This is a genomic window from Streptomyces alboniger (genome assembly GCF_008704395.1).
Lineage (GTDB): Bacteria > Actinomycetota > Actinomycetes > Streptomycetales > Streptomycetaceae > Streptomyces > Streptomyces alboniger.
On sequence record NZ_CP023695.1, the window covers coordinates 1 to 457,961 of the forward strand.

Here is a 457,961-nt window from a genome sequence, read left to right on the forward strand (position 1 = left end):
CCACCAACGCCCCCACTCACAGTGATGATCGGTCGGGCGGCCGCCCGCGGAGCGGCAGGCCCGCCCTGCGGCCGCCTCGCAGGTCGAGCATTCGACACGGCGCATCCACGAGCGCACGAGATCCGACTCGGCATCGGAGCGGAGGTGTCGTCGCCACTCGCCGCCCCACGGGATGCTGTCCGGTCCGTGCTCCACGCCCATTGGTCCCCCTGGGTCCGGTGGTGTGTGCCCTCTTGCCTGCCGTGAAACTGACCGTACCTGCGCTGGCGTCCCTCAGCGGTCGATCGGGGCAACGCCGTCCAGGCCGCTCTCGGAGAGGATCTGTTGGACCGTGTCGTCCAGGGTGCTGGCCGCGTCGATGACGGTCTCCAGACCGTCGGGGAGCAGGTCCTTGTCTCGGTACCAGTCGCGTAGGTGGCCCTCGTTGACGTGCGCAAGGTACTCGGCATCCGGCTTCGTCGCGTGCCGGATCACCGTCTCCTCGAAGGGCACGTGGAGGTAGTAGCACCGTGTGACGCCCTGATGGGCGCGCACCAGGTCCTGGAGCATCGTGCTGTAGCGGTCGGCGGACAGAATGCCCTCCAGGACGACGTGGAAGCCGTTGTCGAGGGCATAGCGGGCCGTGAGGTCGATCAGGCCGATATTGGCACCGCAAGGCCGGTCGCGTTCGCGCAGCACGATCCGGCGGAGGTTGTCCTGGGCGACGATGGCGAGGTTGCGGCCGAACTTCTCGCGCAGGACGGCTGCCACGGACGACTTGCCCGAGGCGCTGTTGCCTCGGAGCACGATCAGGCGCGTGTCGCTAGTCCCTACGGTGCCGTGCGCGGCCTCGGTCACCCGCGGCTCACTTGGATTCGGTTGTCGTGGAAGTGTTCCCAGTCCATGACCAGGCGGAAGCGGCGGTGGGCCTCCAGGCGCTCCGCGTCGGCCGGCTCCGCGGCGCGCTGGACACGGGCGTCGCCGGATTTCACGAGTTCCGCGAGGGCGAGCCGGACGTCGTCGACGTCCTGGCCCGTGGCTGCCGCCAGCCGGTCCAGGGAGGTGAGGGTCTCTGCCGGTTCACCCAGATCGTCGACCAGGTGGTCGATGAGGGTGTCCAGGAGCGGGCCGGTGCGCATCATCCAGCGGATTTCGTCGAGGCGCAGGGTGAGTTCGGGGTCCAGGGGCAGCAGGTCGCCGGGCAGCGGGAGCACGGCGGGCATGGACCATCGGGTGCCGTCCGGCGTCTCTTCGCAGCGGGCCAGGCCCCACGTCAGGTAGAGCTCGGACAGATCCCGCACGGTGTTGGGTACCGGGAAGCCGGCTGTCGTCAGCATGGTGCTGAACTGCTCCCAGCGGGCCGCCTCGCATGCCTCGCGGCCCTCCGGCGCGGCCTCGTAGTCCCATTCCTCATCGGGCCAGGAGAAGGTGAGGGGACCGTCGAGGTTGCCGCCGATCATGTCCCAGCGGCCGTCGAAGATCTCTTGCAGCAGGTCGTCCAGGGAGCCGGTGAAGCCGGGCTGGCTCGCGGTCCCGATCAGCATGGTCAGCGGGAAGCCCTGGCGGGGCAGGACGTGCTCCCAGCCCGACACCCACCAGTCGTTGTGCATCGCCATGTCCTGGCGCGGCCCGGGCACAGACGCCTTCTCAGTCATCCGCAGCTCTTCCTCGAGAACACCTTGATGCCCGCAGCGTACGCAGCGAGACGGGGCAGATTCTCACGGACGCGCCACCCACGCCTGGTGGGCGGGAGCGACGTGCAGTCCTTCGCGCACGCGGCCGCGCAGGACGCCGACGCGGGTGCGGCCCTCCACGACCTGCAGCCCGCTGCCCGACGGGTCCAGGAAGCACCGGTCGATCAGGAGCGGCGGGCGTAGCCACGTCCCGTGCTCTTCCCAGTGCAGGCCGACTTCGCGTGGGCGGACGTCGACCCAGTACGCGGGGTTCTTGGCGTACTCCTCGATGCAGCCGTCGTCGGAGGCTCCGGTCGGCATCCCGTGGAAGTCCGCGGCCGGGATCGTCTCGAGCCGCCAGGTGATCTCGCGCAGGTCGATGCTGCCGTAGTCGGTTACGAAGTGGTCGTTGTCGCCGAAGTCGTAGAGGAACTGTTCCAGGACGTCGTCCGGCCACTGAGGCGGGGCCACGGCCGGGTCGATACGGAAGCGGTCGTAGCCGTAGCTGAGGCCGCCGGTTCGGCGGCGCTTCATCAGGGGGCTGAGGTCTTTCAGCTTCATGCCGTCAGGTGTACCGCAGACTCTGGACGACCTGGAGTTCGCGTGGGGGCCGCGCATCCGCCTCAGCCGGTGAGCAACCGGGAACCAGCAGTAGGGCCGGACAGGGTGATTCTGTCCGGCCCCGCTGCCGTCGGTCAGCGGATGCGTGTGACCGAGACGGTGGCGTGCCGGGTGGTGCCGGCCGCCACTTCCACGACCAGGCCCTCGAGGGTGGTGTACCGCTCGCCGTCGTCGGTGTGGGCGCGCTGCCCGGGCCCGGCGGCGGCAATGAAGCGGGCGAGAGCAGCGGACAGCGGCGCGGTCAGGGCCCGCGACAGCACGCGGCGCCCGTCCGGCAGCCGTACGGCCACGCGGTGCGGGCGGGCGGCGGGCCCGACGTAGCCGACGACGTCCGCGTCCACCGTCTCCGCGTGCCGCAGCTTGGCCCAGATCCGCCCGGCCCGGTACACGCTCGTCGCCCGCTTGGCGACCACACCCTCCAGGCCCTGCTTGTGTCGGCAGACGCCGCGTCCCGCGCAGGTCATGTCGCTTTACGCGAGGGTCGGGCGTCCCCGTTGTGTCGCGTCGTAGCGAGACATGCTGTCCCTTTGTCCGGCACGGCTGTGTGACTGAGATCACGTCGGTGTGGGGGTGCTTCGTCGGTTGGAACGATGGGTGAAGGTATGGGTTCGGGCATAGGGGCCTTCCATGCAGGGGGCATTCACAGGTGAGTTCAACCAGGGGCGACGATTCGAAGATCGTTTCCCGTTCGTGAGGTGATCGTTCCCCGCCATCACTGTGGCTGGGGATGATGGTGCGTGAAACAAGGACGACTCGGGAACTCCTGACTCCCGCACGATGCGGACCGGTTCGGCCCGTTCGGCGCGGCCGGCCAGGACCCGCAGCCGCGGAGATTTCGGTGCTGCGGCGACAGAGGGCCTCCGCGCCTCTAACCTGATGCCGACGCGATGGTTCACCGAGAGGCGGTCGAGGGTGGAGCCTGCGGCTTTGGGGATGGCGGCGCGGGTCGCCTCGACACTGATCAAGCCGCTCGTGGCGAAGCTGTTCGTGCGGGAGGAGAGCGGCGCCGACCTCGTCAGCAAGCCGATCCGTGTCTCCAAACTGGTCAGCTGGCGTGGCCAGAAGCGCACCCTGGACGAGCGAGACGTACGCAAGATCAGCGAGAAGCTGATCAGCCGGACCCTCGCCGCGAACCCGTACGAGCCGGCGGTGCACGACGGTGACCGGATAGCCGTGGTCGACGCGCTGACCAAGACCCTGCTCTCGCTCGGCGACCTGGAGATGGAGGACGTCCAGGCGGTCCACCTCGGGCACGTTGAGCTGGCGCGCAAGCTGTCGGCCGCGGCGGACGACTCGACGCGGAACATGAGCGCCGACGCGACGAACCTCTACCGTTCCCTGCTCGACGTCTGCTGCCTGCACATCCTGCAGTTCTTCACGCAGCGCTCGGCCTTCATCCCGGCCACGCTGATCACGCAGACCCGCATGATCGAAGAGACCATGCGCCGCATGGAGGTGCTGACGGCGCGGCTTCCCCCGCCGCGCAGCCAGGACGCCGATTTCGAGCGGCGCTACCTGGAGCACCTCGGGCTCAGGTACGGCAAGCTCGCCATCTTCGGGCTCGACCTCAGCGCTCCCGGTCAGGCCCGATGGCCGCTCGACACAGCCTATTTGAGCCTGGAACTCTCGGCGCAGAACCGCGACGGAAGTGTCTCGGCTACCCACCGGCTCCGGGTCGAAGGGGCGCTGACCGGGAAGTACCGTGTGGTGCTGCGGGGCCCCGCTGGTTCGGGCAAGACGACATTGGCCCAGTGGCTCGCCGTCAGCGCCGCGCAGAACGACTTCGACGACGAGCTCGCCTTCCTCCGCGGCCGTGTCCCGTTCATACTCCCGCTCCGCAGCCTGGCGCAGGAGTCCACGCTCCCCACCGCTCACAAGTTCCTCGCCATGGCCGGCAGCATGCTGGACGGCGCGGAACCAAAGGGCTGGGCCGACCGGGTCCTGCACAGCGGGCGCGGCATCGTCCTCATCGACGGCGTCGACGAGATCTCGGAGTCGAAGAGGCTGCTGACCAAGCGGTGGCTCACGGAACTGACCGAGATCTACCCGCGCACGTTCTTCCTCGTGACCACGCGCCCCTCCGCGGTCCCGATCGGCTGGGCGGCGGACCTCGGGTTCGTCGAGTTCGACCTGCTGCCCCTCAACCAGCGCGACATCGACAAGTTCGTCAACCGCTGGCACGACGCTGCCCTGTCGACTCTCGGGGATGCCGAGGAGCGCACTGAGGTGGAGCAGTATCGGGCCGCCCTGCACGTCACGCTGCGCCGCAAGCCCGACCTGTACCAGCTCGCCACCAATCCCCTGATGTGCTCGGTGATCTGCGCTTTGCACCGTGACCGGCACTCGCAGCTGCCCGAGGGGCGCATGGACCTATACGCGGCCGCGCTGCGGATGCTTCTGGTCCGCCGCGACAAGGAGCGGGAGGTCATCGCGCCGGAGGGCTTGCAGCTGACCGAGGAGCAGCAGGTCCAGCTCCTCCAGCGGCTCGCGTACTGGCTCATCCGCAACGGGCGCTCCGAGGCGACCCAGGCTCTGGCTGTGCGTATCATCCGGGAACGGCTGCCCTCCATGCCGCACGTCGTCCCGGTGGACGGCGCGCACCAGGTGTTCCGTCATCTGCTGCTGCGCAGCGGGCTGTTACGGGAACCCACGCCGGACACGGTCGACTTCATCCACAGGACCTTTCAGGACTACCTTGGCGCGAAGGCGGCCGTCGAGACCTCGGACCTGGATCTGCTCGCCAAGAACGCCGGCGACGACCAGTGGGAGGACGTCATCCGCATGGCCGTCGGCCACGCTCGCGAACGCGAGCGCGCCGAACTGCTCCGCAAACTGATAACCATCGGCGACCAGCGTCCCTCCCAGCGACGCCGCTATCACCTTCTGGCCGCGGCGAGCCTGGAGAACGCCACGACGCTCGACCCGGCGGTTAGGGCAGAGGTGATCAGCCGCGCCGCTTTCCTCATCCCTCCGGCCACCCGCGAGGAGGCGGAGAACCTGGCGCGGGCGGGCGCGGTGGTCCTCGACGTGCTCTCGGGGCCGGCCGACATGACGGAGGAGCAGGCCGTCGCGAGCGTGCGCACGATCGGGCTGATCGGGGGCCCGGCCGCCCTGCAGCGGATGCAGGCGTACAAGGACTCGCCCCAGCGCAGTGTCCGGCAGGAGGTCGTCAACGCGTGGCCGCGGTTCGACACAGTCGAGTTCACCGAGTCCATCCTGGCCAGCTGCCGCTGCGACGACATCGAGATCCCGGTGACGAACGCGGAGCAGGTGGCGTGTCTGCGCCAGCTCCCCGAGGCGCCGAACCTCTCTCTCCCCCAGCCGTCGCTGATCCACCAGCTCTCCGCCGTCCTCGACCGGGACTCCGTGGGGTCCCTCGCGCTGGGCACGGCCGACCACCGCACATCGGAGCTTCCCGCCCTCGGCGGTCTGACCGGGCTGCGGCGCCTGCACGTACGCAATCCGACGTCCACGCTGTCCCTGAAACCACTCGCCGACAGCGGCATCCGGGAACTCGTGCTCGACTGCGTGCCAGTCGGCCTGGACCTCTCCGCGCTCCAGGCCGTTCCGCTGCTGACCACGCTGAGCCTCAGCTTCGCCGACCGCATTGCCCTCCCGGAGGTCGCGCTGCCCTCGATCACGTCTCTGCGGCTCAAGGGGGTGGCGGAAACGGCAAGGTTGCCCGACTTCGCCGCCCTCTTCCCCGGCCTCACCCGGCTGCACCTGAATCTGCACCGCAGGCCGCGCCGGGCGCCCCTCGACCTGTCCCGGGTGCGGGGCATCGACTCCGTCACCGTCCGCGTCCGGAACACGACGAAGGTCATCGGCCTCGACGGGCTCGACCCGGGGCAGGTGTCGGTCACCGTGGAGGGCCGCCGCACGGGCGGTCTCCTCGCATCGTTCCGCCACCAGCGCCCCTGACCCGGGCGGCCGCCGGAAAAGAACGCACCGCGCACACCGCAGCCAGCCCGTCCACCGGCCCGCAGGCGTGAAGGGCCCGGAAAGCCTGTGCGCGCGGTCCCGCAGGATCCGTGCGTACGTCCCCCAGGACGACGGCGCCGGACAGTTCTCCGTGGCCGCAACCGCAGCCACTCGTTGGCCACCGCTGCCGCACGCAGCCCCCACCCGTCCTCGAACAGAAGGGCATCGTCGACAAGGCACGCCATCCCTTCGGGAATCGTCAGCATTCCCGACAGCCTCCAGGACTCCCAACCCTCACTGGAGTAGAACGCCAGCTCCATGCCCACCGACCGTACGGACGGGACACAGCCCAGAACACCCACAAGAATGCGTTCGACGCGTCGCTCCAACAAGACGTATGAGACACGGCAGTTGTGCGTAAACAACCCTGGGCGGGCAGGTGCTCGTACCAGGCGAGCGCGACGTCCGGGTCGTCGCTCGCCGGCGTCGCCTGGATTGGCGGCGGCACCCCGTCAAGCACCTCCAGGAGCGCGGCCCTTCTCTCCGTGTACGGCCGTCGGCGCAGTTCGACGCCGTCTACTTGGAGGCAATCCCACACGACGAAGTTCGCCGGGTACTCCGCCGTAAGGGCGGCCGAGCGCCGCGCGGTGGAGTTGCCGCGAGCCTGCGCAGCCGAGAAGGACAACTGCCCGTTCACCCACACGACCGCCTCGCCGTCCAGGACCGTCCCAGGGCGCAGCACCGCCTGGCCGGCCACGGCGAGATCCAACCACGCGGAGGTGACGGTGCAGCCCGACCGGGTGTGGCAGCGCGTGGTCTCTGCGGTGCGGTGCATCACGAGCCGGTGCCCGTCGTACTTCGGCTCGTACCACCATCCCGGGCCGCGCGGCAGAACGGTGACGGACTCGGCGAGCGCGACGGGGTACTCCACGCTCAGTGCGCCCACACGTCGGGGCCGCCGCCGCGCAACTCGATGAGTGAGGAGCGGACCACATCCATCTCGTCGAAGCCCTGCAGCCCGGCCTCCTGAAGGAACGCGACCACGTCCTGGACGCTGTACGCGCGCCCGGAGACCTGCCCGTCGACCCGCACGCGGCGGCCGCCCTCCTCATCGGGCGGGTCCACGACGACCGGGTGCTCACAAGCCATGCGCCCAGCGTGCGGCCGCAGCGGATGCGACGCGTGTGGTGATACTCCGGTCGCGCCAAGGAGGTTGTCAGTGCCTCATGCCACCCTGGGTGGGCCCGGCGGTGCCCATCCCCGAAGACGATGCTGCCGCCGGGCACACCCCGGCTTCTTTCCTGAGCCGTCTCTTGACCGTGCTCACGCCCACTGCGATGCGAGCGTCGCCGCGCAGCTTGAGGAACCAGCAGCAGGGCCGAACAGGATGCTCCTGTCCGGCCCTGCTGTCGTCAGTCAGCCGAAGCCGCGCGAAGCCTCCTCCTGGGCAAGGGGCGGCAGGGGGCGGCTGATGCCAGGTCCGGTCAGTCGATGCGCTTCGCGGACTTGATGTAGACCGGGTCGGCAGGGACGTCCCACATGCCGTTCTTGACGGTGGTGGGGCTGTTGACGATCTGGTCTGCGACCTCCATTGGGCGAGGCACACGGCCTCATCACCGACCCGGACGCCTCCTCCTGGCAGTGGTCCCGGGCCGCTGTGGAGGCGCTGGACGCCGACGCCATCCGGGCCGCGATGCCCTCCCCGCCGATCAGCGGCGGCGCGGCGGCCGAACGGATCGCCAACGCGCTCGGCACACCCAACCCGACCACGTACGGCGAGCGGGCGAACGTGACCGCGTTCGTGGTGCGCCGGTTCGTCGACCACGGCCTGCTGGTCGACCTGAGCGCGAACCCGGACGGGACGCTGCACCACCCCGGCCAGGTCGCGGAGGTCTGCCGCCGCGAGGACCTGGCGGCACTGGTCGCCGCCGACACCCCGCTCGGCCCCGAGCAGGCCGCCGCCCGGCTGGGGGTGCGCCGGGCCGACTTCGACCGCATGGTCCGGCCGTCTGGATCCGCGCCCCAGAGTCGATCGAGGACCGCTTCGGCACCAGCCGGGCCGGAGCCGTCGACGTCGCGCTCTACACCACCGCCTCCGTCAACGCGGTCATCCCCGCCCACCCCAAAGCCGACTGGGAGCAGCTGCGCACGGTGGAGAAAGGCCGGCGCTCGCCGCTCGCGTCACTGCGCCCGGCACCCGCGCCCACACCCGCCCAAGATCGCGGGCGCCCGTACAGCGCTGCGACGGCGCTCCCCCGCCCGCCGCATCCCAGCCGTCCAGGAAGGCAGCCAGGCAGCGCTGCTCTTCCTCCCGTGCGACCTGCCAGGCGAGGACCTCACGGTCGATGTAGGGGGCGATGGCGGCGAGGACCAAGCGCTGGAGTTCGTCCGGCTCCAGCGCTTCCACCTCCCACTGCACCGGGCGGCGGGGGTCGAAACCGTAGCGGTGGGCGAAGGCCGGCCAGCGCGGGTCGCCGTGCTTGCCCGGGTCGCGGGCAACTCGCAAGCGCGGACCTGCTCTGTGTGCTGCAGTTCCTGCTCGGTCAATGTCGGACCGGCAGACGGCCGAGGCGGTCCGCTGCCGCATCGACTTCAAATACGCCATGGCCATGGAGCTGGACGATCCCGGCTTCCACAGCGTGCGGCCGCGCCGGAGGGCCGCGCGGCATGCGACGCGGCCCGCTGGCCTTCGGTCGCGCACCCATATCAACGTCGTACCACCCAGGTTGCTCGCCCGCGCGAGCGGCGCAATCGGAGACGGAACGTGCTCACCGGAACGGGGAGGGACAACAGGCACCTCGACAGCTGTATCGGTCATCGGAACCACCCGAGCATGCCTGCCGATCATGCTGCCGCACCGGGAAACTCCAAGATCCCCGACAGAGTCAAACTAGTAATCCAGCAGGAGTTCGCTTCCTTTGCTGGCAATTATCATCATCCCGCCATGGAGGGGATACATGAAATTTCCGCCTGGGTGATGAGTCGGAGTCAGTAACCAGAGTCACGGCATCGATCTGTCCGGCATCTCGTCCCGACTTTCGCTGCTGGTGCCGCTTGCTCGGCCCTCATCCCCGGCATTTTTGGGCGTAATTGCGTCTGGGATGCATGAGGAGTACGCTTTCCCGTCAAGACGGGGGTAGCACATGCCGATACCTCTTTGGATTCGGCCAACTCCGTGCACGCCAGGGGCGGACGAGCCGTCATCGTCTCACCTCGCCCTACCTGCATCGGCCTCGCGCGATGCGCCTCGACAGGTCCTGGGTGGCAGAGGCCCCAAGTGTCTTCGGCTGCCGATAACCAGAACCTGCAGTTCAGAGCCCGCAGGAGCCAGAAACTTCAAAATGGCGACTTCGCGTCAGTACCGGTCGGTGAATATCGGCTAAACGAAATTTTGAGGGGATTTTCCCTCCGGTGGATTACGTAGTGCCCTGTCGGGTGATTGTTGACGGAAATCGCACACCTTGTTCTATTACAAATATCTGGACATGCGTGTCGTATGGAAGTAGCGCGTAACCCTCGGACTGTCGCACGGCATGCGGCGCAGACAAATGTTTCGAGGGAAATTACTCTTTTCAGGTGACTTGCCGGCCTGATTTCGCGCCCCGGATCGACCCTTGCTTCACCTGAGCCAGAGGAAACACCGTGAACCGGAAACAGACCACCGCTCTCCTCACCCTTCCGACCCTCTTCACCGGAGCAGCACTCTTCTTCGGCGCCCCTGCCGGGGCCTCTGCCCTGGCCTGTACCGCGGGCACTGCGGGCATTGCGGGTGCCAACGGCACCGCCGCCCACCCTGCCGGGTTCCCCGGCACCGCAGGCGGTGCTGCGACCGGAACGGGCAACTGCGCGGGCGGTGCCGGCGGCCCCGGCGGCAACGGCTTCGCCAACGGGGTCGGCGGTGCGGGCGGTAACGGCGGAATCGGCGTGGGCAGCGGATCCGGCGGTGCAGGTGCCACCGGTGGCACTGGTGGCTCAAGCGGCGCGACCGGCGGTAACGGTGGCACCGGTGCCTCCGGCGGCCTCAACGGCGCGGGTGGTGCGGGCGGTGCGGGCGGTGCGGGCACCAACGCCGCTGCGGGCGGCATCGGAGGTGCCGGCGGGAACTCCGGCGCCAGCGCCGGAGCCGGCGGCCAGGGCGGCCTGGGTGGCGTCGGTGGATCGAGCGGTGGTGCGGGCGGTAACGCAGGCAACGGCGGCATCGGCCACGGCGGCGGAAAGGGCGGCAACGGAGGCGCCGGCGGCACCAACGCCTCCGGCAACGGAGGTAAGGGCGGTAATGCCGGGAAGGGCGGCAACGGCAGCTCCGGCGGTGCTTACCCCGGTGGCGCCGCGGGCATTGGCGGAGCCGGTGGTGTGAGTTCTGGAGGGCTCACCAACTCGGGTGGCAACGGAGGCACCGGCGGCAATGGCGGTGTGAAGTCGGGTGCCAGCGTTGACGGCACCTGCGGGATCGGCGGCGCCGGCGGCAACGCCACGGGGGGCATGCTCTTCCGTGGCGGGACCGGTGGAACGGGCGGAACGTTCGGCGCGGGCAGCCCCTGCGCGAGCGGCGCCAACGGAACACCGTGACCTTGCCCCACCCAGGTGCCCCGCCCCTCACGCCCTCAGACCACATGGCGCGGTCTCAGGACGTGACGGGTGCACCCTGACGTCCGCCCCTGAGAGTCTGAGGACTGACTCTCAGGGGCGGCGTGCACCCGGGGCTGCCACTCGCACGACCGCAGGCCTCACCAGCCGCCCACCGGCCCGGCAGCGCGCAGCTCTGCCCCTTCCCGCCGCGTAGTGGCGGCGCGACGCCTCTAAACAAGGGACACAACCACCGTCTGCTCCCCCGGCGAGAGCTCTGCTGCTCCCCCGGGGACAGTGGCCGAAGCCCCAGCGGAAGGCCTGCTTCTGAGTGGTGATGAGTGGCGAGCCATCGATATGGACACCGATTTCCCAGGAACACTCGTCTGGGCCGACGTGAGGGGTTAAGACGACCCCTCAGACATCACGCGCGCCCCACCGGCCGACGAACTCCTGAAGGGCGCGGCGCTGCTGTTCCTCGCGGGCTGATCTGCCGGGCGAGGACGTCGCGGTCGATGTACGCGTCGACGGCGGCGAGGACCAGGCGCTGGAGTTCGAACGGCTCCAGCGCTTCCACCTCCCATTCACCGGGCGGCGGGGGTCGAAGCCGTAGCGGCGGGCGAAGGCCAGCCACCTCGGGGCGCCCTGCTTGCCTTCAGCCGCGGGCAGTTCGTAGGCGCGGACATGGTCGTAGGTCAGCAGAACCCGTTCCGTCCGGCTCCAGCAGCCGGTGCGCGCCACCCAGTCCCGCTCGATGTCCTCGCCAGAGCAGTCGAAATCACCAACCACCAGAAGAACCCCGTCGCGAGGGTCGGCGGTGACGCGGTCGTGGACGATGTCGGCGTACGACTGCGAGCCGAAGCCGCGGACCACCAGCACCGGGATGCCCGCAGGAGCGAGCCAGCCGATCAGCTGCTGGCGCAGGGTGTCCTTCTCCGCCGCGACTTTACCGACCGCAGTTTGGGCTGTTCGTGATGTTCATGATGGCCTGTGACCTGGGCATTCTGGATCCGTTTACCGACCGGCTCCGGGATGTCCGTCACGTTTCGGTGGTCGGTGTGGAGAGCTGTGGCAAGGCAGATAGTGATAGGCGATCTCCGGGTGCAGGAGATCCGGCGGGCCGGTGATCGACGGTCCTGGACGATCGTGTGGCCGGAGGGCAGAGAGCATCGGGAGGCGGACGGCTTCCTGCGGAAGTACGAGGAGTCGGGTACCCAGAGGACGTACGCGTACGTGCTGGTCGATCATCTGCGGTGGCTGGAGCGTGAGTGCTTGCCGCTGGAGACCGTGGCCTTGCGCGATCTTGAGCGGTATATGGGCATTGTCGGGGCCGAGGTCCTGATGCCGCTCGGAGAACCGTGGCGGCTGGGCAAGAAGCCATATGGGAAGGACGCCCTGTCGGTGGCCGCGGCCTGCTTGAAGGGCTTCTATCTGCACCGGGCGTCGCTGGGTGTCAACACCGCGCTCGGCATGGCCTTGAACGTGTCCCGGCTGCCGACGCGGGTCGACCGGGACAGGGCCTTGCTGGGGCACGTAATCCAGACGATGCCGTCCAACCCGCTGGCGCCGAAACGCCCTCGCCGGCGGCACCCGAAGATGTTGCCCGAGGGCGCCCGGGAAGGGCTGATCAGCGTCGTCAACGCGGCCCGCGACCGGCTGACCGTCGACTGGCTGAGCGACGGCGGCTTCCGCATCGGCGAGCTCTGTGGGCTGCACCTCCCTGACCTGCACCTTCGCGAGGGTGCTCGCTGCGGTGAGTGCCGGGCTCCGCATGTTCACATCTGCCACCGGATCGGGAACTCCAATCAGGCGGCCGCGAAGACCAAGTACCCCTGGTCGTTGGAGGACGGCGTGATCACCGGCGGCCTGATCAAGCGCGTCAGCCCCCAGATGGTCCACTCCTACTTCGACTACATGACCAGCGAGTATCCGCGGGATCCGGCTCACGACATGCTGATGGTCCAGCTCCACGGACCACGGACGGGGCAGCCTTAGGCGACGGCAGGCGCCCGCCGAATGCTCGGCCGGGCTTCAGTCCGCGCCGGGCTCGGGAAGATCAAACCCCATGCATTTCGTCACTCGTTCGCGACGTCCGTGCTCGACGCGTCGGACGGCAACCTGGTCGTTGCCCGCGACGCCGGCGGCTGGGCATCGACACAGGTCCTGGACGAGATCTACGCCCACGTCGACCTCCACGACCGACACTTTGTGGCCGCGCTCGACAAGGTCTGGGGGCTGTCATGAGCCGCCCCGACCCCGTATTTCCGTTCTTCCTTGACCATCCGGCCCGCGTCACCAGCGACCGGCTCGAACTCCTGACGGCTTTGGTCAACGGACCGCGCTTCGACCCGATGTTCCGCGGCGACCTCCTCGTCGTCCCGCCCGACCACCCGGTCTATCGGTGGCAGTGCCGGGTCGGCGGCTGCGAACGTCCAGGTCAGCATCACGTCGAGCTGTGTTTCCAGCAGGACCGGGAATGGGCGGAAGCTCGCGCCTCCGGCGGCAACCAGGCCGAGTTCCTGGAAGCCGCGACGCGAAGGCAGCACGCTGGGTGGTCCAGGTTTCCTGCCTGATCTGCCCCGGCTGCCCGGCGACAAGCAAGGACCGGCAGCTCTGCCGCCGTCACGCGAGCCGATGGCACAACCGCAACCGCCCGGACAAACCGCCGGTGGACTTCGAATCGTGGGTACTGGAGCAGTCACCGTTCGATGGCTACGGTTCCTGCCCGGTCGCCAGCTGCAGCGGCCTGGCGGCAAGCCCACTGAAGCTGTGCCGCTGGCACGAGCTGTTCTACCAGCGCGAAGGCCGACCCGGAGGTGCCGTTCTGCCCGAGAAGTGGGCGCGCTACTACGAGGTCTACGGCAAGCCGGTGCCCGTCACCTACGCGGACCGGCGGCAGTTCGACCAGTGGTCTCGCACGGCCCGCTCGGAGACCCTGCACGGACAGTTGAACCTACGCGGGCTTCGGCCGCTGATGAAGGCCGAAATTCAGTGGGGCCTGTTCAAGCACACCGAGGGTGATCGGGCCCGCTGGCCGCTGCCCTGGGTTCAAGACCTGGTCAACTTCTGCCGGGACCGGGACCTCGGCTCGCTGGCCGACATGGACGTCAACCAATGCACGCACTTCACGCAGATGATCGCGCGGGAGACCCTCAACGAGCTCCGGCTGATCTACTTCACCCCGGAGACCACCCGTGAGGCTGGCTTCATCGAGACCGACCACTTCGGGATCCGTTTCCCCGGCCGGATCAGCCACTACGACCTCACCGGCGTGTCCCAGCGCTGGCTCCGCGACGTCCTCTGGGACTACCTCGCCGCGATCCTGCGGTCACCGAAGTGCCCTCGGACCGGCGCCACCTTCGACCACGCCCGCCGCGGCATTGTCTCCCTGAGCGCCTTCCTCGAAGCCGACGCCCGCGAAGGCGGTCACGATCCCAACCTCCTGCAGGCCAAGCACATGGAAACGGCCTGGAACCGTATCTGCTGTTGGAACGACCCGAACAGGCGGCGCTCTCGGCCCGGCTGCTGGAACGACGCCACCGTGACCTGTTCCTCGTCTCCCGAGTCGACCATGAAGCGGACCTGCTGTACGGGCGGCTCGACGGCATGGACCGGGTCTTCACCATGTCTGCGATGGAGCCAGAAAAGCGGCGAATCGCAGTGCAGGAGACGGACATTGGGCTTGAAGCACTCACGGTGTTCATCTGCCGGGGTGGGCTGATGCCCGGTGCGGACTCCTGGAAGCGCTACCGGCACGCCGCATGGCGGCGCATGGTGGCCTTGGCGGATGAGGCGACACCGATGCTGCCGCGCAAGAGGTGGCGCTGGCACGATCTCCGCCACACCTACGCGCTGCAGCTCTTGTCCTATCTCGAGCGCCAAATGGACGGTGAGGAGCCGGATGCCGTCGCCCGCCGGCGACGCCACCGGTCCTACCTGACCAGTCACATCCGGCTGAACCCGTTGCTGATCGTCAGCCGCCGGTTGGGGCACTCCAACCCGGCCACCACATACGAATACCTGCAATACACCGACGACCGGCTCAACGACTTCGACGCCGCGTTTAAGGGATGGGTCGGAGAGCTGGGCAGCGAGGCAACCTACGCGCAGATGGCCTCCCGCGCGCTCGGCATGACGAAGGAGGAGGCCAGCTGATGCCACGTCGAGGAGAATTCCGCCGCGACTTTCCCGATGCTGGCCCCGATCCGGCGCCGGTGGCCGACAGGATCGGCGAGCGTATGGTCCGCACTACTAGCGCGACCAAGCGCAACCTGACCAACCGGGTTCTCCCGTCTGCCTACGCATGTTCGCAACTGGCGGCCGAACTCGCCGACGAGTGGGTCGAGTACGTCGAAGCCGCCGGGCTGACGGCGGGGACGGTCCAGTCCTACCAGCAGGCGATTTCGAGCCTGTGCGCGTCAGTAGACTTGCAGCTGGGCCAGGCTGCGTCCGGGGCGTCCTTGGGCCGGGACCAGCCGGACCTTGCGCGGGCGGTCGCGACGTGGGAGCGCACCCTGCCGTCCGGTTTCCCGGCCGGGTCGATGCGTCCGGCGATCCTGTCGGGGGCGATCCGGGTGCTGGTGAGGCGGCGGGCGGAGCATCCGGAGCGGACGGTGGCAGCCCGGGTGACCGCGCTCGCCAAGGCTGGCAGCGGGGTCCCTGCAGGAGAATACGAGGAGCTCGACGAGTTCAGCTGGGAAGAGAAACAGGCCATGGTCCGCACGGCCTGGACGGCCGTGGTCGCGCTGGAGAAGCGGCTAGCGGCCGGGTGGGAGCGGGCTGGGCGTGGCCAGCACCCGCAGCAGGGCTCCTGGACGGGCATCGACGATCTTCTTTGGGGGCTGGCCCACGGTGAGATCACACCGGCCCGCATTAGCGAAGTTCTTCCGCCGCCACGGTTCTGGCCGGAGCAACTGCGCAAGTGCATCCGTAGGCCAGACGGCACCATGCCCCACACGGCAAGGACGGTCCTGACCCGATGGCTGGTCGCTCAGCTCTGGCCGACCACCATGGACCTGCATGCCTTCCGCGTTCTGCTCGTTGATGCCACCGGCCACCCGCCCGAGGAGGTCAGCCAACTCACCGAGGAAGGAGTTGAATTCACCCCCGGTGGGGTACGGCTGACGCTGGTGCGCAAGCGCGCGAAGCGCCGCTACTACCGCGCTTTCAAAGACGTGTCGCTCGAGCTGGCCGACGTGATCGAGACCAAGACGTTCAAGGACCAGCCCCGCCGTGAGCCCGGTGCGATCGCCCGCCGTCTGATGCAGGTGACCGAGCGGACCCGGGAACTGGCACATGAACCGGACCGAAAGCTCTTCGTTCGCGCGGTGGTCGACGTGGACCGGGAGCTGAAGTTCTGTGAGTGGAACCCGGAAGCTCCACTCGTCCGCTTCAGCACCTGGCTGAAGGCACACGGGGTCACCGTCGAGGGCAAGACCGACATCAGACGGCTGCGCAAGTCGACCAAAGTGGAGCGGGTCGTTACCTCCGGCGGTCACATCAGCGAGGCGGCTAACGACCACCACGAACAGACGTTCAAGAGCCACTATGCCCAGGGCACGACACTGCGGGTGATCTCCGGAGAGGTCATCAACTCTGCCCAGGAGCACTGGCTCAAGCAAGCCGTCGAAGGCCCGACCGTCGTCACGCAGTCGGCCGTCAGCGAGGACTCGACACAGCTACAGGAAATCGGCCTGAGCAAACAGGAAGCAGCTGACCTGATCCAGGGCGAACTGGATATGGGGGTCACCCACTGCAAGAACCCCTACGACTCGCCCTACAGCCCGACCGGAGAGTTGTGCGCGGTGGCCCCCCTGCGCTGCCTGGAGTGCCGCAATGCCTGGGTTCTGCCCAGCCAGCTGCCCCAGCTCCTGCTCTTCTCCGATCATCTTGAGCGGATGCGGAACCGGCTCTCCCCACCGCGGTTCACCGCGATCTGGGGCCAGTCCTATACGAACCTCCAGGCCGTCATCACGGACCGATCAGACGAAGGGATTCGCCTGGCCCGGAAGCACATCGACGATGGCGGCATCGCCCTGGACCTGCCCCTTTCCGCACACGTGGAGTTCGACGGATGACTACCCCTATCGCCAGCCCGCTGCCGACGTCGCTCTTCAGGGAAGACGAGCCAGTCATCCAGGGCCACTCACTACTGCAGTGCGCCACGGTCCCGCTGTTTGGCCAGATCGACGTATGGGACTTCAACGGCGTCGTACGCCGCAACGCTAACCTCACCGAAGGAGAATGGAAGATCTTTTTCTCCTCGGGGCTCACGCGCCCAGAGTGGAACCTGACTGCACGTGAGATCGCCATGATCATGGCCAACCCGCGGTACGAGGCCCCGATCGACGCCGGTGTCCATCTCGCGCCCGAACCCTTCGATTTGAAGACTGGAATCCGTGCTGTCTCGGCCCTGCGCAACGTGGTCCGGTGGGCGGAGAAGAACGGGCTGCCTCCGCAGTTGGGGGCTTGGGGGGATGTAGAGCTGAGGCGGTTCATCAATCACCTACGGGACAAGGGTAGCAAACCAGGCACATTGATGAACTATGTGAACTTCCTCAAGCGTCTCCACGAGGTCGGCCCGGCCCTCAGCATGGGTGGCCCACTCGTCGATCCGTGGAAGGGAATGAGTGCCCGCAAGGCAGCCAAGTACGTGGCCACCGATGAGCTTTCCACACCTGCCGTCCCCCCGGAGATCTGGTTCCCGCTGGTCAGGGCTGCCTGGATCTACGTGCACTCTTTCGCCCCGGACGTCCTGCGTGCTCTAGCCCGCTACCAGGAACTCCGCGGCTGCCTACGGCCGTCGGGACTCGAACCCGGAGAGATCGATGAACAGCTGGATGTCTATCTCGCCGAGCCGGAGAGCCGTATCCCTCTGCACGCTCCCGCTGCCCATGCAGGGGCGTAAAGGGGCACACGACACGAGGGCGTCAATTGGAATCTGCTGTCCCTGTTCATCCGCCTCGGTCCTCAAAAGGGGGCGCCTTCAGCGACGGGTCTGCCGTGGGGCGGCGACGCCGCGAGAGAGTCCTGGCAGCACTCGAGGCCGGCCACCGCACGACGACCGGCCTCATTGATAACCTGATCCAGGTGGATCGGCCGGACGGCAGCAGGGGCCCGTGGCACCCCGGGCTGGACCCTTGGGCTCTGACGCGAATGCTGTTCAAGCTACGGGATGCCTCGTTCTGTTTGGTCGTGGCTTTGTCGATGATGCGGGACAGTGAGATCCACGAGATCCGCCGCGGTGCGGTGGTCCAGCACTACAACGCTCCCGCGATTGCTTCGACCTTGGTCAAGGGGCGCTCCGGTCGCCCGGGCAAGCACTGGTGGATTACGGAGCCGGTCGCCGAGGCCATTGCCGTAGCTGAAGCCCTCTCGGTCCGCCATGAACGGGTATTCGCGCCGCTGAAACGGCCCAGGAGCACCGAGACTGTGCACTCAAGCCAGATGATCGACTCTTTCATCGAGACCGTGAACGACGACCGGGCCTGGACCGGGTTGGCTGAGATCCCAGCAGGCAGGGCCCGACCTCACATGTTCCGCCACGCGATGGCGATGCTCACCGACCAGTTCCCTGGATCCGAGATCGCACTCGGGTTACAGCTCAAGCACGTGGCGGCTCGAGCTCTAGCGAACCGCTCGACGCAGGCTTACGCCGCCGCGGACACCAGGTGGGCAGAGTTGCTAGAGACCGCTCTGGACGCCGTGCGCTTCCGGCGTTTCAAAGAGCTCTACGGCTCGCACAAGGATGGTGAACCGATCGGCTATGGGCCCGGAGCGGAACGGGTCAAGGACGCTTTCGACGAGGTCACCGCCACCGTCCAAGCCAAGAACGGCGACTCGAGGATGGAGGAAGACTTGTTGCGTAAGCTCCGCATCACCATCCGGTTCGGCATGCTCAACAACTGTCTGTTCGATCAAGCCAACCCAGTCGGCGCGGTCTGTCTGGAGAACGCCACAGTTCCCAAGGGGCACAACGGACCGCTCGAATACCGCTGCCGACCCGACCGCTGCCGTAACAGCATGATCGGAGTCGAACACGTTGCGATCCACGACGCCCACCGGAGAACACAGCTGAAACCGCTGGAAACGCGGCGACTGCCCGCACCGCGCAAGGACCTGATCCGCCGCGAGATCGAACGGGTCGATGCCATCTTGGCCCAGGTCCCTGAGGAGAAGGCATGACTGGCCCGGCAGAGCGCACACTCACCCCTGACGGCGTCACCGAGGAGACCGCCAAGGCGTTACGGTCCGCCATGCAGAGGCTGTTCGCCGGCAAGCCCCAGCGGACGGACGCCTGACAAAGCAGAACCTCTGGCGCGAAGCCGGGATCAGTCGGGCCACCATGAACCGGGCGCACACCATCCTCGCTGAGTGGGACGCTCATGTTGCCAAACACGGCACCGCGACGCGGGGCGAGGCCCGCCGGGACGAAGAGATCAGCGAACTCAAGCGCAAACTCGCTGGCAAGACCCGTGAATGCACCGCCCTTCAGCGCCGTCTGGAGGCTGCTGCCACGGCCATCGCGGCCCTTCATCACGACAACACTCTCCTGAGGGAGGACCTCGCTCGCAGCGGCGGCAGCGTGATCCCCTTGCACCGCCAGCGAGGCCCCGGCCAGGACCAGGAGGTGTGACATCACCGAAGGCGCAAGTTGCCTCCGGCCTCGTAGCTAGTGGGTGTCTGAGAAGCCCCTTTCAGGGCAGGGTTCTTGCGGAGCGCTGCAGCAAGAGCATGATCGTGGCGAAGTAGATCGCGTTCTCCTGGCTCGCGGCCAAGTACTCGTAGTCCTTCGAGAGTTGCCGGTAGCGGCCGAGCCAGGCGAAACTCCGCTCGATCACCCAGCGCCGTGGCACCTCGCGTGGCGGGGCGTCGGCCTTGGCCCAGGTGCCGCGGAAGCCGCCGTCCTTGCGTTGTACAACCTGGACAGTGATGCCGGTCTCCTCGCGAACCCAGGCCAGGAACTCTCGGCCGCGATAGCCCTAGTCAGCCCATAGATGCTGCAGGCGTGGGAACTTGTGGGCGCACCGGGCCAGTCCCGGTCGCTGACGTTGGCAGGGCTGACGCAGACCGCCAGGACGAGGGTGTCGACCAGGAGGTGTCGCTTGATGCCCAGTACCTTCTTGCCGCCGTCGTAACCGTGCCAGCCGCCGCGCTCGGTGGCCTTGACGCTCTGGCTGTCCACCACACCGGCACTCGGCGTCGGATCACGTCCCTGGCCAGTGCGTTCCCGTGCCCGCAGGGCATCGAGAACCCCCTCCCAGCGGTCCTCGATACGCCACTTCCGGCAGTAGTGGTAGACGGTCTGGTAGGGGGGAAGTCGTGCGGCAGCAGCCTCCAGGCACAGTCGGCCCGCGCCCAGTACGCGAGGGCGTCGATGATCTCCCGGCGTTCGTGCTTCGGTGGCCGTCCACCCGGTTTCGGCGGCGGCACAAGTGGCGCCAGCACCGCCCACTCCGCGTCGGTCAGATCCGTCGGATACGCAAGTCGTCCGCTGGTCATCCCGGCCTCCACCAGCGCAGGAACTACCAACTCGCCCGCCCTGAATCGGGCTTCTCAGACACCCACTACCGAGCTTGAACTCGTGAAGTCGTTGGGGTGAGGAATAGTCCGGTTCCGGCGAGGCATCTGTCGATGAGGTGGGCGCGGTACCAGGGGCATTGCGTGATTGGGATTGGTCCGGTTCGCCGGTCTCGTGAGTGACGTAATGTCATGTCCGTTGTGCGTCAGGGGACTCCGGAGAGCGGGGCAGGCACGGTGCTGGTGACCATGTGGTTGTCGAGACCCATGAGAACCGAGCGAGACCGTGCCTGCCCAAACACCATCGCCCATCCCTTCCGCACTGGGGCAACTGGGCTCCCCGACTGATCCCCTCACCGCAAGCGATGTCGCTGACCTGCGGCGTTTCCTGATTCTGGTCGCCAATCCCCGCGATGCGCGAGGACTGCGGTATCCGGCCCTCGCGTTGCTGTGCGCAGCCGCCTCGGCGGTGCTGACCGGGGCTCGCTTGCTCATCGCGATCAGCGGGCCGGTGCCCGCAGCGCGGGCGTCGGGCCAGGGCGGTCGCCACGGGCCGCGGACTGGAAGTCGGCGCAGACGACCAGGAGGGCCGTGCGGTCGGCGCCGTTGTCTGAGCCGGGTGCGCCGGGGGAGTGGCGCCGTCGGGGGCTCGGCCGGGTTCATCCGGCCGAGCCCTCCGCACGGGCGGCGACCAGCAGGCGCGGCCGCTGCGGCCGGGCGGCTGCCGCGAGGGCCGGCCCACCCGCGACCGCCCGGTCAGGGCAGGGCTGTGGCGGAGACGAAGCGCTCCACCTCCTGGGCGCGGCGATCCATCTGCGCGGTGATCCGGTCGGCCACCTGGGCGACAACGCCGGTCACCTCGGCGGGGTCGAGTTCCGCCTTCTCCAGCGTCGTGCGGATGAGCGTGCGGGCGCCGGTCAGTGCGGCGTGAGGGAGCCCCAGCCCGATGGCGACCGCGGCTCCCGCGACGCCGATCTTCCTGGACCACTTCGCGCCCGCCGTCGCGAACCGCAGCGCGTAGAAGCCGACGCTTCCCAGGCTCGCGTAGGCTTCGAGCACGCCCTGAGCGGCGCGCAGCGTCCGCCACTTGGGGCGGATCCGTGCGCCGATGGCGGTGCCGATGACCCCGGGCAGGACGATGTCCAGGGCGAACTGGTCGTCCCGGATGTCGTACGAGCGGCAGATGCCCAGGGCCATGGGGGTCAGCTCGGCGTTGAGCCGTATCTGCAGGCGGGCCAGGACCTCGTCCATCCCGGTCAGCCGGTGGATGAGCGCGTCGATGTCCTGTTCGTCCTGTTCGTCGACGGGCCCCGCCTCGGCTTTTTCCAGCAGGCGGGTCAGCAGGATGCTCCTGGCCTGGTCGAACGCGTCGAGCAGGCCCGTACGAATCCTGTCCTCGAACTCCGGCCGGTCCTTGAGCGCCAGGATGTCGTGCCGGAACCGGGCCACGTTGACGCGGTGACGTCCGACGCTGGCAAGTCCCCGGGTCACGGCGAGGGACGGTGCCTCGTCATGCTCGACGGACGCGTTCGGGAACGCTTTCAGGCACAGTTCGCGTACCACGGGCATGCGCGAACCGCCGCCGGTGAGCACGACCAGCTCGGGTTCCGCCGAGCCGAGCGCGTCGCGCACCCCTGTCAGGACGTTCGAGAAGCGCTCCGCCCAGCCACCAGGGGCACGGACCACACGCAGCGGGATGTCCACTCCTCTGAGCCAGCCGAAGGACGGGTTCATGAAGGGGACGAAGCGGGTGTCGCACCCGGCCTGGAGATCCTGGAGGCGCACATCGTCCCTCGTGAACTGCGCCTCCTTGGCCCAGCGACACAGCAGGCGCAACGTCTCCTCCGCGCCGTCCTGATCGAGAGCCTCCGTGAACGCCTTGTCTCCCGCGAACGCCTGCCGCACCATCCCGGCCAGCCTGTCGTCGATCACTCGGCAGCCCAGGTCGGAGCCTAGCGGAAGATTGCGCGGGATCAGGTCTTCGACGAACGTGAAGTCGGTCGTGGACGATCCGATGTCGACGACCAGTACCCGGTCGAGACCGCGTGTGTCGCGTTCGATCCTTCGGTCCCGGACGTGGACCAGGGCGGACTGAGACTCGGCTACGAGACGTACGGGCAGATTCGTCGACGAGAGATGCCGGCGGTACGCCGCCACGGACACGGCGTCCCAGCCCGTGGGATGGCCCACGTACACCATGCAGTCCCTCCGGACCTCCGGGTGCTCGGAGAAGAACTCGGTGAGGAGGATCCGGGCGAACCGCACGGCGTCGGGGGGATTCAGGGTGTCCGGGTCGGGGCGGTTCTTGAAGTTGACGCTGAAGTGCAGGACGTTCCGCGTCAGTACGGCCGCCTCACCGATGAGGTGCCGGTAATCCCCCTGATCCAGGCGTTCGCGGCCCAGGGCCGTCAGGATCGCGGCGCCCTTGGTCCCCCTGTTGTACACGCGTGCTTCACCACGACCACGGGTCTCCAGCCAGCACAGGGAGCTCTCCCCGTCACCGATGTCCAGGCCGACGGCGTACCGTACGTCGGGTTCCATATCACTCTCCACGCGTCATCACCTCGTCAGGGGCCGCTCCGCCGCTCACCGTCAGCACTTCGGTCAGAAGCCTGATCACGGCGGGCGTCGGCGGCGGGGGGAAATCGGCGCCCGTGCGCCGCGAGGACACGGCGGCGATCAGCCGCCGTGCACCGGGGTTGTTCCTGGCGAGCTCCGCGTCCCCGCCGCCGAGTTCGGACTTGGCGAACTCGGCCTCGTCGAACCGCGCCCAGACGCCCGGATCGTTCTGCAGGGCGGTGAAGAAGTCCGGGTGCTTGATCTGGAAGGCAAGCAGCGTGCCCGCGTGCAGCAGCCGTTCGTGCCCCGGGGCGTCGCTGTGCTGGTGCAGGGTCAGGGCCGCGTGGTTCAGGCCGTTGACGAAGCGGCGCACCCGTCGCGGGTTGGCCGCGAAAGCGACCTCGATGAGCTCCCACAGCTCCCGCGACCCCGTCAACGCGAGCGCGGTGACCCGGTCGTGCAGATTCCGGTGCAGGGCTTCGAAGGGCACTCCGGGCAGATGGAACGGGAAGTGGATCAGCTTCTCCAGATACTGTCGCCCGCGTACGCCGTCCGTGTGTTCGTTGTCGAAACGTTTGGCGGCCGCCTCGGCGACGATCTGGTAGTCCATGGCCAGGACGAAGACACAGGACCCGTCTCCCAGGAAGAGCTTCAGGGAGTCGAGCACGGTGATCGCGGCTTCCGGCGTGCAGCGGTCCAGGTCGTCGATGAACAGGACGAGTTGGCCACCGTCGGTGTACGTGTCGACGACGTCCCTGAAGTCCTGCTCGAAGCGGTTGACGTGCAGGTATGTGTCCATTCCGGGTGCGGTGAGAGCGGTCTGCACGGCATCGATATCCTCGGGGGCCAGCAGTCCTGCCGTGAGAGGGCCGGCGGCTCGGCGGGCGAGCAGCCAGGCCGCCGCCCGACTGAGTTTCCTGACGGTGTCCAGGGCCGGCGTCAGCCGGTCCCGCAGCGTCTCCTCGCCGGACTGCCGTCGCTTCTCGAGGTCGTGGGCGATCTCAGCCAGCACGGTCTGGATGAGGGCGTGCCAGATCTCGTCCTTCTGGTCGTACTTCCACGGGTTGAACCAGACCGTCCTGACGTCGTGTGCCTTGAGCAATCCCTCGCACACCTTCATGAAACTCGACTTTCCCATCCCCCAGGGGCCGAAGACGCCGATGGTGAGTGGCAGGTCGTCGGCAGCGGATATCGCGTCGCAGAGGATTTTGGCGTGGGTGCCGAAACCGTATCGGTCTGCTTCCGGCCCTGCGATCGGATTGTCGGACAACATGGTGCCTCCTCGGTCGTTCCCGGGCAGCGGACGGTGGCTGCCGGGGCGGGCGTCATGAACGGTGGGCACCGGCCCGGGGCGGGGTATCCCAGGCCGGTGTCCTCAGGCCCACCGCAGGACGGCGCCCCTGTCACTTGCCGATCGCTCGCCAGACGCCCCGGCCCACGAGCCACGCCAGCTGGGTGGCCGCCGCGACGGTTCCGCTGGCATCCCCGAATGGACGGACGTCGTTGATCAGCTGGCCGGTGACCGTCGGCACGGGCGGCGGGGGCGGGGCCATCTGCCCCGTGTACAGGTTGCTCATCGCGATCCCCTTCTCTTTTTCCGGCCCGGGCGGGCTGGAGAAGGACAACTCTGGCGCGATGAGCCGACCGAGGGATATCGGTAAATTCCCTAGTCTCCGCCGCAGCCGCCGTCGAGCGCCCACAATGGAGACAGGTGCTCGCGCGTCAGCACCGTCGGCCGTCGCTTTCCAGGGGGTTGCCATGACGCCTGGCCGTGAACAGCACGGGCTGCTGTCACGTGGCGAGGAGAAAGACCGGTTACTGCTGCTCCTCTCCGACGCGCGGCAAGGCCGCAGCGGGCTCCTCGTGCTGCGCGGCGAACCCGGGATCGGCAAAACCGCGCTCCTGGAAGAGGCGGTAACCGAGGCCGTGACTGTGGGAATGCGGGTTCTCAGGGCGACGGGAATCGAGATGGAGGCGGAACTCGCCTTCGCCGGCCTCAGTGAACTCATCCGCCCCGTACAGGGTCTGGTGGGTGGCCTGCCGGAGGTTCAGGCGCGCGCTCTGCGTGTCGCCCTGTCACTGGAGGACGGGGAGGCGCCGGACCGGCTGACCCTGGGAGCCGCCGTGGTGACGCTGCTCACCGATGCCGCGGCGGCGGCACCCGTGCTGGTCACGGTGGACGACGCGCACTGGATGGACGAGACGAGCGCCCAGGCGCTGCTCTTCGCCTTCCGGCGTATGCAGGCCGAGGGCATTGCCGTGCTGGTCACCGCACGGGACGCCGAGCGGTGCGCCTTCACCGAGGCGAACGCGAACCTTCCGACGCTGAGACTCACCGGTCTGACGCCCGCTGACGCGGCCGCGCTGGTGAAGCGGTCCGTTCACGCGGCCGTCGACCCCGACACGATCGGGAAGCTGTACCGGGAGACCGCCGGCAACCCACTCGCCCTGCTGGAGGCGGCGCCGACTCTGCGTGCTTCCCGATGGGTCACACAGGAACCGGAGAGCCCCCTGCCGGTGGGCCCGCGACTCACTGCCGCCTACGCCTCCCGACTGGCGGCGCTGCCCGAACCGGGTCGCCGGGCGGTGACCGTCGCGGCGGCCGCCTTCACCGAGGAGGCCGACGTTCTCATCCGAGCACTCGACGCCCTCGCCCTCGACGCCGCGATCCTGCGGACACTCGAATCCGCGGGGATGATCAGCTTGGCCGGGAACGCCGTCCGGTTCGCGCATCCACTGTTGCGGGCGGCCGCCTACCACAGGGCGACTCCGCAGCTGCGGCGCGAAGCGCACCGCGTCCTGGCCGGCGCGCTCTCCGAACGCGACGGCCCGGTCGACCGTGACCAGCGCAGCTGGCATCTCGCCGCCGCAGCGGACGGCCCCGACGCGGCGGCGGCGACCGCTCTGACGGAGACCGCCGCCCGCGCCCGCTCCCGTGGCGCCCTACCGGCCGCGCTCCGCGCCTACGCGCGTGCCGCTGAACTCACGTCCTCGCCGACCGCTCAGGGGCGCTGCCTCCTGGCCGCCGCCGAGGTGGCCCAGCTCGCCGGCCGAGGGGACGAGGCGTTGAGACTGGCCGGGGCGGCGTCGGACGCCACGGATGATGTCGCCGTGTTCAACGGCGCGTTGGGACTGCGCAGTCAGGTCCTGCTCCTGCGCCGCCAACCGCGGGAGGTGCACGACGAACTGGCGGACTCGGCGGAGGGGCTGGACCCGGCCGCGGCCGTGCCTCTGCTGGTGGCCGCCACCGGAGCCGCGTGTATGGGCGGCGCCGTCCTCCAGGCCCGTGCGACGGCGGACCGGGCGTGCGCCGCGGCCGGTCACCACCGGAACGGCGACCTCGGCCACTCCGCGGTCGTCCTGCGGGCCCATACAATGATGCTCGCCGGCGAGCGCGGCGACGCCGCCGCCGTGCTCCGTTCCTGCGAGGGATTCCTCACCGGGATGGATCCGCTCTCCATCGGCATCGAGGTGACGAGCTTCTCCTCCATGGACCTCATGTGGCTCGAGCGGTTTCAGGCGGCGCGAACCCTGCTGGAGCGGGCGGTTCGGCGCGCACGCAAGTTCGGCGCTTGCGAGCGGCTCGCCCCGTTTCTGACCGTTCTGGCCGAAACGCAGATGCGTACCGGTTACTGGGACGAGGCCTGCGCCCTGGCGAGTGAGGGAGGCATGCTCGCCGAGGAGACCGAGCAGCCCGTACTCCAGGCCTACGCCCTTTCCGTACTGGCCCGGATCGAGGCCGCCCGAGGACAATCCGCGCAGTGCGTCGAGCACGCCCACCGATTTCGCGTGCTCCTCGACGGCACGGGCGCAGAACTCGTCAGCCCTTATATCGAAGCCGCACTCGGCCTGCTCGAACTGAGTACCGGTAAAGCAGCTGAGGCCGCCGCACGCCTGACCGATCTGCAGCAGCGCGTGCTGCGATCAGGGTTGGCGGAACCCACGGTGCTGCAGCACCAGCCCGACCTCGTGGAAGCGGCGCTCGCTGCCGGTGACCCCTCCGCCGCGCAGGCGGCTTCGGCCGAACTGCTGCGGCAGGTACGGCAAGCGCCCTCCGTGTGGGGACAGGCGGTCAGTGAACGATGCCAGGGGTTGGTGCGGGCCGAGGAGGATACGCTGCGAAGGGCGACAGCGCACCACGAGCGCTTGCCGGACCCCTTCGCCAAGGCGCGCACCGATCTCGCGTACGGGCGACTGTTGCTCAGGACACGCCGGCGCGGTGCCGCCCGTCGCCCGCTCCTCGCCGCCCGGCAGGTGTTCGAGCGGCTCCGGGCCGACCCGTGGACCACCGCCGCCGAGGAGGAGCTTCGAGCAGCCGGAGCCAGAACCCCCGCCCGCCACGGTCGTGCCACGGCCCCGCTCACCGAGCGCGAGACCCAGGTGGCAGTCCTAGTCAGCAAAGGCCACACCACTCCTGAAGTGGCCGCCGCGTTGTTCCTGTCGCCCAAGACGGTAGAGTACCACCTCAGCCGGATCTTCGCCAAACTCTCCGTTCGCTCCCGCACCGAACTCGCCGGCCGGCTCAGTACCTTCCCCCAGGGCAACTTCTTATGACACGTCGTACGGTGCGCCGCCTGGACGAGCACCGGACCGTACGACGCCATACCCCGGGATCCGCCGTTTATTAGACACTCCCGTCACCGAAGCCGGAGGAACCTGGAGCCGATACGCCCCCGGCGACCACACACGGTGAGACCCTTACTGACCTTCAAATGGTGGTGTCGTGAGGGCTGACGGTTGTTGATCGTCGCGGTATGCCGGTGTCATGAGGTATGCGCAGGGTGGGGGCCTGACCGCGGAGCGGCGGGCGTTTCGTGAACGGTTGCGGCTGGAGGCCGCGGCAGGCTTCGTTCGTGGCGACGACAACGCGGCCATCGCCCGCCAGCTGCGGGTGCATCTGCGTTCGGTGCAGCGGTGGCGCCTGGCCTGGAGTCAAGGCGGGGAGCGGGCACTGGCCACGAAGGGTCCGGCCTCGTATCCGTTGTTGAGCGATGAGCTGTTCGCGGTGCTGGAGCGGGAGTTGGACAAGGGGCCAGTCGCGCATGGCTGGCCGGATCAGACCTGGACCCTGGCGCGGATCAAGACCCTGATCGGCCGTCGGTTCCATAAGACGTACACGGTGCAGGGGGTGGCCGCGCTACTCAAGCGGCACGGCTGGTCGGCCCAGGTGCCCGCGCGCCGTGCCGTCGAGCGCGACGAGGCAGCGGTGGCGGGCTGGGTGAAGGACACGTGGCCGCAGGTGGAAGCGCCGCGGCGGCGCTCGGGGCCTGGCTCGTGTTCGAAGACGAAGCCGGCTTTGCGATGACGCCGCCGACCAAGCACACCTGGGCCCGCCGCGGCCGCACCCCGGTCATCCGCGTCCGGGGCCGCTCGAGGCGGCGTCTGTCGATCGCCGCTCTGGCCTGCTACAAGCCCGAACACCGGTCCCGGCTGATCTACCGGCGCCGCATGGATGACGGCAACCGCGACGGCCGCAAGAGCTTCGCCTGGACCGACTACCGCGACCTGTTGCAGGCCGCACATGCCCAGCTCGGCGGCCCGATCGTCCTGGTCTGGGACAACCTCAACACCCACCTGGCCGCCGGGATGCGCACCTATATCGCCGCCCGGGACTGGCTGACCGTCTACCAACTCCCCTCCTACGCACCCGACCTGAACCCCGTCGAGGGGATCTGGTCGGTGCTGCGACGCACCTCGCAGGCCAACACCGCCTTCACCGACCCCGAGCACCTGATCCACAGCATCCGCAGCGGCCTCCACGATATCCAATACCGCAGCGATCTGATCGACGGCTGCCTCGCCGGGACCGGACTCACTCCGCCCAGCGGATCACCCTGACGACATCACGCTTTCAAGGTCAGTAACGCCGGGTACCAAGAGCGGGTTTCGCGGTCCCGTAGCGCTCACGTGCGGATCTGAAGTATGGGATGAGCAGGTCCAGGCCGCCTGCGGTCGCGTTGTTCAGGGCGTTCAGGACTTCGGGGAGCAGGGCGACGGGCTCGCCCAGACGGTCGTAGAGGCTTTTGGCCGTTTGCCGTTGGTGCTGAGTGAGGACTTCGGGATCGACGCAGTAGGGCAGATGGATGCCGACCTGGATCGCTGAATCGCGTTCGTATGCGACGAAGTTTTCGATGGCGCCGGCCATGGTCGTGGTTTCGATGGGGGGCCGTTCCGGGGCGAAGTGGTCAAAGTGCGGGTGAGTGACAGCACTGTCGAGGACGACATCGGCGATGTGCTGGGCGATAACGGGTGAGCTGTGGAGCCCGTCGCGGTAGGTCCCGGACGCGAAGACCAGTCCTGCGCACGCGGCGACCCTGCCCATCAGGGGCAGACCGTCGAGGGTGACGGGGCGTCGGCCGACCAGCCAGCGGTGGATGCGGGAGTAGGCCAGCCGTTGGTCGAGCTGCTCGCAGGCGTTTCGCAGCAGGTTGGAGGACACGCCGACCCCGGGCCCGACCGGCGGTAGGAAGGACAGGTTGTTCGTGGCACCGATGTATTCGTGTCCTTCATTGGCGAGCGGCACGAGATGGATTCCGCACGCCCCGGCGTGATTCGGCGTGCGCACCACATGGCTGAAGCCGGGCAAGTGTGTGCGTTGGGTCTGCACTGCCAACCCTGTGCCGTGCAGCATAGGAGGGATCAGCCCGCGGGGCAGCTGCTCGATGAAGCGCTGAGCGAGGCTGCCCGCCGCCACCACTACGGTATGCGCCGGCATTGCTTCACCGTCGGCCAGGCGGACTCCTTGGACCTGGCCATCAGCTGTGATGAGCTGTTCCACTGTGCTGGGGACGAGGCGGACGCCGTTGGCGGCGAGGGCCTTTTCGAGTAGAGCCAGGACCTCTCGTGCGTCGATAGCCCCTTCCCGGGGGATGTGCAGGGCACGCACGGGGCGTGCGTTCGCCTCGGGGCTGATGCCCTCGATCTCCTCGGGGGAGATTTCCTCGAACGGCTCCTCATACGCGGCCAGGGCGGAACGGATAGCGTGGAAATTGCGGATCGTCTCATCTCCGGCTGTGGCTCCGAGAATGATGAAGGTGCCTTCCCGCAACGAACGTGGCCTGCGTGTCTGCCGTGCAGCGTCGCAGAGTTTGCCCAACCAGGCGGGCCACGCGTCCAGGGCCGCCCTGGTGATGGCGAATTTCGCAGTGGTCGCCGGGTGGGCCAGCGTCGAAACGGTCGCTTCGCCAAATGCGTTGAGCATGGCCCCGGCCGCTACGGACGCGGCCCCTTCACGGGCGGGTGGTCCGATGACCGACACCCGCGGGCCGTTCTCGCGCTGAGACAGCTCGAAGGCGATGGACAGGCCAATGATGCCGTTGCCGACCACCACGACGTCACACGGGTCGTGCTCCACGGAAGCCTCCCTGAACAGGAGGGGCCACGAAACGCTCGTTACCCCTGCCACAAGGCAAGCCACGCGCCAGGGCTCCTGCACCTCGGGATACGCCGTCTGGTACTCGGTCCTCCGGTGGGACCTGCCTGTTGTCACGCCATGTCTGCGTCCGGACGCGGACACCGCTCCTGACCGGTGCTTCTGCCACACCTATGGCTACGGGAACAACAAGCATCTGATGATCCCCGGCTGCCCGTACTCCGTCAGCGCCGCGCTGGAGACCGAGTGGGCCTCGTGGACGGCAGTCCTGGATGCGGTCCGCCTCAAGCCCGGCGCTGACGTCGCCGCGGTCACTGCCGCGCAGATCAGCGAAGCGTCAGCGCGGTGCGACGGATGAGTAGCAGTACCCGGGTGAGTTCAGGAGCACCTACGACGTCGGGTGCTGAAGTACGCGGAGAGCCACGGGGCAGGAATCTTCTGCGAGGTCGGTGCGCTCACGGCGCGGCCGTTCAACCTCGGGTCACGTGACAGGCGGTCCGGCAAGCTGTCGCAGACAGGACAGTCACTGTCGGCACCATCGACGTTGGTCACGCCTGGTCAGAGCAAGGGAGAATGCGATTGGAGCTCCCGACCCAGAGGTTGTACCGTGGTTCAGTCCCTGCGCCGAGTGTCGGTGGCAGTGGCCGGACTTCCTGTTCCTTCTGTGTCGATCTTGGGGTGACGTCCTATTAACCAGGCCGTGTAGTCGTCCGTGTTCCCCGCGTGCTGTGTTGTCGCACGTGTCCGGGGGCGGACGTCGCGCTTGCCTGAGTTGCGTCACCCATCCCCGCAGTTTTCCTTCCCGGGTGCAGCTCTGCCGTCTGCCCCGGGCTTTGGTGTTTTCGGCCCCGGTGCGGCTGTCGGCAGGGCTCCCCGATTCCTTTAAATCAGGAGTTCTCCCGTCGTGTCTTCCTCCGCGCTCGGCAACGAGCCGCAGCACACCCAAACCCCACACCCAGCACCTCGCCGCCCGAAAATGGCCCTGGCAGCCTGGATCGCCCTCTTGGTGCTGCTGACCGCCGAGCTGATGAACATGCTCGACCAGTCGGTCGTCCTGACCGCCCTGCCCGCGATCCAGGAGTCGACCGGCGCCGGGCCGGTCGCGGTGCAGTGGCTGACCACCGCCTATTCCCTGCCCATCGCCGTCGGGCTGATCACCGGCGGACGGCTCGGTGACATCTACGGCCGCCGCAGGATCCTGCTCATCGGCACCGTCGTGTTCACCGCCGCCTCGCTGCTGTGCGGTCTGGCCACCGGCCCGGGCATGCTGATCGGCGCCCGCCTGCTCCAGGGCGCCGGCGTGGCCGTGATGATCCCGCAGGTCCTGGCGACCATGCACGTCACCTTCGAGGGCCACAACCGCAGCAAGGCGTTCGGCCTGTACGGGGCCGTCCTGGCCATCGCCAACGTCCTGGGCCCGGTCCTGGGAGGTGTGCTCACCCAGGCCGACCTGTTCGAGCTGTCCTGGCGGCCGATCTTCCTGGTCAATGTGCCCGTCGGGCTGGCCGTACTCCTCCTCGGACGCACATTCATCCCCGAATCGACCGTCCGCAAGGCCGACCGGCTCGACGTGGTCGGCATGCTGCTGTCCGGCCTAGCCATCGTCTTGATCCTCTTCCCGCTCACCGAGGGCCACGCCCACCGATGGCCGCTGTGGTGCTTCGTCATGCTCGCCGTCGGCGTCCTGGTCCTCGGTGTCTTCCTGCGCCACCAGCGGCGCAGGCAGGGCAACGCCCCGCTGGTGACCCTGCCCCTCTTCCGGATCAGGCAGTTCTCCGGGGGCATGGCCGCAGACCTGCTGCACGGCCTGCTGTGCGGCCTGTTCTTCATGACCTGGACGCTGTACCTGCAGCGCGGACTGGGCTTGAGCCCGCTTGAGGCAGCCGTGGCCTTCGTGCTGCTCTCCGTGGGAGAACTGGGCGGTGCGACGGTCGCGGCGAAGACCGCCGGACGTTTCGCCCGCCGTCTGCCGCAGGCCGGAGCCCTCATCGCGACCGCTGCGATGGTCACCTACGGGTTCCAGATCGGCAGCCATCAGGCCGACCTGACCCTTTGGGCGATGACCGCTCCGGTGGTCCTGATCGGCTTCGGTCTGGGCATGGTCTCTGGCCCGCTCATCGACTTGTCGCTGGCCAGGGTCCCGCACGAGGACGCCGGCTCGGCCTCGGGCCTGTTCAACACCGCCATCCACCTGGGCATCGCGCTAGGCACCGCGCTCACCGCCGTGGTGTTCTTCGCCATCACCGGCGGCTCTCCTGACGGCGCGGTCAACCGCGACGCGTTCGTCACCGTGCTGTGGTGGGTCAGCGGCCTCCTGGCCCTGATGTGGGCGCTGATGTTCTGCCTGCCCAAGCAGCCCGGCAACCAGAGCGACTGATCCATCCGTGGCCAAGATCCCCGACGGGTCGGGGATCTTGGCCACGTCGGCGCTTCTTCTCCTCACCCTTGCTCGTCAGCGGATCACTCAAAGTTCGATGGCACACGACCAAGGTTCTCTCCAACGGTCTTCAGCCGAAGACTCTCGAGATCTTGGCTTCGGCGTATTGGGTACGGATGTGATCTCCGCCGGGTGTCAGCATCGTCAATTTGAAGCGCAGATCCGTGATGCGGGAACTCACCACGGATCCCACCGCAGCCCCGGAGACTGTCACCCGCTCGACGCTATGAGTCCCGACGACCGAAATGACAACCCTGGTCAAGGGCGGCACATCGATCCTCCTGCCCGCGCATACCTGATGACGGCTCTGCTCGTGGCAGGGAACGCCGGAGTGCACGAGGCAGCGGAAGCTGATACCTGAGCGGAACGTTCCGTGCAGAGTGAGGAACTGTGCCTGCTTCGCAGCCACATCCCACGAGACGGAGTCCACCCACTCGACCATGTAGGTGGTCAGGTGGGTAGGGATAAGCTCCGTCTCCACCCCGACGTTCTCCACTTCCTGGTCGTGAAGTGAGACCTCAACCGAGGTCGTCTCGCCGTGATCGAAGGCAATGTCCATGCTGTACCGCCGTGCGCTGAGGGCTGCTGACCGCCGGATCAGGGGCCAGTGCCGGGCGGGCAAGGCTTCTTCGCCCCGACGGCAAACCACGCGGGCGTTTCGATGGTCCGAATCCCGATGGTGTGACGCCCCGGGCCGATGCAGTACTCATCGTCCTTCTTGTCCAGGTTCTGGTAGATGCACGAAGTTATGCACGCGCACAGGGGAAAGGAAGACCGATGGCGCAGACGGCGACAAATGTTCGTATCCATACGACACTTCCCGCACACCGGTCACGCACCTCTCGCCCATCCCGCACCGGCCGACCGGCGGGCCGATAGACACCGCTGATGAGCCCGGCCCGATGCACCCTCTCGTTCAGCATGGCGGCAAGGGCAGCGGCCTGCGAACCGGATACGAAGGCACGCTGATGCCACAACCCCCCTTCGCATACTGCGAGTTCGTCAGGCGGCCGGCTGCCCTCGGCGAGGAACCCGCCGCGATTCGCCTCGCACAGCACTGGCGCGAGCGGGCCGGTCTCCCGGTCGGGGCCATGTACCCCTGTGGAATACGCACTGTGTGCGCCAGCGGCTGCTGCTCCAGGTCGTCTCCTGATCCACGCAGACCTGTGACGCGGGCGCGCCGCCTCCAGCGCCATGCTCCTCGCTCGCCTTTAGCAGCCGCCCCCCGCCCCCGCCCTGGGGCGAGCTGGTGGTGCCCGAAGTCTCTTGGTTGCTACCACTCCATCGATCGACGTATCGCTATTCGATAGCATCGATAAACGATACGGGGGCCGTCATGGCTAAGGTGCGCAATCCGCTGGAACCGATGTCCACGGCCGTCAGGGCCGTCGTGACACTGGTCGCGGTCCTGCTGGGAGCCGGGCTGCTCGGCCTGCTGTTCTCCGACGGAGTGCAGGTCCTCGGCATCGGCGACACGTCGGTTTGTGCCGAGGATTCGACCATGTCGGTCGGCGTCGGCGAGGGGCCGGACTGGGGAGTCGAACCCGCGCCGGGGGCCACGGTCGACCTGGACGCTCATCCGAACTACTGCACCACGGCCCCCAGTACAGCCCAGAGCCTGCTCAACACGGCCACGAAGCTTGTTCCCTTCGTCTTCAGCACCGGAGCGCTCCTGCTCGTCCTCCAGCTGATCCGAAGCGCCGAGCGTGAGGGGCTCTACACCGTGCGGACCGCAGAGCGGCTGCGCAAGCTGGGCTGGTGGCTGCTGGCCGGCAGTACGCTCGCCGCGATCGCCGGCTCCACCGCCAAGACGGGACTCATCGCTTCCCTGAGCCGCGACAGCGAGGTCAGTGCCCTCTCGGGACTGTTGTCGTGGGACATTCCCTACATGGCTATCTTCACCGGTCTTGGCGTCCTGTCCTTCGCCCGGGTCATGCGTGTCGGCATCACCATGCGCGAAGACCTCGAGGGAACCGTCTGATGCCCGAGGAGAAGCAGGAACACTCGATCGAGGTCCACCTAGACCGGCTGCTCCAGGAGCGCGGGATGACCTTGGCGGAACTCGCCGAACGGGTCGGCGTCACCCACGTCAACCTGTCGATCCTCAAGAACGGCCGGGCCAGGGCCATGCGGTTCAGCACCCTGACCCGCTTGTGCGAGGTACTGGAGTGCCAGCCGGGTGACCTTCTCAGCCACCGCCCGCGCTGAGCTCGGTGTCGGCGGTGATCCGCAGCATGGTCGTCCCCACCTCGGCACCTCCACCTCCACCTCGACCTCGATGGCGGACGTGATGCCAGGATCCGGAGGCTTCGTCGTCCTTGGCGCTGACGGGATGTGGCGGGGGTCTGCGGCCGACGGGTGTCCTGGGCGATCCTGCGGGGTGTGATGCCTCATCTGATACGTCGTCAAGAGCGGCGGGCCTGCGCCTGTGGCCGGTCGGCCTGGTGCTGGCCGCAACCTTCGCCCTCGCGGTCATGGTGGTCGCCGGTGTGTTCTTCGCCGGGTGGGATCTGCTCGGTGCCCGGGGGCTGAAACCGGAGCGGCGCCTCACCTCCAAGACCCTCTTCGACCTGGTGAAGCTCTGTTTCGGGGTGGTGGCCGGGGCCGGGGTGCTGGTCGCCCTGGTGGTGGCCTAACGCCGTCGGCGGGTGGACGAGGCCGGCGCGCTGCGGGAGGCCGCCCGGCTGCACACCGGCTTCACCACCGGCGTCTCCCAGCTCGGCGAGCAATCCGCCGCGGTGCGACTGGGCGGGGTGCACGCGCTGGCCGGGCTCGCCGACGACGCGCCCACCGACCTGCTGCGACAGACCTGCATCGACGTGCTGTGCACGTATCTGCGGCTGCCCTGCACCGCCGGGCCCGACCTGCCTCCGGACGACATGGCCGCCCACCACGCCTACCTGGCGCTGCGCGAGGTGCGGCACACCATCATCCGCCTCATCCGCGACCGCACCGCGGTCGGACCCAAGGAGACGCACGTCTCCTGGCAGGGCTATGACTTCGACTTCACCAGTGTCGTCTTCGACGGCGGTGACTTCTCCGGCGCACGGTCTACTTCGGCCACGGGGGGTTCTCTGGCGGCACGGTCGACTTCGACCACGCGGAGTTCACCGGCGCCACGGTCTACCCGGCCACGCGAGCCGTGCCGTGCCGCATGGTCTGGTGCCTTCTCCCGGAGAGACGCTGCCACCGGGGCTGGAGTTGCCTCCCGCTGCTTCGGGCTCGGCAGCAGCGGGCGGGCCATGAACGCCAGCCGGCCGACGGCTGCGGCACAGACGGGCAAACGCTCGCAGCAGGAGGAACCGCGCACCCAGCTGACCGGAGCGGAAACCGAACGGGAATGTGCCCAGGCCCTGGCCGATCTGGCGGCCAGTCGTATCCAGGAGCCGGAGTGCGAACTCCGCCGTGTACGCCAGGCGAAAAGTGCCCCATCGCTCAGTGGACAAGGGGCCATCGAGCTGCCACGGCAGTCCGTCGGCGAAGGCAGCGCGGACAACGGGCTTGTGCCAGAGGACCCTACGGTGCACATAGCGCGAGACCTCCTCGACCGCGAACGTGAAACCGTCGAGGAGTTCGCCACCGAACCTCGGGCCGGCAGCGACTACCGCGGCACCGGCAAGCACACCCTGCTGCACCACATCGGGCAGTACCGCAGGCCGCGCGCGCTTCCGAGGGAGAAGCCGCCGCTACACGATGCTCAGGGGCGCGGGCAGTGGGAAGACCAGCTTGCCGCCGCGGGAGCGGAATTCGCCTTCCCGCTCGATGAATCCGTCCCTGTAGACCCATGGGAGCACCAGCAGCTGGTCAGGGCGTTGTGCGAGAGCCTCCTTCTCGGAGACGATGGGGATGTGGGTGCCCGGGGTGAACCGGCCGGCCTTCTCCTGGCTGACCTCTCCGATGCACGGCAGGCTGTCCTCGGTGATGCCGCAGTACTGGAGAATCACGTTTCCCTTGGTGGACGCGCCGTAGCCCAGGGTCAGCTTGCCGTCCTTGCGCGAGGTGTCGAGGAAGTCACGCAGGTGTTCGCGGTGTTCGCGCACACGCTCGCCGAACGACTCGAAGGGCGCCATGGTGTCGAGCCGCAGCCCGGCCTCCCGGGCACGCAAGCGGTTCAGCGCCGCCTCGTCACGCCGGTGCCCCGAGCCCTGTCTGCCGAGGGTGACGCAGAGGCTGCCGCCGTACACCTCGGTGATCTCCGCTCTCACGACGTCGAGGCCGACGCGCTCGGCCATCCACTCGATCTGGCTGAGTGCGTAGTACTCCAGGTGCTCGTGGCATATCACGTCATAGGCGGTCGCCTCGAGCATCGCCGGAAGATAGCTCATCTCCAGCATCCACACACCGTCGTCAGCGAGGGTCGCCTTTACGTCCTCCATGAACCGGAGCGGGTCGGGCAGGTCGTAGAACATTGCGATCGAGGTGATGACCTTGGCCCGGCGGGAGCCGTAGTGAGCGGCGAAGACCTCACGGGAGAAGAAGTTGGGGATCAGGTGGATGTGTTCGGGATAGAACTCTCGCCATTTCTCGCCCGTCGGATCCACTCCGACGAGAGTCCGGCCGTCCGCCGGGTAAGCGGACAGCAAGGTCCCGTCGTTGCTTCCGATGTCCAGGACCAGGTCCTCGGGTCCGATGTCGACCAGCTTGGTGAGCTCGTCCACCTTGCCGCGAAGATGGTTGATCATGAAGGGGCGGATACCCGAGCGGTAACCGTATTGATCGCCGTACATCAGGCTGAGGTCGGCGGTGTGCCGGAGCTGGACGAGACCGCATCCGTCCGGCGAGCACTTGACCAGGTCGAGTGGGGCGGTCGGCACGACTTGCGTGCGGCTGCGAGGGAATACGCCGGTCAGTGCCTGTTCTCCCAGATCCAGCACCTGAAGCAGTGTCCGATTGCCGCACACACGGCACTCCGCGATGGTCATGAGTACGTACCTCTCTAACCTTTCTTCGTGGGCTCGGCCTGGTCATTCACAGCGGGGACCCAGAGGTGTCGGGTGGGGCGGGTCTGGTCAGTGCATGCGTGCGTGCGAGGAGGGCGCGTCAGGATTCAGCGCGGACTCCCCTTCGCGAACGACCAGATTTCGCGGACCACATAGTCGATCATTTCGTCGGTCACACCGGGGTAGATGCCGGTCCACAATGTGTCGCTGGCGACCTTGTCGCTGTTGGACAAGCTGCCAGATATCCGGTACTCGACGTTTTCATATGCGGGGTGACGGGTGAGGTTGCCGCTGAACATCAGCCGGGTGCTGATGCGTTTTGACTCCAGATAGAGTTGCAGGTCCCGGCGGGAGTACGGTGCTGAATCCTCGACCGTCAGCGTAAAGCCGAACCAGCTTGGGTCACTGTTCGGGGCAGGTTCGGGCAAGGTAAGGCCCGGCACGTTCTGTAGCCCCGATCTCATGCGGAGCCAGTTCTTGCGTCGACTGTCGCAGAATTCGGACAGCCGCTCCAACTGGGACAGTCCCAGGGCCGCTTGAAGATCGGTCGCCTTCAGGTTGTATCCCACATGGGAGAAGACGTATTTGTGGTCGTACCCGTAGGGAAGCGTGCCGAGCTGCCAGCCGAAACGCTTATTGCATCGGTCGTCCTCTCCCGGTTCGCACCAGCAGTCCCGCCCCCAGTCCCGGTAGGACTCGACAAGGCGCGCGAGTTCCATGCTGCCCGTCAGGACGCAGCCGCCCTCGCCCATCGTGAGGTGGTGAGCCGGGTAGAAGCTGACGGTGCTGAGGTGTCCGAAGGTTCCCGTTTTCCTGCCGCGATAGGTGGAGCCGACGGCGTCGCAGTTGTCCTCCACGAACCACAGCCCGTACCGGTCGGCCAGCTCCCGGATCTCGGTGGCCTCGAAGGGGTTACCCAGCGCATGCGCGATCATGATGGCCTTCGTCTTGGGGCCGATCGCCGCCTCCACCAGCTCCGCGGTGGTGTTGTAGGTGCTCAGGTCGATGTCGACGAAGACCGGCACCAGTCCGTTCTGGATGATCGGGTTGACCGTGGTCGGGAAACCCGCCGCCACCGTGATCACTTCGTCGCCGCGGCGCAGCGCGCGCTCGCCCAGCTCCGGTGCGGTCAGCGCCGACAGCGCCAGCAGGTTGGCCGAGGACCCGGAGTTGGTCAGATGGGCCTTGCGCAATCCGAAATAGCCGGCCAGGGCCCGCTCGAAGCGGATCGCATAGCTCCCGGATGCGATCCGCAGGTCCAGTGCCGCTTCGACCAGTGCCATCCGGTCCGCCGCCGTCAGTACGGCGCCCGAGGCCAGCACCCGGTTCTCGCCGGGCACCCAGGTGGATGCCTCGGCCCCGACCGCGTGATGGTACGCGTTGACCAGTGAGAGGATCTCGTCCTTGAGGTTGTCGTTCATCGGGTACCTTCCGCGGGGCAGCCAGCAATGGGGTGGGCCTGGCCCTCACCGGCGGTCCGCCAGATCCAGCGCAGGGTCTCCGGCAGCGTCCGAGCAGCCGACCAGTCCAGGTGGCGCCGAGCCAGAGTGGGATCGGCGATCTGCCAGTCGGCGGCCAGTGACCGGCCGCCGCCCTCGGGCGCCGGGAGCACGTCGATCGTGAACTCCACTTCGCTGGCCAGTGCCAGCCCGCGGACCAGGTCGTAGGCGCTGCTGGCTTGCCCGGTGCCGAGATTGAGCACCGGTGCGCCCACGGGCCGCCGCGAGACGGTCGCACGGAGGATGGCCTCCGCCAGGTCGCGGGCATCGGCGTAGTCGCGGTGCTGTCTCAGGTCGAACAGGGTCAGCCGCGCCAGGCGTTTGTCCCGCCGTGCCTGCTCGAGCGTCCGCACGGTCTTGCCGAGCAGGCTCGCAGGCGACATGTTCGATCCGATGGCGTTGAAGATGCGCAGGACCACCACGTCCAGCGACGCCTGCTGGGCGATCTCGAAGATCCGTCGGGTGCCCCGCAGTTTGCTTCGCCCGTACTCCGACCGCGGTTCCTGCGGGCAGCTCTCGTCGGTCGCGTGCGGGTGAGGCAGTGATCCGTACTCCAAGGATGAGCCGAGGTGCACCAGGCGGGCGGTGCTGCTGGTGTCGGCCATCGCCAGCGCCAGTTGCTCCGGGAGCTGGGCATTGGCTGCCTGGAGCAAGGAGGCGTCGTTCCGCCAGATCTCACCGGCGGTGTTGACCACGGCATCCGGGGTGAACCGGTTGATCATCGAGGCGAACTGAGCCCGTCGCGGACCTCTGTCGTCCAGCTCGGCCACCTCATACCCCGCGGGCACGGCGGGCGGCCGCCGGGTCACCACGGTGACGTCCGTGCCCGCCGTGGACAGCCTGTTGAGGACATGACGGCCGAGGAATCCGGTGCCGCCGATCAGAAGGACTTTGGTGTGCAGGGTCCCGCCGGAGGACTCCGAGGTCATCACCTTCTCTATCCTCTTCGACTTGACGTGGCGCCCGCTGAAAACGGCTGACACAATGAGGTGCTCCTACCGACAACTCCGGTCATTATGTTGGCCGTTCTAAGGGACCTCGATCCGTACGGCGACGCGTTCCGCGTCGTCAATGATTCGGGCCTGCCGCCTGCTCATCTCTGATTGGTCGAGCGTGTTCGATCCCGTCAGTACCGCATGCGCGAAGTACCGCACGATATTGCCGAACTGGTCATCCACCGGAAGCGTGATCTCCTCACGGTGATCCTGCCGCTCGATGCGCAGCACCGGCTGCAAGGACGGCGGCGGCGTGAACGCCCGGTCGAGCGAGAGCAGACCGCTGCTGCCGGCGAACGCGCAGCCGGTCCGATAGGAGTGCTCCATTCCGAAGACCACGTCGGCCGTCACCCCTGCGGGCGTGCACGCGAGGATACGTCCGGAGACCACGGCACCCGTGCGGGAACGAACCCGCAGCACGGCATGGAGCACTTCAAGAGCAGAGCCAAGGTAGTACAGCGCGGCACGGATCGGATAGATGCCCATGTCGAGCAGGGCGCCGCCGCCGATGTCCGGGCGATAGCGCATGTTCTCATCCGGCAGCGGCGGGATCGTGAACACGCTCGCGAAGTCCTTCAGCTCGCCGACTGCTTTGGCAGCGAGCATCTGCCGGACACGGACGTGCTGCGAGTGATGTGGGAATGCGACGTTCTCCAAGAGCACCAGGTCCCGTGATGCGGCAAGCGCCAGCAGCTCGTCCGTGCTTTTCGCATCCCCCGTCAGCGGCTTCTCGGCGAGCACATGCTTGCCCGCCCGCAGCGCCCTGGCGACCCAGTGCGCATGCATCATCGCCGGCAGCGGTATGTAGAGCGCGTCGATGTCACCAGCGGCGAGAAGCTCCTCATAGCCCAGTACCCGGGGGCCTCCGAAGGCCGCCGCGAAGCGCCTCCCCTTCGCCTCGTCGCGGCTGGCGAGGGCGGCGACCTCGATGTCGGGGCAGGCGGCCATCGCCGGCAGAGTGCGGCGCCAGGCGATGTCCGCGCAGCCGAGCACGCCGACGCGCAAAGGACCTTGTGCTGCGGCCATAGTCAGTCCTCATCAGGCAGAGGTGGTCGGTGCGGATGTCGCCGGCCCGTCGGCGGACCGCCGCCGCAGGATGGAATCCGCGATCTCGCCGCCGCGCACGGCGATGTTCGACAGGAGGGACGACGTCAGTCCATGGGTGTGTTCGGTGCCGCCCTGGAGGTAGATGCCGCACGACACATCCGGTGTGGTCACCAGCCGGTAGTCGCGGCCGACCTGGTACCTTCCCGCACCGTCACGCAGGCAGTAGCCGTCGAGTTCGCCCAGGACGCCGCTCGGGTCCATGGAGTCGTATCCGGTGGCGAAGACGAGCGCGTTCACATCGAGGTCCTGGGAACCGCCGTCGAGCAGCGACTCCATAAAGACGCGCGACTCGTTCCCCATCCGTTTGACATTCGTGACCCGAGCCATGTTCAGGATGTGCAGACGATTGGTTCCGCGCAGTTCGTCCATGTACACACGCTGATAGAGGTCCCGGATGACTTCGTCGTCGGCAACCGAATAGTTCGTGTTCTTGTGGTAGCGCCAGAAGGCTTCCCGAGAACGCTCCGTACCGAAATAGTAGTCATCGACCGCCGCGGAGTCGAACACCCGGTTGGCGAACGGGGTATCGTCCGCAATCGAATAGCCGTAGGACGGAATGATCGCGTAGATATCGGCCTGCGGAAGGCTGTCGTACAGAAATCTGGCGATCTCGGCCCCGCTCTGGCCGGCCCCTACGACTGCCACCTTCTTCAGGGTCTCCGGGGAGACCTGCTGGAACCTCTCCAGGAACTCGGAGCTGTGCCAGACCCGTTCGTCGGATGCCACGCCGTCCGGCACCTGGGGGACGAGACCTGTGGAGATCACGACATTGCGGGCGGCGACGGTCCTGATATCGCCCCTGACAGTGTCACGCACGTCGACCTGGAGGTACTGGGCAGTTGCGGAAGCAGATTCCGGGGGCAACTGGATTCCTGCGACTTCCGATCCGTAACTGACCTTGCCCGAGAACAACGCCTGTGCCCAGTCAAGGTACTGATGGAACTCCTCCCGGGTCGGGAAGAATGTCTGGGTGTTGATGAACTGTTCAAGCCGGCCGGAGGCGTGAAGAAAGGAGACAAATCCGAACCGCGATACCGGATTGCGGAGTGTTGCCAGGTCCTTCAGGAACGACACCTGCATCGTCGCCGACGGCAGCAGCATATTGCGGTGCCAGCCGAACGAGGGCTGCCGCTCGAAGAACGCGGAGGTGAGGGGCCCCGCAGAGGCGTCGCCCCCGCTCTCTTCCAGAGCAATCGCGAACGCCAGGTTGGACGGCCCGAATCCAACGCCCACGACATCGTATATCTCAGCTGAATTGGCACCCATGGAAACACTTCTTCCGCTAGCGTGACTGCAACGTGACGTACGTTTCGACGGGCTGTTCCACGTAGATCTTCCGTGTTTGGCTTCGACCCCGCATGCTTGCGCAATCACGTTGCATTGCGGACCTGCGGTGCGTCAAGGTTGATAGCGTCGAGGGCGCATGCAACAGGCCCTGTCCGCCCATCGGCTGTCCTGCCGACGGGACAGGAATCCAACCATTTTGATGCCCTGGCTACTCGACTTCGAGGGGTGACATAACCGCATGTTCGTTCCCCGCCATTACCGTGAACCCGATGGTTCTTGGATGAGCGATCTAATCCGCGGCAATCCGTTGGCCCTGGCAGTGACCAACGGCGGTGACGACGGGTTGTTGGCCACTCATCTCCCGATTATCCCGGACCACGGTACGGTGATCGATTGGTCGGGCAGCCCGAATGGCACCGTCCTGCTCGGGCACTTGAACCGGGCCAATCCCCACTGGCGCGCGCTGCGGACCGGCGATGCCGTCCTCCTGGTGTTCACCGGTCCGCACGGCTACGTGTCGCCCGCGGTGTACGAGGTGACGCCGGCCGCACCGACCTGGAACTTCACCTCGGTGCATGTGCACGGTGTGATAGAGAGGATCGACTCGCTCGAGGAGACGCTCGACGTCGTGCGGGCCACGGCGCAGACCTTTGAAAGCAGTTTCGGTTCTGGATGGGATCAGTCAGAATCGATCGACTACTTCCGCAGTATCGTTTCCGGTGTCGGGGCGTTCCGTGTCACCGTGACAGGCGCTGAGGGCATGTTCAAGCTCAGCCAGGAGCAGTCCCCCGAGGTCCGTGAACGGGTAGAGCAGTCATTCAGCCAGCGCGCCTGCAGTCGGCACAAGGAAGCCGCGGAGCTCATGAGCCGGCTTTCCCGGAACGGGCAGCTGAAAAGGGCAGGCGGAGGAGTGGAATGACGCGTCCCACCGACCATGGTCCGCGGATATCGACGAGGGTTGCGGCACTTCAGGGCAATAGCCTGGGGGAGATCTTCCTCATGGCGCGCGAACGCCAGGGAATCGATATGGCGCTCGGCACACCCGGATATCCCGAGACCGCTGCCGACATCATCGGGGCAGCAAATGACGCGATACGTGCGGGGAAGAATCAGTATGTCTTCCCCCCGGGTGATCTGCGGCTGCGGGAGCACATCGCCGCCACCCTCCCGGTGCCGACCGACCCGCAGACGGAGCTGACCGTCACCGTCGGAGGCACCGAGGCCCTCTTCCTGGCCCTGCACGCGCTCATCGACCCCGGTGACGAGGTCGTCCTGCTCGATCCCGGCTACGAGCAGTTCAGGTCGACGGTCGCCTTCGCGGGCGGCGTGCCCCGGCATGTCCCCTTGCACGCGCCCGACTGGCGGTTCGACCCCGACGAACTCGCATCCGCCTTCACCTCCCGTACCCGCGTGGTCCTCCTGAACTCGCCCGGCAACCCCACGGGCCGTGTGCTGACCCGTCAAGAGCTTGACCAAGTCGCCGAGTTGGCCGGGCGATGGGACGCGACGGTCGTCTGCGACGAGGTGTACAGCAGCTTCGTCTTCGACGGCCGGGAGCAGACCTCGATCGCCGAGGTGCCCGGCCTGGCGGAGCGCAGCGTGGTGGTCGGCTCGCTCTCCAAGAGCCACGCGATCAGCGGGTGGCGGCTCGGCTTTGTGCGTGCGGACGCCACGCGCACCACGGCGGTGCGGCGCGTACAGGAGCTGACCACCAACGGCGCCCCTGGCCCGCTTCAGCTGGCCGTCGGCCAGGCGGCCGGCTCCGCGGACCTGAGGACGGCATCCGAGGAGATGGGCCGCCGCCGCGACTTGGCCCTGGAGATCTTCACGGGCATGGGCATGAAGATCTTTCCCCCGGAAGGCGGGTGCTTCCTCCTGGCGGACATCGCCCCGCTCACGGGGGGAGGCATGGACGGCCGTGCCTTCACCCTCGAACTCCTGGAGGCGACCGGGGTCGTGGTTGTCCCCGCGGCCCCCTCCTTCGCCGATCCCGTGCGCGGCGCGCAGTACGTACGCATCGCTTTCAACCGGCAGTTCGAGCTGCTGCACGAGGTGGAGCGCCGAGTCCGCAGCTTCCGGCCCTGCGGCCAGTGACGAGGTATTCCAATGACCAAAACCACGATCGACCAGCTGGGCCCGCTTCCCGACATCTTGCGTCCTGGTCCCGAGGATGTCGTGCGGGTGGTCGCCGGAACGGGCCACCCCTTCTGGCTCGTACGCAGCTACACACTGGGCCGGTCGGTCCTTGCGGACCAGAGGTTCAGCCGGGCCGACGCGCTGCGGCCCGGCGCCCCGACGTTCAATGACGCCCAGCCGGCGGCGGATTCCATGATGAGCATGGACGGCAAGCGGCACGCCCGTCTGCGGCGCCTGGTCAGCGGCGCGTTCTCCACCGGCCGGATGGCCAGGATGAGCGCCTTCGTGACGGACCTGACCGACCGCCGGCTGGACGCGATCGCCAAGACCGGCAACGGTGCGGACCTGATCGAGAACCTCGCCCGACCGCTGCCGCTGTCCGTGCTCACCACCATGCTCGGCATTCCCGAACAGGACACGCCCCGCTTCCGCGGGTGGGTGGACGTGCTCTTCGACCTGGAGGTCACCAGCCTCCGCGAGAAGGCCCGACGCCGCATCGAACTCATCGAGTACATCACGGAGTTGCTGGACCGCAAGCGCCGTGATCCACGCGATGACCTGCTCAGTGACCTGACCATCGCGCAGGACGAGGGCGAGCTTTCCACGAACGAACTGCTCACCCTGGGACTCACCCTCCTGATGGCGGGCTACGAGACCACCACCGGCCAGATCGGCCTCTCGCTGCTGGCGCTGCTGAGCGACCGCAGCGCCTATGAAGAGCTCCTCGCCCACCCCGAGTACGTCGGGAACGCGACGGAGGAGCTGATCCGGCTGGCCCCTGCCACCCCGCTGACGTTCGTTCGTATCGCCACCGAACCGGTGCGGCTGGGCGATGTCACCGTGCAAAAGGGCGAGGGCGTCGTGGTGGCCCTGCTCCACGGCAACCGCGACGCCAAGGTGTTCGCCGAGCCGGCCTCCCTGGACCTCGCCTGCGGGCACGCTTCCCCCCCTCTCACCTTTGGGCACGGCGTGCACCGCTGCCTGGGCGCACCCCTGGCGAGACTCCAGCTGCGCATCGTCCTCGAACGGCTCGTGCAGCGCTTCCCGGCGCTGCGGCTCGCTGACGTTGCGGAACCGGTTGTCTGGAAGGACGGCCTGGGCATACGCGGCCTGTCACGGCTGCTGGTCGACTTTGAATGAGGGAAGGCATGTCAGTCACGGACACCCGCGGGGCCCTTGGAGCCGACCCGATGAGCGGCGGCGAGCGGCGCGAACCGATCGCGATCGTCGGGATGGCCTGCCGCTTTCCCGGCGGCGTGACCTCGCCCGAGGGCCTGTGGCAGCTGGTCGCCGACGGTGTCGACGCCATCGGCCCCTTCCCGCGCGACCGCGGCTGGGATCTCGACAACCTCTTCCACCCCGACCCCGAACACCCCGGCACCTCCAGCACCCGCGAGGGCGGATTCCTCTACGACGCCGCCGAGTTCGACCCCACCCTCTTTGGAATCAGCCCCCGCGAAGCCCTCAGGATGGATCCCCAGCAGCGGCTGGTCCTGGAGACATGCTGGGAGGCCATCGAGTACGCCGGCATCGACCCCACCACGCTGCGTGACACCCTGACGGGCACCTACTGCGGCCTCATGTACGCCGAGTACGGGACGCACAAGAAGGAAGCGTTCGCCATCACCGGCAGGCTGCCGAGCGTGCTGTCCGGCCGCGTCGCCCACGTACTGGGCCTGGTGGGTCCTGCCATGACTGTGGACACGGCCTGCTCCTCCTCCCTGGTCGCCGTCCACCTGGCCGCCACCGCGCTGCGCCGCGGCGAATGCTCCCTGGCCCTGGCGGGAGGGGCCACCGTCATGGTCAATGCCGCGCCCTTCGTGGAGTTCAGCCGTCAGCACGGTCTGGCCCCCGACGGACGCTGCAAAGCCTTCGCCGCCACCGCCGACGGCACCGCCTGGTCCGAAGGCGTCGGCATGCTCCTCCTCGAACGCCTCAGCGACGCCCACCGCCTGGGCCACCCCATCCACGCCGTCATCCAAGGCTCAGCCCTCAACCACGACGGCGCCGCCAGCGCACTCACCGCCCCAACGGCCCCTCCCAACAAGCCGTCATCCACGCCGCACTCACCGACGCCCACCTCACCCCCGACACCATCGACGCCATCGAAGCCCACGGCACCGGCACCGCCCTGGGCGACCCCATCGAAGCCCACGCCCTCCTCGCCACCTACGGCACCCACCACACCCCCCAACACCCCCTCCACCTAGGAACCATCAAATCCAACATCGGCCACACCCAGGCAGCAGCCGGAGTCGCCGGCATCATCAAAATGACCCTGGCCATCCACCACGGCCAACTCCCCAAAACCCTCCACACCGACCAACCCTCCCCCCGCATCGACTGGACCCAAGGACACCTCAACCTCCTCACCCACACCCAACCCTGGCCCCACCACAACCGCCCCCGCCGCGCCGCCATCTCCTCCTTCGGCCTCAGCGGCACCAACGCCCACCTCATCCTCGAACAACCACCCCACCCCCCACCACCCACCACGACATCAGCACCACCGCCGACGACAGGGACGGCTCCTTTCCCTGGCTGTTGTCCGGTCAGAGCGAACAGGCGCTGCGTGCCCGGGCCGCGCACCTGCACAACCACCTCACCGCCCACCAGGACCTGGCCACCGCCGACGTCGGCCACTCCCTGGCGACCACCCGGACCACCACACACACCCACCGCGCTGCCGTCCTGGTCACCGGGCGCGCCCAGGCCCTGCGCAGCCTCCAGGCCCTGGCCCAGGGGGAAGCAGCACCTGAGGTCCTCACCCGTAGCAGCACCTCGACAGCCGGCGCGACCGCCTTCCTCTTCCCCGGCCAGGGCAGCCAGTACCCGGGGGCCGGCCGCGACCTCCACGGCCGCTTCCCCGCCTTCGCCCGCGCCTTCGACGAGGCCTGCGCCCATCTCGATGCGCACCTCGAACACGCCCTCAAGGACGTCCTGTTCGCCGCGCCCGGCACCGCGCCATCCGCGCTGCTCCACCAGACCGCCTACACCCAGCCCGCGCTCTTCGCCCTCGAAGTCGCCTCCTTCCGGCTCCTGGAGCACCACGGGGCTGCCCCCGACCTGCTGCTGGGCCACTCCATCGGCGAGTTGGCGGCCGCCCATGTGGCGGGTGTCCTCGATCTGGCAGACGCCTGCACCCTCGTCGCCCACCGGGGCCGCCTGATGCAGTTGGCGCCGGCGGGCGGGCGCATGGTGGCCCTCGAAGCGAGCGAGGAGGAGATCCGCGAGGTGCTCGCCCTCCATGCAGGGCGGCTGGATCTCGCCGCCGTCAACGGGTCGCGGGACGTGGTCGTCACGGGTGACGCCGAGGCCGCCGAGGAACTCGCGCAGGACTGGCGCGCCAGGGGCCGCAGGGCCAGTGAGCTGAAGGTCAGCCATGCCTTCCACTCCCCCCACATGGACGGCCTGCTGGAGGATTTCCGTGACGTCGCCGCCGGGTTGAGGTTCCGCGAACCCCGTATACCGGTCGTCTCCAATCTCACCGGTCGCCTGGCCACCGCGGCGATGCTGAGGGACCCGGGTTACTGGGTGCGCCAGCTGCGCGGCACCGTCCGCTTTTACGACGGCGTGCGCTTCCTCCAGTCCCGGGGTGTCACCGAATACGTCGAGATGGGGCACGGGGTGCTGTCCCACCTGGCGCGCCGCAGCCAGGACCCCGGCTCCCCCGGGGTCGTGACGCCCCTGGTGCGCCGCGGCCACGACCCCCTCAGCACCGTCACCACGGTGCTCGCCCGGCTCGCTTTGAATGGTGCCCGGCTGGATCCGGGAGAGTCCTTCCCCGGCGGCCGCCGGATCCCCCTGCCCACCTATCCCTTCCAGCGTCAGCACTACTGGCTGAGCACCCCGGCCGCGGGCGAGGACGCTGCCCGCTCCCACCCGGTACTCGACGAGGCTCTGGAGCCGGCCGACGGGAGCGGGCTGGTGTTCACGGGCCGCCTGGACGCCGAGGAGATGCCGTGGCTGGCCGACCATACGGTGGCCGGGACCCCGGTGCTGCCCGGCGCGGGCATCGCGGAGCTCGCGCTCAGTGCCGCCCGCCGGGCCGGTGCGCAGCAGGTGGCCGAACTCACCCTGGAGCAGGCCCTGCCCGTCGCCGGGCCCACCGACATACAGCTGATCGTCGGCGCTCGAGGCGAGAACGGCTGCCGTCCGCTGGCGCTCTACTCCCGTGCGGCGAACACCCGCGGTGGCGCGTGGACCCGGCACGCCGGCGGAATGCTGTCGGACGCGGCGCCGGCGCAGGTGGCCGCACTGCGTTCATGGCCGCCGAGCGGGGCCTCACCTGTGCCGGTCGAGGACCTGTACCCGCGGCTCGCGGCGCGTGGTTACGCCTACGGCTACACCTTCCGGGGGCTGCGCGAGCTGTGGCGCGAGGGCAGCGATCTCTACGCGGTGGTGGCTGCGCGCGCGAAAGCGAGCCGTGACGGCTTCCGTCTGCATCCCGCCGCCCTGGACGCGGCGCTGCACGCGCTGGCCGCCGCCGAGGGGGACGAGTCCCGGCTCCTGGTGCCCTTCGCATGGCAGGGCCTGACGCTGCACGGGCCCGGCAACGGCCCGCTCCGTGTCCGTCTGCGGCGTGGCGCGAACGACTCCTGCTCCCTGCTCGTCGCCGACGAGGCGGGCGTCCCGGTCCTCAGTGCGGACAGGCTCGTCCTGCGCGAGTTCAAGCCGCCCGCCGCGGCCGCGGCGAGCGGCGGCGCGCTGTTCGCCCTGAACTGGACCGATCTCGCTTTCCACACGCCGTTGCTGAGCGGCACGTGGGCCGCGGTGGGCCCGGGCGCCGAGGCGGTGGCCGGCCTCGTGCAGGCCGGCCGGACAGCGGCAGGCGTCCACACCGGCCTCGACGACCTGCTCGACTCCCTCGACGAGGGCGCCGCGGTCCCCGAGGTCGTCCTCGCCTTCGTCACGGCGTCCCCGCCCAGCGGTAGCGGACCGGCCGGGGCCGCCGCCCGTGAGGTCCTCGCTCTCCTCCAGCAGTGGCTCTCCGACAGCCGGTTGGCCGCCGGCCGGCTCGTCCTGGTCACCCGGGACGCGGTGGGCGCGCCCGGCGACACCCGTGCAGACCCGGAGCACGCCGCCGTGTGGGGCCTGGTCCGCGCCGCGCAGTCGGAACACCCCGGGCGATTCGCGCTGATCGACATCGACGGCGCCCCCCAGTCCGTCCGCGGCCTGCTCAGGGCCGCCGCCTCGAAGGAGCCCCAACTCGCCCTGCGCGGCGGCCGCTTCCTTGCGCCCCGCCTACACCCTCACCGCCCGTCCCCCTGCGGCCACGCCCCCTTCGACCGGCACAGCCGTGTCCTGATCACCGGCGGCCTGGGCGCCCTGGGACGACTCATCGCCCGTCACCTGGTGGAACGCTACGGAGTTTCCCAGCTGGTGCTCGTCGGGCGGCGCGGCCCGCGCACACCCGGCGCGGCAAAGTTCGTCGCCGACCTGGAGGGCGCCGGCGTGCGCGTGACGGTCTCGGCAGGCGATGTCGGCGACCGCGCCGCCCTGGCCGCCGTCCTGGACGGCCTCGAGGAACCGCCGACCGCGGTGGTGCACGCGGCCGGCGTCCTTGACGACACCATCGTGCAGCGGCTGACCCCCGAACGCCTGGACGCCGTCCTGCGGCCGAAGGCCGACGCGGCCCTGCATCTTCATGAACTGACCCGGCACTGGGACCTGTCCGCCTTCGTGCTGTTCTCGTCCTTCTCCGGCACGCTCGGCCTGCCGGGGCAGGGCAACTATGCGGCGGCCAACGCCTACCTCGACGCACTGGCGCTGAAGCGCCGTGCCCAGGGCCTGCCGGCCACGTCACTGGCCTGGGGACGGTGGGAGGCCGGGGAGGGTCTCGGCAGCGGGCTGGGCACGCCGGAGCTACAGCGCCTGAGCCGCCACGGAGCTGCCGCGCTGTCGGTCCAGGACGGCCTGGCCCTCTTCGACGCCGCCGCCACGGACACCGCGACCGTCCTGCTGCCCGCCCGCCTCGACACGCGGGAACTGACCGCGGAGTCGGCCCCGCCGCTGCTGCGCGCGCTCGTTCCCGCCGCCACGACGCCCCGCCGCCCGGTGCCCGCCCCCTCGGCCCCGGGCGCGGCCGCCGCGCTGCGCCGCCGCCTGGCGGATGCGCCCCGTACGGCACGGCACCACCTTCTCCTTGAGGCGGTACGCGCCGAGGTGGCCGCCGTCCTCGAGCTGTCCGCTGCGGATCAGGTGCCGGTCGGCGCCCGCTTCCAGGACCTGGGCGTGGACTCCCTGACCGCGCTCGAACTGCATCAGCGGATCACCTCGGTGACGGGTGTGCGGCTGGCCTCGACGGCCGTCTTCGACCACGGCAGCCCCGCCGCCCTCACCGATCGTCTGATCGCGGAGCTCGCCGCCGAGAACGGCCAGGAGCAGAACCCGGCGGAGCAGAACCCCGAACCGCCGTACGAGGACACCTCCCTGGACACGATGAGCGCCGAGGAACTGGTCCGCCTGGCCTTGGGGACGCACCGCGGTGAACGCACCCCGGCACAGATCGAGGGAGAGTCCCGATGACGGCATCGCACGACGAACTGGTCGACGCACTGCGGGCGGCCCTGAAGGACAATCAGCAGCTTCGTGCCGCGGCCACCAAGGCGGAGCGGTACGTCGGCCCGATCGCCATCGTCGGGATGGCATGCCGCTACCCCGGCGGCGTCGAGTCCCCGCAGGACCTGTGGCAGCTGGTGATGGACGAGCGCGACGTGATCGGGCCGTTCCCCAAGGACCGCGGCTGGGACCTGTCCTCGCTGTACGACCCTGACGCGCGGGGGCCGGGGACGTCGTATGTCAAGGAGGGCGGATTCCTCGACGACGCCACTAGCTTCGACGCCGAGTTCTTCCGGATCTCGCCGCGCGAGGCGCATGCGATGGACCCGCAGCACCGGCTGCTGCTGGAGACCGCGTGGGAGGCGTTCGAGGACGCGGGGATCGTGCCGTCGGCGCTGCACGGCAGCCGCACGGGCGTTTTCGTCGGCACCATGTACGACGACTACGGCTACCGTGTCCTGCCCTCGCCGGCCGAGTACGAGGGCTATATGGCCCTGGGCAGCGCGAGCGGCTTCGCCTCCGGGCGTATCTCCCACAGCTTCGGGTTCCAGGGTCCTGCCATGACTGTGGACACGGCCTGCTCCTCCTCCCTGGTCGCCGTCCACCTGGCCGCCACCGCGCTGCGCCGGGGCGAATGCTCCCTGGCCCTGGCGGGAGGGGCCACGACCATGGCGACACCGGTGTCGTTCGTGGAGTTCAGCCGTCAGCACGGTCTGGCCCCCGACGGACGCTGCAAAGCCTTCGCCGCCACCGCCGACGGCACCGCCTGGTCCGAAGGCGTCGGCATGCTCCTCCTCGAACGCCTCAGCGACGCCCACCGTCTGGGCCACCCCATCCACGCCGTCATCCAAGGCTCAGCCCTCAACCACGACGGCGCCGCCAGCGCACTCACCGCCCCCAACGGCCCCTCCCAACAAGCCGTCATCCACGCCGCACTCACCGACGCCCACCTCACCCCCGACACCATCGACGCCATCGAAGCCCACGGCACCGGCACCGCCCTGGGAGACCCCATCGAAGCCCACGCCCTCCTCGCCACCTACGGCACCCACCACACCCCCCAACACCCCCTCCACCTAGGAACCATCAAATCCAACATCGGCCACACCCAGGCAGCAGCCGGAGTCGCCGGCATCATCAAAATGACCCTGGCCATCCACCACGGCCAACTCCCCAAAACCCTCCACACCGACCAACCCTCCCCCCGCATCGACTGGACCCAAGGACACCTCAACCTCCTCACCCACACCCAACCCTGGCCCCACCACAACCGCCCCCGCCGCGCCGCCATCTCCTCCTTCGGCCTCAGCGGCACCAACGCCCACCTCATCCTCGAACAACCACCCCACCCCCCACCACCCACCAGGACGAGAACACGGGTGGCAGGGACGCGGCGCCGCTGCCCGTGGTCCCCGTCCTGGTGTCCGGGCACAGTCCGGCCGCGCTACAGGCACAAGCCCGCCGGGTCCTGGACTGGCTGACCGCCGCGCAGGCCGCTCCCGCGGACCTTGTCGACGTCGGTTTCTCGCTTGCCACCACCCGCAGCCACCTCGCGCACCGCGCGGTCCTGCTGCCCGAAGAGGAGGGCGGCCTGCTGGAGGGGCTGCACGCCCTGGCGGCGGATCCGGACGGCGCCGACGCCATACGCGGGCGGGCCACCGAGGGGCGCACCGCCCTCCTGTTCTGCGGGGACGGCCTTGAACGCCCCGGCACCGGCCGGGAGCTGTACCGGACGTTCCCGGCTTTCGCCTGCGCGTTCGACGCGGTCTGCCGTGAACTCGACGGCCACCTGGACCAGCCCCTGCGCACGGTCCTCTTCGGTTCCCAGAGCGCGCTGCCCGAGCGCCCCGAACACGCACAACTCGCGCTCTTCGCCTACCACGTCGCCCTGTTCCGGCTGCTGGAGTCCTGTGGGGTCGCGCCCGTCGCCGTCCTTGGCCACGGCATCGGCGCGGTCTGCGCCGCTCATGCCGCCGGCGTGCTCGACCTCGCCGACGCGGCCCAACTCGCAGTGGCCCACAGTCGGTTGGCGAAGAAGGCGGCGGGAAGCGGAGCCGTGGCCGTCAAGAACCTGAGCTTTCGTGAGCCAGCACTCACGGTGGTCTCAAGCCTGACCGGACGGGCGATGCGGGATCACGAGTTCACCGACCCCGAGCACTGGGCCCGCCAGGCGGTGGAGACGTTCCGCTTCGAGGACGGCGTGCGGTGCCTGAGCGAGCTGGGATGCAGCCGGCTGGTGGAGGTCGGCCCGTCCGGTGACCTCACCGCCAGGGTCGCCGACCACTTCGCCGGCCAGGGCGCACCCACCGCGGTCGCGGCGCAGCGCGATAAGGAGCCCGAGGCCGCCGCTCTGGTAGGCGCACTCGCCCGGCTGCACGCGGTCGGCGCCGACGTCGACTGGGCCGGCGTGTTCGCGGACCGCGGCGCGCGTCGGATCCCGCTGCCCACCTACGCCTTCCAGCGGCGCCGCTACTGGATCGACGTACCGCAGCGCACCGCTGCCCGCCCGGCCGGTATCACCGATCTCGACCACCCGGTCCTGGCCGCCGCCACGGAGATACCGGCGCCGGAGGGGGTCATGTTCACCGGACGGCTCTCGCACGCCACGCTCCCCTGGCTGGCCGACCACCAGGTCGCCGGCAGGACCCTGCTGCCTGGCACCGCCCTGCTCGAGGCGGTGGTGAGCGCCGCCCGTGTGACGGGCGCCGACACGGTCGAGGAACTCGTCCACGAAGAGATCCTGGACGTGCCGGACGGCGCGGAGTTCGACCTGCGGGTCTTCCTCGCGGCCGCCGACGCCGACGGCCGCAGCGCGGTCACCGTGCACGCCCGCCGGGCGGACACCGAGGAGCCGGCCTGGTTCCGGTGCGCCCACGGCACCGTCGCCCGGCTCGGATCGCAGCTGGGCGCCGAGCCGCGGCGCGCCCTGCCCGCGGCGGCCGCGCCGCTCGACCTGGCGCCGCATGAGCTCTACCGCACCCTGGCAGAACGGGGGTTGGCGTACGGGCCGGCGTTTCTTGGTGTCGGCGCGATGTGGAGTGCGGGCCCGGAGATTGTCGCCGATGTGGCCCTTCCTGGCGTGGTGCGGCCTGCCACGCACGCCCTGCACCCCGTGCTCCTGGACGCCGCCCTGCACCCGCTCGCCGCCCAGGGTGGCGCGGGCCCCGGTCTGCTTGCGCACATCTGGCGGGACGTGCGGGTCCGGGCCGCCGCCGGCGCCGCGGCCCGGGCGCGGGTCCATCTGACGCCCGCGAGCCCCGAGGTGGTCTCGGCCGAGCTGACCGACCCCGACGGCAGGCCGCTGGCCTCGATCGGCTCTCTCGTCCTGCGGCCGGTCCCGGCCGCCGACGCCAGTCCTTTCGGCGCGCCGGAGCCGGAGGCCGAAAGTCTGTGGGTGCCGTACTGGACGCCGGTCCCCGAGCCGGCCGGCGTCGGGGCGCGCACGCCGTGGACCGGCCTCGCCGAGACGTTCGCCGCAGGGGGAGCACACCCGCGGACGACCGTGCTGAGGTGCCCGACCGACAGGGCCGCAACCCCGGCAGCGGTCCGGGAGCTGGTGCTGGAGGTGCTGGGCGCGGCGCAGGGCTTTTTGGCCGACGAGCAGGGGCAGGACTCCCGGCTGGTGGTGGTCACCCGCGGCGCCGTCGCCGTGGGGGACGAGCAGGAGGCCGGCATACGGCCCGCCCACCGCGCCGTGTGGGGGCTGATCCGCTCCGCGCAGGCCGAGCACCCGGGCCGGTTCGTCCTGATCGACGAGGACGGTACCGCCCCCTGCCGTGAGGCGTTCGCCGCCGCGCTGGCCTGCGGCGAGAGCCAGCTCGCGCTGCGTGAGGGGAGCGCGTACCGGCCGGCCCTTCGCAGCGCCGCCGACGCCCCGGTCCCCGGCGGTTCCTGGGACCCTACGAGAGCGGTGCTGATCACCGGTGGTCTTGGCTGGCTCGGCCGGATCACCGCCCGGCACCTGGTGGAGCAGCACGGTGTACGGCAGCTGGTTTTGATGGGGCGCGGCGCCCCCGGCCCCGACGCGGAGCGTGTCATCGCGGACCTGCGGGATCTGGGTGCCAAGGTCCGCACGGTGGCCTGTGACGCCGCCGACCGCGAGGCCTTGGCCGCCGTTCTCGACAGGCTTGCCCGCTCCGGTGTGCGCATCGGCGGTGTCGTCCATGCCGCGGGTTTCCTCCAAGGCGCTCTGCTGGCCGACCTGAGGGCCGAGGACCTCGACCGGTCGCTGCGTCCCAAGGTCGACGCGGCGTCTAATCTGCACGAACTGACCGCCGACCTGGACCTGTCCGCGTTCGTCGCCTACTCCTCGGTCGCCGGCACGCTCAACTCGGCGGGACAGGGCGCCTATGCCGCCGCGAACGGGTTTTTGGAAGGCCTGATGGAGCAGCGGCACGCCGCCGGCATGCCCGGCGTGGCCATCGTGTGGGGCCAGTGGGATGTGTCGGGAGGCATGGGCAGCACCCTCACGAACGCCCAGATCGACCGCATGGCCCGGGTCGGTGTCCTGCTGATACCCATCGAAGAGGGCCTGCGCTTCTTCGACGCGGCGGTGCACGGGACCGAGCCGGTGGTGGTGGCGGGCCGCTGGGATCGCAGCGCTCTGGCCGCACAGCACCGCGGCGGCACTCTCCCGCGCATCCTGGAGTCCCTTCTGCCCGCCGACGTCGGGACGCTGGGGACAGGGGAGGATCCGTTGTCGGCCGAGCCGCCGCACGGCCACGCGGACACCGCGGCCGCGGAAGGCGGCGGCACGATGTTGGAGCGGCTCCTCGCCGAGGTCGCCGAAGTGCTCGGCCACGCCTCCGCCGACGCGATCGACCCGGACGTCACCTTCGACCACGTCGGCATGGACTCGCTGGGGGCGGTGGAGCTGCGCAACCGGCTGATGGCCGCCATCGGGCTGCGCCTTCCGGCCACTTTCGTCTTCGACTGGCCAACCCCCCGGCTCCTGGCCGATGTCCTCGGTCAGGAGCAGCCGTCCGACGCACGGGCCACCACCGAGAACGGAAACGGAACCCCGATGCCATGACCGAGCACACCCGCACCGCCGCCCCGGCCGGCTGGACGAGCGCGTCCGACCTGGTGCGCGAGATATATCTGGCGGGCCCCGAGGGCCGCAAAGGCCAACTCACCACCGATCTGACGGCGTTGGAGGACGCGGCCCGTGCGGTCCTTGCGCCCGCGGTGTCCGCCTTCGTGGCCGGCGGCGCCGGAACCGGAGCCACGGGGCGCGCCAACCGGGACGCTTTCGACCGGTGGCGCCTGCTGCCCCGGGCACTGCGCGGCGTCACGCGGCGCGACCTGACAGTGGACCTCCTCGGCCGGCCGCTGCCCGCACCGGTGCTGTTGGCGCCGATCTCCGCACAGAGTGCCGTGCACCCCCAGGGGGAGCTCGCCACCGTCCGGGGCGCGGCCGACGCCGGGCTGCCGTTCGTGCTGTCCTCCTACTCCTCGCACAGCCTGGAGGAGGTGGCCGCGGCTGCCGGGCCGGGGCCCCGCTGGTTCCAGCTGTACTGGCCCTCGGACGACGACCTGGCCGCCTCCCTGGTCCGCCGGGCCGAGGCGAGCGGCTACACGGCGCTGGTCCTCACCGTCGACAATCCCTCCGTCGGCTACCGGCCCGCGGACCTCGATCACGGCTACCTTCCGCTGATAGGCGGCACCGGGCTCGCCAACTACACGAGTGATCCCGTATTCCGGGCGGCGCTGCCACCGGATGCCGGCCCCGAGGCGGTCGTCAGGCACTGGGCCCGCGTCAACGGCAACCCGTCGCTGACCTGGGACCGGCTGAACCAGCTGCGCGAGTGGACGAGTCTTCCCCTCCTCGTCAAGGGGGTCCTGCACCCCGACGACGCGCACCTCGCCGTGGCCAACGGGGCGGACGGTGTGATCGTCTCCAATCACGGGGGACGCCAGCTGGACGGCGCGGTGGCTTCCCTGGACTGCCTGCCCGCGGTGCGCGCCGCGCTCGGCGGCGCCGTCCCTGTGCTGATGGACTCCGGTGTGCGCACCGGCACCGACGTCGTCAAGGCCCTGGCCCTCGGCGCGGACGCCGTCCTGCTGGGCCGGCCCTATCTGTACGGGCTGGCGCTCCAGGGGCGTGCCGGGGTGCGGCACGTCCTGCGGTGCCTGCTCGCCGAGCTCGATGTCGCGCTGACGCAGCTGGGCTGCGGCAGCGCCCGCTCCCTCGGCCCGGAGCTGCTCGCTCCTGCGGGACCTCTGGGCGGCGGGCCGCGGCCGGCAGCTCGTCAGGATCGCTCGTAGTGCGAAGGGCGCAGCAGCGGTGGGGGGAGGGCTGCTTGCGCGGACTGTGAGGTGATTAGCCGCGCATACGCTAGCGGTTGACGATCCGTTCCAGTTCCCGGACGACCTCGGCGGGCGAGGGCTGCGCTGCCAGCTCCTGGCCGAGCCGTGCGGCGGCCTGCCCGAACGAGGGTTCCTCCAGCAGCCGCACCACCTGCTCGCGCACCCGCGCACCCTCCAGCTCCTCGGGAGCGTCCCCCCTGATCCACAGGCCGGCCCCGGAGCGCTCCAACCGCGGGCCGCGCTCGCCGATGTCCGTCATGGCGCGGCCGATCACCAGCTGCGGCACCCCGTGGGCGATCGACTCCAGGAACCCGGGCACGCCGCCGTGGTGGATCACGGCCGAGCACGAGGGGACGACGGCGTGCAGTGGAACGAACTCCACCAGCCTGGTATTGCCCGGAACCCGCTCCAGCTCCCGCTGGAGCTGCTCGGGCAGCGTCACCACCAGCTCGATATCCACATCGGCCAGCGCATCCAGCATCCCCTGCATCTGCTCCAAGGAGAGCGCGGCCGTCGCCGGGTCCGTGGCCAGACTGAGTCCGTAGGTGGCAAGCACGCGCCGCTTATCCGGAGCGCGCCGGGCCCAGTGCGGTATGACCGAGGGACCGTTGTAGGGGACATAGCGCAGCGCGAGATGCGGCGACGGCGACTTGAGCCGCATCGAGCCGAGCATCTGCTCGATCGTGAACTGCCCGGTCACCATCTCCTCGGAGAACTCGCCGCCGAACTTGTGCGCCCACTGCCCCAGCCAGTCCCCCAACGGGTCCTCGCGCTCTTTCGGCTCCTGCTCCTGGCGTACCCGCAGGAAGTGCCGGCGGGCGCGGTCCTCGACGGCCAACTCGGTGCGCATGCGCCCGTGCGGCACGTTGGCCGCCGTGGCCGCGATCGCGCCCGCGTGGCTCAGCCAGTCCCACAGCACCAGGTCCGGCTGCCACCAGCGGCAGTACTCCACCAGCTCCTCGACCATCGCGTCATTGGAGGCCCGCGAGGTGGCGGCCAAAAACCGGCTCCCCCACCGCAGGCGCTCCCAGGTGAGGACCTCTTCGCGGTCCTCGCATACGTCGATCAGGATGTCGTTCTGCTCGCCATGGGCTTCGACGAGCTTGTGGTAGACCTCCCCCTGCTCGCGTTCGACCTTCTCGAAGACGGGCTCTTCGGGGCCTACCGGTACGGCCGGCAGACCCGAGGCGGTGACGGCGTCCGTCAGCTCGGGGCCGCTGGCGACCCGGACCTCGTGTCCCGCCGCCTGAAGTGCCCAGGCCAGCGGCACCATGTGCTGTAGGTGGGTTCGCCAGGGGAAGACTACGAACAAAACGCGCATGGCGCTTTCCTCCTTCGGAGCGAACTCAATGCAGGTTCGCCGGCTGCGCGGGTATCGGCCTAGTCGGTGAGCATCTGGAGTTTCGACACTGCCAGCAGGTCATCCAGCCCCAGGAACTCCGGGCGCTGGTCCGGGTCCGCCCGCAGGCCGGGGTATCGGTCAAGGAGCATCCGCAGGCAGACGCTGCTCTCGAGGCGGGCCAGCGGGGCGCCGATGCAGAAGTGGATTCCGCGGCCGAACCCCAGGTGCGGATTGGGGTCGCGGCCGGGGTCGAACTCGTCGGGCCGCTCGAACACCCGCTCGTCCCGGCTGCCGGCGCCGAGCCAGAGCCGGACCAGGCTCTTGCCCGGTATCTTGACGCCGGCCAGCTCGGTGTCCTCGGCCGTCGCACGGACGGAGGCCGCGAGCGGGCCGAGGAACCGCAGGGTTTCCTCGGCGGCTCCCGGGATGAGGTCCGCATTGGCCCGCAGCCGGGCGAACTGCTCGGGATGGGCATCCAGGCACAGCAGCATGTTGGCGATCGTCGCGCTGGTGGTGAGGTGCCCTGCGACGAGGAGTTCCCTGGAGAAGTTCACCACCTGGTTGTCACTCAGGCGCTCGCCGTCGACCTCCGCCTCCACCAGCCTGGTCAGCAGGTCCTCGCGCGGTGTGACACGCCGTTCGGCCGCGTGGGCGCGCAAGTACTCCATCAGTTCGGGCACTTGTCCCATGGCGGCCGCGATGTCCTCGTCCTCGCGCTGCGTGCCGCCCGCGCCGTCCTTGACCGCGTCTTCCACGTTCACCTCGCCGGCGGCGGTGAGGATGGTGTCCACCCACTGCTTGAAGAGGTCGCGGTCGCTGCGCGGGACGCCGAGCATGTCGGCTATCACCATTACCGGCATCGGATACGCCAGGTCTGCGACCAGTTCCAGGCGTCCTTGGTCCTCCGCCCGGTCGAGGAGCTGACCGGTGACCTCAGCGATCCGCGGTTCGAGATCGGCCACCAGCTTCGGGGTGAACGCACGGCTGACAATCTTGCGGAGCTTGGTGTGCTTGGGCGGGTCGGCCGCGCTCAATGCGCCCTCGCTGAGGGTCTCGCCCTCGGGCGCCCCGAACAGCAGGGCTTCCACATTGGACGAGTACACCCGCGGATCGCCGTAGACCTCCAGGATCTCGGCGTGACCGTAGACATGGACCACGCCGCTCTCGTCCACCTTGACGGGCTGCTCCGGCCGGTGACCCCACATCCAGAAGAACGCGGGGTTCACTTGCCAGCGGTCGGCGAGCTGTGTCATCTCCATCCCTTCTGTTGCTCGTTCTGTACGGACGCCGTACGCGCACCGTACGGACGCCGTACGGGCGCAGGTGCTACTCGCCCATGGCCAGGCGCAGGCTCCTGGGCCGCAGATCGGTCCAGTTCTCCTCTATGTGGGCAAGGCACTTCGGCCGGTCCTGCGGACCGAAGGCGATCCGCCAGCCGTCCGGGATGTGTGCGAAGGACGGCCAGAGGGAGTGCTGTTCCTCGTCGTTCACCAGGACGTAGAACGTGCCGTTCTCGTCGTCGAAGGGGTTCGTGGTCACGCGGTCTCCTCAGTCACGGAGGTAGCGGTTGATGATGGTGCAGATCTCGGCCGCGGGCTTGGGCTCGGTCAGTCCGAAGTGCGTGGCGTCGATATCAAAGGTGAGCAGCTCGCCGTCGACGTACGGCTCCCAGGGGCCGGGCCGCACCTCGGGGCTGTGGGTCGCGCTGAAGAACAGCACGGTGCCGCGGTAGGTGGGCTGGGTGAACTGCGCGACCATCCGGGCGTGTTCGACGACGACGGTGGCGCCGTTCTCGACGATGGTTTGACGGTCCTCGTCATCGGCGGTGCCCGGCAGGTAGTCGTCCAGGAAGTCGCGCGCCTCCGACCGGGTGAGGTGGGCCTGCGCCAGTTGTGCGAACCCGCTGCTCGGAACGGCGTCCAGGAGGGCCACCAGGGCCACCTCGTAGCCCCGCCGCTGGAGTTCGGCACCGATGGCGTGGGCCAGGCAGCCGCCCAGCGAGTGTCCGGCCAGTTGGTAGGGGCCGTGCGGCTGTACGGCGAGAATCTGTTGCGTGTAGTCGGTGACCATGGCCGTGAAGTCGGCCGGCAGCGGTGCGCCGTCGAAGCCGCGCGCCTGGATGCCGTGCACCGGGCGGTCCCCCACCTGGGTGGCCAGCCCCAGGTAGGACCAGCACAGTCCGAATCCGGGGTGCAGGAGCCACAAGGGCGTTTTGCTCCCGCCGGTCCGCAACGGCAGCAGTGTGTCGAAGGGGCCGCCGTCGCCGGGGTCTTGCAGGCCCCCGATCAGGTGCTCGGCCAGGGTGGCGACGGTCGGCGCCTGGAAGACGGTGCGGATCGGGATCTGTGCGCCCAGTACCGTGCGGATCCGGCTGATGAGCCTGGTGGCGAGGAGCGAGTGGCCGCCAAGAGCGAAGAAGTCGTCGTCGACGCCGACCCGTTCCACGCCGAGAACCTGCGCGAACACGCTTGCCAGCAGTTCCTCCTGGGCGTTGCGGGGAGCCCGGTAGGCGGTGTGGCTGAGGAACTGCGGTGCGGGCAGCAGCCTGCGGTCGACCTTCCCGGTCACGGCCAGCGGCAGACTCTCCATGACCAGGACCGCGGCGGGCACCATGTGCTCCGGTAGCCGCTGTGCGGTGAAGGACCGCAAGGTGTCCGGGCCGGGCGGCTCGCCCTCGGCCGGTGTGACGTAGGCGACGAGGTGCCTGCCGATGCCCGGCTGGTCCCGGGTGATCACGACGGCCTGCGCGACCTGCGGGTGGTCGGCGAGCACCGCCTCCACCTCACCGAGTTCGATGCGGAAGCCCCGGATTTTGACCTGGTTGTCGACGCGGCCCCGGAACAGCAGGCGGCCCTGCGGCGTCCAGGCTGCCAGGTCGCCGGTCCGGTACATCCGCTCGCCCGGCCCGCCGAAGGGGCAGGCCACGAAGCGCTCCGCGGTGAGGCCGTGCCGGTCCAGATATCCGCGGGCCAGCCGTTCGCCGGCGACGTACAGGTCCCCGACGACCCCTACCGGCGCCGGTCGCAGCGCCGCGTCCAGCACATACAGGCGGGTGTTGTCCATCGGGCGCCCGATCGGTACGGCCTCGCCGAGGTCGTCCGTAGCGGTGATGACGTGCATGGTGGTGGCCGCGGTGGTCTCGGTCGGGCCGTACCCGTTCACGATGGTCAGGTCGGCGCATGCGCCCAGCACGCGCTTGAGCGCGGCCGGGGTCACCACGTCGCCGACCGTCCACACCTCACGGGCGCCGCGGAACGCCTCGGGTGCCTCATCGGCGAAGGCCATGAACTGGCCCGCCGGCATGATGAGTCCGGTGACGCCCTGTTCGGTGATCGTCCGCGTGAGGCCGGCCGGGTCCAGCCGGCCGGACGCGAGGATGACGACTGCGCCGCCGCGGAGCAGGGCGGCCCACAGTTCGTAGGTGAAGGTGTCGAACGCCTGGGTGTGGTGCATGAGCACGCGCTCCAGGCGGCTCTCGTCGTAGCCCCGGTCCGCCGAGAGAACCGCCAGCGACCGGTGGGAGATGCCCACCGCCTTGGGCCGGCCCGTGGAGCCGGAGGTGTACACCACGTAGCAGAGCTGGTCCGGGTGCCCGTGCGAGCCTGCGCCGAGCGGCTGTGCCGCCGCGATCTGTCGGGCCACCTGGGGCTGGTCGATGACCAGGAGCGGGCAGTCGCTGTCGGGCAGCTCGGCCGAGGTCTGCGTGTCGGTCACCAGAAGAGCGGGTTTGGCGTCGCTCAGCATGAAGGCGATCCGCTCGGCCGGGTAGGCCGGGTCCAGGGGCAGGTACACGCCGCCCGCCTTGGCGATGGCCAGCACGGCGACGATGTACTCCGGCGAGCGCGCGAGGGCGAGCCCGACCGGCGACTCCTGGCCCACACCGCTTTCCGCCAGCACCCGCGCGAGCCGGCCGGCCCGCTCGTCGAGCTCCCGGTAGGTGAGGGTGGTGTCAGCGCACAGCACGGCGTCCGCGTCGGGACGCCGGGCGGCCCGCTGCTCGAACAGCGCGGCCACGGTGGCCCAGGGGGCCTGACAGGCGGTGTCGTTGAACCCGCTCAGCACGAGCTCGCGCTCGGCCGGTGCCACCGGGTCGATCCCGCTCACCGGGGTGGCGGGGTCCGCCGCGAGGGCGCCGAGGATCCGTGTCAGGCCCTGTGCCAGACGCTGTACGGTCGCGGTGTCGAAGGCATGGTCGCGGTAGCCCAGCATCAGTTGGAGATCCGGGTCGGCGGTGGCGAACAGGGCGAGCGGGTAGTGCACGGCCGCTTCCCAGTCCATTCCGGTGATCGCGATGCCGGCCGCGCTCAGCGTCTGGTCGAGGTCGTCCCCGCCGGCCGGGTAGGACTCGAAGACCACCACCGAGTCGAAGAGCACGGGCAGACCGACGGCCCCGTGGATCTCGGCGAGGCCCAGGAAGTGGTGGTCCATCAACGCGGCCTGCCGCTGCTGAAGGTCGAGCAGCAGGTCGGCCGCGCTCTGGCCGGCCCTTGTGCGCACCCGGACGGGGAGGGTGTTGATGAACAGGCCCACCATCTCGTCCATGCCCGCCACCTGCGGCGGCCGCCCCGAGACCGTGGCGCCGAACACCACGTCCTGGCGGCCCGTGTGGCTCGCGATGAGCAGTGCCCAGGCGCCCTGCACCAGACTGTTGAGGGTGATGCCGAGTTCGGCGGCGCGCCGCGACAGGCAGCGCGCCGTGTCGCGGTCCAGCTCGACCGGCATCCTCAAGTGGCCGCCCGCCTCCTGCTGCCGGCTGAGGGGAGCCACCAGCGTCGGCTCGTCCAGCCCCTCCAGCTCGGCTAGCCACGCCTGTGCCGCACCCTCCTTGTCCTGGCGCGACAGCCAGTCGAGGAAGTCCCGGTAGGGGCGCACCCGGTTCAGTGATCCGGCATCCCCGAAGGTGGCGTACAAGTGCAGCAGGCTGTGCAGCACGAGCGGCGAGGACCAGCCGTCGTACACGATGTGATGGACGGTCATCACCAGTTCGTGGCGCTCGGCCCCCCGCTGTACGAGGGTCAGGCGCAGCAGGGGCGGGTCGGTGGGGTCGAAGGGCGTGGTCCGGTCCCGCTCCCGCAGCTCGAGCAGTCGTTCCTCCTGCTCCCGCTCGGGCAGGCTGCTCCAGTTGACGGCGTGCCAGGGCAGTTCGACGCGGTCGAGGAGTACCTGCACGGATTCGCCGGCGGCGGTGGTCACGAATGCGGTGCGCAGGCTGTCGTAGCGGTCGAGCAGGGCCTGGCCGGCCGCCCTCATCCGCTGCGCGTCCACCCGCCCGGTCAGGTGGAAGACCAGCTGCACCTGGTAGGCGTCGAATTCGGCGCCCTCCAGCTGGCTCTGGAACAGCAGTCCGGACTGGAGCGAGGTCAGCGGCCATACGTCGGCCATGTGCGGGTAGTGCTCCTGCCAGAGGTCCAGGTCGCGCTGGCGTACCCGGACCAGCGGCACGTCCGAGGGCGTCAGGCCGCCCGCCCCCGCAGCGGTGGCGTGGCGGGCCAGGCCTTCCAGGGCCGTGCGCCACAGGGTTGCGAGCTCTCGTGCTTCTTGCCGGGTGAGCAGCCCGGTGGCGTAGGCGAGGTCGGCGGTCAGCTGCGGGCCCTGCGCGGTCTCGGCGCAGAAGGCGGTGATGTCCACCGCGGCCAGGGCCGGTGCGTTCGGCTGCGGCGCGAGGTCGCCCAGGTCGTCGGAGATCGTCCAGTGCGCGCCGCTGTCCTGCTGTGCGGAAGTGAGCGGGCCGAGCCGGCCGAGGTAGTTGAAGGCGATGTGCCCCTGGCCGTACTCCTTGAGGATCTCGGCGGTCTTCGGGTTGAGGTGGCGCAGCAGGCCGTAGCCGATGCCTTTGTCGGGGATCGCGCGGAGCTGTTCCTTGACCGCCTTGACGGCGTATCCGGCGGTGCGCCCGCCCGCGGCGGCGTCCTTCAGGTCGATGCCGCTGACGTCGAGGCGCACGGGATAGATGCTGGTGAACCAGCCGATGGTGCGGGTGAGGTCGGCGCCGGGTACCGCGCCCTCCTGGCGGCCGTGTCCTTCGAGGCGGATCAGCACCGAGCGCTGGTCGGTGCCCCGTGTCCGGTACCACTGGGCCAGGGCCAGTGCGAGTGCGGTGAGCAGACCGTCGTCGACACCGCTGTGGAAGGCGGCGGGCAGTGCGCTCAGGAGTGCTTCGGTGCTGGGGTGGTCCAGGGTGATGCGCACCGTGTCCACGCTCGCGCGCACGTCGAGGGCCGGGTCCAGAGGCCGGGCGCCCAGCAGCGGCTCGGGCTGCTCCAGCATGTCCCGCCAGAGGTCGAGTTCAGCGACCCGCTCGGGTGCCGCGGCGGCCTGCACCAGGCCGTGTGACCAGCTGCGCAGGGGGGTGGGCACCGCGGCGAGCTGCGGTGAGCGGCCCTGTCGCACGGCGTCCCAGGCCTGAGCGAGGTCGGACAGCAGGATGTGCCAGGAAACCGCGTCGGTCACCAGGTGGTGCAGGACGATGATCAGCCGCCCGGCGGTATCGGGGCCCGCGTCGCACCAGATGAAGCGGGCCATCCGGCCTGCTTGCGCGTCCAGTTCCTGGGCGGCGGCGGCGACCTCGGCCTTGGTCTTGTGCCGCCAGGCGGCATCGCTCCAGTGGCCGGGGCAGGGACTGCGGCGGATGAGCGAGGCGACGTCGAGGGTGCCGGGCGCGGCCGCGTAAAGGCCCTGTTCGCCGGCGTGGGTGCGCAGGCGGGAGCGCAGCATGTCGTGCTGGTCGACGACTGCGGCAAGGGTCGCGACCAGCCCGCTCTCGTCGATGCCCGTCGGCAGCCGCACAGCCGTCGACATCGTGAATCCGTCGTGGTGTCCGACGTGTTCGCCTATCTGGCGCATCACGGGAAGCAGCGGCATCCAGCCGAGTCCTGTTGCGGCAGGCTCCCGGCGGTCCGTGCCGGGCTGCCCGCCTGCCGCGGCGGCCTGGGCGAGGGCGGCCACGGTCCGGTGTTTGAACATCAGCCGCGGTGTGATCGCCACGCCCTGTTCGCGGGCTTTGGAGACGACCTGGATGGAGCGGATGCTGTCGCCGCCGGCCACGAAGAAGTCGTCGTCGACGCCGACCCGGTCCCGCCCCAGGATCTCGGCGAAGATCGCGGCGAGCGTGGTCTCAGCCTCGGTCCGGGGAGCCCGGTAGCCGCTCGCCGTCGTGGCCGGCGGCGCCGGCAGGGCGGCCTTGTCGAGTTTGCCGTTGGCCGTCAGCGGCAGAGTGTCGAGCACCAGGAACACCGAGGGCACCATGAACTCCGGCAGCCTGTGGGACAGGAAGGCGCGCAGGTCCTCGGCGTCCGGGCCGCGGCTTCCCGGCAAGGCGGGCACCGTATAGCCCACCAGGCGCTGGCGGCCGTCCTTGCCCCGGTAGGCCGTTGCCACGGCCTGTTGGACGCCTGGGTGCTCTTCCATCGCCGCGGTGATCTCGCCGGGCTCGATGCGCAGCCCGTTGATCTTGACCTGGTCGTCGCTGCGGCCGAGGTAGTCGAGCTGGCCGTCCGCACCGCGGCGCACGATGTCCCCGGTCCGGTACATGCGGGTGCCGGCCGGGCCGAAGGGGTCCGCGACGAAGCGTTCGGCGGTGAGGTCCGGGCGGTTCAGGTAGCCCCGGGCCAGGCTGGGCCCCGCGATGTACAGCTCGCCGGCCACGCCCGGTCCGACCGGGGCGAGCCGGTCGTCCAGCACCCGTAGCCGGTTTCCGTCAACCGCGGTGCCGATGGGGGTGCGGCCGGTGCCCAGGGGGGCGCTGATCGCGCCGCACACGGTGGTCTCGGCGGGGCCGTAGGCGTTGACGAAACGGCGTCCGGGCGACCAGGCGGCGGCCAGCGCCGGTGGGCACGCCTCGCCACCGACGGTGACGGTGCGCAGCCCGGTCAGCGTGCGCGGCGCGTCGGTGGGCAGTGCGGCGAGCACGCTGGGCGGCAGCATGACGTGGGTGATGTCGAGTTCGGCCAGGTGGTGGGCCAAGTCCTCGCCGACGAGGCGCTGTTCACGGGGGACCACCAGGGTGGCGCCGGTGGTGAGGGTTTGCACGTACTCCCAGAAGGCGGCGTCGAAGCTGGGCGCGGCGACCTGGAGGACACGGGAGTGCGGGCTCAGCGCGAGGCGGTCCTCAGTGGTGCGGCTGAGGGCCGCGATGCCGGCGTGGGTGGCGACGATGCCCTTGGGCCGTCCGGTCGAGCCGGAGGTGAAGATGAGGTAGGCGGGGTGTCCGGGGGCCGGGGCGAGCTCGGGGTCCGTGAGCGGACCCTCCCGAAGGGCCTGGGCCACCTGGGGGGTGTCGACGGCCACCACCTCGGTGCCCGGGCACGCCGGCAGCCCCGCCGCGGTGCTTGCCGTGGCCAGCAGGACGGTGGGAGCGGCGGCATCGAGCATGAACCGGATGCGGTCAACGGGGTAGTCCGGATCGAGGGGCAGGAATACTGCGCCCGCCTTGAGGATGCCCAGAACCACGGCGACCTGGTCGGCGCTGCGCGGCATGGCGACGCCGACCGCCTGCTCGCAGCCGATGCCCCGCGCGATCAGCCAGTTGGCGATGCGGTTCGCCCGCTCGTTCAGCTCCCGGTAGGACCACACCTGGCCGCCGAACTCCACCGCGGGTGCCTGGGGGGCGCGCAGCAGCTGTGCGCGGAACAGGTCGGGGAAGGTGGCCGCTGCCACCTCCCCTGCGGTGTGCTGCTCGCCCGCGAGCAGGGTGCCGCGTTCCTCGGCGGTGGGTTCACCCGCCCCGGCGATGTGCTGTGCGGGGTCCAGGACGGCGGCGGCGAGCAGTCGTTGCCAGCGGGCGATCACCATGTCGATCGTCGAGGCGTCGAAGAGCTCGGTGGAGTACTCGACGGCGATGTGGATGCCGTTGGGTGTGGCGCGGTCGCAGAACCTCTCGGTCAGGCTCAGTGTCACGTCGTAGCGGGACGTGCCGGTGCCCGTGCCCTCGCTGGTGACCCGCACACCGGGCAGCTCGAAGTCCGCGTCCTCGGTGTTCTGCAGGATCAGGGCGACCTGGAAGAGCGGATTGACCGAGGCCGAGCGTTGGGGGTTGAGCTTCTCCACCAGGGCCTCGAAGGGGATGTCCTGATGGGTGTACGCGGCCAGGCTCGTGCGGCGCGTGCGCTCGAGCAGTTCGGTGAAGGTCGGGTCGCCCGAGGTGTCGATGCGCATGACCTGCACATTGACGAAGAGGCCGATCAGGTCGTTCAGGTTCTGGTCGATCCTGCCCGCGATGCCGCTGCCGAGCGCGATGTCGGTGCCTGCGCCGAGCCGGGTGAACAGGGCGGCCATGGTCGCCTGGAGCACCATGAAGGGGGTGGTGTGGGTGGCCCGGGCCAGCTGGACGATTTGCTTGTGGAGGGTGGCGTCGAGGGTGAATTCGAGCAGGTCGCCGCTGCGGTCGAGTTCTGCTGGGCGCGGCCGGTCCGTGGGGAAGGTGACCGTTTCGGGCAGCCCCGCCAGCTGCTGGGACCAGTAGCGGCACTGCCGGGTGAAGAGGCTGTCCGGGTCGGCGTCGCCTCCCAGGAGTTCCTGCTGCCACAGGGCGTAATGCGCGTACTGCAGCGGCAGCGGTGCCCAGCGGGGGGCCTCGCCCCGGGCGCGGGCCGCGTAGGCGGTGGCCAGGTCCTTGGCGAGGGGGGTCGTGGACCATCCGTCGGCGGCGATGTGGTGGATGACGAGGACCAGGGTGAACTCATCCGGGCCGGTGGTGAACAGTGCGGCCTTGAGCGGGATCTCGGTGGCGATGTCGAAGGGGTGGCGGGCGACCGCGGCGATGGCCGCGGCCAGCGTGTCCGCGTCCGCGATGGGGCGTGCGGGCAGGGCGATGCGGGCCTCCTGCGGCCCGAGAATGTGCTGGTAGGGCCGCCCGTCGGTCTCGCGGTAGACGGTGCGCAGGATCTCGTGCCTGCTCACGAGGTCGTTGACCGTCTCCTCCAGGGCGCGCACGTTCAGATCCCCGCTGAGCCTCAGGACGATCGGCATGTTGTAGGTCGCCGCGCGGCCCTCGAACTTGTGCAGGAACCACAGCCGTTGCTGGGAGAAGGACAGCGGGAGCCGTGCGGGCAGCTGTGCGGGCGCAGCCAGTGGTGCGCGGGCCGCCCCGGAGCGGCCCAGATGCGGGATCAGCTCGGCCACGGTCGGAGCGGCGAAGAGGGTGCGTAGCTCCACTTCGGTGCGCAGCACGGACCGGATGCGGTTGACGAGCTTGATGGCCATGATCGAGTGGCCGCCGAGGGCGAAGAAGTCGTCGTCGACACCCACCCGCTCGACATGCAGGACCTCGGCGAACAGCTCGCAGAGCAGCTCCTCTTGGGGAGTGCGCGGATCGCCGCCCGCGGCCGCCGCGGTGAAGTGCGGTGCGGGCAGTGCCTTGTGGTCCACCTTGCCGTTGACGGTCAGCGGAAGCGCGTCGAGGGCGAGGACGGCGGCGGGCACCAGGTGGGCGGGCAGCCGCTCGCGCAGGTAGCCGCGCAAGGTGGCGGCCAGGTCGTTGCCGTCGGTGTGCGGGGCGGCGGGCACGATGTAGGCAACGAGGTGCTGGTCTCCTTCCTCGGCCGGCTTGTGGGCGATGACCACGGCCTGCGCGACATCGGGGTGGGTGGCCAGTGCGTTCTCGATCTCGGCGGGTTCGACGCGGACACCACGGATCTTGACCTGGTTGTCGTCGCGGCCGACGTACTCGATCTGTCCGTCGGCCGTCCAGCGGGCCAGGTCTCCGGTGCGGTACATCCGCGCGCCCGCGGGCCCGTAGAGGTCGGCGACGAAGCGCTCGGCGGTCAGGGCGGGCCGGCCGGCGTAGCCGCGCGCGATGTCCCCGGCGACGTACAACTCGCCCGTCACGCCGGGCGGGACCGGCGCGAGAGTGGGCCCAAGGACATAGGTGCGCAGGTTCTCGATCGGCGTTCCGATCGGGATGCTGCCGGTGTCCCCCCGGGGCTGCTGCGCCGGGAGGCTGAAGGTGGTGGCGTAGAACGACTCGGTCTGCCCGTAGGCGTTGACGATGCGGATCTCGGGCCGTTCCTGCCGGATGCGCCTGACCAGCCCGGTCGGCAGTTTTTCCCCCGCGAAGACCAGGGTGGCCCGGTCGGGAAGGGCAGGTGTCTTGCCGCCCAGCGCGGCGAAGACCGAGGGTACGGTGCTGATCACGTTCGCTGTCATCGTCTCGTGTTCGGCGAGCACGAGGGCGTTCTGGGCGATCTCGACACGGCCACCGTGAAGCAGCGTGGTGACGATCTCGAAGACGGACACGTCGAAGTTGATGGAGGCGCCTGCGAGCATGTGGGTGTCCGCGTCCACCCCCACCCGCTCGGCGAGCCGCGTTACACCGTTGACGACGTTGGCGTGGCTGACCACCACGGCCTTGGGGAGGCCCATGGAGCCGGAGGTGAACATCACGTAGGCGGCGTGCTGGGGCGGCAGTTTCCTGGCCTGCTGGGTGAGCGGGCCGTCGGCGGCGAGATCGATGTCGTCGATGAGCAGGGTGGCAACAGCGGTGTCCGGCAGCGCGTCGGCGGTGGCGGAGGTGGTGAGCAGCAGTTGGGGCCGGGCGACGCTCAGCATGTGCTCCACCCGGGAACCGGGGTTGTCCGGGTCGATGGGCACATACGCGCCGCCGGCCTTCCAGATGCCGAGCATGGCGGTGACGAGGTCGGCCGAACGGGGCATCGCCAGGCCGACGACGGTTTCCCCTTTGACGCCCCGTGCGGCCAGCGCGCTCGCGAGACGGTTGGCGCGGGCGTTGAGCTGCTCATAGGTCAGGGTGAGGCCGCCGCAGGTCACCGCGGGGCGGTCCGGGGTCTTTGCGGCCTGTCGCTCGAACAGCTCGGCGATGGTGGCGTGGGGAGTGGGGGCGGCGGTTTGGTTGACGTCGAGGAGGATGCGCCGGCGCTCGGCAGGATCCAGCACGTCCATGCCGGCGAACGGCTGCTGCGGGTCCTCGGCCAGCTGGACAAGGACGCGTCCCAGGCGCCGGGCGATGACAGCGGCCTGCTCAGGGGACACGAGGTGGTGCTGGTATTGGAGGGCGATGGACAGATGCGGTTCGGCGGAGGCCATCACCACCAGCGGGTAGTGGGTGCTGCTGAGCGGGCTCAGTCCGCTCACCCGAATTCCGGCAGCCGCGTAGGCCTCGTCCAGTGCCGCGCTGTCGATGGGGTACGACTCGTAGACCACCAGGGTGTCGAAGAGCGTGCGCACGCCGGTGAGCTCCTGCATCTGAAGGAGGCCGAAGTGGTGGTGGTCCAGGAGCGCGCTCTGGCGTTCTTGGAGTGCGGTCAAAAGAGTGCCCAGGCTGTGTCCGGGGGCGCAGTCCATGCGGACCGCAAGGGTGTTGATGAACGTGCCGACCATCTCGGACACGCCCTCGACCTGGGGCGGACGGCCCGAGACGGTGGCGCCGAAGGTCACCTGGCGCTGTCCGGTCAGGGCGGACAGCAGCATGCCCCACGCGCCTTGGACCAGCGTGTTGAGGGTCAGGCCCAGCTCACCGGCGCGGCGGGAGAGCCGGTCGCACTGCTGGGGGGTGAGCGGCACGTCCAGCTGGCCGACTCCGACGGATTCGCCCTGTGCGGCGTCAGCGTCGGGTACCAGCAGCGTGGGCTCCTCAAGGCCCTTGAGCTCGTGCTGCCAGGCGCGGGCCGTGGCCGTACGGTCCTGGTGGGAGAGCCACGTCAAGAAGTCGCGGTAGGCGGGCGCCCTGCCCAGCTGCACGTCGTCGCCGTGTGAGCGGTACAGGCGCAGCAGGTCCAGCATGAGCAGGGGAACCGACCAGCCGTCGAAGAGGACGTGGTGGGCGGTGAGGACCAGATCCCAGCGGTCGGCCGCCAGCTTGATGAGCGAGAAACGCATCAGCGGCGCTCGGGCCGCATCGAAGTGGGTGCTGTGCTCCGCGGCGAGGAAGCGCCTGCGCTGTTCCTGCTGCTGTGGTGTGGGCAGCAGGGCCAAATCCAGCTCCTGCCAGGGCAGTTCGATGCCGTTGTGGACGATCTGGACCCGGTCGCCCGCACTGTCGGTGACAAACGCTGTCCGCAGGTTGGGATAGCGTTCGAGCAGCGCCTGTCCGGCCGCCCTCATCCGGTGCGGTTCGACCTCGCCCGTCAGGTGGAAGGTGAACTGCATCTGGTAGACGTCGACGGCCGCGCCGGCGAGTTCGGCGTGGAAGAGCAGCCCGTCCTGCATCGCGGTCACGGGCCACACGTCGGCCATGCCCCGGTACTGCTCCTGCCAGCGGTCGAGTTCGCTTTGACCCACCGTGACCAGGGGTACGTCCGAAGGGGTGAGGCCGCCGGCGTCCGGCTGCCCGGCATGGCGGGCCACGCCCGCCAGGGCGGTGCGCCACAGGTCGGCGAGCTCGCGGACATCGCTCCGGGCCAGCAGCCCGCAGGGGTAGTCCAGGCTCGCCTCCAGTCGCGGGCCCTGCTCGGTGTCGACGACATGCGCGGTGACGGACAGGGTGGCCAGGGCGGACATGTCCCCATCCAGCGGGGGCGTCAGTGTGACGGTGTCCTCGATGGGGGTGAAGCCCAGGCCGTGCAGGTCCTGGGGCATGTTGGACGAACCCGTGTAGCGTCCCAGGTAGTTGAAGGCGATCTGCCCGGATCCGTAGGTCTCAAGCTCCGCCCCGGTCTGGGCGTTCAGATAGCGCAGCATGCCGTAGCCGATGCCCTTGTCGGGGACGGCGAGCAGCTGCTCCTTGACGGCCTTGACCGCGGCGCCGGTGGCCGCACCGCCCGCGAGCGCCTGGTCGAGGTCGATCCCGGACACGTCCAGGCGCAGCGGGTACATGCTGGTGAACCAGCCCATCGTGCGGGAGAGGTCGACGCCGGGGACGACGTCCTCCTCGCGCCCGTGTCCCTCCAGGCGGACCAGCGTGGTGGGCTCGTCGATGCCGCGCCGCCCGCGCCAGGCGGCGACGGCGAGGGCGAGGGCGGTCAGCAGGCCGTCGTTGACGCCGCCGCGGTAGGCGGCGGGCAGGGTGGTCAGCAAGGCCCCGGTGGTCTCGATGGGCAGGTCCAGGCGGACCCGCTCGACCGTGGCGATGGTGTCCACGGCCGGATCGAAGGGCCTGGTGCCAAGAAGCGGGTCGGGTCCGCGGACCATCCGGCGCCACAGCCCGAGTTCCGCCGCCCGCTCTTCCTTCGCGGCCTCGGCCAGCGCGTGCGTCCAGCGGCGGACCGAGGTGGCGGTGGGGGGCAGCCGCGGAGTGCGGCCGTCGCGGATCGCCTGCCAGGCGGCGGCGAGGTCGGGCAGCAGGATGCGCCACGACACGCCGTCCACCACCAGGTGGTGCAGCAGGATGCTGAGGCGTCCTGGAGTGCTGGTGCCCGCGTCGAACCACACGAACTGCGCCATCACCGCGTTAGCGCAGTCCAGCCGGTCTGCCGCGGCGTCCAGTTCGCTCTGCGCCCGCTGCCGCCAGGCCTCATCCCACCTTCCCTCGCTCGCCACCCTGTGGATGAGCGGCTGCACGTCGACGGTCGCGGGCGCGCTCACCTCCAGCCCCGCCGCCCGGCCGGCCAGTCGCCGCGAGCGCAGGATGTCGTGCCGGTCGAAGGCGGCTGCCAGCGTCGCCACCAGGGCGTCGCGGTCCATCCCCGCCGGGAGGTCCACCGTCATCGCCATGGTGAACCGGTCAACGTTCCCGCCCAGTTCCTCCAGATAGTGGCCGACAGGGGGCAGGGGCACGAAGCCCACGCCGCCGCCCGGCAGCTCGGGCAGTTTGGGTTGCGTGCGTTCCTCGCGCGCGGCGGCGCGGGCGAGTTCCGCGACGGTGCGGCACTCGAAGATCTGCCGGGGGGTGACCTCGATGCCCTGGGTCCTGGCCCGCGCGACGACCTGGATGGAACGGATGCTGTCGCCGCCGAGCGCGAAGAAGTCGTCATCCACCCCGACGCGGTCCACGCCGACCACGTCGGCGTAGACGCGGGTGAGGATCTCCTCACCCGGCGTGGCAGGGGCGCGATAGGCCGAGCCGGTGAACTGCGGTGCCGGCAGCGCCTTGCGGTCCACCTTGCCGTTGGGGGTCAGCGGCAGCCGCTCCAGCAGGACGAAGAGCGAGGGCACCATGAACTCGGGAAGCCTGGCGGACAAGAACGTGCGCAGGTCGCGCGGTGAGACGGTGGCCGTCAGGTCGATGTCGAGGTCTTGCAGGCTGGTGACCGCCGTCGGCCCCCGCTCCCGCCCGGCGGCCGGCACCGCATAGCCCACCAGGTGCTCACGGCCTTCGTGCCGGCAGGTGGTCACCAGGGCCTGGGCCACCGCGGGGTGGGCGGTCAGCGCGGACTCCACCTCGCCCGGCTCGATGCGGAAGCCGCGCACCTTGACCTGCTCGTCGACGCGGCCGACGCACTCCAGTTGGCCGCCGGCCCCCCAGCGGGCGAGATCACCGGTGCGGTACATGCGCGCACCGGCCGGGCCGAAGGGATCAGCCAGGAAACGTTCGGCGGTCAGCCGGGCCCTGCCGAGGTATCCGCGCGCCACGTTTCCCGCCACGTACAGCTCACCGACGACGCCGGGGGGCATGGGCTGAAGGCCGGGGCCAAGCACATAGGCGCCCATATTGGCCAGCGGGACACCGATGGGTGCGGTGGCCGCCGTAGCCGTCCAGGCCTGGCCGGCGGTGAAGGCGGTGGCGTAGAACGACTCCGTCTGGCCGTAGGCGTTGATCACCCGCACGCCCGGAATGGCATCCTTGGTCCGCTGCACCAGCGCGGCCGGCAGGGCCTCGCCAGCGAAGACCACGGTCTGGGCCCGGATCGTGTCTTGTGCCTGGTCGAGGAGTTCGGTGAAGACCGAGGGAACGGTGCTGATGACGCCGCCAGACCAGCCGCCACGTTCGCCGATGACCAGGACGTCGCGCACCACCTCCAGGGTGCCGCCCCGCGCCAGGGTGGTCACGATCTCGAAGACGGACACGTCGAAGTTGACCGACGTACCGGCCAGAACGCGCGTGCCCGCACCGATACCGACGATGTCGGCGAGCCGCAGCACGCCGTTGACGACATCCCGATGGGTGATCACCACGCCCTTCGGTGTGCCGGTCGAACCCGATGTGTACATCACGTAGGCGGCGTGCGCGGGCAGGCCGGCGGCCGGCTGCGCCGCCGGGCCGGCCGCGTCGAAGTCCACCTCCTCCACGCACAGGCGGGGGATGTTGGTCGCCGGGAGCACCGTCGCGCCGGCGGTGTCGGTCAGTACCAGGTCGGGGCCGGCGTCCGACAGGATGTGGCCCAGACGTGTTCCGGGGTAGCGGGGGTCGATCGGCAGGTAGGCGGCACCGGCCTTCCAGATCGCGAGCATGCCCACGATCAGGGAGGCCGAGCGCGGCAGCGCCAGGCCCACCAGGCGCTCGGGGCCGATCCCGCGGGCGGTCAGCTCCCGTGCCAGCCGTTCGGCGCGCGCGTCCAGCTCGGCGAAGCTCAGCTCTTGCCCGCCGTCGAGCACGGCCGTCGCGTGCGGCGTCGCCGCCGCCTGGCGCTCGATCAGCGCGACGGCGGTCAGCTCGGGGATCTCGGCGTCCGTGCCCTTGAGGGCGCGCAGGGCCCACTCCCGCTCTCCGTGCGTCAGCACGTCCGCCAGCGCCACGGCGCGCGACGGCTCCGCGAGCAGATCGCCGACGATCCGTATCAGGCGTGCGACGAAGCCCTCGGCTGTGGCCCGGTCGAAGTGGTCGCTCGCGTACTCGAGATAGAGGGACAGGCCCGGTGTGCCGGGCTCGTTGAAGAAGCTGAACTCCAGGTCGAACTTGGCGATCGACGTCCACAGCGGAGCGATACGCCCCCGCACGCCACCCGGCAGAGCGAACTCCAGGCGGGCGCCGGTGGACCAGGTGAACATCACCTGGAACAGCGGGTGGTAGGCGCTGGAGCGCTCCGGATTGCATGCCTCCACCACGCGCTCGAACGGCGCGTCCTGGTGGTCGTAGGCCGTCAGCGCCTTGTGCCGCACCTGCGCCAGGAGTTGGTCGAAGGTCGGCCGACCCGACAGGTCGGTGCGCAGGACCCAGGTGTTGGCGAAGAAGCCCACCAGGTCGGCCAGGTCCGGGTCCTGGCGGCCGGCGACGGTGGAACCGAGCGCGATGTCCTCACCCGCGCCCAGCTGGTGCAGCAGGACGGCAAGGGCGGCCTGGAACACCATTGGCACCGACGACCCGGTGCGCCTGGCCGCCGCCTCCACCCTTGCCAGCAGCTCCTGGTCGACGGTGCCTTCGACGACATCGCCGCGGCGGCTCGGCAACGGGCCGCGCGGGCGGTCCATGGGCAGGGGTGTCGAGGCCGGCATGTCCGCCAGTTCCTGGCGCCAGTAGGCGAGTTGGGTGGCCAGGAGGCTGTCCGGGTCGTTCTCGTCACCGAGCAGTTCGCGCTGCCAGAGCGTGTAGTCGGCGTACTGGACCGCCAGTTCGGGCCAGTTCGGGGGGCGGCCCTGGACCTGTGCGGTGTAGGCGGCGCTCAGGTCCCGCACGAGCGGGGCGATGGACTCGCCGTCGCAGGCCATGTGATGGATCAGCAGCAGCAGATGGTGTTCCTCGGCGGCCGTGCGGAAGAGGACGGCGCGCACCGGGATCTCCGCGAACGGGGTGAGGGGGAGCGCGGAGGCCTTGTGCACCGCTTCGTCCAACTCCTTGGGGGCGATCTCGATCAGCCCGATGTCCAGCCGCACGTCCTTGGCCGGCACCACCTGCTGGGCGGGGACGCCTTCGGCGCTCTCCACGATCAGGGTCCGCAGGCTCTCGTGGCGGACCACCACATCGCGCACCGCGGCGGTGAGCGCCGGGGTGTCGACGCGCCCCGTGAGCCGGATGAGGAACGGCACGGTGTACATCGCCGACGGCCCCTCGATCCTGTCGATGAACCACAGGCGCCGCTGTGCGAAAGACAAGGGGATCATGACTCAGCACTCCTGTTTATCTGGTCCACGGGCAGGGCCGATCCATCACAAGTTACGCATGCAAACACTTCTTTGGCTGCTCGGATCCCTGAGATCCCTGGGCGACCTGGAACGGCACACAAAGCCGGACCGGTGCCGTTCACCGGAAAGCGGGCCGCCCAAGACCTGCGGACGACAAAGGCACCATGCCAACCCCCTGGGCGGCCTCTTCGGCAAAGAAGCGCGGCACTCACCCGATCACATGCAATTGATCTCGTGAGCAGCCGGCATTCCCTCACCCCGATTCCGCCGGTCGCCTGCCGGTGGGCCAATGGAACACACCTGAGGTAACCACGTCGACCTAATACCGTGTCAACCATGATTGGACTGGCCCCTGGACGTCGAAGGTGTCCCGCCAACAGGACACCGAAGACCAGTTTCCGTTGACTCACCGCCCGGGAAGGTGAGGTATGTTCAGGCGATCCGCCGTGCATTTCACCGCACCACCTTGGACCGATATTCACACTCCTTTCACCGTTCCAAGAAACAGGAGTTCACAGCATGCGGCTTGAGATCCTAGGACCGGTCCGTGTCGCTAACGGAAATACCATCAAGGCCATAGGGGCGCAGAAGGTCGAAATTCTGCTGGCGACTCTCGCCGTCCGCTGCGGTCAGGTCGTCAGCGTCGACCAGCTCATCACCGAGATCTGGGGCGACGAACCGCCGCGCAGCGCCGTCGGGGGCCTGTATGTGTACGTCTCCCAGGTCCGCAAGCTTCTCCGCCGTCCCGGGGCGGCGGCAAGCCCCGTCGCCACCAGCCCCTCCGGATACATGCTGACGCTGGGCCCGGGTGAACTCGACCTCCACGACCTCACCCGCCTGGTGAGACAGGGCCGGGTCCGGCTCAGGAACGGCGAGCACGAGGCTGCGGTCAGCAGTTTCGAGGAGGCGCTCGCACTGTGCCGGGGGGCGCTGCCCACCGCGGCACGCGGCCCGATCCTCCAGGGGTTCCAGGCCTGGTTCGACGAGATCCAACTGGAGTGCCGGGAGGGCCAGATGGAGGCGCACATGGCCCTGGGGCATCACCGCGAACTCGTCGGTGATCTCTACCTCCTCAGTACCGAGCACCCCTTGCGCGAGGTGTTCCACCGCCAGCTCATGCTGGCGCTGCATCGAAGCGACTGCCGGGGCGACGCCCTGCTCGCCTACCACCAGGCATGCCGGACCCTGCGGGAACAGCTGGGCGTCGAACCCGGCCCGGCGCTGAAGGACATCCAGCGTTCGATCCTGATGGACAACGGCCACTGACCGGCCCCGGACGGCCGTGCCGGCCCACTCCGCTCTGGTCCTCGCGGACGCCATCGGCCTGTCCGTCGCGGACGGCGGCCACACTGCCACGCGATGCCCGGCGGGCATCCGCGTCAACGACCCCGCAAGAAGCATGTACGGGGCGCCCCTCAGCGCGCGCCGGAGCGGTTGACGATCCGTTCCAGTTCCCCGACGACCTCGGCGGGCGAGGGCTGCGCTGCCAGCTCCTGGCCGAGCCGCCCCGCGGCCTGCCTGAACGAGGGTTCCTCCAGCAGCCGCACCACCTGCTCGCGCACCCGCGCACCCTCCAGCTCCTCGGGAGCGTCCCCCCTGATCCACAGGCCGGCCCCGGAGCGCTCCAACCGCGGGCCGCGCTCGCCGATATCGGGGACGACGCGGCCGATCACCAGCTGCGGCACCCCGTGGGCGATCGACTCCAGGAACCCGGGCACGCCGCCATGGTGGATCACGGCCGAGCACGAGGGCACAACGGCGTGCAGCGGAACGAACTCCACCAGCCTGGTATTGCCCGGAACCCGCTCCAGCTCCCGCTGAAGCCGCTCGGGCAGCGTCACCACCAGCTCGATGTCCACATCGGCCAGCGCATCCAGCATCCCCTGCACCTGCTCCAAGGAAGCGGCCTGATGCCTGGCTGCCTGCTCCAGACTGAGTCCGTAGGTGGCAAGCACGCGCCGCTTGACCGGAGCGCGCCGGGCCCAGTGCGGTATGACCGAGGGACCGTTGTAGGGGACATAGCGCAGCGCGAGATGCGGCGACGGCGACTTGAGCCGCATCGAACCGAGCATCTGCTCGATCGCGAACTGCCCGGTCACCATCTCCTCGGAGAACTCGCCGCCGAACTTCTGCGCCCACTCCCCCAGCCAGTCCCCCAACGGGTCCTCGCGGTCCTTTGGCGCCTGCTCCTGACGCACCCGCAGAAAATGCCGGCGCATACGGCCCACCACGTCGAGTTCGGTCAGCATGCGCCCGTGCGGCACGTCGGCCGCCGTGGCCGCGATCGCGCCCGCGTGGCTCAGCCAGTCCCACAGCACCAGGTCCGGCTGCCACCAGCGGCAGTACTCCACCAGCTCCTCGACCATCGCATCGTTCATGGCCGCCTGGGTGCGCTGCGTCATCTGGTAGCCCCATCGCAGGCGCTCCCAGGTGAGCTCCTCCTCACGGTTCTCCGACAGGTCGGTCAAAAGGTCGCCCCGCTCCGCGAGTTCCTGGACCTTCGCCATCACCTCCGGAACCAAAAGCGCGTCGAGCTTGTCCATGACCGGCTCGTCGGAGCCGACGGGCACCGCCGGCAGACCTGAGGCGGTGACCGCGTCCGTCAGCTCCGGGCCGCTGGCGACCCGGACCTCGTGCCCCGCCGCCTGAAGCGCCCAGGCCAGCGGCACAAGAGCCTGGAAGTGCGACCGCCAGGGAATACAGGTGAACAGGATTCTCAAGCCGATCAGCCCCTTCAGGAACTTTGCACCCAGCCGGACACAGGAGACCCTCACCCGGCCACCTTGAGCCGGTCTTGGCCCTCTCTTGATGCTCCGTCCCGCCCGGCCCCCCGGTGCCCACCTCTGTGCACGGCGGGGCCGGCTCCTTCCAAGAAGCGCATTAGACCGGCTTTGGACGTGCCCCCCACCATGCGGGAACACCGACCATGAGGGAGCGCGGAGCGGATGAAAGGCATCATTCTCGCGGGCGGCAACGGCACTCGCCTGCAGCCCCTCACCTTCACCAGTTCCAAACAGCTCGCCCCGGTCTACGACAAGCCGATGATCTACTATCCGCTGTCCGTGCTCATGCTGGCGGGCATCCAGGACATCCTCATCATCACGCGTCCGAGCGACCTGCCCGCCTTCCAGGCCCTTCTGGGTGACGGCCACCAGCTGGGGCTGTCCATCGACTACGCCACGCAAGGCGAGCCGCGCGGCATCGCCGACGCCTTCCTCGTAGGGGAGGATCACATCCGCGGCGAGCAGTGCGCGCTGGCCCTTGGGGACAACCTCTTCCACGGTGCCAACCTGCCCACCCTGCTGCGGCGCACCGCGCTCAAGATGGGTGGCTGCGTGCTGTTCGGCCACGAAGTGGCCGACCCGGAGCGGTTCGGCGTCGCCGAGATCGACTCGCTGGGCGCACTCGTCTCCATCGAGGAGAAGCCCCGACAGCCGCGCTCCAACCTCGCCATCCCGGGGATCTACTTCTTCGACGCCCAGGTCACGGACATCGCCAGAGATCTGGAGCCCTCCCCCCGGGGCGAGCTGGAGATCACCGACCTGCTGCGCGTCTACCTGAAGATGGGCACCGCCGAACTGGTGTGGCTGGGCAGGGGGGTCACCTGGCTGGACACCGGCACCCATGAGTCCCTACTCGAAGCAGGCACCTTCGTCAGGGACACCCAACGCCGACAGGGCATCCGGCTGGCCTGCATCGAGGAGATCGCCATGCACATGGGGTACATCGACCCGGACGACTGCCACGCGCTGGGAGCGCGCATGGGCAACTCGCCCTACGGCGATTACGTCATGGAGCGGGCCCGCCTCTGCAAGGCGGGCATGCTGCCCCCACTTCCTTTGGAGGCGCTGTGAATCTGCTGGTCACCGGCGCCGCCGGGTTCATTGGCTCTGCCTATGTACGGATGCTGCTCGCGGCAGGCGCAGCGCAGGACAACGGGGTGTTGCGGGTCACGGTGCTGGACAGCCTGACCTACGCCGGCAGCCTGGACAACCTCGATCTCAGCGACCCCCGGCTGACGTTCGTCCAGGGCGATATCTGCGACGCCCCCCTCGTCGACCAGCTGATGGCACAGGCCGACCAGGTGATACATTTCGCCGCCGAGTCCCACGTGGACCGCTCGATCGCCTCCGCCGACGCCTTCGTGCGCACCAATGTCACGGGCACCCAGACCCTGCTGGACGCCGCGCTGCGGCACAACGTCGACCGCTTCGTGCACGTGTCCACCGACGAGGTCTACGGCTCGGTGGAGAGCGGCTCGCGCACCGAGCAGGACCCCCTCGACCCCAACTCGCCCTACGCCGCCTCCAAGGCGGCCTCGGACCTCCTGGCCCTGTCGTACCACCGCACCCACGGCCTGGACGTGCGGGTCACCCGGTGCAGCAACAACTACGGGCCGCGGCAGTTCCCCGAGAAGATCATCCCGCTGTTCCTCACGACGCTGCTCGACGGCGGTGACGTCCCGCTGTACGGCGACGGGCTGAACCGGCGCGACTGGCTGCACGTCGAGGACCACTGCGCGGCCATCGAGTTGGTCCGTGCCGGCGGCAGCGCGGGCCGTGTTTACAACATCAGCGGCGGCATCGAACTGAGCAACCGTGAACTGACCGGCCGGCTGCTCGCGGCCTGCGGCGCGGACTGGACACAGGTGCGCCACGTCCCCGACCGCAAGGGCCACGACAGGCGCTACTCCATCGACTGCACCAGGATGCGGACCGAGCTGGGCTACAGTCCGCGCCACGACTTCGAATCCGGGCTGGCCGAGACCTTCGCCTGGTACCGCGACAACCGGGACTGGTGGGAACCGCTCAAGCGCCGCCAGAGCGCGGGCCCCACAGGAGGGGCGGCTCTCAGGCGGCCGCTTGGCGGTCTGCCCGCCTAGACGTCCGCGACGCGTGCGGATCCTTCCGGCGGACAGCTGAACGAGGAGTTCCAGGCCAAGTCCGCAGCCTGGGCGGCGAATTGCGCTGCGAGGGCCCGGGCCGGGGCCGGCAGGCGTTCGCTTGAGCAGGCACGAGACGGGGCTGACCGTGCGCTGTCAGCGCCGCAGCCCGCTGCCGCGACACCTGGTGCAGAGGGGCTGCGGCGGATCGCTCCTACGTAGCGAGCGTCCGGCCCCGGCCCGGCTGCCCCGATCACCCCGCTCTCCGACTCACCAAGCGCAGCGGCCGGGGCAGGCCGTCGCAGATCAACGCTCGTTTCCTCGTGCAGGACCACCTCGTGCCCGCGCCCGGAAGGGCAGCCGGGGAAGATCCCCATTTCGTGCACGTGCGAGATGCGGCTGATCATCCAGGTCGACGGCGAGGCCGAGGCCTGGGCCTCTCGCTGACCACAGGCCCCACGCCGATACCGGTGCGGCGTCTAAGGTGTCTACCCCGCCAGGATCTCTTCGGCCGCGCTGTCGAGCGTGAGGAGCACCCACTCCTCAAGATCGATGCCCGCGTGCGACGCGGCACTGTGCCACCGCCGCATATGGCCGATCGGAACGGCGAGCCGCTCGGTCGGTTCGGTGCCCTGGTCCTCGCCGGTGATCTCGTTCTCCTGCGCAAGACGCACGGCCTTGCGCAATTGCTTGGTGCTCCACTCGCGCGCCTCGCTCTGGTCGAGCCAGTGCTCCTGCTCCGCCAGCGACAGGGAGGCCACCTCGGCGTGGTGCTGGAAGCTGAGTGCGGCCCGGCGCCGGTCTATGGCGAAACGACGCGATACCCAGGCGTAGTTACGAAGTGTCTGATAGCGGAGACCGACAGCGCGAATTCCCCGCTCGTAACGATCGCTGTAGTGGTCCTTCCCGTATATGAGCCAGTCACCGAGCCACCAGGAAGAGGAGTTTATGATTCCCGAAAGTCTCCTTCCGGTGTTCTCCCAGTTCTCGAAGGTCATTCCGGCAGGGATCTGAAGGCCGACATTCGTCGTCAGCACCTGGCTGCGATGCGGACTGTCCATGGGCCCCCGCTGCTGCCCCACGGCCGCCTCGACATCACTCGGGCGACGTAACGTGGATCTTGTATCGGACCGCGAAATAGCCATTCCGTTCCCCCTACCGAACGTTTTGCGTGCGAGCAGGTGAATCCCGTGCCGCGCTGGAACAAAGCGACTCAAACGTGTTCCAGCCTGGCGCGACGCCTTTAGACGATGAACAAGTAGAGCCCAATGTGTTGTGTCCGGGCAAGGGCTTGCCTGACATCGTCAGGTGAGACGCCCGGACATGATCGGTCGGCCCGGGCGGGAACCACATGAGCCCCCCGCACAACCCGCGCTCCGCCCCGCCCCGGCCCGTGCGCCGAAGCGCCGTAGGCCGCGCCGTTCCGCACCCCCGGCCGGGTCGTGGACGCGCTGAGCGTGGAGTCGAAGGCCGGGCCCGGTCGGGGTTCGGGCTGAAGGGACCACGCTCAGCAGGCACGGCCATCGCCTCAGCCCCCGTGATCTGTGTCACTTACACGTTTGGAGAGTGACGGTGCCTGTCCTCAGCTGCCGCGCCCCAGGGGGAAGCTTCCGACCCCGCCACGGGGCAACAGAGCGTGACGTTGCATGGGGCCGTAGGCAGGGAATTTCAGCCAGCCGCCGCCCATCGCGAGGGGCTGCCTGGGGTTGTCCAGTCGACAGGACAGCGCCTTGACGCCCACTTCCCCGCCCCGGCCCCGTGCGGCGGCCGCAGTGCGGGCCAGGGCATGAAACGCTCGGTGCCATTGATGCCCGCAGACCGGCCGGCCCCTGCGGACGAGGTGAACGTCAGCCTCGGCCGGGGCCGGGCAGCCACCCGTTCCGCGCTCCGCTCCGGGAGTTGGGCAGCGCCGGCAAGTCCGCCCGCAAGGGCGTGCCCGCCCCGGTCCAGGCCGGCAGGCGCCGGCATTCACCCCCCCCCGCCGGGACCGACGCCCCCCGCACGCGCCGCCTCAGGTGATCCATGTGCCGGTCGGTCTAAGCTGCTTCGCGGGCACGTACCCGCACACGAAAGCCCCGACGAGCTTCGCGAGCCGCCCTCTGCGCGTGCCGGGTGCTGAACGTGCCACCGTCCGCGGGCTGCTGGACGTATCAGCTCATTCCCATGATCGACGCGCCGGAGCCGGCCCTGTGACGCCGGACGGCCACGAACGACTCGATCGCGTGACGTTGAGAACGGCGCAATGGCCCCAATCCATCGGTCGAAGAAGGAGCATGGAGTGACGAACACGCGCAGCCCGGGCGCCGCCGCCCGCGGCGGCTGGATACGCCGCTACCACACCCCGAGGGGCGATGCCCCCGCTCTCGTCTGCTTCCCGCACGCCGGGGGTTCCGCATCGGCGTACTTCGCCCTGTCGGCTGCCCTTTCCGAGGGAGCCGAGGTGCTGGTCGTGCAGTATCCCGGCAGGCAGGACCGCCTGGAGGAGCCCGCCCTGACGGATCTCAGGGAGCTGGCGGAGGGAGCCGTGACGGCCCTGGCGCCCTGGAGGGGCCGCCCGTTGACGTTGTTCGGGCACAGCATGGGATCCGTCGTGGCCTACGAGGTCGCACGGCGCCTGGAGCGGGGGCCGGGCCCCGCTCCGGCCGGGCTCGTCGTCTCGGGCAACACGGCGCCCTCGGTCGAGCGGGACCAGGGGGTCCACCGGCTGGACGACGAGGAGCTGATGGCATGGATGTCGGACCTCGCCGGTACGCCGCCGGCCGTGCTGGCGGACAAGGAGCTCCTGGCCACCATCGTCCCCTCCCTGCGTGGCGACTTCACGGCGCTGGAGACCTACCGCCACCCGAAGGGCAGCTCGGTGCGGTGCCCCATCAGCGGCTATGTGGGCGACCACGATCCGTATGTGCCGCACGACGGCTTCCTGCGCTGGGCCGAGCACACGACGGCGGAGTTCACCGTCCAGGTCTTCGACGGCGGCCATTTCTACATCGAGGAGCAGGTGCAGGAGGTGGCCCGGAGCATTCTGCGGGACGTGTCCGCCTTCGCCTCGCGGCGCCCGGCGCGAGACCTGCCCGCCTGAGCGGGCGCGGCGCGGCCCGCTGTCGGCTCTGCCGCCACCGGACAGGCGATCTGACATCCCGTCAGTTCACCGGCGCGCCCTGTCCGCTAGCCGTCCCCTGCGACCTCCCCGGGCTCTTGGCCGGATGTCGCCGTATCACCAGAGCGGCCACTCAAGATATATCTCAATGCTTGACACGCGTCATATCGCGTGCCACAGTCCGGGGACAGGGTGCGGCCGCAGGTACGTGTCCAGCCTGTGGTGCCAAGTGCCCCCACACGTCCCGCAACCCTTTGACCACAGGAGTGCTCTATGCCAGAGGCCATCCACGCTGAGGGCCTGGTGAAACACTTCGGCGACGTACGGGCGGTGGACGGTGTCGACCTGGACGTCGCCCAGGGAACCGTGCTCGGCCTGCTCGGCCCCAACGGCGCCGGCAAAAGCACCATCGTACGGATCGTGACCACCCTGCTCATGCCGGATGCCGGGCATGCGACCGTCCTTGGGGCGGATGTCGTCAAGGACCCGGACACGGTGCGCCGTTCGCTCGGCATGGCGGGGCAGTTCGCCGCGGTCGACGAGTTCCTCACGGGGCGGGAGAATCTGCAACTGATCGGCTGTCTCTATCAGTTGAGGAAACGCGACGCGGCAGCGCGCGCCGAGGAGCTGCTGGCGCTGTTCGACCTCACCGACGCCGCCGACCGGACGGCCAAGACCTACTCCGGCGGCATGCGGCGCCGTCTCGACCTCGCCGCGGCCATGCTCATGAAGCCGGCGGTGATGGTCCTGGACGAGCCGACGTCGGGCCTGGACCCCACCAGCCGGCGGGTGCTGTGGGACGTCATCCGCGCGATGGTCGCCGAAGGCACCACGCTCCTGCTGACCACGCAGTACCTGGAAGAGGCCGACCAGCTCGCCGATTCGATCTGCGTCATCGACCACGGCCGGGTGCTCGCCTACGGCACGAGTGACGAACTCAAGGCACGCGTGGGGAACGAGCGGGTGGAGATGGTCCTTCCCGAGGGCGAGGACCTCACCGGCGCCGGTCTGGTGATGGCCTCGGAGGGGCAGGGGGAGGTATCCATCGAGGAGCACACCCGCAAACTGATCGTGCCGGTCTCGGAGGGTTCGCGCTCGTTGGGCGGCATCATTCGCCGGCTGGACGAGCTGGGCATTCCCTTCGACGACATCGCCCTGCGCCGTCCGACCCTGGACGATGTATTCCTCTCCCTCACCGGCCACGCCGCCCAGGGCGGCGGGGACAGCGAGGACCTTCGCGTGAAGGAGACCGCCAAGTGACCGTCCTGGCACCGCCACCCGCCGTCCGGCCCCCCACCGGGGGCGCTATCGGACAGTCCGTGCGCGACTCGTTCATCATCGCCAAGAGCGGGCTGATCAGGGTCAAGCGCGCTCCGGGCATGATCTTGTTCATGCTGATCCAGCCGACCATCTTCATCGTGATGTTCACCTATGTGTTCGCGGGATCGGTGAACATCGGCGGCACCACCGACCGCGCGGCGTTCCGCGAGTTCAACGTGGTCGGCATCATGGCCCAGACCGTCATCTTCTCGGTCATCGCGACCGCCGCGGGCATCGCCGATGACATGCGCAAGGGACTGGTCGACCGGTTCCGTTCGCTGCCGATGGCACGCGGCGCGGTGCTCACCGGCCGCACACTGTCGGACTCGGTGACGATCGCTCTCGTCCTGGTGGTGCTGGGCTGCGTCGGAGCGGGAGTCGGCTGGCGCTTCCATGAGGGAATCGCCAAGATGCTGGCCGGCTTTGCGCTGCTTTTCCTGCTGGGATACGCCTTCACCTGGGTCGGCGCGCTGACCGGACTGGCCTCCCGCTCCCCCGAGGCGGCGTCGTCGGCTCCCATGCTGTGGATCTTCCCGGTGTCGTTCATCTCCAACGCCTTCGTGGACCCCACCCGGATGTCGACCCCCCTGCGGGTCATGGCCGAATGGAACCCGTTCAGCGCGACCGTGCAGGCCGCGCGCACGCTGTTCGGCAATCCGGGTACCGGAGCCAGGGACGCCTGGCCGATGCAGCACCCGATCGAGGCGTCGCTGATCTACTCGCTCCTCATCATCGTCGTCTTTCGCACCCTGGCCGTGCGCAAATACCGGCGCACCGCCACCTCCTGACGGGCCCTGCCCCAGGACGCGGGCGCCACGATCACGGCCCAGGGGGCGGGTCGCCCAACCCGCCCCCTGGGCCGTGCCGTTCGCGCGATGCCCTACGGACGGTCGCAGTCCAGCGGCGGCACCCGCTGCCTCACCCCTCTGCGGCCGGGCCCCTTGAGCAGTACGGCAGATAGGCGTCCAGGAGGTCATCCAGGTAGCTCGCCGCGCTGCGCAGGCCGGGGCGGAAGTGAGGAACGTAGGCCTGGAGCCGGCGGATCGAGACGCGGGTGAGGGCCGCTTCGCCAGGAATGTAGGTGCGCACCGCGCTCGTGCCCAGCCGCATCTCGATGCCGTCCAGGATCGCCTCGATGTGCTGCGGCGCCCCGGATGCCACATTGAGGACCTCATTGCGCACACCCTGGCCGAGCAGTCGCCCGATGGCATCAAGGAGGTCGTTGACATCCAGCAGGTCCCGGTGGACGCCCTGCTGCACCCGCACGGCACCGGCCCGTACCTGCCGCGTCAGTCCGGGCAGCAGCTGGTGGGGCCGCTGGTATCGGCCCACGGTGTGGCTCAGCCGCAGGATCAGGTAGGGCACGTGCGAGCCGCGGATCGTCGATTCGAGCGCCAGCTTGCTTCTCCCATAGGCCGACGGCGGAGAAACCAGGTGGTCTTCCTCGGCGCGCGGGGCACCGCTGGAGCCGTAGAGCGCGAAGGAGGCCGAGGAGAAGAACAGCACCGTCCGGTTGCGGTTGCCGCACTCGCGCAGGACCTCGCGCACCAGCTCCGCTTCCCGGCGAAACTGCGCGGGTGCGACGCCCGAATGACGGGAGACGCCCGCTGCGATCGCGGTGACCTCGGGAAACTTGTCTGTGAAGGCTTCTGAGAGATGCCGGGCGAGAAAACCGTGGCCGATGATCTGCACGTTGCTCCAACTCTGCGGCTCGGGAACCCAAAGGGCAGATCAGCGCAACAGCGCATGACGGACCGTCAGTTTCCGCATGCCGACGGTCCCGTGGATCCTGATCCGCGGCCCCTGGGCACCGGAGGACCGTCCGGGCTTGTAGGACAGGCCCTTCAGCCCGGTCTTCATGTCCTGAAGGTCGACGACCGCCTCGCGCGGCACGATGATCCGGACGCGTCCCACGCCGATGAGGACCTCGAGGTCGACGACCGGATGCTCGATGACCGCCCGGGACAGGTCCAGGTACACGCTCGCCAGGGCCGATGCGACCGTGAGGTCCGCGGGCACCCGCCACCGGCCGCGGCGCAGGATCAGCCCGCTCACCGTGGTGATCGTGGACCGGTCGCCAGGGTTCTGCGCCGGGAGCCCGGCCACAGCCACATCGATCTGGCCCCGCGTCCTTGCGCTCAGCACCTGTTCGAGGCACTGGTCCAGCTGCTGGTGGGTGAGCTGTCCTTTCGCGTACGCGTCCTTCAGCAGCTGTGCGGCCCGCTCCCGGTCAGCGTCGCCGATCAGCGCATGGGGGTCCTTCGGCTGAAAAGCCATGTCCTCAACTCTCGTGTCAGGTCGGCGGATCACCCGTATCCTGCCGGACGGCAGGCTCTCACCGCGGGCAAATGCCCCGGGCCGCCTCCCCGCCCCGGTGGCACCCATGGGGCGAATCAGGACCCCTCCCCCGCACCCCTCCTGCGCAACCGGGGCGAGCGGGCCTTGGGGGCATGGTCGACGATGCGCGCCAGCGCCGCGATGTCGCGGGCCTCGTACACCTCGTTGATGAGCACCCGCACCCCCAGTTTCCTGCTGATCCGGCCGGTGAGGCCAGAGGCCAGCAGTGAGTCGCCGCCCAGGTCGAAGAAGTTGTCGCCGACACCTACCTGCTCGATGTGCAGGACATCCGCTATCAAGGCGCACAGCTCCTGCTCCGCCCGGGTACGCGGCGGCGTGACGTTGCGGTGCGGGCGCCCGGGTTCGGGCAGCGCACCGTAATCCAGCTTGCCGTTCTGGTTGAGCGGCAGTGCCTCGAGCAGGGTGTAGGCGGAGGGCAGCATGTACGCGGGCAGAACCTCCCGCAGCCTGTCGTGCACGTCCTGAAGCAGGCCGGCCCGGCCCGACCAGCGCCGCGGGGCCGGCGCCACCGCCACCCGGGGAGCCGGGCCCGCGCCGCGGCCGTCCTCGCGCCGGGCGTAGACGTTGCAAAGGACCGTGTCGTGCAGCAGGCCGCTGTCCTGTTCGCACACGACCTCGAAGCCGTGGTCCTTCAGGAGCGTCTGGACCTGCGCCAGCCTGCCGTCGACGTCGTGGAGTTCGATGGCGAACTGCCGGATCCTTTGCCAGTGCTCGGGGCGGATGCCCTTGAGGACCTCGTGCTCGGCGCCCTCCACGTCGATCTTCACCAGGTCGATCCGGTCGATGGCCTCCTGCTCGATGATGTCCGAGAAGGTGCGCACAGGGCAGGTGAACGTCCGGCTCTCCAGGCGGGACTCGACGACCTCGTCGATCAGGTCCGTTGCGGCGGCGCCGGGCCGCGCGCCGCCATCCGGCCCCGCCTTGTTGCGCAGGAAGGCGCGCACCAGGTCGCGCGCCTGGGGCGCGGTCGCGGCGCGGGTGGAGTTGACGGTGTTGTGCGGGTAGAAGGTGAAGGTCTCCTCCTGTGCCTGGGACCCCAGTGCGCAGTCGAACAGCTTGGCGTTCAGGCCGTGGAGCTCGACGTTGCGGCGCAGCGTGTCGTGCAGCGGGGGGAGCGGTTCGAAGGCGTAGAGGCGGCCGTCGGGGTTGCGGTGGGAGGCGAACAGGGTGAACAGGCCGATGTTGGCGCCGACATCGACGATCGTGTCGCCGTTGTCGATGGTGATGTTGCCGCGCAGGTACTCCTCGCGCGTGAAGATCTCCTCGTAGACGAAGTCCGTCTCGCTCTTGTTGTGGTGGAAGACCGTCATGCCGTTGGGCAGGTCGCGCAGGGGCGGGTGGGTGTCGCCCTCGGCGCGTTCCAGGCGCAGCAGGTGGCGTACCGCCGGTGCGCGGTCGGCTGCGGGGACGAGGTAGGCCATCAGGCGCTTGTCCCCCTCGCCGTGGTCGCGCACCACGACCCGCGCGTCCTGGAGGGCCGGGTGTTCGCTGAGCTTGGCCTCGATCTCCCCGAGCTCGATCCTGAACCCGCGGATCTTCACCTGGTCGTCGTTGCGCCCCAGGTATTCCAGGCTCTGGTCGGGCAGCCGGCGGACCAGGTCCCCCGAGCGGTACATCCGTGCGCCCGGCCGGCCGGCGAAGGGGTCGGCGACAAAGCGCTGGGCGGACAGTGCCGGCCGGTTCTGGTAGCCGCGTGCCACGCCCGCGCCGCCGACGTACAGTTCGCCCACGACGCCGGCCGGTGTGGGCCGCAGGTATGGGTCGAGTACATAGGTGTGCAGGTCCGGCAGGCGCCGGCCGACCGGGCTGGCGGTCCGGCCCGTGTCGGCGCCGCTCAGCAGGTGGTAGGTGGTGTGCACGGTGGTCTCGGTGATGCCGTACATGTTCACCAGCCGGGTGTTCTTGTTGGCCTCGCGCCGCATCCAGGGGGTGAGCAGTGCCGGGTTCAGTGCCTCGCCGCCGAACACCACCACCCGCAGGGCGTGTTCCGCGCCGTCCTCGCCCTGGGCGGCGATCAGCTGGTGGAAGGCCGTCGGTGTCTGGTTCAGCACCGTCACCCGCGAGGTGCACAGCAGCCGGTAGAGGTCCTTGGGGTTGCGGGCGACCTTGCGCGGCACCACGACCAGGGTGGCGCCGTGCAGCAGCGCACCCCACATCTCCCACACCGAGAAGTCGAAGGCGAAGGAGTGGAGCAGCGCCCACACGTCCCTGTGGTCGAAGGCGAAGTGCTCCCGTGTGGTGGTGAACAGCCTTACCACGTTGCGGTGTTCGACCGTGACGCCCTTGGGGGTTCCTGTCGAGCCCGAGGTGTAGATGACGTAGGCCGCATGATCGGGCCGCACGCCGGTGTCCGGCAGGTTGTGGGCCAAGAGCCCGCTCCAGCGGTCGCTGTCCGCGCGCACGTCAAGGACCGGGAGCGGTGGGAGGCCGGGGCTTGGGTCCGGGTGCCAGGGGGCGTCGGTCAGCAGCAGGCGCGGCGCGCTGTCGGCCAGTACCAGGGCGGTGCGTTCGGAGGGGGAGGCAGGATCGATCGGCACATAGGTGCCCCCGGCCTTGAGCACCGCGAGCACGGCGACCATGAGATGCTCGGTCCGCTCCAGGCGCAGCGCGACCACCACCTCCGGCCCCACGCCCAGGGAGCGCAGGTGGCGGGCCAGGCGGTTGGCGCGTTGGTTCAGGTCCCCATACGACAAGCTGCGGTGGCCGGCGGTGACAGCGATGGCGTCCGGCATCGCGGCTGCCACTTCCTCAAACCACTGGTGGATGCACCGGCCCCGTGCCGGTGTGGCCGGCACCTGGCTCCGCTGCGCCAGGGCCTGGCGGCGTATCTCCTCACCCAGGACCGGCAGTTCGAGAGCGGGCTGCTGGGCGGCCCGCCCGCCGTTAAGGGCGTCGGTGAGCCGCGCCAGCGCCGTGTGGAGGTAGTCGGTGACGGACTGCGGGTCGTAGGGCAGGCCCGAGCGCCCCTGGAGGGTGATGTGCGGGTGGCGGCCGCTGATGGCCACCTCCATTGGCTCGGTGCGCTCGTCGTGGGCGGCGCTCGCGTTGGCGTGCGGGCCCCTGAAGTCGAGGATCATGTCGATGTGCGGCAGGTGGGCGCTAGGGCCGGGCGCTTGCTGGTCCATGTGGTGCACCAGGTCCCGCACGCTCATCCCGGTCAGCTCGGCGTGAACCGGGCGGGTCTGGCCGGCCGCGGTGCTGCAAAAGCTCACATGGGCGCGCCCGCTGAACATGGAGATGGTCAGGGCCCAGCCCGCGTGGAAGAGCGCGGCGGGGTGGGTGGCGAGCTTCTTCGCGCAGGTGCGGATTTGTTCGCCAAGGAGGGGGTCGAGGACCTGGCTGTGAACGGGGGGCTGGGCCTTGGCGCCGGCCGTCAGCTGTGCTGCGCCCTCCTTTGCGACCAGGTCTGCCAGCCGTGCCCCTGCGTCTGCGGCGAGCCGGCTGAGAACCTGCCCGTACAGTGCGGCGATGTGCTGCGCGTAGGGCGGCTCGAGCAGTGGGCGCTGGTATTGCATGGTCAGCCGCAGCCGGTCGCCGTCGGGATGGGCGAATACGGTCAGGGGGAAATGGCTCAGGGAGTGCAGGCCGACGCCGGTGACGGCGAAGCCCGCCGCATCGGCCGCATCGGCCGCGGCCTGCCTGTCCAGGGGGAAGGACTCGAAGCCGATGACGGTGTCGAACAGGGTGGGCAAGCCGGCGGCGCTGTGGATCTCGCCCAGTGCGCAGGGGGGTCGGCCCAGCAGGGCCGCCTGCCGTTGCTGGAGCTGCTCCAGCAACTGTGCGGCGCTCTCCTGCGGCTCGCACCGCACCCGTATGGGCACGGTGTTGATGAAGGTTCCCACCATGTGCTGCGCGTCGGGCAGCTCGGCGGGCCGTCCCGCCACCGCGGCGCCGAACACCACGTCCCGGCGGTGGGTGAGATGGCTCAGGACGACGGCCCAGGCCCCCTGCACCAGGGTGTTGAGGGTGATGCCCATCTCGGCGGCCCTGTCCGGCAGCGCCCGGGCCGCGGCGGGCGGCAAAGGCACATCGAGGCGCTCGGTTTCCTCCGCCGCCGCAGCGGTGGGGGCGGTGAGCAGGCAGGGCTCGGTCAGTCCTGCCAGCTCCTGCGCCCAGGCGCTGGCGGCCGCCTTGGTGTCCTGCCGCTCCAGCCAGGCAAGGTAGTTGCGGTAGCTGGGGGCCGGTGGCAGCGCGGCGGCGCCCTGATCGGCGTAGAGGCGCATCAGGTCCGTCGCCAGCAGGGGCAGGCACCAGCCGTCGAGGGTGGCGTGGTGGGCGGACAGGATCAGCACATGGCGGTCTGTGGCCAGGGTCAGCAGTGACATGCGCAGTACCGGTGGCACCGCGAGGTCGAAGTGGAGCGTCAGGTCACTGGCCAGGAACTGCCGATAGGCGCTGTCACGCATGGCCTCGCCGAGGCTGCTCAGATCGAGGTACTGCCAGGGCAGCTGGACGCCGTCCACGACGAACTGGACGAGGGTGCCCTGGGGTCCGGGGGCGTAGGCGGCGCGTAGGGCGGGGTGGCGGTCGAGCAGGGCCTGTGCGGCAGCGCGCAGGCGCGCGGGCTCGATGGGCCCGGACAGGCGCAAGGTGTACTGGACCTGGTAGGTGTCGGTGCCGGCGGATGCCTCGTGCTCCCTTTGGGAGTGCACCAGCAGTCCCTGGGGAAGCGGCGCGAGAGGCCAGATGTCGGACAGGCCCGGGTAGTGCTGCTGCCAGTCGTCGAGTTCGTGCTGGGTGACACCGGGCAGGAGCACGTCCGAGGGACTCAGACCGCCCGCGCCGGCCGTCGCGGCATGGTGGGAGATCGCCTGGAGCGCCAGGGCCCACAGATGTGCCAGCTGCTGTATCTCGGCGGCGCTCATCAGGGTTGCGCAGGCGGTGAACACCGCTTCGAGGCGCGGGCCTTCGCCGGTGTCGATGAGAGCGCTGCGCACGGCGAGGTCGGTCTGTGGGCCGGTGTGCGGTGCTGCGGGCACGCTCCAGCCCCTGGTTGGGGTGAATCCCGCGCCGGGCGGGTGGGGGGCGGGTGCCGGGAAGTGGCCCAGGTGGGCAAAGGAGATCCGGCCGCTTGGTGAGCGCGCAAGGGCGGCGGCGGTGTGGGGGTTGAGGTGGCGCAGGAGGTGGTAGCCGATCCCCTCATCGGGCAGGGTGCGCAGCTGCTCTTTTACCGCCTTGAGGGCGGTGCCGGCGGCGGGTTTGCCCTCAAGGGCCTCTTGCAGATCGAGGTGGGTCACATCCAGGCGTACCGGGGTGGTGCCGGTCAGCCGGCCGGCGGTGCGGGACAGTGCGATGCCGTCCACCTCGGCCGCCGCTCTGCCGTACTCGTCCAGGCTGATCAGCACGGATGATGCGGGGGCGCCGGAGGTAGCTCGCCGGTGTGCCAGCGCCAGTGCGAGCGCTGTGAGGAGTGCGTCCTGGATGTCGCAGCGGAAGGCGGAGGGGACCGTGGTCAGGAGGGTGTCGGTGAGGGGGGCCGGGAGCAGGAGGCGGGCGTCGACGGGTGCGGGGGTGGTGTCGTCGGCCGGTGCGGGGCGGCGCGGGCCGAGAGCCGCATCCGGCGCCTCAAGGCGGGTGAGCCAGGCCTCCAGCTCGGCCGCGCGTGCGGGCCGGTGCGCCTCCTTGGTCAGGGCACGGGCGACCAGGCGCAGCGGTGCGGTGACGGGGGGCAGCTCGATGTCCCGGCCCATCTTCAGCTGTTGCCCGGCGGTAGCGAGGTCGGCGAGCAGGATGCGCCAGGAGTGGGCGTCCACCAGGAGGTGGGGCAGGACCATCAGCAGCCGCCCCGCCTGGCGGCTGCCCGCGTCGAACCAGGTGAACTGCGCCACCGAACCGGCCGCCGGGTTGAGGCGGGCGGCTGCGGCGGCGAGTTCGGTGCGCAGCAGGTGATTCCATTCCTTTGCCTGCTCGGTGCCCGCGGCGGCCTGCCAGGGGGCGTCGGCGGCGACTTGGCGGATCAGAGGGTGTGCGCTCACCGAGCCCGGCGGGGCCACGAGGAGCCCGCCTTGGCCGGGGGGCCTCAGGCGGGTACGGAGTATGTCGTGGTGGTCGATCAGCGCGGTCAGGGCGGCGGTCAGGGTGGTGTGGTCCAGGCCTTGGGGAAGGTCCAGGAGCATGGCCTGGCAGGAGTGCGCCGCGCCGGGCCCCAGCTCGTGCAGGAGGTGCGTGGCAGGCAGGTGCCACGGCTGCTCCGCTCCCCCGTCGGCGTGGGGGGTGGCAGCCTGCGGCTGTTCCGCGCCGATCGCGTCGGCCAGGGCGGCCACCGTGCGGGATTCGAAGATCTGCCTGAAGGAGACCTGCACTCCCTGGGCCCGTATCTGTGAGGCGAGGCGCATGGCCTGGATGCTGTCTCCGCCCAGCGACAGGAAGTCGTCGTCGATGCCGACCCGGGCGAGGCAGAGCACCTTGGCGAAGGCGTCGGCGAGGTACTCCTCGAGCCGGGAGCGGGGCGCGCGGTAGTCGGCCTGGCGCAGCTGCGGCCGGGGCAGCGCCGCCTTGTCCGCCTTGCCGTTGGGCGTCAGCGGCATCTCGTCGATGACCATGATCGTTGCGGGGACCATGCTCTGCGGCAGGCGCCGGGCCACGAACGCACGCAGCTCGGCCGCGCCGAGTCCCGGCCCCAGGGTGAGCTGTCCTGCCCCGCCGGCGGGCTCTACGGGCTGGGTATCCGGTGCGGGGGCCGGTACGACGAAGCCGACCAGCTGCTGTGCTCCGGTGGCGCCGGCGTGGACGATGACGGCGGCCTGGCGGACCCTTGGATGCGCCGCCAGAGCCGTCTCCACCTCGCCGAGTTCGATGCGCTGCCCCCGCAGCTTCACCTGGTCGTCGCTGCGGCCCAGATACTCCAGCTGCCCGTCGGCGCCCAGGCGGGCCACGTCGCCGGTGCGGTACATCCGGGTGCCCGCGGGGCCCAGCGGGTTGGCCAGGAACCGCGTCGCGCTCTGGGCCGGGCGCCCCAAATATCCGCGGGCCAGCCCCGGGCCCGCCAGGTACAGCTCGCCGGGCTGCCCCTGGGCGACGGGGGTGAGGTCCGGGCCGAGCAGGTAGGCGGCGGCGTCTGCCATCGCGGTGCCGATGGGCACCGCGCCCTCGCGCAGCGGTCCGGCGAACGTGGCCCACACGGTGGCCTCGGTGGGGCCGTAGGCGTTGAACAGCCGCCGTGCGGCGCCCCATTCGGCGACCAGGGCAGGGGTGCTCGCCTCTCCTCCGACCACCAGGATGCGCAGCTGGCTCAGGGAGGTGGCGGTGCCCGCGGGCAGCGTGGCCAGTACGCTCGGCGGCAGCGTCGCGTGCGTCACCTTGTGCTGCGCCAGCAACGCGGCCAGCTCCTGGCCCACCAGTTGTTCCTGTGCCGGCAGGACGAGCTGGGCCCCCGTGGTCAGGGCCGTCATCAGGTCCCATACCGACATGTCGAAGCTGAGCGCCGCGTACTGAAGGACGCGGGCGCCCTGGCCGGTAGTCAGTTCACCCACGCGCAGGGCCTCATCACGCAGTGCGGCCAGCCCGCGGTGCGTGACCGTCACCCCCTTGGGCCGGCCCGTGGAACCGGAGGTGTAGATGACATACGCGGCGTTGGCCACGCTCAGCGGCCCGGTCCGGTCCGCGTCCACCGGGTCTGTCTGCGGCATGTGGCGCCGGGCCGCCTGGGTATCGGGTGCATCCACGGCCAGCATGTGTGCCTTGAGCCCCGCGGGCAGCTGGCCGGCGGCGGCTTGGGTGGTGAGCACTGCTGTGGGCGCGGCGTCCGCTGCCATGTAGGCGATGCGCGTGGGGGGATGGCCCAGGTCCAGGGGCAGGTAGGCTGCGCCGGCCTTCATGATGGCCAGCAGCGCTGCGATCTGCTCGGGTGAGCGCGGCATCGCCAGAGCAACGGTGTGCTCCGGGCCGATACCGCGGCCGATCAGCAGGTGCGCGAGCCTGTTCGCCGACGCGTTCAGCTGCCTGTACGTCCAGATTGTTCCGGCGCACTGGAGGGCCGGGTGGTGCGGCACTTGGCGTACCTGTGCTTCGAACAGGTCGGTGAAGGTGGCCAAAGGAACACCCTTTTCGGCGCACGGCACGTCAGCGGACGGTCCTTGGGGCTCGCTCACGGATTCTCCAGAGTCTGGGGCCGGTGAAAAGGGGGATCGAGGGCTGCCGGGTAAAGGGGAGGGAGGGCTGCCGGCTGTCAGGGGTTCGGGGGTTACCTGGCGGGGCTCAACGAGAGCGGCAGACTGCTGTATCCGTGCAGGAAGTTGGAGTGGATGGGCCTGGCCGGGCCGTTGGGCACGGCGTTGGCGACATGAGTGCGCAGCGCGCAGAGCATGGCGGCGATCTCGGCCCGGCCCAGGTAGGCGCCGGGGCAAAAGTGCGGTCCGTAGCCGAACGCCACATGCTTGCCGGGCTTGCGGCCCAGGTCGAAGGAGGCGGGCTCGGCGAGGAGGTCCTCGTCGTAGTTGGCTGAACTGTTCCACAGCGTGACGACATCGTCGGCGCGCAGGAGCTGGCCCCCGATCTCGACGTCCTCGCGGACGCGCCGGCCGAAGTGCATGGCGGGGCTGGCCCAGCGCAGGACCTCTTCGACGGCGCCCTCCACGGTGACCTCCCCGCACCTGAGCCGCCGCCACTGCTCGGGGTGTTCCATCAGCGCGCGCACGCCGCTGATCATCGAGAGCCTGCTGGTCTCGTCACCGCCGATGATGATGCTGTAGCAGTTGAAGATGATCTCCTGCTCGGTGAGCGGCTCGCCGTTGATCGTGCTGGTCGTGAGGATGCTCAGCACATCGTCACGCGGGTCCTTGCGCCGCTCGGCGGCCAACTGGGCGAAGTAGAAGAGCAGTTCGTTGCGCGCGACGACGGCCTCCTGCGCGCAGCTGCCCTCGTCCTCGGTGCTGAGCGCCTCTTTGGTCAGCACCAGCAGCTCCTCGCGGTCGCCGGCAGGAACCCCCAGCAGGTCGGCGACGGTGGCCATCGGTATGTGCTCGGCGACGTCCCTGGCGAAGTCGCAGTCACCGGCCTCGACGGCGGCGCGCACCAGCTCATCGGTGCGCTCGCGCACTTTGGCGATGACCGGCTGGAGGACCCGGGGGGCGAACGCCTTCAGCATCACGTTGCGCAGTTCACGGTGGCGCCGGCCGTCGGTGACGGCGAGCATCTTGCCCGCGGCCGAGTCCCCGCCCTCCAGCAAGGTCGCCAGCACATTGCCGTATTCGGAGGTGAAGCGCTTGTTGTCCCGGTAGACCTCCATGACATCGCGGTAGCGCGAGAGCACCCAGAAGCCGGGCACGGCACGGCCGGTGACCTCGTGCCAGTGGACCGGGCTCGCCGAGCGGAACCGGCGCCACATCTCGATGAGTTCGGCATCGGGGGCAAGGAAGGTACGCGGGTCGGTCAGGTCGGCGCACTCAACAGTCAGGGTGGTCACGCTTGTTCTCCCGCCTTTCCTGGCGCTGGGAACTCACCAACAGTTTTCCGCCGGTCCGCCACCGGTGCGCGGCATCTTCGCGGACTCCCACGCGCCCGGCTGCGGCCCAAGCGGCCCCCATTCCGCCCGGATCTGGCGGTGTCCGGTCGCCAGGACAGCCCCGTGTTGTGGGTAATTCCTTCGGGGTGTGCGCAAGGGGGCGGCGCCATCAGCCTTGTCCGGCAACACCCTGGGTGGGAGCATTGCCGGGCGGTTCACCGCCCCGTCAATAGGCTGGCCGATTTCTTTGGACCGCCCAATTCGAACTCCCTGGAGTCTACGTGACCGAGAATCTCTCAACCCCTGCCGGGCCGGGCGAGGAAAGCGCATCCGGAAATCTCGACGGCTATTACTGCGTCGCTGTGATACCCGAACCGGGCCTGGCACAGACGAGTGAAGAAGCGTTCGCCCGGGCCGAATCCCAGGGGCTCATGATTCCGCTCGCACAGGTGTACCAAGCGAAGTCCTGGGTTTCAACCGGCGCCAACACGCCGCTTTTGCGCCAGGACGTGGTCAACGGCATAGGCCAGGACAATCTTCAGGCCCTCGCCGAGGCGTCGCACCTCTCTCTCGAGGAGGTCATCGCCGAGGCGATCGAGAAGCTGCCGGCCCTGGTGGACGAGGCCTCCCCCGAGGGCACACTGATCGTTGACGCCGAGAACCCGCCGACGGCCCGTCTGGGAATCGCGACGATCCTTTTGGCCAAGGTATCCGGATAGCACCGGAGCCTGCCTTCTAGGCCCCAAGTGTGTTCAGGCACACCAGCAGGGTGCGGGCCTGGGCACTGACGTAGTGGCTGGAGCGGGTGAACGCGGCGAGCTGGTCGCGGGAGACCCAGCAGAACCCGGGCGGCTCCTTCAGGGGCGCCTGCTCCTCGGTGGCCTCGATGACGAGGTATTGGCTCACCGCGTTGAGGAAGCGGCCTCCCTCCTCCGAGAGCAGCGCCGCGTAGCGGATCTGCGGCGGCGCGGCGGATTGCACCGCGCTGAGGAAGGGCGGCTGCTGGGCCGCGGGCAGGTGCTGGTGGTTGCGCGGCACGCACTGCACGGTGGGGCCGAGCTCGACGTCGCTGAAGCCGGCCTCCGCGCGAGCGCTGACCAGGACGTGCGGCACGCCGTTGAAGGTGCGCATCAAGAACGCGACGATGCCCTGGCCGTTGGGTTCCAGGAGCGGCTGGGTCCACTGGCTGACCTCCCGGTTGCCTGCCCGCACCGAGACGGCCATGACACGGAAGTACCGCTGTTGCTCATGGTGGATGGAGTACTCATCGCGCCTCCAGCCCGGCAGGTCGGCGAGCGAGATGGGCACCCCGGTGATCGGGGTCAGCGACCGCCGCGCCGCGAGCCAGGACAGCACGTGGGTGTCGGAGTGCAGGGCTTGGGAGGCACCGGGCCCGTACAGGCCGGCCAGAGCCGAGCGGGCGTCGAAGTTGACCGTGTTGTCGTGGCCCAGCAGTTCATGGATCTGCCCCAGGGTGAGCCAGCGGAAGTCCTCGTGGTCGGGGAGCGCACCGGTCACCTCCACGACCATGTTGCGGTTGCGTTTGCGGCAGAACCACGAGCCGTGCTCGCTTTGCAGCACGTCCGACAGGACGCGGCCGCGGGATGGGTCGGTGAAGTACTCCAGGTAGCGGACGCCGCCGCCTTGGTGGATCTTGGTGTAGTTGCTGTAGGTGGCCTGCACGGTGGGCGAGATCTGCACCAGCCCCGGATTGCCCGGCTCCATCTTGGCCTGCATCAAAAAGTGCAGGACCCCGTCGAACTCCTGCGCGAGGATGCCCAGGATGCCGACCTCGGGCTGGGTGATGATGGGCTGGTGCCAGCTCATGCGGCCGGGGTGCTCCCCGATGGCGGCGCGCAGCCCGTGAACGGTGAAGAAGCGCCCGCTGCGGTGCACGAGGTTGCCGGTCTCCTGTGAGAAGGACCAGCCCTCAAGCTCGTGGAAGGGGATGCGTTGCACGGTGGGGCCCACTTGTCTGCGGCGCCGTTGCACCCAGGCGGTGATGTCCTTGACCGACTCGCCCCGCCGTGCCGTCGCGGAGCGGGTGATGCGCTCGCCCAGCACGAGATCCTCGCGGTCGGTGAGCTGCGGTTGAACCCTGACTTCCCTCGCACTGTGCAACGCCGGCTCCTCAACCAGGTGGATGACGTCCTTGGCCCCTATGGGCCCTGCGGCGAGTGTGGGCACCACGGCTTGGGCCGGTCTATGCCCGCCCTTGCGAAGCCCGCGGCCGCCAGAGCGGCGGCCGGCCGGGCAAGGGCGGCTCAAGACCGGCTTTAGGCACGCCGCCCAGGGTTGGCGGTATCCCGCTGTCGGTAAAGGAGCTGGTGCTGTGCGCGTCCTGATCGTGTCCTGGCCCTGGAGGACCCACTTCCAGCCGATGGTCCCGCTGGGCTGGGCATTTCAGGCCGCGGGGCACGAGGTGCGTGTCGCGAGCAGCCCGGACTTGGCCGAGTCATTGACCGCCTCGGGCCTGACGGCGGTGGTGGCCGGGCCGGGCGATGTCCTGAAGACGATGTACGAGCAGTTCACCGAGGAACAGGTGGAGCTTGTGCGGATGCTGGAGCAGCTCGGGTCCAGGGACGACTTCTTCTTCGATTTCGCCTCTGCCACCAAGGAGGCGCTGACCTGGGACCGGCTGCGCCTGCGCACGCGGTATTTCACGCAGATCCTTCAGGGCGTGAACGATGCGATGGTCGAGGAGCTGGTCGACTACTGCCGCTGGTGGAAGCCGGATCTGGTGGTATGGGAGTGGATGAGCCACGCGGGGGCGATCGTGGCCCGCGCCACCGGCGCGGCCAGCGCGCGCATCCGCTCCGAGATCGATGTCGACGCCTGGTCCAGGCGCGCTTTCCTCCGGCTGAGGAAAGAGCAGGCACCTCACCGGCGGGAGGACGCACTGGCGGACTGGCTGGGGGGCTGGGCGGCTAAGTTCGGGACGTCGTTCAGCGAGGAGATGGTGACCGGGCACTTCACCATCGAGCACATGCTGGGATCCATGCGGCTGGATTCGGATGTGCCGCACCTGCCCCTGCGCTATGTCTCCTACCACGGGCCCGCCGTCATAGCGCACTGGGCCCGGAGCACCCCGAAGAAGCCGCGCGTTCTGGCCACTTTCGGGATCAGCCAGAAGAAGGGAAGGGAATACCAGGCTGTTTCCGTACGGCAGTTGCAGCAGATACTCGACTGTCTGGCCGATCTGGACATCGAACTGGTGGTGACGGCACCGGAAAAGGTGCGCAGGAATCTGTCGCGGATTCCCTCCAACGCGATGCTGACGGAGTTCGTCCCCTTGCACGCGGTGGTCCCCACATGCTCAGCTGTGATCCATCACGGCGGGATTCCCGCATTCATGGAGTCGATCGCAAGCGGCGTTCCGCAGCTGATGGTCGGCCGGGTGGTCGGTGACATCGACCTGCGTGCCCCGCTGCTGGAAGCAGCCCGCGGCGGCCTCTACATCCCACGGCCGCACCTGTGTGGGCAGCGGGTGCGGGAGTGCCTGGTGCGGCTGCTTGAGGAGCCGGCGTTCAAGGAGGGCGCCCAGAGGCTGCGCAGGGAACAGGCCACGCAGCCGGCACCGAGCGAACTGGTCGCCGAACTGGAAAAGCTCACCGCCCGCTACCGCGCGCGCTGAACCGCCTCTCGTCCTGCTCTTGGCACCCAAGGAGGAACCTCACCATGCTGTCGGATCGAATGGCGGAGCTGCGGGACATGGCAGCGGACATCTTCACCGTGGAACCCGAAGAAGTGGAGCGGGCCGCCAGCTTCACCGAAGACCTGGGCGCCGACTCCCTGCTGGCCGTGGAACTGCTGAGCCGGATCGAGCAGCGCTACCACGTCATGATCGAGGCGAGCGACCTGGAGAAGATGACCGATCTTTCCTCCACGTACAAGGTCGTGGCCGACGCGGCGGGATGGTAGCCGCAGTGCACCGCGTGGTCATCACCGGCCTCGGCCCGGTGTCGAGCATCGGAGTTGGCGCGGAGAATTTTTGCCACGCCGTGCGGGCGGGCAAGAGCGGCATCTCGCGGATCTCCTCGTTCGACGTGTCGGGGTTCGAGCACCAGATGGCAGGCGAGGTCACGGACTTCAAGGCCGGGGACGTACTCACCCAGCTGGACGTCGCCGAGTGGGGGCGGGCCTCGCTCCTGGCCGCGGCCGCGGCCCGCCTGGCGGCCGACGACGCCGGCCTTGACGACGTCGGCGAGGACACGGCCGTCCTCATGGGAACGACATCGGGCGAGATACCCCACGTCGTGGCGATGACCGAGTCCTGGCACCTGAACGGTGACCGCGTGCCTGACGCCGCGCTCGCCGCCCAGCTGCCCGCCGGCCGCCTGGCCCTGGCCGCCGCCCAGGAACTGGGCGCCACGGGCGAGACGATGACGTTCTCGGCCGCGTGCGCGGCGGCCAACTGCGCCCTCGGCTACGCCTTTGACCTCGTCGCCTTGGGCGAGGCGCCCGTGGCTGTGGCCGGCGGCGCCGACGCGGTGAGCCGGTTCACCCATGCCGCCTTCCACCGCCTGGGCGCCCTCGCCAAGGACACCTGCCGGCCCTTCGACCGGGAACGGGACGGCATGCTGACCGCGGAGGGCGGTGCGGCACTGGTCCTGGAGAGCCTTGACGGCGCACGCGAGCGCGGTGCCCGCATCTACGCCGAGGTGTTGGGATACGCGCTCAGCTGCGATGCCCACCACCCTTCGGCGCCGGAGGTGAAAAGCATCGCGCGGACCATGGACAGCGCGCTGCGGCGCTCGGGGGTACGGCCGCAGGAGGTCGACTACATCTGCGCGCACGGCACAGGCACCCGCCTCAACGACCAAGTGGAGGCTCAGGCCATTCACAGCGTGTACGGCCACGCGATGCCACCGCTCAGCTCCCTGAAGTCCATGCTGGGCCACACCATGGGGGCGGCCAGCGGCTTTGGCAGCATCGCCTGCGCACTGGCGATCAGCAGGGGCTTCATCCCGCCCACCATCAACCACCGCCACCGGGACCCGGACCTGCACGGCATCGATCCCGTGGCCGGCGCCGCCCGGGAGGCAACCGTGCGCGTGGCCCAGAACAACGCCTTCGGTTTCGGCGGCAACAACGCCATCGTCGTCTTCGGGAGCGCTCCATGCACATCGTGATCTCGGGCCAGGGGACCATCTGGCCCGACCCCCTCCCTAAGGCGCACCCTGCGCCTTCGGCGCCGGCCTTCACCGCCGCCTGTTTCGACGGCCAGGCACTGCTGGGCCGCAAAACCGCCCAATACAACCACCGCAGCGCCCAGTTGGCCATGGCCGCCTGCGGCCAAGCCCTCAACGACGCGGGCTGGCAGGTGAACCAGGACAGCCGCGAGCGCATCGGCGTCACCCTGGGCACGGCAGCGGGCAGCATCACCGGCATGGCCGAATTCGGCATGGACACCTTCACCCAGCCGCGTCCGCAGATGGTGGCCGCCGCCAAGACCTCCCACTGCGTACTCAGTGCACCCGCGGGAGCCACCGCCATCGCCTACGGCCTGCGCGGCGCCAACGCGACCGTCGCCGCCGGACCGGCGAGCGGCCTTGCCGTACTGCGCCACGCCATGATCATGCTCAGGGCCCAGCACACCGACGCGATGCTCGCAGCCGCCTCGGAGGAATACACCCCGCCCACGTCATGGGTTGCCCAGGCGGCCCGCGGCCCACAGGTCCAGGGCGAGGGCGCGGCCGCTTTCCTGATGGAGAGCAGCCACCAGGCCCGCGCCGCCGGCCGCACAGCACACGCGGTCCTGGCCGCCGTGGACGTGCGGGCGGTCGCCGGCTTCGGCGCCGGGCAGTTCACCCGCGCGCTCACCCGGACGCTGGCACGCGCAGGCGTGAGCGCCCCGGAGGTGGCAGCCGTCGCCTTTCGCCACACCGGTGTTGCTGCGGTGGATGAGGCCCAGCGCAGCCAACTCGCCCACGCCCTGCCCAAGGCGGCACACACCAACGACGAGGAGCGGATGGGGGACTGCTACAGCGCCCACGCCCTGCTCCAGCTCGCAAGGCTCCTCGACCAGACGAGGCTGCCTGCCGTCATCGTCGCGGCCGACCCCGACGGCCTGCTGGCCATCGCCGTCCTCACGGGGTGTGCCCCCGTGAGCCGCACACCCCATGCAGCGCACAGGACAGGGAGAGACCGTGCAAGGTGAGGAGCCCACCGCGGACAACCTCTATGACTACCTCCTGGCCCCCGCCGCCCGCACACCGGACAAGGCCGCCGTGGTGGAAGCAGATGAGAGCGGCACGCTCACCGACATCTCCTACCGGCAGCTGGCCGCGCTCGCAGAGCAATACACCCAAACCCTGGAACTGCTCGGCCTTGAGGTCGGCGAGCGCATCGTGGTGGAAGCACCCAGCTGCGCGGCGGCAGTGGCACTGCTGCTGGCCTGCTCCAAGCTGGGCCTGGCGTTCGTCCCCGTCAGCGCGCAGATGCCCGACAACCGCCTGATGACGATCCTGACGTCGCTCGATGCCGCGCTGTACGCCCGGGCGCACGGCCCAGGCCGGCCCGAGCTGCCCTGGGCCGGGGGCACCGCCCGCTTCGCTCTCAGCGGACTGAGCATCGACAAGGCGCCCGCGCGCCCCACACGGCGGCGCCGGAACGTCCTGGCCCTGGACACCGCCTACATCATCTTCACCTCCGGCTCCAGCGGACGCCCCAAGGGCGTGGTCATGAGCCACCGGGCGATCGTCACCTTCCTGCGCGCGGTGATCGCGGACCAACTGGTGAGCCAGTGCGACCGCATCGCCAGCACCTCTCCGCTCCAGTTCGACTTCGCGCTCTTTGGGATCGGTCTCGCCCTGGGCAGCGGGGCAACCCTGGTACCGGTCCCCCGCACCTGCCTCGACTCGCCCAGGCGCATGGTCACGTTCCTGCGCAAGGCCCGCGTCACCCAGGTCCATGGCGTGCCCTCGCTGTGGCGTCCGCTCCTGCGCCACGATGCGCAGCTGCTGAAACAACTGGACCAGGTGCGCTCGGTCATCTTCGCCGGCGAGAGCTTCCCCCTGGCCGAACTACGCCGCCTGCAACAGATGCTGCCCGGCACCCGCCTGGTCAACGGCTACGGCGCGACCGAGTCGATGGCCGCCTCCTTCACCGAGGTACCCGACCCGCTGCCAGCCCACCAGCGCACGCTGTCCATCGGGCACGCCCACCGCGGAGCCGAGATGATCCTGGTGGACAGCGCCGGACGTGCCGTCACCCGCCCAGGAGTGATCGCAGAGATCTACCTGCGCAGCCCCGCCCTGTTCAGCGGCTACTGGAACGATCCCGCGGCCACCGCCCAGGTCCTGGTCCCCGACCCGCTCCAGGCCCGGCACGGGCACACAGTGCTGCGCACCGGCGATCTGGCCTGCCTCGACGAGCGGGGCGAACTGCACTTCGTCGGCCGCGCCGACGCGCAGGTGCAGATCCGCGGCCACCGCGTCGAACTGGGCGAAGTAGAGAGCGTGCTGGCCCAGCACCCTGCCATCGCCTCGGCCGCGGCCACCCTCGTGCCGCGCGGCGGCGAGCACGTCCTGATGGCCGGCATAGTCCTCAAAGACATCACAGCGCCCTTCGATGAGCCCGCAGCACTCGCCCACTGCGCCAGACACCTGCCGGCCTACATGACACCGCGCCGGATCAGGCCCCTGGCCGATCTGCCCCTGACCGAGAACGGCAAGGCCGACCGGGCACGGCTCGCACGCCTGGTGACCACCGCCGCCCCAAACGCGAGCGCCGGCACCGACCCGACACCAAGGAGTGCGGTATGACCTACACCCTCTCGCTCGATCGCCGCGTACGGCTGGCGGACATCGAGTCGATCGCCGCCGCACCAAAGCCCGCTCTGGCCCTGGACAGTGCCGTGCGCCAGCGGGTGGAGGCCTCCCGGCGCACCCTGGAAAAGTTCGTCGCCGAGGGCCGGATCATCTACGGCGTCACCACCAGCATGGGCGGCTTCGTCGACTGGCTCGTCCCCGTCTCCCAGGCACGCCAGCTCCAGGAGAACCTGCTGAACGCGGTGGCGACCAACGTAGGCGAACACCTGGACGACACCGCCGTCCGCGCCATCATGGCCTCCCGCATCGCCTCGCTCTCCCGCGGCAACTCCGCCATCTCCCTGGCCAACCTGGACACATTCATCGCCGTGCTCAACGCGGGCATCGCGCCCTGCGTACCGCAGAAGGGCTCCCTGGGCACCAGCGGCGACCTCGGCCCGCTCGCCGCCATCGCACTGGTGTGCATAGGCCAGTGGAAAGCACGCCTGGGCGGTAAGGTCCTGCCCGGCGCCCAGGCCCTCAGCCAGGCCGGCATCGCCCCCATGGAACTCAGCTACAAAGAAGGCCTCGCCCTCATCAACGGCACCTCGGGCATGGTCGGCCTGAGCGCACTCACCCTCCAGGCGGCCCGCCGCCTCGTCCAGGCCTACCTCCTCATCTCGGCGCTGTCCGTGGAAGCACTGGGCGGCAAAACCAAACCCTTCGACCCCCGGGTCCACGCACTCAAACCGCACCGCGGACAGCGCCAGGTCGCCGCCTACCTGTGGCAGACCCTGGCCGACTCCCAGCTCGCCGTCGACGAACTCGACATCGAACAACTCCTCGCAGCCGAGATCGCAGACACCGCCCAGGCCGGCTCCCAGCCGATCGAGGACGCCTACTCCATACGCTGCACACCCCAGATCCTGGGACCCGTCCTGGACAGCCTGGCCACCACCGAGCAGACCGTCGAGGACGAACTGAACTCCTCCAACGACAATCCCCTCATCAACCCCGACGAGAAGGAGGTCTTCCACAACGGGCACTTCCACGGACAGTACGTCGCCATGGCCATGGACCACCTGGTCATCGCCCTGACCACCCTGATGAACCTCTCCAACCGCCGCGTCGACCGCTACCTGGACCAAAGCAACAGCAACGGCCTGCCGCCCTTCCTGTGCCGGGAAAACCCGGGCCTGCGCCTGGGCTTGATGGGCGGGCAGTTCATGACCGCCTCACTGACCGCGGAAACCCGCGCGATGGCCATGCCCATGTCCATCCAGTCCCTGACCACCACCGCCGACTTCCAGGACATCGTCTCCTTCGGCTTCGTCGCAGCACGCCGCGCCCGCGAAGCACTGCACAACGTCGCCCACGTCGTGGCCTTCGAGCTCCTGTGCGCCTGCCAGGCCATCGACATCCGCGGCACCCAAGGCCTGTCCACCGCCACCCGCGCCCTGTACGAACGAACCCGCCAGCACATCCCCTACCTCGACACCGACATCACCACCACCGAATACGTGGAAGATGTCGCCCGGCGTCTGCTCAACCACCCGGGCCTGGCTTGAGGACCACCATGAACAGCCCCGCACCCCAAGCAGCCATGTCCCCCCTGCCCACCCCCTGGACCTGGACCTTCCACGAGCACAGCCGTGAGGGCACACACGCCACCGTGCGGCTACCGGCAGACCTCGGCGCCGCCCACATGGCCGGCCACTACCCCGGCCACCCCATCCTGCCGGCCGTACTCATCATGGACTGGGTCCAGCAGGCCGCCACCCGCCTCAACGGCGCCAGCCTGCACCTGCACCACCTGCACCGGGCACGCTTCGTCAGGCCCCTGCACCCGGCAGACAACCTCAACCTCACCCTCGACCTGCGCCCCGGCCAACCCCCCAGCACACAGATCCACGCCCACGCCCAGATCATGCGCTGCGAGGACCAGTGCGAGGACCAACTGGCCGCCGAACTCGACGCCACCTTCACACCCGTACCGGCCCATGCTTGACCACGCACAAGTACGCGGCCTGCTCCGCCAGCGCCCCCCCATGGTCCTCCTCGACACCGTCCCCACTTCTCCCCCACCTCCCTCACCGCCACCAAAGCGATCACCGGCTCCGAAACCTGCTACCACCACCTCCCCCCGGGCACACCCCTCACCGGCTTCGCCTACCCCCAAGCCCTCATCATCGAATCCCTCGGCCAGGCCTGCTCCCTGCTATGGACACTGGCCCGCCTCGCCCCACCCGATCACATCCCCCTCCTCATCGCCCTCAACGACCTGACCTTCCACACCCCGCCCCTGCCCGGCGACACCCTCCACCACGAAGTCCACCTCACCCACAGCTCCCCCACCGCCTGCCAGTTCACCGGCCACACCCACACCAAAGGCAACACCGTCCTCAACACCGGCTCGCTGCTCATCACCTCACAACCCCGACCCACCCCCACCTAAGACCCCAACCCCGCCACCGCCACCGTCACCACCTGCGACCAACCCCAGCCCCGGCCCCGACCCCGGCCCCGACCCAAGGACAGACCATGCAGCGACCCGGCCACCCAGACACGCAGCACCCCAGCCACACCGCCGCACACATCCGGTCGACCGTCGCCGGCGTTCTGGACCTGAACGTGAACGAGATCGACGACGACCAGGACTTCATCAACTTCTACCGGGCCGACTCCCTCAACCTCATCGAGATCGTCGCCCAACTCGAAAAGCACTACCAGCTGGAACTGCCCCCCAACCAGCTACACCACGCACGCACCATCAACTCCCTCAACAACCTGATCACAAGCCTGTTGAACACACCCCGCATACCCGACATCACCAGCTAACGGCTAACAGCCAACAGGGCGCCGCACGGGCACAGGCAGCCGCTCACAGCGCCACCCCGCCATCGATACGGAACACCTGCCCCGTCACATACCCCGCCTCGGGCGAGAGCAGATAGGAGACCATCGCAGCCACCTCCTGCGGCGTGCCCAGACGACGCAGCGGTATCCGCTCCAGCACAGCGCTCCTGGACACCCCGGCAACCATGCCGGTATCGATAAAACCCGGCGCCACCACATTGGCCCGCACCCCCAGCCGCGCGAACTCCCTCGCCATCGCCTGCGTCAGCGCGATAATCCCCGCCTTGGACGCCGAATAATTCGCCTGCCCCGCCTGACCCACCACCCCCGCAGCCGACGACAGCGTCACCACCGCCCCCGCACCCCGCCGGGCCATCGGCCGCGCCACCGCACGCAACACGTTCGCCGTACCCTCAAGATTGGTCCGCAGCACCACGTCCCACTCCTCATCCGACATCAGCATCAGCGGCCGATCCCGGGTGATCCCCGCAGACGCCACCACCGCCGCAATCGGCCCGAACCCAGCCTCAACATCAGCAACAAACCCACGAACCCCCTCACGATCGGCAACATCAACCCGCCGGGCCAGCACCCGCCGCCCGGCACCACGAACCTCCTTGGCAGTCACCTCAGCTCCCGCCGCATCGGAGTGGTAACACAACGCCACATCAAACCCATCACGCGCCAGCCGCACCGCGACCGCCCGCCCAATCCCCCGCGACCCACCCGTCACCAAAGCCACCGGACCCGCCCCCACAGCCGCACCGGACCCGCTCACAACGCTGGACATACCCGCTCCTATCCAAGAGAAGAAAAAACGAGCGTCACCCGCCCTCCTATACGGCACCTAGCAGAGAACTTAAGAACACATTGCGCCCGTGACGCCACCCATGCTCACCGCCAGACCAACGCCAAGAAGCGCGCCCCGAGCCATCAGCGACCCGCACATCCCCCGGGCGAAACCTGTTTCCCCACGCACGGCCGAGCCGACGTAGTGAAACACCCGGCCGCCAGCCCATCACCGCGCCGGTGATGGCCCCGCAAGCCGAACCTGAACCTGCTGCTGCGCAGCCACATGCCGCCTTTGCCGCCCTCGCCGCAGGAAATCACTGAGGCCCGCAGACCATCCCGCTGCGCAACTGGCCGAGATACCTCCGGGACACGCAGCCCCAGGGAACCCAAAGCCTCTCTCCTGACCATCGAACATGTCTTGCCGGCAGGACACCCAGCGCAAAATACGCCACAGTAGTGCGACCACCCCACAGGAGACACACTGTCTGCTGACACAGCATCAACCTCCCCCTGTCCTGCGGCCCGTGCCACCCGCCGTGCGAACGCCTGGCCCGCAGGCTCCTCTTCGTCCGGAGATCCCTCATGAACCGTGACCTGCTGATGTCCAGCGCCGCCCACTACCGCATCGTCTACGAGATCAACCCGTACATGGACATGAGCTGCCAGCCCGACACCAAGGCAGCCCTGGCCGAGCACGAGGCAATCTCCGCCGCGCACCGAGCGGCCGGACGCACCGTCCGCATCATGGAGTCAGCCCCCCAGTGCCCCGACATGGTCTACACAGCCAACGGCGCATTCGTCTGCGACCAGCGCGCATTACTGGGCGCCCCGCCACCCGCGCGCCAGCACGAAATCCCCTACTTCCGCGCCGCACTCAAAGAAAACGGACTCGACGTCTACGACGCGCCCTACCCCTTCAGTGGCCAAGGCGACGCACTGGCCTGCGGCCCGTTCCTCCTCGCCGGACACGGCCGCCGCACCGACCGGCGCATACACCCCATCCTCGCCGAGCTGTTCGGCCACGAGACCATACCCCTACAAACCACAAGCGACCAGTGGTACGACCTCGACCTGGCCCTCGCAGTCATCGACACACACACCCTCGCCTACCACCCCCAGGCACTCACGGCCCCAAGCCACAGCCGCCTACACGACCTGGGCCTGGACCTCATCGAAGTCGATGCGCAAGAAGCCCGCGCATTCGCCCTCAACCTCATCAGCGACGGCACCACCGTCACCATGACCACCGGCGCCCCCAAACTCGCCGCCACCCTGCGCGACCGCGACCTGACCGTAGCCGAACTCGACACCACCCAACTCCGCAAAGGCGGCGGCGGCGTCCGCTGCACCGCCCTCACCCTCGACAACCCCACCCCCACCCCACCGCCGTAGAGACAAGGCGAGGCACCCAGATGCAGCACGACCAACAACCAGGCCAGACAGGCACCTCGAAGGTGGGGCGAGAGACATCGGCACATCCGTGCAATGCCGCGGGCAAGACAGGCAGGCAGAACCCGGCCCGGAACAAACTGCCGTCGGCACCTACGTGGAGACCATTGAAGCCTGGATGAGCGGCTATCACGGCTGGCAGACCCAGACCCACCCCCGCTCCACACATGCCCCGGTCGTGCTGCCCGCCACGGGTCCCGGCTACTTCGACAAAGTCCTGGGAGCGTAGCCACACCAGCTCCGCCCTCGCCCTGACGAGTCGGCCAGAGCGGCCCCGTGGCGGGCCCAGGTGCCGGTCGCCACGGAAATGGCCCGGAGCCACACCAAAGGCACTGACCAGGCGGTGCGGTGGCAAAGGGCAGCAAAGGACAGCGAGCGACCAAAGGGGGGCGATCGAACGTCATATCGCCGGATGGAGAAGGGACTCTTGGAGGCCACCCTGCTCGCATCGCGAGTTGTTTCACTCAGCTTCAGAGCACGCTGCAAAAGGCACGTTCGCCATGGGGACCGCAGTCTCTGAAGCTGGCACCCTTGTCCTCTTGGCTGAGGAGAGCGTCGCGGCTGCTGGTCACCAGCGCGTAGGCGCGGGCGAGTTCCACCAGGGCCGCGGGCGCCTGACCAGCCGACTTCTCGGCGGCGTACTGGGCCTCGGCTCCCATGGCCGCGAGGAGCTTGTTGCGGGAGTCCGTGACGGCAGGCGGCTTCGTCACGGTGATCTGTGCAGGAATCTGGTGCACCTCCTGCTGTCCTTCGCTACTGCCGGGCTATCCGGTCACAGCTGCCTGCCTAGGTGCATGTTTAATGTTCGCATTGGTCAGCATCCGTTATCACCCCAGGTCAACAAGGGCCTCATCAAGCCACATGACCAATAACCGGAGTGAAGGTCACAGTCGTTCAGCACTGCACGCCGCCTGGCCGAAGCCACCCAGCAACAAGGCCTGTGCCCCCGCACGGAGTTGCTCCTTGGCAGCGAGCCCAACTACTTCGACGACATCCCGGGCATAGGCCCCTCTCCGGGCCGGACCGTCTGCACCCACCCCGTAAGACAGCGATCGGCATGTCCAATCCGCGTGCCGGCCTGGGACTTCGTCAGTCGGTCCGATCGGCGAGCCAAACGGCCTGCGCATCGTCGCCGAGCCCGAGCGGCGCAAGCACCGCGACGAGACACAAGGCCGCGCTCACCCCGGCCACCCGGGGAGGGAGGACTGCCGCCTAGGGGGTGATGACCACCTGGTACGCCTCGCCTTGGAGGATGCGCTCTGACTGGACCTGACGGCCTAGGGACCGCCCCGCGTTCTGGTTCTGGTCTGAGGGGACATGAGCCCTGATGCAGGGTGCGACCGGTTCGTCGCGTATGACGTCGACCCGCCATGCGCCGCCGCCTACGTAGCGGGGGATGATCTCCGCGCACATGGAGCCGATCGTGCCGCCCTGGCGGGTCCTGGCGAAGGGGAACTCGTCACATTCATCATTCACGACGGTAGGGTCGGCTACGAAGGGCTTCGGGGGAGCCTTGCAGGTGTAGTAACTCCTGCTCTTTGCCCTCGCGTCGTCACCGTCACGCGTGAGCGGCCTTTTCGCGGTGCCCATGGCGTTGTTGTCGCTCAGGTTGTTCTGCGCCCATTCGTAGGCCACTGCGGCGGCACCGTACTGGGACTTGCTGAGGACAACCCTGGCCTGGTTGTCAGTGGCGATGCAGCCGGGATTGCCGCCGACCATTCCGTCACAGGCCACGGCGGGGCCCGCCCACTGCCCATAGCTGATGACGGGGTACTCCGCGTCGGGGCTCTCCGTCTGGCTCTGGTAGGCGATCACGCTGCGCGAGCGCTCGTGACCACCCCGGTTAGTGCTCTCGTAGGAGAGCTGTCCGCTCTGGTCCTCCTCACCCGCACGCAGCTCTATGGCCCTGCCGCCCCAGGCTGGTGGCCCCGGCATGCATACGGTGCACGACGACGACAGAGCCAGTCTCACGGCGGAGACACCGTTGTAGTTGCCGGCGAAGACGGCGATGTTCTCCTGCCATCGCACGCTGTAGGGGTCCACCGCGGATCGGGCCGTGACCAGGAGTTCGGCGGTGCCGATCGTGTCCCCGGCGTGGTTCTCAAGCAGGTACACGATGGCGTGCCGCATGCAATAGGCGTGGCGATTGGCGACGACATCCTGCCGCTTCTTGGAGGTGCACAGCGCCTCCGGGCTGGCATCCGGGTTGTCCCCGGGGTCGACGTCCTCCCGGGGGGCGGCGGCAACCCCGGAAAGAGCGGTGGTGCTGGCGCGGATACGCGCGAGATCCCTGGCGGTGATGGGCCGTTCCTTGACGCAGGTCCGTACCGCGCCCTGGCGTGCGAGTTGGGAGCCGGGAGTGGTGGCCGTGCAGGTGCCGTGGCCCTCGGGGGCCGCCGATCGTGGCGCGGCGGCAGCCGGTGAGACGCCCAGGGCGATGAGAACTGCGGTCAGGGCGAGCGAGACTATCGCCGCGAGCAGCCGTCTGGCGTGTTTCAAAGGGTGGTCTCCTTGTTTCGTGGCGTACGGGTCCGTTAGGGATGGAACCGGTCCGGCGCCCGTGTGCGCCAGAGGCAGAACAAGCCCCTTCGTCATCACCTTTGGCTCATTGCGGGGTCACACCCCCACCCCCCGTGGCCACTACATTCACCCCTTGACCGGACACACACGACCAGGGGGAAAGGGCAACGATGCGCCCCATAAGACCCGTCAGCCGCATAGGCAGAGCGTTCATGGCCTGTGCGGCCTCGGCCGCTGTCGCCACGGTGGGCCTCACCGTCTCACCGGCCTCGGCCGCACCCACGAAGTCCGCAGCCACGCAGGTCAAACCCGGCGACGTCTGCACGGCGGCCAACCTCGGCACGCGCCGCCCGTACGTCAAGACGACCGAAGTCACCCCTGAGATCACCCACTTCAAGGGCTGGTACGTAACCCAGGGCACCACCGGCAACCACAGCGTCACCACTAGCACCCAGACCACCATCTCGGTCTCCGTCGGCCTCAACGGCAACGTCCAGGGCAGCTTCGCCGTCGAGACCCTCGGCTCCGTCGGCGCGAGCCTGGGCCTGAATGTTCAGGTCAACTACACCTCCACCAGCAGCGAGTCGAACACGGTCAATTGGAACTTCTCCCGGCCCGGCTACTACGGCGTCTACAAGGGCACGAAGAAGGTCACCGGCACGTACGGAAGCCTCAACTGCAACCGCGTCCAACAAGGCGACGGAGGGTGGGCGCTGAAGTGGATCGAGGGGCCCGGCAGCGGCAGCTTCACCACCTACACCACCCTTGAGGAAGGCGCGGTGCGCTGCGAGGACTCCGTGCCGGCCAACAGCATCATGGCCAAGGCAAAGGGCCTCCTCGATTGCGGCTCACCCGCCGCGAAGGCCAAGCACCCCGCGGGTGCGGTGGCCCCGACAGCGAAGCAGACGCAAGACCGCCTCCTGCACCGCAAGGCTCCCACCAGCGGCTCGTCCGCCCAACGGCCCAAGGCCCCCGGGCGTACCGCGCAAGCCGACCTGTCCTGCCAGGCAGGCGTCTACAAAATCGACGTCCCCGGTAAGCCTCTGAACTGGAGCGCACCGGCCCTGGCCAACGACGGCATCCGCTTGCGCCAATCCAATTGGACCAGTGCCCACCTGGACAACTGGCGTCTGTGCAACGTCACGGACAACAACGGAGTTCTCGAGGCGACCTTGTGGAACTGGGGCAACGGCCGGTGCGCAGCCATTCCGGCGAACATCGCCAACCAGGAGCAGGCCTATCTGACGTCGGCCACGTGTGCAGAGGACGACCTCCAGCGGTTCTACATCTACCGCGACGTACCCGGCAGCTCGAAGATCGGTGTGCAGAACAAGCACACCGGCTCCATGTTGGGATACGACCGGTACGCGGACGGGGAGTTGATCCGCCAGTACTCCAGTGGCAGGCAGGACGGTTCGGGTACGTTCACCCTGACCGGAGTCTGACGGCCCCCTCACCGTAGGCGGCCCCGCACGCACACCCAGCCCGAGGCCCTGCACCAGGTCCTCGCCTACAGCGGGACGTTGACGGCCGCGTGGCGACTCTCGCACCTGGCTCACGATTCCGGCGGCGAGTTCCTTCTCAGGAGGGCAAGAAGCACTCCAGGGTCGGTACCCGCCCAATGTTCAGCCGTGACGGCCTCGCATCGAGGAAGGATGCGGGGCCGTCGCGTTGAGAGTACGGCTGGTGAGGAACTGGGCGCCGTTCACCGCGAGTCCGGTTGTTGCGGAACACGCGTCCAGGCCTGCTGGTCACGCTGCTCGCTGGTCACTAATCCTCTACCGTTCCTTGGTGACTTCCCTCCCGCCTTCGACAGGAGCGCGGCAGGTTTGACGGTGAAGGAACAGCGGGTTCCCCCCCGGCATACCCGCGCCGCTGGTCCGTCACGGGCAGGGCCGGGGGGTACTCAAGGCCAATGGGTGTAGCTCTCCCAGGGGGACGCCTGGGGTTCAGACCGTGAGGTCGTAGTCGTGCTGGTCAGAGGTGGAATAGAGCCGTTCGTGCTCGCGGGCGCGATGGAGGGCGAAGTAGGCGTCGAGGTCACCGTTGTTCTTCACCGCCCGGAGTTTGGGGACGGCCTCGGCGCCGCTCAGCCCCCACCTTGCCCCGATGATCTCCAGACGATCGCCGATGAGATGCCTGCATGCGCCCTCGATCGGGCCGGTGGCGATCGGCCAGCCCTCGGCCAACGCGGTGTCGTAGCAGAGTTGGTCAAGGTGGCCGGCCAGGCAGCGGACGCAGGTGTCTGCGGCTTCGCGTTTCGCTCCGCGCAGGCCGGCCCGCTCCGCCTGCGCGGTAATCTCCGCGGCGGCGCGGCTGGCCCGGCCGTGGAGGATCGTGGTCAGATGCCCGGCGACCCAGGCTTAGGCTGCCGGGGTGCCGGGCCGGTGGAAGCTGTGCGCGGCAGCCCAGACGTACTCGCTGACGTGCACGATGTCGAGCAGGACCTGCACGGTGACCCCGCGCCGGTCGGGTTCGGCGCGGATCAGGTCGAGTTGGTGGCGTGCGCCGTCGACCAGGACGACCCAGGTCCGCACGTGGTCGCGGTCGCGGGCCTTGGCCTGATCGAAGGCCGCGGCGATGGTGTGCTCGGGCGGGTGGATGACCGAGCCGGTCAACCACTTCGCCCGCGATTTCGGTCCCGGGCGCGGAGACCGGAGGCCGCTGCGGCCCTCCGGCGGGGCGATGATGTCGTGCGGGCGCCGCGGGGCGGGGTCGGCGCCGAACACGCAGGCCAGCGTGGCCATCCGTTTGCAGTGCGGCTTCTCGCCTGGCGCCAGGCAGGTGCGCATCGCCCGCCGGGCCTTCAGGTGCGCCTTGAGCGTGGCCGACCGCAGACCGGACGGCCGCATCGCGATGCCCTTGCCGTCGACCTGGATCACCAGCGTCGTGGGAGCGGTCGACGGCGCCGGGACGCGACGGGCGTAGAAGCCGTCGATGTCAACGGCCGCGCAGGCGACCAGATATTCGGCCTGACGTTTGCCCGGGACCTTCCCGCACGGCAGCTCGATCGCCTCCTTGGCCTGGTCGTAGGAACCGCGCACCGCCTCGGCAACGGCGCGGCGGCGCAGGCCATGCGAGTGCAGCCCGGCGGGTAGCGACAGGTCCGCATCCAGGGGGCGGACGCTGGTCATCGACCTGCCCCGCCACGCGGTCCGCGGCCCACCTCGCGATGCGGGCGAACCTGTCCGTCCGCACCCCGGACCGCCGGGCGGCCGGCGCGTTTCCCCTGCTCGCGCTCGGCCCGCTCCCGCAGGTCGAGATGGGCCTGGAGCAGCAGCCGCAGCAGCTCGCGGCCCCGCGCCTCGATCAGGTCCTCCGGATCGCGGTGGGTCAGCGCGGCCGAGGCGGGGTCGGCCAACTCCTCGGTCAGGCAGTCGAAGGCCCTTGCGGCGGCGAACGGATCGATGGCGGGCAAGGCGTCGTAGGGTTCCGCCACGGTTCTTCTTTCGTGGGTGCTTAGGTCTGGCTGGTTACCTCCGAAGCTAGAGAGAAGAGCTTTTATCGTTCCGGGACTTCACCGGTTCCACACCGTCGCCGGGGTGGGCCACCGTGAACCGTCCGGGCTCGTCCTCGGTCAGCCAGCCCCGCTCCACCAGCTATTTCAGCTTCCCCCGCGTCCCCTCGATCTTTCCGGTCACCGCGGGCAGCCCGATCCGCGGCACGATTTGCTCGGCCTGGCGCCAGTGCGGCACTGTGATCGCCTCGACCACCCGCACCCCAGGGTGCACCGGGTTCTCCGGCTCCGCGCCGCCGGCCACCGGTGCGGTCGCTCCGGACCCGCCCAGATCCATGATCACCTCTGCCACCGTCTCCGGGCGATCCGCAGCCGCGACCATGCCTCCCGCTCGACCTCCAGACGGGCCGTCAGCCGAGCGAGCTCCGCTTCGAGCGCCTCCACCCGGGCCCGGGCCGCCGCCTCCCGCGCCTCCAACTCACCGATCAACGGCCCCATCAGCATCGCCTCCTCCACCTACACGGTGGAGACCCGACCACGCCGCCGCCCTCATGCGCAGTCGTACGTCAGTCCGCCCGCTCATAGGTAAGGACGGTCTTCGGGTGGTTGCCGATCTTGCGTAGGCGCAGCGGGCCGTCCGAGGACTTCACGTCGAAGGAGTACTCGGTCTCCTCCGGCGGGCAGTTGACGGTCCTGGTGCCCTGATCGAGCTTGAAGTTGCTCATGGACAGGTCGTGCTGGTCGATGCCGGAGACAGTGGCGCTGCCCTTGCATCGCGGGCCGGTGCGGGACTCGATGACCACGCGTGCGCGTCTGCCCGGCTCGACCTGGTGGAGGGTCAGCTGCTGGCTGCCATCCCTGGCTCGCCACCGGCCCACGAACCAGGGGTGGATGGGCTTGTACTTCGTGGCCACCCCGGCGAATCCGGAGCCTTTGCGCCAGGTCAGCGTGGTGGTTTCCAGCATGCTGGGATCGACGAAGTCCACTCGGGCGCCGCCGTCGCGGATGCGGGCCTTCGGCCAGGCGATGGTGTTTTTGGTTGGGTCGGTGGTCCAGGAGGAGAGGTCCCCGGTGGCGACGGCCGCGATCACCTCTTGGGGTTCTTCGCCGTCCCTGCAGTACGCGCCGAAGCCGGCCGCGAGCCACACGGTGTCCCGGTACGCCTTTGCCCTTATGCCGTGGCACGGTTTGGTGCCGGTCTCATAGACCGTCTTCCGGGCGGACCAGGCGTCGTCAGAGGCGTGGCGGTGCTGTGCCTCCAGGCCGCGGCGAGTGAAGCGGAGGGACACCTGCCGACCGTCGGACAGTTCGAGGACGGTGTGGTCGTCGTCGACCTCGACGACCCGTGAATCAGGCTTGTCCTCGGGTTCGCGGTGGGACTTCGTGTGCTTCGCGCTGCTGCCGGACGGTCCCCTGTCCGATTGCTCGGCGCAGCCGCCGACGGCTGCGCCGAGCATCAGCACCGCTACCGCCCACGCCGCTGCGCTCTTCGTTCTCATGCCGTGTCAGCTCCCCTGTACGCCGTGCCGCGATGCCCGGGCCGGTGGGTGGCACGAACTCGGCGATGCTAGTCGGTGGGCGGCCCGCCCCGCTCGACCCCCGTCACAGTGCGGCCCCGGCGGTTCCGTCACTCGTCGAGGACGGCGGCGACCGCACCACCCATGAGACATCACCGCATACCAACCAGCCGGAACTTTGCCGAACCGGCGGGTTGAACCCGTCCCGCCTATGGTCTGCCAGAAGAGTTGAGAGTCCGTTTTTTTATGCCGTTTTGTTCGCCATCATGCGTCTCAAAGCTTCACGCGTGACGCTCGTTTCAGAGGTGTGCGCGAGGAAGCACCAGCCCTACCGTCGGCGTGGCGGTTGCCGCACGCGCAGCGCCCCGACGGACGGATCGGCCGGGTGCGAGTTCAGCTACACGTGATCCCCGATCGTCGTGGTGGTGGGAGTTGGTCTCCTTCGGCTGTGCCGGTAGGCATTGAGGGACCTGGCAAGCATCGCGAGTGGTCAGTATGAGTTCGACGTCACCGCCCCAGCCGGGGTCGACGTGCAGACCACGGGCGACCCCGTCATGCTCGAGATCTTCAACAACCTCTTCGTCTCGATCGCCGAACAGATGGGTCCCCCCCCCTCGCGGACCCGGCCCAGTCCGTCAACATCAAGTCGCCGTCGATAGGGCGAACCGCTCCGCGAGGATCGACGTCACCTTCGGCAACGAGCGCCACCAGTACTACAAGACCGTCGCTTCGGGCGCCGGGGCCGGCCCGGGCTGGGCCTAGGCGGAGCAGGCCCACATGCCCAACTCCCGCCTCACCGCCCCCGAGGTGCTGGAGCTGAGGCTGCCGGTACTCGTGGAGGAGTTCTCCGTACGCACCGGCAGCAGCGGCTCTGGTCAGCGGCACAGCAGAGACGGGACTGTCCGCAAGCTCCGCTTCCTCGGGCTCACGTCAGCACCCTTGCCGACCACCACCGCGTCCCGCCCTACGGCATGGTCTGCGGTCCACCCGGCGCCTTGGGCGCCCACCGCATCCTGCGGGCCGACGGCACCATCACCCCCATGGCGGGCGCCGACTCCGCGACGGTCGGCCCGGTCGACCTGCTGGTCCTCGAAACACCGGACGGGGGCGGCCACGGCGAACCCGACTGAACGCTGCGGCGCGGCGCCAGCTTGTGGCAAAGTGGCGAGGGGAGCACGATGTCGGGGGGAGCGCCAGCATGAACGTCACCATCGCCGAGGCCCGGGCGGCCGACGTCGCGCCCGCGGTGACCGAGGGCGAACTGCGCTCTCTCTGCCAGTGGTTGCGGAACGACAGCCGAGTACGACGCCACGCGGAGATCGCCCTGGGCGGGCCGGAACCCGACCCGGGCTCAATGGGATCGCCGCTGGAGTACGTCCAACTCTCCCTGGACACCGGCTTCGACCTCGCCAACCTGGCCGTCGCCTGGTTCACCTGGCGCGCCACCCGGCCCCGCCAGCCGACCCTCACCTTCGAACACGAGGGCGTCACCGTCACCTTGTCCGGCGAGGACCCGGAGACAGCCGCCCGGCTGCTCGAAGCCCTGACCCGCCGCGACGGATGACCGCACCCGCGGCTCCGGACAGATCGAGCGCGGTCCTCATCGGCGTCAGCCGGTTCGGCCATCTGCCCGAGCTACCCGCCGTCTCCGCCAACTTGACGGATCTCGCGGCGCAGTTACGCGATCCCGAGGTGTGGGGCCTGCCCGCCGACCGGTGCCATGTCGTGGCCGAGCCCGGCACCCCCACGGCCGCCCTCACGCCCCTGCGCGCCGCGCTGGAACAGGCCCGGGACACCCTCGTCGTCTACTACGCGGGCCACGGCCTGATCGATCCCGACAGCGGTGCCCTGTGGTTGGCGCTGCCCGGTTCCCGCACGGGCGAGGCGGACACCGTCATGCCGTTCGACTGGCTGCGGCGGCCGCTGCTGCGCAGCCGGGCCGAGCGCACCATCGTGATGCTCGACTGCTGCTACAGCGGACGGGCCCTGGGCATGATGGGCGCCGCGGCCGCCACCGACGCACTGGCCAGTGGGGCTGTGGTCGAGGGCACGTACCTCATCGCTTCCGCGGACGAGTCCAGCCAGGCGCTGGCCCCGCCAGGCGCCCGCCACACCGCCTTCACCGGCGAACTCATCGGCCTCCTCGAACGTGGCCTACCCGAAGGGCCCGAGCTGTTCTGCCTCGACGCCCTCTACGGACTGCTGGCGACCGGGCTGCGGGCGCGCGCCTTCCCCGAGCCGCAGACCAGGGTCCGAAACACTGCGGGGGAGCTGCCGTTGTTCCGCAACCGGGCCCACGTACCTGTGCGTTCGCGCCCCTTGCTGCTGGGGAACCGGTACGAGGTGACCGGGGTGGCGGCGGTGCCGTCCGATGCGGAGGCGGACAACCACACCGGCAGTGACACACTGTGCAACCGTGCGGTGGGCATCCGCATCATGCGGCCGAACGAGGCCACCGACACCGCCAAACGGCAGGCGTTCACCACCCGGCTGCGCTCCCGGGCCCCGCTCAGCCACCCGGCGCTGGCCGTCGTACTCGACCACGGCAACGTGATGCGGGACGGGGTGAGCTGCCCGTACGTCGTCACCGAAGGCTTCGCCGGCGGCACCACCCTCGCCGACTGGCTCGGCCGCCCGCCGGACGTCCCGCGCGCACTGCGCGCGGCCGCCGAGATCCTGGATGCCCTCGACCACGCCCATCGGCACGGGGTGACCGGCTGGTACCTCGACCCCGCGCGGGTACACGTCACCAGCACCGGCCACATCAAGCTCGTCGACAGTCAGGGAGCCCTGGTGGCGGCCCTTCCGCACACCGACCTGGCCGCCGTGGGCGACATGCTGGACGGGCTGCTGAGCAGCGGCCTCGGTGGCTGGGGTCGGCTTTACCTCCTTCCGGATGTCTCGGATGCGCTCGCGAGGTTCGTCCAGCGCGCCCGCCTGATGGGCTACCAGCAGGCGGGCGAGATGCGGGCGGAGCTGGAGGAGTTGCGCCGGCACAAGGCGTCTGCGGAGTCGAAGCGGTCCGCACCGGACCCGTTCATCGTGCCGCCACGGCCGGTCGAACCGCCGCGGTATCCGCGGTATGCGCTGACCACACGGTTCGCGGCCGGATCGCACAAGGGCCTGGTCCGCGAGGGCAACGAGGACTCCGGATACGCTGGTCCCCGTCTCCTCGCCATCGCCGACGGCATAGGCAGACAGGCCGCCGGCGAGGTCGCCAGCTCCGAGGTGATCTCCACCCTCGTTCAGCTCGACGACGACGTACCCGGCTCCGACATCCTCATTACACTCGCCACGGCCGCGCAGCGCGCCAACGACCAGCTGCGCATGATAGTCGAGGAGGCCCCGCAGCTGGCGGGCATGGGCACCACCCTCACCGCCCTGCTGTGGAGCGGCCAGCGGTTCGGCTTGGTCCACGTCGGCGACAGCCGCGCGTACCTGCTGCGCGACGGCGTACTCACGCAGATCACACATGACCACACTCTCGTGCAGCGCCTCCTCGATGACGGCCGCATCACCGAGGAGGAGGCGACCACCCACCCGCAGCGAGGCGTGCTATTGCGCGCGCTGGACGGTGGCGAGCGCGCCGAACCCGATCTCTCGATCCGTGAGGCCCGGGCCGACGACCGCTACCTGATCTGCTCCGACGGTCTCTACGGCGTCGTATCCCACCGGACCCTGGAGGACGTGCTGGTCGCCTATCAGTCACCGCACCACACCGTGCAGGAGCTGATCCAGCTTGCCCTGCGGGGCGGCGGCCCCGGCAACATCACCTGCATCGTCGTGGACGTCCTGGTCGAAGACGAGACCGTGTACTCGCAGGTCGACGACATCCCGGTCGTCGTCGGCGCCGTCGCCGAGAACTAGCAACACCTTCTGTGACCCCGCATGAAGCCCTGCGCCACCTCGTCCCCCTCGCCGCTGTCCTGGCCGTCACCTGCTGTTCCGCCGTCGCGGAGGCCGGCACGGCGACCGGCTCGGGCCCGGGACCGGCGACACGGACAAGCCCGCGACCGGGCCGGACCACACCAAAGTCGGCGGGTTCGAATCAGCTGACGCAGGGGCTAGTTTGACGTTCCCGATGCAGGCATCGGCGTTGCGTATGAACGGCTTTGTGGTCTTCAAGGGCCGCCCTTGCAAAATCGTCGGCATGCCGTCCTGGAAGACCGGCAAAGGCGACCAGGTCAAGGTCCCCCCTTTCTGATCATTCCGGTGTGTATCGGCGCTACTTGCGTGTGCATTGCGGGATCTTCCGCCTGGCAGAGCGCGATAGCTTCGCGCGTGAACCTGCCCAGGCTTCAGAGGCCATCACACCCTGCGAATTCGGACTCCCTGGCTGATCGCGATAGCCGGCCCCACCGCCTTCCGCCCACGACTGGGAGAACTCCTCCTGGAAAGCGCGGCCCCGTACGCAGGACGTGCGTACTGCATCGCCCTGGCCACCTTCAGGCCCCCACCCGACGCCGACCTCTTGACCGCCTACCTCAATCGCTACCTGGCCTGCCCCGACCTGGGCTACGACCAGACATCCGCCCTTGGCACCCTGCTCCACCTCGACACCGCCCAAGGCACCGACCATGCGGCCCGCTTCCTCACGCCGGTCGGTCCCTGACAGCGGTGGGCACGCGAGCGGCCCGCAGGGCATGAGATCGGGGCTGCCGAATGCCGGGAGACCATGGCCCAGTACTGCTCCTTCGTCCAGATGAGCGCCCGGCACCGCGCGGTGCACTGGTCGTGAGGTTCGGCCAGGTGCCCCAGGGGATCGTCCGCTTTCGGGTATGCCTGTGCCGGGCCGTCGAGCGCCATCTCGACACCGCAGTACAGGCCGTCGGTGAAGACCACCGGGTGCTGCGTCCTCGGGCCCCCTGACGGCTTCCGCGTAGACGGTGCGCTGTCGGTCGTGCCACTGCGCCTCGCGGGCGGTAGGGGTCGAGGTGAACACTGGCCGCTTGGGTTCGGCACGGAGCTTCGGGACGGCCACGAGGCGTGTCAGCGGCCGGTCCTCGCGCACGGCGTTCGATGCGGAGACCAGGTAGGACAGGTGGTGCGCCCACGCGATCCGGCCTTCCTTGGCGCGTTCGGAGGTGACGCGGGCGCGCGGGCTGCGGATGGGATGGCCGCTGGAGAGTGCGATGCCGTCGCCCAAGCGCTGGAAGAGCCAGGCGCACTGACTGGGGTCGATGACGTTGAAGAGGAAGTGCGACGACCTGTGTCCGTTGACCCGTTCTGGAGCACTCCCAAAGCGCGCGAGTTTGCCGAGCAGCGGTGCCCCAGCGCGCTCATCCGTCTCGGCCGCGAGCACTGCTCCTGGACACTCGCCACCCTCCGCGACCGGCTCGACTGCGCACCCGCAACGGTTTCCCGACTGGAGCGGCGCAAGAGGGTCGTCGACCTGGACCTGGTCCGCCGCGCCGCGCAAGAGGTCGGCGTTCCGCGACACATCCTGATGACTTTCCTGGCGCCACCCGCTCCGACGGTGCCGACGGCCACTAGAGGGACGGCCAGTCCGCACGCCCGTACTCACAGATGCTCTGTACCTTGGCCTACACGGGAACCCGAGCTGGTCACAGAGCCGAAGCCCTTTCGATGACCGAGGAGAGCCGACACGCCGCCCGTCGGCTGCTGGCACTCGCCCCGGCCGGGCTACTGTTCCCCACCAGCCCCGCCGCCGTCGACCTGTGCACCGTTTGGTGTGCACTGGGCGCTCGGAGATGCCGGGGTCGCCCCGGAAGCCGGGAAGAACCTCCGTCCTGACCAATTCCCCACCGCTGAACGCAAGGCCCGCCTGGGCGCCGACATGGCACGCGCCTGGTGGGCTTGGGGACGACCAGAGCAGACCGCCCATTCCCTCCTCTACGCTTACCGAACCAGCCCCGGCGAGGTCCGGGACCGCCCCGCGACCCGCATCATCATCGACGAGTTGGCAGAACGCCACCTTCGCACCACCGGTGTCGGAAACTGCACACCGTCACCAATCGGCAGGCCTGTTTAGGGCCTGTCCGACGGGTCAGGTAACCCGCCCGTTGGCCGGTTCGCTCTGTCCGGTGTGGGCGGGGTGATCTTTCCGATGACGAGTGGGCTCAACTCGAACCAAATCTGCCCAAGAGAGTTGGGCGAGGCCAACGTTGGCAGTGTCATCGGCGCGTGATCAATGGGATTCAACTCCGACAGCGCACCGCCCTGCCATGGCGAGTTCTTCCGACCCGCTTCGGGAAGTGGAAGACGGTCTACGACCGCCCTCGCAGATAGTCCGCGGATGGCACGTGGGAGCGTTTCCTACGGATGGCCCAGGCGAACGCCGACGTCGAGGGGCGAAACGACTGGAGTGTGGTGAGCGTGGATTCGACGGTGTGCCGCGCCCATCAGCATGCTGTCGGAGCTCATCACCGCGTGCCCGGGGTAGTGGGGCGCCGGCGCCGTCCGGCCGAGCATCGCCTAGACGAGGGGCTCTAGAAGGCAAGTACGTGCCCTACCGATCCACCGGACAGGCTCTAAACCTAGCCATCGATAGACCTCGCCGTAAGCCTGGGAAGCGGAGCATGTTCTCAGGCTGACCATCGCGGAGAGTCGGAAGGCACGGAGCAGGCCGCGGTGATAGAGGCGCGGACGACGCATGTTGCCGCTGACGCGGCCGGAGTCTCGCGGCATGGGTGAGAGGCCGACGAAGGACGCGAGGCGGTCGGCCGTGCCGAAAGCCTCCAGGTCTCCACCAGTGGCGGCGATGAACTCGACGCCGAGGAGGGTGCCCATGCCCGGCCGGGATCCGGATCACCGTTACGTGTCGGTGCTCGTTGAACCGGGCCCCGATAAGCGCGTTAGTTTCAGCGAGTTCCTCGTCGAGGGCCAGCACGCCCTTGGCGATGCGGGCGACCATGGCGGTCGCGAGAGTCTCTCCCGGCAACGGCAAGGCGGTGTGCTGGGTCTTGGCCGCCTCGACAGCTGTCTCCGCCGAGCGCGAGGGCGTTGTTCGCCCTGCGGTTCTTCAAGTTGGGTTCCGATCCGCCTGGCCCCGCTGCGACGGATCGCGGCCGGCAACTGGTAGCCGGTCAGTAGAACGACCGGGCCCTTCTTACTCAGGTTCAGCCCGCACTCCAACACCAGCAAGAACTCGAGGAGTTGACTGCGCAACCGGTTGGTCTGGCGGGTCCGGTCGTTGACAAAGTCGAGGTGGCGAGCGGTCAGAGTGCGCAGGTCGACGGCTATCTCATCACCGGGCCGCAGGAGACCGAGGTCCTGGCGCATGCGTGCCTGGTCGGCGATGACAAACGCGTCCTTTTCCTCCGTCTCGCCCTGGCCGCGGTAGGCCGTCGACACCTGGTGCACGGCCAGGCCGGGACCAGCGGCTGCTCGTGGCTGAGCAAGAGGCCGATAGGCAGGGCGGCGCCACCGTGGTTGATGTCGTCCACCGCCCACAGGGCTCCTCGGCGAGCGCGAGCACCTCTGCGATCAGCTCCAGTAGGGCCGGTCCGTCGTTGAAGACTCGGTGTGACAGGAGGCGGTCGCCGCGCTCGCAGACCACTACGCAGTGGTGGTGTTCTTTGCCGATGCCCACTCCGGCCCAGATCCAGGGCGCGGTCACCTCCGCCAGCTCGTCGTCACACATCGATCCCGCAGACGACCTCGCCGACGTTGTCCTACACAGCGATCGGGTCGCGTATCCCCATGAGCGGTCGAGTCGTCGCGGGGCTCCGGGCAGCCACGTTCTTTAAGCCGTCCAACGGCGACAAGCTCACAGCCCTACCCAGAACCCCTGGGTCCGCCGATCTTACGAATGACCGGATCACCCACGCTTGGAAGGTAGGGCAAGCTCAGCCCCGGCGGTCGGAGCCCGGCCGCACCGTCACCTCCACCTCCGCACCACCGAACGCCCACACGCGCACCTGTCGCGCCTGCCCGGGCGGCACACTTCGGGCGCTGGAGTGTGCCGTGCGGCCCGACACCTCGATCCGCCAGCCGGTGGTGCTCGGCGGCAGGGACAGCACCGTGGTGCCGGGGCGGCGAGTCGACCGGTAGGCGAGGCGGTACGTCTCGCGGGCCGGGACGTAGGTGTCGGCGCGCACGGTGCCCGCTACCGCCGGGGCGTACGGCGTGGCGGTGCGCTCCTTGTTCGTACGCAAGCGGCCGTCGCGGTCGAGGGCGCAGTAGCCGCCGCCGTAGCACCAGACGTAGGCCGCCCAGCCCGAGGAGTAGCGGGTGAAGGAGGCGAGGGCGTCGTCGTGGAAGCGGCGCATGTTCGGCAGGCCGCTGTTCAGCGGGCCCCACTCGCCCACCACGACGGGAACCGAGTGCTCGCGCGGGTACGCGGTGACGGCGTTCTCGTACGCCGTGATCCAGCCGGCCGCCGGGTCGTAGTCGGCGCCCGCCTCCATGGCGGTGTTGTAGAAGTGCGGGGCGTAGACGACGCGTTCGTCGGGGACGCGGCCCAGGCCGGTGGGCACGCCTTCGCCGACGATCGGGGTCGGCTCGATGAACAGGTGGTTCGAGCGGTCCCGGGTGCGGATGGCGGCGGCGAGGCGGCGGTACATCGGGGTGAGCTGCGTCGCCTCGATGCGGCGAGCGGCCCTCGCCAGGTCCTCGCCCGCGCGCGGCTCCCCCATCGGCTCGTTGATCAGGTCGTAGCCGAACACCGCGGGGTGCCCGCCGAAGCGGTCCGCCAGCAGACGCCACATGCGGGCCTGCGCGCGCCGCAGGTCCGCGTCCTCGTAGAGGTGGGTGAAGGCGCGCTGGACGGCGGGTTCGAAGTATTCGGCGAACCAGTCGTCGGGGTGCGGAGTGAACGGCAGCCCGTCGGTCCGCGTCGCCCACACCGGGATCCCGCGGTGGCCGAACGCGGGCCCGAACACGTCCTGGTGAGCGTCGATGACGACGTGGACACCGTGCTCGTGCGCCCAGTCGAGGATGCGCCGGATCTTGCGCAGGTACGACTCGCTGTAGCGACCGCGCCGCGGCTCCAGATCATCCCAGAAGACCAGCAGGCGAGCGAAGTTGAAGCCGTGGGCCCGCAAGTCGGCGAAGTGCCGCTCGGTGATCGCGCTGAGGGCGTCCGGGCCGTGGTGGACCTTGTCCTCGACGTTCCAGCCGCGCAGGGTGAGGGTGCGTCCGCGGGCGTCGGTGAGGCGGGGTATACCGGCGGCGGTGGGGGCGGCCGCGGACCCGCTGCCGGAAGAGGCTCCCGTAACGGCGCCGGAATCGGTGCCGGTGCGCCCGCTCTTCACTCCCCCCGAAGCGGCGGGAGCCAGGCTCGCACCGAGCAGGGCGGTCGCGATCAGGACGATCAGGGTGATTAGGGCCATCGGGCCGACGTGCTGCCGCCTGCAGCGCTTGCCCATGATGACCTCCGGCACTCGGGGACGCGCGGTACGTACGTGTGTCCGATCGGCACGCACTGTATTACCAGGAACCGCCTGCACAGACCAGCGAACCGACGACGCGGGCGGCCGGGAATCTCACGCCGCCTCGCTCAAGGTGCCACCGCGCTCACCTCGGCCGGTAGTCATGCGCCGGGGTGACCAGCGGCCCTTTGTTCCCATGGGGCAACACCGATACGTGACAAGCCAGTGAGGAACGGGTTCCATCGTGCTTCTCCTCGTTGAGGAACCGGGGGGCGCGGCCGGAGACGGAAGGATCCTCGCGGGCGGGAGGGGCGGCTCGGGGGCGAAGGGTGCGCGAGCGCCCGGAGGCGAGTGGGCTGTGTCGTCCCTGCTGCCGCAAAGAGTGCGCAGGTTCAGGTTCAGAGGACTTCGAGAAGCTTGTCGGTGAAGTCGGCCGTGGAGGCGGTGCCGCCCAGATCCCGGGTGCGTACGTCGGTCTTGGCCAGGACCGCGGCCATCGCATCGGTGATGTCCTTGGCCGCTCGGGGGTGGCCGAGGTGGTCGAGCATCATGGCGGCCGACCAGATCGCGCCCAGCGGGTTGGCGATGTCCTGGCCCGCGATGTCGGGGGCCGAGCCGTGAACCGGCTCGAACATCGAGGGGAACTCCCGCTCGGGGTTGAGGTTGGCCGCCGGGGCGAGACCTATGGACCCGGCCACCGCGGCGGCGAGGTCGCTGAGGATGTCCCCGAAGAGGTTGGAGGCGACCACGACGTCGAAGCGGGCCGGTTCTAGGACGAACTTGGCCGCGAGCGCGTCGATGTGCTCCTGGCCCCAGCCGACCTGCGGGAACGAGGCGGCCCGCTCGGCGACGAGTTCGTCCCAGAACGGCATGGTGTGCACGATCCCGTTCGACTTGGTGGCCGAGGTCAGCCGGCCCTTGCGCTGTTCCGCCAGCTGGAAGGCGTAGTCCAGCAGGCGTGTGACGCCGGCCCGGGTGAACACGGCCTCCTGTACGGCCATCTCGTCCGGGAACCCCCGGTTGAGCCGCCCGCCGACCTCGCTGTACTCGCCTTCCACGTTCTCCCGGACGACGACGAAGTCGACCTCCCCGGCCCGCGCCCCGCGCACCGGGCTGTCAATGCCCTCGAAGACTTTGATGGGCCGCAGGTTGACGTACTGGCGGAAGCCGCGGCGGATCGGGATCAGCAGTCCCCACAGCGAGACGTGATCGGGCACCCCGGGATGCCCCACCGCGCCCAGCAGGATGGCGTCCTTGTCGCGGAGCTGGGCGAGGCCGTCGGCGGGCATCATGGCGCCCTCGCGCAGATACCGCTCGCACGACCAGTCGTCGTAGGACGTATAGGAGAGGGTGAAGCCGTGCCGGCGGCCGAGGACGTCGAGTACCTGCTGCGCGGGGGGCAGTACTTCGGCGCCGATGCCGTCACCGGGGATGAGGGCGATGCGGTGGTTCGTCATGCCTTCGATTCCAGCAACACGCCCAGCCAGACGTCCAAGACCGAAACCGGATCTCCCTTATAACGGCCGCCTATCAGTCGGTGCCGGTGGGGACGGCCATCCCCCAGAACGCGGCGGCCGCCGGGGACCGGATACCCCTGCGGCTGATCAGCGCGACACTCAGCGCGGTCGCGGGTTCGATGTCCAGCACGTCGGCCCCCGCCCGCCGGGCGATGTCCCGCCAGGAATCCGTCACGACCGCGAGCCCGACCCCGGCCAGCACCAGGGGCAGCAACGCGACCCGGTGCTCCGTCTCCGCCGCCATGCTGAAGTCGATGCCCTGGTCACGCAGGGAGTCGACGTACGCCCGCATCCCCGTCCCGGGCTGTCCCACGATCAGCCGCTGACCCGCCAGTTCCTCGCACGCCACCGCTTCCCGGCCGGCGAAGGGCCCGCCCGGGGGTGCCACCAGCACAAACCGCTGCTCCGCCAGCACATGCGCGCAGACCTCCGTGTACGGAACACTCCCGGCCGACGCCAGCAGTCCTAGCTCCGCAGCCCCTGTCCGCACCGCGCCGATGACGTCCCGAGCCGTGAAGGCGGCCTTGACCGACACCGTGACGCCCGGATGACGCTGGGCGAAGGACCGGATCAACGACGTCAGAGGCTGGACCGCTTGGGACGGCATCGACGCCACATCAAGGCGCCCCGCCCGCAGCTCGCGCACGCACGCCACGCTCGCCCGGGCACCTTCCAGGCTCCGCACCGCCGCACGGGCCGGCTCGATCAACGCCCGGCCTGCCTCCGTCAGCACAGCACGGCGCCCGATCCGATGGAACAACTCCGTACCCAGATCACGCTCCAGCGCACGGACAGCCTGCGACAACGAGGGCTGTGACACGTACAGCGCCGAAGCCGCGCGGTTGAAACCCCCGCGGTCGACGACGGCCAAGAAGTACTCCAACTGCCGGATATCCATGACTTCGATCTTCACTGGCCAAAGAAGTGCCCTCCGCTGCGGGGGCCAGGCCCGCCAAACCAGCGTGCCGCCCAGACCGGCGCAACGCGGCCGCGCAGGTTTTACTGAGAGGAGGGTGCACGGCCGCATGGCAGTACACCCCTTCGCTCTCCTTCTGATTTTACGAGACGGGACACTGCTGCTCTCCCCCGCCCTCCTCAAGTGGCCACGCTCAGCCGACGGGCTCGTACTCCACCGTCTCCTGCCCGCACCCTGCGGCCAGCTCCCGCAGAGCCTGCCGTTCGGCCTTGTCCACGGACAGACCCCACCGGAGCTTGGTCGCCACCCAATGGTTGGTGTAGGTGCAGCGGGCATCCGCCAGCGGCGGCTGCCACTCGGCCGGGTCCTGGTCGGACTTCGAACGGTTGCTGCGCGCGGTGATGGCCACCAGCGACCGTTCGTCGCCGAGGTCGTTGGCGTAGGCCGTGCGGCGCTCCGCGTTCCAGGCGCTGGCACCGGAGTCCCAGGCCTCGGCGAGCGGCACCGTGAAGTTGATGGCCAGAACGCGGGGTTGGGTGAGCGTCTGGCCGTCGTAGTAGGAGAACCACTTCCCCGCGGTGACCTTGCAGCCCGCTCCGATGGCAGGGGCGGTGCGGGACTCGGTGATGAGGACCTCCTCACGGGTATCACACCCGTCCCGGTCGTCATCGGTCCAGTGCTTGAAACGGGAACGCTCGTACCCTTCCCGCGACTCCGCGGCCATCGGCAGCGCGGCGACCGCCTGCTTCAGCGTCATCGGAAGCGCGACCAGGTCGGCGTCGGCGGCCGAAGGGGATGCCGAGGTGAGGGGCAGGGCGAGGAAGGCTGCGGCCAGGGCCGCGCGCATACGGGGTGCGATCACAACCTGGTGATACCGGGGCCCGCCGGCCGCCGGGGACAGTTCGGGTGGAGTGTCACCCGGGCGAGCCCAAAGGTCATACTGGCCGACCTTCCGAGGACTGGTCTCGCCTCCCCCGGCAGCCCACGGAGCGTCGGGCGAGCGTCAGTTCGCCCGACTCGCCGGCGCGACCACGACCAGAGGAATCTCCCGGATCGTCGCGGTGCGGTAGGTCGCATACGAGGGCGTGGCAGCCACCACCGCCGGCCACAAGCGGGCCGACTCGGGCGCCGTGGCAGGCCGGGCGGTCGCGGGGAAGGTATCCGCGCCGACCTGGAGGATGACCTCAGGAGAGGCCAGCAGGTTTAGATACCAGGCCGGGTGGCGGTCCGCGCCCCCGTTGGACGCCGTCAGGACGTAGGCGTCCTCGTCGTCCCGGATGTACGCCAGCGCCGTACGGCGCAGCAAGCCGGACTTGCGGCCCCGGGTGGTCAGAAGGAGATCGTTCACTCCGGGGCGGGGGCGTCCGCCGGTCTCCTCGAAACGGCGGATGTGATCGGCGACCCACGGGGTCGGGTTGTCATGGACCGTGCCGGTCATGCGACGGCCACCCCGGTGTGGAGCCGGTGCAGGGTCGGCGCCTCTACCGCCTCGTCCACCAGGGCCCGGGCGAAGTCGTGGGGCGTGATCAGGCTGTCGGCGGCGGCCGGGGCGAAGACGTACCCGCCCGTGGGCTCGCCCTCGTGGTCGAAGTCTCCCGCCGGGCTCAGCACCACCCAGTCCAGCGCTTGCGGCACGGTCTCACGCAGCGCCTTGGTGCCCGCGGCGTGGCCGAGGTAGAACTCCCGCCATTCCTGCGGGTATTCGGGGGTGTCCATCAGCAAGTCCCCTGTCTTGGTGGGCAGTACGGACGCCAGCCCGACCGACACCAGCCGCTTCACTCCCGCCGCCGGGAGCCCCTGTGTGAGGGCGCGGGCAACGGCCGGGAAGAACTCGCCGGGACGCGCCCCGGGGTCGTAGACAGCGACGATCGCCGCGTCGTGCCCGGCCGCGAGCCCTGCCACGGCGGCCGGGTCCGTCACTGATCCATCGGCCCGCCCTACTGCGGTGACCTCGTGGCCCCGCCGCCGGGCCTCTGCCACCGCGGCCCGGCCGACCCGGCCCCCCGCCCCGAAAATGACGATTCTGCTGCGCTTGGATTCCATGAGGGGGAGCGTAGGCCGGGGGGTGGTATCCGATCGGATACCGCCTTACCTTGTAGATCATGACGACGCCGCAGGCCGAACGGGCCTCTTTGGATCCTGAGATGTTCGACCCGGTCTGTCCGTCGGCGCTGGTGCCGTTCCGCGTGGGCGACAAGTGGGCGACGCTGATCCTGCGCTGCCTACAGGACGGTCCGCGACGCTTCTCCGAGCTGAAGGTCCCGCTGCGCGGTATCACGGCCAAGTCACTGACGCTGTCTCTGCGCAGGCTGGAGCGGGACGGCTTCGTCGTGCGGGAGGAGTACGAGGGCACCGAGCGCCGCGTCGAGTACGCACTCACCCTGCTGGGGCGGGGGCTGCTGGGTCCGCTGGACGCGGCCTGTGAGTGGACACGGAATCACTGGGACGAGCTGCTCGACGCGCAGGAGGCCGGACTGCGTAGCGGCGGCTGATTCTCAGCCAGGTGCACCCGGGGCCCTAGGAACAGACTGAGCAGCGAGCCTGCCGGGTCCGGCACGGGCCGTCCGGTGGCAGGCCCTCTCTCCCTCCATGTGCGAGATCCCAAAGGCTAGGGCCTGTCCCATGGATCTCCATGGCGTCGTGGTCACCTATGCTGACACGGCCTCTGTCGGCCTCCTCAGCTCCTCAAGGAAAGATCAGTTGACACCGCATTCCCTCGCGTTCTACATGGATGTGATCGCGTCCGGAACGGTCCTTGGTGCCAAGCCGACGGACAGTCCTGAGCAGGTCACCGCGATCCTGGGCTCCGACTGTGCCGAGAACTCCCTTGACGACCAGAGCATGTGGCGCGACTACGGAATGGTCGAGTTCTTCTGGGGCCGGGAATCACGGGACCATCCATGGGTGGGCCACCACTTCACCCTGCACGTGCATAGGCTTTCTTGGGGCGGCAGCACTGTCCACAGGGCGATTCGTGCGCGGTACGGCCGCTTCGACCGTCACCTTCAATTCGGCAAACTGGAGCGGCTGCTGGCCAGGCGCGGCGTACGCATGGAGGACGTCCCGGATTCCAACGCTCCGACCCACACTCTGCACTGGCAACCTGCCTCGCAGGTGTCCGTCAGGGTGTGGCGGTCTCCTGAGAGGGGCGAACGTCGGCGTGGCGGCGCACGTATCGGTGATGTGTATGCCATCTCATCATCGATGAGTGCCGAGCAGGTGGCCTGGTACAGGGCGCGTTACGGCTGACAGATTGCCGTCTGCGATGCGTCCCCCGCCCCCTACTGGCCGGGCGTGATGACGAACCCGAGCGGCCGGCGCCCGCCCTCACGGGACCCCGCTCCTCTGCCTGAACAGAAACCCACCTGCCAGGACGGTTGCGGTGCCACCGCCGGGTCATCAAAGCGGGGGCCAGGGACCGGCGAGCAGCCGTTCGGCCTCCGTGACGATCGCTTGCCCGCGTGTTCCTCGCTGGCTCGCGTTCCATTCGTTGTACGCATCGACCTCGTCGACAAGCGGCTGAAGAGACTGGGGCCGGGCCAATGCGCCCCAGCCCTCGTATGTGATCACGTCACCACCGGCTCCGGGGGCCAGACTCCCGTTCACGATCAGCCGGAGCCACCAGCGCACCAGCTCCCAGCGTGCCGCCTCCCAGGGGATACCGGTGTCGTCGCCGGGAAGACCCGCGGGCAGACCGAGTTCGGCCAGTACCTGGTCGAAGAGCGCAGCGGCGCTCTCGTGCTCGGGGCGTGACAGGCCGGCGAGCAGCGGAAGCGACTCCGTCTCGACGCCGAGAACCAGTGCCGTAAGCCCTGCTTCGATCAGCTGGTGCGGGCGGTGCTGTCGACCGATCAGGCGCTCCAGGGCCAGCATTCGCAGGTACTCGGTCGCCTCCTGAGCGCTGACGGCGTAAGGGGTGTGGGGCGTGGGCGCGGTGACGTCGATGCCGGGACCGCCGTTGACGAAGTACGACCAGAAACCGACAGTTGCGCGGGCCAGGAGACTGCTCGCCCGGCCGGTGAACTCGTGTCGTACGTAGTCGGAGAGGTCGTTCCCGTAGAGGATGATGTCGGTCTGGTGGACGGACAACACAGGGTGCCCGCATTCGTCTGCTGTGCCAGGCAGGTAGCGGTGGCTGTAGATGGGGATCAGTTGCGGTACGGTCGCCAATTCGGACCGTGCGATCTCCAGCGCGTCAGATGTCCCCGCGGGCCTCGGGCTCCAGGCGGGGTGCCAGAAGCCGTTGTGCTCGACGTCAAAGAGCACACCCTCGACCGGTTGGGAGAGCCACTCGGCCAGGTCCTCGGCGTCGCCGTTGCGCCAGTCCGGCCAGCTTCGTGACCCGTGTGGGAGCCCGGCGGCGAGGAAGACCCTGTGGTCCGGCGAGAAGGTGAAGCCGAACCGTGCCTCAACCGCGTCGAGTTCCCGCTCGCTGAGGCCCGGCCCGATCTCGGTTCGGAGCAAGCGCTGAAGGTCCCTGGCGGTTTCGAGGGTCAGCGGAGGGGGCGGCTGCGCGGTCATCCCGGCAGCATAAGGCCCGAGCGCTCTAACGGTCCTTACCCGAGACGCGGCGTCAGCTCAGGTCGTTGACTCCCTACTTAATGCGGTCGAGGAAGCCGAGCACCCGATCGTTGACCTGCATCGCGGCCTGTTCGTCGTAGGACGGAAGGCTGCTGTCGGTGAACAGGTGCCTGTCGCCGGGGTAGAGGAACAACTCCGCATCCGTCACCGTCTCGACGACCGTGCGGGCGGCGTCCGCATCACCCTCCCCCGCGAAGAACGGATCTGCGTCCATGCCGTGGATCTGAACTGGGACGTCTTGGGGCCAGGCCGCGCCGAACTCCGAGGCCGGGACGCACGCCTCAAGCAACAGGGCACCCTTTGCTCCAGGGCGAGTCTGGGCCAGCTTCTGCGCCGGCAGGACGCCGAGCGAGAAGCCCACATAGATGAGTTCCGCAGGCAGCCCCTCGGCGGCGACGGCTCCGCGCGCGGTGATCGTGCCGAACCCGACGCTCTCCGCATAGGCGGCGCCCTCCTTGAGGCTGTCGAATACCTTCCCTTCGTACAGATCTGGAGCGTGGACGGTGTGTCCGGCCCGTCGCAACTGCTCGGCGAAACCGCGAATGCCGGCGGTCAACCCGTATCCATGGTGGAAGACCAGCACCTCAGCCATGTTGCTCCCCTCGTCCTGCGGTGCCGGGTGGCACCGCGACACGAGTATGGACCGCAGCACTGACATCCACGGGCCTCGGCCGGGCAGGACCTGGCCGGTGGTCCCTGTTCGGGGAGGCGGACTTCGGGGGCTGCGACTCGCCGGTCTTGGAAGCGCAGGTTCGAGCGGGCGGCCGCTGGCCCAAGCTTCTGGGTTTCGGCATCCTCGGGGTGGGGGTCGCCCTCCTCACCGAGGTGATGGTCCAGTACTGGTGAGATCCGTGGCATGGGGCGGTCCCGGATCCGCCCAGCGCTCTGACGGCACAGCTGCATGACGGTCACAGCTACAGGGGCTCTCCGCCACGGCCCAACGCCCGCAATTACGCAGCGCACCAGGCGCCGGGTCCCGTTACTGGCGCGGCGGCTTGGACGGCCCGCGCGCGGGTGGGCCGCCCGCCGGGGCGTGGGCGCGGCGGTAGGCGCGGGGGGTGGTGCCGGTGAGGGCGCGCAAGTGGTGGCGCAGGGCGGTGGGCGAGGTGAATCCCGTCGCGTGTGCGATGGCCTCGACGGGGGTGTCCGTCTCGCGCAGCAGCCGCATCGCCTCGTGCAGGCGCGTACGCAGCACGTACTGGAGCGGGCTGAGACCGGTGTGGGCGCGGAAGCGGCGCGTCACGCCGCTGGTGCTCGTGCGCGCGTGGGCGGCGATCTCGCCGAGCGTGAGAGGGAGGTGGAGGTGTGCGTCGATCCACCGCAGGGTGGGTTCGAGTCCCGTGCTCTCGGCGACTTCCCGGTCGATGGCCTCCTGGACGCTGTCCGCGTCCGCGTGCAGCGGCGTGATCAGTTCCCGTGAGGTTTGTCCGGCGACCTGGCGGCCGTAGTCGCGGGCCAGCAGCCGCAGACAGACGTCCATCCCCCCGAAGACTCCGGCCGCCGTGCAGAACGGCCCGTCCTCAAGGACCGTACCGGCGGGGTCGACATCGATATGGGGGTAGAGCGCGGCCAGTTCCTCCACGTGCCGCCAGCCGGTCGTGGCCCGGCGTCCGTCCAGGAGGCCGGTGGCCGCGAGCGTGAACGTACCGGTGCCCACGGCGGCGACGCGGCCCTGTCGGGCCACCACAGCACGCAGCGCGGCCAGAACGCCCTCGGGGGGCTGTGCGGCGCGGGGACCGTCGTGCCCTGGAATTACTACGACGTCGGCGTTCTCGGTGCCTTCGAGACCGTACGGCGGACGCAGGGCGAGCGCCGGACCCGGGCCCCCGGTCGCCCGGAACCCGGGCGCCGCGCAGAGCCTGACCTCGTAGGACACGCCGGGGTGCTCGCGGCAGGCGGTAGCGAGGACCAGGCCGGGCGTGGTGAGGTGATGGCCCGGGGCCCCGTCGAGGGCGAGGACGGCGATCACTGGCATACCGGGAATCCAATCATCCGCGTGAGCCGGCCGGCGTCAGCCGCCCCCGTGGTCCGCCGGCCGGTATCAGCGCCCTCGCGCGATCCGCCGGCCAGTGTCAGCTGCTCGCGCGGTCCGCCGGCCGGCCCCCGCCCACAGGAGCGTCCGTCGGCTGCGTGAGTAGCTGGTCAGCCGCCCTTGTGGATCGTCTTGAGGATCCAGCTCTTGAACGCGGGCACGTTGGAGTAGAGGCCCGGCCCCGTCCCGCAGCCTTCGCGGAGGCTGCCAGGACCGGACGTGGCGCCGATCAGCTCCCAGCGGCCGTTCTTCGCGCGCTGGAGCTGCGGGCCGCCGGAGTCGCCGTTGCACGCCATGGCCCTCGGCTTCTGGCTGACGGTGCACAGCCGCGTCCTGCCAGCCCAGCCGGGGGCGCACTCGCTGGCCGCGCCCCTGCGCGTGTCCAGTTGCTGGAGGCGGTCGGGGAACTTCGCGTCCTCCAGCGAGGGCGCCTCGACGACCGTGCCGTAGCCAAGGATGCGGGTGGGTGTGCCGACAGGACCCGCCTTGTCGGCGATGCGGACGGGCTTCTGGGAGACGGGGCGCTCCAGGCGTATCAGCGCGAGGTCGTTCTTGTTGTACGTCGTTCCCGTCATGTCCTGCACATAGCCGGGCGCGGTGACGATCTTGTCGATGCTGCGGACGGATCCGCCAGTCGTACGGTGGTCGCTCCCGACGCGGATCGTGCCGGTCAGCGTGGCCAGCTCGGGGTTGACGCAGTGCGCGGCCGTCAGGACCCACCGGGGGTCGATCAGTGTCGCCCCGCACTGCGCGCCGTACTCCTTGACCGGCACCGTCGCCATGAACGAGTAGTGCTGCGTGGCGTCCTCGCCATTGACGATGGCGCTCGCGCTGCCGCTCATCACTGAGACGCCGAGGAGCGCGGTCGCGCCGAGCGCCGCAGCGCCCCGGGCGAGCAGTCGGCGCGCGGCGCGCCGGGTGGGGCCGGCAAGGCCGGAAGAAGAGGTCCCGGGGGCGGGAGCGGTGTCCGTGGCGTGCATGAACTGGCCTTTCGCGACAAGGGTGACGGAGGTGTGCGTGGGCGAGGCTGCTGTCCGCCTTCGTCCCGCCGCTCTGCGATCATCCTTCGCCTGCGGCCCCCGCAAACAGCGGCTGCGATGTCACCCTGGGCTAAATTCTGGACATGTCAGTGATCGCCGTCCTCGCCCTCGACGGGGTTCCGGGGCACCAGCTCACCGCCCCTGGACTGGCCTTCGCCACGGCGGCCAGGCACCACCACCCGGTCGCGTACGAGGTGCGGGTCTGCACGGGGCCGGGGTTCTCCAGCACGGGCGGACCCGCTCCCTTCGGCATCGAGGCGCCCTGGGGCATGGAGGGGCTCGAAGACGCCGATACGGTGCTGCTGCTGGGGCATGCGGGCTTCCGGGCCGCGCCGCCGCCCGGCGTAGGTGAGGCCCTGCGGGCCGCGGCGGCGCGCGGAGCCCGCATCGGCGCCGTCGGCACCGGCACGTTCACGCTCGCGGCCACCGGTCTCCTCGACGGGCGCCGGGCAGCCACCAGTCGGCGTCACACGAGCGAACTGGCGCGACTGCACCCGCGTATCGTCGTGGACCCCGAGGGGGCCGCGGTGTCCGACGGCCCCTTCCACAGCGCGGCCGGGGTACTCGGAGGCATCGATCTGTTCCTGCACCTGATCACCCTGGACCACGGCGAGCCGGTCGCCATCGAAACGGAACGGCAGCTCTTCCTGCACCTGCACGCAGAGGTGGAAGACGCCGACGGGGCTGCGCCCGAGGCGGGTTCGGGGTCCGCCCAAGGTGCCCTCACGAAGGGCGCGTCGGGGCCCGCTGAAGATGCCCCCGCGGAGGTCGGCTCGCGAGCGGATCCAGGTGCCCCCGCCAAGCCCGCGCCGCGAGCCTGCCAAGGTGGCGCTGCCGAGGCCGCGTACAACGCCATCACCCCGCCCGGCGGCAGCCTCGAACCGGTGACGCGGTGGATGGAGGCCAACCTCCACCACCCGCTCACCCTCAACGACATCGCGGGCCGGGCACAGCTCGGCGTCCGCAGCCTGACCCGCCGTTTCCGCGCCGAGACGGGACTCACCCCGCTCCAGTACCTGCTTCGTATGCGGATCCAGCACGCCCAGCGGCTCCTGGAGCGCACCGACGACCCGGTGGAACGCATCGCGGCCCGCAGCGGTCTTGGCACACCCGCCAACCTGCGCCACCACTTCCAGCGCGCCACCGGCACCAGCCCCACCACCTACCGCACGGCGTTCCGTGCGCTGGTCTCCGGCATCACCTGGCCCGACCGTCCCGATCAGCCGTAATCACACCGGCAAGAAAGGATCGGAGTGAGTGCTCACTCATTGACGGAGTGAGCACTCACTCCGTACTCTCGCAGTCATGACAGCACCCAAGGAGAACCAGACCGGCCGCCGCCGCGCCCCCGGCATGTCACCGCAGGAGCGGCGCGCAATGATCATCCAGACCGCGATCCCCCTGATCGCCGAATTCGGGGCCGCGGTGACGACCGCGAAGATCGCCCGCGCTGCCGGCATCGGCGAGGGCACGATCTTCCGGGTCTTCGCCGACAAGGACGAACTGCTACAGGCCTGCATTGCCGAGGCGCTCTCCCCCGAGCACGCGGTCCGCGAACTCGACGCGATCGACGTATCCCAGCCGCTGCCCGACCGGCTTGCGGAGGCGGCCGAGGCGCTGCAAGCGCATATGGCCAGGATGGGCACCATCATCGGCTCGCTGGGGCATCACGGCGGCAAGCACCCCGGCACAGTGCGCGGGGCGGGCCGTGACGAGTCGACGACCCGCATCCGCGCCGCCCTCGCGGAGCTGCTGGAGCCCGACAAGGCCCACCTGCGCCGGCCGCCGGAGCAGATCGCGGCCCTCTTCTTCGGGCTGCTCTTCACCCAGCCTCGCACGGAGGACGAGCCCGACCTGACCCCGCGGGAACTGGTGGAGGTCTTCCTGCACGGGGCGCTCTCGGGGGACGCCAAGTGAGCGCGCGGAGAGGGCGCCTGGGGGTTACGGCCCTGGCCGTCCTGGCCCCCGTCCTGGTGTGGCTGGTCGCGGACCCCCTGCTGGGACATCGGCTGCGGATAGCCGACGGCGAGCAGAGGCTCGACATCGGCGCCGTGCCCGTGGCGGTCCTCGCACTGCTCGCCTCGCTCTGCGGCTGGGGACTGGTGGCCGCCCTGGAACAGTTCAGGGCGCGGCGCGCCCGCGCCATCTGGCATGGGGCGGCCGGCGCCGTACTGGCCGTGTCCTTCCTACCGTTCATCGGTGACGGCATGGACGGCGCTACCCGGATCACCCTGGCCCTGATGCACCTGGCAGTGGCGGCCGTGCTGATCCCGGGGCTGGGCGCCAGACCCTCCGAGGCGAGAGCCACAGCTGCTCAGGGGTGACCGCCGGCACCAAGTACGCGGCGAACAGCACCGAATGGCAGCAGCCTGCTGGAGCGACGCCAGGCCGGGATGACCGTCACCGTGCCCATCACCACCGAGATGAACAGCGACACCCGGCGGTCGGGCCCAGGCCCAGGCCCAGCAAGAGATTCCCCGCCCCGAGAGACCGTCCTGCGGGGACGGTCCCTCGGGGCAGCCGGCCGCCGCGCTGTCGCGGCCGCCGGCGCCCGTGGTGCCGGTCGCTCACGCCGGGTTGAGCGTGATCCTTGTTTCCGCGTTCTCCGCGATCGCTTCCTTGCTGTAGAGCAGCGGGAAGTACTCGCCCGCGTTCCACTTCGCCGCGAGGTCGGCGTAGTGCGGGCTGCGTTCGTCCCCGGACTGGCCCGGCGCGTTGATGACGCGCGAGTCGTCCCAGGAGCCGACGTCGAGGGCCATCTTGAAGGTCGGCCCCGCGATCTGGATCCTCGGGAAGCGGTTCGGGAGGTACATTGACATGCGGACCGTGTGGTAGGTGCCGTCCGCCTGGGCGCCACCTACGTACGGGCCGCCGAGCGGGCGCATGAACACATGGATCTGCGCCGAGCCCCAGCGCCACTTGGCCGGATCGGCGCCGAGGTGCCCGCTCACCTCGTCGTACGCCTTCGGCAGGGTGTCGAGGATCAGCTTGTCCCGGGCCTGGGCGCCCTCCTTGCCGAACCACTCCTCGGGCTCGGCGAAGGAGTCGGTCACGACGCGGAAGTCCTGCATGAGCTTGCCCTGGGTCAGGTACTGCGCGGCCTCCTTCGGCAGCAGCGTCTGCGCCCACGCGGGGTAGAGCACGTTGGTGATCCAGGTCTCGAAGAGGACCGCTCCCGCGGAGTCCTTGCTCGCGACGCCGTCGTAGCCGCGCAGCAGGTCCAGCGCCTTCTTCGTCGTCGGGTCGGAGGACTCAAGGTCCTTCAGATACGGCAGGATCTCGGAGACCGCGAGCGACTTCACGTCGTTCTGAAGATCCATGGTGTCCTTGACGGAGGTACCCGACTGCTTCGACAGCACCTCGTCGATCCGGTCCTTGCGGTAGTGCTCCGACCACTCGTATCCGAGCGCTTCCTCGTCGCCGGGGAAGTTGTACTCATTGGCGGAGCTGACAAAACCCGACTTCGGGTTGCGCGTGACGGGGAACTCGGCGCTGTTCCTGAAGCCGGCCCACTCATAGCGTCCGTCGCCGGGCACCGGAAGCAGCCCGTCGTAGCCCTTGCCCACGCGCTTGGGCGAGAGCGCGCCGGGCACCCACCCGATGTCGCCCTTCTTGTCCGCGTACACGAGGTTGGATCCCGGGGCCTTCCAGTGCCGTACGGCCTTGGAGAAGGCATCGAGGTCCCCGGCCTTCTGGAACCTGAGGCTGCCGAGATAGGCCGAGGTGCCCGGCTGCGTCCAGACCGTGCGCACCGCGTACGCCTTGTTCTTCGCCTCGTCCACCTTGACGACCGGGCCGTGCCTGGTGAAGGAGAGCGACGACTTCCGCGCGCCCTCCCCGGCCACCGGGATGTCTTCGTCAGCGGTATTCATCGATACCCAGCGGCCGCCGTAGCGGTACTTGGTGGGGTCCCCCGGCTTGAGGTCGTACACGTAGAGGTCCGACTGGTCGGCGGCCAGGTTGGTCAGGCCGAACGAGATCTTCCCGTTGTGCCCCATGCTGACCCCGGGGTTCCACGGCTCACCCGCGCCGATGATGTTCAGGCCGGGGGCGGAGAGGTGGGTGATGTAGCGGTTCGAGGGCGCCGAGGTGTTCGCCCGGTGCGGGTCACCCGCGAGGATGGGCCTGCCGGTGGAGGTGCGCCGCGGCGACACCGCCCAAGCGTTGCTGCCGCCCATCCCCTCGCGCAGCGCCGGGACCTCCTCGGGCTTCTTCTCCATCTTGCCGTTGTTGAAGGTCACCGGGGTCGTGGCCAGCTGGTATGTGGCCAGGACATCGTCCGGGAGCGAGCACAGGTCGAGGCCGTCGGGCACCTTGGGCTTGTGCTTCGGCTCGAGCTTCGCCAGGTACTTGCTCGCGTCCGGCCCGCCGAGACACATGAGCTTCGCCCGGGTGACCTCGTTGGTGAGGTTGCTGACGAGGCCGTGGGTGCGGATCCGCACCAGGTCCTCGGGCTTCCAGCGCGCGGGCTTGTAGCCGAGCTTGCGGAACTCCTCCGGCACGGCGTCCGGGTTCTTCTCCAGCCAGTCGACGTAGGCGTTGACGCCGGCCGCGAAGCGGGTCGCGATCTCCTTGGCCTCCGGGCCGTAGCTCGCCCACTCCTTGTCCATGTCCCCGCGGTAGAGGAACAGCCGCGCGGCCCGGTCCTGCTCCACATAGTTCTTGCCGAGCACCTCGCTCAGCTCACCGAGCCCGCTCCGGCGCCAGGTGTCCATCTGGAAGAGCCGGTCCCGCGCGGCGTTGAACCCCTGTGCCTGGAAGAGGTCGCCGGTGGTGGACGCGGATATGTGGGGCACCCCCCACTTGTCGACCGTCATGGAGACCGGCTCCGCAAGGCCCGGCACCGCGTAGGAAGTCTCCGGGACCTCCCCGGAGCCGGACGGGTCCGGGCTCTCCGCAGTCGCCGACAGCGGCACCACCAGGGGCACCGTGAGGGCGGCCGCAGCCAGCAGTATCTTTATGGGCGGTCTCATCTCGACCTTCACCTCGGGGACTTGGAGCGGATAGAGAACACCTCCGGAGGCCGGCATGGGCCAACTGCCCGGAAGTCTCCTCACTTTAGGAGTGATCGTTTGCTCCGCCCCACCCCACACAACCCCACACTGGCAGCACGGCGCTTGGCGACTGTCAGTCACTCATGAACACCGACCGGGACCGCGGACCAGCGCGCCGCACAAGCCAGATGACGGGCCATCACATAGTTGTGGACGCGCGCGAGTGGTGCTTCACGAGAGCGCTGTCCAGCAGGCCGACCACGACGGCCGCGGACACCGCCGGGCCGAGCCGCGAACGGCGGGCCAGCCCTCCGGTTGCGCTCGGGGCATCTGCTTGACTCCGCCGCCGGACGGCCACCTCACGGGCGGTGGCCCTGATGGACATCGCCCGTAGAGGTCTGTTCTCCGCTCTCCGCGCTGTCGGCGGCCGGGCAGCGCGCAGCTCGCCGTGGTCACTGCCTGCCCCGATCTGCCAGACCAAGTCGGGCGGGCACCCCGCTCCTCGCAAGCCATCGAAAACCCGTCAGCGACAACCGCGGACGCCTCACCGTCAGCTCCTACATCTGGACCCGCGCCACCGAAGGCGAGCACGACTTCGCCCCCTGCCTGTCACGCATCGCCCCCGACCCAGCACTACGCGCCGTCTGGACGCCCCGGGAACGCACCTGGCCAAGGTGGTCGACAGACGCTGAGCCTGAGCGTGATGGGCAAGGTCAGGGCCGCGCGGTCCGGAACGCCAGATACCGACTGAAGGCTTCGTGGCTGCCGGGGGTGCAGCGCCAACTCTGGGGCCGGATGCCATGGTGATGGGGTCGCCGGAAATGGCGCGTGCTCCCCGTGCATGCGGGGATGTTCCCGATGCGCACGACGACATGGCACGGCACCGGGTCCCCGCCTCAGCGGGGATGACCCTCATGACTAGGACGCCCGCCCCGCCCGCCGCGCGCTTGACGTTCCATGACCATTGGCCCCCGGCGTCTGTGACGTCTGAGGGCCAATGGGATCCGCCGTGGCGATGTGCAATTACGGCCGGAAATACTCTGTGGGGCCTGACCACGAGGCAGTATGAGCGTTGTAGAGCCAGACTCCGACCTTTGTAATACCCCCCGGATATGCCGAACCATCGAGGGTGAAGTTGTAAGGCACGGTCTCATTGACTGCGAACTTCCCCTGAGTGGGGCGGTTCTGGGAATCGACCAGCATGCCGCCCACCCACGCTTCGAATCCTACTTGCGTTCCCGCGCCGCCGATGTTCTTCACCTCTCCTTGGACCTGAACGGAGCGATTGAGCCAGGTGAAGCTACCCCGGGCCGAGTGTGTACCCAGGCCGGAGGAGACTTCGAAGGTGGTGGTAGCGGCGAGGGCGGGGCCTGCGGCGAGCATGGTGACCGCGGCGGCACCCACCAGAGTGGCACCAACTTGCTTTAAACGCATGAAATCTCCTTACACCCAAGGGAGTCGTGCGTACATCAAGAATCTACGCCCTCACGATTTCGCGTCTAGATCAATTCAGGTCACGATGCCGGTGCCCGAAAAGCCCGGCTGCATTGGAAGAGCCCCCTGGGAGACGGATTGGAGCGGGGCGTGCAGCACGGTCTATAAAAAGCAGAGTTCATCGACATTTAGCAGTTGGAATTCGCTCTGACACTTGGAGGGGGCATGTCGGCATGCGGAGCGGCGGCCGGCCTGGTGTGTTGTTGGTACCCCTAGGTCGTGGCGGTCTTGGAGCGTCTTGTCCCGGACGGGCTGTGGGAGTTGTTCCAGTGGGTGGTGCCGGTGGTGGCGTGGGCAGATTCCCGAGGCGTTCGGTCCGTCGTAGTTGACGGTGTACCGGCGTTTCACCGCGTGGAGCCGGACTCGGGTGTGGGCCAAGCTCCATGCGGACAAGGGCTGCGACTACGACCACCTGCGTCAATGGCTCCGAACTCGCCATATCGTGCCGCGCATTGCCCGCAGAGGCATCCAGTCCTCGGCCCGCCCGGGACGGCACCGGCGGGCGGTCGAACGGACTGTGAGCCGGCTGGGCGGATTCCGCCGCTTGCACCGGCGCTACGAATACAAGCCCGAGCCCTTCCTCGCCTTCGCCGCTCCCACCCGGCAGAGACCACTCGCGGGTGAATCCACATCGTCCAGCAAGATGGACTGCCAGGATACGAACGGAAGCCATGGTCTTGAAGACCTCGTCCACTGGCGCGGCGAACTCGTAGACCTCGTCGAAGCCGCCCGCCACGCAGATGCGTCAGCCACCGCCCTCGTGGACCGCGCCGCGATCGCAGCCGTACTGGAGAAAGCCGCCTCTGGCCAGGTGGGACCGGCGTAGGCCCGAGCCAAAACGGTAGGACAAGCTAAGAGCGCCGGACAGGAGCTTGGCCGACGGCGCCGTGCCGTCGCCACCGAGCGGGGGTTCTGTTGCAGGGCCGCGACCAGAGTGAGCCGGACTCCCCGTGCTCAAGCGTGCGTCAGTGCGCTGGCCTTGCACCGGTCCAACGCGTACGCCCTGTAGCAGTACCGCCTCGCGACGCCTAAGGTCTGTCCTAGAGGCCGGTGCCCGTGCTGAGGACGCCGCACGGTGGCCGTGCCTCGCGGCTCCCAAACCCTGGGCTGCGTACGGGACAGCACGGCTCAAGACCGCCGGAGCTCTCTGATCCTTCGCAGCGAACCCAGAGGGTCCCGGCATTCCGTCCTCCCCGCCCGTGCCTGGAGCGGCTCCCGCGTGCTCCGGCGAAGGCAGCAGGGAGGGCAACCGGCGCGGGGAGCAGTGGAGGGGAGCCATCACCCTCGCGTCGCGCGGCCGCCGCCGGTCGCCGACAACCGGCGGCGGCCGCCCACTCACCACCGCACGACCATGCCGCTCCTCCCGACAACGACAGAGCGCCCGGCCGGAGTCTCCCGGCCGAGCGCTTGCCTGCACCGTTCATCACGCCTCGGCCCGGAAGTCACCGGGCCGCAGGCCTATCACCTCACCTGACCGACCGATCAGCAGGGGAGGGTGGACTTGCCGGCCGCGCCGGTAGCACCGGTGGTGCCATCGGCATTGAACGTGGCCGCGGTTCCGTTGCCGCCGGGCTTACCGGGGCACACCGGGCTCGCGGCGCCGCCGACGCCACCGGCTCCGCCCTTGTGGCCGCCACCGACGATGGAGGCACCGCCGTTACCGCCCTTGCCGCCGGCGATCCCTGTACCGGCATCGCCCACGCCGCCTACGCCGCCCTTGCCGCCGGTGCCACCGAGCTTGGCCGCCCCGCCGAAACCGCCTGCGCCGCCGTTGCCGTTGGCGCCGCCCGCACCGCCCGCGCCGCCGGCGCCTCCGGTGCTCGCACTGCCGTCGCCGTTGCCGCCGGCGCCTCCGGTGCCGCCGTTGCCGTTGGCTCCGGCCGCGCCACCGGTACCGCCGAGGCCGCCGACACCGCCGTTGCTCCCCACGCCGTTGACGCCGTTCGCTCCGGGCAGTCCGAGAATGCCGAGGCTGGTGGCCGTACGGGTGCTGCCCGTCTCGGCCCGGGCCGTCGCAGAAGCCAGGGTGGGAGTGAAGGCCAGGCCGGCCGCGGCGATCGCGGCGATCAGGACCGTTCGCGGAACGAGGGTGGTGCGCGTGGTGCGCATGAGGTACGCCTTCCATGGTGCCCAGCTGGAGAAGTTCTCCGGCTGACAAATCATCAGCCTAGCCAGGAAGGGCACCCACCGCACTCTCCAGAGTGATCAAATGTCTTGAAATAGAGATATTAACTAAACTTTGGCCGTAAGTTCCTAATTTTGGCTCCGAGAATCGGCTGCGGCAGCACAGCTTCCATGAAGACAGCGTGCGGCTCCCGACCGCGTTACGCGTGGTCGAGCGATCGGCGGGGCGCGGGGGCGCCCCGCGCGGGGAACGCCGACGCCGTCATCCGCTGGTGTTCCTGGGCGAACGCGGGGTCGGCGCTGTAGGCGGCGTTCCCGCGGATCGGCGTGGGCAGTGGGCGTTCTTCGCTCCGGCCGAAGGCGATGGGGTCCCGCAACTGGACGTCGACTTCGGGGCCTTCGCCCGCTCCTGCGGGGAACACCGGGCCGCCGATGGGATCGGTAGCCCGCCACAGGTTGCGCCAGCTGTGCACGTCTCGGTGCAGGGCCCGCAGCTCCCGGTGCCCGAAGAATGCCGGGAACAGCCGTCCGTAGAGGCGCTCCAGAGGTGAGCCGTAGGTGAGCAGCCGCACTCGGCGGCGTACGGACGGGGAGAGCTGCCAGATGGCGGCGGCCGCGAGCACGCTGCCCTGGGAGTGGGCCGACACCAGGACCCGGCCGCCCGTCGTCCGGCACCACGTCGACATCCGCCAGGTGAGATCGGGTACGGCCCGCTCCGAGTAGCTGAGCCGCGCGAACGGATGGGCGGCGCAGGGCCAGAAAGCGCCAAGGCCCCACACGATGCCCAGCAGCCCGTGGGACGTGGGCGCACGGGAGGCCCGGCGGCCGGAGTTGAGGAAGACGACGACTCCGAGGGCGATCAGCCAGGACCCGATCCCCTTCAGCGCCTGGCCCAACTCCCCCAGGAACTGCGGCAGTCCCGTCCCGGAGTCGCCCGGCGGGGCGCCCGTGACGAAGGCGCCCGCCAGGGTGGCCGCACTCAGCAGCAGGACGGCCGTGGCGACGGCGCTCAACATCATGGGGATCGAGTCGGTGATACAGGCACGCGCACGGGCGGCGGCGATCCGGCGCGCGCGCAGCATGTCGTAGGAATCGCCCGGATAATCGCCCTGTGCGAAGACGCGCAACCGCCTTTCGTTTCTTCGGAGTTGGATGTGCGTCACGCCGACGAGAGCCAACAGCACGATGAGCAGCACGGGGATGGCGGACACCTGCCAGGTCATCGCGGGAGGGGGCCCGGCGATGGCGCCGCGTGTCGTGCCCGGCTCGCCGTGGTTGCCGAGCCAGTCCGCGAGCCCCTGCACGGCACCGGCGGCCATCATGTTGTAGAGCGAGAAGGCGAGCGTCACGGCGGTCGCCGGGGCGAGGCCCCGCAACAGGATGCGCGGGGCGGAAGCCCTGCGGAACAGCACCGTCCCGGCTACGGCGAGCGCCACCACCATCGCGCCTTGCACCAACAGCAGTCCGCTGTAGATGACTTCCGTGCCCGGCAGCGGTCCCGCCGACCTCCATCCGGGTCGGGACCACATGGCGTACGGGAGGCAGAGCACGACGAGGGCGGCCGAGCCGCTGGAGACGGCTCGGGTGAACGCTCGGTCCAGTCGGCGGTCGATCCGATTCTCAGAGCGGCCCCGACGACAGATTGTCCACACCGCGGTCAGCCCGAGGCAGGCGATGAGTACGCTCAGCAGCCAGCCGCACACGTCCAGGGCTGCCGGTCCGCCGGCCTGCCGGTCGTAGCTGCTCGGCGCCGCGACGAGCAGTACGGCGACGGTGCACAGCCCGGCGGCGGTGTGCGTCGAGTTGAGCCGGGCCAGAAGGCGCCTGCCGTACCAGAATCCCGGCATCGAGAGCGCAGGCCGAAGCTCCCCATCCTCCTCGGGGGCGCTTTGATGAGGCAGCAAGTCCTGGGACTCGTACGCGTTCCATGTCTGCCGGGACAACCGCCACAGCAGGCCGATGAACGCGCACGGCAGCAGCGATGCCACGGCGAGACGGCGGCCCGGCTGCCCCCACCAGCCGGACTCCGCCGAGAGGAAACCCAGCCAGAAGCTCTGCTCACGCGTGCATGCGGCCCGGCCCGCGCACTGCCAGGCGACGAGATCCATGGAGAGTGCGCACGCAGCCGTCACCACCATGACGGTCAGGCTGAGCGCCGCAAGTCTGACCAGCACGGCGTGCAGTCTGATGGTGCGCCGGTGACCACGGGCGGGTGGGCGCATCCAGTGGGCGAGGTTCACGAGCATGAAGGGGAGCAGCAGGAACCACAGCACCCGACCGGGCCGGCCCGGCGCGAGCGGCCCCCAGCTGTATGTCTCGGGCACAGTTCGCCCCTGGTAGTCCTGTGGCCGCGACTCCGCGTCCACGTCGGCGGCCCTGCGGTGCAGCGCCGCTGTCTCGTCGCCGGCGATCTGCACGACGCGCGGGTCGGCGAGTGTCCGCTCGGGCGTCGCGCCTTCGATGCCGTGGACGAGGCGTTCGAGGACGAGATCGAAACTCGCGTGGCGCTCCGGGGCGGAAGGACGTGGCGTGGTGGCCAGGGCGGCGCGGGCCCGGTCCGAGCGATCCCGGGCCGAGCGGGCCCGGTCCGTAGTCTCCTGCGTGTGCGCGAGGGCCTTGCGCACCGCTTTGGCCTGCGGATGCCGAAGCCCCAGTGTGGTCGACGCCCGCTGGGCCGCCACCGCGAGGACGTCGATGAGCCGTTCCATGCCGGTCACGTCGCCGTCCAGCGCTGCGGTTTCGTGGCGGGCCGAGGCCATCAGGACCAGGGCCTGGAGGGACCGGGGATGGTCGTCCCCCAGGCGGTTCATCTGCTGGAGGCACAGCTCTTCGAGGTCGTGGGCCAGTTGCCGGACGCGGTCGTCGTCCTCTGCGCGGCCCGCGGCCAGGAAGAGAACGGAGGTGGTGCGCAGGAGCGTGTCGAGGCGGGGCCCGGACTCCGGTAGCGAGCGGCCCAGTTCGTTCCCCTGCCGGGCGTGCGACTCGGCGGCCCGCCACCTGCCCTGCTCGGCGGCGCACAAGGAGAGGTTCGTGTGGGTGTGCGCCTTCTCGACCGGGGTGTCCGCGGCGTCCAGCGCCGACTCCAACGCGGTCAGGGCGTGGTCGAGGCAGGCGCCTCCCTCGTCGATGAGGGCCGCGGCGAGCCGGTTGTGCACCACGCACCGGTATTGCCGCTCGACGCGTGACGCGTCGATCCACTCCGCGGCCACGTCCAGCGCCGCGGCTAGCTCGTCGGCCAGGTCCAGCTCGCGCAACAGCGTGACCAGATAGGCGAATTGCTGTGCGTCGTCGGGGGTGCGCAGAAGCGTCCGGTCGTCGGCGAGCGTCGTGAGGCGGGCCCGCAGCGCGTCCAGCGATCCGGGCTCGCCCCGCACCGCCCGCTCGGCGTCGGCGATCCACTGCTCCCACCCCGGGGTGGTGTGCTCAGTCATCCGAAGCCCCGCCCAGCCACTGGGCGTCCAGCACACGAGACGCCCTCTCACGGCTCCGCGCGGCTTCCTCCGGCGTGATGAGGCCGTCCTCGAGCAACTGCCGGACCTTCTTCAAGTACCCGTCGATGTCCACGGCCGGTGGGTTCGGGTGCGGCTCGGCCGGGGGTCTCGGGCCGGGCACGAGCATGGGCTTCCCGGCCGCCACCTCGCGCAGATGAGCGATGTCGAAGTACGGGAACCGCTCGGCCGCGTGCTGTACGGATGCCGCGAACACCACGTTCGTGTCCCGGGAGCCGTCCGCGCGGCTGAGCTCCTGCTCCATGAGGATGCCCACGACGGGCCACTCGCCCGGTTCCGCGTCGGCGGGGACGGCGTGGACCGGGCTTCCGGAGTAGCCCCCGAAGTCGTGCACCAACTGGTCGACGGTCATCTGTAGCCCCGTGAACTCACCGTGCGCGTCGCTGCGATGAGTGATCGGCGCGTGGGTGACCCGCCCGCTCAGCGCGGTCTTCGTATCCGGCGGCCGGTAGGTGCCGAGCCACGCCCCGTCGCGGACGGTCGGTGGGCGGGGCGGGCGGGAGGTCGTACGCGTGGGCGTCGAGGACAGCGACGAGCGCGAGGTCCGACTCCTCGATCCGGTCGCACAGTCGTCCCGGGACCCGCTTTCCGTCCGGAAGGTGCAGATCCAGGCGAACGTCGTCGCCGGAGGCTCCCGACACGACGTGCAGCGCGGTCAGGACGAAGCTCCGCGTGAGCAGGAACCCGGCACCCAGATGCGACTCACCCTCGTGAATCCGCACCCAGTACGCGTCCGCGCACGACTCCGCGTTCACGGCGCGCCGTCGGCCCGTTCGACCGTGAGTGTCACCTCGAGAGACGCCTCCGCCGAGGCCTTCGAGAGGATGACGCCCGCCTCGGCGGCGAGCGTCAGGCCGAAGGTGACCTGCACGCTGCTCACCGACCAGCCGTGCCGCTCGGGCACCTCGGCCAGAGAGTCCTGGGCTAGGACCGTCGCCTGCTGAATGGCCTCCCGCACCTCGTCGGCCCGCTCGGCGAGCGGGGCCGAGCGGCGCGTCCTGGTGCTGATCTGACGCGAGCCGTGCCCATCGGTCTCGACCGTCTCGATCCGTACGAGCGAAGGGGCATCCTGATCAGCCATGGCCGCTCCCGCTCCCCCGCCGAGTCGTCCCCGTCGCGGGCCAGCGTAGACCCCAAGAACTGGGCGATGGGTGGGAACGGGAGGTTCCTGTCCGACCTACGCCACCGGGCGTAGCGCCCATCGGCCGCCACTCGGCCGCCGGGACGCGGCCGCGGGCCCTCAGTCGAGGCAGAACTCGTTGCCCTCCACGTCCTGCATCACGATGCAGGACTCCTCGACGCCGTCGGCAGGCAGCAGTCGCACGCGCACCGCGCCGAGCGCGACCAGCCGTGCGCACTCGGCCTCCAATACGGCAAGACGCTCTTCACCCACGAGCCCGGCGCCGGCCCGCACATCGAGATGCACCCGGTTCTTGACGACCTTGCCTTCGGGGACACGCTGGAAGAACAGTCGCGGCCCGACCCCCGAGGGGTCGACGCACGCGAATGCCGAACCCCGACGCTCCGCCGGGAGCGAGCGGTCGAACTCGTCCCAGGAAGCGAACCCCGCCGGCGGCGGCGGTACGACGTACCCCAACGCCTCGCACCAGAAGCGGGCGACGCGCTCGGGTTCCGCGCAGTCGAAGGTGACTTGGAACTGCTTGATCGATGGCATCGGCCCACCATAGTGGCGCGCGTCGTTCCGTCAGAGGCGGTGCCGCGTTTCGTGCCGCTTACGTCTGGAACAACTCTGCCGAGCAGGGCATCCTGGCCTTGGGCCAACGCTTCTCCTGAGCGCCTCGACTGGGTGGCCTACGGGGTCCTGAGGGCCGCCCCGTGACGCGGCTCGGGAGCTGCGGCGGGATCCCGCGGACGGCGATGCTGGGTCCCGATCTGCCGCGCCACCCGCCGGTGGGGACCGCGGCGCGGGAGGGGTTCGTACGCAGCGCTCTCGCTCTCGCCCTGCATGTGCGGGCGCCCAGCTGGAACGCCTCGCCCGAGGGTTGGGCCGCCACCCTCGTCACCGACCTCGCCTACGGCGACGAGACGTTGGAGACGGCGGTCAAGGTGGGCAAGTACATCCAGGAGACCGACCGGAATCCCGGAGTCGGGCCCGGGCCCGGCTCGCCGTCGGACTGGGCAGCGCGCTTGGGCGGCGCACGCGGAGTGGCGCAGCGCATGGGTCAGTTCGTGCTGAGCGCCCTCTTCCTCCCGTTCGTCTTGGGGATGTAGGTCCGCCGAACCGGAGTCCACCGATAGGTTCCGGTACGTAGTCTGCCGATGATCATGTCGATCTTCTCCAGGGACATACCGTCCACGATTTCCACTGCGGCCCCAGGCGTCATCGCACCCTTGTTGGCGTAGATACGCCCGTAAGCCATCAGGGACAACTGCGGGTTGAACTGCTGCCGATACGGTCCTTCCAGCGCCAGGTTCTTCCTGCCGCGTTCCCGGAGGCTCAATCACCTGGGCCCTTTGCCCTGCGACCGGATTCATCGGCCTCCTTGGCAGGTCGTTACTCCTGCGACTACTACGGGCTCTCCGTCGCCATAGGGCTCGCGCCCCCTAGGCGATCCAGTGGTACATCTTCGCTGTACGTATCGAGCGCGACTTGCGCCGCCCACTCATTCCCCTGGCCGCCTCGCTGGGAGGAGCTCTACGCCATGGAGGTTGCCTCAGCCTCCAACCGCGACCAAAGCATGGCGTGACGTCGACTTCAGGCGTCGTTTCGACGGGTGTCTCTCGCGCCGCTGGGATTTGGGCTTCAAGCAATCAAGCCTGAGCCGTATCGCGCGGGTCTTGCGGCACCTCGGCCCAAGACCTTACGGATCCACGGCTCTGCGCGGCCATCGTGGACCGACTGACATCCGGCGGCAACATCATCGAGACCGGCACCGACTCCTACCGGCTGGCCGCCACCCGCGCCCGCGCCGCACAGATAACGGCGGCCGCGGATGCGGGTTGACTAAACCGCGGGGCGGTCGCAATATCCTTGCGCCCGCCCCCGCTGGCCTATCGCAGGGAAATATTGAGCTTCTCGCCGACGGTTCGGTAGCCGATCCGGGAGTAGATCCTTTCGATACCCGGATCGCCCGGCTCCAGCCACACTATTCCGGCAGCCTCGCTCCAGGACTGCAGCGGTCAGGTAGGCGGAGAGCATCGCGCCGATACCGCGCCGCCGGGAGCTCTCGGCGACCGCGAGGCCGGCCAACTCGCTCAAGCCGTCCACCGGCGATGAGCAGGCGCCCGCGCCGACCGCGGTGCCGTCGCCGGAGCTGGCCAGAGCGACCACACCGCCGCCCGAGATGGTGTCGCGCAGCCAGGCGGTCTCACCCTTTGTCGGCTCACCCGGCTGTCCGTATCCGGCATGCTGCACTACCGCGACGGCAAGGAGCCCGGCGTCGTCGGTCGGCTCTGTGATCTGGACGTCGGCCGCCGCTCTGGGGGTGATGAGTGTTTCAGCTGAGCAGGCCATGACCGCGGCGCGGTTCTCGGCCGTGAACCCCGCCGCGAGCAGGGTTGGTTCGACCTGTGGCGCGCAGGTGGGCAGGTATTCCAGACGCGGCACCCGATCGAGCGTGCGAAACGTGCTGATGAGGGCATGAGGGCGCTGATATCGCTCGCGGTCGGTGCGGCCCCGTCATCCGGGATCGCATAGTTGGCGAAGAGGCTCGGCCAGTTCTGGTCATAGCGCACCACGAACGGGCCGCTCCGCACATGGCCGTCGGAACGCAGGGCGCGCGTGCGCGCATGATTTTGGACGTCGAAGTCCATAGGAAGATCCCTCTGAAGACATGTAAAGACTCGGACATGCCGCCGATATCACCCGGACCTGGCTCCAGCTCTGTGAGTCCTTGCAGTCAGCGGTGATCTTGGCATGTCCGCTGCCCCTGGACAAGCGACTGAACGTAGGCGTCCCCACTGTTGTTCGGACGGGCGAACATTCGGGCCCCTGTTGGGCAGCGAGCCTGATGCCGTGTGTCGGTGTCGGAACGTGCTGACACGCCCATCTGGCACGCTCCCCACAGCAGCGCGGTCCAGATCCCGAACAACAGTATCCAAGTCAAGGACAGCACTGAGTGGCTGAGGTGAGGTGGAACGGAGCCCCAGCGCCACGGGCGCGGCCGGCCGCTACCAGGGCCGGGCCCACTCCCCCGGCTGCGCGCACCGGCGCTCTGATGGCGGGGTCGACCACCACGGCGAGAGTCGTCGAGGTGGAAGCTCACCGAGTTGTGCGAACGTAGCCCCGCACTGGCCACAACCACCGACTACGCCCCGCGTCTGGCGACGGCTGCCTGGACGGACAGCAAGAACTCCGTACTCTGGCCGGCGGCATCCGTCGCGAACGGGCAGCAGCCGTTCTCGCGGCCTTGAACAACACCCCCAGCTCCGGAGCGGTCGAGGGCAACGTCACCCGCATCGAACTACCGAAGAGACAGATGTGCGGCCGGGCCAACTGCGACCTCCTGCGGCGCCGCCTCCTGCTCTCACCGTGATCCACCAGTCGGCACCCCCAGATCAGCGGTAGGGCCAGGTTCCGTGACCTGGTTGCTGAGCGTTCGGGTGCCCATGAAGTTGTGCTCGGAGAGAGTGGGCTATTTGGTCTGCCTGGTCAGCCGTTACCTGCTCCTGCTCTGGTCGCCGAAGCAGCTCGAAGATGCCCGGCCCACGATGCTCCGGTTGCAGATCTGCCATGCGCGGAACGATGTGGAAGTGCACGTGCGTGAAGCCTTCGGCTTCGGCGAATTGGACGACGTAGGTCTTGGTGCAACCAGTGATGCTCCGGAGAGCCCGGGAGAGCTTGACCTGCCACATTCCTAGGGCGGAGGCCTCAGCGTCGGTGAGGTCATGAACTGCGGCGACGTGGCGTCGAGGCAGCAGAACCAGCCAGCCGGGCACTGCGGTGTTGAGGGCATGGGCCACTCGCCAGTGCTGGTCACATACCACGCACTCGCGTGGTGGTAGGTCGTCGAACTCTGCTTCCTTGCTGCATGTGTAGCACTCGGGAGTCGTCATGAAATGGGATAGTAGAACTGCTTCTCCGGAAACACCTGCTGGCCTCAGCCAGTTTGTGGCTGAGGTCCGGTGAGGCGATTCGGGAGGGGACGCCTGTACCGCGTATGCAGGCGGTTCCATGAGGTCGATGTCGCAGCCGAGGCCTGCTGCGGCGCCTGGACCGGTATGCCGAGGGCCGCGGGCCCGACCCGTCCGCCTGTGTGCTGGGCTCCCAGACACGGCGGTGAGCTGTTCGAACACGCCGTCCTGTTGCCACTTGGCGAAGTAGCCGTACGTCGTGGCCCAAGGGCGAGATCGTGTCGCAGGTGTCGCCAGGGATGCCGGTGCGGTCCACGTACAGGATCGCGTCCATGAATCTGTCGCAGATCCACTCAGCTTGAACCAACACGTCGTTCGACATCAGGGCGTCGTCGCGTATTCGGAGGGGAAAAGGTCGGCCAGGACGCCGCCTGCCGTACAGAGCTCCTCAAGGGCCCTCCGGGTTAAGGGCTGAGTCGACTCGGCCAGCGCACCGCCCACGCCCGGCAGGTATGCGATTGTCTCGTCGGTCACGAACGAGAGGCGCCAACCACCCTCGACGGCTCTCAGGACGACTCCATCGCAACGGCGATAGTGCTGTGCGGCGACGACCAGGCGGGGCACGCGCGCGTCAACGAACGGGGTGGTTATGCCGCGGACATCGAGCCGGAGCCGGATGGCCACCGTTTGGTCCGGCGATGCTGCCAGCCTCAACTCATCCAGGCCGAACTCTTCAGCCGTGCGAGCGCACCAAAGGTCGTCGTCGATGAAGTCGACGGCGCCGAGGAGCTGATCGACGGCCATGTCGCAGGTGACGGTTTGACGGGTTACATCGGTTAGGTAACGGCTTGTGGCCTCGGTCGGATCGAGCAGACCGTGGGCGAGTGCCGCCGATAGGACCGGTTTGCTGGCGACGATGCGTTCGCGCCGGTCTCTGCCGGGCTGTACCAGCAGCCAGCACAGAGCCGCGACGGTTTCCGGCAGGCAAGTGGGCAGCCGGTCGAGTACTTGCGTTCGGGTGGGCTCGTCGAGCTGGTCGAGCCAGCCGTCACCCTGGCCGGTCCCTACGAACGGCCGCAGCCACAGTTGCCATATCTCGTCCAGATCGTCCTCGGTAAGTTCGCCCCGCTCCGGGTGGCGGGCTTGGTCAAGGCGGAGGCAGGCGAGGGTAAGAGCCATCACGGAGAAGTTCACAGCAGGGGCGAATGGATCGACCCATACGAGGCGCGGATCGGTTTGCGCGGCGGCCCAGCGACGCAGGAGGTTCCGGGCGCGCGTCCTGATCCGCGTGGACGGCTTCCAAGGCCGGGGCGGCCTGTGCTCCCCTTGGGCAGGTTGCTCGTGCGTACGGTCGAGGAGCTGTGCGAGCAGGGAATGCGGATGCGCGCCGGCGGTGGCCGGGGTAGAGGCGCGGAGCGCATCGATCAGTTCGATGAGCGGTTCGGCGCCTCCTAGAGTGTGGCGCCGCCACACGCGGTTGTAGATGCTCGCCCGGGGGTCGCATGCGAACTGTTCGCGTTCGAGGCGCTCCCACAGGTCGTCATCCGTCTGTTCACTGTGCTCGCCCCGGGCCTCCGCCGCGGTGCTGGTGGTCGTGGCCAGTTCGCTGACGTCCATGGCGAGGTTGCGGTGCAGCCGGACGAGAGCCCGGCCGAGAGGTGTGTCCAATTCCGCACCGTGGAGTTCGGGGGGAATGTCGCCGCCAGAGCGGGTCGAGCCCTTGATGAGCGTGGCGGCGAGGGCGGCCGGATCGTCGACAATGACGCGGTTCGACAGGACTTGCTTGTCGGCGTCGAGGAGTTGGACAAGTCGGCCCTCCAGCGGCCCGACGGTTAGGACACGGCCTTTGTCATCAGCGGTGAGGGCCTGATGGCATGTGAGGTCGTCGAGGAGCCAGTCGTCGCTCCAGGCCGGCTCGGTCGTGATCTCGATCCGGCCATCGGGATGCGCGCTGGCGGCCACGAGCTGCACCGCGGGGAGCGCCGGCTCCGGTCGGGCACGGAAACTGAGGTACGTCAGCGTTTGGAGACGGTGTTCCCGAACCGTCGTGCCGGGTGGTGTGAATGCGGCCCGAACTTCGTCGGTTCCCAACGGGGCGAGGACGGCGAGTTCGATGTTGCCCTGAGCGGCGTGGGTCAGCCTGAGCGCGGCGCTTGAGAGGTTCGCCGAGCCGGACAGCAGCCACGCTCGCGGTCCCGCCAGGATGCCTATGAGCTTGGCGTGGACGAACTGATCTGGCTCATAGGCGGCCACGTCCACGCCAGCGCCGCTTGTGGCGAGTCGCTCGGCGAGTCGCTCGCCGTTGACGCTGGTAGATCCGGTGACGAAGAGCTTCACCCTTTCCGGCTTCAGCATGTCGAGCAAGGTGCCGACTGCGACGGCATCGGCGTCGTAGAAGGGAGCAGCCAGCCATAACTCGTTCACGCGAGTTCCCGACTCCGTGACAACGGTTGCAAGCTGGTCGGCGATGGGGGTGTCAAGGTTGTGCAGCAGGGGCGATGGCACGTGCTGGGTAACCACGGCCGTGGACGGGATCTGGCCTTCGAGATGCTGGAAGCGTGCGGCGAGCGTGGTGTCACCGACTATGCCGACGAGGCGCCGCATCCATGACCGCCACGCGGCGATGGCGGCGTCGCCGACCAGGGTGCCCGACCTGAAGGTGGTGAACGCCTCGCGGCCGTCGTCCAGACCGCCGGCCGACAGGTTCCCGGAACCGACCAGCAGTGTGGCCCTGCCATCGGCAACCGCCAGATAGGACTTGGGGTGGAATGCCCCGCTGATCCGGACACCGCGCAGGAGCCAACGGCGGTTCACCGGTGCGAGCGTGTCGGCGCGCTGAGCGGGTATGCGGCCGAGGCTGGTGCTGAGACGCCGGTGGTCAGCCAGCACAGCGATGTTGAGCGGCGGTTCGCCGAGCCGGGCGAGGAGGAACTCGTTGAACAGCGCGAGATCCATGGTGTACGTCGTGGCCCATAGCGCCTGCGCGCCGCCGTTGAAGAGTTCGACGATGGGCTGGACTGTACGAGTCATCGGACCGCTCTCGGGAGTGTCCGTCATCCGAGGGCCTCTTCGACGAATCTCATGCCCCGTGCGGTCAGTGCTGCCGGACGTCTATCGTCGTCGGTCTCAGTCCACAAGCCGAGGTCCCAAGTGAGAGATGCCAGGGGCGCATTGCGGACAGCGGCCAGCGGAAACCGCTCCACTCCATGGTCGTAGAAGTGCAGCAGGCCGTCCTCCCAACGGAAGCGGAAGGTGCGCTCTGGCAGCTTCGAGTACGCGATGCGCTCATGGACGGGGATGACGAACCGCGACACCAGCCACCACAACGTGTCCGCCACGGTGGGGCTATCGGCCAGGTGCGTACGCAGGGCCGCGGTGACGTCTGCGATCGAGGGCTGCCATCCCGACCTGATGTCGGCAGCCTTCTGCCAGCCGTCTCCAGCGCGGCCTTCCATCCGGCGGACCAGCTCAAGCAAGACCACAAGACCGGAGGAGGCGGTATCGAGCTGGCTGGTGAGCCGTCGCAGATCGTCCAGCGGTGCGGTTGCCACATCCACGAGGATGCCGTCGGCATCCGGTACGGCGAGCGTGCCAGCCGCGAGCTGGGCGGCGACGGCCGTGGTCGAAGAGGTGGGGCGAAGGTCCGGTTGCCCGGCTGCCAGACCTGCAGCGACCCCGCGCACCTCATCCCAGGTGAGGCCGCGGCCGAGTTCGCCGGTTCGGATCAGGCCGGCTCGGCAGAACTCGACCCAAACCGAGCAGAGCGCCTCCTGCCAGACGTCTTTGGCTATCAGTGCCGCCCACTGGCCCGCTACCACAGCATGGGCATCGCCACGGGGCGCTGGCGGCGACCACAACCCGTCGCGGTACGCAGTCTCCGAGGCGACAACGCTCGGGTCAGCATCCAGGAGCGAGAGGTAGTGACCGACGCTGAGGCACCGCTGCCGCACTCCCGCCTCCGCGAAGACCTCCCCGATAGCTTCCGGTCCGTCACCCACACCCTGTAGTGCGCTGTTCTCGTCGCCCCCTGGGGAGCGTGCTTCGATGGTCGGGGCGTCCGTGCAGAACAGCGCGGCGTGGACGGCAGCACGCTCTTCGGGCAGCTCTCTCAGACGGCACAAGCAGGCGGCATGGGCGTACTCATCGAGTACATCGGCAGGCAGGTCATCGGTCGTCCACATGACACGCTGGTAGTACGCGGTGTGCTCCACAGCGGACTTGAACGCGCTGGCGGGCCGCCGGGCCCGGTCGGTGTCGTGGAGCACGTCGATAGGGATGGGCCGACCGCCAAGCAGCGTCCCAGCTCTGGCTACGATGCCGAACTCCGCCATCGGCGAGCGATAGTACAACCCGTAACCGCCAAAGGCACTCGCCACTGATTCGCCCCGTTCATAGGGGCCCGGCCCCCTCGCCAGTCCGCTCAGCCTGCGGGCTCCCACCGGGCTCGATCCGCAGCCCCGGGGGCATCGCAGCACGGCGAGGCCGAACTCCCATTCGCGACGCTTGATGAACGCCGACAGCGCATTTCCGTCGGCCGCCAAGTGACGGTCCCGGTACTCAGCGAGCAGGAAGGCATGAAAGGAGAAGTAGCGGGCCCGCCGGGTCAGCTCCAGGATCCCAGGCAGCAGAACCGGCATCAATCGGTCCTGCGTGGTCGTCTGGAGCCCGAGCGGGTCCCGGCCTTCTTTGAGCTTCAGCGAGGCCTCGATCCAGGCCGGTGCAGGCACTCTCGTCCCGTCTGCCGCCCACCCTTCAGTCTGCACGGCCACCTGTTCTCGCCTCCCCTGTGCCGACCAGGCTTCCCGTAGAACTCCCGTAGCCAGCCGTGCACGACCAAGAACTAGAGTTCTAGGGAACCGCCACAGCGCTGGTGGACAGGGCACGGCACGCCGTTGGCCGGTAGTCCGTCGCTACCTCACCCAGGTATAGCAGCCACTCGGGGGCCCGGCGGGGCCCCTAACTACGCTTCCCGCGTGGGCAGCACGGAGATCTGGGACAGGTTGATGTGTCGCGGGCGCTCGACGGCAAAGGCGATCAGCTCGGCGACGTCGCTCCCCGAGGGGATGCCCTCGATGGAGGCCACGGCCTCTTGGACGGCGGCGCTGATGGCCGGTTCGTCGATGTGGTCGCGCAGCTCGGTGCCGACGGTGCCGGGTTCGATGTTCGTCACGCGTACGTCGGCGGGGCTGAGCTGGGCCCGCAGATTGCGGGAGAGGTGGCTGAAAGCGGCCTTGGAGGCGGCGTACCCGGCGAAGCCGGGCAGGACGGACTGGGCGGCCGCGGAGGAGATGTTGACCAGGTCCGCGTGGCCCCGCTCGGCCGCTGCCGCGAGCAGGTCCGGGACGAATGTCTCCACGACGGCGAACGCGCCGGTGACGTTCACGTCGATCATCCTCCGCCAGTTGGCGCCCGCCGACCCGTCCAGGAGGTCGGGCAGGGCGAGGCCGGCGTTGTTGACGACGAGGTCGACGCGGCCGAGGCGGGCGTGGATGTCGGCGGCGGCCGCGGTGAGCGAGGCGGGGTCGGTCACGTCGGTGGGCAGGGCGAGGGCGGTGCCGCCGGCCGCCTCGATGTGGGCCACGTGCTCTTCCAGGCGATCGGCGCGCCGGGCCAGCAGGGCGACGTGCGCACCCTGGGCGGCCAGTTTGCGGGCTGTCGCCTCGCCGATGCCGCTGGAGGCTCCGGTCACGACGGCGATCCGGCCGGTGAGGGGGCGGGCGAGGGAGGCGGTCTGCTCGGTGGTGATGGTCATGGTGGTCTCCCAGGGTGCGTGTACGGACCGCGTTGGGTGCGAGGTCCTTTGGTGTCTTGTGCATGAGGCCACCTGCATGAGGCCTCATGACGGTGCGGGTCCCCGCGATCTCTTGCGGGCCCCGCGGTGGCTCGCGGTGTCTTGCGGTAGTGACTCTGCGGGAGATCCGCTCCCCTACCCAGGGCTCGGCTCGACCCTGGGTCTGGCAGAACCACCCTGTGACGGACACTTGACCCATGGACTTCCGCACTGAGCTCTCCGCGTTCCTCCGCTCCCGCCGCGCCCGGCTGGGGCCGGAGGACCTCGGCGTACGCCCGTTCAGTGGCCGCCGACGTGTTCCTGGCCTGCGGCGTGAAGAGCTGGCGGACCTGGCGGGGGTGAGCGTCGACTACTACATACGGCTCGAGCAGGGCCGCACCCACAATGTCTCCGACCATGTCCTGGACGCCGTCGCCAGGGCCTTGCGCCTGGACGAAGCCGAACGCGCGCACCTGGGCCACCTCACCCGCGCCCTGCGCCATCCGGCTTCGACACCTCCCGTCCCGCAACCGGTCAGGACGGGTGTGCGGGTCCTGCTCACGGCGCTCGGCGAGGTGCCCGCGTACGTGCTGGGCCGCCGACTGGACATCCTGGCGTCCAATGAGGCGGCCCGAGCGCTGTTCACCGACTTCGAGGCCCTGCCGTCCGGGCAGCGCAACGCGGCCTGGCTGATCTTCCTCGACCCGGCCGTGCGCGGCTTGTACCCGGACCGGGAGGCGTGGGAGGAGAGCGCGCGCGGCACCGTCGCGGCCCTGCGCTTGGACCTGGGCCGGTACCCCTGTGATGACCGGCTGTGCGATCTGCTCGGCGAACTGTCGGTGCGCAGCGAGGACTTCCGCGCCCTGTGGGCCGAGCACCATGTGGGCGAGCACGCCTACGGCATCGAGCGGCTGCGTCACCCCACGGCTGGTGAGCTGACCCTGCGCCGCGAGACGCTGCGCCTGCCCGGCGAGGGCGACCAGTGTCTGGTCACGTACGCGGCCGAACAGGACACTCCGTCCCACTCGGCCCTCGCCGGCCTCGGGGCGCCTCAGCGTTGCGGCGTGGGGAACGCGACGGGGCTGCGCAGGCCGGAGCGGCCGACCGCGCGTACGCCGAAGAAGACGTTGTCCTTGGACAGGTCGACGGTGTGACGGGTGGCGTCGCCGACGTCGATCACATGGGTCCAGTCGGGGTCGGTCGTCTCGCGCCACACGACTTCGTATCCGGCGAGGTCGGCCTCGGTGCCGCGCTCCCACACCAGCTCGGTCTCGTTGGTCAGCGCGGCGGTGAGGATCTTCGCGCCGCGCGGGGTGCCGGGGGCCTGGGCGAGGCTCCACAGGGCGGCGGCATTGACGCGGGCGACGCGGGCGATGAACGGGAAGTCGCAGAACTCCGGCAGGTCCCCGTACTGCTTGCCGTCCACCACGCGGACGTCCTGGTGCTGGTGGGCGAAGTCCTCGGCGGGCTCGGTGAACCGGGCTGCGGGGTAGGCGCGTTCGAGGAAGGGGATGTGGTCTCCGCCGCGCAGGTAGCGGTCGCGGCGGTAGACGACGCGCACCCGCATCCCCGTCGCGTCGTTCGCGGCCACATCCTCTACGAAGCGGGCGAGCTGGCGTGCCGGCGAGTCGTTCTCGCCGCCTACCGAACGTCTGACGGCGGCCTCCTCAGGTGTTTCTGACGAGGGGACGCCCTCCGCGAAGAGGCGGATCGTCCGCGGGTCGCGGGTGCCGTCGTCGGCGGTGGAGCTGCCGACGATGTCATTGGTGAACATCCCCTGGACATCGGCCTTGCGCTGCTTGAACTGCTCCGCCATGTGCGCCGCGCCGAACAGCCCCTGCTCCTCGCCCGCGACGGCCGCGAACACGAGCGTCGCGCCGATGCGCCGGGTCGCCATGACGCGCGCGAGCTCCATGACGAGCGCGACCCCGGAGGCGTCGTCGTCGGCTCCGGGCGCATCGCTCGTGAAGTCCATGACGTCACTGGCGCGCGAGTCGTAGTGCCCGGAGACGACATACAAGCGGTCGGGGGAGGCCGAACCGCGCAGTGTGGCCACGACGTTGGTGATCCGCGTCGGAGTGGGGATGCGCGGACCCGGTTCCTGGACGTACGACTGGAGCTCGACGGTCATCCGCCCGCCCGAGCGTCGCGCGTGGCGCCGCAGCTCGGCGAGGATCCAGTCGCGGGCGGCGCCGATGCCACGTACGGGGTCGTCCTGCGAAGACAGTGTGTGCCGGGTTCCGAACGCGGCGAGCCGCCGCACCGTCGCCTCGATGCGCCGATGGTCGATCTCCCGCAGGATCGCGCGCAGTTCGCGCGTCGGTTCCTGGGCCGTGGGCCGCCCGCCGTCACGCGCGGTGGCGGGGGCCGTCTGCATACCGACGGCCCCGGCCGTGGTGGCGGCCGCGGCTGCGGTCAGGACGGTACGCCGGGAAGTGCCCGTCTGCTGCGACATGCGCCCCATCGTCATGGACACTCCAACTCCCCGCAAGGGTGCGGGGGGTCGTTGCACTGGCCGGACACGGCAGGCAGGTCAACGACCTGGACGGCGGGGGGCGGCGGAACAGGACCGGCCCCCAGGCCTGACACACACCCGTGAGGTGATCTACGGGACACCGTTACGTAACCTATGAGTGGACGCAATAGCGGGTGATTTACCTTTATTACGCATTCGCGGGATGGCAGAGAGCAAGAGTCCGTACCGCGTATATCCACTGAGCCGGTGGGTTCGCGCTGCGCGCGAGCACCACCGCATCACAAAGGGGAGCACCACCGTTATGCGCACCGCCACTCACAGCCGCAGCACCCTGCGTACCGCCACCGTCTCGGTCATCGCGGGTACGGCCCTGTTGGCTCCGGCCGCAGCGGCCCTGGCGAGTTCGCCCTCGCCCGAGCGGCCCGCCGCCGTGCAGCACGCCGCGGCCGCCGCGAAGGCCACGAAGATCGACATCGGAGCCGGCGTCGTCATCACCGTCAAGGACGGTAGCCACCCGTACTACAACGGCAAGCTCCTCAAGCCTGGGCAGACCGTCAATGACGGCATCTACGTGCACCTGAGCGCCGACGGCAAGCGTCTGTACAGCAAGACGCAGGGAGGCGGCACGCCGTACGCGATCTGGGATGTCAAGACCGGCAAGATGCTCGGCACCCAGAAGACCAGCCCCACCGCGAAGGCGAAGGCCTCGCTGAGCGCCAAGCCGTCCGCGACTTCGGTGAAGGCCTGGCAGGAACTGCGCGTCAGCGGCAAGGCGACGGGTGTCAAGGCGGGCAGCAAGGTGAACTTGCAGCAGAAGCAGCGCGGCACGTGGAAGACGCTGCCCGCCAGCGCGACCGTGAACAAGTCCGGCGCGTACTCCATGCGCGTCAAGCTCGGCCTGAAGGGCAAGAACGATCTTCGTGTGGCGAGCGGTGCCACGCTGTCGCCGGTCTTCAACGTCACTGTGCGCTAAACAGCGTCTTCCCCACGCCTGACCGCGGACCACGGGGTCCAGATCCCGCCCCCTTGGAGCCGCGGGGGTCAACTGCCGGATCCGAGGCCGAATCCGCCCGTCCTCACCATCAGGAGCGGGGCTCCACCGCCGCTGTCCCCATGGCGCGCGTAGCGCGGATGTTCCATGGTCCGGGGTAACGTGACGCCGATGGACGGCAGTTGACCGGGGTACGGGGGGCGGGGCGGATGATCGGCCAGTTGCGGGATACGTCACCTCGGCGGCTCGGTCCCTATGTGACGCTGGCCCGCCTCGGGGCGGGCGGGATGGGTGAGGTCTTCCTCGCGCGCCCCGGTGACAACGACGCGTTCGGCCCCGGTGACCTCGTCGCCGTCAAGGCCATCCGCAACGAACTGGCGACGGACGACGTCTTCCGGCGGCGTTTCCGGCGCGAGGCGGAGGTCGCGGCCTGCGTCGACAGCCCCTTCGTGGCCCGGCTCGTGGCAAGCGAGGCCGAGGGGGAAGTGCCGTGGCTGGCCACGGAGTACGTCGCCGGGCCCACCCTCTCCGAGGCCGTGCGCCGGCACGGTCCGCTGCCCATGGGTGCCGTCGCCGCGCTCGGAGCGGGCGTGGCCCAGGCGCTGACCGTGGTGCATGAGGCGGGCGCCCTGCACCGTGACCTCAAGCCGGGCAACGTACTGCTCGGCCAGGACGGCCCCAAGCTGATCGACTTCGGCGTGGCCCGGGTCCAGGACGCCACGACCATGACCCAGTCGGGCCTGCTCGTCGGCACCCCGGGCTTCATGTCACCGGAGCATGTGGCGGGCGGCAGGCATGTGGTGGCGGCATCGGACGTCTTCTGCCTGGCATCGGTGCTCACTTACGCGGTGACAGGGCGGGACCCTTTCGGGGACGGGCCCATGGCCGCCGTCCTGTACCGGGTGTCGCGGGCCGAGGCCGACCTCGCCTCTGTTCCGGGCGAGTTGAGGGACATCCTCGCGGCGTGCCTGGCGCGGGACCCGGCCGGGCGGCCCGGCGCGACAGAGGTCGCCGAACGGCTCGTACGGCTGCGGGACGCGGCGACGAACGCCGAGTGGCCGGACGCGGTACGGGCGACCGTCGACGAGGCGCGGCGGGATGTGGAGCAACTGTGCGCTTCGGGCCGGGCGTTGCTGCCGGTCCCGCGCTGGCCGGAGCCGGAGGCCGGGCAGCGTCCGGCCACCGCTCAGGGCGGCCCGGCGACAGTGCCGGGGCATCCGGTCACCGCACCCGGCCACCCCGCCGGCGCTCCAGGGCTGCCCGTCGGCGTCGGCTTGCATCAACTGCCGACGATGAGCGGCTCGCCCCCGCCGGCCACGGCCCGCCCCCGCCATCGCACGCCACGCGTGCTGCTCGCCACCATCGCCGTCGCTGTGGTGGCGGGCGCGCTGGGCGGGGCGCTCGCCGTATGGGGGCCCTGGTCGGAAAAGTCCGGCGGCGAAAGCCCGGAGGCCGCACGGCCCGGTGGCTCGGCCGTGCCGGGCAAGGTGGATCCGGGGCCCACCGACCCGGCAGCCGTGGAGAAACTGATCGCGCGGGCCGGGGTCGACGCGGAGGGCACGGCCGACCGGTCCGGGGTGGTGGACCAGGTCGCCGCCCAGCGGCCCAAGGGGTGGAAGGCGTGGCGGGGCGCTCTGAGCCACTCCCCCATGAGCTGCGCCGCCGACACCCGTGCCATCGTCTGCCTGCTGACCAACGGCACATACGAGGCGCTGAGCGCGGTCGACGGGAAACGGCTGTGGAAGTCCGGCAAGGTCGACCCTGAAGGCGGTGTCGACGAGGCGTACATCGGCCCGAGCGGCGCCTACTTCAGACCCGGCGACGTACTCGAACCGCAGGTGCGCGGCGGCAGGGCGGTCATCGCCCACGAAGGCGTGCTCCAGGTCCGCGACTCCACGACCGGTGACGTCATTTGGGACGCGCCTGCCCCGGAGGGCGCGGGCGCGTTCACGCTGCGTCCGCTCATGGACGACGACACGCTCCTGGTCACCGCGGAGGATTCGTACGTGAACGAGGGGGCGATCGCCTCCCTGCACGCCTACGACCTCGACGGTGGCCGCCCTCTGTGGGACGAGGAGATCGGCACCCCGCTGACGGCCAAGGCCGACATCAACCGCTACCAGATGCGGGCCCTGCGCGACGGAGTCGTGTACGCCGACGAGAAGGACAGCCTGGCAGCGTACGACGCACGGACCGGCGAGGAACTCGGGCGGTCGGAGAACGGCTGCGGGGCGGTGCTCGTCGGCGAGGACGTGCTGTGCACGACGTCCGCCGACGACGCGTCCGAGAGCGACGCTCCCTCGCCGCGCGTGAAGTTGCTGCAACTGAAGGCCCGCACCTTCAAGCAGGCGGGAGAGCCTCTCTTCTACCCGGCGCCCGAGGGGTACGGACCGGCCGCGGGCCCGACGGCCGTGAGCCGCGCCCTCGTGGTCTCCGTGGACCCCGGCAAGAACAGCGTCCAGGTCAATGACAGGGGGAACGGAAGAGTGCTGCGTTCCGCGAAGCTGCCGAAGGGGAACGTGCCGGCCTCGTCGCCGCTGATGCTCGGCGATCGTGCCGTCTACGCGGACAGCGGCGCGCTGTACACGCTGCCGCTCGGCGCCGGTACCGGGAAGGTGACGCGCCATCCCGTGCCCGGAGCGCCGGGCGACCGCCCCGAGCCCCCGCCGAACGTCAACGGCACCGTCATCTCCGAGATGCTGCGTGCGCCGACCGTCCTGGCCCTCGGCGGCGTCGCCCACATCGTCTACGACGAGGGCAGGATCTCGTCGGTGGAACTGCCGTAGCGGACCGGGCCGAACCGGTCACCGCCCTGTACGTGCCCATGAGTTGAGGATTCGCATGCTCACGCCTCTGCCGCCCGGTGCCGCCCGCCACATCGGCCCCTACCGTCTCCTCGCCAGGATCGGTGCGGGCGGCATGGGTGAGGTGTTCCTCGCCCGGCGTGACCAGGGGCAGCTCGTCGCCGTCAAAGCCGTCCGGCAGGAACTCGACGTGGATCTGGACGACGCGTTCCGTGTCCGCTTCCGGCGGGAGATGGCCGCCGCTCGCGCGGTCACGGGACCGTTCACCGCCGCTCTCCTGGACGGCGACGCGGAGGCCCGACTGCCCTGGCTGGCAACGGAGTACGTGCCGGGGCCCTCCCTCGCCGACGCGGTCGCGCGCTGCGGTCCACTTCCGGTGAAGTCGGTTCGGGCGCTGGGGGCGGGGTTGGCCCGGGCGCTCGCCGTGGTGCACGCGGCGAGGGTCCTGCACCGTGACCTGAAGCCGGGGAACGTGCTGCTCACACCCGAAGGCCCCCGCCTGATCGACTTCGGTATCGCGCGGGCCTTCGAGGCGACGGCCCTCACGATGACGGGCGTGCTCGTGGGCACACCGGGCTTCATGGCACCGGAGCAGATCGAGGGCTCACACGCGGTCGTCCCCGCATCGGACGTCTTCTCACTCGGCGCGGTCCTGTGTCACGCCGCCACAGGCCGCGGCCCTTTCGACGACTCGGAGCTGGCCTCGGTCGTCTTCCGCATCTCCCAGGGTGACGCGGACCTCTCCGGGGTGCCGGACGAGCTGCGCGGCATCGTCGCCGAGTGCCTGGCCACCGATCCGGACCGCCGCCCCACGCCGACCGAGCTCGCCGAGCGCCTGGCCGACGGCACCGCGGCCACTCCTTTCCCCTGGCCCTCCGACGCGCTGTCACTGTTCGCCGAGTACCGATCCGCCGCGGCAGCATTCGAGCGGTCCGAGTTCGAGCGGTCCGGGGCGGGCGAGCCTCCCCCGCCGCAAGCGCCGCCCGCCTTGGGGGCGTTCGGTCCCGCGCCGGTTCTCAAGCGGCGCCGATTGCCTTGGGTCGCGGCGTCCGCCGCGGCCGCCGTGGTGGTCGCCGTGGCGGGGGTGATGTTGCCGGACGCCCTCAGGGACGATCCGGCGGGCACTCCCGCCGCGGGCTCACCGCCGGATGCCGGCTCGGCGTCCGGTCGTGTGGTCACCGCCTTGGGCAACCAGGGCCGTTCCGGGGAGTTCGGCGCGTCGGCCGTGCGCGAAGACGCGCTCCCCGATGGCTGGCGGCCGTGGTCGCGCAAGAAGCCGAAGGGCGTGGACAGCATGGGCAAGGGCTGCGTCATCGTGCGGTCCACGCTCGTGTGCCGGGACGGGTGGGGCGCCGCGATTGCCCTGGACGCCGCGACCGGCAAGGACCGCTGGAAGGCGCCCGGCTTCTCGGGGAAACCGAGTGGCATCCAGGAGAACCCTCCCGAGACCGACGGCGAGCGGGTCTTCGTCCCCAGCGAACTGGGGGTGACCGGCCTGGACGTGGCGACGGGCGACGAAGTCTGGCGGCACGAAGCCCCTGCGCACGCGGGAGTGGTATCCGTGGCGTACGCGCAAGGGGTGGTGTACACGGCCGAGTTCAACAGGCGGGCCGCGCCCGAGCCGCGCACCACCGTGCTGCGGGCCCGGCGTGCGAGCACCGGCAGGCAACTGTGGAAGACCAGCGTCGACGGCAAACCCCAGGGCGCGCTGCTCGTGCGGAGCGGCCGGCTGTACACGGCCCTGGAGGGCGGCGGCGTCCTCTCCCTCTCCACCCTGGCAGGCGACGAGAAGGCCAGGGTGCCGGAGCCCGCGTGCAGCGGCCTCATCGGCTACGCGGGCGCGATCCTGTGCTGGTCCGTGGAGCACGAGGGCGTGCGCGTGCTCGACAGCGGCACTCTTGCCTCCCGCCGCACGATCGGGGCCACGAAGGAGCCCGACATCGCCCCGGTCGTCGGGGAGAAGGGAGTTCTGGTCATCGCGAGCACCGACGAGAGGGCCGAACTCCCGGACCGCCTGACCGCGTACGACTGGAAGTCCGGCAAGAAGCTATGGGACCTCCCGGCCCGCGGCAATCCCAGCGCCCTCGGCCTCTCCCGCGACCGGCTCCTGTCCGTCGGCTCCTACGAGATCCGTACCGTTCCCCTCGACGGTGACGCGGAGAACGTCACCCAGCGGACCGTTCCCACGACCGACACGAAGGCGATCGACGGCGTGGCGGACACCTTGACGACGCCGCTCTACCTGGGCGGTGCGATCTTCGCGGAGTCCATCGAAGGGCGCCTCGTCTCTGGCCGCGCCCTCTGATTCGATCAATAGATGAGCATCCTGACCAAAAACACCCACGCCAACGACTTTCTCTAGAAAATTTCAGCCAATTACGAACCTCCAGAGAGGTCGCCGACACACATCGGAGCGCTCGGAAGTCCCATCGGCCACCTCACTGCCACTTAACTATTCGAAGCCAAAGCCGGTTCGAATTGAAGGTTCGGCTGGTATTATTTGCTCTTCGATCTAAAAAATCGAGATGCGGATACCGGGGCTGGGGGGCCAATGGCGAACGCGGACGATCTCTTTGGCCGGCTGCCTGAGGCCGGCCCCACCCGGGCAGCCAACCGCAGGAAGGTCCTTCTCGCCGTGGCGATCAAGTCCGGCACCCAGGCCGACATCGCGCACCGCACCCTGCTCTCGCAGGCCACCGTGTCGGCCGCGGTCCGCGAACTCGCGGAGGTCGGCCTCGTACCCGCCACCAAAGAGCGCGGCAAGGTCTGCCTCTCAGCTGTGAACGACGTCGGCGTGGGCGTGCACCTCGGGTTCAACCACATGACCGTGGTCGCCCGCAGACTCGACAAGGAATTCGACCAGGTGACCTCGCGGGTCAGCTCGGAAGGCGTCAGCAGGGGCTGGTCCCGGGCTCTGCCCGAGGTCAGGCAGATGATCGACGAGGCGATCGAAGGAACACAGCGGCGCCGCTCCGACGTGTTCTCCCTCGGCATCGCCGTACCCCGGATGATCAACCCGCGCACCGGCGGCTTCACCCCGCCGATCCTCCCGCCCTGGCGGGACGGCGACGACCCGGTGAAAGACCTGGGCACCTGGCTGGGCGTGCGCGCTTTCATCGACAACGACGCCAACCTCGGCGCGTTGGCCGAACAGACCTACAGCACACGGGAACACGCCGAAACGGTGGTCTACGTGAAGGCGTCGACGGGTGTCGGCGCCGGCATCATCGTGCACAACAGCGTGCTGCGGGGCCACGGCGGCATGGCAGGGGAACTAGGTCACCTCACCGTGGACCCGCACGGCGCGGTCTGCCAGTGCGGTGGACGCGGCTGCCTGGAGACGGTGATCGGCGCCGACGCGCTGATCGCGCAGGTCCGTACCGCGCGGGCCCGCAACAGCGCGCCCCCACCGGAGACGCTCGAACAGGTCATCGCAGCCGCCCAGGCACAGGACGCGGTCTGCATGCGGGTGATCCACGACGCCGGCCGGCTCCTGGGGCAGTCACTGGCCCAGCTGTGCAACCTGCTCAACCCCGACCTCGTCGTCATCGGCGGGCAGCTCGCCCAGAGTCCGCTGCTGCTGGAGGGCTGCAAGGAGTCCTTGCGTCGTTTCGCGCTGCCCGGCGCGGTCGCCGAGGACTCCAAGTTCGTCCTCGGCCTCAGCGAACTGGACACCCGGGCCGAAGCCCAGGGCGCTTTGATCCTGGGGCTTCGCGGCATGGAGCACCCGGCCAACAACATGTAGACACCCGACTGTCGAACTCGTATCTCACCCGCCAAGGCACTTAGGGAGATACTCGATGGCCAACGAGCCGCCCAAGCCCCTCTCTTCTTCGATACGGCACTGTGGACCCGCTGTCACTGCCGCGCTCGTTCAAATGAGTGAGCGCCGTTGATCGAATGAGTCGCCCTCCCGTCAGCGGACCAGTGGGAGAGAGCGGAAACCCTTCTGCCGCCAGGAAACAAGGGCGGGAACTGCCAGGCCGGAGCACCTGCGATCACGGGCCGATTCGGCACCAGGAGCGGCTGGAGAATCGCTACACTTTGGGGCTCCGACGACGCCGGGATGGCCGGCGCACGCGTCCTTCCCGTTCCGATCCTTTTCCGGGGCAGCTGATGCCCCTGACCCGAGGCGGCCTCATGAACTACGAGCCCATTGCCGTATCCCCGTACGAGGATTTCGGATATCCGCGACAATCGGTGAAGGCCGGGGCCGCGCCGTCCCCCGAGGAAGCGGCAGCCTACGAACCGCCGATGGTGGTCGACCTGGGGCATGTCCGTGAGGTGGCGCTGGGCAGCTCCCCCAGCGGGTGCGCCGATGCCAATGCCCAGTACTACTACTGATATTCCGGACATCTCTCATGCCCCGACCCGCGGCCCCCGCCGCAGCCACGGACCCGCGCTGCCCGTCTCCTGTCCTTCCCCCTCCCGACGGGCCCACCATCGCGGGACTGCTGTCACCGGCACCTCCCCCGGCGCCGCGTGGAGCCACCCGGCTGTGGCCAGGCGAACCCCTGCTCTGGTCCTGGGGGCCCTGGCACCCCGGTGAGGTCCGCACCGTACAGTGCGCACACGCCCGGCTGGCCGCCGTCGGCCAGTGCCTCGCCGATGAAGTGACGATGCGTCATGATCTGCGGCAGGCCGTGCAGGACGGCCACTGGGAACGCCTGACCCGATGGCCCGGCGCCTACCTGCTCATCGTGCTCCAAGACGACGGCCACCTCACCGCATATGTCGACCCGGCGGGCCAGTTTCCCCTCTACTACGGGCGCCAGGGCCCCAACACGGTTCTGTCCACCCGGGCGAGGACGGCGGCGGCCCTGTCCGGAACAGCCGGCCGGCCCGATACGGCCGTGCTCGCCGCGCACATCGTCTGCCCCGCGGTTCCCGAACTCACGGAAGGGCGCACAGCGTACGACGGAATCCGCCGGCTCGGTGGCGGCCAGGCCCTGAGAGTCGCTCCTTCCGGCGGCTGCACCCATTGGACGTACGAGGACCTCGCCCCCGATCCCGGCACGCGGTTCGAGGACAGCGCGGCCCAGTTACGCTCGGCCCTCACGCGCGCCGTCACCCTGCGCACCGACAGCGCCCCACGCATCACCTCGGACTTCAGCGGCGGCCTGGACTCCACCTCCCTGGCCTTCCTGGCCGCCCGCACCACCGGCCGACCGCCCCTGGACGCCTTCGTCTACCACCACCCCGGCGCACCCGCCGGCGATCTCGTCCACGCCCTGGTCCACGCCGAGCAGGCACCATCGATCCGGCTCACCGTGACCCGTGGCGGTGAGGACTCCCTGCCCTACAGCGACCTGCCCGAGCACGGCTCTGCGGACCAGCCCGATCCGGCAGCGGCCATCGGCGCCCGACAACGGCTGCGACTTGACCACATCGCGCGCGGCGGGCCCGGCCTTCACCTGACCGGCGAGGGCGGCGACGCACTACTGGCCGCGCCCCCCTCCTACCTCGGTGACATCGCGGCCACCGCCGGACTGCGCAGACTCCTGAGCGACGGGCGCGCGCTGGCCCGCATACGTCAACTCTCCCCGGCCGACGTCATTCTGCGGGCCAGGCGCCTTGCACGAACTCCCCTGCACCAGGCGATGAGCAAACTCGCATCCGATCTCGACGAGCCCCTGGACCACCCGCCGCGGTGGGCGGACGCGGTTGCCTGGTGGCCGGCGCCGGGACCGGAGACGGCCTGGCTGACCACCAGAGCACGTCGGCACCTGGCCGAGCTGGCCGAACTCGCCGAGGAGCGTGCCCGATCGGCCGGCCCCGCATCCCCTTCAGCGCCCGCGACACCGGGCACCCGGGCAGTCCTGTGTGAGCTGCGCACCTCCGCCGCCGTGCAGGCTCAGTTCACCTCCACAGCCCGCGCGTTCGGCATCTGGCCACACGCTCCCTTCCTGGACAGCGAGATCGTACGAGTCTGCACCCGCCTCCCCTTGCCGCACCGGATCGACCCGTTCACCGCCAAGCCGCTGCTGGCGGCCGCCCTGACCGGCCTGGTTCCCGACCCCGTACTGCGGCGCAGGACCAAGGGCGACTACGCGGCCGAGAACTACCGCGGCGCCCGCCGCTCGGCGACACAGATCAGAGCACGGCTCCTGCGATCCCCGCTGGCCGAACTCGGAATCATCGAACCCTCGCGGGTGATCGCCTCGGTCGAACGGGCGGTCGCGGGTCTGCCCTCACCCTTCCCAGCGCTCAACCGCCTGCTCGGCGCGGACCTGTGGCTGACGGCCGGCGACAGCGGGCAGGAGCTGTCATGACGCGGCTGAGCGTGTCCGCGTACGTTCGCGAGAGCACCTCACCGCACGGTGGCAGCGTGCTGCTGGACGTGCGGTCCGGCCACTGCTTCGCGATGAACTCCATGGCTCATACCCTCTGGCAGGAATGGCACCGCAGCGGGGACTTCGACTCCGCGGTACTGGTGTTGGCCGGCCGCTACCCGCACGTGCGGCACGACCGGATCCGCGAGGACGCCCGCCGCCTCGCCGACGACCTGATCAGCCTTGGCCTCCTCGCCGCACACACCCCGAGCCGGACGGCCCCCGCGGCGGGACACCGCACCTACCCGAACCCGGCGGCCGACGCTGCGCCTCCCCCGGCGGAGCGGACACCGGTGACCGCGGGCCGGCGTCCGGACGGTCACGAATCCGCCTGGCACCCCCCACCGCAGCGCGAGGTTCCGCCCGACACCGAAGTGCCCCTGGCCGCGGCCCAGATGACCATGGCCGCCGAACCGGTGCGGGGCGAACGCGACCGCTCCCTTCGCGGCGCCGTGACCGCGCTACTCGGCCTGCTCGCACTCCTCGGCGCTCTGCTGCTGATCCGGCTGCCGTTGAGAACCGTCTCCCGTACGGTGAGCTGGACCGCACGCATCTGGTGCCGGCGGGAGGCCACACCGGCGCAGGCCTCAGCCTCCCTCGCGACGGTGCGCCGGGCAGCCCGGTGGTACCCCGGACGCGCCGCCTGCCTGGAATTGTCCCTGGCCACGCTCGGGGTCCTGGCCCTGACCGGCCGGCGTGTGGTGTGGTGCGTCGGCACGGCGGACGACCCCTACCGTTTCCACGCGTGGGTGGAGGCACAGGGAGTCGCCATCGCCTCACCTGACGAGTACGGCGACACGGAATTCCGCCGTGTTCTCTCCGTGAGCTGATGAGTTGGACAGAGTTGATGAGTTGGGCAAACCGGCTGCTGGAACCGGGCCTTCCACGGCTGTCACAGCCTCTTCCCACCGCCGTGTTCAATTCGCACACGCCCGACGCCTGCCGGGATCCTTACCGGATAGTTTCAAGAACGCCATGGAGAATTCGAGCGGATTCCCCTTCATCGGCCAGACTTTGTGCGCTAGCCTGACAAAGAGAAGGGGCGGTCACCGGTCTCCCGGCAACCGCCCCCGTTGGAGGGACCTGCTCACCCCTCAGACGCGCGGCAACAGCGCGTCGACCAGCGTCGTGTCACCGTCTCCGCGAGTCATCACACTCAGGAACACGAGGACCATGACGATGATGACCACTCGCACGTGCTGCCAGCGCACAGAGACCGAACAGCGGGTGGTCATCGTCATCTTCATACCCATGTGACTTCACCTCACCTTCCCCACGCGTCGACACCGGTGCCCGGCAATTCGGGAATACGGCAGCGACTCCGCGTAAGGAACAGTGTTCCCGTCAACCTGCCGCAAGACAATGGCCTTTGACGCGCCCCCACGTGCCCCACGAGCCCCAGTCCGAGGGAATCCCCTCCTCGTCGCACTTCAATTTACCTATCCACAAAGAGTGATGAATGCCGTCGCGACGTGAACCGAAAATTGAGACCGCTCTCCGCGCCGGGCCCCACCTCAGCGGACACCACAGGGCAGCCGGTCTCGCACTGCCGAACCGCCAGCGAGCCTTCCCGCACCCCCAGCCCCCACCGGGGCACGCCCTGCACCAGATTCGAAGGCAAACGCAGAGTGAACACCGCTCGCCCTCATCGAATAATGCGGCGCATGCCTCGCAGCGAGGCCGTTACCGCGTACGGGCCAGCACCCCAAGCACGCTTGAATGTGATGGAAGTCACATGCCCCGTAGGTCTCCAGAGAGACGTCTACGACATTGCGGGGCCGTCCTCGCCGACGGGGAACGCGCAGGCGGGCCGCGACGTCAGTGAACAGGTCGGTGCGTCGCAGGCCTGGCCTGCCGGGAGCAACGGCTCGATCCGCGCCACCTGCGCGTCAGTTAGCGGCATCCGCGGACCAACGGCCGACTGATCCCAAAACTGCCTGTGACGCCGGGGCCTCCTAGGCCCCGGCGTCATACTGCACACCGTGCAGCGCGTTCTCCTTGAGCCTCTCGTCAGCCTCCCGGTAGCCGCATAAGAGATCATCTCATTTGGCTGGCTTCTGAGGCGTGGTGAGGGTCAGTGAGCGGCTGGTGGCCTTGGGTCCCTACGCAGCCGTGGTGACCTGCTCTAGATTGGCCATCTCATCGACTCTGGTGACGCTAGGGGGATTGGGTGCAGCAGGGTATGGCCGTCGGGAGCCGCTACCGCGTGGGACGCCTCCTTGGCAGGGGTGGCTTGGGTGAGGTCTGGGAGGCGACGGACCATACCCTCGGCCGACGGGTCGCCATCAAGTTCGTCACCGGCGTCACGCAGTACCCGGAGGCGGCTCAGCGGTTCGCCCGTGAGGCCCGCACGCTCGCCTCGCTCCGCCACGGCAGCGTCGTGACCGTTCACGACGCCGGAACGGCCGACCACGACAACCAGCCCCTGCCTTACCTCGTGATGGAGTTGCTGGACGGCGCCACCTGGGAGTTCTCGCACGTGGACTCGGTCGTGGAGACCGGGGCGCACTTGGCGGACGTTCTCGCGCACGTCCACGCAGCGAAGGTTGTGCACCGGGACATCAAGCCCGCCAACATCATGATCTGTGCCGACGGGCGCACCGTGCTGATGGACTTCGGCATAGCCCGGGACGACGCCTCTCTCACCCGCACAGCCACCACCACCGGAAGGTACTTCGGCACCCCCGGCTACATGGCCCCCGAACAGCTCCAGGGCCGTGCCGCCACACCCGCCTCGGACGTCTACGCCCTGGGAATCGTCCTGATCGAGAAGCTCACCGGCCACCGACTGCCCGTCACGCAGCTCATGCCCCAGGTCCAATCCTCCATCTGCGAGCCCGTACTGGCCCTGCTCGCCCGGATGACCGCCGCGCGTCCCGAGGAGCGGCCCACCGCCGCCGAGTGCGCTTCGCTGCTGCGCGCGTCCAGCACGACCACGACATCGCGGCGCGTGCCGTCCACGAGGCGGGAGCGGCTGGAGCGGCTGGGCCCGCCGGCGGCGCTGCTGGCGCTGCACACGATCATTTTGTTCCGGCCCGCTTACAGGCCCGGGTACTGGAACCCGAGCGACAGCGTTATCGAGTCGTTCGGCAAACGGATCGTCTACGCGGAGGAAGAGGACTTCTTAGAGTGGAACGCACGAGCCTGGGGAGCCTTCACCACCGTCGGAGCCGGCGTCGGGGTGGCGACACTGCTGGTGGCGGTCACGCTGCTCGTTCTAGGTTCCCGGGTACCCACGCGGCTGGCGGGCTACGGCGCAGTGGCGCTCACCGTTGTGTGCCTCGGCTGGCAGGCCACATCCAACCCACCCTATGAACCCAGCACAGACTCAGGCCCCCCGGTCGCCTTCGGCCTGTGGCTCTTCTACCTGGTGACGGCGCTGACCATCGCCATGTACGTCTACCACGATGTCCGTGCCCGCCGGGTCAGCGCACGGCCATAGACCACGGCCGCACAGAGTCGGCCGACGATGTCCTCCGGGCAGCGGCCGGAAAATTCTGCGAGCCAGGCTATGGTCCGCTCGAGGGTCCAGCGGTGGCGGCCCAGCTTCTGGGAGGACTCAACTCCACTGCGGGCGATGCGGGGCGTGATGCGACGTTCTCTGAGCCATTTCCGCAGGGGGTTGTCGTAAGCCTTGTCGGCATGGAGTTTGGCAGGGCGGCGGCGCCGCGGGCCGGCCCTCGGAGCTCGATGAAACGGTCGATGGGCTTGCCCGCTCCGGGCCCTTCGGCAAGAGGCGAGGTCTTGTGCGATCCCCCCCCCCCCCCCCCCCCCCCGCGGCCTCGTCTTCGCAGGGATCAACAAAGCCCGCCTTCCATGCCCTCGGACCGGCTGGCCGGCGACCTTGGCCACGCGCGGAACGGCTTCCAGCGCTTCGTGATGGTGCTGGTCTGCGTCCACGCGCTCAGCGGCACCGACATGCGCCACCTGCTGCCGTCCAGACCGCGGGCACGAGCAAGCTCAGAGGTGCTTGCTCACCCAGGGGAACCAAGATGCCTGATTCTCAACCCACTCGTTCGACGCCTCGTCCCAAGTGAACGTCTTGCCGGCATGCGCAGCGTCGCCGAAATCGAATTCAAGCAGGGCGATCTTGGCGTCATCGGGCAGATCGGGGTCGACCAGCATCCGTACCCTCCCGTTCGGACCTTTGACGAACAGCTGGTAGTGACCTGGTGATCTGGTGAACTCCATACGGACCCGGCTGGTCGATTCAGCCAGCGACTGGCCAAGGCGTTCTCCCAACTTCGTGCCCAATGCCTCTGCCATCGGTCCGACAACCTTGGCGAGGGCATACCCCCCGACGATGTAGAAGACTGGGATACTCGACCAGTCGATCCCCATGCTCGGGTAGCGGCCCCTGGAATGCGCTTCACGGACTGCTGCAGAAACCCGGGCTTGTTCTGCGTCCATGGCCGCACAGTACTTGCTGGTGGCCATCTCCTCGATGGCGTCCCAGTCGTCGCCGCGGGCGACTCGATCGGTGAGGTCTAAGTCCATAGGGCAAGTATGGAGTTCCTCCGAGGTGCGGAACCAGGCCGCCTCCAGCCGTGGCCAACTCGCCGAGGTCGGAAAACGCGTGCTCGGTTTCGGCCTGGGCACGGATGCGGGCGGCCTGCGGGCATCTCCGGTGGTGGCGTTTGCCGATGCCCCGGGCGACGTCTGATTCACGGCTCCCAACTCGTGCGCGAGACCCTAGAGTTCACGGACTCGCGTACGGGTCCCCGTTGCCTGACGCTCAGGTTCCTGGAACCTGCGCGCCTTCGCCTGCGGCGGGAACATGTGGCCGAACTCGACCTCCGCCCCGTCTGGAAGGACGCGCCCCTGGCGCTCCGCGTCACGGCGACCGAGCGTGACGACGCCGATTATTGCTGCGTCGCACCAAGGAACGCCAAGGCCCTGATGGGCGCCCAGCAGGGCCTTGGCGTTCCTCCATGAGGCGCCGCACCGGCACTCAAACGCTCACTGAGCGGGCAAGGCCGTGTCAGGCGCCGAGGGGTTCCTGCGGCGGGACCGTCGGGAGCGGGTGGACCGGCGCCGCGGGGTAGGCGGAGGGGGCTCCGCCGAGCACGCGGGACTCGGGAAGCCACATGGCCAGGATGAGGCTGGTCCGGTCGAAGACCTGGGCGGCGCCCAGCGCATCCGGCAGCAGCTGGCCCGGGGACGGCGTACGCGCCAGGGCGTCGAGTGAGCGGGCAGCCGCTTCCCCCGGGGTGTCCGCTGCAACGCGGGCGGCCACGGTCAGCACGCCGATCTGCTTCTCTTCGGGCTGGTGCAGCAGCCAGACGCTCGCCGCCCCCGCGGCACCGGCGTGGTCGCGCAGCGCGGGCCAGGACTGCTCCAGCAGCCGGGCGGCATTCGCGGCGTCGCCGTCGTAAGTCCAGCGCTCGAAGCGGTTTACGTGGTGCGTGGTAGCCAGCGGGGTGAAGTCGTGGGCGCCGGTGACGCGCCAGATGTGCCGGTCCACGTCCAGGAAGAACGGGCGGTCCCAGAACTTCACGCCCTCCTCGAACTCCAGCTCGTTGCTGGTGAAGTCGTCGTAGTCGAGGACGTTGTCCCAGGTGTCGAAGAGGTAGCGGCCGCCGATCTGCGGCGTGCCCGCAGCGGAGTCGAAACGCAGCGGCGTGTACTTGTGCCGCATGCCGGGCCGTATGTCCATGCTGCGCCGCTCGATTTCGAGCATGTCGACCAGCTTCTGGACAGGCAGGTCGCCCGGAATCTCGAAGTCGGAGGTGAAGGCGGCCTCCGCCGCGATCGGACCGGTCTCGTAGCCGCGGATGTCCATGGTGGTTCTTCCTTTCGGGCCGGGTGCCCGCCGACCGCAGGTGCGGGGGCTGCCACCCGGAGGGGTACGCCATCGAACGTAACCGAACGCTGCTCAATAAACAAACACCGTTCAGTTTCCGATCGGGTGTACCCTCGGGCGCATGGATACCCCGCCCCAGCCGACCCGCCGTGAACGCCTCCGCGCCTCGACGCTCCGGGAGATCAAGACGATCGCCTCCCGGTTCCTCGCCGAGGGCGGGGCCGGCACGCTGTCGCTGCGCGCTGTCGCCCGCGAGATGGGCATGACGCCAGCGGCGCTGTACACCTACTACGACACCCGGGATGATCTGCTCGCCGCGCTCGCCGCCGATGCCTACAGCGCACTGGCCGAAGCTCTCGAGCAGGCACGTGGCACCCTCCCCGTGGAGGACACGGCAGGCCGCCTGGTCGCCCACGGGCTGGCGTACCGGGAGTGGGCCCTCGCCCATCCGCACGAGTTCCGGCTGCTGTACGGCGAGGCACCCGCCGGGCACCCGGCATCCCCCTCCGTCCAGGCCGCAGCCCAGGCCGAGCACCGCCTGTGCCTGGGGCTCCTCGGCCTGGTCGCTGCGGCCTGGCCGCTCACCTGCGCGCTCCAGGACGCCGAGGACTACGCCTGGGAGGACTTCGACGCCGGGTTCGTCCCCCCGGCCCGGACGGCACACCCCGAGCTGCCGCCGTCCGCCCTCGCCGTCACACTGCGCGTCTGGGGCCGGATGCACGGCCTGGTCGCGCTGGAAGTGGCCGGCCTCCTCGGCCCCCGCGCGCGCGACGCGACCCGGCTGTACCGCGACGACCTGCGCGACCTCGCCCGGTCCCTGGGCCTCCCCCCTGCACACCCCCTGCCCACCGCCCCCGTATAGCCGACTGAGGCGAACCACGCACCCGATAGGGAAAGTCGGGCAGGGAGTTTGCGTGCTGGAGGACGCCGCGGGTCAGAGGGTTCAGGGCGCCGTGGATGGCGGTGCGCAGGGCGGTGATGCTCGTGGTCAGGGCCCCGGAGCGTACGGGCGCCTAATCCGGCAGATCAGCCGAACAGGGGAACGCTCGACGGGAGTCGAGACCGTGGGCCGGCCGCTACAGCCGTGCGCCTAGAGGCCCCCAGCCCTGGGATGGCGATCTCGCAAGGCTCGATCATCTTCGCGCCTGGCGATCCTCACGGGCCAAACCAAGCATGCAGCGATGGCGGATCTGGCGGTCGACACCGACCGCGACACCGTCAGCCGCCTGGAAGCATTCAAGCGGGCTGATCACGCCTGACGTGAGTTGTCCGTGGTTACTGCGGCTGAGGGGAGCCCGGCGTCGACGATGTGTTCGGCGAGTTCGCGGACCGCCGCGGCGGGCGGGCGGTCCTCGGGGCGGGCCGCGCCGGTGGCGAGAAGGCCGTCGACGAGGATGAGCAACTGGTCGGCTGCGAAGTCGGGGCGCGCGTGTCCGAGGGCGGCGAGTTCGGCCGTGAACAGCCCGTGGAGGGTACGCCGGTAGGTCCGCGTGACCTCGTGGCCGGGGTGCTCCCGGTCGGTGAGCGCGAGGTCGGCTGCGAGGTAACGGCAGCCTTGGAAGTCCGGCTCTGCGGCGATGCGGCCGAGCCGGTCGACGACCGCGAGGAGCCGCGTCCGCGGGTCGTCGCCCGCTGCGTCCATGGTGGCGCGGTACTCGGCCACGTCCTCGGCGGTGCTGCGGCGCAGCACCTCGGCGATCAGTCCGTCCTTGCCGCCGAAGTGCTCGTACAGGGAACGGCGTGCGACGCCGGCCGCCTTGAGCAGCGCGTCCACGCCGACGCCGACGCCATGGGTGTACGTCAGCTCCTGGGCGGCGAGCAGCAGGCGTTCGCGGGGGCCCGGCTTGGTCGAAGCGGTCATGGCGTGATTGTGCAGCACTTGACGCGGTAGATCAATCGGTCTATCTATATGGGGCAGAGGGTAGATCGACTGGTCTATCTCATTCGAGGAGGCGTCATGTCCGTACGCAGCACCGCCGAAGTCATCGACCGTTTCAACCGCGCGTTCACCGACCGTCAGGCCGCCCTCCTGACCGACCTGATCGCCGAGGACTGCGTCATGGAGAGCGTCCAGCCCGCGCCGCGCGGGGAGCGGGTGGTCGGGCGCCAGGCCTGTACCGAGTGGTGGACGGCCCTCGTCGAGGACCTCACCTCGCAGTTCACGCCCCAAGAGGTGATCGTGGCGGGCGACCGCGCGACGATCGTGTGGACCTACCGCTTCGGGGACGGCCCCGATCAGTGGGTGCAGGGCGTCAACGTCATGCGCGTGACGGACGGCCGGATCGTGGAGGCCCTCGGCTTCAGCAAGACGGCTGGCGAGGTCCCGCTGGCCGCGGAGTCCGACGACGCGTGAAGCGGCATCGAACCGTTCACAGTGCTGTCGTATCAGCGCACGCGTTGGATATCGGCATGACTCTGCTGGACAAACATGCTGGCTGAACTGCCACAACCTCGCGAGGGGCCGGGCGTTGCGCCCGGCCCTTCGGTCTGTCAGCCGGCCGTTCCGCCCTCATTGCGGATCAACTGCTGGAGCACCTTCAGCGTGGTGACGTAGTCCGCGTCGTCGGTGCCCTCGTGGATGGTTGCGTGGATCGCTGGGGCTGGGTGTGGCCCTTCACAGCCTGCGGGGCCCGGACGTACGCGATGAGCGCCTCGTAGGCGAGTCCAGTACGCGGCGGGCTGTCCGGCGAGTTCGGCATCAGGGATCTGCTGGGTCGTCATGAATTCTCTCCTTCTTATACTTCAGGAATACACCGTGTCGACGACCGGCACTCCCTGTCAGCCGCTCGGGACCGTGGCCTGGGCGAAGCGGAGGTAGCGTTCGACGGACCGGGCCAGGACCTCGTTGCCTTGGGAGGTGACGACGCGGTGCCACCAGGCGCCGTAGATCCGCTCGAAGCGGTAGCCAGCGAGCAGGTCGGCTGCCGCTCGGACCGCGTGGGGGCGCTCGGGAATGTGGTTGGCGTAGCTGTACATGAGGGTCACCCAGCGGCCGTCCGGGCAGACGTTGACCACGTCGCCGGTGAACAGCGCCCCCTCCCCCGCGCTCCAGTGCAGCACCGCGCTGCCCGGGAAGTGCACGCCCGGGTTGATCAGGGTCACCTCGTCGGTGAGCTGAAGCGTGCGCCCGCTCCAGAACCGCACGGCCGGGTCCGGTCGGCCCACCCACTGCCGGTCGGCCTCGTGCAGATGGACCGGCGCGTCGAAGGCGTGCGCCCACTCCACCATCGAGGAGTAGAAGTGCGGGTGGCTGATCGCGATGTGGTCGATGCCGCCGACTTCCTCGATGGCCCGCACCATCGCGTCGTCGAGGTACGGCACACAGTCCCACAGCACGTTCCCGGCGGCGGTACGCAGCAGCAGGGCCCGCTGGCCGATGGCGAACTGCGGGGTGACGCCGACGCCGAGCACGTCGGGCCCCTCTTCCTCGAAGCGGCCGGTGTGGCCCGCCTCGCGCAACCCAGCCAGCGTCGTCCACTGCTGGCCGCCCTGGCCCACGTACTGCCGTTCGTCCAGACAGACAGGGCAGTCGGGGCGCGGGGCGGTGTACTGGGTACCGCAGACGCGGCAGATCGGGGGTGTCAGGACGGCGGTGTCAGCCACGGGTGCCTCCGGCGAGTTCGGTGAGGACGTTCGGGCGGCTCGGCTGCCAGCCCAGCTCTTCGCCGGCGCGCCGTCCCGACACCACCTGGTCGAGCGCGAGCGCCTCGGCGAACGGCTCCCCGAGCGCCTCGGCGGCTTCCGCGAACGGCCACGGCTCGGCCCGGCCGACGCCGCCCGCGGCGATGTCGGCGGCCGCGGCGACGGCCGCCGCCGGGACGGACTCCCACGCCACGCCGTGCAGGAGGTCACCGGAGTGGCCCTTGGTGAGCGCGAGGACGTACAGCTCGGCGAGGTCGTCGACGTGGACCATCGGCCACCGGGTCGCGACCGGGCCCACGTAACGACCCGCGCCGTGCTCCCGCGCCCAGCCGGTCATCAGGGCGGGAATGCCGCCGTCCCGGCCGTACGCGATGCCCGGGCGTATCACCACGGCCCGCACGTCGTCCCCGGCGGCGGCAAGCACCCGCTGCTCGATCCGCGGCCGATAGCCGACAATCGCGATCGGGTCAGTAGCGGCATCCTCCGTCGCCGGGGCGTTGCCGGTGGCGCCGAGCACCCACACGCCACTGGTGTAGACGAACGCCCGGCCCGTGCCGCGCAGCGGTGCGAGCAGCGCGTCCAGGGCGGCGGTGTCCACCGCCTCGTCGCCGGTCGGCGTGGCCAGGTTCACCACCGCGTCCACGTCGTCCGTCACCGCCGCGCGAAGCGACGCCGGGTCGGCCAGATCGCCGACCCGCACCGGCACGTCCGGATGCAGCTCGGCCGCGCTCTTGACCAGGGGCACCACGTCGTGGCCCTCCCGCGTCAGGCACGACACCACCGCGGAGCCGATGTAACCGGTGGCACCCAGTACCAGAACCTTCATGAGCCCTCCCAGGCAGACGTTCTTCCAACACCAGAACCGTAGGATCCGCGCCGGTGCCTGCGGATCCGTCGAACGACCAGGGTCCTTACCAGGGTTCACGCCCGTGACGGGGCCGAGAGGTCAGGCCAGGCTGAGCGCTCCCAGGGCGGCCCGCGACGTCACGCCGAGCTTCGGGTAGGCGTTGGACAGGTGGTAACCGACCGTGCGCGGGCTGAGGAAGAGCCGTGCGCCGATGTCCCGGTTGCTCAGGCCCGTCGCCGCGAGCCGGACCACCCGCAGTTCCTGCGCGGTCAGCCGGCCTGCGAGATCCGCGTCCGCCGCCGGCGCGGACGGGGTGGCGCCGACGGCCCGCAACTCCGCGCGTGCCCGGTCCGCCCACGCGGCGGCCGGCATCCGCTCGAACGACTCCAGCGCTACGGTCAGCGCCTCCCGGGCGTCGGCCCGGCGCTTCGCCCGGCGCAGCCACTCCCCGTACAGCAGCCGCGTGCGCGCCTCCTCGAACGGGCGGCCGTCCCCCGCATGGGCGGCGAGCGCCCGCTCATAGAACTCTCCCGCCGCGTCGTCGGCGGCGAGCAGGGCGCGGCAGCGGAGTTCCACCGCCCTGGCCCACGCGGTCCCGGTGGCATCGGTCCAGCGCGTGAACCGCTCGGCGGCCGGCCCGGCGTCGGTGGCCCGGTCGATCCGGACGGCGGCCTCCACCTGGTCGGGCAGGCTGTGCACGGAGACCATCAAGTGCCGGTGCGGTCCGCCGGTCAGGACGGCGAAGCGTTGCAGCGCCCGGTCGTAGCGGCCGACCCCGAGATCGAACAGGCCCTGCGCCCGGGTCAGCCAGAACGGGGCCGGCGCGACACCGGGGCACAGGTACCGCCCCGCCCGCCCGGAAGAACCCTGTTGGTCCCCGCCGTCCCGCCGTTCGCGCGCTCCTGTGTCATCCGGTTCTTCCCCGTCGAGGGCGGCCAGCACCGCCAGGACGCCGCTGAGCATCGTGGCGAGATGGCTCTGACCGGTGTCACGAGCGATCTCCAGTCCCTCGACCGCCGTCGTGTACGCGTCCCGGTGCCGGCCCAGGAACAGCCGCAGCCGCGCCAGCCGCAGCAGCACCCGCGGCAGCACCCCGACGGCACCCTCCACCCGGCACTCCCGCTCCAGGGCCACGGCCTCGTCGTGCACCGTGCGGTACTCGCCGAGCAGCATGTCCCATCCGTGCAGCCGCACCTGATCGGTCAGGCTGCGCTCCTGCCTGGTCCGCACGACGTGCTCGGCGAATTCCCGTATTGGTGCCGCCCCGCCCGCCAGATCACCCGCCAGTGTGTCGAGCACCCCGGCCGCACCCCGTTGTACGGGATGCTCGCCGAAGTCCAGACCGGCCACCCTCGCGCGGGTGTCCCGGGCCGCCGCGACCGGGTCCGGCGCGTCCCAGGCCATCGCGGCCGACTCGAACAGCAGCCACGCCCCCATGGCGGGACGGTGCGCCGTCACCTCGGCAGTCGCCTCGACGAGCAGCAGCCGCGCCGACTCCGCGCGGCCGCGCCCGTGTTCGAGCGCCGCCCGGACGCTGGCGAGCCGGGCGATCGCCGACGGACTGCTCACCGGCCCCGCCTCGTCGGCGAGCGTCCCCGCGAGCTCCGCCTGTCCGGCCTCGGCGGCGGCGGCCGCCGCGGCGGCCAGCCGCAGCGCCCGGGCATCCTGGTCCTCGGTCAGTTGTGCGGCCCGCCGGTAGGCCGCGGCGACCGCCGCCCGGCCGCCCCGGGAGCGGAACAGCTCGGCGCTGCGCTCCAGTTCGGCGGCGACCGCCTCGTCGTAGCCGACGGTCGCCGCGGCCAGGTGCCAGGCCCTGCGGCCCATGTCCCCGGCGGCCGGCGCGACGTCGGCGAGCGCCCGGTGAGCGGTCGTCCGCTCGGCCAGCACCGCACCCTGGTACGCGGCGGCCCGCACCAGCGGATGCCGGAACACCAGCCGACGTCCGGACACCCTCACCAGGCCCGCCGCCTCCGCCGGCCCGAGGTCCCCGGCAGCCGCGCCCACCCGTTCCCCCGCCGCCATCACCAGCGCCACGTCGCCGGTGTCATCTGCTGCGGCGACGGTCAGTAGCAGACGGGTCGGCGCGGGCAGCGCCCGGATCCGCTCGTCGAAGATCCGCCGCACCCGCCACGAGGCCGGCAACACGGCGATCTCCCGCGCGTCCAGCGGCTCGCTCCCGTCCCGCTGGGCCGCCGTCAGAGCCCCCGCCAGCTCCACGAGGGCGAGCGGATTGCCCTGCGCGAGCCCGAGGATGCGGCTGCTCACGGTGGTATGCAGGTCGGGCGCCCGATCTGCCAGCAGCGCCGCCCCCTCCTCATCGGTCAGTGGCCCGAGGTGCAGCATCGGCAGGCCCGGCGCACCGTCGAAGACCGCCGAATCCTCATGCGCGGCGAACACCATGGCCACCCGCCCCATCCCGAGTCGGCGGGCCGCGAACAGCAGCGCGTCCACGGTCTCCAAGTCCAGCCAGTGCGCGTCGTCCACCAGGACCACGACCGGGCGTTCCTCGGCCAGCTCGTCGAGCAGGCCCAGCGTCGCGGCTCCGACCAGGAAGCGGTCCCCGGCGGGCACGTCATCCGGCGCGATCGCCCCGCGCAGCGCCGTCAACTGACGCTCCGGCAGGCTCCTGGCCCGGTCGAGGGCGCCCCGGAGGAGCACTTGCAGACCGGCGTACGGCAGCGCCGCCTCCGAGTGGACCCCCGTGCACCGCAACAGCCGGGCTCCGTCCGCGCCCGCCGAGGCGCACCGGTCGAGCAGCGCCGTCTTGCCCGACCCTGCCTCGCCTGTGAGAACCACGGCCCCACCCCGGCTCTGCCAGGCTCCCTTCAAGAGCCCGTCGAGCACTTCCCTTTCGTGGTGCCGGCCGCTGAGACCGGCGGGCCCCCGGTCGGCGGCCCTTGTCCGGACCGCTTCGGTCATTCGCGCTCTTCCCTTACTCCGGACGCCGCACCTTGAGGTGGACGTGGCTGACGATGTCATGGGTCCGACGGTCACGGGCCCCGGCCCGACGGAGCGGTAAGAGCGCCTTGCCGAGTGGGCCGTATTCGGCTGTCAGAGACGCGGGCCGCCGCGCGGCGAAGCCCGGGCGCCCGCCGCCGTCATCGGTGAATCGCATGTGGGGCACAGGCCCCAGGTCGCCGGCACCCGACCGCTCCTGGCCGTGGCGCCGGGGTCGGCTGTGAGCACGGCGACAACCCGCCCCAGGGAGGCGGGCGTCTCCGCGTCGGCGAAGTCGGGATCGTGGCCACGGCGCCCCGTCAGTTCGCCTCGGTGACGCCCAATTTGTTCGAGCAGCGCCTCCGCGGCCTGGGCATCCGCGGAACGGAGCACCGACGGCTTCGCGAGGTCGGATGACCCAGCCGCGGTAGCGCGGTGTCACCGTCGGCTACCTCCACGTCCCGAGGCGGCACCGCTCCCCTGGTCGGTCGGCCGACAGAGTCGGCAACTGCCGGGTGGAGTCAGGCCGACAGGGGTGTCCAACGGCGCCTGCCGTAGGCGAGGCCGAGCCGCACAGGCCAAGCGGGAACGGGCCGGTCAGCTCCGGCCGGGTGGGCCACGCAGACCGGCCGCGCCCCGCGCCGAGTCGCCAAAGGCGGGGCGTCCAGGGCCCTCGGCCTATGAGGGGGCCGTCCCGCCCGCGTTGTGGATCAGCTGACCGAGCACCCTCAGCGCGACGACGTAGTCCCCGTCGTCGATGCCCTCGTGGAGAGCGGCACGGATCGCGGGCGCATTGCCCGCAAGGTCGACCCGGGCCTGCTCCCCCTCCTCCGTGAGCCACAACCGGTCCTCGGCGTCCCGTCTCAGCCAGCCGCGCTTCTCAAGCACCGCGGATTCTGCCTCCAGGTCGTCCTCGGGCCGGATGTACGACCTCATCGCCTCCCGCAGCTCGGCCACGGTCATCCCCGCGCCATCGGGCGATATGTCATTCACCGACAGGTTGCGCAGCAGCCAGAACTGGGGCTGGGTGTAGCCCTTCTCCAGCTGCCGGGCCCGGGTGAACGCGATCAGCGCCTCGTAGGCGACACCGGTCCAGTATGCGGCGGGCTGTCCGGCGAGTTCCTTATCGGACATCGACTGGTTCATCATGGAATGTTTCCCCTGCTGTATCGAGCGAGAATCCTGCGTCACAAGCCGTGCTGGGCCGTCAGTCGGCCACGACGGTGTTCTGGGCGGCGCCGACGCGCCAGGTGCCGTCCTCCTTGACCAGGATGTAGAACGGGCGGCCCTCGGGACGGTCGGTGATCCGGGTGCCGTCGTGGCGGACAGGCTGCTGGCGGACGTTCACCGCGGCGACGTCGGGCTTCAAGAACAGCACGCGCTCGACGTCGTAGACGGCGGTGGACTCGGCCATGGCACCGGGCAGCACCTTGCGGGTGAAGGTCTCGATCTCCTCGAAGCCCGACAGGCGCTTGCCGTGACCGGTGGTCCACACCGGGTCCTGGCGGCGAAAGACGCTCAGGAACCGGTCGACCAGCTCGTTCTGCTGGGCCTGCTCGACCTCCGCCACCACACGGCGGATCGCGGCCACCGCGGTGTCGGTCTCCGGGCCTTCGGGGGCGCCGAACACCTCGACCGGCCGGTACGAACCCGTCGTCAGTTCGGCCACGGCACCCGGCCGGCCCGGCTGCCAGCCGAGGGCGGTACGGGCGGCGGCGCCGCTGACGCTCTGGTCGAGGGCGAGCGCTTCCGCGAAGAGCGGGCCGAAGACCTCGGCGGCCTGTTCCACCGGTACTACCTGCGGGGCGGCGAGCACTCCGGCTGCGCGGCCGGCGGCCCGGGCGAGGTCACGGACCGGGACGGCCGACTCGCCGACGCCGTGCCAGACGGTGCCGGGCTCGGCCCGTTCGACGGCGGCCACGAACAGCTCGGCCAGGTCGTCCACGTGGACGGTCGGCCAGTGCACCCCCTCCACGCCGTAGTACTCGGGCGTCCCCTGCCGGCGGGCCCGGTCGACCAGGATGGCGGGGATGCCTCCGCCGCGGCCGTAGACGATGCCGGGCCGGACGACGACCGCGCGCACACCCTCAGCGACCTCGGCCAGCACCCGCCGCTCGATTTGCGGGCGGTAGCCGACGATGTCGATCGGATCGGTCGGGGTCTCCTCGCCGACCTCCTGGGCGTCGCCGGTGGCGCCCAGCACCCAGACGCCACTGGTGTAGACGAAGGGACGTCGGGTGCCGCGCAACGGGGCCGCCAACGCCTCGATGACGGCGATGTCCACGTCCACGTCACCGCTCGGAGGAGCCAGATGAATCACGGCCTCGATCTCCGGGGTCACCGTACCGGCCAGCGAAGCCGGGTCCGCGGTGTCGCCGACCACCTGGGCGTGCCAGCCCCGGCCGGGCTGCGGCTCGGCGCCCCGGGTGAGCGCGACGACCTGGTGGCCGGCGGCGACGAGGTGGTCGGTGACGGCGGAGCCGATGTAGCCGGTAGCACCGGTGAGCAGAACCTTCATGATGTTCCTGTCTTGATGAACGAGATGATTCATCTCGTTTTTGGGTGGTGTGGTGACTTGCTCCGAACCCGCGCGGTGCGCGCGGGATTTCGCCTCAAAGGTTGATCATGTGGCCGGCCAGGCCGTGGATCGCTTCCTTCACGGCCTCGCCCAGCGTCGGGTGCGCGTGCACGTTGCGCGCGACCTCGTGGACCGTCAGGTCCCACTGCTGGGCCAGCGTCAGCTCGGGCAGCAGCTCGGTGACGTCCGGACCGATCAGGTGAGCGCCGATGATCTCGCCGTGCTTCGCGTCGGCGATGATCTTCACGAAGCCGGTCGAGTCGCCGAGGCCGTGTGCCTTGCCGTTCGCGGTGAACGGGAACTTGGCGACCTTGACGTCGTACCCCTTCTCCCGCGCCTGCGCTTCGGTCCAGCCGAAGCTGGCGATCTGCGGCCGGCAGTAGGTGGCGCGCGGGATCATCGAGTAGTCGAGCTTCATAGTCTCGGTGTCCCCGATGGTTTCGGCGGCGACCACGCCCATGGACTCGGCGGTGTGCGCGAGCATCAGCTTCGCGGTCACGTCGCCGATGGCGTAGATGTTCGGCACATTGGTACGGCAGTGGCCGTCGACCTCGATCGCGCCGCGCTCGGTCAGCGCGACACCGGTGTTCTCCAGGCCGTAGCCGGAGACGTTCGGCGCGAAGCCGCTGGCCTGGAGGACCTTGTCGGCCTCCAGGACCTTCTGCGCGCCGTCCTTGCCGGTGACGGTGACGCGGACCTGCGGGCCGGATTCGTCGATCGACTCCACGCGGGTCGAGGTGAGGACGTCGATGCCCAGCTTGCGGTACTGCTTCGCCAGCTCCTTGGAGACGTCGGCGTCCTCCAGCGGCGCGATCCGGTCGAGGAACTCGACGATCGTGACCTTCACGCCGTAGTTGTGCAGGACGTACGCGAACTCGACTCCGATCGCGCCGGCGCCCGCGATCACGATCGACTGCGGAAGGTCGTCGGCGAGGATCTGCTCCTCGTACGTGACCACGCGCTCGCTGCGGGCGGTGCCGGGCAGCAGCCGCGGGGTCGCGCCGGTGGCGATGACGCAGTTGTCGAAGGACACGGTGCGGATGGCGCCGTCCGCCTCTGTGATCTGGAGGGTGTTCGGGTCGACGAAGGAGCCGCGGCCGTTGAACTCCGTGATGCCGTTCTTCTTCATCAGGAAGTGGACGCCCTTGACCCGGCCGTCCGCGACCGTGCGGCTGCGCCGGAACGCCTCGCCGTAGTCGAAGGAGACCGTGCCGTCGACCTTGATGCCGAAGGTCTTCGCCTCGTGGTTGAAGAGATGGGCCAGCTCGGCGTTGCGCAGCAGCGCCTTCGTCGGGATGCAGCCGACGTTCAGGCAGACACCGCCCCAGTACTTCTCCTCCACGACCGCGACCCGCTTGCCGAGCTGCGCGGCGCGGATGGCGGCGACGTAGCCGCCGGGGCCTGCTCCGAGTACGACGACGTCGAAGCGTTTACACATGGGGATTCCTTGGTTTCGAGAGACTTCGAGGCGGGCCGGGGCGGAAGCTGGCGGCGCCGACGACGAGATCGCCGACGAGGGACCGTGAAAGCGGGCAGCACGGTGACGTCGGGGGTGCCGCCGGGCGGCAGGTCGGCCGCGGCCATCGGACCCAGCAGGTCGATCAGGGACGTGCGTCGGCGGGAGCGGCTCTGGTACCCCACCGGTCGAGCATCGCGTAGGCGGGCTGCCATTGATCCGTATACGCATGGTGTGCGGACTCGGGCAGGAGCGCCGCCAGAACGGCGGCCACGGTCCGCTCAGCCGCACCGTCCAGGATCCATGGCAGAATCCATGCCGCGTCGGCCTGGATCAGCTGCGCATGAGCGCGCTCGAAACGCTCCCACTGATCCTCGCTCAGTACGACCTGAGCCACCGGAAACACGGACTCCTCTTCGTGGCGGAGATGACCGCGTAGCCCGGTGACCAACGAGCCGGTGAGGTCAGCGAACAGGTCGAGACCGAGATCGGGGCCTGCAAGCGCCTGGTCGATCGCCTCCAGCAGCTGGTCGAGCACTGCATGCTCGGCCTCGATCGCCTCCAGCCGCGCCAGGCAGAGGGGCCGCCCGAACAGAGCATGGCGCAGGGAGGGCCACAGCACGTCGTCCTCGGCGGTCTGATGAGCACGCAGAGCCTTCCGGAACAGAGTCCAGCCGACAGCGGTGCGCAGGATGTGTCGGGGATCGGGCTCGGGTTCGGGATCGGCGCGGGCGGTGGCTCGAGCGATGAAGTGCAACTCCCTTCGTAATGCGTTGTGCATCGCGTACGGCACGGTCATGTCGAACCTGTCTCTCATTTCTGTCTGACTCCTGGTTCCGGTGACCGGGCAGTGGGAAGCCATGTCTGACGGAGCAGCGGCATCGTGGACAGGGCGGCGGGGTGGCGCGGCCGGGGAGGAAACCGAGGCCCTCAACCAGCAGCCCGCCCGGCTCCCCAAAGCCTCCCGCGAGAGCCATGTCGGATCAACACAGACCTTGCTCGTTGATCGATAACTCGACGGTTATCGGAGCTCGGGGGACCCAGGCGACCCGAGCCGGGCTTGAGAGATGCTGCTGAGTCAGGTTCCGTCGACAAGCCCTCTGGAACCGGCAGAGGAAAGGAAGCCGAGACCGCGCTGTCTGGCTGCTGGGCGACAGGGCGAGCGTCCTCCGGCAGCTGATCGGCGTCGGAGCGCTGTGTAGCCGCGGGCGCTGTTCTGATCTCAGTGGATCGACGGGCTAGCAGCGGGCGGTGCGCTTCGGCGAAAGCTGACGCTGGGCGCCTACGACGCCCAGACGCAGCGGCCTGTCAGAACCGTATCGCACCGAATTCGCGGACCATGTCGGCGAGAGCAGTGATCAATTCGCTCTCCGCGTCGGTCCGCCAGATCAAGGCGAAGGACAGTTCCGGCTGGTCCGTGACGGGCAGCCAGCGGATGTTCGGCATGCCCCAGTGCCGCGTGACGTGGCTGGGGAAGCTGTGGATGATCTCGCCCATGCCGACCTGGTTGATCAGCTCCTCCGCGTTGGTCACGAGGCGCCCACGCTCGATCTGCCGGCCCTGCGAAGTGTGGAAGGGCAGGTAGGCGTTCTCCCAGTAGTCGGGCATGTCGGGGGCGACGGCGTGCTGGAAGTCGGAGAACACCTCAAGTCGCACCGACGTTCGCTGGGCCAGCTCATGGTCCGCGGCCACAGCGAGAACCCGGGGGTCCGTGCACAGGACCGGGCCGACGGTGAGGTCCGGTTCCTCCACGGGCAGCCAGGTGACGAGAACGTCCATGTCGTTGTCACGGAGCCGGCCGAACGGATCCACGTACTCCAACTGGCGAATCTCCAGCTCCCACTGCGGATTCCGCGAGCGGAAGGCCCTCCAGTAGGGATGCATGTCAACGACGTTGAACGGCATCATGCCGACCCGGAGCCTTCCGGTGACACCGCGGGCGGCCATCCGGGCGCGCTCCAGAGACTCGTGCAGACCCGCATAGACCGGCTGCAAGTCGTCGCGCAGCTGGCGTCCGACGTTGGTCAGGCGCACGGTGCGGCTGGTGCGCTCGAACAGCGCGGCGCCGATACGCCGTTCCTGCTTCCTGATGGCCTGGCTGACCCGTGCCTGAGAGACCAGAAGCCGCTCGGCACTCCGTCCGAAGTGCAACTCCTCAGCCAGAACCAGAAAGATCTCAATGTCCCGCAGTTCCATCGCGCCCCCGTACCCTCCGCGACACGACAGCCACAAGCTGCCGAGCCACGGAAGTATACGGCGATCGAACTTCCGCGCGAGGAGCAGGACTGAGGAGGGCGGACCGACTCGGCGAACGGTTCCGGCTTCCGGTAGGTCAAGTCCTTCCGAGTCCCGGCGCGGGTTGTCTGCGAGAGCCGCCGAAGCGGGGGTGGCTCGTGCGCGTTCATCCTGAACCGGTTACGCCCCGCCCAGGGACAGGGATGTCTACCTCGCCGCTCTCACGGCTCGGAGGCCGACTCACACTAGCCGCCAAAACGCCGTGAAATGTGTGATGTTCGCCCACATAGCACCGTCGCTCGCTCATACTGTTCAGGTGGACAATCTGCCGCTCTCGGCATTCGACTCGTTGCTCGGACTACGCAACCGCGGCATCCTGTCTGAGGAGCAGGCGATCCAGGAGATCCGGTCATTGCCGCCGCTGAGTGCCGCCGACGCCGAGGCGGCTGCCGAGCGGATCAAGGCACCGCCGCCTTCCGCCGCGGAGGCCGTGGCCCATGCGCAGGATGTCGGCACCGGCAGGCCATCCATGTTCGGCTCCCTGGAGCACAGGCGTACCCATTTTCTGCTTCTCCACGAAAGTGTGCGCCCGCGCGACGACGGTTCGCTGGGTCCGCACCGGGCGGTGCGGGACTGCCTCATCGCGACGGTCGACCTGCTGACCGACCAGCAGGATGCCGTCGTCCTGGACAAGGCGGCGAGGCTGGCCGATGCCTACGTCGCTGAGACGGCGTCGGCACAGGCCCACAATCTCGCCGGACGTGTTCACTTCGAGCCCTACTCACTTGGCGCGGGCAGTATGTCCTACCCGCACGATGTGTCCCTGCGCGACTATCGCCGAGCCTGGGCGATGGGCGTTCCCAGGCCCTGGTCCGAGCCGAAGCGGACGGACACTCCCAGCTCTGAGTGGAAGAGATTTCCCGGCATTGAGGAGTCTTTCCAGCGTGCCACCGCCTACTTCCAGCGCGCCGCCGACCTCGATGACGGCGTCGAACGGGGCCGTGCGCTGGCCTACCTGGCGTTGATCGACCTGACCAAGGCGACGGCCGGCGCCCCCTTGGACCACCCCCGCCTTGAAGGGCGGCTGGATGAGGCCGATCGGCTGCTGCCGACAGGTGTGGATCCCTCGATCTGGGCCAGGCTGTGGCTGTTCGTGGGTGATCTGCGCGATCCATCGGTCATGCTGCGCAGACCGCGCGTCCACGTACGCAATTTCGCGAATATGCTTGCCGAGTACGGCCTGCACGCCACCACCTGGCTCTACCTCTCCGCGCTGGAACTTGCGACCGGCGCCGGTGACTTCGGCCAGTTGACCGCACTCGCGCAGATACTCCATCCCTACCTGCCCCACGTCGGCATGGAACAGGCCCGGCTGCACTTCACGAGCCAGTGGTGGCACTTCCTGCCCGAGGATCCGACCGGCTGTGAGCAGCACCTGACAGGGACACCGCCCGAGACGTTCCTCGCCTACGGCCAGCCGGCAGCAGCCGTCCACGCCTTGCTGCACGCGCGTGTGGCCTCATGAAGCTGCCCATTCGCTGCCTTTCTGGCTGCTGCCGCTGGGCGACGGCATCATCGCGGACCGCTTCACCGTCAGCATGCTGCCCTGCCTGGAAGCACTGTTCTGGGCCGGCCGGCACGACGGTGGCACGACAGAGGGCGCACTGGTACTCGCCTCGGCCGATGGTGGTGTGCCCTACGGCCTGACGTATGAAGAGTCGGTGGAGCACACGGCGCACGAGATCGCGGCCATGTTCGGCTGCGAGGCGCTCACCGGGGAGCGGGCGACACCGGCCGAGTTCTTGGCCCGGGCCGGCAACGCCCCCTTCATTCACCTCGCTGCCCACGGCCTGCACGACCCGGACGCGCCGTTCTTCCACTGCCTGTTTTTGGCTGGCGAGGAGGGGCGACTGTTCGCCGACCAGATCCTGAAGTGCGACCTGCGTGCGGTCCGGCTGGTCACCCTGGAGGCGTGCGAGTCGCTACAGGTGCGCTACGACTACCTGGACAACGTCATCGGACTGGCGGCGACTCTGATCCGCGCCGGCGCCGGAGCCGTCGTGGGAGCGCGCTGGGCCGTGCGCCCGGAGGTGTCCGCACAGTTCTTTCCCACGCTCTACCAGCACCTGCAACACTCGGGCGACGTCGGAGCCGCCTTCACTCATGCCCAGCGGCTCACCCGCCGCAGCCATCCTCAGTACCCGGACTGGGGAGCATTTTGTCTCATGGGATATGCCGGATAGGAGCACCGTGGCACGAGCGATCCTGGAACTTGCCCTGCAACCGATGGCAGAGCACCCCGTCGAACTGGAGCCGCAGCGGGTACTGGGCAGTCCACCAGGCGGGCCGCTGGTCAGACGAATGTCCCTGGGCGAGCCGATCCTTGCGCGCCTGGACCGTCCGGCAGACGAACGCGACGCCATCGACAACCACGTACGAGACAGACTGGCCACCCATGAGTTCTACGAGCTGCACCTGGTCATGACACTTCATCCGCAGGCAGACGAACCGTTCGAGGATGCGGCCCTCGGCGTCAGCCTCACCGCACTGGACGGAGGGGAACCACCTATCGCCTGGTCTCTCTTCCCGCTGCGCGCCACCGTGCCGGTCACGGTGACCCACAGCATCGGAGTCAACGCCAAACTCGGTTTCGTTGAACCGTCCGCCACACACAGCACCGAACTGAGCTCGGATCAGGTCTCGATGCTGGGCCTCGGTGAACGCGAGAGCGACTTCGAGTGGCGCCTGCGCCGCACCAAAGCAGCCGAACTCTCCGGTGTACAGCGGATGTTCGCGGTGGTCATGGCCCGAAAGGGCGCTCCGTTCCAGGCGAAGATGATCGTGTCGGCCTCCGTGCGCCGGGCACGGCTCGGGCTCGCTCGCTTCCGCGCCAACCTCCCCGACAACGTGAGCCTGAGTATCTCCCATCACGGCACCGAGTGAAGTCGCGGCCAGATGAAGGGCGCCCGTCAGCAATGTCGTCCAGCCTCCAGGTTGGCGGACATCTCTGGTTAAAGTTGGTGCGGCGCAACTCGACGCGGGAGGCGGGGTGACGGCGACGATGCCTCCACCGGGAACCACGGCTGTCCTGGCACTGCTACCGGACGCCGAACCACTGCTGGAGCTGGCTGCCAAGGCGCGCAGGTCTCCTACTTCGGTCCCGGCACGAGTCACCCCGGTGTACACGAATCGGCCGTCGACGCCGCCGTGGCATCCCACCCGGGCCCTGGCCAACGTGCTCACCATCAAGGAGCATTGCGACAAGCCATGGGCCGACATCTGCCTGGCCTACGTCGGTGATGGCCAGTCCAACGTGGCCAACTCCCTGCGGATCGCAGGGGCGTTGCTGGGCATGACGGTACGTGTCGTGGCTCCTGCAACGATGAGTGGCTCCCCAGACATGCGGGACCAGGTGGAGCGGATCCGTGCGCGAACAGGTGGGGGTGCAGAGGAGAGCGACGAGATCGACGAGGGCGTGCGGGACGCCGACTTCGTGTACGCCGACACCTGGAGCCATCTCGGGGAGCCGGTCGAGTCCTGGCGCCCCAGGGTGGCGGCCCTCGCTCCGTACCGCGTCGACAGCCAGGTCCTGGCCGCGACGAAGAACCCTCCGCGCCGTCCCTGCCGGTCTCGGCCAGTACTGCCGCACCGATCGAGGTGCTCTTGTCAGCGACCTGGCCGCCCAGCCGTAGCACCCCTCTGCTTGCGGGCGGGGCAAACCGTGACGGTGCGGCCGGGGCCGTGCGGAGGTGGCGGGTGCTACTTCGCGGCCGTGCCGGATTCCCCGCTGATGGACTCCTGGTAGACGTCCGCGTAGGTAGGAGAGTCCTTGATCAGGTCGTCGCAGAACGCGGCGACGTCGTCGCCGATGAGTTCCAGGACTCCCTTGCCCGCGGCGACGCCCTCCTCGAAGAAGTCGACGATCCCGGGAAGTAGAGGCCCGTCGGGCAAGTCGACTGGCCCGACCTTGAACAGGTACTTCTGCATTTCCTTGTAGACGATCTGGTAGTCCGGCGGGAGAGCCTTGACCCGAGCCACGTGTGCCCGCCACTGCTTCTTGCCTTCGATGATGTCCTGGATGCTCACGTCAGCCTCCCAGCCGGCTCAATTTCCTAGCGACGTTCCTGTTCAACTGCTCGCGCCACCGGTCGCGATAAGTCCGGGCCCCTTCTCCGCCGGCCAGCGCCGTGCAGAAGCCTTGAATGTCGTCGCCGAGCACCTCGTGTACGTTCTGTCCGTCCGCCGCTGCCACTTCGAGCAGCCCCAGGGCGGCGTCCAGGATCGGCAGCAGGTTGCGGCCGGTGAAGTCCCCGTGGGGGAAGAGGTGGGCCTTGATCTGTTCCCACGCCGCCCGGTAGTCGTCCGGCAGGGCCGCGGCCCGCGCCTCGAACGCCTTCCATTCCCGGGTGAGATCGCTGCCTGTGACCTTCTCCCAGAAGTTCATCTCCCGCCCTCCTTGAGCCTGTCGATGCGTGATGAGACGTACTGCCATTTCGCCCAGAACTTCGAGAGTTCATCGCGTCCGGCGTCGTTGAGCGCGTAGAACTTGCGGGGCGGACCAACCCCGGAGGGACGTTTGGTCACCTGGACGAGCTTGTTCCTCTCCAGTCGCAGCAAGATCGTGTACACCGTCCCCTCGACGACATCGGTGAAGCCCAGCTCGTTCAGCTGACGGGTGATGGCGTACCCGTAGGTTTCCTCGCTGCCGATGATTTCGAGCACGCACCCTTCGAGCGTGCCCTTCAACATCTCCGTCAGGTCATCCATCGCGAGCCCTCCTCAGCCCTGCCGGTACTCTGTAGTGCCGAGTACCGCTATACGGTATCACCGAGTAGTAGGTATGTCGGCCCACTGAGTGATTTCAGGGCATGAGGAGTACCGGCTCACTTGGGTGCTCGCGGTTCCACCGCCGGGTCAGCGCGCGGTGATTCGGGACTTCTTGACCTTGTTGCCGCAGGTGTTCATGGAGCACCAGCGGCGGTTGGCACCGCGACTGGTGTCGAGGAACAGCCCCGCGCATCCAGGGCCTTCGCAGTTCTTGATGCGGCTGCGGTCGGGGCCTCCGAGGATGTGGATGGCATCCGCGGCCAGGACGCCGAGGGCGTCACTGACAGGGTCCGTCTCCGTCAGGTTCCATCCTGCGCGTTCGTGTCGCAGCACAGCCTTCGCGTGCCCGGCGGCAGCCATCGCGTTGAGGGTACGGACATCCTTGGGCTCCAGCTGCTCCCCTGCGGCGATCGCCGACCCGACTCGGTAGATCACCTCGCGCAGTTCGACGGCGTTTTCCAGGTCGGTCTGCGACACGTCCGTAACGCCGAGCCCGGCGGCCCCCAGCCACATCTTCAGTCGTGCGGGGTCAGCCAGCCGCTCTCTCGGCGCCAGGCCAGCGCGATCGCTGACGGTAGCGGTGAACCGGAACGCCAGGACCTCGTTGTCCATCCGGAACACACGACGCGCATCCTCGGTCATTCCAACCTCCGCAGGGAGCGACAACACGTGTTGAACCACTTCAGACGGTTCGCGCTGATCGTAACTCCATGACATTCTTGAACCGTCTTAGACGGTTCACGGGAAGGAGCGCTTGACGTGAGCAGCATCGCGGTCATCGGTCTGGGAGCCATGGGGAGACCCATCGCACGCAACCTCTTGAAGGCCGGCCACGACGTCGTGGTGTGGAACCGCTCCGACGGGCCCGCGGACGAACTGGCCGCAGCAGGCGCCCGTCCTGCCACTTCAGTCGCGGAGGCCATGCAATCGCCAGTGGTCTTCTCGGCCCTGTCCGATGACCGGGCCCTCGCCGAGACTTTCATCGACTCCGATGTCCTCGCTCAGACCCCGGGCGGAACTGTTCACGTCAACCTCGCCACGGTGAGTACCGGCATGGCTCGCCGGGTCGGCGCAGCACACGCCGAGCATGGTGTCGGATACGTCGCGGCACCGGTCTTCGGCCGCGCTCCGGTCGCCGAAGCCGGAGCGCTCAACGTCCTTGCGGCCGGTGAACATGCGCTGCTCGACCGCGTGCAGCCGTTCTTCGACGTGATCGGCGCGCGGACCTGGCGGCTCGGCGACCGTCCGGAGCAGGCCAACATCGTGAAGATCCTAGGGAACTACCTGATCGCCTGCGCGATCCAGTCGCTGGGCGAGGCCGTCAGCGTCGCGGAAGGCGCCGATGTCGACCCCGGGCAGTTGGTCGAACTGCTGGCTACGACGCTCTTCCCGGGACCGGTCTACACCGGCTACGGATCGATGATTGCCGAACGGCGCTACCAGCCGGCTGGATTCACCACAGTCCTGGGCCGCAAGGACCTCCACCTCGCGCTCGACGCAGCGACCGACCAAGGCATCCCGCTCCCGATCGGTCAACTATTGCGTGCTGTCTTCGACGAGGCCATCGCCGACGGTCGCGGAGCGGACGACTGGGCGGTGATCGCGGAACAGCAGCCGCGGTGACCACCGACCTCGGATCCGGCCCCGGGCCGACCTCGCTGCTACCAGTCATCCCTGGGCGCGGAACCCCAAGAAGGACTCCCACACGCCGGCACCTCGCGCACATGCGTATCGAAGTGGGCTTTCGGAGGCAGGCGCGGACCTTGCGGTCGTGCCCCTCACCTGCAAAGAGCCCCACGGACGCCACGGCCCACCCGCCCGCACCGCTTCCCGCGCCGGACCCGTCGTCGCTCATGGCGCCGCCCGCAGTGCCGAGTTTCGGAGTCGGCACATCGGCGTAAGGCCTGCTCCAGGCGTCGCGTGGAACACGCGGAACCTGTCACCCGTGCGAGTTAATTACACCGCTCTGACGAGGGACGGAGGAGCAAATGGGGGACCGCGTCCACGACCGGCCGGTTCACTGACGCTCCTTGACGATCTGTCGGCAGAGCAGAGGTGCATCGGGCATGACCGGACAACCGCAGGACCAGACGCAGCAGGCTCAGCAGGCGCCTTGGAATCCGTTGGCCGCCCTGGAACAGGTCGGCCTCCTCGTGCTGGGGGCCGTCGATCTCGTACTCGACCAGGTGCAGCAGGCGACAGACCGGGGCCAGGGCGCGGTGCGGCGATCCGATGTGCGTGAGCTGGTCGCGGACGGGATGAAGGACCTGAAGGCGCGCGGGGAACTCGCCTCGCGGCGGGCGGCTGCCGCGGACAGCGACAACTATTTGGAACTGATGGCCCGTCGGTCCGCCGAGCGGAGCACGCGCACCGCGGCCGCAGCGCAGCCCGAGAAGACGGTGCCGCGCCATGCGTGACGATCTGGCGTTCCGGCGGCGCATCGACGCGTACCTGTGTCGACTTGTCGATGAGGAGGAGGCCGAGCTGCTGCGGCTGTCCGGTGAACTCGCCCCCTTATGCATCCAGTTGCGCACCTCGCTGACCCGGGGCAAGCGTCTGCGCGCCGCCTTCCTGTACTGGGGCTGGCGCGCCTCGGGCCAGCCGGACTGCGACGGGGTGATCCGTGCGGCCGCCGCCATGGAGCTGGTGCACGCGGCAGCCTGCACGCACGACGACATCATCGACGACAGCCGCCTGCGGCACGGACTCCCCACCGCCCACGTCGCCTTCGCCGAGGTCGGCGCGCTCCGCTGGAGCCCCCGCGACCCGCTCCCCGGACCCGTAGGGCACGTCGCTGTACGGCAGGAGCAGCCCGCCGCGCTCGCCATGATGCTCGGTGACCTGCTGATGGGATACGCGGCCCAGGTCTTCGCCACGTGCGGCCTGCCCGGCGCGTACGTGGCTCGGACGGTGCCCCTGTGGTCGACCCTGCTGCGCGAGACCATCGCGGGCGAATTCCTGGAAGTACTGCGCACCGGCAACGACGCGCCTGAGATCGCGGAATCGCTGGAGGTCGCCCGCTACAAGACCGCCAAGTACACGGTGGAGCGGCCGCTGCACATGGGCGCCACGCTCGGCGGCGCCTCACGGCAGGTGATGGAAGCCTTCACGGCGTACGGGCTGCCGCTCGGTGAGGCCTTCCAGCTCCGCGACGACCTGATCGGGACCTTCGGTGATCCCGCCGAGACCGGCAAGTCGAATCTGGACGACTTGCGGGATCGCAAACCCACCGCGCTGCTCGCCACGTCCCTCACCCTTCTGAGCCCCCCTGACCGTCGGCTGCTGGAGAAGATCCTCGACGACCCCGCGCTGGACGAGTCCGACGCGGCGCGGGTGCGGAAGCTGATGGACGAGTGCGGAGCACGCAGACGCGTCGAGGAAATGATCTCGGAGCGGGTGTCGGAGGCCCGTAGTGCCCTGGACTGCGCGGCGATGCCGATCGAAGCACGCGCGGCGCTGGGCGAGTTGGCCACCTCGGCGGCCGACCGGGCGTGGTGAGGGCCGCTCCGCGCCGTCCTCCGCCCTCACTCCCCCACCGGCCTCCCCGCGCCCCGCGCCGGAACCCGTCCCGCTGTACGAGCAACACGCACACGCGCCCCCGCACGCCACACAGGAGCATGCCGTGACAACCGAGAAGACACCGAAGCACTACACCGACGCGACGCTCGACGAACTGCGTACCCAGGGCGACCCCTTGGCGGATGAGACCGTGGCCGCCATGTTCGAGCGCGGGGAGGTTCGGGACTTCAACACCCTGATGCGATTCTTCAGCACCGCCGGCCACAAACTCCCCGACGGGCTGCCGCAGTCGGCGGCCTCGTTCCTGGAGGCCACGGGCATGCCACCGAAGTGGGTCGACTGGGACATCATGGAGCGCGCCCGTCTCTTCTTCATGGACAACGCTCCGCACATCAACACGGGCCTGTCCTTCGCCGCGATGCCTGCCACGTACGCGGTTCCGCGCGTCGCCAAACTGCTCGCCTCCACCCACTCGATGGACTACCCGTCCCGTCGGATGGCGAACACCGGCCAGTTCGTCACCTACCTGATGCAGACCAACGCCTTCGAGGAGGGCAGCAAATTCATCCCGGCGGCCCAGAAGGTCCGGCTGCTGCACGCGGCCGTGCGCCACCACCTCACCACGTCCGGGCGCTGGAACATCGAGCGGGACGGTCTGCCGCTCTGTCAGGAGGACATGATCGGTGGGCAGATCTGCTTCTCGATCCTCGTCCTGGACGCCATGCACCGGCTCGGCATCCACATGAGCGACGAGGGCGCGGAAGCCTACTACTACGCCTGGCGGGTCGTCGGATCCATCCTCGGCTGCGACATGGAAGCAGCCCCGGACAACCTCACCGAGGCACGCGCGTACGCCGACCTCTACCTCGCCCGCAACCTCGGCCCGTCCGAGGACGGGGTCCGCCTGAACAACCAACTGATGCGGATGTACGAGGACGTGGTCCCCGGCACCCTCTTCGACCCCATTGTTCCCGCCACCATCCGCTTCCTCGTCGGCCCGACCATCGCCGACTGGCTCCAGATCCCCCGCAGCGCCTGGGACACCGCCGCCAAGGCCGTACCTGTCGTGCTCGGCCTGCTGGAGACGGTGGAGGACAGCGGCCCACTCGGCGAGTGGGCACTGGACAAGGCGGGCAGCCTGCTCACGACCTTCGAACTGGCCTCGCTCACCCGTGGCAGGGTCATGCAGTACGCCATCCCGGAGGAGCTGAAGAGCGAGTACGGCGTACGTTCACAGGCGTCCCGCACCCACCGCTGGGTGCCTCCGGCTCCGACCCCTGCCGTGCCGTAGCAGGGGTGTCGGCCCCCGAGCAAAGTCTCGGGGGCCGGGCCCGCCCACCGGGCGACTTACGCGACTGCCGGGACCTTGAAGGCGTCTGTCGCGGCCGGGTAGTCGATGTACCCCTCCGCCCCGCCCCCGTACAGGTTCTCCGTCGGCGGCCCCGCGAGCGGGGTGCCGTTGGCCAGACGGGCGGGCAGGTCCGGGTTCGTCATGAACAGGCGGCCGAGGGCGACCACGTCCGCGTGCCCGTCCCGTACCAGCCGCTCCGCCGCCGCGGGAGTGCTCGGCGCCGGGCCGTTGGTGTTGGCGACGAGCGTTCCCGACCAGCGCGTCCGCAGATCAGCGATGGCTCCGTACGCGCCGTTCTCCAGTACGTGCAGGTAGGCCAGGCCCAACGGGTCCAGTGCGTCGGCCAGCGCACGGTACGTGGTGCGTGGGTCGGCCTCGGCGAGCTGGTTCTCGGCGTTGTCCGGCGAGATGCGCAGACCCACGCGGTCCGCGCCGACCTCGGTGACGACCGCCTCGACGACCTCCGTCACAAACCGCAGACGGCCGGTGACCGAGCCGCCGTACTCGTCCGTGCGCAGGTTGGTGTTGTCGGCGATGAACTGCTGGATGAGGTAGCCGTTGGCGCCGTGGATCTCCACGCCGTCGAAGCCCGCCTCGATCGCGCGCCGGGCCGCGGACGCGAAGTCCCTCACAGTCTGGACGATTTCACCGGCCGTCAGCTCACGCGGGGTCACGTGGTCGACCAGCCCGTCCCGGGTGAAGATCTGTTTCCCCTCGATGGCGACGGCCGACGGGGCCACCGGAAGCTCGCCGTCCGGCAGCATCAGCGGGTGGGTCATCCGGCCCACGTGCCACAGCTGGGCGAAGATCGTGCCGCCCTCGGCGTGCACCGCGTCCGTCACCTCTCGCCAGCCACGCACCTGCGCGTCGGTCACCAGACCCGGGATGCCGGGGCCGCCCTTGGCGAGGGCGTTGACGTACACGCCCTCCGTGATCAGCAGCCCGGCCCCGGCGCGCTGCCGGTAGTACGTCGCCGCGTGCGGGCTCGGCACCCCCGTCACGTCATCGGCCCGGCCCCGCGTCATCGGGGCCATCGCCATCCGGTTCGCCAGCTCAAGCCGCCCCGCGCGGTACGGCTCCAGCAACTCCCGCATTCCCACACCCTCTTCCGGCATTTCCGCGTCCCCCGTCCGTCCCGTCACGACCCCGGCGCTCATGCGGCACTCCGGTCCAGTACGATGACCTCGACCTCGATCTGCCAGTCGGGCTGGGCCAGCGAGACGACCTCGACGAGGGTGTCGGCGGGGTAGGGCTCGGCCAGGAACTCGCCGCGCAGCGTGATCACGTGCGGGAGGTTCGTCGCCATGTCCCGTACGAAGATGCCGACCTTGATCACGTCCGCGAAGGTCAGGCCGGCCGCCTCCAGCACGCGTCCTACGTTCCTGAACGCCTGCCGCCCCTGGGCCAGGAACCCGCCCTCGACGGTCGTCCCGTCCTCCTCGAAGCCCGCCTGCCCGGACACGTACACGAAGCCCCCGGCCCGGACGGCCTGCGATATCCGGTACGGCGCGTACCAGTCCGGCGTGGTCGCGATCTTCTCGACGCGCCCCACGGCGGCCGCGCTCTCGTTGCTGGACATGACTCTCCCCTGTCTCGGCGGGGACCGTCACCCGGACCCCGCACGGCGGCGTTACGAAACGTTTCGTAACGCCACGGAAGCTAGACCATCCCGAGCGACCTGTCAAAACGAAACGTAACGTCACGTGAGCGGTAGAGTGAGTCCCATGACCCCCGACCCGAAGAGTGAACGGCGCAGCGAGCGCGCCCGCCGGGCGATCCTCGACGCGGCGTTCGACCTGGTGAGCCGTAAGGGCTTCGCGAAGGTGACCATCGAGGCCATCGCCGCCCAGGCCGGCGTGGGCAAGCCCACGATCTACCGTTGGTGGCGCTCCAAAGGCGCGGTGGTGCTGGAGGCGATGAACGAGGAACTCGGCGACGACTTCGCCTTCCCCGACACCGGCGACATCGCCGCCGACCTCACGACCCAGATCACCGCGGTGACCCAGCGGCTGATCACCGGCAGGATCAGCGAGGCCTTCAAAGGTGTCATGGGCGAGGCCCAGAACGACCCCGCGCTGATGAAGGCATTTCGCGAAACGATCCTCGAACCCAGCATCGCGGAGTGCCGGGCCCGCCTGGATTCCGCCGTTGCCGCCGGGCAGCTCCGCTCCGACGTGCCCACCGACGTGATGGTCGACCTCTTCTACGCGCCGATCCACTACCGGCACTTCCTGGGCTTCGGCGACGACGCGGTCAGGCGGAGCGCCGACCTCGTCCAGGACGTCCTGCTCGGCCTGCAACCTCGGTCGGACGCGGGGTGAACGTGCCCTCGTAGGAGGGGAGCCGTCTGCGTCGGTGAGGTGCTCAGGTCGTGTCAGGCCGGATGACCGGCGGTGATATCCCCTGCGTCGTGCAGCGTGAGTGCGGCCTGGTCGCCATGGTCGTCCGTAGCCGCCTTGGTGTGGGCGGCGATCGGGTCGAGGATGAAGGCGACGTGGTCGCCCGCGTCGTGCCGGCCGTGGATGCGCCCGGTGAACCACGCGAGGGCTTCGGTCAGTACGGGGGTTCCCCCCGGCCCTTCGTGCCACGGCAGACCATCGAATTTGTCGGTGTCGGCGCTGCACTGGGAGCCGAAGCGTGCGGCGAGGTCGTGGCGGTTCCGCGGCAGCAGGTGGACCGCGAGGGTGTGTGCTGCCAGGGCGAGCCGATAGGTGTGGTTGGCCTTGGAGAGCCACACGGCGAAGCGCACGGGTTGCAGCGAGCACTGGCTCGCGAAGCCGACGAGACAGCCGGCTCGCTGTCCGTCCGCCGCCGCGGTGACCACGTACACGGAGGGATCCGCGAGTGCGGTGAAGGCCGCGATGTCCTCGTCGTCCATGTCCACCTACCAAGGGGTCGTTGTCTGCCTGCCCACCTGCTGCCGAGCTGTTCGCCGCCTACGATCTCAGCGTCCGCCCGCCGAACGGCGCCTGACACTCGTGTCGCATGCGTCGCGGAAGTGGTGATGGAAGACGGTTGCCCCGAGCGGACGTGTTGATGCGTATCCGGCCCACCGCCTGCCGTTGTCCTGACAGAGGGCGGGCGGAGTGCCTTGAGTTGCACCTTCCGTAGCGGCATGTGGTGCGGTGACTCACGTCCCGCCCCGCTGAGGAAGGCCCTGCTCATGTATTCGTCGTTCATACCGCCGCGCCAGGTCAAGATCGGTGATGCGGCGGCCTTCGTCGGCACCACACCACGGGCGATCCGTCACTACCACGAGATCGGCCTGCTTCCCGAGCCCGAGCGGGGCAGTGACGACCGGCGCCGCTACGGCTACGACGACATGATCCGGCTCCTGTGGATCCGCAGGATGGCCGACGCCGGGATCGCCCTGGACGACATCCGCAGCGCCTTCACCGACACGACTTCTGCTGGTGCTGACAGCGACAACGGCATCGCGGGCACCCTGGAACGGCTGGAGGAAACCCTCGTCGCCCAGGAGGCAGAACTGCGGCGACAGCGGACTGCCGTGCAGCGCATGCGCACCGAAGGCAGCCGGATAGGTCTGCTCTCCGACTTCGTCACCCGCCGCCTCAAGAGCCTGCCCGACGGCTCCCTGCGCCAGGCGGATCTGGACAGCCTGCTGGTCACGGAGCGGGTCTTCGGCCCGCTCGGTGCGGCCGTCCAGGCCACCCGCTTCATCGCCCTGGCCACCCACCCGGATCTGCGGGAGGAATCCGACCGCGTGGATGCCGCCGAGGAGACACTGGATGACACGGTCGCTGTCGATGACCCCCGCGTGGCCCAGGTGGCTGCCGAACGGCACGCCTTCGAAAAGGTGCTGCAAGCCGTCATCGAGGATTCCGGCCTGGCGCGGAGCGACGATGCGCTCTTCGACTCCTGGGACGCCTTGCACCCCGCTACCGCTGATGAGGGTGAGGACGAGGGCGGCCAAATCTCTGGCAGGGGGCAGGAGTCCATGAGCGCATTCGAAGCCACCGGGAAGATGCCCTACGACTTCTCCCCGGCCCGCCTGCGCTGCATGGAATTGGCCGAAGAACTCACCGCCCACGACTCGGGAGACCCGTCGACGAGGTGAGAGGTGCGGATTTGCAGGCCAGGATCTGAGCCCTGGCCTGCAAGTCGAGCTGCGCGGCCGAGCCGTTCAGACCTCAGACAGCCATGACGCGCCCACTCCTACGCGGTCAGTTCAGGCCGTACTGCGCGCGGCTGACCACCTTGCCGTTGGTGAAGGTGAACGCGGCATTGCCGTAGGTGCGGGACTGTTCGCACAAGTAGCTGGCGGACTTCGCACCGGCCGCCTCTGCGTCGGCGATGCGCACGCACACACCCTTGCCCGCGATGCTGTGCATCTGGGCGATGGTCTTGCCCTTGGTGATCTTCTTGTACTTCGCCTTCGTCATCTTGCCGTTCGACTGCTTACCGTCGAGGCTGTTCTGCGACTTCATGGCGAGCTTGCCGTTGCCGAAGGAGAACATCGCGGAGCTGTACCGCTTGTTGCCCTTGCACTCGTACACCTTGCTGGAGTAGCCGGAACCGCCGCTGCTCGATGTGAGCTTGCAGGCGCCGCGGCCGGCGGCGGTGTGCATCTTGGAGATGCTCGACCCCAGCTTGACCTTGTCGTACTCGGCGCGCGTGATGGTCGGCGAGGCCGCCTGCGCGGCGGGGGCCAAGGCGGCGGTGAGAGCGGCGGCGAGCAGACCGGAGACGGCCAGCGTCTTGCGTGACATGCGTGTTCCTGTTCTTGCTGGGGTGACATACCTGTGAGTGATACGGCGGAGACGCGGCTCGCACCGGCCGCGCGAGGCGAGCGGAGCAAGGACCTGCGTCCCCGAATGATCTTGACTCTCAAGGTGGCTCGTTGGTTGTGCTCCAGGCCAACAAAATGTGATGTGTCTCCGGTGACGCGATGTCACCAGCGGCTGGCTCCCCACCTCATGTCGAAAGCCACCTCATGAGACCTTCGTTACGCGTCTCCAAGACCGCACGCGTCCCCATCACCGCACGCATCTCCATGACCGCCTCTCTGGCGGCCGCTCTCGCCTGTCTCACCTGGCCCGCGGGAGCGGAGGGTGGATCCGGCCGACAGCGCGGACGGACGCGTCGTCGCCTTCATGTCGTCGGCGAGCAACCTGATGTCCGGAACGGACGTGCCCAACAACGTCTTCTACCGGACAGCTCCCGGTGCGCCCCTCAAGCGCGTGGTGGTGCCGGGTGAGTCGACGATGTTGCCCCGCCTGTCCGATTCCGGGCGCCACTCGACGTTCACGTGGTACTCGGCCACGACCCAGAAGTACTCCGTCCACGCGATGGACCTGCACACCGGGCGCGTCACACCCGTGGCGCCCGCGCTGGCGGGCGGTTACCGCGCGGACTACGGCGCCGCACCACTCAGCGCCGACGGACGGTACGTCGCCTGCGTGGCCGAGACCGCCGCCGACGAGAACGGCGTGTCCCGCTGCCGGATCATGTGCTCCTGGACCGCCGGACCGAGCGGCTGTGGCGGGCGGGCCCGTCCACGAACCGCGACTGTCAGGACATCTCCCTGAGTGCCGACGGCTCGAAGCTGCTCCTCAACACGGCCGACGCCGACCGCAGGACGCTGGGGCTGGTCCTGCGCGATCCGAGCACCGGCCAGGAGGAACTGCTCTCACCGGGGCAGGACGGCAAACCCGTCACTGCGGGCCGGGCGGCGCTGAGCGCGGACGAGTCGCCGGCCGTCTTCGACTCGTACCACCCCGGCCTGGTCCCCGACGACACCAATCCGATCGGAGACGTCTTCGTGCGCACCCTGGGCTGAACCGCCTGCCCCGTCTGAACCGCCGTCACGCGGGGCCGGCACCCGTCTCCGCGTACCGGCCCCGCCGGAGGGTTACGCCGTGGGCCACCAGGGCGCGCGGGTGTCCCGCAGCGTGTTGGTGCCGCAGTGCACCTCACCCAAGCCGATGTGGTACGTGTACCAGTCGTCGATGTAGGTCGTGGTGAATCCCGCCTTGGCGTACACGGAGTTCACCGCCTCGGTGAAGATGTCCCGGCCGTCGATGACCGGTCCCCACTGCTTGGGTGCCAGATAGCGGGTCGGGCTCAGCAGGACGCCGTTGACGGCGCCGGGGACGTAGGCGCTGTTCGGCCGGACCGCGGCCGCGTCAGCTCCGGCACCGCCCGCCGAGTCCCGGCCGCTGCGCGCCTCGTCGGCGCCGCGCAGCTGGTTGAACTCCTTCAGGGACTCGGGGCCCATGCGGCGCAGCTTGCGGCTGCCGCTCAGGTCCGCGCTCGCGTCGGAGTCCCGCGTGTACAGGCCGGGCACCCGCACGATCTCCGCGTCGGTGACGCCGGTCTCGCGCTTGAGGATCTCCAGGTTGGCCTCGATGCGTTTGGCCGCCACCTTGTTGTCGGTGTGGAACGAGGCCTTGGCGAGCACCTGGTCGATGGTCTCCTTGGGCGCGGGGACCTCGCTGCCGCGCGGGACGGAGAACATCTTCGTCCCGCCGTGCCCGTCCCGCTTGGCCTTGCGGAGCAGCTCCACCCCGGCGGCCGGGTCGGCGACGCCGATGCGCCAGCCGCGCTCGGTGTCGGCGGGCAGGAACTGGACGAACTCGTCCACGTGCCCGACCGCCAGCCACGACGTGTCGAGCAGCAGCGGCGCCTGGGCTCCCTGCGAGGACAGGAACGTACGCATCGACTTGGCGGGCTTGGAGCCGGAGTCGGCCCGGTAGCCCTGGATGATGCGGCCTGCCGGGTAGCTCTTGCCGTTCAGCGTGTACGGCGGAATGGTCTCCAGGTTGCCCATGGAGTTGAGCGTCCACTCCTCGTTCACCGTCGGCTTGCCGACCTGGACCACGCCCACGTCCGGCCCGCGCAGCTTCTCGAACAGCTCGCGGCCCGCGTCCCGGTCGGGCTGCGCGGACCGGATCATGACCCGCATCGTGTGCTGCTTGCCTCCCGGGCCCGGCATGCCGGCGTAGGCCGGCTCGACGAAGTCCTGCGCCCACGGGTCACCGTACTTGGTGAAGGTCGTCAGCGGCTTGTCGATGCCGGCGTCCTTCACCTGCTTGGCCAGTTCCTTGACGAACTTGCGCTGGTCACGGCCGTAGGAACCGGCGCCCTTCACCTTGGTGACGAGGACTTCCTCGGCACGTTGCAGGTGATGGTGGGTCAGTACGGGTGCGGTGCGCAGCACGACGTCGTCGGAGCGGGACGTGCCGCCGCCGGTGACCGTGAACCGGACCTTCACCTCTCCGTTCCACTTCCGTGCGTCGCGCACCACGTCCGTGGCCTCAACGCCCAGCTCGACACCGGCGCGCAGTTCCGCGGCGGACAGCCGGTCGGCGGGCCGCAGCAGGGACCAGCGGCCGTCGCGCTTGATGAACAGGTGCGCCTTCTTGGCGTCGGCACCGATCGCCTTGACGGTGCCGTGGCTGCCGGCCGGGGTCTCGGTCAGCGGCACGGTCCTCAGGCGGGCCAGGTCGGCTGCGTCACGCGCACCGTTGACCTTGGTGTCGGAACCGTCGTTGCACCGGGCGAGCTTCGCGTCCGACAGGGGCCTGCCCTGGGCGTCCTTGACGGGACAGCGCTTCGCGTCGTCGTCGATGTTCGGCAGCACGATCGCGCCGCGCCGCGCCGTCCAGGTGTTCTCGCCCGCCGAGTCGCTCGTACCCTCGACGTCGACACTGCCGTCCCGGTTCACGTCCGCCCGCAGGTCGGGGACTTGGGCCGGTGCGTCCCGGGCACCGGAATCGGCGATGGCCGTGGCTCCCGTGGCCGCGAGTATCCCGGCTACGCCGGTCGCAAGAGTGACGTTTCTCCATCTGTGCGGTCGCACAGTTCCCCTCCTTGGTCCCCGGCCCTCTGGTCAGGTGGTCGGTCGGCGAGGGCCGTTGACCTTAAGGAGGCGCGAGGAGCCCAGGAGGTTGTCAGGGCGCCGGGAATTGTCCAAGATCACAGGCTTCGCAGGGACAACAGGCCGCGGGACGACAGGCGTACGGGACGCGTACGTAACAGAATTCGCCGTAACGCTTCTCCTGGTTCACGCGTGACTGGTGGGCTGACCGCGCTCAACCCAACGATCACAGGAGGCGTACGTGAATCTGGTCGTCAACGGCGACGCGGAGAGCGGGGCGGGCGGCACCGCCGACCCCGTCGCGGAGGTCCGCGGCTGGCGGGTCGCTCAGGGTGCCCCGGCGCTCATCGCCTACAGCCTCGGCGGTGGCTACCCGACCGCTTCGGACCCTGGTCCGGCCCGGCGCGGCAGCCGCTTCTTCTCCGGCGGCAACAGCGCCCGTACCGCCCTGGTCCAGGACATCCCCCTGCCCGGGACCGGCCCGACCGGGCGCCGGGCCGTGGACGCGGGACGGGTGCGCTACACCCTGTCCGCCTGGCTCGGGGGCTACGCCGGTCAGGAGGACGGCGCCCGGCTCTCCGTGGAGTTCCGTGACGCCAAGGGCACGCCGGTCGCCCTGAGCGTGCTCGGCCCCGTCGGCGCCGGGGACCGGCAGGGCCGCACGGGCCTTGTGGAGCGGACCGCCGAGGCCGCCGTGCCGCCCACTGCCCGCTCGGCGCGGCTCCTCCTCGTCTTCACCCGCAGCGGCGGCGGCACCTCCAACGACGGCTACGCGGACGCCCTCTCCCTCACCCTCAGCGCCGACGGAGGCCACCGATGACCGTCAACCGCCGTGATCTGCTGAAGGCCGCCGCGGCCGCCGGTGCCCTCAACCTCGCCTGGCCGCTGGCCGCGGGGCTCACCCCCGCGCAGGCCCGTGAGGCGGCCGAGCGCCTGGGCGCCGAGTACGACCCGGCGCCGTTCACCCTCGGTGTGGCATCCGGTGATCCGCAGCCGCACTCGGTGCTCCTGTGGACCAGACTCGCGCCCGAACCCCTCGCAGCCGAGCAGAGACTTCCCGAGGTCGTAGAGGTCGACTGGGTGGTCGCCAGGGACTCCCGGCTGCGCCACGTCGTCGCCAGCGGCACCGCGCCGGCGTCCGCGACGCTCGGCCACAGCGTGCACGTGCCGGTGGGCGGTCTCGCGCCCGGTCGCCACTACTGGTACGCGTTCAAGGCGCTCGGCAGAACCAGCCGCGTCGGGCGTACGAAGACCGCGCCGCGCGGCCGGGTCTCCAAGGTCACCTTCGCCGCCGCCAACTGCCAGGCGTTCCACGACGGTTTCTACGCCGCGCACCGCGGTATCGCCCGCGAGAACGTGGACTTCGTCATCCACCTCGGCGACTACATCTACGAGCACGGTCAGGTCGGCGGCGTACCGGAGGCGCACGTACGCGATCACGACGGGCCGGAGATCCTCACGCTCGCCGACTACCGCAAGCGGCACGCCCTGTACAAGGGCGACAAGTCGCTGCGCGAGGCGCACGCCGCCCATCCGTGGTTCCTGACCTGGGACGACCACGAGGTCGTCAACGACTACAGCGGCACCGGGGGTGGGGCCCCGTTCATGCGCCGCCGCGCGGCCGCCTACCAGGCGTGGTTCGAGCACATGCCGCACCGCGACTCCTTCGGCGGCATGGCCCTGCCCGACCCCGAGATCCACCGCGTACGCCGCTGGGGCGACCTGCTCGAACTCAGCGTTCTCGACCTGCGCTCTTACCGCTCCGCGCAGAACCTGCCCGACGGGACCATCCTCGGCGCCGAGCAGAAGGCCTGGCTCAAGCGGACCGTCGACCGCGCCCCGGACTCCTGGCACGTGTGGGCCAACTCGATCATGCTGAGCCAGCTGCGGGGCAGGCCGGGCGGCTCGTACATGTTCACCGACCAGTGGGACGGCTTCCTCGCCGAGCGCAAGGAGGTCCTCGGACACGTGCACAGGAGCGGCCTGGAGGACCTGGTCGTCATCACCGGTGACTGGCACTCGGCGTTCGTCGACGACGTCCGCACCGACTTCGACCAGCCCGACTCACCCCTGGTGGGCACGGAGTTCACCGCCCACTCGGTGACCTCCGGCGCCTATTCACCCGAGTGGAACGCCGCCAACGGCCCCCTCATGGGCAAGGCCAACCCGCACCTGAAGTACTTCGAGGGCAACCGGTACGGCTACGACGTGTACGAGGTGACGCCCCGGCGCTTCACCACGCACATGCGGGTCGTCGCCGACCGCCGCGACCCGGACTCCCCCGTGACCACGCTGACGAAGTTCCACGTGGACCGCGGCAAGGCCGGTTCCTACGAGGACGAGGGGACCAAGGGGTCGCCTGCGCAGTACCGCAGGGACTAAAGCCTGTTACGGGTGGTGCGGGAGCGGGGCGGCAACGGACCCGGGGGCGGGCAGCCGTGGTGCCTGCCGCCGGCCGAGCGGCTGCGCCGCACCCGTGGCCTCACGAGCCGATCTGCTCATACCTGACGAGTGCTTCGTGATAGGCATCAGGCCCGACGCTGATCCCGCCGCCGTAGGGGTGGTTGAGAGCGAGAACCAGAAAAATCATGTAGGCGAAGCCCGCGGCGCCGATGGCGAGCAGGGCGTAATGGACGCGGCTGGACGGGCGGCCGAAGAGCGCGATGACCAAGAGGGTGGCGACACCTGCGCCGATCATCAGGGAGAGGATCGGTGTCGGGACCCGGGCGTCCTTCTCGGCCAGGCGTTCACGCCGGGCCACATACACATCCCGCATTCGCTGGGCGACTTCCACGCGCGCCGCCCTCGCGGTCTCGCCCGGCGCCGGCATGTCGTAGACCCGCATGCGCAAGGCGTCGAGTTCCCGGGTGGTCGCCTCGTCGGGGCGGCCTGCGCGCATGGCAGGCCACTCGGCTGTGATGACGGAGCCGGTGTAGCCGACGATGCCCTTGCGGACCTGCGCACGGGCGGCGTCGTCGAGGCCCTGGGCGGCGAAGTAGACCTCCTTGAGCGCGCCTGCCTCCGACAGCGCCGCCTTGCGCGCCGTGTTCAACTCGGCCTGCGCGTTGAGGGCGAGGAAAGCGAAGGAGAACACGAAGAGGCCGCTGACCGCTCCCACCGCCATCTCGACACCTTTGGGCAGATCAGGAGCCTGTGCGCCTTGGCGTCGTGTGACGAAGAACGCCGTGGTGGTGACGGCGACCGCTGCGGTGAGCATCACGAGAAGAGAGGGAAACAACATGCCGCCATCGTCCGTGCGCGACCGCTCACGACCAGTACGCCGCACCGCGAGGTGTCGCCGAGGCTGCCCGCGGTGTTGAACGGGCGGACGAATGTGCGAGGACCCCTGCCGGGCGGGGATCCCTCACTACGCGCGGCCAGCTGCCTCCTGGGACCCCACCGCCTCTGCTCCGGTGGGAAACGGGCAATCCGCGAAGGCCGGTTGCAGTTCGTCGAGCCAGGTCGCCGTCGGCGACCAGGCCGCGAAGAAGGGCTGGTCCACGGCATCGGGCAGGCGTGCCTGGAGGAAGGAGCAGACGAACACCTTGCGCCCGGCGACGCGCGACTCGCCGTGGATCACGACCTTGCCCGGCGTGGCGGACATGAGCGGTCCCCGTGACGTACGTAGCCGTCACGCGGATCGACAGGCGCGCGCCGATCGCGTACAGCACGACCCATACGGGGACGCCGGCCGGAAACACCAGCTTGTTGGCGTAGACGGGATCGATCAAGGTGCGCGCAGTGTGCAAAGGTGTCGCCGCGCGCCCGTCAGGCGTCGAAATGGCCGCGTGCACTCTCGATGTGAGCGAGGTGCTGGTGCGTCCACCCGCATATGGCGTCGACAGCAGTGCGCAGGGCCCTGCCAGGCTCGGTGAGGGTGTACTCGACCCGCGGTGGCACGGTGGGGTGCACTTCACGGTCGACCAGGCCATTGCGCTCCAGCATGCGCAGGTTCTGCGTGAGCATCTTGTGGCTGACGCCCTCGACCTCGTTCCGCAGCTCGCTGAAGCGCAGGGTGCGCTCGCCGAGCGCCTCGATGATCAGGAGCGCCCACTTGTTGGCGACATCCGAGAAGATCTCCCGTGCGAGGGAGTCCGCGCGCCGCAGGTCAGCGTCCTCGGGCAGGCCCTTGAGTGCTTGCTTGGTCGCCATCAGGTTCCTCAGTCACCGAAAAGTGCGTTCTTCCAGGTCAGCCGTCACTCTCCTACAGGTCCCGAGTAACTACAAGAGAGCCAAGCGAGTGGGCGCGCACCGTGACCGCCTACTCACAGGGGCTGCCCGCTTGAGGTCTCCTCCTCGCACGCTCTCAAGGTGGCGTGTACCCGGCGCCGGGCGGTGGAAGGTAAATGCGTCGACAGCGCCCCTCGGTCCCCGGCAAAGTGGCCGCCCGTGACGAGCAGTGAGCTGTGGAGCCGTGCGACCGCCGACCGCTACGACGCCGAGGAGACCGAGACGTCCTCGGCCGCCGTTCTCGGACCGACTCTCGACTTCCTCGCCGAACTCGCCGGAGACGGCCGGGCATTGGAGTTCGCCATCGGGACCGGCCGCGTGGGCGTCCCGCTCCGGGAACGCGGCGTGCCGGTCGTGGGCATCGAACTGTCCGAACACATGGCGGCGGTACTGCGGCGCAAGGTGGACAAGGACACGCTCCCGGTAGTCATCGGGGACATGGCCACCACCGTCGTTCCCGGCGAGTTCACGCTTGTTTATCTCGTCTACAACACCATCACCAACCTGCTCACGCAGGACGAGCAGGTCGAGTGCTTCCGCAACGCCGCACGCCATCTGAAGCCCGGCGGCCGATTCGTCATCGAGCTTGGCGTACCGCCGCTGCGGCTCCTGCCGCCCGGCCAGGTCGCGGTGCCGTTCGACGTCTCTGATCGGCATCTCGGCTTCGACACCTTCGACCTCGTCGAGCAGATTCTCGTCTCACACCACTTCACCCGCGACGGCGACGATGGCCGCTACCGCCGCGCCAACTCCCGGCACCGTTACGCCTGGCCGGCAGAGCTGGACCTCATGGCACGGATCGCCGGGCTCGAACTGGAACGTCGCGTCGCGGGCTGGGACGGGGCGCCGTTCACCCAGGACTCCGCGAATCACATCTCCGTGTGGCGCAAGCCGACCTGAGGTCGGTGCGCGTGACGCGCGAGGGAGGCTTTGCGATCGCTGAGCGTGCAGACGCCGTCCACGCACTGGCGCTCCAGTCGGCCGCGCGAGACGGTCTGCGCCAAGCCCGCCAGCCAGCAGGTGGGGCAGCCGCGGAAAGCGATCAGGGCCAACGGCGCGGCCAGCAGCGTGGCCGGGCCGGCGGCGGGTACGAGGGCGATCGAGCCGATGAGCAGCCCGAAGCCGATGGCGCCGCGCGCCAGATGGCGCGGGACGGACTTGCTGGCGAAGTTCCCGATGTCCGGGTTGTTCACGGTCGTGTGTCTCCTTCGACTGGGGGGCCGGTTACTTCCAGCGAGCGGCGTAGTGTCGCCCGTGCTCTGTGCAGCCGCGACTTCATCGCGGTGCTGCTCAGACCGAGCGAACGGGCGACGGTCCTGCCGGGCAGACCCTGTATGTCCCGCATGATGAGGACTTGCCGCTGGTCGCGGGGAAGGGCGCTGACCGCGGCCGCGACCCTCTCTGCCTCCAGCCCGCGCAGCACCGCGTCCTCGGCGGACGGCTCCGCGGGCGCCTCCGGTGCGGCCGGCACCTCCTCGCTTCGCGAGACGAGCAGCCGTACCTGCCGCAGGCACTCGTTGCGCACGATCCGGAACATCCACGAGGCGAGTGCGCCCGTGGCCCGCAGGGTGCCGATCTTCCGGTAGAGGATGATCAGGGCCTCCTGGGCCGCGTCCTCCGCGTCCTGCGGTGAGGCGCACAGTGACAGGGCGAACTTGCGCACGTGGGGCTGCGATTCCGTGACGACGGTGGTGAGCGAGGTGACGTCGCCGTCCTGAGCGGCCTTGATCAGCTGCTCGTCGGGCCAGGGGTAACGTGGGTTCATTTGTTACTTGTAGCGCCGCATCAGGTGCCAGCTGCACGCGCCCACGAGCAGGACGCCGATCGCTACGAGGCCGATGGCCATCATGAGTGTTCCTTCCTCCCGGTTCCGCCGGCCCGTTCGGCCGGTACACGAACAAGAGGCGGGCAGGCCGCGAAAGGATTCGCCTCGGGCCGAAATTTCTCCGGATCGCTCACCCGCGGCCGTGGAGCGACGGCGTCGAACCAGGGTGAGGACGGCCACCGTGGGGCGGTACAGCAGGGGAACACGCTGTGTGTTCGAACGGGGTGGGCCGGTCTGTGCTGCGCCGATGCCCAGTTCAACTGCGTGAGCCATCCCCGACTCCTCACCCCTCACGGTGCGGAGTCGACCCACATCCGAGCACACACGTTGCGGGCATCCTGAGTGTGCCTCAGACCCATACCCTCCCGGCCGACGGACTCCATAGCCTGTGCCCCCGGCAGCCCCGCGGCCCCGCGGCCCCGCAGTCTCAGGCGCACTCGTGGAGACCTCCCATGAAGAAGATCATCGCAGCATCAGGACTCGCGCTCACCATGGTCAGCGGCACCGGTGTGCCGACCGCGCCCGCCACGCATCACACCGTGGCCTGCGATGATCTACCCGGCTTGCAGATCCCCGCATCGGCGATCGGCCTTCCGACCAGCGGCGGCGAGGTGATCGCCGCACGGCTTGTCCCCGCGTCCGGCAGCGGCGCGTCCGCGACCGGCTCCTACTGCCGGGCGGACGCCGCCCTGCACCCTGTGGATCCCCATGCTCCGGACATCAGAATGCGGGTCGCCCTGCCCGAGCGGTGGAACGGCAAAGCGCTCATGTTCGGCGGTGGAGGCTATGACGGCACCGTTCCCGACATCACCGGCGACGTACCCTTCGGCCCGGCGAACGAGCCCCGGCCACTGAGCCGCGGTTATGCCACCTTCGCTGGTGATTCGGGTCACCAGGCCGCACCCGACTTCAAGCCGACCGCCTCACTGGACGGGTCCTTCGGCGTCAACGACGAAGCGGTGCGCAACTTCGCCGGTGACGCCCTGAAGAAGACCAGGGACGCCGCACGCTTCCTCATGCGTGCCCATTACGCGGGTGCCGCTCCCACCCGCAGCTACTTCGCCGGCGGGTCGAGCGGCGGCCGCGAAGCTCTCACGGTGGCCCAGCGGTGGCCCACGGACTTCGACGGCGTCATCGCCGTCTACCCGGCCTGGAACGCCGTCGGCCTCAACTTGTTCTTCGGCCACGAGGCACGCGCCCTCTCCCGCCCGGGAGCCTTCTTGAACACCGCTGAGCAGCATCTGCTGCACCGCAGTGTCATCGCGGCCTGCGACGGCGACGACGGGTTGCGCGACGGCGTCATCGGCGATGAACGCGGATGCCACTTCGACCCGCGCTCCCTGCGCTGCCCACGCGGCCTCGACACCGCCGACACCTGTCTGTCCGACGCGCAGCTCCGTGCCGTACGGGCACTGTCCTCACCGCTGCGCCTCCCCTACCCCCTCGCCGGCGGTGAGACCGGATATCCCGGGTTCCCTTTCCTGTCCGGCGCCGACATGAGCACACCCCTGCTGGGCATGGGCACCCGACCTCCCGGTCACCCCATGCCGAAGGACAGCGGTTACGGCGTGCAGTTCTGGGACCAGTGGGTTCGGTACCTCGTCACCCGCGACCCCGGGCACGACTCCCTCACGGTGGACCCCCGCCGCCCAGGTCCCTGGCGACAGCGCATCAGCACGCTGTCCGCACTTCAGGACGCCGGCAATCCCGACCTGAGCCGGTTCGCCGAAGCCGGCGGCAAACTGCTCCTCCTTCATGGCACAGCCGACGAACTGGTCAGTCACCGCTCCACCGTCGCCTACTTCCAGCGCGTGCAGAAACGTATGGGCAAGCGCGCCACCAGCGATTTCGCCCGTCTCTACCTTGTGCCCGGCGCCAACCACGTGAACATCGACGCGGCCTTCGCGGCGAGCTGGGACTCACTGAGCGCCCTGGAGAACTGGGCGGAGAGGGGCACGCCGCCCTCACGGCCGGTCGTCACCGATGCCAACCCCGCAGCGAACGGCCGTTCCCGGCCCCTGTGCGCCCACCCGGCCTGGCCGAAATACACCGGTGCGGGCGACCCTGACGCCGCGGGCAGCTTCATCTGCTTTCCTACCCCGCGGCCCTCGCCCCGCTGACCACACTCAACCTCCCCGGTCACCCGCCCCCGGCCCCCTCCGACCTGAGTAACCCAGGGTCCGAGGTGGCCTGTCCGTCGCGAACGGTTGAGGATGGAACGGGCATCGGCCGCCCGGATATCCGGGCGTGGAATGGCCCCGTGCCCAGCGGGCAGGAATGGGCTCGACGACAACGGCCCGGGAGGCCAGACGTGAGGCAGAGACCTCTTCAGGTTCAGGACGGTCGGCGTCTTGGAGGCGAGGACAGCCAGGCGGCTCGACCGCGACCGGCTCCTCGACAGAGCATCGGATGACCACTTTCGGTGTCGAGGAGGAGTACCTGTTGGTCGAGGCGGACAGCCTCTTCCCGGTGCCGCGGAACAGCAGGGTCCTGTCAGGTGCTCGGGCGCTGCTGGGGAGCGGCCCGGGAGATCTGTCGCCCGAGCTGTTGCGGGCGCAGATCGAGGTCGGCACTCCGGTGTGCACGGAACTCGACGAGGTGGCTGAGCATCTGGGGAGGATGCGCCGTCTGGTGGGCGAGGCGGCGGTGGGCGCCGGATGCCGGGTGGCGGTGACCGGAGCGGGGCCGTACCGGGGGTCGGGTCCGGCCCTGGTGACGGAGGGGCCAAGGTATGCGGATCTGGCCGGTGACACTCCACCACTGATCCATCAGCACATGATCAACGGCATGCACGTCCACGTGGGCATCGAGGACAGGGAGCTGGGGGTCGGTGTGCTCAACCGGCTGCGCCCGTGGTTGCCGGCGCTGACGGCCCTGGCCGCCAACTCGCCGCTGTGGGACGGGCAGGACACCGGGTTCTCCAGTTGGCGCACCATCGCGTACGGGCGGTGGCCCGTCAGTGGTCCGCCGCCGTTGTTCTCCGACGCCCGGGATTACCGGGTGCGGACGGCGGGGTTGATCGAGGCGGGGATGATCCGTGGCCGCGGTCAGCTGTACTGGCAGGCCCGGCTCTCCGATCGCTACCCGACGGTAGAGATCCGTGCCATGGACACTCAGTTGGGGGTGGAGGAGGCGGTGATGTTCGCGGGTCTGCTCAGAGCGCTGACGACTACTCTCGCGGGGCAGGTGCGGCAGGGGTCCGCTCTCGTGCCGGTACCGCAGGAGTTGCTGTCGGCGGCCGTGTGGCACGCCGCGCGCGACGGACTGGCGGGAAGCCTGCTCGATCCGGTGCGTCTGCGCCCGGCACCGGCCGCGGACGTCGTCACGACCCTTCTGGAGTACGTTGCGCCGGCGCTGAAGGATGCCGGCGACCTCGACCGAGTGGCCCGGGCCCTCGCCCGCCTGCTCTCGGGCGGGACGGGTGCCGCGAGGCAGCGGGGGGCCTTGGAGCGGGGCGGTCCCTCGGCGCTGGACTCGCTGCTGACGTCCGGCACCGGCGTCTGACGTCCGGGTACGGCTCGCAGGCTGGATCGGCCCCCGCCGGGCGGAGGCGTCCCGCTGAGGACCGCCGGGGCGCGCTCTCACCAGTGGTTGCGGTGGTCCGCTGTCGGCAGGTCCACCACCCGCACCGCCCCCGGCCAGAGGTCTGCTCCTGTGTCGTCGAGGGTTTCCAGCCGGGGGGTGGACGAGCGGGCCGCTGTGCGCAGGAGGTCCATCAGCCCCTCCCCCGTGAGTTCGTCCGGGGTCTCGGGGGTCTGTGCGCGGCCGGATCCGGTCCAGCGGCAGGCCAGTCCGGTGATGAAGTAGGCGGGAGGTTCGTCCTCGCGGCGCCACAGCACGGCCTCCCCTCGCTCTTCGAGCGTTGCCGTGCGCTCTATGTGCCGCACGGTGAAGTCCCCGAGATCAAGGGGGCACAGCGTGACGGTCCGGATGCGGAATCCCGCGTCGCGCAGCATTTCCACGGCCGTGGCCGGACTTGAGTAGCTGCCGATGGTGAGCCCCAGGTCGCAGCGGAGCGCGCGGGCGTGCGCGATGATCACGGGCGCCCACCTGAGTCCGTCGGCGCCTGCGGAGATCGACCGTTTACCCTCGGCCGCCTCGACCTCCTCGGTCATCGGTACGTAGGGAGGATTGCTGGTGACGACCAGCGGCCGGGGCAGGGGCCGCGGTGCGGTGGCCAGTAGCCGGAGGGAGTCGAGCAGCGAGAAGTCCGCTCGGGCGAAGGTGACGCGGGCGCCGGTCCGATCGGCCGCGTGGTGCTTGTCCGCCCAGGCGACGCTGTCGGCACTCGCATCGATGCCGTGGACGTGCCCGGCTCCGGAGCGGGACATCGCCGCGGCCGCCGCGCCGCTGCCCGAGCCCAAGTCGAGGAGGCCGCAGCCTGGTGTGAGGAGGTCGTGTCCGACCCAGGCCCCGGTCTCGGTGTCGGCGGGTTCGAAGAAGATTCCCTCTGACGGGGGCGGGACGAGGTCGGCGACGCCGAGATGGGTGTAGCCGCTGACGCGCGTCAGGTGTGGCATGAGGGCCTTTCCGATGCGGTGGGTTTCCCCTTGAGGTGGGCTTCCCCTTGAGGTGGGCTTCCCCTTTCGGTGGGTTTCCCCTTGAGGTGGGTTTCCAGCTGCGGCGGGATTTCCTGCGAGCGGGCGGATGACCACTCAGGCAGTGCGGCCGATCGCCCATTCGAGAACCGCCATGGCACCGGGGAGTTTCATGGCCGCCTGCGTCCAGGCCAGGGACCGCGGGCCGTCGAGGACGCTGCCGGACACCTCGTCGCCCCGGTGGGCCGGCAGATCGTGCAGGAACGACGCCTGCGGGAAGCGGCGCATCAGCACGTCGTCGACATGGAAGGGCCGGAACGTCTCGCGCCAGTTCGGATCGGGTTTGCTGGTGCCGGTGGTCTGCCAGCGCGTGGTGTAGACGATGTCGGTGTCGGGCGGGGCCAGCGCCGGGTCATCGACCTGCTCGATGACCGCCCCGACCGTGGCGGCCCGCGCCGCCGCGGCCTTCAGCTCGCTCTCCCGCACTTCGTAACCGCGCGGCGTGGCACACACCAGGTGTGCGCCCGGCACCGTGGCCAGTGCGTGGGCCAGGGCCACGGCAGTGTTGTTGCCCTCTCCCACGTAGAGCACTTTCACGCCCGTGAGGTCACCGTGCGCGAGCAGGAGGGTCGCCAGGTCACAGAGTCCTTGGGTGGGGTGCTCCTGCGCGCTCATGGCGTTGACGACGGGAATGCCGCCGTAGCGGGAGAGGTCCTTCATCTCCTCGACCGGGGCGGCCGTGCGGGCGACGAGCAGGTCGAGCATGGATCCCAGGACCCGGCCCGTGTCGTGCACCGACTCCCCGGTGTTCAGCTGAAGGTCGTGCGGGCCGTAGGCGATCGGTATCCCGCCGAGACGGATCGCGCCCACCGTGAAAGCCGTCCGCGTCCTGGTCGATGTCTTGGTGAACAGCACGCCGACCGCACTGCCGTGCAGGGGCCGCTCGTGCGCGCGCGGGTCGTGGAAGAGTTCCACGGAGCGGGCCGTCAAGGACCCCACCTCCGCGTCCGTGAGCCCGGAAAGGGAGAACAGCCCCTGCTCCGTGCGGGGTTGGGGCGGTGCGTGATAGTCCTTCATGCGTTCACTCCAGTCGCGGGGCGGATGCGCAGATTCGCCAGACGGATACTCAGAACAGCGACAGCCTCTGTCCCAGACCCATGGCCTCGGCGACCCGTCGCACTTCGGCCAGCAGGCCCACGTCGAGCACGGCCATGCCGAAGGGGTTGCTGACGACGTGACTCGTCGACGGGCGTACCGCCGGCACGGCGCCCGTGAGCACCTGGCCCAGCGTGCCTTCCAAGGCCCGTCCCGCGCCTGGTGACGGGCTGCGCGAGGGCGGCAGGACGTCCCCCTCCCCCATGAGACGCCCCAGGACCCGGCGTGGGTTCTCGGCCACGAGTGAGACATCGTCGACGTAGAGGGCCTGCGCGGTGGAAAAGGCATCGGGCAAGAGGTCGTCCAAGGAGACGTGGGCCACGAACGTGCCGGAGCCCAGCCAGCGCGCCGGGATGTAACCCTTGTCGGCCGTCGTGGTCGTCAGCAGCACCGGCGCGGCACGCACCGCCTCCTCGGTGTCCGCGTGCACCTGCACACGTATGCGCGGGTGATGTTCGTGCGCCCACCCGGCCAGGGCCCGGGCCCGTGTGCGATCCAGGTCGTGGAGATGTACCTCGGCGACCCTGGGGAAGGCCCCTGCCAGGAGGTCCAGGTGTGCCCGCGCCAGGGTCCCGCAGCCGATCACCGTCAGGGCGTCCCAGTCCGCCGGTCCCAGGTGACGCAGGCTCACCATGGTGTAGGCCGCGGTGCGCGCCGCGCTCAGCCAACCGGCCTCCGCCAGCACCGTGGGGCGCGCGGTCTCAGGGTCGAACAGCATGCTGATCCCGGCCGCCCGTTCCCTTCCGTGCGCCGGATTGCTGGTCGCCGCGTTGATGAGTTTCACCCCGTATGCGGCGGGGTGGCCGTCCTGCGCGTCGATCGATCCCAGCATGGCGAGCGACCGGCAGTACGCGCCCTCGGTGTTGGTCCAGGGCAGATACCCCTCCGAGGGCAGGTGGGTGCGGCCTTCGGCGTGCCGCCGCAGGACCTCCTCCGTCACGGCGCACAGGTCCACCCGCGCGGCACACGCCCGTACGGCATCCCGGTCGAGAAACAGGAGTTCTTCCGTCATCGTCCTTCTCCTCACAGCACTGGCACGGGCGCGGGCGCGGGCAGGGGCAGGGGCACGCGCGAGGGTGATTTCAGTCCACAAGCCGTGCGGCGGCGAAGGCGTCCCTGGCGCCCGGTACGTCGAAGACCCCGTTGTCCTCGAAGAGCCGCAGACTGTGCCTGGCCGTGTCCCGAATGCCGGCGTCCACCCGGCCGTCCGGGTAGCTGTCGTACAGCACCTCCTGCGCCTGGGTGGCCGTGAGTCCCGCGGCCACGAGCGAACGGCGTAGCGGTTCGAGGTAGGGCAGCAGGCTGCGACGGATGAGTTCCGGCAGGCACCGCGCGGCGCGTAGACGTACCGAGGTGTCCTGCTGGGTCCACAGCTCTCCGAAGAAGCGCGAGAAGAACACGTGGTGCCTGCCCTCGTCCTTGGCATGGTCGCGCACGAGGTCGCGGACGAGACTCAGTACGCGGTCGTCCCGGGGGATGTCGTTCAGCAGCGCGGTGATCAGCGTCTCGAAGACGACGACCTGCAACAGCTGGGCCAGGGCCTGCTCCCCGGGCATCAGCTGTTCACCTGCCGCGTCGAGTCGCCGCAGGAACGGCTCGAAGTCGTAGGGCAGCGGGGCGGTGCCGCAGGCGGTGGCGAACTGGTCCACCGCGTCCAGACTGCACAGGGAGTGGTACGCCTCGTCGCAGTAGATCCGGTATGCCTCCAGGCGTACGGACCGTGCCGCGGCCACCCCGCTGCGTCCGCCGGCGATCTGATCGGTGGCACGGTTGACCACGCGCGTCTCGAAGTGGGCGGTGAATTCCAGGTATTGGAAGAGGTGCCGTGCCAGGAGCGCGTCCTTGCGGTGCTGCGGCAGCGCACCGACCAACGGATGGCTCCAGTACGGCACCAGATGGGGCGGGAAGAAGAGCCGCCCGCCGCGCAGCTCCTCCCGCAAGAGGCGCCGCGGCCCCGCCCGCACGCCGGACGACCCGTACCAGTCGTCTCCCAGTCCCGGCACGCTCATCGGTTCCGCACCTCCACCCCGGCCGGCGGGCAGCTCACTTCCAGGACTTCGGCTCCCTCGCACGGACCGGGCCCCGTGAGGCCCTGCTGTCCGCGCCAGCGCGGGTCGTAGACCGTGCCCTGGTACCGGTTCGCGCCGTCGGGGCACAAGCAGGCGACCGTCTCGCGGGCCGGCACGGCACGGAAGAGCCTCATGGCCGCGGCGATGGCGGCACCGGAGCTGGCGCCCACGCCGAGACCGGTGGCCTCCCGCAACCAGAGACAGGCGTGGACGGCGTCCGACGCGGAGACCCGCAGGGCGGGCCGGTGGCCGTGCGGCAGGAACCGCGAGGGCCGGCCCGCCCCGATGCCGGGCAGGATACGTTCGCTGCCCGCACCGCCGAGAGCCGCGGATCCCACCACGTCCACGGCGGCCAGTTCCCAGTCCGGCCGCACCGACCGGACGAAGTCCCGGAACCCGGCGAGCGTCCCGCCCGTGGACACCGCCACGACCACGCTCATCGCGCGCCGCGACGTCTGTCGCCACAGCTCGGGGGCCGTCGTCTCCCGGTGCACCCGCGGACTTGCCGGGTTGCGGTACTGGTCGGGCCAGACCAGCCTCGGCTCCGCGAGCAACCGCCGCTCGACGTACGAAAGCTGGCTCAGCAAGTAGCCGCCCGCTCCGTCCGGCTCATCGATCATCACCACATCGGCGCCGTGAGCCCGGACGGCATCGACGAGCACGGCGCTGCTGCGGACGTCCATGACCGCGGTGAAGGGCACGTGGTGCGACGCGGCGACAGCGGCCAGCGCCACCCCGAGGTTGCCGGACGTCGACTCGATGAGACCCACTTCCGGGGTCACCCGGTCGGCGACGTCCGCCCACAGCGCCTGCGCGGTCCGGCCCTTCACCGAGCCGTGCGCGCCCTGTGCCTCCAGCTTCAGCAACAGTGTCCGCGGCCGCCCGTCGACGAGTAGCCCTATCGACGCCAACGGGGTGACCGTCAGGGCGGTCGGTGGCCGGGGCGTTCGCTCTCGGTCCGGCTCCACTCAGGTGCCCACGTCGACGCAGAAACACCCCAAGAGCAGAGAGGAAGGTACGGGAGGAGCCGGCGCGAAGGACTCCGGGACGCTCAATTCCAGTGAGCCCGATTCCAGAGCGCCCGATTCCAGAGCGGCCAACTCCAGTGCGACTACGGATCGTTCATTGATCGTAGGCATGCGGTCATCGTTGGCCAGGGACACGGATAACGCAAGGGCGCCTTCTCCGAACCGTCCTCTCCACGCCTGACGCTCGCCGTTGCATCCCGTGTGATGTCGCAAACTGAGCCGCAGATCCGGCGTGACCGGAAACAGCCCGCCGGACATCACGACACGGCCATAGCGCGGACGCCACGCCCCTCCGTAGTGGATGATGCACGCTCACCGAAGCCGACTCCGAGGGACACCATGCGCACCCGCACCACACTGCCCGCCGCCCTGCTCGCCTTCACAGTCCTCGTGCTCGGGTGTGACGACGGCGGCACCAAGGACGACGGCACGAAGGAGGACGCCCCGAAGGCCGCAGCCCCCACCAGCGCGGCACCCCTCACGGCACGAGCCGCGGCCGCCGAGTTGGCTGACGCCATCGGCGTCAAGACCCTCGGCAACCCGACGAACAACACCGGCTCCTGCTCGAACCAATCCGCCGGTGCCGGTCGCAAAACCGACGTGCGTGACTGCTCGCAGCTCATCACCACCGACACCGTCAGCATCTACGAGTTCCCGACGGCCGAGGTCGCGGATCAGTGGACCAAGCGCAGGAAGTTCGACAGGACTTGGCGACAGGTCGACCGCTTCGCCCTCTCCTGGTCCGCCCGAGACCAGGCGCTCACGTCCAAGGAGCGCCGCTCCGAACTGGAGACCGCGCTCCGGAAGCTCATCAAGTCGTAAAGCGCATACCTGCGAAGCCCTCCTCTCCACCACAGGCATGGGCCAGGAGGGCGCACGGCACACGGCCGAGAGCGGGGACGGGACGGACCGTAGGCGCGCCGTCACGTCCGGGTGAAGACCCGCCCGCCGAGCAGCACCGCGCAGGCCCCGACGGTCAGCAGCCCCCCGGCGAGGAATGCGCCCCGCACGCCGACGAGCGGAAGCAGCAGTCCCCCGAGCGCGGCGCCTGCCGCGATACCGGCGTTGTAGGCACCGGAGTTGGCCGCGAAGGCGAGGTCTGTGCGGCCCGGGGCGCAGTGCAGCATGGCGTTCTGAGTGGTCATGAACACCGGACCGAGTGCGCCGCCCATCAGGATCAGGAACACCACAGCCGCGGCCGGTTCGGCGCCGGCCGCGTACAGGCCGAGCATGCCCACTGCCTGGGTGATGACGGCCGTCGTCAGAGCGGACTGCGGAAAGCGGTCCAGTACCCCTCCGGTGATGCTCACCCCGGCCAGGCACGCGACACCCAGAGCCACGAGCAGGGCATTGACGCTGGCCGGCGAGAATCCGCTCACGTCGCCCAGGAACTTCACGATGTACGTGTAACCCGTGAATGCCCCGGTGGCGGACAGGGCACCGGCCGCGAGCACCGTCCAGAACCGGCGGGCGTCGGGGCTGGTTCCGTAGGCGGCAGGCTCTTCCTCCGGAGGCGAGGTCGGCAGCAGAACGGCGATCGTCACCAGGGATGCGAGCCCCAGGGCCGCGAGCAGAGCGACCGGTACCTGCCAGTCGCTCCGCCGGCCCAGCCAGGTCCCGGCGGGAACACCGAGCACGAGGGCGAGCGAACCGGCGACGGACAGTGCCCCGACCACACGCCCCCGGATCTCGGGCGCGAACAGGCCCACCGCGACCGGCCCCATGACAGCCCAGAACAGCGCCTGAGCGAGCGCGGTCAGCAGCCGTGCCGCGAGAAGCAGCCAGTAGGAAGGAGCCAGCGCTGCCACCACACTGGAGATGACGAACGCCGCCAGCAACGCGGTGAGCACGTGCCGTCGGGGCACCGCCCGAGTGGCGTGGGCCAGCGGCACGGACGCGACGGCCACCGTCACGGCGTACCCGGTGACCAGGAGACCGACCGACGGCACGGACACCCGAAGGCTTTCCGCGATGAGATCCAGGAGGCCGATCGGCAGGTTCTCCGCGGTGTTGAACGTGAAGGCTGCCAGCATCAGGGCGGCGAGCACCACCAGTCCGCGCCATGGAACCGGTCGCCCGGTGACCCAAGGGCTGCTTGCCGGCCTCGCGCGTTGGTTCTGTTCCGTGGCCGCGTCCATGGAGGTACCCCACTGGGTTCAACGGCCCCGGCGCAAGTCAATTCCCTGCCGTGGCGCCCTCGCTCCTGCACGGCACCAAGTCGGTGATGGAGGGGCAGTACTGCACCGACACGCTCGCAATCAACCCCGGCCTCAGCGAGGACAACATCTACGCGTTCAGTCGCTCGGGCAGGGTCAACATGCGTGTGGAGATCGACGGTGGCGGTCACGGCCGCCGACGAACCCCCGGTTACCGGCCCCGAAGGCCGGCGCCGGGGCCGCTGCTCAGGGTCAGCGAGGAGTGAGGAGGCAGAATTCGTTACCCTCCGGGTCGGCCAGAACCGTCCAGGAGATCGCGGACTGGTCGATACCAGGATCGGTGGCGCCCATGGCGCGCAGCCGGGCCTCCTCTGCTGCCAGATCGCCATCACGGTAGGGAGCGACATCGAGGTGAACGCGGTTCCACACACTCTTGGTGTCGGGGGTGCGCACGAACTCCAAGTACGGTCCGACGCCCTTGGCGGACCGCATGGTCGCGTGGTCGTCGGCGACCTCGTGGACCGTCCAGTCCATCGCCCGGCCCCAGAACTGGGCCATCCCTCGTGGGTCGGCGCAGTCGACCACCACCGCGGCGATCGGCCCGGTGTCCTGGTAGATCGGACGGGGCTCCAGGACGCAGAACTCGTTGCCCTCCGGGTCGGCCAGGACCGTCCAGGGGACGTCGCCCTGACCCACGTCGGCGAGCGTCGCGCCGAGTTCCTTCAGGCGCGCGACCAACTCCGCCTGATGCGCGGCCGAGGTGGTCGCCAGATCAAGGTGCACCCGGTTCTTCACCGTTTTGGGTTCCGGGCGGGCGATGATGTCGATGCAGACGGCCGTGGGGTCGGGGTAGGAGAAACCCACGGGTTCGAGGTTGGTGACACCGGGTCCCTCGCTGTCGACACCCCAACCGAGTGTCTCCGCCCAGAACCGGCCGAGCGCGGTGTCGTCATGGGCCTTCATGTTGATCTGCACCAGTCTTGTTGCCATGCCGCAGATCCTATGAGCTGATCGCCGCCCCAGACAGTCGTGATCAGAGACGTGTTTCGTCCCGGCACCGACCATGGCCGCCGGACGCAGGTTTCCTCCTGACCAGCAGCGCCTTGAACCACGCCCCGGCTACCTGGAGGGAGTGCCCCGGTCGCCGTCGAGTCGCTGCACTGATCTCGCAGGGCTCGCGCGGAACGCTTTTGCTCAGCAAGGTCTCTCACTACCTGTACGGCTGTACCCCTCTGAGAGGAGTTGTTCTGCATAATGCGTCGCTTTCGTGTACTGCTGCTGACCGTCCTGGTGTTGGTCGCGGGCTCGGTGATGTCGTCCGCTCCGGCCTCCGCCGTCATCGGCGGGAAGAAGAGCACGTACGGCCCGTGGGCGGTACGCATGCTCGTTGACGGCAAACCGGCTTGCACCGGGACAGCGGTCGCGCGCCAGTGGATCCTCACCGCCTCGCACTGCTTCTACGAGCAGGCACGGCCGGTCGCCGACAGGCGGATCTCGTTCCGGGTGGGCCATCTCGACATGCGGAGGGGCACCACGGTCCGCCCCATACCCCGTAAGCGCGTGGGCAGCGCGCACGCCGACATGATGCTCGTCAAGGTCGCGCCGATGAATGTCCCCACGGCGCGCCTGGCCACGGTCGGCGTCCGCCGCGGCCAGGCCGTGCGGCAGTACGGGTGGGGTGCCACCTGCACCACGGACGAGAGCGCCTGCCAGTCTCCCGTCCTGAAGCAGTCGGACCTGAAGGTCGTACGGCCCAACGACCCGCTGTGCGCGGGTCACACCGCACCGGGGGGCCCCGACTTCTGCATGAAGAAGGTGTCCGGGATCCCCGCCGGGGGCGACTCCGGAGGCCCGGTGATGACCGTCGGCCCCCGTGGCACCGAAACCCTCATCGGCGTCTTCAACGGATCCGACCGGGAGAAGAGCGCGGAGGCCGGGGAGGTCTCCCAGCAACTCTCCTGGATCCGCTCGGTCATTCGGCGCTAGCGCCGGCACAGCACGCGGCGCCGGTATGGCACCGGCGCCGCGTCATCGAGGCCGACGTCGTACGCGAGTGGCTGACCGGCCATCGGCCCTGTCCGCTCCCGCACACTGCTGCACAGCCGATTCCACGCGTCGCGCGGGCTGAAGCTCTTCCTGCCCTGCTTCATCGGCCTCGCGACGGCCTCGTACCTGTACGCCCTCACGGCCGGGGGGGGGCTGGTGTGCACCCGGGCCGCAAGGAGCAGCTGTTCTCCGGAGCCATCCTCGCCGCGGACGCTCTGATCGTCGTGGTCGCGCTTGCCTGGCTCTTGCCGGCCTACGACCGCATCAAGCACGGTGAAGTCCGCTTCTTCCGTGGCTTGGTACAGTTCGCGGCGCAGTTCTCGATGCTGATGGTCATCGTGTCCGCCGACGGCTTCAACAACTCGGTGCTCGAGCGGCACGTCGCCGGGTGGGCCACCGCACTCGTATACGGCGGCGCTGTCTTCATGGCCGCCATCTTCTTCGTCTGGCGGGAACCTCTCTCCCCCCGACCCCGCCACCACCCACACCGCTACCCAACGGAGTTACCGCAGCTGGATGGCCCGCACACTGGCGCGACGAGATCCTTCTGAACCGTCACGTACAGGTCGCGGCGAGGACCGCCGTGGCGGCGGGCGGTCTCCTTGCCGTCGCCGGTGGCTGTGTCGTGGGCATCGCCTGGAACCACTGGACGTCGATGGCACCGTGGCTGGCCTACACGCTCTCCGAAATCACCCTCGTACTGCCCGGACTCGTCATCATCACAGCGGTACGGGCCGCTCCCCGATCCTGACTGGCTGTGCGCGTGCCCGTCCGGTAGGCCTCTCGATGCCCGGAACCTCACTTAGAGGTCCTAACAGAGGCGTTGGACGTGGCGGTGGGTGATCAGGCAGACGGCGAGGCCGAGGAAGGCTTCATGGATGTCGTCGCGTCGTTCCCAGCGGATCCTCAGTCGGCGGAAGCCGTGTAGCCAGGCGATCGTGTGCTCGACCACGTAGCGGAAGATGCCCAGGCCGCTGCTGTGGTCCTGGCCTCGTACGGCGATGACCGGCCGGATCCCGCGTTGCCGCAACAGGCGGCGGTACTTGTCGTGGTCGTAGCCGCGGTCGGCAAGGAGTGCGGTCCGGCCGGCGTCTGGGCCGGCCGACGGCACCGGCCACGGCCGGGACCTTGTCCAGCAGCGGGATCAGCTGGGTGACGTCGTTGCGGCTTCCGCCGGTCAGTGACACCGCGAGCGGGATGGGCTGTCCGTCTGTGAGGACAGGGTGCTTGCTGCCCGGCCGCGCACGGTCGACCGGACGGGGACCGCTTTTGGGCCGCGCCGGGCCGCCCGGACATGGGAGGAGTCGATCACCGCCCTCGACCAGTCCAGCTTCTTCGCCGACCGCAGCTTCTGCAGCAGCACCAGCTGCAACTGGTCCCACACTCCGGCCACGTTCCAGGCCGCCAGGCGCCGCGCGGCGGCCGCGGCAAGCAGATCAGCGTGCCCGTGTCCGGCTTCGGCGTCCCCACGCCCAAGGGCAACGTACTGAAGTGGGACGCCAAGAGGTCGGCCCGGCTCTTCGCCGACCTGCGGCACGACCGGCCGGTGACGGAGACGGGGAAGAGGACCCGGTAGCGGCGCCCCGGGCGCGCCCGCCGCTACAGAGCGGACGGGGCCTGAGTGTACGTACTCAGGCCCCGCGACCGGCCAGGGGAGTGGGAGTGGAACCCCCCTGTCGGAACATCTACTTGAGAGTGCGCTCCAGGGCGTTCGCGTACAGTCGTGCGCCTCCGATCTTCGGGTGGAACGACGCCATCCCGACCTCCAGCACACCGGTGTTGTCCGCCTTCGACAGACCTGTCTTCACGATGCCGTGCACCATCTCCGGGTCACCGCACACTGCCTTGCCTTCGAAGTCGCTGCGGGGGTCCGCAAACACCGCGTTCACTCCGGATGTGGTCACGACGTCTGCCACGGCGCCCTTCATCTCTTCGTCCAGGGTGTCCGCGACGGTGTTCAGCCACGGGGCTTCCTCGGTGCCTATTCCCGGAATGCACTGTCCTTTCCCGGAAAGGAGCTGCGGGTAACCCATGAGCACGATTCGTGCGTTCGGTGCCCGCTTGTGTATTTCGTTCAGTGTCTTGGCGATACGTGGACGGATCTCGTCGTGGAGCCACTTCGGAGCCCAGTCCTTCAGCGGGCCTGTCTCTCCCTCCGCGCCGGCTCCGGTGTCCGGGTTCTTGTTGCCCATCGACGAGTTCTGGCAGAGGCTGACGGTCTTGAACACACACTGGCTGAACACGTCGGTGAACCGGGCGTCGTTACCACCGATGGACAAGGTGGCCAGGGTGGTGTTGTTGTCGAGGTAACCGGTGTCGATTTGCGCGCCTTCACCCAACTTGTCTCTAGTCAGGACGTCGTAATGGCGAGCGCCCGAGCAGGCCACGAGGTGGTAGTCCATCTGCGGGTCGAGGTCGTCCTCCATTTCGCCGATGGACTTCGTCTGCCCCGGAAGGGCTGCCTGCCGCGACCACGCGAGTTTGGAACGGTGGCAGCTGTTGGTGGCCTTCTCGTTGAGTTTGTCGTAGTAGTCGCTTTCCGGGTAGAAGTCCTTGCCGCCGGCCTCGGAGGCGCCTTCGCCCGAGGCGTAGGAGTCGCCCATGGCGACGACGGCGTTCTTCGGCTTGCCGGGAAGGGGCTGGAAAGCGATCGAGCCCCAGGCGATGTCCTCGTCCGCTGTGCCGTCCTTCGTCACGTTCGACAGTTCGACCTGCGGGGTTCCCGTGAACCGGAACACGCCGAGGCTGACCCACCGGTCCCCGCGCTGCGGCACGAGCCGCTTCGGGCTGGTGGTGTCCGCGTTGCCCACGACATAGGCGGCCTGCCGGGTATGTGCGCCGGTGTCCGGCAGGTGCACCAGGACCCGCGCCCAGTCGAGCTTGTGACCGAGCGTCCACTGGCCCTTGACCGTCATCCGGTTGCCGTCGCCGCCGAGGTTGTCCTCGTTGCGGGTGTGGGCGTACCAGAACTGGCCGCCGTGACCGCCGCCGATCGAGTGCAGGTCGGCCTTCGCCTCATAGTGCTGGTCCATGTCGGGGTGGAAGGTGAACTCGAACGAGCCCTTCGATTGTGCCTTCCCGCAGTGGGACCACGTCTCCGTGTTGTGGGGGATGGCGGTGACGACCTCTGTGCCCTTCGGGGCGGCGCACACCGGCGTACCGTTCTTCAGCCGGGTACCGCGGCCCGGCTCGGAGCGCAGGGTCTCGTACTTGATGCTTTCGTTCCCGCACGTCTGGGCGCAGTCAGCCTTCCACGTTGCGTTCTCCTCAGCCCACCAGAATTGCCGGTAACAGGCTTCGTCCGGGCAGTCGACGGGGCTGGCCGGGTTGCAGTTGTTCGCCTTGTTGCAGAAGGTGTCCAGCGGCGGGCTCACGCGGGAGCGGTCGGCGACCTTGACCCACCAGGCGGGACGGAAGCCGGCAGAAGAGAACCCGGATTCGCCCTTCCAGTCCTGACGTCCGTCCGTGCCGTAGGAGAAGCCGGTGTCGATGGACCAGGCGGCCCAGCCCATCACCTTTTCCTCGTAGGGCCAGTACTGCGGGTGCGCGGCGTCACGGATGTTGTCGCTGTTGAGGCTGACGTCCATGAAGGGGTGGTCCCACGCGCCCTTCTTGTACATGGGGTTGGCGGGGTTGTTGTACCAACCAAGGCCCCAGCGACCGCCGTTCTTCGGGTCGGACTTGGCGTTGAAGCCGAGGTTGTAGTTCCAGGCGGCAGTGAACCAGTTCTCCACGCGGGAAGGGTCGTCGTTGTTGACCGTGATCTTCTGCCCCTCCTTGTGCACCTCGTTCCACTTGTCGGCGAGGATCTTCATGGAGGCGGCGATGTTGGTCGCGTAGTCGACGGCGATGGCTCTCTGCAGCTTCGGGTCGAGGCTCGTTTCGCCGGTCTTTTCGTGCTCCTTCAGGCGCATGCCGTCGGTGACCTGCCCGACTCCGTAGCCGCAGTCGGACTTGTCCCAGTTGATGCGCCAGTAACCGAGGAGGGTGTCCTTCACGTTGTGGCCGTAGTAGCCGTCCACGGCGGCCAACGGGTTGCCCATCTGGCCGGGAATCGCGCCGGACTCCGCCTGCCACAGGTTGGACTCCTGCGCCAGGATGCCGAGCAGGACGTTGGCGGGGATCCGGCCGCCGCCGTTCAGTTTCGGGAGGGGAAACAGTCCCTGCGGGTCGATCGAGCCGAGCCCTGCCTGGCTGCGGTAGCCGTCCTGGCTGATCCACTTGCCGCGCAGCTCGCCGCGGACGGCCATGTCCACGGCCCACTCCACCTGGTTCGGCGTCGGCTGCAGTGCCTGGGCGCTCATGTCGTTGCGGGAGACGGAGCACCAGCGGTCGGTGTCACGGGGATCGTGGGAGACGGGCGCGGGCGCGCGCGTCATCGTGCGCGGCCGGGTGGCGCCGGTCAAGGCGGGCGAGAGGCTGTTCGCGGTGCGCGGCCGCGTCGAGGCAACCCGCTGCTTGAGCTTGTGTCCTGTCGCCGTGGCCGCCGATGTGACGGTGATCGGCGCGTTTTCCGCTGTCCCGGGGGCCTGCCCGGAGCGGGCGCGCACCCCTGCCTCGGGCTCGTCCGCCTTGTCGAAGCCCTTTCCGGCCGCCCCGATACGGGTCAGTCCGGCGCGGACGCCAGGAGTGAGGACGGGGTTGACGGCGAGGCGGCCGTGGGAGGAGACGTCGGTGTCGGCCGGCGCATTGATCTTGGTGATGCCGCTCCCCTCGGTCTTCACGCCCTTGGCGTCGCCCGTGAGGAAGGCCCGGCCCCGCGCGCCGGACATGAGCTCCAGATCACCCAGGCGGCCAGTGGCGACCGTGCGTGTCTCGCCGTGGCCGTCGTACATCTTCACCTGCGCCGTCTTCGTGCCCTTGCGGTCCACGAAGCCGATCCGGTCGCCCGTCAGGGGGCGGACGTCGAAGGGGATGCTGTCGCCCCTGGCGAGCCGGCGGGTCTCGCCCTTCTCATTGATGTGAACGAGATCGCGACCGAGGCCGGCGACCACGCCGTCGTCCACCGGGGCCGCCGAGGACACCTGCCCCGGCAGCTCGCCCGTCGTGGTGACCGTCTTTCCGGCCGTGCCCACCGTGATCACCTGCGTCTTCACCTGCGACGGGTCGTTCATGTCGCGGTACTGGGTGAAGGCGGCGGTGTGCGTGGTGGTGTTACAGGCGGGATCGAAGTAGGCGAGGGTGGCGGTGAACGGCAGCTTCGTCACCGCGCCCGTCCTGGTGTTCACGATCGCCGTGAACGCGCCGCCTTGCATCAGGTCGGGCTTGTTCGTGAAGGCGCGCGGGGCGTACACGGCTGCGATGTGGGAGTCGTCCATGACGCACTGGTTACCGATCCACGAATCGGCGGACATCCCCGGCTCCGAGAGGTTCGCGACCACCTTCCAGTCGTACGCCTTCGCCTCGTCGGCGACGAGAATCTTGAAGCCCTTCGCGTCCGCCGCGCCGGTGACGGCCCGGTCTTCGCTCTTCTTCCAGTCCTTGCCGAGTTCGCTGTCCGGGCTCGCCACCCGGCTCGAGCGGGGTTCGCCGGACGGCTCGGGGCCGGCGGGCGCGTCGCGGGATGCCGGCTGCGGGGGTCTGGGTTCGGTGGCGAGTGCCTGTGTCACCAAGGGTCCGCTCACAACCAGCATGGCCGTTGAAAGGAGCAGCGGTGTCCGCAGACGTTTCGACACACTATGACGGTGCATCAAAGGAAACCTCACGTAGGTGTTGTGTGTAACAACGCCCATCGCGCGCCGGAAGCAAGCGGTCGGCTCGCGAACCGTGCGTCATGGGGGAACACGGTGGGCGCAACCCGCCCCCCGAAGAGCCGAGGCTGGTGAAGGGGCGGGGGCTACCCGTGCGGCCTGAGCAGTCGGCCGTTCACTGCTGCTGCGTCAGCGGCGGCCGGACGAGCGTGTCACTGATTCGTCTGGGCGTATTCGCACGCCGTGATCGCGTGAGAATGCCTCACGCCGGTGCTCTCCAGCCCGATCCGGCATGCCTGGTAGGCGATTCCCTTATCTGCCGGGCCGTTGAAGTGCCCGCCCGTGTAGCAGTAGTCAATCCTCGTGTTGGTGGGTGCGTAGCTCTTGCTTTGCAGGTACCTGACGCAATCGGCTGTCACCGCCGAAGCGGGAGTTGCTGTCACGACGGAGGTCGCGGCGGCCGCGACGAAAATTCCAACAGAGGCCACTGCACTAGCTATTTTGCCGTTCATTGTTCCCTCTCGCTGACCTCGGGGTGCGTCATCGAAGTGCGGGTCCGTGCCGTTTTCGACCCGACCTCACTGTTCCAGGCATTCGAAGCCACGATCAATGCCGAGATCATCTACGATCGGTGCGCCACGCTCACCGATCAACGACCCCAAGGAGAGCCAACGGTGGAACGGCATGAGTTGGAGGCGTTCCTGACGCTGGCCGAGGAACTCCACTTCCGGCGCACCTCGGAGCGGCTCGGCCTGGCTCAGGGCCGGGTCAGCCAGATCATCCAGAAGCTGGAACGCCGCATCGGGGCGAGGCTGTTCGAGCGCACCAGCCGCAAGGTGGCTCTGACCCCGGTGGGGGAAAAGCTGCGCGACGACTTGCTGCCCGCCTACCAGCAGGTGCAACGAGCCCTCGCCGATGCCGCGGCCGCCGCACGGGGGGCGCGCGATGTGCTGAGAGTCGGCTACTCCAGCCCCATGGCGGCCGAGCTCGTCCTCAAGGCCGCCGACAGGCTCACCGCCCGCTGTCCCGGCTCGGAGGTCCACATCCAGGAGATCCACCTCTCCGACCCCCTGGGGCCGATCCGCAGTGGCCAGGTGCACCTACAGGTCACCCAACTCCCCATCGACGAACCCGACCTGGCCGTCGGCCCCGTCCTCATCGCCGAGGACCGCAGGCTCTTGGTCCACCATGCGCACCCGTTCACCCGCTCCACCGCGGTGACTTTGGAAGACCTGGCTGCCACGACGCTCGTCGGCTTCGCCGCAGCCGCACCCCTGTACTGGCAGGAGTACCACTGCCCGCGGCGGACCCCTTCGGGTCGTCCTGTCCCGCACGTCGCCGTCGGCAATTGGCATGAGGCACTGGCAATGGTCGGTGCCGGCAAAGGCGTCACCTTTGCCTCAGCGCGAGACGAGCAGTACCACGCCCGCCCCGACATCGTCTGGTTGCCGTTTCTCCACCTCCCCCGCTTCGAGTACGCCACCATCTGGCCCCGCACCGGCAAAACCTCCCTCATCCAGGCGTTCCTCCACATCATCAATGAGGAGGCTCCTCGCCTCCCCGTTCACCGAGATGCCCATGGCCGCGCACTTCCGCCCACGGCAGCGTCCGCTCACAGTCAGTGACCACCGCACTGAACTGGCCGAATGATGTCGCGTCCGGAAGGCCGTCACCGGGGCCCTCATGCACGCCTGAACGCAGTGCCCCTCCCGGCGCCCGCGCGCCATCGGGATGCCGCAACTTGCCTGATACACAGGCAAGTTGACCGTGCCTCCCATCGGGTAGCGGTGGCCCGGGTGCGACGACGGGCGGCGTCGGCGTCCACGAAGAAGGGGTCCGCCTGCTTCTGCTGAGGGCGGCGGCCCCGCTCCCCATGCCCACGAGCACGTGGCCGCGAGCGTCCGAGCCCCGGCGGTGTGCCGTTTGAGTACTGCGGCCGGCGGGTTCGGTCACGGATGGCGACGCTCTCCTGACGCATGGCTGAAACCCGCGTCTGAGCAACCCAACAATCTTGTGATTCTCTGGTCATGCGCCTCTCCAGGCACTTAAAGGTGCTGACAAAGGCGTTGGATGTGGCGGTGGGTGATCAGGCAGACGGCGAGGCTGAGGAAGGCTTCGTGGATGTCGTCGCGTCGTTCCCAGCGGATGCGCAGGCGTCGGAAGCCGTGGAGCCAGGCGATGGTGCGCTCGACGACGTAGCGGAAGGTGCCCAGGCCGGTGCCGTGTGGTTCGCCTCTCTTCGCGATCACGGTGCGGATTCCTCGCTGCCAGAGCAGGCGGCGGTACTTGTCGTGGTCGTAGCCGCGGTCGGCCAGCAGCGCGTCGGGGCGCCGACGCGGTCTGCCGACCTGGCCCGCGACGGCGGGAATCTTGTCGAGCAACGGCTCGAGTTGGGTGACGTCGTTGCGGTTTCCGCCGGTCAGCGACACCGCGAGCGGGATGCCCTGTCCGTCGACGACGAGGTGGTGTGTACTGCCCGGCCGTGCGCGGTCGACCGGGCTGGGCCCGCTTTTGGGCCCCGTCGGGCGGCCCGCACGCGCGAGGAGTCGATCACCGCCCGCTCCCAGTCCAGCTGGTTCTTCGACCGCAGCTCGTTCAGCAGAAACTGGTGGAGCTGGTCCCAGACGCCGGCCTCGTTCCAGGCCGCAAGGCGCCGCCAGCAGGTCATGCCCGAGCCGAAGCCGAACTCCTGGGGCAGATACTCCCACTGGATGCCGGTGTGCAGAACGAACAGGATCCCGCACAGAGCCTGCCGGTCCGGCACCCGCGGTCTGCCCTCGACCAGCTTCGGACCCGGCTTCGGCAGCAACGGCTCGACCAGCGACCACAGTTCATCCGACACGATCCACGACCGCGACTCACGGTTTCCCATACCCAGACCTACGAGACAGCAGGCCGAGAGTCTCATGATCAGCAGCTTTTGTTAGAGCCTTTTAGACCGTTCTCCCCGCGCGTGGAGGGCCGCCTCCAGACGGGCGATGTCCTCGGCGTCCTTGGTCCGCCGAGGCCGGGAAGGATCCCAGACGGGCGTCATCCGCTTGATCTCGATCTGGGCCTGCGGACTGACGATCGCGCACTCCAGCCCACCGATACGGCCCGGACCGGCATCGAGCATCCCGTCAGGCCAGGGGGCACCGGCCCAAGGGCCCCCGGCAACCACCACACTGTCGGCCGCATCCCGGTCCAGGAGCGTAAAGCTGCTCTCCAGCCCGTCCTTGACGAAGTCGAGCTGCAAGTCGGGCGGCGATCCCGGGACCGGGCTATAGCCGTACCGCAGGACCCCTCCTGCCAGGTCAGCGGCATCATCCGCCCACGCGAACCAGTCGATGTCCTCATGGTCCCGCGTGATCTCGCCGAGGAAGAAGTCCATGGCCCACCCACCGCGGAGCCACACCGGGATCCCAAGTGCCCCCGTAACCTCCATGGCCTCCGCGATCAGGCTGAGCTGTTGATCAGCACGTCCCCTATCCACAGCGCGCAGGTTACCCGGCAACGGCTCTGCGTAGCACATCAGTTGTCATCCACGGAGCGGGCGTACGTTGCCTGATACGGCACTAGACAGCACGACGCCCCCGCCAAGAAGGGGCAGGGGCGTCGACAGCAGAGATCAGGCGGTGGGAGTGTCCACGACCGCGCGACACGAGTGCTGGGCCCCGGCCGCCCGCAAGATCGAGCATACCGACGAGACGTAACGTGACTACCTCCCCCTGAGACCCATGTCTGGCCGTGGACGCCTGTCACCCCGCGAGGCATCTCCCCGGTGTAGCGGTTCCTGGACGCGGAGGCGGGCAGCGGCTCGGGCGTAGTCGGTGAGGATCGGCTTCTCGGGGTGGATGAGCGTTGCGGGGGGCTGGTCGGGTGGGAACAGACGCCAGTCGGTGTTCTCCCGGCCCTCCACCTGTGGTGTGCTGTTCTCGGGAAGGGGGGCGCGGTAAACGACGGTGACGTTATGGACCTCGTCGCCATTGGGGTATCGGTAGAACTGGTCCACCCCCGAGTAGACCCCGAACAACCGCAACTCGCCGACTCTGAGGCCGGTTTCCTCCAGCACTTCGCGTCGGCCTGTGTCCTCGAGGCACTCGCCGGGTTCCATCAGTCCGCCGGGCAGGCCCCACCCTCCGGTGTCCGCTCGTGCCAGCAGCAGGACTTGACCCTTCTCGTCGGTGAGGAGCACCGCGGCGCCGGGAAGAATCAGAGGCCGGTGTCCCACCAGGGCCCGCAGGCCACTCACGTAGTCGTGCATGGTTGTGTCCGCCTTTCCTCGGTTCGGCGGGACGAGTGCTGGTCAGGTGCTGCTCCATCAGATCCAGGAGCCTCGGCCGGGGCACCCACATCGGTGATGCGCTGTGGCCGTGGCCCCAGGCGTCGGGTATCAACGTGTCGCCCGTGCCCGTGCGAACCGCCACCACTCATAGTCCGTCCGGGCAAGCGCATGAGGTCCGGATAGAGGGCGCCGAGGGACGGTCGCCCCTTCACGCCAGGGGAGGCAGGGGGCCGATGCGGTACAGGATCTCCGGGTCGTGCCCCGGCTCCGGGAAGTCTTCCGAGGGGAAGAGCGGTCGCTGTTGCAGCGCGGCCTGGCGGTTGCGGGCGAAGGCGTGCATGTACCGGTCGGAGGCCTGGTTGTCGGGAGTGATGGTGCATTCCACGAAGCGGTAGGTGTCGGCCACCAGGCGGTCGAGCATGCGGCCGGCCAGGCCGACGCCCTGCCAGAGGGGTGAAACGGCGGTCTGCCACACGAACAGGGTGTCGGGGCTGTCTGGCCGCGTGAACCCGGCAGTGAAACCGCAGAGGTCCTCCTCGCTGCTGGCGACGATCGAAGAGGCGGCGAAGTCCCGGCACCACATGAGGTAGAAGTGTGGGGAGTTGGTGTCCAGGTTCGCGGTGTCCCGCACCAGGCGCCACATGGCGGCGGCGTCACCGGCGATGGGCTGGCGGAGAGTGACACCCGATGGGGACGGTGAGTCCCCGGTGGCTGGGTGACGCGGGGTGGGGCGCGGCATCAAGACCTCACTTTTCGGGACGGAGTCGCCAGGACTGCTGAGGCCGGACGTCGCTCGCCGCCGTGTCTGCCTCTCCCCCGCTGTTGTAGGCGGCGCGGGCCCATACGTCGAGGTCGACCTGACACCGCTGGCCGGTATTCGTCCCCGCGCTTCACGGCAGTTCACGCGCTCCCTCGGCCCCTTCGCACAGGATGTGCGGGGGGGGGCAGTGAAATCCCCGGCACTGGTTCTCCAGCTTCCGGAGCCGGCTGCCCAAGGACATATACGACGATCACTCTCACGTGAGGTAGCGATCCCGCATCTCATGTATGGCGATGATCAGGCAGCGTTCGCGGACGAAGTCGGCGTGGACATTCACAGCTGCTGGAGGCAGGTGCTCCACAGCCTCGTCGATGGCCGCCAGGGCTTGTGCGTACCGCCCCAGACCCCGGTGAGCCGTCGCTTCCCGGAACAGTGCGATCGGGTCGACGCGGTCGGCGAACGCTTTTCTGCCCAAAATGTGGAACATGGCTCTCTCGCGGCCAGCAAGGCCATGTGCGAGCCACAGCCCGTGCAACAGGACGTGCAACGTCTTGACATGGTCGCCAGCCTGCGCGAGCACCTCTTCCATGAGCGTGTACCCACGGCTGTTGGACTGGGCCAGCAAGGCGAACGCCCGTAACGCCCGTGTGTAGCAGTCCAATTCGTGACGCCCAGGCGAGGCGAGTGTGCCGAGGAGGGATTCGATGCTGTGACACCGGAAGTCATAGCGCAGACCATTGAGGTACAGGTGGCGCAGTGCACGGGCCCTAGTCAGGTCGTCGTGGCGGGCGATTTCCTGTGGGTCCAGGAACAGCAGCGCGCTGCGTCCGATGGAGCGTGCCTGCCACGCGGCATCGGCACAGACCTCGGCCGATTCTTGCCACGTGGCCTCTACACCGCCGAGCAGGTCCGCGAGCAGCAGGGGCCAATTCTCGCCCTGCGCGGCCGAGGTCGCTGCGGCGGTTCGAAGGCGATTCAGCAGTGCCTCGCGCTCGCTCGGGGCCATGGCCTGAGTCATCGGGTTCTCTCCTCTCCGATCCGAGGATCCGAGGGCCGGAACGAAGGGTTGTGGGGGGGAGCAGGGCAGAGAAGAGCGGGCAGATCTCGTAACGGGCTCCGAGGGTCCCCAGAGCCCGTGTACAAGTGCCGTGCACATGTACCAGGACCAACGATGACGCTCCCAGATCCGTCACGACTCGATGGCGCGGTCCGAGTTCCTCACCAGGCAGCTACCTCGTTGGCCAAGTCCCCGGTCATCTATCGGAAACCAGCCGTCGGCGTTTCCGGCAATCCGTGGGAAGAGCGCGGCGTGAGGGCTGGCACCGATCACGATGGGGACGGATCCGTTGGGAGGCTTCGGCCATGCGTAGGACGGTCTGATCGACATGAGATCGGATCATGTTGCGCCGACCGGTGGCGGCCACCGCGGCTCACGCCCTCCAGTATCGAAGGCGCCGCTTCTCGCGTGCGGCCCGTGAGTCCGGGGCCCGAGACCCTGGCGGCGGACTCAAATGGCGGAGCGTGCGAGCGTACGCACGCGCCTACAGGGCTTCCGCGCGCCCGGCATCGCCACCACGGGCGGACAGGATTGCCCATAGGGGGACGGTCACCGCGCCTTCACACCCAACAACCTCACCGACACGGACATCTACCTCTTCACCGAGGAGGACTGCGAGCAGGCTTGGCTCCAATCCGGCCCGGCGGTAGCCCGCCCCGGCGGCACCTCGGCCCGCCCCATGTCAGCCCTGCCATACGCCGCACAGTGCGGCGCGTGCCGGATGGCCACGAAGTGAGGTGGCTCCGTCGGCGGGTGAGCGAAGATCAGTTCACAGCCATACTCAAGGAGAACGGTCCACTCCGGTTACCCGTACTATCGCTACGGTAGGCACCTGCGCACTAAAGTCTGCCGCCATCCCGCCGACACCGGTCCGGGAAAGCACATATGTGCAGCAGGCCCTCCACATCCGGCCTCAGGTCCAGGAAAGGTTGTGCGCCCCATGTCCGAGAGTGTTTCCGCTTCCGAACTGACATCGCAGTACGCGGCTCAAGTACGTGCCGACCTCGAACACAACGCCAAGGAGCAACAACGTCTGGGAGCGGAAATCGCCGCTCTACAGGAGCAGTTGGAAGCCCACCAGCGTAACCACGCGGTGCTGGTGAGCATCCAGCAGGCGATCGGCGCGGCACCGGCTTCCGCAGAGCCTGCGGCCCCGTCGGTCGGTGCCACGGTGCCTGCCCCACGCACCACGAAGAAGACCACCGAGGCCGATGCGACCAAGCGGGGGCGGGCCAAGAAGACAAGGGCCGCCTCCCAGCCCCGTCGTGGCACAACCAAGCCGACTGCCGAGAAGGGTTCCGGCAAGGCCGCATCCACCAAAGCAACACAGCCGACACTGGTCGACCTGATCCGGAACCACCTCAGCGAGCAGAGCGAACCACGCTCGGCGGCAGAGATCACCTCAGCTCTTGCCCAGGCCCATCCTGACCGCAGCGTCAAGACCACCGTGGTGCGCACCACGGTCGAGGGGTTGGTGGCCAAGAGCCAGGCGCAGCGCAGCAAGCAGGGCTCGTCCGTCTTCTACACGGCTTCCGCGGTGCCAGATCAGGCGGCTCAGCCGAAGCCGGAGGAGCAGCCCGCTCAAGTCGGCGCGTGACACCGCCGAGGCACGCCCGTGCCGGCCGCTGAGCCTTGAGCAGGAACGCCAGGCGGTCGGTTGCGTGATCCGCGGGAGCAAAGAGTCCCGGCCCTCATCGGCCGGGACTTGCTCCTGCTCCGCTGCCAGGGCCGTCGCCTAAATGGCACTCTTCTCAACAGGGCCCCGGGATTCCGGGTGATCCGCATCATCGGCCAGGGCCGCGGCACGCAGCGCCGCCTCGACCTGGCGGTTGCTGGTCATGGTCGCGGTGACGGCGGTCATGGTGAGGAGGAGGCCGGCGGCGGCGTAGAGCGGAGTGCGTACGTCATAGGCGGTGGCCAGCCAGCCGCCGAGCAAGGCGCCGAACGGGGCGGCGCACATGGCGAGCATGCGGGACGTAGAGGCGACCCGGCCCATCAGGTGGGCGGGGACGATCGTCTGCCGCAGGGAGGGGCCGAGCACCATCGTGGCGCCCATGCCCGCTCCGCAGACGGCGAGCGCGAGGCCGGCGACGTACGGGTTCGGGGCGACGGCAAGGCCCAGGATGGCGAGTCCCTCGACGGCGGCCGTGCAGGTGAGCGCGGTGCCGGTGCCGAGGCGTCGGCCGAGGAAGGACGCGATGCCCGCGCCGAGCAGACCGCCGGTGGCCTCCGCCGTGAGGAGCAGTCCGAAGCCGAAGGTACCGATGCCGAGACGTTCCTGCGCGAAGAGGGCGAGTACGGTCTCCACGGCGAGGAAGGCGATGTTTCCGACCGCCGGTCGCAGCGCGAGCCCGAGCAGCAGCCGATCCCGGAAGACGTACGAGGCACCGGCCCGCGCCTGACGCAGCAGCGACTCGCGGGCCTGCGGGACGGGCCGGGGCGCGGCGGGAAGCGAGCGTACGAGCAGCGCGGAGAGGGCGAACGACACCGCGTCGGCGAGCAGTGGGACCGCCCGTCCGAGTTCGAGCAGGGCGCTGCCCGCGGGCGGTCCCGCGAAGCCGGACGCGGCGGTCTGGGTGCCGCGCAGGCGGGAGTTGGCGCGCTCCAGGAGCGCGGGGTCGCGGCCGAGCAGATCCGGCAGGTAGGCCGTGGCGGCCGTGTCGAAGAAGAGTCCGCCGAGGCCGAGGAGGAAGGCGACGGCCGCGAGCAGTGGGATGCTCAGCACGTCGAGCGCGGCCGCTGCCGCAGGTACCGCGAGCAGCAGCGCGCGTGCCGCGTCCGTGACCCACATCGTGCGCCGACGGTCCCAGCGGTCCACCAGCGCACCGCCGAGCACCCCGAAGAGCAGCCACGGCAGCGTTCCGGCGGCGGTGACGACGGCGAGTGCCATCGGATCCCGCGTCAGCGCCAAGGCGAGCAGCGGCAGCGCGGCATGTGACACCCCGTCACCGAGCGAGGACACCGTCTGTGCGGTCCACAGCCGTCCGAAGCCGACCGGCAACTTTCTTATACCTGAGGTCACTTGGCCTCCCCCTCGGCCTGCTGGCGCGGTGCCGGGTGGAACAGGGCGAAGACGAGTGACGCGTCCGGCAGTGACGGATCGGACAGTTCCCGGTACTCGTCCGCCAGCGCTTGCAGCCGCGCCCCCAGCTCCGCGAACTGCTCCTCGGTGAGCCGTAGGTGCGCCATCCGTACATGCCGCTCGCTATCCGCCGGCGCCGCTTCCAGGTCCGCCACCGCATGCCGCATCAGGACGTCCGGCCCTCCCTCGCCGGGATCGGGCAGGACGATCGACCGCGCGGCCATCGCGTAGTACCGCTCGGTCACCCCCCGGACCTTGCGCGTTCGTACCACCTTGATCAGGCCTGCCCGTTCGAGCAGCCGTACGTGGTAGCTGGAGCTCCCCTTCGCGAGGCCCACTCGCTCGGCGATCTGTGTGATCGTCGCGGGCTCGAAGCGGAGCACGGCCATGATGCGGTGGCGCGTGAGATTGGAAACGGCGCGTAGTTGGTCGTCCGTGGTGACGTGGAACGCCTCGGGAAGATCATCGGTGGTCATGACTCCAATGGTCAACACTTCTTGACCATTGGGCAAGGGGTTTTTCCGGTCCGGCTTGTTGACTCGATCGCCAAGCCGCGGGGGACTGGCATCGGAGGACACCACGTCGGTGGCGTAACCGACATCGACCGGGACGCCCGCGCGTCGTTGGCGCAGGCTGCTGACGATCCGCGACTTCGTCATCGCCTGGGACCGGGAACTCCACGCTCGGCACCGTCTCGTCAATTATGGATCCTGGAATACAGAACGTGGTAGCGTCCACGCATGGCCAGACCACGTACCTTTGACGAGACGGCAGTTCTTGAGGCGGCGGCGGCGCAGTTTCGTGTCCACGGCTACGCCGATACGTCGACCGAGCAACTCTGCGAGGCAGCTGACGTGCGGCGCAGCAGTCTGTACAACGCGTTCACGTCCAAGGATGAGCTTTTCGTGCGGGCACTGGAGCACTATGCGGCGACCATGCGAGGGCGCCAGGCATCGATTCTGACCGACGCCTCCCTCAGCGGTGCCGATCGACTCCGGAAGCTGGTCGATGCGATCATCGGCGAGGAGCGTGCCGCGCGCAGTGAAGGGCATGCCGCTGGCTGCATGGGTGTGCACACCTTGATGAATCCCGCCTTGCGGGCGCGCGATGAACGCATCGCGCGGATCCTGGAGCGGGATCTACGAGAGAGGCTCGGCCTGCTGGAGGACACCATTCGGGTCGGCCGCACGGACGGAAGCATCCCTGAGGGTCATGACGCTGCTGAAGGTGCGCTCCTGGTCAACACCCTCATCGCGGGCCTCCGTGTGACAGCGCAGACCGGAGTCACCCCCGAGGTACTGCACCGGATCGCACTGGACGGGCTTCGTTCCCTGCTGGCCTGAGCGAAGAGGCTGAAGCGAAGAGGCTGACAAGCCCTGGCTTTACCCTGCCCGACTTTTGGATTTCAGAATACAGAAAGAGTTCCCGTCATGAACAGACGACCTCTCTACTGGCTCATGCTCACCCTGCTTCTCGTCGCCATGAGCGAGTTGCAGACGATGGGCATGCTGCCCGATATGGCCCGCAGTCTCGGTGCCTCGACCGCCGCGATCGGCGCATTCATCTCGATCTACTCCTTCGGCATGGCCATCGGGGGCCCGCTCATCGCCTGGGCTCTACGCCAGGTCGCACCCAAGACCGCGCTCCTGGGCGTCGTCACCGCCTACGCGGTACTGGAAGCCGCCGTCCCCCTGGTGCACAACTACTGGTGGGTCGCAGCCCTTCGGCTGCTGACCGGAACTCTCGGCGGCGCCGTGTTCGGTCTCACCCTGACGATGGCCGCCAGGCTCGCGCCCAGCCCCGACCGCATCGCGTCCTCGATCTCCATCGTGCTCAACGGGCTCATGCTCGGTGCAGTCCTCGGCCTGCCCATCAGCCACGCCGTTGCCACCGCGTGGAACTGGCAGACGAGCTTCGTCGCTCTCGGCGGCGCCGGCCTGCTCATCGCCCTGCTCGACCTGCGCACCCTGCCCATCCTGCCCGCGGCCTCCGCGCAGACCACCGCCGACGAACTTCAGCAACTCCGCTCGCCTCGCCTGTGGAGCCGCTTCCTCGTCAGCCTGCTCACCATAGGGGCGACCTACGGCGCGTTCTCCTACTTCACCCCCCTGCTGGAACAGGACGCAGGCTTCTCCTCCCATGCGACGACCGCGATCCTCTTCGGCTACGGCCTGTGCACCGTCATCGGCAACAACCTGGTAGGCCGCTATGCGGACCGCCACGCGGTTACCCTGCTGCGCATCGGCCATCTCGTCCTGGCCGGTTCGCTGGTGCTCCTCGCGCTCTTCGCCCACCTTCCCTGGGCTGCTCTGCCCGGTGTGCTCCTGGTCGGCCTCGTCGGCGTCACGATGAACCCCGCGCTCGTCGTCCGGGTCGTCGAAGTCGCCGGAGCCGGAAACCTGGTCAACACCGTGCACACATCCGTCATCACGCTGGGCGTCGTGGTCGGCAGCGCCATTGGCGGCGCCGCCATCAGCGGCACCGGTGGCACCACCGCAGTCGCCGCCATGTGGACCGGCGCCATCCTTGCCATCCTCGCCACCTGCGCCCTGACCGCACAAGGCGTCGCACGCCAGGGCAACACCAGCCTCGCCAACGCAGGTGTGGCCGACACCGTGCAGACGCAGACCCGCCCGGCTGGATGCCATGTTGTTCACGGTGGTTCTCCCGGCGTGGGCGGTCAGGCGGCCTGTCCGTAGCCGTCTGCGCCGGGCGGATCACCGCGCTCGGTCAGGCACGGCGGCATGTGGGCCAAGTCCTCGGGGTCGAGGGCTTGGCCCTCCTCCTGGATTTGGCGCACGATCTCGGCGATGTCGAGGGCACTGTGGAAGATGCGGGAAGCGCCGGTTGGCGGCCAGCGACTCCCTGTCCGGGGACGCCGGGGATGTGGCGGGCGACCTCGTAGGGGCCCAAGTTGGTGCCGCTGGCAGCGCCTGCTGCGTCTGCTCATGGTGATGGTCACTCTGATCTGGCCACCATCGTCCTTGCCACCGAGGACCTCCGCATCAACGCCGGACCGTTCGGCCTCATCCTCGCGGGAGTCCTGATCTCCTCCCAGGGCCCGCGCTTCCTGCTTCTGGGAAGCCGCGGTGAGCCTGCTCGCGCTCTTCCTGGGCACCGTCGCGACCTGGCGAGGGACGCTGACACGACTACCTCCGAGATGGCGCCCCGTCAGAGGCACGGGCACCTGCGATCCGCCGCCCGCCGTCCCGGACGGACGGTGTGTCAGATCTTGGCGAGCCGGTCCACCAGCAGCTCCAGCCTCCGCTCGGCATCCGCAGGCGGCAGCCGTCCCGCCCGGGTCAGGGTCGCCAGCCCGTGCAGGGCCGCCCAGAACACCTCGGTGAACAGTGCCGGGTGGACGCCGTCCCCGGCGACCTCGGCGAGGCTCTCCAGCAGGGCGCCGAAGGCGTCCTTCAGAGGCTCCGGCGTGTCCTCCCGCGCGAACGCCAGGCCACCATCGAGCTGGAACATGGCGTCGTAGACCGCCGGGTTGCGTTCGGCGAAGTCGAGGTAGGCGCGGGCGAGAGTGATGACCCGTGCGTGCGGGCCGTGCGCGGCGGAGGCCGCGGCCCGCAGCGCCGCGGCCATCTCCGCGGCCCCCTCAAGGGCCACGGCGCCGATGATCTCGCGCTTGCCGCGGAAGTGGCTGTAGAGGACGGGCTGGCTGTACTCGATGCGCTCAGCGAGCCGACGGGTGGTGACCGCGTCCCAGCCCTGCTGCTCGGCGAGTTCGCGGGCCGTCGCCACGATGAGACGTTCACGGCCCGCCCGTTCGCGCTCCTTGCGTTCCTGTACCGACATGATGTGACCCTAGCACCGCTAGACAACCGAGCGGCAGTAGGCCTAGCGTTGCCACATCGCCTAGCAACGCTAGATTCCAGAAGGGGCCATCATGCTCAACGCACTAGAGGTCTTCACCACCGTGGTTGTCGGCGTGATGGTGGGGGTGGAGTTCTCCGTAGCCTTCTTCGTCAATCCGATCCTGGCCGGCCTCCCCGGCGACAACGGCCTGCGCGGCCGCACCCACGGGGCCCGGCTGCTCGGCGCCGTGATGCCGTTCTGGTACATCGGCTCACTCGTCCTCGCCGCGGTCTGGGCCGTCGCCGGATGGGACCACCACGGCGCCGGGCTCGTCGTCACCGCCGCCGCGCTGCTGATCCTCAGTGTGGTCCTGTCGATCCTGCTCCTCGTGCCGATCAACAACCGGGTCAAGACGTGGACCGCCGACGGCCTGCCTGCCGACTGGAAGCAGCAGATGAACCGCTGGGACCGCTTCCACTACGTCCGCGTCGCCTTCATCATCGCCGCTTTCGCCCTGCTGGTCGCGGCCCGCGCCTGAGCGCGCGGGCCGAGAGCGCGCAGTCGGCGCGCGCTCCCCCGCCCGCGGACGGTAGACGGCACGGCCGCTCGCCCCACCCTCGTCACCGAACGTGGGCCAACAAGGTGCGCAAGACGGCCTCGGCGTGTGTCCAGAGCAAGGATCCGCCGGCAGTGGGAAGCAGGTGCCGGGTCGCCGTCGGAATCATCTGGGCGAGTGATTCACCCAGATCCGGAGAGTGGGTTGGGCTGGTGTCCCGCCGGCCGTACCAGAGGTCGACCGGGACGGCGATGCCGGCGGGGTCGAACGGCCAACGGCCCGTCGCCAGGACCGTGTCACGGGCGTAACCCGCCGGGCCCTGCCTGAACGCCTCGTCCATCGCGCGCCGGAAGGCGGTCCGGAAGACCGGGTCGGTGTAGACCGTCCGATCCACCTCGGGACTTGTCGTGATGATCAAGTCCCACAGCCTCTCGGCGCTGCCGAAGTCGGCGAAGGAGGCCTCAGCGGCGCCGGGGTCGGCCGCGACGGCGTCAACCATGCCTCTCACGTGCGGGTTCAGCGAGTGGGCGAAGCGAGGATGCGCGAGTTCGTCGCTGCCGGACACCACGGCCACGGCGTTCACCAGACTGTTTGCCGCCAGGGCGAGGGCGAACGGCGCCCCCTGCGAGAATCCCACCGCCAACGGCGCTCGCAGGGACCGCTCTTGGAAGAGGTGCCGGATGTCGGAGACCCAACTGGTCAGGGTCCGGTCGGGGTCCGGGTCGGAGGCGCCGAGGCCTGGCCGGTCCACGCTGACGAGCCGGACGCCTGCCGCGTCGACGACGTCACAGCCGAAAGCGAGCCACCTGCTGGTGGCCGCCCCCGGGCACAGCAGCACCGGGGTGCCGTCGACCGGCCCCCACTCCGCCCACCCCAGGAGACGACCGTCCGGCAACTGGTTCTGTCCGAGCCTCGCTGGCTCCCATACGCCATAATCCATGATCCTTATTGTTCCGTACTGCACCTCTCAGCAGGCAGTCCTCAGCCCTCAACCCCTGAATTGATCAGCGGCGCGTCCCGCACGAGTTCCCGGAACCCGACCCCCTCATACAGCCCGCGCGCCTGAGGATGCCCCGGCGCGCCCAGGCAGGCGACCGTCACATGAGCTGCCCCGGCCGCCCGGGCCCGACGCATCCCGTGCAGGAGCATCGCCCTTGCCAGCCCCAGACGTCGGTAACCCGGATGCGTCCCGACCGGTTCGAACTCGGCGGTCCTGTTCACCTCGTCGAGCCACATGATCGTCGAAGACGCCATCGTTCCGTCCGGCGCCTCCACCAGGATGTGCAGGTCGCCGCGGTATGACGCGGTCTGCCGTACGCCCTCGTAGCCCTCGGCCGTGTACGGCGAGGGGGCCCAGGCATCCTGATGCGCCTGGACCGCAGCCGCCGGTCCGGCCTCGTCCGCGGTGCGGAACCGGAATCCGTCCGGCAGCACCGCCTCTTCCACGTCGGTGAGGTCCCGCTCATTGAGCTGGGTCCAGCACCCCTCGTCGCCGAGCGCGGCAGGATCGGTCTCGTAACCGTGCGCCGCCCACCGCTTCAGGGCGAACTCATCGGCGGCGCTCGGCAGCACCGTACGCTCCATGCCCGCCGCCACACCGTCGTACCAGTCGATCACCTCGTCGACCAATGCCGCCTGATCGGGATGGACTTGATATGCGAGGTAAGCCCCGGTGACGTCCTTCACCGACCCGTCGTTCATTCTCACCCTGCGCGGAAGACGGACCCAGCCCCACGCCACCAGAATCCCACCGGAGAACCACAACCGACGCCGCCAGCTCGCTCCGTCGCCGGCGTGCCCCTTGCCCCAGTTCCAGGCCAGCTCCCCGAACGACGCGTCACTGTTCACCAGATCCGGGCGGGTGGCGGTGACGCGTTGCGCCAAACCCTGCATCAACTGGACGTCCGCGGCGGTCACATGCTCGGAGTTCCCCATGGTTCGCCACTGTGCCAGGACCCTCGTAAAGCCGTCGATCCGTTTTACAGAGGCCTCTGCACCGCGAAGAAGTCGATGAGCGCTCGGGCGACCCGGCCGGGCGCGTTCTCCGTGGGGATGTGATCCGCAGCCGGGACGCGGACGAGCGTCGTGTGCGGGATCTCCGACGCGAACCGCTCGGCGTACTCCACCTTCTCGTGGAGATCATCCTCGCCCCAGATGAGCAACTTGGGTGTGGCGGAGCGCCGTAGCGCGGGGACTAGGTCAAGGGTGTAGCGGCTGTCGGCCGCACCCGCCATGGCCGTCCAGGAACGGCGGACCCGCCCGTCGGTCCACGGATCCACATATTCCGCGATCAGTTGCTGGGTGGCGGTACCGGCCAGCGCCCTCCTCACCGCCTCCCGACGGGCAGCGAGCACGTTCTCGGTCGTGTCCGCGTCCCGGAACCGGGCCACGTGGGGCGCCGGCCAGGAGTCGTAGAGAACCGAGTTGACCAAGGCCAGCCGGGACACCTCCAGCCGATCGCGGGCGAGGAGGTGCTGGGCTATGGCGCCGCCGATGTCATGACCTGCCACGGCGATCGGTCCGGACAGCTTCAGCGCGGAAGCGAATCGCGTCACCCATTCCGCAAGGGCTGGGACCGTGGCCGTTTCCGGGACCAGCTCGCCTCCCGAACGCCCCAGTCCGGGGAGATCGACCGCGAGAGGCCGTAACCCAGCATCGGCGAGCCCACCGAGCACCGGGAGCCAGACCCGGCTCCAGTACGTTCCGTGGAGCAGCAGCACGGGCGGGCCGTCCTGCCCCACGGTCAGGTAGCTGGCCGTTTCACCGTCGACCTGGACCGTGGTCCTCAGCACTCCGGTCGCGGTCGTCACGGTGGTCCCAGTACTCCGAGTACTCCCAGTGGCGCCGGTGGTTTCGGTCGGTTCGGTGGGTTCGCTCATGGAGCCACTGTGGCCGGCGTCGGCTTCCTCGCCGAGAGTCCGGAAAGACACTCACCGGTACTTTGCTGCCAGACGGCTCCGGACGTACGGAGATGCCATGTGTTGCTTCGGCTCCGCGTCCGGGCAGATATAGGACGAATCTCGGGCGGACCTTGAGTCGGCTGGTGGGGTGGTCGTACCGCGTCCAGGGTCCCAGCCGAGAGGGTGGTGGGGATGTCGGTGGAGTTCGGCTTGCTCGGCACGATTGAGGCGCGCGTGGACGGCCTTCCCGTGGATGTGGGGCACACGCGGCAGCGCTGCGTGCTGGCCGCCCTGCTGGTGGACGCCAACCGGCCGGTCGCGGTCGACGAACTCATCGACCGCGTCTGGGGGGACCGGCCCCCGCAACGGGCTAGGGGAACGCTATACGGCTACTTGTCCCGTCTGCGCCAGGCGCTGGTCTCCGCCGCCGCCAAGGACGTCGCCATCACACGGCAGCCCGGCGGCTATGTCCTGGGCATTGATGCGGCGGCCGTGGATCTCCATCGTTTCCGGGAGCTGGTCGCACAGGCCCGCACGGCCGACGACGAGCAGGCGGCTGTGGTGATGGGCGAGGCGCTGGGGCTGTGGCGGGGAGAGGCGTTCGCCACTGTGGACACCCCGTGGTTCTGCGATCTGCGGCAAGTCCTCGAGCGGGAACGGCTGTCGGCCGAGCTGGACAGCGTCGACATCCGATTACGGCGTGGGCTGCACGGAGAGCTGCTGCCCGACCTCACCACGCGCGCGCGGGAACACGCGCTGGACGAGCGCGTGGCCGGTCAGCTCATGCTCACCCTGTATCGCAGTGGACGCCCAGCCGACGCCCTCAACCACTACCAGGCTCTGCGGGGGCGTCTCGCCGAGGAGTTGGGCATCGACCCCGCGCCGGCGCTACGGGACCTGTACCAGCAGATCCTCATCGCGGATCCGCGGCTCGCGGTGCCCACCCCGAGCCGCGCCGAGCCACCGCACGACCACCAGGGCCGGCACCAGGCGAGTACCACGACAGCGGCTCCCCACCAACTGCCCGCTCCCCCGCCCCTGTTCACTGGGCGCGAGGGCGAACTCGTACGCCTGGGCAAACTGTTGACCCCCCAGGGCGAGCCGAACGGCGGCAGCGTGCTGATCGCGGCGGTCTGCGGCACCGGTGGCGTCGGCAAGACCTGGCTGGCGCTGCGCTGGGCCCATGACCAACACGAGTCCTTCCCCGACGGCCAGTTGTACGCGGACCTTCGTGGCTTCGCCCCCTCCGGTGAACCGGTGGACCCGTATGCCGTCATGCGGGGCTTCCTCGAAGCTCTCGGCGTCGACCCCACCACCCTTCCCACCACCCCGCAGGCCCAGGCCGCGCTGTACCGAAGCCTCACGACGGGGCGACGGCTGCTGATCGTGCTCGACAACGTCCGCGACACCGACCAGGTCGCTCCCCTGCTCCCCGGCAGCCCCACCTGCACGGTCCTGGTCACCAGCCGCCACCAGCTCCTTGGACTCACCGCCTCCCACGGCGCCGGCCAGCTCACCCTGGACACGCTCGACGGCATCGAGGCGCACGACCTGCTCGTCCGCCATCTCGGCGCCGACCGGGTCGCCGCGGAGCCCGCCGCCGCGGCGGAGCTGATCCGGCACTGCGCCGGGCTCCCCCTCGCCATCAGCGTTCTCGCCGCCCGCGTCACCACGAACCCCATGCTCGATCTGACCGCACTGGTGGCCGAAGTGCGCGACACCGCGACCCGGCTCGACGCCCTGGAGACCGGCGAGGTGACCAGCGACGTACGCACCGTCTTCGCCTCCTCCTACCGCGCCCTCGACGCCGATTCGGCCCAGGTGTTCCGGCAGCTAGCCCAGGCACCCGGCTCCGACATCGGCCTGCCCGCCGCCGCCAGCCTCACCGCTCTCCCCCCGGCCCGGCTCCGCACGCGCCTGCGCCGCCTCCAGGCCTACCACCTCGTCCAGGAACGCGTCCCCGGCCGTTTCACCTGCCACGACCTGTTACGCGCGTACGCCTTGGAGCTGGCGGAGGCCGCCGCGCCCGCCGACGAAGCCGAAGCGGCGCTCACCCGGGTCCTCGATCACTACGCGCACACGGCGTACGCGGCCGACCGGCTCCTGCTCCCCCACCGCGACCCGCTCCGCCCGGCGGCGGTGGCCGACGGCACGCGCCCCGAGGAGTTCGCCACGCACGACCTGGCGCTGGAGTGGTTCGCTTCCGAGCACCCGGTCCTGACCGCGACCATCGAGCACGCGACGCGCACCGGACACTATGCGCAGGCGTGGCGTCTGGCCTGGGCGTTCACCACGTTCCTGGCCCGCCGGGGGCGCTGGGCCGACGTCGCGGCCGTACACACCACCGCCCTCACCGCCGCGGCCCGCACCGACGACGCGGCCGCCCAGGCCGAGTCCCACCGCGCGCTCGCCTGGGCCTGCACCGAGACCGGCCGCTTCGACGACGCCCACCGCGAACTGGCCCGCGCGCTCGACCTCTCGCAGACGGGCGGAGATCTCCTCTCCACCGGGCACACCCACCTCGCCCTGGGCTGGCTGTACGAACGCCAGGGCGACAGGAGCGCCGCCCTTCGGCACGACGAGCGTGCCGTCGAGGCGTTCACCGCGCTCGGAAACCTCGCGGGGAGGGCTCGCGCCCTGAACGCGGTGGCCTGGGACCACGCCCAGCTCGGGGACTACGCCACGTCGGTCCGCCACTGCGAGGAAGCGCTGGCCATCCAGCGCGAGCTGGGCGACGAACGGGGCCGGGCGGGCACCTGGGACACCCTCGGATACGCGTACCACCAACTCGGCGACCACACGAAGGCCATCGCCTGCTACGAACACAGCCTGGACCTCAACCGCGCGCTGAGCCACCGGTACAACGAGGCCGAGACGCTGGTCCACCTGGGCCAGGCCCACCAGGCGACGGGCGCTCCCGAACCGGCCAGGGAGGCCTTGAACCAGGCCCTCGCCATCTACCTCGACATCCATGCCCCCGCCCCGGAAGTGGATGAGGCCCGCACGCTCCTGCGCGAAATCGACAGCCCACCGGAGTCCGACGGCCGGGACGCCACGACGCCGTAGGGCCCGAGTCAGCTCGACGTCGGGTCTTCGCGGGAGTCACCGGGCGCGGACCGCGTCGCGCAGCGCGGTGTGCGCGTCGCGGCTGCGCTCCCGGCCGGCGGCGAGGGCGGCTTCGACCTCGTCACTGAAGTGCTGATCATGTACTTCCCCGAGGGGGATGTCGCTCAGGTCAATGGCCGACCACGCGGTCTCGACCGCGATGTCGACGAGATGGGGGTCGGTCGTGGTGAGCGCGAGGCGGTCGAAGGCCTGGGTGACGGCCGAGCGGGCCCGGTACATTTCGGCCCGGCGTTCTCTCGTACGGAACTCGCCGTCACGCAGGTCGGCTATCTGTAGCCAGTAGAGCTCCCGGAAGGCCAGGGCCGCCGCGAGGAGTTGTGCGGTTGCCTCCTGAACCCGCTGGCGGTGCTCGGCGGCGCGGGCGCGCCGGTCCGTCCAATGAGCGGAGAGACCGGCCAGGGCGGCACCGCCGAGCGTGCCGAGCACGGCGATCAGGGTGGACCACATCGGTCTCTCCTCGGGCCGAGGGACTGGGGAGTTGAGTGCCGACCGCGACGACGGATCGTCAGGGCTGTCGCGACAGTATCCCTGTACCGAGGGGGACCCGAGTGGATCAGGGGCGCCGCACTTCGACGCCGTACAGTTCTGCGAGGACTCGCCTACCAGGAGAATTCCTGCGCCCCTGGGCCCGCCGGCGCGTCGTCACAGGCCCAGGCGCTTGGCGGTCAGCAGCAGACGGGAGATGCGGTCGGCGTAGGACTGGTCGGCCGTGCCGGTCGGCGCGCTGAGGGGCATGGCGCGCTGGACGGCCAGAGTCTGTGCCTCGGTGTAGTTGAGGATGCCGTCGCGGCCGTGCCGACGGTTGATGCCCGAGTCCCGCATGCCGCCCATGGGGGCGTCCAGCGACGCGTACGCCGCCGCGTGGGCCTCGTTCACGCTGACGGTGCCGGCCCGGATCCGCATGCCCAGGCGCCGGCCCCGAGCGGGCCGGGAGGTCCAGACGCTGGCGTTGAGTCCGTAGCTCCCGGAGTTGGCCCGCTCGACGGCCTCCCGCTCGTCGGAGAAGGGATAGACGGCAGCGACGGGCCCGAAGACCTCCTGGTGGTGCAGGGACATCTCGTCGGTGACGCCGGTGAGGATGGTGGGTTCGTAGAAGAACGGGCCGAGTTCGGGCCGGGGGCGGCCGCCGGTGACCAGGTGTGCGCCTCTGGCGACCGCGTCCTGGATGTGGCCGTGCACCGCTCGCAGCCGGGCGGCGGATACGAGCGAGCCCATGTCCGCTCGGTAGTCGAGGGACGCGCCCAGGCGCAGCGCGCGTGTCTTGTCCGTGAAGGCGCGCAGGAACGCGTCATGCCGGCTTGTGTGGACGAGCACGCGCTCGGCCGACATGCACAGTTGCCCGGCGCTGGTGTAGCAGGAGCGCACCGCGCCCTCCGCGGCCGCGTCCACGTCGGCGTCGTCCAGGACGATCAGCGCGTTCTTGCCACCTAGTTCCAGGGTGCAGCCGATGAGGTGCCGGCCGGCCAGCGCCGCGACGGCGCGGCCGGTGTCGGCGGATCCCGTGAAACACACGTAGTCGCTGTGGGCGACCACCGAGGGGCCGACCACGTCACCGGGGCCGGTGACGACCTGGAACAGGCCGTCGGGCAGACCGGCCCGGCGCAGCAGGCCCTGGGCCCATACCGCCGTGAAGGCACCCTGGAAGTCGGGCTTGCAGACGACGCCGTTTCCCGCGATGAGGGCGGGGACGGCATCGCTGAGGGCGAGGGCCAGCGGGTAGTTCCAGGGTGTGACGACGCCGACGACCCCGCGGGGGTGGTGTACCTCGACCGTCGCGGTCAGCAGGGGCAGCGCACCGCGGCGGCGCCGGGGGCGCAGCAGCCCGGGTGCGCGGCGGCCGTAGTACCGGGCGGTCAGCACGACGTCGACGATCTCGTCGAAGGCGTCCCTGCGCGCTTTGCCGGTCTCCTGCTGGATGAGGTCGAGCACCTCGTCCTGGTGGCGGATCAGCAGGTCGTGGAAGCGGAGGAAGACGGCGGCGCGCTCGCGCAGGCCGCGGGCCGACCACCGGTGCGCCGCCGTGCGCGCGGCGGCGAAGGCGCGGTCGATGTCGTCCGGCCCGCAATGGGGCACGTGCCCCAGGGGGGCGCCGCTGAACGGCGCGATGCTGGTGGTGCAGGCGTCTTCGGAGGCCGCGATCGCCGCCCGCCCCAGTGGTACGGGCGCGGACGACGCGGAACGGGGCGCGGGCCCGGTGTGGTCGGTCGGCCGGTCACCGGGCAGAGGCATCGCCGTCACTCCAGTCCTCGCGGGTGAGAGGAATTCCGCCGACCATGGCACGGGGGTGTGGGGTATGAGTGGGTGACACTCGGGACGGTTGAGGTGAATTCCTCGTTCCCTCTCTATTTCCCCTTCTTCCTTTGTCATGCTTGTGCGGGCCGGGGAATACGTTGTGGGCGCCCCGGCGACGATGCGACCGAGAACCGAAAGGTGAGCGCGATGACGCCGACGGGCCGGGAACTCCTTCGCCGGGGCGTGTCCGTCGCGACCGCCCCGTTCGCCGATCGCTACCGGCACGCGCGGCGCATCGCCTCCCTCGACGCCCGGCGTGACCACGTGGAGATCTACCGGATCAGTTCCGGCCTGGAGTTTCCCTGGGACTACCAGCGGGCGTTGGAACTGGCGCTGCTGCGCACGTTCGCCGTCCCGGCGATCGGCGGACTGGTGGACGCCACCGGGGAGTTCGCGCGCGCCGGCCAGCGCCGGTACGACGACACGCTGGTCCTCATGGCGGCCCTGGCCAAGTACGGCTACGACTCCCCCGAGGGGAGGACCGCGCTGCGTACGATCAACCGGGCGCACGGTTGGTACACGATCGACAATGACGACATGCTGTACACGTTGTCGGCGTTCATCTACGAACCGATCAAATGGCTCGACCGCTTTGGCTGGCGTCCGCTCCTGCCGCAGGAGCGGCTTGCCGCTTTCTGGTTCTACCGCAATGTCGGGTCACGGATGAACATCGTCGGCATTCCCTCCGACTACGCCGAGTTCGAGCGGTTCAACCAGGAGTACGAACGGTCGCGTTTCGCCTTCACGGCGGCGGGGCGCAGGGTGGCGGACCACGCGATCGGCGTGGTCTGCCACTGGTTTCCCCGGCCGTCGCGCCCTTTGGTGCGCCGCGGGATGCTCGGCATCTTGGACGAGCCCCTGCTGACGGCCTTCGGACACCGCCCGCCGCGCGTCCTGCCGTGGGTCACTCACCGCGCTCTTCGCGTGCGGGCGCGCGCGCAGCGTCTGGGCGGGCCGCGCCGCCGTTCGTACTACGACGATCCGCCGCGGGTGCGCAGCTATCCCGGAACCCAGCACGACTACACGGTCGCGGACTTCGGCGTGCGCGCGCCTTCGCCGGTCGCCGCCGAGTGGAGCAGGCGTCCCGACGATCCTCATGCCACGCGCGCGCGGCGCACCGTGTGACGGGCGAGAGCTTCGATGAACAGCGCCTGGCGCGTCCGCGGGATGAGCGGCTTCAGCTCCGCCCAGGCCGGTTCCAGCATCCGCTCGGTCTCCTGGACGCAGGCGTCGAGGGCTCCGCAGGACTCCAGCGCCGCGATCACCTCGCGCACGTCGTCCTCGGTCATCCCGCCCTCGCGAATCCGGTGCCAGACGACCGCCAGGTCCTGGCGGGGCAGCAGAGCCACGGCGTGGGCCAACGGCATGGTCACCTTGCCGTTGCGCAGGTCCTCGGCGACCGACTTGGTCGGGGTTCCGGCCCGCACCACGCCGCGCAGGTCCAGCACGTCGTCGGTGACCTGGTAGGCGGTGCCGATCGCCTCGCCGAAGCACTGCAATGCGCGGCGCAGTCGCGGCGAGGCGCCCACCAGCAGCGCGCCGACCTCGAACGCGGTACGGACGGGGATCCCGGACTTCAGACGATGGGTCAGCCGCACCTGGTCCAGGAGCGGTTCGGCCTCTCCGGTGGCCACGGCCGCGTCCATCTCCTCGCGCAGGCCGAGGATGTCCAGGGCCTGTCCGGCGTGCGCGGCGCGCAGGGCCGTCAGATACGCCCCCTGGACGGCGCAGCGCAGCGGCACGTCGTCCGGCAGCACCATGTGCAGGGCACGGTCGAAGGCGAAGAAGGCCGCGCTGCCCGCGTTGAGTGCGACGGGTGTGCCGTAGACCGTGTGGGCCGCGGCCTCCCCCCGTCGCAGACGCGCCTCGTCCTCGATGTCGTCGATGATCAGGGACCCGGTGTGCATCAGTTCGCCGGCGGCCAGCAGCGGGGCGAAGTGCTCACTGTCGCCGCCCAGGACATCGATCACCTTGGCCAGCAGATACGGCCGCCAGCGCTGGCCGCCGGAGTCGACCAGATGGCGCACGGGGCGCACCAGCGTCTCGTGGAGCCTGCCGCTGACCCGCGCGGCGAGGGCGGGCGCGAGTTCCTGGTCCTCCGACAGGCCGAGCAGGCCACGGACGCCCGGCAGGTCCAGGGCGTCGGCGTCGGGGTACAGGGCGTTGATGTGCGCGGTGATGTCCGTGGCGAAGCGGCGCATGTCCCGCCGTACGACGCGCGGCAGTTCGGCCGTGCGGTGGTCGTTCACGTGCTCCGGGCCCTGGAGCTGTCCGTCCATGGGGGCGCTGCCCGTGGGCGGCCGGCCCGGGTGCACGTGACCCGCGTGCTCCGGTGCGAGCCGTTCCGCGTTCGCGGCGGACGGTCGCTCGGGGGCGGGGAGCGCGTCGTTTCCGCCCTGGCGCTCCGGCGATTGGCACACCGTACATCGCATGAGTTCCCCATCCGTTCTCTCCGGGGGCAGTTGGGCTGCCCGGTGTCTCTTCCGCGCTACGCCACGACGGCCAGCGCCCGTGGGGACGACGAGAACGCCGCCTGCCGGCTCGCTGGGAGCGGCTCGCCGTCGACGTGCAGCGCGACCGCGTGCGAGGCCGTGACGGAGAGCGTCGTCTGCTGGGTGAAACGGCGCGCCGACCTGCCGCTGTGGTCGCGGTGCGGCAGGAGGAGCATGCGGGTCATGAGGGCCGCGCATCGGGGTCCCGACAGATCCGTGAGCGCGAGCGCCTCCAGGTCAGTGTGGAAGGAGGCGCGCGGGCAGGGGGTCAGGGGCCACGTGCCGAGGTAGGCGTACGGGGAGGTGTTCGCCACCAGGGCGGCGAAGACCCGGTCCGCCGGACTGCCCTCCCCCGGTGCCACCGTCAGCAAAGGGCTCTCGCGGTCCGTGCCCCGCAGGAAGTGCCGGGCCCCCTCGGCGAGGTACCGCCCCCAGGTCGCGGACCTGCCCGCCCGGCGGGCCTCCTGGACGCGCGCCATCAGCTCGGCGCCGAAGCCCACCCCCGCGCCCGAGACGAAGTACCGGTCGTTCAGCTTCCCCAGGTTGACGACCGTCCGCCGCCCTTCCCTGACGGCGGCGGCCAGTTCACGGGCGGCGTGCACCGGGTGGACGGGCATGCCGAGGGTGCGTCCGACGACGTTCATCCCGCCCGCGGGCACGACCCCCAGCGCCGGCCTGGTCGTCGGCCCGCCGTCCGGTTCCTCGGCGAGCAGGCCGTTGGCCACCTCGTTGACGGTTCCGTCGCCGCCGACCACCACGACCAGGGCGAAGCCGTTCCGGTGGGCGTCGCGGGCCAGTTGGGTGGCGTGTCCGGGGTACGCGGTGACGGTGACGTCCGCACTCATAGCGGCGGTCAGTTCGCGCACGGCCGCGGTGACAGCGGGCGGGTGCGCCCGGGTCGCCGTCGCGTTCACCACGACACGTGCGCGCACGGCCTCACCCCGCCTCGCCCGGCCGGGCGGTGAGCACCGGCGCCGCGACGGCGTCCGCCGCTTTCGCTCTCCGCCCTTCGCGGGGCAGGGCGAGGAGTACGAGGCACACCCCCACCGCGCAGACGCAAGCGGAGACCCATGCGGTGGTGCGCAACCCCGCCAGGAAGGCCTGCGCCGCGTCGTCCACCAAGCGGCGCGCCAACTCCATTCGGTGGGCGCGGCTCTGGCCCCCGCCCGTGCTCCCGACGGGCGCGGAGGCGGCCATGAGCTTGGCTTCCGCCAGGGCGCTCAGCAGGTGGTCGCGGGCGCCTCCCCCGCTCCCCTGCCCCGAGCCGCCACCGGAGGCACCGGCCATCCGGCCCGAGTAGACGGTGTTGAAGACCGAGCCGAGGACAGCCACCCCGGCCGTACTGCCGAGGCTCCGCACCGCGTCGTTCACCCCCGCTCCGACGCCCGCCCGGCCCTGGGGCACCGCCCGCATGATCAGCCCGGTGGCCGGGCCCCCGGTCAGCCCGGCGCCGACACCGACGAGGACGAGGAAGACATGGATACGGCCCGCGCCGGAGTCGGTGGTGGTCCCCGCGAGCAGGAGGAACGCGCCCGCGCACGACGAGAGCCCTGCGACCATGACCCACCGCGCCTCCGCCCGGCGCGTCGCCACGGCCGAGATCAGGCCTCCGACGGCGACCCCCAGGCCGCCGATCAGCATGGTCCTGCCCGCGCCCAGTGGCGTCATCCCGCGCACGCCCTGGAGGTAGAAGGTCAGCAGGAAGGTCGATCCCACCAGGGCGAAGAACAGGAGGGAGAGCGATGCCGCGGCCACCGCGTAGCCCCGGTGGCGGAACAGGCCGAGGGGCAGCATCGGCGCCGGGGCCCGGCGCTCCCAGCAGAGCATCACCGCGAGAAGGACAAGCCCGACGGCCGCGACGGCCAGCACCACGCCGTCGGTCCACCCCCGCGCCGGGGCCTGGATGAAACTCCACACCACGGCGGAGAGCCCGGCGCTGGAGAGGATCAGCCCCACCGGGTCCGGGGCGGGCGCCTCCTCCTCCCGGCAGGGCGGCACCACGAGGGGGACGCAGAGCAGCGTCAGGAGGACCAGCGGAACGTTGCCCCAGAAGCAGGCCCGCCAGGAGTAGTGCTCCAGCAGCCAGCCGCCGAGGACCGGGCCGACGAGAACGCCCACGCCCGCGACCGTGGCCCAGATGGTGACGGCCAGCCGCTGACGGGCCGCGTCCGTGAACACGTGCACCAGGATGGACAGCGTGGCGGGCATCATGAAAGCGGCGCCGGCGCCCATCAGCGCGCGGGCCGCGATGACGCCCGCGGGGCCCTCGGCCACGGCTCCGAGCACGGACGCCGCGCCGCAGACCACCAACCCAGCGATCAGGGCTCCGCGCCGCCCCCGCCGGTCCCCCCAGTTGCCCGCGGCCAGCACCCCGGCGGCCAGGGCGAGGGTGTGCGCGCCCACCACCCACTGGAGCTGGGCCGCACCGAGGCCGAGATCGTCCTGCATCTCGGGGAGCGCGACATTGAGGACCGTCTGGTCCACTCCCAGCAGCATCAGCGCCAGGCTCAGCACGCCGAGCACGCCCCAGGGCCGCATGCCGTGTCAGCCTTCCCGGCGGGGGACCGGCAGATAGGAGCGCACCAGCGTGTCGAACAGCGTCTGCGGCAGCAGCCGCCGAAGCCCCAGCGACACGTGGGCCACCGCCCCCACCGGGTACCGGGGCCGGGGCACGGGCGCCCTCAGGGCGTGCTCGACCGCGCGGGCCACCTTCTGCGGCGGCCCGACGCCATAACGCCGGGGCGCGTTCCGCACACGCTGGTAGCAGTGGGCCAGGTCGCGGCGGAACGGCGCGTACTCCGGGGCTTCCCCCGCGGCGGCGCCGCGGGTGAGGAGTTCCAGGGCGGTGTCGATGAAGCGGGTGCCCACGGCTCCGGGCTCGATGGTGCTGACGTAAATCCCGAACGGCTTGACCTCGAAGCGCAGGGCGTCGCTGAAGGACGTCAGGGCATGCTTGCTCGCGTGGTAGCACCCGCCTCCGGGAAACGTGAACCTGCCCGCTACCGACGAGACGTTGACGATGCGCCCCTCGCCGCGGGAACGCATGGCGGGCAGGGCCAGACGCGCCATGGTGAGCTGCCCGAAGACATTGACCTCGAACTGCCGCCGCACCTCGCCCATGTCGATGTCCTCGACCGGTCCCGTCAGGGCGTAACCGGCGTTGTTGACCAGCCCCCAGACGGCGCCGTGCCGGTCCTCGACCTGCCGGACGCACTCCCGCATCGAGCGCTCGTCGGCGACGTCGACCCGCAGGACATACGCACCGGCGGCAGCCAGGTCGCCCAGGTCGTCGACGCGCCGGGCGGTCGCGTACACGGCGTAGTCGCGGGAGATCAGGTGTTCGGCCACGGCCCTGCCGATGCCCGAAGAGCACCCGGTGATGACCACTGCACGCGCGCCCGGCATCGGCATGCCCCCTTCACGGCCGGTAGCTTTCTCCTTCCTCGTCCTCATGCCACTGCGCGGAGAGACTCACAACCTGAGGCGGGTGTTTTTCACCCGATCGGTGACGGTCGGTGAGGTGTGGCTGGGCGTCAGCGGTGCGTCAGGACTGTCTGTGAGGCTCCGGTCCGGTACGTCCGACGCTCCGGGAGTGGGTCCGTATGCGCAGTGGCAGAGTCGATGGCCGTGTCGGTACACGCCGATGGTCGCTCGCGTGGCTTCTCGTCACCGTGATGGCTGTGCTTGGCGTCCTGGCGGCGCCCCGGACCGCGACGGCCGCGGCGTCGGCGGCCGACACCCCGGTCAACCTCCTCAACGTCCACAGCGGCAGATGCATGGAGGTGGAGAACTCCTCCAACGCCGACGGGGCGAGGATCCGGCAGTGGGACTGCGAGGGACAGCCGGGCGCGCGCTGGCTCATCCGGCCCTCGGCCGCCTCGACCAGCGCCGTCAACATCGTGAACGCGCACAGCGGCAAGTGCCTGGCCGTACGGACGGACGCGCCCGCGGTCGGCACCTCGGCCCCGCGCGTCGAACAGTGGGGCTGTGCCGGCTCGCCTGGGGTCGACTTCGAGATCGACAGCCGTACGGACTCCGCCTGGATCCTGTCCAGGACGACCACGCCGATGCGCTGCTTGGAGGTGGCGAACTCCGCCGAGCGCCGCGGTGCGCCCATCGTGCTTTCGACCTGTGCGAACCAGAAGGGGACCGCCTTCCAGCAGCGGCCGGACCGCACGGGCAACGACATCCGGCGTGATGACCTGTCCGCCCTGTACGGGTACGACAACGGATCGGTCTCGCTGTTCCGGTTTCCCACGAACAGCGCGGGCGGCTTCGAGGTCCCGGACGTGCCGTGGAGCTCTCCCGCGGACTCCTGGGACTTCGCCCAGAGCCGGATGACCTCGGGGGACTTCAACGGGGACGGCCGCAGGGACGCGGCCCTGCTGCGTGGCCACGACGACGGCTCCATCGCGCTGCTCACGATGCTCGGCACGGCGGACGGCGGGTACGCGGCCCCGTTCAAGTCGTGGGAGCGGCCGCCGGGCAACTGGTGGGGCAGCCAGGTCCAGTTGACCGCCGGGGACTACGACGGCGACGGCCGCGACGAGGCCATGGCCCTGTACGGCTACGGCGACGGCAGCGCGGCCCTGTTCAGCTTCCGCACCACGCACGAGGGCGCCTTCCAGGTGCCCTCCACTCCCTGGAAGGCCCCTGCCGGCACCTGGGACTTCGCCCAGAGCCGTATCGCCACGGGCGACTTCAACACGGACGGCCGCCAGGACGTCGTCCTTTTCAAGGGCACCGCGAACGGCGCCGCCGAACTGCTCACCCTCACCGGCACCGCGGACGGCGGGCTCGCCGCGCCGCTCAAGTCCTGGGAGCGGCCGCCGGGCAACTGGTGGGGCAGCCAGGTGAAGCTGGCGGCCGGCGACCACGACGGCGACGGCCACGACGAGTTGATGGCGATGTACGGCTATGACAACGGGGCCGTATCGCTATTCCGGTTCGCGACCACCGGCGACGGCGGCTTCCAGGTGCCCACCGTGCCGTGGAGCGCCCCGGCCGGCACCTGGACGTTCTCGCACAGCCATATCGTGTCCGGCGACTACAACGGCGACGGGCGGCGGGACATCGCCATGTTCAAGGGGACGGTGGACGGGGCGGCCGCGCTGCTCACCCTCCTCGGCACATCCGACGGCCGGCTCGTCTCACCGTTCACGTCCTGGCAGCGGCCACCGGGCAACTGGTGGGGCCACCGCGTGCTGATGGTCTGAAGCTGTCGCGCCTAGCCCAACCAGGTCACATCTGCGCCCAACTCTCCCCTCGCCCCGTGCGTCCGCATGACCGGTACGAGCCGGGCGGACGATGTTGGTGTCCGGTATGCCGTGCCGGTGGTCACGTCGGTACCGGACAGGTGCGAGAGCGAGGGAGACCCCGATGGCGGAACTGTTCATCGACGGGGAGTGGACCGGTGCCGTCCAGGGCGCGCGGCGGGACGTGGTCAACCCGTACGACGCGTCCGTCATCCAGCAGGTCGACGACGCGGACGAGGCCGACGTCGACCTCGCCGTACGTGCCGCCCGGCGCGCCTTCGACCGCGGCGAGTGGGCGTCCGCGCCCACCCGGGAGCGGGCCGACGTCCTGCTCAGGGTGTCGCGGTTCCTCCTGCGGGACCAGGAGGAGATCGCCCACGTCGAGTCCCTGGACACCGGCAAGACACTCGCCGAGGCGCGCATCGACGTCGAGGACGTCTCGAACGCCTTCCGCTACTTCGCCGAGATCGCCGACAAGGACGGCGGCCGGGTCGTGGACGTCGGCCCCGACGTGCTCAGCCGCGTCACCTACCACCCCATCGGGGTCTGCGCGCTCATCGCGCCATGGAACTACCCGCTGCTCCAGGCCTCCTGGAAGGTCGCTCCCGCCCTGGTCGCGGGCAACACCTTCGTACTCAAACCCAGCGAGACGACACCGCTCTCCACGATCCACATGATCCGGCTCATCGCAGAGGCGGGAGCGCCGCCCGGGGTCGCGAACCTCGTACTCGGTCCGGGCGGCACCGTCGGCGCGGCGATGTCCGCCCACTCCGACGTGGACCTGGTGTCCTTCACCGGTGGTCTGGCCACCGGGCGCCGCATCATGGAGGCGTGCGCGCCGGGCGTCAAGAACCTCGCGCTGGAGCTCGGCGGCAAGAACCCCAACGTGGTCTTCGCCGACTGCGACTTCGACGCCGCCGTCGACCACGCGCTCGAGGCATCGTTCCTGCACTCCGGGCAGGTCTGTTCGGCGGGCTCCCGGCTCCTGGTGGAGGACTCCCTGCACGACCGGTTCGTGGAGCGGCTCGCCGCCCGCGCGGGGACCATCCGGCTCGGCAACGGCCTCGACCCGCAGACCGAGAGCGGGCCGCTCAGCTCCGCGGAGCACCGGGAGAAGGTCGAGAGCTATCTGGAGATCGCCCGTGACGAGGGCGCCCGTCTCGTGTGCGGCGGCCGCCGGCCCGACGACCCCGAGCTGTCGCGCGGCTTCTTCCTGCTGCCCACCATCTACGCCGACTGCGACCGCTCCATGCGGATCGTGCAGGAGGAGGTCTTCGGCCCGGTGGTCACCGTGGAGCGCTTCCGCGGCGAGGACGAGGCCGTGGAACTGGCCAACGACACCCGTTACGGCCTGGCCGGCGGTGTGTGGACGAACGACGCGAGCCGCGCCCAGCGGGTCGCGGCACGACTGCGGCACGGCACGGTCTGGATCAACGACTTCCACCCGTACGTGCCCCAGGCCGAGTGGGGCGGCTTCGGCCGCTCCGGCTTCGGCCGGGAGCTCGGGCCCACCGGCCTGCGCGAATACCAGGAGGCCAAGCACATCTACCAGAACCTCAAGCCGGGTGTCTCCGGCTGGTTCAAGGGCTGAGCGGGCAGGGCGAGAGCAAAGGCGACGGCATGCACGACGAGACGACGACCTACGACTACCTGATCATCGGAGGCGGTACGGCCGGCTCCGTACTGGCCGCGCGGCTGAGCGAGGACCCGGGCTGCCGGGTGTGCGTGGTGGAGGGCGGGCCCAGCGATGTGGGCGACGACCGCATCCTTCGGCTGCGCAACTGGATCAACCTGCTCGACTCCGAGTTCGACTACGGCTACACGACCGAGGAGCAGCCGCGCGGCAACTCGCACATCCTGCACTCCCGGGCCCGCGTGCTCGGCGGCTGTTCCTCGCACAACACGCTGATCAGCTTCCTGCCGTTCCCGCAGGACCTCGACGAGTGGGTGGCGGCCGGCTGCGACGGCTGGGGCCCGGAGACGATCCTGCCGTACCGGTCACGGCTACAGAACAACATCGTGCCGGTCGGTGCCGCCGACCGTAACGCGATCGCCGAGGACTTCGTGACGGCGGCCACGACCCGGCTCGGTGTCCCGGTCGTCGAGGACTTCAACGCCCGCCCCTTCACCGACGGCGCCGGGTTCTTCTCCCTCGCCTACGACCCGCAGACCAATACCCGCTCCTCCGCCTCGGTCGCGTATCTGCACCCCATCATGAACCGCCCGAACCTGACACTGCGCCTGGAGACGTGGGCGTACCGGCTGTTGCCCGACAGCGAGGGCCGCTTCACCCGCGTCCAGGTGCGCAACGCCGACGGCTCCGTGTCGACGCTGGAGGCCGAGGCGGAGGTGCTGCTGTGCGCCGGCGCGATCGACACGCCGCGGCTGCTCCTGCTCTCCGGCATCGGCCCCGCCGACCAGCTGCGCGACCTGGGTATCGAGGTCCGCGCCGATCTGCCGGGCGTCGGCGAGAACCTGCTCGACCACCCCGAGTCGGTGATGGTGTGGGAGACCCGCGGCCCGTTGCCGCCCAACTCGGCCATGGACTCCGACGCCGGTCTCTTCCTGCGCCGTGACGCCGCGGGCGGCCCGCGTCCCGACCTGATGTTCCACTTCTACCAAGTGCCGTTCACCATCAACACCGAACGCCTCGGCTACCCGGTCCCCGAGCACGGCGTCTGCATGACGCCGAACGTGCCGCGCGCCCGTTCCGTCGGCCGCATGTGGCTGCGCAGCGCGGACCCCACCGTCAAACCGGCCCTGGACTTCCGGTACTTCACCGATCCGGACGGGTACGACGAGCGCACGATCGTCGACGGGCTGCGCATCGCCCGCGAGGTGGCCGCCACCGCGCCGTTCAGCGACTGGCTGCTGCGCGAGGTGGCGCCGGGCCCGGACGTGCAGTCGGACGCGGACCTGTCCGAGTACGGGCGCCGCGCGGCGCACACCGTCTACCACCCGGCCGGGACCTGCCGGATGGGCGCCGAGGACGATCCGATGGCGGTGGTCGATCCGCAGCTGAGGCTGCGCGGACACGACGGGCTGCGCATCGTGGACGCCTCCATCTTCCCCACCATGCCGACCATCAACCCGATGGTCACCGTGTTGCTCGCCGCCGAGCGCGCGGCGGATCTCATCAGCGCCCGGCCGGCTCCGCAGCCGATGGGTACGGAAGGGGCGGGCCAGTGACCGCTCCCGTTCCCGGGGCGCCGGACAGCACGGCGAAGACCGGCCAGGGCGAAGAGGAATCGGAGTTCCGCAAGGACATGGGGCCGTGGGCGAACTTCGCCCTGGGCTTCACCTACCTCTCCCCCGTCGTCAGCACCTACACCCTCTTCGGCACGGCCCTCGCCGACGGCGGGCCCCCGATGATCTGGGCCTTCGTCATGGCGGGCTGCGGGCAGTTCCTCGTGGCGCTGGTCTTCGGCGAGGTCGTCGCGCAGTATCCGGTGGCGGGCGGCGTCTATCCGTGGGCGCGGCGGCTGTGGGGCAAGCGCTGGGCCTGGATGACCGGGTGGGTGTACATGTGGGCGCTGCTCGTGACGATCACGAGTGTCGCGTACGGTGCCGGGCCCTACATCGCGATCCTGCTCGGATTCGATGCCACGGTGCACACCACCGTGCTGTGCACGATCGGTCTGATCCTCGTCGCGGTGATCATCAACTACGCCGGTACGAAGGCCCTTTCATTGGCGGCGCTGATCGGCTTCGGCGCGGAGCTGATCGGTGCCCTCGTCGTCGGCATCATCCTCTTGGTCACGCACCGCTTCCACGGTCTCGGTGTGCTCTTCGACGACTTCGGCGCCGCCGGGGACGGCTCCTATCTGCCCGTCTTCCTCGGGGCGGCGATCATCGGCTTCTACCAGTACTACGGTTTCGAGGCCTGCGGTGATGTGGCCGAGGAGGTGAAGCACCCCGGCAAGGTGATTCCCAAGGCGATGCGCCGCACCATCTACGTCGGCGGGGCGGCGGCGACGTTCACCTGCCTGACGCTGCTGCTGGCCGTCGTCGACTACGAGGCGGTGATCTCCGGGGAGGACGCCGACCCGGCCGTCAGGATCCTCTTCGACGCCCTCGGCGAGGCCGGCGCACGGGTGGTGATGGCCGTGGTCCTCATCTCCTTCCTGTCCTGCACGATCAGCCTCCAGGCCGCTGCCGGGCGGCTGATCTACTCGTACGCGCGCGACGAGATGATCATCGGCCACCGGCTCCTGCGGAAGTTCTCGCCGACCCGTGCGGTGCCCGAGTACGCACTTCTGGTCGCGGCGGTGATCCCGGCGCTGATCGCGGTGGGCTCCCTGATCTCGACGGACGCCCTCACCAAGATCGTCTCCTTCGCGATCCTCGGCATCTACGCCGCCTTCCAGATGGTCGTCCTGGCCGCGCTGCGGGCCCGTCTGAAGGGGTGGAAGCCGAGCGGCGAGTACCGTCTCGGCCGCTGGGGCCTGCTGGTCAACATCGGGGCCTTCGCCTACGGGATCTTCGCCATCGTCACCATCGCCTGGCCCCGCACCCCCGAAGCCGCCTGGTACGACAACTGGATCGTGCTGCTGGGCGGCGGCGTGGTGGTGGCCGTGGGTCTGCTGTACATGTTCACCACGCACCACTACGGGCGCAGCGACGCTCCCTCGGACAACGCGATCCCCGACTAGACCGCTCTCGGAAGCGGTGTTTTCTGTGAGCCCACCCATAGGGGCCACATCACATGCTAACGACGGTAGTGGTCGCCCCGCGGCCCGTACGAAGGGCCGGAAGCCCCTTGTACGGGCCGCCCGACCCGGTGACCTGCGATCCCGGGTAGTACGTCACACCCTTGCGTCCTTCTCCAGGCGCCCTGACTCTGGCTGAGGTCCCGGCGAGCCGACCTCGTCCCGGACGGATCCCCCCGCTCCCCCGAGCACCCCCATCCCGCACAGCCTGGAGAGTCACCCCCGCATGGCCACCACCCGGACGCAGACCCGTACCACCGCCCGCTTCCGCAAGATCTCCTTCGCCGGCATAGTCACCGCCGGTGCCGCCGCCGCGGCCCTCACGCTGGTGCCGTCGACCGCCCACGCCGCGGAGCCGACCGGCACGAGCGCCTCGGTGTCGCAGGCGGCCGCGGCCAAGGCCGGACAGGCCGACAACCTCGACGGCTGGATCCGCGAGGCCCTCGGCATCATGAAGGCCAAGGGCATCCCCGGTACCTACGAGGGCCTGCACCGCAACATCATGCGCGAGTCCGCGGGCAACCCGAACGCCCAGAACGGCTGGGACGTGAACGCCCAGAACGGCACCCCGTCCAAGGGGCTCCTCCAGGTCATCCAGCCCACCTTCGACGCGTACCACGTCGAGGGCACCGCCAACGACCTGACCGACCCGGTGGCCAACATCACCGCGGCCGCCAACTACGCGGCCGACAAGTACGGCTCCATCGACAACGTCGACTCCGCGTACTGAGCCACCGGCCGACGAAGAGGGGCAGCGCATGCCGCACGAGAGCGAACGGGCGCGGATACACGGATCCCGGCGCAGGCCGCGGAGGAAGGCGCTGCGGTACGTCGCCTGGGGCGCCCTGGGTGTGTTCCTCGTCGGCGGAGGCGGCCTGACCTATGCCTGGCAGCACCTCACCGGCAACCTTCGGGGCACGGACATGAACGCCGTCCTCGGGCACGACCGGCCCGGCGAGCGCAAGGACGGCTCGATGAACGTCCTGCTGCTGGGATCGGACTCGCGGGCGGGGACGCACGGCCGGTACGGCAAGGGCGTCAGCGGGGCCCGCGCCGACACGGCGATGGTCCTGCACGTCGACAAGAGCCACCGGAAGGCCTCGGTCGTCAGCATTCCGCGCGACACGATGGTGCCGCGGCCCCAGTGCGCGCGGCCGGACGGCGGCAGTGCGCCGGGAGCGCCGCAGGCCATGTTCAACTCGTCGTACCAGGCGGGCGGGCCGGCGTGCACCGTGAAGACGGTCGAGAAGATGTCGGGCGTCCGCATGGATCACTACCTGGAAGTCGACTTCAAGGGGTTCCGGAAGCTCATCGACGAACTCGGCGGCGTGGACATCACCACCCGCAAGGCGATCAAGGACCCGAACAGCGGTCTCTCCCTGAACGCCGGCAAGCACACGCTGAAGGGCGAGGAGTCCCTGGCGCTCGTCCGCACCCGGCACGGGGTGGGCGACGGCAGCGACCTGGGACGCATCCAGCTCCAGCAGGCGTTCGTCAAGGCGCTGATCCACCGCGCCGAAACGGTCGATCCGCTCGGTGACCCGGCCAGGTCATACGGTCTCGCGGACACCGCGACCAAGAGCATCAGCGCGGACTCCGGTCTGGCCTCCGCGGACAAGCTCCTGGGGCTGGCCAGGGAGCTGCGCGGCATCAGCCCCGACCGCACCACCATGGTGACGATGCCGGTCACCTACGACGCCGAGGACGCGGGGCGGGTCAAACCGCTGGAGGAGGCGTCGCACCGGGTCTGGGCCGCTCTGCGCCAGGACCGGCCCATCCCGGAATCCGCGACACGCGGATCGGTGGGCGACAGGACCGATTCGCCGGTGTCCGCGGGCAGGTGAGGCCACCGGCCGGGCATCCGTAGGGCGGGCCGAGGTCCGTCCCGTGATCCGGATGCGGTACGAAGTCTCCTGTGAACGAAGAGATCCAGCCCGCGACCGTTCGTGTCTTCATCGCCCTCGCCCCACCGGACGAGGCGAAGCAGGAACTGGCGAGGGAGCTCGGCCCCGCCTACCACGCCCACCCGCGGATGCGGTGGAACCGCATCGAGGACTGGCACATCACCCTGGCCTTCCTCGGCGAGGTGCCCACCGCGGTGGTTCCCCTGCTGCGCCCGCCGCTCGCGGACCTCGCGGCGGCGCGCCGCCCCCTGACGCTGGCTCTTCGCGGTGGCGGGCACTTCGACGAACGGGTGCTGTGGAGCGGGATCGACGGGGACCGCGAAGAGCTGCACCTGCTCGCCACCGAGGTGCGCACCGTGGTCAAGGAGTGTGGTGTCGCCTTCGCGGAGCGCCCCTTCCGTCCCCACCTGACGCTGGCCAGGGCCAGGCGGGACACGCCGTCGTGCGCGGTGGAGGCCGCGGCCGGACTCACCGGCTTCGCCGGCCGCCCGTGGCAGGCCGAACGCCTGCACCTGGTGGGCAGCAACATCGGCCGCGGCCCCGGCCCGATCCACTACCGCGACATCACCGCCTGGCGCTTCGGCGGCCCGGCTCGGCCGACGGCCACGGAGCCACTGTCACCGTGAGGCTCGCCGGCGGGGTGCCGGTCAGTCCCGGTCGACATGTTCGCGCAGGATCTTGCGGTTCGTCGCGTCGATGTCGAACGTCGTCTTGTTCCAGTCCTCGGTCGACACGACATCGACGGACCACTTGGGCGTGCCCCCGTCGGTGTCGTCGAGTTCGACGGAGCTGACCGTGCCCTTGGTCTTGTCCGTCGCGGTCTGCGCGGCCTGCTCAGGCGTCACCGTGGCCTTCTTCAGCCGGTCCGCCAGCTCGGTCTTGTCGCTCGCGTCCTGGTCCGCGTCGGCTCGTGCCTGGCCGGCCTTGCCGGTGACCGCGTCGACGTCGACGGTGTGCTTGGCGCCGTCGCTCGTCGCGACCTCGGTCTCCCACTTGGGGCTGTCGGCCGGCCCCTTGAGTTCGACCGAGACCGGCTTCGACTTGTCCACCGCCGCCACCGCCGTGCGCAGCGCCTCCTCATAGCCGACCTTGGCCTTCGGGATGAGCGCCTTCCGCTCGGCCTGGTCCTCGGTGAGGGAGCCGTCGCCCGCCGATGGGGAGGCCGCCGGTGTGGGGGTCTGCGCGGTCTTCGCCGCGTCGGTCGTCGTGCCGCCGCCGTCGTCGTCATCGCCGCAGCCGGTGAGCAGGGCCGCCGCCACGGCCGCGGCGCACACCAGACCGGCGCCCCGGGAGATCGACGGACGTCCACGCCTGGGGACAGAACTGTTCCGTTTAGTGACCATACGGGCACGTTAAGCGAGATATCTCACCGGCGCCTCAACGGCTGAGCCGAGGGGGGTAGCCACCGGCGTGCCGCCCGCCGACCACGGCGGTCTGTTGCGCCATCCGAGAACCGAACCCGTCCAAGATCGCGTGTAACAGGCGACCGCATCACCACTCTCACAAGACAGGCAACTCGGGTGGCAGTTATATCCAGGGGCGCGGCGGCCGCGATAGCCGTCGCGATGTCCGGCGCACTGGTCGCGGGGGTGGCCTCGGCCGACTCCGGGACACGGCCGGATCACAGGGCGGGTCGGGGCGCGAGCACGGGCACCGATCCGAAGGGCGAGAACAGTTCGGGGGCGCGGGGCGGGAGGACGGCGACCGTCACACTGATCACCGGCGACCGGGTGGCCGTCGGTGCGGGGAGCAAGAAAGTCGTCCGCCTGATGCGCGGCAAGGGCCGCGAGCAGGTCTCCATCTCAGTGCGGCGCGAGAGCGGGCACCTGTACGTCGTGCCGCAGGACGCCCAGTCGCTGATCGCCGCGGGCAAGCTGGACCGGCGGCTCTTCGATGTCACCCAGCTCGTCGAGGACAGGTACGACGACGCACACCGCACCTCACTCCCGCTGATCGTCGGATACCGGCCCGGCAGGGTCAACGCGCGCAGCGGCGGCGACCTCCTGAAGCGCCACGCGCGCGACCGGCGTACGCTGCCCGCGATCGGCGGCGAGGCGTTCGACACCCCCAAGTCCGGTACGGGGGGCCTCTGGTCGGCGCTCACCGGCGGCACCGGCGCGGGGGGCGCGCGTGTGAACGCGCGTCCCGCCGTCGTCCCGGCGATCGCGCACGTCTGGCTGGACGCCAAGGTCCGCCCCGCTCTCGACAAGAGCGTGCCGCAGATCGGCGCCCCCACCATGTGGCGGGCCGGATACACCGGCAAGGGCGTCAAGGTGGCCGTCCTGGACACCGGCGTCGACCAGACGCACCCGGACCTCAAGGGCGTCGAGGTCACCGAGAAGAACTTCACCATCTCGCCCGACGCCAAGGACCGCATGGGCCACGGCACGCATGTCGCCTCGACCCTCGCGGGTTCCGGAGCGAGGTCGGGCGGCAAGTACAAGGGCGTGGCGCCCGACGTGCGGATCCTCGACGGCAAGGTCATCTCCGAGGAGGAGGGCGCGGGCACCGACTCCAGCGTCGCCGCCGGAATGCAGTGGGCCGTCGACAGCGGTGCCAAGGTCGTCAACATGAGCCTCGGCAGCGCGAACACGCCGGGGACGGGACCGCTGGAGGAGGCCGTGGCCCGCCTCTCGGACCAGGCGCTCTTCGTCGCCTCCGCGGGCAACGACGGCCCGGAGGAGGGCACGTTGACCACGCCGGGCAGCGCCCCCGACGCCCTGACCGTCGGCTCGGTCGACAAGCAGGACGACATCGCGGAGACCTCCAGCCGCGGGCCGAACGCCGACGGGATCACCAAGCCGGACCTCACCGCGCCCGGCGTGGAGATCACCGCCGCGGCCTCCACGGAGAACCCGAACGAGCCCGGGGACGACGGTTATGTCTCCATGTCGGGTACGTCGATGGCGGCCCCGCACGTGTCCGGGTCCGCCGCCATGCTCCTCCAGCAGCATCCGAAGTGGACGGGCCGGCAGGTCAAGTCCGCGCTGACCGGCTCCGCCAAGCCCGACCCCACGCTCAACGCCCACCAACAGGGAGCGGGCCGGGTGGATCTGACGCGTGCCGTCTCCGCGAGCGTCGTCTCCTCGCCCGGCTCGCTCTCCTTCGGCACGCAGACATGGCCGCACACCGACGACAAGCCGGTCGGCAAGACCCTCACCTACCGCAACTACGGCACCAAGCCGGTCACCCTCACCCTGTCCACCGCCACCGCGGACCCTGCGGGCCGCCCGGGCCCCGCGGGCATGTTCACCGTCAAGGACACCAAGCTCACCGTCCCGGCCGACGGCACCGCGAAGACCACCGTCACCGCGAACACCAAGCTCGGCAGTGCCAACGGCACCTACGGCGGTACGGTGCTCGCCGAGGGGGACGGCCAGTCGGTGCGGACCGGTCTCGTCGTCGACCGTGAGGTCGAGTCGTACAACCTCACCGTGACACACCTCGATGTCGACGGGACGGACTCGACCCACTACATCACCACGCTCACCGACCGCGCCACACAGAAGAAGTTCACGGTCCCCTTCCGTGACGGCCCGGCCGCCGTGCGGCTTCCCAAGGGCACGTACGCGCTGGAGAGTTCCGTCTACGGGCTGACCACGACCTTCGCGGTCTTCGTCCAGCCGGAGCTGAGGATCGGCGCGGACCAGAAGGTCACGCTGGACTCCCGCAAGGCCAAGCCGGTGGCCGTCACGGCCCCGGATCCGAACGCGCGCGTCACCACGTCGAACATCAGCTACGACGACCAGGCCGCCGGGATCTCGGCCAACTGGAGCCTCGGCAGCGGCGCCACCGTCCGCACCGCCGGGCTCGGCCCGGACTCCCCCACCTTCAACGCCCAGTACAACGGCGTCTGGAAGGTACCGGGGGCGGCGGGGAGGAAGACCGACTACCGGCTGGGCTTCACGCGTACCGGCAGCTGGTTCCCCGGTCTCAAGCACACCGTCACCGCGGCGGAGGTCGCCGAGGTGAAGGTGGGCGTCGGTGCCTCCGCCACCGGCCGCAAGGGCACGCTCTCGGCCACGCCGATCGGCGCGAACGACTACGGCCCGCCCCTTCAGCCGTCGGCCGAGCTGAAGCTGCCGTTCTCGGGGACGAGTTACGTCAACACCAAGGGGCTGCGCTGGATCTGGACCATGGCGCAGCTCGACGACGCGGGCTTGCCGCGCATCAACTACGGCACAGGCCCGGTCGCGTACAAGGCGGGCAAGCGCTACACGCTGAACTTCAACACCGGCGTGGTGGGACCCGACCTCAAGGCCGAGGACCGGCAGGGGGCGCGCCGTGCGGGCAACGCCATGGACGCGTACGTCCTCCTGTTCAACGACGGCGCGGGGCACGCGGGTGACTCCGCGATGAGCGGAGGCTTCACCCGGCTGGAGTCGGGCGGTCGCGTTGTCGCCGAGGGCGGGCCGGGCGCGCTGAACGCCGAACTGCCCAGCGCCTCCGCCCCCTACCGCCTGACCATGGAGGCCGCCCGCGCGGCCAAGGACACCGTGACGAGCACGAAGGTGGCCGTGGCATGGACGTTCACGTCGGGGAAGACACCGGACGAGCGGCCCACCGCGCTGCCGCTGTCCACCGTCCGCCTCGCACCGAAGCTGGCGCTGAACGGCACGGCCCGGGCGGGCAGCACTCTGACGGTGCCGCTGAAGGTGGCCGGTGCCGCGGCCGGTGCCGGCAAGGTCGCCTCGCTGGCCGTGAAGGTGTCCTACGACGGCGGCAGGACCTGGAAGGCGGCCACCGTCACGACCGATGACGAGGGGGCGCGCTCGGCGAGCGTGCGGCATCCGGCGACGGCCAAGGCCGTGTCGTACCGGGTGTATCTGAAGGACACGTCCGGCAACACCATGACCGAGACGATCTCGAACGCGTACCGGCTCGTCCCGTAGCGCGTTCCGGGCCGTCCGGCTGGCGATCCTAGGGGCACTAGGTATAACCTAATGCCCCTAGGAGCTGCTGTCCCTGGCTCCGACGACTCCAACGGAAGGTTGCATGGGCCGGGCAGGATTGACGCCGGAACGGGTGGCCGTCGCAGGCGCCGAGTTGGCCGACGAGGCCGGGCTCGACCAGGTGACGATGGCGCGGGTGGCGCGGCGGCTCGGCGTGAAGGACGCGAGCCTCTACACGCACGTACGCGGCCTGGAGGATCTGCGCGGACGGATCGCGCTGCTGGCGGCCGACGAGAAGACCCTCCGCATCGCGGAGGCGACGGCGGGACGGGCGGGCAAGGACGCGCTGGTCGCGTACGCCGACGCCTGGCGGGGTTACGCCCATGAGCATCCGGGCCGCTACACCGCGACGCAGGTCTCGATCCGGATCGACCCCGAGCTGGCCGCGAAGGCCCCCGGGCCGCGGCGCGCCGTCGAGCTGACGTACGGCATGCTGCGCGGCTACGGACTGGCCGAGCCCGATCTGACCGACGCGGTCCGGCTGCTGCGCAGCACGTTCCACGGTTTCGTCGCCCTGGAGGCCGCCGGGGGGTTCGCGCACGCGCGTTCGCCCCAGCAGTCCTGGGTTCGCGCCCTCGACGCCTTGCACACCCTCCTGGAGCACTGGCCCGCGTCCCGAGAAGGAACAACCTGATGACTGAACCGTCGGCCGGCAGCCTGCGCGTGAACGGCGCGACCCTGCACTTCGAGGTGCGCGGCCGGGGCCCGCTCCTGCTGCTGGTCCCCGGGGGAACGGGCGGCACGGCCTCGTTCGACGCCATCGCCGACCATCTGGCCACCGAGTACACCGTCGCGGCCTACGATCCGCGCGGGATGTCCCGGAGCGCGCTGGACGACCCCGAGGCCGAGCAGCGGGTGGCCGAGCACGCCGACGACGCCCTGCGCGTACTGGATCTGCTGTCGCCCGGCGAACCGGCCCGGGTGTTCGGCAGCAGTTCCGGTGCGATCGCCGCCGTGCACCTGCTCACCGCCCGTCCCGACCGAGTGGTACACCTCGTGGCGCATGAGCCGCCCCTGGTGGAGGTACTGCCGGACGCTGCCGAACACCGTGCGCTCATCGCACGGGTAGGGGAGACGTTCCGCACGCAGGGGCTCATGCCGGCGATGAGCGTGTTCGCGGCGGGTCTGAAGAAGGACAGCGACAGCGACAGCGCCGGGCCGCAGGCCGAGGTCGAGCTCCCGCCCCAGGCGGCGGCGCGGGCCGAGCGGACGATGGCGGACCTGCCGTACTTCGTGGGACGCATCGTGCCGAGCTTCATGTCCTACGCCCCGGACGTCCACCGGCTTCAGGCGCTTTCGGACCGGCTCACGCTCGCCTGCGGCCAGGACTCGCGCGGCGAACTGCCCTACCGGCCGGCCGAGTTCCTCGCCGAGCGTCTCGGTACGGAACTCGTGCACTTCCCCGGCGGGCACACCGGCCTGACCACCCACCCCGCCGAGTTCGGCGAGGCCCTCCTGAAGACGCTCGCCGCGGGCACGGCAGGCTAGCGGGGGGCGGCGGCGGGCCGGTCCGCGGGGGTACGTCGTCGCAGCGACGGGGTGGTGAGCGACCGCGGGGTCCACACGCCGTCCGGAGGGTAGATGTCGGTGCCGGGCGGCACGATCTCGTCGATGCGGTCGAGGGCGGCGTCGTCGAGCGTCACGGACATGCCCTTGAGCGTGCTCCGCAGCTGGTCCATCGTGCGCGGGCCGATGATCACCGACGTGACGGCGGGGTGCGCGAGAGGGAAGGCGATCGCCAGCTCGGGCAGCGTGCAGCCCACTTCCTCGGCGACGGCGACGAGTTGCTCGACGGCCTCCAGCTTCGCGGCGGTGCGCGGCGCCGAAGGGTCGAAGCGGGCGGGGTGCAGGGTGGGGCGTCCGCTGCTCAGATCGAGGGGCCGGCCCTTGCGGTAACGGCCGGTCAGGAAGCCCGAGCCCAGCGGGCTCCAGGTCAGCACCCCCATCCCCAGGCGCTGCGTGACCGGCAGGACGTGTGTCTCGACGCCTCGGGCCAGCAGCGAGTAGGGCGGCTGCTCCGTACGGAACCGCTGGAGGCCGCGCCGGTCGGCCACGTGGTAGGCCTCGACGATCTCGTCCGCGGGGAAGGTGGAGCAGCCGAACGCTCTGATCTTCCCCTGGCGCACCAGGTCCGTCAGGACGGAGAGCGTCTCCTCTAGGTCAGTGGTGTGGTCCGGCCGGTGCACCTGGTACAGGTCGATCCAGTCCGTGCCAAGACGCCGCAGGCTCTCCTCTACTTCCCGGATGATCCAACGCCGGGAGTTGCCACCGCGGTTGGGGCCGTCTCCCATGGGGAAGTGGACCTTGGTCGCGAGGACCACGTCGTCGCGGCGGTCCTTCAGCGCCTTGCCGACGATCGTCTCCGACTCGCCGGCCGAGTACATGTCGGCGGTGTCGACGAAGTTGATGCCCTCGTCCAGCGCGGCGTGGATGATCCGTACGCAGTCGTCGTGGTCGGCATTGCCGACGGAACCGAACATCATGGTGCCGAGGCAGTAGGGGCTGACCTCGATGCCGGTTCCGCCCAGAACGCGGTGACGCATACAACTCTCCCTGGATGTCCCTTGGATGTCGCCCTCTTGGACGCCGTGACCTTATGAGATGGAGTGCGCTCCAAGGCAAGCACGGTATGGGTCACGCCTGACGGCCGGAGAGGGAGTCGCCGAGCCGGCCGTGCCCGCGCTGACGGGCTTCGGCCACCGGCCGCGTACAGCAGGCCTACGCCGAGGACGTCGGCACCCAGTAGCGGCACTTGTCGCCGACGACGTCGAGGAACTCGCCGCCGTTCGCGTCGATCACGCGCCGGGACGCCGTGTTCGTCTCGTCGACGGTCAGAGCGCCCGCGTGATGCCGAGCGAGGCGGCGACCGGCAGGGCCGCGGCGAGCATCGCGGTCGCGTGCCCCCGGCGCCGGGCGCCGGGCCGCACGTCGTAGCCGATGTGGCCGCCCACCTGCTCCAGTTGCCGCGTCAGCCGGTGCCGGATCGCCAGTCTGCCGAGCATCTGGTCGCCCGCGGCCCACCACAGCGTGGTCATCGGCACCAAGCCCGCGGCCCGCACCCCGGTCTCGTGCCGCTCGGCCCGCAGGCGGGCCACGTAGGTGTCGAAGGCCTCGGCATCGGCCAGGGCGGCCGCGTCGACGTCGGTGACGAACCACGGTGTGGGGTAGTCGCGGTCCGCCCGGAACTCGGCCACCGCCGCCAGGAACGACGACCGCAGCCGGGTGGTGGGCTCGATCAGCCGGGGCCTGTCCCAGCGCTCCATACGAAGACCTCCGTACTCGGCACGCGTTCGGAGAATCGGCCCGGCGCGGAGGCCTCCCGCAGCAGTCGGCGCAAGTCCGCCTCGAAGTCGGCGCGGCGCGGTCCGAACAGGTGCGGGGCCGAGAACGACATCGAGAACATCGTCGCCTCGTCGCCGGGCGTGCATTGCGTCAGTACCCCTCGGCCGGCTCTTCGGGCCGGGCCGAGGTAGTCCCTGACCAGGTTCGCGATCGCCTCGTACGGCACGGCCGGGTGGGGCAGGCCGTCGACGGACCGGGGTTCCGTCTTCACGTCCGAGAGGTGGACGAGGGCTCCGCCGGGCGCGAGCATCTCCTAGACCGCCCCGGTGAACGGCCCGAGCCCCCGCGGCAGTTTTCCGGCCCGCGCCCGCACCCACCGCGTCGTCCCACTCCCAACCGGCCACCATGACCACCCACCTGCCTTCGACGCGACGGCCGACCGGTCAACGCACGCGGGTGGCTGTGGTCAAGCCGTGGCGTGGTGCCGGCTGTCCACCTCGGGAGTGGAGGTGCGGTCGGCCTCGTCCCTGGCCAGCAGGGAGAGCAAGGAGGCCACGGCCAGCCCGGATTCGGCCGGGTGGCGCAGCACCTTGCTGGGGTCGATCCGGTACGTGTTGGTTCGCCCCTCCCGGGTGTGGGAGAGGTAACCGTCCTCTTCCAGGTCCGCGATGATCTTCTGGACAGCACGCTCGGTGAGGCGGCAGTGCGCGGCGATGTCGCGGATGCGCGCGTTGTGATTGTCCGCGATCGCCGCCAGCACCCGCGCGTGGTTTGTGAGAAACGTCCATCCGGTGTGTGACTCGGGCACTCCATCCATGTGCCAACTCTAGCGACCAGACGTACACGATTTCAAAAACACGTACTACATTTCAGGTATTAGTTGACGTGTGTACGCCGCAACGGGCAGCCTGGGAGCGGCGAGAGGCGATAACGAGAGGGAGCAGCCATGCCGGAGCCCGCACACGCTGAGCAGTCCCTCCCGAGAGAGGGCGACGACTTCGGTGAACGAGACCGGACACCACTCCCCCTGCCGCCGTTGCCCACGACAGTGGACGTCGTTCCGGGCAGTTACCGGATGAGCGTGCTGGTGCGGGGACAGCTCGATCTCGACTCCGGGCGACGGCTTCGGTCCGGGTTGCGCCACACCGTCAGCCGGCCGGCCCGCACCATCGACCTCGACCTGAGCGGAGTGGGGTTCTGCGACTGCTCCGGTCTCAATCTTCTGCTCAGCCTGCGCCAGTGGGCGGTGGAACAGGGAAAGGCCATCGTCATCAGCGCCAGCAGCCCGGCTGTCGAGCGGATCCTAGAGCTGACCGGGACCCGCGACCTGTTCACCGCTGAGGGCCAGGAGGAGGATTTGGTGACGGCCCCGGCCGACTGCGACGCGGGACCCATCGGCAGTGGCGCGGAGCCGATCCGCGGTGACCCCGGGCCGGGTCGCGGTCAGGCCGCGCCGCACGAGGAGGAGGCGGAGTACGAGGAGTCGGAACAGGAGCTGCGGGCCGTGGTCGCCCAGTTGCGGCGGGCCATGCAGACCCGGCCCACCATCGACCTGGCCCGCGGCATCCTGATGTCCTCCTTCAACCTGAGCCCCGAGGCCGCCTGGGACGTCCTGGTCACGGCCTCGCAGAACACCAACACCAAGCTGTACCGCCTGGCAGGGGACCTGGTGGGCACCGTCCAGGGCGGCGCGCTGTCCGAAGCCGTGCGGGAACAGGTCGCGGCCGCCGTGGCCAAGACGAACACGGCACAGGCGAAGTCGCCCAGAGCGCCGCGTCCGACCTGAGCGCCGCGCGGACCGGCCCGTCCCCCCTCCCCGGGCCGGTCCGTGCGGCGCCGCCATGGGACACGCCCTACGGCGGCTAACCGGCCTTCTTCTTGTCGAACCAGATGGTCGCCGCCGTGGGGACCAGTCCGGCCCAGAAGAGGAGTTGGGGCACGGCCCGGTCCGTCCAGGGGATCTCGGCGATCAGCACGGCGCACGCCATGGCACAGGCCGCCTGGGCCATGACGACACGGGCCCAGCGGCCGCGGCGGATCAGGGAACGGACGTTGAGCTGGACGCCCGTACGCAGTCGGCGGTAGCGGCGCCAGGCCCCGAAGGCCCAGATCACGGCCATGATGAACAGGAACCACAGGCGCTGGCCGACAGGGATGGGCAGCTCGGGGGCGGGCCGGTCGTCCGAGGGGAAGACGTCGACCATGGCGCCCGCCAGGCCCACACAGAGCAGGGCGAGCCAGCGCGTGCCGCGCAGGAGGCGGTAGGTGGCATGGTCGAGTTGCTGCCGCATGTCGGCGGAGTCCGGCTCGACGGCGAGAGCGTCCGCGTACAGCTCGGCGGCCTCGCCGGCTCCCACGCCCGGCGCCCGGGCCGCCTTACTCGTCTGGCGGGCGAGCGCCTCCGCGTGGTGGGGGTCGATGCGGAGGATGGCCTCGTCGAGCATGTCGGAGACCGTGCCGTTTCCGGCCATGCTGGCGATGCGGTGCGCGATCTCGTGGGCGTAGACGTCCTCGGGGCCCAGCCGGAGCGCCTCCATCGCGACGTCAGCTGCTTCGCGGGTGACGCGGTCGATGGCCTCGGCGGTGAGTTGCCGGGCGCCGCTCTCCTGGCTGTAACGGACCAGCGCCTCGCGCCACATGGCGTCGGCGAGCATGGCGTGGGCGAACGAGTCCTCGGGGGCGACACGGATCAGCTCGCGCAGTACGGGCTGGACCTTGAGCCAGCCGTTGTCGCGCACCATCGCCTGGGCGCGCAGGCGCAGCGCGCCGTAGTCCTCGGGGGCCAGCCTGAGGGCCTCGTCGGCCGCCGCCGTCGCGTCCTTGGGCCGATCCTGGCTGAGGTGGCAGTAGCCGATCTTGACCCAGGCGCGCAGGTCGCCGGGGTCCTCGGCGAGGTGGCCGGCCAGGAGTGCCAGGGCCTGGTCATAACGGTCGAGCTCGATCAGGGCCTGGGCCTTCTCGACGGTCGGGTGCAGCGTGCTCACAGCTTCCGCTTCTTCTTCAGGTAGGTGATCAAGTCGTCGTACGCGCCGCCGTCGTTCGCGTACATGGCGACGTTGCGCGCCGACGCGAACCACGGCTCGGTGGACGGGACGGTCTGCTTCGCGGCGTTCAGCAGGTCCCGCATGCCGATCATGCGGACCGTGCCGGTGCGCGCCGACTCCAGCAGGGCGCTCTCGGCCGCCGCCTCGCACAGGTGGGCCAGGTCGGCGCCGGACAGGCCGTCCGTGGCTTTGACGAGCTTGCCCAAGTCGATGTTCTCGACGGGGCGTTCCTGGAGGTGGTAGCGGAGGATGCTCTCGCGTGCCGGGGCGTCGGGCGGCAGGACGAGCAGGGTGCGGTCGAGGCGGCCGGGCCGGCGCAGGGCGATGTCCACGTCCCAGGGGGCGTTGGTCGCGGCGAGCACGAAGACGCCTTCGTTGGCCGCGGAGTCGATGCCGTCCAGCTCGGTCAGGAGCTGGTTGACGGTGTTGCGCATGCCGCTGTGCTGAGTGCGGCTGCGCTTGGCGCCGAGCGCGTCGAGTTCGTCGAGGAAGATGACGCAGGGCGCCTGGCGGCGGGCGGTCTGGAAGATCTCGTGCATGTTGCGCTCGGAGTTGCCGATCCACATGTCGAGGACGTCGTTGACCGACACGGACAGGAAACCCGCCCCGAGTTCACCGGCGATGGCGCGGGCGATGAACGTCTTGCCGCAGCCGGGCGGCCCGTACAGGAGGAGCCCGCCGCGCAGGCTCTTGCCGTACAGCTTGCGCAGCTCGGGGTTGCGCATCGGGGCGAGGAACGCCGCCTCCAGGCGCTCCTTGACCTCGTGCATGCCGCCGACGTCCGCCAGGCGGATCGTGCCGGGAGTGTCGACGTCCCAGGCAGCGGCGCCCTCGGGGTCGCCGCTGCCGTCGGTGGCCAGGGGGGTCTCGACGAAGCGGGGCGGGATCACGTCGCCGACCTGGTCCGCGGCGGCACGCCAGTCGAAACCGGTGCGGGTCCGGGGGCCCGCGGGTTCGGTTCCCGTGGCTTCGGTTCCTGCGGGTTCGGTCGCCGGGTGTTCGGCCGCCGGGTGTTCGGTCGCTGCCGGTCCGGTCGCCGTGGCGGGCGGGAGCGGCTGCGGCGGCGGGGCCTCGGCGGCAGGCCCGGCGGCGGGCACGCCCATCGCGCGGGCCATCAGCGCACGGGCCTGGCCGTCGCCCGGCGCGTGCTGCAAGGCGACGGCCACCTCCGCGACGGCGGCGTCCGGCTGCCCGGCGTCCAGCATCAATTCGGCCAGGTGCAGCCGCAGCGGTACGTCGGCGGGCGCCGCCTCAACGGCCGTACGCAAGCTTCGTATCAGGGGGGAGTCCTCGGACATGCGGCTACTTTATGTACACGTTCTCCCCGGCCCGCCCCCGGGATGGGTCAGCCCGCCGTCAGCGGTCCGCGTCAGACTTCGGCCAACGAACGGATCCACCGGAGGGACAGGAAGATCCCATGAAGCGAATAAGCGGCGGTGCGGTGCTCGCCACGGCGGTGGCCGCGACGGGTCTGGTCGGCGCGGCGGCCGTGCCCGCACCGGCCGCGGACACGGCGACGGCGACGGCGACGGCGACGGCGACGGCGACAACGACGGCGTGCGTCATGCGTGAGGGCAGCGCGCACACGGACTGGACCGGGATGTCCTGGGACGCGGACATCCTCTGTGACAACGCGCAGGGCGATGTGCGCCTGCAGTCGTTCACCAGCAGCCCGGTGGTCGGCCGAATGGTGACCACCCGCAGCTGGTTCGTGTGCTGGAAGGTCGGTGACCAGCACGCCGGGGGCAACAACATCTGGTACTACACCCAGGCCGACGAGGTCGTCTCGCGCCCGACCGCGAAAGGCTGGGGCTACATGCCCGCGGTGATGCTGGAGACACCGCAGGACCCGGTCCCGGGCCTGCCCAAGTGCTCATGGGGGTGACGGAGATGACGCGGACGACCGGCATGACGAATGAGGGGACATCGGCGCCGCGGGAGCGGCATGGTGGAGGACGCCGTACCGCCGGGGCCGCGCTGCTGGCCGCGGCGATGACCGCGATGTTCCTGCCCGCGACCGCTTCGGCTACGGCTTCGGCGGGGCCCGTCTGCTACGTCCGGGACGGCGTGCGGCACACGGACGTCAAGGGCCACACGTACACCAAGGACCTGTACTGCGAGAACGCGGTGGCGGACGTCTTCGCCACCCCGGAGGTCTACGGAACGGTCATCGCCAAGCTGAAGACCTCACCGAGCTGGTTCGTGTGCTGGGAGAGCGGCGACCTGCACCAGGGCGGCAACCGCATCTGGTACTACACGCAGGGCGACGAGGTGACCAACTGGCCGCTGTGGAAGGGCTGGGGGTACGTCCCGGCGTTCCGCATCGAGACCGAGCCCGACCCGTTCCCCGGCGTACCGGCATGCATGCCCAGCTGACCGGCCCCTCCCCCACTGACGTTCCGCCAACCGACTTCAGGAGTGAACCCGTGGCACTTTCCCAGGTGGCACGACGCGGACGGATCGCCGTGTCGGCCCTCATCCTCACTGCGGCGGCCGCCGCCTGGCCCGCGGCCCCCGCCACGGCGGCCACCGGCCCGACCTCGGCCGACGCCACGACCTCGGCGGACGTGACCTGCGTCCTGCGGCCCGGCATCGTCCACAAGGACACGCTCGGGAACACCTTCACCGGCGACCTCTACTGCGCCAACGCCCCGGGAGACCTCTACGGGCGCCCGGCCTTCGACGCCCCCGTGACGGGGCGCCTCAAGACCACCCAGAGCTGGTTCGTGTGCTATTCGATCGGGGAGGCCCACAAGGGCGGGAACAACATCTGGTACTACACACAGGGCGACGAGACGGTGAACCTGCCCGGCCTCAAGGCGTGGGGCAACATGCCCGCCAGCAGCGTCCTCACCAGCACCGACCCGTTCCCCGGGCTGCCCCGTTGCCCCTGGCACTGAGCGCCCCCGTGCCGCCGGGCGCCACCCGCGCCCTGATCACCTAGACTCGGCCAATGGCGAAGTACTTCGACGTGCACCCCGACAATCCCCAGCGGCGCAGCATCACCAGCGCGGTCGACAGCATCCGCTCCGGCGCGCTCATCGCGTACCCCACGGACTCCTGTTACGCGCTGGGATGCCAGCTCGGCAGCCGTGACGGCATCAACCGGATCCGTACGATCCGTGACCTGGACGAGCGCCACCACTTCACGCTCGTATGCCAGAACTTCGCGCAGCTGGGTCAGTTCGTCCATCTCGACAACGACGTGTTCCGCACCATCAAGGCCACCACCCCCGGCCGCTACACCTTCATCCTCCCCGCGACCAAGGAAGTCCCCCGCCAGCTGCTGCACCCGAAGAAGAAGACCGTCGGGGTCCGCATCCCCGACCACACGGTCACCCAGGCGCTCCTCGCCGAACTGGGCGAACCGCTGCTCTCCAGCACGCTGCTGCTGCCCGACGAGGACGAGCCGCTCACCCAGGGCTGGGACATCAAGGAGCGGCTCGACCACGTCGTGGACGTCGTCATCGACTCCGGTGACTGCGGCACCGAGCCGACGACCGTCATCGACTTCTCCAGCGGCGAGGCCGAGGTCGTACGGCACGGCGCGGGCGACACCACGCGGTTCGCGTAGCGGCCAGGGATCAGGCCGCGCACGGTCGAAGGCCGTACGTGATGGAGGGAACCGTCCCGTCGGTCAGCGGCGCCGACGGCTCTGCGGGGACCATCCGGCGCCGAGGCCGGCGAGGTGCAGCGCGGCCAGCGTCAGGCCGAGAAGCAGCAGGCTGGTGTTGCCGAAGAAGATGTTGGTCGAGGTCTCGGTGAGGTGCAGGATCCAGGCTACGGCGAACACGACTGCGGCGGCGATAGCGAGCACGGTTACTCCTTCGGGCAGCGCGGACCGACGCCGCGCGGCGATACGGGGGGTGGCTCACGGGCCGGTTTCCCCCGGGCGGCCCGTCTATGCACCCGTCTACGCACCGGTCTCCAGGGGCGCCATGACAGCTCGGAAAGGACCCCGCTACTGTCAGTTCCATGTGCGTGGGGAACAGGCCCGTCTCGTGGGCCGGGCCGAAGCACGAGGAACCGGTTCCGAGCGCACCGCGGGAGAGAGCGACATGACGGATCACCAGCCCGAACCCCGGGCCGAGGACGAGCGGGACGACGAGTCCTCCCCCGGCCTGCGGGAGGCGAGACGGCTAGCCGCCCAGGCGCGACAGCTACAGAACCAGGTGACCGAGCTGGAGGTGCAGGTACGCGCGCGCCCCAAGATCGCGTTGGCCGAGGGCATCCTGGTCGAGCGGTACGGCCTCGCGGACGCGGACGCGGCGTTCGCGCTGATGCGCCAGGCATCCCAGCGGGCCAACATCAAACTGCACCAGGTGGCCATCGCGGTCGCCCGCACGCCGGGCCCCGCTCAGGGCGCCACCGTGTGGTTCGGCACCCGGGAGCGGCGTCCGGCACCGCCGCTGACCAAGCTCGCCGCGGGCACGCTCGACGAGCGGAACCAGGGCGAGGTGCTCGGCGCCGCCCTGCGTCGCGTCCTCAACATCACCAGTACGAACATGGGCAACGTGCAGTTGGTCGAGGACGGCACGCTGCGCATGGAGAAGCACGCCGGGCTGCCCCGGCAGTTCACGGACTACTTCGCGTTCGTCGACGGCGGCACCGCCTGCTCGCGGGCCGCCGCCGCCAGCCACCAGGTCACCGTCAAGGAAATCGCCTCATCGCCCGGCTTCGACGACACCACCCGCCGCGTGATCCTCTCGGCGGGCAGCCGCGCCTGCCACAGCGTGCCCCTCGTCGACGACACCGACACCGTGCACGGCGTCATCTCCTCCCACCACGCGCGCCCCTTGGCCGGCTTCACCCAGGCGCAGCTCAAGGCGCTGCACCACACGAGCCGTACCGTCGGCACGTGGATCGACTGGCACCAGCGCACGGTCCTTCTCGACGCCCTGGAAGACCTCCACCAGCTGGCTCTCGCCCAGCAGCGGTAGCGGCACACCGCGGGGAGCAGCGCGCCGTCGAAGCGGCGGCCGAGGCGTTGCGGAATCTTCACGTAACGGCACTCTTCTCTTTCGTTTCCGGGGGCACCCGTCAGGGCGTCCTCAACGGAAAGGGGAGCGGCATGATCGCGGTCGCCGTCCTGCTCCTGCCGGGGCTGGCGCTCCTGTTGTTCGTGACGGTGCGCCTGGAGGACGGGCTGTTCGACCCCAAAGGCCAGGCCTCTTCCGCCCGTCACGCCCGGCATGCCCGTCGGCACCATCTGCGCCTGATCCCCGGTGGTGGCGCGGGCGCGCCGGCGTCGTCGAGGGGCCACCGGTTCCTACGGGACCGGGACGCCGCCTGAACAAAATACGCGGCCGGGGTCCGGACGAATTCCGTCCGGACCCCGGCCGCGGCCGTGCTGAGGATTTCTACCAGCGATACCAACGGCCTCGCCGGCCGCCCGCCCCCGTGGAACGCATCACGAAGCCCAGCAGCCACACGACGAGGACCACCGCCGCGATAAACCACAGGGCCTTCAGCGCGAATCCCGCACCGAAGAGAAGCAGGGCGAGCAGAAGAACAATCAGAAGGGGAACCATCGATATCAACCTCCAGTGCACCGTGTGCCCCGGCCCCGCTCCCCTATGCACAGCTCGTCTTGGCGCGATGGTGAGGAGACGTGAAAGTCTACGGCCATGACGATGAATGACTACGACCGTGTGCGCGCCGGGATCGAAGCCATGACGGCATACATTTCCGGCGAACAGGTAATGGACGAATACGTCGCGGAGAAACGAGCCGCCGACGGCAATCTCGACCAAGTCGCCGACAGCGCGACCGCGTTGTGTGCCGCATTGCTCTTTCAGCTCGCCGAGATGACCGGAAAGACCCAGCACGAGGTGTTGCAGGAGCTGGCACACGGACTCAACCGCAACGAGGCCGAGCAGCGGGACTGACCGCACGGGTCCGATCTCGGTGGAGGCGGCGCCCGGTGAAGGCGGCTCACGTGCCGCGAACACGCAAGAAGGAGCAGGCCCATGGACAGTCCCCCGCCGACCGCGCACGGAGCGTGTGCCGGGTTTCCGCACGGGGACGGGGACGGCCGCGTGCCGGCGGCCGCGTCCTCGGACCGCCCCTCGGCGTGGGCGCTGCGCCGCGCGGCCCTGCGCCGCACTCCGGTGTCGATGTGGAACGACGACGTCTCGGACTGGGCCGCGGCGCTGACGTACTACGCGATCCTCGCTCTGCTCCCCGCCCTCCTCGTCACGGTCAGCCTGATCAGCCTGGTGAGCCCCGCCACGACCGAGTCGCTCATCGCCGAGGTCACGGACTGGGCGCCCGCGGAGTCGGGCCGTTCCTTGCACGAGGCGCTCAGCGAGATGGCCGACGCCCGTTCCGCGGCGCTCACGGTGGTGATCGCGGGCGCGGTCAGCGCCCTGTGGTCCGCTTCGAGTTACTCGGCCGTGTTCCGGCGGGCGCTGCACGCGATGCACGGCGAGGAGGACTGCCGGCCCGCTCTGCGCAAGGCGCACCGCGTCCTGATGACCGCGCTGACGCTCCTGGCGCTGCTGGTCACCAGTGCGCTGCTGCTCGTCCTGAGCGGCCCGCTCGCCGAAGGGCTCGGGCGGCGCGTCGGCGTCGGCGGCGCGGGACAGACCGCCTGGAACGTCCTGAAATGGCCTGCTCTGGTCTGCCTGGTGGCGATGCTCGTGCTCGTGCTCTTCCGCAACGCGCCGCCCGCCGCCCGCGGTTGGCGTCAGATCCTGCCGGGCGGGGTGCTCGCCGCGCTGCTCTGGCTGCTCTCCTCGGGCCTGTTCACGTGGTACGCGTCGGGGTTCGGCAGCTACGGAAAGCTCTACGGCTCGCTCGCGGGCGTGGTCGTCTTCCTGGTGTGGCTGTGGGTGTCCCATCTGGCGCTGCTCGCCGGGGCGCAGTTCACCGTGGAACTGGCCCGCGCGCGGGCCGCCGCCCGGTGACGGCGCTCAGGTAGCCGCCGGGGTCGGGCGCCGATCAGTTCGTACGGGGGTGTCAGGCGGCTCCGTCGTACGGGGTGACGCGGCGGTACGCGGCGCGTGCGGAGAGCAGGCGGGCCGTCGTCGTGCCGATGAGAGCCGCCGCCAGCAGGCAGGCCATCCAGCCGGGATCCCGGTGCCCCGCCCAGGAGATCTCCCCGGTGGGGTGGGTGGCGAAGAAGTTGAGCAGCGCCCAGCACAGCAGTGCCGTCCCCGGTGCCGCCGCGAACCGGCCCAGCATGCCGAGGACCGCGGCGAGCAGGGACAGCGCGGCCAGGGCGAGGCCGGTGCGGTCGAGGGCGCCGAGCAGGTCGAGCGTGCTCACCAGCACGAAGGACCCCCAGGAGGCCGCCGTCCAGACGAAGGGTGTGGCCAGGGGCTCGGGGACCGCCCTCGCGCCCTTGGCGACGTACCGCCACTCCACCACCGTCGGTTCCTCCCCACCACCGGGCGCCGGGCGCGACAACGGTCCCGGGCCCCTCCACAGCCAATTCCTCGAGCAGATTGTCGCACCACTTCCGAGGGGCGAGGAGGGGGCCGCCAGCCGCCGATGCGGACGGCTCCGCGCGCTTGGGACGCGCGGCTCGAGGAACCCGTCGGCGTTGGACAGCGCGCGCCGCGACGGCGCCCAGCAGCCCGTACCGGAGGTAGCGATGGCACGGACAGACCGATACAAGGCCGTGGAGGACGACAGCGGAGCGGGAGGTGAGGGGGATGACGCGGTGGACCGGCGGCGAGCGCCGCTTCCGCCGCTGGCACGGGCTTTCGCGATGCTCGTCGCCTTTGCCGGGATGGTCGCCTTCGGGGTGGTACTCACCCGTCTGACCCTGGAGCCCTCGGCGGCTTCCGAGGCGCTGACGCACAGCAACTTCAAGCCCGGCGACTCCATTCGCGACTACCTCGCCCAGCCCGCCTTCCGCGACACCGTCAAGCAGATCGGCGGCAACATCCTGCTGGGCGTTCCGTTCGGGCTGCTGCTGCCCGTGCTGTTCCCCCGTGCTCGCGGTCTGGTGCGGGTGGCGGTCGTCACGGCGTTGACCATGGTGCTCGTCGAGCTGGCCCAGGGCGCGTTCGTGACGGGGCGGACCTTCGACATCGACGACGTCATCCTCAACACGACGGGCGCGCTCCTCGGTTACCTCGTCCTGGGGCGCCGCCTCGGGCGGGCCGTGCATCCCCGACGCCGGCACTGGTGGCACCGGTTCACCCGGCGGGGCCCGGCGGGCGTCTGACCGGTCACCAGCGTCTGGAAAGGTGAATCAGCCCGGCGAATGTCACCCAATGCGTTTATTCACCCTCCTGGTTGGTAACTCGCTGTAGCGAAAGCCTCGCGTGAGGGACCCTCTGCGGAAGGCAGGCACATGTCCGTAAGCATGCTGGCCATCCTGGGCGCTGCGGTGGCGATCGTGACCGCGCTGCTGCTCGCCCGCCCGCTGAACCAGACGACCACCGACGACCTCCGGCGCCGCTTCGGCCCCGAGTTCGACCGCGTGGTGGCACAGCACCGGGGGGACTCGGAGGCCGCCGAGCGGGAGCTGAGCGAACGTCTGCGGCGCTTCGGCAGCCTCCGCGTCAAGGGTCTGACGACGGCGGCCCGCGAGCGCTACCACTCCGAATGGGCCCTGCTCCAGGCGCGGTTCATCGAGGCCCCGGGACAGACGGTCGCCCAGGCGAACGCCCTCCTGAACCGGCTGGCCGCCGAGCGCGGCTTCCCCGCCGAGTCGCGCGAGCGCCAGGCCGACGCCCTCTCCCTGCACTGTCCCCGCCACGCTCACGGCAGTCGCGTGCTGCACGCGTCGGCGCAGCGCGCCGCCGCGGGTGATACGGACACCGAGGCCATGCGCCACGCCATGCTCGCCGGGTACGAGCTGTTCCAAGAGCTGCTCCTCCCCCGCCCGCAGGACCGCAGGGCCGACGCGCTGGCCGGCCACCCGCGGCCGCACCGCCCCTTCGGGGTCCCGTCCCAGCGATCCGCGCACTCCACGCGCCACTGACGCCACAACCCGCAGCTGCCGGGTCCGAGGGCCGAGGGCCAGGGGCGCTTCGCCCCTGGCTTCACGCCCCCCATACGCTGTGCGGATGTTGGTCTACGCCCCGGCGGCCCTGCTCTTCCTCGTCTTCTCCTGGCGGGTTCTGCGTGAACGCCGAAGGTTCGGCAACGCCGTGCTCCTGGGACTCGCCGTGCTCTGCGCGCTGGTCGCCTGGATGTCCCGCCTGGTCAGGTCGGGATCGACGTCCGGCCTGGTCGTCGCCTGCTCGCTGCTCGCGGTGTGCGCGCTCGGGATCCTCGTCCTCACGTATCTGCTCTTCCTCAACGGCCTGCGGATGGTGCGCAAAGAAGGCAGGAGCCCGGCGAATCTGCTCTCCCTTACGGCCGCTCTGGGCATCGTCGGCGTCATCGCCCTCGTGATCACGGCCGCGGTGGTGCGCACGCCCCTGCTCTTCGGGGTCGGGGCGGCCGCCCTCGGTCTGTCGTCGTACGTGTCATTCCTGTTCCTGAGCTTCGTCTGTTACGCGTTCCTCTACGGGCGCTTGCAAGTCCGCCGCAAGGCCGACTTCGTGGTCGTCCTCGGCTCGGGCCTCGTCGGCGGCTCCACGGTCCCGCCGCTGCTGGCCAGTCGGCTGGAGCGGGCGCGTGAGGTGCACGCGCGGCTCACCGGGCGCGGAGGTTCGCCCGTGCTCATCACCTCCGGCGGGCAGGGGCCGGACGAGAAGCTGCCGGAATCCCACGCCATGGCCGACTACTTGACGGACCGCGGCTTTCCCGCCGACCTGATCGAGCGTGAGGACCGGTCGACGACGACGGACGAGAACCTGCGGTTCAGCAAGGCCATCATGGAGGCGGCGAAACCCGACTATCACTGTGTCGTCGTCACGAACAACTACCACGCCTTCCGTGCCGCGCTCACCGCCCGGCGGGTCGGGGTAAGGGGCCAGGTGGTGGGCGCGCCCACGGCCGCGTACTTCTGGCCCAACGCCACGCTCCGCGAGTTCGCCGCCGTGCTCGTCGCCTATCGGCGGACCAATATCGCCATCTGCCTGCTGTTCGTCCTCGGCGGGGTGCTGGTCTGGTCGGTCCGCTGACCGCTGACCGCCGGGCCCGGCGCGCGGCATGGTCGCGGCTACTCCGCGTGGCCGTGTCCGACGCGCCGACCGCGCCGGTTGCGCCTTGCATGAGGGCAGCGCGGAGTCCGCAGGGACGGCATGCTCCCGGCCGCGCGAAGGATCGAGGTCTGTCCCATGCGCGTCCGTCCCACCGTCACCGCAGCCGTGTTCACCGCAGCGGCGCTCGCCACGATGGCGCCACAGGCGCTGGCCGAAACCGCACCCCCGACGGTGCCGCGGACACAGGCCGGCACGCAGCCCTCGCTGTCGATCACACCGAGCCCCGGCAGGCCCGGGCAGTCGGTGGTCGTCTCCGTCAGCGGCGGCTGCACCGCCGCGTCGGCGACCGCGACTTCGGACTCCTTCACCCAGAGCGTCCCGCTGTCCACCGGCTCGGCCGGGATCTACACGGGTACGGGCACCATTCGCTCCGACGCCCGGCCCGGCAGCCACACCGTGGACGTCACCTGCCCGGGCGGCGGCACCTCCACGTACTCGATCACCGTGGCCGGGGCGGCGGCCACCACGGCCCCCGACCGGGGTGTGCGCGCGGGGACCGGCGGGTCCCGGACCGCCGAGTCCGTCTATGTGGGGGCGGGCGTCGCCCTCGTACTCGCCGCGAGCGGGTACACCGTGTACCGGATGCGCCGCAGGGAGTCCTGACGAGGCGATGGCGCGGGGCGTCCTGACACACCAGCGGCCGGGAGGAGTCTCCCGGCCGCTGGTGCTCGGCGCTCGCGCGCGCGGAACGTCCGCTCAGGCCGCCGCTCCGAGGACGTCGTCGATCTTGCGGAGGAAGTCGTCGAGGTCGTCCGGGGTGCGGGAGGTGATGAGGTCCCAGCCGTTGGCACCGCAGTGCATGACGGGCTTGTCGACCCAGGTGCCCTTGGCGTTGCGGATGTCGGTGGCGACCGAGGCGTACGACGTCAGGGTCTTGCCGTCGAGCACGTCCGCCTCCACCAGCAGCCACGGGCCGTGGCAGATGGCCGCCACCTTGCGGCCGGACTCCGCGAAGGAGCGGACCGCCGCGACGGCGCTCTCCTCCAGGCGGAGGCTGTCGGCGTTGACGGTACCCCCGGGCACCAGCAGCAGGTCGTACGAGGACGTGTCGGCCTCGGCCAGGGTGAGGTCGGCGTCGACGGTCTTGCCGGGGTCCTTGTCACCGACGAGGGTGCGGATCTCCTCCGCCGACACGGCGGCCACGTCGACGCGCGCGCCGCGGGAGCGCAGGTGCTGCACCGGCACCACCAGCTCGTCCTGCTCGACTCCGTAGTTGGTCACGACCGCCAGTACGCGGCGGCCGTTCAGGGTGTTGTCAGCCATGACGTTGCCTTTCCTGGTGCTGTGCTGTGTTTCGGCGTGCGGGGATCGGCGCGGTAGCCGCTCAGTGGGCGGTGCGTCCGGACAGTTTGCGGTACAGGAACAGGACGACCACCGATCCGATGACGGCGGCGATCCAGGTCGACAGGTGGAAGAAGCCGTTGATCGACTCCACCCCGAAGATCAGCTTGCCGAGCCAGCCGCCGAGCAGTCCGCCCACGATGCCGATCAGCATCGTGATGATCACCCCGCCCGGGTCCTTCCCCGGAGTCAGTGCTTTCGCGATCGCTCCCGCGATCAAGCCGACCAGAATCCAGGCGATGACGCCCACGGTGCTACCTTCCGTTCACTTTCGAAGTCGATCGGTCACTCCGGTACCCGCCTTCAGCATGACCACACGGCGGGGAGCCGCCAGACGAGTCCGGCGACCGGAGTAAGGATCGGGTGCCCCTGGGGTGTCGGCGCCATTCGGGACCAACGACTCCCGTGGGAAGGCACGAAGTCCTTCCCACGGCACCTTCGACGAGGCGATCGTCATGCCGTACGGGTCACGGCAGGGGCATCAGCCGGTAGAACACGGTGGCGACGAGGTCGCGGGCGTAGCGCGCGTCGAGCGGACCGGGGCGGAAGAGGATGCGGTACATCATCGGCGCCACGACGTGATCCATCACGGTGTCGGTGGCGGGGACGTGTTCGCCGCGCCCGGCCGCGCGGCGCAGGATGGTCTCGACCTGCTCGACGGCGTAGGCCGAGCACTGGCCCGCGTTCCCGCCGTCGGGGTCACCCGCGAGGGCGTCACGGATGTAGGAGCGGCCCGGCGGGGAGGACATCTCCTCCAGGAAGTCGGTGGCCCAGTGCTCCAGGTCCTCGCGCAGGTTCCCGAGGTCGGCTGGGGGCGTCTCGGGGCGCAGTCGCTCCACCGCGACGTCCGCCAGCAGTTCCTGGAGGTCTCCCCACCGCCGGTAGATCGTCGAGGGGGTGACACCGGCGCGCAGGGCGATCCGGGGGACGGTGAGATCACCGCCCTCCGCCTGTAGTTCGCGCACGGCGGTGTGCACCGACTGCTGGACTCGGGCGCTGCGTCCTCCGGGACGGATGGCTGGTCGTGGGCTCACCTGCCCCACATTAACGCAAAGAGATTGCGGTAAGGGTAGCCCTCCCCGGCGTACGCGTCGCTTCCTCGTACGTGCGCCCTGTCCGCAGGACCGTGCCCTCGTCGAAGGCCCTGCCGATGAGCTGCATGCCGATGGGGAGCCCGGCACTGTCGGCGCCGACCGGCAGGGTGAGTGCGGGCAGGCCCGTGACGTTGGCCGGCGCCGACAGCCGTATGTAGGTCTCGGGGACGCTCTCCTCGGTCCCGTCCGGCCAGTGCACGGCCCGCTGGTCGCGGTGGGCGGCGGTGGAGGTGGCCGTCGGCGCGGCGATGACGTCGACGGTTTCGAACAGCCGCGTCCAGGCGGCGCGCAGGAGCGTGCGGGCGCGCCGGGCGCGCAGGTGGTCGGCGGCGGGGATGAGGACGCCCGCTTCGAGAAGGGTGCGGACGTCGTCGGAGTACAGCTCGGGGGAGGTACGCAGGGTGCGCTCGTGGTAGGCGGTGGCCTCGGGGACCATGAGTCCCCAGTGGGTGGCCTGGATGTACTCGCTCATCGGGATGTCGACGTCGACGAGTTCGGCACCGAGTTCCCGCAGATCGTCGATGGCGTCGCGAACCGCTTCCTCGACCTCGCGCTGGATCCGGTCGAAATAGTGGTTGCGGGGGACGCCTACGCGCAGGCCGGTCAGGCTCCCTTCGGCGGGGCGGGGTTCGGGGGCCGCCGAGGTGGTGTGCTCGCTCGTGAGGAGCGCTTCGAGTACGAGTTCGGCGTCCGCGACGGTGCGGGTGATCGGTCCCACGTGGTCCAGGGACCAGGACAGGGGTGTCACACCGTCCACCGGGACGCGTCCGTAGGTGGGCTTCAGGCCGACCACGCCGTTCAGCGCCGCGGGGACCCTGATGGAGCCGCCGGTGTCCGTACCCAGGGCGAAAGTCGCCTCGCCCGCGGCGACCGCCACGGCCGAGCCGCCGCTCGAACCGCCGGCCACCCGGTCGTGGTCCCACGCGTTGCGGGTCTGGGGAGTGATCAGTCCGTACGCGAACTCGTGCGTGTGCGTCTTGCCCAGCAGGACCGCCCCGGCCGCGCGCAGCCGGGCCGCGACCGTGCTGTCGCGGTGGGCCGCGGGGGCCTGCGCGCGCACGCGTGAACTGGCCGTGGTGGGCAGGCCCGCGACGTCGATGAGGTCCTTGAGGCCCATCGGGATGCCGTGCAGCGGGCCGATGTACCGGCCCGCCGCGATGTCCTTCTCCGCCCGCGCGGCCGTCTGACGTGCGGCGTCGGCGAGAACCGTCACATAGGCGCCGAGGTGGCCCTCCACGGACTCGATCCGGTGCAGCACGGAGTCGGTGAGTTCCACGGGCGAGAGCTCTCCCGCCGCGACGGCCCGCGCCGCTTCGGTGAGCGTCAGCTCATACGGTCGCATCGTTCCCCGCCTCCCCCAGGTCGAGGTCGCGCAGTACGCCGATGACGCTCTGGATGTGGTTGGCCGTGGCCGTGACCAGCTCCAACCGGTCGGCGTCGAGGGGCAGTCCGGCTCGCAGGGCCCAGCGGGCCGCCTCGTGCGGGAGAAGGTCGGGGATGGATTGCGGGGTCGGTGGGGTCGGTGGGATCGACGTGGTCAACGGGGGTCCCTTCGAGCGAAGGCGGAGGAGCGGCGAGGCTCCGGGGAGGAGAGGCGGAATGACTCCCGCCGCTAAAAGCAGAACATTTGCGTTAGGGGGACCGTACGGCATACCGTCACCTAACGCAAAGAGATTGCTTTAGCGTCGCTCCGACCTGAAGGACACCCCCGATGCCCCAGGACCTCTCCTCCACTTCCTCGACTCCCCCGGAACCGAACTCCGCCGAGTCCACCCCGAGTTGGGCGGCGGGCGACCTGTTCGTGCACCGCATCGACGAGGTGGCACTGCCCGCCGCGACCGGTCCTTGGCTGCTGCCCTCCGCCACACCTGAGGTCGTTCGCCGCACCTCGTGGCTCCGGCCCGAGTTCGCCGGGCCCGACGGCATCCTTCGACTGGCCAGCCACACGTTCGCCGTCGAGGCGAACGGGCTGCGCGTCCTGATCGACACGGGCATCGGCAACGGCAAGAGCCGCGCCAACCCGGCCTGGCACGACCTGGACACCGGCTACCTCGGCCGGCTGACCGCGGCGGGCTTCGCACCGGAGAGCGTCGACCTCGTCGTCCTGACCCACCTGCACACCGACCACGTCGGGTGGAACACCCGTAATGACGGCGGGAGTTGGGTTCCCACTTTCCCCAACGCCCGTTACGTGACGTCCCGTACCGAATGGGACTACTGGGCGGGCAGGGAGCTGGAGGAGCCTCGGCAGCAGATGTTCCGGGACTCCGTCCACCCCGTCCGGGACGCCGGGCTGCTGGACCTCGTGGACATGGCGGGCTCCGAAGCCGAAGTAGCCGACGGCATAAGCCTGTTGTCCACCCCCGGCCATACGCCGGGCCACGTCGCTGTGCGGCTGCACGGCGCCGGGCGGTCCGCCGTCGTCACCGGGGACTGCGTGCACCATCCGGTGCAGATGCGCCATCCCGAGATCACCAGCTGCGTCGACACCGATCCGGCCCAGGCCATCCGCACCCGCCGGGACCTCCTCGCGGCGCTCGCCGACACCGGAACCCTGCTCCTGGGCGGTCATTTCCCCCCGCCGACCGCCGGTCTCGTCGTCTCCGACGGCGACGGCTACCGCCTCGACACGACGGACCCCCACCGGGACGACGACGCCTCGGCTCCCGGCGTGCGGGCCGGGACCCGAGGCTGAGGGTCGAGGGTGGAGGTCAGTAGAGCTTGTTGACGGCCTTGGCCGTCGTGGCCTTGAAGTCGGCGACCTGGGCGTTGGCGAAGTTGCCCATCTGGCCCCACTGCACGAGCGTCACGGTCCTGCCGTCGCGGCCCACCGAGAACATGTTGATGTCGGAAGCCCCCCACGAGGCGACGGTGTGGACGCCGTAGACGTGGGCCCCTTCCTCGGCGTTCACCTTGCCGTAGTACTTCTGCTTCGCCGTGATGTCGGGGTACTCCTTCATCACGTCCTCCGCGCACCCGTCGAGCTTCTTGCGCAGCAGGGCCGCGAACTCCTTGGCCCGCCGCTCATCGCGCTCGACCACGGTCACCTGGAGCGCACCCGTGTCCAGGTCAGTGCGGTACGTGCGATGTACGGAGGTCGAGGGCAGCGCCTCGCCGACGCACATCGGCAGCGGGTCCGGCTGACCCGGCGTCACCGGACCGGCGTACCAGTCCGACGACGCGTGGGGCGGCAGCTCGGAAGGTGCCAGGAAGCGGGGCGTGTCGGCCGCGGAGGCCGACACCGTCCCCGCGGCGACACCGGACGCGGCCAGCACGGCGGCCGCGGCGAACATTCCCTTGTTGACGCGCACGCTCATCCTCATTCATTTCCCCCACGAGATTCGGTCGGTCACTCTGCCACGGGCGGAACCGTCCGCCCTTGGATCCCACGCCCCGTACGACCCGCGGCACCCCACGTCCGTTGCCCTCCCGCGCGTCACAGCTCTGTCTCCCATGTCACCGAACGGCAACACACCAGCTCACACAAGGCCGGTGACGGTCACGGACACCCGCAGGGGGGCCCGCGCCCCCGCTACCCGGCGAACGGCCTCGGTGACCGCGGTACGCACCTCGCGGGTGACGTCCACGGCGCGGTGGCCGCGGCGCAGGACGACGTGGACCTCGACGTGCCATCGCTCGGCGCCGCCGCCCCGCGTCACCCGGACGCCCGAGGACCGGGACGGCCTGCCGGGGCCTTCGCCCACCGCTCGTCGGCGCGCCAACGAGCTGGAGGCCCGCAGGAGTTGGGCGAGGCCCGGCCGCAGGAAGGCGACCCCGGGTGTACCGAGGACCGCCCCCGCCACCGCCTCGGTCAGATCACCGGAAGCGAGTTGTTCCGTCACGGTCGCCTTCCCTCCACTGTGTCGTCGGTGCCGCCGGCGGTGTCGGTGACGTCGGCGATCGTCACGTCGACGGCCGTGACCCGCATGCCCAGTTCCGCGTCGACCGCCTCCAGGACCCGGCGGCGGATCCGCTCCGCGACCTCCTGGAGGTGCCAGGTGAGGGCCACCTCCACTTCGAGGCGGATGCCGACCGGGCCACGCCGCAGGCGTCCCGCCGGCACGGCCGAATCGGCGTGGGCGTCGGCGTCGGTACCGGCGTCCTGAGCCCGGACCTCGATGCGGCAGCTGCCCGCCCGCACCCCGGGCAGGGTCTCCGCCGCCGCCCGGACGGTTCGTGCGGCGGCCGCCTCCACGATCCACGCGTCCTCTTCCTCCTCGCCCAGCGGGAGCGTCCGGCCGGGCCGCAGTTCGAGCCGCACCACGTCCATGACGCGGCCGACGAGCGCGGAGGCGTCGATCTCCCGCTCCCGCGGTTCCGTCTCGCGTGCGGCGGAGACGACCTCCTCCAGATGGCGCAGGGTGTTCAGCGCCTCGGTGCAGTGCGGGCACGCGGCGGCGTGGGGGTCGGACTCGCCGGTCTCCCACCGCTCCCACACGCTCCACAACTCCCGCCCGCAGGGCAGCGGTTCCCGCTCCGCGAGCCCGCCCGCCTGCTCGCCCCCGCCGACCGCCCCGCGCTCCTCGCCGGGCCCGGTCTCCTCGTTCACCGCCATGCGGCCATCGCCTCCGTGAGATAGCGCCGCGCCCTGAAGACGCGGCCGCGCACCGCCTCCGGACTGATCCCGACCGACTCGGCGATGGATTCGTAGGACAGGCCGTTGAGCTCGCGCAGCACCCAGCACACCCGTTGTTCCGGGGACAGCCCCGCCATCGCCCTGGTCAGGTCCGCCACCGCCGCGTGCCCCTCGGCCACCCGGGCGGGCGAGGCCTCGTGCTCCGGTGCCTGCGGCTCGGGCACGCCCTCCAGATGTACCGCGGGCCGGCGCGCGCGCAGCACATTCAGGCACCGGTTCGTGACGATCCGGTGTATCCAGGTGCCGAACCGCGCGTCCCTGCGGAACTCCGGCAGCTTGCGCCACGCACTCACGAAGGACTCCTGCACGGCGTCCTCGGCCTCGGTCCGGCTTCCCAGCAGCCGCGTCGCCAGCCGCAGCAGCCCCGGGGCATGGCGGCGCACCAGCTCCTCGAAGGCCTCTTCGTCGCCTTCCCCTGCACGCACCGCCAGCAATCCGTCGTCGCGCCGCGCCGACTCGTCCGGTACGTCCTGCGGCGCTCTGCCCCGCTCCCCGGGCACACGCGGCTCCTCTCATCCAGGTCGTGCTCGTACGACACACGGAAGGCCGCCCGCGTTACGCGGCGAGGGCACGTTACCTCCCGGAAGGAGAAGTTCTTCCGAGGCGCGTAACGAATCCCCTTCGGTCGTGTCAGACAAGCGGGGAACCGGGCACCCGGACCGGTACCGAACGAGATCAGGGCTCCACACGACATTCGATTCCGAGGAGACGCGGGCATGGCGAATCAGGACATCCACTCGAACGCGACCACGTCCGGTGGCATCGACACCGGATCCACCGGCTCCACTGGCTCCACCGGCACGATCCACAAGAGCGCGGGCACCACCACCGTGACGGGCGGCACCGGGCCGGGCGAGCCGGCAGCCACCCGCGGGAAGACCTCCATCGCCGATGTCGTGGTCGTGAAGATCGCCGGGATGGCGGCACGGGAGATCCCCGGCGTGTTCGACATGGGCGGCGGCCTCTCGCGCACCATCGGCGCGGTCCGCGACCGCGTCCCGGGCGGGCGTCCCAACGTGGGACGCGGGGTGAAGGTCGAGGTCGGCGAGCGGCAGACGGCGATCGACCTGGACATCGTCGTGGAGTACGGCGTGCCGATCACCGACGTCTCCCACGATGTGCGCGAGAACGTCATCGCGGCCGTGGAGCGCATCACCGGCCTCGAGGTCGTCGAGGTCAACGTCGCGGTCAACGACGTACGCCTGCCCGACGACGACACCACGGACTCGGCCGGCGAGACGCGCGTGGAGTGACGCTGCTGCCCCCTGTCTCCTTCTGCGGTGTGAGGTGAGTGGTGAGCACAGCTCTGGTAGGCATGATCGCCGGGATGGCCCTGGGGTTCGCCGGATGGTTCGGCGGTTTCGGCGCCTTCCTCCTGGTCGCGGCGCTCGGCGCGGTCGGCTTCGTCGCGGGGCGCCTGGTGGAGGACGGCACGGACCTGCGGGACTTCCTCGGCGGCCGTGACCGGGGGCGGCGATGAGCACGCCTGCGGCGGACCGCGGCTCGACGACCGTGTCCGAGCGCGCGGTGCGCCGCATCGCCGAGCGGGCGGCCACGGAGGCCCTGGCCCCGGGTGAGGTCCACGTGGGCCGGGGCTCGGCGGCCGTACGCGGTCGCCGGGCCCGGGTGGGCGTCGCCGTGACGCTGCCCTACCCCGCCGTCCTCGACGAGGCGGGCGAGCGGGTGCGTTCGTACGTCGCCGACCGCACGGCCGGGCTCACGGGTCTGGTCGTGCCCTCGACCCGGGTCCGGGTTCGCGAGCTGCGGGTGCGGGAGCGGGAGCGGGAGCGGGAGCGGGCCGAGGGGACGGTCGCGCTGCCTTCGGAGGGGGCTTCGCGCGAGGGCCGGGCGTGGCGGCCGTGGTCCCAACGCCGGTTTCCCGTCGCGGTGTTGGCGCTCCTCTGTGCCGCGCTCTGCGGCCTGTTGCTGTACGACGTGGTGTCCGTGCACGCGGGCGACCGCTCTCCCGCGCGGTGGCGGGCCCACCTGATGGACTGGCTGGTCACACACGGTCCGGACAGGGGTGCCTGGCCCGGCGCGGCGATGGCGGCGGCCGTGTTCCTCCTCGGCGTGGCGCTGTTGGTGCTGGCCGTCACTCCGGGGCGGCGGCGCCTTCTGCCCATGGCGAGGCCGGACGCGGGCGTCCGCGCGGTCCTCGACCGGCGTGCCGTGGCCTCCCTGCTGCGGGACGCCGTGGCGGAGACGCCCGGTGTCACCCGGGTGCGGGTCGGTGTCGGGCGCCGGCGGGCGCGGGTGCGGGCCGGGCTCGGGTTCGGCCCGCCGGGTCCCGCGCGCCGAGCGGTGGCCGAGGCGGCTGAGGAGACCTTGGCCGCCTGTGGCCTGGCGAAGTCCTTGCGGCTGAGCGTACGGGTGCGGACCGAGCCCGCCTGGCGTGCTCCCGCGCCGCCGGAGGCCAAGTCGGCGATCGGTGTAGCCGCTTCGACGCGGAGGAGTGCCGATGAGCCGGCTCCGTAGCGGCATCAATCGTGTGGCCCTGCTCGCAGTGGCGGCGGGGCTGCTGGTGTCGGGGGTGGTCCTGGCGTCCGCGACCGGCCCGGTCCGCGAGCGGCTGCCCTCGCACTGGCCCCGGCTCCCCGCCGACCGGACGTGGCTCGACGGGGAGGCCCTCGGGCGCTGGCGGGAGCAGGGCTGGTGGCCGCCCCTTGTGATCGCCGCGCTCTGCGTCGGCGTACTGCTGTTCCTGTGCTGGGGCGTGGCGCAGCTGCGCGCGGGGCGCCTGCGTGAACTGCCGCTCGGGCAGCCGGACGTGACCCTCTCCGGTGCGGCGCTGGCCGCGGCGCTGGCCGAACGGGCGGGAGCCGTCGACGGCGTGGCCCGCGCGCACGTGACCCTCCTGGGCCGTCCCCGGCGGCTGCGGGCGCGCATCACGCTGGTGCTGGCCGCCGACAGCCGCCCGGAGGCGGTGCTGCGCGATCTGGCGGGGCAGGCAGTCGCCGAGGCGAGAGCGGCTGTGGCGCCCCGCGCCCTGGAGGCCGACGTACGCCTGACGGTTCAGCGCCACAGGACGCGCCGTCTGCGCTGACGTGCCCGGCCCTTCGCCCCACCCCGTCCAGAGTGGTCGTGCCGGGCGTCAGGGATGGTCGTACCAGGCGAAGGACACGATCCGCCAGCCGTCCTCGTCCCGGACGAACTGGATGCTCTTCGTCCCCGATCCCTCGAACGGTTCGCCGTCCAGGATCCCTGACTTGCGGTACTCGCCGAACCGCGCGGCGACATCGCCCACGATCGAGGTGTGCTCGGAGGTCTCCCACTCGGAGAACTCGACCAGGCGGCCCTCCGCCAGCAGTCGTTCGCGGGGCTCGATGAACTCCTCCACGGTGTAGACCGTCAACTTCTCGCCCGTACTGGCGATCACGCCACCCGGGACCATCAGGCGGCGGATCCGGGCGACATCGGCGGCCTTGCCGCCCCGGTTGTCGAAAGCGCCGAAGAACTCGGCGGTCAGCGTGTCTATCTCACTCTTGGACATGGCGCGACGGTAGCAGCGGTGGCGGCTGCCGTCGGGGGGTGCGCGGCCCTCGCGCCCTCTCGCGTCAGGGCGTTGGTGATCCCGCGGGCGAGAAGCGGGTCGGCGGGGAGCACGTGCGCGGCGAACCAGCGGGCGGCCCACGGGGCGGGGGACGGCTCGACGAACTCCGCGCCCGCGTAGTCGTCGAGCGGGGGGTCGTAGACGTATCCGCAGACCACGCCGTGATCCACGAGGCGTTCCAGGAGGGCGTCACGGTCCTGGACCAGGAGCGGGGCCCTGAACAGGGGAAGCGGGCCGTCGCACCCCGGTCGCTCGCGCAGCGCCGGAGCCGCCCAGGCGGTGCCCGACAGCAGGGAGACCCCCACGGCTCGCCGGGCGAGGTCCCCGTCGAGCCGGTCCACACGCAGCTTCAACTGGGCGCGCACCAGGGCCCCGTGGCGTGAGCGGTAACCATGGAGGTCGACGCGTACCCACGGCTCGTACGCGGTCAGGCCCGGCGCCCGCGACGCGCGGTCCGCGAGCCGAAGCGGGTGCAGCTCCATGCGGAACGCGTCGCGCTCCAGTACGCCCAGGCGCTGCATCGTCCGCCACACGGGGCGGACCAGGTGCAGGGCGCGGACGCCCGAACGGGCCAGGGGCCGCAGTGTGGTGGCCAGGTCGGCGCGGAGGCGGCCTGGCACCAGGAGTTCGTCGCGCAGCCGTTCCAGCTCGCGGCGGGTGCGGACGCCGTCGACCGCGAGGAATCCGCCGGCCGCTCCCGCCACGTGTTTGGACAGGCTGAACGCCGCCGCCGTGCCGAATGCGCCGATCGGCCGTCCTTCGACGCGCGTTCCGATCGCGTGGGCGGCGTCCTCGAACAGCGGGATGCCCAACTCGTCGCAGCGACGGCGCAGTTCGATGACACGGTCCGGGACGCCGTACAGGTTGGTGGTCAGTACGGCGTCCACGTTCCGCCAGGTCGACTCCGGTACGGCGGCGGGGTCGATGTTGCCGTCCCGGAGGGACACGGGCGCCTGCACCGGGCGCAGGCCCGCCGCGAGGACCACGAAGAGGATCACGTCGTCGTTCACCGGTGACATCAGGACCCGTGCGCCCGGCCTGCACCAGCGGCGCAGGGCCAGGTAGAGGGCCAGGCGCGCCGAGGGCGTGTAGAGGCATTCGCGTCCGAGCCGCCGTGTCATCTGCGCGGCGAGCCGTGATCCGTAGGGCATCGGCACCTTATTCTCTTGGGCTTGTCGAGGAGATGTTCGAGCGAGGGCGGTTGCGGTCAGCGCGTACCGCGCGCATCGCCCGCGGGGTTCGTCCGGCTCGACGTGCGCAGCGTGCCGACCGCCTTCAGCAGCCGGTCGGCCGGATCCCGCAGCCCGGGGTGGGCCAGGACCGTGTTGCGCAGGCCCCGCACCGGCCTGCGCCACATCCGGTGCACGGCGGCCACGGGGTGGGGGCGCGTCGCGAAGCCCTCGCCCACCCGCAGCTCACGGGTCTTGAGCCGGTCCTTGTACTCCTTCTCGCCGCGCCCCATGTCCATGATCCGTACACCCTCGCGGCCGGCCGCCTCGGCCATCCGCAGATGCATCATCATTCCGGGCGAGTAATAGCCGAACTCGGGGTCGTACGCCGTGAACCAGGCGGCGAAGACGGTCCGCGAGGTCGGCCCGAAGTGTGCGGCCACCGGCCGGTCACCGGCGTACAGCACGGACAGCACGCCGGTGAGGTGCTCCTCGCGGACCTGGAAGAGGTGGTCCACGAGGCCGACGATCCAGGGCCGGGCGAAGCGGTCCATCCGGCCGGTCCTGCGGTACTGGGCCGACTTCCAGCGCATGAGGGTGCGCAGCACGCGCGGATCGCGTTCGTCGTAGACGAACCGCATCTCGCCGACGTCGCGCCCGAGGCGGCGTTCCTTCTTCAGCGTCGTCCTGGCCAGGCCCGGATAGGTGCCGCGCAGCCATTCCGGGTAGCTGCCGTCGCCGGCCGTCAGGTCCAGGACCGGCGAGGCGAACGTTCCCGTGACGTACCCGCTGAAAGGTTTCTGCTCCTCAACGAGGTGGTCGAACTCGAGGACGGACAGGTGGCAGGCCTTCAGCAGGTCCTCGGTGTCCCAGACGACTCCGGGCCGGTGCACGAGTGCCTGGCAGTCGGAGAGGCCGAGCCCGATGGCCCGGCCGACGCCGAAGGGGGTGCGCTCGAACGGGAGGAAGCCGACCGGCTGGCCGTTCTCCCGCAGGACCGCCAGGTGCGCGCCGCCACGGAACCCGGCCACGGCTTCGGCGAACTCCGGTGCCAGGAAGGGGTTGGCGTATTCGGGCGACTCGTCCATCGCCCGGTGCCAGGCCGAGCGCAGCGAGTCGCTCAGCGCGTCGAGCCCGTGGATGGTGATGTCCACCTAACGCTCCCCCCATGCTGACCCGCGCCGCGAGCGCGCGCGTTCCGCGGTCGACGCCCCGTTCGACTGCTCGGCGATGCTCAAAGGTCGCGAAACCGTACGCACGTGTCAAGGGCGTCGGCGAGCCCGGCTTCCGTCAACCTGGCCTGTAACAGCGGTGGTTGGCTCACCCTCCGCGTGCTCTGCCGATCTGGGTCAGCGCATCGCGCAAGGTGGCCGGTCGCAGCGTGCCGCGCACGGCGGGGCCCGCCCAGCCGGGTCCGCCCAGCATGACCACGGGCCGTCCGCGGGCGCCGCGCACACCCCAGCGGGCGTCGGCGATGTGCCGGGCCAGCGGCACGCTCGCGGTGGAGCGGGCCTGTGACCACAGGACGACGACCGCGGGCCCCGTCCTGCGGACCGCCGCCGAGACCGCCTCGACCGGCACAGCCGCGCCGAACATGCGTTGCGGGATGCCGAGTTCACCGACGGCCGCGCTGAGCGCCTCCAGCGGCAGCGAGTGCTGCTCGCCTGGGACGCAGGCCAGGACGAGCGGCGCCGACGGGGAGCGCGTGGGCGGGGCCGAGGCGCAGCGGTGCAGGGTGCGGGAGACATGCCAGGACAGCAGGTGCTCGACCTCTACGTACCGGTCGCCCGCCTCCTCCCACTTGCGGCCCACCGCGTGCAGCGTCGGCACCATGACCTCCTGCCACGCGGCGACCAGTCCGTGCCGCTCCACCGACTCGGCCAACAGCTCCTGGACGGCGGGCGCGTCGAGCCGGACGGCGGCACGGGAGAGGCCCCTTCGCTGCCGTACGAAGAGGTGGGCGTCGGAGCCGAGGCCGGACCCGGCGCTGGACCCGATGCCGGACTCGGTATCGGACGCGGAGCCGGACCCGGCGTCGGATCCGAGGTCGGGCCCGAGTCCGGAGTCCACGTCAGGTCCTGGCCATGCGCCGCCTTTGAGTGCCGCGCGGGCCGCGTCGGCCGGGGGTACTCCCAGCGAAGTGAGGCGGCCCATTTCCTCTACGACCGCGATGTCCCGCTCCGACCAGCGGCGGTGGCGGCCCGGTTGCCGTCGGGCCGGGCCGAGGCCGTACCTGCGGTCCCAGGTGCGCAGTGTCGTCGGTGACACTCCCAGCCGTCTGGCCACGGTGCCGGTCGTGATCGCGGCGCCCTCCGTGCCGCCGTCCGGCGGCCGTTCCGATGCCGCCCCCTCGCGTACCCGAGGCTCGCTCATACGCTCACGATACGACGCACAATCGACGCGGGTTGCCGAGTGCGCGAAGCTGTTCCCAAGATGACCCAGCCGTAGCCGGACCACGGCCCGCCCGGTCGATTCCCGTCAGTTCAGGGGCGGTTGCCGATCGATTCGAGGAGCTGACGAGACGCCGATGAGCACAGCGGTGCCACACCCCGCGCGGGGGCCCGCGGAAGTGCCGGACAGGGAAGCCGCGTTGGCGGCGGGACTGGCCGCCGGGGACGAGGCGTGCCTCGCCACGGTCTACCGGCGGTGGGGGCCGCGGGTGCAGGCGCTGGCCCGGCGTGCGCTCGGTGACAGCCGTGAGGCGGAGGACGTGGCCCAGCAGGTGTTCCTCGCCGCCTGGCGCGGCCGGTCCGGATACTGCCCCGAACTCGGCAGCCCCATGGCCTGGTTGACCGGCATCACCCGACGGAAGATCGCGGACGCGTTGGCGGCGCGGTCCCGAAGGGCGGCCCTCGTCGAGGGCGCGGCGGCCCGGTACCCCGTGGACGGCCCCTGTCAGGAGGAGGTGGACGCGGTGGTCGACCGGATGCTGGTGGCGCAGGAGTTGGCGAGGCTGCCGGTGCCGCAGCGGACGGTGCTGCGTCTGACGTTCTACGAGGACCTCACCCAGCCGCAGATCGCCGAGCGCACCGGGTGGCCGCTGGGCACGGTCAAGAGCCACGCGCGGCGCGGCATGCACCGGCTGCGCCTGTTGCTGCGGGACGCGCCGGGCGACACGTAGCCAAGAATCTTCGGTCCGGTGCATCCGCGCACCCCCCGTGGGCGGTAACAAGAAGCAACCCTCCGTGGCCGGCATCGGCTCGGGGCCGACGGGCTCGCCCGGACCCCGCTCCCTGTGCGCCTCAGCGGAGTCGGCGCCGCTGAGGGTGCCGCCGTCGTCCCCCGAACGGCGGCCGGGGGCCGTGGGTGGTCGGGGCCGCGTGTCACACCACCCACGGCCTGGGGTGCCGGAGGCCTCGCCCGGCAAACGTGCCTACCGCCTGGAGCCGGGATCCGCATCCCTCCGCGGTCGGGTGCGCGTGCGACCACGGTCCGACGCGCCGTCAAGGTCCCCTGGCATAGCGTCCCTTGGCATGATCACAGACCGGATCGCCGGGCACCGCCGCGCCCTCGCCGCCGCCCTCACCCTCGCTCTCGCCGCGCCCGCCGCGGCCACGGCGACCGCCCACGCCGGCGCCCCGAAGCACGCAACGACGGCCGAGGTGGCCTCGGAGCCGTGGCGGCTGCCGCGTCCCACCGGGCCGTACGCCGTGGGCCGGGACACCCTGCACCTCGTCGACAAGAGCCGCCGTGACCCATGGGTGCCCTCGGCGGGCGCCCGGGAGCTGATGGTGTCCGTCTACTACCCAGGACGGCCCGGCGGCGGGCGCCCCACGGCGTACACCTCCGAGGAAGAGGCCCGGCTCCTGCTGGAGTCGGCGGGGGCGGACGGACAGGTCTCCGCGGCCGCCTACAGCGCCACCCGCGTCTTCGCCCGCTCCGGAGCGCGGCCGGCGCCGGGCCGGTTCCCGCTGGTCGTGCTCTCCCCCGGCTTCACCGCGCCGCGCACCACCCTCACCCACCTCGCCGAGGACCTCACATCCCGGGGGTTCGTCGTCGCCACCGTCGACCACGCCTACGAATCCGTCGGGACGGCGTTCCCCGGTGGGCGCATCCTCACCTGCCGGGCCTGCGAGCCCGCCCAGGAGCCGGGGATGGGCAAGGTCGCCACCGAGGGGCGGGCCAAGGATCTCTCGTACGTCATCGACCGGTTGACCGGCGGTGATGATTCCTGGCGGTACGCCCGCACGATCGAGCCGCGGCGGATCGGCGTCGGCGGGCACTCCATCGGCGGAGCTGCCGCGCTCGCCACCATGACCACCGACCCGCGCGTACGGGCGGGCATGAACATGGACGGGAGCTTCCACACGGCCCCCGCGGAGATCGGCGGCCGTCCGTTCCTGATGGTCGGCACCGAGGCCGAACACACTCCGGGGCGCGCGGACGGCAAGAACTGGGACCGCACCTGGGAGGGCCTGGACGGCTGGAAGCGGTGGCTCACCGTCAAGGGCTCCGGGCACTTCAGCTTCACCGACGTGCCCGTCATCGCCGAGCAAGCGGGAATCGTCGACCTTCAAGTACCGCTCTCCGGTGAGCGGTCGCAGCGCATCACGCGTGCGTACATCGGCGCCTTCTACGAGAAGTGGCTGCGCGGCGCTGCGCGGCCGCTCCTCGACGGGCCGACGGCGGGCCATCCCGAGGTCGTCTTCGCCCGGCGCTGATCCCTCGGCCCCTTGGGCCGCTGCCACGGTCTGCGCACTGCCGGCCTGCGGCGGCGCGCGGTAGTTGAAGACCGGTGATTTCGCCGATGCGTCCGGGCCGGGTGTGCCCGGACAGTTGCGGCTGCCGGCCATCGTCCCGCCGAAAGGACGCCACCATCGTGCAGCAGCTCAGAAACGAGACCATCGGCAGCCCCTCGCCCCACCGCGCGCCCCGGCGGTTCCGCCCGCGCCTGGTGCGGGCGGGGCTCGCCGCCCTCCTGGCCGCGGGCGGACTGTTCACCGCCCAGTCGGGCAGCGCGGGCGCAGCGCAGAACCCGTACGAACGCGGTCCCGCGCCGACCGTGTCGAGCATCGAGGCCCCTCGTGGCCCCTACGCCGTGTCCGAGACACGCGTGTCGTCCCTGGGCGTCACCGGGTTCGGCGGCGGCACCCTCTACTACCCGACGACCACGAGGGACGGCACGTTCGGCGCGGTCGCGATCTCTCCCGGCTACGGGGGCACCCAGTCGTCCATCTCGTGGCTCGGGCCGCGGCTCGCCTCGCAGGGCTTCGTCGTCTTCACCATCGACACCCTCAGCACACTCGACCAGCCCGCCGGCCGCGGCGGTCAACTCCTCGCCGCGCTCGACTACCTGACACAGCGCAGCAGCGTGCGCGACCGCGTCGACAGCGGCCGGCTCGGCGTCATGGGCCACTCCATGGGCGGCGGTGGCTCCCTGGAGGCCGCCAAGAGCCGCCCCGCGCTCCAGGCGGCCATCCCGCTGACCGGCTGGAACCTCGACAAGACCTGGCAGGAACTGCGTACGCCCACCCTCGTCGTCGGCGCGGACGGCGACACGATCGCCCCGGTCTCCTCGCACTCGGAGCCCTTCTACGAGAGCCTCGCCGGCTCCCTCGACAAGGCGTATCTGGAGCTGAACGGCGCGAGCCACTTCACGCCCAACTCCTCGAACACCACCATCGCGAAGTACAGCGTGTCGTGGCTCAAGCGCTTCATCGACAACGACCTGCGCTACGAACAGTTCCTCTGCCCGCTGCCCCGCCCCGGTGCGACGATCGAGGAGTACCGGGGCAACTGCCCGCACACCTCCTGAGGAGGCTTCCCAGCTCACTCGCGCGGAAGTAGCGTGACGGTCGTGGCCGGACTGACAACCCTGACGAGTCCTCCCCTCCGGATATACGGCCGGAGCACTCAACTGCACGCCATCGAAACCCTGTTGAACGGCGTGCGCGCGGGGCGGGGCGGAGTGCTGGTGCTGGCGGCGGCGCCAGGGTTCGGCCGCACCACACTGCTCGCGCACGCCGCCCGCTCCTTCCGCTCCTCCCGGGCGGGGACGGTCCTGAGCACGCGCGCCGACCCCGCCGAGTCCCTGATCCCGTACAGCGGTGTGCACTCCCTGTGGTGCGCGGGAGGCGCTCCTCGCACACCGCCCGAGGAACCGGGGGCCCTGCTCCCCGCCGTGCGTGACCTCGCGGGCGGGCGTCCCCTGCTGGTCTGCGTGGACGACGCCCATCTGTGGGACGCCGCTTCCCGTGCCGCTCTGGGCTTCGCCGCCCGCCGCCTCGAAGGACCGCACCCGATCGGCCTCCTCCTCTCCGTCGCGGCACACCGCGCGGACGATCCGCGGCTGGCCGCGCTGCCCGTCCTGCACCTGGACCCGCTCGCACCGCCCGACGCGGCGGCGCTCGTCGACGACCTCACGCGGGGCGGCGCCCACCCCGTCGTACACGAGGTCGTACGCGAGGAGATCCTCGGGGCGGCGGGCGGCAGTCCGCGTCTGGTCCATGACCTGATCGCCGACCTGACACCCCATCAGCCAGCGGGGCGGGCGCCACTGCCCCAGCGGCTGTACGAGGCCGACCCGTCCCCGTACGACAGCAGCCCTTCCCCGTATGACGGCGGCCCGTCCCCGTTCGACGGCAGCACGCCCGCGTTCGACGGCATCGCGCCCCCGTACTCCGGCCTGGAGCCGCTCGAACTGCCGCCGGACACCGAGGCGTTCCTGCTCCTCGTGGCCGCGGCCCATGAGCCCGGGGCCGAGGACGCGGGCGCCGACGCGGATCTCGTCCTGCGGGCCGGTGCGGCGGCCGAACTCCACGGCGCGGCGCCGGGTCCGGCGGAGGCGGCCGGGATCGTGCGTCGCTCGGCCGGCCGGATCCGCTTCGACACCCCCGGGCTGCGCGACGCCCTGTACACCGGAGCGATGCCCGCCCGGCGCCGGGCCGCCCACCGGCTGCTCGCCTCGGTCCTCGACGACGGGCGTACGCCCCCGCTGCTCCGGCAGCTGCACCGGGCCCTGGCGGCCGAGGGGCCCGACGCCCCTCTCGCCGCCGCGCTGTCCTCCGCGGCGGACGCCCCCGGGACGGCGCCCCACGCACAACGCGCGGCCGCCCTGTCCGTGGCCGCGGACCTCACCCGGCCCGCGCTAGAGCGTGCCCTGCGTCGAGCCGCCGCCGCCCGGCACGCCCGGCTCGCGGGCCTGCCGGGGCCGGCGCGGGACCTGCTCGGCGCCGCCCGTTCCGAGTCGGCGGACGCCCGGGTGCGCGGCGCCGTCGAACTGGTCCGGGGGCAGCTCGCGCTCGCGGACGGCCCCGTCGCCGACGCCCACGAGGCCCTCGTGCTCGCGGCGGAACTCCTCGCCCCGCACGACCCGGACGGCGCCCGGGAGGCCCGCCTCTGCGCCATGGCGGCGGCCTGGGACATGGGCGACGCCGCCGCCTACCTGTCGGCCCTGGGCGCACCCCCGGAGGACGCGGCCCCGGGGCCACGGGCGGCGGGCGCCGACATCCTGGCCGAGGAGTACCGCGCCGCCATGTCCGACGTGATGCGGGGGCGGCTCGGTGCCGCGAGCCTGGGGCTGCGCGGGGTCGTGGCACGGGGGCAGGGTGCGGACGAACCGACGCGGCTGCTGCGGGCCGGGGTGGCGGCCCTCGTCGTCGGCGACCTCGCGGCGGCCTCCCGTGTCAACGCGCGGGCCCTGGCCGCGGCACGGGCGCGGGGCATGGACATCCACGTACCGCAGGCCTTGGAGTACCTGGCCTATGCCGAACTGCGCGCCGGGCGGCACGCGCGTGCCCGGGCGCACGCCGAGGAAGGGCTGCGTACGGCGGGCCGCACCGGGCAGCGCAACATCGCCGCTCAGCACCACGCGATCCTCGCCCTGGTGGCGTCCGTCGAGGGCGAGGACGAGGCGGTCACCGCCCATGCCGCCGCCGCGGCACGCACCGCCCACCCGCACGGCCTCGCGCAGGCCGCGACGCTTGCCCAGTGGGCGCTGGCCCGCGTCGACCTGAGCCGCGGCCGCGCGCCGGAGGCCGCCGCCCGGCTCGGCCCGGTGGTGCGGCCGGGGCCGCGCCGAGGCCACTTCGCCGTACGGATGCTCGCCGTGCCCTGCTTCGTGGAGGCGTCCTTCCTCATCGGCGAGGGTGAGGCGGCCCGTGACTGTGTGGCGGAGTTCGCCGCCTGGGCCGCCCAGGGCGCCGACCCGCAGGCCCCCGCCCAGCTGGCCCGCTGCCACGCGCTGCTCGCGGGGCCCGACGAATGTGACGCGCTCTACACCGTGGCGCTCGCCCGCCACGCGCTCGTCGGCGGCGACTTCGAGAGCGCCCGCACCCAGCTCCTGTACGGCAAGTGGCTGCGCCGCAGGCGCCGCCCCGGCGAGGCCAGGGGCCTGCTGCGCGACGCCCTGGTCTCCTTCGAGCGGTGCGGCGCCCGTGCCTGGGCCGGGCAGGCGCGGGCCGAGCTGCGCGCCACCGGGGAGGCCAGGACCGCCGAGCCGCCCGGTGGCCTGTCCCTGCTCACCCCGCAGCAGCTCAGGATCGCCCGCTGTGTCGCGGAGGGCGCCACCAATCGGGAGGTGGCCCGGTGCCTGTCGCTGAGCCCGAGGACCGTCGATCACCATCTCCGGAACGTCTTCGCGCTCCTCGGGGTACGCTCACGCGTCGAACTGTCCCGGCTCGTGGCCAGGTCCGAGCAGCACACCACCCCCGACGAGCCGTGACGCCGCCGGTTTCTGTTATCCGGAGCCGGGCCGTGCGTCTCCCTTGTGTCGGAGGAGACAGGTCCCCACACAGAAAGTGGTCACAGCGTGAGCAGCGAACGCCAAGTCGCGATGGTCAGAGCAGCGCAGGACGGCAACCAGCAGGCGCAGGACGCGCTCGTCGCGGAGTACCTTCCGCTGGTCTACAACATCGTCGGGCGGGCCCTGAACGGCCACGCGGACGTGGATGACGTGGTGCAGGAGACCATGCTCCGCGTCCTCGGCGGCCTGGACGGGCTGCGCGATCCGGAGACCTTCCGCAGCTGGCTGGTGGCGATCACCATGAACCAGATACGCGGGCACTGGCGGGAGCGTGCCACGGGCGCCATTCCCGCCGGCGGAGGGCTCGCGGACGGCTACGACGTGGTGGACCCGGGCGCGGACTTCGTGGACCTGACCATCACCCGGCTCGGTCTCTCCGGGCAGCGCAGGGAGACTGCCGAGGCCACGCGGTGGCTGGACGACGACGACCGTGCCCTGCTGTCGCTGTGGTGGCTGGAGTCCGCCGGGGAGCTGACGCGGGCCGAGGTCGCCGAGGCCCTGGAGCTGTCCCCGCAGCACGCGGCGGTACGGGTGCAGCGGATGAAGGCCCAGCTGGAGACGGCCCGCGTGGTGGTGCGCGCCCTGGCCGCGGTACCGCGCTGCGAAGGGCTCGGTCGGCTCACCGCCGGGTGGGACGGCGTGCCCTCGGCGCTGTGGCGCAAGCGGCTGGCCCGCCATGCCCGTGACTGCTCGGTGTGCGCGGGCCACTGGTCCAACCTGGTGCCCGCCGAGCGGCTCCTGGTGGCGCTCGGTCTGGTCCCCGCGGGCGCGGCCCTCACACAGCTGCTCACGCGCCCCGACCTCGTCACGGTCGGCTCGGTCACGTCCGCGCACGGCGCCGCGGCGCCCGTCTCCGCGCGGGCCCAGGCCCGCCGTGAACGTGCCAGGCGGCAGCGCCGCACCGCCGGGGCTGCCGCCGCGGTCGTGGCGCTCGTCGCCGGTGGTGCGGCGGTGCATCTCCTCACCGGCCCGGAGACCGACGACAGCTCCCCGGCCAGTGCCGCCGCCGCCGTCTCCCCCACCGCGCCCTCCGCCTCGGCCGCGAAGAGCGCGTCCTCCTCCGTCAAGCGCTCCGTCTCGCCCTCGGCGAAGCCGACCCCCAGCAGGACGAAGACGAAGGACAAGGCGAAGGAGAAAAAGAAGCGGAAGCCCAAGCCCGAGCCGACCCCCACCAAGGCCGCGCCGAAGCCGAAGCCCAAGCCCAAGACGCCCGCCCCGGCTCCGAAGGCCACCCCGAGCGGCGCGGCCGCGCAGGTCGTGGCCCTGGTCAACACCGAGCGCGCCAAGGCGGGATGCGGTCCTGTCCGCTCCAACGACAAGCTCGCCACGGCCGCCGCGAGGCACTCCTCCGACATGGCGGCGCGCGACTACTTCGACCACACCAGCCCGGACGGCACGGGTCCCGGCGACCGCATCAAGGCGGCCGGGTACCAGTGGAGCACGTACGGCGAGAACATCGCGCGCGGCCAGCGGACCCCGGCGGCGGTGATGGACTCCTGGATGAACAGCTCCGGCCACCGGGCCAACATCCTCAACTGCGACTTCAAGGAGTTGGGGGTGGGCATCCACAACGGCTCGGGCGGGCCCTGGTGGACGCAGGCGTTCGGCGCGGCGCTCTGAGGGCAGCCGCCGGGGGGAGCGGCGTCAGCCGACCCGCTGCGTGTGGAACTGTTCGAGGCGGCGCTGCGCCAGCGTCAGCGTGCCGCGCCGGCGGCCGGGGACGCGGCGGCGCAGCCTGATCAAGTCGGGGCCGAGGGCACGGACCGCCTCGGGGTCGCGTACGCGGTCCCAGAGGTGGTGGGCGCGGTCGGCCGCGGCTTCCACCTCGGGTGAGTCGGGGGCCTGCCCGGCGGTGAGGCGGGCCGTGGCCACGGCGAGCCAGGTCTCGCAGCTGCGCGCCGGATCACCGGCGAACCGCGCGAGGTCCGCGCGGACTTCCATCCAATGGATGACCTCGTTCGAACCCGGACCGTGCGTGCGCAGCGCGGTCTGCTCCCAGGAGGCGGCGAGGGCAGCCGCCTCGCCGTGCCGGCCCGCCTCGACGGCCGCGGTGATGGCCGCGTGGGGGTCTGTGTGCGGATCTGTGTGCGGGTCGGGAACGCCGGGGGGCCCGGCCGGGCGCGGGGGATGCTGCGCGGCGGACGGCGGCGCGTGCGGGTCGAGGGCGAGCACCAGGTCCTGGGCGTCGTCGCCGAGTGACTGGGCGACGGCCTGCTGGTGGAGCTGGGGCACCGGGGGGCGGTGGCCGCTGCGCAGGACGGTGGCGAGGGCCTTCATATAGGCGGGTGCCGCGGGCGTACGGCGACGGGCCGGCGGGGCGATGCGGCCGTACAGCGCGACGCCGGGGCCCGCGTCGAGCGGCTGCTCGTTCAGGGCCTGCCAGCTCTCGGGGTCGGTGTGCAGGTCGACGATGAGCGTGGTGGCGCCCGCGGGGCGCAACCGCAGCTCCTGGGTGAACCAGTGCCACGGAAATCCCGTGTAGCGCATGGTCGCGGAGGTGGCCCGGGCCAGCGCCACGTGTACATGGCGCTGGCGACGGTCGAGATGGACCTGCCCGATCAGGTAGACCGTCAGCGGGCCCGGCGCCATGGCGGCGGCCCGCAGCCGGGTGAGGACCGTCTGCGGGTCCAGCGGATCCGCCAGTTCCACCACGCTCGCCGTGTCGGTCCCGGCGAGCGCGGCGGGCGAGACCGCCGCGAGCACGGGCAGTACGGAGGCCGCGTCCACGAGCCGGCTCTTGCTGACGGGGGCCGCCGCGATGAGCAGCGCAGTACCGGGCACCGGCCCCTCCCTATCGATCAACACGCCAGCACCGTATCCGCTGCTTGCGCCGGGCACGACAAGGAGACGGTGATCCGTACGAATTGCCCGGGCTTCTCGGTGGTCTCGCCGGGCGGGTCGGCTCGGCTAGCCCTGCGGGTAGAAGACGAACAGTGTGCACCCGGTCGTCGTCCGGGGGACGTGCGAGGAGCCCGCCGGGGCGTGGATGAAGGTGCCCGCCGGGTAGTCGCGGTGGCCGTCGTTGAAGACGCCGGAGACCACGAAGACCTCCTCGGGTCCCGGCTCGTGCACGTCGATGCCCTCCCAGTGGGAGTGCGGGTCCATCTCCAGGACCTGGGCGTTGGCACCGTCGTCGCCGCGCCACAAGGGGCGCAGGCGGATGCCGGGGAAGACTTCCCGGCTCGGGGCGTCGGCCACGGCGGACCAGATGTAACCGGGCGTTTCGGCCAGTTGAGGATGCGAGGACTGCTGGGCATGCTGCGGTCGTTGGGGCTGCTGGGGCTGTTCCGTCGTCATGGCATCAGCCTGTCCGGCGGGGACCCCTCCGCCGAGTGTCCAGAAAGTCATGGTGAGGTACTTTCCTGTCATGCATCGAGTAGCCGCCCTCGTCCACGCCCCGCAGTCGACCTTCGAACTCGCCTGCGCGGCCGAGGTGTTCGGGATCGAGCGGCCCGGCCTCACGACGCGGTACGCGTTCGGCGTCTGCGTGGAGCGGCCCGGCCCTGTCGCGACGCGTGCCGGGTACGACATGCTCGTCACCGAGGGCCTGGACGCGCTCGACCGGGCGGACACCGTCGTCATCCCCGGCTGGACGCCCACCCAGGAGGCACCCTCCCCCACCGTGGTGGCCGCCCTGCGGCGGGCGCACGGCCGTGGCGCCCGGCTGATCAGCATCTGTTCCGGCGCCTTCGCCCTCGCGCACGCCGGGCTGCTCGACGGGCGGCGAGCGACCACGCACTGGGCGCTCGCCGACGAACTGGCCGCGCGCTTCCCGGCCGTCCAGGTCGATCCGGACGTGCTGTACGTGGATCACGGCGACGTGGCCACCAGCGCCGGGTCCGGCGCGGGCGTCGATCTGTGTCTGCACCTCGTGCGGGCCGATCAGGGTGCCGGGTACGCCGCGCGGGTCGCGCGGAACATGGTCATGCCGCCGCACAGGGAGGGCGGTCAGTTGCAGTACGCGACCCCCGCGCACCCCGCCCAGTTCGACGGGTCGCTCGCGCCGGTCCTGGAGTGGGCCGCCGGGCGGCTCGACGAGCCGGTCGGCGTCGATGAGCTGGCGGCGCGCGCGGGCGTCTCGGCGCGAACGCTGGCCCGCCGCTTCACCGACCAGCTCGGGGTCAGCCCGGGCCAGTGGCTGCTCGCCCAACGCATCGGCTCCGCAAGGGAATTGCTGGAAACGACCGACCTCCCACTGGACGCCGTCGCCCGACGCTCGGGGCTGTCCTCGGCGACCAATCTCCGCAGACGATTCCTGCGCGCCCTGGGGACGACGCCCGGCGCCTACCGCAGGGCCTTTCGGGCGATGCCGCAGGACCCCCGGCGTCCGTAATTACGCAGCGTAGTAGTTGATCTGACGCTCCGTCAACTCCGTACTTCGCTCAAAGTACCTGCCAGACAAGAGTACGAACCCCGCTGAGCGGGAACGATGGACATGGGACCTCGGTGCCGCCCAGCGATTCGGTGGCGTCCGGCGCGGGTCTCCATCCGCCGCGCCGCCCTCAGTTGACTACTCTCAGTGAAGGAGACGGGACACTGCTGGACTGGGAAACGGGCACCGCCGACTTCACCTTCGGCCTGCACCACCGCGTGGTGAACGGCACTGATGTCCTTGCGTTCTGGGGCGAGCTGGACGCCTGGGCCGACCAGGAACTCACCCCCCGTGTGACGGCACTCCTCGACCGGACCGGCCGCCAGGTCGTCGCGGACCTTCGAAGAGTGACGTTCCTCGACGCCGGCGGTCTGCGGCTGCTGGTGCGGATCAGACAGCAGGTGGCCGCGGGCGAGGGCACCCTGTGGCTCGTCCCCGGCAGCTCGCGCAATTGGCGCGTGCTGCGCATCACCCGCCTCGACCGGACCTTCACGATCCCGGCCGGCCCCCCGTGCACGAGCGGGCGCTCGGGTGCGGGACGCGGCTCGCGCTGATCCGCCCGCGCGGGAAAGCACGGGAAGCACGGGAAGCACGGGAAGCACGGGAAGCACGGGAAGCACGGGAAGCACAGAAGAGCACAGGAAAGCACTGGTCAAGGAGGTCCGTCCGTGGGAGGACGGGTGCCCGGACCGCATGAAGCGAGCCATTGGGGGCACTTAGGAGCCATGCATCTGCCTTCGATGACAGCGCGTGGAAAGGGCCAGGCCCGACGGGCGGCCAAGGGCCGGACCGTCGCAGCCGTGGCGCGTGCCGGGTTCGTCGGCCGCGGAGTGATCTACCTCCTCATCGGTGCGCTGGCCCTGCGCATCGCCTTCTCCGACGGCGGGGGCCGCCAGGCGGACCGCGGCGGAGCCGTGGCGGAGCTGGCGGACCGCCCGTTCGGGAACGTCCTGCTGTGGCTGCTCGGCATCGCCCTGGCCGGAATGGCGCTGTGGCGGCTCTCGGAAGCCTTCTTCGGGCAGGCCGGGCCCGACGGCGACAAGCCGGGCAAGCGGGCGCTCTCCGGCGCGCGCTGCCTCTTCTACTGCTTCGTGTCGTACTCCGTACTGGCGTACGCCACGGGCGACGAGGGCAGCGGCAGCGGCTCCAGTGACCGGCAGACCAAGGACGTGACGGCGAAGGCCTTCGACTGGCCCGGCGGGCGGTGGATCGTCGCCGCGGCGGGCGCCGCCGTGCTCGTGGCGGGCATCTGGATCGCCGGACGCGCACTGCTGCGGAAGTTCCACAAGCGCCTGCGCATCTCCGAGATGCCGCGGCGGGTCCGCCGGATCGTCGACGTCCTCGGCGTCTTCGGCGGCATGGCCAGGGGTTCGGTGTTCGCCGTCGCCGGCGGATTCGCCCTCGTCGCCGCGCTGCGGCACAAGCCCGGCGAGGCCAAGGGCATCGACAACACCCTGCGCTCCTTCGCCGACACCGGGGCCGGGCCCTGGCTGCTCGCGCTGATCGCCTTCGGCCTCGCCGCCTTCGGCCTCTTCTCCTGGGCGAACGCGCGCTGGCGCAAGCTCTAGGACATGTCCGCGAAGTCCCGTCGTTCGCCCGCAGGGCGGGCGTCGCGGCGCAGGCGGGACTTTGCGGACACGCCCTAGCAAGCCCTGTGACGCCCGGCCCGGTCCTCAGACCGGAGTACGGAACACGAAGCGGACGCCGGTCAGCCGTTCCGACAGTTCCCACAGCCGACGACCCGTCCCGGCGTCGGTGGCGCCGGGCGCCGGCTCCACACGCTTCGGGGCGCCGCGCAGTTCGGCCGGGCCGCCGGGGCCGATGAACTCACCGCCCCGCACGTCCGGATCGGTCGCCGCGTACAGCTGCGACCGGGCGCCGTCGGCGGGCCGCTGGGCGAACAACGGGTTGCCGATGTAGCCGAACACCACGCGCCACAAGGCCACCGGGCCGTTCAGCTGGAGGTTGGTGGCCGTGTAGCCGGGGTGGGCGAGCACGCTGCGGACGGGGCTGCCGGCCTCGGTGAGGCGCAGGTGGAGCTGATGGCCGAAGACGGCGTTGGCTAGCTTCGACTGGTTGTAGTAGGCCATGGGCTTGTAGCCGCGCTCGCCGTGGAGGTCCTCGAAGAAGAGGCGGCCCTGCCGGTGGTTCACCGAACTCACCGTCACCACGCGGGGCTCACTGCCCGCCGCGAGCAGGTCGAGCAGCAGCCCGGTGAGCGCGAAGTGGCCGAGGTGGTTGGCGGCGAACTGGAGCTCGTGGCCCTGCGCGCTCAGCGAGCGGGGCGGCGCCATCACCCCGGCGTTGTTGACGAGTACGTCCAGTCGTGAGTGGTCGGCGCGCACCCCGTCGGCGAAGGCGCGGACCGAGTCGAGGTCGGCCAGGTCGAGGTGGCGCACCTCCAGCTTCGCGTCCGGCTGCTCGGCGGTGATCCCCGCGACCGCCCGATGCCCCTTGTCCTCGTCGCGCACCGCCAGGATCACGTGCGCGCCGCGGCGGGCGAGCGCGCGGGTGGTCGCCAGGCCGAGGCCGCTGTTGGCCCCGGTGACGAGGAACACCCGGTCGCCCTGGTCCGGAATGTGGTCGGTGGTCCACTGCTGCTGAGTCATGCGGCACATGTTGCCCCTGATGGCACTGAGTGTCAACGCGATACTCAGTGCCGTGCAGGGCATGACGTGTAGCATGGACGGGTGAGCAACCGCCCTGGAATGAGCATGGCCGAGCGCAAACGACGGCTCGTCTCGGACGAACTGACCGAATCAGCGCTTCAGTTGCTGGCACTGAAGGGGTTCGACGCGGTCACCATCGACGAGATCGTGACGACCGCCGGGGTCTCCCGGCGCACGTTCTTCCGGTACTTCGCGTCCAAGGAGGACGTGGTCGTCCAGTTCCTGGCCGACATGGGCGCCGGCATGCGCGCGGACCTCGCGGAGCGGCCCGGGGACGAGCCGCCTTCGGTGGCCCTCCTGCACGCCGTCCAGGTCCCCCTGGCCACCTGCGCCGCCCACTCCGACCGGGCACTGCGCGTGGTACAGCTGATCTTGCGTACGCCTGCCCTGCTCGCCCGCTTCCTGGAGCGTCAGGCGCAGTGGCGTGGCGATCTGACGGAGGAGCTGGCGGGGCGTCTGGGACTGGACCCCGGCCGGGACCTGTATCCGCGCCTGGCCGCCGGGATGGCACTGACCGCCTTCGATGCCGTGCTGCAACGGTGGAGCAACAGCGACGGCGCCGAAGATCCGGCTGCTCTGCTCGACCAGGCCTTCGCGGTGATCGCCCCGGCGCTCGACGGCGTGGAGGGGTAGCGGCCCTGAGGGCGCCGTGGGCGGCCCGGCATTCATCACCGGACCGCCCGCGTCGCACTCCGACGGCCCCCCTCGCCTCAGACGACCGCCCCCGTCCCCCGTTCCTTCTTCCTCCGTGCCTCCAACGGGCTGTACCCGTCCGGTTCTTGTGCCGTACCGCCCGGACGCGCGGGCGGCCGCGTCCCCGGGTTCCGCCGTTCGAGCGCGACGGCGATCGGGACCGCCGTGAAGACCGTCGAGGCCATGCCGACCACCACCCCGGCGATCAGCGCCAGGGAGAAGTCCGCGAGCGAGTCGCCGCCGAGCGCGGCGAGGGCGGTCAGGATGAAGAGCGCGCCCATCCCCGTGTTCACCGTGCGCGGCAGCGTCTGTACGACGGCCCGGTTGGCGTTGGCCGCCAGGTCGCCGCGCGGATCACGGCGCCTCGCCTCGCGCACGCGGTCGAAGACGACCACCGTGTCGTTGACCGAGTAGCCGATCACGGTGAGCAGGGCGGCGAGGAAGACGCTGTCGACCGGCTTGCCAAGCCAGGCGAAGAGGCCCACCACGAGCAGCACGTCGTGGACCATCGCGGACACGGCCGCCGCGGCGAGCGTCCAGCGGAAGCGCGCGCTCAGGTAGATCAGCTGGGCCGCGACGGCGATGGCGAGGGCGATGAGCGCCTTCTGGCGCAGTTCGCTGCCGAGGCTCGGGCCGATCAGCTCGTCGCGCTCGACGGTGACGGTGCCGCCGGGCTCCGCCAGGGCCTCCTTGACGCGCCGCTGTTCGGCGTCGGTGAGGTGTTCCGTACGCACGGTGATGTCACCGTCCCCGGATTCCTGCACCACGGCGCGCGGGAACCCGGCATCCGCCACGGCGCCGCGGGCCGTGTCCGCGTCGACGGGCCGGCTGGTGCTGTACTCGACGAGCCGGCCGCCGGTGAACTCGACGCCGAACTCCAGGCCGCGCAGCGCGATCCCCGTGACGGCCACGGCGACCAGGAGGGCGCTGGCGCCGAGCCAGCGGCGCCGATGGCGCACCAGGTCCGGGTCACGGCGGGCCAGCCAGGTGCGCACGCGGCCGGTGGAGGCGATGCCGGTCAGGGCGGGCCGCTCGCGCACGGCGCGGCGGGTGACGGCGAAGTCGGCGAGGACCCGGGTGATGACCAGCGCGGTGACCATGGACGCGAGGACACCGATACTCAAGGTGACGCCGAAGCCCTTGACCGGCCCGGTGGCGAAGAAGAACAGCAGCCCGGCGGCGAGCAGCGTCGTCACGTTCGAATCGACGACCGCGCTCCACGCCTTGGCGAAACCCGTGCGGACGGGTTTCGCCAGGTTCGTGGACCGGACGCCGAGGTACTCCTCCCGGGCCCGTTCGAAGACGAGGACGTTGGCGTCGACGGCCATGCCGATGGCCAGTACGAACCCGGCGAGGCCGGGCAGGGTCAGCGTCGCCCCGAGTGCGACCAGAGCGGCGTACGAGATCAGTCCGTACAGCGCGAGGGCGAGCGCCGCGAGCGCGCCGAGAAGGCGGTAGACGACGGTGATGAACAGTGCGGTGAGGGCGACGCCGATGAGGGCGGCCTGGGTGCTCGCGGCGATGGCGTCGGCGCCCAGCGTGGGGCCGACGGTCCGCTGTTCGACGACGTCGACGGGCACCGGGAGGGCGCCGCCCTTGACGAGCGCGGCCAGGTCGCGGGCCTCGGACTGGCTGAAGCCGCCGGTGATCCGGGTCGAGCCGCCGGTGATGCCGACCTCGCACGGCACGTCCTCGTTGACGCCCGGCGACGAGATGATCTTGTTGTCGAGGGTGATGGCGACGCGCCGTTCGGGCGCGCCCCGGGGTGCGCAGGCCGCCTTGCCGGTGACGCGCGCCCAGGCCTCGCCCGCCTTGTCGCGGAAGTCGAGCGAGACGATCCAGCCCGAGAGGGAGTGCTGGTCGAGGAGCGCCTCGGCGTCCTCGACGCCCGCGCCGGAGAGCGCGGTGGGTCCGAGGGTGAGGTGGTTGCCGGGCCGGTCGGGGTCGGGCAGGGTGCGCGACCCGTCGGCGGCGGGCTCGGCCCCGCCCCGCTCGGGGGACTCCCCCGTCACCGGGTGGACCGTCAGCTGGGCGGTGCGGCCGATGATTTCGGCGGCCTTGCGCGGATCCTGGACGCCGGGCAGCTCGACGATGATCCGCTTCTCGCCGGAACGGGCGAGGCCGGGCTCGGCGACGCCGAGTGCGTCGACGCGCTGCCTGAGCACTTCCAAGGCGCGGTCGGTCGAGGCGGCGTCGGCCTCGACGGTGGGCGAGTCCTTGGTCTCCAGGACGATGTGGGTGCCGCCCCGCAGGTCGAGGCCGAGGCGGGCGGTTTGCGTGAGGGCCACGTAGAGGGAGAGCGCGACGACGCACAGGGCGACGACGGCCCGCCACACGGGCGCGCGGGAGGTGGGCGCACCGGATTTGGGCGCACGGGGCATGGGGTTCTCCACGGATGAGGGCAGGACGGAGGGACGCGTGACCGGGCGGCGCGGTGTGCGCCGGGTCAGGCGTCGGGGACGGTCTGCGTGCTCATCGGTGGGGTGGGCCCCGCGGGGCGGCGGAGTCGATCGCCTCGTGCGACCGTGCGTGCGGGGCGGCGGGCCGTGTGTCCGGTCCGCCGGTGGCGCGGTGCGGCGCCGTGTCGGCTGCCGTACGCGGTGGGCCCACCGGCTGCGGGCCCGGCAGGTGGGCGTCGAGGCGGTGCGCGACGGCGACGGTGAACGCGGGGGCGTCTTCGGTCCCGGTCTGCTTCCCGGCGTGCGCCACGGTGTGGTGGGTGGGCGTGCCGTCGGCCCGGATGCCGGCCGCCGCCGCGGCAGCGGCCGGGGCGAAGAGGGCGAGCACGGTGACGACGAGGGCCACCGCGGACGAGGCGAGGCGCGCGGAACGACGCTGCTGCGACACGCGGGCCCCCGATCCCTTCCTCCGCGCCGACCCCCCGGTGCGACGACCGGGTCAGCTGCTCACCGGCCACGCACCGCGTGACCGCACGCCTCGCTCAACGTACGGTCGTCCCGGGTGGTTCCGCCGCACGCCGGTGGGCTCAATTCCCGTACTCCACGAGGCTGGTGGGGACGACGACCTGCCGGGGCGGTGCGGGGTCCTCCCCGACGGGTGCGCCCCTGCCGTCGGCGCGCACGCGGTCCGCGCGCCTCGCACGACCGGGCGGTCGCGGGTGAGGGCGTCACCCCGCTGCGTCGTGAAAGGGCCTACCAGAGTGTCGCCGCACGGGCTTTCACCGGCCTGGTCGTGGAGTGGGTCGCGGACCACGGCGACGGCGGCTGATCTCTTCTGTGCGGAGGCGGCCGGCCGTCCGGAGCCCACACCGGCACGGTGGCGGGCTTCTTTGTCACTCGCATGCCAAGAGACCTCACCCGGACGCGCATCCCGACACGTAGTGAGAGATGTGAATCCTGAAATACGTTGCCCAAGCCCTGGGATCCCCCACCGTCCGCCCGGAGGAGAACGTCCATGCGCATGCCCGCACAGCCCCGGACCGTCGCCGCCCTCACCGCCCTCGCCGCCGTCACCGGAATCACCACGCTCGGCCCCGGCGCGGGTCCTGCCGCCGCCGATGCCCGGGAGCCGTTGCGCTACGTCGCCCTCGGCGACAGCTTCAGCGCCGGCTCGGGCGTACTCCCCCTGGACCCGAGCGCCCCGCTCCTCTGCGCCCGCACCACGAAGAACTACCCCCACCTGCTCGCCGCCTCCCTCGGCGCGAAGCTGACGGACGTGACCTGTGGCGGCGCGCGGACCAAGGACCTCGCAACGTCCCAATACCCGGGCGTGGCCCCGCAGTTGGACGCGCTGAAGAGCGACACCGAGCTGGTGACGCTCACCATCGGCGGCAACGACAACAGCACGTTCATCAACTCGATCCTCGCCTGCGGCACCGCCGGGGCCCTCTCGGGTGGCAAGGGCAGTCCCTGCAAGGACGCCCACGGCGACTCCTTCAAGGAGCAGATCGACGCCAAGACGTATCCGGCGGTCAAGGCCTCCCTCAACCAGATCAAGGCCAGATCGCCGAAGGCGAAGGCCGCCATCCTCGGTTACCCGTGGATCACCCCGGCGAAGTCCGTCCCCGGCTGCTTCGCCAAGATGCCCATCGCGGAGGGTGACGTCCCCTACCTCCGCGATCTGCAAGGCCACTTGAACAACGCCGTCCGGCGCGCCGCGGCGGAGACCGGTACGACGTTCGTCGACATGGACGCCGCCTCCGACGCGCACGACGCCTGCCGCCCGCTGGGCGAACGGTGGATCGAACCGATGCTGTTCGGCACGAACTTCGTCCCCGTACACCCGAACGCCGCGGGCGAGGCCGGGATGGCCGCGCAGGCCGCGAAGGCCCTGAAGCTGTCCTGACGCCGTTCTGAAGTTGCCCGGACCCCGTCCTGAGGCTGTCCTGACGCCATCCGCGGGGCCCGGCGCGGCGTCCGCGGCAGGGGGCTGCGATCCTGTTCCGGTGACCGGAACCACGTGGCCCACCAGCAACAACCGCTCCTTGCGGCCCCTGCGAACCGGCGTCGGCGGCGCCCCGCTCCTCGCGCTTCTCGCTCTCCTCGGCCCGCTCGCCGCCTGCTCGTCCGACGCCGCCGACCGGGGCGGGCCCGGCACGTCCGCCGCCGCGCCCCGCCCCTCCGGTTCATCCGGTTCCGGCGACGCCGTGCGCCGGCCGCCCGTGAACGCGGCCTTCGACTACCAGCTGGGCGGCGCCTATCCGCCCCAGTCGAAGGTGCGGGCGGTCTCCCGCGACCGCGCGGCCGAGCCCGCTCCCGGCCGCTACAACATCTGTTACGTCAACGCCTTCCAGGCCCAGCCCGGCAAGGACATCGCACGCTGGTGGCAGCGTGAACACCCCGACCTGCTCCTACGCGACGACCAGGGCCGGACGGTCGTCGACGAGGACTGGCGGGAACCGCTGCTCGACATCTCCACCCGCGCCAAGCGCGCCGCTCTCGCCGAGGTCGTCGGCAAGTGGATCGACGGCTGCGCGGAGGCCGGATTCGACGCGGTGGAGCCCGACAACCTCGACTCCTACGAACGCTCCAAGGGCCTGCTCACCGCCGACGACGCGGCGGCCTTCGCCCGCCTCCTCGCCCGCCGCGCCCACGACGAGGGCCTGGCCATCGCGCAGAAGAACACCACCGACCTGCTGGAGCGACGCCGCACCATCGGCTTCGACTTCGCCGTGACCGAGGAGTGCGCCCGCTACGAGGAATGCCCCGCCTTCGCATCGGCGTACGACGGGAGGGTCTTCGACATCGAGTACGAGACGAAGGACTTCACCACCGCGTGCCGTTCCTGGGGCCGGAAGCTCTCCGTGACCCTGCGCGACCGCGACGTCCGTCCCGCGGGCGAGGACGGCCACGTGTACCGCCACTGCTAGCCGGTTCCTGGAGGGACCCGTGACGCGCGGGTCCTAGAAGAACTCGTCGAGGAGCCGGTAGTAGGCCAGCCGGTCCTCGTCGACGACCGCCTCCGCGGTCGCCCCCTGGAGGTACCGCTCCAGGAACCGCCTCGCGTACGCCGGGCCGAACCACGGGTCCTCCTCGCTCGCCAACTCCCGCAGGGCGACGGCGAGATCGGTGTGCCGATCGGCCCGGCCGAGGCGGATCACGTCGATGACGCCGGTGACGCGGCAGGTCTCCGGGTCGATCAGCACGTTCTCCGAAGTGAGGTCCCCGTGGGTGACCACCAGGTCCTCCGACGCCGGGCGGGTGCGGTGCAGTTCGTCCAGGAGTTGCGGCCCCGACCAGCCCTCGCGCTCCTCGTCGAGGTCGTCCAGGTCCACGAGGCCCTCGTGGAGGCTGCGGGCCGCCTGCTCCTGTGTCACCGCGAGGCTCCGGTCGAAGGGGCAGTCCTCGGAGGGCAGTTCATGCAGGGCCCTGGTGATGTCCGCGAGCGCCTCGGTCACGGCGGTCCGCTGCCCCTCGGGCCACCGCTCGGCAGCGGGCCTGCCGGGGAGCGCCTCCGTCACCAGCCAGGCCACTTCGCCGTCCGTACCCCGCTCGACCAGGCGTGGCACCGGAATGCCCCGCCCGGCGAGCCAGGTGAGGCGATCGGCCTCTCCGGACAGGTCCAGGGGCGAGCCCTCGTACGTGGCGGGAGCGACCTTGACGTACAGGTCGGGTCCGGCGCCGTCCTGGACGGTAAGGCGGTGCACCTCCGCGCCCGACCGGCCGTCCGTCGCGGGGGTCCACCGATAGGCGGCGTACCGCCGCCGCAGCCCACTGTCCATGATCCGCATCATGGCAGGCACGTCGCCCGCGTCCCACCGGATTTACGGGCCGGATTTCAGGGGCCGCTCAGCCCTACGCCTGCGGTGGCGGAGGCGGCTTCGGGGCGCCGCGCGGGGGTGCGATCCTGCCGTACGCCGCCGGGGCGTCGGCCGCCGCCGATGCAATGGCCAAGGCCGGGGCCTCTCGCCGTGGCGGCAGGGCGTCGCGGTGGGCGCCCGGATCCCAGCCGGTGTCCACGACTCGCTTCTGGAAGATGACCGCCCCGAACAGGACGGCCGCGCCGATGAGCAGCATCAGGACGACGCCTCCGGTCTCGCCCGCCTTGGCCGCGTACCCGATGAGCGTGCCGAACCAGCCGAAGTCGGCGTCGCCGAACGTGGTGTTCTCCTCGCCGAAGGCGCCGAGGACCTTCAGGAGCAGCGCGGGCAAGAAGGTGATCAGGACGCCGTTGACGAAGGCACCGAGGGCCGCTCCGCGACGGCCGCCGGTGGCGTTGCCGTAGACGCCGGCCGCGCCGCCGGTGAAGAAGTGCGGAACCAGGCCAGGCAGGACGAGGGCGAGTCCGAAGGCGGGGTGGAAGATCCAGGCGAGCAGGCCGAGGCTGACGAGGCCACCGGTGAAGCTGGAGAGAAAGCCGACGAGCACGGCGTTCTGGGCGTAGGGGAAGACGATCGGCGCGTCGAGCGAGGGCACCGCCCCCGGCACCAGTCTCCGCGCGATGCCCTGGAAGGCGGGGACGAGTTCACCGAGGATCGTACGGACGCCGAAGAGGATCACGGCGACCGCGATGCCGAACTGCAAGCCCTGCATCACGGACTGCATGACGTAGTCGCCGACGCCGCTCGCGCCCGCCGCGCCGTGGTCGCCGAAGGCCTTGAACGCGGCCTCCTTGCCAACCTTGCCGAGGAAGATGAGCGCCATGACGAGGTAGATCAGCACCATGGACAGGGCGGTCGCCACCATCGAGTCGCGCAGGAAGCGCAGGCCCTCGGGAAGGTTCATCTCCTCCGTGCTCCGGCTGCGGCGGCCCACCAGTTGGCCGGTGGCGCCCGCCGCGATGTACCCGGCGGTGCCGAAGTGGCCGATCGCCACGCTGTCGCTGCCGGTGACGCGTTTGGTCCAGGGGTGCGCGAAGGCCGGCATGGCCACCAGCAGGATGCCGAGCAGCACGCCGCCGACGAGGACCACGGCCCAGGAGGCCTGGCCCGCGATGGCGAGCACCATCGTCAACAGGGTTGCCATGAACAACATGTGATGTCCGGTCAGGAACACGTATCGCAGGGGGGTGAAGCGGGCGAGGAGCAGACTCACGGCGAAGCCGAGGATCATCAGCCAGGCGACACGGGCGCCGTACTGCTCCTGCGCGATGCCGACGATCGCCTCGTTGGTGGGAATGACGCCGTGTGCGCCGGTGGCTCCCTGGATCATCTCGCCGAGCGGGGCGAGGGCGCCGACGACGAGCGTGGCACCCGCCCCGATCAGCAGGAAGCCGAGCGTCGCCTTGATGGCGCCGCCGACGACCTGCCCCGCGGGTTTCTTCAGAGCGATCAGGCCGGCGGCGGTGATGAGGCCGATGAGGTACGCGGGTTGGCTGAGGATTTCGTTGACGAGGAACTCGGCGGTCGACACGAGCCAGTCCATGGTGGGTTCTCCTTGCCCGCGTCGTCAGACGTCGTAGGTGTCGCGGAGCACGCGGTCGGCCTCCGCGGCGCTGGTGAAGTCCTCGACGACCTTCACCGGGATGCCGACGTCGCCGAGTGTCCCGGCGATCTCCCGCGAGGTGAGGATGGCGACGGCCTCGTTCGCCTTGCCCTTGGCCGAGATGGTGTCCGTCGCCTCGACGGTGACGTGGCGGCTCCACCCCCAGCGGTCCAGCACGCCTTCGAGGGTCTGTTTGAGGAACAGGCTCGTACCGACGCCGTTGCCGCACACGGTCAGGATCTTGTGCAGGTCGTCGCCGCTTCCCGCCGCCTCGCGGGGGTGTTCGCCCTCCCGTCCGCCGGACAGCAGGGCGTGCACGGCCCGCGGGGTGCGCGCCTCGCGCAGGGCACGGGCCGCCGCGGGGTCGGCGAGCAGCCGGGCCAGGGCCGCCATGGCCGCCGTGTGTTCCGAGGCGTCCTTCGCGGCGAGGCCGACGACCAGCTCGACGGGGTCGTGGGCCTCGTGCCCGAACCGCACGGGAGCCGCGAGCCGGACCCAGGACATGCCGGTGCCGAGGACCGCGGGCGAGGGCCTGGCGTGCGCGAGGGCCAGGCCGGGGGCGATGACGATGTACGGCCCGTTCTGTTCGACGTTCTCGATCATCTCGGCGGTGTACGTGTCCGTGGCGGCGCCCGTCGCGACCAACAGGTCACCGGCGCGCCGGACGGCTTCGCGCCAGTCGGCCGCCGGGGCGTCGAGGAGGACGGCTTCCACGGGGAGGATCTCGTTCAGCGCTGCCATGCTCATGATTCTCGCCGACGTGCGCGGCCAGGTACCTGGCGGAACGCTGATAGGACCGAGCCACGCGGGGCGCCCCCGGAAAGAGTGACGCGCCGCCGGGTGGACGGCCCCTGCGGTGATCATTGGTCCCCCCCCCCGGCGGGAGGAAGGTCTGCGCGTGCCGCGTCACGGTCAGCGCCTGTGCCGCCCTTGCGGCCAGGTCAGGCTGCACCCGCGCAGGCGCCACAGCGCTGGCCCTGGTCGCCGCGGCGACGCTCACCGCGGGTGGCCCGCCCGTCGCGAGCGGCCCGCGGTCCGCGGACGCGTCGGGGCACGAGGGCGCGCCGTCGCCGCGGGGCACGTCCCCCTTCACGGGGCTGACGGCACATCACGGTCCGGTGCTCGCGGTGAAGTTCGACAACGCGCGAGTGGCACGTTCGCACACCGGCATCGAGCAGGCGGACATCGTCTACGTGGAGAAGGTCGAGGGCGGTCTGAGCCGTCTGATGGGCGTCTACTCCAGCGCGCTCCCGAGCGCGGCCGACCGGCCCACCGACATCGGTTTCCGCTTCGGCTCGGCGCGCGGACCGTCGTGGTCCGGTACGTGACCATGCGGCCCTCGCGGTTCAAGGACGTCAACGGCGCGGTGACCCCGTGCATCGAGACGGTCGGCAGCGGAGACGCCCTCGTACTGCGGGACGGAAAGAGCTACGCCACGCGGTGAAAGCGGGCGACGGCCACCGGGGGCACGACGTTCACGCTCGCCGACGGCGCGCGGATGCCGTTCGCCCCCGGTCAGGTCTGGATCGCCTACGCGGACCGTCGCTGAGAGCTAGCGGTGTTGCAGGCGGGCGGCCGCCTCCCGGATCGCGGGCAGTTCGGCGGTGAGCGCGGCGCCCGGGCAGTGGGTGTGGTAGCCGTCCTTGTGGGCTGCGACCGTGGGCAGGACCGCGGCGGTGCCGGTGGGGAACCTGCTCAGGTTGTTGCTGGAGACCAGCAGGGCGGCGCCGCGCGGATCGATGCCAGAGAGGCCGAGCTTCCAGGCGGCCAGGGCCGCGATGGCGTCGGTCATGGCCTTCGGCACCGGCGTGCCCGCGGTGAAGGTGCCGATCGCGGCGACGCCCGCTGAGCGGTGGTTGAACCCTTGCGTGTGCGCGCCGACGACGGGCCGCTCGGTGCCGCCCGCGCGCCCCTCGTACAGCGTGCCGCAGCGGTCCACGAGGAAGTTGTAGCCGATGTCGTCCCACTTCCTGGCGCCCGCCTGGCCCGCGTGCAGGGCGCGGATGATGCGGGGCGCGTCGGCGCAGTCGTATCTGTTCGGGGAGTCGGTGTGGTGGACGAAGAGGGCCTCGACCCGGTTCGCGTAGCGCGCGGGCGGCGGCGTGGGGGCGTTCGGCGTCAGCCAGGCCTCGCGCGGCACGATGCGCGGTCGCGCCGCCCGGAACGCCGTGGAGCCGCGGCGCGTCGGCACCGCGGCGGCGGGCATGAGGGAACGGCGCCCGGCGACGACTGTCGGCGCGTACGCCCAGCCCTCACCGCTCCTCGCGTCGGGCACGGCGGGGTCGATGCCCGCCGCGCACGCCAGCAGGAGCCCGCAGGCGACCGTGCCCGGCAGCCAGCACAGCACCGCACGCACCGCGCCCGGCACGCGGTGCGCGGGCGGCGGGGGGAAGCGGGGTGCGGGGCGGACACGCATGTCTGTCACTCTCCGCCGGGCAGGTGGGTTCGTCCTGCCGTGTGCGGCACATGGCGGAACCAGCGGGGCGGACCGTCGGCTTCCCGTCGGCCGCGCCGGGGCGTGGGGCAGGGCAGTGAGCCAGGCTTCGGTGAGCAGGTCGTGGCCGCGTGGACTCGGGTGGACATCGAAGCACCCCACGTACTCCGCGAGAAGGCGGCCGGTGTGGCGGAGCCCCAGCAGGCCCACCCGTGAGGAAACCGCCGGTCGGCCGCCACCTCGTGGCCGACGCGGTGCACCTGCTCGGCGACGAGGACGGCATGCAGCCCGGGGGCCCCAACCTCGTCCTGACACCGCATCTTGCCGGCACGGCTCAGCCCCGCACCGCGCGCACGTAGGCCTCGATCGCCGGGCGCGGCGCACGGCCGAGCAGGGTGCGAAGGTCGTTGCGTGCGATGGCCGTGCCGTCCAGGAAGCCGGCGGTGACCGCCGAGTACGTACTCATCAGCATCGGTACCTGGAAGGACAGCGCCTGGCCCGCCCCGATCAGGGCGGCGCGGGTCGCGGCGAGCGAGTCCGGTTCGTACGAGCCGTCCAGCGCGGCCGCGAGATCGGCGCCGCCGATGGCGTGCTCGCCGACCAGCTCGTAGGTGCGGCCCTCGTGTGCGGCCGGTGCCGTCGCGACCCTGACGGCGACCTCCGCCAGGTCCTCGCGGGCCACCGCCGCGAGGCGGCCGGTGCCCAGCGGGGCGGCGATCGTCCCGTCGGGGCCCGGCGCCGCGATCGCGGCGAGGAACTCCGCGTACAGGCCGTTGCGCAGCACCGTCCACTTCAGCGAGGAGGCCCGCAGCCTGCGTTCGGTCCAGCGATGGGCCAGCGCGTACGTGAGGTGGTCGCCGTCGCCGCTGAGGCTGGTGTAGACGAGGTGGCGCACGCCCGCCTTCTCGGCGGCGGATATCGCGGCGTCGTGGCGGGCGATGACGATGTCGTCCTCGGCGGCGCCCGCGGAGATCACCAGGAGGGTGTCGACGCCGGTGAAGTCCAGCGACGCCGGGTCGTCGAAGTCGACGCGGCGCTCGCCGGGGGCCGGCTCGCGCGTGCCGAGGACGACGTCGTCGCGGTCGGCGAGGCGGGCGGTGACGAGCTTGCCGAGGGCGCCCGTGGCACCGGTGATCATGAGCATGGGATGGTTCCCCCGTTGTGAGTGGTTCCTCTTCACGGGCCGTCGAGCAGCGGCCCCGGAACCATCATCAGCGGCGATGATCACGCCGCGTAAGGAGGCACTTGAATGTCAGCAGGGCACACCGCGGTAACCACACCCGCGGTCGCGGACCCGGTGATCAGCTGTGAGACGTCCCAGGACGAGTGCGGGGTCAGGGACGTCCTGGACCGGCTCGGCGACAAGTGGTCCGTGTACGTGGTGGTCGAACTCGCCTCGGGGGTCCTGCGGTTCAAGGAGTTGCAGCGCAGGATCCGCGGCGACATCTCGCAACGGATGCTCACCGTCACCGTGCGCCGCCTGGAGCGTGACGGGCTGGTGAAGCGCACGGTGTATCCGACGGTCCCGCCCCAGGTCGAGTACGAGCTGACCGAGCTGGGCCACAGCCTCACGCACCTCGTCAAGGCCCTCGCCGACTGGTCGATCGGTCACCGGCCCGACATCGCCGCCGCCCGCGCCTCCTACGACGCGGCACAGCGGGATTCCTGACGGCGGCGCGGGGACCGGGCGGCAGCCGGGCAGCACGACCGGCCGGAACGACCGAGCGGGCCGGCCGGGGCTCTCCCCGAGGGGAGTGCTCCGGCCGGCCCGCTCAGCGAGCACGACGGTGTCACCTGCCGAGGGGCTGAAGCTCCCGGTCGGTCTCCGCCTCGGGCGTGGCCGTGTCGCCGAGGGCCTTGTGCAGCTTCTCGCCCTCCACGTCCACGTTCGGCAGCGCCTTGTCGAGCCAGCGCGGCAGCCACCAGGCGGACTTGCCGAGCAGCGCGAGCACCGCGGGGACGATCGCCATGCGGACGACGAAGGCGTCGAAGAGGACGGCGACGGCCAGACCGAAGCCCATCATCTTGATCATGTCGTCGTTCTCCATGATGAAGCCGGAGAAGACGCTGATCATGATGACCGCGGCCGCGGCCACGACCCGGCCGCCGTGGGTGAAGCCGGTCACGACAGACTCGCCGGGGCGCGCCCCGTGGACGTACGCCTCGCGCATCCGGGTCACGAGGAAGACCTCGTAGTCCATCGCGAGACCGAAGACCACGCCGATCATGAAGATCGGCATCATGCTCATGATCGGGCCGGGCTGGTCGACGCCCACCAGGTCCGCGAGCCAGCCCCACTGGAAGACGGCGACGACGGCGCCGAGCGCGGCGGCCACCGAGAGCAGGAAGCCGAGCGCGGCCTTGAGCGGGACCAGGATCGAGCGGAAGACCAGCATCAGCAGGAGGAACGCCAGGCCGACGACCAGGCCCAGGTAGGGCAGGAGCGCGTCGTCCAGGGTCTGCGAGAAGTCGATGGTCATCGCGGTCTGGCCGGTGACGAGGACCTCGGAGCCGGTGTCGGGCCCGATCTCATCGGCGCTGGAGCGGATCGACTTGACCAGTTCCTCGGTCTTGTGGTCGCTCGGGCCGGTCTTCGGGACGACGTTCAGGATCGCGGTGTTGTCGGCCTTGTTGGGCGTGGGAGGCGTCACGGCGACGACCCCGTCGACCTTGGCGAGCTTCTCGCGGACGGTCTTGGCGGCGTCCGCCACCCCGGAGTCCTTGCTGACGGTGACCATCAGCGGGCCGTTGAAGCCCGCGCCGAAGGACTCGGACAGCATGTCGTACGCCTTGCGCTGGGTGCTGTCCGGCGCCGACGTGCCCTCGTCGGGCAGGCCCAGTTCGAGGCTGGCGGCCGGGACCGCCACGGCGCCGAGGCCGACGACCGCGACGAGCAGGACGGCGAGCGGGCGGCGCAGCACGAAGCGCGCCCAGCGGGTGCCGAGCTTCGCCTTGGCGTTCGAGTCCTGGAGCTCGCTCAGGGACTTCTTGCGGTCCTTGCGGCGCAGCACCTTGCGGCCCGCGAAGCCGAGCAGCGCGGGGATCATGGTGAGTGCGATCAGGACGGCGACCACGACGGTGCCGGCCGCGGCCAGGCCCATCTTGGTGAGGATCGGGATGTTGACGACCGCGAGGCCGGAGAGGGCGACGACGACGGTGAGGCCGGCGAACACCACGGCGGAGCCCGCGGTTCCGGTGGCCCGGCCCGCCGCGTCCTCCGGGGTGCGGCCCTCGGCTATCTCCGCTCGGTAGCGGGAGACGATGAAGAGGGCGTAGTCGATGCCGACGGCGAGGCCGATCATCATCGCGAGAGTGGAGGTCGTACCGGAGAGGTCGAGCACGCTGCCGAGGGCGGCGATGCTCGAGATGCCGATGCCGACGCCGATGATCGCGGTGAGGAGCGGCATGCCCGCGGCGACCAGCGAGCCGAAGGTGAGGATCAGGACGACCGCGGAGATCGCGATGCCGATGAGTTCGGCGCTGCCGCCCATCTCCTGCTCGGCCATGACCGCGTCGCCGCCGGTCTCGACGGTCATGCCGGCGTCACGGGTCTCGTCGGTGGCCTTGGTGAGGGCTTCACGCGACTTGTCCGTGAGTTCGGGGGCGGCCACCTTGTACGTCACCGAGGTGTACGCGGTGGTGCCGTCCTTGCTGACGGTCTTGGCCTTGTACGGGTCGTCGACGCCCGCGACCTGGGAGCCCTTGCCGATGGCCGCGACCATCTTCCCGACCTCGGCCTTGGATTCGGCGGAGGTGATCTTCTCGCCCTTGGGGGCACGTATGACGACGCGGGCGCTCGCGCCGTCGGCGCTGGCGTCGGGGAAGCGCTTCTCGAGGAGGTCGAAGGCCTTCTGCGACTCGGTCCCCGGCATGGAGAAGGAGTCTTCGGGCGGGGCGGGAGCGGTCGACGCAGCGACGCCCGCACCTACGAGGAGCGCCACCCAGAGCAGCGCCACATAACGGCGTCGCCGGAAGGCGAGGCGGCCTAGTTTGTACAGGAACGTAGCCACGGCGAAAGGGACCCCCGTCGGGTTGGGCAGACACGGAATGGCCCCCCGACGGCGCGATCCGCGCACGTCAGGGGGTCCAGCAGGATTCCTCTCCATACTCACTGCCGTTGACGGGTCAGGAGTCCGACTGCGAGCCGGACTATCGGCCCACGGTCGGTGTACTGCGCCCGGTGCGGTGTCATCCCCTGGGAGGAGGCCCGATCACGCTGTCTCGTTCACAGGGTGCAGTCACGTGTCAACGGTTTCGTCGCCATTGGCGCGGAACTTTCGGCTCCCCTTTACGCCGCGCTCTCACAATGCCCCGATTTGCCCCTAGTGCGGGCACGGTCACCCCTCGGCTCTCAACGGGCGGAAGAACGCGCGCAGTTCGCGCGTGACCTGTTCGGGCTCCTCGTGTGCCATGAAGTGCCCTCCGTTGCCCGGCGTGCTCCAGTGCCGCAGATCGGTGAAGACGCGTTCGGCGAGGCTCTTCGGGTAGTGCGCGAAGGCCGGTTCATGGCTGAGGGTGACGGCGCCGGGGACGGTGATGGGCGGCACCGGCCTGTTGTGGCGTACGTAGTCGTAGTACTGCCGGAAGGACGAGCCGATGCAGCCGGTGGCCCAGTAGAGGGTGGCGACGGTCAGCAGGGTGTCCTTGTCCCAGCGGGACGCGAGGTCGCCGTCGCAGTCGCTCCAGTCGCGGTACTTGTCGATGATCCAGGCGAGCAGGCCCGCCGGGGAGTCCCGCAGCGCGGCGGCGAGCGTGTCGGGCCGGGTGCACATGATCTCGCTGTAGCCCTGGTCGTCGGCGTCGTACGCGGCGAGGTGGTCGAGGTAGGCCTGCTCCTCGGCGGTGGGCGGGTCCGTGTCGAAGTCGGCGGAGACCACCGCGGAGGTGATGTGCACCCCCGCGACCTCGCCGGGGAAGCGGGCGCCGAGCCACTGCGTCACCCCTCCCCCGATGTCACCGCCGAAGGCGCCGAAGCGCCGGTAACCGAGCGTCTCGGTCATCAGGGTGTGCCAGATGCCGGCGACACCCTCGCGGGTGAACGGCCCCTTCGGCGCCCCGGAGTGGAGGAAGCCGGGCAGCGAGGGCACGACCACGTCGAAGGCGTCGGCGGGGTCGCCGCCGTGCGCGCCCGGGTCGGCGAGCCGCCGGGCCAGGCCCAGCATCTCGACGTAGCTGCTCGGCCAGCCGTGACTGAGGATCAGCGGCAGCGGCGCGGGGGCGCCATAGGGGCGCGGTGCGCGCAGGTGAACGAAGTGGACGGGTGCGCCCGCGACTTCGGCGATGCGGTGCGGGAAGGCGTTGAGCGCGGTCTCGGCGGCTCGCCAGTCGAAGCCGTCCGCCCAGTAGGTGACGAGGTCGCGCAGGTAGTCGGGGTCGGTGCCCGCGGCCCAGTACGTCGGGTCGGTGGCCGTGGTGTAGAGGGTGCGCCGCAGGCGTGTGCGCAGGTCGTCCAGGACGTCGTCGGGGACGAGCACGCGGAAGTCGCGGGCAGGGGCTCGCACAGAGCTGGTGTTCACGGGTGTTTCGGTTCCTTCGCTCAGGAGTACGCGATCGCGGTGGGCGGGCGCTCCTGGGCGGTGGCGTCTGCAGCCCCTGCCGGTGCTTGGGCAGAGAGGCGTCAGACGCGGGTCGCGGTCAGGAGGGCCCGGGCGGGGTGCTGCGTGGTCATCGGGCTCACCTCCTGGCTCTCGCGTCGTACCGCGCCTCGCGGGGCGCGTGCGTCGTCGGTGACTATACCCACGTACTGGTGTACGTCATACGGGAATTGACGCGTCGGCCGCAGGGCAGGGCGTGTTCGTCCCCAAGTCCTAGGTCCGACGTCCAGTACGGGCGGCGACGTGGGTCCGTGGACCGGGCGGGAACGCCCCACCACACTGGCCCCATGAACATCGAACAGACCGACGCCTACCTGCGGCGCATCGGCGTCGCGCGCCCCGCGGCGCCCACCTCCGAGGCCCTGCGCGAGCTGCATCTGGCACATCTGCGCAGCGTGCCCTTCGAGAACCTCTCGATCCACCTCGGCGAGGAGATCGAGCTGACCGACGAGGCCCTGGTGGCGAAGATCGTCCAGGCGCGCCGCGGCGGCTTCTGCTACGAACTCAACGGCGCCTTCGCCGCCCTCCTCACGGCCCTCGGCTTCGATGTCACGCTGCTCCAGGGGCGGGTGTACGACGACGAGGGGCGGCTCGGCATCCCCTTCGACCACCTGGCCCTGCGCGTGCGCACGCGGGACGGCGGGGAGTGGCTCGCGGACGTCGGCTTCGGCGCCCACAGCCAGCTGCCGCTCGTGTTCGGTGAGCGGGGCGTGCAGGCCGACCCCGGCGGCACGTTCCGCCTGGTGGACAGGGCGGAGGGGGATCTGGAGGTCGTCAAGGACGGCACGCCGCAGTATCTGCTCGACCGGCGCCCGCGTGCGCTGGCCGACTTCACGGCCGGCGCCTGGTACCACCGGACCTCGCCGGACTCCCACTTCACCCGCTCCCTGGTCTGTTCGATCGTCACGGGCGAGGGCCGGGTCACCCTCAGCGGCCGCACCCTCACCTCCACCGTCGACGGCGAGCGTCAGGTCACCGAGCCGGCCACGGAGGCGGAGGTCCTCGCGGCGTACGAGCGGCACTTCGGCATCCGCCTGGAGAGGGAGCCGAGCGTGCGCGGAATCCGGTGACCGTGTGGCGATGAGTTCCGGGCGGTGCGACGGTCCCCATAGAGAGAGCTGAGCCCGGCGCGCGGACGGACAGGACCTCCGCGGACGCGACAGGAGAACGCCATGCCCACGATCACACCCAACCTCTGGTTCGACACCCAGGGCGAACAGGCCGCGGAGTTCTACGTCTCGGTCTTCCCGAACTCCGAGATCAAGGACGTCTCGTACTACGGAGAAGGCGCCCCGCGCCCGGCCGGCACCGTACTGACCGTGGACTTCGTGCTGGACGGCGCACACTTCACGGCGATCAACGGCGGCCCCGACTTCACCTTCGACGAGGCCGTCTCCTTCTCCGTCGACTGCGCCGACCAGGAGGAGGTCGACTACTACTGGGCCAAGCTCTCCGAGGGCGGCGAGGAAGGGCCCTGCGGGTGGCTCAAGGACAGGTACGGCCTGTCCTGGCAGGTCGTGCCCAGCGCGCTCCCCGAGTTGCTGAGCGACCCGGACCCGGAGCGTGCCCGGCGCGCCATGCAGGCGATGCTCGGCATGAAGAAGCTCGACGTGGCGGCGCTGCACGCGGCGGCCGACGGCACGGAGTAGGCCGCGGCGCGGCGCGGTTCACGGCACGGGGGCGGATCGGCACACGGTGGCCGCGGTGCCGGGCTGGCCGGTGCTCGGGGCGGTGTTCCTCGGGGCGTCGCTCGCGATGGGCCCCGCGGCGCGGTGACGCGGAATCTGAGCCCGTGAGGCGGAGCGTGAAGTGCTCGTGGTCGCCCACGTACAGTCGTGCGGCCTACGTCCCCCTGCGCCCTCCCCTGCGCACCCTCACGCCTTGCGGGCCACCGCCAGGCGCCAGCGGGGGCTGCCGTCGGGGCGCCTGCCGAACTCCTCCAGGGGCAGCAGCCGCACGTCGAACCCGGCACCGGCCAGGTCCGCGCGCACCCCGCCCAGCGCGAAGGTGCGGTAGTACATGACGAAGCGCGGCCGCCACAGCAGGTTCCGCACCCGCATCATCGCGTCGAAGCCGAGCAGCGCCCAGTGCCACGGGGAGGTGACGGGCTGCGGGGCGCCGATCGGGAACGCGAAGACGCCGCCGGGGCGCAGCGCCCGGTGGACGCCCTCGAGCAGGGCGGGGCGCTCGGCGGGCAGGAAGTGACCGAACGCGCCGAAGCTGACGGCCAGGTCGAAGCCCTCGCTGAACGGCAGGGCACGGGCGTCGGCCCGCACCCAGTCGACCACGGGTCCGTGCCGGTCCCGCCCTCCGCTCGGCCCTTCCCCGCCGAGCCTGCCCACCGTGTCCGCGGCGGCGGCCAGCATCCCCGCGCTGAAGTCCACGCCGGTGACCCGCTCACGGCACAGCGGCAGCAGCGTCTCCACGCCGGCGCCGGTCCCGCAGCACACGTCCAGTCCCGCGTCGAAGGGCCCGAGGGGCCGCAGGGCCGTCGCCGTCGCCGTCAGGAACCGGCCAGGCGTACGGAACGGCGTGTGGTCGAACTTCGGGGCGAGCAGGTCGTAACCGTGCTCGGTGGACGAGAGCGCCTGAACGGCCAGCTCGCGCAGCGTGGGACCCTGGGAGGTGAACATCGGCTCCAGGTTAGTCAGGAAGGCGGCCCGGAGGTGGCGCGGCCGGGTCGCGCCATGGCCGGTTACCGCCAGGAGGTCTACCGGGGGGCGGCACGGTTCGGGTAGAGGTGCACGTCAGCCCCAGACCCGTCCCTCACTCCCGGAGGTGCCCCATGGCCACAGACCGGCACAGGACAAGGACCGCATCGGGCAAGACCCGGTTCGACGACATCTACGACCGGCCCGACCCGCGCGCCTACTTCCGCACCCTTGAGCCCTACGCGTACGAGATCCCGCAGCACGCCCAGGGCGTCTTCCGCCGCACGCGTGAGCTGCGCTCCCAGCTGCCCGGCAGTACGGGCCCGGTGACGGTCCTCGACGTGTGCTGCTCGTACGGCATCAACGCGGCGCTGCTCAACCACGACCTCACGCTCGCCGACCTGTACGCGCACTACACCTCGGCCGAGACCGCCGCGCTGAGCCCGCACGAACTCATCGAGTGCGACAAGGAGTTCTACGCCTCGCGGCGGCGCCCGGACGCCACGCCCGTCATCGGGCTCGACACCGCGGCGAACGCCACCCGCTACGCGCTCGACGCGGGCCTGCTCGACGAGGCGTATGCGGAGAACCTGGAGAGGCACCCGCCCAGCCCGGGGCTGCGCGGCGCGGTCGCCCGTGCCGGGCTGATCATCGTCACCGGGGGTATCGGCTACATCTCCCACCGCACCTTCGGCGCGCTGCTCGACTGCGCGCGCACGCCGGTGTGGGTGAGCGCGTTCGCGCTGCGGACCGTGCCGTACGGGCGCATCGCGGCCACGTTGGCCGAGCACGGCCTTGACACCGTCACGGACACCTCGCGGACGTATCCGCAGCGGCTCTTCACCAGCCCCGAGGAGCGGCGGGACGCCGTGCGGCAGGTGATCCTGGCCGGTGAGGATCCCGCGGGGCACGAGTCCGAGGGCTGGTACCACACACGACTGCACGAGTCCCGGCCCCGCACGGACTGACCGGGGGCCGGGGCCGCGGGACCCGCGCTGTCAGAGCGACAGCACGTAGCTGGTGCCGGGGCGGCCGTCGAGCCGGATCTCCCCGGTGGGTACGAAGCCGGTGCGGGCGAGCACGGCTCGTGAGCCCGGGTTGTCGAGCGTCGTGGAGGCGCGCAGTTCGGTGAGCCCGTACGCGGTGACGGCGAGGTCGCAGGCCTGCCGGACGGCCCGGGTGGCCAGGCCCTGACCGGTGGCGCGCTCGGCTATGCGGTAGCCGAGTTCGGCGCTGCCGTCCGCCACGTCGAGGAGGTTGACCCGCCCGAGCACCTCGCCCGCGTCGTCCACCAGGACGTGGAAGAAGCAGACACCCTCGGCCTGTTCTGCGAGCAGGGCGCTGTGGCGTGCCGCGAAGTCACGGAAGTAGTCGTCGCCGCGGTCGGGGACGGACGCGGCGAAGTAGGCGCGGTTGGCCTCCTCGAAGGCGAGCAGCGCGGGCGCGTGCTCGGGGCCAAGGAGCTGGAGTTCAGGGGCAGTCGAGAGTGGGGGCATGGATGAACCTTACGCATCCGGCCACGGATGGCCGGATGCAGGAGTGGACGGAGCCGGGGGGAGCCGGCGGGTCTGGGGGCCTGCGGGTCTATGGGCCTACGGGCCTGTGTACGGAGAGGGCGGTCGGCCCGGCTGAATCGCACGCCGGGCCGGCCGCCCTTCGCGCTACCGGGCGTTCCGGACCGTGCCGGTGACCACCGGACCACCGTCCTGCGGCTCCCAGTTGTGGTCGTACGGGAACAGCTGTGCCTTCAGGGACTCGTCCGGTTCGCGCACGTTGTCCTTGATGGTGGGCACGTACACTTCCACGCTCTTCTTGCCCGCGGGCACGGTGAGGAACAGCGACTCGCCGTCCGACATCCTGGAGAGCGCCCGCCCCGGGCGCGGCTCCTGGCCGACCTCGTCCTTCACCCAGCGGGGGTCCACGTCGAGCGTGGACAGCTCGGCGCCGCGGTGGACCGGCAGGAAGGTGAGTCCGGCCATGATGTCCACGTCGACGAGCTCCGCGAGCGTCATCCGCCACTTCAGCGGCTTGCCCTCGGTGACCCGGTCGGCGACGGGCTTCAGGGTGATCCTGGGCAGCGGGTCGTCGTTGCGTGCCGTCACGCCCCCGTGGTGGGAGCCGACCACGGCGCCGCGCACCGCCTTGACGAACGCGTCGTGTGCCACGTCGTAGCCGTAGCGGGTGTCACCCCGCACCTCGACCGGCACGTCGATGTCGTGGGCGCCGGGGCGGACCGTCACCACGCGGTGCGTGACCTCGTCCGAGCCCGGCTTCGGCACGAAGAGCCGTACCTTGCCGCTGCCCTCGCCCGAGACGTGCACCGGCACGCGGTAGATACGGGTCCCGGAGTCGCCCTCGTCGACGGTCAGCCGGCCGATGTCCACACGGGGCAGGGAGGCCGGCTTGACCGCGGGCGTGCCGGGGCGCCAGCCCCAGGCGTCCATGAGCCAGGCCTCCCCCGAGCGGCTGCGCGGGGTGAGTTCCAGTGTCTTCACCCGCTTGAGGTCCAGCTTCTCCCTGGCCTGCGCGGTCAGCGGCACGCGGACCTCGCGGCCCCAGTAGGAGGCGGTCCGGCCGCTGCCCGGCAGCCCGTCGACGCGGGCGCCGCCGAGCTTGACGCGGTGGCCCGCGGTGTCGACGAGCGCGATGTCGAACCGGGTGCCGGTGGTGTTGGGCGGCACGATCACCCGCAGCGCCACGTCCTTGGCGCCGGCGAGGGACACCGGACGCGCGGGGCTCACCCGCAGCGGGGCACCCGCCCGCGTCCAGCGCATCGCCACCGCGTCACGGCCGGGTTCCGGCGAGGTCTCCCAGCCGGCGAAGTGCGGTGAGGCTCCCTTGGCGTCGGGCGGCAGACAGGCGCGGGCCGCGTTGTCCGGATCGACCTGGGCGCACAGCCGTCCGCCCCTGACCGTGGTCGAGGCGTCCGGCAGGAAGGCCTCGGTGCGGCGCGCGCCGACGGCGTGGCTCAGTACGCGGGCGGGATCCGCCGAGGGCGCACGGCGGTCGGAACCGTCGAGGAGGGGGCGCGCCCGGTCGTCGCCCGCGACGAACAGCCGGGCCGCCGCGGCGATGTACGTGGCGCCCGCGGCCTGCTGCTGCTCGGCGGTCAGGCGGGTCTTCTTGTCCGGCGAGCACACGGGGTCGGACTCCTCGGACCGGAAGTCGTCGTCCGCGGGCGCCTTCGCCTGGCCGGGAGTCCACTCACTGTTGAAGAAGTTGTGGTTGGCGCCGACCATGTAGAGCGCGCTGTGCAGAGCGGTGCCGCCGCTGACGCGGCGCGTCCCGTCGACGTAGATCTCGCCCTGGAGGTCGGACACGTCTCCGTCGCAGCCGGGCAGGATCGTCGCGGACGGCACGTCGGGGACCGGGTTCTGTCCGAAGATGGTCGGGCCTATCAGGACGTTGCCGCGTATCTTCCAGCGCACCGGACCGCGGTAGCCGTCCTGGTCGGCGGGGGGCGCGTAGAGGCTGTCGAGTGCGGCCCTGTTGACGCCCTCACCGCCGCGGGAGTGGCCGACCAGGAGCACCCGGTCCAGGTCCGCGGGCGCGATCTCGCGGACCGCCTTCGGAGCGGTGTCCCGCTGCTCGGCCCAGTCCGCCCAGTGGGCGAGGTGCAGCCGCACCAGCGAGGAGCGGGCCTGCGCGCCGCCGTCCTCGGCGAGGTGGTCCTGGCCGTTGATGCCGTTGGCGGCTATGGACACGGTGACGTATCCCTGGGACGCGAGCAGCTTCTGGGCCCGCTTGTAGCCGTCCTGGCTCGGCACCGGCTTCGTGCCGGCCTTGCAGGGCCATTCGCCGCGCTCCGCGTCCTCGCCCCCGCCGTAACAGGTGTAGTGACGGCCGTGCAGGAACAGGGCGAGCGGGCGCTTGCCCGGCGCGTCGGCGGGGCCGACCACGTGGGCCCGCATCTCCACGGGCTCCGGGAAGCCGGGCAGCCGCGCCGACTTGAGGGTGTACGCGCCACTGACGGTGCGGTAGCTGCCCGCTTTGCCGGGGTCGACGTCGTTGGCGGGAGGGAGGGCCATGGGGGCCGCGGGGCGCGGGGTGCTCGGCACGGCGCCGGATCCGGCCTCGTCCAGGCGTCGCCCGCCGGCCACTACCCGCAGCTTCTTCGCCGCTCCGAGGCGCGCGCCGTTGAGCGGCAGCCGGAACGAGCGGCGGTCCCGCGCGGCGTCGGGCCTGCCGAGGAGTCTGTCCCCGGAGTAGAACTCGACGCGGGCGTCTCCCATGGGGACCGGTTCCGGTGAGGCCCAGACCAGCTCCTTGCCGCCGCCCTCGCCCGCCAGGCTCCAGCCCTCGGGGAGATCCTGGCCGCCTCCGGGCGGGGCGGGCGACACGGGTGGCGGGGCGTCGGCGGACGGCAACGCGTGTGCGGCTCCTGGGGACACGGCCGCGAGCGCGAGTATCGCGAGCGCCGTGGTCGCCACTCTTGAGACACGTCTCAAAGTGGTCCTCCTCCTGATGACTCGTCACAGGACACATAAACGAACTCATGTGCCCCTCTTGCTTCTTCGAGGACGACAACAGGGGGCTTCGCGTTGCCTCCCGGCGCGCACGGGCGGGAACCCTCCGTGCGGGCCGACGGGCGCTCCTGCCAGGATTCGGTCATGCACATCTACGAAGAGCGGCTGAGCGTGCCCCGCTCCTGGTGGGCCCTGGTGGCGCTGGGCGGAGCCGGACTCGCCGTCGGGGCCATTCCCTTCGGTCCGGTCGTCGCGGCGACCGTGGCAACGCTCGGCATGGCGGTGGCCGCGGCGATCGTGCACGCGCACGGCAGGGTGCGCATCCTCGTGACGCCGGGCTTCCTCGTCGCGGGGAAGCGGACCATCCCGATCGAGGCGCTCGGCGTGACCGAGATCCTCGACGAGCGGGAGGCCTTCGAGTGGCGCACGGTCAGGGCGAATCCGTACGCGATGCTGCTCCTGCGCTCCTACGTCCCCACCGCGCTGCGCATCGAGTTGAGGAACTCCTACGGGGGCGCGCCGTACATCTACGTCTCGACGCGCCAGCCGATGAACCTGGCGGCGGTGCTTGCCTTCTCGCGGAGTTGAGTCGACTCGCCCGAGCCTTCGCGTGCAGGGCCCGTTTTAACCCCGACTCAGCGATGATTTCCGGTCGATGCAGGTGGTCGAAGGAAGAACCAAATTCTCGTTTGCGCAGGTCAGAGCGTAGTTAGCGTTTATACCAATGCCGCTCGTCCATATGCTGGACAGCCCTCGCGTGACCGGTCCACCGCTCCTGAGCTGCCCGAACGCCCGTACGGGAACCGCCCACCGGACGGACACATCCGGAAATCGACCATCCGTTTGGCACTCACTCTCCGCACCGGCAAGACTCCCCACCGCAGTCACAAACCGCATCGAGCGAAGGAGAGTCCACCATGCGTCGCACCCTCAGGATCGCGGGAGCAGCCGCCTCGGCGGCGGCCTGCGTCCTCGCCGCGACACCAGGCACCGCGCAGGCCGAGGCCCCCGGGCCGCAGAGCCTCTACGCGCCATCTGCCCTGGTGCTCACGGTCGGCCAGGGCGAGGACGCCAACTCCGCGGCGGTCGAGCGCGCCGTGACGCTGATCTGCGCGCCGCGGCCCGCGGGAAGCCACCCGTCCCCGGCCGCCGCGTGTGCCGAACTCACGAGGGTCGACGGCGAGTTCGCCAGCCTCGTGAACAACAACACGTCCGACATCATCTGCACCAAGGAGTGGCGGCCTGTCACGGTGACCGCCAACGGCGTCTGGAACGGCAAGCGCGTCGGCTGGTCCGCCACCTTCTCCAACCGGTGCATGATGAAGGCTGGCCTGGGGGAGGGTGCCGTATTGAACTTCTGACGAGATCTGAACCCTGATCCACACTCAGGGGAGTCCCGGTGACCTTTCGTGGGGGAAGGCTGCTGGGACGCGGGGCGGCCCCCGGTGTCCTTCGACACCGGGGGCCGTAGTGTTCGCTCCCACCGGTCTCAGGACCGGCCGTGAGCCAACTCGTCGAGCCGCTTCAACACGCGGGCGCGCAGCAGCTCGTACTCCTCCCGGCACCGGCGTATCTCCGGTGGCCTCGCGGTGACGACGCCCTCGGTCACTCTCTCGTGCGGTGCGAACTGCTCGCGGGTGAGGTCGATCTCGAGGCCCGCGCCGAGGCGGTTCCACCAGTGGTAGTCGACCCGCACACCCTCGACGTGGACCTCGCCGAGCATGAGGTCGCCGCCCAACAGGTCGTTGAGGACGAGCGCGGTGACACCGCACTGGTCACGGGCGGGATTGTCCTCGGGCCACGGTGTCGTCGAGTCGGGCGGGCAGGTGTCCGCGCCCCAACTGCCGCGCACGGCCGTCTCGATGTCGTTCAGGCGAAGTGGTCTCATGGCGGTCACCCTCGCAGCCGCCACTGACAACCATCCGGCCACCCAGCCCGCCCTCAGGGCTCAGGACGGATCAGCGGCCCGCACGGCACCGTCCTCGACCGCCTTCGCGACGGCCTCCCCGTCGTACCCCGCCGCGTCCAGCACATCCCGCGTGTCCGCCCCGGCGCCCCGTACCTCGGGCCGCACGCGCGCCGGGGTGCGGGACAGGGAGACGGGCGAGGCGAGGCCGCGGTAGTCACCGGTGTCGATGACCAGGCCGCGGTGGCGCACCTGGGGCGAGGTCAGCGCCTCGGCCACGTCGTGCACCGGGGAGGCCGGGACGCCGCGCGCGGTGAGCTGGGCGGCCAAGTCGGCGCGCGGCCGCTCCGCGATGGCCTCCTCCAGGGCGGCGCGCAGCTCCCGTTGATGGCGTACGCGGTCCTGGTTGGTGCGGAAACGGGGGTCGTCCGCGAGCCCGGGGACCGCGAGCACCTCGGTGAGCGCACCGAACTGCCGGTCGTTGCCGACCGCGATGAAGAGCGGCCCGTCGGCGGCGGTGAAGGAGTCGTAGGGGGCGATGCTGGGGTGCGCGGAGCCGGTGCGCCGCGGCACGATGCCGCTCGCGAGCCACGAGGCCGAGTGCGGATGGAGCAGACTGACCGCGGTGTCCAGAAGCGTGCAGTCGACGAGCTGGCCGAGGCCCGAACGGTGGCGTTCGTGCAGGGCGAGCAGGATGCCGGAGAAGGCGAGGATGCCGGTGACCTGGTCGACGACCGGGACGCCCACGCGCAGCGGCGGTCCGTCCGGCTCGCCGTTGACGCTCATCAGGCCGCCGTACGCCTGGAGTACGGCGTCGTAGCCGGGCTGCCCGCCGAGCGGGCCGTCGGTCCCGAAGCCGGTGACGCGGCAGTGGATGAGGGCGGGGAAGCGGCGGCGCAGTTCCTCGTCGGCGTAGCCCCACTTGGCGAGGGTGCCCGCATTGAAGTTCTCGACGAGGACGTCGGTGTCGCCCAGGAGGGTGTCGAGGATGTCGCGCCCTTCGGGCACGGACAGGTCGACGACGATGTTCCTCTTGGCGCGGTTGAGGTTCTGGTAGTACGCGGAGGTGTCCGGCGCGACGAACGGCGGCCCCCAGCCCCGGGTCTCGTCACCGGCAGGGGGTTCGACCTTGATGACGTCGGCGCCGTGGTCGGCGAGCATCTGCGCGCAGTAGGGGCCGGCCAGGACCCGGGACAGGTCCAGCACCTTGAGACCGGCGAGGGCCCCCTCTGACGCGGCGGGCGGGGTGGGCGGGTTCGTCATCAGCAGGACCTCGGCAGACCCAGCGCGCGGCATTCGGATATCCGTGAGGCTAGGAGCCCCTTGATCACCTGGTCAAGAGCCGGCCGCGCACCGCGGCGGGGCCTTGTGCGAGCCCGCGAACGGCAGTGGCGTGTGCCACCCGGTCACCGCACGGGTCCGCCCATGGCGCATGATCGTGGCAGAGAGCCATCCGCACCACCGGATTCGTTCCCCCAGAGAGGACCTCCCCATGGAAGACCGCTTCGACGTCGTCGTGCTCGGAGCAGGACCCGGCGGCTATGTGGCCGCCATTCGCGCCGCCCAGTTGGGCAAGCGAGTAGCGGTCGTCGAGGAGAAGTACTGGGGCGGTGTCTGCCTCAACGTGGGCTGCATCCCGACGAAGGCGCTGCTGCGCAACGCCGAGCTGGCCCATCTCTTCACGCACGAGCAGAAGACGTACGGCATCAAGGTCGACGGACAGGTGTCCTTCGACTACGGCGAGGCGTTCAGCCGCAGCCGCACGGTCGCGGACGGCCGCGTCAAGGGCGTCCACTTCCTGATGAAGAAGAACGGCATCACGGAGTTCGACGGCCGGGGCACGTTCCTGGACGCGAACACCCTTCAGGTGGCGAAGTCCGACGGCACCACCGCCACGATCGGCTTCGAGAACTGCATCATCGCGACCGGCGCCACGCCCCGGCTGCTGCCCGGCACCAGCCGCAGCGAGCGCGTGGTCACGTACGAGGAGCAGATCCTCGCCGACTCGCTGCCGGAGTCCATCGTGATCGCGGGCGCGGGTGCCATCGGCATCGAGTTCGCCTACGTCCTGCACAACTACGGTGTGAAGGTCACGATCGTCGAGTTCCTGGACCGCGTCGCGCCGCTGGAGGACGCGGAGGTGTCCAAGGAGCTGGCGAAGCAGTACCGCAAGCTCGGCATCGACGTGCTGACCTCGACCCGCGTGGAGTCGATCGACGAGTCGGGCGAGCAGGTGAAGGTGACCGTCACGGGCAAGGACGGCAAGCAGCAGACGCTGGAGGCGGACAAGGTCCTTCAGGCCATCGGTTTCGCGCCGAACGTCACCGGATTCGGCCTGGAGGCGACGGGCGTGGCGCTCACCGAGCGTGGCGCGATCGACGTCGACGGCCGCTGCCGCACGAACGTCCCGCACATCTACGCCATCGGTGACGTCACGGCGAAGCTGATGCTGGCGCACACCGCCGAGGCCATGGGCGTGGTCGCCGCGGAGACCCTCGCGGACGCCGAGACGATGGAACTCGACTACCCGATGATCCCGCGCGCCACCTACTCGCAGCCGCAGATCGCGAGCTTCGGCTGGACGGAGGCGCAGGCCAAGGAGAAGGGCTTCGACGTCAAGGTCGCGAAGTTCCCGTTCCAGGCCAACGGCAAGGCGCACGGCCTCGGCGACACCGTCGGCTTCGTCAAGATCATCAGTGATGCCCAGTACGGCGAGATCATCGGTGCCCACCTGATCGGCCCCGACGTGACCGAGCTGCTTCCCGAACTCACCCTGGCCCAGCAGTGGGACCTCACCGTCCACGAGGTGGCGCGCAATGTCCACGCCCACCCGACGCTGGGCGAGGCCGTCAAGGAAGCGGTGCACGGCCTGGCCGGCCACATGATCAACTTCTGACGGCCCCAGGGCTGCCCCGCCACACCGATCGAGCGGCCCCGCCGCGCCACGAGTGACCGGAATCCGGTGGTTCGAGTGGCGGGGCCGCCCGGTCCGTCCGATGCTGGGCGGAACACGACTGTGATGCCTCGGGGGCGAGGAGAGGCAGTAGCCGATGTTCTCTGGTCTGGGCCGATTCGTGGTTCGGCGCCCCTGGTGGATCATCCTGGCGTGGGTGGTGGTGGCCGGCGCGGTGATCTCACTGGCCCCGAAACTCACCTCCAGCAGCGACGAGGCGAGCTTCCTTCCCGACCACTACGAGTCCATTCGCGCCGCCGATGTGCAGGAGAAGGACTTCCCGAAGCAGCGGAACATCGGCGCCATCATCGTCTTCGAGCGTTCCGACGGTGAGAAGCTGACGGCCGCCGACTCCGCCGACGTCGGCCGGATCTCCAAGGATCTCCAGGCGAAGAGGATCCCGGACGTACAGGCCGTCGTGCCCGGCGAGGTCTCGCCCAACAAGCTCGTGCAGACGTCGGTCGTCGCGATGCCGAAGATCACCAACCCCGAGGACACCTCGCAGCAGGACGCGGTGGAACGGCTACGGTCCGATCTGGGGCCGGAGTTGAAGGGCACTGACCTGTCGGCCGGAATCACCGGTTCCGCGGCTCAGGCGCTCGACGAGAGCGACGCCTCGGAGCGGGCGGGCCTCCTCGTCGGGGTCGGCACGATCGTGATCATCATCGCGTTGCTCCTGGTCATCTTCCGCAGCCCCATCATCGCGCTGCTGCCCGTCGTCCTGATCGGCCTGATCTCGCCGATGGCGACCGGGTTGATCGCCTCCGCCAACAAGGCGTTCGACATGAAGGCGGACTCCTCCATCCAGGAACTGCTGACCGTCGTCCTGTTCGGTGTCGGCACGGACTACATCCTGTTCCTGCTCTTCCGCTACCGGGAGGCGCTGCGGGCGGGCGAGGATCCCAAGAACGGCATGGTGCACGCCGTCGAGCGGGTCGGCGAGGCCATCACGTCGGCGGCGGGCGCCGTCATCGTCGCCTTCGCGGCGCTCACGCTCTCCTCGCTAGGCATGCTGCGCTCGATGGGTCCGGCGCTCGCCATCGCGGTGTTCGTGACACTGCTGGCCGGCCTCACGCTCGTACCGGCCGTGGTGTCGCTCCTCGGCACGAGGGTGTTCTGGCCGTCGAAGTCCTGGCAGCGGGAGCCGCACGGCACCGGCTTCGCCCGGCTCGGCACGTCCATCGCGCGCAGGCCCGCGGTGTGGGCGATCGTCTCGGCCGTGTTCATGGGCGCCCTGACGCTCGGCGCGCTCGGCTACAAGGCCAACTTCGACCTCGCCGGGTCCTCGCTGCCCAAGGACAAGGAGTCCATGGTCGCCATGGCGAACCTCGAAAGGGGGTTCCCCGCGGGCACCACCGATCCGACGTCCGTCTACCTCTCCTCGTCGGACGACGGGCCGGTCACCGAGCGGCAGGCCGCCGCCTTCCGCGAGCGGCTCGCCGACGTCCGGGGCGTGGGCGAGGTGGCGGCGCCGCGGCTGAGCCCGGACCGTACGACGGCCTCGTACTCGGTGGTGCTCTCGGACCCGCCGGCGTCCGACAGGGCCCTGTCCACCGTCAAGGACCGGCTGCGGCCCGCCGCCCACGAGGCCGCGCCGGACGGCTCGCGGGCGCTGGTCGGCGGCATGACGGCGGTGTACGTCGACATCAACAAGGCGGTGGACCGCGACTATTCGGTGGTCTTCCCGGTGGCGGCGATCGCCATCATGGTGATCCTCGGGCTGCTGCTGCGCTCGCTGGTGGCGCCGTGGTACCTGATGCTGTCCGTCGCCCTCGGCTTCGGCGCGACGCTCGGCGCGACCTCCCTCATCTTCCAACAGCTGGGCAACCAGCCGGGGTTGATGTTCATGCTGCCGGTCATCATGTACTTGTTCGTGGTCGCGCTCGGCACGGACTACAACATCCTCATGGTGTCGCGCCTTCGCGAGGAGGCCCGTGAAGGGCGCGCACCGCACGACGCCGCGGGCACGGCGGTGCGGCACTCGGGTCCGACCATCGGCTCGGCGGGCGTGATCCTCGCCGGCACGTTCGCGACCCTGATGCTGGCGGGGAACTCGACGCTCTCCCAGATGGGTTTCTCGCTCTCCTTCGGCATCGTCATCGCCGCGTTCATCATGGCGACGGTCTTCACCCCCGCGCTGACAGCACTGATCGGACACGCGGCGTGGTGGCCGGGCCACGGCGACGAGAAGCGGAACGGGGGCGGTACTCCCCCGCCCCCGGACGTGGACGACAAGCGGGCGGGGGACGCGACGCGGACGCGGTGAGCCGGCGACCAGGCCGCGCGCCGCCTCGGCGAACACAGCCATCGCCAGGGCCCGCCAATTTGCGTTTCGGGGAAATCTGTGGACCCATCCAAGCCCTACCTCCCCCATTCTTTGCTCACACTTTCGGCCGGAATGCAAACGGCTTACTGAATTCCATCCCCTCCCGCGTGTCCACATATCAAGGGTGAATGTCAAATGCGCCGACGGACGGCGCGAAAATGCAACAGCAGGGCAGCTACCTGCCCTTATTAGGTGCTAAGGTTTTCCTTCGTCCCGAGCCCAGGCCGACTTCTCCGCGTCGCGCAGCTCGGATTGCACGACTTATCCCATCCGGAATGGACGCCGATCTTCCGTGTCTGCTCCCGCTTCCGGCGGAATGTTTCCACGCCTCGCTCTGGAGTTCTTTCATGTCTGTCGGCAGCTCGCCTGTCACCGCCCCCGGACCGGCGGACGCCCCCGGCGCGCCCGGGGATCCCGGCAAGGGCCGCCACCTCGGTCTCGCCTTGTTCGTCATCGCCGCCGCCCAGCTGATGGTCGTCCTCGACGGCACGATCACCAACATCGCCCTGCCCAGCATCCAGACCGCCCTCGGCGTGACGGACGCCAACCTGGCGTGGATCGTCAACTCCTACGCGCTGGCCTTCGGCGGGCTGCTGCTGCTCGGCGGCCGGGCGGGAGACCTCTTCGGGCGGCGGCGGATGTTCCAGGTGGGCATCGCCCTGTTCACCCTCGCCTCCCTCCTCGGTGGCCTCGCCCCCAACGAGGGCCTGCTGATCGCCGCGCGCGTCCTCCAGGGCGTCGGCGCGGCCGTCGCGGCCCCCAGCGCGCTGTCCCTGATCGCCACGACGTTCCCCGAGGGCAAGCCGCGCAACAAGGCGATGGGGGTCTACGCCGCCATGGCCGGCATCGGCGCGACCGTCGGCCTGCTCCTCGGCGGCGTCCTGACCGACGCCCTGGACTGGCGGTGGGTGTTCTTCGTGAACATCCCCATCGGCCTGGCCGTCCTCGCCGGGACCAGGACACTCGTGGAGGCCGAGCGCCACCCGGGGCGCCTGGACCTTCCCGGCACCCTCACCGGAACCGGCGGCCTGATCGCCCTGGTCTACGGCATCACGCGCGGCGGCGAGCACGGCTGGACCGACAGCGTGACGCTCGGCTGCTTCGTCGTCGCCGCCGTGCTGCTCGGCGCCTTCCTGCTCGTCCAGAGCCGCACCGCGCATCCGCTGATGCCGCTGCGCCTCTTCAAGGACCGCAACCGCGCCGGTTCCTACGCCACGATGCTCTTCATCGGCGCCGGCATGATGGCCACCTTCTACTTCCTGACCCTCTACATGCAGCTGATCCTCGGCTACAGCGCGGTCAAGACCGGCTTCGCCAATCTGCCCTTCAGCCTCGGCATGGGCGTCGCCGCCGCCGTCAGCGCCAAGCTGGTGACCCGCCTCGCCCCCCGTGTCATCGCCGGGCCCGGCCTGCTCGTCGCCGCGGCGGGCATGTTCTGGTTCGCCACGCTCACCCCCGACTCGTCGTACGCCGGGCATCTGATGCCGGCGATGTTCGTGACCGCGCTCGGCCTCGGCATGAGCTTCGTACCCATGACGCTGGGCGCGGTGAGCGGGGTCGGCGACCAGGAGACGGGCATCGCCTCCGCGCTCCTGAACACCGCGCAGCAGGTCGGCGGCGCCCTCGGCCTCGCCGTCCTGTCGACCATCTCCACCTCGGCGGCCGACGAGCGGCTGCCGGCGGCGGCAGCCTCGTTCTACCGGGGCGTGGCCACCAAGGACCACGGCCTGGTGGCCGAGGCGGCCGACGCGCTGACCCACGGCTACACCCTCGCCTTCGCCGGCGCGGGCGTGATGTTCCTGGCCGGTCTCGCCGTGACCGCGCTCGCCATCAACGCCGCGAAGCAGCGGTCGGCCGAGGGCGCGGCGCCCGTCCACCTGGGCTGAGCGCCGCGGGCGGGCGGTCAGCCGGCGGTCGGCTTCCAGTCGCCGAACCAGTCCACCTTCTTCTGGGTGGCGGCCTGGGTGTCGGTCAGGTGCGGGCGGTCACCGCCGGCGGCGCCGGCTCCCGGACCGTCGTTCTTGTATTCGGCGAAGCGGTCGTTCTTCCAGGAGAAGCCGCCCATGTCGGTCCACGGGGTGGTCTTGACGGCCCCGCCGAGCTTGCTGTCGCGGATGGTGGTGTGCGGGTCGAGGCTCGCGTCACCACCGGCGTGCCAGGGGCGGCCGAGGTAGCAGCCGCGGGCGGACACGTCGCCGTCGATGGTGGTGCGGGTGATGAGGAAGCCCTTGCGGCCCGCGGGCGTGCTGGGCGCGGTGACGTACCCGGCCGAGGTGCCGTTACACCCGGCCCGTCTTGTCCTTGGCGGCCGTGTCCCGGAGGAGGGTGTCCTGGTCGCCGCTGATGATGAGGGCGTCCAGGCGGATACGGTCGGCGGCGGTGCGCAGCGCCACGGCCTGCTGGCCGCTGAGTTGCCGGTTCCGGGCTTCGTCGAAGTCGTTGGAGATGGTGAGGTTGCGGGCCTGGAAGTCGTCGGCCTCCACCGCGACGGTGGCGCTGCCGCCGGTGCCGTACGTGCCCGAGCCGTCGGGCTTGGTCATTCCGGCGGCGTGGCCTTCGACGATGACGGAGTCCTTGCGGCTGGTGCCGGTGCCCTCGAACGTGACGTGCGGCTTGTTCGCCGGGACCTTCACCGTCTCGCGGTAGGTGCCGGGGGCGATCCGGATCACGACACGTGAGGTGTTGCCCGCGGGCACGGCGTCGACAGCCTTCTGCACGCTCTTGTACCGGCCGCTGCCGTCCTTGGCCACGGCCAGGGTGCTCTGCGCGGCGGCGGTCCCGGCCCCCGACGTCGTACCGATCGAACTGCGCGGTCCGGCACCGGACTTGAGCAGGCCGGGGACATCGTCGGCTTTGTCGAGGCGGTAGTTGTAGTACGCCTTCGGGTCGAAGGCCGCGCCGCCGCTCTCGTTGCGGCCCCTGGTTCCGTCGAAGACGTTGCCGCGCTGGACGAGAGCGGCGTGCCGTCCTTGCGTGAGCGACGTGGTCGGTGGAGGGGTTGCGCTGTGCCGTCTCGCGGAACCAGTTGTGATGAATCGTCAGGTTCGCGGTGGTGTTCTCGGTCCAGCCGATGCCGAACGTCTTGTTGTTGTCGCTCAGCCTGTTCCAGGGCACCGTCACATAGGTGGTGTCCTTGCGGCTGTCGATCAGACCGTCGGCCATGTGCCGCAGATTGTTGTGGTCGATCCACACGTGGTGCGCGCCGTCCATCTGGACGGCGTCCCAGTCGTGCTCCTTGTCGTTCCGGATGCCCTGGTACGAATCCCGGATCGTGAGGTTCCCGATGATCACGTTGTGCACGCCGCGGCCGAGGAAGAACCCGCCGCCCACGAGCTGCCCCGAGGTACCCGCGCCCACGATCGTCTTGTCGGAGGCGACCTCGACCTCCTTGCCCTTCGGGCTCATCGAGATCGTCGCGGCCACCACGATGACGTACGGCTCCGAAGCGCTCGCGTACTTCTCCAGATCGGCGAGGGTCCGCACGGTGACCGTCTTCCCGTCCCGACCGCCGTACGTCCCCTTCTGCCCCAGCGCGTGGACCGACGCGAAGCCGTCGGCGCTGGCCTTGGCCCAGGCCGGCGCCGGAGCGGCAGCCGCCCTTTGCTGCGCGTCCTCGCCGAACACCCCGAAAGCCGTGCCGTAGGCCATCGCCCCCGCGGCGGCCAGCGCCAGCGGCACGCCCGCGATCAGGGCCGGCGCCCGTGAGAAACGGGCCGCTGAGCAGTCGCCACCGCACCGCGAAAGGTTGCCGCCCTCCCCTCACGTCTTGCCAGGAACTCGGCGCCACCTCTCACCAGGAACTCGGCGCCGCCGCTCGATAGCATGCTGGGGGCAGCCCATGTAGAGAACGCGCCGTCCGCTCCGACGTCCCCTGTGAGAGTCGCCCATGAGGGGTGACGGCGCAGCCGAGGAGCGAGTCATGAAGTATCTGGTGATGGTCCAGGGCTCACAGGCCGACTACGACGCGATGACGGGCAAGCCCTCCGAGCACAGCCCGGCCTGGAGCGAGCAGGAACTTCAGGCGATGTTCGCGTTCATGACCGAGGTCAGCAACGACCTCGCCGAATCCGGGGAGCTCATCGACGCGCAGGGCCTGACGGAACCCGCGCAGGCCCGCTTCGTCAGCGCGGGCGGGGACGGCCGCCCGGTGATCACGGACGGCCCCTACGGCGAGACGAAGGAGGTACTCGCCGGGTACTGGCTCGTCGACTGCGAGAGCCTGGAACGGGTCACCGAGATCGCCGCGCGCATCACGCGGTGTCCCGGGCCCGAGGGCCTGGTCGAGCCGCCCGTCGTGATCCGGCCCGTGCAGGACGCGGGAGGCGCGTGCTGAGACGTACGACCGAGGTCGAGGACCTGCTGCGCCGACACGCGCCGCAGGTCCTCGGCGCGCTCGTACGCCGGTACGGACACTTCGACACCGCCGAGGACGCCGTGCAGGAGGCGCTGCTCGCGGCCGCGCGGCAGTGGTCTGACCAGGGCCTGCCGGACAATCCGCGGGGCTGGCTGATCAGGGTGGCCTCGCGGCGGCTCGTGGACCAGCTGCGCGCGGACGCTGCACGGCGGCGGCGTGAGGAGGACGCGGCACTGCTCACCCCCCGCGACGCGTTCACCGCTCCCCCGCCGGGCGAGAGCCGCGCCCCCTCGGACGACGACACGCTCACGCTGCTCTTCCTGTGCTGCCACCCGGCGCTGAGCCCGGCCGGACAGGTCGCCCTCACCCTGCGTGCCGTCGGCGGCCTGACCACGGCGGAGATCGCCCGCGCGCACATGGTGCCGGAGGCGACCATGGCGCAGCGGATCAGCAGGGCGAAGGGGAAGGTCAGGGGTACGCCGTTCCGACAGCCGGGACCCGAGGACCGCGACGCGCGGCTCGTCGTGGTCCTCCAGGTGCTGTACCTGATCTTCAACGAGGGCTACACGGCGACGTCCGGCGATGCCCTGCACCGCGCGGACCTCGCGCGGGAGGCGATCCGGCTGACGCGTTCCGTACGGCGCCTGCTGCCCCACGAGGGCGCGGTGACGGGGCTGCTGGCTCTGATGCTGCTGACCGAGGCGCGCAGTGCCGCGCGGACCGGCCCGCACGGCGAGCTGATCCCGCTGGACGAGCAGGACCGCACCCGCTGGGACCGGCGGGCGATCGCCGAAGGCACCGCGCTCGTCGAGGAGGCGCTCTCTCAAGGCCCGCCCGGCGCCTATCAGTTGCAGGCGGCGATCGCCGCGCTGCACGACGAGGCACCGAGCGCGGATGCCACCGACTGGCCGCAGATCCTCGCCCTGTACGACGTTCTCGTCCGCCGCGCCCCCGAGCCCATGGCCGAACTGGGGCGCGCGGTGGCGTACGCGATGGTCCACGGGCCGAGGGCCGGGCTCGGTGAACTCACCGCTCTGGAAGGCCGGTTGACGGGCCACTACCGCCTCGATGCCGTACGGGCCCATCTGCTGGAGAAGGCGGGTGACACCGAAGGGGCGCTCACCGCCTACCGGTCGGCGGCCAAGGGCACCCTCAGCCGGCCGGAGGCCCGCTACCTTCAGACGCGCGCCGCCAGACTGCTGCCCTGAGCCGGGACCGGGCCGAGCGGCGCACAGTGCTCGGCCACGGTGTCGGCGAAAGCGCGGGCCAGCGGACTGAGCGCGTCCCAGCGGCGCACCGCCCAGCCGACCGACAGCGGCGGCAGCTCCGGGACAGGGACCATGCGCAGCCCGGCAGGAGCGCGGCCCCGCCAGCCGGGCAGCGCGGGCACGACTGCCTGCCCGAGGCCCAGCTCCGCGAGCAGCAACGCCGTGTCCCAGTCGGCGACGCTGGTGCCCGTCGGCAGGACCACTCCCAACTCGTCCAGGCGGGCGTCCAGTTGAGCGCGGGACGTCGAGTTCACCGGCGGCGTGATGAGCTGCCCTCCGGCCAGGTCGGCGGGCTCGACGCGCGGCCGGTCGGCGAGTGGGTCGTCGGCGCGGACCGCGAGGACCCAGGGCAGGGCCACGACGGGCCGCTGCTCGATGCCGCGCACGGGTTCACCGAGGGTGATCCAGGCGAGGTCGAGGTCGGCGGCGGCGAGCGCGTCGAAGCACCCGCTGCTGGAACTGACGGTCTGGAACTCCAGGCTGACGCGGGGATACCGGCCCCGGAAGTCCACGACGGCCTCGGCCATGAAGTGCCGCACGGTGGTGGCACCGGTGGTGATCCGCACCGTGCCCCCGTCGCCCCGGGCCTGCTCCCGCAGGCGCCGCACCGCAAGATCGATGCCGCCGATCCCCTCGGCCGCCGCGGCGCGCAGGACACGCCCGGCCGCGGTGGGCACGACGCCCCGGGCGTGCCGTTCGAGGAGGCTCACCCCTAGCTCCTTTTCCAGACGCTTGACGTGCTGGCTCACCGCCGATTGCGTACAGGTGAGGTCGCGGGCCACCGCGCTGAGGCTGCCCGCGCGGCACACGGCCACGAAGACTCGGAGATCGTCGAAGGTCACAAGGGGTGAAGGTATCCCTTGGGGCGATGCAAGGAAACCCGAGGATTGACTTGGGTTTTCACCATGACCCAAGATCGTTCACGGCCCGGGCGGCGACCCGGAGACGGGCGCCGACCCGGGGTCCGGACGACCCCGGGGGCGGGCCGTGCCCCTGTGGGAAAGGTGACGTGTGGAAGCGCTCGAGATGGCGGCCGTCGGGGCCGCGGGTGTCGCGGCCGGCGGGATCAACGCGGTGGTGGGGTCCGGCACGCTCATCACTTTCCCCACCCTGCTGGCGTTCGGCTTCCCGCCGGTGCTCGCCAACGTGTCGAACAACCTCGGCCTGGTGCCGGGCACCGTGAGCGCCGCGTACGGCTACCGCCGTGAGATGAAGGGGCAGTTGGGGCGCCTGGTGCGGTTCGGTGCGGCCTCCCTCATCGGTGGCCTCATCGGCGCGCTGCTTCTTCTGCAACTGCCCGACGACGCCTTCCAGGCGGTGGTGCCGGTGCTGATCCTCGCCGCCTGCGTCCTGGTGGTGTTGCAGCCGTGGCTCAACCGGCGGCTCAAGGAGCGCGAGAACCCGGGGAGACGGGACGGCGGCGCTCCGATGTGGTGCGGCGTCCTCGCCGCCGGCGTGTACGGCGGCTACTTCGGAGCGGCCCAAGGCGTGCTGCTCATGGGCCTGTTCGGCGCCTTCATCCTGGACGACCTGCAACGCCTGAACGCCGTGAAGAACGTCCTCGCCTCGATCGTCAACGGAGTCGCCGCCATCGTCTTCATCGCGGTCGCGGACGTCGACTGGACGGCGGCCGGGCTGATCGCCGCCGGCTCCACGGTCGGCGGGCTCGTCGGGGCGCGCTACGGCCGCCGCCTGCCGCCGGTCGCGCTGCGCGGCTTCATCGTCGTCGTCGGCGTCACGGCCTCGGTGATCATGATCGCGAGCTGAGCCCGGGCGCGGACGGGGCAGGCAGCGCGTTGCGCGGCTCACACCCCCACCCCTCCCACCTGGGCACATCACCCGATGGTTTATCATTGAACATGAGGTGGTCCCGACCGTGATTCCCCCGTCCGGTCGGGGCCACTTCCCATTCGTCGCCGCTTCCGCTGTTTTCACGCCTTCGTGGGCGAATATGCCAACCGCACCGCGTCACCCCCGCCCGGGCGGCATCATGCGTCCATGGACGGTGCCAAGCCTGTGCAGGTCTTGTTCACGCCCGAGGAGTACGCCGCGGTCCTGCTCCACGCGGACCGGCTCGGGATGCCGGTGGCGGAGTTCATACGCCGCGCGGTGACCGTCCGCACCGAGGAGCAGCACCCCGACCCCTGCCGGACCCCCGAAGCCCGGCGCGGGGCGAGCGTGCCGCCCGTCCAGCGCGACCTCGGAACGGGCAGGAAACCCGCGCTCCAGCGGTTCCTCGACACCCTCGCCGCCTCGGCCGAGCCCAAGGAGTGAGCGCGCGGGGCAGGGGCCTGACGCCCGCAGGTCAGGACAGCGCGATGTCCGGCTGGTAGAGATCCAGCCAGAGCGCGAGATCCAGGGTGCGCTCCAGGCCGCTCCGTGACGCCTGGGTGATCTGCGGCGCCTCCCGCGCGGCGGCCCGCGCCGCCCGCTCCCGGTCGACCAGCTCGAAGACCGGGTGGCCGGGCCGGGCGAGCAGGTCCTTGACGTGCCCTTGCAGGGCGACCGCGTACTTGGGGTCCTGCGTGGAGGGGTACGGGCTCTTCACACGGTCGTAGACGGACTGGGGCAGCACATCGGCGGTCGCCTCGCGCAGCAGGCTCTTCTCCCTGCCGTCGAAGGACTTCAGCGCCCAGGGCGTGTTGTACACGTACTCGACGAGGCGGTGGTCGCAGAACGGGACGCGCACTTCGAGCCCGACGGCCATGCTCGCGCGGTCCTTGCGGTCCAGCAGGACGCGGACGAAGCGGGTCAGGTGCAGATAGGAGACCTTGCGCATCCGGTACTCGAAGTCACTCTCGCCGTCCAGGCGCCGGATGCCGTCGACGGCCGTCGCGTAACCGTCCTTGACGTACGCCGGGAGGTCGAGCGCCGCGGTGAGGTCGGGGCGCAGCACACCGGAGTCGTCACCGAAGTGGTCGGCGAACCGCACCAGCCAGGGGAACGTGTCGGCCGTGCGCGCCCGCTCGTCGAAGAACTGCAGATAGCCGCCGAAGACCTCGTCCGCCGACTCTCCGGAGAGCGCGACCGTGGAGTGCTCCCGGATGGCGCGGAAGAGGAGGAAGAGGGAGGCGTCCATGTCGCCGAAGCCGATGGGGATGTCCCGGGCACGGATCATCTTCGCGCGCACCTCGGGGTCGGCCAGGGCGTGCGAGTCCAGGACGATGTCGCGGTGCTCGGTACCCGCCGACTTCGCCACGTCGTGCACGAAGGGGGTGTCGGGTGTGCCGCGCAGCTCGTCCGCGACGAAGTTGTCGGTCTGGCCGACGAAGTCGACGGCGAAGCTCCGTACGGTCTCGCCCGTCTCCGCCAGTCGGCGCGCGGCGAGCGCCGTCAGCGCCGAGGAGTCCAGGCCGCCGGAGAGCAGTGTGCAGCGCGGCACGTCCGATACGAGCTGGCGGCGCACGATGTCCTCCAGCAGCTCGCGCACCTTTCCGATCGTCGTGTCGCGGTCGTCGGTGTGCGGCCTCGTCTCCAGTGACCAGTAGACGTGCCGGCGCAGCCCCGAGCGGCCGACGGTCACGACGGTGCCGGGCTCGACCTCGCGCATGCCGTCCCAGACGGCGTGGCCGGGCGTCTTGACGACGGTGAACAGCTCGCGCAGCCCGTCGATGCCGACGCGGCGGCGGGCCAGGGGGTTGGCGAGGATCGCCTTGGGCTCGGAGCCGAACAGGACGCCGTCCGGTGTCTCGTAGTAGTAGAAGGGCTTGATGCCCATGCGGTCGCGGATCATGACGAGCTTGTCGTGCCGGGCGTCCCAGATCGCGAAGGCGTACATGCCGTTGAGCCGCTCGGCGAGCGCCTCGCCCCACTCCAGATAGCCGTGCAGGACGACCTCGGTGTCGGAGTCGGTGGTGAACCGGTGGCCGCGGCCCGCCAGTTCGCGCCGCAGCTCGGAGAAGTTGTAGGTCTCCCCCGAGTAGACGAGGGCGACGGTGCCGTTCGGCGTCTCGACCGTCATCGGCTGGCGCCCGCCGGGCAGATCGATGATCGCGAGCCTGCGGTGTCCGAGCCCGGCCGGGCCGCCGGTCCACGTGCCGCGGTCGTCGGGGCCGCGGCAGGACATCGTCTCCGTCATGGCGTCCAAAGTGGTGGACTCGGCCGTGAGGTCACGGTCGAAGGAGACCCAGCCGGTGATGCCGCACATGTGATTCCTCCCGCTCGCAAATTAGATGTATCTAGCACCTATAGCGGGAATCGTGCGCCTTCGAGTGCGTACGGTCAACATCCCGGGCACTCGGCGAGAGCCGGTACCCCCGTGGTTTCGGCCGTACTTTGCCAAGGCCAGAGGGCGTGCAAGGGACGGACTCGGCCTGCCGCCCTACCGGAGAGGGCCACCGGAGATCACGTAAGGAAACTTTCCGGCCATGGGCAAAGACTTGTCCACGATCCGCCCCAGCGGCACCACCGCACTGATCGACGGCACCCGGCCGCTGGTCGCGGGAGCGCTCGCCGGGCCGCTGCTCGGGCAGTCCGTCTCCCGCACGCAGTGGATCGGCGGCGTTCCTGGAACCAGCGCTCGGCCCGCCCGGTGCGACCGGCGGTGGCCATGACCGTCCACTGCGTCACGAGTGGCGTCGTCTTCTCGGGCGATCTCCACGTTCGGCGGGTACGGCCTGTACTGGCTGATCCTGATCCTGCGGCGCCGCGGTGGCCGTCGTGCGGCGCTGCGAGCGCTCGCGCAGGACCTCCGTACCGGCGGAGCGTGTTACTCCGGAGTCAGAAAGGCCTGCACCGCGGGCGCGTACCGCTCGGTGATCTCGGCGATGGTCGCGGCGCGCAGCCGCGGGCCGCGGGCGATGCCGTACATCACGCCGAGACCGATCAGCATGCCCACCGCGAGTTCGGCCCGCAGTCCCGCGTCGGGCCCCGCCAGGCGCCCGCTCAGCCGATCGGCCACCTGGGCGCGGAAGTTGGCGCGCAGGACGTCGCCCCGCTCTCCGTGGAGCGGGGCGAAGACGATGCGCAGGATGGGGTCGGCACCCCGCTCGGCCTGGCCGGTCAGCAGATGGTGGACCATGTGGCGGCCGAGACCAGCGAGGGGCGCGTCGAGGAACGCCTCCGCGTCCGCCTCGAATGACATGACGTGCGCGAACAGGGCGTCCTTGTTGCCGAAGTACTTCAGGACGAGCGGCGCGCTCACCCCGGCGCGCTCGGCCACCGCCTTGAGGGTGATGTCGCCATGGGCGTGCCGCGCGAGGAGGTACCTCGCGGCGCGGGTGATGGCGCCCTTGGTCGCTTCGGCGTCCCTGCGCGAGCCGGCCGGAACGGAGGGATGGGTGAGGTGCCTTCTTCCCACGGTCGCATTCCTTCCACGGTCGCCCCTCCGGCCGGCCCCGCCGCGCCGGAGCACGCGCATCGCCGGATATCGGGACGGACTCCGTGAAGCCCCCGCCGACATGAGGTGAATGGAAATTCACAATAGCCGTTGAATAAGTATTCACCAGTAGGAAGCGGCATGTGCCCGAGCCTCATGCCGGACACACCCTCATGCTCACGGCCGTCAAGTGACCGCAACGGACGAGGGGTTACCGGGCGCCGGTTCGCTCTCGAACTGCTTCGGTCATACTGCCGCCCATGAACCGACTCCGCATCGGCCTCGTCGGCACCGGCCCCTGGGCCACCGCCACCCACGCCCCGGCCCTCGCCGCACACCCGGACATCGACTTCAGCGGCGTGTGGGGCCGCCGACCGGAGGCCGCGGCCACGCTCGCCGCCGCGCACGGGACAGCCGCGTACGCGGACGTGGACGAACTGTTCGCCGCCAGCGACGCCGTGGCGTTCGCGGTGCCGCCCGACGTCCAGGCGGCGCTGGCGACGCGGGCCGCGGCGGCGGGCTGCCATCTGCTCCTCGACAAGCCTGTCGCCACGACCCCCGAAGCCGCGCTCGGACTGGCGCGGGCGGCCGAGCGGGCCCAGGTGGCGTCCGTGGTCTTCTTCACACTGCGGTTCGCCGAGGCCAGCTCGGCCTGGCTGGCCGAACAGGAGAACACCGGCGGCTGGTTCACCGGCCGCGCCGACTGGTACGGCTCCTTCTACACCGCGGACGGGATCGCCGCGTTCCCCTCACCGTGGCGCGCGAGCCGCGGCGGCCTGTGGGACGTGGGCCCGCACGCCCTGTCGGTGCTTCTGCCGGTCCTCGGCGACGTGAGCGACGTGACGGCGGCGGCCGGGCCCGGGGACACGGTCCACTTGATCCTGCGCCACTGCGGTGGCGCCTCCAGCACGGCGGCGCTGAGCCTGACGGCGCCGGTGGAGTGCGCGGGTCTGGCCGTGGAGTTGCGCGGCGAGAGCGGCGTCGCGGTGCTGCCCCCGTGGGAGGGGGCCGAGGAGGCGTTCCCCACCGCCGTCGACGAACTCGTCACGGCCGCGCGCACCGGCACAGCACACCCTTGCGATGTCCGGTTCGGGCTGCGGGTCACGGAGATCCTGGCGTGGGCGGAGGAGCGGCTCCCCACCGGGTGACCGCCCGGGGACAACCACGGGCGGTCGGTACCGTGGCCGCTACGTAATGGCGAGTGACGGCACCGACCGCAGCCGGTGGACCCACGAAACCGGTCCGGGAAGAAGCTCCGCGCGGTCCGGCGCTGCCCTGTTTCCCACCACACGGATCGGAATACGAACAGTCGTCCCACACGCTTCCCGCAACGGCCCGATAGGCCTAGGGGGTACCCGATGCCGGGGAATTTCAGCCATTCTCAAGCTCCCCGGACAAGATGCCCCACAGTTGTGCCCACGCACTCGCCGTCGATCAAACCTGCTGGTCGGCGAGGTCGCGCACTCCATGATGCCGTAGCGTCTGATCGTTTTCTTCGGGCAATGTTTACTACCAAAGAAGTTGTGAATATTTAGACTGATCACGCTCCAACTCAGCGTGTACCAAGGGGATTACCCACCATGAACAAGACGGCGCTCCGCGCTCTGCTCCGCGAACGACGCGCCCTCATTGCCCCCGAATCGCATGGCTTCTCCCGGCCCCGCGGTCAGGGGCGGCGGGCTCCCGGCCTCTCGCAGCACCAGGTCGACCAGTTGCTGCACCGCACCTTCGGGACGTATCACCGGCTGGAATCCGGCAATTACCCCAATCCGCCGGCGTCCCTGCTGCGTGACGTGGCGCGTCTCTTCGGGCTCAATGAGCAGGAGTGGGTGTCGCTGTGCCGGTACGCGCTGTTGCAGGATCCGCCGGGTCCGCTCCACCCCTCCTCGGGCAAGGAGATACCGGGCGTCTGGCAGGAGGCGGTCGAGAGCATCACGCACATGGCGTACGTCACCGACGCGTCCTGGGAGCTCCTCGCCCACAACGAACCGTTCGAGGCGATGTTCCCCGACCGGCGGGTGCCGACCAACACGATGCGGTGGATGCTGCTCGAACCCGACGGCCGCGAGCAGCTCACCGACTGGCGCGATTCCTGGGTCCCCATGGTGCTGCCGCAATTGCGTGCCGCCCTGGTCGCCCGGCCGGACGACGAGATTCTGCGCGCCATCGAGAAGGAGGTGGTCGCGGATCCCGAACTCTCCCACCTCTACGACAGCGACGGGGCGCTGATCCACCCCGACGGTCACGAGCGTCCGCTGCGGCACGCCGTCCACGGCCTCGGCTGGGTGTCGATCTGCGCGGCACAGCCCATGACCGCCCCGGGCTCGCGTCTGTTCATCCTCATCTATCACCCCGGTATGGAGCGAAGGCACTCACGCGCACCGATGCTGCGAGCCATGTGAGGAGCTGAGCCGCCCACTCTCACGCGATAGCCGCCTACTCTCACGCGATGGGGGGCATTCGTCGCGCCGTCAAGTACGTTATCGGCACCCCCCGCACCCGATCTGCACCGTGGGAGTGCCTCATGCCAGCTTTTGTGTCCGTCCCCAGAACTGTCCTCGGTGCTCACAAGGTCACCACGGACGAGATCGCCGATGACATACGTGCCCATCACCGCGACCACCCCAGGCTGAACGCGATCCTGCGTGTCGTGAACAACTGCGGGGTGCGCACCCGCCACTTCACGCGGCCGCTGGCCTCCCCCACCGTCTCCGGGACCGCCGATGTCCAGGACCGGACCGAGGCCGCGTTCCAGGACGCCGTCGACATGTCGGAACAGGCTGCCCAGGAGGCCCTGCGGGCGGCCGGTCTCGCGCCGCACGACATCGACGCGATCGTCACCACCCACGCCACCGGCTGGGCCGTCCCCAACCTCGATGTCCACCTCGTCGACCGCCTCGGTCTGAGACCGACGGTGCGCCGCACCGCCCTGACGACCGTGGCGTGCGCGGGCGGTGTCCAGGCCATGATCCGTGCCGCGGACCTCGTCACCGCGCGGCCCGCGAGCAAAGTACTGGTCGTCGCGGCCGAGGTGCTCTCGACCTCCTACAACCACACCGCCGACACCATCGAATCGATGATCTACAAGACCCTGTTCGCGGACGCGGCCGCGGCGACCGTGGTCACCGGCGCACCCTCGGGGCCCGGGCTGGTCATCGACGACACGTTCGAGTACGCCCTGCCGGGCAGTCTCGACCGCTATCGCGGGCGGCTCGACCCGCATGGCATGCACTTCGACTCCACCAAGCAGGCCCCCGACACGGTCGCCTCCACCCTCCCTCCCTTGCTGGACTGGCTGGGAGACCACTCCGTGGATTTCGCGGTCATCCACCCGGGCAGTCTGCGCATCATCACCGGCACCGCCGACGCTCTCGGCCTCGCACCGGCCGACACCCAGCACTCGGTGGACACCTTGTCGGACGAGGGCAACATGGGAGGCGTCAGTGTCTTCCGCGTCCTGGAGCGCACCCATGCGACCCCACCCGCGGACGGGGCGAACGGTGTCGCCCTGGCGTTCGGTCCCGGCTTCATCACCGCCGCCCTCCGCTGCCGCTGGCAGTCCTGACCCCTCCCGCCCGCAGACCTGAACCCGCACACCTAATTCAGTTGTCACCCCCTGCCGCCCCTGTTGGAGTGACCGCATGGATCACGCAGCGGTACTGGCCGCATACGACCGCCAGATCAGGCAGGACGCGCGGAGCGAAGGGCATGGCCCGGCCGTCGAACGGGTGGGTGGTGTCGTCCGGCAGACCGGCTCGGAGAGCGACTGGAACGGCGTCCTGTGGGCGGACATCGACGCGACGACGGCGGACGCCGTCATCGCGGAGCAGGTGCGCCACTACACCGACGCGGGACGCGAGTTCGAGTGGAAGCTGCATTCCCACGACCGCCCGGCCGATCTGGCCGGCCGGCTCCTCGCGGCGGGTTTCGTGGCCGACCCGCAGGAGACCGTGATGGTCGCCCAGGCCGAGAGCCTGCCCGCGGCACCGGAGTTGCCCGAAGGCATCCGGTTGGTCCCCGTGACGGACGCGGTGGGCGTCGACCTCATGGCCCAGGCGCACCTGGCGGCCTTCGGCGAGGGCGACGCCGCGCTGAGCGAACACCTCGCCAAGCGGGTGCTCGCCCAGCTGACCGAGACGCCGGACGAGATCGTCGCGGTCGTCGCCATGGCCGGGGAGCGGCCGGTGTGCGGTGCCCGGATGGAGTTCTGCCCTGGCACCGACTTCGCGGGGCTCTGGGGCGGCGGCACCGACCCCCGGTGGCGCGGCAAGGGCATCTACCGCGCGACGGTGGCCTACCGCGCCCGCATCGCGGCCGAGCGCGGCTACCGCTATCTCCAGGTCGACGCCTCCGACGACAGCCGCCCGATCCTGGACCGGCTCGGCTTCTCGACGCTGTGCACGACGACTCCGTACGTGTACCAGCCCTGAGGCGAGGCCCCGGAGCCCCGCGCCGCCCGCACGTCCGCGTAGCGCGTCACCAGCCGGCAGGTGCTCGTCCCGTACGGCATGCGGACCTGGGTCACAGGTGCCTCGGTCCGCATGCGCGTCATGAACGGATCGGGCTCCAGAGCGTTGTGTGGCGGCGACGGCCGCGCCGCGGTTCACGGGCCCCCGGATCCGCGGGACGAGCACCTCGGGCGTCGGCGAGCCGGAAGACGACCGACCGGTGCGCTCAGCGGATCGGCATGCCCGACAGCGTCCTCGCGATGACCAGGCGCTGGATCTCGCTCGTGCCTTCGAATATCGTGTAGATCGCGGCGTCCCGGTGCATGCGCTCCACCGGGTACTCGCGGGTGTAGCCGTTGCCGCCGAGGATCTGCACGGCCTGGGCGGTGACCTTCTTGGCGACCTCGCTCGCGTAGAGCTTCGACATGGAGCCCTCGGCCGACTCGAACTTCTTGCCGGTACTCGCCATCCACGAGGCGCGCCACACCAGGAGGCGGGCCGCGTCGATCTGGGTGCGCATGTCGGCGAGCTGGAAGGCGACGCCCTGGTTGTCGATGATCGGGCGGCCGAACTGCGTACGCGTCTTGGCGTACTCCAGCGCCTCCTCGTACGCGGCACGGGCGGTCCCCACCGCCATGGCGCCGACCGCGGGGCGGGACGCCTCGAAGGTGGCCATCGCGGCGTTCTTCACGCGCTCGCCACCGGCCTTGGCGCGCTCCCGCGCGCGGGCGAGGCGCTCGTCCAGCTTCTCCTTGCCGCCGAGCAGGCAGTGGCCCGGGATCCGTACGTCTTCGAGGACGACCTCGGCGGTGTGCGAGGCGCGGATGCCGTGCTTCTTGAACTTCTGCCCCTGGGCCAGGCCGGGCGTCTTCGGCGGGACGATGAAGGAGGCGTGCCCCTTCGAGCCGAGCTCGGGGTCGACGACCGCGACGACGACGTGGACGTTGGCTATGCCGCCGTTGGTCGCCCAGGTCTTGGTGCCGTTCAGGACCCACTCGTCCTTGGCCTCGTCGTAGACGGCGCGGGTGCGCATGGCGGCCACGTCGGATCCGGCGTCGGGCTCGGAGGAGCAGAAGGCAGCGACCTTGACGTCGTTCACGTCGCCGTACATCTGCGGGATCCAGGTGCCGACCTGCTCCTCGGTGCCGTTGGCGAGCACGCCGACGGCGGCCAGGCCCGTGCCCATGATGGACAGGCCGATGCCCGCGTCGCCCCAGAAGATCTCCTCGGTGGCCATCGGGATGCCGAGGCCCGTGGGGTCGAAGAACTGCTGGGCGTAGAAGTCGAGGGAGTAGATGCCGAGCTTCGCCGCCTCCTGGATGATCGGCCAGGGGGTCTCCTCGCGCTCGTCCCACTCGGCGGCCGCGGGGCGGATCACCTCGGCGGCGAACCCGTGGAGCCAGTCCCGGACCTCCTTCTGTTCGTCGTTGAGCTCCATGGTGAACTCGGCCATGACCCCTCCAGGACCAGCGATCAACTGCGGCGTTACTAGCGGTAACCGAAGTGTGTTACCGGCCAGTAGTCCGTGTCAACTCCCGGCAGCCCGTTCGATGCCCGCCTAGTGCCGGGTGTTACGTTGCGCGTGCGTCACGCAATCGCACGGGCGGGGAGAGAACGCTTATGGAGACCACACACCGCACTGATCAGCAGAGATCCGCGGACCATCGCCGGCGCGAGCTGCTCGAGGCCGCGGACCGGGTGGTGCTCCGCGACGGCCCCGGCGCCTCCATGAACGCCATCGCCGCGGAGGCCGGCATCACCAAGCCGATCCTCTACCGCCACTTCGGCGACAAGGGCGGCCTGTACGCCGCGCTCGCCAAACGGCATACCGACGCGCTGCTCGAAGCCCTGCGCGCCGCCCTCGACGCTCCCGCCGAGCGCAGGGAGCGGGTCGAGGCGACGCTCGACACCTACCTCGCGGCGATCGAGGCGCGCCCGCAGGTCTACCGGTTCCTGATGCACCCCTCCGAAGCGCCCTCGCCCGGCGAGCAGGGCTTCGACGTCGGACTGCACTCCGCTCCCGTACTGCGGCGCCTCGGCGAGGAGCTGGCGGAGGTCATCGAGGAGCGCGTCGACCTCGGGCCGGAGAGCGCCCAGCTCGCCCGCGTCTGGGGGCACGGCATCGTCGGCATGATGCACGCGGCGGGCGACTGGTGGCTCGGCGAACGGCCCTGCTCCCGCGAGCAGTTGGTCCGCAGCCTGGCCGATCTCCTGTGGGGCAGGCTCGCCGCGGCGGGCAACCGTGTGGGCGGCCCCGGCTTCTGACCTCCGGGAAACCGCCAGGGGCCCCTCATGGGGCCGCCGGGGAGCGCTCAGGGGTGAGGGGCTCTCAGGCGTTCCAGGAGGCCCTGGCGGCGGCCCGCAGCACCCTGCGGCGCCGCCATCCGGTGACGCGGTCGGTGTACACGCCGCCCTCCAAGTGATCGCACTCGTGCTGGAGACAGCGCGCGAACCAGCCCGTCCCGTGCACCTTCACGGGCTCGCCGCGCAGGTCGACACCCTCGACCACCGCGTGGTCGAAGCGGGGCGTGCCCGCTTCGAGGCCGGGCAGCGACAGACAGCCCTCGGGCCCGCGCACGGTGACGCCGTCCGCCTCCACGAGCCGCGGGTTGACCACGTGCCCGAGGTGGCGGACGTCCTCGTCGTCAGGGCAGTCGTAGACGAACACCCGCTTGGCCACGCCGATCTGGTTCGCCGCCAGGCCCACGCCCTGGGCCGCGTACATCGTCGCGAACATGTCCTCGATGAGGCGCGCCAGTTCGGGACCGAAGTCGGTGACCTCCTCACAGGCCGTGTGCAGCACGGGGTCACCGAGCAGGGTCAGAGGTCTTACGCGCCCCGAGGCGCCCGGGATCGAGCCGTGTCGCATGGCGGCAAGAGTACGGTCCATGGAGTGCGGCGGCATCGAGGTGGTGCCGTGGTTCGGGCTTGTCAGTGGATCTCGATAGGCTGAGGCAGAGAAACGATGCCGGGGCAGGCGCGGCGCCGTACGCAAGGAGGATCTCGACAGATGTCAGGCAACACGGACCCGCTGTCGCCGCGGGCCAAGCTGGCCGTGACGGCGGGCAAGGCGGCCGCGGCGGTGTCGCGCGCGGCGGGCCGCGGCAGCGGATCGGTGATCGGCGGCAAGGTCGCGCTCAGGCTCGACCCCGAGCTGCTCGGTCGCCTCGCCACACACCTGGACGTGGTCCTCGTGTCGGCCACCAACGGCAAGACGACCACCACGCGCCTGATCGCGGAGGCACTGCGGGCCAGCGGCCCGGTCGTGTCGAACGCGCTCGGTGCGAACATGCCTGCGGGAATCACCTCGGCGCTCGCCGGCGGCTCCGACGCCAAGTACGGCGTGATCGAGGTCGACGAGAAGTACCTCGCGGGCGTCGCCCGTGACGTGGACCCCAAGGCGATCGCGCTGCTCAACCTCTCGCGCGACCAGCTGGACCGCGCCGCCGAGACCCGCATGCTCGCCGAGAAGTGGCGCGAGGGCCTGGCCGGTTCGAAGGCCGTGGTCATCGCCAACGCCGACGACCCGCTGGTCGTCTGGGCGGCCTCCTCATCTCCGAACGTGGTGTGGGTCGCGGCCGGCCAGGAGTGGAAGGACGACGCCTGGTCGTGCCCCTCCTGCGGCGGCGTCATGCAGCGCCCCGGCGACGACTGGTTCTGCGGCGAGTGCGGCTTCCGCCGCCCCGCGCCCAGCTGGGTGCTCTCCGGCGACCACGTCCTGGACCCGCACGGCTCGGCCTGGCCGATCCACCTCCAGCTGCCCGGCCGGGCGAACAAGGCCAACGCCACCTCATCGGCGGCCGTCGCCGCCGTCTTCGGGGTGCCGCCGCAGGTCGCCCTGGAGCGCATGTACCAGGTCCAGGCGGTCGCCGGACGCTACGACGTCGTGCAGTTCCAGGGCCGTGACCTGCGTCTGCTGCTCGCGAAGAACCCCGCGGGCTGGCTCGAGACGTTCTCGCTGATCGACCCGCCGCCGACCCCGGTGATCCTCTCCGTCAACGCCCGCGGCGCGGACGGCACGGACACCTCCTGGCTGTGGGACGTCGACTACACCCGGCTCGCCGGCCACCCGATCTTCGTGCTCGGCGACCGCAAGCTGGACCTCGCCGTGCGCCTGGAGGTCGCGGGCCTGGACTTCCGGGTCTGCGAGAGCGTCGATGAGGCGGTGCAGCTGGCCCCGCCGGGACGCATCGAGACGATCGCGAACTACACCGCGTTCCAGGACCTGCGCCGCCGCGTCGGCAACTGACCCCACCGGCCCCTTCTAGACATTTCGTAGGGACACATGAGCATGAGCGACAACAGCCTGCGGCTGGTGTGGGTCTACCCCGACCTGCTCAGCACGTACGGAGACCAGGGCAACGCCCTGGTGGTGGAGCGCCGCGCCCGCCAGCGCGGCCTCCAGGTCGAGCGGTACGACGTGCGCAGCGACCAGCCGGTCCCCACCTCCGGGGACATCTACCTCATCGGCGGCGGTGAGGACCGCCCGCAGCGCCTCGCGGCCGAGCGGCTGCGCCGCGACGGCGGCCTCCAGCGGGCCGTGGGCAACGGCGCGATCGTCTTCTCGGTCTGCGCCGGCTACCAGATCATCGGCAACGAGTTCATCAACGACCTCGGTCAGCGCGAGCCCGGCCTCGGCCTGCTCGACGTGGTCTCCACGCGCGGCGAGGGCGAGCGGTGCGTCGGTGACGTCCTCGCCGACATGGACCCCCAGCTGGGCCTGCCCCCGCTGACGGGCTTCGAGAACCACCAGGGCGTCACGCACGTCGGCCCGAACGCACGGCCGCTGGCCCGCGTCACCCTCGGCCGGGGCAACGGCACGGGCGACGGCACCGAGGGCGCGTACAACGGCACGGTCTTCGGCACCTACATGCACGGCCCGGTTCTCGCCCGCAACCCGCTCATCGCGGACCTGCTGCTCAAGTTGGCCCTCGATGTGAACGCGCTGCCGCCCACGGACGACCGTTGGTACGAGGCACTGCGCGCCGAGCGCATCAACGCCGCGCAGCAGCCCGCGTAACACCCCGGCACGAAGCCCGCTTGACGCCCCGCACGCACATGTGAGCGGGGGCGTCCAGCCCTCGGACGGCTGATGCGGCCCTGCCCCCCGGCGCCTATAGGGTGGCGGGGATCCAGCCGGACGACGTGGTCCGGCCATTCGGCCCACGTTGCAAAGGTATTCCGGGCTATGCGCATTGGTGTCCTGACCTCCGGCGGCGACTGCCCCGGCCTGAACGCCGTCATCCGCTCCGTCGTGCACCGCGCGGTCGCGGACCACGGCGACGAGGTCATCGGCTTCTACGACGGCTGGAAAGGCCTCCTGGAGTGCGACTACCGCAAGCTCGACCTCGACGCGGTGGGCGGCATCCTCGCCCGTGGCGGCACGATCCTCGGCTCCTCGCGCGTCCAGCCCGCGCAGCTGCGCGGCGGCGTGGAGCGAGCCAGGGGCCATGTCGCGGACCTCGGCCTCGACGCGATCATCCCGATCGGCGGTGAGGGCACGCTGAAGGCGGCCCGGCTGCTCTCGGACGCGGGCCTGCCGATCGTCGGCGTACCGAAGACGATCGACAACGACATCGCGGTCACCGACGTCACCTTCGGCTTCGACACCGCCGTGGGCGTCGCGACCGAGGCGCTCGACCGCCTCAAGACCACCGCCGAGTCGCACCAGCGCGTGCTCATCGTCGAGGTCATGGGCCGGCACACCGGGTGGATCGCCCTGCATTCCGGCATGGCCGCCGGCGCGCACGCCATCGTCGTCCCCGAGCGCCCCTTTGACATCGAGGAGCTGACCGCGAAGGTCGGCGAGCGCTTCGCGGCGGGCAAGAAGTTCGCGATCGTCGTGGCCGCCGAGGGTGCCAAGCCCCGTCCGGGCTCCATGGAGTTCGACGAGGGCGTCAAGGACGCCTACGGGCACGAGCGGTTCGCCGGCATCGCCCGGCAGCTCTCCATCGAACTGGAGCAGCGCCTCGGCAAGGAGGCGCGCCCGGTCATCCTCGGCCACGTACAGCGCGGCGGCACCCCCACCGCGTACGACCGCGTCCTCGCTACCCGCTTCGGCTGGCACGCCGTGGAGGCCGTGCACCGCGGCGAGTTCGGCAGGATGACGGCGCTGCGCGGCACGGACATCACGATGGTGCCGCTCGCCGAGGCCGTCGAGACGCTGAAGACCGTGCCGGACGAGCGGTACGCCGAAGCGGAGTGCGTCCTCTAGTTCCGTTGCCTTTTGTACTATCCGCCCCCGGTCGCCTCAGCGGCCGGGGGCGGTTCTACTCTTGTGCCGACACACGTCGCACAATCCGCACGAATCAGGAGCCACTGGATGGATCACAGCGGGCACGGCATGAACATGGATCTGCCGCCGTTCACGCTGGGGCGAGGCCTGGAACTGTCGGCCGACCCCTTCTTCCTCATCGGCTGCCTGGTGGCCCTCGCCCTGTACGGGTGGGGTGTGGGGCGGCTCGTGCGGCGCGGCGACAAGTGGCCGGTGGGCCGCACGATCTCCTTCGTGCTCGGCATCCTCACCGTCCTGCTCGTGATGTGCACCAAGCTCAACGACTACGGCATGGTCATGTTCAGCGTGCACATGGTGCAGCACATGGTGATCAGCATGCTGTCGCCGATCCTGCTGCTCCTGGGCGCGCCGATCACGCTGGCGCTGCGCGGACTGCCGCCCGCGGCGCGGGGCCACAAGGGGCCCCGTGAGTGGCTGCTGTGGCTGCTGCACAGCCGGTACATGCGGATCATCACGCACCCCGCTTTCACGATCCCGCTGTTCATCGCGAGCCTGTACGCGCTCTACTTCACGCCGCTCTTCGACACGCTGATGGGCTCCAAGGCGGGCCACATCGGCATGATGGTGCACTTCCTCGCCGTCGGCCTGGTGTTCTTCTGGCCGATCATGGGCGTCGACCCGGGGCCGCACCGGCCCGGCTATGTGATGCGGATGCTGGAGCTGTTCGCGGGCATGCCGTTCCACGCGTTCTTCGGCATCGCGCTGATGATGGCGACGCAGCCGATGATCGGCACGTACATGCATCCTCCGGCCTCCCTCGGCATCGACGCGCTGGCCGACCAGGAGGCGGCGGGCGGCATCGCCTGGGCGTTCAGCGAGATCCCCTCCGTGGTGGTCCTGGTGGCCCTGCTCTTCCAGTGGCGGCGCTCCGAGGACCGTGAGACGCGGCGCAAGGACCGTGCCGCCGACCGCGACGGGGACAAGGAGCTGGAGGCGTACAACGCCTATCTGGCCTCACTGGCCGCACGCGGCCGCTAGCGCCGGAGGGGCATCGGGGGTGACGATGGTCTTCGGACCGCGGTCCCGGCGTGCGGACGCCGGAGGCTGCCGGGAGGAGGCTGAGCGATGCCCGGTTCCACGAAGACCATGGGTGGGTTCACCATCGGAGGCCTGGTCATGGTGACGGCCTACTCGGTGGGGCTCGGAAGTAACGGCTGGCTGTGGTTCGGCTGGGTCGTGCTCGGACTGATCACACTCGGGATGGTGCTGTCGCGCACCACGTGAGCCACGTGCCGCGCGACAGCCCGGTATCCATGAGGCCGACGACGCCCTCAGAAACGCTCTCAGAACCGGAAGACGTGGCCCGTGTCCGCGCCCATCGCGCAGGCGTTCGGGTACGTCTTCTGCCAGCTGATCACCCGCTTCCGGTAGGTACCGGAAGCGGTCACGGTGACCGGGTCGAACTCCTTGGTGCACATGCGCGGGTCGTCGGCGAGCTTGTCGAAGTTCCCCTTCGCCCGGGCGATCGCCGCGCACGCCTCGGCGGCCTGCGGATGGGGGCCGGTGGGCTCGGGCCGGCAGCGCAGCAGGACACCGCGCATCCAGGTGTTCTCGGAGCCCGAGACGGTCAGGAAGAGCCCGCGCTGCCGCGGAGTGGGGGCCTCGTCCGCCGCGTGGGCGGGGACGGCCGCGCCGAGGGCGATCAGGGCGGCGACCGCGACGGTGAAGGGACGCATGCGAAACCTCCGGAGGGGGTGACGGTGACGTGCTGTGGCGTCGGGCCGCGGCGTCCCGTCGGGGACACCGGGGCGAGGCCAGCGGACCCTCCTCGCGCATCGCGCGTCGAGTCGCCTCGCCGACGGGTCGCCCACCCGGCGGTGGCCGAGGGCCCGAACGGCCTCTCGCATCCGCGTCGCCGATTGGCTACTGTGCGTCGTCACCTGGATCAGGGGAAGGCGGCCGCCATGTTCTATCTACTGCTCAAGTACGTGATCCTCGGTCCACTGCTCCGGCTGATGTTCCGGCCGAGAATCGAAGGCCTGGAACATGTGCCCGAGTCGGGTGCCGCGATCGTCGCGGGCAACCACCTGTCGTTCTCCGACCATTTCCTGATGCCGGCGATCATCAAGCGCCGCATCACGTTCCTCGCGAAGGCCGAGTACTTCACGGGACCCGGTCTCAAGGGCCGGCTGACCGCGGCGTTCTTCCGCAGCGCGGGGCAGATCCCGGTGGACCGCTCGGGCAAGGAGGCGGGGCAGGCCGCGATCCGCGAGGGCCTCGGCGTACTGCGCAGGGGCGAACTGCTCGGCATCTACCCGGAGGGCACGCGCTCGCACGACGGGCGGCTGTACAAGGGCAAGGTGGGCGTCGCGGCGATGGCGCTCAAGGCGGAGGTGCCGGTGATCCCGTGCGCGATGATCGGCACCTTCGAGGCGCAGCCGCCGGGCCAGAAGATGCCGAACTTCCGGCGGGTGACGATCCGCTTCGGCGAGCCCCTCGACTTCTCCCGCTATCTCGGCATGGACAACGAGAAGGCGGTCCTGCGGGCCGTCACCGACGAGATCATGTACGCGATCCTCGGGCTCTCCGGACAGGAGTACGTGGACAAGTACGCGGCGGTCGTGAAGGCGGAGGAGGCCGAGCGCCAGGGCGCGGCGGGACGATCCGGACCGTGGCGTTCCCGAACTATGCTCGCGAAGTCGATCACTTCGACGACTGAGCGGAAGGCGCCTGATCGGCGCGACGGGAGGGCCAAGTGAGCGAAGAGCACGTCCAGTACACCAAGTTGGTGGGACTGCTGGAGGAGCGCGGGGCGGCGTACCGGGTCATCGAGCATGATCCGGAGGGCGCCACGGAGGCGGTGAGCGCGCTGCGCGGCAACACCTTGGAGCAGGCGGCCAAGTGCATCGTGGTGATGGTGAAGACCGGCAAGAAGACGAAGCGGTACGTCCTCGCCGTGGTGCCGGGCGACCGGCGCGTCGATCTGAACGCGCTGAAGGCGCTGCTCGGTGGCACGTACGCCGGGTTCGCGACGCAGGAGGTGGCGGAGCGGCTCTCGGGGAGCGTGAGCGGGACGATCCTGCCGTTCTCGTTCGACCCGGAGCTGGAACTGGTCGTGGATCCCGCCCTGTTGGAGCACGAGGAGATCTTCTTCAACGCGGCGCGGCTCGACCGCTCGCTGGCGCTGCGGACGGCGGACTACCGGGAGATCGCCCGGCCTCGGACCGAGGCGATCTCCCAGTAGCGGTGGGCCGAGGGGCTGTTACGGCTTCGGCGTGGCGTGCGGGCCGCACGTCACGTCGGAGGAGTCCAGCCGGCCGGTCAACAGATAGGCGTCGACACGGTCGTTGAGGCACGGGTTGGGGATGTTGGTGATCCCGTGCGAACCGGCGTCCTTCTCGGTGACCAGGCGCGATCCCTTGAGGTGCTTGTGCAGTTCGAGGGCACCGGGGTACGGCGTGGCCGCGTCACGGGTGGCCTGGACCAGCAGCGTGGGCGGCAGGCCCTTGCGGCTCTCGATCTCCAGCGGGCGCTGCTGCTTGCTGGACCAGGTCGCGCACGGCAGGTTCATCCAGGCGTTGCCCCAGGTGAAGAAGGGGCTCGTCTTGTGGATGCGGGTGTTGTCGCGGTCCCACTTCCGCCAGCTGCGCGGCCACTTGGCGTCGGCGCACTCGACGGCGGTGTAGACGGCGTTGCTGTTCTCCGAGGCGGCGTTGCCCGCCTTGTCGTCCATGTCGGGGCTCGCCGCCTCGATGAGGGGCTTCGGGTCGCCGGCGACGTACTTGCTCCAGTTCGTGGCGATCTGGACCCAGTAGGAGTCGTAGTACGGCGCGTTCTGGAAGTACGAGTGGAGTTCGGCCGGGCCGACTACGCCGTCCAGGGGCCGCTTCTTCGCGGTGGCGCGCAGCTTCTCCCACTGGGCGCGGACCTCGCCGTAGGTGTCGCCGAGGTGGAAGGCGGCGTCGTTCTTCGCGACCCACGTCATCCAGTCGATGAGGCGCTTCTCGAAGGCGGTGTCCTGGTCGAGGTTGACCTCGTACCAGATCTTGTCCGTGCGCGGGTTGACCACGGAGTCGAAGACCATGCGGCGTACGTGCGTCGGGAAGAGGGTGCCGTAGACCGCGCCCAGGTAGGTGCCGTAGGAGACGCCGAGGAAGTTCAGCTTCTTCTCGCCGAGCGCCGCGCGGATGACGTCCAGGTCGCGGGCCGTGTTCGGCGTCGTCATGTGCGGCAGGAGTGCGCCGCTGCGCTCCTGGCAGCCGTCCGCGTACTCGGCGGCGAGCTTGCGCTGGACGCGCTTGTCGGCCTCGTTGTCGGGGATCGGGTCCGGCTTGGGCGCCTTCACGAACTCCTGCGGGTCCATGCAGGAGACGGGCGCCGAGTGACCGACGCCGCGCGGCTCGAAGCCCACGAAGTCGTACGCCTTCGCGGTCTTCTCCCACAACTTGTTCTGGGTGACGACGCGCCGCGGGAAGCGCAGGCCGGAGGCGCCTGGGCCGCCGGGGTTGTAGACGAGGGCGCCCTGGCGCTCGCCCTTGGTGCCGGTGTTGCCGATGCGGTCGACGGCGAGCTTGATCTGCTTGCCGTCGGGCCGGGCGTAGTCGAGGGGCACGGTGACCCAGCCGCACTGGATGGGCTTCTCCAGGCCCCAGTCGGCCGGGCAGTCCTTCCAGTCGACGCCGGCCTTGGCCGCGCGCCGGGCGGCGAGTGCTACGCCTCGGGCCTCGCGGTCCTCACGCTCCTTGCCGAAGCGAGCGCCCGCGTCGGCCGTCCCGCCCGTCTCCGTCCCGGCGTTCGCCGTCGGGGCGGCCACCGCGCCCGCTATGAGCGTCACCGCGACGAGCGTGCCCGCCGAGCCGAGCACCGCCGTCCGCCTGGTCCCTCGGGTCCGTCTCAAGTGGGGCCTCCCGCACATCGATTCGAGAAGATTCGATCAGTACGGGGGATCCTTGCGCCTGGGGGCTGGGGGGCGACAGGCGCGGGGGGTCTTCTTTACCAATCCGATAACCGGATCGGGCTACCCCTGTGAGCGGTCCGCGCAGCCCCGCCCCGCTGCCCTCTCGACCAGGATCAGACCGGCGCCGGCGAGGGCGTCAGGGGCTGTTTCTCAGGGTCCCGGACATGGTCCCGTCGAGGGAGCCGTACTCGAGGGTCTGGTCGTCCACGGTGTCCAGCCAGATCGGGGCGAGGCCGTCGGGGCAGTCCGGTGCGGGCGCCGCGCCGGTGGTCTCGGTCTCCGCCGGGGTGGTGAGGAGGCGGCCGTCCATCGCGGTGAACAGCTGCGCCTCGTAGAAGCAGGAGGGTTCGGAGCCCCGGCCGTCCACGATCTTCACGGTGCTGTCGTGCAGGGTTTCGGTCTGTAGGGTGACCGACTCCAGGGTGCCCTTCCGCTGCTCGCCGCTGTCGGCGTACCAGGTGGTCAGGCCGTATCCGGCGGTCGAGGTGTTCTCCTGCCTGGTGAGCTGGATCTCCTGTCCACCGACCGTCCATACGAGTCGATCGGTGTCCGCGGGGTCGTGACTGAGGCTGCCACCGGGCCGGTCGCGGCAGAGGCCGAAATCGGCCTGCGGCTTTCCGGTCTCGATCTCCCCCGTGCCGAGCGTGACGGTCCGCTTGCCGGAGTCCTCGTCACGCTCCGCGGACTCGACGTCGGCGCGCGTGACACAGAGCAGTTCGGTGCCCATGACGGACACCATGGCGTCGCCGTCGCTCTTGTCGGCGCCGAACTCCACCATCGCGTACTTCTCGGACTTCGTGCCCTGCCCCGGGAACTTGCCCTCCCACTTGCCGTGGAGGGCCTTCGGCACGGCGGCACCGGCTTTCCCGGTGCCACCGCCCTCCTGGCCGCCGCCCCCGCTGTCCCCCTCCCAGGGTTTAGTCGCGAGCAAGCCTCCGCCCGCGGCGAGCACGGCCAGGACGATGGCCCCGGTCCATGCGGCCCTGAGGCGTCGGCGCGGCTTTCGTGTACCCGTCGGCGTCGGCGCCCAGGCAGGCATGGTCGGCGGAGCCAGTGGCGGGGCCGGGAGCGGAGAGGGTGCCGCCGGTGCGGAATCCACGGACGGCTTCGCCGTCGTGATCTCGGCCTTCCGCGGGGACGGGGCGCCGGACGGAGACGGAGGCTCCCCCGGCGCATCGAAGTCCAGCAACTGCGCCGCATGGCGCCCGACTTGCTCAAGCACCTCGCCCGGGAGCCACGGACCGGCCCGCAGCCCGGACGTCCGCTCCGCGATCTCCCGTGGCGCGGGCCGTCGCGCGGGATCCTTCCGCATGCAGTCGCGTACGAGCGGCAGCAGGCTTTCGGGCACGCCGTCCAGGTCGGGCTCGTCCTCGGCGATCCGGAACAGCTGCGCGTGCATGCCGCCAGTACCCGTCACACCGAACGGCTGCCGCCCTGTGGCGGCGTACGCCAGAACGGAGCCGAGGCAGAACACATCGCTCGCGGGGCCGAGTTCACGCCCGCGCGCCTGCTCGGGAGACATGAATCCGGGTGAACCGATGAGCATGCCCGTACGGGTTCTCGCGCCGTCGCCGACGAGGGTGTCCAAGACGTCGAGCGCCCTGGCGATGCCGAAGTCGATGACGCGCGGACCGTCCACGGTGACCAGCACGTTCGCCGGCTTGAGGTCGCGGTGGACGAGACCGGCGCCGTGCACGGCCTCCAGCGCGAGGGCGAGGCGGTTGGCGAGCGTGCGTACGGAATGTTCGGGCAGCGGGCCGTAGTCCTCGGCCACCACCTCATAGAGCGACGGTCCCAAGATGTACTGCGTCGCGACCCACGGCGAGGCGGCGTCGGTGTCCGCGTCCAGCACGGCCGCGGTCCACTGGCCGCCCACCCGCCGGGCGGCGGCTATCTCGCGGGCGAACCGCTGCCGGAACTCGGGCACTCGGGCCAGTTCGTCCTGGATCACCTTGAGCGCCACGGTGCGCCCGCCCTCGGAGCGCCCGAGGTACACCCGCCCCATGCCGCCCTCGCCGAGCCTGCCGAGCAGTCGGTACCGCCCGATGTATGCCGGATCACCCGGCGCGAGTGCCCGCATGTCGCACGTTCCCCCTGGTTCGGCCGTCTCTCGGTGAGCCCGGGTATCAAACTACTTCAGCGGATCGGGCGTCCGACGAGGGGCCGCTGCTGAGGCAAAGCGGAAAGGGCGGGTGACGACGGTGCGTTCGGTGCGGTCCGTGAGGAGGGTGTTACGGACGATGCCGATGCAGAGTTGCTACTCGACGGTTATGGGGTTTCAAGGTCGTGGTTTCAGCGCGGCAGCGAGTTGTGTTCTGCTGCTGATTCCGAGTTTCCGCAGAGCGTTTGCGACGTGGTGCTCGACTGTCCGTGGCGAGACGTACAGCTCCTCGGCGATGGCGCGGTTGGAGTGGCCTTGTGCGGCGAGGATGGCGATCTGGTGTTCGCGGGGGGAGAGGCTGTCGCCGTACCCCACGGGGCCACGTTTGCTGGCGCGTGTCAGCCCTTGGCGGCGTAGCAGGCGACGGCAGTTGTTGAGGTCCCATTTCGCGCCGATGCGCCGATACGTTTCCAGCGCCTCGTCACTGAGTTCCTGTCCCCGCCGGTGGTCGGCGGGCAGGCTGCAGCGGGCGGCGCCCTGGATGGCGTGTGCTGTTTCGAGAGGCCGGCCGGCCTCGGTCCAGGCTTGGGCGGCCTGTGTGAAGAGTGGTATGGCGGCGTCAGGGCTCCGGTCGGCTTCCGCGAGGTGGGCGCGGCAGGTGAGGAGGGCGGCTGTGGCGGCTGGGGCATGTCGTCCCTCGATGCCGTGGGCGAAGTCTTCGGTGAGCCGCTGAGCTTTGGGGTGCTGGCCGGTTCGGATGAGTGCTTCGACGGCGGTGGGGGCGAGGTCGGTGGCCCAGATCCAGCCTCCGGTGCGGCGGATGTGGTCGAGGGTGAGTGTGGTGGCGGCGTTTGCGTGGTCGGGGCGGCCGGCGGCGAGGTGGATGCGCGCGAGGGCGGCCGCGGAGGCGGGCAGGACGATGCCGGTGTCGAGCCGGGAGGTACGGGCGGCGTTCGTCAGGTCCTGGCGCGCGGTGGCGGTGTCCCCCCGCTGATGGAGGGTGAGCAGGCCGCGGACGAGGAGGGACTCGGCGGCGAGGTCGCGGATCTCGGAGTAGAGGTGGACGGCGCGCTGTGCGCGCGCGGCGAGACCTTCCCAGTGGCTGGTGGTCCACGCCAGGAGGAGGTGGGCGGTTTCGGCGAGCCCCTGGAGGTAGGGGATGTCGTTGCGTTCCAGGACTTCGTCCGCCTGGGCGAGGTAATCGCGGGCGGCGGCGGGGTAGCCGAGCGCGGTGGTGGCGTGGGCGAGGTTGACGCGGGCGCGGGCGAGCTGGACTTCCTCGGCGGCCGACGCGGGGGTGCCGGGGAGGGCCGCTGCCGCGTTCCAGGCTTCCGGGTCGCCGGTGAACATCAGGACGGTGGTCCGGTTGACGGCGATGGCGGTGCGCTGGACGGGGTCCGTGATGCGCGGGATGAGTGCTTCGGCGCGCTCCAGCCATCCCAGGTGCTGGGTCAGGGGCCATCCCTGGACGGAGGGGAAGGCGATCGCGGACATGGCGCGGGCGGCGAGTTCGGGTGCGGTGTGGGTCAGGTCGTTGGCGGCCCGCGCGATCTCGTCCATGCCGCCGAGTCCGAGACCGGCCTGATTGCGCATCAGGGTACCGAGATAGAGACGGAGTTCACCGCGGACGGCCCGTGGGGGATCGTCCTGGCTGATGACGCGGCGCAGGGCGGGGAGAATGGCGCCGTCGGGCATCGCGGACAGGGCGGCACTGCCCAGTTTGACGCCCAGCCGGATCCGGGCGGCGGCGGAGGGGTGGTCGCGCAGCGCCGTGAGGTAGTGGCGGGTGGCGGTGCTGGTGTCGCCCTGGGCTGCGGCGCGGTCGCCGGCGGTTTCGGTGTAGCGCAGGTAGGCCTTGGTGCGGCCCGCCTGCTGGTAGTGGTGGGCGATCTGGGCGAGCGGCGGTGGCGAGATGTGGGTGAGGACGGCTTTGGCCGCGCGCAGGTGCAGCGGGCGTCGTTCGAACTCGCAGATGGCTTCGTAGGCTGCCTGGCGGGCCAGGGAGTGGCGGAAGTCGAGGGTCCCGGCGGCAGCGGGGTACAGGACGCCGTGGTCGAGCGCCATGGTGACGGCCCGGCGGGTGTCGGCTTCGGTCAGGCCGGTGATGTCGGTGAGGAGGTCGACGGTGACGGGCCGGGCCGGGCCGCGACGGCGGCAGCGGCGACGACGTCACGGGCCTGTTCCGGGAGGAGGGCCAGACGTTCAAGGAGCACTCGTCGCACCGGGGCGGGCAGGATGATGGTGCCGTCGGCGTCCGGGGTGCTGCCGTCGGCGTCGGTGATCAGCCGGATGACTTCCTCGATGGCGAAGGGGATGCCGGCGGTGCGGCGGTGCAGACGTTCGGCGAAGTGCTGGGACGTGTGGTCCGCGCCCATCAGCTGGGCGGCCAGCTCTCCCGTTTCTGCTGCTGTCAGGGGAGACAGCCGGACTTCGTGGACCTGTGCACCGGACAGCCACGAGGCCGCTCCATGGTGCCTTGCGGCATGAGGAGGGTCGTCCCGGTCGGTGAGTACGACCGTGAGGTCGGCGGGGAGGCGGGTGGTCAGGACCCGCAGGAACTCGCGGGTGCTCGCGTCGGCCCAGTGGACGTCCTCCAGCACCAGGACCGCCGGATCTATGGACCGGAGCAGTGCGTAAATGGCTCCGTGCAGGCGGTAGGTCTCGGCCTGCGCGTAGCCGAAAACCGGAAGCGCCGGCGGCAGAAAGCCGGCGAGGCCGGGCAGAAGAAGCCGCAAAGCCCCGGCAAGTGCGGGTACCTCACGCAGCGCACTGGCGGGAAGACAGTTGAGCGCGGCGATGACCGGTCCCAGGACCGGAGTCTCCGCCATTTCGGAGCACTGCCCGATCAGGTGCGGGAGGTCCTTCAGCGCAGGGTCCCGCAGGAGCTCCTGGACGAGTCGGGTCTTGCCGATGCCGGCCTCGCCGGTGATGACGATGATGCTCGGCGGCTGGGCTGCCGTCCGGGACAGCGTTGCGAGCTGGGCTGCGCGTCCGATCAGGGGTGTGGGGGTAGGCCGTAGCGCGTGCACGGGAGGCTGGCTCTCCTGGGGGTGGTGCGGGCAGATACGCCGCGCGGGGGCTCTGCCGCAATGCCCGTACGGGCCCTCGCTCGCGGGGCCCGTACGGTGTTTCGGGGTCAGCCGCGCTCCGAGAGCTGCTGTTCGTAGAGGCTGGCGGGTGCTACCGGCTTGCCGGGGCTCACGATGGTCCCGAATGCGGGTGGGGTCGGGAGGTCGTCGTCGTGCTTGCCCTCGACCCGCTTTCCGGTGATCCCGTACGCCCAGTTGTTGGCGGTGGGCGGTGTCAGGATGGCGTACTTCGCGGCTTTGGTGTTCCAGAACATGTTGTTGGCGCCCTGCCACCCGTGGCCGGTGCCGCCGTCCCAGGCGTTGGCGGCGATGAAGGCGCCGTCGGTGCTGTTGATGGTCAGCTGGTCGTAGAGGGTGCCCGAGGCCCAGCGCATGTGCGGTCCTGCGTCGACCTGGCCGCTGCCGGAGGGGGAGGTGGCGGTGGAGCGGGTAAAGACGTTGGGGCCGGCGGCGAATGCCTGGGTGGTCCAGGCATGGACGCGGTCGCCGGTGACGGTGGTGTCGCGGACCAGGACCTGCTGCCCGCCCACCATGAACGCGGGCGGCGGGGCCAGGCCGATGGGGACCTCCATGTCGAGGTCGGCGGCCCGCTCGATGGTGACGCGGCTGGCGTTGTCGTTGACGTAGAACCCGGATCCGAAGCGGGTCAGCTTCACGTCCTTGACCCACACGTCCCGTGCGGCGCCGATCGTCACCAGGCGCGAGGCGAAGGCGCCGGCGTCCTTGTTCTTGCCGTCCTCGGGCCGCCCGTAGTCGGGGTGCTCGCTGAATTCCTTCGCGTCCGCGGCCAGGTTCTCCACGCCCGCGTTGGTGACCTGCCCGTCGAGGGTGTAGTGCCAGGCGGTGCCGCCGCCGTACTTCTTCTCGATCGCGGTCGTGATCGGGGCGTCCAGCGTGAGGGTCTTCCCGGAGACGGCCACCACGGTCCGTGCCGCGAGGATGCCCGAGTTCGGCGTCCAGGACTCCCCGCCGGGGATCTTGTTCATGCCGATCGCGTTGATCCACTCCTGAGTGGTCGGACGCTGGACCACGATCCGCTCGCCCGCCTTGAACGAGGAGGCGTCCTGGAGCGTGACCTTGGTGGCGCCGACGGGCACGTCGTCCGCGATCGACACCCGCTGCCCCGTCCGGGTGTAGTCACCGTCCCCGCCGATGGTGATCAGCGAGCCGGGCACCCCCGTGGCCTCAAGAAGGGTCCCGCCCTTGCCGACGTCGGTGCCGGAGCCGCGCACGACGACTCCGTCCGCCAGCTTCAGCGAGGCCGTGACCCGGAACGTCCCCGGGCCCAAACGGACCGCTACGGGCCCACCGGCGGTCTTGGCCTTCTTCGCGGCCGCGTTGATGGCGGCCTGGATGCGGGGGGTGTCGTCACCGCTGTCGCGTGCATCGACGCGTCCGACGACTGCGGCGGCGGGCAGGGGGACGCCGCCGCCCTTGTAACCGGCCGACGAGAAGTCGGGGATGCGGTTCTTGGACGCGTCCGGCGTGTAGGACAGCTCGCCGTCGACCAGGGCCAGGGAAGGCACCTTGGCGGTGCCCGTCTGCGTGGCCTGCGCGGCCTGCTCATCGCTCTGCGCCCACACGACCGCGGTCGTCGCCAGCGCGGCGGCCGCGCAGGCGGCCGTGATGCGGCCCGCGCTCATCGTCCTGCTGTGCCGCCCCCTGCCGTTCCGTTCCGGTTTCTGCTTCTTCGTCCGCCTGGCGCTCATCGCGCTGCTCCTCAAAAGTGGTGCGGTGTCCCGCTAACCCTGCAACAGGAAAACGTAGGTTGAATAGAAAATCTAGCCGCAAATTCTATGGTGATAGAACCGTTATGGCAGTGAATCTTCGGTATGTGGGGAGCTGGGGCGGCCCACGGTGTTGGATCGGCACGCCGCACCCGGGCTCCCTGGGACCTGCCTGTCCGGTACCGCGGTGGGGCACGGGCCGCCGGGATTGTTCATGGCCCGGCAGCCCGTGCTGTGTGCCCGTCCCGATGCGCCGCGCTGGGGCGGCGCCTCCCATGGCTTCGGGACGGGCCGTGAAGGGGGCAGCCGGCTGTCGGGCCGGCCTGCCGGATCAACGGGTCAGAACTGCAGGGACCAGGCGTTGATGTAGCCGGTGTCCGCGGTCGCGTTGTCGGTCACGCGCAGGTTCCAAGTGCCGTTGGCGACCTCGCTGGAGGCGTTGACGGTGTAGGTGCCCTGGACGTTGTTCGCGTCGTCGTTGCCGTTGTAGTCCTTCAGGAGGTAGGCGCTGCCGTCGGGGGCGATGAGTTCGACGCGCAGGTCACCGCGGTAGGTGTGGCGGATGTCCACGTTCACCGCCAGGGCCGCCGGCGCGTTGCCGCTGACTCCGGACACGGTGACCGGCGAGTTGACGGTGGCCTTGTCCTGGATCTGGTAGTCGGCCGTGTTCTCGAACTTCGGGCCGCTCGGCGGCGGAGTGGTGCCGACGTGGAGCAGCTTGTTCGGGGAGCCGGTTCTGGCATCGGTGACCTTGTTGGGGGTGGCGTCGGCTACGAGCTTGTCGCGGACCTGCGCCGGCGACCAGGACGGGTTGGCCGCGAGGACCAGGGCGGCCGCGCCGGCCACGTGCGGCGAGGCCATCGACGTGCCACTCATGACCGTTGTCGCCGTGTCGCTGGAGTGGTACGCCGAGGTGATGTTCACGCCCGGGGCGAACAGGTCGAGGCACGTGCCGTAGTTGGAGAACGAGGCGCGGGCGTCATTGCTGTCGGTCGCACCCACCGTGATGGCGGCGGGCGTTGCAGCGGGTGACTCGGAGCATGCCTCCGCGTTGCTGTTGCCCCCCGCCACCGCCCAAGTCACACCGGACGCCACCGAGTTGGCCACCGCGTCCTCAAGGGACTGGTTCTTGCCCCCGCCTATGCTCGCGTTGGCCACGGCGGGCTTGACGGCGTTGCGCGTCACCCAGTCGACCCCGCTGATGACAGTCGACCACGGAGCGGACCCCGCACAGTTCAGCACCCGTACGGCGACCAGCTTCGCGCCCTTCGCGACCCCGTAGGTGCTGCCACCGACGGTGCCGGCGACGTGGGTGCCGTGCCCGTTGCAGTCGGACGCGTTGGAGTCGTTGTCGACGAAGTCGTAGCCGCTGACGGCCCGCCCGCCGAAGTCCTGATGCGTCAGACGGATGCCCGTGTCCACGACGTAGGTGGTCACGTTCGAGGCGGTGCTGGGGTAGGTGTACTTCTTGTCCAGCGGAAGGTCCCGCTGATCGACACGGTCCAGGCCCCAGGTCGGGTTGGTCTGCGTCTCGATGGCGCGGGCGATGCCGTCCGTCTCCACCCGCGCCACCGCCGGGTTCGCCGCGAGCCGCTTGGCGGCGGCCTCCGGCAGGCGGATGGAGAAGCCGCGCAGCGCGTCGGTGTAGACGTGGCCCAGCGTGCCGTCATGTCCGGCCGCCAGGTCGCGTGCGCGGCGCTCGACCTCACCGCGCCCGATCGACGTTTTCAGGGTGACGATGTAGGAGTCCTTCACCACGTCGGCACGCCCCGCACCGACGATCACTCCCTCACCCGAGGGGGTAGGGGCCGCGCTCACTGCCGTACCCGCCCCGATCAGCAGGGCAACACTCGCGAACCCTGCGGCAACAGCGCGCAGGCCCACAGCGTGGGATCTCATACGGATTCCTCCTAGACGACTGTCCGGACCGCGCCGGCCCGGCAACCACGGAGCAACCCCCCGCCTGCGGGCAGGCCGGAAACAGGACGCGACAGCTTGGCGAAGCCACCGCGATCCGAAACCGTGCCATGGGGCCAACCCATCCGGTCCGTGTCCGACCATCCCCGCAGCGAGGGGGCAGGCATGACCGCGGAAGTCCCTCATGCGGTCATGCCTGTGCTCGACGGCGACTCCTCTGGGGCAAGGCTCCACGGCACATCCGGTCGCCTGAGCAGGCGACCGAGGTGGCTGTGGACGAGCCGCCGCCGAACTCCCCAGAGCATCGGCGGTACACGTGGAACCAAACAATCCGTAGCGCTACCTAAAAGTTTCCAGTCCGACGTGACCATCGAAGCGGTCACTCCCGCGAGGCCGCCGTCCTGCCCGGCATCAACCTCGCCCCGGCCCCGTAGTCGAGCACTCAGTTCCTCCTCGGCTGGCCCGGGTAGGACCCGGCGGGGCGGAGCCGGGTGCCGATCTTCAGGAGTGCCAGAGGGACGGTGTGCGGTGGTGGTCTTCAGGGTGCGCGCGAGCTGGGCGACGGAGAAGTCCCCGACGGGCGCGGCCCGGTGGAGCTGGGCGGGGGCGATGGCGTTCGGGGACCGGTCCGGGGAGGGAGGCGTTGCAGAGCGCGGCTGGGTAGCTTCGGCGCCTATTGGAGGGGTTCGTTGATGACGTGCTCGTCGAGGAGTGTGCGCGCGGCGTACTGTAGCAGTTCCGCTTCGGCGGGCAGGATCCGCCCGCAGAAGCGCTGGTACTGATGGCGCCCGCCTGCACCGCGACGCCCGCCCTGCGGGCGAACGACGGGACTTCGCGGGCACGCCCCGGCCGTGAAACTCGGCCAGCCGATCTGAGATCCCACAGGCGACCGGTCGCATCGCCGCTAAGGAGGTGCGGATCGGCGGGCCCCCTTCAGGCGTGCACTCTTCAGGCGTGCACTCTTCAGGCGTGCGCCCTTCAGGCACGGGAACCCTCGGTGCCCGGACGTTCAACACCCCGGGCCGCGCGCCTGGATCACGCTCAGCCGCCGCACCCGCACCCGCCACAACCGCCCCCGTCCCCATCCCCGCAGGAGGACGAGCTCCCGTCGCACGACGAGTCGCCCTTGGGCGGTGCACTCCGGCCGGCCGTCCCACCGCCGCAACCCGCCACCGCGCCGCCCGCGACCCAGCTCTCACCCTCACCTCGCCGCGACGCACCTGGCGCGGGCTCGGCGGGAGTTCGTGCGGGCTTGTTCCTGGCCTTCTCGACGACGGCGATCAAGGCCACCAGAAGCGCTGTCGACACGAGCCCCACGAGCCAGATCTCCGCCACGGCCCTCACCGGTTTCCTGGTTTCCCCGCCCCCCGGGACGGTGGGCGCTCCCCCGCGCGCGCGGAGACACACCGACGGTCCCAGAGGGCGCCCGAGCGAGTCCAGGCTCGCGCGCGTGTTCCCCTGTGTGCCACTGGCACATGACAAGTCGCCCTTTCGTCCGGCCTGTGCCACCGTGGAGAAGGTCCTGCGGACGCGTTCAGGCTGTTGCCCGTCCGCGGTGCCTGTCCGGGTTCGGCCCCCTTGGACGGCTGCATCACCGGGCCGGTGAACGTCGGTGCCGGCAGGCGGCGGCCCCATGACGCACGGCCGGTTCCGGGACCCGGCGACGGGCCGTCTCCTCGGCAGCGCCCCGCGGGCGTTGCGCATGGCCGGCCTCCTCGATGACGCGGCCCCGGGCCCCGGCCCCCGCGAAAGGACGTCCATGAACGCCAGCGCTGCGCCCACTCCCGTCGAGGCCGACGTACTGGTCATCGGCAGCGGGCCCGTCGGGTGCACCTTCGCCCGCAAACTGGTCGACGCCGGCAAGAGCGTCCTGATGATCGACGCCGGGGCCCAACTGTCCCGCCGCTACGGCGAACACCTCAAGAACAGCTACCTGTTCCAGAAGAACATCGATCTGTTCGTCGCGGTCATCAAGGGCAACCTGCTCCCCCTGTCGACCGCCACCAGCAGGGAGCCGGTGCTCACCCTCGACCCGTCGGCGTTCTCGTACGACCCGGACGAATACGCCGGCTTCTCGATGCGCAACCAGAACCCGGAGCAGCGGGTGCACGTCAACCTGCCCGCGGCGGCGGCCACGTACGCGGTGGGCGGCATGGCCACCCACTGGACCTGCGCGGTGCCCCGCTTCCACCCCGAAGTGGAGCGGCAGTACGGCGGGCAGGGGTACCCCATCGACGACAAGGAGATGGACAGGCTCTATGACGAGGCGGAGTCCCTGCTGGCCCGCAGCACCTCCGTGTTCACCGCCTCGGCCCGGCACCTGCTGGTCAAGCGGGTACTACAGCGAGCCGGGGAGGAGTTCGCCGAGGTCACCGAACTTCCCCTCGCGGTCAGCGACCGCGCCGACTCCGCCCGGACCTCGGCGGTGACGTGGTCGGCCGCCGACACCGTCCTCGGCGAGCTGGCCGACCCCGTCCACACGCCGTCACGCGGCTCGTTCACACTGCTGCCCGAGCACCAGTGCGTTCACCTGGAGATCAACGGCTCGGGCAAGCACCAGAAGGTCCAGTACGCCATGGTGCGCAACCTGCGTGACGTACGCGAGGAGATCCGGCTGCGGGCCGATACGTACGTGGTGGCGTGCGGCGCCGTACCGACGCCGCAGCTGCTGTTCAACTCCGGTGTCACCCTCCCCGCACTCGGCCGCTACTTGACCGAACAGCCCATGTCCTTCTGCCAGGTCGTGTTGCAGCAGGAGCACATGGACGGCATCGAGGAGATCCTGCGGACCGCTTCCGGCGGCGGCGACGCCACCGCCGAAGCCGCCGCCGATCGGGTCGCCCGCTACCGGGCCACCCAGCTGAAGCGGCTGCGCTCGGGCGACAGGTGCGCCGACCCGGTGCCTTTCCCTCCCGGCGAACGGGATCCGAACCTGGCCCTGCTGGTGTCCGACCGGCGCCCCTGGCACTGCCAGATCCACCGGGACGCCTTCACCTACGGCGCCGTACCGCCCAATGTCGACCCCCGGCTCATCGTCGACCTGCGCTGGTTCGGCATCTCCCGGCCCCACCCGGAGAACAGGGTCACCTTCTCCCGCGCGCTGCGCGACACCTTCGACATGCCGCAGCCCACCTTCCACTTCTGCCTCGACGAGGCCGAACGGAAGGAGACCGACCGCATGAACGAGCACATGCTGCGCACCGCTTCCGCGCTGGGCGGCTTCATGCCCGGCTCCGAGCCCGTCTTCCTCACCCCGGGCCTGCCGCTGCACATCGCGGGCACCACCCGCATGGGCGCGAATCCGCTGGACAGCGTCGTCGACGAGTACTCCAAGGTGTGGAACATCGACAACCTCTACCTCGGCGGCAACGGCCTGCACCCGTTCGGCAACGCCTCCAACCCCACGCTCACCAGCGTCGCCACGGCCTTGCACGCGGCCGACACCATCGTCAAGGGCCACCCCGGACACTGACTCTCGACCCCTGGACCCCACCATGCCGGCACACATCCCCCCGCCCCCGGACGGCATCCACCTGGGCATCACCCCCACCTGCTGGACCAATGACGACTTCCCGCTGATCGGCAACGACATCCCCATGGAGCAGTGCCTCAGCGAGATCGCGCTCGCCGGGTTCGAGGGGTGCAGCATCGGACACACCTTCACCACCGATGTCCACGCGCTGACCGCCGCGATGCATCTGCGCGGCCTGAGTGTGAGCGAACCGTGGGTGAGTACGTACTTCACCGTGCCGGACGGGGCCGGGCGCACCGCCCGCGACCTGCTGAAGGTCCTGGAGTTCCTGAAGCGGTTCAACGCGGGGGCGCCCCCGGTGAAGACCCGCGTCATCGGCGTCGCCGAGTTCGGCGGGGCCGTCCATCTGCAAGCGCTCAGCCTGCGCAGCAACAAGCCGGAGTTCACCGACGAGCAGTGGGCCGACCTGTGCAACGGCCTGAACAAGATCGGCGAGATCACCGCGAGCCAGGGCTTCACCCTCGCGTACCACCCCCACATGGGCACCGGCGTACAGACCGAGCAGGACGTCGACCGGCTCATGCGGCAGACGGACCCGCGTCACGTCGGCCTCCTGCTGGACACCGGTCACCTCGCCTGGGCGGGGGCCGATCCGACGGAGATCGTCGAACGGCATCGGGACCGCATCGTCCACGTCCACCTGAAGAACGTCCGCGGCGGTGTCCACACGGACCGCACCCTGGCCGACGGCAGTTTCCGCGAGTACGTCGAGGCCGGCATCTTCACGGTGCCCGGCGACAGCGACGGCTTCGTCGACTTCGACACCGTCCTCAAAGTCCTGCGCCCGGGCGACTCCTACCACGGCTGGCTGGTGGTGGAGGCCGAGCAGGACCCGCGGGGCGGCCATCCGCCGCTCCATTACGCCCGGACCGCCCGCGCCTATCTGGCCGAGGCGCTCGGCTGACCCGATCCGACCGCACGCTCTCACCGGAAGGCACCCCCATGGGCGTCGCAAGCACCCCCCTGAACATCCGCGTCCCCCGGTTCACCCGAGAGGTCCTCCAGGACGACCTCATCGAGGGCTACTGGCTGGAGGCGCCCGACATCGACGGCGACACCCGGCCCGACCTGGTCGGCCACGGCCTCTACCTCGGCGAGATCTACTGGTACAGGAACCCCGGCTGGCAGCGGCAGTTGGTGGCCGACGGCTTCCACATGCCGATCGGCGCCCACTTCGGGGACATCACCGGCAACGGCTACCCGGACCTCGTGGTCTGTTACGAGCTGTACGGCGAGCGCGGGCGCATCGACGACCCCGACCCCGAGGGCGGGAAGATCGACTGGATCGAGAACACCGGGAAGTTCGACTCCGAGACGCGCTGGAAGCGGCATTACATCGGCCGTGAGACGGCCATGCACCGGCTGCGGCTCGGCCACTTCACCCAGACCCGCAAGCCCGAGCTGATGGCCCTGCCGACCGTGGGTGGCCGGCACGTCCACGCCCTCGTGCCCGTCGTGCTGTTCAGCCCCAACAACGACATACGACAGCCCTGGGACAAGCGCGTCATCGACGACAGCCACTTCCGCATGATCCACGGAGTGGAGATCCAGAAGAATCCGCTGCCCGGCAGCGAGCACCTCGACTCGATCCTGCTCGCCTCCGAGGAGGGCGTGACCTGGCTCCATTACGACGAGCGCGAGCACCGGTTCACCACCACGCGCATCGGCACCGGCGAACACGAGCGGTTCGAGCGGACCGGGTTCAAGGGCAGTGGCGACGTGGGCGCCGGACGGATCGGCGCCGACCCGCACGCCTACGTCGTGGCCACGGAGCCCTTCCACGGCAACACCGTGGCGGCGTACGTCAAGGAACGCCCCGGCACCCCCGTGGCCGAGGCGAGCTGGCGCCGGATCGTGCTCGACGTCTTCGGCGACCCGAACGACCTCGGCGAGGGCCCGAGCCACCAGATCATCTGCGCGGACTTCGACAACGACGGCGACGACGAGTTCCTGGTGGCCCTGCGCGGGCCCTACCCCTGGCAGGGCGTCTTCTACTACAAGGCGCTGGACATCGCCGCGGGCGTGTTCGCCAAGTGGCGGGTGTCGTCCGACAGCGCCGCGCGGATCGCCATCGGCGACTTCAACGGAGACGGCCGGCTCGACTTCGCCACCATCGCCTACAAGGTGGACAAGTACTTCCTCGCCGAGGACGCCAAGCTCTGCCTGTTCCACAACGACATCGAGACCAACCCCACATGAGGAACGACAGATCGTGGTGGCCGTGGGTCATCGGAGCGATCGGCGTCGCGGCGCTCGGCACCGTGCTGGCTCTGGTGGTCGGCGCGGGCGCACAGGCCGCCGCGACCTCGCTGAGCGTCCTGATCTCGGCCACCGCGGGCCTGCTCAGCTGGTCATGGCACCGCACACGCCCCGCCGCACCGGCCACCAGGGCGGAACTGGAACAGGCCGCGGAGGCGCTCGCCGCCATGGTGCGCAACCAGTGGACGGAGGAAGCCGCCGCGCAGGGCCTGCTGGATCCCCATCCGTTGGCCGTGCGCTGGCACAGCGCGCAGACGGAGGCCGGCGACCACGCGCGGATGGTCGGCCGCACCCTGTCCGGCCGCAGCGACAACATCCAGGCCTTCGCCGAGGCCTTTCGCGCCCTGCCGCGCCGCCGCCTCGTCATCCTCGGCGACCCCGGCGCCGGCAAGACGGCCCTCGCCATCCTGCTCGTACGAGAACTCCTGCGTGCCCCCGAACCCGGCGAGCCCGTCCCCGTACTGCTGGACCTGGCCCCGTGGAACCCCCGCAAGGAGCCACTGCTCGACTGGATGGCACGCCGTATCCACGAGGACTACCCGGCGCTGCGCAACCACGAGACGTACGGTCGCGACGCGGCGCGCAAACTGGTCGCCGAGAGACGCGTCCTGCCCGTCCTGGACGGCCTCGACGAACTGCCGGCCCAACTGCGCCCCCAGGCGCTGACCGCCCTCAACCACGCCGTCGCGGTGCACGGGCCGCTGATCCTCGCCTCGCGCCAGGCCGAGTACCACCAGGTGGTGACGGAGACCGACGTGATCACCGCCGCGGCCGTCGTGGTCGCAAGCCCGGTGGAGGCGTCGGACGTGGCAGACTACCTGCGCTGCGCCGTCCCGCCCCGGCGCGGCGCGGCGTGGCAACCGGTGATCGACGAACTCACGCGGCACCCCGAAGGCACCGTCGCCCGGGCCCTGTCGGTGCCGCTGAACATCTGGCTCGCCCGCACCGTCTACGCCTCACCGGCCAGTGACCCCGCCGACATGACGCGCTGCACCGGCACGAAGAGCCTCCAGCACCACCTGCTCGACGCGCTGGTGCCGGCGGTCTTCTCCGCGGAGCCGGCCGTCGCGGACCCGTCGGTCCCCGACGTACGCCGCTCCGCCGCCGCCCGCTGGCGGCCTGATGACGCCCGCACGGCACTCGCCTTCCTCGCCGCGCACATCAAGCGGCAGGGCACGGACGACATCGCCTGGTGGGAACTGCACCGCACTCTGCGGCCGGATCCGGCGGGTCCGCTGTCCGGTCCGGTGGCCGGGGCGGTCCTGGGGCTGGGGGCGGGGTGCATGGCGGGCGAGTATTTCCACTGGGCGCTCTCGCCGCTCGCGCGGCTGGTCGGGTTCCTGGCCATCACGCTCACCACCGGTGTCGCGGCGGCAGCGGTGCTGCGGCTCGCCTGGGTTCCCGACGGAAGGGGGCCGGCGGGGCCTCCGTTCGAACCCTGGCCGCCCGAGCGGAGGCGGACGAACGCCTTCGCCGAGGCCGCGCGCCGCCTGGTCGTCGGATGCGCGCTCGTCCTTCCGCTCTCCGCGGGGGTGGGGGCGGTGATCGAGCACTGGGCGAGGGCGGTCCAGCACATGGGCGCGGACACCCAGGTGGGTGTGGCGCCTTACACCGGGCTCAGGGCGAGTGTCGCCTGGGTGCTGTTCATGGCACTGCTTGCCCTCGGCGTGCTGGGTGTCTCGATCTTCTGCCGACAGGTCAGGTGGCGTCCCTTCACCGCGGAACACCGCGGCGTCCGGGCGCGCAGAATCCTGGTGTTCGTTCTGCTCTTCTGGCTGGGTGCCGAACTCGCCGGTTTCCTCTCCTACTTGTCCGTCCGACAGGTGACAGGACGGCCTCTCCTGGACGTCTCGTTCATCGACGCGTCCGAGGCCGTGACCTTCGTCAGCCAGCGGGCGACTTTCCGGGCCTGCGTCTTCCTGCTGATCGTCGTCATCATGGCGGGACTCCATCTGGCCGACGGTTCATCACGACCCTCCCGGCTGAACTTCCGTGCCCCGAGGCGCCTGTTGTGGTCCGTGCTCCCCGGATGCGTCGCGCAGGGGGCGCTGTTGGGGGTCAGCCTGGGAATCGCGCTCGCCTTCGTGGCGCCCTGGATGTCCGGTCCACCCTGGTGGGTGCGGTGCACCGCGACAGGCGTCCTCGGCGTCTTCTTCGGCGCCCTCTTCGGGGCGGGGCTGGGGATCCTGCGCTGGGCCCGGGTCCCCGCCGACCTCGAACAGGAGACACCTCAGTCCACCGTGCGCGGCGACCGCACCGTCGCCGTCGCCCTCATGGTGTTGGCGGTGGTGCCGCCTCTGGTGAAGTGGGTCATCACGGTCCAGTGGGATCTGGAGAACAGTCACATCCCGGGCGTGGAGTACGTCGGGGAGTGGCTGCTGACACTGGAGGCGAATCTGGGGCTCGGACTCGCCGCCGGGCTCGTGGCCGTTTCGAACACCGCCTACTTCGCCTACCGAGAGGCCGGCCTACGGCTGGCCGCGGCCCGGCGGCTGCCGCGTCATCTGCTGTCGTTCATGGAGGACGCCCGCGTGCTCAGCGTGCTCAGACGTGTCGGGCCCGTGTACCAGTTCTGTCATGCGGAGTTCAGGGACCGCATCGTTGTCGGTGTCCCCGCGGCGGGGGACTCGGCCCGGGCTGATGCCGCCCGGGCGTGACGGCTCACGTGCCGCTCTCCGCCCACATGCGGCCCTCCGCGATCCGCCGCGCGACTTCCGCCGGCGCGACCAACGTGACCTGCATGGCGTCGCCTTTGGGAACCTCGACCAGCGTTCCCTCGGGGACGATCAGACAACTACCGCCGCAGCTTCTGAGGCACCTCTTCCTCGTGTGCCATGCGGAGTGCTCGGGAGCCCAGTCGAGTATGTCCCGAAGCGTCCATTCGCCGTCGTCCCTGTGGGGCAGGTCCACCTGCACGTCGCACACGCTGATCGAGAAGCGGTTGTCGGCGGGATCGTCCGTCATGCGTCTGCCTTCCTCGGGGGGCGAAGTCCGCCTGCTCAGCGGATCTTTGGCACACGCTAAGGCCGCCTTCCACACCCCGCCACCAGAGACAAACGCACGGTCACCGGAACGGCTGACGGCCCCCGGCGGCCAAGTAGCGTTCGGCGCACAGGACGTCGACGACGGCCGCCGCCGTGTGGGCCCGCTGGATCTCGTTGTTGAACGCGCCGCCGCGGAGCATCGGCCAGGCCTCGGAGAAGCGGGCCTGCACACGTGCGGCGACCCGCAGCCGTCCGTCGCCGTCCCAGCGGTCCGGAAGGGTGAATTCGCCCAGCGTCTCGGGGGTTTCCGCGAGGTCGCCCTGGAGGAGAGCGGAGAGGTACTCGTAGCGGTCGAAGGCGTCGGAGATCGTGCGGTCGCTGTCGGCGCCCGGTTCGGCGAGCACGTCCCGCAGCCGTCGGCGCAGCCACGTGCTGTGCGACGCCTGGACGAGCGGCGGCGGATACGGCGTATCCAGGAAGGCGTTGACGCGCTCATCGGGGCCGAGGACGTCCGCCGTGCGCAGGACCAGCACGGCGGGCCTGGGCTCGGTCGCGGCCCGGGCGGGGCCGGACCGCGAGGCGGAGGAGTGCGCCCTGACCGGTTCGAGCAGCAGGCGGCCGAGCAGCTCGTCGCGGCCGGCCAGTTCGGCGGCGCTGCCGGCGGCGGCCAGGGCGAGCAGGGCCGGGTAGCAGCGCAGCCCGGGGTCGCCCTGTTCGCCGTCGTCCCCCGGTACGTTCAGCAGTCGTTGCAGCGCGCGTACCCACACCCGGGCATGCGCCCCGGCCTCGTCGTGGAACACGCCGACGGCCATCAGGTGCAGCAGTGTGTCGCAGTCGCTCCGGTAGCGCTCCAGCCTCTCCCGGTACGCCTCCGGGCCCAGGGCACGCTCGCCGGGCGGGTACCGGCCGCCGTCCGAGAGGCGCTCAAGGACCCGCGTGACCTCGGCCTCCACCAGCTCGTGCAGCTCGATGCGGCGCACGGGGTCGGGCAGCGCGCGCTTGAGGCGGGCCACGCACAGTTCGCGGGTCGGCGCGGGTGCCGTCAGGTGTTCCAGGGCGTCGACCCGGGCCAGGAGGCCGGGGAAGAACTCCTCCGCCGTCACGCCCTGGACCACCACGGCGCCATGCCGGGCGACGAGCTCCGCGGCCTTGCCCCGCGGGCCGTGCGGGGCGGCCCAGAACACGGGGTAACGGCGGGTGGCGCGGCGGTCGAAACAGGCGACCAGCGTGTGGTCCCACTGGGCGGACCAACCGCAGACGATCAGTCCGTACTCGTCGAGGACCTGGTCCACGAGACCGGCCCAGGCCGCCGGGTACTCTCCCAGCTCGCGTTCGGTGTTGCGGGCCTCCAGGTCGGTCAGGTCGCCGTGCAGCTTGACGACCGTGGCCCGGGCGTGCGCCAGCGGTGTCATCCCGCGCAGGCTCGCGGGGCTGTGGATGATCTGCGGCTGCACTCCCGCCGCTTCCAGCGCCTGCTCGGTGAGCCGGTCGAAGTTGGTGGTCAGCACCACGCGCACCGAGCCGCGCGCCACGAGTCGGGCCGCCGCGTGATGCGCCGCCCCGGGCCGCTTGCGTCCGTCCTGCCGGTCCTCGTCGCTTGGCTCGAAGTAGCCGCGCAGCAGCTTGTGCCGCGCGGCGGGGGTGTCGCCCAGCGCCTCCAGCAGGGCGGAGTAGCCGAGCGGCCCCCCGTCCCCGTGGCGGGCCCACCAGGTCTCCGGATCAGCGGCGGCGAGTTCCTCGTCCGCGCCACGCGCGACGGCCGCCCGGTGCACCAGGTCCGTGACGATCTCCCACCCCGTGGGCACGCCGGCGTCCCGCGACATGCCCGCACCCAGCAGCAGCGCGTAGACGCCGGGTCCGGCCTGCACGCACATGGCCAGCGAGATCATGGGATCGAGACCGCGCATCGGCGCTGCCGCGGCCGGCCTGTCGTCGTCCGTCATACCTTCCACTGTGCGTGGCGGGCCTCGCGGACGCCTCCTGGCCTCCGCCTCCGTCCGGGCACGGTGGGTGGGCGGTTCGATACGGCTCTGCCGGGTGCGGGTATGGGTGAGCGCATGACCACGCAGAACGCGATCAACTGGCCTGAGAAATACCTCCCCGGCACCGGCGACAATTTCGTCTCGAACGAGGTGATCGTCCAGGGCGTCGCCGCCGCCCAGGTCTGGCGGTACCTGACCGACACCTCCACCTGGGAGTCGTACTATGACAACATCACCGGCGTTTCCTTCCCGGATGGCGGTGGCCCCGTGCTGAAGGACGACGTCATCTTCACCTTCGACCCTGTCGGCTTCTCGTCCGTGCGCACCCAGAACGCCCGCGTCGTCGAGTTCCAGGCCCCGGCGAAGGGCGTCCCGGGCCGTCTTTCCTGGACGGCCGACCAGGACGGTGCACCGGAGGAGCGGCTCGACGTACTGCACGCCTGGCTGGTCGAGGACCTGCCGGGCGGCCGCGTGCGCATCCTCACCCAGGAGACGCAGATCGGTCACCCCGCCGCCGAACTCGCCCGGCTGCTCCCCAACCCCATGCTCAACGGCCACCAGGCCTGGCTGAACGGCCTGATCAAAATGGCCTCCGGCGGACCGGACGCCTGATACCCCGCCCGCACGGGGATGGCCGTCGAGGGAGGCCTCCTCGGACGGCGGCGCACCAGGCCGCGAGCGGCGGCGGGCGAGGTTACCGTCGGCGCTATGGACGGTGATCTACGAAGCTGGCGCCCGTGCCTGCTCGCCGGCGCGGTGTTCGCCGTGTGCATGGCCGGGACGACGCTGCCGACTCCCCTCTACGGCCTCTACCAAGCGGAGTTCGGGTTCTCCGAACTCACGGTCACCGTCGTCTACGCCGTGTACGCCGTCGGAGTCATCGGGGTGCTGCTGCTCGCGGGCAACGCCTCGGACGCCGCGGGCCGGCGGCCGGTGCTGCTGTGGGGCCTGGGCTTCGCCGCCGCGAGTGCCGTCTGCTTCCTCTGCGCCACTGGTCTGGGCTGGCTGTACGTGGGCCGGCTGCTGTCGGGCCTGTCCGCCGGCCTGTTCACCGGGGCCGCCACGGCGTACGTGATGGAGTTGGCGCCGCGCGGTGGCGCCTCGCGGGCCACTTTCGTGGCGACCGCCGCGAACATGGGCGGTCTGGGCTGCGGCCCGCTCCTCGCGGGGGTACTCGCGCAGTACGCCGAGTGGCCTCTGCACCTGCCGTTCGCCGTCCACCTCGCCCTCGTGGTCTGCTCGGCCGCCGTCCTGCTGCGGCTGGCGGAGACCATGCGGCAGCGGCGCCCGCTGAGCACCGTACGGCCGCAACGGCCCGGGCTGCCCCCAGGGGTGCGAGCCGTTTTCGGACCGGCGGCGGCCGCCGCCTTCGTGGGGTTCGCCCTGTTCGGAGTCTTCACGTCGGTCAGCCCGTCCTTCCTGACCCAGTCCCTCGACGTGCACAACCGTGCGGTGAGCGGGCTGGTCGTCGCCCTGGCCTTCTTCTCCTCGACCGCCGGGCAGCTGGCCGTCGGCCGGCTCGGCGTGGGCCGGTCGCTGCCTCTGGGCTGTGCCGCTCTCCTTGGCGGACTCGCGTTGCTGGCGGGCGCGCTGCACTGGGAGCTGCTGCCGCTGGTGGTGCTGAGCGCGATCGTCGGCGGGTGCGGACAGGGGCTGGCGTTTCGCGGGGCACTGTCCGCCGTGGCCGAGGCGACCGGGGCGGACCGACGCGCGGCCGTGATCTCGGCGCTGTTCGTGGTCGCTTACACGGGCATCTCGGTACCGGTCATCGGCGTAGGGCTGCTGGCACGGCCGCTCGGCCTCGAAGGCGCCGGGCTGGTGTTCATCGCGTGCATGGCTCTGCTGGTCTCGGCGGCAGGCGTCTACCTGCTCCGGCGGCCGGTACCGGCGGCGCGATCCGGCGGAGTGCGCTGAGGAGGGGCGCCCCTGAGCGGGCTCGGTGCTCGCGCAGCAAGCACCAACTCGGCGCGCTTGGCCATGTGTGAGCGCCGAGCGTCCCCAACTACCGCGCTGAGCACGGCCGGGCCACGAGCGCCAGTCCCGCCCGCTCTCCGCGAACCTGCTCGGCAACTGGCGGGCGGACGCCGGGAAGGCCGACCGCTCGCGCCGGGAACAGTCCGCCCGGTCCGCGCTGTTGCATGGGATCGATACGTATCTTTCGCAGGAGGACTGATTCATGGCTGACCGGCCTTTGACGCTCATGGCGGTACACGCCCACCCCGACGACGAGGCCACCGGAACCGGAGGGGTCCTCGCGCGCTACGCGGCGGAGGGCATACGCACGGTTCTCGTGACGTGTACCGACGGCGGTTGCGGTGACGGACCTGCCGGTAGCAAACCGGGCGACCCCAGGCACGATCCGGCGGCCGTCGCCGCGATACGCCGTAAGGAACTCCAGGCGAGCTGCGACGTCCTGAAGATCAGCGACCTGGAGACGCTGGACTACGCCGACTCCGGGATGATGGGCTGGCCGAGCAGCGACGCCCCCGGCGCCTTCTGGCAGACCCCCGTGGAGGAAGGTGCCGCCCGGCTCGCGGACCTCATGCGGCACTACCGGCCCGATGTCGTCGTCACCTACGACGAGAACGGCTTCTACGGCCACCCCGACCACATCCAGGCCCACCGCATCACGATGGCGGCGCTGGAGATGACCTCGCTGACGCCGAAGGTGTACTGGACGACGATGCCGCGCTCGCAGATGCGGCGGTTCGGGGAGATCATGCGCGAGTTCCATGAGGACATGCCGGAGCCGGATCCCGCCGAGGCCGCCGCGCTGGCCGAGATCGGCCTTCCCGACGACGAGATCACCACGTGGGTGGACACCACCGCCTACAGCGGTCAGAAGTTCGACTCACTGGCCGCCCACGCCAGTCAGGGCGAGAACATCTTCTTCCTGAAGATGGGCCAGGAGAGGTTCGGCGAGCTGATGGGCACGGAGACCTTCGTCCGCGTCAAGGACACCACCGGCGCGGCCGTACCCGAGAACGACCTCTTCGCCGGACTGCGCTGATCCGCACGCCGCGCCCTTCGCGTGTTCCTCCGCCGCCCCCTTCGCGTGTACTTCGCGGCCCATGCGGGTGATATCGGGCCGGGCGACGCGGGGGTGGGCGCGCGACAGCTGAAAGGGTGTCCGCACTCGGCACACGTGGGGTTTCGTCTGCCGGTCGGCCACACGGACGGCCAGGACGGAAGGGGACCACATGACGCGCGAGGGGTTCGGCCCGGAAGAGCCGCTGGATGTTCCCCCGCCTCCGTTCGGCGGGACCAAGGACCCGCTGACGCCCCCGGCGGACCCGCGGGCCTGGAACGACCTGCTGACGGTGCCCACCGAGCCGCGGCTGTTCCCGGGCCCGGGCGCCCGCGCGGCGGCCGCCGCCGTGGTGTGCATGGGTCTGTTCCTGCTCGGGATGGACCTGACCGTCCTGAACGTCGCGCTGCCCGGTCTACAGCACGACCTGGAGGCTTCGTCCGCCGAGGTCCAGTGGATCGTCGATGCTTACGCCCTGGTGCTGGGAGGCACGGTCCTGACGGTGGGGGCGTTCACCGACTCCTGGGGGCGCCGGCGTTCGTTCGTCTGCGGGATGGCGGTCTGCGCGGCCGCCTCCGTCTGTGGCGCCCTCGCCGCCCAGCCGTGGCAGGCGGTCGGCGCGCGCTGTCTGCTGGGCGCGGGGGCCGCTCTGCTGATGCCCGCGACGCTGGCGGTCCTGCACGACCTCTTTCCGGAGCCTGTTCTGCGACGCCGGGCCATCGCCGCGTGGGCCGCCGTGGGCGGGTTGGGCGGGGTGTGCGGTCCGGTGATCGGTGGCTGGCTGGTGGAGCAGTCCTCCTGGCGTGCCGGATTCTGGGTGAACCTGCCGCCGGCCGTGCTCGCGATCGGTCTCGCGCTGGCTCTCGTGCCCGAGTCGCGCTCGCCCCGGCCGTCGGCGTTCGACGCACCCGGGGCCGCTCTGTCGATCGTCGGCCTGACCGCACTGGTGTGGGCCGTGATCGAAAGCCCCCACCGGGGGTGGACCAGTGGCTGGGTACTGGGCGTCTTCACCTGCTCACTCGTGCTGCTGGCCGCGTTCCTCCTCCGCCAGTCGCGCGCCCGGGCGCCCATGCTGCCGCTGTCGGTACTGGCGACGCCCCGCGTCAGCATGGGGGCCGGGGCACTGGCCGTGGTGGCGTTCGCCGCGTTCGGGTCCCTCTTCGTGCTGACGCTCTACCTCCAGGGCGTGCTCGGATATTCGCCACTGGAGGCCGGAGTACGCACTCTTCCCCTGCCCGCGGGGCTGGCGGTCGGCGCCGCGGTGTCCCTGCCCCTACAGGCACGCAGGGGTCAGAAAACCCCCATCGTGTCGGGGCTCGTGGTCGTTTCCTTGAGCTTCGTCGTTCTGGCGGGCACCAGTGCGGGCTCCGGATACGGGCGTTGCGCGCTCTTCCAGCTGGTCATCGGCGTCGGCTCGGGCCTGGTGGGGGCGGCGGCGACCGAGTCGGTGATGGCCGCCGTGCCCGCGCAGAAGACCGGGCTGGGCTCCGCGATCAACGACGCCACCCGCCAGATCGGCTCCGCGCTGGGTGTGGCGGTGCAGGGCGCGATCGTCACCGCCGTGTTCACCTCGCGTCTCCACGCCTCGCTGGACCAGCACGACGCCTCCGGTGAACTGCTGGCAGCGGCCGACCTCAGCATGCTCGCGGTGCCCGGGGCCGCCGCGCGCCTTGACCCCCTGGCACGCGAGGCCGTGCTGGCCGCCGCCCGGGAAGCCTTCACCGATGCTCTGACGGTTACCGCGGTCGTCGCCGGCGTCGTGACCCTCCTCATGTCCGTAGCGGCGGCCCGATGGCTGCCGCGGCCCGTGGGACATCATCACGAGGACGCCTCCGCTCGACCGGGCGAGGGTGGCGAACCGTCCGGCTGTGCGGTCGGTGTGGGGCGCTGACCGCCCCGCTCGATCCTTCGCCGGACGTCAGCCGGTCTGGGCCGTTCGTGCGCGGTCGGAGAGGAGCCGGGTGAGGGTTTCGAGGTCCTCGCCGCTGTAGGCGCGGCTCTCGGTGTCGTTGCCGACGACGATGGTGAGGACCGTTCCGGTGCGGACCATGGTGCTGCGGCTGGTGTGGGTGTCGTACGCGTCTGCACGGCTCGTCGAGAGCGAGAACGCCGCGGTCTGGTCCCCGATCCGCGCCATGGTCAGTGAACTCGCGCCCTCCTCCCGCGCTTTGTCGGCCCTGGCGTCGAAGGCCTTCCGCGCCCCGTCCTCATCCGGGTAGGAGAACACCAGCAACCGAGTCTCCATGCTGTAGCGCCCCAGGCACTGGGACTCCGCCGCGAAGGTGGAGCCGTCGTCCTGCGCGGAGACGTCCGCGGTGGGGGCTGAGCGCTCGGTCCAGCCGGGCGGCAGGCTTGAGGAGGGCGGGAGTACGGCGCGCACGGCCTCCGCGTCGGCGAGGGGCGCCGCCCGATCCCCACTGCCGTCGCCCGGCGCGTCGGCGTCGGGGCCCTGCGATTCACTGTCCAGGGCCTGGATGGTGCCGTAGACCAGGAGCGCCACGAAGGTCGCGAGCCCCAGGCAGACCGCGCCCAACGCGCCCCGCCCGGCAGGGGTGTTGTGGAAGGTCACCGGCCCGAGCGCGATGGTGCTGCCGCACATCCGCGATCCGCCGTCGATCACCACACCGTTCTGGACGGTCCGCTGCGGCGGGTCGCCGGGCGGCGGTCCGGCGAGGATCGGGGCCAGGGCCGCGGCCAACGCGGCGGCGAAATCCCGGTCCGCCGCGACCGCGGCGCCGAGCGCGTCGTGCAGCCCCGCGACAGCGGCCGGATCGTCGGGGCACGCGCCCACGGCCGCCAGGGCCGCCTCTCCCGACGGCGTACCGCCGAGCCGCCGCCGTACGAGGTCGAGGACGCCCTGCCCGGCACCGGTGAGCGGCGCGGTGGCCGCGCCCTCGACAAGCTGCGTTATCACCCGGACGGCCTGCGCGCTCAGCTCCGCTGGATCCATCGCTTCCCCCATCAGTTTGCTATGTACATGCCGATGGTGACGGCGGCCCAAACGGTTCGGCCGCCCCGGTGAGCCGTTTCAGTTCAGGTCGCGCAGGGCCTCGTCCAGCGTACGGCGTACCCGCAGGGCGTCGGGGGCGACAGTGGTGACCAGGACGGCGGGCCCGGCCAGGGGTGTGAGCGCGGCCCACTCCCCCAGTGGCGCGGCCTGGGGCTTGGAGTGCTCGAACTCCGGTCGTACGATGATGAGTTGGCCGATGGCACGGTAACCCGCGAGGACCGCCGGGCCGTCCCAGCCGCCGGGCGCACCGGGCCCGAACGACACCTCCTGGTCGAGCAGGGGCGCTCCCGCGCGGCGCACGGTCAGGCGGCTGGTCAGACGGCCGGGGGCTTCGCCGGTGCGGCCGAGCACCTGTTCCTCGCGGAGCACCAGGCGACCCCCCGTGGCGATCTCCGCGCGCGTGGTGACGCGCAGGTCGCTGTCGCGCACGGAAATCAACTGCTCGGGAAGCCAGTGCAGTTCGGCCCCCTCGGCGACGGTGAGGCGTACGTCGTAGCGCGCCGTCTGCCTGGCCTGGCCGGGCAGCGCGAGGGTCGCCGCGGCGGAACCGATGTGCAGCGCCGCCCCTTCACGTGCGGCGGCCTCGACGGTCAGGTGGTCGCCGCCGAGGGGGCCGCTCATCGCGCCGACCAGTGTGACGCGCGCCGCCGGTCCGGTCGAGCGGGTGCGGCGCAGCGCGAGCGGCCCCTCACCGTCGAGCACGGGCAGCGCGGTGCCGCCCCGCCCGTCGGCGCGCGCCACGACGCGGGCGGTGGCCCGGAGGCCCGCGCCGCCTCCCGACTCCGTACGGCCTCTGGGGGCGAGGTCGACCGTCACGCCGACGCGGTCCAGGCGGCGTACTGCTCACGCACCCAGGCGGCGACCGGGCCGACGCCCTCGTCGGACCGCAACGACTGGAGGACGACGGGCAGTTCGGCGCGCTGCGCCTTGGCGTCGGCGGCCATGCGGGCGAGGTCGGAGCCGACGTGCGGGGCGAGGTCGGTCTTGTTGACGACGAGCAGGTCGGCCGTGGTGACGCCGGGGCCTCCCTTGCGGGGGATGTCGTCGCCGCCCGCGACGTCGATCACGAAGATCTGCGCGTCGACGAGGCCCTTGGAGAAGGTCGCGGTGAGGTTGTCGCCGCCGGACTCGACGAGGATGAGGTCGAGCGGCCCGACCTCGTCCTCCAGGTCCTCCACGGCCTCCAGGTTGGCGGAGATGTCGTCGCGGATCGCGGTGTGCGGGCAGGCGCCGGTCTCCACGGCGGTGATCCGCTCGGGCGGCAGGACGGCCTCGCGGAGCAGGAACTCGGCGTCCTCGCGGGTGTAGATGTCGTTGGTGACGACGGCGAGGGACAGCTCGGCGCGCAGGGTGTGGCACAGGGCGGCGACGGTCGCGGTCTTGCCGGATCCGACGGGCCCGCCGAGCCCGATGCGCAGCGCGCGGCGGCGTCCGTCGGGGCGGACGGCGTCGGCGCTGACCGCTGCGGGGCCGTCGTGGGAGTGGTCGAGGTGCATGGTTACGGCTCCAATGCTCCGGGGGCAGCCCGTCCGGTGTTTGAGGACGAGGCCGTTCAGGCCGATAGGGGGTCAGGGGGCGAAGCCCCGAGGTCAGGTATGGAAGGCCGGCGCGCCGCTAGGACGCGAACAACCGCACAGGCCAAGCGGCATGCGCCTCCGCGCCGATCTCCAGGAGGGGAGCCGACGCGGCGGGCAGCTCGTCGATGCCCTCGGCCGCCGCGCGCCTCGCCGCCTCGACCGCGTCCCGCGCGACCCGGTCGAGATCGGGGGCGAGCCGCGCCAGGACCGCCGTGGCGTCGAACGGGTCGAGGCTCAGCAGCCTGACGGTGGCGGTCGCCGGGCCGCTGACTCCTTCGTACGCCGAGCAGTACGCCGCGTCTTCGGGCCCGAGGCCGGCGGCGCGGGCGGTGAGCCCGAGGACGATCGGCTGGTGGGTGCCCTTCGGGAACCGCCTTGCCAGCGCGTCGAGTTCGGGGTGCGGCCAGGTGGCGCGGGCGGCCCGCATCATCTGCCGCCCGAGTCGCCGCGCCGCCGTCCGCAGGGCGGGCGAGGGCGTGCGGGCGTCGGCGGCCTCGTCCAGAGCGGCCGGGTCGACGCCGAGGGCGGCGGCGGCCGCGAGGGCCGCCGTCACCAGGCCGCTGGTGTGGAGCCGCCCCCGGCAGAAGGCCTCCAGGCTCGCGGCTCCGGTGACGCGGCCCGCCTTGACGGCCGCTTCGGCACCCCCGGAGTGGGCGTGCCCACCGGCGGGGAAACGGCCGTCGGCCAGGACGAGGAGTGCTGCGCGTGACATGTGATCGCCGCCAGGGGTCGTCGGGGCGGCCAGGGCCGTCGGAGTCGCGGGGGCTGCCGGGGCCGTCAGGACCATCGGAACCATCGGAACCATCGGGACCATCGGGACCATCGGGACCATCAGAAAAGGAAGTACCGCTGGGCGAGCGGCAGTTGGGAGGCGGGCGACGGCTCGACCAGTTCGCCGTCGATGGTGACGGCGAAGCTGTCGGGGGCGACCTCGACGCGGGGCAGCGCGTCGTTCTCACGCATGTCCGCCTTGGTGCGGCCGCGCGTGGAGCGGATGGCCATGAACGGCTTGTCCAGGCCGAGGCGGTCCGGAAGCCCGTCATCCAGAGCTGACTGGGTAACGAAGTTGACCGAGTTAAGGGCCGGGGCCTTGCCGCGTGCTCCGAACATGCGGCGCGGCAGGACCGGCTGCGGGGTCGGGATGGACGCGTTGGCGTCGCCCATCTGCGCGTACGCGATCTGTCCGCCCTTGAGGACGATCTGCGGCTTGACGCCGAAGAACGCCGGGTCCCACAGCACGAGGTCGGCGAGTTTGCCGGACTCGACCGAGCCGACCTCGTGGTCGATGCCCTGGGCGACGGCCGCGTTGATCGTGTACTTGGCGACATAGCGACGCGCGCGATGGTTGTCGGCGCGGGTGTCCCCCGGCAGGAAGCCGCGGCGCCGCTTCATCACGTGCGCGGTCTGCCAGGTGCGCATGATGACCTCGCCGACGCGCCCCATCGCCTGGGAGTCGGAGGACATGATCGAGATGGCGCCGAGGTCGTGGAGGATGTCCTCCGCGCCGATGGTGGTGGGGCGGATGCGGGACTCTGCGAAGGCCAGGTCCTCGGGGACGGCCGGGTTGAGGTGGTGACAGACCATCAGCATGTCGAGGTGTTCCTCGACGGTGTTGACGGTGTGCGGCCGGGTCGGGTTGGTCGAACTGGGCAGCATGTTCGGCAGCGAGACCGCGGTGATCATGTCGGGGGCGTGTCCGCCGCCCGCGCCCTCGACGTGGAAGGCGTGCAGGGTGCGGCCCGCGACGGCGTCGAACGTGGCGTCGATGAAGCCCGCTTCGTTGAGGGTGTCGGAGTGGATGGCGAGCTGGGCGCCGGTCTCCTCGCAGACGTTCAGGCAGGCGTCGATGACGGCGGGCGTCGCGCCCCAGTCCTCGTGGATCTTGAAGCTGACGGCGCCGGCGCGCAGCTGGGCGTGCAGGGAGTCGGCGGAGACGGTGTTGCCCTTGCCGAGGAAGCCGATGTTGACGGGGCTGGACTCCATGGCCGCGAACATCCGCGCGAGGTGCCAGGCGCCCGGGGTGATCGTGGTCGCCTTGCTGCCCTCGGCCGGGCCCGTGCCGCCGCCGAAGAGCGTGGTGACGCCGGAGGCGAGCGCCTCGTCGACGATGGTCGGCGAGATGAAGTGGATGTGGGTGTCGATGCCGCCCGCGGTGAGTATCTTGCCGTTGCCCGCGAGGACTTCGGTCTCCGGGCCGATGACGAGGTCGGGGTGGACTCCGTCCATCGTGTCGGGGTTGCCGGACTTGCCGACGCCGGTGACGCGGCCGTCCCGTATGCCGATGTCGGCCTTGACGATCCCCCAGTGGTCGATGATCACCGCGCCTGTGATGACCGTGTCCGGGGCCCCTTCGGCGCGGGTGGTGCGCGACTGGCCCATCGACTCGCGGATGACCTTGCCGCCGCCGAACACCGCCTCGTCGCCGGACCGCCCGGGGCCGCCCGAGCGGTCCTCCTCGATCTCGATCAGCAGGTCGGTGTCGGCGAGGCGGATCCGGTCGCCGGTCGTGGGGCCGAACAGGTCGGCGTACGCGGCACGGGACAGCTCAGGCATCGAGGGCACCTCCGGTCCCTCCGCGCAGGCCGGGCACGATGCGCTTGCCGGCCAGCGGGACGAGTTCGACGTCGACGGGGATTCCGGGCTCGAAGCGCACGGCGGTTCCCGCGGCGATGTTGAGCCGTTTTCCGTGAGCGGCGCCGCGGTCGAAGTCCAGACCCGGGTTGGCCTCGGCGAAGTGGTAGTGGGAGCCGACCTGGACGGGGCGGTCGGCGGCGTTGAGGACGGTGAGGCGGGTGGCCTCGCGGCCCTCGTTGAAGGGGACGGGTTCGTCGGCGAAGAGGATCTCTCCGGGGACGAGGCCCTGCCCTGTGCCGTGCGTCGCGGCATGCATGAGGCGCGTATCCCCCGTCAGACGATCGGGTCGTGGACGGTGACGAGCTTCGTGCCGTCCGGGAAGGTGGCCTCGACCTGGACGTCGTGGATCATCTCCGGAATGCCCTCCATGACGTCGTCCCGGGTGAGGACCCTCCGTCCCGACGACATCAGTTCGGCGACCGTGCGGCCGTCCCTGGCGCCTTCGAGGATGTGGGAGGTGATGAGGGCGACCGACTCGGGATGGTTGAGCAGCAGCCCCCGCGCCCTTCGCTTCTCGGCCACGTCCGCGGCCACATGGATGAGCAGTCTCTCCTGCTCATGCGGGGTCAGTTGCACGCGTCCCACCTCACAGTCCTCGCTCCGAACCGTGCGGGGTCCGGCTGCCGCGGCCACCGCGACGGATATAGATGTAACACACAGCGAATGCGCGCGATCTTGCGCACCCTGGTTACGAAAACCCCTGGTGGCGTGGCACGGGAGGGTAGTTGGGAGGAGTTTCAACGAGGTTAACCAGCCGTTGACCGCCTCATGACCATCAGCTGGGGCGACGCATACTCGTCAGTGCCCGCAGGCCGTCCTGGAGCGCCTCGACGCGGACCTCTTCGAAGAGGGCGTACTGCGCGGCGAACCCCTGCACCACCGCGATCATGGTGCGCGCGACATGGTCGGCGGGGACGTCCGTGCGCATCATGCCCGCCTCCTGGTAGGCCTCGACGACACTCACCCAGGCGGCGCGCACCTCGGCGTAGACACCGGTCATGACGGCCGACAGCGCGTCGCTGCGCAGGGTCTCCGTCCAGACCTGGACCATCAGCCGGGGGAAGTAGGAGATCCCCCCCTCCCGCATGCCGGGCCGCAGGTCGAGCACCTCCTCGATCACCTGCCCCAGCAGAACGTCCGGCGGGGGCGGGGGGCTCTGCCGTGCGGCGGTGTCGAAGATGCCCCTGATCTCCGTGAGCACCTCGGAGGCGATGGCGGCGATCAGCTCGTCCTTGCCGGCGAAGTATCGGTAGACGGCGCCCGCCGAGAGGCCCACTTCCTTCAGTACGTCCTGCATCGACGTGGCGTGGAAGCCGTTGCGCGCGAAGCAGAGCGCGGCGCCGTCGAGGATCTGGCGGCGACGGGCGTCGAGGTGTTCCTGGGATACGCGGGCCATGGCCACAACGTAAAACGAACATTCCTTCTTGACAAGTGAATGCCACGGCAGGACAGTGACCACGCTCTGCAAAACGAACGATCCTTCTTTTTGTCCGACACTCAGCCCACCCCGAGCACATGGGAGGAAACTGTGTCCGCACCACCACCCCTCACCACGCCCGCGTCGCAGGACGGCCGCCTCATCGCGATGGTCGCCGTCCTGGTCCCCGCGGTCGTGGCCCTGGCACTCTGGGCCTTCGCCTGGCCCGCCGCCCGCACCGCGCCGCGCGACCTACCCGTGGGCGTCGCAGGACCGGCGGCCGCCGCGGGGCCCCTCGCGCAGCAACTCAACGCGCGCGAGGGCGCGTTCGAGGTCCACCGTTACGCCGATGAGGACGCCGCACGGGCCGCCATCGAGGAGCGGACCGTATACGGGGCGATCGTCGCGACGCCGCGAGGGCCCAAGCTGCTGACCGCGACGGCGGCGAGCCCGGTCGTGGCACAGCTTCTGGAGCAGGCGGTGCGGGAACAGACGCCGAAGGGTGCGGCGGCCGTGCCGGCGGTCGACGTGGTTCCGGCGCCCGCGGCCGATCCCCGGGGGTCGGCCCTCGGGTCGAGCGTGCTGCCGCTGGCGATCGCCGGGGTCGCCGCCGGGTCGCTCGTCACACTGCGCGGGCCGCGCGGGCCGCGTGCCGTCGTCGCGCTGCTCGCGGCCGCCGCGTCGGTCGGCGTTGTCGCGGCGGCACTCGCCCACAGCTGGCTGGGTATCCTCACCGGCAACTGGTGGGCGGAAGCAGGGGTGTTGGGCCTCTCCACCCTCGCGGTGAGCGCCACGGTCGCCGGACTCGGAGCACTGCTCGGTCCGGCGGGCATCGGGGTCGGCGCCCTGCTGATGGTGCTGCTCGGAAACCCGTTCTCCGGCGTGACGTCGGCGCCCCGCCTGCTTCCCGAACCGGTCGGATTCATCGGGCAGTTGCTTCCGCCGGGCGCCGGGGGCTCCCTGCTGCGCTCGGTGTCCTTCTTCGACGGCGCACAAGCCGCGGCGCCCGCCCTGACGCTGGGCGCCTGGATCGCGCTCGGACTGACGGCTGTCCTGTTCGGGGGCTTGGCGCGCGGGCGAGGCGCGTCGGCGGCGAGGCCCGCTGAGCGGCGGGAGGCCGAGCCGGTGGGCTGACCGACGACGGACCACACCCTCGGCGCACGGATGGCGCCCGGACCGACGGATGCCCCGCACGGTGATGGTCCGCGGGCGGGGCCGCGTGCCCGGCGCATGGGCCGTGCCCCCGGCTCGCGGCATCCCGCGGCGTGGGACGCGGAGGAGGGTCGTCGCCGGCTGCCGCTGCCGGAAGTCCGCGCGAGCTCAGGGGGCCTACCTCGCGTCGGGCCCGCGATGTTCCGCCGCGATACCGAATCGGCGGGGTTCCGACGCGGCGCCCGCGGCCGGCTGTGCGGCGCCGATCGATGTGACCGTGCTGACCGTCTGCTCCTCCGAGGGCCCGGTTTCCTCTTCGAGGCGTTCCAGGTCGGCGGCGGAGACCAGGGCTACGAGCGGCTTGCCGTGGCGTGTGACGACGACCCGCTCGCCGCCGTAGACGACGCGGTTGATCAGCTCGGCGAGCTCTGCCCGGGCTTGCGTCACCGGAATCTCGTAGGCCATGTCCTCCAGCTTAGACGTCACCCGCCGCACGCCGCCGGGGCGAGAACGACAGAAGCACCTGCCCACCTTACGTACGTCCTGTACATTTTTTACAGAGACCCGACCCGGGGGCCGCCAGCGACGACCGGAAGAGAAGAGGCGTGCCATGAACCGTCCGTCCGCCCGCCATGTCCTGCCCGAGTTCACCGAGCGCACCAGTTCGGGGACGCGGACCCTGGATCCGTACTCGCGGCTCCTGGAAGAACGGATCGTCTTCCTCGGCACGCCCATCGACGACACGTCGGCGAACGACGTGACGGCGCAGTTCATGCACCTCGAATATCTGGCACCGGACCGCGACATCTCCCTCTACATCAACTCCCCCGGCGGCTCGTTCAGTGCGATGACCGCCATCTACGACACGATGCGGTTCGTCAGCTGCGATGTGGAGACGACGTGTCTGGGGCAGGCCGCGTCGGCCGCCGCCGTGCTGCTGGCGGCGGGCACGCCGGGCAAGCGGCACGCGCTGCCCGGAGCGCGCGTGTTGATCCACCAGCCCGCCGTCTCCGAGCCGATGCGGGGCCAGGCCGGCGACCTGGCGATCCAGGCCGACGAGATCCTGCGGACCCGGCGGCTCCTGGAGGAACTCCTCGTACGGCACACGGGCCAGAGCCAGGAGCGGGTCACCGCGGACATCGAGCGGGACAAGATCTTCGACGCGCCCGCCGCGGTCGAGTACGGCCTCGTGGACCGGATCATCCCGAGCCGCAAGACCTCGCTCCACGCGCGCGGGACGAGGTGACGCGCGGATGCTGCCACCCGAACTGCCGCCGCTGCCCGCACTGACGCACGCCGAGGCGGAGTTGATCGACCGTTACCTCGAAGTCGTCGATCTGGTCGGCCGGATCAACCCCGCCCGCGCCGAGCACACCTACGGCGGGCTGCGCGCCGCCCAGGCGCTGGTCGGCCGGGCGACCGCCCTGCGGGACGCGCTGACCCTCATGCATCAGCGGGGCGAGAGCGAGGTGCACGCCGCCACGCTCGCCCGCGCGTTGCGCGTCCTGGACGGCGAGCGGCGGGCCCGTCGCGTCGGCGTGCCGCCCCCGACACGCCCGTGAGCGACGCGCTCCGCCCTCTCGGAACGTCCGGGTCCGTTTTGAAACGGACCAGTCGGGCTACCCCACTTGGCGTATCCGGTGGCCCGTCATCACGCGGCCGAGAGTTGCGCAGGACGCGCACGAAGCAGGCGGAATGAACCGTTCCGGCGCTGGTCGAGCCATCGTCAGACCAGGCGCCGTCGGGTCGAATTCAGCAGCGTCCACCCGAACAGGTCAGTCGTGAGTAGCCTCACAAAACGCCGTTTCGGCTCGGTTTTCGAGTCGTTTTCGGGTCAAGATCCCTTCCGACGACAAGCCCCCGCCACAGCGGCGGGGCGATCCGGGCGGACGCCGAGTCCTGCCGCCACCCGGATGACCGGTCGACATCGGTGCACCGGCAGGAGTGGAGGACCCAAGCACGGCGGGCCCGTCCGGAAAGTCCGGACGACGCCCTTGGGGTGAAGCCGCAGAGCACGACGCGGCCGGGCATCTTCGCCTGCCCGAACCCGACAGGTCATCCTTCACAGGCGGCTGACGAAGGGTTACGCATGACCGCGCTGAATCACGTTCCGTCGCTGCTCGGCAGGACGGGTGCCGCATCGGCTCTCACGCTCGCCGTCGTAGGCGGCACCATCGTGGCCCCCGGGCTCACGTCGGAAGCCGAGGCAGCCACCCACGGGACGAAGGCGCTCAAGATCGCGGCGTCCAAGAAGGGCTCCCCGTACAGCTACGGGGCCGCGGGGCCCAACCGGTTCGACTGCTCGGGCCTGACGCTGTACTCGTTCAAGCGCACGGGCAAGAAGCTGCCGCGCACCGCCGCCGCGCAGTACAACAAGACCCGGCACATCGCCAAGTCCCAGCGGACCCGCGGCGACCTCGTGTTCTTCCACTCGGGCCGCAACGTCTACCACGTCGGTATCTACGCGGGTAACGGCCGTATCTGGCACTCGCCGAAGAAGGGGGCCGTGGTGCGCCTGGAGAAGATCTGGACCAAGAGCGTCTGGTACGGCCGCGTCCGCTGACCCGGCTCGCCGCGCCCCGCACGCCGCACGGCCGCTCCCCGAGGGGCCGTGCGGCGTCACGCGACAAGCGGTTCGAGGACGAGCACCACACCCAACGCGCCGAGCGCGCCGCCGGTGAGGGCTTCGACGACGCGGGCGGTGCGCGGCCCGCGCAGCCAGTTGCCGAGGTGGTCCACCAGGAGGGCCACGACCGGGAACCACAGCAGGGCGAGCGCCACGACGACGGCCGCGAGCAGCAGGGTCCTGGGCATCGCGGGGCTGCCGTCGGGCACGAACTGCGGCAGCACGCTGAGGAACGTGATGGACGCTTTCGGGTTCAGGGCGTTGGTGAGAAAGCCCTCGCGCAGGCCTCCGCCCCGCGCCACCGGCTCGCTACCCGGCAGGGTGCCCGCCCGCGCCGCGGAGCGCAGCGCGCGGACAGCCAGGTACAGCACGTAGGCCCCGCCGGCGACTTGAAGCACCCTGAAGAGCGCGGGGACGGCGGCGAGCACCGCCGCTACCCCCGCGACCGCCAGTGCCGTGTGCACGAGAAGCCCGGCGGCGACGCCGATCGCACAGGCGACTCCGGCCCGCCGGGAGACGAGGGCGTTGCGTACGACGACGGTGAAGTCGGCGCCCGGCACGGCGACCATGCCCGCGGCGACGCCGGTGAAGGCGACCAGTTGTGCGTCCATGCCGCCCAGCCTGCCGGGCGGAGGCCTTCAGCGGGTATGTGCAATATCCTGGGTCTGCCTTAAGCAGGCGTTTAGGCCGCGGCCCGGCGAGGCGCGCGTCGCACGGAGGGCGGTTCCATGTACGACCCCACACGGCTCGCCGCGCTCGTCGCGGTCTCCGAGGCCGGCTCGATCACCCGGGCCGCCGAGCGCCTCGGCTACACCGTGCCCGCGCTCTCCCAGCAGCTGGCCAAGCTGGAGCGGGAGGCGGGCACCGCCCTTCTCGTACGCCACCACCGCGGGGCCAGACTGACCGGCGCGGGTGAGCTGCTCGTGGGCCATGCCCGCCGGGTGCTCGACGAGATGGAGCGGGCCCGGCACGAACTGGCGCGGTTCGCCGGGCTCTCCGGGGGCCGGCTGCGCGTGGGCACCTTCCAGACCGCGGGCATCCATCTGCTGCCACCCGTCCTGACGGCTTTCCGCAGGGCCCATCCGGAGGTGGAGCTGACCGTGACCGACCACGAACCGCCGTCCGGTGTGGCGGCCGTGGCGGCGGGCGAGATCGACCTGGCCCTCACCCACACCTACGAGCCCGCCGATCCGGTGCCGCTGCCCTCCGCCGTGTCGGCCGAGCCGGTCCTGGTCGAGGAGCTGGTCCTGGTGACCCAGCCGGGGCACACCCTGACGAGCGGGACGTCCCGGCTGCCGCCGGCCGAGCTGGCCGGGCAGCCACTGATCAGCATGGCGCCCGACCACCCGCCGCGGCATGCCGTGGAGCGGGCTCTCGCGCGGGCCGGTGCGACCCCCTCCGTGGTCGTCGGCACGCCGGGCTACGTCTTGGTCTGCGCCCTGGTCAGCGCGGGGCTCGGGGTCGCCGTGGTGCCCGAGATGGTGGCGCGCACCGCGTCGACGCCCGTCGGAATGCGGCTCCTCGACCCCGGTGACCTGCGGCGGACCATCTCCGTCGTGTACCGCGCCGAGGAGTCGAACGCGGCGGCGGACTCCTTCCGGGCGCTGCTGCGCGGGGCGTTCGAGCGCTCGGCGAGTACGAACTGAGCCGGCGGGGTCCCGCGGTCAGCGCGCGGGGTCGCGATGCCGGTGCTGGACGGGGACCGTCCAGGGCAGGGCGATCCACACGGTCTTGCCGCCCTCCTCGGTGGGGCTGACCGAGAGCCTGCCGCCGCACTCGGCGGTGAGCCAGCGGACGATGACCATGCCGCGGCCGTTGTCCTGCTGGACGGCGGCCGGAAGCCGCTTCGGAAAGCGCGGGTGGCTGTCGGTGACGCCGATCCGCAGCTGCTCGTCCCGGTCGAGCTCGACGTCCACGGTGAAGGTGGGCGACTGCCCGCGGGTATGCTGCACGGCGTTCGTGGCGAGCTCGGAGACGATGAGTCTGATCGTGTCCCCCACCTCGGCGTCACCGGGCAGACCCCATTCCATGAGGACGTTCGCCACGTATTTCCGGGCGGCGGAGACCGAGGCGGGATCGCTCGGCAGAGTGACGGATGCTTCCTGGTGATCTGCCATGGCGACGCTGTCCCTTTCCCACCGGGGCCGGTCTCCGAACTCGTAGCGGATGACCCGAGGACGGCCCCGGACTGGTGCTTCAGGCCAGCGTCCCACTCCTTAACCGGTCACGGGTGGCGATCCACCGAGATGTGCATATATCTGTCGCTCGAAGCGGTGAACTCTGCTACGGCCGACCGTATTTGGGCGCGGGGACAGCACTTCCTCTACTGTCGCCTTTGTCCCCCGCTCCGCCGCCGGGACACCCGACGGCTCGGTCCGGAAGGAGACGGACATGCAGCACGGCCCCGCGGTGCGCCGCCGCCGGCTCGGCGCCGAACTGCGCGCGCTGCGCGGCCTCGCGGGCCTCACCAGCAGTCAGGCCGCCGCGAAGGTGGGCTGGCACCAGTCGAAGGTGAGCCGGATCGAGACCGGCCGCAGCGGCGTGAAGGCCACGGACGTACGCCTCCTGCTCGACGCGTACGAGGTGCGGGACCCCCACCTCAGCGAGCTGCTCGTGGCGCTGGCCGGGACCGACGAGACCGGCACCGCGGGGCGTCACCACTGGTGGAAGGCCTACCGTGACCTGCTGCCCGCCGCCTACCGCGACTTCATCAGCCTGGAGGCGCAGGCCGGCTGGATGCGCACCCTGGAGACCTCGGTGGTCCCCGGCCTCCTACAGACCCCCGAGTACGCGCGCGCGGTGACCCGGGCCGCGCTCGGCGGGCTCCCCGAGAAGGAGGTCGACTCGCTGGTGGAGGTGCGCCTTGCCCGGCAGGACGTGCTGCGCGCGGACCCGCCGCTGCGGCTGAGCGTGGTCCTGGACGAGGCGGTTTTGCGCCGACCCGTGGGCGGTCCCGGAGTCTTCGCGCGGCAGCTCGCACGGCTACAGGAGGTGGCGCTGTTGCCGCAGGTGCGACTTCAGGTGCTGCCGTTCGCCTCCGGAGAGCATGTGGGCCTCATCGGGCCTTTCGTTATTTTCTCTTTTCGGAACATTGCTGATCTGGATGTGGTCGTTCTCGACCACTTGACGAGTAGCCTCTACCTGGAACGGAAAGAAGACCTCCAGGCGTACACGGAGGCCTTCAACTCCCTTCAGGAACAGGCGCTTTCCCCCGAGGACTCAAAGGAATTCATCGCCGGGCTATACGACGGCGCGTAAGGAGGCACCATGACCGCAATGCCTCGGTACGTACCTTCAAGCACCACCCTTCAGGGCGCGCGGTGGCAGCGCAGCAGCCGCAGCAATGGAATGAACAACTGTGTCGAGACAGCCACGCTCGACTCCGGCGCGCTGAGCGGCCTGCTGGCCGTGCGCGACTCGAAGAACACCGCGGGGCCCGCCCTGCTCTTCTCCCCCGGCCCCTGGGAGACGTTCGTCGACAGCCTCCGGTGAGCGCGGTCCGGCCCCGCGCGGGCCGGGCCGTCGGCCGTCTCATCGGGGCGCGGTGCGGCTGATCACTCGTACGGCATCGGCGATCTGTGGGCCGGTGAGATCCGCGCGGGCGGTCAGCCGCAGCCTCGAAATCCCGTCCGGCACCGACGGCGGCCGGAAGCAGCCCACCGCCAGGCCCGCGGCCCGGCAGTCGGCGGCCCAGCGCACGGCCGACTCCGGTGACGGCGCGCGCACGGAGACGACGGCGGCGTCGGGGCATACCGCCGACAGGCCCTCGGCCGTGAGGAGCCGATGCAGCTCCGCGGCGACCTGGCGCGCGCGAGCCGCGCGTTCGGGCTCGCGGCGCAGCAGCCGCAGGGCCGCGAGCGCGGCGCCCACCGCCGCGGGCGCGAGCCCCGTGTCGAAGATGAAGGTCCGCGCGGCGTTCACCAGATGGTCGATGACCTCGGCGGGTCCGAGCACCGCGCCGCCCTGGCTGCCGAAGGACTTCGAGAGTGTGACGGTGACCACCGTGTCGGCGGCGCCCGCCAGCCCGGCGGCCTGCGGGGCGCCCCGGCCGCCGTCGCCCAGCACACCGAGCCCGTGGGCGTCGTCGACGATGAGCCCCGCACCGGACTCCCGGCATACGCTCGCCAGTTCGGCCAGCGGCGCGGCGTCGCCGTCCACCGAGAACACCGAGTCGGACACCATGACGGCGGGGCCTTCGTGGCCCTCCAGCGCCTTGCGCACCGCCTCGGGGTCAGTGTGCGGCACCACCTGGGTGGCGCCACGCGCGAGGCGGCAGCCGTCGATCAGGGAGGCGTGGTTGCCCGCGTCGGAGACGATCAGCGAGCCGTGCGGAGCGAGCGCGGTGACCGCCGCGAGGTTGGCCGCGTACCCCGAGGAGAGCACGAGCGCCGCCTCGAAGCCGCAGAACTCGGCGAGTTCCCGCTCCAGCTCGGCGTGCAGCTCCGTGGACCCGGTGACGAGCCGCGAGCCGGTGGCGCCGCCGCCCCACCGCAGGGCCGCCGCGGCGGCGCCCTCGGTGATCTCCGGGTGCCGGGTCAGGCCCAGGTAGTCGTTGCTCGCCAGATCGAGGAGGCCGCCCGCGTCCGCGGCGCGCGGACGCAGCGTGCGGACGAGTCCGGCGTCGGCGCGCAGCCGCGCCTGCTCGTCGATCCAGTCGAACGGCGCACGCGTCGACGGCGGCGCACACACGGCGCCGGACAGACCCGGCGCCCGAGTCACGGGGTGCCTGTTTGTAGACATTGCACAGACCCTAGCCGTCTTGCCACCTGGCCAGTATGTGGCAATACCCACACCTCAAACCGGTTCTGTTGTACGAACTCTCCTTGGCCGGGGCGCCTGCTGTGCGTAAGGATCAGCGCCATGGATCTGCTGAACACGCTGGTGGACAAGGGGCTTCGGCGCGAACTGCCGACCCGTGAAGAGGCGCTGGCCGTACTGGCCACCTCCGACGACGATCTCCTGGACGTAGTGGCCGCCGCCGGAAAGGTGCGGCGGCAGTGGTTCGGGCGACGGGTGAAACTCAACTATCTGGTCAACCTCAAGTCGGGCCTGTGCCCCGAGGACTGCTCGTACTGCTCGCAGCGGCTCGGGTCGAAGGCCGAGATTCTCAAGTACACATGGCTGAAGCCCGACGAGGCCTCGCAGGCCGCCGCGGCCGGCGTCGCGGGTGGCGCCAAGCGGGTCTGCCTGGTGGCCAGCGGCCGCGGGCCCACCGACCGTGACGTGGACCGGGTGGCGGAGACCATCGCGGCGGTCAAGGAACAGAACGAGGGCGTCGAGGTGTGCGCGTGCCTCGGCCTGCTCTCCGACGGTCAGGCGGAGCGGCTGCGGGGCGCGGGCGCGGACGCGTACAACCACAACCTGAACACGTCCGAGGCGACGTACGCGGGCATCACCAAGACGCACACCTACGCCGACCGCGTGGACACCGTCCAGAAGGCGCATGCGGCGGGGCTCTCCGCCTGCTCCGGGCTGATCGCGGGCATGGGCGAGACCGACGAGGACCTGGTGGACGTGGTCTTCTCGCTGCGCGAGCTGGACCCGGACTCGGTGCCGGTGAACTTCCTGATCCCGATGGAGGGCACGCCGCTGGGCAAGGAGTGGAACCTCACTCCGCAGCGCTGCCTGCGCATCCTCGCGATGGTCCGCTTCGTCTGCCCGGACGCCGAGGTGCGCATCGCGGGAGGCCGCGAGGTCCACCTGCGCTCGATGCAGCCGCTCGCCCTGAACCTCGCCAACTCGATCTTCCTCGGCGACTACCTGACCAGCGAGGGCCAGGCCGGCAAGGCGGACCTGGACATGATCGCGGACGCCGGTTTCGAGATCGAGGGCGCGGATCAGGTGACGCTGCCGGAGCACCGGGTGGACGCGGTGGCGGGCTGCGGCTCGCACGCGTCCCAGGGCTGCGGCTCGCACGACGCCCAGGGCTGCGGTTCGCACGACGGCGGCGGCTGCGGCCCCTGCGGGACGGGCGAGCCCGCGGCGGAGGCATCCAACGAGGCGCGTACGGACCTGGTGGCGGTACGCCGCAGGGGCGCGGGAACGGACCTGGCGCCCAATGCCTGACCTTCCCCTCGGCGACCTCCTCGAACTGGACCGTCGCCATGTGTGGCACCCCTACGGGCCGATGCCCGGACGCCAGGAACCCCTGGTCGTCGAGTCGGCGAGCGGAGTGCGGCTACGCCTCGCGGACGGCTCGGGCGAGCTGATCGACGGCATGTCGTCGTGGTGGTCCGCGATCCACGGCTACAACCACCCGGTGCTGAACGAGGCGGTGCGCGGCCAGCTCGGCCGGATGAGCCATGTCATGTTCGGCGGGCTCACGCACGAGCCCGCCGTGGCACTGGCGAAGCGCCTTGTCGATATTTCTCCCGAGGGCCTCGAGCACGTCTTCCTGACCGACTCCGGTTCGGTCTCGGTCGAGGTCGCGGTGAAGATGTGTCTCCAGCACTGGCGTTCGCTCGGCCGCCCCGAGAAGCGACGGATGCTGACCTGGCGCGGCGGCTACCACGGCGACACCTGGCAGCCGATGTCCGTCTGTGATCCCAAGGGCGGCATGCACGAGCTGTGGCAGGGGGCCCTGCCGGTCCAGGTCTTCGCGGACGCGCCGCCGGCCGCGTACGAGGAGGCGTACGCGGATCATCTGCGCGAGCTGATCGAGCGTCACGCGGGTGAGCTGGCCGCGGTGATCGTGGAGCCCGTGGTGCAGGGCGCGGGCGGGATGCGGTTCCACTCCCCCGCCTATCTGCGCGTGCTGCGCGAGGCGTGCGACGCGCATGACGTGCTCCTGGTGTTCGACGAGATCGCGACGGGCTTCGGCCGTACGGGAGCGCTGTTCGCTGCGGACCACGCGGGTGTCACGCCCGACGTGATGTGCGTGGGCAAGGCGATGACCGGCGGCTATCTGACGATGGCGGCGACGCTGTGCACGTCACGGGTGGCGGACGGCATCTCGCGGGGCGAGGTGCCGGTGCTCGCGCACGGGCCGACGTTCATGGGCAATCCGCTGGCCGCCGCGGTGGCCGGCGCCTCCATCGACCTGCTCCTCGGGCAGGACTGGCCGACCGAGGTCAAGCGCATCGAGACGGGTCTGCGCGAGGGCCTGGCGGAGGCCGAGGCCCTGCCCGGCGTACGGGAGGTCCGGGTCCTCGGCGCGATCGGTGTCGTCCAGCTGGAGCACCCGGTGGACATGGAGGCGGCCACGCGGGCGGCGGTGCGCGAGGGCGTGTGGCTGCGGCCGTTCCGCGACCTGATCTACACCATGCCGCCGTTCATCACGGGTGACGACGACGTGGCACAGGTCGCGCGCGCGGTGTGCGCGGCGGCGAGGGAGGGCTGACATGACGGTGATCGTGGTGTCCGGGACGGGCACGGAGATCGGCAAGACCGTGACGACGGCCGCGGTGGCCGCGGTGGCGCTGGCGGCCGGGCGGAAGGTGGCGGTGCTCAAGCCCGCGCAGACCGGCGTCGCGCCGGGGGAGCCGGGCGACGCGCAGGAGGTGACACGGCTGGCAGGTGGCGTCACCACGCTGGAACTCGCGCGGTTCCCCGAGCCGTTGGCGCCGGACACCGCGGCCCGGCGGGCCGGGATGACGGCGGTGGGCCCCCGCGACGTGGCCGACGCCGCCGGGAAGCTGGCGGCGGAGCACGACCTGGTCCTGGTGGAGGGAGCGGGCGGGCTGCTCGTCCGTCTCGACGACGAGGGCGGCACGCTCGCCGACGCCGCGAGGCTGCTGGACGCCCCGGTCCTGGTGGTCACGACGGCGGGCCTCGGCACGCTGAACACGACGACGCTGACGGCCGAGGCCCTGCGGGCCCGCGGCGTACGCCAACTGGGCGTCACCATCGGCAGTTGGCCGACCGCGCCCGACCTGGCCTCCCGCTGCAACCTGTCGGACCTCCCCAAAGCGGCGGCGGCCCCCCTCCTCGGCGCGATCCCGCAGGACGCCGCCGCCCTGGACGTCCCGGCCTTCCGCGCCACGGCCGGGACCTGGCTGGCGCCCGCACTGGGAGGCACGTGGGACGCGGAATCCTTCACGCGCAGGGAGACGGCGGAGGTAGCGGCGCGCTGAGACACCCGGGGTGCGCGGGCGTGGTGGGCCGGGTGCGGCGTCCCGCCGGCGCCGCGTTCGCCCGCGCGCGCCGCCCCGCGCATGACTCCTCGTCGTGGGCAGGAGGGGAATGGGCCGCACCGGGGCACCATTGCGGTATCCGCTCGCCCCGCCGAGGAGGGCCCATGTCACCGCGCTCCGCCGAACCGGCGTTCCGGGACGCCGTGCACCACCCCGTCTTCGCCCGGTTCTACGCTCGCCGGAGCGTGGCCGTCGAACCCGTGATCTCCGTCCACCGCAAAGAACTCCTCGCCGGGCTCTCCGGCCGGGTCATCGAGGTCGGTGCGGGCAACGGGCTGAACTTCGCGCACTACCCGGGCGCGGTCTGCGAGGTCGTGGCGATCGAACCGGAGCGCATGCTGCGGCGGCTCGCCGTCTCGGCGGCGTCGCGCGCCGAGGTCCCCGTCGACGTGGTGCCGGGCACCGCGGAGGCGCTGCCCGTCAAGAGCGAGGCGTTCGACGCGGCCGTCGCCTCGCTCGTGCTGTGCAGTGTGCGCGATGTGCGGCGGGCGCTCGGCGAGCTGCGCCGGGTCCTGCGGCCCGGTGGTGAGCTGCGCTTCTTCGAGCACGGCCGGGCCCCGGGCGCCCTGATGGCCGCCGCTCAGCGCATCCTGGACCGCACAGTGTGGCCCCCGCTGCTCGGCGGCTGCCACGTCGCGCGGGACCCCCTGGCGGCGCTGCGCGAGGCCGGCTTCGAACTGGGTGCGTACCGCCGGGTCCTGGTGCCCGCGAAGGGGCCGCGCCTGCCCACCTCGTACTGCGTGCTCGGCACGGCGCGCCGCCCGCACGACTCGTGAGCCGCACGACTCGTGAGGCCGGCCGGCTCACAGGCTCCACTGCCGCAGCCGCTCCGCGATCGCCTGCACGCTCGCGCCGTCCTCCTTCACCAGCCGGGCCAGGTCCCGCACCTGTTCGGGCGAAGTGACGACCTTCAGGCCGCTGGAGACGAGATAGGCGTACGCGACGGAGGCGGCGAAGAGCGCGTTCGAACGTTCCAGCGCGGGGATGTGGAGCAGCAGTTGCAGGAGCGCCGCCGCCCGGTCGTGCGGCGTTTCGTAGACGGGCACGCCGAATATCTCCGCCTCGTGCCGACTGAGGGCGGCGACGAGCGCGCCCCAGTCGGTGACCTGGGGGTCTCCGGGCGTCTTGTGTTCGGCGATCATCAGGAGCCAGGCAAGATCGATTCTGAGGTTCAACGGCTCAACGACGACCTTCACCGAGCGGCCGCGCGGTTTCCTGCACGGTGTGTACGGGGCGGGCCGCCTCGCGGACCGGGCGGGTTCCCTCGCGCTCCGTGCCGAACTCCTCGGCGAACACGCTCTCGTACTGCTTCATGAAGTCGGCGGCCGCCTCGACGAACGTATGCCCGACTTCGCCGGCGTCCTGCTTCACGAGTTCCTCTATGTAGCGGTTCACGCTCATCCCTCGGGCCAGGGCGCGCTCCCGCGCGGCCCGGGCGGTGTCCTCGTCCACCCGCACGTTCAGCTGAGTCTTCGCCATGCCTTCAAGCTAGCGCCGGGGTGCTAGCGCGACAAGGGCACCAGGACCATGCCCCTTACATACGTCTGTAGGCCCGACCTGGGAGGGATACCGCGGGGGTGGTACGCGCCGCTACTCTCTGCGGAACCAAGGGAGTTGGCACGGGCACAACCCAGGAGGCGGCCTTGTCCACACCTGCTTCGGCACCGTTCACCGGCCGCTCCGGAGCCGCCGGCACCGCCGCGCGCGCCCGCGGTCTGACCAAGGCGTACGGCTCGGGCGAGACGACCGTGCTCGCCCTCGACTCGGTCGACGTGGACATCGCGCGCGAGCGGTTCACGGCCGTCATGGGCCCCTCGGGTTCCGGGAAGTCCACGCTGATGCACTGCCTCGCCGGGCTGGACAGCGTCTCGGCGGGGCAGGTGTGGCTCGGCGACACGGAGATCACCGGCCTCAAGGAGCGGGAGCTGACGCGGCTGCGGCGCGACCGCATCGGCTTCATGTTCCAGTCGTTCAACCTGATCCCCACGCTCAACGCGCTGGAGAACATGACGCTCCCCATGGACATCGCGGGGCAGCGGCCCGACCAGGCCTGGCTGGAGCACGTGATCGACACGCTGGGGCTGCGGGACCGGCTGCAACACCGTCCAGCGCAGCTCTCCGGAGGGCAGCAGCAGCGGGTGGCGTGTGCGCGGGCGCTGGCGTCGAAGCCCGAGCTGATCTTCGCCGACGAGCCGACGGGCAACCTCGACTCGCGGGCCGGCCTCGAAGTCCTCGGTTTTCTGCGCGACGCGGTCGACCAGCTCGGCCAGACCGTCGTCATGGTGACCCACGACCCCGGCGCCGCCGCCCACTCCGACCTGGTCCTCTTTCTCGGCGACGGACGGATCGTGGACGACATGGAACGCCCGACGGCCGACGCGGTACTCGAACGCATGAAGCGTTTCGACTCCCTGCACGCGGTGGCACCCACCGACCGCGCGTCCGAGCAGAGCTGAACCGGGGGCCGCGGTGCTGAAGGCGACGCTCAGGAGCTTCCTCGCGCACAAGGGCAGGCTCGTCCTGTCCGCCCTCGCCGTCATCCTCTCCGTCGCGTTCGTCGCGGGCAGCCTGATCTTCTCGGACACGGTGACCCGCACCTTCGACCGCCTGTTCGCCTCCACATCGGCCGATGTGCTGGTCGCGCCGGAGGAGGACCTCAACGAAGCGGTGCCCTCGGGCCGGACGCCGACCCTGCCCGACAGCCTCAGGGAGAAGGTGGCCCGGGTCGAGGGCGTCGCGCACGCCCATATCGACGCGTCCGTCGAGAACGTCACCGTCGTCGACCGCGACAACGAATCGGTGGGGCCGACGACCGGCGCGCCGACCGTCGCCACCAACTGGTACGTCACCGACCGCAGCCCCGTGGAACTCACCTCCGGGCACGCCCCGCGCGGGCCGGGCCAGGCGCTGCTGGACGCGGACACGGCCGACACGAAGAACGTGGAGATAGGCGACACCCTCACCGTGCTCGCCCGCCCCGGCTCCTTCAAGGTCGAGATCGTCGGCATCGCCACCTTCACCACCACGAACCCCGGCGCCGCCCTCGTCTTCCTTGACACCCCGACCGCTCAGCAGAAGCTCCTCGGGTCCAAGGACGCGGCGTCGAGCATCTCGGTGACCGCTGAGAAGGGCGTCGACGACGAGGCGCTGAAGCGCCGGATCGCCGCCGAACTGGGCGCGGGCTACGACCTTGAGACCGCCGACGAGCAGGCCGCGTCCGCCGCGTCCTCGCTCGGCGGCTTCCTGGACGTCATCAAGTACGTGATGCTCGGCTTCGCCGGGGTCGCCGTGCTCGTGGGCATCTTCCTGATCGTCAACACGTTCTCGATGCTGATCGCGCAGCGCACCCGCGAGCTGGGACTGCTGCGCGCGCTCGGCGCCGACCGCAAGCAGGTGCGCCGCTCCGTGCTCATCGAGGCGCTGCTGCTCGGTCTGGTCGGCTCGACGCTGGGACTGGCCGCCGGCATCGGCCTGGCCCTCGGCCTCATCGAGCTGATGGGCCTGCTCGGGATGAACCTCAAGTCCACGGAGATGGTCGTCACCTGGGCGACCCCGGTCTCCTCGTACGTCGTCGGGGTCGGTGTCACGTTCGTCGCGGCGTACCTCCCGGCGCGCCGGGCCGCGCACGTCTCGCCGATGGCGGCGCTCGCGGACGCCGAGATCGCCGGGGTGGGGCGGCCGCTCAAGGTGCGGGCGGTGGCGGGTTCCGTCGTCGCGGTGGCGGGGGCGGCCGCCCTGGTGGGCTGCGCCGTCGCCGACAAGACGTCGTCGGCGGCCTCCCTGCTCGGCCTCGGCATCGTGCTGACCCTCATCGCCACCGTCATCGCGGGCCCGCTCCTGGTGCGCCCGGTGATCCGGGTGCTCGGCGGCGCGTTCCCCGCGGTCTTCGGCTCGGTCGGCCGGATGAGCCAGCGCAACGCGCTGCGCAACCCGCGCCGGACGGGGGCGACAGCGGCCGCCCTGATGGTGGGGCTCGCGCTGGTCGGCGGCCTCTCCGTGGCGAGCGCGTCGATGACCAAGTCCTTCGACCGGCAGATCGACGACACGCTCGGCGCCGACTTCGTCGTGCAGAACAACACGTTCATGCCCTTCTCCCCGGAGATCACGGGGAAGATCGAGGACACCGAGGGCGCGGGACTCGTCGTACGCCAGCGCTTCACCCCTCTCGAAGTGGCGCTCCCCGACGGCGAGAACGTCGAGACGACCGCGGCGGGGTACGGCGCGCGGCTCGACGACGTCGCCAACCTCAAGTACGCCGAGGGGAGTTCGCGGGCCGCGCTCGCACCGGGGCGCATCGGCATGGACAAGGAGTTCGCGAAGAAGCACGGGGTGCGCGTCGGTGATGTGCTGCCGGTGACCTTCCCCGGCGGGCGTGAGGCGAAGCTGACGGTCGGGGCGTTCACCGATCAGGCCGCACCCGAGGGGTTCGCTGTCGAAGGCGGGCTCTTCCTCGGCCTCGGCACGGTCGAGAAGTACGTGCCGGACGGGCAGGACTCGGCGGTGTACGTCAACGCGGCCTCCGGCACCTCCGCGGACGCCCTGCGCGAGCGCCTGGAGAAGACCCTCGATCCGTACCCCCAGGTGCAGGTGCGCGACCAGGCCGACTACAAGGAGCTGATCCGGCAGCAGATCTCCGTGATGCTCTACCTCGTCTACGCGCTGCTCGGCCTCGCGATCGTCATCGCGGTGCTGGGCGTGGTCAACACCCTGGCGCTGTCGGTCGTGGAGCGCACCCGGGAGATCGGTCTGCTGCGCGCCATCGGCCTCGGGCGGCGGCAGCTGCGCCGGATGATCCGCCTGGAGTCGGTGGTGATCGCGGTCTTCGGAGCGCTGCTCGGGCTCGCGCTCGGCCTGATCTGGGGTCTCGCCGTGCAGCAGGTGCTCGCGCTCCAGGGCATGAGGGAACTCGCGTTCCCGTGGCCGACGATCGTGGCGGTGGTGATCGGCTCGGTGGTCGTCGGCCTCGCCGCGGCGCTGCTGCCCGCGCTGCGTGCGTCCCGGATGAACGTGCTGGCGGCGATCGCGCACGAGTGACAGGAATGAGGGGTGGGGGCATGCCCACCGCCCCGCCAGAATCCCGGAAATCCCGTACAGGGCGTCCGTGCCGGTGGTGGGACGGGCCCATGGACGATCTTCGGCTACGGACTGCTGGGCCCGAGGACCTGGACGCGGTGCTCGCGTTCTGGAAGGTGGCCGCCGAGGGCACGAGCATCAGCGACGACAGCGCCGGCGTGGAGCCGCTCGTCGCCCGCGACCCCGAGGCGCTGATCCTCGACGAGCGCGGGGGCGAGCTGGCGGGCACGGTCATCGCGGGCTTCGACGGGTGGCGCTGCCATCTCTACCGCCTCGCCGTCCATCCGGAGCACCGTCGCCGGGGCGTCGGGGCGGCGCTGCTGGCCGCCGCGGAGGAGCGGTTCGTACGCCTCGGCGGGCGACGCGGCGACGCGATGGTCCTGGACCGCAACGAACCCGCCCACCGCACCTGGCGGGCGGCGGGCTACGCCCCCGAACCGCAGTGGAGCCGCGGGGTGAAGCACCTCACGGACCGAGTCCGGCGCGGTCCCGGGGCCGTTCCCGAGTGCCTTTGCTGATCCTTTACCATGGACGCACTACCCGTATCCGACTGAAAGGTGTGAGCGTCCGCCCATGGGCGAGCCTCCTAGTACCCGACATCGCGCATTCCTCACGCCCCTGCCCGATCATGGGACGGAGGTGACCCGATGACCGAAGTGCTCCTGCTCCTCGTGGCGGTGCTGCTCTGTGTGGCCTGCGGCGTCTTCGTCGCGGCGGAGTTCTCCCTCACCACGGTCGAGCGCAGCGAACTCGAACGGGCCGCCGAGCGTGGTGAGCGCGGCGCCGCCGGCGCCCTCAAGGCCGTCAAGAACCTCACCTTCCAGCTCTCCGGCGCCCAGCTCGGCATCACCGTCACCAACCTCGTGGTCGGCATGCTCTCCGAGCCCTCGATCGCCAAGCTGATCTCGGGGCCGCTGCGCGACCTCGGCCTGCCCCGCTCGGCGGCGTCCTCGGTGGCCCTGGTCATCGGTACGGCGCTGTCGACGGTCTTCCTGATGGTCATCGGCGAGCTGGTCCCCAAGAACTGGGCGATCTCCTCCCCGCTCGCCATCGCCAAGCGGGTGGCGACGCCGCAACGGCTGTTCAGCGCCGCCTTCCGGCCGTTCATCGCCCATCTGAACAACACGGCGAACCGTTCCGTGCGCCGCTTCGGCATCGAGCCCACCGAGGAGCTGGCCTCCGCGCGCGGCCCCAAGGAACTCATCGCCCTGGCGCGGCACTCCGCCAGGGAGGGCGCGCTGGAGGCGGACACCGCCGAGCTGTTCGTGCGCACCCTGAACCTCGCCGACCTCAGCGCGGAGAACGTGATGACGCCGCGTGTCCAGGTGATGGCCCTCGACGTCCACGCGACCTGCGAGGACGTGGCGAACGCGACCCGTGCGACGGGCCTGTCCCGCTTCCCGGTCTACCGCGGCAACCTCGACTCGGTCGTGGGCGTCGCGCACATCAAGGACGTACTCGCCGTGCCGGCCGAACGCCGCCCGCGCGTCTCCGTCGCCGAACTGATGCGCGAGCCCCTGCTCGTACCGGAGTCGCTGACCGTCGACCGCCTCCTGGACCGGCTCTCGGGCAAGCGCACGATGGCCGTGGTCATCGACGAGTACGGCGGCACGGCCGGGGTCGCCACCCTGGAGGACATCGTCGAGGAGGTCGTCGGCGAGGTGCGGGACGAGCACGACCCGCACGAGACGCCCGACATCGCCCCCGCGGGCGCGGACGACGACGGCAGGGCGCTCTACTCCGCCGACGGCGCGGCGCGCACCGACCAGCTCGCGCGGGTCGGCCTGCGGGCTCCCGACGGGCCGTACGAGACGCTCGCCGGGCTCGTCGCGACGGAACTCGGCCGCATCCCGGCCGTCGGCGACAGCGTCGAGGTCGGCGGCTGGCGGCTCGACGTCACGGACGCCGCCGGGCGGCGCGCCGCGCGCGTTCTGCTGCATGCCCCGCTGACCGCAGACGAGGCGGAGGACGCCCGATGATCGCCATCCAGTTGTTGATCGGTTTCGCGACGCTCGTCGTCAACGCCTTCTTCGTGGGCGCCGAGTTCGCTCTCATCTCCGTACGCCGCAGCCAGATCGAGCCGCACGCCGACGAGGGCGACCGGCGCGCCAAGAGCGTGATGTGGGGCCTGCGGCACGTGTCCGCCCTGTTGGCGGCCGCGCAGCTGGGCATCACGCTGTGCACGCTCGTCCTCGGTGTCGTCGCGGAGCCCGCGATCGCGCATCTCCTCGAGCCGGCGTTCGACGGGGTCGGCGTGCCGCACGGCTTGGTGCACCCCATCTCGTTCGTCATCGCGCTGACCCTGGCGACGTATCTGCACATGCTGCTCGGCGAGATGATCCCCAAGAACATCGCGCTCGCCGAGCCGGTGCGCACCGCGTTGCTGCTCGGGCCGCCGCTGGTGGCGCTCGCGCGGGCGCTGCGCCCGGTGATCTTCGCGATCAACGCGTTCGCCAACGGCCTCCTGAAGCTCTTGCGGGTCGAGGCGAAGGACGAGGTCTCGGCGAGTTTCTCCGACGACGACCTGGCCCGCATGGTCAAGGACTCCGGTGACGCGGGCCTGATCGACGACCGCGCGCAGGAGCGGCTGCACGACGCCCTCGAACTGGGCAGGCGCCCGGTCAGGGACGTGGTCCTGCCGCTGGAGGACGTGGTCTACGCGCGCGTGGGCGTCACTCCGGAGCAGCTGGAGAGCCTCTCGGCCGAGTCCGGGTTCTCCCGCTTCCCTGTCGTCGACGAGGGGCGTCGCATCGTCGGCTATCTGCACGTCAAGGACGCCCTGGACCGGGCGCCGCGCGATCTGCCGTTCCGGGTGCCGGACATGCGGAAGATCGCCCAGGTGCGCGAGACGACGCCGCTGGACGACGTGCTGACCTCGATGCGGGGCAGCCGTACGCATGTGGCCGCGGTGCTCGGATCCGACGGCAGGCTCGCCGGGATGGTCACGATGGAGGACGTACTGCGGGAGCTGTTCGGGCAGCCGGTGTGAGCTGGGGCGTGACCGGCGACACCCGCCGCCCGCCCTGACCGCCCCGCGCCACGCGGGATACCATCGCTCCCGCCATGCAGATGAATGTCAACTACACCAGTCTCGTCGCGGTCGGCGACTCCTTCACCGAGGGCATGTCGGACCTCCGGCCCGACGGCACCTACCGCGGCTGGGCCGACCTCCTGGCCGCGCGGATGGCGGCGCACAGCCCCGGCTTCCGCTACGCGAACCTCGCGGTGCGCGGCAAGCTCATCGGGCAGATCGTCGCCGAGCAGGTGGACGTGGCGGCCGCGATGCAGGCCGACGTGGTCACGCTGGTGGGCGGGCTCAACGACACGCTGCGGCCCAAGTGCGACATGAAGCGCGTACGGGACCTCCTCGAAGAGGCCGTCGAACGCCTCGCCCCCTCCTGCAAGCAGCTCGTCCTGATGCGCAGCCCGGGCCGCAACGGCCCGGTGATGGAACGGTTCCGGCCGCGCATGGAGGAGCTGTACACGCACATCGACGACCTCGCCTCCCGGCATGACGCGATCGTCGTGAACCTCTACGGCGCACCTGTCCTCGGCGATCAGCGCCTGTGGGACGTGGACCGGCTGCACCCCACCGCCGAGGGGCACCGCAGGATCGCCGAGGCCGTGTGGCAGGCCCTCGGCTATCCGCCGGAGGAGGACTGGCAGACCCCGCTCGACGCGGCGGTGCCCCTCAACTGGGCGGCGCGGCGCGTCGCCGACGCCCGGTTCGCCCGGCAGCACCTGGTGCCGTGGATCGGCCGCCGCCTGACCGGCCGCTCCTCCGGTGACGGGCGTCCGCCCAAGCGCCCCGACCTCCTGCCGTGGGACGGCCCGCTCCCCTAGCGGCGGCACGCCGGACTCTCGTAGCTTCCGACGAACGGGGCCGTGGCGCTGGCCTGCATGAATGCCCAGTAGAATCCGTACACGTGACTGCTGCGCCTGCAAAGCCCCGTATCCCGAACGTCCTCGCGGGACGTTACGCCTCCGCCGAGCTCGCCACCCTCTGGTCGCCCGAGCAGAAGGTGAAGCTGGAGCGTCAGCTCTGGCTCGCCGTGCTGCGCGCGCAGAAGGACCTCGGGATCGAGGTTCCGGACGCCGCCATCGCCGACTACGAGCGCGTCCTCGACCAGGTCGACCTGGCCTCCATCGCCGAGCGCGAGAAGGTCACGCGCCACGATGTGAAGGCCCGCATCGAGGAGTTCAACGCCCTCGCCGGACATGAGCACGTGCACAAGGGCATGACCTCGCGCGACCTCACCGAGAACGTCGAGCAGCTCCAGGTCCGGCTCTCCCTCGAGCTGATCCGCTCCCGTACCGTCGCGGTCCTCGCCCGGCTCGGCAAGCTCGCCGGTGAGTACGCCGAGCTGGTCATGGCGGGCCGCTCCCACAACGTCGCCGCGCAGGCGACGACGCTGGGCAAGCGCTTCGCGACCGGCGCCGACGAACTGCTCGTCGCCTACCGCCGCCTCGACGACCTCCTCGGCCGCTACCCGCTGCGCGGCATCAAGGGCCCGGTCGGCACCGCCCAGGACATGCTCGACCTGCTCGGCGGCGACGCGGGCAAGCTCACCGAGCTGGAGGACCGCATCGCCGGGCACCTCGGCTTCGACCGCGCGTTCACCTCGGTCGGCCAGGTCTACCCGCGCTCGCTGGACTACGAGGTCGTCACCGCGCTGGTGCAGGTCGCCGCCGCGCCGTCCTCGATCGCCAAGACGATCCGTCTGATGGCCGGGCACGAGCTGGTCACCGAGGGCTTCAAGCCGGGCCAGGTCGGCTCGTCCGCGATGCCGCACAAGATGAACACCCGCTCCTGCGAGCGCGTCAACGGCCTCACCGTCATCCTGCGCGGCTACGCCTCGATGACCGGCGAGCTGGCGGGCGACCAGTGGAACGAGGGCGACGTCTCCTGCTCGGTCGTGCGCCGGGTCGCGCTGCCCGACGCGTTCTTCGCGCTCGACGGTCTCCTGGAGACCTTCCTGACGGTGCTCGACGAGTTCGGCGCCTTCCCGGCGGTCGTCGCGCGCGAGCTGGACCGCTACCTCCCCTTCCTCGCCACCACCAAGGTCCTGATGGCCTCGGTGCGCGCGGGTGTCGGCCGCGAGGAGGCCCACGAGGCCATCAAGGAGAACGCGGTCGCCTCCGCGCTCGCCATGCGCGAGCAGGGCGCCGAGCGCAATGAACTGCTCGACAAGCTCGCGGCGGACTCCCGCATCCCGCTGGACCGCGCCCAGCTCGACGAGCTGATGGCCGACAAGCTGTCCTTCACGGGGGCGGCGAGCGACCAGGTCGCCACGGTCGTCGCGCAGATCGAGGCGCTCCTGAAGGACCACCCGGAGGCCGCGGCCTACACGCCGGGCGCCATTCTCTGAGACCCGTAGCACCTACGTCGGCCCCGGGGCGCGATGCCCCGGGGCCGACGCGTTCCGCGACGACTACAGGCCCACGTCCCTGCTGCGGTAGTCCTCCAGTGATTCGCGGCGCACCAGCAGCCTGGCGTGTCCGTCGGCCACCGCGACCACGGGCGGACGGCCCACGAGGTTGTAGCCGGACGCCATCGACAGGTGGTACGCCCCCGCCACCGGCACGGCGAGCAGGTCACCGGGGTGTACGTCTGCGGGGAGCGGCACATCCGAAGCGAGGACGTCGCCCGCCTCGCAGTGCCTCCCCACCACCGTCATCGGCTGCGGCCCGGCGGCGGAGCGCCGTCCGATGAGACGGGGCACGTACCGCACCCCGTACAGCGCGGGCCGCGGGTTGTCGCTCATGCCGCCGTCCACCGCGACGAAGACCTGCCCGCCGGTCCGCTTGACCGCAAGCACCCGGTAGAGCGCCACCCCGGCCGGGCCGGCGATCGCCCGGCCCGGTTCCACGATGAGCCGTGGCACGGTCAGCCCCGCCGCCGCGCAGCTCTCGACCAGCTCGGCGCGCACCTTGCGGGCGAGGGAAACGATGTCGAGGGCGTCCTCGCCGGGGCGGTACGCGATGCCGTGCCCGCCTCCGAGGTCCAGTTCGGGGAGGGTGACCCCGTGCTGGTCCTTGATCCGCGCCATGAGCCCCACCAGGCGGCGCACCGCGCACAGGAAGGGCTTCTCGGCGGTGATCTGCGAACCCAGGTGGCAGTGCAGGCCCACCAGGTCGAGAGCCGGCTGGCCGAGGATGCGGGTGATGGCGTGCTGCGCCGAGCCGTCCGTGATGGACAGGCCGAACTTCTGGTCGTCCGTGCCCGTGCGGATCTTGGCGTGGGCGCCCGCCATGATGCCCGGCACCACCCGGACCATCACCTTCTGGCGGCTGCCCTGCGGTACGGCGGCGGCCAGTCGCGCGATCTCCGACGCGCTGTCGATGACGATGCGGCCGACGCCGAGCCTGAGGGCGGCCCGCAGGTCGTCGGGGCTCTTGGCGTTGCCGTGCAGCACGATGCGGTCCGCGGGGAAGCCCGTGGTGACGGCGAGCTCCAGCTCCCCGGCCGAGCAGACGTCCAGGCCGAGGCCCTCCTCGGCGATCCAGTGCGCCATCGCGCGGCACAGGAACGCCTTGGCGGCGTAGAGGACCTCGGCGTCCTCGAAGGCGTGCAGGTAGCCGCGGCAGCGGGCGCGCACGTCGCCCTCGTCGAGGAGGTAGGCGGGGGTGCCGAAGCGCTCGGCGACCTCGGTGAGCGGCACACCGCCGACGGCGAGGTCACCGTGGGCGAGCGGGGTGGTGGACGCGGGCCAGACGGAGAGGGCCTCGTCGGGCGGAGCGGTGACGGCAGCGGCAGCGGTGGCGGCAGCAGCCGGGGATGACCCCCGGGCGGGGGCCGGGAACGGGGGTACGTGCAGCGTGGTCATGGCAGGTTCTCTCTTCGCCTCGTCCTCAGCCGATCCACGGGGTGGGCGCGCCCGCGAAGGACGCCGGGCCGGTCGCCCGCGGCGCGCCCACCGCCAGCGGGCCCTGGCCGTACCGGGCGGCGGCACGCCGCGAGCCGAGCCGCACCGGTGCCGGACCGACGGGATGGGCGGCCAGCCGGGGGTCGACGGTGATGCCGCTGACGCCGAGCGGCGCGGCAAGGGCACGCAGTGCCGGTTCGGAGAGCCTGATCCACGCCTGCCGGAGGCCGAGGGCCGCCCTCAGGCGCTGCGCGGTGGTGAAGGCGACGGCGGTGCGCTCGCCGACAGGTGTGCGGAACAGGCGGGCCACGCACCCCGCGGGCCCCGGCCGGACGGGGACGAACAGTGGCCCGGCCGGGCCACGTTCGCAGGGCTCGGGGTCCTCGTCGCGCAGAAGTTGTGCCATGGGGTTCCTCCGGTGGAGAGAAGGTGTACGTAGACGTTATGCCCGGCACGCAGTGCCAACCGACCCTCGATAACGCGACGTTGACGCGTCAACGCCCCTCCCTGACGCGATACTGGCGGCCCCTCCCGCCTGTCGGGACAGGAACTTCACTCGAAGGTCTCACGGGGCGCCATTCCGGAGCGGGGCCTCGAGCCGGTTCGGGGCGGCTCACGTCCCGGCCGCGCACGGCGTGCGCGGCACTAGCCGCCCGCTCGTTCGAGATCAAGAGCGATCAGAAGAGGGCAAGGTCACAGCCCCTGATGGCACCGCGTGCCAGGGGTTGCGCCCTAGCATCGGGGCATGACGGTCCTGCCTGACGACGGGCTTTCCCTGGCCGCCGAGTTCCCTGATGCGACCCATGAGCAGTGGCACCGCCTTGTGGAAGGCGTGCTGCGCAAGTCGGGTAAGGACGTATCGGGCACGGCCGCCGAGGAAGCGCTCTCCACCGCTCTCGAGGACGGGCTCACCACCCGGCCCCTGTACACCGCGCGCGACACCGCGCCCGCTGCCGGACACCCCGGCTTCGCCCCCTTCGTACGGGGCGGCACCCCTGGCGGCAGCGCCGCCGCGGGCTGGGACGTGCGGCAGCGGCACGCGAGCGCCGACCCCGCCCGCACGAACGAAGCCGTGCTCGCCGACCTGGAGAACGGCGTCACCTCGCTGTGGCTGGGCGTGGGCGCGCACGGCGTACCGGTCTCCGGTCTCGCGCGGACGCTGGACGGCGTCTATCTGGATCTCGCCCCGGTCTCGCTCGACGCGGGCGCCGAATTCGGCCCCGCGGCGCGCGAGCTGCTCCGTCTGTACGAGGCCGCGGGCGTCCCGAAGGCGTCCGCACGCGGCACGCTCGGCGCGGACGTACTCGGCCACGAGGCCCGGTCCGGCGAGGCGTTGGACCCGGCGGAAGCCGCCGAGCTCGCCCGGCTGTGCGCTCGCGAGTACCCGGCGCTGCGGGCCCTGGCGGTGGACGCGCTGCCGTATCACGAGGCGGGCGGTTCGGCCGCGCAGGAGCTGGGCGCTTCCCTCGCTACGGGCGTCGCCTACCTGCGGGAACTCACCGCGGCCGGGCTGACGGTCGAAGAGGCGTGCGCGCAACTGGAGTTCCGCTACGCCGCGACCGCCGACCAGTTCCTCACCATCGCCAAACTTCGTGCGGCGCGGCGCCTTTGGGCGCGCGTGGCCGAGGTGTGCGGGGCGGCCGGTGCGGGCGCGCAGCGGCAGCACGCCGTGACGTCGCCGGTGATGATGACCCGCCGCGACCCGTGGGTGAACATGCTGCGTACGACGGTGGCCTGCCTCGGCGCGGGCGTCGGTGGCGCGGATGCCGTCACCGTGCTGCCGTTCGACCACTCCCTGGGCCTGCCGGACGCGTTCGCGCGCCGTATCGCCCGCAACACCTCCACGATCCTGATCGAGGAATCCCACCTGGCCCGCGTGATCGACCCGGCGGGCGGGTCCTGGTACGTGGAGCGGCTCACCGACGAACTCGCCCACGCGGGCTGGGAGTTCTTCCAGGAGATCGAGCGCGCCGGCGGCCAGGCGACGGCTCTGCGCTCCGGGATGGTCGGCGAGCGTCTCGCCGCCACCTGGGCCGAGCGCAGCGCGAAGCTCGCCCGGCGCCGCGAACCGATCACCGGGGTCAGCGAGTTCCCCCACCTGGCGGAGCGTCCCGTCGAGCGCGAGGCCGCACCGGCCACGCCGGCCGGTGGGTTGCCCCGGGTGCGTCGCGACGAGGCGTACGAAGCGCTGCGCGCCCGCTCGGACGCCCACCTCAAGGCGGCCGGCGCGCGCCCCAAGGTGTTCCTCGCCGCGCTCGGACCCGCCGCCGCGCACACCGCTCGGGCCGGCTTCGTCGCAAACCTGTTCCAGGCGGGCGGCATCGAGACCGTGCACGAACCGGCGACCGTGGACGCGGCGACGGCCGCCGACGCCTTCAAGGCGAGCGGCGCTCCGGTGGCGTGCCTGTGTTCCAGCGACACCCTCTACGCCGAGCAGGCCGAGGCAGTCGCCCGGGTGCTCAAGGAGGCGGGCGCCGACCATGTGTTCCTCGCCGGTCGCGGCGAGTACGACGGCGTCGACTCGTACGTCTTCGCCGGTTGCGACGCCGTGACCGTGCTCTCCTCCACCCTCGACCGTATGGGAGTGGCGTAATGCGCATCCCCGATTTCTCCTCCGTCGACCTGGGTTCCGGCGCGGGTGCGGAGGGCTCGTACGAGCAGTGGCGCACCGCGGTGAAGGAGGCCACGGGCAAGTCCGAGAGCGACCTGCTGTGGGAGACGCCCGAGGGCATCGCGGTCAAGCCGCTGTACACGGGCGCCGACCTGGAGGGCCTGGACTTCCTGGACACCTACCCCGGCGTCGCCCCGTACCTGCGCGGCCCCTACCCGACGATGTACGTGAACCAGCCCTGGACGATCCGGCAGTACGCGGGATTCTCCACCGCCGAGGAGTCCAACGCCTTCTACCGGCGCAATCTCGCGGCAGGCCAGAAGGGTCTCTCGGTCGCCTTCGACCTGCCCACGCACCGCGGGTACGACAGCGATCACCCGCGCGTCACCGGTGACGTCGGCATGGCGGGCGTCGCCATCGACTCCATCTACGACATGCGTCAGCTCTTCGACGGCATCCCGCTGGACAAGATGACGGTGTCGATGACGATGAACGGCGCCGTGCTTCCCGTACTGGCGCTGTACATCGTGGCGGCCGAGGAACAGGGCGTGCCGCCCGAGAAGCTGGCCGGGACCATTCAGAACGACATTCTCAAAGAGTTCATGGTCCGCAACACCTATATCTATCCGCCGAAGCCCTCGATGCGGATCATCTCCGACATCTTCGCGTACACGTCGCAGAAGATGCCGCGCTACAACTCCATCTCGATCTCCGGCTATCACATCCAGGAGGCGGGTGCGACGGCCGACTTGGAGCTGGCGTACACGCTGGCCGACGGGGTCGAGTATCTGCGCGCCGGGCAGGAGGCGGGCCTGGACGTCGACGCGTTCGCGCCCCGGCTCTCGTTCTTCTGGGCGATCGGCATGAACTTCTTCATGGAGGTCGCCAAGCTCCGCGCGGCGCGCCTGCTGTGGGCGAAGCTGGTCAAGCAGTTCGACCCGAAGAACGCCAAGTCGCTGTCCCTGCGCACCCATTCGCAGACGTCGGGCTGGTCACTGACCGCGCAGGACGTGTTCAACAACGTCACGCGTACGTGCGTCGAGGCGATGGCGGCGACGCAGGGGCACACCCAGTCCCTGCACACGAACGCCCTGGACGAGGCGCTCGCCCTGCCGACCGACTTCTCCGCGCGCATCGCCCGCAACACCCAGCTCCTGATCCAGCAGGAGTCGGGGACGACGCGGACGATCGACCCGTGGGGCGGCAGCGCGTACGTCGAGAAGCTGACGTACGACCTCGCACGCCGCGCCTGGCAGCACATCGAGGAGGTCGAGGCGGCCGGCGGCATGGCACAGGCCATCGACGCGGGCATCCCGAAGCTGCGCGTGGAGGAGGCCGCCGCGCGCACGCAGGCCCGCATCGACTCGGGTCGTCAGCCGGTCATCGGCGTCAACAAGTACCGGGTGGAGACCGACGAGCAGATCGAGGTCCTGAAGGTCGACAACTCCTCGGTCCGCACCCAGCAGATCGCCAAGCTGCGCCGCCTGCGCGAGGAGCGTGACGACACGGCCTGCCAGGACGCGCTGCGCGCGCTCACCGCGGCGGCCGAGCGCGGCTCGGGCCCGGGTCTGGAGGGCAATCTGCTCGCGCTCGCGGGCGACGCGGCACGGGCGAAGGCCACGGTCGGTGAGATCTCCGACGCGTTGGAGAGCGTGTACGGGCGGCACGCGGGCCAGATCCGTACGATCTCCGGTGTGTACCGCACCGAAGCAGGCCAGTCCCCGTCCGTCGAGCGCACACGCACGCTGGTGGACGCCTTCGACGAGGCCGAGGGGCGCCGTCCGCGCATCCTGGTCGCCAAGATGGGCCAGGACGGGCACGACCGCGGCCAGAAGGTCATCGCCAGCGCCTTCGCCGACCTCGGCTTCGACGTGGACGTCGGCCCGCTCTTCCAGACTCCTTCGGAGGTCGCCCGCCAGGCCGTCGAGGCCGACGTGCACATCGTGGGCGTCTCCTCGCTGGCCGCCGGGCACCTGACCCTCGTACCGGCGCTGCGTGAGGAACTGGCCGCGGAGGGCCGCGAGGACATCATGATCGTCGTGGGTGGGGTGATTCCCCCGCAGGACGTCGAGGCGCTGCACGACGCGGGTGCCACGGCCGTGTTCCCGCCGGGCACGGTGATCCCGGACGCGGCGTACGACCTGGTGACCCGACTGGCGGCCGATCTCGGCCACGACCTGTGAGCCGGTGAGCGCCGACTCATGCCTGTGACGATCGACATCGACACATATGTGAAGGGCGTCCTCGACGGGAAGCGCGCGTATGTCGCGCGCGCCATCACCCTCGTCGAGTCCACGCGCCCCCAGCACCGCGCGCTCGCGCAGCAGTTGCTGACCGAGCTGCTTCCGCACAGCGGGCGGGCGCGGCGGGTCGGCATCAGCGGTGTGCCGGGCGTGGGCAAGTCCACGTTCATCGACGCGCTCGGCACGATGCTCACCTCGCTCGGCCACCGGGTCGCCGTCCTCGCCGTCGACCCTTCGTCGACGCGCACGGGCGGCTCCATCCTGGGTGACAAGACCCGGATGGAGCGGCTTTCACTGGATCCCGCAGCGTTCGTACGCCCGTCCCCCTCCGCCGGGACGCTCGGCGGGGTCGCCAAGGCGACACGGGAGTCGATCGTGGTGATGGAGGCGGCGGGTTACGACGTGGTGCTGGTGGAGACCGTGGGCGTCGGCCAGTCCGAGACGACGGTCGCGAACATGGTCGACACGTTCCTCCTGCTGACCCTCGCCCGCACGGGCGACCAGCTTCAGGGCATCAAGAAGGGCGTCCTGGAGCTGGCGGACGTCATCGCCGTGAACAAGGCGGACGGACCGCACGAGCGGGACGCCCGCTCGGCCGCGCGCGAACTGGCGGGTGCGCTGCGCCTGATGCACCCCGCCGACGCCGCGTGGACGCCTCCGGTGCTCACGTGCAGCGCTCGGGAGTCGAGCGGCCTCGACACGCTCTGGGAGCGGATCGAACAGCACCGGGCGCTGCTCGACTCGACGGGCGGGCTCGCGGCCAAGCGCCGCGATCAGCAGGTCGACTGGACGTGGGCGATGGTGCGGGACGAACTGCTCGGCAGGCTCCTCGGCCACGCGGACGTGCAGCGCGTCGCCCCTGAGCTGGAGCAACGCGTACGGGAGGGGACGTTGACGGCCACCTCGGCGGCCGAGCGGATCCTGGCCGTGTTCCAGGCCAGCGGCCCGCACGCGCCTCCGGGCTGACCCGGAGGTCGCGGTCTCTGCCTTGGAGGTTACGGTCATTCCCGCACCGCGCCTCAAGTGAACGGAGCCACCCGCAGCATGAACGCCTCCCCCGACGACGCGCCCGTCCTGCTCCGCCGCGAGGGCGGTGCGGGGCACATCGTCCTGAACCGGCCGCGCGCCATCAACGCCCTCAACCACGCCATGGTCCGGTTGATGGACGAGGCCCTGAGCGCCTGGCAGGCCGACGAGTCGGTGGCGACGGTCGTCCTCACCGGGGCCGGGGAGCGCGGGCTGTGCGCGGGCGGCGACATCCGCTCCATCCACGACGACGTCAGGGCGGGCGGCGGCGGCGCGTCGGCGGCGTTCTGGCACGACGAGTACCGCCTCAACGCCCGCATCGCCCGCTTCCCCAAGCCGTACGTCGCCGTCATGGACGGCATCGTGATGGGCGGCGGCGTGGGCGTGTCGGCGCACGGCAGCGTGCGGGTGGTCACCGAACGCTCGCGGGTCGCGATGCCCGAGACCGGCATCGGCTTCGTGCCCGACGTGGGCGGCACCTACCTCCTCACGCGCGCCCCGGGCGAACTCGGCACCCACCTCGCGCTGACCGGCACGGCGGTGGGCGCGGGCGACGCGCTGCTGTGCGGCCTCGCCGACCATTACGTGCCCTCGGAGCGGCTGGAGGAGTTCACGGCGGCCCTCGCCGACAGCGAGGCGTCCGACGCCGTACGGCGGTGCGCCGCCGCGGTCCCGGCGGGTGAACTCGCCGCGCACCGCGAGTGGATCGACCACTGCTACGCCGCCGACACCGTCGAGGAGATCGTCGACCGGCTGCACGCCTGCGGTGACCGGCACGCGAAGCAGACGGCCGAGACGATCCTCACGAAGTCCCCGACCTCCCTCAAGGTCACGCTCGCCGCGCTGCGCCGGGCGCGTGAACTGCCGTCCCTGGAGGCCGTTCTCGACCAGGAGTACCGCGTGTCCTGTGCCGCCCTCGGCTCGCCCGACCTGCCCGAGGGCATCAGAGCGCAGGTCGTCGACAAGGACCGCAGGCCGCGCTGGTCGCCCGCCGCGCTGGAGCTGGTGACGGAGGCGGACGTGGCCCGCTTCTTCGAGGGCGTCGGCCCAAAGGCGCCGCACCTCAGGTGCAGGTCCGGCACGGATGGGCTCGGCTGAGCCCACGGCCGCGGTATCTCCTCCGCGTCGCCCGGGCCTCCGGTGCCCGGGGTGGCGTCCATGACGCGCGCGAACAGGCTTGCCAGGCTGAACCGCCGAGTGGCAGGTGCACATCGAGCTTCCGTCGGCGTGATCTACGCTTGCCGGATGCCCGCCACCGTGCTCCTCGTCGACGACGAGCCCTTCGTCCGCGAGCTGCGGCCCAGCGTGATCGCCATGGACGTCCGCATGCCGCTGCTCGACGGCATCGAGGCCACCCTCGCGGTGCCGCGCACGGTGCAGGACCCGCCGAAGATCCTCGTCGTGACGGCCTTCGGGAACGACGAGTACGTGTACGAGGCGCTGCGCGCGGGCGCCGACGGCTTCTTGCTGATGCGGGCCGGACCCGCGGAGATCGTGCACGCCGTGCGGCAGCCGGCGGGCGGGTACGGCGAGGAGCGGGGCAACACGCGGAGCGCGGGCCGCGCTCGACCGGGCGGCGCTCACCGAGCGGGAGGTCGTCGGCACGGGGACCGTCACGTCACATGTCGGCGGCATCCTCGCCGTGCTGGGTGCGCGCGACCGGACACAGGGGATCGTCGTCGCGTACGCATCCGGTTTCGTCTCGCCGCGATGACGGCCGTACGCAGGGCGAATGCGGGCCCGGCACTCGCCGCCGCCCCGTCCTACGAGTACGATCCGGCCATCATGCGCACACGCTGGGAGGACGGACGTTGGGGCAGCTGACCGGCGGGGACCCCTCTCTGTTGCGGCGGATCAACTCCGCGGTGGTGCTGCACGCGCTGCGCGCCACGGACTTGGCGACGCTCACGGAGATCGCCCGGGTGACCGGGCTCTCGCGGCCCACCGTGGAGGGGGTCGTGGAGGGGCTCATCGAGGCCGGGCTCGTGGTGGAGTCCGCGCCCGAGGACAGCGGCGCCCGGCGCCAGGGGCGGCCCGCGCGGAAGTTCCGCTTCCGGGCGGAGGCGGGTCATCTGCTGGGTCTGGAGGTCGGGCCGCACCGCGTGGCCGCCGTCCTGTCGGATCTGGACGGCACGATCCTCGGGACGGCGTCGAAGGACGTCTGCGAGGACGCCCCGGCGGACGAGCGGCTCGAACGCCTGCGCACCACGGTCGCCGATCTGCTGCGCCGCGCGGGGATTGCCCGCAGCTCGCTGCGCGCGGTCGGGGTGGGCAGCCCCGGCATCCTGGAGGCGGACGGCACGGTGCGGCTGAGCACGGCGCTGCCCGAGTGGACGGGGCTCCAGCTCGGTGAGCGGCTGCGCCGCTCCTTCAAGTGCCCGGTGCTCGTGGAGAACGACGCGAACGCGGCGGCCGTGGCCGAGCACTGGAAGGGCGCGGCGACCGACACCGACGACGTGGTCTTCGTCCTCGCGGGGCTGAGCCCGGGGGCCGGGTCGCTGATCGGCGGCCGGCTGCACCGCGGCTACGGCGGCGCGGCGGGCGAGATCGGGGCGCTGCACCTGCTGGGCCGTGAGGTCACTCCGGAGACGCTGCTGTCCACCACGGGCGAGCCGCTGCACCCCTTGGACGAGCAGGCCGTCGCCGAGGTCTTCGCGCACGCGCGGGAGGGCGACGAGCGGGCCCGGGCGGCGGTGAACCGTTTCATCCAGCGCCTCGTGCACGATGTGGCGGCTTTGGTGCTCGCCCTCGATCCCGAACTGGTCGTCGTGGGCGGCTGGGCGGCGGGCCTGGACGGCGTGCTGGAGCCGCTGCACCGGGAGTTGGCGCGCTACTGCCTGCGGCCGCCCCGTGTCGCGCTGTCGGTGCTCGGCGAGGCGGCGGTGGCGACAGGGGCGCTGCGGCTGGCGCTCGACCACGTCGACGAGCAGCTGTTCGCCGTGGAGGGCACCGTCACCGCCCGGCGGTGAGGCTCTGAGGCCAGCCGGCCACGCGCGGCGCGGTGCGGTGCGCCGCGGGGCAGCCGGTGTCAGGCCTGGCGCTGCGGACCGTGGTGGATCTCCACGCCGCCGGAGTCGCCGAAGGTGAGCCGGCAGGTGTCCGCGCGGTAGGTCGCCACGGAGACCGCGGCCGTGCGGCCCTCGGCGAGGAAGCGGGTCGTCACGACGAGGACGGGGGCTCCCGGCAGGCGGTCGAGCGCCTTGGCGTCGTCCGCGCGGGCCGAGCCCAGCTCGACGGCCCTGTCCTGCCCTTCGAGGCCGTGCCGCGCCAGCTCGCGCAGGACCACGCGCGCGCGGGCGGCGCCGGAGGGGGCGTCCATGCCGGTCAGTTCGGCGACGGACGACATCGGGACGTACAGCAGTTCGGCGGCGACGGGCTGGCCCTGCGAGACGCGGGTGCGGCGCACGATGTGCACCTGCTCGTCGGGGTGGGTCTCCAGCATCCGGGCGACACCCGCGGGCGGGGTCCCCGGAGCGCAGTCCGCGGGCTGCCAGGCGTCACCGGCCGCGCCCGGCCAGGCACCCTGCGCGGACCCCACGGGGACACCCATGCGCGGCGGCGCCACGGTCGTACCCACGCCGCGGCGGCGCTGGAGCCGGCCTTCCAGCTCAAGCTGTTCGAGCGCCTGACGGAGGGTGGCGCGGGCGACGCCGAAGCGGGCGGCCAGCTCACGCTCGTTGGGCAGGATCTCCCCCACGGCGAACTCGGAGTCGAGCGCCTCACTGAGCACGGTCTTCAGGTGCCAGTACTTCGGCTCCGGCACCGTTTCGAGCTGCGTGGTCCCCACCCTGTCCTCCGCAATCGCCGTCACCGGCGGCTTTTTAGCGCCCTTGTTTATTAAAGGTTCCTGCACTATCCCTGCGACCATAGGCCTGGACCCACCCTTGGTCAAGACCAATCCTCGATCCGTTACAGCCCGCACAGGAGTGACGCCACAGAGCATTCACGCGGTGTTCGCACGCGGCCAAGCAGGCGTAATCGGCCACGCGCGCGTGCAGGGGCGCCGGAATTCCGCAGAAAGAAACCCCCACCGAGCGGTGGGGGTTTCTTTCTGCGGAATTGTGTGGTTTAAGCCGTCTTTTCGTCGCTGCTCTACCGAGCGAGCGTCACGAGCTTGTCCGGATTACGGATGATGTAGATGCTCTGGATGCGACCGTCGGCGACGTCCACCTGGAACACGCTGTCGGGTTTGCCGTCGACCAGGAAGAGCAGGGACTCGGCGCCGTTGAGTTCGACGAAGCGGAATTCCAGCTCGGCCCCCGGGGCGATGCCCTTGCCCGCGATGCCGTGCAGGAAGCGGCCCACCTTGTCGGCGCTCTCGAGGACGCGCACAGGGGCCTTGGCCTTGCCGCCGCTGTCGCCGACCAGGCGGACGTCCGGCGCTAGCAGCGACATCAGGCCGTCGAGGTCGCCCTCCGCCGCCGCGGCCAGGAACCGCTCGGTCAGATCGCGGCGCTCGGCCGGGTCCACCTCGTAGCGGGGGCGGCCCGCCTCGACGTGCTTGCGAGCCCGCCCGGCGAGCTGGCGCACCGCGGCCTCCGTGCGGTCCAGCGTGAGCGCGATCTCGGCGAACGGGAACCCGAACGCCTCCCGCAGCACGAAGACGGCGCGCTCCAGGGGCGAGAGGGACTCCAGGACGACGAGGACCGCCAGGGAGACGGACTCCGCGAGCACGGCCCGCTCGGCCGTGTCGGGGACGGTCGGGCCGAACTCGGTGGCGTAGGGCTCGGGGAGCCACGGCCCCACGTACGCCTCGCGCCGGGACTGCACGTGGCGGAGGCGGTCGATGGCGAGGCGTGTGGTGACGCGCACCAAGTAGGCGCGCGGTTCGCGCACTTGGTCGTGGTCGGCGGCGGACCAGCGGAGCCAGGCTTCCTGGACGACGTCCTCCGCGTCGGCCACCCGGCCGAGCATGCGGTAGGCGACACCCATCAGGACGGGGCGGTGCTGTTCGAAGAGGTCGGTCACGCTGTCGGTAGCCACCCCTCCATCCCAGCTCACGGGGCATCCGCTGTCCAGAAGAAAACGGTGCGGCGCTCGGCACACCGTCGCCCGCCGCGAGCAGTCACGGCCGCAACTGGAGACCCTGGCCGCCGTCATCGTCGACACCTACCGCAGACGGGCGCCGGCGCAGGACACCGGAGCCCACGGCCACTCCGACCCCGACAAGGGCGCTGCCGACGGCCTGGGCCGCGCCGTACGTGCCCGTGCCGACCAGGGGCGCGGTGCACGCCGCGGCGACCGGGATGAGGCCCGAGAAGAGCGTGGCCCGCTCGGCGCCGATGCGCTGGAGCCCCGTGTACCAGAGCACGAAGCCGACGACGGTGACGACGACCGCCTGCCACAGCAAAGCGGCGCCCTCGGTCCGGTCCGGCCACCGCACGAACTCGCTTCCGTCGAGGACGACACCGAGGGCGGCCGACTCGACGGCGGCGAGCGCGCACACCGTCGCCGCGAGCAGCCTGGGGCCGAGCGGACGCACCACGGGAACCGCGAGCACCGCGAACCCGACCTCCCCGGCGAGCGCGCCGACCGAGAAGAGGAGCCCCAGGCCGTCGGTGCGCCCCCACCCCTGGACGACGAAGGCGCCGACGGCGACGAAGAGCGCCCCCTGGATGACGGTGCGTTGAGGGGTACGACGTTCCAGGAGCGGTACCAGGAGGGCGACGATCACCGGGGCGCATCCTACGAAGACACCCGGTACGGCAGGTTCCGCCGACCGTTCCGCGGCCAGGATGGCCATGTTGAATCCGACCATCCCCACAGCCGCCAGGAGCGCGAGGCGGCCCCACGCCCGCCGTGGCAGGCGTCGCAGGGCGGCGGTCCCGCCCTTTCCCGGCAAGGGCAGCAGGAGCAGGAAGGCCAGTCCGTAGCGGACGAACTGGCCCCCGGTGTACGGATAGTCGCCCAGCAGGCTGTTCGCGGTGAAGGAGCCGCCGACGAGGAGGCATGCGAGGGCCGCGAGCAGCGCCCCGCGTGTGGAGTTCGCGTTCATGCCCCGACGCTAGGAAGGCGGGCGGCCCGCATTAAGGTCCACTTCCACAGCTGGTTCGGGGACCACTTCCCCGCTCCCCTCTCCAGCGAGGTGAATCCTGTGGGACAGGGTCCGGTGGACGGCCCAGATGGCAACACGGCCTGGGAGTTGCTGCTCCCGGCGGTCTCCGCTCCCGCGCGCAGCCGTGGCCGCAGCCTGCGCTCGGCCCTGCGGGAGGCCGTCAGATCAGGGCGGCTCGCACCGGGCACGCGGCTCCCGTCCAGCCGTGAACTCGCCGCCGACCTCGGCGTCTCGCGCGGCCTGATCACCGAGGCGTACGAACAGTTGACGGCCGAGGGCTATCTGCGCAGCGACCGGGGGGGCGGGGACCTGGGTGGGCGCGGCGGCGCGGGCCGCGGCGCCCCCGGTGCGCGATCGGGCACCCCGGCCCGGACACGCGCGCGTGGACTTCCTCCCCGGCGTGCCCGACCTCTCGCTGTTCCCCCGCACGGCCTGGGCCGCCGCCCACCGCCAAGTACTCGCCGAACTGCCGCACCACATGCTGGGCTACCCCGATCCCCGCGGGCTGCCCCAACTGCGTACGGTCCTCGCGGACCTGCTGGTGCGGCGCCGGGGCGTGGTCGCGGACCCCGAGCGCGTCATCGTGTGCTCCGGAGTGGCGCAGGCCATGACGCTGCTGGCGCTGGCGCTCCGCGCGCGTGGGCGGACGACGGCCGGTGTCGAGTCCCCCGGGAGCCCCGAGCACGAGACGCTGCTCGCCGCAGCGGGCATCACCTCGGTGGGCGTCCCCGTGGACGACGAGGGCGTGGACTTGCGGGCACTGCGGGAACGGGACGTACGCGCGGTCGTCACCACGCCCGCCCACCAGTTCCCCTCGGGGATCGGCTACTCCGCGGCGCGGCGTGCCGAACTCCTGGACTGGGCGCGGTCGGTGGACGGTCTCGTCATCGAGGACGACTACGACGGGGACTTCCGCTACGACCGTGCCCCCGTGGGGGCCTTGCAGGGCCTCGACCCCGAACACGTCGCCTACACCGGCTCGGTGAGCAAGTCACTCGCCCCGGGCCTGCGCCTGGGCTGGCTCCTGGTGCCGGACGGCCTCGCCGAGGAGGTCGTCGAGCGCAAGCGCGTGATGGACCTGGGCAATCCGGCGCTGGACCAGGCGCTCCTGGCCCGCTTCGTCGAACGGGGCGACTACGACCGGCAGCTGCGCCGCTGCCAGCGCGCCTACCGGGACCGCAGGGACGCTCTTGTCGCGGCGCTGCGTGAGCATCTGCCGGGCGTGCGCGTGACGGGGATCGCGGCGGGCCTGCACGTCATCGCCCGGCTGCCCGGCAGCCGATGGGGGCCGCAGGACGTCTTCCTGGAGCGGGCCGCGGCGGCCGGGGTCGCGCTCCGCCCGCTCAGTGACTACGGGCCACCGGCCGGGCCCGGTGTGAGCCTCGTCCTCGGGTACGCGCACCTGACACCCGCCCGGATCACCGAGGGCGTCCGGCTGCTGGCCGACGCCGTCCGAGGGTCGCGAGGGATTCAGGCGTTGGACCACGCGCGCGTGCAGAGCACCAGACCGTAGCCGTCGGGGTCCTCGACCGTGACGCCCCACTCGTTCCAGTAGGGGTTGGGCGACTGGACCCGCTTGCCACCGTGCTCCTCGAGGCGTGCCAGCAGTTCCTCGGGGACCTCGCCGTCGACGTAGACGACGAGCAGGTCCTCCTCGGTGGGGCGCGGCTGGACCGGAGCCGCGGCCTCGTGGACGAGTTCGAGGTGCCAGGACGCGTCCGGCCAGCCGACCATGAGCAGTTCGTGCTCCCCGGGAGCGTCGCCGCCCTCCGCCCGGTAGACCACCTTCAGTCCGAGTCCGTCGACCCAGAAGCGCTCCGCGACCGCCAGGTCGCGGGAGGGACGGGCGATACGGATGTGGCTCTGACCGTTGACAGGCACGGGAGTCCCCCTTCTGTGCGGCTCGCCCGGTTGCTTGCCGCGGTCCTGAGCCTAGGCAGAGGATGATCACGCGGCCATCGGCCGTCCGTCCTGGTACAAACGGCCCCGGGCATCCGTCCACAGACCTGCGACCATCGGCCGAGGCTGGTCAGGCACCCGCACACTGGTCGCACCCGTCAACTGGAGGCGCAGTCATGTCACAACGTCAGCCGAGTCCCGCCCCCCGCCGCCGCAGCGTGCTGCGCGGATCGCTCGCCGTACCGGCGGCGCTCGCCGTGCCCGCGCTGGCGGGGGCGGCGCCCTCGTTCGCGCTGTCGGGACGTCCGAGAGCCCGGTGGGGCGTCCAGGCGGGGGACGTGACCGCGCACGCGGGGCTCGTCTGGGTGCGGTCCGACCGTCCGGCCCGGATGATCGTGGAGACCTCGGCCACGGAGTCGTTCCGCAACGCACGCCGCTGGCAGGGGCCGTTGCTCGGTCCGGGCACGGACTTCACGGGCACGACCAGGCTGCGCGGACTGCCCGCGGGGGAGCAGATCCACTACCGGGTGCTGCTGGCCGACCCCGACGACCCGCGGCGCACCGGAGAGCCGGTCACCGGCACGTTCCGTACGACGCCGAAGGGCCGCAAGGAGGGGGTGCGCTTCCTGTGGTCGGGGGACATCGCCGGGCAGGGCTGGGGCATCAACCCCGATCGCGGCGGCTTCCGTGTGTTCGAGGAGATGCGCCGCCGCGACCCCGACTTCTTCCTGTGCAGCGGTGACACCATCTACGCCGACGGGCCGATCCTGCCGAGCGTCACCCTCCCCGACGGCTCGGTGTGGCGGAACGTCACGACGGAGGAGAAGTCCAAGGTCGCCGAGTCCCTGGCCGAGTTCCGCGGCGCGTTCCGCTACAACCTGCTCGACGAGAACGTACGGCGGTTCAACGCCCAGGTGCCGTCGATCGTCCAGTGGGACGACCACGAGGTGCGCAACAACTGGTACCCGGGGCAGATCCTGGACGACGCCCGCTACACCGAGAAGAACGTCGACGTGCTGGCGGGGCGCTCCTTGCGGGCGTTCAGCGAGTACTACCCCCTCTCGACGCTGCCGCCGGGCGACGAGGACGGGCGGGTGTACCGGGTCCTGCGGCACGGCCCGCTCCTGGATGTGTTCGTCCTGGACATGCGCTCATACCGGAACGCCAACTCCCCCAACAGACAGACCGAGGACGCCACCGGCATCCTCGGCGCCCGTCAGCTGGCCTGGCTGAAGCGGGAGCTGTCGCGCTCGCGGGCGGTGTGGAAGGTGATCGCGTCGGACATGCCGCTGGGTCTCGTCGTACCCGACGGCAGGGTGAACTTCGAGGCCGTGGCGCAGGGCGACCCCGGTGCCCCGCTGGGCCGCGAGCTCCAGATCGCCGACCTCCTGCGGCACATCAAGCACCGCAGGATCACGGGCACGCTGTGGCTCACGGCCGACGTGCACTACACCTCGGCGCAGCACTACGACCCGTCGCGTGCCGCGTTCAAGGACTTCGCGCCGTTCTGGGAGTTCGTGTCCGGGCCACTGGCCGCGGGAGGCTTCCCGGCGACGAAGCTCGACGGGACGTTCGGCCCCGAGCAGAAGTTCATCAAGGCCCCGGCCCGCGCGAACACCTCCCCGGCCGAGACCCCGCAGTACTTCGGCGAGGTCGACATCGACGGGGACAGCGGCGACCTCACCGTGCGCCTGCGGCAGGAGGGCGGCGGCGTGCTGTTCACGCGCGTCCTGCGGCCCGGCCGGGTGGGGCAGTAGCCGGGCGGGCCGGGCCGAGAGTGGGCACGAAAGGGTGCGAAGAGGGCAGATGGCCTCTTAACCCATCAGTCACAAGGCGTTCGTGATCAGGCAACACCGGTCCCGCAGAGTGTCCGTATGAGAGCTGAGATGTCTGACGTGACACGGACCAAGCACGGTCGCCCCGTTCACCACTGGCGGCGCGACGTGGTCGAGCTGGCCGCCCTGTTCACCGCCGTCGCGGTGGCGGACACCGTGGCGAACTCGATCGGGCACGGCCCCGACGGGCCCGCCCTGCTCGTGATCTCGGCCGTGGTGCTGCTCGCCACGGCCGGGTTCCACATCTGGTGGGCGCGGCGCCACAACCACGCCCCGCCGAGTCCGCACGATACCGGCGCCCGGCCGCCCGCCGTCGCGGAACAGGCCGGGCCCACCACCTCCGCGACCCCGGCCGAGTCCTCCCCCGGCCCGTCCGGGGCGACGACGCTGTGGCGGATGCGTACGACCGTACGAGACGAGCCGGGTTCGCTGGCCGCGCTGTGCGTGGCGCTCGCCGGTCGGCGGGTGGACATCCTGAGCCTCCAGGCGCACCCGCTGGCCGAGGGCACGGTCGACGAGTTCCTGCTGCGCACCCCCGAGGCGCTGGATGCCGCGGAGATCACCCGGTCGATCTCGCAGGCGGGCGGCACCGGGACCTGGATCGAACGCGCCGACGCCCATGACCTTGTGGACGCCCCCACCCGCATCCTGGGCCTGGCCACCCGCACCGCCCTGGACGCGGCGGAGCTGCCGCTGGCGCTGCGGCAGCTCCTGGGCCGCTGCACCATCCGGTCACTGCCCGCCGGGACGCGGGCGGTCAGGCGCGGGGGCGGGGGCGGGACGGCGCCCGAGGAGACGGTCCCGGGCGACGGCGTACTCGAAGGGACGGTGCTGCGGCTCAAGGGTCCGGAGGGTGAAGTGATCAGCGTGGAGCGGCCGTATCTGCCGTTCACACCCACGGAGTTCGCTCGCGCGCGTGCGCTGGTGGAACTCGACACGCGGCTCGGCCCGCGCATTCCGCGCGGCCAGGACGTGCTGACGCTGCCCGAGGGCAACTCCATCACCCTGCGCCGGGCCGACACGGCCGACGTCGGGGCCGCCAAGGCCATGCACGACCGCTGCTCGCGGCGCACGCTGAGCATGCGCTACCACGGCCCGGTGCGGGACGCCGACCGCTACCTCTGCCACCTGCTCAGCCCGAGGTTCGGCCGCACCCTCGCGGTGCAGACCGCCTCCGGCCGGATCGTCGGCATCGGCCATCTGCTCTGGGACGGCGACGAGACCGAGATCGCACTGCTCGTCGAGGACGACTGGCAGCGGCGCGGCATCGGCGGCCAACTCCTCCGTCGCCTCGTGTCATTGGCGGTCGAGGCGGGTTGCGAGAGCGTGTACGCGGTCACGCAGGCGTCCAACACGGGCATGGTCGCCGCGATGCGCGGGCTCGGCCTGCCGCTCGACTACCAGATCGAGGAGGGCACGCTGGTGATCACGGCCCGCCTCGACGCGACGCCCGGCGGTTCGCAGCTGCCGCCTAGTGAGGATCGCCCCGCACGAAACCTCCGCTGAATCATGGTGACGCGCACCCTCCCCTCGTACGAGGATGTCCGCATGTCAGCCATGAAGAACCCGCATCCGAACACCGGCCCCCTGCCTCGCGAGGTCGCCGACTCCTACGTCGACGAACTCATCGCCCTGGACCCCATCATCGGCACCTATCTCGGTGTGCGGGAGAGCAGCGGCAAGCTGCCCGACACCTCGCCCGCGGGCCGGGACGCCGTCGCCCGGCTGGCGCGGACGACCCTGGTCCGGCTCGACGAGGCCGAAGCCCGGCCGGGCGCCGACAGCGAGATCGAGCGCCGTTGCGGACGGCTGCTGCGGGAGCGGCTCACCGCCGAACTCGCCTTGCACGACACGGGTGAAGAGCTGCGCTGGGTCGGCAATCTGCACACGGTTCCGCACGCGGTGCGCGAGATCTTCACCGTGACGCCCATGGAGACCGAGGAGGACTGGGCGGCGATCGCCGAACGGCTGCGAGCCGTGCCGACCGCGTTCGAGGGCTATCGCGCCTCGCTCGAACTCGGTCTCGACCGCAAGCTGTTCGGCGCGCCGCGCCCCACGGCCACGTTCATCGAGCAGCTCACCGAGTGGGCGGGCGAGGAGCCCGGGGCAGACGGCCGTGGCTGGTTCGAGGAGTTCGCCTCCGCAGGTCCGGAGGCGCTCCGCGCCGAGCTTGACACCGCGGCGCGCGCCGCCACGGCCTCCGTCGTGGCGCTGCGCGACTGGATGCGGGAGGTGTACGCACCCTCGATCGAGGGCTCCCCCGACACCGTGGGCCGCGAGCGCTACGGGGTCCTGGCCCGCTACTTCAACGGCGCCGACCTGGATCTCGACGAGGCCTACGCGTACGGCTGGTCGGAGTTCCACCGGCTGCTCGCGGAGATGCGGACCGAGGCCGAGAAGATCCTGCCGGGCGCGGCCACGCCGTGGGTGGCGCTCGCCCACCTCGACGAGCACGGGACCCGCATCGAGGGCGTGGAGGAGGTGCGGGCCTGGCTCCAGGAACTGATGAACGAGGCGATCGAGGCGCTGGACGGCACGCACTTCGAACTCGCCGCGCGGGTACGGAAGGTGGAGTCGCACATCGCCCCGCCGGGCGGCGCCGCCGCCCCTTACTACACGGCCCCGTCCGAGGACTTCTCACGCCCCGGCCGCACCTGGCTGCCGACCATGGGTGACACCAGCTTCCCCGTCTACGACCTCGTCTCCACCTGGTACCACGAGGGCGTGCCCGGCCATCACCTCCAGCTGGCGCAGTGGGCGCACGTCGCGGAGAACCTCTCCCGCTATCAGGCGACCGTCGGCATCGTCAGCGCCAACGCCGAGGGCTGGGCGCTGTACGCGGAGCGGCTCATGGACGAGCTGGGGTTCCTCACGGACCCCGAGCGCAGGCTCGGCTATCTGGACGCCCAGATGATGCGCGCGCTGCGGGTGATCGTCGACATCGGCATGCACCTGGAGCTGGAGATCCCGGCGGACTCCCCCTTCCACCCGGGTGAGCGCTGGACGCCGGACCTGGCGCAGGAGTTCTACGACGCGCATTGCAGCCGTCCGACGGACTACGTCGCGAGCGAGCTGACGCGTTACCTCACGATTCCCGGCCAGGCGATCGGCTACAAGCTGGGTGAGCGTGCCTGGCTCCTCGGCCGTGAGAACGCGCGCCGCCGCCACGGCGACGCGTTCGACGCCAAGGCGTGGCACATGGCGGCGCTTTCCCAGGGCTCGCTCGGTCTGGACGACCTGGTGGACGAACTGTCCGCGCTGTGACGGGGAGGGGCGGCGGGCGGGCGCCTACGGGCGTACCCGCGCCGCCGCCCCCAAAGGCTGGTCAGCGGCGGAAGCCGCCCTCGGAGTCGATGACCTGGCCGGTGATCCAGGCCGCCTCGTCGGTGGCGAGCCAGGCGATGAGCCGGGCCGGGTCGTCGGGCATCCCCCAGCGGCCGGCCGGAAAGCGGGCCTCGACCTGCGCGTAGGCCTCGCCTGTGAGGTAATCGGTGTCCACGGGGCCCGGGTTGACGCAGTTCACGGTGATGGCGAGGTCGGCGAGGCCGGTGGCGAGCGAACGGGTCGCCGAGGCCAGCGCGCCCTTCTGCAGACCGTACGCGATCTCGTCCGGCATGCCGCCCGCGATGTCCTGCCCGGAGGTCATCAGCACGACGCGCCCGCCGGGGGTCCGGGGCGCCGACCGGGCGCGCAGCCGGGCGTACGCCTGGACGAGCAGGATCACGGAGCGGGTGTCGACCGCCCAGTGCGCGTCGAGCATGGCGGCGTCGACGGCGTCGAGGGGACCGTCGCCACCGCTCAGCGCGTGGTTGGCGACGAGGATGTCGAGCCGTCCGCCGAGCGCGTCGGCCGCCGTGCCGATCAGCTCGGCCGGCGCGGAGGGCTCCGCCAGGTCGCCGGGTCCCGCGCACACCGTCGCGTCCGGGTCGCCGAGCGCCTCACGCACGCCCTCGACGACGTCGTCCGGCCGGTCCGCGCCCCAGGGCATGGCGTCATCGTGGGGCACGTGGTGGTGCAGATACACCCCGGCTCCATAGGCGGCGAGCCGACGCGCCACCGCGTACCCGATGCCGGCGCGTCGGCTGGCCCCGGTGACGAGAGCGGTACGGCCGCGCAACGGAAGGGGATCGCGGCGGAGTTGGGCGGGCGAGGGAGGCGGCAGGTGCGGCATGACTCCTCATGATGGGCGCCGAGGCTGTGCTGCGCACGGCATTTCAACGGGGCTGAGTGCTCACCACGGCGTCGGTGCCCGTGCCATCAGCAGCCGCAGTCGTCCCCGCCGACGGGAGCCGTGAGCGCGTCCGGGGTGCGCCGCTCCGGGCCCTCCCAGGTCTCGAACGCGAAGCCCTCCCGCACCCAGTACTCGAAGCCGCCCAGCATCTCCTTGACCTGGAAGCCCAGTTGGGCGAGGGCGAGGGCCGCGCGGGTCGCGCCGTTGCAACCGGGCCCCCAGCAGTAGGTCACCACCGGCACCGACTTGTCGAGGAGCGCCTCGGCCTGTTCCAGGATGAGCACGGTGGGTAGGTGGAGCGCACCCGGGACGTGGCCCTGGTCCCAGGACGCGGTGGAACGGGTGTCGATCACGACGAAGCCGGGGGCGCCGTCGGCGGCCAGCGCGGACGCCACGTCCGAGACATCGGCGTGGAAAGCGAGGCTCGCCCCGAAATAGGCGGCGGCCGCGGCCGGGGAGGCCGGCGGGACCCGCAGGACCGAATTCGTGGCGTCGGCGGTCGAGCCGGACGATACGGAGGTAGGGGCGCTGACCTGCGCTTTCGCGTTGTTCATGACAGAAAATCTATGCCTGCTGACCGGAAGCCTGAAGCAGCGATCCCCGGCATCCCTCTTGATCGGCCGGGGATTTCCCTGTTTCCTCTCGGGCATGACCGGTTATTCCACGGACGCCACCGACTGGCGCATCCTCGACGTCCTCCAGCGCGAGGGCCGAGCCAGCTACGCCGAGCTGGCGCGCGCCGTCTCGATGTCCCCGAGCGCCGTCACCGAGCGCGTGCGGCGCCTGGAGGAAGCGGGGGTCATCCAGGGCTACGCGGCCGTGGTCGACCCGGAGCGGCTCGGTCTTCCCATCCTCGCGTTCGTCCGGCTGCGCTATCCGACCGGGAACTACAAGCCGTTCCACGACCTGGTGGAGGCGACCCCGGAGATCCTGGAGGCGCACCACGTCACCGGCGACGACTGTTTCGTCATCAAGGTCGCCGCGCGTTCGATGAACCACCTGGAGGAGGTCTCGGGGCGGATCGGCGCGCTGGGGTCGGTGACGACGAGCGTCGTCTACTCCTCTCCCCTGACGAGGCGCCCGCTGGGGCGCTGAGCTCCGCACCGGGCCGACGAGTGCTTGCGTCTGGGGTCCAACCGAAAGTCGGCGCAGTCGCGGTTCCGGCACGCGCCCGGGGGCCCCATACAGGAACGAAGACGCCGAGGGACTTGCGGCGGTGGACGGCGACCGGCACGGGATGCTTACAGGCCGGACACAGGTACGCTTCGGAGTTACGCATCCTTTTGACCATTTATTTACGATATGCCCGTTTCGACCTCCTGGAAAGTGCCCCTCCCGGCCCGCGCGGCGGGGGTCAAGCGTCCCGGTCCGGCGGCACGGCGGGGGGCTCCGGATCGGTCCGTTCCGCGACGTCCGCCGGGGCGGGTCTTCTGAGGCTGAGCACCACGGAACCCGTCAGCACGACGACGATGACCGCGAGGCTGATCGGTGAGGGGATCTCCGGGATGCCCGGACTGATCAGCTTGTGGGATGCCTGGAGGATGAGCTTGACGCCGATGAAGGCGAGAATGATCGCCAGGCCCTTGCTCAGGTAGTGGAAGCGGTCCAGGAGGCCGGCGAGCATGAAGTAGAGGGCCCGTAGGCCGAGGATCGCGAACGCGTTGCTGGTGTAGACGATGAAAGCATCATCGCTGACCGCGAGCACGGCGGGGACGCTGTCGACGGCGAAGATCAGGTCGGCGGCCTCGATCGCCGCGACCACCGCGAGCAGCGGAGTCGCCATCCTCCTGCCGGCCTCCTTGACGAAGAACTTCGCCCCGGCGTACTCGTCCCGTACGGGGATGAGTTTGCGGAGCATCCGCACGGCGAAGCTCTTGCCCGGGTCGAAGCTCTCGTCTTCGTCCTTGAGGAGTTTGTAGGTGCTGTAGAAGAGCACGGCCGCGAAGACGAAGAGCACCGCGGTGAAACGGCTGACCACGGCCACGCCGAGGGAGAGGAAGATCCCCCGGAAGACGAGCGCTCCGATGACACCGAAGAACAGCACGCGGTGCTGGTACGCGCGGGGCACCTTGAAGTAGGCGAAGATCACGGCGAAGACGAAGAGGTTGTCGACCGAGAGGCTCTTCTCCAGCAGCCACGCCGTCGTGTACTCGGTGCCGGCGGTCGAGCCGAGGACGAGGAATACGACAGCGCCGAAGATCAGGGCGAGGCTCACCCACAGGCCGCTCCAGGCGGCGGCTTCCTTGAAACCGATGACATGCGCGGTGCGGTGGGCCAGCAGATCCACCACCAACGACACGACCACCGTCGCGGCGAACGCCGCCCACAGCCAGAGCGGGACCTCAAGCACGCCGAGCACCCCGACCATGGCCCGCGCGACGTACGCGGACTCCGATGCCGACCCCGATGCCGACCCCGATGCCGACTCCCATAAGGGAAGTGTCCGGCATTTCGCCCCCGGCGGCATGTGGAGCGGCGCATCAATTTCGTACAGGACTGCACGGCGACGTCGTAGCACTATGTGATCAATAATCACGGGGTGCCGGTCACCATGACCGGAGTGAAGAGTCAACGCCGCATGAAACAACGGGGTCTTCGCGGTGACACGGTCGCTCCCGGGCACCACGCTGCTGCTCGGGGCTTCGGTCGCCCTCTACCAGGGGTGCTACTTCAGCGGGATAAGTCGGCTCGGTGTCTCCATGGGCTCGATCGTCACGGTGGCCACGGTGCCTGTTGCCACCGGCATCGTCGCCTATCTGCTCCGCAAGGAGAAGCCCGTCGGCCGCTGGTACGTGGCGACCGCCCTGGCCATCGCCGGCCTGCTCGCGTCGAGCGGTGCGGTGGGAGAGACCAGAGCCGACCTGCTGGGGTTCATGTGCCTGACCGCCGGAAGCAGCGTGTCTCCGTACACGGTGCTCAGCCGCCAACTGCTCGACGCGGGCGCTCCGGTCACCGAAGTCACGACGATAGCCGTCGCCTTGTCCGGTGTGCTGCTCCTGCTCAACGCCAGAGGACTGCAGACGGTGTCGGCGACCGCCGTGGCCACGCTCAACCTCGCGGAACCTCTGGCCGCTGTGATCCTGGCTTTCGTCGTGTTGCACGAACGGCCCTCGGCGGCGCAGGTGGCCGGGGCCGCGGCGATCTTCGTGGGGCTGCTCCTGCTGAGCCGGCAGCCGCGGCGTGAGACTGCTGACGACAACTGCGGCGACCGTGTACTGGAGGAAGTGGCGTCAGGTGCTCCCGCACGACCAAGGGGCTGAAGACCCTGGCTAGCCTGGGACGTATGTCCCCGACCTTTGCATCGACCAAGCCGGAGGGCGGGCAGCGCCGTGTGGACCGGCGGTCCTCTGGCGCCCGCCCGTGACAGGTATCGAGGTGCTGCACGCGTCGTTCCGCCGGCACCGGTATGCCCGTCATGCCCACGAGGGCATGACGCTCGCCCTGGTCGACTCGGGAGCCGCCACCTTAGAGTGCGCCGGCAACTAGCACGTGGTGCCCGCCGGGAGCGCGTTCATGATCAGGCCGGGCGAGCCCCACACCGGAAGTTCGGCCGGTCCCGAGGGCTACCGGTACCGCGTGCTGTACATCGATCTTGGCGTCGTGGGGGATCTGCTCGGCTCGCCGACCGCAGCATCCCGCTTACCGGGCAGCGAGAGATTTCAGAGCACGTGGCTGGTGCGTCTGCGGGCCCATGTCAGTGAGGACACCTCGCTCAAGAAACTCGCCCAGGTCTGCGAGATCAGCGTGCATCACCTCGTACGCTCCTTCTCCGCCTCGATGGGCATGCCGCCGCACGCCTACCAGACGCAGTTGAGGGTCTGGCGGGCGCGGACGCTGCTGTTCAGCGGAGTGCAGCCTGCCGAGGTGGCCCTCCGGACCGGTTTCTACGACGAGGCGCACTTCACTCGCGTCTCCAAACGCACACGGGCCCTCGGGCAGTTCCTGTCCGGCGACCTCGGCCCATCAGGAGTTCGCGAGAGGCGCGGCTGACGGCGAGCGGATGGTCTGGGCCACGCATGTTTTCAACACGAATAGTTTGCTCATGCTCTCCCTCGGGTTTCTGCCGGGGGCACGGGCCTGTCAGAGGTGTGTGTGTCTCCCCCAACGCCGTGCGGCTCTGTGCGGCTCTGTGCTGGCAAGCGTGTTGAAGGGGTCACACCTCCTTCTCGTGTCCATGACGTCGAAGGGCCCGGGAGTACGTGCCGCACAGCCACGCCATGGACTCGCGGAACGACAGGTCGCCGGTGTCGTGACCGAAGACCTGGGTGGTGAAGCCGATGCGTTCCACGGCCCGGTGTGCCTCCGCGGCCCGCTCCGGCGGGTAGATCTCGGCGGGGTCCCCGACGGCGATGTGCTGCATGGGGACCCGATCGCCTTCCAGGAGGCGCGTGCCCACGTGCACGATGGCGCCGATGGCGACGAGCACTCCGTCGTCCAGGTGCGCTCCGTTGAACACGCTGCTGTGCGTGGCGATCATGCACTCGCCCCCGATGCGAGCACCGGTGATGTGTGTGCCGGGCCCGATCATCGTCCGCTCCCCGATGACCGCGGGATGGGATCCGGCGCCGCGCACGACCGCGTTCTCCATGACGATGCTCTCGGCACCGATCTCGACGGATGCGGATTCCGCGGTGATGACGGCACCGTCGAGGACCACGGCACCGGGGCCGATGGTGACGGCGCCGGAGACGACTGCGGTGGGTGCTACCCGGGCTTCGGGGTGGACCGTGGGGCTATGGCCACGGAGCTGCCGTAACATGACTACTTCCTTTGCTCTCCGTGCTGCTTGCGCTGTGGACCGTCCCGGCGTGGACCGTCCCCGTGTGAACGCGTCAGGCTACGGGAATGGAGTGCGGGAAGCGGAAGACGTTGTCGGGGTCGAACCGTGCCTTCACCTGAGTGAGACGCTCGAAGTTGGCTCCGTGGTAGGCACGTTGCCACTCCGGAGTCTCCGGATCGGGGAAGTTCGGGTAGACGGTGCCGCCTCCCAGGGGTGAACCGACCCCCAGGACCGGGTCACCCAGGTGTGCGCCGCGTGCTTGTCGTGACCGGAAGCCTCCCCGTCGACGAGTACGGCGTGCTTGAGCGAGTACGGCTGGTCACGGTGGACCAGCCGTTCGACCGCCTCGGCGGGAAGCGGACGGCTGAAGAACTCGGACTTGGTGAAGCGGTGCCCCTGCCCGCTCGACCGGCCCCTGCGGGGTCGGGACGACCTCGTTGGCGGCGCTGAGCAGCCCGGCCTGGAAGTCGGCCGTCTCGCGGTACGACAGTTCCTTGCACGAGGTGCTGCGCGGCACGGCGCCGACCCGTTCCACCAACTGCTCAAGGAGGCGCAGATCCGCCGCCGAGCGTGGTGCCGCCGATGCCGACGCTGGGGCAGGAGCCGGACGGGGCCGTCACGCCGTGCTCCTGCAAGGCCCGCGAGAGCGCGCCGATA

386 protein-coding genes, 22 pseudogenes and 1 riboswitch are annotated in these 457,961 nt (G+C 70.4%); of the genes and pseudogenes, 209 read left to right on the forward strand and 199 right to left on the reverse strand.

All coding sequences use genetic code 11. From position 1 onward, the window contains the following. From CP975_RS36455 to CP975_RS34850, 5 genes are all read right to left on the reverse strand, one after another. A partial coding sequence (locus CP975_RS36455) for a zinc finger domain-containing protein (RefSeq protein WP_425474215.1) occupies nt 1-201 on the reverse strand: 201 nt, incomplete at its 3' end. A gap of 72 nt (nt 202-273) precedes the next feature. Next, on the reverse strand, nt 274-837 hold the full coding sequence (locus tag CP975_RS00010; protein ID WP_055530025.1) for a P-loop NTPase family protein: 564 nt from the start codon (nt 835-837) through the stop codon (nt 274-276). Beyond that, a complete protein-coding gene (locus CP975_RS00015; protein ID WP_055530023.1) occupies nt 834-1,634 on the reverse strand; it encodes a DUF6042 family protein in 801 nt (266 codons plus the stop codon). Before CP975_RS00015 ends, CP975_RS00010 begins: the two co-directional genes overlap by 4 nt. Before the next feature lie 63 nt (nt 1,635-1,697). Further along, nucleotides 1,698-2,213: a hypothetical protein gene (locus CP975_RS00020; protein WP_055530021.1), complete on the reverse strand. Its 516-nt coding sequence runs from the start codon at nt 2,211-2,213 to the stop codon at nt 1,698-1,700. 134 nt (nt 2,214-2,347) lie between these two features. Further along, nucleotides 2,348-2,737 (reverse strand): ATP-dependent DNA ligase, encoded by a 390-nt coding sequence (locus CP975_RS34850; RefSeq protein WP_055530019.1) that lies wholly within the window; start codon nt 2,735-2,737, stop codon nt 2,348-2,350. Nucleotides 2,738-3,206: 469 nt separating this feature from the next. Between CP975_RS34850 and CP975_RS00025 the strand changes: the two genes are divergently transcribed. Next, nucleotides 3,207-6,194: an NACHT domain-containing protein gene (locus CP975_RS00025; RefSeq protein WP_055530017.1), complete on the forward strand. Its 2,988-nt coding sequence runs from the start codon at nt 3,207-3,209 to the stop codon at nt 6,192-6,194. Between the two features lie 259 nt (nt 6,195-6,453). Here the strand turns inward: CP975_RS00025 and CP975_RS36460 are convergent, their stop codons facing one another. From CP975_RS36460 to CP975_RS00045, 3 genes are all read right to left on the reverse strand, one after another. Further along, nucleotides 6,454-7,140: an ATP-dependent DNA ligase gene (locus tag CP975_RS36460; protein WP_055530015.1), complete on the reverse strand. Its 687-nt coding sequence runs from the start codon at nt 7,138-7,140 to the stop codon at nt 6,454-6,456. Next, a complete protein-coding gene (locus tag CP975_RS00035; protein ID WP_055530014.1) occupies nt 7,128-7,343 on the reverse strand; it encodes a hypothetical protein in 216 nt (71 codons plus the stop codon). The genes CP975_RS36460 and CP975_RS00035 overlap by 13 nt, the downstream gene beginning before the upstream one ends. 958 nt (nt 7,344-8,301) lie before the next feature. Further along, nucleotides 8,302-8,700, reverse strand: a complete 399-nt coding sequence (locus tag CP975_RS00045) for a hypothetical protein (protein ID WP_150476424.1) — start codon at nt 8,698-8,700, stop codon at nt 8,302-8,304. Between CP975_RS00045 and CP975_RS35530 the strand changes: the two are divergent. Both CP975_RS35530 and CP975_RS34855 read left to right on the forward strand, forming a co-directional pair. Further along, nucleotides 8,688-8,827 (forward strand): annotated as a pseudogene (locus CP975_RS35530) (transposase); the annotation flags it as partial. The gene CP975_RS00045 and the pseudogene CP975_RS35530 overlap by 13 nt on opposite strands. Before the next feature lie 1,009 nt (nt 8,828-9,836). Beyond that, on the forward strand, nt 9,837-10,763 hold the full coding sequence (locus tag CP975_RS34855) for a hypothetical protein (RefSeq protein WP_167532640.1): 927 nt from the start codon (nt 9,837-9,839) through the stop codon (nt 10,761-10,763). A 414-nt stretch (nt 10,764-11,177) separates the two neighbouring features. On the opposite strand, the gene CP975_RS34860 is transcribed toward CP975_RS34855, so the two are convergent. Next, the gene (locus CP975_RS34860; RefSeq protein ID WP_167532629.1) at nt 11,178-11,639 is read right to left on the reverse strand and encodes a hypothetical protein; all 462 of its coding nucleotides are present in this window, start codon (nt 11,637-11,639) and stop codon (nt 11,178-11,180) included. 354 nt (nt 11,640-11,993) lie between these two features. Here CP975_RS34860 and CP975_RS35535 point away from each other — a divergent pair, with 354 nt between their 5' ends. From CP975_RS35535 to CP975_RS35545, 9 genes are all read left to right on the forward strand, one after another. After that, complete coding sequence (locus tag CP975_RS35535) at nt 11,994-12,755, forward strand: site-specific integrase (RefSeq protein WP_246201345.1); 762 nt, start codon at nt 11,994-11,996, stop codon at nt 12,753-12,755. A gap of 21 nt (nt 12,756-12,776) precedes the next feature. Further along, entirely contained in the window at nt 12,777-13,004 is a 228-nt protein-coding gene (locus CP975_RS35540) for a tyrosine-type recombinase/integrase (protein ID WP_246201346.1), read from the forward strand. Then, nucleotides 13,001-13,333 carry a hypothetical protein gene (locus CP975_RS00070; protein WP_055533899.1) on the forward strand — a complete coding sequence of 111 codons (333 nt, stop codon included), beginning with the start codon at nt 13,001-13,003 and terminating at the stop codon, nt 13,331-13,333. The genes CP975_RS35540 and CP975_RS00070 overlap by 4 nt, the downstream gene beginning before the upstream one ends. 95 nt (nt 13,334-13,428) lie before the next feature. After that, nucleotides 13,429-14,481 (forward strand): hypothetical protein, encoded by a 1,053-nt coding sequence (locus CP975_RS35305; RefSeq protein WP_199783131.1) that lies wholly within the window; start codon nt 13,429-13,431, stop codon nt 14,479-14,481. Further along, nucleotides 14,481-14,915 (forward strand): site-specific integrase, encoded by a 435-nt coding sequence (locus tag CP975_RS35310; protein ID WP_199783130.1) that lies wholly within the window; start codon nt 14,481-14,483, stop codon nt 14,913-14,915. Before CP975_RS35305 ends, CP975_RS35310 begins: the two co-directional genes overlap by 1 nt. After that, nucleotides 14,915-16,837: a hypothetical protein gene (locus CP975_RS00080; RefSeq protein WP_070321267.1), complete on the forward strand. Its 1,923-nt coding sequence runs from the start codon at nt 14,915-14,917 to the stop codon at nt 16,835-16,837. Before CP975_RS35310 ends, CP975_RS00080 begins: the two co-directional genes overlap by 1 nt. Beyond that, nucleotides 16,834-17,667 (forward strand): hypothetical protein, encoded by an 834-nt coding sequence (locus CP975_RS35315; RefSeq protein WP_199783129.1) that lies wholly within the window; start codon nt 16,834-16,836, stop codon nt 17,665-17,667. Before CP975_RS00080 ends, CP975_RS35315 begins: the two co-directional genes overlap by 4 nt. 248 nt (nt 17,668-17,915) lie before the next feature. Beyond that, on the forward strand, nt 17,916-18,944 hold the full coding sequence (locus tag CP975_RS35320) for a hypothetical protein (protein ID WP_199783128.1): 1,029 nt from the start codon (nt 17,916-17,918) through the stop codon (nt 18,942-18,944). A 160-nt stretch (nt 18,945-19,104) separates the two neighbouring features. Then, entirely contained in the window at nt 19,105-19,395 is a 291-nt protein-coding gene (locus tag CP975_RS35545; RefSeq protein WP_246201347.1) for a hypothetical protein, read from the forward strand. Nucleotides 19,396-19,456: 61 nt separating this feature from the next. Here CP975_RS35545 and CP975_RS00095 read toward each other — a convergent pair. The 4 genes and pseudogenes from CP975_RS00095 to CP975_RS34865 all read right to left on the reverse strand — a co-directional run bounded on the left by CP975_RS00095 (nt 19,457) and on the right by CP975_RS34865 (nt 24,415). Further along, a pseudogene (locus tag CP975_RS00095) lies at nt 19,457-20,261 on the reverse strand (IS5 family transposase). A 774-nt stretch (nt 20,262-21,035) separates the two neighbouring features. Next, nucleotides 21,036-22,820, reverse strand: a complete 1,785-nt coding sequence (locus CP975_RS00110; RefSeq protein ID WP_055533894.1) for an Hsp70 family protein — start codon at nt 22,818-22,820, stop codon at nt 21,036-21,038. A gap of 1 nt (nt 22,821) precedes the next feature. Next, nucleotides 22,822-24,111 carry a KAP family P-loop NTPase fold protein gene (locus tag CP975_RS00115; protein WP_055533892.1) on the reverse strand — a complete coding sequence of 430 codons (1,290 nt, stop codon included), beginning with the start codon at nt 24,109-24,111 and terminating at the stop codon, nt 22,822-22,824. Between the two features lie 130 nt (nt 24,112-24,241). Continuing rightward, complete coding sequence (locus tag CP975_RS34865) at nt 24,242-24,415, reverse strand: hypothetical protein (RefSeq protein WP_167532641.1); 174 nt, start codon at nt 24,413-24,415, stop codon at nt 24,242-24,244. A gap of 181 nt (nt 24,416-24,596) precedes the next feature. Between CP975_RS34865 and CP975_RS00120 the strand changes: the two genes are divergently transcribed. Then, nucleotides 24,597-27,392 (forward strand): helix-turn-helix transcriptional regulator, encoded by a 2,796-nt coding sequence (locus CP975_RS00120; RefSeq protein WP_055533890.1) that lies wholly within the window; start codon nt 24,597-24,599, stop codon nt 27,390-27,392. A gap of 211 nt (nt 27,393-27,603) precedes the next feature. After that, nucleotides 27,604-28,676, forward strand: a protein-coding gene (locus tag CP975_RS36465; RefSeq protein WP_425474216.1) for an IS630 family transposase whose coding sequence is annotated in 2 segments (ribosomal slippage) — nt 27,604-28,050 and nt 28,053-28,676 — 1,071 coding nt in all. Because the reading frame shifts where the segments join, the coding sequence is not laid out codon by codon here. 19 nt (nt 28,677-28,695) lie between these two features. On the opposite strand, the gene CP975_RS00135 is transcribed toward CP975_RS36465, so the two are convergent. After that, entirely contained in the window at nt 28,696-30,192 is a 1,497-nt protein-coding gene (locus CP975_RS00135; RefSeq protein WP_167532642.1) for an NAD(P)/FAD-dependent oxidoreductase, read from the reverse strand. A 922-nt stretch (nt 30,193-31,114) separates the two neighbouring features. On the opposite strand from CP975_RS00135, the gene CP975_RS00145 reads away from it, so the two are divergent. Then, entirely contained in the window at nt 31,115-32,587 is a 1,473-nt protein-coding gene (locus tag CP975_RS00145) for an MFS transporter (protein ID WP_055533882.1), read from the forward strand. Between the two features lie 130 nt (nt 32,588-32,717). On the opposite strand, the gene CP975_RS00150 is transcribed toward CP975_RS00145, so the two are convergent. Together CP975_RS00150 and CP975_RS36470 are read right to left on the reverse strand one after the other, a co-directional pair. Further along, the gene (locus CP975_RS00150; protein WP_055533873.1) at nt 32,718-33,206 is read right to left on the reverse strand and encodes a hypothetical protein; all 489 of its coding nucleotides are present in this window, start codon (nt 33,204-33,206) and stop codon (nt 32,718-32,720) included. A 187-nt stretch (nt 33,207-33,393) separates the two neighbouring features. Beyond that, nucleotides 33,394-33,843, reverse strand: coding sequence for a DUF6919 domain-containing protein (locus tag CP975_RS36470; protein WP_425474217.1), 450 nt, complete (start codon nt 33,841-33,843; stop codon nt 33,394-33,396). A gap of 140 nt (nt 33,844-33,983) precedes the next feature. On the opposite strand from CP975_RS36470, the gene CP975_RS00155 reads away from it, so the two are divergent. From CP975_RS00155 to CP975_RS35550, 3 genes are all read left to right on the forward strand, one after another. Further along, nucleotides 33,984-34,628 (forward strand): DUF2975 domain-containing protein, encoded by a 645-nt coding sequence (locus CP975_RS00155; RefSeq protein ID WP_150476428.1) that lies wholly within the window; start codon nt 33,984-33,986, stop codon nt 34,626-34,628. Further along, nucleotides 34,628-34,855 carry a helix-turn-helix domain-containing protein gene (locus CP975_RS00160; protein ID WP_070321266.1) on the forward strand — a complete coding sequence of 76 codons (228 nt, stop codon included), beginning with the start codon at nt 34,628-34,630 and terminating at the stop codon, nt 34,853-34,855. Before CP975_RS00155 ends, CP975_RS00160 begins: the two co-directional genes overlap by 1 nt. Before the next feature lie 236 nt (nt 34,856-35,091). After that, the gene (locus tag CP975_RS35550; RefSeq protein WP_055533869.1) at nt 35,092-35,283 is read left to right on the forward strand and encodes a hypothetical protein; all 192 of its coding nucleotides are present in this window, start codon (nt 35,092-35,094) and stop codon (nt 35,281-35,283) included. A gap of 1,050 nt (nt 35,284-36,333) precedes the next feature. Here CP975_RS35550 and CP975_RS00170 read toward each other — a convergent pair. The 5 genes from CP975_RS00170 to CP975_RS00190 form a co-directional block, all read right to left on the reverse strand. After that, nucleotides 36,334-37,569 carry a class I SAM-dependent methyltransferase gene (locus CP975_RS00170; protein WP_055533867.1) on the reverse strand — a complete coding sequence of 412 codons (1,236 nt, stop codon included), beginning with the start codon at nt 37,567-37,569 and terminating at the stop codon, nt 36,334-36,336. Between the two features lie 125 nt (nt 37,570-37,694). Beyond that, nucleotides 37,695-39,008, reverse strand: a complete 1,314-nt coding sequence (gene rfbH, locus CP975_RS00175; RefSeq protein WP_055533865.1) for a lipopolysaccharide biosynthesis protein RfbH — start codon at nt 39,006-39,008, stop codon at nt 37,695-37,697. Next, a complete protein-coding gene (locus CP975_RS00180; RefSeq protein WP_055533862.1) occupies nt 39,005-40,015 on the reverse strand; it encodes an NAD-dependent epimerase/dehydratase family protein in 1,011 nt (336 codons plus the stop codon). The genes rfbH and CP975_RS00180 overlap by 4 nt, the downstream gene beginning before the upstream one ends. Nucleotides 40,016-40,114: 99 nt before the next feature. Then, nucleotides 40,115-41,107 carry a Gfo/Idh/MocA family protein gene (locus CP975_RS00185; protein ID WP_055533860.1) on the reverse strand — a complete coding sequence of 331 codons (993 nt, stop codon included), beginning with the start codon at nt 41,105-41,107 and terminating at the stop codon, nt 40,115-40,117. A gap of 12 nt (nt 41,108-41,119) precedes the next feature. Beyond that, nucleotides 41,120-42,454, reverse strand: coding sequence for a lysine N(6)-hydroxylase/L-ornithine N(5)-oxygenase family protein (locus CP975_RS00190; protein WP_055533858.1), 1,335 nt, complete (start codon nt 42,452-42,454; stop codon nt 41,120-41,122). Nucleotides 42,455-42,713: 259 nt separating this feature from the next. Between CP975_RS00190 and CP975_RS00195 the strand changes: the two genes are divergently transcribed. From CP975_RS00195 to CP975_RS00235, 8 genes and pseudogenes are all read left to right on the forward strand, one after another. Then, nucleotides 42,714-43,394, forward strand: a complete 681-nt coding sequence (locus tag CP975_RS00195; protein ID WP_055533856.1) for an FMN-binding negative transcriptional regulator — start codon at nt 42,714-42,716, stop codon at nt 43,392-43,394. A gap of 80 nt (nt 43,395-43,474) precedes the next feature. Further along, nucleotides 43,475-44,569: a pyridoxal phosphate-dependent aminotransferase gene (locus tag CP975_RS00200; RefSeq protein WP_167532643.1), complete on the forward strand. Its 1,095-nt coding sequence runs from the start codon at nt 43,475-43,477 to the stop codon at nt 44,567-44,569. A gap of 12 nt (nt 44,570-44,581) precedes the next feature. Then, entirely contained in the window at nt 44,582-45,751 is a 1,170-nt protein-coding gene (locus CP975_RS00205; RefSeq protein WP_055533852.1) for a cytochrome P450, read from the forward strand. Between the two features lie 71 nt (nt 45,752-45,822). Continuing rightward, nucleotides 45,823-48,310, forward strand: a pseudogene (locus CP975_RS36475) (type I polyketide synthase); the annotation flags it as partial. A 192-nt stretch (nt 48,311-48,502) separates the two neighbouring features. Next, nucleotides 48,503-51,139 (forward strand): annotated as a pseudogene (locus CP975_RS34870) (type I polyketide synthase); the annotation flags it as partial. Next, a complete protein-coding gene (locus CP975_RS00225; protein ID WP_150476429.1) occupies nt 51,136-52,653 on the forward strand; it encodes a type I polyketide synthase in 1,518 nt (505 codons plus the stop codon). The pseudogene CP975_RS34870 and the gene CP975_RS00225, both read left to right, overlap by 4 nt. Further along, nucleotides 52,593-56,204, forward strand: coding sequence for a type I polyketide synthase (locus CP975_RS00230; protein ID WP_167532645.1), 3,612 nt, complete (start codon nt 52,593-52,595; stop codon nt 56,202-56,204). The genes CP975_RS00225 and CP975_RS00230 overlap by 61 nt, the downstream gene beginning before the upstream one ends. Further along, nucleotides 56,201-57,439, forward strand: a complete 1,239-nt coding sequence (locus tag CP975_RS00235; protein ID WP_150476431.1) for an alpha-hydroxy-acid oxidizing protein — start codon at nt 56,201-56,203, stop codon at nt 57,437-57,439. Before CP975_RS00230 ends, CP975_RS00235 begins: the two co-directional genes overlap by 4 nt. A gap of 70 nt (nt 57,440-57,509) precedes the next feature. On the opposite strand, the gene CP975_RS00240 is transcribed toward CP975_RS00235, so the two are convergent. From CP975_RS00240 to CP975_RS00255, 4 genes are all read right to left on the reverse strand, one after another. Continuing rightward, complete coding sequence (locus CP975_RS00240) at nt 57,510-58,802, reverse strand: activator-dependent family glycosyltransferase (protein ID WP_055527255.1); 1,293 nt, start codon at nt 58,800-58,802, stop codon at nt 57,510-57,512. Between the two features lie 59 nt (nt 58,803-58,861). After that, on the reverse strand, nt 58,862-60,076 hold the full coding sequence (locus tag CP975_RS00245) for a cytochrome P450 (protein WP_055527268.1): 1,215 nt from the start codon (nt 60,074-60,076) through the stop codon (nt 58,862-58,864). Between the two features lie 73 nt (nt 60,077-60,149). After that, nucleotides 60,150-60,362 (reverse strand): MbtH family protein, encoded by a 213-nt coding sequence (locus tag CP975_RS00250; protein ID WP_055527256.1) that lies wholly within the window; start codon nt 60,360-60,362, stop codon nt 60,150-60,152. A gap of 9 nt (nt 60,363-60,371) precedes the next feature. Next, on the reverse strand, nt 60,372-76,691 hold the full coding sequence (locus CP975_RS00255; protein ID WP_055527258.1) for a non-ribosomal peptide synthetase: 16,320 nt from the start codon (nt 76,689-76,691) through the stop codon (nt 60,372-60,374). Nucleotides 76,692-77,231: 540 nt separating this feature from the next. Between CP975_RS00255 and CP975_RS00260 the strand changes: the two genes are divergently transcribed. Further along, the gene (locus tag CP975_RS00260) at nt 77,232-77,978 is read left to right on the forward strand and encodes an AfsR/SARP family transcriptional regulator (protein ID WP_055527260.1); all 747 of its coding nucleotides are present in this window, start codon (nt 77,232-77,234) and stop codon (nt 77,976-77,978) included. A gap of 149 nt (nt 77,979-78,127) precedes the next feature. Here CP975_RS00260 and CP975_RS00265 read toward each other — a convergent pair whose 3' ends face one another. Continuing rightward, on the reverse strand, nt 78,128-79,432 hold the full coding sequence (locus CP975_RS00265) for an activator-dependent family glycosyltransferase (protein ID WP_070321134.1): 1,305 nt from the start codon (nt 79,430-79,432) through the stop codon (nt 78,128-78,130). Nucleotides 79,433-79,657: 225 nt separating this feature from the next. Between CP975_RS00265 and rfbA the strand changes: the two genes are divergently transcribed. Further along, nucleotides 79,658-80,566 (forward strand): glucose-1-phosphate thymidylyltransferase RfbA, encoded by a 909-nt coding sequence (gene rfbA, locus CP975_RS00270; protein WP_055527264.1) that lies wholly within the window; start codon nt 79,658-79,660, stop codon nt 80,564-80,566. Next, nucleotides 80,563-81,594 (forward strand): dTDP-glucose 4,6-dehydratase, encoded by a 1,032-nt coding sequence (gene rfbB, locus CP975_RS00275; RefSeq protein WP_055527265.1) that lies wholly within the window; start codon nt 80,563-80,565, stop codon nt 81,592-81,594. Before rfbA ends, rfbB begins: the two co-directional genes overlap by 4 nt. 488 nt (nt 81,595-82,082) lie before the next feature. On the opposite strand, the gene CP975_RS00280 is transcribed toward rfbB, so the two are convergent. After that, the gene (locus tag CP975_RS00280) at nt 82,083-82,655 is read right to left on the reverse strand and encodes an LmbU family transcriptional regulator (protein ID WP_055527269.1); all 573 of its coding nucleotides are present in this window, start codon (nt 82,653-82,655) and stop codon (nt 82,083-82,085) included. A 1,217-nt stretch (nt 82,656-83,872) separates the two neighbouring features. Here CP975_RS00280 and CP975_RS00285 point away from each other — a divergent pair. The 3 genes from CP975_RS00285 to CP975_RS00295 all read left to right on the forward strand — a co-directional run bounded on the left by CP975_RS00285 (nt 83,873) and on the right by CP975_RS00295 (nt 86,799). Further along, a complete protein-coding gene (locus tag CP975_RS00285) occupies nt 83,873-84,673 on the forward strand; it encodes a thioesterase II family protein (protein WP_246201350.1) in 801 nt (266 codons plus the stop codon). A 291-nt stretch (nt 84,674-84,964) separates the two neighbouring features. Then, complete coding sequence (locus tag CP975_RS00290) at nt 84,965-85,951, forward strand: ATP-binding cassette domain-containing protein (protein ID WP_055534465.1); 987 nt, start codon at nt 84,965-84,967, stop codon at nt 85,949-85,951. Continuing rightward, on the forward strand, nt 85,948-86,799 hold the full coding sequence (locus tag CP975_RS00295) for an ABC transporter permease (protein WP_055534467.1): 852 nt from the start codon (nt 85,948-85,950) through the stop codon (nt 86,797-86,799). Before CP975_RS00290 ends, CP975_RS00295 begins: the two co-directional genes overlap by 4 nt. Nucleotides 86,800-86,929: 130 nt before the next feature. On the opposite strand, the gene CP975_RS00300 is transcribed toward CP975_RS00295, so the two are convergent. The 4 genes from CP975_RS00300 to CP975_RS00315 all read right to left on the reverse strand — a co-directional run bounded on the left by CP975_RS00300 (nt 86,930) and on the right by CP975_RS00315 (nt 97,772). Then, the gene (locus CP975_RS00300; protein ID WP_055534469.1) at nt 86,930-87,703 is read right to left on the reverse strand and encodes an NAD-dependent epimerase/dehydratase family protein; all 774 of its coding nucleotides are present in this window, start codon (nt 87,701-87,703) and stop codon (nt 86,930-86,932) included. Nucleotides 87,704-87,742: 39 nt separating this feature from the next. Then, nucleotides 87,743-88,288 carry a DUF1707 SHOCT-like domain-containing protein gene (locus CP975_RS00305; RefSeq protein ID WP_055534471.1) on the reverse strand — a complete coding sequence of 182 codons (546 nt, stop codon included), beginning with the start codon at nt 88,286-88,288 and terminating at the stop codon, nt 87,743-87,745. 116 nt (nt 88,289-88,404) lie between these two features. Beyond that, nucleotides 88,405-96,402: a non-ribosomal peptide synthetase gene (locus tag CP975_RS00310; protein ID WP_167532646.1), complete on the reverse strand. Its 7,998-nt coding sequence runs from the start codon at nt 96,400-96,402 to the stop codon at nt 88,405-88,407. A 149-nt stretch (nt 96,403-96,551) separates the two neighbouring features. Further along, nucleotides 96,552-97,772 (reverse strand): cytochrome P450, encoded by a 1,221-nt coding sequence (locus tag CP975_RS00315; RefSeq protein ID WP_055535684.1) that lies wholly within the window; start codon nt 97,770-97,772, stop codon nt 96,552-96,554. Between the two features lie 320 nt (nt 97,773-98,092). Here CP975_RS00315 and CP975_RS00320 point away from each other — a divergent pair, with 320 nt between their 5' ends. Beyond that, on the forward strand, nt 98,093-98,530 hold the full coding sequence (locus CP975_RS00320; protein ID WP_150476435.1) for a YidB family protein: 438 nt from the start codon (nt 98,093-98,095) through the stop codon (nt 98,528-98,530). A 16-nt stretch (nt 98,531-98,546) separates the two neighbouring features. On the opposite strand, the gene CP975_RS00325 is transcribed toward CP975_RS00320, so the two are convergent. Continuing rightward, nucleotides 98,547-99,932 carry an NDP-hexose 2,3-dehydratase family protein gene (locus CP975_RS00325; RefSeq protein ID WP_055535687.1) on the reverse strand — a complete coding sequence of 462 codons (1,386 nt, stop codon included), beginning with the start codon at nt 99,930-99,932 and terminating at the stop codon, nt 98,547-98,549. A 211-nt stretch (nt 99,933-100,143) separates the two neighbouring features. Here CP975_RS00325 and CP975_RS00330 point away from each other — a divergent pair, with 211 nt between their 5' ends. The 8 genes from CP975_RS00330 to CP975_RS34875 all read left to right on the forward strand — a co-directional run bounded on the left by CP975_RS00330 (nt 100,144) and on the right by CP975_RS34875 (nt 108,400). Then, nucleotides 100,144-101,445, forward strand: a complete 1,302-nt coding sequence (locus tag CP975_RS00330; protein WP_055535689.1) for a nucleotide disphospho-sugar-binding domain-containing protein — start codon at nt 100,144-100,146, stop codon at nt 101,443-101,445. A gap of 44 nt (nt 101,446-101,489) precedes the next feature. Then, a complete protein-coding gene (locus CP975_RS00335) occupies nt 101,490-101,732 on the forward strand; it encodes an acyl carrier protein (RefSeq protein ID WP_070321306.1) in 243 nt (80 codons plus the stop codon). 5 nt (nt 101,733-101,737) lie between these two features. Beyond that, nucleotides 101,738-102,943: a beta-ketoacyl-[acyl-carrier-protein] synthase family protein gene (locus tag CP975_RS00340; protein WP_055535693.1), complete on the forward strand. Its 1,206-nt coding sequence runs from the start codon at nt 101,738-101,740 to the stop codon at nt 102,941-102,943. Then, a complete protein-coding gene (locus tag CP975_RS00345) occupies nt 102,931-103,971 on the forward strand; it encodes a beta-ketoacyl synthase N-terminal-like domain-containing protein (protein WP_055535695.1) in 1,041 nt (346 codons plus the stop codon). Before CP975_RS00340 ends, CP975_RS00345 begins: the two co-directional genes overlap by 13 nt. Then, a complete protein-coding gene (locus CP975_RS00350) occupies nt 103,961-105,577 on the forward strand; it encodes an AMP-binding protein (RefSeq protein WP_246201352.1) in 1,617 nt (538 codons plus the stop codon). The genes CP975_RS00345 and CP975_RS00350 overlap by 11 nt, the downstream gene beginning before the upstream one ends. Continuing rightward, the gene (locus CP975_RS00355) at nt 105,574-107,130 is read left to right on the forward strand and encodes a phenylalanine aminomutase (D-beta-phenylalanine forming) (RefSeq protein ID WP_055535699.1); all 1,557 of its coding nucleotides are present in this window, start codon (nt 105,574-105,576) and stop codon (nt 107,128-107,130) included. The genes CP975_RS00350 and CP975_RS00355 overlap by 4 nt, the downstream gene beginning before the upstream one ends. Nucleotides 107,131-107,138: 8 nt before the next feature. Further along, entirely contained in the window at nt 107,139-107,570 is a 432-nt protein-coding gene (locus tag CP975_RS00360; RefSeq protein WP_150476437.1) for an ApeI family dehydratase, read from the forward strand. Between the two features lie 533 nt (nt 107,571-108,103). Beyond that, the gene (locus tag CP975_RS34875) at nt 108,104-108,400 is read left to right on the forward strand and encodes an acyl carrier protein (protein ID WP_167532647.1); all 297 of its coding nucleotides are present in this window, start codon (nt 108,104-108,106) and stop codon (nt 108,398-108,400) included. Nucleotides 108,401-108,443: 43 nt separating this feature from the next. On the opposite strand, the gene fabG is transcribed toward CP975_RS34875, so the two are convergent. Continuing rightward, entirely contained in the window at nt 108,444-109,208 is a 765-nt protein-coding gene (gene fabG / locus CP975_RS00370; RefSeq protein ID WP_150476439.1) for a 3-oxoacyl-ACP reductase FabG, read from the reverse strand. Nucleotides 109,209-109,792: 584 nt separating this feature from the next. On the opposite strand from fabG, the gene CP975_RS00375 reads away from it, so the two are divergent. Together CP975_RS00375 and CP975_RS36175 are read left to right on the forward strand one after the other, a co-directional pair. After that, entirely contained in the window at nt 109,793-110,602 is an 810-nt protein-coding gene (locus CP975_RS00375) for a dimethylarginine dimethylaminohydrolase family protein (RefSeq protein ID WP_055536283.1), read from the forward strand. A gap of 154 nt (nt 110,603-110,756) precedes the next feature. Beyond that, nucleotides 110,757-110,888, forward strand: coding sequence for a hypothetical protein (locus CP975_RS36175; protein ID WP_281292813.1), 132 nt, complete (start codon nt 110,757-110,759; stop codon nt 110,886-110,888). A gap of 241 nt (nt 110,889-111,129) precedes the next feature. Here the strand turns inward: CP975_RS36175 and CP975_RS00385 are convergent, their stop codons facing one another. Further along, the gene (locus tag CP975_RS00385) at nt 111,130-111,396 is read right to left on the reverse strand and encodes a hypothetical protein (RefSeq protein WP_055530874.1); all 267 of its coding nucleotides are present in this window, start codon (nt 111,394-111,396) and stop codon (nt 111,130-111,132) included. A 475-nt stretch (nt 111,397-111,871) separates the two neighbouring features. Then, nucleotides 111,872-113,158, reverse strand: coding sequence for a NucA/NucB deoxyribonuclease domain-containing protein (locus CP975_RS00390; protein WP_055530875.1), 1,287 nt, complete (start codon nt 113,156-113,158; stop codon nt 111,872-111,874). A gap of 233 nt (nt 113,159-113,391) precedes the next feature. On the opposite strand from CP975_RS00390, the gene CP975_RS00395 reads away from it, so the two are divergent. Beyond that, nucleotides 113,392-114,624, forward strand: coding sequence for a hypothetical protein (locus CP975_RS00395; RefSeq protein WP_246201353.1), 1,233 nt, complete (start codon nt 113,392-113,394; stop codon nt 114,622-114,624). Nucleotides 114,625-115,128: 504 nt separating this feature from the next. On the opposite strand, the pseudogene CP975_RS00400 reads toward CP975_RS00395, so the two are convergent. The 4 genes and pseudogenes from CP975_RS00400 to CP975_RS00410 all read right to left on the reverse strand — a co-directional run bounded on the left by CP975_RS00400 (nt 115,129) and on the right by CP975_RS00410 (nt 118,135). Next, a pseudogene (locus CP975_RS00400) lies at nt 115,129-116,618 on the reverse strand (ISKra4 family transposase). Between the two features lie 160 nt (nt 116,619-116,778). Further along, nucleotides 116,779-116,979, reverse strand: coding sequence for a hypothetical protein (locus CP975_RS35555; protein ID WP_246201354.1), 201 nt, complete (start codon nt 116,977-116,979; stop codon nt 116,779-116,781). Further along, nucleotides 116,976-117,134 carry a hypothetical protein gene (locus CP975_RS35560; protein ID WP_246201355.1) on the reverse strand — a complete coding sequence of 53 codons (159 nt, stop codon included), beginning with the start codon at nt 117,132-117,134 and terminating at the stop codon, nt 116,976-116,978. Before CP975_RS35560 ends, CP975_RS35555 begins: the two co-directional genes overlap by 4 nt. A gap of 68 nt (nt 117,135-117,202) precedes the next feature. After that, nucleotides 117,203-118,135 carry a hypothetical protein gene (locus tag CP975_RS00410; RefSeq protein ID WP_150476440.1) on the reverse strand — a complete coding sequence of 311 codons (933 nt, stop codon included), beginning with the start codon at nt 118,133-118,135 and terminating at the stop codon, nt 117,203-117,205. A gap of 699 nt (nt 118,136-118,834) precedes the next feature. Between CP975_RS00410 and CP975_RS00415 the strand changes: the two are divergent. The 7 genes and pseudogenes from CP975_RS00415 to CP975_RS00435 all read left to right on the forward strand — a co-directional run. Continuing rightward, nucleotides 118,835-119,283: pseudogene (locus CP975_RS00415) on the forward strand (hydantoinase B/oxoprolinase family protein); the annotation flags it as partial. 68 nt (nt 119,284-119,351) lie between these two features. Next, nucleotides 119,352-119,717 carry an effector-associated constant component EACC1 gene (locus CP975_RS00420; RefSeq protein WP_055530886.1) on the forward strand — a complete coding sequence of 122 codons (366 nt, stop codon included), beginning with the start codon at nt 119,352-119,354 and terminating at the stop codon, nt 119,715-119,717. Further along, nucleotides 119,714-120,364 (forward strand): annotated as a pseudogene (locus CP975_RS36480) (caspase family protein); the annotation flags it as partial. The gene CP975_RS00420 and the pseudogene CP975_RS36480, both read left to right, overlap by 4 nt. 828 nt (nt 120,365-121,192) lie before the next feature. Continuing rightward, nucleotides 121,193-122,017 (forward strand): annotated as a pseudogene (locus CP975_RS35570) (PP2C family protein-serine/threonine phosphatase); the annotation flags it as partial. Nucleotides 122,018-122,222: 205 nt separating this feature from the next. Next, nucleotides 122,223-122,357 (forward strand): hypothetical protein, encoded by a 135-nt coding sequence (locus CP975_RS36485; RefSeq protein ID WP_425474218.1) that lies wholly within the window; start codon nt 122,223-122,225, stop codon nt 122,355-122,357. Between the two features lie 117 nt (nt 122,358-122,474). Then, nucleotides 122,475-122,765, forward strand: a complete 291-nt coding sequence (locus CP975_RS35480; protein ID WP_281292901.1) for a DUF6000 family protein — start codon at nt 122,475-122,477, stop codon at nt 122,763-122,765. 1,436 nt (nt 122,766-124,201) lie between these two features. After that, nucleotides 124,202-124,603: pseudogene (locus CP975_RS00435) on the forward strand (transposase); the annotation flags it as partial. Here CP975_RS00435 and CP975_RS36490 read toward each other — a convergent pair. The 7 genes and pseudogenes from CP975_RS36490 to CP975_RS00470 all read right to left on the reverse strand — a co-directional run bounded on the left by CP975_RS36490 (nt 124,589) and on the right by CP975_RS00470 (nt 131,961). Beyond that, nucleotides 124,589-125,756: pseudogene (locus tag CP975_RS36490) on the reverse strand (IS110 family transposase). The pseudogenes CP975_RS00435 and CP975_RS36490 overlap by 15 nt on opposite strands. A gap of 205 nt (nt 125,757-125,961) precedes the next feature. Then, complete coding sequence (locus tag CP975_RS00445; RefSeq protein ID WP_167532649.1) at nt 125,962-127,446, reverse strand: glycoside hydrolase family 5 protein; 1,485 nt, start codon at nt 127,444-127,446, stop codon at nt 125,962-125,964. A gap of 437 nt (nt 127,447-127,883) precedes the next feature. Then, nucleotides 127,884-128,942: a tartrate dehydrogenase gene (locus CP975_RS00450; RefSeq protein WP_055528370.1), complete on the reverse strand. Its 1,059-nt coding sequence runs from the start codon at nt 128,940-128,942 to the stop codon at nt 127,884-127,886. Between the two features lie 73 nt (nt 128,943-129,015). Next, entirely contained in the window at nt 129,016-129,900 is an 885-nt protein-coding gene (locus CP975_RS00455; protein WP_055528379.1) for a LysR family transcriptional regulator, read from the reverse strand. A gap of 211 nt (nt 129,901-130,111) precedes the next feature. Next, nucleotides 130,112-130,780, reverse strand: a complete 669-nt coding sequence (locus tag CP975_RS00460) for an HNH endonuclease family protein (RefSeq protein ID WP_425474219.1) — start codon at nt 130,778-130,780, stop codon at nt 130,112-130,114. 141 nt (nt 130,781-130,921) lie between these two features. Then, on the reverse strand, nt 130,922-131,356 hold the full coding sequence (locus CP975_RS00465; protein ID WP_055528368.1) for a nitroreductase family deazaflavin-dependent oxidoreductase: 435 nt from the start codon (nt 131,354-131,356) through the stop codon (nt 130,922-130,924). Continuing rightward, nucleotides 131,353-131,961: an NAD(P)-dependent oxidoreductase gene (locus CP975_RS00470; RefSeq protein WP_055528367.1), complete on the reverse strand. Its 609-nt coding sequence runs from the start codon at nt 131,959-131,961 to the stop codon at nt 131,353-131,355. Before CP975_RS00470 ends, CP975_RS00465 begins: the two co-directional genes overlap by 4 nt. A gap of 59 nt (nt 131,962-132,020) precedes the next feature. Here CP975_RS00470 and CP975_RS00475 point away from each other — a divergent pair, with 59 nt between their 5' ends. Continuing rightward, nucleotides 132,021-132,410 (forward strand): winged helix-turn-helix transcriptional regulator, encoded by a 390-nt coding sequence (locus CP975_RS00475; RefSeq protein WP_199782903.1) that lies wholly within the window; start codon nt 132,021-132,023, stop codon nt 132,408-132,410. 130 nt (nt 132,411-132,540) lie between these two features. Further along, nucleotides 132,541-133,167, forward strand: a complete 627-nt coding sequence (locus CP975_RS00480; RefSeq protein ID WP_342787886.1) for a hypothetical protein — start codon at nt 132,541-132,543, stop codon at nt 133,165-133,167. A 150-nt stretch (nt 133,168-133,317) separates the two neighbouring features. Here CP975_RS00480 and CP975_RS00485 read toward each other — a convergent pair whose 3' ends face one another. From CP975_RS00485 to CP975_RS00500, 4 genes are all read right to left on the reverse strand, one after another. Further along, nucleotides 133,318-134,439, reverse strand: a complete 1,122-nt coding sequence (locus CP975_RS00485) for an SMI1/KNR4 family protein (RefSeq protein ID WP_150476441.1) — start codon at nt 134,437-134,439, stop codon at nt 133,318-133,320. A 73-nt stretch (nt 134,440-134,512) separates the two neighbouring features. After that, nucleotides 134,513-135,091, reverse strand: a complete 579-nt coding sequence (locus CP975_RS00490) for a dienelactone hydrolase family protein (RefSeq protein WP_055528376.1) — start codon at nt 135,089-135,091, stop codon at nt 134,513-134,515. 387 nt (nt 135,092-135,478) lie between these two features. Then, a complete protein-coding gene (locus CP975_RS00495) occupies nt 135,479-136,474 on the reverse strand; it encodes a GlxA family transcriptional regulator (protein ID WP_070321159.1) in 996 nt (331 codons plus the stop codon). Between the two features lie 167 nt (nt 136,475-136,641). Further along, the gene (locus CP975_RS00500) at nt 136,642-137,511 is read right to left on the reverse strand and encodes a S1 family peptidase (RefSeq protein WP_055528364.1); all 870 of its coding nucleotides are present in this window, start codon (nt 137,509-137,511) and stop codon (nt 136,642-136,644) included. A gap of 143 nt (nt 137,512-137,654) precedes the next feature. Between CP975_RS00500 and CP975_RS35585 the strand changes: the two genes are divergently transcribed. The 3 genes from CP975_RS35585 to CP975_RS00520 all read left to right on the forward strand — a co-directional run bounded on the left by CP975_RS35585 (nt 137,655) and on the right by CP975_RS00520 (nt 139,895). Next, nucleotides 137,655-138,800 carry a GlxA family transcriptional regulator gene (locus CP975_RS35585; protein ID WP_246201358.1) on the forward strand — a complete coding sequence of 382 codons (1,146 nt, stop codon included), beginning with the start codon at nt 137,655-137,657 and terminating at the stop codon, nt 138,798-138,800. A 76-nt stretch (nt 138,801-138,876) separates the two neighbouring features. Then, entirely contained in the window at nt 138,877-139,488 is a 612-nt protein-coding gene (locus CP975_RS00515; protein ID WP_055528362.1) for a TetR/AcrR family transcriptional regulator, read from the forward strand. Continuing rightward, a complete protein-coding gene (locus CP975_RS00520; RefSeq protein WP_070321158.1) occupies nt 139,485-139,895 on the forward strand; it encodes a DUF6069 family protein in 411 nt (136 codons plus the stop codon). Before CP975_RS00515 ends, CP975_RS00520 begins: the two co-directional genes overlap by 4 nt. A 243-nt stretch (nt 139,896-140,138) precedes the next feature. On the opposite strand, the gene CP975_RS00525 is transcribed toward CP975_RS00520, so the two are convergent. Beyond that, the gene (locus tag CP975_RS00525; protein ID WP_055528373.1) at nt 140,139-142,544 is read right to left on the reverse strand and encodes a penicillin acylase family protein; all 2,406 of its coding nucleotides are present in this window, start codon (nt 142,542-142,544) and stop codon (nt 140,139-140,141) included. 1,044 nt (nt 142,545-143,588) lie between these two features. After that, nucleotides 143,589-143,999, reverse strand: a complete 411-nt coding sequence (locus tag CP975_RS00530) for a hypothetical protein (RefSeq protein ID WP_150476442.1) — start codon at nt 143,997-143,999, stop codon at nt 143,589-143,591. Between the two features lie 418 nt (nt 144,000-144,417). On the opposite strand from CP975_RS00530, the pseudogene CP975_RS36495 reads away from it, so the two are divergent. After that, nucleotides 144,418-144,654 (forward strand): annotated as a pseudogene (locus CP975_RS36495) (IS5/IS1182 family transposase); the annotation flags it as partial. Nucleotides 144,655-145,541: 887 nt separating this feature from the next. Here the strand turns inward: CP975_RS36495 and CP975_RS35325 are convergent. The 6 genes from CP975_RS35325 to CP975_RS00565 all read right to left on the reverse strand — a co-directional run bounded on the left by CP975_RS35325 (nt 145,542) and on the right by CP975_RS00565 (nt 151,367). Beyond that, a complete protein-coding gene (locus tag CP975_RS35325; RefSeq protein WP_055528361.1) occupies nt 145,542-146,168 on the reverse strand; it encodes a hypothetical protein in 627 nt (208 codons plus the stop codon). A gap of 215 nt (nt 146,169-146,383) precedes the next feature. Further along, complete coding sequence (locus CP975_RS00545; protein WP_246201359.1) at nt 146,384-149,614, reverse strand: hypothetical protein; 3,231 nt, start codon at nt 149,612-149,614, stop codon at nt 146,384-146,386. After that, nucleotides 149,607-150,044 carry a hypothetical protein gene (locus CP975_RS00550; RefSeq protein ID WP_150476443.1) on the reverse strand — a complete coding sequence of 146 codons (438 nt, stop codon included), beginning with the start codon at nt 150,042-150,044 and terminating at the stop codon, nt 149,607-149,609. Before CP975_RS00550 ends, CP975_RS00545 begins: the two co-directional genes overlap by 8 nt. Nucleotides 150,045-150,060: 16 nt before the next feature. Further along, on the reverse strand, nt 150,061-150,447 hold the full coding sequence (locus CP975_RS00555) for a S1 family peptidase (RefSeq protein WP_167532650.1): 387 nt from the start codon (nt 150,445-150,447) through the stop codon (nt 150,061-150,063). Beyond that, on the reverse strand, nt 150,444-150,773 hold the full coding sequence (locus CP975_RS00560) for a CU044_2847 family protein (protein WP_150476445.1): 330 nt from the start codon (nt 150,771-150,773) through the stop codon (nt 150,444-150,446). The genes CP975_RS00555 and CP975_RS00560 overlap by 4 nt, the downstream gene beginning before the upstream one ends. 159 nt (nt 150,774-150,932) lie before the next feature. Beyond that, the gene (locus CP975_RS00565; RefSeq protein WP_055531854.1) at nt 150,933-151,367 is read right to left on the reverse strand and encodes a VOC family protein; all 435 of its coding nucleotides are present in this window, start codon (nt 151,365-151,367) and stop codon (nt 150,933-150,935) included. Nucleotides 151,368-151,528: 161 nt separating this feature from the next. On the opposite strand from CP975_RS00565, the gene CP975_RS00570 reads away from it, so the two are divergent. Both CP975_RS00570 and CP975_RS00580 read left to right on the forward strand, forming a co-directional pair. Then, the gene (locus tag CP975_RS00570; protein WP_055531852.1) at nt 151,529-151,924 is read left to right on the forward strand and encodes a hypothetical protein; all 396 of its coding nucleotides are present in this window, start codon (nt 151,529-151,531) and stop codon (nt 151,922-151,924) included. 589 nt (nt 151,925-152,513) lie between these two features. After that, nucleotides 152,514-152,657, forward strand: a pseudogene (locus CP975_RS00580) (IS21-like element helper ATPase IstB); the annotation flags it as partial. On the opposite strand, the gene CP975_RS00585 reads toward CP975_RS00580, so the two are convergent. Continuing rightward, nucleotides 152,658-153,260, reverse strand: coding sequence for a GNAT family N-acetyltransferase (locus CP975_RS00585; RefSeq protein ID WP_342787888.1), 603 nt, complete (start codon nt 153,258-153,260; stop codon nt 152,658-152,660). A gap of 802 nt (nt 153,261-154,062) precedes the next feature. Between CP975_RS00585 and CP975_RS36180 the strand changes: the two genes are divergently transcribed. Then, nucleotides 154,063-154,188 carry a hypothetical protein gene (locus CP975_RS36180; protein ID WP_281292814.1) on the forward strand — a complete coding sequence of 42 codons (126 nt, stop codon included), beginning with the start codon at nt 154,063-154,065 and terminating at the stop codon, nt 154,186-154,188. Nucleotides 154,189-154,210: 22 nt separating this feature from the next. Here the strand turns inward: CP975_RS36180 and CP975_RS00590 are convergent, their stop codons facing one another. From CP975_RS00590 to CP975_RS00605, 4 genes are all read right to left on the reverse strand, one after another. Further along, complete coding sequence (locus CP975_RS00590; RefSeq protein ID WP_342788010.1) at nt 154,211-154,828, reverse strand: HIT family protein; 618 nt, start codon at nt 154,826-154,828, stop codon at nt 154,211-154,213. A 279-nt stretch (nt 154,829-155,107) separates the two neighbouring features. Beyond that, the gene (locus CP975_RS00595; RefSeq protein ID WP_055531845.1) at nt 155,108-157,783 is read right to left on the reverse strand and encodes a phospholipase D-like domain-containing protein; all 2,676 of its coding nucleotides are present in this window, start codon (nt 157,781-157,783) and stop codon (nt 155,108-155,110) included. Further along, complete coding sequence (locus CP975_RS00600; protein ID WP_055531843.1) at nt 157,780-159,495, reverse strand: hypothetical protein; 1,716 nt, start codon at nt 159,493-159,495, stop codon at nt 157,780-157,782. Before CP975_RS00600 ends, CP975_RS00595 begins: the two co-directional genes overlap by 4 nt. 191 nt (nt 159,496-159,686) lie before the next feature. Continuing rightward, a complete protein-coding gene (locus tag CP975_RS00605) occupies nt 159,687-160,478 on the reverse strand; it encodes an SDR family oxidoreductase (RefSeq protein ID WP_055531841.1) in 792 nt (263 codons plus the stop codon). 236 nt (nt 160,479-160,714) lie between these two features. Here CP975_RS00605 and CP975_RS00610 point away from each other — a divergent pair, with 236 nt between their 5' ends. Further along, nucleotides 160,715-161,650: a helix-turn-helix transcriptional regulator gene (locus CP975_RS00610; RefSeq protein WP_150476447.1), complete on the forward strand. Its 936-nt coding sequence runs from the start codon at nt 160,715-160,717 to the stop codon at nt 161,648-161,650. On the opposite strand, the gene CP975_RS00615 is transcribed toward CP975_RS00610, so the two are convergent. Beyond that, a complete protein-coding gene (locus CP975_RS00615; RefSeq protein WP_150476448.1) occupies nt 161,548-162,951 on the reverse strand; it encodes a M20/M25/M40 family metallo-hydrolase in 1,404 nt (467 codons plus the stop codon). The genes CP975_RS00610 and CP975_RS00615 overlap by 103 nt on opposite strands. Before the next feature lie 322 nt (nt 162,952-163,273). Between CP975_RS00615 and CP975_RS36310 the strand changes: the two genes are divergently transcribed. The 7 genes from CP975_RS36310 to CP975_RS00650 all read left to right on the forward strand — a co-directional run bounded on the left by CP975_RS36310 (nt 163,274) and on the right by CP975_RS00650 (nt 173,929). Then, nucleotides 163,274-163,945, forward strand: a complete 672-nt coding sequence (locus CP975_RS36310) for a hypothetical protein (RefSeq protein WP_055531839.1) — start codon at nt 163,274-163,276, stop codon at nt 163,943-163,945. Between the two features lie 200 nt (nt 163,946-164,145). Next, nucleotides 164,146-166,749, forward strand: coding sequence for a protein kinase domain-containing protein (locus CP975_RS00625; RefSeq protein ID WP_150476449.1), 2,604 nt, complete (start codon nt 164,146-164,148; stop codon nt 166,747-166,749). A 55-nt stretch (nt 166,750-166,804) separates the two neighbouring features. Beyond that, nucleotides 166,805-169,072 carry a protein kinase domain-containing protein gene (locus tag CP975_RS36185; RefSeq protein WP_055533337.1) on the forward strand — a complete coding sequence of 756 codons (2,268 nt, stop codon included), beginning with the start codon at nt 166,805-166,807 and terminating at the stop codon, nt 169,070-169,072. A 330-nt stretch (nt 169,073-169,402) separates the two neighbouring features. Next, a complete protein-coding gene (locus CP975_RS00635) occupies nt 169,403-170,512 on the forward strand; it encodes an ROK family transcriptional regulator (protein ID WP_199783111.1) in 1,110 nt (369 codons plus the stop codon). A gap of 395 nt (nt 170,513-170,907) precedes the next feature. Then, nucleotides 170,908-171,111, forward strand: coding sequence for a lasso RiPP family leader peptide-containing protein (locus CP975_RS00640; protein ID WP_055533341.1), 204 nt, complete (start codon nt 170,908-170,910; stop codon nt 171,109-171,111). 17 nt (nt 171,112-171,128) lie between these two features. After that, nucleotides 171,129-173,039 (forward strand): albusnodin/ikarugamycin family macrolactam cyclase, encoded by a 1,911-nt coding sequence (locus CP975_RS00645; protein ID WP_150476450.1) that lies wholly within the window; start codon nt 171,129-171,131, stop codon nt 173,037-173,039. Next, nucleotides 173,036-173,929, forward strand: a complete 894-nt coding sequence (locus CP975_RS00650) for a lasso peptide biosynthesis B2 protein (protein ID WP_055536476.1) — start codon at nt 173,036-173,038, stop codon at nt 173,927-173,929. Before CP975_RS00645 ends, CP975_RS00650 begins: the two co-directional genes overlap by 4 nt. A gap of 264 nt (nt 173,930-174,193) precedes the next feature. Here the strand turns inward: CP975_RS00650 and CP975_RS34890 are convergent, their stop codons facing one another. After that, nucleotides 174,194-174,352: a hypothetical protein gene (locus CP975_RS34890; RefSeq protein WP_167532651.1), complete on the reverse strand. Its 159-nt coding sequence runs from the start codon at nt 174,350-174,352 to the stop codon at nt 174,194-174,196. Between the two features lie 929 nt (nt 174,353-175,281). On the opposite strand from CP975_RS34890, the gene CP975_RS00655 reads away from it, so the two are divergent. Then, nucleotides 175,282-176,541 (forward strand): serine/threonine-protein kinase, encoded by a 1,260-nt coding sequence (locus CP975_RS00655; RefSeq protein WP_281292902.1) that lies wholly within the window; start codon nt 175,282-175,284, stop codon nt 176,539-176,541. Between the two features lie 50 nt (nt 176,542-176,591). Here the strand turns inward: CP975_RS00655 and CP975_RS35605 are convergent. From CP975_RS35605 to CP975_RS00670, 3 genes and pseudogenes are all read right to left on the reverse strand, one after another. Then, nucleotides 176,592-176,777 (reverse strand): annotated as a pseudogene (locus CP975_RS35605) (IS5/IS1182 family transposase); the annotation flags it as partial. Between the two features lie 282 nt (nt 176,778-177,059). Beyond that, a complete protein-coding gene (locus CP975_RS00665) occupies nt 177,060-177,596 on the reverse strand; it encodes a hypothetical protein (protein WP_055527775.1) in 537 nt (178 codons plus the stop codon). Between the two features lie 484 nt (nt 177,597-178,080). Next, entirely contained in the window at nt 178,081-178,881 is an 801-nt protein-coding gene (locus CP975_RS00670; RefSeq protein ID WP_055527774.1) for a hypothetical protein, read from the reverse strand. Nucleotides 178,882-179,023: 142 nt separating this feature from the next. Here CP975_RS00670 and CP975_RS00675 point away from each other — a divergent pair, with 142 nt between their 5' ends. Then, on the forward strand, nt 179,024-179,764 hold the full coding sequence (locus CP975_RS00675; protein ID WP_055527772.1) for a TetR/AcrR family transcriptional regulator: 741 nt from the start codon (nt 179,024-179,026) through the stop codon (nt 179,762-179,764). 387 nt (nt 179,765-180,151) lie between these two features. Here CP975_RS00675 and CP975_RS00680 read toward each other — a convergent pair whose 3' ends face one another. After that, nucleotides 180,152-180,763, reverse strand: coding sequence for a TetR/AcrR family transcriptional regulator (locus CP975_RS00680; RefSeq protein ID WP_055527782.1), 612 nt, complete (start codon nt 180,761-180,763; stop codon nt 180,152-180,154). Nucleotides 180,764-180,859: 96 nt separating this feature from the next. Between CP975_RS00680 and CP975_RS00685 the strand changes: the two genes are divergently transcribed. Then, nucleotides 180,860-181,255 (forward strand): nuclear transport factor 2 family protein, encoded by a 396-nt coding sequence (locus CP975_RS00685; RefSeq protein WP_055527770.1) that lies wholly within the window; start codon nt 180,860-180,862, stop codon nt 181,253-181,255. A gap of 137 nt (nt 181,256-181,392) precedes the next feature. Here CP975_RS00685 and CP975_RS00690 read toward each other — a convergent pair whose 3' ends face one another. From CP975_RS00690 to CP975_RS00730, 9 genes are all read right to left on the reverse strand, one after another. Next, complete coding sequence (locus tag CP975_RS00690; protein ID WP_150476452.1) at nt 181,393-181,623, reverse strand: hypothetical protein; 231 nt, start codon at nt 181,621-181,623, stop codon at nt 181,393-181,395. Between the two features lie 57 nt (nt 181,624-181,680). After that, entirely contained in the window at nt 181,681-182,505 is an 825-nt protein-coding gene (locus tag CP975_RS00695; protein ID WP_055527769.1) for an MBL fold metallo-hydrolase, read from the reverse strand. Beyond that, nucleotides 182,498-183,370, reverse strand: coding sequence for an NAD-dependent epimerase/dehydratase family protein (locus CP975_RS00700; RefSeq protein ID WP_055527767.1), 873 nt, complete (start codon nt 183,368-183,370; stop codon nt 182,498-182,500). Before CP975_RS00700 ends, CP975_RS00695 begins: the two co-directional genes overlap by 8 nt. A gap of 120 nt (nt 183,371-183,490) precedes the next feature. After that, entirely contained in the window at nt 183,491-186,310 is a 2,820-nt protein-coding gene (locus CP975_RS00705; protein ID WP_070321149.1) for a helix-turn-helix transcriptional regulator, read from the reverse strand. Nucleotides 186,311-187,006: 696 nt separating this feature from the next. Then, nucleotides 187,007-187,477, reverse strand: coding sequence for a MarR family winged helix-turn-helix transcriptional regulator (locus tag CP975_RS00710; RefSeq protein WP_055527764.1), 471 nt, complete (start codon nt 187,475-187,477; stop codon nt 187,007-187,009). A gap of 58 nt (nt 187,478-187,535) precedes the next feature. Continuing rightward, nucleotides 187,536-188,846 (reverse strand): SgcJ/EcaC family oxidoreductase, encoded by a 1,311-nt coding sequence (locus tag CP975_RS00715; protein ID WP_055527762.1) that lies wholly within the window; start codon nt 188,844-188,846, stop codon nt 187,536-187,538. Nucleotides 188,847-188,940: 94 nt separating this feature from the next. Further along, entirely contained in the window at nt 188,941-190,344 is a 1,404-nt protein-coding gene (gene lpdA / locus CP975_RS00720) for a dihydrolipoyl dehydrogenase (protein ID WP_055527760.1), read from the reverse strand. Nucleotides 190,345-190,507: 163 nt separating this feature from the next. Continuing rightward, nucleotides 190,508-191,179, reverse strand: a complete 672-nt coding sequence (locus CP975_RS00725; protein WP_055527759.1) for a hemerythrin domain-containing protein — start codon at nt 191,177-191,179, stop codon at nt 190,508-190,510. Nucleotides 191,180-191,670: 491 nt separating this feature from the next. Further along, a complete protein-coding gene (locus CP975_RS00730) occupies nt 191,671-192,558 on the reverse strand; it encodes a LysR family transcriptional regulator (protein ID WP_055527757.1) in 888 nt (295 codons plus the stop codon). A gap of 355 nt (nt 192,559-192,913) precedes the next feature. On the opposite strand from CP975_RS00730, the gene CP975_RS00735 reads away from it, so the two are divergent. From CP975_RS00735 to CP975_RS36500, 4 genes are all read left to right on the forward strand, one after another. Next, nucleotides 192,914-194,122, forward strand: coding sequence for a hypothetical protein (locus CP975_RS00735; RefSeq protein WP_150476453.1), 1,209 nt, complete (start codon nt 192,914-192,916; stop codon nt 194,120-194,122). Further along, nucleotides 194,109-194,840 carry a CHAT domain-containing protein gene (locus CP975_RS00740; RefSeq protein ID WP_055527753.1) on the forward strand — a complete coding sequence of 244 codons (732 nt, stop codon included), beginning with the start codon at nt 194,109-194,111 and terminating at the stop codon, nt 194,838-194,840. The genes CP975_RS00735 and CP975_RS00740 overlap by 14 nt, the downstream gene beginning before the upstream one ends. Before the next feature lie 7 nt (nt 194,841-194,847). Then, complete coding sequence (locus tag CP975_RS00745) at nt 194,848-195,540, forward strand: hypothetical protein (RefSeq protein ID WP_150476454.1); 693 nt, start codon at nt 194,848-194,850, stop codon at nt 195,538-195,540. Nucleotides 195,541-195,658: 118 nt separating this feature from the next. Next, nucleotides 195,659-196,402, forward strand: coding sequence for a Rossmann-fold NAD(P)-binding domain-containing protein (locus CP975_RS36500; RefSeq protein ID WP_150476455.1), 744 nt, complete (start codon nt 195,659-195,661; stop codon nt 196,400-196,402). Here the strand turns inward: CP975_RS36500 and CP975_RS00755 are convergent. The 4 genes from CP975_RS00755 to CP975_RS00770 all read right to left on the reverse strand — a co-directional run bounded on the left by CP975_RS00755 (nt 196,357) and on the right by CP975_RS00770 (nt 198,066). Further along, nucleotides 196,357-196,683, reverse strand: a complete 327-nt coding sequence (locus CP975_RS00755; protein WP_055527750.1) for a DUF1048 domain-containing protein — start codon at nt 196,681-196,683, stop codon at nt 196,357-196,359. The two genes, CP975_RS36500 and CP975_RS00755, sit on opposite strands and share 46 nt — an antisense overlap. 1 nt (nt 196,684) lies before the next feature. Beyond that, the gene (locus CP975_RS00760; RefSeq protein WP_055527749.1) at nt 196,685-197,041 is read right to left on the reverse strand and encodes a DUF1048 domain-containing protein; all 357 of its coding nucleotides are present in this window, start codon (nt 197,039-197,041) and stop codon (nt 196,685-196,687) included. Next, complete coding sequence (locus tag CP975_RS00765; protein WP_055527747.1) at nt 197,038-197,364, reverse strand: PadR family transcriptional regulator; 327 nt, start codon at nt 197,362-197,364, stop codon at nt 197,038-197,040. Before CP975_RS00765 ends, CP975_RS00760 begins: the two co-directional genes overlap by 4 nt. A 147-nt stretch (nt 197,365-197,511) precedes the next feature. Continuing rightward, a complete protein-coding gene (locus CP975_RS00770; protein WP_055527746.1) occupies nt 197,512-198,066 on the reverse strand; it encodes a CGNR zinc finger domain-containing protein in 555 nt (184 codons plus the stop codon). 117 nt (nt 198,067-198,183) lie between these two features. Between CP975_RS00770 and CP975_RS00775 the strand changes: the two genes are divergently transcribed. The 4 genes from CP975_RS00775 (at nt 198,184) to CP975_RS00790 (ending at nt 202,234) form a co-directional block, all read left to right on the forward strand. Then, on the forward strand, nt 198,184-199,047 hold the full coding sequence (locus CP975_RS00775) for an NAD(P)-dependent oxidoreductase (protein WP_150476456.1): 864 nt from the start codon (nt 198,184-198,186) through the stop codon (nt 199,045-199,047). A 443-nt stretch (nt 199,048-199,490) separates the two neighbouring features. After that, on the forward strand, nt 199,491-199,841 hold the full coding sequence (locus CP975_RS00780) for a hypothetical protein (RefSeq protein ID WP_055527744.1): 351 nt from the start codon (nt 199,491-199,493) through the stop codon (nt 199,839-199,841). After that, on the forward strand, nt 199,834-200,922 hold the full coding sequence (locus CP975_RS00785) for a polyprenyl synthetase family protein (protein WP_055527742.1): 1,089 nt from the start codon (nt 199,834-199,836) through the stop codon (nt 200,920-200,922). Before CP975_RS00780 ends, CP975_RS00785 begins: the two co-directional genes overlap by 8 nt. Before the next feature lie 124 nt (nt 200,923-201,046). After that, complete coding sequence (locus tag CP975_RS00790; RefSeq protein WP_055527740.1) at nt 201,047-202,234, forward strand: oxygenase MpaB family protein; 1,188 nt, start codon at nt 201,047-201,049, stop codon at nt 202,232-202,234. A gap of 56 nt (nt 202,235-202,290) precedes the next feature. On the opposite strand, the gene CP975_RS00795 is transcribed toward CP975_RS00790, so the two are convergent. Together CP975_RS00795 and CP975_RS00800 are read right to left on the reverse strand one after the other, a co-directional pair. Next, the gene (locus CP975_RS00795; protein ID WP_246201360.1) at nt 202,291-203,451 is read right to left on the reverse strand and encodes an alkene reductase; all 1,161 of its coding nucleotides are present in this window, start codon (nt 203,449-203,451) and stop codon (nt 202,291-202,293) included. After that, nucleotides 203,448-203,873, reverse strand: a complete 426-nt coding sequence (locus CP975_RS00800) for a RidA family protein (RefSeq protein ID WP_055527736.1) — start codon at nt 203,871-203,873, stop codon at nt 203,448-203,450. Before CP975_RS00800 ends, CP975_RS00795 begins: the two co-directional genes overlap by 4 nt. A 145-nt stretch (nt 203,874-204,018) precedes the next feature. Between CP975_RS00800 and CP975_RS00805 the strand changes: the two genes are divergently transcribed. After that, the gene (locus tag CP975_RS00805) at nt 204,019-204,615 is read left to right on the forward strand and encodes a TetR/AcrR family transcriptional regulator (protein WP_055527734.1); all 597 of its coding nucleotides are present in this window, start codon (nt 204,019-204,021) and stop codon (nt 204,613-204,615) included. Between the two features lie 53 nt (nt 204,616-204,668). Here the strand turns inward: CP975_RS00805 and CP975_RS00810 are convergent, their stop codons facing one another. After that, nucleotides 204,669-205,172 carry a flavin reductase family protein gene (locus tag CP975_RS00810; protein WP_055527732.1) on the reverse strand — a complete coding sequence of 168 codons (504 nt, stop codon included), beginning with the start codon at nt 205,170-205,172 and terminating at the stop codon, nt 204,669-204,671. 285 nt (nt 205,173-205,457) lie between these two features. Here CP975_RS00810 and CP975_RS00815 point away from each other — a divergent pair, with 285 nt between their 5' ends. Beyond that, nucleotides 205,458-206,372 (forward strand): MerR family transcriptional regulator, encoded by a 915-nt coding sequence (locus tag CP975_RS00815; protein ID WP_055527730.1) that lies wholly within the window; start codon nt 205,458-205,460, stop codon nt 206,370-206,372. 106 nt (nt 206,373-206,478) lie between these two features. Here CP975_RS00815 and CP975_RS00820 read toward each other — a convergent pair whose 3' ends face one another. Next, a complete protein-coding gene (locus CP975_RS00820; RefSeq protein ID WP_055527726.1) occupies nt 206,479-207,024 on the reverse strand; it encodes a hypothetical protein in 546 nt (181 codons plus the stop codon). A 342-nt stretch (nt 207,025-207,366) separates the two neighbouring features. Here CP975_RS00820 and CP975_RS35610 point away from each other — a divergent pair, with 342 nt between their 5' ends. Both CP975_RS35610 and CP975_RS35615 read left to right on the forward strand, forming a co-directional pair. Further along, a complete protein-coding gene (locus CP975_RS35610; protein WP_055527725.1) occupies nt 207,367-207,843 on the forward strand; it encodes a TolB-like translocation protein in 477 nt (158 codons plus the stop codon). Continuing rightward, on the forward strand, nt 207,765-208,094 hold the full coding sequence (locus tag CP975_RS35615) for a hypothetical protein (protein ID WP_055527724.1): 330 nt from the start codon (nt 207,765-207,767) through the stop codon (nt 208,092-208,094). Before CP975_RS35610 ends, CP975_RS35615 begins: the two co-directional genes overlap by 79 nt. Nucleotides 208,095-208,166: 72 nt before the next feature. Here the strand turns inward: CP975_RS35615 and CP975_RS00830 are convergent, their stop codons facing one another. Continuing rightward, nucleotides 208,167-210,116 carry a protein-arginine deiminase domain-containing protein gene (locus CP975_RS00830; protein WP_055527723.1) on the reverse strand — a complete coding sequence of 650 codons (1,950 nt, stop codon included), beginning with the start codon at nt 210,114-210,116 and terminating at the stop codon, nt 208,167-208,169. 259 nt (nt 210,117-210,375) lie between these two features. Between CP975_RS00830 and CP975_RS00835 the strand changes: the two genes are divergently transcribed. The 3 genes and pseudogenes from CP975_RS00835 to CP975_RS36315 all read left to right on the forward strand — a co-directional run. Beyond that, nucleotides 210,376-210,954 carry a hypothetical protein gene (locus CP975_RS00835; protein WP_055527722.1) on the forward strand — a complete coding sequence of 193 codons (579 nt, stop codon included), beginning with the start codon at nt 210,376-210,378 and terminating at the stop codon, nt 210,952-210,954. Further along, nucleotides 210,951-212,516, forward strand: a complete 1,566-nt coding sequence (locus tag CP975_RS00840) for an alkaline phosphatase D family protein (protein WP_055527720.1) — start codon at nt 210,951-210,953, stop codon at nt 212,514-212,516. The genes CP975_RS00835 and CP975_RS00840 overlap by 4 nt, the downstream gene beginning before the upstream one ends. 3 nt (nt 212,517-212,519) lie before the next feature. After that, a pseudogene (locus CP975_RS36315) lies at nt 212,520-212,600 on the forward strand (IS5/IS1182 family transposase); the annotation flags it as partial. Between the two features lie 16 nt (nt 212,601-212,616). Here CP975_RS36315 and CP975_RS00850 read toward each other — a convergent pair. The 3 genes from CP975_RS00850 to CP975_RS00860 form a co-directional block, all read right to left on the reverse strand. Then, the gene (locus tag CP975_RS00850) at nt 212,617-213,375 is read right to left on the reverse strand and encodes a bestrophin-like domain (protein ID WP_150476457.1); all 759 of its coding nucleotides are present in this window, start codon (nt 213,373-213,375) and stop codon (nt 212,617-212,619) included. Between the two features lie 126 nt (nt 213,376-213,501). Next, nucleotides 213,502-213,738, reverse strand: coding sequence for a hypothetical protein (locus CP975_RS00855; protein WP_055527716.1), 237 nt, complete (start codon nt 213,736-213,738; stop codon nt 213,502-213,504). 164 nt (nt 213,739-213,902) lie between these two features. Beyond that, nucleotides 213,903-214,286 (reverse strand): winged helix-turn-helix transcriptional regulator, encoded by a 384-nt coding sequence (locus tag CP975_RS00860; protein ID WP_055527715.1) that lies wholly within the window; start codon nt 214,284-214,286, stop codon nt 213,903-213,905. A gap of 237 nt (nt 214,287-214,523) precedes the next feature. Between CP975_RS00860 and CP975_RS00865 the strand changes: the two genes are divergently transcribed. Beyond that, entirely contained in the window at nt 214,524-215,264 is a 741-nt protein-coding gene (locus CP975_RS00865; protein WP_055527714.1) for a class I SAM-dependent DNA methyltransferase, read from the forward strand. Here the strand turns inward: CP975_RS00865 and CP975_RS00870 are convergent. Continuing rightward, nucleotides 215,234-215,557, reverse strand: coding sequence for a hypothetical protein (locus CP975_RS00870; protein ID WP_055527712.1), 324 nt, complete (start codon nt 215,555-215,557; stop codon nt 215,234-215,236). The two genes, CP975_RS00865 and CP975_RS00870, sit on opposite strands and share 31 nt — an antisense overlap. Continuing rightward, on the reverse strand, nt 215,554-216,129 hold the full coding sequence (locus CP975_RS00875; protein WP_150476458.1) for an RNA polymerase sigma factor: 576 nt from the start codon (nt 216,127-216,129) through the stop codon (nt 215,554-215,556). Before CP975_RS00875 ends, CP975_RS00870 begins: the two co-directional genes overlap by 4 nt. 512 nt (nt 216,130-216,641) lie before the next feature. On the opposite strand from CP975_RS00875, the gene CP975_RS00880 reads away from it, so the two are divergent. Next, nucleotides 216,642-218,309, forward strand: coding sequence for a tannase/feruloyl esterase family alpha/beta hydrolase (locus CP975_RS00880; protein WP_199782885.1), 1,668 nt, complete (start codon nt 216,642-216,644; stop codon nt 218,307-218,309). A 289-nt stretch (nt 218,310-218,598) separates the two neighbouring features. Next, nucleotides 218,599-219,693 (forward strand): carboxylate-amine ligase, encoded by a 1,095-nt coding sequence (locus tag CP975_RS00885; RefSeq protein ID WP_055531216.1) that lies wholly within the window; start codon nt 218,599-218,601, stop codon nt 219,691-219,693. Nucleotides 219,694-219,770: 77 nt separating this feature from the next. On the opposite strand, the gene CP975_RS00890 is transcribed toward CP975_RS00885, so the two are convergent. The 5 genes from CP975_RS00890 to CP975_RS00910 form a co-directional block, all read right to left on the reverse strand. After that, the gene (locus tag CP975_RS00890; protein WP_055531214.1) at nt 219,771-220,709 is read right to left on the reverse strand and encodes a methyltransferase domain-containing protein; all 939 of its coding nucleotides are present in this window, start codon (nt 220,707-220,709) and stop codon (nt 219,771-219,773) included. A gap of 135 nt (nt 220,710-220,844) precedes the next feature. Then, a complete protein-coding gene (locus tag CP975_RS00895) occupies nt 220,845-221,804 on the reverse strand; it encodes an ornithine carbamoyltransferase (RefSeq protein WP_055531212.1) in 960 nt (319 codons plus the stop codon). A 49-nt stretch (nt 221,805-221,853) separates the two neighbouring features. Further along, nucleotides 221,854-222,894: an ornithine cyclodeaminase family protein gene (locus tag CP975_RS00900; RefSeq protein WP_055531210.1), complete on the reverse strand. Its 1,041-nt coding sequence runs from the start codon at nt 222,892-222,894 to the stop codon at nt 221,854-221,856. 70 nt (nt 222,895-222,964) lie between these two features. Next, entirely contained in the window at nt 222,965-223,891 is a 927-nt protein-coding gene (locus CP975_RS00905; RefSeq protein ID WP_055531208.1) for a diiron oxygenase, read from the reverse strand. Further along, nucleotides 223,888-224,862 carry a pyridoxal-phosphate dependent enzyme gene (locus tag CP975_RS00910; protein ID WP_167532652.1) on the reverse strand — a complete coding sequence of 325 codons (975 nt, stop codon included), beginning with the start codon at nt 224,860-224,862 and terminating at the stop codon, nt 223,888-223,890. Before CP975_RS00910 ends, CP975_RS00905 begins: the two co-directional genes overlap by 4 nt. Before the next feature lie 456 nt (nt 224,863-225,318). Between CP975_RS00910 and CP975_RS00915 the strand changes: the two genes are divergently transcribed. Continuing rightward, entirely contained in the window at nt 225,319-225,801 is a 483-nt protein-coding gene (locus CP975_RS00915) for a hypothetical protein (protein WP_055531204.1), read from the forward strand. Between the two features lie 101 nt (nt 225,802-225,902). On the opposite strand, the gene CP975_RS00920 is transcribed toward CP975_RS00915, so the two are convergent. After that, complete coding sequence (locus CP975_RS00920; protein ID WP_246201741.1) at nt 225,903-227,012, reverse strand: MFS transporter; 1,110 nt, start codon at nt 227,010-227,012, stop codon at nt 225,903-225,905. Between the two features lie 155 nt (nt 227,013-227,167). On the opposite strand from CP975_RS00920, the gene CP975_RS00925 reads away from it, so the two are divergent. Further along, nucleotides 227,168-227,401, forward strand: a complete 234-nt coding sequence (locus CP975_RS00925) for a hypothetical protein (protein ID WP_055531202.1) — start codon at nt 227,168-227,170, stop codon at nt 227,399-227,401. Here CP975_RS00925 and CP975_RS00930 read toward each other — a convergent pair. Next, entirely contained in the window at nt 227,388-228,125 is a 738-nt protein-coding gene (locus tag CP975_RS00930) for a VOC family protein (RefSeq protein ID WP_055531200.1), read from the reverse strand. The two genes, CP975_RS00925 and CP975_RS00930, sit on opposite strands and share 14 nt — an antisense overlap. A gap of 264 nt (nt 228,126-228,389) precedes the next feature. On the opposite strand from CP975_RS00930, the gene CP975_RS00935 reads away from it, so the two are divergent. The 3 genes from CP975_RS00935 (at nt 228,390) to CP975_RS35625 (ending at nt 229,932) form a co-directional block, all read left to right on the forward strand. Beyond that, on the forward strand, nt 228,390-229,121 hold the full coding sequence (locus CP975_RS00935) for a S1 family peptidase (RefSeq protein WP_055531199.1): 732 nt from the start codon (nt 228,390-228,392) through the stop codon (nt 229,119-229,121). A gap of 218 nt (nt 229,122-229,339) precedes the next feature. Then, nucleotides 229,340-229,732, forward strand: a complete 393-nt coding sequence (locus CP975_RS35620) for a hypothetical protein (RefSeq protein ID WP_055531197.1) — start codon at nt 229,340-229,342, stop codon at nt 229,730-229,732. Nucleotides 229,733-229,764: 32 nt separating this feature from the next. Next, nucleotides 229,765-229,932 (forward strand): hypothetical protein, encoded by a 168-nt coding sequence (locus tag CP975_RS35625; protein WP_246201361.1) that lies wholly within the window; start codon nt 229,765-229,767, stop codon nt 229,930-229,932. A gap of 60 nt (nt 229,933-229,992) precedes the next feature. On the opposite strand, the pseudogene CP975_RS00945 reads toward CP975_RS35625, so the two are convergent. Then, nucleotides 229,993-230,595, reverse strand: a pseudogene (locus tag CP975_RS00945) (IS5 family transposase); the annotation flags it as partial. 27 nt (nt 230,596-230,622) lie between these two features. On the opposite strand from CP975_RS00945, the gene CP975_RS36190 reads away from it, so the two are divergent. Then, a complete protein-coding gene (locus CP975_RS36190) occupies nt 230,623-230,757 on the forward strand; it encodes a hypothetical protein (RefSeq protein WP_281292913.1) in 135 nt (44 codons plus the stop codon). Nucleotides 230,758-230,866: 109 nt separating this feature from the next. Here CP975_RS36190 and CP975_RS00950 read toward each other — a convergent pair whose 3' ends face one another. Both CP975_RS00950 and CP975_RS35630 read right to left on the reverse strand, forming a co-directional pair. Further along, complete coding sequence (locus CP975_RS00950; protein ID WP_246201362.1) at nt 230,867-234,790, reverse strand: SGNH/GDSL hydrolase family protein; 3,924 nt, start codon at nt 234,788-234,790, stop codon at nt 230,867-230,869. Between the two features lie 293 nt (nt 234,791-235,083). Further along, a complete protein-coding gene (locus CP975_RS35630; protein WP_246201363.1) occupies nt 235,084-235,383 on the reverse strand; it encodes a hypothetical protein in 300 nt (99 codons plus the stop codon). Between the two features lie 36 nt (nt 235,384-235,419). Between CP975_RS35630 and CP975_RS00955 the strand changes: the two genes are divergently transcribed. Beyond that, the gene (locus CP975_RS00955) at nt 235,420-236,496 is read left to right on the forward strand and encodes a LysR family transcriptional regulator (RefSeq protein WP_246201364.1); all 1,077 of its coding nucleotides are present in this window, start codon (nt 235,420-235,422) and stop codon (nt 236,494-236,496) included. A 420-nt stretch (nt 236,497-236,916) separates the two neighbouring features. Here the strand turns inward: CP975_RS00955 and CP975_RS00960 are convergent. The 5 genes and pseudogenes from CP975_RS00960 to CP975_RS00980 all read right to left on the reverse strand — a co-directional run bounded on the left by CP975_RS00960 (nt 236,917) and on the right by CP975_RS00980 (nt 240,913). After that, nucleotides 236,917-237,779, reverse strand: a pseudogene (locus tag CP975_RS00960) (IS5 family transposase). 15 nt (nt 237,780-237,794) lie between these two features. After that, entirely contained in the window at nt 237,795-238,382 is a 588-nt protein-coding gene (locus tag CP975_RS00965) for a nucleotidyltransferase domain-containing protein (RefSeq protein ID WP_150476461.1), read from the reverse strand. 186 nt (nt 238,383-238,568) lie between these two features. Then, nucleotides 238,569-239,114 (reverse strand): NUDIX hydrolase, encoded by a 546-nt coding sequence (locus CP975_RS00970; RefSeq protein ID WP_070321218.1) that lies wholly within the window; start codon nt 239,112-239,114, stop codon nt 238,569-238,571. A 229-nt stretch (nt 239,115-239,343) separates the two neighbouring features. Beyond that, a complete protein-coding gene (gene ectA, locus CP975_RS00975; protein ID WP_150476462.1) occupies nt 239,344-239,874 on the reverse strand; it encodes a diaminobutyrate acetyltransferase in 531 nt (176 codons plus the stop codon). Between the two features lie 277 nt (nt 239,875-240,151). Continuing rightward, nucleotides 240,152-240,913: a hypothetical protein gene (locus CP975_RS00980; protein WP_070321217.1), complete on the reverse strand. Its 762-nt coding sequence runs from the start codon at nt 240,911-240,913 to the stop codon at nt 240,152-240,154. A 979-nt stretch (nt 240,914-241,892) separates the two neighbouring features. On the opposite strand from CP975_RS00980, the gene CP975_RS00985 reads away from it, so the two are divergent. Then, on the forward strand, nt 241,893-242,549 hold the full coding sequence (locus CP975_RS00985) for a hypothetical protein (protein WP_055531191.1): 657 nt from the start codon (nt 241,893-241,895) through the stop codon (nt 242,547-242,549). Nucleotides 242,550-242,687: 138 nt separating this feature from the next. On the opposite strand, the gene CP975_RS00990 is transcribed toward CP975_RS00985, so the two are convergent. Then, nucleotides 242,688-243,974, reverse strand: a complete 1,287-nt coding sequence (locus CP975_RS00990; RefSeq protein WP_055531189.1) for an MFS transporter — start codon at nt 243,972-243,974, stop codon at nt 242,688-242,690. Then, nucleotides 243,971-244,510, reverse strand: coding sequence for an ArsR/SmtB family transcription factor (locus tag CP975_RS00995; RefSeq protein ID WP_055531188.1), 540 nt, complete (start codon nt 244,508-244,510; stop codon nt 243,971-243,973). Before CP975_RS00995 ends, CP975_RS00990 begins: the two co-directional genes overlap by 4 nt. A gap of 264 nt (nt 244,511-244,774) precedes the next feature. On the opposite strand from CP975_RS00995, the gene CP975_RS01000 reads away from it, so the two are divergent. Beyond that, nucleotides 244,775-245,377 carry a TetR/AcrR family transcriptional regulator gene (locus CP975_RS01000; protein ID WP_055531186.1) on the forward strand — a complete coding sequence of 201 codons (603 nt, stop codon included), beginning with the start codon at nt 244,775-244,777 and terminating at the stop codon, nt 245,375-245,377. Nucleotides 245,378-245,464: 87 nt separating this feature from the next. After that, a complete protein-coding gene (locus CP975_RS01005; RefSeq protein ID WP_150476463.1) occupies nt 245,465-246,733 on the forward strand; it encodes an MFS transporter in 1,269 nt (422 codons plus the stop codon). 526 nt (nt 246,734-247,259) lie between these two features. Here the strand turns inward: CP975_RS01005 and CP975_RS01010 are convergent. After that, nucleotides 247,260-247,838, reverse strand: coding sequence for a TetR/AcrR family transcriptional regulator (locus CP975_RS01010; RefSeq protein ID WP_055531182.1), 579 nt, complete (start codon nt 247,836-247,838; stop codon nt 247,260-247,262). 91 nt (nt 247,839-247,929) lie between these two features. Here CP975_RS01010 and CP975_RS01015 point away from each other — a divergent pair, with 91 nt between their 5' ends. After that, entirely contained in the window at nt 247,930-248,376 is a 447-nt protein-coding gene (locus CP975_RS01015; protein ID WP_055531180.1) for an anthrone oxygenase family protein, read from the forward strand. An 82-nt stretch (nt 248,377-248,458) separates the two neighbouring features. On the opposite strand, the gene CP975_RS01020 is transcribed toward CP975_RS01015, so the two are convergent. The 3 genes from CP975_RS01020 to CP975_RS01030 all read right to left on the reverse strand — a co-directional run bounded on the left by CP975_RS01020 (nt 248,459) and on the right by CP975_RS01030 (nt 251,273). Further along, a complete protein-coding gene (locus CP975_RS01020; protein ID WP_055531221.1) occupies nt 248,459-249,334 on the reverse strand; it encodes an alpha/beta fold hydrolase in 876 nt (291 codons plus the stop codon). A gap of 41 nt (nt 249,335-249,375) precedes the next feature. Continuing rightward, nucleotides 249,376-250,311 carry a GNAT family N-acetyltransferase gene (locus CP975_RS01025; protein ID WP_246201366.1) on the reverse strand — a complete coding sequence of 312 codons (936 nt, stop codon included), beginning with the start codon at nt 250,309-250,311 and terminating at the stop codon, nt 249,376-249,378. 62 nt (nt 250,312-250,373) lie between these two features. Continuing rightward, entirely contained in the window at nt 250,374-251,273 is a 900-nt protein-coding gene (locus tag CP975_RS01030; RefSeq protein ID WP_150476464.1) for an alpha/beta fold hydrolase, read from the reverse strand. Nucleotides 251,274-251,504: 231 nt separating this feature from the next. On the opposite strand from CP975_RS01030, the gene CP975_RS01035 reads away from it, so the two are divergent. Next, nucleotides 251,505-254,360 (forward strand): AfsR/SARP family transcriptional regulator, encoded by a 2,856-nt coding sequence (locus CP975_RS01035; RefSeq protein WP_167532653.1) that lies wholly within the window; start codon nt 251,505-251,507, stop codon nt 254,358-254,360. 36 nt (nt 254,361-254,396) lie between these two features. On the opposite strand, the gene CP975_RS01040 is transcribed toward CP975_RS01035, so the two are convergent. After that, nucleotides 254,397-254,867, reverse strand: coding sequence for a hypothetical protein (locus tag CP975_RS01040; protein WP_055531171.1), 471 nt, complete (start codon nt 254,865-254,867; stop codon nt 254,397-254,399). Nucleotides 254,868-255,062: 195 nt separating this feature from the next. Further along, nucleotides 255,063-256,658 carry a succinic semialdehyde dehydrogenase gene (locus CP975_RS01045; protein ID WP_425474221.1) on the reverse strand — a complete coding sequence of 532 codons (1,596 nt, stop codon included), beginning with the start codon at nt 256,656-256,658 and terminating at the stop codon, nt 255,063-255,065. Between the two features lie 201 nt (nt 256,659-256,859). Between CP975_RS01045 and CP975_RS01050 the strand changes: the two genes are divergently transcribed. Then, nucleotides 256,860-257,837 carry an oxygenase MpaB family protein gene (locus CP975_RS01050; protein WP_150476466.1) on the forward strand — a complete coding sequence of 326 codons (978 nt, stop codon included), beginning with the start codon at nt 256,860-256,862 and terminating at the stop codon, nt 257,835-257,837. Here CP975_RS01050 and CP975_RS01055 read toward each other — a convergent pair. Genes CP975_RS01055 through CP975_RS01070 form a run of 4 tightly spaced genes read right to left on the reverse strand, consistent with a single transcriptional unit; the run spans nt 257,807 to nt 262,609 of the window. Further along, nucleotides 257,807-259,144, reverse strand: a complete 1,338-nt coding sequence (locus tag CP975_RS01055) for a polyprenyl synthetase family protein (RefSeq protein WP_167532654.1) — start codon at nt 259,142-259,144, stop codon at nt 257,807-257,809. The two genes, CP975_RS01050 and CP975_RS01055, sit on opposite strands and share 31 nt — an antisense overlap. A 56-nt stretch (nt 259,145-259,200) precedes the next feature. Then, nucleotides 259,201-260,136 carry a diacylglycerol/lipid kinase family protein gene (locus CP975_RS01060; RefSeq protein ID WP_055531165.1) on the reverse strand — a complete coding sequence of 312 codons (936 nt, stop codon included), beginning with the start codon at nt 260,134-260,136 and terminating at the stop codon, nt 259,201-259,203. 4 nt (nt 260,137-260,140) lie between these two features. Further along, a complete protein-coding gene (locus CP975_RS01065; RefSeq protein WP_055531162.1) occupies nt 260,141-261,742 on the reverse strand; it encodes an MFS transporter in 1,602 nt (533 codons plus the stop codon). A 6-nt stretch (nt 261,743-261,748) separates the two neighbouring features. Then, complete coding sequence (locus tag CP975_RS01070; RefSeq protein ID WP_070321220.1) at nt 261,749-262,609, reverse strand: SDR family NAD(P)-dependent oxidoreductase; 861 nt, start codon at nt 262,607-262,609, stop codon at nt 261,749-261,751. Between the two features lie 269 nt (nt 262,610-262,878). Between CP975_RS01070 and CP975_RS01075 the strand changes: the two genes are divergently transcribed. The 7 genes from CP975_RS01075 to thpR all read left to right on the forward strand — a co-directional run bounded on the left by CP975_RS01075 (nt 262,879) and on the right by thpR (nt 271,698). Next, nucleotides 262,879-264,420 (forward strand): RICIN domain-containing protein, encoded by a 1,542-nt coding sequence (locus tag CP975_RS01075; RefSeq protein WP_167532655.1) that lies wholly within the window; start codon nt 262,879-262,881, stop codon nt 264,418-264,420. Between the two features lie 163 nt (nt 264,421-264,583). After that, nucleotides 264,584-266,050: an aldehyde dehydrogenase family protein gene (locus tag CP975_RS01080; protein WP_055531155.1), complete on the forward strand. Its 1,467-nt coding sequence runs from the start codon at nt 264,584-264,586 to the stop codon at nt 266,048-266,050. Nucleotides 266,051-266,079: 29 nt separating this feature from the next. Next, nucleotides 266,080-267,648, forward strand: coding sequence for a GMC family oxidoreductase (locus CP975_RS01085; RefSeq protein ID WP_055531153.1), 1,569 nt, complete (start codon nt 266,080-266,082; stop codon nt 267,646-267,648). Then, nucleotides 267,645-269,111: an APC family permease gene (locus CP975_RS01090; protein ID WP_246201367.1), complete on the forward strand. Its 1,467-nt coding sequence runs from the start codon at nt 267,645-267,647 to the stop codon at nt 269,109-269,111. The genes CP975_RS01085 and CP975_RS01090 overlap by 4 nt, the downstream gene beginning before the upstream one ends. Nucleotides 269,112-269,394: 283 nt before the next feature. After that, nucleotides 269,395-269,898, forward strand: a complete 504-nt coding sequence (locus CP975_RS01095; protein ID WP_150476468.1) for a transglycosylase SLT domain-containing protein — start codon at nt 269,395-269,397, stop codon at nt 269,896-269,898. A 28-nt stretch (nt 269,899-269,926) separates the two neighbouring features. Continuing rightward, nucleotides 269,927-271,012: an LCP family protein gene (locus CP975_RS01100; protein WP_055528057.1), complete on the forward strand. Its 1,086-nt coding sequence runs from the start codon at nt 269,927-269,929 to the stop codon at nt 271,010-271,012. Between the two features lie 71 nt (nt 271,013-271,083). Continuing rightward, a complete protein-coding gene (thpR, locus tag CP975_RS01105) occupies nt 271,084-271,698 on the forward strand; it encodes an RNA 2',3'-cyclic phosphodiesterase (RefSeq protein WP_055528059.1) in 615 nt (204 codons plus the stop codon). Nucleotides 271,699-271,719: 21 nt separating this feature from the next. Here thpR and CP975_RS01110 read toward each other — a convergent pair whose 3' ends face one another. Further along, nucleotides 271,720-272,415 carry a PepSY domain-containing protein gene (locus CP975_RS01110; protein WP_150476469.1) on the reverse strand — a complete coding sequence of 232 codons (696 nt, stop codon included), beginning with the start codon at nt 272,413-272,415 and terminating at the stop codon, nt 271,720-271,722. 177 nt (nt 272,416-272,592) lie between these two features. Between CP975_RS01110 and CP975_RS01115 the strand changes: the two genes are divergently transcribed. From CP975_RS01115 to CP975_RS01125, 3 genes are all read left to right on the forward strand, one after another. After that, nucleotides 272,593-275,964 carry a S8 family peptidase gene (locus tag CP975_RS01115; protein ID WP_150476470.1) on the forward strand — a complete coding sequence of 1,124 codons (3,372 nt, stop codon included), beginning with the start codon at nt 272,593-272,595 and terminating at the stop codon, nt 275,962-275,964. 103 nt (nt 275,965-276,067) lie between these two features. Continuing rightward, the gene (locus tag CP975_RS01120; protein ID WP_055528062.1) at nt 276,068-276,658 is read left to right on the forward strand and encodes a TetR/AcrR family transcriptional regulator; all 591 of its coding nucleotides are present in this window, start codon (nt 276,068-276,070) and stop codon (nt 276,656-276,658) included. Continuing rightward, a complete protein-coding gene (locus CP975_RS01125; protein WP_055528063.1) occupies nt 276,658-277,512 on the forward strand; it encodes an alpha/beta fold hydrolase in 855 nt (284 codons plus the stop codon). The genes CP975_RS01120 and CP975_RS01125 overlap by 1 nt, the downstream gene beginning before the upstream one ends. Here CP975_RS01125 and CP975_RS01130 read toward each other — a convergent pair. The 4 genes and pseudogenes from CP975_RS01130 to CP975_RS01145 form a co-directional block, all read right to left on the reverse strand. Further along, nucleotides 277,509-278,567 carry an aldo/keto reductase gene (locus CP975_RS01130; protein WP_150476471.1) on the reverse strand — a complete coding sequence of 353 codons (1,059 nt, stop codon included), beginning with the start codon at nt 278,565-278,567 and terminating at the stop codon, nt 277,509-277,511. The two genes, CP975_RS01125 and CP975_RS01130, sit on opposite strands and share 4 nt — an antisense overlap. Before the next feature lie 288 nt (nt 278,568-278,855). Next, nucleotides 278,856-279,287 (reverse strand): GNAT family N-acetyltransferase, encoded by a 432-nt coding sequence (locus CP975_RS01135; RefSeq protein WP_342787889.1) that lies wholly within the window; start codon nt 279,285-279,287, stop codon nt 278,856-278,858. Further along, nucleotides 279,260-279,697: pseudogene (locus CP975_RS01140) on the reverse strand (SAM-dependent methyltransferase); the annotation flags it as partial. The pseudogene CP975_RS01140 and the gene CP975_RS01135, both read right to left, overlap by 28 nt. Nucleotides 279,698-279,772: 75 nt before the next feature. Continuing rightward, nucleotides 279,773-280,123 carry a helix-turn-helix transcriptional regulator gene (locus CP975_RS01145; RefSeq protein ID WP_055535550.1) on the reverse strand — a complete coding sequence of 117 codons (351 nt, stop codon included), beginning with the start codon at nt 280,121-280,123 and terminating at the stop codon, nt 279,773-279,775. A 129-nt stretch (nt 280,124-280,252) separates the two neighbouring features. Between CP975_RS01145 and CP975_RS01150 the strand changes: the two genes are divergently transcribed. Further along, complete coding sequence (locus tag CP975_RS01150) at nt 280,253-281,092, forward strand: ANTAR domain-containing protein (protein ID WP_055535552.1); 840 nt, start codon at nt 280,253-280,255, stop codon at nt 281,090-281,092. Nucleotides 281,093-281,168: 76 nt separating this feature from the next. Here the strand turns inward: CP975_RS01150 and CP975_RS01155 are convergent, their stop codons facing one another. Then, nucleotides 281,169-282,290: a tetratricopeptide repeat protein gene (locus CP975_RS01155; protein ID WP_055535554.1), complete on the reverse strand. Its 1,122-nt coding sequence runs from the start codon at nt 282,288-282,290 to the stop codon at nt 281,169-281,171. Next, nucleotides 282,287-283,648, reverse strand: a complete 1,362-nt coding sequence (locus CP975_RS01160) for an ATP-binding protein (RefSeq protein ID WP_055535556.1) — start codon at nt 283,646-283,648, stop codon at nt 282,287-282,289. Before CP975_RS01160 ends, CP975_RS01155 begins: the two co-directional genes overlap by 4 nt. A 119-nt stretch (nt 283,649-283,767) precedes the next feature. Between CP975_RS01160 and CP975_RS01165 the strand changes: the two genes are divergently transcribed. The 4 genes from CP975_RS01165 to CP975_RS01180 are packed head-to-tail and all read left to right on the forward strand — an operon-like array spanning nt 283,768 to nt 285,924. After that, a complete protein-coding gene (locus CP975_RS01165) occupies nt 283,768-284,235 on the forward strand; it encodes a hypothetical protein (protein WP_150476473.1) in 468 nt (155 codons plus the stop codon). 5 nt (nt 284,236-284,240) lie between these two features. Continuing rightward, nucleotides 284,241-284,726 carry a hypothetical protein gene (locus CP975_RS01170; RefSeq protein WP_150476474.1) on the forward strand — a complete coding sequence of 162 codons (486 nt, stop codon included), beginning with the start codon at nt 284,241-284,243 and terminating at the stop codon, nt 284,724-284,726. A gap of 50 nt (nt 284,727-284,776) precedes the next feature. After that, entirely contained in the window at nt 284,777-285,250 is a 474-nt protein-coding gene (locus tag CP975_RS01175) for a hypothetical protein (protein WP_055535563.1), read from the forward strand. A 53-nt stretch (nt 285,251-285,303) separates the two neighbouring features. Next, a complete protein-coding gene (locus CP975_RS01180; protein ID WP_055535565.1) occupies nt 285,304-285,924 on the forward strand; it encodes an L-threonylcarbamoyladenylate synthase in 621 nt (206 codons plus the stop codon). 63 nt (nt 285,925-285,987) lie between these two features. Here the strand turns inward: CP975_RS01180 and CP975_RS01185 are convergent, their stop codons facing one another. Beyond that, complete coding sequence (locus CP975_RS01185) at nt 285,988-286,167, reverse strand: hypothetical protein (RefSeq protein ID WP_055535567.1); 180 nt, start codon at nt 286,165-286,167, stop codon at nt 285,988-285,990. A 241-nt stretch (nt 286,168-286,408) separates the two neighbouring features. On the opposite strand from CP975_RS01185, the gene CP975_RS01190 reads away from it, so the two are divergent. Both CP975_RS01190 and CP975_RS01195 read left to right on the forward strand, forming a co-directional pair. Next, nucleotides 286,409-287,290 (forward strand): ANTAR domain-containing protein, encoded by an 882-nt coding sequence (locus CP975_RS01190; protein ID WP_150476475.1) that lies wholly within the window; start codon nt 286,409-286,411, stop codon nt 287,288-287,290. A 131-nt stretch (nt 287,291-287,421) separates the two neighbouring features. Beyond that, a complete protein-coding gene (locus CP975_RS01195) occupies nt 287,422-287,643 on the forward strand; it encodes a hypothetical protein (RefSeq protein ID WP_055535569.1) in 222 nt (73 codons plus the stop codon). Between the two features lie 67 nt (nt 287,644-287,710). Here the strand turns inward: CP975_RS01195 and CP975_RS01200 are convergent, their stop codons facing one another. Beyond that, nucleotides 287,711-287,881 carry a hypothetical protein gene (locus CP975_RS01200; protein WP_055535571.1) on the reverse strand — a complete coding sequence of 57 codons (171 nt, stop codon included), beginning with the start codon at nt 287,879-287,881 and terminating at the stop codon, nt 287,711-287,713. A gap of 96 nt (nt 287,882-287,977) precedes the next feature. On the opposite strand from CP975_RS01200, the gene CP975_RS01205 reads away from it, so the two are divergent. Together CP975_RS01205 and CP975_RS01210 are read left to right on the forward strand one after the other, a co-directional pair. After that, nucleotides 287,978-288,238 (forward strand): hypothetical protein, encoded by a 261-nt coding sequence (locus CP975_RS01205; RefSeq protein WP_246201368.1) that lies wholly within the window; start codon nt 287,978-287,980, stop codon nt 288,236-288,238. A gap of 81 nt (nt 288,239-288,319) precedes the next feature. After that, complete coding sequence (locus CP975_RS01210) at nt 288,320-289,258, forward strand: YihY/virulence factor BrkB family protein (protein ID WP_150476476.1); 939 nt, start codon at nt 288,320-288,322, stop codon at nt 289,256-289,258. Between the two features lie 52 nt (nt 289,259-289,310). Here the strand turns inward: CP975_RS01210 and CP975_RS01215 are convergent, their stop codons facing one another. Then, on the reverse strand, nt 289,311-289,721 hold the full coding sequence (locus CP975_RS01215; protein ID WP_055535575.1) for a hypothetical protein: 411 nt from the start codon (nt 289,719-289,721) through the stop codon (nt 289,311-289,313). A 226-nt stretch (nt 289,722-289,947) separates the two neighbouring features. Here CP975_RS01215 and CP975_RS01220 point away from each other — a divergent pair, with 226 nt between their 5' ends. The 4 genes from CP975_RS01220 (at nt 289,948) to CP975_RS01235 (ending at nt 293,062) form a co-directional block, all read left to right on the forward strand. After that, nucleotides 289,948-290,526, forward strand: a complete 579-nt coding sequence (locus CP975_RS01220; RefSeq protein WP_246201369.1) for a VanZ family protein — start codon at nt 289,948-289,950, stop codon at nt 290,524-290,526. A 129-nt stretch (nt 290,527-290,655) separates the two neighbouring features. Next, nucleotides 290,656-291,288 (forward strand): hypothetical protein, encoded by a 633-nt coding sequence (locus CP975_RS01225; RefSeq protein WP_055535577.1) that lies wholly within the window; start codon nt 290,656-290,658, stop codon nt 291,286-291,288. 85 nt (nt 291,289-291,373) lie between these two features. Then, nucleotides 291,374-292,378, forward strand: coding sequence for an ElyC/SanA/YdcF family protein (locus tag CP975_RS01230; RefSeq protein WP_055535579.1), 1,005 nt, complete (start codon nt 291,374-291,376; stop codon nt 292,376-292,378). A gap of 156 nt (nt 292,379-292,534) precedes the next feature. After that, nucleotides 292,535-293,062, forward strand: coding sequence for a hypothetical protein (locus CP975_RS01235; protein WP_150476477.1), 528 nt, complete (start codon nt 292,535-292,537; stop codon nt 293,060-293,062). Between the two features lie 93 nt (nt 293,063-293,155). On the opposite strand, the gene CP975_RS01240 is transcribed toward CP975_RS01235, so the two are convergent. The 5 genes from CP975_RS01240 to CP975_RS01260 form a co-directional block, all read right to left on the reverse strand. Then, nucleotides 293,156-293,722: a DJ-1/PfpI/YhbO family deglycase/protease gene (locus tag CP975_RS01240; protein WP_055535583.1), complete on the reverse strand. Its 567-nt coding sequence runs from the start codon at nt 293,720-293,722 to the stop codon at nt 293,156-293,158. Nucleotides 293,723-293,783: 61 nt separating this feature from the next. Continuing rightward, complete coding sequence (locus CP975_RS01245; protein ID WP_055535585.1) at nt 293,784-294,050, reverse strand: GlsB/YeaQ/YmgE family stress response membrane protein; 267 nt, start codon at nt 294,048-294,050, stop codon at nt 293,784-293,786. Nucleotides 294,051-294,267: 217 nt separating this feature from the next. Then, nucleotides 294,268-294,834: a TetR/AcrR family transcriptional regulator gene (locus CP975_RS01250; protein WP_055535602.1), complete on the reverse strand. Its 567-nt coding sequence runs from the start codon at nt 294,832-294,834 to the stop codon at nt 294,268-294,270. A 10-nt stretch (nt 294,835-294,844) separates the two neighbouring features. Further along, on the reverse strand, nt 294,845-296,236 hold the full coding sequence (locus CP975_RS01255) for an amidase (protein ID WP_055535587.1): 1,392 nt from the start codon (nt 296,234-296,236) through the stop codon (nt 294,845-294,847). Continuing rightward, on the reverse strand, nt 296,223-296,435 hold the full coding sequence (locus tag CP975_RS01260) for a hypothetical protein (protein WP_055535589.1): 213 nt from the start codon (nt 296,433-296,435) through the stop codon (nt 296,223-296,225). The genes CP975_RS01255 and CP975_RS01260 overlap by 14 nt, the downstream gene beginning before the upstream one ends. A gap of 170 nt (nt 296,436-296,605) precedes the next feature. Here CP975_RS01260 and CP975_RS01265 point away from each other — a divergent pair, with 170 nt between their 5' ends. Further along, on the forward strand, nt 296,606-297,589 hold the full coding sequence (locus CP975_RS01265) for an MBL fold metallo-hydrolase (protein WP_150476478.1): 984 nt from the start codon (nt 296,606-296,608) through the stop codon (nt 297,587-297,589). A 16-nt stretch (nt 297,590-297,605) separates the two neighbouring features. Here CP975_RS01265 and CP975_RS01270 read toward each other — a convergent pair whose 3' ends face one another. The 4 genes from CP975_RS01270 to CP975_RS01285 form a co-directional block, all read right to left on the reverse strand. Continuing rightward, complete coding sequence (locus CP975_RS01270) at nt 297,606-298,211, reverse strand: hypothetical protein (RefSeq protein WP_055535591.1); 606 nt, start codon at nt 298,209-298,211, stop codon at nt 297,606-297,608. A gap of 162 nt (nt 298,212-298,373) precedes the next feature. Next, on the reverse strand, nt 298,374-298,736 hold the full coding sequence (locus CP975_RS01275) for an Asp23/Gls24 family envelope stress response protein (RefSeq protein WP_150476479.1): 363 nt from the start codon (nt 298,734-298,736) through the stop codon (nt 298,374-298,376). After that, complete coding sequence (locus CP975_RS01280; RefSeq protein ID WP_208835532.1) at nt 298,733-299,449, reverse strand: Asp23/Gls24 family envelope stress response protein; 717 nt, start codon at nt 299,447-299,449, stop codon at nt 298,733-298,735. Before CP975_RS01280 ends, CP975_RS01275 begins: the two co-directional genes overlap by 4 nt. After that, the gene (locus CP975_RS01285) at nt 299,440-300,030 is read right to left on the reverse strand and encodes an RNA polymerase sigma factor (protein WP_150476480.1); all 591 of its coding nucleotides are present in this window, start codon (nt 300,028-300,030) and stop codon (nt 299,440-299,442) included. The genes CP975_RS01280 and CP975_RS01285 overlap by 10 nt, the downstream gene beginning before the upstream one ends. A 216-nt stretch (nt 300,031-300,246) precedes the next feature. Here CP975_RS01285 and CP975_RS01290 point away from each other — a divergent pair, with 216 nt between their 5' ends. The 4 genes from CP975_RS01290 to CP975_RS01305 are packed head-to-tail and all read left to right on the forward strand — an operon-like array spanning nt 300,247 to nt 302,573. Next, nucleotides 300,247-300,783, forward strand: a complete 537-nt coding sequence (locus tag CP975_RS01290) for an Asp23/Gls24 family envelope stress response protein (protein WP_150476481.1) — start codon at nt 300,247-300,249, stop codon at nt 300,781-300,783. Nucleotides 300,784-300,824: 41 nt separating this feature from the next. After that, on the forward strand, nt 300,825-301,010 hold the full coding sequence (locus tag CP975_RS01295; RefSeq protein WP_150476482.1) for a hypothetical protein: 186 nt from the start codon (nt 300,825-300,827) through the stop codon (nt 301,008-301,010). After that, nucleotides 301,007-302,005 carry a DUF6286 domain-containing Asp23/Gls24 family envelope stress response protein gene (locus CP975_RS34895; protein WP_167532656.1) on the forward strand — a complete coding sequence of 333 codons (999 nt, stop codon included), beginning with the start codon at nt 301,007-301,009 and terminating at the stop codon, nt 302,003-302,005. The genes CP975_RS01295 and CP975_RS34895 overlap by 4 nt, the downstream gene beginning before the upstream one ends. After that, nucleotides 301,989-302,573 (forward strand): alkaline shock response membrane anchor protein AmaP, encoded by a 585-nt coding sequence (locus tag CP975_RS01305; protein ID WP_150476483.1) that lies wholly within the window; start codon nt 301,989-301,991, stop codon nt 302,571-302,573. The genes CP975_RS34895 and CP975_RS01305 overlap by 17 nt, the downstream gene beginning before the upstream one ends. 48 nt (nt 302,574-302,621) lie before the next feature. Here the strand turns inward: CP975_RS01305 and CP975_RS01310 are convergent, their stop codons facing one another. From CP975_RS01310 to CP975_RS01325, 4 genes are all read right to left on the reverse strand, one after another. Next, nucleotides 302,622-303,020 carry a nuclear transport factor 2 family protein gene (locus tag CP975_RS01310; protein ID WP_150476484.1) on the reverse strand — a complete coding sequence of 133 codons (399 nt, stop codon included), beginning with the start codon at nt 303,018-303,020 and terminating at the stop codon, nt 302,622-302,624. Beyond that, nucleotides 303,002-304,231 (reverse strand): DegT/DnrJ/EryC1/StrS family aminotransferase, encoded by a 1,230-nt coding sequence (locus CP975_RS01315; protein ID WP_150476485.1) that lies wholly within the window; start codon nt 304,229-304,231, stop codon nt 303,002-303,004. Before CP975_RS01315 ends, CP975_RS01310 begins: the two co-directional genes overlap by 19 nt. Nucleotides 304,232-304,287: 56 nt before the next feature. Then, complete coding sequence (locus tag CP975_RS01320) at nt 304,288-305,403, reverse strand: GNAT family N-acetyltransferase (protein WP_150476486.1); 1,116 nt, start codon at nt 305,401-305,403, stop codon at nt 304,288-304,290. Between the two features lie 166 nt (nt 305,404-305,569). Continuing rightward, nucleotides 305,570-306,622: a MerR family transcriptional regulator gene (locus CP975_RS01325; protein ID WP_150476487.1), complete on the reverse strand. Its 1,053-nt coding sequence runs from the start codon at nt 306,620-306,622 to the stop codon at nt 305,570-305,572. Nucleotides 306,623-306,776: 154 nt separating this feature from the next. On the opposite strand from CP975_RS01325, the gene CP975_RS01330 reads away from it, so the two are divergent. The 5 genes from CP975_RS01330 (at nt 306,777) to CP975_RS01350 (ending at nt 314,612) form a co-directional block, all read left to right on the forward strand. Further along, complete coding sequence (locus tag CP975_RS01330; RefSeq protein WP_150476488.1) at nt 306,777-307,370, forward strand: RNA polymerase sigma factor; 594 nt, start codon at nt 306,777-306,779, stop codon at nt 307,368-307,370. A gap of 352 nt (nt 307,371-307,722) precedes the next feature. After that, nucleotides 307,723-308,910, forward strand: a complete 1,188-nt coding sequence (locus tag CP975_RS01335) for an alpha/beta hydrolase family protein (protein ID WP_055530201.1) — start codon at nt 307,723-307,725, stop codon at nt 308,908-308,910. 158 nt (nt 308,911-309,068) lie between these two features. Continuing rightward, entirely contained in the window at nt 309,069-310,004 is a 936-nt protein-coding gene (bdeA, locus tag CP975_RS01340) for a bis(hydroxyethyl) terephthalate hydrolase (protein WP_220450189.1), read from the forward strand. A gap of 42 nt (nt 310,005-310,046) precedes the next feature. Continuing rightward, nucleotides 310,047-312,911 (forward strand): LuxR family transcriptional regulator, encoded by a 2,865-nt coding sequence (locus CP975_RS01345; RefSeq protein WP_150476490.1) that lies wholly within the window; start codon nt 310,047-310,049, stop codon nt 312,909-312,911. A gap of 87 nt (nt 312,912-312,998) precedes the next feature. After that, nucleotides 312,999-314,612 carry a sigma-70 family RNA polymerase sigma factor gene (locus tag CP975_RS01350; RefSeq protein ID WP_150476491.1) on the forward strand — a complete coding sequence of 538 codons (1,614 nt, stop codon included), beginning with the start codon at nt 312,999-313,001 and terminating at the stop codon, nt 314,610-314,612. A 24-nt stretch (nt 314,613-314,636) separates the two neighbouring features. On the opposite strand, the gene CP975_RS01355 is transcribed toward CP975_RS01350, so the two are convergent. Next, nucleotides 314,637-315,773 carry a hypothetical protein gene (locus CP975_RS01355; RefSeq protein ID WP_055530203.1) on the reverse strand — a complete coding sequence of 379 codons (1,137 nt, stop codon included), beginning with the start codon at nt 315,771-315,773 and terminating at the stop codon, nt 314,637-314,639. A gap of 126 nt (nt 315,774-315,899) precedes the next feature. Further along, nucleotides 315,900-316,289: a cupin domain-containing protein gene (locus CP975_RS01360; RefSeq protein WP_150476492.1), complete on the reverse strand. Its 390-nt coding sequence runs from the start codon at nt 316,287-316,289 to the stop codon at nt 315,900-315,902. A 70-nt stretch (nt 316,290-316,359) separates the two neighbouring features. Here CP975_RS01360 and CP975_RS01365 point away from each other — a divergent pair, with 70 nt between their 5' ends. The 3 genes from CP975_RS01365 (at nt 316,360) to CP975_RS01380 (ending at nt 318,932) form a co-directional block, all read left to right on the forward strand. After that, a complete protein-coding gene (locus CP975_RS01365) occupies nt 316,360-317,325 on the forward strand; it encodes a helix-turn-helix domain-containing protein (RefSeq protein WP_055530205.1) in 966 nt (321 codons plus the stop codon). Between the two features lie 173 nt (nt 317,326-317,498). After that, a complete protein-coding gene (locus tag CP975_RS01370; RefSeq protein WP_167532657.1) occupies nt 317,499-317,918 on the forward strand; it encodes an STAS domain-containing protein in 420 nt (139 codons plus the stop codon). 171 nt (nt 317,919-318,089) lie between these two features. Further along, nucleotides 318,090-318,932 (forward strand): DUF1206 domain-containing protein, encoded by an 843-nt coding sequence (locus tag CP975_RS01380; RefSeq protein ID WP_055530208.1) that lies wholly within the window; start codon nt 318,090-318,092, stop codon nt 318,930-318,932. 105 nt (nt 318,933-319,037) lie between these two features. Here the strand turns inward: CP975_RS01380 and CP975_RS01385 are convergent, their stop codons facing one another. After that, nucleotides 319,038-319,973, reverse strand: a complete 936-nt coding sequence (locus CP975_RS01385; protein WP_055530210.1) for an oxidoreductase — start codon at nt 319,971-319,973, stop codon at nt 319,038-319,040. Between the two features lie 99 nt (nt 319,974-320,072). Here CP975_RS01385 and CP975_RS01390 point away from each other — a divergent pair, with 99 nt between their 5' ends. Then, nucleotides 320,073-320,666, forward strand: a complete 594-nt coding sequence (locus CP975_RS01390; RefSeq protein WP_055530212.1) for an acyl-CoA-like ligand-binding transcription factor — start codon at nt 320,073-320,075, stop codon at nt 320,664-320,666. 77 nt (nt 320,667-320,743) lie between these two features. On the opposite strand, the gene secD is transcribed toward CP975_RS01390, so the two are convergent. Both secD and CP975_RS01400 read right to left on the reverse strand, forming a co-directional pair. Beyond that, nucleotides 320,744-323,107, reverse strand: a complete 2,364-nt coding sequence (gene secD, locus CP975_RS01395; RefSeq protein WP_055530214.1) for a protein translocase subunit SecD — start codon at nt 323,105-323,107, stop codon at nt 320,744-320,746. Between the two features lie 91 nt (nt 323,108-323,198). Further along, on the reverse strand, nt 323,199-323,573 hold the full coding sequence (locus CP975_RS01400) for a hypothetical protein (RefSeq protein ID WP_055530216.1): 375 nt from the start codon (nt 323,571-323,573) through the stop codon (nt 323,199-323,201). A 573-nt stretch (nt 323,574-324,146) separates the two neighbouring features. Between CP975_RS01400 and CP975_RS01405 the strand changes: the two genes are divergently transcribed. Further along, nucleotides 324,147-325,031, forward strand: a complete 885-nt coding sequence (locus CP975_RS01405; protein WP_055530299.1) for an SGNH/GDSL hydrolase family protein — start codon at nt 324,147-324,149, stop codon at nt 325,029-325,031. Between the two features lie 148 nt (nt 325,032-325,179). After that, nucleotides 325,180-326,055, forward strand: coding sequence for an endo alpha-1,4 polygalactosaminidase (locus tag CP975_RS01410; protein WP_150477761.1), 876 nt, complete (start codon nt 325,180-325,182; stop codon nt 326,053-326,055). 33 nt (nt 326,056-326,088) lie between these two features. Here the strand turns inward: CP975_RS01410 and CP975_RS01415 are convergent, their stop codons facing one another. The 3 genes from CP975_RS01415 to CP975_RS01425 all read right to left on the reverse strand — a co-directional run bounded on the left by CP975_RS01415 (nt 326,089) and on the right by CP975_RS01425 (nt 329,350). Beyond that, entirely contained in the window at nt 326,089-326,910 is an 822-nt protein-coding gene (locus CP975_RS01415) for an APH(3') family aminoglycoside O-phosphotransferase (RefSeq protein WP_246201744.1), read from the reverse strand. Between the two features lie 70 nt (nt 326,911-326,980). Then, entirely contained in the window at nt 326,981-328,549 is a 1,569-nt protein-coding gene (locus CP975_RS01420; protein WP_055530218.1) for a PTS ascorbate transporter subunit IIC, read from the reverse strand. Between the two features lie 24 nt (nt 328,550-328,573). Beyond that, nucleotides 328,574-329,350, reverse strand: a complete 777-nt coding sequence (locus tag CP975_RS01425; RefSeq protein WP_055530219.1) for a PTS sugar transporter subunit IIA — start codon at nt 329,348-329,350, stop codon at nt 328,574-328,576. Between the two features lie 122 nt (nt 329,351-329,472). Here CP975_RS01425 and CP975_RS36320 point away from each other — a divergent pair, with 122 nt between their 5' ends. Beyond that, nucleotides 329,473-329,937 carry a DUF3048 domain-containing protein gene (locus tag CP975_RS36320; protein WP_342787892.1) on the forward strand — a complete coding sequence of 155 codons (465 nt, stop codon included), beginning with the start codon at nt 329,473-329,475 and terminating at the stop codon, nt 329,935-329,937. 224 nt (nt 329,938-330,161) lie between these two features. Here CP975_RS36320 and CP975_RS01435 read toward each other — a convergent pair whose 3' ends face one another. After that, nucleotides 330,162-331,025 carry a peptidoglycan recognition protein family protein gene (locus tag CP975_RS01435; RefSeq protein WP_150476494.1) on the reverse strand — a complete coding sequence of 288 codons (864 nt, stop codon included), beginning with the start codon at nt 331,023-331,025 and terminating at the stop codon, nt 330,162-330,164. A 230-nt stretch (nt 331,026-331,255) separates the two neighbouring features. Here CP975_RS01435 and CP975_RS34900 point away from each other — a divergent pair, with 230 nt between their 5' ends. Further along, nucleotides 331,256-331,402: a hypothetical protein gene (locus CP975_RS34900; RefSeq protein WP_167532658.1), complete on the forward strand. Its 147-nt coding sequence runs from the start codon at nt 331,256-331,258 to the stop codon at nt 331,400-331,402. Here CP975_RS34900 and CP975_RS01440 read toward each other — a convergent pair. Further along, the gene (locus CP975_RS01440) at nt 331,378-332,187 is read right to left on the reverse strand and encodes an NAD(P)H-binding protein (protein WP_055530221.1); all 810 of its coding nucleotides are present in this window, start codon (nt 332,185-332,187) and stop codon (nt 331,378-331,380) included. The genes CP975_RS34900 and CP975_RS01440 overlap by 25 nt on opposite strands. 105 nt (nt 332,188-332,292) lie before the next feature. On the opposite strand from CP975_RS01440, the gene CP975_RS01445 reads away from it, so the two are divergent. After that, nucleotides 332,293-332,712, forward strand: coding sequence for a winged helix-turn-helix transcriptional regulator (locus CP975_RS01445; protein ID WP_055530222.1), 420 nt, complete (start codon nt 332,293-332,295; stop codon nt 332,710-332,712). A gap of 121 nt (nt 332,713-332,833) precedes the next feature. Here CP975_RS01445 and CP975_RS01450 read toward each other — a convergent pair whose 3' ends face one another. Together CP975_RS01450 and CP975_RS01455 are read right to left on the reverse strand one after the other, a co-directional pair. Further along, nucleotides 332,834-335,053: an MMPL family transporter gene (locus tag CP975_RS01450; protein ID WP_055530224.1), complete on the reverse strand. Its 2,220-nt coding sequence runs from the start codon at nt 335,051-335,053 to the stop codon at nt 332,834-332,836. A 327-nt stretch (nt 335,054-335,380) separates the two neighbouring features. Further along, complete coding sequence (locus CP975_RS01455) at nt 335,381-336,559, reverse strand: epoxide hydrolase family protein (protein ID WP_246201370.1); 1,179 nt, start codon at nt 336,557-336,559, stop codon at nt 335,381-335,383. A 365-nt stretch (nt 336,560-336,924) separates the two neighbouring features. Here CP975_RS01455 and CP975_RS01460 point away from each other — a divergent pair, with 365 nt between their 5' ends. Together CP975_RS01460 and CP975_RS01465 are read left to right on the forward strand one after the other, a co-directional pair. Continuing rightward, nucleotides 336,925-337,707 carry an arylamine N-acetyltransferase family protein gene (locus tag CP975_RS01460; RefSeq protein WP_055530225.1) on the forward strand — a complete coding sequence of 261 codons (783 nt, stop codon included), beginning with the start codon at nt 336,925-336,927 and terminating at the stop codon, nt 337,705-337,707. Nucleotides 337,708-337,809: 102 nt separating this feature from the next. Beyond that, entirely contained in the window at nt 337,810-338,286 is a 477-nt protein-coding gene (locus tag CP975_RS01465; protein WP_055530227.1) for a VOC family protein, read from the forward strand. 225 nt (nt 338,287-338,511) lie between these two features. On the opposite strand, the gene CP975_RS01470 is transcribed toward CP975_RS01465, so the two are convergent. Continuing rightward, a complete protein-coding gene (locus CP975_RS01470; RefSeq protein WP_055530229.1) occupies nt 338,512-339,270 on the reverse strand; it encodes a class I SAM-dependent methyltransferase in 759 nt (252 codons plus the stop codon). A 152-nt stretch (nt 339,271-339,422) separates the two neighbouring features. On the opposite strand from CP975_RS01470, the gene CP975_RS01475 reads away from it, so the two are divergent. Next, nucleotides 339,423-340,256 carry a hypothetical protein gene (locus CP975_RS01475; RefSeq protein ID WP_055530231.1) on the forward strand — a complete coding sequence of 278 codons (834 nt, stop codon included), beginning with the start codon at nt 339,423-339,425 and terminating at the stop codon, nt 340,254-340,256. Between the two features lie 30 nt (nt 340,257-340,286). Here CP975_RS01475 and CP975_RS01480 read toward each other — a convergent pair whose 3' ends face one another. Both CP975_RS01480 and CP975_RS01485 read right to left on the reverse strand, forming a co-directional pair. Next, nucleotides 340,287-340,784 carry a GNAT family N-acetyltransferase gene (locus CP975_RS01480; protein ID WP_055530233.1) on the reverse strand — a complete coding sequence of 166 codons (498 nt, stop codon included), beginning with the start codon at nt 340,782-340,784 and terminating at the stop codon, nt 340,287-340,289. A 165-nt stretch (nt 340,785-340,949) separates the two neighbouring features. Next, a complete protein-coding gene (locus tag CP975_RS01485) occupies nt 340,950-343,736 on the reverse strand; it encodes an alpha/beta hydrolase family protein (RefSeq protein WP_055530235.1) in 2,787 nt (928 codons plus the stop codon). A gap of 162 nt (nt 343,737-343,898) precedes the next feature. Between CP975_RS01485 and CP975_RS01490 the strand changes: the two genes are divergently transcribed. Further along, nucleotides 343,899-344,342, forward strand: a complete 444-nt coding sequence (locus CP975_RS01490) for a DUF3093 domain-containing protein (RefSeq protein ID WP_055530237.1) — start codon at nt 343,899-343,901, stop codon at nt 344,340-344,342. 329 nt (nt 344,343-344,671) lie between these two features. Further along, nucleotides 344,672-345,115 (forward strand): subtilase-type protease inhibitor, encoded by a 444-nt coding sequence (locus CP975_RS01495; protein ID WP_055530239.1) that lies wholly within the window; start codon nt 344,672-344,674, stop codon nt 345,113-345,115. A 128-nt stretch (nt 345,116-345,243) separates the two neighbouring features. Here the strand turns inward: CP975_RS01495 and CP975_RS01500 are convergent, their stop codons facing one another. Beyond that, nucleotides 345,244-345,642 carry a YunG family protein gene (locus tag CP975_RS01500; protein ID WP_055530241.1) on the reverse strand — a complete coding sequence of 133 codons (399 nt, stop codon included), beginning with the start codon at nt 345,640-345,642 and terminating at the stop codon, nt 345,244-345,246. A 60-nt stretch (nt 345,643-345,702) separates the two neighbouring features. Then, the gene (locus tag CP975_RS01505; protein ID WP_055530243.1) at nt 345,703-346,923 is read right to left on the reverse strand and encodes a CaiB/BaiF CoA transferase family protein; all 1,221 of its coding nucleotides are present in this window, start codon (nt 346,921-346,923) and stop codon (nt 345,703-345,705) included. Nucleotides 346,924-347,152: 229 nt separating this feature from the next. Between CP975_RS01505 and lpdA (CP975_RS01510) the strand changes: the two genes are divergently transcribed. From lpdA (CP975_RS01510) to CP975_RS01520, 3 genes are all read left to right on the forward strand, one after another. Continuing rightward, complete coding sequence (gene lpdA, locus CP975_RS01510; protein ID WP_055530246.1) at nt 347,153-348,556, forward strand: dihydrolipoyl dehydrogenase; 1,404 nt, start codon at nt 347,153-347,155, stop codon at nt 348,554-348,556. Between the two features lie 154 nt (nt 348,557-348,710). Next, nucleotides 348,711-350,879, forward strand: coding sequence for an MMPL family transporter (locus CP975_RS01515; protein ID WP_055530248.1), 2,169 nt, complete (start codon nt 348,711-348,713; stop codon nt 350,877-350,879). A 407-nt stretch (nt 350,880-351,286) separates the two neighbouring features. Then, nucleotides 351,287-352,825, forward strand: a complete 1,539-nt coding sequence (locus tag CP975_RS01520) for a DHA2 family efflux MFS transporter permease subunit (RefSeq protein ID WP_055530250.1) — start codon at nt 351,287-351,289, stop codon at nt 352,823-352,825. Between the two features lie 17 nt (nt 352,826-352,842). On the opposite strand, the pseudogene CP975_RS01525 reads toward CP975_RS01520, so the two are convergent. Continuing rightward, nucleotides 352,843-354,587, reverse strand: a pseudogene (locus CP975_RS01525) (pectinesterase family protein). Between the two features lie 271 nt (nt 354,588-354,858). Between CP975_RS01525 and CP975_RS01530 the strand changes: the two are divergent. After that, on the forward strand, nt 354,859-355,272 hold the full coding sequence (locus CP975_RS01530) for a YciI family protein (protein WP_055530252.1): 414 nt from the start codon (nt 354,859-354,861) through the stop codon (nt 355,270-355,272). Further along, nucleotides 355,266-356,501, forward strand: coding sequence for an RNA polymerase sigma factor (locus CP975_RS01535; protein ID WP_055530254.1), 1,236 nt, complete (start codon nt 355,266-355,268; stop codon nt 356,499-356,501). The genes CP975_RS01530 and CP975_RS01535 overlap by 7 nt, the downstream gene beginning before the upstream one ends. Here the strand turns inward: CP975_RS01535 and CP975_RS01540 are convergent. Continuing rightward, a complete protein-coding gene (locus CP975_RS01540) occupies nt 356,471-357,403 on the reverse strand; it encodes a LysR family transcriptional regulator (RefSeq protein ID WP_055530256.1) in 933 nt (310 codons plus the stop codon). The genes CP975_RS01535 and CP975_RS01540 overlap by 31 nt on opposite strands. A gap of 169 nt (nt 357,404-357,572) precedes the next feature. Between CP975_RS01540 and CP975_RS01545 the strand changes: the two genes are divergently transcribed. Beyond that, entirely contained in the window at nt 357,573-358,328 is a 756-nt protein-coding gene (locus tag CP975_RS01545) for a sulfite exporter TauE/SafE family protein (RefSeq protein WP_055530258.1), read from the forward strand. 231 nt (nt 358,329-358,559) lie between these two features. Then, complete coding sequence (locus CP975_RS01550) at nt 358,560-358,835, forward strand: hypothetical protein (RefSeq protein WP_150476496.1); 276 nt, start codon at nt 358,560-358,562, stop codon at nt 358,833-358,835. A gap of 31 nt (nt 358,836-358,866) precedes the next feature. Here CP975_RS01550 and asnB read toward each other — a convergent pair whose 3' ends face one another. Beyond that, nucleotides 358,867-360,708: an asparagine synthase (glutamine-hydrolyzing) gene (gene asnB, locus CP975_RS01555; protein ID WP_055530263.1), complete on the reverse strand. Its 1,842-nt coding sequence runs from the start codon at nt 360,706-360,708 to the stop codon at nt 358,867-358,869. A gap of 250 nt (nt 360,709-360,958) precedes the next feature. On the opposite strand from asnB, the pseudogene CP975_RS01560 reads away from it, so the two are divergent. Next, nucleotides 360,959-361,213, forward strand: a pseudogene (locus CP975_RS01560) (EamA family transporter); the annotation flags it as partial. A gap of 56 nt (nt 361,214-361,269) precedes the next feature. Here the strand turns inward: CP975_RS01560 and CP975_RS01565 are convergent. Continuing rightward, on the reverse strand, nt 361,270-361,860 hold the full coding sequence (locus CP975_RS01565) for a TetR/AcrR family transcriptional regulator (RefSeq protein WP_055530266.1): 591 nt from the start codon (nt 361,858-361,860) through the stop codon (nt 361,270-361,272). Between the two features lie 278 nt (nt 361,861-362,138). Between CP975_RS01565 and CP975_RS01570 the strand changes: the two genes are divergently transcribed. The 4 genes from CP975_RS01570 (at nt 362,139) to CP975_RS01585 (ending at nt 366,308) form a co-directional block, all read left to right on the forward strand. Further along, entirely contained in the window at nt 362,139-363,026 is an 888-nt protein-coding gene (locus CP975_RS01570) for a Gfo/Idh/MocA family protein (protein WP_055530268.1), read from the forward strand. 432 nt (nt 363,027-363,458) lie between these two features. Next, nucleotides 363,459-364,280 carry an MmyB family transcriptional regulator gene (locus tag CP975_RS01575; protein WP_150476498.1) on the forward strand — a complete coding sequence of 274 codons (822 nt, stop codon included), beginning with the start codon at nt 363,459-363,461 and terminating at the stop codon, nt 364,278-364,280. A 122-nt stretch (nt 364,281-364,402) separates the two neighbouring features. Then, complete coding sequence (locus CP975_RS01580) at nt 364,403-365,443, forward strand: 3-oxoacyl-[acyl-carrier-protein] synthase III C-terminal domain-containing protein (RefSeq protein ID WP_055530270.1); 1,041 nt, start codon at nt 364,403-364,405, stop codon at nt 365,441-365,443. Between the two features lie 76 nt (nt 365,444-365,519). Then, entirely contained in the window at nt 365,520-366,308 is a 789-nt protein-coding gene (locus tag CP975_RS01585; protein ID WP_055530273.1) for a GNAT family N-acetyltransferase, read from the forward strand. 244 nt (nt 366,309-366,552) lie between these two features. Here CP975_RS01585 and CP975_RS01590 read toward each other — a convergent pair whose 3' ends face one another. Next, a complete protein-coding gene (locus CP975_RS01590) occupies nt 366,553-367,779 on the reverse strand; it encodes an acyl-CoA dehydrogenase family protein (RefSeq protein WP_055530275.1) in 1,227 nt (408 codons plus the stop codon). Between the two features lie 167 nt (nt 367,780-367,946). On the opposite strand from CP975_RS01590, the gene CP975_RS01595 reads away from it, so the two are divergent. Then, nucleotides 367,947-368,591 carry a TetR/AcrR family transcriptional regulator gene (locus CP975_RS01595; RefSeq protein ID WP_055530277.1) on the forward strand — a complete coding sequence of 215 codons (645 nt, stop codon included), beginning with the start codon at nt 367,947-367,949 and terminating at the stop codon, nt 368,589-368,591. 64 nt (nt 368,592-368,655) lie between these two features. Here CP975_RS01595 and def read toward each other — a convergent pair whose 3' ends face one another. Then, nucleotides 368,656-369,195, reverse strand: a complete 540-nt coding sequence (def, locus tag CP975_RS01600; protein ID WP_055530279.1) for a peptide deformylase — start codon at nt 369,193-369,195, stop codon at nt 368,656-368,658. Between the two features lie 141 nt (nt 369,196-369,336). Between def and CP975_RS01605 the strand changes: the two genes are divergently transcribed. From CP975_RS01605 to CP975_RS34905, 5 genes are all read left to right on the forward strand, one after another. Next, nucleotides 369,337-370,575, forward strand: a complete 1,239-nt coding sequence (locus tag CP975_RS01605) for a Mur ligase family protein (RefSeq protein ID WP_030777505.1) — start codon at nt 369,337-369,339, stop codon at nt 370,573-370,575. Nucleotides 370,576-370,617: 42 nt separating this feature from the next. Further along, entirely contained in the window at nt 370,618-371,346 is a 729-nt protein-coding gene (locus tag CP975_RS01610; RefSeq protein ID WP_030777503.1) for a type 1 glutamine amidotransferase, read from the forward strand. Nucleotides 371,347-371,514: 168 nt separating this feature from the next. Continuing rightward, entirely contained in the window at nt 371,515-372,540 is a 1,026-nt protein-coding gene (locus CP975_RS01615; protein WP_055530281.1) for a 6-phosphofructokinase, read from the forward strand. Between the two features lie 108 nt (nt 372,541-372,648). Further along, nucleotides 372,649-373,599, forward strand: coding sequence for a cytochrome c oxidase assembly protein (locus CP975_RS01620; protein ID WP_055530283.1), 951 nt, complete (start codon nt 372,649-372,651; stop codon nt 373,597-373,599). Nucleotides 373,600-373,686: 87 nt separating this feature from the next. Beyond that, nucleotides 373,687-373,845, forward strand: a complete 159-nt coding sequence (locus CP975_RS34905) for a hypothetical protein (protein WP_037896233.1) — start codon at nt 373,687-373,689, stop codon at nt 373,843-373,845. A gap of 59 nt (nt 373,846-373,904) precedes the next feature. Here the strand turns inward: CP975_RS34905 and CP975_RS01625 are convergent, their stop codons facing one another. Beyond that, complete coding sequence (locus CP975_RS01625; protein WP_055530285.1) at nt 373,905-374,297, reverse strand: SSI family serine proteinase inhibitor; 393 nt, start codon at nt 374,295-374,297, stop codon at nt 373,905-373,907. Between the two features lie 228 nt (nt 374,298-374,525). Here CP975_RS01625 and CP975_RS01630 point away from each other — a divergent pair, with 228 nt between their 5' ends. Both CP975_RS01630 and CP975_RS01635 read left to right on the forward strand, forming a co-directional pair. Further along, complete coding sequence (locus CP975_RS01630; protein WP_167532659.1) at nt 374,526-375,320, forward strand: lysophospholipid acyltransferase family protein; 795 nt, start codon at nt 374,526-374,528, stop codon at nt 375,318-375,320. Beyond that, on the forward strand, nt 375,317-375,805 hold the full coding sequence (locus tag CP975_RS01635; RefSeq protein ID WP_055530287.1) for a YbaK/EbsC family protein: 489 nt from the start codon (nt 375,317-375,319) through the stop codon (nt 375,803-375,805). Before CP975_RS01630 ends, CP975_RS01635 begins: the two co-directional genes overlap by 4 nt. 18 nt (nt 375,806-375,823) lie before the next feature. Here the strand turns inward: CP975_RS01635 and CP975_RS01640 are convergent, their stop codons facing one another. The 6 genes from CP975_RS01640 to CP975_RS01660 all read right to left on the reverse strand — a co-directional run bounded on the left by CP975_RS01640 (nt 375,824) and on the right by CP975_RS01660 (nt 386,334). Continuing rightward, on the reverse strand, nt 375,824-377,458 hold the full coding sequence (locus tag CP975_RS01640; RefSeq protein WP_055530288.1) for an alpha/beta hydrolase: 1,635 nt from the start codon (nt 377,456-377,458) through the stop codon (nt 375,824-375,826). A gap of 196 nt (nt 377,459-377,654) precedes the next feature. After that, nucleotides 377,655-379,598, reverse strand: a complete 1,944-nt coding sequence (locus CP975_RS01645; protein WP_055527472.1) for a serine/threonine-protein kinase — start codon at nt 379,596-379,598, stop codon at nt 377,655-377,657. Nucleotides 379,599-379,796: 198 nt separating this feature from the next. Next, nucleotides 379,797-381,683, reverse strand: a complete 1,887-nt coding sequence (locus CP975_RS36195) for a helix-turn-helix transcriptional regulator (RefSeq protein WP_055527470.1) — start codon at nt 381,681-381,683, stop codon at nt 379,797-379,799. 29 nt (nt 381,684-381,712) lie between these two features. Next, complete coding sequence (locus tag CP975_RS01655) at nt 381,713-382,648, reverse strand: AAA family ATPase (RefSeq protein ID WP_055527468.1); 936 nt, start codon at nt 382,646-382,648, stop codon at nt 381,713-381,715. Between the two features lie 107 nt (nt 382,649-382,755). Then, nucleotides 382,756-384,417, reverse strand: a complete 1,662-nt coding sequence (locus tag CP975_RS34910; protein ID WP_055527467.1) for a hypothetical protein — start codon at nt 384,415-384,417, stop codon at nt 382,756-382,758. Between the two features lie 357 nt (nt 384,418-384,774). After that, a complete protein-coding gene (locus CP975_RS01660) occupies nt 384,775-386,334 on the reverse strand; it encodes a S8 family peptidase (protein ID WP_055527465.1) in 1,560 nt (519 codons plus the stop codon). Nucleotides 386,335-388,111: 1,777 nt separating this feature from the next. Here CP975_RS01660 and CP975_RS01665 point away from each other — a divergent pair. The 4 genes from CP975_RS01665 to CP975_RS01680 are packed head-to-tail and all read left to right on the forward strand — an operon-like array spanning nt 388,112 to nt 394,800. After that, on the forward strand, nt 388,112-389,824 hold the full coding sequence (locus tag CP975_RS01665; RefSeq protein ID WP_055527473.1) for a pyranose oxidase: 1,713 nt from the start codon (nt 388,112-388,114) through the stop codon (nt 389,822-389,824). A gap of 22 nt (nt 389,825-389,846) precedes the next feature. Beyond that, complete coding sequence (iolE, locus tag CP975_RS01670) at nt 389,847-390,788, forward strand: myo-inosose-2 dehydratase (protein ID WP_055527463.1); 942 nt, start codon at nt 389,847-389,849, stop codon at nt 390,786-390,788. A 38-nt stretch (nt 390,789-390,826) separates the two neighbouring features. Continuing rightward, on the forward strand, nt 390,827-392,083 hold the full coding sequence (locus CP975_RS01675) for an FG-GAP repeat domain-containing protein (RefSeq protein WP_055527461.1): 1,257 nt from the start codon (nt 390,827-390,829) through the stop codon (nt 392,081-392,083). Further along, a complete protein-coding gene (locus CP975_RS01680; protein WP_150476499.1) occupies nt 392,080-394,800 on the forward strand; it encodes an NACHT domain-containing protein in 2,721 nt (906 codons plus the stop codon). The genes CP975_RS01675 and CP975_RS01680 overlap by 4 nt, the downstream gene beginning before the upstream one ends. 4 nt (nt 394,801-394,804) lie before the next feature. On the opposite strand, the gene CP975_RS01685 is transcribed toward CP975_RS01680, so the two are convergent. Together CP975_RS01685 and CP975_RS01690 are read right to left on the reverse strand one after the other, a co-directional pair. Beyond that, nucleotides 394,805-395,107: a hypothetical protein gene (locus CP975_RS01685; protein ID WP_055528229.1), complete on the reverse strand. Its 303-nt coding sequence runs from the start codon at nt 395,105-395,107 to the stop codon at nt 394,805-394,807. A 100-nt stretch (nt 395,108-395,207) separates the two neighbouring features. Next, the gene (locus tag CP975_RS01690; protein WP_055528228.1) at nt 395,208-397,070 is read right to left on the reverse strand and encodes an SIR2 family protein; all 1,863 of its coding nucleotides are present in this window, start codon (nt 397,068-397,070) and stop codon (nt 395,208-395,210) included. Between the two features lie 114 nt (nt 397,071-397,184). Between CP975_RS01690 and CP975_RS01695 the strand changes: the two genes are divergently transcribed. From CP975_RS01695 to CP975_RS01710, 4 genes are all read left to right on the forward strand, one after another. Next, on the forward strand, nt 397,185-397,721 hold the full coding sequence (locus tag CP975_RS01695) for an SRPBCC family protein (RefSeq protein ID WP_055528246.1): 537 nt from the start codon (nt 397,185-397,187) through the stop codon (nt 397,719-397,721). Between the two features lie 96 nt (nt 397,722-397,817). Next, complete coding sequence (locus CP975_RS01700) at nt 397,818-399,023, forward strand: MFS transporter (RefSeq protein ID WP_055528227.1); 1,206 nt, start codon at nt 397,818-397,820, stop codon at nt 399,021-399,023. Between the two features lie 262 nt (nt 399,024-399,285). Next, nucleotides 399,286-400,119, forward strand: coding sequence for a PIG-L family deacetylase (locus CP975_RS01705; RefSeq protein WP_055528226.1), 834 nt, complete (start codon nt 399,286-399,288; stop codon nt 400,117-400,119). Between the two features lie 190 nt (nt 400,120-400,309). Then, nucleotides 400,310-402,028, forward strand: coding sequence for an MFS transporter (locus CP975_RS01710; RefSeq protein WP_055528223.1), 1,719 nt, complete (start codon nt 400,310-400,312; stop codon nt 402,026-402,028). A gap of 27 nt (nt 402,029-402,055) precedes the next feature. On the opposite strand, the gene CP975_RS01715 is transcribed toward CP975_RS01710, so the two are convergent. The 8 genes from CP975_RS01715 to CP975_RS01750 all read right to left on the reverse strand — a co-directional run bounded on the left by CP975_RS01715 (nt 402,056) and on the right by CP975_RS01750 (nt 408,754). Further along, on the reverse strand, nt 402,056-403,087 hold the full coding sequence (locus CP975_RS01715) for a hypothetical protein (RefSeq protein ID WP_055528221.1): 1,032 nt from the start codon (nt 403,085-403,087) through the stop codon (nt 402,056-402,058). Between the two features lie 78 nt (nt 403,088-403,165). Then, entirely contained in the window at nt 403,166-403,963 is a 798-nt protein-coding gene (locus CP975_RS01720; RefSeq protein ID WP_055528220.1) for an urease accessory protein UreD, read from the reverse strand. Continuing rightward, a complete protein-coding gene (gene ureG / locus CP975_RS01725) occupies nt 403,960-404,643 on the reverse strand; it encodes an urease accessory protein UreG (RefSeq protein ID WP_055528219.1) in 684 nt (227 codons plus the stop codon). Before ureG ends, CP975_RS01720 begins: the two co-directional genes overlap by 4 nt. A gap of 118 nt (nt 404,644-404,761) precedes the next feature. Then, a complete protein-coding gene (locus tag CP975_RS01730) occupies nt 404,762-405,436 on the reverse strand; it encodes an urease accessory protein UreF (protein WP_055528244.1) in 675 nt (224 codons plus the stop codon). A 119-nt stretch (nt 405,437-405,555) separates the two neighbouring features. Further along, nucleotides 405,556-407,277: an urease subunit alpha gene (locus CP975_RS01735; protein WP_055528218.1), complete on the reverse strand. Its 1,722-nt coding sequence runs from the start codon at nt 407,275-407,277 to the stop codon at nt 405,556-405,558. After that, the gene (locus CP975_RS01740; RefSeq protein ID WP_055528217.1) at nt 407,270-407,614 is read right to left on the reverse strand and encodes an urease subunit beta; all 345 of its coding nucleotides are present in this window, start codon (nt 407,612-407,614) and stop codon (nt 407,270-407,272) included. Before CP975_RS01740 ends, CP975_RS01735 begins: the two co-directional genes overlap by 8 nt. A 17-nt stretch (nt 407,615-407,631) precedes the next feature. Then, nucleotides 407,632-407,934: an urease subunit gamma gene (locus CP975_RS01745; RefSeq protein ID WP_030777448.1), complete on the reverse strand. Its 303-nt coding sequence runs from the start codon at nt 407,932-407,934 to the stop codon at nt 407,632-407,634. 199 nt (nt 407,935-408,133) lie between these two features. Continuing rightward, a complete protein-coding gene (locus tag CP975_RS01750) occupies nt 408,134-408,754 on the reverse strand; it encodes a TetR/AcrR family transcriptional regulator (RefSeq protein WP_055528216.1) in 621 nt (206 codons plus the stop codon). 189 nt (nt 408,755-408,943) lie between these two features. On the opposite strand from CP975_RS01750, the gene CP975_RS01755 reads away from it, so the two are divergent. Beyond that, nucleotides 408,944-409,909, forward strand: a complete 966-nt coding sequence (locus CP975_RS01755) for an ABC transporter permease (RefSeq protein ID WP_055528242.1) — start codon at nt 408,944-408,946, stop codon at nt 409,907-409,909. A 195-nt stretch (nt 409,910-410,104) separates the two neighbouring features. Here the strand turns inward: CP975_RS01755 and CP975_RS01760 are convergent, their stop codons facing one another. Next, the gene (locus CP975_RS01760) at nt 410,105-410,392 is read right to left on the reverse strand and encodes a type II toxin-antitoxin system Phd/YefM family antitoxin (RefSeq protein WP_055528214.1); all 288 of its coding nucleotides are present in this window, start codon (nt 410,390-410,392) and stop codon (nt 410,105-410,107) included. A 145-nt stretch (nt 410,393-410,537) separates the two neighbouring features. Here CP975_RS01760 and CP975_RS01765 point away from each other — a divergent pair, with 145 nt between their 5' ends. From CP975_RS01765 to CP975_RS01775, 3 genes are all read left to right on the forward strand, one after another. Beyond that, nucleotides 410,538-411,173: an ATP-dependent Clp protease proteolytic subunit gene (locus CP975_RS01765; protein WP_055528213.1), complete on the forward strand. Its 636-nt coding sequence runs from the start codon at nt 410,538-410,540 to the stop codon at nt 411,171-411,173. Nucleotides 411,174-411,180: 7 nt separating this feature from the next. Then, nucleotides 411,181-411,489 carry a hypothetical protein gene (locus tag CP975_RS01770; protein WP_055528212.1) on the forward strand — a complete coding sequence of 103 codons (309 nt, stop codon included), beginning with the start codon at nt 411,181-411,183 and terminating at the stop codon, nt 411,487-411,489. 356 nt (nt 411,490-411,845) lie between these two features. Further along, a riboswitch (cyclic di-AMP (ydaO/yuaA leader) is annotated at nt 411,846-412,013 on the forward strand. A 3-nt stretch (nt 412,014-412,016) separates the two neighbouring features. Beyond that, complete coding sequence (locus CP975_RS01775) at nt 412,017-412,490, forward strand: C40 family peptidase (protein ID WP_055528211.1); 474 nt, start codon at nt 412,017-412,019, stop codon at nt 412,488-412,490. Between the two features lie 56 nt (nt 412,491-412,546). Here the strand turns inward: CP975_RS01775 and CP975_RS01780 are convergent, their stop codons facing one another. After that, the gene (locus tag CP975_RS01780; protein WP_055528210.1) at nt 412,547-413,164 is read right to left on the reverse strand and encodes a LysE family translocator; all 618 of its coding nucleotides are present in this window, start codon (nt 413,162-413,164) and stop codon (nt 412,547-412,549) included. Between the two features lie 117 nt (nt 413,165-413,281). Between CP975_RS01780 and CP975_RS01785 the strand changes: the two genes are divergently transcribed. Further along, complete coding sequence (locus tag CP975_RS01785) at nt 413,282-414,199, forward strand: LysR family transcriptional regulator (protein ID WP_055528208.1); 918 nt, start codon at nt 413,282-413,284, stop codon at nt 414,197-414,199. An 18-nt stretch (nt 414,200-414,217) separates the two neighbouring features. Here the strand turns inward: CP975_RS01785 and CP975_RS01790 are convergent, their stop codons facing one another. Then, complete coding sequence (locus CP975_RS01790; protein WP_055528207.1) at nt 414,218-414,670, reverse strand: ATP-binding protein; 453 nt, start codon at nt 414,668-414,670, stop codon at nt 414,218-414,220. A 274-nt stretch (nt 414,671-414,944) separates the two neighbouring features. On the opposite strand from CP975_RS01790, the gene CP975_RS01795 reads away from it, so the two are divergent. Further along, on the forward strand, nt 414,945-415,811 hold the full coding sequence (locus CP975_RS01795; RefSeq protein WP_055528205.1) for a helix-turn-helix domain-containing protein: 867 nt from the start codon (nt 414,945-414,947) through the stop codon (nt 415,809-415,811). 9 nt (nt 415,812-415,820) lie between these two features. After that, on the forward strand, nt 415,821-416,045 hold the full coding sequence (locus tag CP975_RS01800; protein WP_055528204.1) for a DUF397 domain-containing protein: 225 nt from the start codon (nt 415,821-415,823) through the stop codon (nt 416,043-416,045). 39 nt (nt 416,046-416,084) lie between these two features. Here CP975_RS01800 and CP975_RS01805 read toward each other — a convergent pair whose 3' ends face one another. Continuing rightward, nucleotides 416,085-417,293 (reverse strand): 8-amino-7-oxononanoate synthase, encoded by a 1,209-nt coding sequence (locus CP975_RS01805; RefSeq protein WP_150476500.1) that lies wholly within the window; start codon nt 417,291-417,293, stop codon nt 416,085-416,087. A 120-nt stretch (nt 417,294-417,413) separates the two neighbouring features. On the opposite strand from CP975_RS01805, the gene bioB reads away from it, so the two are divergent. The 4 genes from bioB to CP975_RS01825 all read left to right on the forward strand — a co-directional run bounded on the left by bioB (nt 417,414) and on the right by CP975_RS01825 (nt 421,461). After that, nucleotides 417,414-418,619, forward strand: a complete 1,206-nt coding sequence (gene bioB, locus CP975_RS01810; RefSeq protein WP_055528202.1) for a biotin synthase BioB — start codon at nt 417,414-417,416, stop codon at nt 418,617-418,619. Then, entirely contained in the window at nt 418,612-419,892 is a 1,281-nt protein-coding gene (locus CP975_RS01815) for an adenosylmethionine--8-amino-7-oxononanoate transaminase (RefSeq protein WP_055528201.1), read from the forward strand. The genes bioB and CP975_RS01815 overlap by 8 nt, the downstream gene beginning before the upstream one ends. A 1-nt stretch (nt 419,893) precedes the next feature. Continuing rightward, nucleotides 419,894-420,625 carry a dethiobiotin synthase gene (bioD, locus tag CP975_RS01820; RefSeq protein WP_055528200.1) on the forward strand — a complete coding sequence of 244 codons (732 nt, stop codon included), beginning with the start codon at nt 419,894-419,896 and terminating at the stop codon, nt 420,623-420,625. A gap of 164 nt (nt 420,626-420,789) precedes the next feature. Further along, nucleotides 420,790-421,461: a class I SAM-dependent methyltransferase gene (locus CP975_RS01825; RefSeq protein WP_055528199.1), complete on the forward strand. Its 672-nt coding sequence runs from the start codon at nt 420,790-420,792 to the stop codon at nt 421,459-421,461. 27 nt (nt 421,462-421,488) lie between these two features. Here the strand turns inward: CP975_RS01825 and CP975_RS01830 are convergent, their stop codons facing one another. Beyond that, on the reverse strand, nt 421,489-421,860 hold the full coding sequence (locus tag CP975_RS01830) for a fic family toxin-antitoxin system, toxin component (protein WP_199782899.1): 372 nt from the start codon (nt 421,858-421,860) through the stop codon (nt 421,489-421,491). 4 nt (nt 421,861-421,864) lie between these two features. After that, nucleotides 421,865-422,164 (reverse strand): hypothetical protein, encoded by a 300-nt coding sequence (locus CP975_RS01835; protein ID WP_055528198.1) that lies wholly within the window; start codon nt 422,162-422,164, stop codon nt 421,865-421,867. 164 nt (nt 422,165-422,328) lie between these two features. On the opposite strand from CP975_RS01835, the gene CP975_RS01840 reads away from it, so the two are divergent. The 7 genes from CP975_RS01840 to purB all read left to right on the forward strand — a co-directional run bounded on the left by CP975_RS01840 (nt 422,329) and on the right by purB (nt 431,127). Then, nucleotides 422,329-423,141 (forward strand): ABC transporter ATP-binding protein, encoded by an 813-nt coding sequence (locus CP975_RS01840; RefSeq protein WP_055528197.1) that lies wholly within the window; start codon nt 422,329-422,331, stop codon nt 423,139-423,141. Nucleotides 423,142-423,154: 13 nt separating this feature from the next. Beyond that, on the forward strand, nt 423,155-425,719 hold the full coding sequence (locus CP975_RS01845) for an ABC transporter permease (RefSeq protein ID WP_055528196.1): 2,565 nt from the start codon (nt 423,155-423,157) through the stop codon (nt 425,717-425,719). Nucleotides 425,720-425,808: 89 nt separating this feature from the next. Beyond that, nucleotides 425,809-426,276 carry a GNAT family N-acetyltransferase gene (locus CP975_RS01850; protein ID WP_055528195.1) on the forward strand — a complete coding sequence of 156 codons (468 nt, stop codon included), beginning with the start codon at nt 425,809-425,811 and terminating at the stop codon, nt 426,274-426,276. A 129-nt stretch (nt 426,277-426,405) separates the two neighbouring features. Continuing rightward, complete coding sequence (locus CP975_RS01855; RefSeq protein ID WP_030777162.1) at nt 426,406-427,737, forward strand: hemolysin family protein; 1,332 nt, start codon at nt 426,406-426,408, stop codon at nt 427,735-427,737. Next, a complete protein-coding gene (locus tag CP975_RS01860; protein ID WP_055528194.1) occupies nt 427,734-428,747 on the forward strand; it encodes a hemolysin family protein in 1,014 nt (337 codons plus the stop codon). The genes CP975_RS01855 and CP975_RS01860 overlap by 4 nt, the downstream gene beginning before the upstream one ends. Nucleotides 428,748-428,821: 74 nt before the next feature. Next, nucleotides 428,822-429,601, forward strand: coding sequence for an SGNH/GDSL hydrolase family protein (locus CP975_RS01865; protein WP_055528192.1), 780 nt, complete (start codon nt 428,822-428,824; stop codon nt 429,599-429,601). A gap of 83 nt (nt 429,602-429,684) precedes the next feature. Beyond that, complete coding sequence (gene purB, locus CP975_RS01870; RefSeq protein ID WP_055528191.1) at nt 429,685-431,127, forward strand: adenylosuccinate lyase; 1,443 nt, start codon at nt 429,685-429,687, stop codon at nt 431,125-431,127. A gap of 63 nt (nt 431,128-431,190) precedes the next feature. Here purB and lysA read toward each other — a convergent pair whose 3' ends face one another. Beyond that, entirely contained in the window at nt 431,191-432,585 is a 1,395-nt protein-coding gene (lysA, locus tag CP975_RS01875) for a diaminopimelate decarboxylase (RefSeq protein WP_150476501.1), read from the reverse strand. Between the two features lie 25 nt (nt 432,586-432,610). After that, nucleotides 432,611-433,030, reverse strand: a complete 420-nt coding sequence (locus tag CP975_RS01880) for an SAV_915 family protein (RefSeq protein ID WP_055528190.1) — start codon at nt 433,028-433,030, stop codon at nt 432,611-432,613. Nucleotides 433,031-433,369: 339 nt separating this feature from the next. Between CP975_RS01880 and CP975_RS01885 the strand changes: the two genes are divergently transcribed. The 6 genes and pseudogenes from CP975_RS01885 to CP975_RS01910 all read left to right on the forward strand — a co-directional run bounded on the left by CP975_RS01885 (nt 433,370) and on the right by CP975_RS01910 (nt 441,473). Continuing rightward, nucleotides 433,370-435,217, forward strand: a complete 1,848-nt coding sequence (locus CP975_RS01885) for a methylmalonyl-CoA mutase family protein (protein WP_055528188.1) — start codon at nt 433,370-433,372, stop codon at nt 435,215-435,217. Continuing rightward, entirely contained in the window at nt 435,217-437,418 is a 2,202-nt protein-coding gene (gene scpA / locus CP975_RS01890) for a methylmalonyl-CoA mutase (RefSeq protein WP_055528187.1), read from the forward strand. The genes CP975_RS01885 and scpA overlap by 1 nt, the downstream gene beginning before the upstream one ends. Before the next feature lie 18 nt (nt 437,419-437,436). Beyond that, nucleotides 437,437-438,444 (forward strand): methylmalonyl Co-A mutase-associated GTPase MeaB, encoded by a 1,008-nt coding sequence (gene meaB, locus CP975_RS01895; protein ID WP_055528186.1) that lies wholly within the window; start codon nt 437,437-437,439, stop codon nt 438,442-438,444. Between the two features lie 78 nt (nt 438,445-438,522). Then, a complete protein-coding gene (locus tag CP975_RS01900; RefSeq protein WP_055528240.1) occupies nt 438,523-439,602 on the forward strand; it encodes an enoyl-CoA hydratase/isomerase family protein in 1,080 nt (359 codons plus the stop codon). 147 nt (nt 439,603-439,749) lie between these two features. After that, nucleotides 439,750-440,218 (forward strand): annotated as a pseudogene (locus CP975_RS01905) (response regulator). Between the two features lie 97 nt (nt 440,219-440,315). Next, nucleotides 440,316-441,473 (forward strand): ROK family transcriptional regulator, encoded by a 1,158-nt coding sequence (locus tag CP975_RS01910; RefSeq protein WP_055528184.1) that lies wholly within the window; start codon nt 440,316-440,318, stop codon nt 441,471-441,473. Between the two features lie 59 nt (nt 441,474-441,532). Here the strand turns inward: CP975_RS01910 and CP975_RS01915 are convergent, their stop codons facing one another. The 3 genes from CP975_RS01915 to CP975_RS01925 form a co-directional block, all read right to left on the reverse strand. Beyond that, nucleotides 441,533-442,291, reverse strand: coding sequence for a GntR family transcriptional regulator (locus tag CP975_RS01915; protein ID WP_055528183.1), 759 nt, complete (start codon nt 442,289-442,291; stop codon nt 441,533-441,535). A 305-nt stretch (nt 442,292-442,596) separates the two neighbouring features. Further along, complete coding sequence (locus tag CP975_RS01920; protein WP_055528181.1) at nt 442,597-443,487, reverse strand: RNA polymerase sigma-70 factor; 891 nt, start codon at nt 443,485-443,487, stop codon at nt 442,597-442,599. Nucleotides 443,488-443,569: 82 nt separating this feature from the next. After that, nucleotides 443,570-444,499 carry a DMT family transporter gene (locus tag CP975_RS01925; protein WP_055528180.1) on the reverse strand — a complete coding sequence of 310 codons (930 nt, stop codon included), beginning with the start codon at nt 444,497-444,499 and terminating at the stop codon, nt 443,570-443,572. Nucleotides 444,500-444,589: 90 nt separating this feature from the next. Here CP975_RS01925 and pdxR point away from each other — a divergent pair. Then, nucleotides 444,590-446,072: pseudogene (gene pdxR / locus CP975_RS01930) on the forward strand (MocR-like pyridoxine biosynthesis transcription factor PdxR). Here pdxR and CP975_RS01935 read toward each other — a convergent pair. Continuing rightward, on the reverse strand, nt 446,030-446,440 hold the full coding sequence (locus tag CP975_RS01935; RefSeq protein WP_055528179.1) for a VOC family protein: 411 nt from the start codon (nt 446,438-446,440) through the stop codon (nt 446,030-446,032). The pseudogene pdxR and the gene CP975_RS01935 overlap by 43 nt on opposite strands. A gap of 194 nt (nt 446,441-446,634) precedes the next feature. On the opposite strand from CP975_RS01935, the gene CP975_RS01940 reads away from it, so the two are divergent. The 3 genes from CP975_RS01940 (at nt 446,635) to CP975_RS01950 (ending at nt 451,557) form a co-directional block, all read left to right on the forward strand. Then, nucleotides 446,635-448,215, forward strand: coding sequence for an alkaline phosphatase D family protein (locus tag CP975_RS01940; RefSeq protein ID WP_055528178.1), 1,581 nt, complete (start codon nt 446,635-446,637; stop codon nt 448,213-448,215). A 129-nt stretch (nt 448,216-448,344) separates the two neighbouring features. Continuing rightward, the gene (locus CP975_RS01945) at nt 448,345-449,799 is read left to right on the forward strand and encodes a GNAT family N-acetyltransferase (protein WP_055528177.1); all 1,455 of its coding nucleotides are present in this window, start codon (nt 448,345-448,347) and stop codon (nt 449,797-449,799) included. 51 nt (nt 449,800-449,850) lie between these two features. Then, the gene (locus CP975_RS01950) at nt 449,851-451,557 is read left to right on the forward strand and encodes a DUF885 domain-containing protein (protein ID WP_150477765.1); all 1,707 of its coding nucleotides are present in this window, start codon (nt 449,851-449,853) and stop codon (nt 451,555-451,557) included. Between the two features lie 61 nt (nt 451,558-451,618). Here the strand turns inward: CP975_RS01950 and CP975_RS01955 are convergent, their stop codons facing one another. Both CP975_RS01955 and CP975_RS01960 read right to left on the reverse strand, forming a co-directional pair. Further along, nucleotides 451,619-452,464: an SDR family oxidoreductase gene (locus CP975_RS01955; RefSeq protein ID WP_055528175.1), complete on the reverse strand. Its 846-nt coding sequence runs from the start codon at nt 452,462-452,464 to the stop codon at nt 451,619-451,621. An 86-nt stretch (nt 452,465-452,550) separates the two neighbouring features. Further along, nucleotides 452,551-453,078 (reverse strand): rhodanese-like domain-containing protein, encoded by a 528-nt coding sequence (locus CP975_RS01960; protein ID WP_055528174.1) that lies wholly within the window; start codon nt 453,076-453,078, stop codon nt 452,551-452,553. A gap of 94 nt (nt 453,079-453,172) precedes the next feature. Here CP975_RS01960 and CP975_RS01965 point away from each other — a divergent pair, with 94 nt between their 5' ends. Beyond that, the gene (locus tag CP975_RS01965) at nt 453,173-453,619 is read left to right on the forward strand and encodes an Lrp/AsnC family transcriptional regulator (protein ID WP_030777110.1); all 447 of its coding nucleotides are present in this window, start codon (nt 453,173-453,175) and stop codon (nt 453,617-453,619) included. Nucleotides 453,620-453,878: 259 nt separating this feature from the next. Here the strand turns inward: CP975_RS01965 and CP975_RS01975 are convergent, their stop codons facing one another. Then, a complete protein-coding gene (locus CP975_RS01975) occupies nt 453,879-454,874 on the reverse strand; it encodes a TerC family protein (protein WP_055528236.1) in 996 nt (331 codons plus the stop codon). A 250-nt stretch (nt 454,875-455,124) separates the two neighbouring features. Here CP975_RS01975 and CP975_RS01980 point away from each other — a divergent pair, with 250 nt between their 5' ends. The 3 genes and pseudogenes from CP975_RS01980 to CP975_RS36330 all read left to right on the forward strand — a co-directional run bounded on the left by CP975_RS01980 (nt 455,125) and on the right by CP975_RS36330 (nt 456,514). Then, nucleotides 455,125-455,784 carry a DMT family transporter gene (locus tag CP975_RS01980; RefSeq protein ID WP_055528172.1) on the forward strand — a complete coding sequence of 220 codons (660 nt, stop codon included), beginning with the start codon at nt 455,125-455,127 and terminating at the stop codon, nt 455,782-455,784. Between the two features lie 115 nt (nt 455,785-455,899). Further along, nucleotides 455,900-456,166 (forward strand): annotated as a pseudogene (locus CP975_RS36325) (AraC family ligand binding domain-containing protein); the annotation flags it as partial. A 33-nt stretch (nt 456,167-456,199) separates the two neighbouring features. After that, a complete protein-coding gene (locus CP975_RS36330; RefSeq protein ID WP_342788011.1) occupies nt 456,200-456,514 on the forward strand; it encodes a helix-turn-helix domain-containing protein in 315 nt (104 codons plus the stop codon). Nucleotides 456,515-456,677: 163 nt separating this feature from the next. Here the strand turns inward: CP975_RS36330 and CP975_RS01990 are convergent, their stop codons facing one another. Beyond that, a complete protein-coding gene (locus CP975_RS01990) occupies nt 456,678-457,283 on the reverse strand; it encodes a gamma carbonic anhydrase family protein (protein WP_055528170.1) in 606 nt (201 codons plus the stop codon). A 73-nt stretch (nt 457,284-457,356) separates the two neighbouring features. Continuing rightward, nucleotides 457,357-457,548: a BBE domain-containing protein gene (locus CP975_RS36505; RefSeq protein ID WP_150477766.1), complete on the reverse strand. Its 192-nt coding sequence runs from the start codon at nt 457,546-457,548 to the stop codon at nt 457,357-457,359. Nucleotides 457,549-457,961: the final 413 nt, after the last annotated feature.

What these genes read in the sequence shown, in the direction of transcription:
- CP975_RS01465 (WP_055530227.1), top strand. Translation starts at nt 337,810, where the DNA reads ATGCCCACGATCACACCCAACCTCTGGTTCGACACCCAGGGCGAACAG.
- rfbH (WP_055533865.1), bottom strand. Translation starts at nt 39,008, where the DNA reads ATGAACGACAACCTCAAGGACGAGATCCTCTCACTGGTCAACGCGTAC.
- CP975_RS00360 (WP_150476437.1), top strand. Translation starts at nt 107,139, where the DNA reads ATGAACAGCCCCGCACCCCAAGCAGCCATGTCCCCCCTGCCCACCCCC.
- CP975_RS01945 (WP_055528177.1), top strand. Translation starts at nt 448,345, where the DNA reads ATGTCTGACGTGACACGGACCAAGCACGGTCGCCCCGTTCACCACTGG.
- CP975_RS01210 (WP_150476476.1), top strand. Translation starts at nt 288,320, where the DNA reads ATGGACAGTCCCCCGCCGACCGCGCACGGAGCGTGTGCCGGGTTTCCG.
- CP975_RS00495 (WP_070321159.1), bottom strand. Translation starts at nt 136,474, where the DNA reads ATGCCAGTGATCGCCGTCCTCGCCCTCGACGGGGCCCCGGGCCATCAC.
- CP975_RS01590 (WP_055530275.1), bottom strand. Translation starts at nt 367,779, where the DNA reads ATGGCCGAGTTCACCATGGAGCTCAACGACGAACAGAAGGAGGTCCGG.
- CP975_RS01520 (WP_055530250.1), top strand. Translation starts at nt 351,287, where the DNA reads ATGTCTGTCGGCAGCTCGCCTGTCACCGCCCCCGGACCGGCGGACGCC.
- CP975_RS00545 (WP_246201359.1), bottom strand. Translation starts at nt 149,614, where the DNA reads ATGACTGAGCACACCACCCCGGGGTGGGAGCAGTGGATCGCCGACGCC.
- CP975_RS01010 (WP_055531182.1), bottom strand. Translation starts at nt 247,838, where the DNA reads ATGTCGGTACAGGAACGCAAGGAGCGCGAACGGGCGGGCCGTGAACGT.
- CP975_RS00900 (WP_055531210.1), bottom strand. Translation starts at nt 222,894, where the DNA reads ATGACGGAAGAACTCCTGTTTCTCGACCGGGATGCCGTACGGGCGTGT.
- CP975_RS00515 (WP_055528362.1), top strand. Translation starts at nt 138,877, where the DNA reads ATGACAGCACCCAAGGAGAACCAGACCGGCCGCCGCCGCGCCCCCGGC.
- CP975_RS01360 (WP_150476492.1), bottom strand. Translation starts at nt 316,289, where the DNA reads ATGACGACGGAACAGCCCCAGCAGCCCCAACGACCGCAGCATGCCCAG.
- CP975_RS01490 (WP_055530237.1), top strand. Translation starts at nt 343,899, where the DNA reads ATGCACATCTACGAAGAGCGGCTGAGCGTGCCCCGCTCCTGGTGGGCC.
- CP975_RS01015 (WP_055531180.1), top strand. Translation starts at nt 247,930, where the DNA reads ATGCTCAACGCACTAGAGGTCTTCACCACCGTGGTTGTCGGCGTGATG.
- CP975_RS00195 (WP_055533856.1), top strand. Translation starts at nt 42,714, where the DNA reads ATGTTCGTTCCCCGCCATTACCGTGAACCCGATGGTTCTTGGATGAGC.
- CP975_RS00150 (WP_055533873.1), bottom strand. Translation starts at nt 33,206, where the DNA reads ATGGACATTGCCTTCGATCACGGCGAGACGACCTCGGTTGAGGTCTCA.
- rfbA (WP_055527264.1), top strand. Translation starts at nt 79,658, where the DNA reads ATGAAAGGCATCATTCTCGCGGGCGGCAACGGCACTCGCCTGCAGCCC.
- CP975_RS00445 (WP_167532649.1), bottom strand. Translation starts at nt 127,446, where the DNA reads ATGGCCCTAATCACCCTGATCGTCCTGATCGCGACCGCCCTGCTCGGT.
- CP975_RS01665 (WP_055527473.1), top strand. Translation starts at nt 388,112, where the DNA reads ATGAACGCCAGCGCTGCGCCCACTCCCGTCGAGGCCGACGTACTGGTC.
- CP975_RS00840 (WP_055527720.1), top strand. Translation starts at nt 210,951, where the DNA reads ATGACCGTCAACCGCCGTGATCTGCTGAAGGCCGCCGCGGCCGCCGGT.
- CP975_RS01480 (WP_055530233.1), bottom strand. Translation starts at nt 340,784, where the DNA reads ATGCCCCCACTCTCGACTGCCCCTGAACTCCAGCTCCTTGGCCCCGAG.
- CP975_RS01815 (WP_055528201.1), top strand. Translation starts at nt 418,612, where the DNA reads ATGCCTGACCTTCCCCTCGGCGACCTCCTCGAACTGGACCGTCGCCAT.
- CP975_RS00885 (WP_055531216.1), top strand. Translation starts at nt 218,599, where the DNA reads ATGACCACTTTCGGTGTCGAGGAGGAGTACCTGTTGGTCGAGGCGGAC.
- CP975_RS01675 (WP_055527461.1), top strand. Translation starts at nt 390,827, where the DNA reads ATGGGCGTCGCAAGCACCCCCCTGAACATCCGCGTCCCCCGGTTCACC.
- CP975_RS00650 (WP_055536476.1), top strand. Translation starts at nt 173,036, where the DNA reads ATGACGCGGCTGAGCGTGTCCGCGTACGTTCGCGAGAGCACCTCACCG.
- CP975_RS00455 (WP_055528379.1), bottom strand. Translation starts at nt 129,900, where the DNA reads ATGGATATCCGGCAGTTGGAGTACTTCTTGGCCGTCGTCGACCGCGGG.
- CP975_RS00895 (WP_055531212.1), bottom strand. Translation starts at nt 221,804, where the DNA reads ATGAAGGACTATCACGCACCGCCCCAACCCCGCACGGAGCAGGGGCTG.
- CP975_RS01625 (WP_055530285.1), bottom strand. Translation starts at nt 374,297, where the DNA reads ATGCGTCCCTTCACCGTCGCGGTCGCCGCCCTGATCGCCCTCGGCGCG.
- CP975_RS01550 (WP_150476496.1), top strand. Translation starts at nt 358,560, where the DNA reads ATGGACGGTGCCAAGCCTGTGCAGGTCTTGTTCACGCCCGAGGAGTAC.
- CP975_RS01460 (WP_055530225.1), top strand. Translation starts at nt 336,925, where the DNA reads ATGAACATCGAACAGACCGACGCCTACCTGCGGCGCATCGGCGTCGCG.
- CP975_RS36195 (WP_055527470.1), bottom strand. Translation starts at nt 381,683, where the DNA reads ATGGCGCTCGACCACGGCGTCCTGTACCCCGCTGCCGCCGGGACCCTC.
- CP975_RS00770 (WP_055527746.1), bottom strand. Translation starts at nt 198,066, where the DNA reads ATGACCGAGGATGCGCGTCGTGTGTTCCGGATGGACAACGAGGTCCTG.
- ectA (WP_150476462.1), bottom strand. Translation starts at nt 239,874, where the DNA reads ATGCCGCGCCCCACCCCGCGTCACCCAGCCACCGGGGACTCACCGTCC.
- CP975_RS00665 (WP_055527775.1), bottom strand. Translation starts at nt 177,596, where the DNA reads ATGGACTTAGACCTCACCGATCGAGTCGCCCGCGGCGACGACTGGGAC.
- CP975_RS01075 (WP_167532655.1), top strand. Translation starts at nt 262,879, where the DNA reads ATGGCTGTGCTTGGCGTCCTGGCGGCGCCCCGGACCGCGACGGCCGCG.
- CP975_RS00645 (WP_150476450.1), top strand. Translation starts at nt 171,129, where the DNA reads ATGCCCCGACCCGCGGCCCCCGCCGCAGCCACGGACCCGCGCTGCCCG.
- CP975_RS01620 (WP_055530283.1), top strand. Translation starts at nt 372,649, where the DNA reads ATGGATCACAGCGGGCACGGCATGAACATGGATCTGCCGCCGTTCACG.
- CP975_RS00610 (WP_150476447.1), top strand. Translation starts at nt 160,715, where the DNA reads ATGGACTTCCGCACTGAGCTCTCCGCGTTCCTCCGCTCCCGCCGCGCC.
- CP975_RS01955 (WP_055528175.1), bottom strand. Translation starts at nt 452,464, where the DNA reads ATGCCGCACCTGCCGCCTCCCTCGCCCGCCCAACTCCGCCGCGATCCC.
- CP975_RS01735 (WP_055528218.1), bottom strand. Translation starts at nt 407,277, where the DNA reads ATGCCTGAGCTGTCCCGTGCCGCGTACGCCGACCTGTTCGGCCCCACG.
- CP975_RS01630 (WP_167532659.1), top strand. Translation starts at nt 374,526, where the DNA reads ATGTTCTATCTACTGCTCAAGTACGTGATCCTCGGTCCACTGCTCCGG.
- CP975_RS00070 (WP_055533899.1), top strand. Translation starts at nt 13,001, where the DNA reads ATGAGCCGCCCCGACCCCGTATTTCCGTTCTTCCTTGACCATCCGGCC.
- CP975_RS01230 (WP_055535579.1), top strand. Translation starts at nt 291,374, where the DNA reads ATGTTGGTCTACGCCCCGGCGGCCCTGCTCTTCCTCGTCTTCTCCTGG.
- CP975_RS00170 (WP_055533867.1), bottom strand. Translation starts at nt 37,569, where the DNA reads ATGACCATCGCGGAGTGCCGTGTGTGCGGCAATCGGACACTGCTTCAG.
- CP975_RS34850 (WP_055530019.1), bottom strand. Translation starts at nt 2,737, where the DNA reads ATGACCTGCGCGGGACGCGGCGTCTGCCGACACAAGCAGGGCCTGGAG.
- CP975_RS00240 (WP_055527255.1), bottom strand. Translation starts at nt 58,802, where the DNA reads ATGCGCGTTTTGTTCGTAGTCTTCCCCTGGCGAACCCACCTACAGCAC.
- CP975_RS00180 (WP_055533862.1), bottom strand. Translation starts at nt 40,015, where the DNA reads ATGACCTCGGAGTCCTCCGGCGGGACCCTGCACACCAAAGTCCTTCTG.
- CP975_RS01145 (WP_055535550.1), bottom strand. Translation starts at nt 280,123, where the DNA reads ATGGATGGAGTGCCCGAGTCACACACCGGATGGACGTTTCTCACAAAC.
- CP975_RS00225 (WP_150476429.1), top strand. Translation starts at nt 51,136, where the DNA reads ATGACGGCATCGCACGACGAACTGGTCGACGCACTGCGGGCGGCCCTG.
- CP975_RS01495 (WP_055530239.1), top strand. Translation starts at nt 344,672, where the DNA reads ATGCGTCGCACCCTCAGGATCGCGGGAGCAGCCGCCTCGGCGGCGGCC.
- CP975_RS00905 (WP_055531208.1), bottom strand. Translation starts at nt 223,891, where the DNA reads ATGAGCGTGCCGGGACTGGGAGACGACTGGTACGGGTCGTCCGGCGTG.
- CP975_RS00035 (WP_055530014.1), bottom strand. Translation starts at nt 7,343, where the DNA reads ATGGCTTGTGAGCACCCGGTCGTCGTGGACCCGCCCGATGAGGAGGGC.
- CP975_RS00965 (WP_150476461.1), bottom strand. Translation starts at nt 238,382, where the DNA reads ATGTGCTACGCAGAGCCGTTGCCGGGTAACCTGCGCGCTGTGGATAGG.
- fabG (WP_150476439.1), bottom strand. Translation starts at nt 109,208, where the DNA reads ATGTCCAGCGTTGTGAGCGGGTCCGGTGCGGCTGTGGGGGCGGGTCCG.
- CP975_RS00255 (WP_055527258.1), bottom strand. Translation starts at nt 76,691, where the DNA reads ATGATCCCCTTGTCTTTCGCACAGCGGCGCCTGTGGTTCATCGACAGG.
- lpdA (WP_055527760.1), bottom strand. Translation starts at nt 190,344, where the DNA reads ATGTGTAAACGCTTCGACGTCGTCGTACTCGGAGCAGGCCCCGGCGGC.
- CP975_RS01805 (WP_150476500.1), bottom strand. Translation starts at nt 417,293, where the DNA reads ATGTCTACAAACAGGCACCCCGTGACTCGGGCGCCGGGTCTGTCCGGC.
- lysA (WP_150476501.1), bottom strand. Translation starts at nt 432,585, where the DNA reads ATGACCACGCTGCACGTACCCCCGTTCCCGGCCCCCGCCCGGGGGTCA.
- CP975_RS00710 (WP_055527764.1), bottom strand. Translation starts at nt 187,477, where the DNA reads ATGATGAACCAGTCGATGTCCGATAAGGAACTCGCCGGACAGCCCGCC.
- CP975_RS00485 (WP_150476441.1), bottom strand. Translation starts at nt 134,439, where the DNA reads ATGACCGCGCAGCCGCCCCCTCCGCTGACCCTCGAAACCGCCAGGGAC.
- CP975_RS01225 (WP_055535577.1), top strand. Translation starts at nt 290,656, where the DNA reads ATGTCCGTAAGCATGCTGGCCATCCTGGGCGCTGCGGTGGCGATCGTG.
- secD (WP_055530214.1), bottom strand. Translation starts at nt 323,107, where the DNA reads ATGCCCCGTGCGCCCAAATCCGGTGCGCCCACCTCCCGCGCGCCCGTG.
- CP975_RS00115 (WP_055533892.1), bottom strand. Translation starts at nt 24,111, where the DNA reads ATGTTGTCCGACAATCCGATCGCAGGGCCGGAAGCAGACCGATACGGT.
- CP975_RS00530 (WP_150476442.1), bottom strand. Translation starts at nt 143,999, where the DNA reads ATGCGTTTAAAGCAAGTTGGTGCCACTCTGGTGGGTGCCGCCGCGGTC.
- CP975_RS36470 (WP_425474217.1), bottom strand. Translation starts at nt 33,843, where the DNA reads ATGGCGCTGGAGGCGGCGCGCCCGCGTCACAGGTCTGCGTGGATCAGG.
- CP975_RS00260 (WP_055527260.1), top strand. Translation starts at nt 77,232, where the DNA reads ATGCGGCTTGAGATCCTAGGACCGGTCCGTGTCGCTAACGGAAATACC.
- CP975_RS00245 (WP_055527268.1), bottom strand. Translation starts at nt 60,076, where the DNA reads ATGACACAGCTCGCCGACCGCTGGCAAGTGAACCCCGCGTTCTTCTGG.
- CP975_RS01610 (WP_030777503.1), top strand. Translation starts at nt 370,618, where the DNA reads ATGAGCGACAACAGCCTGCGGCTGGTGTGGGTCTACCCCGACCTGCTC.
- CP975_RS01990 (WP_055528170.1), bottom strand. Translation starts at nt 457,283, where the DNA reads ATGTTACGGCAGCTCCGTGGCCATAGCCCCACGGTCCACCCCGAAGCC.
- CP975_RS01305 (WP_150476483.1), top strand. Translation starts at nt 301,989, where the DNA reads ATGAGCCGGCTCCGTAGCGGCATCAATCGTGTGGCCCTGCTCGCAGTG.
- CP975_RS01760 (WP_055528214.1), bottom strand. Translation starts at nt 410,392, where the DNA reads ATGGCCTACGAGATTCCGGTGACGCAAGCCCGGGCAGAGCTCGCCGAG.
- CP975_RS00850 (WP_150476457.1), bottom strand. Translation starts at nt 213,375, where the DNA reads ATGTTGTTTCCCTCTCTTCTCGTGATGCTCACCGCAGCGGTCGCCGTC.
- CP975_RS01385 (WP_055530210.1), bottom strand. Translation starts at nt 319,973, where the DNA reads ATGACTCAGCAGCAGTGGACCACCGACCACATTCCGGACCAGGGCGAC.
- CP975_RS00590 (WP_342788010.1), bottom strand. Translation starts at nt 154,828, where the DNA reads ATGGAACCGCCTGCATACGCGGTACAGGCGTCCCCTCCCGAATCGCCT.
- CP975_RS00160 (WP_070321266.1), top strand. Translation starts at nt 34,628, where the DNA reads ATGCCCGAGGAGAAGCAGGAACACTCGATCGAGGTCCACCTAGACCGG.
- CP975_RS01680 (WP_150476499.1), top strand. Translation starts at nt 392,080, where the DNA reads ATGAGGAACGACAGATCGTGGTGGCCGTGGGTCATCGGAGCGATCGGC.
- CP975_RS01160 (WP_055535556.1), bottom strand. Translation starts at nt 283,648, where the DNA reads ATGTCCGAGGACTCCCCCCTGATACGAAGCTTGCGTACGGCCGTTGAG.
- CP975_RS01420 (WP_055530218.1), bottom strand. Translation starts at nt 328,549, where the DNA reads ATGGACTGGCTCGTGTCGACCGCCGAGTTCCTCGTCAACGAAATCCTC.
- CP975_RS01220 (WP_246201369.1), top strand. Translation starts at nt 289,948, where the DNA reads ATGGCACGGACAGACCGATACAAGGCCGTGGAGGACGACAGCGGAGCG.
- CP975_RS01095 (WP_150476468.1), top strand. Translation starts at nt 269,395, where the DNA reads ATGGCCACCACCCGGACGCAGACCCGTACCACCGCCCGCTTCCGCAAG.
- CP975_RS01100 (WP_055528057.1), top strand. Translation starts at nt 269,927, where the DNA reads ATGCCGCACGAGAGCGAACGGGCGCGGATACACGGATCCCGGCGCAGG.
- CP975_RS01065 (WP_055531162.1), bottom strand. Translation starts at nt 261,742, where the DNA reads ATGCGGCCCTGGGGCGTGCTCGGCGTGCTGAGCCTGGCGCTGATGCTG.
- CP975_RS01180 (WP_055535565.1), top strand. Translation starts at nt 285,304, where the DNA reads ATGGCGAAGTACTTCGACGTGCACCCCGACAATCCCCAGCGGCGCAGC.
- CP975_RS00765 (WP_055527747.1), bottom strand. Translation starts at nt 197,364, where the DNA reads ATGGATGACCTGACGGAGATGTTGAAGGGCACGCTCGAAGGGTGCGTG.
- CP975_RS00700 (WP_055527767.1), bottom strand. Translation starts at nt 183,370, where the DNA reads ATGAAGGTTCTGGTACTGGGTGCCACCGGTTACATCGGCTCCGCGGTG.
- CP975_RS01885 (WP_055528188.1), top strand. Translation starts at nt 433,370, where the DNA reads ATGACGGTCCTGCCTGACGACGGGCTTTCCCTGGCCGCCGAGTTCCCT.
- CP975_RS01070 (WP_070321220.1), bottom strand. Translation starts at nt 262,609, where the DNA reads ATGCCGGGCGCGCGTGCAGTGGTCATCACCGGGTGCTCTTCGGGCATC.
- CP975_RS00420 (WP_055530886.1), top strand. Translation starts at nt 119,352, where the DNA reads ATGAACGTCACCATCGCCGAGGCCCGGGCGGCCGACGTCGCGCCCGCG.
- CP975_RS00395 (WP_246201353.1), top strand. Translation starts at nt 113,392, where the DNA reads ATGGCCTGTGCGGCCTCGGCCGCTGTCGCCACGGTGGGCCTCACCGTC.
- CP975_RS00760 (WP_055527749.1), bottom strand. Translation starts at nt 197,041, where the DNA reads ATGAACTTCTGGGAGAAGGTCACAGGCAGCGATCTCACCCGGGAATGG.
- CP975_RS00690 (WP_150476452.1), bottom strand. Translation starts at nt 181,623, where the DNA reads ATGACGACCCAGCAGATCCCTGATGCCGAACTCGCCGGACAGCCCGCC.
- CP975_RS00020 (WP_055530021.1), bottom strand. Translation starts at nt 2,213, where the DNA reads ATGAAGCTGAAAGACCTCAGCCCCCTGATGAAGCGCCGCCGAACCGGC.
- CP975_RS01950 (WP_150477765.1), top strand. Translation starts at nt 449,851, where the DNA reads ATGAAGAACCCGCATCCGAACACCGGCCCCCTGCCTCGCGAGGTCGCC.
- lpdA (WP_055530246.1), top strand. Translation starts at nt 347,153, where the DNA reads ATGGAAGACCGCTTCGACGTCGTCGTGCTCGGAGCAGGACCCGGCGGC.
- CP975_RS01365 (WP_055530205.1), top strand. Translation starts at nt 316,360, where the DNA reads ATGCATCGAGTAGCCGCCCTCGTCCACGCCCCGCAGTCGACCTTCGAA.
- CP975_RS00335 (WP_070321306.1), top strand. Translation starts at nt 101,490, where the DNA reads ATGCTGTCGGATCGAATGGCGGAGCTGCGGGACATGGCAGCGGACATC.
- CP975_RS00640 (WP_055533341.1), top strand. Translation starts at nt 170,908, where the DNA reads ATGAACTACGAGCCCATTGCCGTATCCCCGTACGAGGATTTCGGATAT.
- CP975_RS01960 (WP_055528174.1), bottom strand. Translation starts at nt 453,078, where the DNA reads ATGAACAACGCGAAAGCGCAGGTCAGCGCCCCTACCTCCGTATCGTCC.
- CP975_RS01390 (WP_055530212.1), top strand. Translation starts at nt 320,073, where the DNA reads ATGAGCATGGCCGAGCGCAAACGACGGCTCGTCTCGGACGAACTGACC.
- CP975_RS34890 (WP_167532651.1), bottom strand. Translation starts at nt 174,352, where the DNA reads ATGGGTATGAAGATGACGATGACCACCCGCTGTTCGGTCTCTGTGCGC.
- CP975_RS01130 (WP_150476471.1), bottom strand. Translation starts at nt 278,567, where the DNA reads ATGCGTCACCGCGTTCTGGGCGGAACCGGCATCGAGGTCAGCCCCTAC.
- CP975_RS00780 (WP_055527744.1), top strand. Translation starts at nt 199,491, where the DNA reads ATGACCGGACAACCGCAGGACCAGACGCAGCAGGCTCAGCAGGCGCCT.
- CP975_RS00565 (WP_055531854.1), bottom strand. Translation starts at nt 151,367, where the DNA reads ATGCCATCGATCAAGCAGTTCCAAGTCACCTTCGACTGCGCGGAACCC.
- CP975_RS01440 (WP_055530221.1), bottom strand. Translation starts at nt 332,187, where the DNA reads ATGCTCATGATCACCGGTGCCACGGGCGCCCTCGGCAAGCTCGTCACC.
- CP975_RS01530 (WP_055530252.1), top strand. Translation starts at nt 354,859, where the DNA reads ATGAAGTATCTGGTGATGGTCCAGGGCTCACAGGCCGACTACGACGCG.
- CP975_RS01110 (WP_150476469.1), bottom strand. Translation starts at nt 272,415, where the DNA reads ATGGTCACTAAACGGAACAGTTCTGTCCCCAGGCGTGGACGTCCGTCG.
- CP975_RS00935 (WP_055531199.1), top strand. Translation starts at nt 228,390, where the DNA reads ATGCGTCGCTTTCGTGTACTGCTGCTGACCGTCCTGGTGTTGGTCGCG.
- CP975_RS00615 (WP_150476448.1), bottom strand. Translation starts at nt 162,951, where the DNA reads ATGTCGCAGCAGACGGGCACTTCCCGGCGTACCGTCCTGACCGCAGCC.
- CP975_RS01515 (WP_055530248.1), top strand. Translation starts at nt 348,711, where the DNA reads ATGTTCTCTGGTCTGGGCCGATTCGTGGTTCGGCGCCCCTGGTGGATC.
- CP975_RS00200 (WP_167532643.1), top strand. Translation starts at nt 43,475, where the DNA reads ATGGCGCGCGAACGCCAGGGAATCGATATGGCGCTCGGCACACCCGGA.
- CP975_RS00595 (WP_055531845.1), bottom strand. Translation starts at nt 157,783, where the DNA reads ATGACGGACACTCCCGAGAGCGGTCCGATGACTCGTACAGTCCAGCCC.
- CP975_RS35325 (WP_055528361.1), bottom strand. Translation starts at nt 146,168, where the DNA reads ATGCGCACCACGCGCACCACCCTCGTTCCGCGAACGGTCCTGATCGCC.
- CP975_RS01575 (WP_150476498.1), top strand. Translation starts at nt 363,459, where the DNA reads ATGAACAAGACGGCGCTCCGCGCTCTGCTCCGCGAACGACGCGCCCTC.
- CP975_RS01770 (WP_055528212.1), top strand. Translation starts at nt 411,181, where the DNA reads ATGCTGCCACCCGAACTGCCGCCGCTGCCCGCACTGACGCACGCCGAG.
- CP975_RS01435 (WP_150476494.1), bottom strand. Translation starts at nt 331,025, where the DNA reads ATGCGTGTCCGCCCCGCACCCCGCTTCCCCCCGCCGCCCGCGCACCGC.
- CP975_RS00805 (WP_055527734.1), top strand. Translation starts at nt 204,019, where the DNA reads ATGACCCCCGACCCGAAGAGTGAACGGCGCAGCGAGCGCGCCCGCCGG.
- CP975_RS00675 (WP_055527772.1), top strand. Translation starts at nt 179,024, where the DNA reads ATGGATACCCCGCCCCAGCCGACCCGCCGTGAACGCCTCCGCGCCTCG.
- CP975_RS01265 (WP_150476478.1), top strand. Translation starts at nt 296,606, where the DNA reads ATGCCCCAGGACCTCTCCTCCACTTCCTCGACTCCCCCGGAACCGAAC.
- CP975_RS01120 (WP_055528062.1), top strand. Translation starts at nt 276,068, where the DNA reads ATGGGCCGGGCAGGATTGACGCCGGAACGGGTGGCCGTCGCAGGCGCC.
- CP975_RS35315 (WP_199783129.1), top strand. Translation starts at nt 16,834, where the DNA reads ATGACTACCCCTATCGCCAGCCCGCTGCCGACGTCGCTCTTCAGGGAA.
- CP975_RS36500 (WP_150476455.1), top strand. Translation starts at nt 195,659, where the DNA reads ATGCCTCCACCGGGAACCACGGCTGTCCTGGCACTGCTACCGGACGCC.
- CP975_RS00715 (WP_055527762.1), bottom strand. Translation starts at nt 188,846, where the DNA reads ATGAAGGTTCTGCTCACCGGTGCTACCGGCTACATCGGCTCCGCCGTC.
- CP975_RS01290 (WP_150476481.1), top strand. Translation starts at nt 300,247, where the DNA reads ATGGCGAATCAGGACATCCACTCGAACGCGACCACGTCCGGTGGCATC.
- CP975_RS01865 (WP_055528192.1), top strand. Translation starts at nt 428,822, where the DNA reads ATGCAGATGAATGTCAACTACACCAGTCTCGTCGCGGTCGGCGACTCC.
- CP975_RS00980 (WP_070321217.1), bottom strand. Translation starts at nt 240,913, where the DNA reads ATGACTCAGGCCATGGCCCCGAGCGAGCGCGAGGCACTGCTGAATCGC.
- CP975_RS00550 (WP_150476443.1), bottom strand. Translation starts at nt 150,044, where the DNA reads ATGACCGTCGACCAGTTGGTGCACGACTTCGGGGGCTACTCCGGAAGC.
- CP975_RS00725 (WP_055527759.1), bottom strand. Translation starts at nt 191,179, where the DNA reads ATGAGAGACAGGTTCGACATGACCGTGCCGTACGCGATGCACAACGCA.
- CP975_RS01325 (WP_150476487.1), bottom strand. Translation starts at nt 306,622, where the DNA reads ATGAGCGAGCCTCGGGTACGCGAGGGGGCGGCATCGGAACGGCCGCCG.
- CP975_RS34905 (WP_037896233.1), top strand. Translation starts at nt 373,687, where the DNA reads ATGCCCGGTTCCACGAAGACCATGGGTGGGTTCACCATCGGAGGCCTG.
- CP975_RS01755 (WP_055528242.1), top strand. Translation starts at nt 408,944, where the DNA reads ATGGTCGCCGTCCTGGTCCCCGCGGTCGTGGCCCTGGCACTCTGGGCC.
- CP975_RS00450 (WP_055528370.1), bottom strand. Translation starts at nt 128,942, where the DNA reads ATGACGAACCACCGCATCGCCCTCATCCCCGGTGACGGCATCGGCGCC.
- CP975_RS00670 (WP_055527774.1), bottom strand. Translation starts at nt 178,881, where the DNA reads ATGGACATCCGCGGCTACGAGACCGGTCCGATCGCGGCGGAGGCCGCC.
- CP975_RS01595 (WP_055530277.1), top strand. Translation starts at nt 367,947, where the DNA reads ATGGAGACCACACACCGCACTGATCAGCAGAGATCCGCGGACCATCGC.
- CP975_RS00290 (WP_055534465.1), top strand. Translation starts at nt 84,965, where the DNA reads ATGCCAGAGGCCATCCACGCTGAGGGCCTGGTGAAACACTTCGGCGAC.
- CP975_RS00810 (WP_055527732.1), bottom strand. Translation starts at nt 205,172, where the DNA reads ATGGACGACGAGGACATCGCGGCCTTCACCGCACTCGCGGATCCCTCC.
- CP975_RS01000 (WP_055531186.1), top strand. Translation starts at nt 244,775, where the DNA reads ATGGCCAGACCACGTACCTTTGACGAGACGGCAGTTCTTGAGGCGGCG.
- CP975_RS01750 (WP_055528216.1), bottom strand. Translation starts at nt 408,754, where the DNA reads ATGGCCCGCGTATCCCAGGAACACCTCGACGCCCGTCGCCGCCAGATC.
- CP975_RS00375 (WP_055536283.1), top strand. Translation starts at nt 109,793, where the DNA reads ATGAACCGTGACCTGCTGATGTCCAGCGCCGCCCACTACCGCATCGTC.
- CP975_RS00815 (WP_055527730.1), top strand. Translation starts at nt 205,458, where the DNA reads ATGTATTCGTCGTTCATACCGCCGCGCCAGGTCAAGATCGGTGATGCG.
- CP975_RS00120 (WP_055533890.1), top strand. Translation starts at nt 24,597, where the DNA reads ATGACGCCTGGCCGTGAACAGCACGGGCTGCTGTCACGTGGCGAGGAG.
- CP975_RS00345 (WP_055535695.1), top strand. Translation starts at nt 102,931, where the DNA reads ATGCACATCGTGATCTCGGGCCAGGGGACCATCTGGCCCGACCCCCTC.
- CP975_RS01190 (WP_150476475.1), top strand. Translation starts at nt 286,409, where the DNA reads ATGACGGATCACCAGCCCGAACCCCGGGCCGAGGACGAGCGGGACGAC.
- CP975_RS00080 (WP_070321267.1), top strand. Translation starts at nt 14,915, where the DNA reads ATGCCACGTCGAGGAGAATTCCGCCGCGACTTTCCCGATGCTGGCCCC.
- CP975_RS01235 (WP_150476477.1), top strand. Translation starts at nt 292,535, where the DNA reads ATGCGCGTCCGTCCCACCGTCACCGCAGCCGTGTTCACCGCAGCGGCG.
- CP975_RS01195 (WP_055535569.1), top strand. Translation starts at nt 287,422, where the DNA reads ATGATCGCGGTCGCCGTCCTGCTCCTGCCGGGGCTGGCGCTCCTGTTG.
- bioD (WP_055528200.1), top strand. Translation starts at nt 419,894, where the DNA reads ATGACGGTGATCGTGGTGTCCGGGACGGGCACGGAGATCGGCAAGACC.
- CP975_RS01425 (WP_055530219.1), bottom strand. Translation starts at nt 329,350, where the DNA reads ATGGCAGCGCTGAACGAGATCCTCCCCGTGGAAGCCGTCCTCCTCGAC.
- CP975_RS01005 (WP_150476463.1), top strand. Translation starts at nt 245,465, where the DNA reads ATGAACAGACGACCTCTCTACTGGCTCATGCTCACCCTGCTTCTCGTC.
- CP975_RS01850 (WP_055528195.1), top strand. Translation starts at nt 425,809, where the DNA reads ATGGACGATCTTCGGCTACGGACTGCTGGGCCCGAGGACCTGGACGCG.
- CP975_RS00685 (WP_055527770.1), top strand. Translation starts at nt 180,860, where the DNA reads ATGTCCGTACGCAGCACCGCCGAAGTCATCGACCGTTTCAACCGCGCG.
- CP975_RS01775 (WP_055528211.1), top strand. Translation starts at nt 412,017, where the DNA reads ATGACCGCGCTGAATCACGTTCCGTCGCTGCTCGGCAGGACGGGTGCC.
- CP975_RS00920 (WP_246201741.1), bottom strand. Translation starts at nt 227,012, where the DNA reads ATGCTGGCAGCCTTCACGTTCAACACCGCGGAGAACCTGCCGATCGGC.
- CP975_RS00490 (WP_055528376.1), bottom strand. Translation starts at nt 135,091, where the DNA reads ATGGCTGAGGTGCTGGTCTTCCACCATGGATACGGGTTGACCGCCGGC.
- CP975_RS00355 (WP_055535699.1), top strand. Translation starts at nt 105,574, where the DNA reads ATGACCTACACCCTCTCGCTCGATCGCCGCGTACGGCTGGCGGACATC.
- CP975_RS01205 (WP_246201368.1), top strand. Translation starts at nt 287,978, where the DNA reads ATGACGATGAATGACTACGACCGTGTGCGCGCCGGGATCGAAGCCATG.
- CP975_RS01135 (WP_342787889.1), bottom strand. Translation starts at nt 279,287, where the DNA reads ATGGAGCGCTGGGACAGGCCCCGGCTGATCGAGCCCACCACCCGGCTG.
- CP975_RS01310 (WP_150476484.1), bottom strand. Translation starts at nt 303,020, where the DNA reads ATGTCCAAGAGTGAGATAGACACGCTGACCGCCGAGTTCTTCGGCGCT.
- CP975_RS01380 (WP_055530208.1), top strand. Translation starts at nt 318,090, where the DNA reads ATGCATCTGCCTTCGATGACAGCGCGTGGAAAGGGCCAGGCCCGACGG.
- CP975_RS01705 (WP_055528226.1), top strand. Translation starts at nt 399,286, where the DNA reads ATGGCTGACCGGCCTTTGACGCTCATGGCGGTACACGCCCACCCCGAC.
- CP975_RS01080 (WP_055531155.1), top strand. Translation starts at nt 264,584, where the DNA reads ATGGCGGAACTGTTCATCGACGGGGAGTGGACCGGTGCCGTCCAGGGC.
- CP975_RS35540 (WP_246201346.1), top strand. Translation starts at nt 12,777, where the DNA reads ATGCTCGGCCGGGCTTCAGTCCGCGCCGGGCTCGGGAAGATCAAACCC.
- CP975_RS00475 (WP_199782903.1), top strand. Translation starts at nt 132,021, where the DNA reads ATGACGACGCCGCAGGCCGAACGGGCCTCTTTGGATCCTGAGATGTTC.
- CP975_RS01470 (WP_055530229.1), bottom strand. Translation starts at nt 339,270, where the DNA reads ATGTTCACCTCCCAGGGTCCCACGCTGCGCGAGCTGGCCGTTCAGGCG.
- CP975_RS01825 (WP_055528199.1), top strand. Translation starts at nt 420,790, where the DNA reads ATGTCACCGCGCTCCGCCGAACCGGCGTTCCGGGACGCCGTGCACCAC.
- CP975_RS00190 (WP_055533858.1), bottom strand. Translation starts at nt 42,454, where the DNA reads ATGGGTGCCAATTCAGCTGAGATATACGATGTCGTGGGCGTTGGATTC.
- CP975_RS01270 (WP_055535591.1), bottom strand. Translation starts at nt 298,211, where the DNA reads ATGAGCGTGCGCGTCAACAAGGGAATGTTCGCCGCGGCCGCCGTGCTG.
- CP975_RS01855 (WP_030777162.1), top strand. Translation starts at nt 426,406, where the DNA reads ATGACCGAAGTGCTCCTGCTCCTCGTGGCGGTGCTGCTCTGTGTGGCC.
- CP975_RS01280 (WP_208835532.1), bottom strand. Translation starts at nt 299,449, where the DNA reads ATGGCGGTGAACGAGGAGACCGGGCCCGGCGAGGAGCGCGGGGCGGTC.
- CP975_RS01695 (WP_055528246.1), top strand. Translation starts at nt 397,185, where the DNA reads ATGACCACGCAGAACGCGATCAACTGGCCTGAGAAATACCTCCCCGGC.
- CP975_RS01255 (WP_055535587.1), bottom strand. Translation starts at nt 296,236, where the DNA reads ATGCGACCGTATGAGCTGACGCTCACCGAAGCGGCGCGGGCCGTCGCG.
- CP975_RS35320 (WP_199783128.1), top strand. Translation starts at nt 17,916, where the DNA reads ATGCTGTTCAAGCTACGGGATGCCTCGTTCTGTTTGGTCGTGGCTTTG.
- def (WP_055530279.1), bottom strand. Translation starts at nt 369,195, where the DNA reads ATGCGACACGGCTCGATCCCGGGCGCCTCGGGGCGCGTAAGACCTCTG.
- CP975_RS00795 (WP_246201360.1), bottom strand. Translation starts at nt 203,451, where the DNA reads ATGAGCGCCGGGGTCGTGACGGGACGGACGGGGGACGCGGAAATGCCG.
- CP975_RS35545 (WP_246201347.1), top strand. Translation starts at nt 19,105, where the DNA reads ATGAACCGGGCGCACACCATCCTCGCTGAGTGGGACGCTCATGTTGCC.
- CP975_RS01940 (WP_055528178.1), top strand. Translation starts at nt 446,635, where the DNA reads ATGTCACAACGTCAGCCGAGTCCCGCCCCCCGCCGCCGCAGCGTGCTG.
- CP975_RS01475 (WP_055530231.1), top strand. Translation starts at nt 339,423, where the DNA reads ATGGCCACAGACCGGCACAGGACAAGGACCGCATCGGGCAAGACCCGG.
- CP975_RS00185 (WP_055533860.1), bottom strand. Translation starts at nt 41,107, where the DNA reads ATGGCCGCAGCACAAGGTCCTTTGCGCGTCGGCGTGCTCGGCTGCGCG.
- CP975_RS00235 (WP_150476431.1), top strand. Translation starts at nt 56,201, where the DNA reads ATGACCGAGCACACCCGCACCGCCGCCCCGGCCGGCTGGACGAGCGCG.
- CP975_RS00655 (WP_281292902.1), top strand. Translation starts at nt 175,282, where the DNA reads ATGGCCGTCGGGAGCCGCTACCGCGTGGGACGCCTCCTTGGCAGGGGT.
- CP975_RS00785 (WP_055527742.1), top strand. Translation starts at nt 199,834, where the DNA reads ATGCGTGACGATCTGGCGTTCCGGCGGCGCATCGACGCGTACCTGTGT.
- CP975_RS01040 (WP_055531171.1), bottom strand. Translation starts at nt 254,867, where the DNA reads ATGTGGTCCACCCTGATCGCCGTGCTCGGCACGCTCGGCGGTGCCGCC.
- CP975_RS01660 (WP_055527465.1), bottom strand. Translation starts at nt 386,334, where the DNA reads ATGAGATCCCACGCTGTGGGCCTGCGCGCTGTTGCCGCAGGGTTCGCG.
- CP975_RS00875 (WP_150476458.1), bottom strand. Translation starts at nt 216,129, where the DNA reads ATGAACCCACGTTACCCCTGGCCCGACGAGCAGCTGATCAAGGCCGCT.
- meaB (WP_055528186.1), top strand. Translation starts at nt 437,437, where the DNA reads ATGCCTGTGACGATCGACATCGACACATATGTGAAGGGCGTCCTCGAC.
- CP975_RS34895 (WP_167532656.1), top strand. Translation starts at nt 301,007, where the DNA reads ATGAGCACGCCTGCGGCGGACCGCGGCTCGACGACCGTGTCCGAGCGC.
- CP975_RS01125 (WP_055528063.1), top strand. Translation starts at nt 276,658, where the DNA reads ATGACTGAACCGTCGGCCGGCAGCCTGCGCGTGAACGGCGCGACCCTG.
- CP975_RS00880 (WP_199782885.1), top strand. Translation starts at nt 216,642, where the DNA reads ATGAAGAAGATCATCGCAGCATCAGGACTCGCGCTCACCATGGTCAGC.
- CP975_RS01405 (WP_055530299.1), top strand. Translation starts at nt 324,147, where the DNA reads ATGCCCGCACAGCCCCGGACCGTCGCCGCCCTCACCGCCCTCGCCGCC.
- CP975_RS01780 (WP_055528210.1), bottom strand. Translation starts at nt 413,164, where the DNA reads ATGGACGCACAACTGGTCGCCTTCACCGGCGTCGCCGCGGGCATGGTC.
- CP975_RS00480 (WP_342787886.1), top strand. Translation starts at nt 132,541, where the DNA reads ATGGATCTCCATGGCGTCGTGGTCACCTATGCTGACACGGCCTCTGTC.
- CP975_RS01605 (WP_030777505.1), top strand. Translation starts at nt 369,337, where the DNA reads ATGTCAGGCAACACGGACCCGCTGTCGCCGCGGGCCAAGCTGGCCGTG.
- CP975_RS01785 (WP_055528208.1), top strand. Translation starts at nt 413,282, where the DNA reads ATGTACGACCCCACACGGCTCGCCGCGCTCGTCGCGGTCTCCGAGGCC.
- CP975_RS01690 (WP_055528228.1), bottom strand. Translation starts at nt 397,070, where the DNA reads ATGACGGACGACGACAGGCCGGCCGCGGCAGCGCCGATGCGCGGTCTC.
- CP975_RS01585 (WP_055530273.1), top strand. Translation starts at nt 365,520, where the DNA reads ATGGATCACGCAGCGGTACTGGCCGCATACGACCGCCAGATCAGGCAG.
- CP975_RS01900 (WP_055528240.1), top strand. Translation starts at nt 438,523, where the DNA reads ATGAACGCCTCCCCCGACGACGCGCCCGTCCTGCTCCGCCGCGAGGGC.
- CP975_RS00915 (WP_055531204.1), top strand. Translation starts at nt 225,319, where the DNA reads ATGCGCACCCGCACCACACTGCCCGCCGCCCTGCTCGCCTTCACAGTC.
- CP975_RS01500 (WP_055530241.1), bottom strand. Translation starts at nt 345,642, where the DNA reads ATGAGACCACTTCGCCTGAACGACATCGAGACGGCCGTGCGCGGCAGT.
- ureG (WP_055528219.1), bottom strand. Translation starts at nt 404,643, where the DNA reads ATGCACCTCGACCACTCCCACGACGGCCCCGCAGCGGTCAGCGCCGAC.
- CP975_RS01790 (WP_055528207.1), bottom strand. Translation starts at nt 414,670, where the DNA reads ATGGCAGATCACCAGGAAGCATCCGTCACTCTGCCGAGCGATCCCGCC.
- CP975_RS01615 (WP_055530281.1), top strand. Translation starts at nt 371,515, where the DNA reads ATGCGCATTGGTGTCCTGACCTCCGGCGGCGACTGCCCCGGCCTGAAC.
- CP975_RS00410 (WP_150476440.1), bottom strand. Translation starts at nt 118,135, where the DNA reads ATGAGAACGAAGAGCGCAGCGGCGTGGGCGGTAGCGGTGCTGATGCTC.
- CP975_RS01170 (WP_150476474.1), top strand. Translation starts at nt 284,241, where the DNA reads ATGACGCGGACGACCGGCATGACGAATGAGGGGACATCGGCGCCGCGG.
- CP975_RS00730 (WP_055527757.1), bottom strand. Translation starts at nt 192,558, where the DNA reads ATGGAACTGCGGGACATTGAGATCTTTCTGGTTCTGGCTGAGGAGTTG.
- CP975_RS01055 (WP_167532654.1), bottom strand. Translation starts at nt 259,144, where the DNA reads ATGCGATGTACGGTGTGCCAATCGCCGGAGCGCCAGGGCGGAAACGAC.
- CP975_RS01880 (WP_055528190.1), bottom strand. Translation starts at nt 433,030, where the DNA reads ATGGCACAACTTCTGCGCGACGAGGACCCCGAGCCCTGCGAACGTGGC.
- CP975_RS00800 (WP_055527736.1), bottom strand. Translation starts at nt 203,873, where the DNA reads ATGTCCAGCAACGAGAGCGCGGCCGCCGTGGGGCGCGTCGAGAAGATC.
- CP975_RS35560 (WP_246201355.1), bottom strand. Translation starts at nt 117,134, where the DNA reads ATGGGGCCGTTGATCGGTGAGTTGGAGGCGCGGGAGGCGGCGGCCCGG.
- CP975_RS00605 (WP_055531841.1), bottom strand. Translation starts at nt 160,478, where the DNA reads ATGACCATCACCACCGAGCAGACCGCCTCCCTCGCCCGCCCCCTCACC.
- CP975_RS00560 (WP_150476445.1), bottom strand. Translation starts at nt 150,773, where the DNA reads ATGGCTGATCAGGATGCCCCTTCGCTCGTACGGATCGAGACGGTCGAG.
- CP975_RS00280 (WP_055527269.1), bottom strand. Translation starts at nt 82,655, where the DNA reads ATGGACAGTCCGCATCGCAGCCAGGTGCTGACGACGAATGTCGGCCTT.
- CP975_RS01765 (WP_055528213.1), top strand. Translation starts at nt 410,538, where the DNA reads ATGAACCGTCCGTCCGCCCGCCATGTCCTGCCCGAGTTCACCGAGCGC.
- CP975_RS00995 (WP_055531188.1), bottom strand. Translation starts at nt 244,510, where the DNA reads ATGACCACCGATGATCTTCCCGAGGCGTTCCACGTCACCACGGACGAC.
- CP975_RS01835 (WP_055528198.1), bottom strand. Translation starts at nt 422,164, where the DNA reads ATGGCGAAGACTCAGCTGAACGTGCGGGTGGACGAGGACACCGCCCGG.
- CP975_RS00820 (WP_055527726.1), bottom strand. Translation starts at nt 207,024, where the DNA reads ATGTCACGCAAGACGCTGGCCGTCTCCGGTCTGCTCGCCGCCGCTCTC.
- CP975_RS35585 (WP_246201358.1), top strand. Translation starts at nt 137,655, where the DNA reads ATGTCAGTGATCGCCGTCCTCGCCCTCGACGGGGTTCCGGGGCACCAG.
- CP975_RS01715 (WP_055528221.1), bottom strand. Translation starts at nt 403,087, where the DNA reads ATGGATCCAGCGGAGCTGAGCGCGCAGGCCGTCCGGGTGATAACGCAG.
- CP975_RS00855 (WP_055527716.1), bottom strand. Translation starts at nt 213,738, where the DNA reads ATGTCCGCCACGCCGGGCAAGGTCGTGATCCACGGCGAGTCGCGCGTC.
- CP975_RS01965 (WP_030777110.1), top strand. Translation starts at nt 453,173, where the DNA reads ATGACCGGTTATTCCACGGACGCCACCGACTGGCGCATCCTCGACGTC.
- CP975_RS00705 (WP_070321149.1), bottom strand. Translation starts at nt 186,310, where the DNA reads ATGACCGAAGCGGTCCGGACAAGGGCCGCCGACCGGGGGCCCGCCGGT.
- CP975_RS01505 (WP_055530243.1), bottom strand. Translation starts at nt 346,923, where the DNA reads ATGACGAACCCGCCCACCCCGCCCGCCGCGTCAGAGGGGGCCCTCGCC.
- CP975_RS34910 (WP_055527467.1), bottom strand. Translation starts at nt 384,417, where the DNA reads ATGAGCGCCAGGCGGACGAAGAAGCAGAAACCGGAACGGAACGGCAGG.
- CP975_RS01700 (WP_055528227.1), top strand. Translation starts at nt 397,818, where the DNA reads ATGGACGGTGATCTACGAAGCTGGCGCCCGTGCCTGCTCGCCGGCGCG.
- CP975_RS36310 (WP_055531839.1), top strand. Translation starts at nt 163,274, where the DNA reads ATGCGCACCGCCACTCACAGCCGCAGCACCCTGCGTACCGCCACCGTC.
- CP975_RS00155 (WP_150476428.1), top strand. Translation starts at nt 33,984, where the DNA reads ATGGCTAAGGTGCGCAATCCGCTGGAACCGATGTCCACGGCCGTCAGG.
- CP975_RS00025 (WP_055530017.1), top strand. Translation starts at nt 3,207, where the DNA reads ATGGCGGCGCGGGTCGCCTCGACACTGATCAAGCCGCTCGTGGCGAAG.
- CP975_RS00680 (WP_055527782.1), bottom strand. Translation starts at nt 180,763, where the DNA reads ATGACCGCTTCGACCAAGCCGGGCCCCCGCGAACGCCTGCTGCTCGCC.
- CP975_RS01800 (WP_055528204.1), top strand. Translation starts at nt 415,821, where the DNA reads ATGACCGCAATGCCTCGGTACGTACCTTCAAGCACCACCCTTCAGGGC.
- CP975_RS01580 (WP_055530270.1), top strand. Translation starts at nt 364,403, where the DNA reads ATGCCAGCTTTTGTGTCCGTCCCCAGAACTGTCCTCGGTGCTCACAAG.
- asnB (WP_055530263.1), bottom strand. Translation starts at nt 360,708, where the DNA reads ATGTGCGGCATCACCGGCTGGGTCTCCTTCGACCGTGACCTCACGGCC.
- CP975_RS00465 (WP_055528368.1), bottom strand. Translation starts at nt 131,356, where the DNA reads ATGACCGGCACGGTCCATGACAACCCGACCCCGTGGGTCGCCGATCAC.
- CP975_RS01330 (WP_150476488.1), top strand. Translation starts at nt 306,777, where the DNA reads ATGAGCACAGCGGTGCCACACCCCGCGCGGGGGCCCGCGGAAGTGCCG.
- CP975_RS01795 (WP_055528205.1), top strand. Translation starts at nt 414,945, where the DNA reads ATGCAGCACGGCCCCGCGGTGCGCCGCCGCCGGCTCGGCGCCGAACTG.
- CP975_RS01685 (WP_055528229.1), bottom strand. Translation starts at nt 395,107, where the DNA reads ATGACGGACGATCCCGCCGACAACCGCTTCTCGATCAGCGTGTGCGAC.
- CP975_RS01925 (WP_055528180.1), bottom strand. Translation starts at nt 444,499, where the DNA reads ATGAACGCGAACTCCACACGCGGGGCGCTGCTCGCGGCCCTCGCATGC.
- CP975_RS00985 (WP_055531191.1), top strand. Translation starts at nt 241,893, where the DNA reads ATGTCCGAGAGTGTTTCCGCTTCCGAACTGACATCGCAGTACGCGGCT.
- CP975_RS01730 (WP_055528244.1), bottom strand. Translation starts at nt 405,436, where the DNA reads ATGTCACGCGCAGCACTCCTCGTCCTGGCCGACGGCCGTTTCCCCGCC.
- bioB (WP_055528202.1), top strand. Translation starts at nt 417,414, where the DNA reads ATGGATCTGCTGAACACGCTGGTGGACAAGGGGCTTCGGCGCGAACTG.
- CP975_RS01030 (WP_150476464.1), bottom strand. Translation starts at nt 251,273, where the DNA reads ATGAGCGAACCCACCGAACCGACCGAAACCACCGGCGCCACTGGGAGT.
- CP975_RS00205 (WP_055533852.1), top strand. Translation starts at nt 44,582, where the DNA reads ATGACCAAAACCACGATCGACCAGCTGGGCCCGCTTCCCGACATCTTG.
- CP975_RS00860 (WP_055527715.1), bottom strand. Translation starts at nt 214,286, where the DNA reads ATGGCGACCAAGCAAGCACTCAAGGGCCTGCCCGAGGACGCTGACCTG.
- CP975_RS01645 (WP_055527472.1), bottom strand. Translation starts at nt 379,598, where the DNA reads ATGCGGGCACTCGCGCCGGGTGATCCGGCATACATCGGGCGGTACCGA.
- CP975_RS01335 (WP_055530201.1), top strand. Translation starts at nt 307,723, where the DNA reads ATGATCACAGACCGGATCGCCGGGCACCGCCGCGCCCTCGCCGCCGCC.
- CP975_RS01315 (WP_150476485.1), bottom strand. Translation starts at nt 304,231, where the DNA reads ATGCCCTACGGATCACGGCTCGCCGCGCAGATGACACGGCGGCTCGGA.
- CP975_RS01860 (WP_055528194.1), top strand. Translation starts at nt 427,734, where the DNA reads ATGATCGCCATCCAGTTGTTGATCGGTTTCGCGACGCTCGTCGTCAAC.
- CP975_RS00110 (WP_055533894.1), bottom strand. Translation starts at nt 22,820, where the DNA reads ATGGAACCCGACGTACGGTACGCCGTCGGCCTGGACATCGGTGACGGG.
- CP975_RS01570 (WP_055530268.1), top strand. Translation starts at nt 362,139, where the DNA reads ATGAACCGACTCCGCATCGGCCTCGTCGGCACCGGCCCCTGGGCCACC.
- CP975_RS00015 (WP_055530023.1), bottom strand. Translation starts at nt 1,634, where the DNA reads ATGACTGAGAAGGCGTCTGTGCCCGGGCCGCGCCAGGACATGGCGATG.
- CP975_RS01165 (WP_150476473.1), top strand. Translation starts at nt 283,768, where the DNA reads ATGAAGCGAATAAGCGGCGGTGCGGTGCTCGCCACGGCGGTGGCCGCG.
- CP975_RS00305 (WP_055534471.1), bottom strand. Translation starts at nt 88,288, where the DNA reads ATGGCTTTTCAGCCGAAGGACCCCCATGCGCTGATCGGCGACGCTGAC.
- CP975_RS01150 (WP_055535552.1), top strand. Translation starts at nt 280,253, where the DNA reads ATGCCGGAGCCCGCACACGCTGAGCAGTCCCTCCCGAGAGAGGGCGAC.
- CP975_RS34875 (WP_167532647.1), top strand. Translation starts at nt 108,104, where the DNA reads ATGCAGCGACCCGGCCACCCAGACACGCAGCACCCCAGCCACACCGCC.
- iolE (WP_055527463.1), top strand. Translation starts at nt 389,847, where the DNA reads ATGCCGGCACACATCCCCCCGCCCCCGGACGGCATCCACCTGGGCATC.
- CP975_RS01240 (WP_055535583.1), bottom strand. Translation starts at nt 293,722, where the DNA reads ATGGCTGACAACACCCTGAACGGCCGCCGCGTACTGGCGGTCGTGACC.
- CP975_RS34865 (WP_167532641.1), bottom strand. Translation starts at nt 24,415, where the DNA reads ATGAGCAACCTGTACACGGGGCAGATGGCCCCGCCCCCGCCGCCCGTG.
- CP975_RS01740 (WP_055528217.1), bottom strand. Translation starts at nt 407,614, where the DNA reads ATGCATGCCGCGACGCACGGCACAGGGCAGGGCCTCGTCCCCGGAGAG.
- CP975_RS35310 (WP_199783130.1), top strand. Translation starts at nt 14,481, where the DNA reads ATGCCCGGTGCGGACTCCTGGAAGCGCTACCGGCACGCCGCATGGCGG.
- CP975_RS36185 (WP_055533337.1), top strand. Translation starts at nt 166,805, where the DNA reads ATGCTCACGCCTCTGCCGCCCGGTGCCGCCCGCCACATCGGCCCCTAC.
- CP975_RS00470 (WP_055528367.1), bottom strand. Translation starts at nt 131,961, where the DNA reads ATGGAATCCAAGCGCAGCAGAATCGTCATTTTCGGGGCGGGGGGCCGG.
- CP975_RS01085 (WP_055531153.1), top strand. Translation starts at nt 266,080, where the DNA reads ATGCACGACGAGACGACGACCTACGACTACCTGATCATCGGAGGCGGT.
- CP975_RS35630 (WP_246201363.1), bottom strand. Translation starts at nt 235,383, where the DNA reads ATGAACGGCAAAATAGCTAGTGCAGTGGCCTCTGTTGGAATTTTCGTC.
- scpA (WP_055528187.1), top strand. Translation starts at nt 435,217, where the DNA reads ATGCGCATCCCCGATTTCTCCTCCGTCGACCTGGGTTCCGGCGCGGGT.
- CP975_RS00970 (WP_070321218.1), bottom strand. Translation starts at nt 239,114, where the DNA reads ATGCACGACTACGTGAGTGGCCTGCGGGCCCTGGTGGGACACCGGCCT.
- CP975_RS01710 (WP_055528223.1), top strand. Translation starts at nt 400,310, where the DNA reads ATGACGCGCGAGGGGTTCGGCCCGGAAGAGCCGCTGGATGTTCCCCCG.
- CP975_RS00930 (WP_055531200.1), bottom strand. Translation starts at nt 228,125, where the DNA reads ATGGCAACAAGACTGGTGCAGATCAACATGAAGGCCCATGACGACACC.
- CP975_RS01050 (WP_150476466.1), top strand. Translation starts at nt 256,860, where the DNA reads ATGACGCCGACGGGCCGGGAACTCCTTCGCCGGGGCGTGTCCGTCGCG.
- CP975_RS00890 (WP_055531214.1), bottom strand. Translation starts at nt 220,709, where the DNA reads ATGCCACACCTGACGCGCGTCAGCGGCTACACCCATCTCGGCGTCGCC.
- CP975_RS01445 (WP_055530222.1), top strand. Translation starts at nt 332,293, where the DNA reads ATGTCAGCAGGGCACACCGCGGTAACCACACCCGCGGTCGCGGACCCG.
- CP975_RS00525 (WP_055528373.1), bottom strand. Translation starts at nt 142,544, where the DNA reads ATGAGACCGCCCATAAAGATACTGCTGGCTGCGGCCGCCCTCACGGTG.
- CP975_RS01020 (WP_055531221.1), bottom strand. Translation starts at nt 249,334, where the DNA reads ATGGATTATGGCGTATGGGAGCCAGCGAGGCTCGGACAGAACCAGTTG.
- CP975_RS00500 (WP_055528364.1), bottom strand. Translation starts at nt 137,511, where the DNA reads ATGCACGCCACGGACACCGCTCCCGCCCCCGGGACCTCTTCTTCCGGC.
- CP975_RS01200 (WP_055535571.1), bottom strand. Translation starts at nt 287,881, where the DNA reads ATGGTTCCCCTTCTGATTGTTCTTCTGCTCGCCCTGCTTCTCTTCGGT.